Origin of the sequence: Lactobacillus johnsonii, from assembly GCF_013487865.1 — a bacterium.
GTDB lineage: Bacteria > Bacillota > Bacilli > Lactobacillales > Lactobacillaceae > Lactobacillus > Lactobacillus johnsonii_A.
In genome coordinates this window covers 1,613,478-1,995,616 of the sequence record NZ_CP047409.1, presented here as the reverse complement: position 1 = coordinate 1,995,616, position 382,139 = coordinate 1,613,478, and the positions used below count along the sequence as shown (strand labels likewise).

The window sequence follows — 382,139 nt, the reverse complement described above, 5'->3', positions numbered from 1 at the left end:
AAAAATTCCTCCAAATACTGTATTATCCACAGAATAAGTCAAAATAAGTGTAGCATGAATTAAATAAGTTTTCCACAAGTAATAAAAAGAATTAACAAATTCACAGGTATGTGGATAATATAAAAATAGAAATCCACCGAAGTGTGAAATAAAATTTCAAGTTTAAGTTATCCACAGCAATATGTGAGTTTATTATATGCCATAAATCAACACTTTATGCTAAATAAGTTATATTTTCCACAGGGTGTTTATTTTGTTCTAAACAGGGTGTGAATTGTGCATAACTCTGAGAATGATCTTGTTGATAAAAAATAAATAAAAAATTTTAAAAAAGATATCCACAAAAAATAATTTGAAAAATGCTTTAAAAATAACTTTTCTTTTTAGGAAAATTTTGATAAGGCCTTGGTTTTTTCGCGTAAATATGCTATTCTATCTTAGAAATTGTGCTTATTAAGCATTGAAAAACGGAGGTGCAACATTAAATGTCAACTAAGAGAACTTACCAACCTAAGAAGCGTCACCGTTCACGCGTTCATGGTTTTATGAAACGTATGGCTACAGCAAACGGCCGCAAGGTTTTAGCAAGACGCCGTAAAAAGGGTAGAAAAGTCTTATCTGCTTAAGCCACTGAAGCTCAGTGGTTTTTTTAATTTAAGTAAGGATGAACCAGATTGAGAAAAAGCTACCGTGTAAAAACTGAGAGAGACTTTCAAAAAGTTTTTAAAGAAGGACAGTCAATGGCTAATCGCGGCTTTGTTGTCTATACCTTACCCAAAGAAAATCAAAAGCATTTTCGCGTTGGAATTTCTGTTGGGAAAAAAGTAGGTCATACGGCGGTAGCACGTAATCGCCTCAAACGGTTCATTCGTGCTACACTGACAGAACTTAAGCCAGAGATAAGGCCTGATTTAGACTTTTTAGTAATAGCTCGACCTTATGCACGAGATTTTGATATGGGACGAACCAAAAAGAATCTTATTCATGTTTTAAGGTTAGCCAAGGTCTTATCGAGCGAAGAGACGGAAATTGAGGAAAAGTAGAGTGAGAAATCATTTGTCTAAGAAAAATTGGAAACTGATTCTATTAGCTTTAGGAATGCTTGCCTTAACGTTAGTAGTTACAGGTTGTGCATCAACTAATGGAACAAGTGTTGCTCCTATTTCTCATACTAGTGGCAATTGGTGGGATCGGTATATTGTTTACTATATTTCCCAATTTATTCTTTGGATTGCAAGTTTAGTTCATGATTCCTATGGTTGGGCAATCATTATCTTTACTATTATAGTAAGAATAATTTTATTACCATTGAATGCCATTTCTATTAGAAGCATGGCTAAGCAACAAAAAGTGCAACCACAGATGGATGCATTGCGTAAAAAGTATCCAGGTAAGGATGTTGAGTCACGTCAAAAGTTACAAGAAGAAACTAGCAAGTTGTATAAAGAAGCTGGTATTAATCCATATACTGGATGTTTACCAATGTTAATTCAACTACCAGTTATGTATGCTTTGTATCAAGCAATTTGGCGGACTCCACAGTTGCAAAATGGTCGGTTTTTGTGGATGGATTTGGGACGTCCCGATCCATATTACATCATGCCTATCTTGGCGGCTGTATTCACTTTTATGAGTACGTACATCAGTCAGATGTCAACGCCCCAATCCTCACAAAATGGAATGACTAAGGGAATGACATACTTGATGCCTCTTATTATTGGGGTTTCAGCAATTGGTATCCAATCTGCGATTTCACTTTACTGGGTGATTTCCAACTTATTCCAAGTAGTTCAAACCTTTATTTTGCAAAATCCATTCAAGTATCAACGTGAACTTGAGGAACAAAAGAAGGAAGAACGTGAACGTCAGCGCAAAGTTCGTCGCGCATACAAACGTTTAGGACGTAAACAACAAAAATAAATTATCTTTAATTTGAAGATAAAGTAGTCAAAGTGCTTTATCCATCATTATTTTTTGTAGTGGTGGAGTGGGCACTTTTTTTATTGAGATTATTTTATGTAGGTGAAAAAATGGCACAAGTATTAACACAATTTGATACAATCGCTGCAATTTCTACTCCTATTGGCGAAGGAGGTATATCAATTGTTCGTCTATCTGGTGAAGATGCAGTAGCGATTGCTAATAAACTTTTTAAAGGAGCAGATTTAACTCAGGTTTCCTCACATACAATTCATTATGGACATATTGTTGATCCTAAAACTAAGGATGTTGTAGACGAGACAATGGTTAGTGTATTACACGCACCAAAAACTTTCACTCGAGAAGATATGGTTGAAATCAATTGTCATGGTGGAATGATTGTAACTAATGATATTTTGCAGCTACTTTTGGCAAACGGTGCTCGAATGGCTGATCCGGGTGAATTTACTAAGCGCGCCTTTATGAATGGTCGTATTGACTTGACACAAGCTGAATCTGTAATGGATATTGTTCGGGCTAAGACGGATAAGTCTCGTCAAGTTGCTATGACACAATTAGCTGGTGGATTGTTAGGTAAAATCAGAACAATGCGTCAAGAACTTTTAGATACAATGGCTCATGAAGAAGTGAATATTGATTATCCAGAATATGATATGGACGATTTAACTTCTCAAGAAATGAAGAAGAAGGCCGAAGAAGTTTCAAAGCAAATTGATCAATTGCTAAAAACAGCTCAGGAAGGGAAAATTATCCGTAATGGTCTAGCAACGGCTATCGTGGGAAGACCAAATGTTGGTAAATCCTCTCTTTTAAATTATTTAACGCAGGACGATAAGGCAATTGTTACTGATATTGCGGGAACAACAAGAGATACACTTGAAGAATATGTTTCTGTTAAAGGCGTACCGCTGAAGCTGATTGATACTGCTGGGATTCACCATACAGAAGACAAGGTCGAAAAAATTGGAGTTGAACGTTCAAAGAAAGCTATCGCTGAAGCTGATTTGGTGCTTTTACTTCTGGATGCAAGTCAAGATTTAACAGACGAAGATAAAAAATTATTAAATTTAACTGCTAATAAAAAACGAATTATCATTTTAAACAAACAAGATCTAGGCACAAAAATTTCCCAGGAAATGATAAGAGAAATTACTGATAATCCAATTATTGTAACTTCAATCTTAAAGCAAGAAAATATGGATGCGCTTGAGAATGCAATTGAGCAATTATTCTTTAGCGGAATAGAAAATTCACAAAATCAAATCTTGGTAACAAATCAAAGACAAGCTGGTTTATTAGCCAAAGCAAAGCAATCTTTAGAAGACGTTGTCAATGGAATTGATGATGCAATGCCTTTAGATTTGGTTCAAATTGATCTCAAAAATGCTTGGGATACTTTGGGTGAAATTACTGGTGAAAGTGCACCTGATGAATTAATTACCCAATTATTTAGTCAATTCTGTCTTGGAAAGTAGGATGAAAATGAAGACTTACGAATCAAATGAATATGATGTAATTGTTGTTGGAGCAGGCCATGCGGGAGTAGAAGCAGCCTTAGCATCAGCACGAATGGGAGAAAAGACGCTTCTTTTAACGATCAATTTAGACATGGTAGCTTTCATGCCATGTAATCCATCAGTTGGTGGACCAGCAAAGGGCACTGTTGTGCGTGAAATCGATGCTCTTGGCGGAGAAATGGGTAAAAATATTGATGCCACTTATATTCAAATGAGAATGCTCAATACAGGTAAGGGTCCGGCTGTTAGAGCATTGAGGGCACAAGCCGATAAATGGCAATATCATGAGCGTATGAAAGATACAATTGAAAACGAGCCTAATTTAACTTTACGTCAAGCTGTTGCAGATGAGTTGATCGTTGAAGATGGAGTATGTAAAGGGTTGATTACTAATACTGGTGCAAAGTACTATGCTAAAAGCGTTGTCTTGACCACAGGAACAGCTGCTAGAGGAAAAATTATTATTGGAGAATTGGCTTATTCTTCAGGTCCTAATAACTCACTTCCATCTATTAAATTACCTGAAAATCTTGAAAAGTTAGGCTTTAAATTACGTCGTTTTAAGACTGGTACTCCTCCTCGAGTGGATGGAAATACTATTGATTATTCAAAAACTCAAGAAGAGCCTGGAGACAAAGAACCAAGACATTTTTCTTACACTAGCAAAGATAGTGATTACCTAGAAGATCAAATGTCTTGTTATATGACTTACACTAATACCGTAACGCATGATATTATTCGTGCAAATCTTGATCGTGCTCCAATGTTTTCTGGGGTTATCAAGGGTGTAGGCCCACGTTACTGTCCTTCAATTGAAGATAAGGTAGTTCGTTTTGCAGATAAAGATCGTCACCAAATTTTCTTGGAACCAGAAGGACGCCATACTAAGGAAATATACGTAGGTGACTTTTCTACTTCAATGCCTGAAGAAGTACAATTGAAGATGCTTCATAGTGTTGCTGGTCTAGAAAAAGCAGAATTAATGCGCCCAGGATATGCAATTGAATATGACGTAATTGAACCTTGGCAATTAAAGCATACATTAGAGACAAAAAATATTAAGCACCTCTTCACTGCTGGTCAAATGAACGGAACATCGGGTTATGAAGAAGCAGCCGGTCAAGGATTAATTGCTGGTATCAATGCAGCCTTAAGTGCTCAAAATAAGCCTGGATTTACTTTACAACGTGATGAAGCATATATTGGGGTCTTAATTGATGACTTAGTAACTAAAGGAACAAATGAACCATATCGTTTGCTAACTAGCCGGGCAGAATATCGTCTTCTTCTTCGTCACGATAATGCAGATTTGCGTTTGACTGAAAAAGGTCATGAATTAGGCTTGATTTCAGAAGATCGTTATAAGGAATTCCAAGATAAAAAGCAAGCTATTTCCCAGGCAATGGAAGCTATTAAGAAAGTTACCATTCACCCTACTGATGAGGTTCAAGAATATTTAGCTAGTGTTAAGCAAGATCGTTTGAATGCAGGAGTTAGCGGCGCAGACTTTTTGAAGCGACCACGTGTAACTTTTGATGCAGTTGAAAAATTAAGTGGCGAAACTTTAGCTACTGATCGCTATGTAAAAGAACAAGTTGAAATTGCATTGAAATATGAAGGTTATATCAAGAAAGAAAAGACCTTGGTTGATCGTTTGCATCGACTTGAATCAAAGAAAATTCCAGTAGATATTGACTACAATGCAATTCCAAGTTTGGCAACTGAGGCACGTCAAAAATTTGAAAAGATTCGTCCTGAGTCAATTGCTCAAGCTGAAAGAATTTCTGGTGTAAATCCGGCTGATTTGGCAATATTAACGGCATATATTCAACAAGGCCGAATTGCAAAGGTGAAAAATAAATAATTAGTTTTAAAGCAAAAAAATAAAAAATTTTTTTGCTTTTTTTGTTGAGTATGATCACTTAATCACAGTTTAAAGTTGCTACCTAGTGATAAGTTGTGAAAGAAGAGTAAATAGTTTGTGAATTAATTATTTTTGATAATGAGTAAATACAGGACTAGCAGCGATAGCAACCGCTTTCAATTATGTTACAAATGTGCTTTAATCAAGGTGTAAGAAAAAACATTAAGGAGATGCTTATAGACTATGACAAAGATTAGTGGCTCAGATGCAATGTTCCAAGTCTTATATGACTGGGGTATTGACCATATATACGGTTTTCCAGGCGGCTCATTTGACTCAACAATGAATGCAATTCATAATTGGCGAGATAAGATAAAGTTTATTGAAGTAAGACATGAAGAAGCTGGTGCCTTAGCAGCTTCTGCTGAATACAAAATTAGTGGAAAAGTAGGAGTTTGTTTTGGTTCTGCAGGTCCTGGTGCCGTTCACTTAATGAATGGACTTTATGATGCAAAATATGACAAGACACCAATGGTTGCAATTGTTGCTAATGTTCCAACAAGTCGTCAAGATATTGATTTCTTCCAAGCTTTTGATGAAAAGCCATGGTTTGATCCAGTCGCTGTTTGGAATCACCAAGCAAAGACAGCGGAAGCTATTCCAGTTTTAATGGATGAGGCAATTCGTCAAGCTTATCAAAAGAAGGGTCCAGCTGTTTTAATCTTACCGAAAGACTTTGGTTGGGATAAGATTGAAGATAACTTCCGTAATAATGCTGCAGCACACAAGATCGTTCCTAATTTCCCAGCACCACGTAAGGAACAAATTGATAAAGCACTTGAATTAATTAAAGAAGCTAAAAATCCAATTGTTTACTTTGGTCATGGTGCCCAAGATGCTAGTGCAGACTTAAAGGAATTTTCTGATAAATTTAAGATGCCACTAGTCTCATCAGTTTTAGGAAAAGGAATTGTTGAGGATGGGTTCCCAGCATATATGGGTTCAATTGGTCGTGTGGGTGCTAAGCCAAGTAATGACATTCAAACTCATGCTGATTTAGTAGTTTGGGTTGGTAACAATTCACCATTCTCTATCTTCTTCTTCAATCCTAAGGCAAAAGTAATTCAAATTGATATTAATTCAGAAAGATTGGGTAAGCGTCATGCTGTAACTGTTCCAATGTTAGCTGACTCCAAGAAAACTTTACGTGCCTTAATTGAAGCAGGTGAAGGGCGTGCAGAATCTCCATTATACAAGGCTGCTCTTGCTGATCGTGAAAACTGGGAAGCTTGGCTTGAGAGCTTTAATGATTCAGACGAAATCCCAATGAGAGTAGAACCAATTTTTGATGTAATCAATAAAAAGGCTGCTAATGATGCCGTATTTGCAGTAGATGTAGGTAATGTAAATATTAACTTTGATCGCCTGATGCACCTACATGATGATCAGAAATGGACTACCTCCGGCTTATATGCAACTATGGGCTATGGCGCTCCAGCTGCTTTAGCTGCTGCTACTATTTATCCAAAGCGTGAGGTTTGGAACTTAGCTGGTGATGGTGGCTTTGCCATGATGAACCAAGAGCTTTTAACCCAAGCACGCTACAATATGCATATTATTAATGTGGTCTTCACAAATGAAACTTTGGGTTATATTGAAGCGGAACAAGTCGATGAGTCTCATCAACCATTATCTGGTGTAAAACTTCCTGATAATGATTGGGCTATGTCTGCTGAAGGTATGAATGTAAAAGGCTTTACTGTTCGTACTAAGAGAGAATTTGAAGACGCAGTCGCTGCAGCTCAACAAATGGAAGGTCCAGTTTTGATCGACTGTAAGATTACTCATGACATGCCATATTCAACTGAATTAAATACTTTAGACGATCCAGCTTTCGTTGCTAAATATGATGCTCAAGCTTTGAAGCCATTTAGTTACTTCGCTGGTAAGTATGGTGTTGAGGCTGATGCCGCTTCTGGTGCATCAGAACATACTGAAGCCGAGCCAGTTGAAGCTAAAGAAGATGCTTCATCAGGTGCATCACGCCATTAATTTCCTAGGAAATAATTAAATAAAGAGTTCACATAGCTGGACTCTTTATTTTTTTAATAAAAAGTAAGCAAAATTGTGCGAAATTCATAATAAAAAAGTATACTAGTAGATGAACGAATTTTATTAAATATGTGGAGGCAAAAATATGCAACAATTTGGGGTTATTGGCTTGTCCGTTATGGGGAAAAACCTTGCCTTAAACGTTAAAAATCATGGCTACTCTGTCTCTGGATTTTCAATTGATAAGCCAGAGGTTGATGCTTTAGCAAAATATGAAGATAAGAATTTAAAGCCAACTTATACTTGGGAAGAATTTGTTAATTCACTAGAAAAGCCACGAAAAATCTTGATTCAAATCATGGCTGGTAAACCAGTTGATGAAACTTTACAAAAACTATTGCCTCTTTTAGATAAGGGCGATATTTTAATTGACGGTGGTAATTCTAATTTCCATGATACTAATCGTCGCTATAAGGAAATGGAAAAGCATGGTATTCACTTCATTGGTATGGGTGTTTCTGGCGGTGAAGAAGGAGCTTTGAACGGTCCTGCCTTAATGCCAGGTGGTGATGAAAAAGCTTATGAAGAAGTAGCGCCAATCCTTGAAGCTATGGCTGCCAAGACTCCAACTGGTCAACCATGTGTCGGATACATTGGACCAGCAGGTAGTGGTCACTATGTGAAGATGGTTCACAACGGTATTGAATATGGTATTATGCAGATTATTTCTGAAGTATACGATGTTCTCCGCACCGTTGGTCATTATTCAAACGATGAAATGAGTGAAATCTTTAAGAATTGGGATAAGGGTGGTTTACAAGCTTATTTAATTGAAATCACTTCTAAGGTCTTAAAACAAAAGGATAACTTAACTGATGATCATATTATTGATCATATCTTAAATGAAGCTTCTTATAAGGGAACTGGTAACTGGATGCTTGAAGATGCAATTCGTTTAGGTGCTCCAATTACTGTAATTGCAGAAGCCGTTCTTGCTCGTTTTATGTCAAAAGCAACTTTGAGAAATGATCCTGAACCAAAGATTGACCCAGAGAAAGCTCCAAAGGACTTAGTTGATCAACTTGCAAAAGCCTTATACTTAGCTATGGCTGTTTCATATGGTCAAGGATTTGAGCAATTAACGATGGCTGCAAAAGCTTATAACTGGCGCTTGCACTATTCAACTATTGCCCAAAACTGGGAAGCTGGTTGTATCATCCGCTCACAAATGCTTCATGATATTAAGTTTGCTTACAATGCTGATAAGGACTTACCTAACTTATTCAAGGCACCATTCTTTGATAAGGTAAAGAAAGAAAATATTGGTGCTCTTAGAGATGTGGTTAAAATTGCTGCTGATGCTGGTGTACCAACCCCAACTCTTAGTGCGGCTTTGAATTACTTAGAATCTATTTTTAACCCACGCTTACCTCAAAATATTATTCAAGGTCAACGTGATTACTTTGGTGCACACACTTACCAAAGAAATGATCGTCCAGGTACTTTCCATACTGAATGGTACGAAGAAAAATAATAATGTTTCACATGAAACTAAAAAAGTCACTACAGATGTAGTGGCTTTTTGCGTTAAAATAGAGCAGGATCTAATAAATAGGGATGTAGGTAAGTAAGAATGAGGAAAGAAGAAAAAGATAATCTAAAATTGATGCTGCAGGCATTAATTGTAGGACTAATTGCTGGTGCCGTAGTTGGACTATTTAGATTTGGAATTGAAAAGACGTCTGCTTTTTGGCTCTATCTTTTTAAAGAGGCCCATAATAATCCAGTTTGGTTTGTTGCAATTGTTCTTGGGTTAGCCGCAGTAGGGATCATAGCGGGGTATTTTGTTAAACAGTATCCACATGTTGGAGGATCCGGTATTCCGGAAGTTAAATTACAGCTTCAAGGTAAACTACAACTTAAATGGTGGCAGATTTTGTGGAGGAAGCTAATTGGGGGAATTTTAGTAATTGGAACAGGCTTGTTTTTAGGTCCTGAAGGACCATCCCTTCAACTTGGTTCATCTATTGGCCAAGGAGTCGGTGAGAAGCTAAAACAAAGTAAATATAACCAAAGGGTGTTACTTGTAACGGGAGCTGCAAGTGGTTTATCAGCTGCATTTGGAGCACCATTGAGCGGAGCACTATTTGTTTTAGAAGAAATTTTTCATAATTTTTCACCTCGAGTTTGGATGAATTCTTTGGTAGGAGCAATTGCCGCTAATTTTATGGTGTCATACTTTTTTGGATTACATCATGCGTTAGGGATGCCATATGACCATTCATTTCCAATTTATTTGTACTGGCATTTGGTAATTTTAGGAATTATTCTTGGATTATTAGGCCATTTATATAAAAAAGGCTTATTTGGGTTAAAGAAAGTCTATTTAAAAGTCACATGGTTACCACGTTGGCTACATGGTTTAATTCCGTTAGCGATTTTAATTCCAATTATGTATTATTGGCCATTAATCACTGGACCAGGTAATCGATTAATTTTGTCCTTACAAAAAATGATCACTCAAGGTGGATGGACATTAGTTGGAATTTTAGCATTTTACTATGTGCTGCGAATTGCATTTTCAATTATTTCTTATGATTCAGGGTTACCTAGTGGTATATTTTTGCCAATTTTAACTATGGGTGCTCTAATTGGAGCAACCTATGGTACATTAATGGTACAACTTGGCTTAATGCCCGCACACTTAGTTATTAACTTAATAATTTTTTCAATGGCAGGTTATTTTGCAGCGATAATTCGCGCACCATTTACAGCAATTATTTTAATTACTGAAATGGTCGGATCGCTTCTTCACTTAATGCCACTAGCTGTTGTGGCGTTTATTGCACTTTTAATTGATCAAATTCTTGGTGGAAAGCCAATTTATGATAGTTTAGCAGCTGCCATGCTGCCAGAAACACGTTTACAGCCAATATCAGGTGAAGAAGATGAATTAGATATCCCAGTATATGAAAATAGTAAGTTAGTAGATCAGGAAATTAAGAATATTAAATGGCCAAATAATGTACTTGTTAGAACTATTAGAAGAGGAAGTCGAGAAATAATTCCTCACGGAGATACCGTAATTGTAGCAGGAGATTTATTAATTCTTAGTGTTGACCATAACAAACGATCAGCTGCTTATGATGCAATGAAAGAACTGCAGGGCGTAGAACTTGATGGATAAAAATATCTGAATAAACACAAATAAGCTCTCTAGCTTAAAGTAAGCTGGAGAGCTTATTTTTATAATTATTTAAATAGTTGTGTTATTACTTTTTCAACTTCTTCCAGGCCTTTTTAGAACCGCGATCTAAATCCTTGTTTAGTTTATATTCTTGCCAATCTTGAACAAATAATAAATCAAGGTTATAACCTGCAGGATAAAGTTCTTCAGCTTTTCGAACTAATTTTGCCCCTTTTAAGGGTACAGTCTCAAAAGTTCTATTAACGAAAACCACAATCTGATTCGCTATATCAGCATTCTCATAAAAGAGTACTTCTTGGTGATATTTTGGTACTTTAATTCGATCACCCTTTTTAAAAGAAGGTAGGGATTTAACTTTTTTCGGCTTATTCTTAAATTTAAGATTAGCTTGTTTTAGAGGAAAGATTCCTGTGTTTAAGAAATCTTTAGCTTCTGACAGTACGTTTTCAGGCATACCACTTTTTTCTGCAATCCAGAGAGCACGACTGGCGCCTACTTGATTTAGAAGTAGTTTATACGTGGGATGTAGTGTCTGTAAGTCAAAGTCCATTGCTGCTGTAATAAAAGCAGGATTTTTAGTTGAATAATCTTTTATAGCGCTATAGTGGGTAGTTGCTAAGATTAGGCATCCTTTTAGCTGCAGGGTTTGTAAAATAGCAATAGCAAGGGCTGCACCTTCATTGGGATCCGTTCCACTACCCAGTTCGTCTAACAAAATCAGACTGCTTGGAGTGGCCTTTTGAACAATCTCTGCCATCTTTTTCATTTCAGCAGAAAATGTTGAGAGAGAGTTATCTAAGTCTTGATGATCACCAATTGAAGTATAAATTTCTGTCATAAGCGGAATGGAACACGGTGCTGCACTAGGTAAGAAGAGACCAAATTCAGTCATTGCAGTGGCTAAGCCAACAGTTTTGAGTGTGACAGTTTTCCCACCTGCATTCGGTCCAGTAATAATTAAGCCATGTTTAGTTGGATCTAACTTAAGGGATAGAGGAACGGGATTACTTAACAAGGGATGCTTCATTCCGTTCAATTGAAGCTCATTTTGTTCATTTAAAATTGGTCGTTTGCCACCAATAGCATGCGAATATTTTGCGCGTGCTAAGATACAATCTAGATCAACAATAACAGTAAGATTGGCTTCAAAATGAGTTAGCTCATTATAGATTTTTGCTGTTAAATTTCCAAAAATTTGAGATTCAATTAAGTAAATCTGATTTTCGACTGTAGTTTTTTCTTGGGTAAGATGAATTATCTTGGTTGGCTCAATGAAAACAGTGGTCCCATTATTAGATTGATCAATAATATTTCCACCAAAAGTATGCTTAAAACTTGTCTTAACAGGAAGAGTATAGTGATTATCTTTTTGAATAATCTGAAAATCTTGCAACATTGATTGGGACTTTTTTGTCTGCAAGTATTTCTGTAGGGTTTCCTTGATAGTTGTATTTAATTTACTACTTCTTTGGCGTAGTTTAGTCAGATCTTTATCGGCTCGATCTGAAACCTCTCCGCGTTCAATATCTCGATAAATTACTTCTTCTAATTTATCGAGAATAGTTAGACTATCACAATAGCTTGCCATAATCGGAACGCTACTTCTTTGTTTATCAAAAAAGCGTACTAATAAGCGGGTAACCCGTATAAAGTCGGCAACTTGTTCTAGTTCTCGAGGCTTTAAGATATATCCCTTTTTCACTTTATTGATAATTGGGGTAAAAGCATCTGAATTAATAAAAGGGATGTGTAGGCCGTGATCTAAAATCCAGACCATTTCTTCCGTTTCATCTAATAACGCATTTGCTTTGACTAACTTATTTGCAAGTGGTTGAGCTAAAATTTTCTCCTTAGCCTCTGGTGAAACAGCATAGTGAGCTACAAGTTTACGTACACGTGAAAATTCGATTTCGTCAGTATTATTCAATTTTTATTTTTCTCCTTAAGAAAATAGATTTTAAATTTGGTTTTCTCAAGGGAAGGTAAATTAGTCCCTTGAGACTAAAATACAATTAGCATCATATAGCAATATGTCCTTTTCTAAATTATTGATTCTAATGATATAACATTTTTTCGAAAAAAGCACTGGGGGGAAGAAAAGAATTAAGTGTATATCAATATCTTTGCAGTAGAGTATAAAATAATTTGATGAACGAATAAAAAAGATAAGAAGTCGAGTTGATTCTAATGAGTTTTCGGCAAATAAAAACCACCGACTTTACAATTGCCAGTGGTATAATAAAATTAGGAATAAAGATATTGCGAAACATGAGTTTAGTCATGCAGAGCGTGGGCGGTCTTAGTGACCGTCTTTTTTGTTAAATAAGGTCTTTATGAGTCATCTATTATAGAGGTGATCAAGGTGGACACAAGAGTTGATAATAGAATCTCAGCTGGTATAAAACAAAAGGCTAGCAAAGCGTTAGCAGATCCTGCTCTCCCAAAATATTGGGACATTCCTAATGTGAAAACAATGAACTCTATTGAAGAAGCAATAGATGATTTAAAAACTAATAAATTAGAGGGAACAATGTCTTATCCTGAATTAGAGAAACTGCTAGATGAGTAAAGTTTTTCGACTAGTTGATTTAAAAATCGGCATAGAGGTAAATATATTTAATCGGGATAAGTACCAATTCTAATTTATGTAGATAATAATAAAACTTTATAGGAATAAGTCTTATGTACTTTTTATTTTTGGGTCAAGGTTACGCGACTCCTTTTTTACCACCCACTTAAAGTAAAGAAAAACTCTCAAAATTATATTTGAGAGTAAAAGTTATTTATTAACAATTTTTTTGATCAATAATTCCTTCTTTAGCTCTTTCTGCTAAAAAACTTGCCTTTGTTATTTTTACGGCGCCAGTTAAGATGCCCGAATCATTACGTAAACGTAAGGTGGTATTATGAATATCAAGGATCAAATTATCACCGAGAAATGCTAAATCGTAGTCAGAAGTATAAATTTCAAAATTAGCATTATTTTCAATTTTTACTGAGTAGCGTGGATCGTGTTTCATTGTATCAAGTGAGATTAATGAATAATCCATGCCGATATTACATGATCCACCTTCAATTGAGTAGTCGCCACCACCGCCATCAACAATTAAAAGTATTTCATGTTTGTTATAATCACGGTTTTTAAGAAAATCGATTGCATCTTGGCTAATTGTCATTTTTACCATAGAAATCACCCTAATCCTTTCTAAGCTTAATTTTAAGAAAAAGTAGTATCAAATCAATTATTTTGTTTGAATTGGGGTGAAGTTTCAGGAGCCCAGATTAAGCAGATGACAAAGGCAGCAAAGAGAACAAAAGCACAAGTGATCATTGCCAGATGTGCTCCACCTAGATTAGTTAAAATAGGCAATAGGAAAGTACCAGCTGCTGCCCCAAAACGACTAATTGTGATACAAGTTCCAACTCCTGTTCCTCGAACTTTAATATCAAATAGCTCAGTTGGATAAGGGTAGTCAAGTACTAATCCAGACGATAAAACAATTGCAAATATACAAAAGATAATCAATTGAATATTAGAATTAATATTTTTATTGACTGCTAGGAAACCAATCAAGAGACTTGAGAGTAAAAAGTTACTAATTAAAAATGCACGTCGACTAATTTTGTTAAAAATTAAAATTCCAAAAAGTACTCCAATGAACATACCGCCATTATAGATAATGCCGGAAACTTTTTGATCAGTAACATGCATACTTTGTAAGAGAATCGGAAGAAAAATACTGATACCAAAGAATGCAAAGGCTTGGCAAGCATAGAAAAGGCCACCGACTAAAGTTTGTCGCAAATATTTCCTGGAAAATAATATTGTCCAAGAGACTTCCTTGACGGGTTTAGCCTTTTTTAATTTTTGAGGAAGGCCCCATTTATGTCCCATATGTTTTTTGATAACTTTGTTAGCTTTTTCACTTTACCACGACTAGCAAGCCAACTTGGTGAAGCAGGTAAGGGGAAAATGGATCTAAATATAGCGGCAATAAACGCTGGAATTGCACCGGTAGATAAAATGATTTGCCAATTATAAGAACCAAAGCCAGTAATAAAGGTTCCTGTTAAATATGAAGCAATGAATCCAATGGTCCAATAAATAAGAAGATGGCTTTGTCTTTTACTATCTTCGCCTTTAGGCAGCCATTCTGTTAAGAGAGCATTTCCCACTGTATAGTCGACAGCAATCATTAAACCAATCAGAATTCTAATAATAAAAATAAGTATTAAGTTATTAGTTAACAATTGGGTTAATGATAGAAATCCTAGGATATACATATTTAGCATTAATAATTTTCGTCTGCCAATTTTATCAGACAGGCGTCCAATTAAGATGCTTCCCGCTAAACCTATTAAAGATCCGGCGCCAATTAATCCAGTCCATAGATCACTGATTGTAATATATTTACTTGCGCTAGAAAGAGCAGTCCCAGAAATACCTAGGGAAAAACCACAGGCAATTTGCCCTAATAATACAGCAGTAAATACCCGTAGATGAATGGGCATCAGCGGAGCCTTTTTATAGTTCTTTTTTTTCTTTGATAGTATTTGTATTGTTCAAATTTTCTTTTTGCATAATATGAGTTAAAGCACTTAGATTAACTCGAAAAAGTCCTCCTTAAAAAATATAAGTATATCTTCCACCCTAACAAAAAAATTTAATTGGTGCAAAAATATATTAATTTTAAATTAAATATTGACAATGATATTAATAACATATTAACATTGTTAAAAATAAGAAAGCAGGTAAGATAATGAGATTACGTAGAAAAGCTAGCCAATTTAGTCATTAATCAGGAGTTTATTTCTCCTGATGTTTTAAATAGAAATTAGGTTAGTTATGTCAGAAGAAGTAATTATTAGAAAATATAAAAATATAGACTATGTTCAATTATGCAAAGTACATGATCAAGCCAGAATGCAAGAATTAATTGTAGGTAATGCGGTTGATCTGTATGCTCCACTTGAAGTGGCAGTGTATAAAGAGGAACTGTTTTCGGAAACAATTTATGTGGCTGTGATTGATAGCAAAATAGTAGGTTTTGTGGCTTTTAGAGAAAACGAACTAGGCTATATTTATGTGTTAAATGAATTTCAAGGAAGAGGAATTGGTGGTAAATTACTGGATACTGTAATTCCTTGCTTAGAACGTCCCGCTTTTTTAGAGGTCTTTTCCACAAATATCAAGGCGAAAAGATTATATCGGAGTCGTGGATTTGTAGAAGAGACTAAAGAAAAAATGATTTTGCATTAACTTAATAAAGAGACCAAAAAACGGTCAGTGGATGATGTTCACTGACCGTTTTTAAGGATACTAATATGTACTAATCTTTTTTATAGAAAGTTTCTTCTACAGCATGAGTGATGGCAATCTTGTCATGGGCATAAGAAAGACCACCTTGTACGTAAAGACGGTATGGCGGACGCATTGGACCGTCTGAAGATAATTCGATCGTAGAACCTTCAGTAAAGCTTCCTGAGGCCATAACAACGTCATCTTCGTAACCATCTTGGTGATATGGAATAGGATCAACAAATGAGTTCATTGGTGAATAGTGTTGAATAGCAGCACAGAACTTAACCATTGGATCTGGTTCGCCGAAGGTTACAGTTTGAACGATATCAGTTCTTGGATCATTCCACTTAGGTGCAACTTTCATTCCCATTTCTTCACAAAGAGCAGCAGTATAAATCATACCCTTTAAGGCTTCCCCAGTAGTGTGAGCTGCCATAAAGAATCCTTGATACATGTCTCTTAAATAGCCCCATGTAGCGCCTTCTCCTTTACCAGCACCAGGGACGTTAAGGCGTGAGCCTGCTCCTTCAATGAGATCTTTTTTACCAACAAGGAAGGCACCCGCTTTAACGATTCCGGCACCTGCATTCTTAAATAGAGAACCCGCCATCATATCAGCACCATAGAAAGTTGGTTCTTCTGATTCAGAAAATTCGCCGTAACAATTATCAACGAAGATTTTTACGTCTGGACGAACTTCTTTAATAAACTTAAGCATCTTCTTGATTTTTTCCATTGTAAAGCTTGCACGAACAGCGTAACCAAGAGAACGTTGAATAGTTACAACTTTAATTTTTGGATCTTGCAAGTCTTTTCTAGCTTGTTCATAGTCAACTTCACCGTTATCAAGTAAATCAGTGTGCTTAAAGTCAATACCCCATTCTTTCATGTTGCCTGGTTTGTCACCAGCTAAGCCAATAACTTCTTGAATAGTGTCATATGGCATACCAGTTAAGTAGTAGAGCGTATCGCCAGGGCGGAGCATACTAAATAGACCAACAGCAATAGCATGAGTTGCTGAAGAGAATTGAGGGCGTACTAATGCATCATCGGTTTTGAAATAGTCGGCATACATTGCTTCTAGTTTATCACGGCCAACATCATCATAACCGTAACCAGTAGAAGGCACTAAATCTTCTTCTCCAACACGATGCTTTCTAAATATATCCAAAACACGTTGTTGGTTATAGAATACTTGCTCATCAATTTCTTCTAGACGAGGTTCAATCATTTTATCGACTTTATCGACTTTTTCCTTTAATTCGGTTGGTAAGTTTTCTTTCCAAGATAAAACCATTACTAATTCTCCTTTAATACTTCTGCTTGTACTCTTATTTTACCATCTGATTTTTGATCCCAGTAGACTCCCTGAATTTCAGGTACAAAGCCTGGGAAACGCTCGATAGCACCTACTAAAACTTCAAAATATTTTTGATCAATATTGCTCCATTTTTCGCCGGGCGCAACAATGAACACCCCTGGTGGATAGGGTAAGGCACCTTCAGCCGCAATTCGACCTTTAATATCCTCTAAGTTAACTAATTCACTTTCATTTTTCATGAAGAGATAGTCAGCATGCTCGGGAGTCATTTGATAATTTTGCATGTCTGGTTTAGCAAATAATTCTTGCTGGAGGGTAAAGGTATTATTTCCCCGGTAATATTCATGCATTTCTTGGCAAAGCTGTTTTAAAGTATAACCTTTGTAGCGATCACCATATACTTTGGTTAGCTTAGGGAGCACTTTTTCTAGAGGTGCATCCTCGTTATAGTACTGCTCAAATTCTAAGAATGCATTTAGTAAGATAGCTAATTCAGCTTTCGTATCTCCCGGCGTTAATAAGAAAAGAAGAGAATATAGGTCATCTTTTGCGCGAATAATCCGCTTCTCCATTAGAAATTCTGCGACAACTGGTCCAGGAATTCCTGTTTCTTCATATTTTGCATTTTTAACATCAATTCCAGGAGTTACAACAGTAATTTTTAGAGGATCGATCATGGCCTGACCAGGCGCAATTTTGCTAAATCCATGCCAAAGATTAGTGGAATCTAAATTCCAGTACTTTTCATTTGTAGCTAACTCATCAGTACTAATATTTTCAAAATTATCAATTACTAGTGGCTTAAATAATTTTGATTTTTTAATTAATTCTTTCCGCCATTCAATTCCTAAGCGTAAGATTCGGTCCCACCATTTTTTATTACCCTCACCGCTGGTTAAATATGAGTTAACGGTGAGTGAGGCATAAAGGGGATAAGAGTAACTTGATGTAACAAATTTAAGATAAGCGTGGTTAAAGTGTTTATGATCAACGTAACGTTTCTGGCCTTTAATATGAGCATCCTTTTTCAAAATTTGTGAGGCTTGGCCCATCCCAGCTTGTTGTTTATGAAGTGATTGAGTTACTAAAATACCCGGATCTTCTGGCCCACAGTCTAAGTTGAGGGGAGACAGGTGATTCATAATTGGAACAAACTGTTCGAATCCACCCCAAGCACAATCAAAAAGAATGTAATCGCATAGTTTACCAATTTTATCAATCATCCACTTCGCGTCATAAAAGAGTCCATCATATGTCTCTGATTGAATGATAGCTAGTCTAAATGGACGCTTAGCTTTAGCTTTTTCAGGGTCAACTTTAGCAATTTCAGCGCGAATTTTTTCTTCACTTAAGAAGTTAGGATCCATTTCTCCAATTAATCCAAGCGCATTACGATCGGTTGGAATATATACTGGTTTGGCACCAGTCATTACTAAGGCACTGTTATAGAGGGATTTATGATTATTTCGATCAAAAAGAACTAAGTCATCTTTGGTTAATAGAGCACTTGCACAAATTGAATTTGCACTCGTTGTTCCATTAGTACAGAAATAAACTTTGTCGGCGTGGTAAGTTTCGGCGGCTTTTTGCTCAGCAGTTAAAGGTGTTCCTTCGTGGGTCATGGTATCGCCTAATTCTGGTACTGTATCACTGGTATCAGCAAACATGAGGTTTTTACCAAAGAAGCGATTAAATACTACTCCCGCCGGATGTTTTTCGTAATATAAGCCATTATGATGACCTGGTGTAGTAAAACTAACTGGACGATCTTCTGCAAAATTGACCAAATCAGTTAAAAATCCAGGAACCATTTCTGATGTATATTGATTTGCGGCATCGATTATTTGATTTTTTTCATTATTAGAAATTGTTTCATGTGAAACTTTAATAATAGGAATTCCAAGCCCTGATTTTTTTTGTAAATCTTGAGCAGTTTTAAGACTACTTTTATCAGTCTCTGCTACAACAATAGCGGCAAGTTCACTAGCTTGAATTTCATCGTTCAAATTAGTAGTTTGCCATGAATTAAAATCATTATTTTTTAGTTGATTGCTTAACGCAATTTTTAGAAAATTCATTTAATCACCTTGTTTTCCTATATATTTTCTAAAATAGACTTGCAAATTTTTTATAAATCCTTATAATTTTGTGCGAACGTTTTTGTACGCAGTTTGATTTGCAAGTAGACTACGGCATAAATTATAGCGATTTATAGAGGATTTCTACAAGTGGATTTAAATACTTTGATGATAGTTTTAAAACCTCCAAATTTGAGACATTGGATTTAGATAAATATTTTAATTTTGGAGGGAATTTAAAAATTGGATAAACCAGATGTCTTTAATGATTTAGAACCGAATAAAAAGCACTATATGAGTTGGCCAGTTATTGCATTGATAGACTTTGTAACGATTATTAGTTTTGAAAATATCTTCTATCCATTTCAAAACCAAGGTCTTTCAGTTGTAATTTCTTGGATTTTTCTGCTATTTACTTATGTTATTCCTTACGCATTGATTAGTAGTCAGATGAGTTTGACTTTTGATAATCAGGATGGTGGTCTTGCTTCTTGGGTAAGAAGAAGTACTAATGATACTTTAGGCTATTGGACCTCATGGATGTATTGGGTTCAGAGTGTGCCATATATCGTTGACGTGTCAAACTCAGTTATCGTGTCTTTCAGTTGGATAATCTTTGGTAACAATAGTTTAGACAAAAAGATGTCAACGTTCTGGTTCGGAATTTTAACTTTTGTGATCATTTTGATCTTTATCTTACTCGAAAATAAGTTGCGTAACTCACTAGAAATCCTTTCCTTAATTGGTGGGGGAGCTATGTTCATTATGTCCATGCTCTTTGTTTTGCTTGCTGCTTGGTCAGTAATGCATGGACACCACATTGCAACTCAACCATTTAACTGGGGCGCATTTAAGCCATCATTTAGTTTGAATTACTTCTCAACTACTGGTCTTTTGATCTTTGCTATGTCAGGTGCAGAATTAGCTGCACCATACGTGCAACAAATGAAGAATCCTAAACGTGACTTTCCTAAGGCAATGTGGATGCTTGCAATTATGACAGGATTCTTGACTATCTTTGGAACCTTAGCACTTGCTATGTTCTTTAACGCTCACAAGATTCCACACGACTTTAAGATGAATGGTCCTTACTACGCTTTCCAACTTTTGGGTGAAAGTTTAGGAATGGGTAAGGTCTTGATGTACATTTTCGCAGTTGTTCAAGCTATCTTTATGATGGCTCAACTTGCCGTATTACTAGATGCGTCAAGTCGTGTATTTGCCGGAGATGTTGGCGAAAAATTCATGCCAAAATGGTTGACCAAGAAGAACAAGAACGGTCGTCCAATTCACAGTTATACTTTTACTGTAGGACTCAGCTTATTCTTACTTCTTTTGACTGGTACTTTACCAAACATCAATACTATTTATAACTGGCTTTTGAACGTTAACGGTATTATTTCACCATATAAGACTTGTTGGGTGTTCTTTGCATTTGTAGCAATGAGAATGCATCAAGATAAATACCACTCTAGCTATGTATTTATTAAAAATAAGACTGGTGCATTAACTGTTGGTTTTTGGTGCTTACTCTTTACTTTTGTTTGTGCAACTTTAGGATTCATTCCACAAAACGTTGCAGTTGGTACAAAAGCATTTACTCATCAACTATGGATGAATATTATTACTGTTGTAGTACTCTTTGGTTTAGGTTTTGTCTTACCATGGCTCCGTAAGATTGAACAAAAACGTGAAGAAGAAGATATGGTCGAGATTAAAGAATAAATTAGATATTTAGAATAAACTATTACTTCCGAGATTCAGAAATGAGTCTCGGTTTTTTTTGTGCTTCAAAATAGCAAAGGAGTAATTAAAATAATAAAAATAACTATAATCTAAGGACTGTTATATAACGAAAATAACTTAAATAAAAAACAAGTTAAGTAAGATAAAGCACTTTAAAATAAACGTACTGATGAGAAAGTGAATTTTGAATATATATTCTGTTAATTCTTTCCACATATATGATTAGCTAAAGACAACACTAGATCATTCCAGATATTATGAATTACAAATAGTGATTATAATAATCTGTTAATAACATCAAAATATTATTATAAATAACATTGAATTAGAAAAAGTGAAGTGATAACATAACGCTTGTAATAGCGTAGGAGGGAATAAAGATGAAGATTAAGAACTGGAAAAAGATAGTTTTTGCTTTAGGTACAGTAATTATCTTAGGTCAACTTGATGTTTATCAGGTAATAGCAAATAGTTTAACCTCAGGTGAAACAGCAAGAACAGCTTCCAAAGCATCAGTGGCAGAAACAGCTTCTCTAGGTAAAGTGGCAGAAACTGCTAAAGGTGGAGTAACTGATGGTAAATAGATTATTATTCCAGCTATCCCAGGCAAGCCTGGAATTCCAGGAAAACCAGGTATCCCGGGCAAACTCGGCATTCCTGCCAAAGGGTCTCTTGCTGCAACTGCGCCCACAGCCCCAACGGCCGCTACAGCTGCAACTGCGGCGACGGCTCCTATAGCAATTCGAGTTAAGTAAAATGACTTGTCTGTTAGGAAGTGATCAAAAATAGAGTCTATTATTTTTGATATTTCAGCAACGGGGATTTTTATTTATGTACTTTGGGTTGTTTTATTAATAATATGGGGTAAAAATGCTAAATCTTTCTTATCAAAAAATATAAGCAAAATTGATCCTAAGTATCATTTAGTAGTATTAGTTCCCGCAATGAATGAAGAGGCGGTAATTAGTCGAACAATAAAACAATTTTTAAAAAGTACGGCAGGACTTTCTCAGGTTGAAATGGTAATTATTGATGACGATTCTTCCGATAAAACGTCGTCTATTACTAAGATGGTAATATCTCAAGAAAAAACTGATCGAGTTAAGTTGCTTGAGCGAAAAAAGCCAAATGCACAAATTGGTAAAGGTGAAGCTCTTAATTGGGCCTATAGTCGACTCATTTCACAGAATAATTATGATCCTCGATACTTGATTATCGAAGTTATGGATGCAGATGCCTATATGACAGCAAAAGGCTATCGAAAGATTTTACAGTACTTCTCTGTAGATGAAAATTTAGATCTTTTGCAGACTAGAGTAGGTATGATAAAGATAACTAATTGGCTACATATTTTACAGGATATAGAGTTTGCCTTAATTAATGATTGGATCCAAAATACACGAAATATCATCTCTAATGCAGCAGCTTCTGGAAATGGTCAATGTATTCGTGCAAGTGCAGTTGATACTAATCGACCTTGGGGAAATGCTTTACTTGAAGATTTTGAATTTAGTACACGTTTTCTTTTGAATGGAAAAAAAGACTCTGTATGCTCACGATATCGTGGTGCTTCAGAAAGCCGTAAGTCATCCTATAGCTTTTATTAGACAACGAAGTAGATGGGTGCAGGGCGGATTAGATTGCTTAGTAAATTATTGGGGAAAAATAATATCTAACGACAATCTTAATTTAAGAGCAAAATGTGAAATGACTTTCTACATGATTTTACCAATAATTACGTTAATTACTGGGGCAAGTCACTTGATAGTCCTTGGATTTGTGAGCGTTAATGCAGAGGGACATTGGCGCTTACTAGTTCTACTGATAAGTATTAACATAATTTGGTGTGGCTACTTGGGATGGAAATATTGGAAATTAACATTGTCTAAGCAGTACGTATTAATGGCAAGTATGCTGATAGCTTTTCCAATATATAATTTGTTGTTATATATTTCTATAATTATCGCTTTTTATAAGAAAATACGTGGCAACTCATATTGGGTAAAAACAACTCATGGTGAAGATAAATTAAAGAGGAAAAAATAAAATGAAAAAGTATAGATTAGCTCTGACTACAGCAGCATTATTAATGGCTTTTACCTTAAATACCGGTAAGGCGAAGGCAGCTGAAAATGATAATAACTTACAAGATGAACACAATATAGGCTTAGTTGCAGAAACAGCTGATGTAAGAGAAACTGCTCCACTTACAGCAAATATAGCGGGCACAGCCGCTACAGCCCCGACAGCAGGCACAGCCGCCACAGCTCCGACAGCAGGCACAGCCGCCACAGCTCCGACAGCAGGCACGGCCGCTACAGCCCCAACAGCGGGCATCGCTGCCACAGCTCCGACAGCAGGCACAGCCGCTACAGCCCCAACATCATCTACTAGATATTACTATGTTTCAATTAGTGTGAGAGTATACTACTCATACTCTTACTTTGGTTCTTACTCATATTATAGAGACTATAATTTTTTAAATTATTACTACTCTTATATGATGCGTCCACAAAGGGTCTGCTGGTATTTCTTATAAACTAATATGATTTAAATCTTTTTAATCAAAAATATCTTTTAAAATTGCATTTAAGCAATTTTGCGTTTAATCCTTTAAAAATCTTAATTCAAATTAAAAACTCTATTAAATCGAGGCTTATTAACACCAAAATTTAATAGAGTTTTTTCTATATATTATTAATTCTTAGTATTTAAAAATTTGCTTTATTGGAACCTTTATACATATCAAGAGCTGATTCTAAATCTTTGTCTTTAATTGATACGTGCTGTTCCTTTAATACTTGACTGATAACATTATTCATCATTCTAGAGTTGCTAGCCCATTTATTATAAATTGCTTCAGTTAATTCTTTTTGCTTATCAGCAAAGTTACCCTTTTTAGGATGATTAATCATTTTAATGACTTCATAACCATTTGTAACTTTGATAGGTTCTTTGGTATATTCATCATTTTTTAATTTATAGGCGGCCTTTTTGAAAGTAGAATCGTACCGTCTATTTTGCATATCAAAAGCGGACAATTTTCCACCATTGGAACTGGTTAGACTATCGACGGAATATTTACTAGCTAAATTAGCAAAGCTTTCACCATTATTAAGTTTCTCAATAACTGTATTTGCTGTATCACGGCTAGTAGTTGAAATATGCTGAACTGTGATCTTCGGTTGATAATCTTTCCACTCTTCTTTTAATTGGGAAGTGGTTGGCTTCATCTGCTTTTTTAAAGCAATTTTACTTAGATAATTTAATTCAATCATTTGTTTAAACGATTTTTTTGTATAGGAGTTTTCTTTTAAAAAGGAATCGAATTGAGAACCATATCTTTTTTTGTAACTATTATAGTCGGCTTCTACCTGATCTTTATTAAGCTTGCTTCCGTATGCTTCTTTAAGAGCCCCGTAGATCAACATATTAGCTAGAATTGTTTTGCTAGTCGGAGAGCTCTTTAGTTCCTGATAAAATTGCTCCTGCGATATTTTTTTATCGCCATATTGTGCAACTTCCTTATTATTTGGAGAGCAACCAGCTAAAAATAATAAGGAAAAGCTACTTGCTGCTAAAGCACCAACTTTAATTATTCTTTTCATATAAACCTCCAATTAAAAATACTCTTGCTATACTAATATTTATTTAATAATTTAAACAGTTATTTATTTATAAATCAATGTTAATTTTTTCGGTATTAGTAGCATAATTTGGAAGAAATTAGTAAATAATGTGCATTTGATAGTTATTTTTTGTATAAAATAGCATTGAACTTTAATATAAAATGGATATAATATTAAAATAAAAATATATTAAAATGTATTTTTATTTTATTATAAATTAGTTACAAGGGTCAGTTAATCAATTCTTTGAGGAGGATTTAAATGAAAAAGAAGAGAGAAAAATATGCTTGGTTATTGCTCAGTACAGCTCTTATAACTACTGGTCAAGTACTTGGTAGAGGAGAACAAAAGTCGTAAAGGCAAGTGTAGAAGGCCAAACTAACAGCGTTAGGAAGTCTAAGGCAGCTGTAGAACAGTCTACGACAGCTCTCTCGAGCCAAGCTATTGAGGCGCAACTTGCTGCTCAAGGTGTTAATTTTGAACGACTAACACCCGAGGAACAGCAAGAGGTTTATGTAGATGTGATTGTCCAACTCGACGCTCTACCAGCTTCTGAAAATGGATCAATTGATTCACAAACAGCAAGTAGAGCCGAAATTGAGCAAGCATCGAATAAAGTAATTGCTGCTCAATCTGGAATTAAGAATGAAGTTCAAAAAATTACAAATCAAGCCATTGATAAAAGTTATGGGTATGTAGTTAATGGTTTTGCAACAAAAGCAAAAGTTGGAGATATTAAAAAATTAAGAGAAATTAAGGGTGTAAAATCAGTTACTTTAGCTAAGGTATATTTTGCAGCCGATACCTCAGCAAATAATATGGCCAATGTTTCGACGGTTTGGTCAAACTATCAATATAAAGGTGAAGGAACAGTTGTTTCAATTATTGATACTGGTATTGATCCTAATCATAAGGATTTGAGATTAAGCAACGAATCTAAAGCTAAATTGACTGCTAAGGATATTGATGGCTTTACTGAAAATAGTGGCTACGGTCGTTACTTCACCAGTAAAGTACCATTTGGTCATAACTATTCTGATAATAACGATATTATTACGGATGATGATCCAAAAGAACAACACGGTATGCATGTTGCGGGTATCGTTGGTGCAAATGGTACCGGAACTAATCCAGCAACTTCAGTAGTTGGAGTGGCTCCCGAAGCACAGTTACTTGCCATGAAAGCTTTCTCTAACTCAGATAGTTCTGCATCTACTGATTCAACCAGTATAATTGGTGCAGTGGATGATTCAGCTAAGTTAGGGGCAGATGTTCTGAATATGTCTTTGGGATCAGTTTCAGGTGAACAGACTGAAGATGATCCAGAAATTGCAGCTGTAGAAAAAGCTGTTAAGCATGGAACAGCAGCTGTAATTTCAGCAGGAAACTCTGGTGCTTCAACGTCAGATCAAGAGGGAAATAATAAAGATTTTTACGGTAATCCGGATATGGAAACTATTGGTAGTCCGGGCACAAGTAAAGGAGCAACAACAGTTGCATCAGCCGAGAATACGAAAGTAACTACTGATGGAATGACTATCTCTACTGCAAGTGGAGAAAAGCTGTTTGGACCAGCTGTTACCCAGCTTTCTCCTAACACTGATCTTTCTGCATTTGACAATAAAAAATTCTACCTTGTAAAAGATGCAGCTGGAAAATTAGGTGTGGGAACACCGGATCAGTATACCGATGATGTAAAAAGAAAAATTGCGGTAGTAGCTCGTGGAGCAATTGCTTTTACTGATAAACAAAAATATGCTCAGGAAGCTGGTGCAGCTGGACTTCTTATTATAAATAATGCTGGTGGAAATACTCCACTAACATCAGTTTTGTATAATGAAGGTTTTCCAACAGCCGGTTTATCAACTGATGATGGTAAAAAACTTGTTGATTATCTTGAATCTCATCCCGATGAAGCATTGCAAGTAAACATTGCAGTTCAACCACTGAATAATGTGGTACGAGAAGAAGATTTGATGTCTGATTTTACGTCTTATGGTCCTGTTTCTAATTTGGCATTTAAGCCTGATATTACGGCTCCAGGTGGAAATATTTGGTCTTTGCAAAATAACAATGGCTACACTAATATGTCCGGGACTTCAATGGCATCACCATTTATTGCCGGTTCTCAAGCTTTACTTGTGCAAGCAATGAATGACAAGAATGGAAAATTTTACGAATTATATCAAAAGATGCCTAAGAGTGAACGAGCAGCTTTAATAAAGAATATTCAGATGAATACAACAAATATTGAAGTTGACCTTGATCATGATTCAGTTATTGAATCACCTCGTAGACAGGGGGCGGGATTAGTTAATGTAGAAGCTGCAATTAATGCAATTTTGCATAATCCTTCAACAGTTAGTGGTGGGAATGGATACCCAGGAGTTGAATTGAAAGACTTCAAGGATCGTAAACATCAATTTACTCTTAAATTTACAAATCGTACTAATAAAGAAATCGAATATAGTTTAAATAGTAACGGAAAGTTTTCTGATGTATACACTTCAGCAACTGATTCCAAAACAGGAAAATTATTTGAAAAGAAAATTGAAGGTGCTACGCTTACTCCAGATGAAAAAATAATAGTTCCGGCAAATTCAACTAAAGAAGTAGGAGTAACCTTATCATTACCAGACAATTTCAAAGAAAACCAATATATTGAAGGATTTATGACCTTTACTGGATTAGATAATTCCCACTTAAAAATTCCATACATGGGCTTCTTTGGTGATTGGGCTGAGCCAGCTATTTTTGATGGATTGAATGGATTAGCATTTAATCCAGAAAACAATAATTTAGGTACGATTATAACGGCTGGAAATAAAAATGGAGCCATCGGACACGCTGGATTAAGCCAAGATGATACTGGAAATTATCGTATTGATCCAGACGCAATTGCATTATCTACAGCAGATGGAGCATCCGTATCGTGGTTGAAGCCACAGTATTTCTTATTTAGAAATGCTAACGATGTTAAAGCTGAAATTTTAAATCAAGATGGTGAAGTAATTAATACTCTGGCCTCTTTAGCGCATGTGACCAAGTCATATTGGGCTGCTAGCAGCCAAAGATATGCTAAGTTCAATTATGCTCCAGCTTGGGATGGTACATATTTCAACCAACAAACTAATAAAACTGAAAAAGTACCCGATGGAACTTACACTTATCGTGTAACGGGGACAGTCGATGGTACGAACAAGCAACAACACTATGACATTAAAATTAAGGTTGATAGTGTTAAACCAGAAGTTAAGAATCTGAAGCTGGGATCGCATAAAGATCAGAACGGGAAAATATCGTATGTCCTTAAAGCTGAAGCAAAAGATAATTTTAGTGGTCTAAATGGTCAAGCAAATACTTACGTAAATGGTGAGCTCAATAGAAATGTATCATATGACATTGTGGGTTCAACAAATTCTGGATACCAAAAGATTGAAATTCCACTTAGTGATGAGCAAGTTAGAACCCTTAAAGCAGGAAAAAACGACTTGTCTATAGCTGTCTTTGATAATGCTACTAATGCTGGAACTACTTCAGGTGTAGCTAATAAGCCAGGTGAAATAAACTTTGGACTAATTATCGATAAGAACTTACCAAGCAAAATAACAACACTTAGTGATGCATATGATGCAGGTGATAATTCTTACACGATTTCAGGTACATATCCAGAAAAAGTATATGGGACATATACTGATAAAGATGGGAAAGAGCACGAGCTTAAGATAAGCTATGATGAATCTAGCGAACGCTTTGTTACAACATTGCCATTGTCAGTTAGTGATTATGATACCCAGGTTAAATTCTATGCTGATGAGGAACATGAGACTTTAATTACTCAAAAAGATATTAAAGTTAGTCTAGTGCCAGCTAAAATTGAGAGTCTTAAAATTGATAATCAAGAAACCTATGCTGGAGATGGAGAAGTTAAGTTAAGTCAAACTTCTGAAGATACAGTAGAAGTATCAGGAAAAGTTAGTGCCGATGCTGATAAAGTTGCTGTAAAAATTAATGATAAAACATATAGCGCTAAGCCAAATAGTGAGCATGAATTTACAGTCAAAGTCCCAGTAAGTTATGGCGAAAATGTAATGAATATTGTAGTTAGCGATGAGGATGGTAACAGTTCATCAGTTAAGCAAATTGTTAAATCGAGTGATCGTGGTAAAACTGTTGTTTCAGCAACTGATGTTACTTTTGATGATGGAGTTAAATTTGGAACAAGTAGTGTTAACGCGAAAACAAAGAACTATGATCCTAAAACTGGTAAGTTAACATTAACTGGAAAGGTCAGCCGTCCAACTACTACGCTTAGAATTGGTAATCAAGATGTTAGAGTGAAGTCAGATGGAACATTTAAACTAATTTTGGATCTTGGTAATCACGGTTCTAAGGTATTTCCAGTTTTAATTGGAGATACTGTTCAAGAAAGACTAACCTTCTATGTAGATGCAAATACTCCAGAAGTAGCTCTTAACCACGAAAAGGATGAACAGGGACACTACACACCAATTTATACAAATAAGGAAGAGTTTGAAGTTCAAGGTACAATTAGTGACGATTACCCATATTATAGTTTGTTTATAAATGATAATAATGTTGATGCAAATTGGGATGATATCGATTACAATGGCACCAAGAATTTGAGAAAGAAATTTACTCATACTGTTAAACTTAAAGAAGGGAAAAATACTTTTAATGTTGCAGTAGCTGATAATAATGATAATCAGAGTGAAGTTCAGACTTTAGTCGTGTACTATAAGAAAGCTCAAAAATTGGCAGCGCCACAAATTACTGCTACAACTGCATCAGATAAAAAATCAGTGACAATAACTGGAAAAGGTGAAGATGGCAATGTCTTATATAGTACTGATGGCGGAAATAAATATGCAGTTTTGCCAGAAGAAGGACTAACCGTTACAGAGAACGGAAAGATTTTATTTAAGACTATTGATAAATATGGTAATGAATCAGATGTTGTTGAATATGTCGTTAGGACAATTGAAAAAGATCAGCCTAATACAGATGAGAGTATAGCTCAGGCACGAAAAGAGCTAAGAAAGAAACTTGATCAAGCAAGATCTTTAGGAAGCTCTGGTAAATACACACATGAATCAGCTAAAAACTTAGCTCAAGCGCGTCAAGAAGCAAGCAAAGTATTAAGAAATAAGAAGGCTACTCTTCAAGAATTGACGCATGCAATTGAAAGTTTAGATACGGCAATTAAGAATTTAATTGAAAAACCAGCAGAACATGAAGTTAATAAGGACTTACAGGCACTTAAAGAAAAACTGGAAAAAACAATTAAAGAAAGTGAAGAATTTGATCAAAGTAAATACACTGATGATTCAGTAGCAGAAATAACTAAAGTTCTTGATCAGGCAAGGAAGACTTTATCTGATAAAGACGCAAATGTAGCTGCCCTTCAAGAAGCATTTGACTCTATTGTTAATGCAAAGAAGGCTCTTAAGGAGAAACAGGTATCTCCAGAAAAGCCAACACAGCCAGCTAATACAAAAGAAACCAATGCTGAAGAAATTATGGCTGCCAAAAATGCCTTAAAAGAAAAGGCAGAAAAACTTAGTCAACTTGATACCACCAAATATACTTCTGAAAGCGTAGAAGGCTTAAGCAATGCGCTGAAAAAAGTAAATCAAGTTTTAACTAATACGCAAGCAAACCCAAGTGAAATTCAAGAAGCACTTGATAGTTTGACACAGGCTGAAAAGGCTTTGGTTGAAAAAACAGTTTCCGATCCTGATGTTGAAAAAGCTAAGGATCAATTAAAAGAAGAGCTTAATAAGCACAAAAATGAAGATAAATCGCAATATACTGATGATTCAGCTAAAGTAAAAGAAAATGCTGAGAAAACTGCGGAAGGAATATTGGATTCAAAAGATGCACAAGTAGAAGAAGTTAATAAGGCCACAGAAACTCTAGTTGAAGCAGAAAAAGATTTAGTTAAAAAAGATGAAACAAAATCCACTAATGATCAAGAAGCAGAGCATGTTCGAGCAAGTTTGCAAGAAGAAGTCAATAAGAATAACAGTTTGAATTTAGATGGTTATACTCCTGAATCACAAAATAAATTCAAAGAAATCCTGAATAATATACAGGAAATTTTAAATGATAAAGCCGCATCTTCAACTAGCTTAGAAAATGCAAAGGCTATTTTGGAAACTGCTAAAGGTATTTTGACGCAAACAGAGCATCAAGTAGTCCTACCTAAGGTTGAACAACCAGTAAACGTATCAACTACAGAAAAGAAAAATGAAACAACTTCTACTCAAAATAAAGACAACGTAGTAGGAACAAATCAACAAACTTCAATTAAAAATAGTAAAGAATCTTCAAATCAGAATGATGCTGCTAATGCACAAACACCAATAAAGAACAATGCAATCCATGAAAAGACAAGCAGTTCTATTTCAGTAAAGCCTCATACTCATAGCCAGAATAATAAACAAGTAGCTACTAAGAGGAATTCTTCGAGATCTAACAATAGAAATAATAAAGAATTACCAAAGACAGGAGAAAAAGAAACATTAGTTAGCTTGATTGTCACTGGTGTGACTACATTACTTGCGAGTGTAGGAATCGTTATAAAGAGAAGAAATAAGAATTAAGATGATAAATTCCCCGGGAAATACATTTTGATGAATTAAATTTCTTTTCCTTAATATAAGAAAAATGCGTTAAGATATTGAATCTTAGCGCATTTTTTGTAGATTTGAATAATTAACTATTCTTCTTTTTTCTATCGCCAACTAATCCTGGAAGTAGCCCTAATCGTTGTAGCCTTTTCAGTCTTCACAGTGCTGTGTTCTTTAACTGGCTTAAATGAAACTGTAGAAGGTACAGGCTTATTTAGAGTAATAGGGATTTCAGCTTTAGAATTGGAAGCTAGTTGCTCTGGAACAGGCTTAGAAGTAGCCGAACTTTAAATAAACCACTCATAAAATGAAAAGGGTTGCAAAAGGTGGGATGAATAACAAATTGGAGCAAAAATTAAGAAAATAAAAAATCAGCTCATATCGTTAAGATAGAACTGATTTTTTATTTGAGGAAAACTAATTATCACTATAAAAATAAATTACATTAGTTAGTTCCGGCAATTTTTGCTTTATTCAAAAGTAGGGAGCTACCAACAACTGAAACAGATGAAAAGGCCATAGCTAAACCTGCTAGTTCAGGACTTAGTGTAAAGCCTAAACCAACGAATAATCCAGCAGCAATTGGAATGCCAATTGTGTTATAGATAAGCGCCCAGAAAAGGTTTAACTTGATACGGTTGAAGGTCTTCTTTGAGATATCTAGGGCACGCACTACACCGCGTAAATCATTTTGAACTAAGACAATACCACCAGAATCAATTGCAATATCAGTACCAGAGCCCATGGCAATTCCAACATCAGCTGTTGAAAGAGCAGGAGCGTCATTGATACCATCCCCAACAAAGGCTACCTTATCGCCATTTTGTTGAAGCTCTTGAATGTGCTCGGCTTTTTCGTTTGGTAAAACACCAGCAATAACTTGGTCAATTCCAACTTCATTAGCAATTGCTTGAGCAACTTTTTCATTATCGCCTGTAAGCATTACTGTCTTTAATCCACGTTTCTTAAGTTCGCTGATAGCTTCTTTAGAGCTTGGCTTAGGAATATCTTGAATAGCAATTAAGCCAATAATTTCACCATTTAAGCCGACATAAACAACTGTTTTAGCTTCTTCCTGTAAGTTTGTAGCTTGCTGATTCATTTCCTGGGAAATATTTACATCAGCTAATAAACGATTACTTCCAACAAAAGCTGTTTGATCATGGTAATTAGCTTTAACGCCTTTACCTTCGATTGCTTCAAAGTCTTTAACTTTTTCGATTTGCAATTTTTCAGAATCTGCTTTTTTAACTATTGCTGTAGCAAGAGGGTGTTCAGATGATTCCTCAAGACTTGCAGCAACACTTAAAACTTGTTTTTCGTCACCGACAATATCAGTAACTTCCGGTTTACCAACAGTGATAGTACCTGTTTTATCAAAGACAACAGTATTCAAGTCACTAACTTCTTGAAGAACTTCACCATTCTTAATCAAAACTCCCATTTTAGCGCTACGAGCAGTACCAACCATTAAAGCAGTTGGAGTAGCAAGTCCTAAAGCACATGGGCAGGCAATAACGATCACACTAACTGCAAAAAGCATTGCTTCAACAGCGGTTGCTCCAAGGAATGAGTACCAAATGATAAAAGTTAAGATAGCAATAATCATAACAGCAGGGACAAAAATATTAGAAATTTTATCCGTTAAGTTTTGAATTGGAGCATGACTAGTTTGAGCTTTTTTAACTAAATCAACAATTTGAGCAAGCATGGTGTCAGAACCAACTTTAGTAGCCTTGAAAGTGATTGTACCGTTACTATTAATAGTTGAACCTACAACAGTGTCGCCAACTTTTTTAACTACTGGCATACCTTCACCGGTAACCATTGATTCATCCAGTGTAGTAACACCTTCTAGAATTTCACCATCAACTGGGATTTTTTCACCTGGCTTAACACGAATAATATCGCCAACTTGAACTTGATCAAGTGGAATTTTTACAAATTTACCATCTCTTTGAACTTCCGCATCTTTTGCTTGTAAACCCATTAATTTACCTAATGCATTTGATGCGTTATCGTGCATCTTTTCTTCCATAGCGTCGCCTAATAAGACGAAGACTGTAACAAATGCGGCACTTTCAAAGTAAACTGGACGGTTGGTAATCATAGCAAAGATACTATAGAAATACGCAACAGCTGTACCAGTAGCTACTAAGGTATTCATATTAGCACTATGCTTTTTGAAAGCAGCAATAGCGCTTTTCCAGTAAGGAAGTGCAGAGATTGCCATAATTATTGTGGTTGTGATAAGAGCAATCCAGTTATATCCAGGCATCATCCAATGAAATGGCATTGCAAACATTTGGATAAGCATGGGGATAGAGAGGATAAACGATATCCAAAATCGTTTAATGTTTGATAACTTCATTATTTAACAACAACCTTCCCATGAAACATGTCCATTCCGCAACTCCAATTATAAGTAGCAGGCTTGTCTGTAGGGATATTGACAATAACTTCTTTTTTACCATCAAGTTTGTCATCTATATTCAAGTCTTTGAAAACTACTTCGTTCATACAGCCCATATTGTCAGATGGAATAAATTTTAATTGCGCTGGTTTACCTTGCTTAAAAGTAATGGTATCTGGTTTATAACCATGATTTTCTGCGTTGACAACAACTTTTTTGGTTTGATTTTTTGAAAAAATACTCATTTTAATAGATCCTTTCTTTATTTAACGATGACTTTTCCGTGGAACATATCCATTCCGCAAGTAAAGTTATAAGTTCCGGCCTTGTCTGTCGGAATATTGACAGTAGTAATTTTTTGTTTGGTTAAGTCCTCATTAACTCCTAATTGTTCGAAAACAACATGGGATAAACATGCTGTTGAGTCGCGCATGTCAAAGTTAACTTGAGCCGGCACACCTTTTTTAAGAATTACCGTTGAAGGTGAATAACCACCATTTACAACAATTGTTGCAGTTTGTTCATCATTAACAATTGTGCTCGTACCGGCAGTTTCTTTATGTTTGCCAAAGAACCACCAAATAATAAAGCCGATTAAAATTACACCTACGATTAAGGCAACGATCTGACTTATGCTCATTCTTATTTCCTCCTAACAAATAGTAGACCCTGTTTTTAAGCAATTGCAGGGAACCATCTCAGGTGCCGTTTTTTCTTTTTGACTAATTTCTTTTTTCATCTTCATTAAATCACTTTTAGAAACAGGGGCGTCTTCTAGAAGTTTCAAAATTACTTCTCCCTTGTGCATGTCACACATTCTGTTTAGTAAGGTTTTAGCTTCGTTGTACATCATTTCAGTTTGATTAGCCGTAGCCGTGTAGATGTACCGGCGTCCATCTCGCTTAGCATTTAACCAGCCTTTTTGAACGAGACGTCTAATTAAAGTTTTGATAGTAGAATCTGTCCAATCTTTTTTAGCCTGAAGCTCGTTTAAAATTTGTTTCGTATTTGTTTCACCTAATGTCCAGACAATGCGCATTACTTCCCATTCACTGTATGAAATGGAAGATAAATTTGTTTCGTTCATTTATATATTCCTTTCGTTTACAAATGTAATCATATAATTTTTAGTTTACATTTGTCAACAGTAAAGATTGATGTATTTGATAAAAATATAATTAAATAATTGTTAAAATAATTGTTTCATAGTAAAATCTAGACAAATACTTTAAGAAGGTGAGTAGATGGACGATAAAAGATGGGTTGAATCAGCAAAAAGAAAAAAGCAAGATAAGTATTTTGGCATTATCAGCTTGTTGATTGCTTTGATGATGGTTTTCTTCACATTGAAAAATATTGGTTGGCTACTTACTTTCATTGTCGTAGCAGTTATTCTCTACTACTGGATTGATGTGGAACAGATGCTTGAAGACAGTAAGGCAATTAATAGGACGCAGAAGATTATTTTTATTATCCTTGGAATAGTTTATGAGCTGACTAGTATTGTTTTTGCTTTCATTAATTTAAATTATTTATTACTAGCTTTTGGCATTATAAGTGCAGGATATTTAGGCTTTAAGACAAATACGGTATTTCGTAAAGATTTGAAGAATAAAAAGTTAAAATTTGTTGAGAGTGTAGTCGCAATTTGTCTCGGGCTCGGAGCTGCAATCTTGCTTATATTACTTACTCCTAAAGACATTCTTTGGCTATTTCTTTTGATTTTTGCTTTAGCCTATAATCTGCTTCACCTAATTGTCAGAATTAAGGTTGAACATGACGGAACTAACCGAGAACTGTAGAAAAAAGAAAGGAATGAGTAGATGCGCCCGGACTTAATTCTTAAAAATAGAAAGTTGAATCATATTATCGGCGTAATAGGAATCATTCTGAGTATTGTAGTGATATTTTTAGCCTTAAAAAATGTAAGCTGGGTATATCGACTAGTGGCAGTATGTGCAATTATTTATTACCTTATTGATATGGAACAAAAATTAGAAGAAGATCACGCAATTACAAAAATAGGCCGAGATATTGTAGTTGTAATTGGTAGTTTTTATATAGGCTTTAGCATAATTTGTGCCTTTGTAAATATTGATCTCTTATTAAGGTTGGCTGGAATCACAGGTTCAGGCTATTTAGGATTTAAGACCTATCAGATGATTAGAGAAGGAATTCTGAATAAGAAATTGAAGTTAGCTGATAGTTTAGTAGCAACTTTTTTAGGTGTTTTTCCAGCTATTTTACTAATTATTTATGCATTTATTGCTTTTTGGATAATTTTATTAGCATTAACCTTGCTGTATAATTTAATCCACTTGATAGTTAGAATTAAAGTTGAACGTGACTCAACGAATCGCCAATTCTAAAATAAAAAAGGTAGAGTATTCGATTTTCAGGTCGAGTACTCTACCTTTTTTGTGAAAAATATTATACGTAAAAATTTTTTAATTAAATCAAAATTCCATTACAATGATCAACTTCATGTTGAATTACCTCAGCAGTAAAATCAGAGAAACTTTGCTGCCGAGTTTCTAAATTCTCATTTTGATATTTAACTGTGATGTTCTTGTATCTTTCAGTTGGGCGCTCTCCAGTTAAAGAAAGACAACCCTCATAAGCTAGATATTTGTCATCTTGGGCCACAATAATTGGGTTAAGCATCACAATTGGGAGTGGTCCAACAAATAAAGCGATAATTCGCTTTTGAACACCAATCATATTTGCGGCGAGACCGGCTGCTCTATCCTTATTAGCAAGTAAAGTGTCCTTTAAATCAGTGGCTGCTCCTAAATCTTGTTTAGTTGCTGGTAGAGACTTAAATTTTAAAGAAAGTTCATCATGAATAATAGGTTTGACTACCATAAAAAATAATTCTCCATTGTTATTTTTATCCTAATTATCGCATATTACTCGCGTAAAATTTAAGTTTAATTATTTTTTCTTTCTTTAATTGCAAGACGAATCGAATTTATTACCCACGTAATAATGATCACTATCTCTACAAATAATGAAAGATAGCCTAATGGAATTAAGAAGAAGTTTTCGTGCAAAATACCGTTACGATCAATGTAAGAAACAGAAGTGGCACTAATTAAGAAAAAATAATTCCTAAAATAATGAATACACTCCCGATGATAGTAGTGACCATATTAAATTTGGCTGCACGTGTTCTTTTACCATCATTAATCAAAGTTTGCTTAATTTTATTCATCTTTTTATCTCTTAAAATTAATTTATCGAGGGAAACATCAAATGTTTCTGCAATCAAATAATCATTTCAAAATCTGGAAGATTACGATTATTTTCCCAGTTAAAGATCGCCTGTCTAGTTATATTCGGTTTCTTGACCATCTCTTCCTGAGTTAAGTTATTTTCTTTTCGAAGGCGTTTTATTTGTTCGGCAAATTCCATTTTGCCTCATCTCGTAATTCAATTTAATGAAAATTGAGGCAAAAAAACAAGCTAGCAATGCTTGCATCTTAATAGATAGCATTACTAGCTTGAAAAAGATTATTAATTAACCCATATTAGTAATTAAGAAGAAGATAACAAAGATTACAAATAAAATGTACATCATTGGAGATACTTCTTTATAGCGCTTAGAAGCAATCATGGTAATTGGATAAGCGATCATTCCTAAGGCTAAACCATCGGAGATGGAGTAAGTTAATGGCATACCAACTACTACTAGGAAAGATGGGAAGGCAATTTCAAAGTTATCCCAATGAATGTATTTAAGATTTCCTGCCATCAGAACTCCGACTATGATTAAAGCAGGAGCCGTTACAGTAGTTGGGATTACTGCTAAAAGCGGACTGAAGATCATTGAGATTAAGAATAGAATACCAACGAAAATAGCAGTTAAACCAGTTCTACCGCCCATTGCGATACCGGCACTTGATTCAACAGAAGTACCAAGCGGAGCGGTACCTAGAACAGAACCTTCAACCATAGCTAGTGAGTCTGACAAGAAAGCTTTTCCAATTCGTGGAATTTTACCGTTTTTGTCAACCATTCCAGCTTGTTGTGTCATACCAATTAAGGTACCAGCAGTATCAAAGAATGTAACAAGTAAGAATGTTAAAACAACCATAAATAGCTGTGGTGTATTGATATCTTTTAAGTGGAATACTGCTTGACCGAAAGTAGGTGCAATACTTGGAGTTCCAGAAACGATACCATGTGGCATTGGAATTTGACCAATAATCATTCCGAAAATAGCAGTTACAATCATCCCAATGAAAATTGAGCCCGGTACTTTCGCTGCCATTAAGATGACAGTCAAGATTAAACCAAATAGTGTGATCCACACTGCTGGATTGTTAAATGAACCAAGACCAACAAGAGATGATTTATTGTCGACAATCAATTTACCATTTTGCAATCCAATAAAAGCAATGAACAAGCCAATACCAGCAGAAATAGCATATTTTAAATCTTGAGGAATTGCATCAACAACTTTTTCACGAAGCTTTAAAACAGTAATCAAAATGAATAAAATTGATGCCACTAATACACTAGCTAGGGTAGTTTGCCAATTAATATGCATTCCGATAACAACGTTATATGAGAAAAAGGCTGCACTACCAAGTGTTGGTGCTAAAGCAATAGGATAATTCGCAATAAATCCCATCAAGAAACAACCAATTGCGGTAGCAATTGCAGTAACAGTAAAGGCAGCTCCTTTATTAATACCAGCTGCACCTAAAATATTAGGGTTAACAAAAAGGATGTATGACAATGAAACAAACGTAGTTAAGGCTGCAATTAATTCACGTTTAACATTAGTATGAGCATCCTCTAAATGAAAGACTTTGTCTAAAAATTGCATCATTTCTCCAACATAAAATAAAAATGAAAAAAGGACACAGTTTACCTAAGAGCCATGGGTAAAAGATGTCCTTTAAAGCAATTTATGACCTCTGATACCTATAGTCCTGAATTTATGGCTCAGGGTAGATACTGTCGACCTTATTTCGACGATATATAGATAACTTGATTGTTAAGTATTCTAGCAGAAATTTTAGATATGCGCAAATTAGAGAAAGAATTTCTTAGGAAATAAAAGCCGTAAGTTCGAACATCATAAGGCGTCAATTAGTTAGCAAAAGATGTCAATTTGAAATCAAAAAACAAGTAGCCTTAAAAGCTACTTGTTTTAATATATAGAAGACAATCAATACTATTTAATATTCAAAACAACGAAGTAAATAACAAAAATAAAGAACAGGATCCACATCATTGGCGTGATTTCTTTAAATCTCTTAGCAGCTAGCATAGATACTGGATAAATGATTAGTCCCCAGCCAAGTCCATCTGAAATAGAATAGGTAAGTGGCATACCAAGAGCAATTAAGAAACATGGAATTGCGATTTCAAGATCAGTCCAGTGAACGTGTGCCAAGTTTTCAGCCATTAATACTCCAACGATTATCAAAGCAGGAGCAGTTACTTGAGTTGTAAAGACGCTCAAGATTGGACTAAAAATAGTAGAAATCAAGAAGAAAATACCAACCCAAACAGCGGTTAAACCGGTTCTACCACCGACTGCAATACCGGCACTTGATTCAACAAAGGCACCAACTGGGGAAGTACCAAGAACGGATCCCACTAACATACCAGATGAGTCAGCGGCTAAAGCTTCACCAGCACGTGGCATTTTGTTATCTTTCATAAGGCCAGCTTGTTGAACAAGACCGATTAAGGTTCCAGTAGTGTCAAAGAAAGTAACTAGTAAAAATGTAAAGACGACAATCCACATTTGAACTGTATTGATATCACTAATATGAAAAATAGCCTGACCAAAAATTGGTGAAAGACTCGGAACACCTGAGATAAAGGCTTTTGGCATTGGAATTTGACCAATTACAATACCGAAAATTGCCGCAACAATCATTCCAATAAAGATAGCACCAGGAACCTTGGCAATCATTAAGAAAATCGTTACTACTAAACCAAAGATTGTAATCCAAACAAGTGGATTATTTAAGGAACCAACAGTAACTAAAGTTGAATCACTTTTACTAATTAATTTACCACCTTGAAGTCCAATGAAGGCAATAAATAAACCAATACCAGCAGAAATAGCATATTTGATATCACTAGGAATGGCGTCAATAATCATTTCACGTACTTTAAATACAGTTAGTAAAATGAAAAGAATTGAAGCAACGAAAACGGCAGCTAAAGCAGTCTGCCATTTTACATGCATTCCTAAGCAGACTGTATAAGTGAAGAATGCATTCAGTCCTAAAGTTGGTGCAGAGGCAATAGGATAATTGGCAATTACTCCCATTACAATACAAGTGAAGGCGGCAGATAAGGCAGTAGCGGTAAATAGCGCTCCTTTGTTCATGCCACTTGCTCCTAAAACAGCTGGGTTAACAAAAAGGATATAAGACATACTTACAAAAGTAGTTAATCCAGCTAAAAACTCAGTTTTAAATGAAGTATGGTTTTCATTTAAATGGAAAAATTTACCAATTGAATTCATGTAGCCCTCCAAGAATGGTAATGTTCGGATTTTAAAGGAAAATATAATTTTAAATGATTAATTTATGTGTTTAATCATTTAAAAGCGAATTTTCAACTAAAATTATATCTAAAATATTAACTATTTCAAGAATAAAAACTATAATTATTCGATTAAATCAAAAAAATATAGAATAATAGGTACAAAAATAAGAAAATTGGTTTAAAAGTCGAACCATATTTCCAAGGAAATAGAATATTTTATAATTTAAGAGTTGACCTTAACCTTACGTTAATTGATATCTTAAAGCTAGGAGGTGAAAGTAATGCCAGAGAGATATACCATCGGAGAAGCAGCAAAGAAATTACAAATAAGTACGCGTACTTTGCGATATTATGATGAAAAAGATTTAGTGAGGACCGCTTATATCAAAGAGAACGGCTATCGTTTTTACAGCGAAGAGCAAATCAGGCAAATTGAATTAATTATTTTTCTAAAAGAATTGGGATTTTCATTAAAGCAAATAAAAATGCTCATTCAAGATGAGCATGGGAGTCAATCACTTGAGTTATTGCTTAAAGAACAATATCAAGAGAATCAGAGGAAAATTGATGAAATAAGTAAAAAGCAAGCTAAAATAGAACACTTGCAAAAAATAAAGTTGTTGCCTGCTGTGTTAACCAATTACTCTGGCATTACAGATATTATGAGAAAAGAAAATAGACTTTCAGCTTTAAGACGAAAAATGATATTTTGGTGTATTCTGCTAATATTAGGTGAATTGATAGGAATTAGTCTCCTATATGCTTTTAAGCTGCAGCTAAGTGTTGCGGTGATAGGGATAGCAACAATAGGAGCAGGTACCCTATCTAAGTACTACTACGATAATGTTGAATATGTTTGTCCTAATTGCGGAGATGTATTTATACCATCATTTCTGGCATTTAATTTAGCCCCGCATACGCCTAAGTTTAGAAAATTGACTTGTCCAAAATGCGGTAAAAAATCTTATTGTTTGGAAATCAGTAGAGAGTAAAACAATATTTAAAATTGACAGAAAAATTTTTGATTAACCAAAAAAGCCCGTGCATCAGCACGAGCTTTTTTCTTGAGTTTCAATCTATTTAAAATTCAATACCCATAAGAAGATGATAAATACTACAAACAGTACCCACATCATTGGGCTAACTTCTTTACCACGCTTTGCAGAAACCATACAAATTGGGTAAGTAATCATCCCTAATGCCAAACCATCGGAAATTGAGTAAGTAAGAGGCATACCAAGTAAGATTAAAAATGCAGGTACGGCAATTTCTAACTTGTTCCAGTGAATATGTGCGGTATTTTGTGCCATTAAAACTCCGACGATAATTAACGCAGGAGCAGTTACTTGTGTAGTAAAGACACCAAGTAGTGGACTAAAAATCATTGAGATCAAGAAGAAAATGGCTACAAAGACAGCAGTTAAACCAGAGCGACCACCAACAGCGATACCAGCACTTGATTCAACAAAGGCACCAACTGGTGAAGTACCGAAGATTGAACCAAACATCATAGCAGTTGAGTCAGCAGCTAATGCTTTACCAACACGTGGCATTTTATTATTTTTCATAAAGCCAGCTTGTTGAGCAAGACCGATTAAAGTACCGGCAGTATCAAAGAAGGTAACAAGTAAGAAAGTTAAAACAACAACCCACATCTGCAAAGAGTTAATATCTTTAACGTGGAAAATTGCTTGACCAAAAGTTGGAGCTAAGCTTGGTGCTAAGGAGATAAACTTATGAGGAACGGCAATTTGACCAGTACAAATTCCAAAGATTGATGCGGCAATCATTCCAATAAAAATAGCACCTGGAACGCCTAAGATCATCAAGATTACCGTAACAATTAAACCAAAAATAGTAATCCAAACGAGTGGATTATGAAGTGATCCTAAACCAACTAAAGTTGATTTATTAGCAACGATTAAGCCACCGTTTTGTAATCCAAGAAAGGCGATAAATAAACCAATACCAGAAGAAATGGCAAATTTTAAGTCTGAAGGAATTGAATCAATAATCTTTTCTCTTAGCTTAAATAAGGTAATTAAAATAAAGATAATTGATGCAACAAAAACACTAGCTAAAGCAGTTTCCCAGGATACTTTCATGCCAATACATACTGTGTAAGCAAAGAATGCGTTAATACCTAAGGCAGGTGCTTCACCGATCGGGTAGTTGGCAACAATTCCCATGATTGCTGTACCAAGAGCAGCTGCTAAAGCAGTAGCGGTAAAGACAGCGCCGGTATTCATTCCACTAGCGCCAAGAACGCTAGGGTTAACGAAAAGAATATATGACATACTAATAAAAGTAGTTAACCCAGCAATAAATTCAGTTCTAACATTAGTTCCTAACTTTTCTAAATGAAAGTAGTTTTTTATAAAATTCATTTTGTCCTCCAGACATAATGTTCGTTTTTAAGCTTTAAATAAGCAACTTTTATAGTGTAGCATTCCCATAAATAAATGTAAACGCGAATTTTAGCGATAAAAGCTTGTAAAAACTTTCTGAAAGTAAACCTTATAAGAGATAGTGAATTACTTCGTAAGGGCTATTAGTTACTCATTTAAAAAAATAGTCTTAAAATTAAAGTGTAAAGAAACATGCGTTATAAAATTGGAGGAATGTACGATGACAACTTACTATAAGGGCTTTCCACAAAGTACAAGAGAAGAAAAGTTACATATGGTTAACTTAGATGAACTGGAAAATGAGGCAAAATATGTGATGCCAGAAGCTGCTTATTACTATGTAGCTAGTGGTGCTGAAAATGAATGGACTTGGCGAAATAACACTCAAGCATTTAATCATTTTCAAATAGTTCCTCGAGCTTTGACTGGAATGCAAAACCCTGAACTTAATACTGAGTTTTTAGGGATGAAGTTAAAGACCCCGGTTATGATTTGTCCAATTGCATGCCATGGTATTGCAAACGCCGAAGCAGAAATTGATACTGCAAAAGGTGCAAAAGCTGCTGGGGCCTTATTTGCGATGAGTACCTATGCAAATAAGAGTGTACAAGAAGTACAAAGTGCAGTAGGGGATTCTCCTAGATTTATGCAACTATATTTAAGCAAAAACTGGGACTTTAATAAGATGGTAATTGAAGAATCAGTTAAAGCGGGTTTTACGGGATTTTTCCTAACAGTAGATGCTTTAGTTAGTGGATATCGTGAAGCTAACTTACGAACAAACTTTACTTATCCGGTACCGTTGGCTTTCTTTAATGAATGGAACGGTGGAAAGGGTGAAGGCCAAAGCGTTGCACAAATGTATGCTTCATCGGCTCAAAATATTGGACCAGATGATATTCGTAAAATAAAGGAAATTGCTGATGTTCCTGTAATTGTTAAAGGAGTTGAATGTGCTGAAGATGCTATGCTTGCTATTGGGGCTGGAGCAGATGGGATCGTAGTTTCTAATCACGGAGGACGTGAAGTAGATGGCGCTCCTGCGATGATTGATGTTTTACCTGAAATTGCTAAGGCAGTAAGAAGCTCAAATCATCGTGTTCCAATTATTCTTGATGGCGGCGTTCGTCGCGGCTCTCATGTCTTTAAAGCATTAGCATTAGGTGCAGACTTAGTCGGTATTGGCCGCCCATTCTTATATGGCTTAGCACTTGGTGGTGCACAAGGTGTTCAATCAGTTATTGAGCAATTAAATAAGGAATTATTGATTGATATGCAATTAACCGGCTGTAAGACAATTGAAGATATTAAACATGCTAAGATTGATCATATTAATTACAGTGCTGACTGGGGCATTTCTTCAACGAGCAGAAGTGTGATGAAACCATATCCTGTTACTAAGGAAAATCAGTTAACAGGTGAAGCAGCTGATGCTGTAAGTGGTGCCTCAAGACATTGATTTTTAGAGTAAGAAAAAACTGCGATCCATATTGGATCGCAGTTTTGCTTTATTTAACTAAATTAGGTTTCCAGTCGTCTTCAAGTTTACCCATTTCTTTGAGCTTAGCCACAATTTGATTTAGGACTTCTTGACGATCTTCTTCACTTGCCATGAAATCAAGTTTATCACCATCAATAGTCATTTTTGGTGAATAGTCATACTTCTCATACCAAGGTTTGTAATAACGAAGTAGACGCTTGTAGTAATCTTCTAGAGTTGGATCGTAGCTTAATTGTTCATAGTTACGACCGCGTTTTTGAATTCTCTTGAGCATTGTATCGTATGAGACATCGATATGAACAAGGAGATCAGGATTCTTCTTAGGCATCCGATCTAGTTCACTCATCATATTGTGCAAGAGCTCATAGTAAGTGTCGACTTCTTCTGGAGTAGCACGCCCAATATCTGCATTCATTTGGAAGAAAAGAGCATCTTCGTAGATAGAACGGTCAAGTACATTATTATCATCAGTTAAGGCTGACTTAATACTTTGAAAACGAGTATTTAAGAAATAAACTTGCAGTAAAAAGGCATACTTTTTAGGGTTTTCATAGAATAATGGCAAAACAGGATTGTCATCTACACTTTCATAAAAGGGATTAGTACCCAAATATTTAGATAAGATACCTGTTAGACTGGATTTTCCGGCTCCAATGGGCCCGCTTAATACAATAACTGTCATCACGTTCCTTCTATTCGTTAACTAGTTCAAATTACCTATATCAGTAAGTTTCTGATCGATTGTGCTGATAACTTTCTTTCGTGCATTTTCATTGGCAACAAAGTCGTATTTATCACCATCAATCATCATTTTAGGGGATGCATTATATTTTTCATACCAAGGCTCGTAATATGATAAAAGGCGAGCATAGTAATCTTTTAAACTTGGATCGGTTGATAATTGTTCAAACTTACGACCACGTTTTTGAATTCGGTGAAGCATAGTATCAAGAGAAACATGAATATAAATTAAAAGATCTGGTTTTTTACTTGGATTACCAGGTGCTTGTTCCATCATATTCTCAAGTAAACTATCATAAATCTTGAATTCTGTAGGATCAGCAATACCACTATCAACATTCATTTTGAAAAATAGGGCATCTTCATAAATTGAACGATCAGACACGCTGTTATGATCGCGAATAGCTTGGTTAATTTGAGCTAAACGGTGGTTTAGAAGATAAGTGTTTAATAGAAAAGTATAATGAGCCATATCTTTATAATAAAGTGGCAAAATTGGATTGTTATCTACACCCTCATAAAAGGCTTGAGTACCTAAATGTTCGGCAAGAAGACTGGTTAAACTGGATTTTCCGGCTCCAATGGGCCCGCTCAATACAATAACTGTCATCACGTTCTTTCTACAATATATAGTTTGCTTTAATAGTGTAATTCAATATCTGGTAGGTAGGCAAGCTATTTTTGAAAAAAGAGTTAAGTGAAAAAGTCAAGAGTAGATCTTAAAAAATGTAGATTAAAGACAAAAGAATTCTATTCAATCAAATAAAAAACGAACTAATCTAAAAAGATTAATTCGCTCAAGTAAACGGTCTGATTAATGAGGATTAGTTTCTATATTTTGGATCAAGTTTTGCGGCAGCAACTTCATCACAAATAACTGTTACATCTGGGTGATCTTGTAAGATAGATGCTGGTACCTCTTCAGTAACAGGGCCTTCAACTAAGGCTTTAACTGCATCTTGTTTTGATTCGCCAAATGCAAGTAAAACAATCTTCTTACTTTGCATAATGGATTTAATTCCCATACAAATGGCTTGACGAGGAACTTCATCTTCGTTATCAAAGAAACGTGAATTGGCCTTAATGGTGCTCTCAGTTAATTGAACTTTATGAGTTAAACTGCCAAATGGAGTACCTGGTTCGTTAAAAGCGATATGGCCGTTTCTACCGATACCTAGGATTTGGATATCAATAGGATTAGCAGCAATAATGTCGTTATAACTATCAACTTCTTCATCAATATCCTTTGCCATTCCGTTTGGAATATAAGAATGCTTAAATGGCTTCTTATCAAATAAGTGCTTTTGCATGAAGTAATGATAACTTTGATCATTATCTGGATTTAAGCCATAGTATTCATCTAAGTTAATACTAGTCATATCAGAGAAGTCTAAGTCGCTGTCGCACATATCGTCATATAGCGGAATTGGGGAAGAACCAGTTGCTAAACCTAAAACTTTATCGCCATCTTCCATTCCCTTTTTAATAATTTCAAATGCCTTAGTGCCGCCTTCAATATTATCTTTAGTTACGATGATTTTCATAATATATACCTCCTCGTTCATTGGTCTAGCCCATTATAGAATATAAAATTGGTCTAGTCAAATTAAACCGCTAACATTTTTAATTTTATTTTTTTATGCGGTAAAATTTAGGTGAGGTGAGAAGAGATGGAGAAGAGTTTTCAGGAAAATAATTTATCAGGTTTAGGCATGGGAACTTGGGGAATCGGCGAAGACACTTCAGAGAAAAAAGATGAACTTGCTGCACTTCGTTATGGCTTAGATAATGGAATTAAAGTAATTGATACTGCGGAAATGTATGGTGAAGGAAAAAGTGAAAAGCTAGTTGGCGAGGCAATTAGAGGATATGACCGGAGTAAAATCTTTTTAATTTCAAAATTTTATCCATATCATGCTTCTTCAGAATTAGAACGGCGAAGCTTAGAAAGAAGCTTAAAAAGATTAGGAACCGATTATTTAGATTTATATTTACTCCACTGGCGCGGAGACAAGCGTTTATCTGAAACGGTTCGTGGACTTAAAGAATTACAAAAAGAAGGACTAATTCGTCATTGGGGTGTGTCAAATTTTGATGTGGCTGATTTAGAAGAATTATTTAGCGTTCCTGGCGGAAAAGACTGCTTTGCTAATGAAGATCTATATAATCTGTCTGAGCGAGGGGTAGAGTACAACGTCTTACCTTGGCAAGAAAAGCACGGCGTTGGCTTTATTGGATATTCTCCATTTAATTCAGGTAAGGGTGATTCAATCAGAATTACTAATAATCTTAAGATTGTTGCTCGCGCTCACCATGTAACGCCGCATCAAGTGATGCTTGCTTGGACTTTGAGAAATGGAAATATTTTATCTATTCCAAAAGCAGGCAATGTTAAACACATGAAAGAAAATATTGCTGCTAAGGATATTAAATTGACTCCCGATGAAATAAAATTAATTGATAATGACTTTCCGCAGCCGACTGAAAAAATGCCGCTTGCGATGATATAAACTGAAATGAAAGAAAATTATTTAAAAGTAACTGAAAAAGCTCTACCTTTACGCAGGTAGAGCTTTTTACGTATTGCAAATGAGCTAGAACTGTCTTATCTATATGCAGTATAAGCAAAGTAAGCTGCTTGAATAAGAGCTAAAACGGCAATTCCTAAGCGAATAACTTTAACGGGAATATGCCGCATGATTCGAGGACCGAAATAACTCCCAATTAAGGCACCAATAGCCAATGGAATAGCTGAGCCCCAATAAATTTTTGCAGTAAACATATAGATAATTAGAGCAACTAAGTTTGAAAGAGCCCCAATTATATTTTTCATAGCATTAACTGTCAAAAAATCGTCATCACTAATGGCGTTCAAGATAACGAGCATCAAAACACCACTTGCTGCTCCGAAATATCCTGCATAGATACCAGTAATTACTAGGCAAAGTAAAGATATAATCTGAAGAAGTCGGTTATTACCATCTTTTTCCAGATGAATTTCCCCACTGAATAAAATCATTAGACCAGAAAAAGCAATACAAAACGGAACAATTTTTTCGAATATTTTCCCGGGAAATTGTATTAAAAGCATACATCCTAAAGCTGATCCAACAATTGTAAAGAATGAATAGAAACTTACTTCTTTCCAATGCCCTTTTAATTCTTTCAGGGATGATGCAGTTGAACCAACTCCCGTCCAAATTAAAGCAGCATCATTGGTTGTATTGGCATATACGGGTGGAAGTCCAACTGATAAAAGTATTGGGTAAGTTGCTAGAGAAGCCATGCTAGCGATTGTTGATAGGAGACCTCCTAAAATCCCACCCAAAATTAAATAAACGAATAAGAAAAAAGGACTCATGAATTCACCTCTCCTTGTAGATTTAAACATTACAATGGTAGGTATTATAAGCCCCTTACGTTTAGTTAGCAAGAGAAAGTAAAATTTTAAGTTTTGAATATATATTTTCGGTACACTAAATTACTAATATTCTCATTAAATGTAACAATGTTTTATTTTTAACTAAAAATATAGATTAAAAATATTCAACTTATTAAGAGAAAATTATTGACACATATATTAAATAGATCTAGTATTTTAAGTATAGAAAGCGATTACATTAAATGTAGTGGACATTTTTTATATATTTAAATGAAATATTTTTACATTTATATAAGGAGACTCATCATGTCAAAGGATAAGTATCAAATTCTAAGCGATGAAATCTACCAAGAAATTGGTGGCATAGGTAATGTTGAATCATTGATCCATTGTATGACAAGACTTAGAATTAAAATCAGAGATATGTCTAAAGTAAATATGGAGAAATTGAAAAAGATAAATGGTGTATTAGGAGTAGTTGAAGCTGATACACTGGAAATTGTTTTAGGACCAGGCGTTAATACTAAGGTTGCAACGATAATGAATAATGAGGCTGGTGTAAAGGAAGGAGAAACTTTTCCTGAAACAAGCTCATATCAATCTAATAAAAGCGAAGTTGAAAAGAAAGCTGCTGAAGTTCATGCAGCTCATAAAGCTTCTCTAAAAAAGACTTGGTGGCGGTCAGCTCTTCAACATATTTCGGCAATTTTTGTACCATTAATACCTGCATTTGTAGGTGCCGGACTAATTTCTGGTGTTGCGGGAATTCTGAGAAACTTGTTAACTGCTAAAGTATTGCCGATGTCCTGGAATCTTGGCGTAACAGTATTAGCAATGATTTCTAGTGCCTTATTTGCATATTTGAATATTTATGTAGGTATTAATACAGCAAAAGAATTTGGGGCTACTCCAGGCTTGGGTGGTATCATTGGTGGTATTGTTTACTTACCTGGGATTGTTGCTCCAGTAACCATTCCTAATATTTTTGATGGAAAACCTCTAGCTGCTGGTCAGGGTGGTATTATCGGTGTCCTATTAGGCGTTTGGCTATTATCTTATGTTGAAAAATTTTTCCATAAGTATATTGCTGACTCTGTAGATATTATTTTTACACCATTTTTAACAATACTAATAATGGGATTATTTACAATTTTTGTAATTATGCCCTTGGCAGGATGGTTTTCTAATTCTCTTGTAGGTGGAATTAATTGGGTGCTAAAAGTTGGTGGACCAATCTCAGGATTTATCTTAGGATTATTCTTCCTTCCTATGGTAATGCTAGGTTTACATCAAATTTTAACCCCTATCCATCTAGAAATGATTCAAAAACTTGGATTTACTCCTCTTCTCCCTATCTTAGCTATGGCCGGAGGTGGTCAAGTAGGAGCTGCAATTGCTTTATGGGTAAAGTGTCGTAAAAATAAACAATTAGTAAATATGATTAAAGGTGCCTTACCAGTTGGTATCTTAGGCGTCGGAGAGCCATTAATCTATGGTGTTACATTACCATTAGGACGTCCATTTATTACTGCTTGTGTTGGTGGTGGTATTGGTGGTGCTGTAGTTGCTGCTTTTGGTCAAGTTGGCTCAATAGCTATCGGGCCTTCAGGTGTAGCCTTGATTCCATTAATTGCTCATAACATGTGGTGGGCTTATGTATTAGGTTTGTTAGCTTCTTATGTTGGTGGTTTTATTGCTACTTACTTCTGGGGTGTTCCTAAAGAAGCTATGCTTCCTGCAGATGAGGCTGATGCTGAAGTTAAAGAACGAAGAGAAGCTGAGGAGCAAGCCTATAATTTGAATATGTCCGCTTCAGATGAAAATGAGAGAAAAGATAGCCTTAAATTAACAACACAAGAAATTGTTGCTCCAGTAGATGGACAAATTGAAGAGTTAGATGAAGTTGAAGACCAAGTATTTTCACAAAAAATGCTTGGAGAAGGATTTGCTATTATTCCAAAAGATGGGAAAATTGTTGCTCCTGTTGATGGAAAAGTAGTTAGTGTAATGTCTACAAAACATGCCTTAACTTTAAAATCAACTAAAGGAAATTTGGAGATCTTATTGCATATGGGTTTGGATACTGTAGAACTAAAGGGCCGTCCTTTTGATATCAAAGTAAAAGAAAATGACATAGTAAAAGCCGGACAACCTGTTGCACAAATGGATATTGGAAAAATAAAAGAAGCTGGAAAGGATCCAATCGTAATTATGACTATTACTAACATGGATGATGTTTCTAATTTTAAGCTAATTGCTACAGGTACCGTTAAGGCCGATATGCCCGTATTAAAGATAACTAGTAAGTGAGGATAAAAATGAATATTAAAGATTTAACAACGGAACAACGAAATCCAAAGTCTCTACACATTGATAGCGCCACTCCTCTTGAAATAGTTAAAATAATAAACCAAGAAGATAAAAAAATTGCAGATGCAGTTGGTACTCAAGATAAAGAAATTGCCAAAGCCATTGAATATGCATCAAAAAGATATAGAGAGGGTGGGAGATTAATTTATGTTGGAGCAGGAACTAGCGGAAGATTAGGAATATTAGATGCAGTTGAATTAGTTCCCACTTATAGAATCAATCCTGAAAGAGCGATTGGATTAATTGCCGGTGGCCAAAGTGCTATGTTCCGCGCTGTAGAAGGTGCCGAGGACGATCCACAACTAGGAGAGAAAGATTTAAAGGACCTTAAATTAAATGAGAAAGATATTGTAATTGGGCTTGCAGCTAGTGGACGTACACCTTATGTAATAGGATGTTTGAAATATGCAAATCAGGTAAAAGCTCTTACTATTTCAATAGCATGTGTAAAAAAATCAGAAATTGGAAAATATGCTGATATAGCAATTGAAGCTGTAGTAGGTCCGGAAGTAATAACTGGGTCAACAAGAATGAAGGCTGGTACAGCTCAAAAAATGATTCTGAATATGATATCAACAGGCGTTATGATCAAACAAGGTAAGGTTTATGAAAACGTAATGGTAGATGTTATGCCAACAAATTCTAAGCTAGTAGATCGAGCATGTAGAATTATAGAAGTTGCGACAGGTGTTTCAGAGTCAGTAGCAAGCGATACATTAGAAAAAGCAGATATGAACGTTGCAGTTGCTATTACTATGTTAAAAACAGGTGTGGATAAAGAAAAAGCAATGGATATTTTGAAAGAATATAACGGTAATATTAGTTCTGTAGTTAATAATTATTAAAGAAGGAGGTCAAAAAGTAATATGCTTTTTGGCCTTCTTTTGGAAAGAGTGAATAAATGTTAGGCTTTTCTGTATATTTAAATAAAAAGATTGATGATGGAACGCGAGAATATATTAGGAAAATGAAAAGAAGCGGCTTTGAAGGAATCTTTACGTCGATTCATATTCCCGAAGAAGATATAACTAGCTATAAACAAAATCTACAAGAATTAGGTAAAATAGCAAAAGAACAGAATCTTAGTGTAATGGTTGATATTGATCAAAGTAGTTTGAAAAAATTAAAAATATCAATGAATACAATTCCTAACTTGAAGAAAGCCGGTATAACTGGTTTGCGTATAGATGATAAATTGCCAATTGAAAAAATTGCTGAGTTGTCTAACTCAATAGAAATTGGGATAAATGCTAGTACTTTTAGCGAAGAAGAGTTAAAGGAACTACTTTTGTTAAATGTAAAACGAGAAAACGTGCAAGCATGGTTCAATTTTTACCCTTCTCCTGATACAGGAATTAGTCAGCAGTTTTTAGAGCAGCAAGTTCGTATGTTTAAAAAATATGGCTTTACTACTCAGGCATTTTTTGCTGGGGACGAAAATTTAAGAGGTCCTTTATACGAGGGACTGCCAACTCTTGAAAAGCAGCGGTATTATAGTCCGTTAGCTAGTATTTTAGAATTACAAAATATGGGAGTAGATTTAGTTTATGTTGGGGATGGGGGAATTAGTGAAGATTCGTTAAAGCAAATAGATACTTATAAAAATAAAAAACAAATATTACTCCATACAAAAAAATGCGAAAATGGAGATAAAGATTTATATGATTATGTATTAGGAAAACATAATCAGCGGCCTGATCCAGCTGAATATGTAGTGAGATGTGAAGATTCGAGATTACATCCGGTACCGGTAATTAAGAAAAATAATACTGGTAAAAGATATATTGGAGATATTACAATCAATAATGATAAGTACCAACGGTATATGGGGGAAATTCAAATACTTAAGGTAAATTTACCAGCTAGTGAAAAAGTAAATATAGTAGGAAAAATTATAGAAAAAGATATACCTTTGATTAATTTGATAAAGCCTAGCCAGGAATTTATCTTACTTCGTACCATGAAGGAGTAAAAATGGCAGATATTTTAAATATCATTCATTCTAAGAAGGCTCAGATGCCAAAAAAAGAACAATTTTTAGCAGAGTACATAAGTAATAACATTAAAACAGTTATAAAGTCTTCTATTCAAAAATTATCTAAAGATACTGGTATTAGTACAGCAACGATTGTTCGATTCTGCCAAGAAATTGGGGTTGATGGATTTAGTGAATTAAAATTAGAACTAGCTGCACTACAGTTACCCAAAGAACCTGCTGAATATGATGAAATAGATATTGGAGAAGATGTTTCATCAATAAAGGATAAAATGGCCACAAGGTTTAAGTCAGTGATAGACATAACTAAAAGTGGAATCGATGAAAAAACAATTTCTAAACTAGTAAAAGAAATTAATCAGGCTTCACGGATTTTAGCATATGGTGTTGGAGCATCCGGTCTAGTAGCTAATGACCTATACCAGAAATTTCTTCGTTTAGGAAAAGCTATCACCTATACTACTGATTTTCATATTGCAGCTACAGAAATTGGAAACTTTCCCCCTAATGATATTTTAATCTTAATCAGTAATCAGGGAATGACGACTGAAATTAGTGATCTTTTAGAAGTGGGGAAATCAGTTGGTATAAAAACTGTGTTACTAACAGCACAGCCTAGAACTACAATAGCTAAAAAAGCCGATCTTGTATTACTTACCCAAGATATTGGGGAGCCCAAAATTAGGTCTGGTGCTACTACATCGATGATAAGTCAACTCTTTGTAGTAGATGTTTTAGTATTTGCCTATATTTCACGGTATTCAGATAAGGTGTTTGAAAACTTAAAAAGCTCTAATAAGACGACTTTAATTCATAAAAATAAAAAGAGAGGTAAATATGAAGTGCCATAGAAAAGTTAGACATTTATAAAATTTTAAAGATTTGATAATACACGATTTCTGTATTTTACAGGAGTCGTGTATTTTAATTTGTTTGATCTTCTAACATTGTTAAACCAATAAATATAATCTTTCAGAATTTCCTTCATCTCTTCTAAACTTCCAATCTTAAGTCGATTCAGTTTTTCTCTCTTCATTAGATTAAATATCGTTTCTCCTGGTGCATTATCATGACAATTTCCTTTTCGGGACATGCTTTGAATTATATTCATTTTCTTTAGTCGAGCCTGATAGCCTGGATTCTGATATTGAAAGCCTTGATCTGAATGAAGGATAGGAGCAGCTCCTGGTGGAAGATTATCTGCTAGTTCATCTAGCATATTATAAATAGTTTTCATTTCAGGAGAGTAACTTACTGCACAAGCTAGAATCTCCAAAGAAGCTTCATCTACTACAGGAGAAATATAAACTTTCTTGCCGTTAGTTAGTTTATATTCGGTTACATCGGTATGAAGAACTTTATAGGGGATAGTTTCATCAAAAGTTTGATTTAGGATATTTGGTGCTTTCTTTCCTACATTACCCTTATACGAACTATATTTACCAGTATTTTTATGATAAATTGTTGTTTTTATTCCTAAACTTCTCATTAACTTACGTACTGTTTCTAGAGAAAATTTAAATCCTTCATCTCTTAACGCTCTCCACATAGGACGATAACCATATGTTTCTTGTCCTTCATAGCCATAATAGATTTCTTGAATCTTCTCTTTTACTAAAGCATACTTATCAGCTTGATTAATTCTATTTTTTACATTGTCATAGTAAGTCTTTCTATTTAATTTAAGCACCTTAAATAAGACCTTAAGTTTAATTTGATGGTGTTTTGCCCGAATATCCTGTATTAATTGTGTTTTTTGTTTGTTGGATAACGTGGATATCGGGCAGCCACTTTTTTTAAGACAAGATTTTCCACTCTAAGTCTTTCTAATTCAGCTTCCTGCTTAAGAATTTTTTCTTCATACTTTTGCTTTTCACTAAGTTCTAACTTTTTAGTTGTCTTCTTACTCTTTTTAGGCACTTTCCTAGGCCGACCTTTCTGTTTAGGCAGCAGCCCAGCGTATCCTTCTTCATTGAACTTTTTAGCCCAATTGTATACTTGAGAATCACTAATATTAAACTTAGCCGCTACCTTTGAAACTCCAATAGAATGTGTTAAGTAGTAGCGTACCACATTTAGCCTAAAGTCAGAAGAATAAGTAGTTTTAGTATGTTTAACAGATAAGGCAGCTAAACCTTGACACTTAGCCTTATCAACCCACCTACGAATAAGAGTCCAATGAATATTATATTGTTTAGCTAAACCTTTTATTGAATCTTCATGATTTAAATATTTGGAAACAATTTCAATTTTTAATTCAGTCGAATATTTGGTCATAAAAAAATACCTCATAATTATTAGATTTTATGTCTAACAATTATGAGGCACTTCAATAACTACCTCTCTTTTTTCAATCTATTAATCTGTATCAACCTTAATCTTCCCGTCAATGATTTTTTGCTTAGCTTTTTGAACTTTAATCCAGGTATGATAGGATAAATTTCCTTGAACTAAAGAAATGCCTTTGTTTTTAAGACCATACTTCAGAGTTTTACCACCTGGGAATTTTCCACTAGCAGTTTGGGTAGCAATATCTTCAACAGCAAGATCGGCACTTTTGATAACTGAAGTAAGAGTGAAATTAGATGGTTGTCCGCCTTTTGCAAGGTAGTCGCCCAATTTTGATTGATCTTCATCAGATCCTATAACCCATACTTTTTGCCCTACAGGTCGAGCTTGATTGATTTCCTGAGCTGCTTTGAATACACCTTGTCCGCTTTTACCTGCTGCTTGAAAAATGATGTCAGCTTTTTTATTGTACATTTCCTGGGCAATATCGTGTGCTTTATTAGCATCCGAAAAGTTTCCAACTGTCTGACTCACTACTTTAATATGTTTATGAAGTTTATGATTTGTTGTTCTTACGCCTTGAATAAAACCTGCTTTGAATGAGGCCATTTCTTTACTATTTTGACCTAAGACTAAACCAACTATTTGACTTTTAGTCGTGTAAGCAGCTGCTACACCAGCTAAATACGCTCCTTCTTGATTCTTAAAGGAGATACCGGCTAAATTTTTTAGTTTTGGAGTATGGGCATCAATAACAACAAAATTTTTTTTCGGATTATTTTTAGCTGCTTTAATAATATTTGGCTTAAGAGTATAGCCAACACCAATAATAGTTGAGAAATTTTTATCTAACGCTTCATTGATAGTGGTTTGATAGTTTTTCGGATCTTTAGGTACAAAATAGTTATAGCCTTTGTTTCCTTCTGGAAGATCATTTTTAGTACCATAATCTTTTAAACCATTCCAGACAGATTGATTTAAAGAATTATCTTTAATGCCGTTAATGTCAGATATCAGAGCGATATGATTGTCTGTCTTTTTATTTATTGTTTCCTCATGATTAGGCTTGCTACAAGCACTTGCTATTAAAAAGATAGCACTTGTGATCAATAATAGATTAAATTTTTTATTTAGTTTCATTTGAAAACCTCGATTAAAAATCTATTCTAATTTTAAACGAGAAAAAGACCATCCTACAAGTCAAAGTAGGGTGGTCTTTTAAAAATATTAAATTTATTTTTCAGCCTTTTTAGCTTCAGCTTCGTATTCACGAACAATATTGAAGTTAGAATCTTTAGAATCTACATAACCATAGTGTTGGTAAATATTTTCAAGGATCTTCTTACCCTTCTTGGTCTTAGCAATATCCTTAAAGGCAGTAGCAAGTTTCTTTCTAAATGACTTAGACATGCCGCTTCTAACAGCAACAGTATCGTTTGGAATGTATTTAGTAAAGTAAATTGGAACAACATCCTTCATTACAGCAGGTGCATCTTTAGCAGCAAGAGGACGAGCGTCAGAGAAGACAAAGGCAGCATCGGCATCACCGTTATAAACTGATAAAACAGCTTGATCGTGGCCCTTAACTTGAACTAATTTACAATCTTTTGGTACATTTAAACCTTTCTTGTGAAGTTCCGCAATTGGAAGAACGTAACCAGAAGTAGAGGTTGGATCTTGAACGGCAATTGTCTTACCTTTTAGATCTTTCCAAGATTTGATCTTAGAGCCCTTTTTAACTACGATCATTGAACGGTAGCTATCCATTAATTTGTGGTTTTGCTTACCGCTTGGTTCGTCATAGCCATAACGTTGTGCTTGTAGTAAAACATCCGCTACACCACGTTTGTGAGCTAAGACATAAGCATCAGGTGGTAAGAAACCAACATCAACTTTCTTTGATGCCATTGCTTCAACTAAAGCAGAGTTATCAGTTGAAACAGTCACATGAACAGGCATATGTAATTGCTTTTCAAGCAAGCCTTGTAATGGCTTAGCTTTAGCTTCAAGTTTAGACGCTTGGACACTAGGAACAAACTGAACGTTTAATTCTTTAGGAGTATAGCCATCACTTGCTTTAGAAGCAGACTTATTGTTGGAACATGCAGCAGTTGATGCGGCAAGTAAAATCATAGCAGCGCCGATTAAAAATTTCTTTATCTTCATTTTTTCCTCCAGAAACTATTTAATGAAGTTGACGATTTAAAGATAGCAGACTATTAATCGTAATTCAAGATAAAATATGAATAATTTCAAATATAAATCTTTATAACGTACGTATATATCCGTATTTTATATATACAAAAATCGTATATAATGCGGGTTTAACGCGCGATTTAAAAATGTAAAAAATTTTAAAATAAAAAAATAATTTTTATACTACAACATCTTGTATATAATTTTCGCTTTGATACAATAAATAGTGCTTCAATTTTGAAATTACTGGAGGATTTTGATGAATTTATATAAAAAGATTGCTTTAGGTTTAGTTGCAGGGGTGGCATTAATTGCTACTGGATGTTCTAAAGGAAATAAAGAAGATAGTTCAGCAACGAATATTCCAACTAAAATTACAAAGAAAACTATAGTAACCTTTTGGCATGGAATGAATGGTGGTCAACGTGCAGAATTAGAGAAATTAACTGCAGAATTTGAAAAGAAAAATCCTAATATTAAAATCATGCTTGAAAATCAAGGCTCTTACATTGATTTACAAGCTAAGGTAAATTCAACATTACAATCACCAAATAATTTACCAACAATTACGCAAGCATATCCTGGGTGGCTATATAATGCTGCTAAGAGTAATATGTTAGTTGATCTTTCCCCATACATTAATAACAGTAAGCTTGGTTGGGGAAGTAGTGCTAAATCAAATATTAGAACTGAATTATTAGATGGAGCTAAAATTCAAGGAAAACAATATGGTATTCCATTTAATAAGTCTATTGAGGTTTTAACTTATAATAAATCCATGTTTGAAAAATATGGTATTAAAAAAGTTCCTACAACTATGAAGGAATTAGCACAAGTTTCAGAAACTATTTATAAGAAGAGCAACCATCAAGTTGTTGGTGCAGGTTTCGATTCTTTAGCTAACTACTATACTTTGGGTATGAAAAATGAAGGAATTAATTTAACTGATAAAGTTAACTTTACTGGCAAAGATTCCAAGAAAGTTGTTGATTACTACGCTAAAGGTATGAAGAAGGGCTACTTCACAACTGCTGGCTCAGCGCACTATTTATCAGGTCCATTTGCTAATGAAAAGGTAGCGATGTATCAGCAGGTGAAGGATACGTTAAAAAGGCAGTTGGTGATAAGTTTACTTACGATGTATCTGCACGCCCTGGTAAATACACTATGCAGCAGGGTACAGATATTTACATGTTTAAAAAAGCAACCCCAATGCAAAAAACTGCTGCATTTAAATATATGCAATTTTTAACTTCTAAATCTACTCAACTTAAATGGGCAAATGCAACTGGCTACATTCCAGTTAATAATTCTGTTGTGAAATCCAAAGAATACAAAGAAAACACCAAGACTAAACTTCCAGCTAAGCTAGAAGTCGCTATGAAACACTTGTACAGCATTCCAGTAGCTAAGAACTCAAATGCTGCCTACAGTCAATTGGACCCAATTATGGCTAAGATCTTATATGCAGCTAAGAATGGTCAAAACGTTGATAATCAAATTAAAGCAGGTAAAGCAAAATTTGATGCAGCGTGGAAACAATAAAAAACAATTTAAAATAAAAAAGGTCGAAACTTCGTACTGAGAGGAAGTTTCGACCTTTTTTATTATCTAATTCTAAGATTTAACATCAAACCGATAAAGAAACCTACAGCTTCGGTCACAAATAAAACTTGGGTATTTTGAACTACTTTAGGGAACGATTTTGGCTTAGTTTGTATTTTCCAAAGAAAGCGCATGTTTTTGTAGATTGTTGGAATACAAATCAAAATTAAAGCGACGCTCCAAGGAAGGACTCCAACCCAAATTGCCCAACCTGTTAAAAAGAATCCAAGTAAGTAGTTAAATACGAATAAGTAAAGTCCACCCTTAATTCCAATATAAGAAACTAAAGTATGTCTTCCATTTGCGATATCTGCATCATGATCACACAAATTATTTCCAAGCATTAAAGTGAAGTTACAAATTTCAGGAATGCCGGCAGCAAGGATAATTGGCCAAACAAAATTCCAGTTAAATGGTACATGGGGATAAACGTTAATATAGACCATGATTAGAAAAATTCCAAATCCCATTGCAAAACAAGCAGCTATTTCTCCAAAAGGCCCGGCAGAAATTGTATGTGATCCAGTTGAATAGGAAAGAGCAATTGCGTAGCAAATAATTCCTAGAATCCAAATATATAAATTAGTTTGAAAACCAATCGTAAAAGCACAGGTGGCTGAAATAATAAATAAAATCCAAATAAGAACTAAAACATTTTTGGGATTAAGATGATACTTCCCAATTGGATTCTTTTTATGATCGCCAGTTTTAGCAGCTTTTTCACGCTTATAATCCCAATAACCATCATTCACATTCATAAAAATTTGTAGAACAATTGTGGCAATACACATTTCAATTGTTGGAAAAATTCTAAACAACTGAAAATTATATTCTGTGTACATGATTCCTAATAGGACAGGAATTATGGAGTTAAATAGGGTACGTGGTTCAACTAATTCATAGTAGCCTTGCTTTGCTTCAGCAGACATAATAAACTTCTTTCTATTTTTAAATTAGTCCTTGATCCATTAAATAAAGTTGATGAAAATGCTCATTGTGTTCAAATAATTCGTGAGGATTGCCCTGCATGGTCACTTTTCCATCTTTAAAGAAGAGAACTTCGTTCATATATTTTACACCTTGTAAGTGGTGAGTTACCCAAACTACTGTCTTTTTCTTTAAAACATCAAATACTAAATTTAATAATTTTTGTTCTGTGAGCGGATCTAGGCCCACTGTTGGTTCATCTAAGAGGACAATTGGGGTATCTTGTAAAAGTACACGTGCTAATGCTAAACGTTCCTTTTGACCGCCAGAAAAACGTGCGCCAGCTTCTGCGACTTCTGTATCCAGTTTTTTAGGGAGGGAATTAATGAAATCAGCTAGCTGTACTTTTTCTAAAATTTCCATCATTTGGTCAGCAGTGGCATCTGGATTAGCCATTTTAAGATTTTCATAGATAGTAGTGTTGAATAAAAATGGTTCCTGGTTCAGCACAGAGAATAATTTTGAACGCTCTTTTTGTAAGGACAAAACATTAATCTTATCCAAAGTGACAGTGCCTGTATTTGGCTTTAAATCTCCAAGAATTAATTGTAGGATAGTACTTTTTCCAGCCCCAGATGGTCCAATTAGAGCAGCTTTTTGACCTCTTTTTAATGTGAGAGAGAAATTTTGAATAATTGGATAATCTTCTCCTGGATAAGTAAATGAAATATCAGTAGCTTTTAAAGTTCCTGCAAAAACTGGGTCAAGATATTCTTGATGCGGTAAATGGTTTTCAGGTACTGTTAATTCATTTAAATGCTTTACTGAATCGCTATATGTGTGCCATTCCTCAATACCTTGTCCAACGGGAATAAAAGCATCAGATAGAGGGAACAGGGCTAAAACAACAGCGCCAACGTAATTTGCTGCTTCTTGATTATAGGTGAGGTTCTTGTTAGTGAAATAAAGAATAGCAACAGCCATTAAACCGAAGATAAACTCAAGGACAAAATCACGTGCCCAATCAAACTTGCCGGATTTTTTTTCATGCTTTCCTAAAGACTTTAAAGTGGTTTTAGTTTGATTGAAAAATGCATCCTTGCGACCAGAAATTTTCCAGTCGCCAGCACCTAAAACTTGATCAGTAAATTCTGTATAAAGCTGTGCCTTCTCTTTCTTTTCCTTACTGCGTACACTAGCTTGTTTTAAAAGTGAGAAGAATGGAACGAGAATAAGTTCCATAATCAATAAAATTGCGATAATACCAGCTAAGGGCCATGAGAATAAACCAATCAAAATTATAACAATAAATCCTACTAGGTAACTGAGAATGGCTGGAAAGATGGTTCTCAAATAAAGATTTTGTAGGTGACCAATATCATCAGTTAGGAGAGAAAGAAGACTTCCTGTTTGAAAAGTTGATCCGACTGCTGAAGTATTTTTTTCAGCAATATAAAAAAGTCTTCTCCTTAGAGAACTTGTGACCCGTAAAATCCAATTATGAGAAACTAAACGCTCTAAATATCTAAATAATGGTCGTCCGATTCCGACAGCACGCATTAAGACGATTGGAACATAAATCATTAAGATGTTTTCTGGACGTGTCGCCGCTTTGTCAATTGTATAGCCTGCATAAAACATAAGTGCACCACCACAAAAGAACATAGTGATGCCAAGAAAAATTGCTAAAAGAAAATTCCATTTATATTTTGCGAGGTAAGGTTTAACCCAATGTTCATGTTTCCAAGAAAATTTTTTGTTCATCATAGTAGGTCTTCTTTCAATGGCTGAGTAAGTTTTTTGAATAAAGTTCCGTTTTTAGCTAAGTCACTAGGGGTACCTTGTTCTACAATTTCTCCATTTTCAATGACTAGGCACCAATCCATGTCATTTAGCCAGTGCAAGCGGTGTGTCGTAAAGAAGACCAAATGATTTTCCATTAATTTCTTCATCGGTTCCTTTAATTCATACTCAGTCTCAATATCTAGGTGAGCAGTTGGTTCGTCGAAAAATAATATCTTTCGATCTTTTGCTAAGAAAGCGCGGGCTAATGCAATGCGTTGTTTTTGTCCGCCAGAAATGCCGCGTCCATTTTCACCGATTCTAGTGTTTAAACCATCTTTTAAACTAGCAACAAAATTATTCAAATCAGTTGCTTTTAATGCGGCATCAATTTCTTTTTGACTAGCATTTGGATTATAAAAAGTTAGATTTTCTTTAATGCTAGTTGCGAACATGAAAGGATCTTGTGGAATATAGGTAATTTGATTTTGCCAATTCTTTTGATTGAGTTGGGCAAGATTTTGCCCATTAATTGTAAAATTATCTTCTTTAAGGTGGGGAGTAAGAAAGCCAGCTAAAATTCTCATTAATGTTGTTTTTCCAGCACCTGTTGGACCAATAATTCCAACTTTTTGAAAGCCGGTAAGATTTAGATTAACATTACGCAACTCATCAGCTGTATGAGTATTGTCTGTATTTGTTTTTTCTTTTTTTACTATCCCACTCATTTTTGCATTTTTATTAACACTAAAATGATCTTGATCAATATGACTATAGTTAAAAGAAACATCATTGGCTATAAAGACACTATCTTTGTTCCACGTGAAACTAGATAACTGATCTTCTTGGGGAGTGGTTGGAAAAGCTAGAATATCAAAAATTTGTCCTAAGGCATTTTTACCATTTAGAGTAGCATGGAAATCATTACTAAAATCACGAATTGGTAAAAAGTATTCTGGTGATAAGATTAAAATTACTAATGAAGGATAAAGAATTAAGTTACCATTGATTAATCCGATTCCAAGAAACATGGCAATCATCGCAATGGATAATGTGGTAAAGAAATCTAGCGTAAAGGTGGATAGGATTGCTACTCTTAAGACACCCATTGTCTTTTTACGGTAGTTTTCACTATTTTTATAAACAATATTTCCGTATTTTTTAGCAAGACCCAAAACTTTTAAGGTGCTTAAGCCACGTAAAGCATCAACAAAGTGGTTTTGCAATTTAATATATCCGGCATACTGTTTACTAGCTTTACTTTGAGCAGCAGTTCCCAAAATAATCATAAATAAGATTAGTAAAGGAAAAACTAAGAGTAAAATCCAGCCAGAGAGGGTATTTAGAGTAAATATATAGATTAAGATAACCCACGGAACAATTGCGAGGGCAATTAATTTTGGAAAAATTAGCGACAGATAATTAGAAATCTCATCCATTCCATCTAAGAGAGTAGAAACTAAGTTTCCTGTTCCAATTCTTGAGACTAATGCAATTCCACCATCATAGGTTTTATTAAGTAATTGTTGACGTAAAAGAGCAGTTGTCTGATTTGCATAACGGTTCATATACCATTTTTGAAACCAGTTAATTCCTTGTCTTAATAAATAGAAGATCAAAAAAGTTAAAACATCTTCTGCAATATTAGCAAAAGACTGTCGTTTCCAAGAGCCGACAATTGCTCGAGCAAGGAAAATTCCCTGTCCTAAAATAGCAAATGCTTGCAAGAACATTAGTCCTGCAAGCATTGCGAGCATGATTTTGGCTTTTGGTAATTTAAAAAGTCGTTTATCAATCATTTTTATTCCTATTCTAGATTAGGCGTTTTGATTTACCTTAATCCGGTGTCTAAAGACTACATATGACCAGATGATATAAGCTAAAGCGATTGGCAAGAGGATAAGGGCGATAATTGTCATTACTTCAAGCGTTAATTTAGAGTTAGCCGCATTTTTAATTAAAAGTGAGTGGGCTGGATCAGTAGCGATTAATACGCGAGGGAAGAGTCCATTGAATAAAAGTCCAACAACAGCTACTAAAGTTAATCCACTAGTTACAAAGGCTACTGCTTGCTTATTTTTAATTAAGGCAATATCTGACCAAGCAGTTAGAACAACAATAAGTAAAGTGATAATTGTTGAAGAGATTGGTCTTAACTTAAAGAAATCAGTTTGGAAGAAAATCAATAAAGCAAAGATAATTTCTCCTAAATAAGCTACCAGATAGAGTTTCTCGTTTAGGTTAGCAGCTCGCTTACTTAATTCTGGGTCATCAATTCTTAATCTTAAGAAGTTGATTCCGTGAATTAAACACAGAAGAACGCCTGCCACGCCTGCTACTACTGACAATGGGTTAACAATATTCCAAAAACTTAAACTCATATTTCCTTGAGCATCGATTGGAACACCTTGAATTAGGCTACCGAACATCATTGTAAGGAAAAATGGAGCTAATAAACTACCCCAAAATAGGGCACTAGTCCAAATTCTAAATCCATGTTCAGTTTCGGCATGAGCAGAAAATTCAAAGGATACTCCTCTGATAATTAGGGCAAATAAGGTAAAGAATAGTAAGATGTAATATCCACTAAATAGACTTGCATACCAATCAGAGAATGACGCAAACATGGCACCGCCAGCTGTGATAAGCCATACTTCATTTCCATCCCAGTGTGGTCCAATGGTTTCCATCATTACATGTTTTTCTTGATCATTTTTTGCTAAAAATTGTGTTGCCATTCCTACACCATAGTCAAAACCTTCAGTAAAGTAGAAGATCATGAACAGAAGGCCAATTAATAGGAACCAAAGCAACTGTAAAAAATCAATTCCATCGATCATTAGTATGCACCCCTTTCAAGTGCACCAGCTACACCCATATCAAGTTGACGTTTACAGTAATAGATCATTACTCCGCCAAGAGTTGAGAAGATTAGGAAATACATAATATTTGTGAACCAGAGCTCACCAGTGGTTGTACTTGCAGAAATTGAATCTGCAATTGTAAATAGGCCATAGACAGTCCATGGGAAACGACCAAGTTCTGTAATGAACCAACCACAAGTATTAGCAATAAATGGAAGGAAGGTTGAAATACCTAAAATCCATAAGAACCAGCGCTTGTTTTCAATTGTATTCTTCTTTGGACGAGTCCAAATTAAGCCTAAAATTGCAAGCAAGGCAAATAGGGCACCAAAACCGGCCATGATTCTAAAGCTATAGAATAAGGTCTTAACTGGAACATAATAGCTCATGTCTTTGCCAAACTTTTTATCATATTTTGCATGCAATTCTTTATTGATTTGATTCATCCCTTTAATGGAACCACTAGTACTGTGATAAGTAAGAATGGTTAGAACATCAGGAATAGAAATTGCACCTTCATTTTTATGTTCTTTAGTATTTAAATTAGCAACTATATCCCATGGAGCGTGATCGCCTGTTGTTTCATAAACACCTTCAGTGGCAGCAAACTTCATTGGTTGTTCGTGAATTTCAACTTGAGTTTGATAGTCACCAGCACCGATTTCAGCAATTGAGGCAAATAAGGCAACCCAAAGAGCGATACGCATGGACTTTTTATGGAAGTTAACGTCCCGTTTTCTAAGTAAGCCAAAAGCAGCCATCCCAATTACGACAAATGAAGCCGTAACAATGGCACCGATTACTACGTGTGGGAAACTAGCCCATAGTTGTTCGTTGGCAATTAAAGCCCAAAAACTAGCCATTTGTGCCTTACCATTTTTAATGACATAGCCAACTGGATGTTGCATAAAGGCATTAGCGGTTAAAATCCAAATTGCACTCAACATTGAACCGATAAAAGAGATCCAAACTAAGGCACAGTGCAACGCTGGCTTAAACTTGTTCCATGTAAACATCCATAAACCAATGAAGGTAGATTCCATAAAGAAAGCTAACAAAGCTTCAATGGCCAATGGAGCACCAAAAATATCACCCATGAAACGAGAGTAGTCAGACCAGTTCATTCCGAATTGAAATTCCTGAATAATTCCTGTAACTACCCCGACAGCAAAGCTCAATAGATAAATTTTTCCCCAGAATTGAGCCATCTTTTTATATACTTCGTCCTTTTTAACGACGTAGAGTGTTTCCATGATTGATACAATGAATCCCATCCCAATGGAGAAGGGAACAAAGAAGAAGTGGAAGACTGTAGTCATTGCGAATTGGAAGCGGGCAAGATCTAACATTGTTACACCCGATAACATTTTCATTCACCTATTTCTATTTCCACATATATAACATCTGTTACCTTAAGCATATACTTTATTGATGCCGTTTTCAATAAAATATAAGAATAAGTTCATAACTTTTTTCTTAGGTAAGTTTAGAGCAAAAAAATAAGGATTTCAATGTTGAAATCCTTATAGATTTATTCACTTCTTAAAGCAATTGCGGCGTCCTTTTTAGCAGCCATTCGAGCTGGTATATGACCACCAAGCATTGTTAAAACAGTACTAATAATTACTAAAATTAAGGCTTGCATTGGGTCGAGTTGCGCAACGTTACTCATATTAGTAATTGCGTATAATACTGCGTTGATTGGGAAAGTACATAGGTAAGCAATTAAGATACCTAAAATACCAGAAAAGAGGCCGAGAATAAAGGTTTCAGCATCAAAGACACGGGTAATATCCCGTTTTCTAGCACCTAAAGCCTTTAGCACACCAATTTCCTTTGTACGCTCTAAAACAGAAGTATAAGTTAAAATACCAATCATAATCATGGAAGTAACTAAAGAAATAGCAGCAAAAGCAACTAAAACGTCAGTAACTCCGTCAAGCAGACCACCAGTTAACTTAGTGACCGTGCCTGACATATCAGTATAGATAACCTGATCTTTTTTAGCCTTACCTTTATTATATTTGTCTAAGTAATCGAGAACTTTATCTTTAGACTTAAATGAATTTGGATAGATAAGAATACCGCTAGGGATGCTAGAACCACCGAGAGATGCAATAAATTGCTCTTTTTGAGTTTGGTTCATTGGCTGATTAGTCATTACATTGGTAGTACTATTCTTTTGTGCCTTAACAATATCCGAATTTTCATTTTGCTTAATAATTTCTTGAGTTAAACCATCACTGTAAGCAATACCGTTATCTAGCAGGGCCATTTGACTATTATTTTTACCACGAATAACGGCACTTAATTTTAAGGTTAAGTTGCTAGAATCATACATTGACTTAGATGCCTTTTGTGGAACAAAGTTTCCAGTAGGCAATTCTTGATAGTAATTGTTATTGCTAATTACCTTAAAAGTATGGCCGACAAGTTTGTTTAGATCAATTTTTTGACCATCTTTAATTGAAATACCTAAATTCTTAAGTGCGTTAATATTAGCTTGATTTTTATTATTTAAAACAAGAACTACTTCATTATTTGACTTAGGCCAGGAACCAGCAAGTAGTTGGTAATTATCCTTTAGAAAAGTTCCTTGCTTTGAATCAAGCGTTTTAGGAAAGACACTTGTGTTAATCCCTACACTATTCATCCCTTGAAGTTGAGCACTAGCAATAGCAGAACCGGAGTTGTTAACATTAGAAAATTCGACGTGCTTAATTTTGCCATTATCATTAGTTAGAAGATTAAGCTGGGTTTCTCTAATGAAGGAAATATTATTGGCATATGAAGGATTGATTTTCTTAACATAGTCGATATAAGACTGAGTAATCTTATTTTCGTGGGTGTTTTTCTCATTGTCTGGTTTTGCGGCAACAAGATATCCCTTATTTTTGACGTTTTTATCAGATTCAGTTCGGCTTGTAGCAGCGTTCATGTCTGTTGCCGTTTGAGAAATAGAAATTGGGAATTTAGCGAGTGTTTTACTTTGCGTTTCATTAATTTGTTTTTGAAAACCATGTGACAAAGCTAAAACAATAGCAATTCCAATAATTCCGATACTTGAAGCAAAAGCAGTTAAAAAAGTTCTACCTTTCTTAGTCATAATGTTAGTAAAACTAAGTTTTAGGGCATTCCAGTAAGACATTTTTGTCTTTTTGAGTTTAAAGGTATCTTTTACTTCTTTTTTAGGCTCAAAGGCATTTGAATCACTAAGAATTTTTCCATCTTGGAAATAAACGATTCTACTTGCATATTCTTCAGCCAGTTCAGGATTATGTGTAACCATGATGACTAATTTATCATGGCTGAGCTCTTTGATTAGCTCCATAATGCTTTCACTGGTTTTGGTATCTAAAGCTCCTGTTGGCTCATCACATAGAAGAATATCGGGATCATTAGCTATTGCCCGGGCAATAGCTACTCGTTGCATTTGTCCTCCAGATAATTGATTAGGACGCTTCTTTAAATGATCGCCTAAACCAACACGCTTTAGCGCAGCAATTGCTTTTTCGTGGCGTTCATTGCTACTTACTCCTGAGAGCGTCATGCCAAGCTCTACATTTTCAATAATAGAAAGGTGAGAAATAAGATTATAACTTTGAAAAATAAAGCCGACAGAATTATTACGGTAAGCATCCCAGTCAGTTTGAGAGAAATTTTTCGTCGACTTACCATTGATGATAATGTCTCCAGAATCGTAATGATCTAATCCACCAATTACATTTAAAAGAGTCGTCTTACCAGACCCACTAGGACCTAAGATAGCAACGAATTCACTGTTACGAAAATTAATCGTAACGTCATCTAATGCATGTGTGACGGTATCACCTACGTGATAGGTCTTTTTTAAGTGTAAGAGTTGTAGCATATCTTTTCCTTTCTAAGCAATTATATATTTGTGCCAGCCCAATACGGCAAATATCGCTTGGATTATAAATAAAATTGCAATTAAACCAATGATAACAAAATGGCGTTTCTTATGCATGATAAAGACCCCAGCAAATTCACGAATTGTAGCATTAGGTAAAAAGTAAAAACGTGTAGTTGCTCCAACACCATTGGCCTTTAAATGAGCCATTTTTGCATAAAGCCCAGCTCTAAAAAGATGATAGTTATTAGTGAAAAATTTAGCTTTAAAATTTGGATTGCCCCAATCACTAGTAGCTACTTTTTTAGAGTAGAGCATGTTTTGATAGGTATTAGTTGATTTATCTTCTAATAAAATTAAGTTAGGCTCGTAGCCATGTTTAACAGCGTAATCTTTCATTGCGGCTGCTTCAGACAGATCTTCATCTTTTCCTTGACCGCCTGACATAATTAGTTTTGGACGTTTATGTCCTTTATCATATTGTTTATTAGAAAAAGCAATAGCTCGGTCAATTCGTGCACCTAGCAGGCGTGATACTTTCTTTCCTTCGATTAATCCTGCACCTAGAACAATTAGATAATCTTACTTGTAGCGACGGGGAGTAATTTGATACAAAACTAAATTGAGTAAAAAGTTATACATTACAAATAGAAGATAAAAGGCAATCAAAGTTGCTCCAGCAACTAGAGAATGAAGCCAGCCCGGTAGGCGGTGAAATACACCTAATCTATTTAAAGTCCATATTCCTACTAAAAATAAACCAATAATCAAAGTTAAAAGATTTGGCAGAGAATGGCTTTCATATTTCCAGACAAAATAGGCATTCCAGAGAAAGAAAATCCAAGAAAAGGTTACTAAGAAAAAGATTCCAAATAAGATAGCCAAAGCAAGAAAAGAAAATGAGGTAGTTAGTAAAGCATTATGTTGTGAAATAATTAAAATGGCTGCCCACACTAAAAAACTAATCCCAAATATTGTGAAAATAAGGCCATTGATTAAACGACGTGGTTCAATCAGCCAAAAAAGCAAAAATAAAATAAAAAATACGAACATAATCAAAGAGGTAATCGTTACTTGATTATGAACAATAAAGTTAAAAAATTGATGCAGAGATTGCATGAGTTGTGATTGCATGATTAAATGTCCTTATGTCTTTTTAATAAACAATTATAATGAAAAGAAATAAATAATTTCAATTAGAGGAAGTGTTCGGATGAAGACTTTTTTACGCTTTTTAGGAAATCTAGCAACAGTGATCATTGCTTTTGTATTTTATACAATTTTGCAATTAGGTTATGCACAAAAGAAAGTTAACCTATTGTTTGCGGTTATTTTGGCAGTTTTAACTGTTGCAGTAATTTATTGGATGTATTGGATTTATAAACGAGAACTTAAACAAGAAAATGATTGGTTTTTCAATGCGAAGCCTCACTGGGATACAAAAAGAATTATTATTGCTGTAGCGGCTTTCTTTACTTTAGTAATCTTCCAAATAGCCTTTGTGCGATTATTTGGTGGTAATACAATTTCAAAGAATCAAGAAGAACTAGATGCAATTAGAAAAGTTGCCTCGCCAATGTTTAATGTCCTCTTGGTTATCGTGGCACCAATCTGTGAAGAATTCATCTTTAGAGCGCTGTTTTTCAATACATTTTTTCCAGTAGACAATGAGTTTAATAAGTGGGTTGGAATTGTAGTAAGTGGTTTCGTTTTTGCTTATGGTCATGATCCAATGTTTAGTAAGTTTATTTATTTATATTGGGTGATGGGGATGATCCTAGCTTGGACGTACGTCACTACAAAAGATGTAAGATATTCGATTTTGACTCATATGTTAAACAATATCCTGTCAATTTTATAGCAAAATAAAAAGAGCATTAATGCTCTTTTTTTCTTTGTTCTAATTGCTGTAAAACAATTTCAGCAATTTCGTTATTAGTCCATATCCATGCTATATGTCCTAAAGCCTCAGAAATATGTTCTTCCATTGGTTGGTTCTTTGGAGAAGGGACAGTTTTCATTAATGGCATAATTACTAGGTGAAAAACGATCCAAACTCCTAAGCCAAATGGAACGCCCTGATCTATTGTTAACCACTTAACTTTCTTTTCAAGAAGAGCCGCATAGGCAGTAGCAAAAGAAATTGAAAAACCAAAGTGAACAAGATAACTAACCCAAGGTAGTTTTTCTCCTGAATAAGTATAAGTTGCATGAGTTAAGCGGGCTGGAACACCCATTTGCTCTAGTAATTTTTGTGGAGGGTTAGTCTTATTTCTTTCTGGTGTTCTTGGAGGGAGAATGTTTTCCCAGCCCAATTTAACTAATCCCGAGATAGCACCAGCAGCAGTTCCAGCTACTAATACATTTTTCCAATTAAATTTTGACATTAAACTTCACGTCCTTTTAATTAGTTCTTTCATTTTTTATTGTAACAAATTCACTCTTTGGTAGAGGCTTTAAGGCTTGATGTTGCTTGCACGTTCTTAGCAGCCATTTTATTTAAGTAGGTCCAAATCTGTGGACGATATTTTCTTAATACAATGAGCAGTACTAAGTAAATAATAATGCACAAACTAATCCAAAGAGGATTTTTTGAGATGAAGGCGGCAAACGCTGCTGCATTCAAGGGGTGAGCCATTAAGTTAAAGCTAGTGACTAAAACGATGCCTGCTGGAATAGCAGCTCCGTAGTGAGAAATCGCATTTGTGTAAATAGAACCTAACCAGCTTGAAGCATAAACCCCTAAACTAAACCAAATAACTCCATTTGCAATGACTTTGAGAATATTACCGTTAGTAATAGCGACAATTGATTCAACCATGTAAGGGAGAGCAATTAAATCAACAACAGGTAAAGTTTTATTTCCCGGTAAAACAAAAGCAATGACTACCATGATTGGAATTAAAATAATTCCTGAAATAATTGTAGCTGGTTCTCCGTAACCGACACCATCATCAACTGCTAAAAACCAACGTTTACTATCTTGTATTAAGTCAATTCCTGATTTTGCATTTTTATTTTGTTTACGTTCTTGGTTAATTTGTTTAGCTAAAGGAATGAATGCTTTACTAAAGACTTTTGTAACTAAAGGGAAAATCGTCATGACAGCTGAAAGCTGAATAGAGAATTGAAAAATTTGTCCCCATGCTGCTACTGTGGCTAAATTTTTAATATTACCTAATATTCCAATTAAAAGCCCTAAGATGGCTCCTAAAGTCGTTGGTTCACCAAAAACACCAAATTTATTTTTAAATGCAGTTGGAGTCAAATTAGCTTTATTAAAACCAAGTAAATTCCAAAGTGGATCTAACAAAATGGCTGGAATAGTTTGAACAATATTTTGAAGTGCACAGACAGTGGTATTGTCAATCTTATAATACGTAGACCAACGATCTGCCTGAATTTCGGCCAGCAGTAATGTATAGAGAAGCATAAAAAAAGATAAGCCTAAAGAAATCCACCAATTATGTGTTACATAAAAAGCAAGAGTTCCCCAAATCATGAAACCAAAGTTGTTCCAAAGATTTGACGGCATAAAAACTTTTGTAATTCCAATAGCAAATAAAACAAATTCAGCCACTAGTCCGAATACAAAAAAAGTTAATCCAATTGGTGCGCTAAAACTCGCTAATGCTCCAGCTTGCCAACCGATATCAACGACTGGTAGCTTTATGCCGGTATTATTAACCATTTGACGGACTATTTTAGTAACTACTGGAGTAAATTCATTAATAATCCAAGAAAAACCAGTTAGACCTACACCAGCATAAAATGCACACATCATTGCTTTCTTTGGTTTTACCTTTAAAAACAAAGAAATGATAAAAATCATAATAGGGACAGTGACACTTGCCCCAAAGGCATTAAAGAAATTATGGATGTTATTTAGCATTTGATTGCCTCTTTTCTCGTTCCATATTTTTAGTATAAAAAACAAGAAAAACAAAGTCTAATAATTAGGAAGATATTGCTTGGGAAATAAATAACAGAGTGTTTTAATAGACAATGAGAGGTAACTTATTTTGGAGGTATCGATGATGAAAAAATTAGTTTCAATTGGCTTAATTGGTTTGTTAAGTTGTACGATGTTAACCGCATGTAGTAATTCACAAAATAATAGTTCTAGTTCATCAACTGAGAAGACAACAACAGTTAAGAAGAGTAGTAAGCTTACAGCAACTAATATGAATACTAAAAAACAAACGGCAATTACAATTGCATATGCTGGTGAAAAATATCCAAATATTTGGAAGAAGACTTTTAAGCAAGCTCAAAATAATACTGTGACTGTACGCCTTCATAATCGGAAAGATTTTTCATATATGCAAAATGGCAGTGATGTTGCATATGAGATTGCCACAGTTAATGGAGACAAATATTTCTACTACACCAAGAATGACCCAACTATTTTCTTCTATCACAAAAATAAAGAAGTTGGTTCATCTGATATTAAAATGATGATTAAGTACCTCAATAATCATAACGACGGTAATAAAGTAAATAAGATCATTAAAAATGTCAAAGTAGTAGACGAAAGAAAGACAGCGAGTAAAAACTAAAAAGATTGCTGGAGATAAAGGCCTATATGCTGTTCCCGCAACACTGCAGGGTGAGTGGTACAGTATGGATAATAATCGCCGTACGCACAGTAAAGATACTAATCAATTAAGAAAAATTGAATTTGATACCCATACTCTTACTACTGAAGATCATCAATATGAGCTTCATATTCCAGATAAAGAGTATTTCGAAAAGCATCAAAAATTTTCTAATGATTATCTAAACGATACGCACACTTGGGTTAAGGTTTTTAATAATACTGAGCCTTTGAAAGGAGTCAATTATATTAATTTAATTGGTTGGACCGCTAAGGATAATCACCAAACTTCATATGGTTATACTCTTTTAGACCAAGAGCCAGTAATCATTTTAGCTAGTGGACAAGAAAAAATAACTGATCAGGTTTACTGGAAGACACCTGAACTAGCTAAAAAGCACCAGGACCAAAATTTTGATAAGCTAATTACGAAAGCAGAAAATAATTAGAAAGTAGCATTGAGGTAAGAGTTATGTCTGATAAACCTTATTATGAACAAGAATATCATGCACCAGAAAGTGATATTCCAGATCCATCAGTTGGGGAAATTTTTAAAGGATTATTTCTCTATCCGTTCACTTGGGCAGCGCGTAGTACTCGAAAAGCCTTTTGGGTTGCATTTGTTATTCAGTTCTTATTAACAATTGTAATTGGAATAATTTCAGTAGCCGTTTTTATTCCAAACGGTGTTCTGTCAGTTTCTAGAAATGATATGAGTTGGGTTTTAACACATATTAGTTTCGGAGTTTGGCTAATTGAATTAATTTTATTCATCTTACTAGTTTGGATAAAATTAGGTCTTTTGGGCTATGCAGTAAGAAGACTACATGATGCGAACTATAGTGGTTGGTGGCTATGGTTAATTATTATTCCATTTGGCTGGATTATTGTAGTTATTTTCTTATTGCTACCCACTGTTGAAGAACCAGTAAGATGGGGCAGCTACTTATTTGTTGATTAACTAATTTGAATAGAAATTGAAATACGAATGGTTTTTCCTTTCGTATTTTTTTATTGCATTTTGTATAATATTTTTATAGTATTTTTTTATTTTTTATTTAAGGAATAGGTAGTATGGAATATTTAAAGCTGTTAGGAATATTAATAATTGTAGTCGGCTTTGTTTTGAAGTGGGACACGACTGCAGTTGTAGTTATTGCAGCAATTGTAACAGGACTTTTCTCTGGGATGGATTTTGTTAAATTGTTGGAAGTAATTGGAAAGAGTTTTGTGGAAAATCGAATGGTAAGTTTGTTTTTCCTAACCTTGCCAATGATTGGGCTAGTAGAATCACATGGATTAAGAGACTATGCGGTTAATGCAATAAAAAAACTGAAAAAATTAACTGCGGGAAAGATTTTAAATATCTATCTTTTAATTCGTGAACTTGCTGGTGTATTTGGGATTTCTTTGCAGGGACAGGTTCAATTTGTTCGTCCATTAATTGCACCGATGGTAATTGCTGCTGCAGAAGATCAAGATAAAAAGAAACTAAGCGAATCAGAGATTGATCTAATAAAGGTACGCAGTGCAGCAATTGATAATTTTGGTAACTTCTTTGCCCAAAACTTGTTTGTAGCATCTGGTGGTGTACTTTTGATTTCTTCAACAATGAAATCACTTGGTTATAAGGTTGATCCAGTAGGAATTGTTGTTAACACGATTCCTATTGCGATTATTACTTTCGTTTTAGTTTTTGCTTATAACCTATACTTTGACCGTCAAATGGCTAAATGGGAAGGAAAATAATATGCAAAATACGATTAACTTTTTACTTGCCATTCTTTATGCATTAATTGATTTATGTATGGCAATTGCTGGAATTGAAACATTGCGTGACAAAACTAATAAAGCAAGAATTGGAACAGCAATTTTCTGGTTCTTTTTAGCAATTATTTTTGCTTTTGGAGATTTGATTCCTGCCGTAGTGTCCGGAGCAATGGTTTTAGTAATCGGAATTTTAGCTTTGTTTAAGCAAATTCAAGTTGGTAAATTGCCAACCGTAAATCCTAAAACTGCTCAAGAAGGTGCTAAACGTTTAGGAGTAAAGGTATTTTTACCAAGCATTGTTTTGGCATTAACATCTATTATAATTGCACAATTTACTCCACTTGGTGGTCAGGTGGGAATTGGTATTGGTGCAGTTGTTTCACTAGTCTTAGCCATTATCTTGACTAAAGCGCCAGCAAAGCAAGTTTTCAAGGATTCCCAGAGAATGGTTAGAAGCGTAGGAGCACCTGGCGTTTTGCCACAACTATTAGCCATGCTTGGGGTTGTTTTTACGACTTGTGGTGTTGGTAAGTTAACAGCTGACATGATTAGTCATGTTTTCCCAGCTGGAAATCACTTCTTAGGCGTAGCGCTATACTGTATTGCGATGGCCTTATTTACTTATATTATGGGTAATGCTTTTGCTGCTTTTGCGGTAATTACTGCAGCAATTGGAATTCCTTTTGTAATTGCACAAGGTGCTAATCCTGTAGTTGTAGCAGCAATCGGAATGACATCAGGTTATTGTGGAACTTTAGTAACTCCAATGGCTGCTAACTTTAATACTTTACCCGTAGCGCTTTTAGAGATGAAAGATCAGATGGGTGTTATTAAGCAACAAGCTCCGATTGCCGTTATCTTGTTAATTGTTCAAATTGGCTTAATGTACTTTTTAGCATTTTAATTATTGAAAGGATAAAATTATGAAAATTTTAGTAACAGGCTTTGATCCATTTGGTGGAGATAAAATTAATCCTGCAATTGAAGCGGTAAAGAGATTACCAGCTGAAATTAATGGAGCTGAGATTATTAAATTGGAAATTCCGACTGTCTTTAATAAGTCAGCTGAAGTTGTTAAAAAGGCAATTGAAAAAGAAAAGCCAGACTATGTTTTAAATGTTGGACAAGCTGGTGGTCGTTTTGGATTAACTCCTGAACGTGTTGCAATTAATATTAATGATGGACGTATTCCTGATAATGAAGGCTACCAGCCACTAGGCGAACCAATTCATGAAGATGGAGAAACTGCCTACTTTACACAATTGCCAATTAAGGCAGAAGCAAAAGCGATTAGGGATGCTGGCTTGCCAGCTAGTGTGTCAAATACAGCTGGTACCTATGTATGTAATCACATTATGTATCAAGTTCAGTACATGAGAGATAAGGAATTTCCAAACATTAAGGCTGGCTTTATCCATATTCCTTTCTTACCAGAACAAGTTGTAACTCGTCCTAATACTCCATCAATGGCTCTTGGTGATATTGTTAAGGGATTAACAGCTGCACTTAGTGCAATTGTTGAACGTGATGGTAAAGGCGATATTAAGTCTGTTGAGGGAGCAAATCACTAAAGTATAGGTGGTTTTTATGATTTGGATTTTTCTAGGTTTGTGTTTAATTGGCATTCTTCTATGTGTAATGGTAAAACGAAAGATTGTAAAGCCGGAAATTCCCTTTATCTATTGCCTATTAGGCACTATAATTTGTAGTTTTATGTGTATGGTGGAATTTAATAATCCACTTGTAAGCTTTGAGTGGTATGAGTATTTAGTAATTATCTTCATAATTGAAGCATGTTACTTATACCGTTACTTTTAAGTAGAATAGTAAAAAACGAGGTCATCATGACCTCGTTTTTCTGTCTAAATTGTTTTTAACTTGTTTAAATACATCTAAATATATTTCTGCTTGAATCGGGCAACCTATTTGAACCATCGTATTGATCAAATTTAAAATAGGTTGTTCATTTTTCGTGGTAACATAATTTGCAATCTTGTCTAAATAATTAAATGTTAGAGTGAAAAACATCATATAATGCGGAAGCTCAATTTTTTTGATCTCTTTAATTAGTGAAGTAGCATGTTTAATATCATTACTTAGAATTAATTTAATAGTAGCGTCCCCCAGAACACCAAGCATTACCTCTAAGTCATAGGTTGTATTAGCTTCAGTAATTCGGCTAACATCTTTTAAAATTAGTTTAGAAATTCCATATACTTGTTTGGGAGTTAAAAGAAAAATTGAACTCCCGAAAAGTGCTAAATAATATTCTGACCAAATTACCACCTTCGAAAAAATATTAGCTAATTTAATTTGATCAATTTCGGGAAGATAATTATGATTGTCTAAAATTACTAGTTGGTTAAATAAAGCTACGGTTGATAAAAGATCAAAAGGATTTTTTGATTGATGGTATTTATCGAGTTGCTTTTTGGCAACATGTTTAATCAAAGGAATCTCTTCTTTATTCCAGGCCTCAGTTACTTCTTTGTCTGTTTCAGGTTGAGGTGAAAATTTTGACCATCCCATGAATTCATGACTAGTAATGTGAATCCTGTTCAATAACTTCATTGCTGTACTGAACTCAACTTCAATTTGATCATTTTCCCAGCGAGATAATTTTGATTCGGAACAAATACCTTTGCAAACTTCTTTTTGTGTAATACCTTGTTCTAAACGTAATTCTTTAAATTCATGGCCGTACATTTTTTTACCTCGAAATTCAACTTGCAGATCTGCAAGAGATTTATTTTTAAGTATTATCTCATCATATACTCTTATCAACAAATTTAATTGATGGGAGATAAGTAAATGCTATTTAGGTATTCAAATAAATTCAAGTTTATCTTGATGATTGTCTTAGGCTTGATCGCCAGTTTTCAAAATATTATTATGGCTAACATTGTTCAAACTTTGACTAATATTGCTAGCAATAAGAGCTGGGATAAGATTACACAGTTTTTAGTTGTGATTGTGACCGCCTTAACTGTTACATTAGTTGCGAGTTTATCATTTAATCGCTTAAAAACAACTATTATTAAAGAGGTAAATATTTATCTTAGAACTCATATTTTTGGTGGTATGTTAGAAGAAGATAAAGCTAAAAATAGCAACAGCTTAGGATTTTTAACTAATGATTTTAAATTGCTAGAAACTAATCGTTTTGATGCGCAGATTGAAATTATTATGCAAAGTTTTTCTTTGATCTTAGCCCTAGGATATGCTCTAGCTGTTAATTGGTTAATTACTCTTTTATTCTTATTTGGTTCTTTTGTTCCGATGTTTGTTTCCAATATTTTTCAAAAACCAATTCAAGAATCTTCTGAAAAGTGGACTAAGGCAAATAGTAGATATGTTAATCAAACAAAGAATTTTTTGGCTGGTGTTGAAACTCTAAAGCTATATGGTGGTCAAAGGCAAGCAGTATTGAAGAATAAGCAAACTGTAGCAAGATTAGAACAAGAATTAAGCAGAATGAATTTATTGAATCTTGATACTAATTCATGGATTAATTTTATTGCACATATCATTACTTTTTTGATGCCATTCTTATTTGGAATATATTTAGTTGTAAAAGGACAAACAACTTTAGGAGCGTTGTTTGCTATTGTGCAACTTGCCAATTCTTTTGTAAATCCAATTTTGTATATTTTAGATGATCGAAATAAGCTAGCTACTACTAAAAAAATAGTTAAGAATGTAGATCAATTTCTAAATAATGAAAAAGATCATAAAGGTAGTAAACCAGTGAGCTTGCAGGATTTGAGTATAGAAAATTTAACTTTAAAAAGGGATGGAAAGCAATTAGCTAGTGGGGTTAACATAGAGATTAAACCAGGAGAGAAGATTGCGGTTATTGGACCGTCTGGAGCCGGAAAATCAACCTTGTTACAATTTTTATTATATGGAAAATATGGACAAGCAAAAGAAATTGAACTAAACGGCAAAAAGACAAATGCAGGTAACTTTTCGGGCTTGTTTTCATATGCAAGTCAAGCACCAGTGATTTTTGCTGATAGTTTGTTGTTTAATCTAACTTTAGGAGAAAGTATTTCTCGGGAAAAGGTAGAGAAAATTTGCAATAAGTTAGATTTGAGAAATCTCATTAAAGAAAAAGGACTCGATTATCAATTGGGGGAAGAAGCAGATAAATTGTCTGGTGGACAGCTAGCACGGATTGAATTAGCAAGGGCAATTTTGATGGCTCGCCCTGTTTTATTACTTGACGAGATTAATGCCTCTCTTGATAAAAGAACATCTGAGTTTATTCATCAGTACTTATTAAATTCAAACCTAACTTTTATTGAAGTAATTCATCATTATGAAAAAGATGATTTAAATAGATACGACAAAATATTAGATTTAGAGGACTATATTTAATGAATTGGAAAAAAATATTTTTAATTATAATCATTATTGCTGCAATTTTAGGCGGAGGGATAATAATGTTTAATAGAACAAATAAAAAAATAGTAACTCAAGCTTATTCTTTTAATAAATTTAATAAGGTAAGTGTGGATATTCCAACAGGAGATATAATTTTTAAAACTAGTAGTAAATATGGTGTTAGTTATTCTGGCTTAGGAAAAATTGCTCCTGACGTTAAAGTAAAGAACGGAAATTTAAAGATTTCATTTTCTAAAGCTGGTATTCATGTAAATATGTTTAATCTTAAGCAGTTAAATTCTAAAATTATAATTGAAATGCCAAAAGAAGAGTTGACTGATTTAAATATTGAGAGTGCAAATGGCAATGTCAATGCTGATTATTTGGCAACTAAGAATGGAGATATTGACTTAGCCAATGGAAATATTTCTATTAAAGAATTAAAGACACGAAAAGGAGCCAGTTTTGATACCGCTAAGGGAAACATTGAGGTTAATAAATGTAATGCAAGTGGATATGATTTAGATACTTCTTTGGGTAAAATTACGGTTAGTGGCAAAAAGCGGGGAGATTCTTTTGAGAATAACAGTGACACTGAAAATGTATTAGAAGCTGATACATCTCTAGGAAGTATTAAAATAAATTAAATACAGAAAAACGAGGTCATAATGACCTCGTTTTTATTAGTTATTCTTTACTTCACGCTTAATATAGTAGTTCAAAATAAATGGTGAAAGAACTGTAGTGATAATAATTACCAAAATCAAACTTGAATAAATGTCTTCTGGGAATAGGTGATGGGTAATTCCAATTTGTGCTACGATCAGCGCTACTTCACCGCGTGATACCATTCCTGCTCCGACAATATTTCCTTCATTCTTGGTAAAACCAAATAATTCACTTGAATATTTACCAGCCCAGAATTTCGACAATACTGCTAGGATAGTCATAACAATAATGAACCAGATATCTTTGATAAAACTAGCAAATGTCATGGATAGTCCAATATTTACAAAGAAAACAGGAATAAAAATAGAGTATCCAATTGCACTAACAGAAGATTGAACTTCCTTATATTGTGGAGTTTGTCTAATTGCTAGACCACCAAAGAAGGCGCCAACAACTGCACTTAAACCGACAAAGTCTGCAGCCCAAGCCATTGATAAAGCTAATACAAGTGAACCAATGACAACAGCATAATCAACTTCAACTTTTTCAGCTAACTTCATGAAATATGGAGCAACAAATTTAAAGACAGCCCAAACAGCGACAAAGTAAACTATCTCAATTAATAAATTAATAAAGAAATTGTTAGTCAATCCACTCTTGCCACCCTCATGACTAAAGGTAGTGAATAAACTTAAAACAATAACGGCTAAAATATCATCGACTACAGCTGCTCCTAAAATTGCTGTACCAGCTCGAGTATGTATTTGGTTAGCTTCTTGTAATACCACAACTGAAATTGAAACACTCGTAGCAGCAAACACAATTCCAATAAATAATGCTTCTAGGAAATTCATCCCAAACAAATAGCTAGCAATTCCCATGAAAAATACAGGTAATACTACACCGATACCAGCAACTGTGAAACTTAATTTGAAGTATTTTTTTAATAAATCCAAATCACTTTCAAGACCCGCTAGGAACATTAATAAAATTACTCCGAACTCTGAAAAAAGTGAAATAATTTCATTTGGTTTAACTAGCCCTAAAATGGCTGGACCTAATAAAATTCCTGATAATAATTGACCAATAACCGCTGGCATATTAAGACGTGAAAACAGTTGCCCTAATAATGTAGTAGCCAGCAGAATTAAAATTAATTCTCCTAAAAAGTGCATCTTCTCCAGCTTTCTATAACTTTGTGGTAAATAAAAAAACTTCCAAGCGCTTATTGACCCAAATAAGCAAATCTTGAAAGTTTTTTTAAAACCCAACCACTAATAAAAATATTTAACTAAAAATTAGTTTAGCTAAAAACATAGTTAGTTGCAAATTAGTTATTGTTTTTCTATTCCCGTTTGTTTAGGATTAGTTGGCTTAGTTTTAGCAAGTAGAGCTAACAAAATAGTGATTAAATCAACTACTTCTTGTAAAATTGCACCCCAGAAAGCTGGGATAATACCAGTAAAGGCAATCAACTCAATTAGGATAACAATACAAATAGCAGTAATAATATCAACGTGGGCTACTTTCATTGTATGTTTAGAAATAGCAACAGCATCGTTAACTTTAGAAATATCGTTAACCATAATAACGGCATCAGCACTTTCACTAGCTGCAGTTGCTCCTTTAGCACCCATAGCGATACCAACATCAGCAGCCATTAAGCTTGGTGCATCATTAACACCGTCACCAACCATCGCAACAGGTCTTAAGTCGGGTTTAACATCTCTAATGGCTTGAATTTTTTGAGCTGGAAGTAAGTCTGCATGAACTTCACTTTCTTTAATTCCAGCTTCTTTGGCAACTTTATCAGCTACAGATCTACGGTCTCCAGTTAGCATCATAATTTGCTTAACACCTTGACGACGTAAACGAGCAATTGTTTCTGGTGTATTCTTTCTAATTTGATCTTGGAAAGTAATATATCCAGCAAATTTATTGTCAATTGAAACAAACACAGCAGTTGATTGAACAGTGATTTTTTCTTGATCTGGATCAACATAAGAAAGCTTACCAACTTTAACTAATTTGCCGTCTACTTCACCGCTAACTCCTTTAGCAGTAGCTTCTTTTAAGTTGGTAACTGGCTTAATCAAATCCTTATTGGTACTTTTAACTAATGAGGTAGCAATAACGTGACTTGATTGTTGTTCGACGCTAGCTGCCAAGCTTTGTAGTTCTTCTTTTGAAATAAAACTATCTTTAGGTAAAACCACTTGATCAATAACTAATTGATTTTCGGTTAAGGTTCCTGTTTTATCAAAAGCAAAAGTTAAGGTACGGGATAACTTTTCAAGAGTGGTACCAGATTTAACAATAATGTGGCTTCTTGACATTGAGCTCATTCCTGAAACCATTGCTACTGGTGCTGCAATTAACAATGGACAAGGAGAGGCAACAACCATAACTTGAGCAAAACGTAAAAAGTGTGCTTGCCAACCAAGAGCTGGATTAGTTACAGCAGAGGTGATCATAGCAGCAATACCAATAATTAAGGAAACAATAGTGAATGGTACAGCGTAACGATCAGCCATCTTAACGAACTTAGCTGGTTTTGCTTCAGAAGATTTAACTAAAGCAACAATTGACTGATATTCAGAATCTTTAGCAGCCTTAGTAACTTTCATTTCTACAGCTGCATCCCCATTAATTGATCCTGACATTAGATCATCGCCAACTTTTTTATCAACAGGAACTGATTCACCTGTCAAAGAAGATTGGTCAAAACTAGAGTTTCCCTTGATAATTTCCCCATCTACGGGGACTTGACTACCAGGTTTAATTAAAACAATATCGCCAATTTTTAACTCATCAACTTTAACTTCTTCAATCTTACCATTGACTAACTTATCAGCGATCCTTGGAGAATTTTTTAGTAAAGAGCGTAATTCTTTATCAGCTTGACTTGTGGCGTAATCTTCAAGTGATTCACCACCAGTCAACATGATTAAGATCATCCAAGCAGCCCAGTAATCGCCGACAATCATTGTTGAAACAACAGCGATGATAGCTAAAATATCTACGCCCCAACGACCAGATTCAAGTGTCTCAATCATTTCGCGAAGCATAGTAATAGTCATAAAAATTCCGAAGATATCAATTAAAATACCGGAAATTGGCCATCCACCAATCTTAGGTGCTCCACATAGGAAGTCTAGGATTGCTGCAACAACACCGATCCCAAGAATTGTGAAAAATTTCCATTGATTTTTCATTAGCTTTCCCTCCAACTAATTTAATCAATAATACTAAAACATTACCATTATACAACTTAACTTATTAAATTTAAGTTATTGGGTTTTCTTTCTGTAAGGTTTTCTTAGTAATGTCATATTTTTCTTCAATTGAATGAGTTACATAATTAAAGGCCTTGATCCATTCTCGCCTAGTCAGCAATCCCTGAAAGACATTATTATCATTTACAACTGGGATAAAAGGATTATCAACTAAAAGATGTAATTGGGTTTCAAGATTAGTGCGGGCAAAGTTAATTGTTTCAAATTTTGTCTGCATTACATCTTTAACTTTTAAGTCTGATAGAGGTTCAATCACAATATTATCAGGAGTCAGCATCGTGTCTGTAATCATCGATAAGCTGATTAAGCCAACTACTTTTTGCTCTTTATCCAAAACTGGAATTTTTGAATATTTCATTTTAGTAAGAACTAAAAAAGCATGGTAGAGTGGGTTTTCGTCTTCCACAAATGCAATCCTAGAAGCAGGAATAATAAATGAACCTGCTTTTTCTGCAATCAAAGACTGAATCACTGGTGAAAACATAATAATCCTTCCTAAGTTAATTGAATTTATTACTTTGTATTTCTACTATCATTATATGAAAGTCTCGAAAATAAGCCCACAAAAAAATCCGCGCTGGGAAAGACGCGGATTTCAAAATATATAAGTATAGGATCAGTCAAAGACTGATAAATGTATTCAATCTACTTGGAGGAGTAAGAATGAAAATAAAAAGTTGGATGTTAATGCTAATAGCGATGGGGTTTTGTCTTCCCCGTTGCTATGGTTTATATATTAGAATGAAAATGTGAACAAATTGTGACGTTTTTTATTAAAAAAGTTAAATTTGATTAAGAAGTTGGAAATGAATTATAAACTTGCACCCCAAAGATTATTTCCCAGCTCGTTTAGATAAAGGAATTCATTCCACTCAATGTTCTTAGAAATTCCTATATTTCTGGGGAAGTTTTGTTTTATTACAAAAGAAAAAACCTATGCTGGGAAGTGCATAGGTCTTTTCAAAGAAGGAAGATAAATAAAGACTAACTTAGATCGCTACCATTACTCTCGATAACTTTTTTATACCAATAGTAAGAATCTTTTTTATAGCGTTTTAAACTGCCATGGCCATAATCATCTTGATCGACGTAAATAAAACCATAGCGTTTTTTCATTTCTCCAGTACTTGCGCTTACTAAGTCAATGCAGCCCCATGGTAGATAGCCCATTAGATCAACTCCATCATCAACAACTGCCTTTTTCATTTCTTCAATATGGTTTCTTAAGTAAGCAATCCGATAAGTGTCGTGCACTTTATGATCATCAGTTAATTTGTCATAGGCGCCCAAACCATTTTCAACAATAAATAAAGGTTTATGCCAACGAGTAGTCATCCAGTTAAGAGCATAACGTAAACCAACTGGATCGATTTGCCAGCCCCAGTCATTAGCCTTTACATAAGGATTAGCTACTAAATCTTCATTTTCACGATAGTCTAAATGATCGCTATATTTTGCATCGAAAGACATGTAGTAAGAAAAGCCAATATAATCGACTGTACCTTTTTGTAAGATTTCTAAATCGTTGCTAGTAATGTCTAAGTCCCAGTTGTTGTTTCTAAAACGAGCCTGGAGCCAGTTGGGATAAGTACCATTAACTTGAACGTCACCAAAATAAAGACGTGAATCCATTGCTCGATTAGCAAATAAAACGTCTTCTGGCCTAGGTGAATTAGGATAAATAGGACAAAAGGCAAGCATTGCACCTATTTTAAAGGATGGATCGATTGCATGACCGATTTGTACAGCTTGGGCACTAGCTACTAGTTCATAGTGAGCAGCTTGATACATCTTCTGTTCTTTATTATCACCAATTTGATACTTAATACCCGAATTTTCATAAACTGAAAGTTCATTTTCATAGTTTGCTTGATTATTTATCTCATTGAATGTCATCCAATATTTAACTTTGTTGTGATAGCGTTCAAAACAGACGTGGGCATAGCGACCAAAGAAATCAATTAACTTTCTATTCGACCAACCGCCATATTCTTTCACTAAATGATATGGCATTTCAAAATGGGAAAGAGTCACTACGGGTTCGATATTATATTTTTTACATTCATTAAAAACTTTGTCATAAAAAGCTAAACCTGTTTCATTAGGTTGAGCTTCATCACCATTAGGAAATATTCTTGACCAAGCAATTGAAGTTCTAAAGGCCTTAAATCCCATCTCGGACATTAATTTTATATCTTCTTTGTAATGATGGTAAAAATCAATTCCATGATGATTGGGGTAATATTCTTCATCTTCAATTGTGTCTGTTAAACGTCTAGGTTTATTAGCACTTCCTAATGTTAAAAAATCTGCAATTGATAATCCCTTACCATCTTCTCTATATGCGCCTTCAAGTTGATGGGCAGCTACCGCACCACCCCATAAAAAATCAGGTTTAAAAGTATTATTAGTCATAAACAATTCCTCACATATCTAAAATATATTCATAGTTCAAATTATTTTCTAACCGAATTATAAATAAAGTAATCAGACTTTAGATACATTAAGAAAGGGTTTTGATACAGAATAAGATTTTAGGATAGAGTATCTTTTTTGGAACAGGGTGTTCTCAAATTTCTTGGTTACGTAAACTACGTACTAAAGCCTCGATGATATACATGGCAGGAATCTGTGAAGAAAGATCATAATATCTGTTTATCCGATATTCTTTTTCATGGTAAGTCAAGGAATAGCGGCTCATTCGAGAAATAGTTGAATTAATATGTCCAGTAATTGAAATTAACGTTGTATCTTCATCATTAGTGAAATTATTTAAAAGTTCAATTAGTTCAGTTGTTTCTCCAGAAACAGAAAAACAAATAATTGCAGTATTACTTGTATTTCTGAGCTGAGGTTTTAAAGGATAGAAGGGATCAGTTACTAGCTGAGTATTGTAGCCAAGAGAAGCAAGTTGGCGAGCGGTATAGCCAGCAGTAAAAGCAGATGACCCCATTCCTAGAAAAACTACATTATCACATTGAAAAATAGTATCTTCAACTAATTTAAGGGTATGATCGATATCTTCGGGAAAATTGTCTTTAGTAATAAAGTCAAAGGCTTTATCATTTTGTTTATAATGAAAGGTTTTACTCTTAATAAATGATTTGAATTCAGGAAAACTATTAAATCCCATCTTGTGAACAAAGCGCATTACAGATGAGTTAGAAACGTGGGTATTTTGTGCAATATCCCGTACACGCATATAAACTACTTTTTCACTATTTTCCGTTATATAGCGATAAAGCGTCATATCGACACTTGAAAGTGAACTTAGATCTTTAAAACCAAAAAATGCCATAATTGTTCCCTCCTATTAAAAAAATTTTACTATATGAGAACACTATGTTCCATATGAGAAACAAAAATCTAATTGTTTGTTTTATGCCTAAGAATGGATAAGATATTGCTAATTGGGAGGCGCTTACATAGAATAAAAATGTAAAATGAATTTGGTTTAGAGGGAATAATTATGAAAAATTTTGTTAATAAATATATATTGCCCCCAGTAATGAAGTTTGTGAATACGAAAGCTATTCAGGCCCTAAGAGATGGGATGCTCTTATCGTTACCATTTATTATGGTTGGGTCAGTATTCTTGCTGTTAGCTTCATTTCCAGTTCCTGCAGTTGCAGATTGGATGAATAAAACAGGATTAACTCATTTCTGGAATCAAGCATATGGCGCTTCATTTGGAATAGTTGCGATTTTTGCTGTAGTAGGAATTGCTTATACTTGGGCTAAAAATGAACATGTTGATCCATTACCAGCAGGAATGACTGCTTTTGTTGGTTTTTTGATTATCATGAATCCTACTACTCCAGTTATGGAGGGTAGTAAAACTGTTATTTCTGCAGCTAAGGCTCCAACATTGTTAACTGGCTTTATTGATCGTACTTGGCTTGGTGGTCAAGGAATGATTGCTGCAATTATCATCGGGATGATTACAGGTTGGATTTATTCATGGCTTATTAAGAAAAAGATTACCATCAAATTACCTGATCAAGTTCCACCGGCAGTAGCTGGTTCATTTGTTGCTCTAATTCCGGCTGCCGTTCTTACTTGCTTATGGTTAGCTGTTTATGCTGGATTCGATAAATTAGCTGGTACCACAATGACTGAGTGGATCTACCATACTATCCAAACTCCACTTCAAGGTTTGTCTGATTCCTTTGGCGGAATTTTAGTAATGACCATCTTAGTACCGTTTTTCTGGTTCTTTGGTGTTCATGGATCAACCTTGGTTGGTGGAATTGTGGGACCAATCTTGGGTGCAAACGCCTTACAAAATGCAGAAATTTTTAAAAAATATGGTTATGTAGATGCTGCTCACGGCGGTCATATTGTTATCCAAGGTTTATTTGACCAATTTTCAACTGTAACGGGTGCTGGAATGACTTTAGGATTAGTTGTTTTTATGACATTTTTTGCCAAGTCACAACAGATGAAAGGAATTGGTAAATTGGCATTGATTCCGGGAATTTTCAATATTAACGAACCTGTATTGTTCGGTGTTCCATTAGTTTTAAACCCAGTTTTAGCTTTACCATTTTTCCTAATGCCACCTCTATCAGCAGGATCAACATACTTACTAATTAAGGCTGGAATCTTACCATATCTAAATGGTGTTCAAGTTCCATGGACAACGCCACTTGTTATATCTGGCCTCTTAATTGGAGGATGGAAGGTTGCTGTTTGGCAAGCGATTATTTTAGTCATTAGTTTCTTTATCTATCTCCCATTTGCTAGAAAGTATGATACTGTTTTGTACATGCAAGAACAGGAAGCAATAAAGGCTAAATAATTTCTATTAAATATAAGTGTCTGGGAAAAAACTAATTCTCAGGTACAAAAAGACGATCAAGCCAACTCTTAATTTGAGTAGCTTGACCGTCTTTTTTTTCTATTTTTATTTGCACATAAAGCAGATCGGTCTTTGGACCATCTTCTGTGCCAATACTTGCTTAAGTTCATCATCATCAAGGCTATTCCTACATCAGTTTCAACCTTCTTTTTACCTCTTAGATGAGTTCGGCGCATGCCAAAGACGTTCTTCAAATGTCCAAAAACTGGCTCGACATCATACTTTCTCATGCTGTAGATGTGCTTGCCTTCAGGACTTTGAAGAACTTCTTTTGTCTTTTCTTTTAAATACTGCCAGTTAGGATTATAACGTACTTGCCTTTGACGGCCGCTTTTTGTTTTAGCTAAGCGTTCCAATTCTGGTGTGATTTGGAATTCATCTGCTTCATATATCTTAAAATCACGAACCTGACCAGTAGAGTGGTCCTTGCGCTGGCTATAATATTTGAAATTGAATCTAACGCCGTTTTGATCTAAATAATAATCATCTTTTTCATTGTAGAACCAGTTAGACAGCCGGCTTGGATCATTTTTGTACTTTCTGGTTTGTTCCTTTTCATACATGGTGTAAGGAATGAAATACTCTTTGTCTGAATACTTTTCTTCCAGCTGTGTGTAATTATATTCACTCCCATAGCCAGCGTCGGCGACAATCTTGTCAAACTTATCTAGGACCGTCATCTGTTTCAAAAAAGGCTCCAGCGTCTTGAAATCAGTTGGATTAGGATATAAGGCAAAATCAACCACGTACTGATCCGTCGTAGCCGCTTGGATATTGTAGCCTGGCTTAAGCTGGCCGTTTTTCATGTGGTCTTCCTTCATATGCATGAAAGTCGCATCATGGTCTGTCTTGGAGTAGCTGTTGCGTCCAGCAAAAATCTTCTCGGCTTCCTCGTATTTTTTCATTCGGGGCAGATAGTCTTTTTTCAAGCGATGAAGATACTTTTTAAGTCCACGTCTTCTCGCTTTTCTAGGCGAGCCACCTGGGATAGCTTTTGGTTCTTGCTCAATTTCTTTAGTCAGTTTTTCAATTTCAGTTTCGGTTTCTTGGGCTAGTTCTGCTAAGCCTTGACTAGTTTGAACTTTTTCTTTTTCCATTGCTTTAACCACTTCTTGGGCAACCAATTCATCATAAAGCTTGACTGCTTGATCTTTTAGCTTTTCATGAAACTTTTCAACAGCTTTACGCCAAACAAAAGTATAGCGATTGGCATCCGCTTCAATCTTGGTGCCATCAATAAAGATAGTCCCTTCATTGATTAAACCCTCTTGTTCTAATAAGTTGGTAAAGTACAAAAAGCTTTTCTTAATGAGCTGATTGGCATGCTTGCTAGATCTAAAATTATTGATGGTATGGTAAGAAATCTTTTGATGTTCTGCCAATACCATCATGGGCAGGTTTTCTTCCAACATTAATTCGATCTTTCGGCCTGAAAATACTCTTCTGGAATAAGCAAAAAGCAGAATTTTAAGCATCATGGCCGGATGATAGGCTGGACGTCCAGTTTCGGCAGTATCTCCCAATAAAACATCTTCTGGAATTGAATCGACAAACCAGCTGATAACAGTAGCTAAATGATTGTTAGGAATAGAGAAGTCTAAATTAAGTGTTAAAGCAGTTTGACCTGTGATATAATTTTGATACATTGAGATTGCCTTCTTTCATTTTGTTTTGTGGTGATTCAATAATAGCAAGGAAGGCACTTAAAGTACATAAAAAGAACGATGAAATCCAAAATGGAAATCATCGTTCTTTTTTCATGTCTGAGAATTAGTTTTTTCCCAGACACTTTTGTTTTATTACAAAAGAAAAAACCTATGCTGGGAAGTGCATAGGTCTTTTCAAAGATAGATAATCAGCTTTAAGCTGATCTTGTTATTATTCAATCTACTTGGAGGAGTAAGAATGAAAATAAAAAGTTGGATGTTAATGCTAATAGCAATGGATTATAAGCAATCCACTACTACAATTTATATATTATAGTACAAAATCGAAAGAAATATAAGATAGCTGCTTATTTTTAATTTTCGGTAGTTGGAAGACGATTCAGGTATAATATCGAATTGAGAAAATTATTTATTAGGTAGGGAAAGCTAATGAAGAAATTTTTAAAGATTCTATTTAAGTTGGTTTTGATTCTCGGCATTGCTGCTGGAGCAGCATACGGAGGCTACTATGGATACCAGCAATATCAAAAACGAGAACAAGCAAAAGCTACTTTTACTTCTAGACCTGATGTAGAAAAGGCAAAAGATGGAACGAGTATTAGTCCTGGACATCATAATTTGGCCTATTTTAAAAAACAATTAAGTGAAAAATATCCTGATGTTTATAATGCAGCTTATGAAACGCCACGTGCAAGTAAGATTGGAAGTAGCGTCGTAATCCCAGGACAAGTTGTAACGCCAAGCTATGACTTTAATAAAAAGAAGATTACTGATGCCGATTCAATGACTCCGCAAGGCCTAACTGTAGCGGGAAAATATTTATTAATTTCGGCTTACGATTCAACTCATAATCATCGCTCGGTCATTTATTGTTTAGATAAAAAAACGGGAAAATATTTAAAGACTATTCAAGTTCCGGGAGCACCTCATTTAGGAGGAGTTGCTTATGATCCGGTTGCTAAAAATATTTGGGTAACGGGTAGTCAAGATGATTCATCTGCACTCATGTCTTTTTCGTTAAAGAAATTGGAAAAGTATAGTTATAATAAGAAAAAACAACCGATTAAATATGATAATGTAATTTCTTTACCAACAATTGAAAGAGCATCTTGTGTGACTTATTACGATAATCAATTATTCGTTGGCTTTTTTAATACTGATGGACAGGGGCAAATTGCTAGCTATCCTATTGCTCGCTCAGGAAATTTCAAAGGAACAATTACTAGTGATCAAATCAAAGCAGTAACAGGTCAAGTATCTTGGGCTTTAGGTTCAGGAAGTGCTTCGATGGACCGACAGATTCAAGGAATTGCATTTTATCAGAACTGGATTATTTTAAGTCAATCCTATGGAAGCAAAGATTCTAAGTTGTACTTTTTCCCAATTTCAGCTTTGAATAATTTAGATGAAGGAAATGCGGAAAAAGTTGTCATTATGCCGCCATATTTAGAGCAAATTTACGTTCAAAATGGACAGTTGTTGATGTTATTTGAATCTGGAGCAAAAGCATATGCACGTGATCAAATAATGATTGTTGATCGAATTTTATCGGCAAATATAAATGCCTTATTAGGGAGTTAAAAATGATTAAGAAAATATCTTTTTGGGTACGATTAGCGGGCTGGACTGGTTTGATATCTGGTAGCAGTGTTTTAGTCTTGTATCAATATACACACAACATTATGTTTTTAATAAATTTAATTACAATTATCTTGTTTTCAGCTTATGCTCTTGCGACTGCTAATGATAAAAGATGGAAAAATACTGATTGGCTTTTACGAGTTATTTTAATAGTATTAGTATTTGTTTCGATTCTACCAACAATTTTCTTAGGTATAGGTTATTTTATTGAAAGAAAACGTAACCAACATTAGTGAACTATCCATAACTACGGCTATTTTTGGTATAATTACTTCAGTTCATGCTATTTTTCTAAGAAATAGTAAAAATAATAACCTATTTTATAACATTGTTGTAAAATTTAGAAAAGAGATTACGAGGTGTAAGCATGGCAGAAGATAAAGATAAACAAAGCAATACAAAGAAAAAAGAGATAGGTTTGTTTATTGCCAAAACTCTCTTTTACTTTGCAGTGCTTGTAGTGCTAGTTTACTTGTACTCATATAGTGGCATTGGGGCTGCAAAATTTATTTATAAAGATTTCTAGAACTGAAAGGGTCGCATTAAATGATTAAAGATGTAATCAAGACAATCGATCAAATTGCTACTGAAGATCCACAACGGATCGCTTATGATTATCTTGGCGAAACTAATACTTATGGAGATCTAAAAGCTAGATCAGATGCATATGCAGCTAAGATCAACGAACTAGATCTTCCTGAAAAAGCTCCAGTAATGATTTGGGGTGGTCAAGACTTTGAAATGATTGCTAGTTTTATTGGTGCTGTTAAAGCAGGACATGCTTACATTCCGATTGCTAGTTATTCTAATAGCGAACGTTTATTGATGATTCAAGAAGTTTCTGAAGCTCCTTTGGTAATTGCAATTGATAAACTTCCTATTGAAATGGATAATATCAAAGTTTTAACTCCTGAAGAAGTTTCTGATAATCATCCAGAAATTGATCAAAGTAAGTTTGTAAGCGGGGATGACAATTTTTACATTATCTTTACCTCAGGAACAACAGGTAAGCCTAAGGGTGTACAAATTAGTCATGATAATCTACTTAGTTTTGTAAATTGGGAATTAAATGACTTTTCACTTCCAGAACATCCTAGCTTCTTAGCTCAAGCACCATATTCTTTTGACTTATCTGTAATGAGTTTATATCCTGCTTTAACTGCCGGTGGTAAGTTAGTAGTTTTACCTCATGAGGTAACTGAAAATATCGGACAGCTTTTCAAAACTTTACCTCAATTAAAATTCAATGTTTGGGTTTCGACTCCATCATTTGTAGAAATGAGTTTCTTAGATCCGACTTTTGATGCTAAGCATCATCCTGAATTAACTCACTTCTTATTCTGTGGTGAAGAATTAAGTCATAAGACAGCTAAAATGCTTAAGATGAAATTTCCAGATAGTCATATCTTTAATACTTATGGTCCTACTGAAACAACTGTTGCTGTTACTCAGGTAGAAATTACTGATGAGATTTTAAATAAGTATGATCGCTTGCCAATTGGTGTTTCTAAAGATGACACAAAGATTTCAATTGATACTTCCAAGGGTGAAGAAGATAACCAAGGCGAGGTTGTTATTGAAGGTCCAAGTGTTTCTAAGGGATATTTAAATAATCCAGAAAAAACTGAGGCCGCTTTCTTTAAAGAAAGTGAACATGGAAGTTATCGTACTGGTGACTTAGGGTTCTTAGATGGCGACATGCTTTTCTACCGTGGAAGAATTGATTTTCAGGTTAAGTTTAATGGCTATCGAATTGAACTTGAAGAAATTAACTTCTATCTTGCTAAGAATCCATTAGTGCGTTATGGCGTTGTTGCTCCAAAATACAATAAGGATCATAAAGTACAACAACTAGTTGCTGTAGTAGAATTGGCAGACGGTGTACGTGAGAAGTATACTGATGCTGAACTAACTAAGAAATTACGCGAATCATTAAGTCAAGATATAATGCCATATATGCTTCCTCAACGCTTTATCTACCGTGATGAAATGCCAATCTCTCAAAACGGTAAGGTAGATATTAAACAAGTAATTAAGGAGGTAAATAACGCGTGATCAATATTCAACCATATAGTAATCCGCGTTACTTTGTTATTCTTTTTATTGCGCTTTTGCCATTAATTATTGGTTTATATCATGGACGGCGCTTTAAAACATACGAAGCTTTCGTTTCCTTACTATTCTTGTTTTTAATGTTTAATGGTAAAGACTGGATACAGGGAGTTCAATTAATTGGATACGTTATTTTTCAATTTATAGTTACTTTTGCTTATCAAAAATATGTTAATTCTGGAAGGAATAAAACCTCTGTCTTTTGTTTAGCAGTTATCCTAGCAATTTTGCCACTAGCGGCAGTAAAGATTGCACCATTAGTGCCAAATAAAACTGCTGATTTGATTGGATTTTTCGGAATTTCCTATTTAACTTTCAAAACAGTGCAAGTTATTATGGAACTTCGCGATAAAACAATTAAGAAGGTTGATCCAATTACTTATGCAAGGTTTTTACTTTTCTTCCCAACTATTTCATCAGGTCCTATTGACCGCTATCGGAGATTTAAGGAAGATTACGATAAGGCTCCTGAGAGAGATAAGTACATTGAAAATTTGAAGTTTGGTACAAGATATATTTTTCAAGGATTCCTATATAAATTCATTATTGGGTATGTATTTGGTACCTTATGGCTTCCTCAATTAGCTAAAGATGCAATTTTTTATGGGCAAGCTAATGGGGGATTACGCCTATCTTGGGCTCTGCTCGGTTATATGTACTGTTACAGTATGTACTTATTCTTTGACTTTGCAGGATATTCTTTATTTGCAGTAGGTACGTCATATTTTATGGGAATTAGAACTCCTATGAACTTCAATAAACCATTTATTTCTCAAAACATTAAAGATTTCTGGAATAGATGGCACATGACTCTATCTTTCTGGTTCCGTGATTTTATCTTTATGCGTTTTACATTCTTTGCAATGAAGCATAAATTGGTGAAAAATAGAATCAGATTATCGCAATTAGCATATTTTGTAGATTTCTTAATTATGGGTTTCTGGCACGGCTTAACGTGGTACTATATCGTATATGGTATTTACCATGCTTTGGCAATTATCATTAATGATATTTGGTTAAGGTTTAAGCGCAAGCACCGTAAGCAAATTCCACATAATAAATTTACAAAGTGGTTTGCGATTTTCTTAACATTTAATGTTGTTTGTTTCAGTTTCCTAATTTTCTCAGGTTTCTTGAGTACATTATGGTTTGGCTGGAAGTAGTTTATTATTTTTGAAAGGATTTTCTTATTATGGATACAAAGCAAGCTGTTTTAGATATTTTAAATGAATTAACTGGTGAAGATTTAAGTGATCAAATGGATGAAAACATTTTTGAAAATGGTTTGTTAGATTCCATGGCAACTGTTCAAATGTTACTTGAATTACAAGATAAGTGTGATGTAACTGCACCAGTATCAGAATTTCACCGTGAAGATTGGGATACTCCAAACAAAATCATTGCAAAAGTAGAAAGCTTAAGAAATGAGTAATAAACGCAAACTGTGGCAGATTTTCGGCCCAGTTCTCTGTGCGTTCATTTTGTTAATAATCTTATTTTTGATTCCATGGCAAAATGGTGAAAAGTCAGATAATGCTCTCTTTAAAGCTTCAGTTTCACAATCTCAAACTGTTTTTAAAGGACAATCGATTAAGCAAGCTGCTTTTGAAAAAAACTATGTTCCATTTTATGGTTCTAGTGAATTATCAAGAATGGATGCGTTGCACCCAAGTGTGTTAGCTTATAAATATAAAAGAAATTATCGACCTTTCTTACTAGGGGGACCGGGAAGTCAATCCTTAACTCACTTTTTCACTATGCAAGAAACAGTAAATCAGCTTTCCAATAAAAAGGCTGTATTTATTATTTCTCCACAGTGGTTTACTAAGCAGGGACAAAATCCAGCTGCATTTGGGATGTATTTCTCCCAACTTCAAGCAGTTGATTGGATTTTGACTGCTAAGGACAGTGTAGCGACTCGTTATGCTGCTCGACGCTTATTAGATATGCCAGCTGGAACTGCTAGTGAGACAACAAAGTATGCATTAATGACATTAGCTTCAGGACAAAAATTGTCTAAATATCAAACTTTGTATTTAAAAGCTAGACGTCGAATGTTAGCTAATGAAGATAATTTCTTCTCATCTATTGGGATGACTAATAACATTCCTAAGATTCAAAAAGAAGCAGGTAAACTGCCAGGTACTTATGCCTATGATAACTTACGTCAATTTGCTAATGAGCAGGGACAACAGGGAACAACAAATAATAAGTTTGGTATTTCTAATGGTTTCTTTGACAAAAAGTTAAACAATAAGCACTTAAAGCACCTGAAGAATTCTCAAAGAGATTTTGATTATACTCAGTCACCAGAATATGCAGACTTTGAATTGGTATTAAATGAACTTGCACATGAACATGTTAATGTCTTGTTCATTATTCCACCAGTTAATGAAAAGTGGGCTAAGTACACTGGTTTATCTCAGACAATGTATCAAGAATGCGTTGCTAAGATTACCAAGCAGCTTACATCTCAAGGCTTCAATAATATAGCTAACTTATCAAAAGATGGTGGAAAGAAATTCTTCATGGAAGATACTATTCACCTTGGTTGGAATGGATGGTTAAAGGTGGATCAATATGTGAAACCATTTATGGAAGAAAAGAATCATCCAGTCAACTATAAGCTAAACAGTTACTACTTTACTAAGACATGGGGCAATAAGACTAACGTGAAGATGCCTAATGTTAAAAGTAAATCAGCAACAGATATAAAAAAAAACTAGCACAAGCAGGTATCATCGGGAATGTCTTAGCGATTAAGAATAATAAAGTAATTCTTAATGAATCTACTGGCTATGCAAATATTAGTAAAAAAGAGCATAATACACCCAAAACAGCTTTTTTCATTAATTCAGTTAATAAGGTTTTTACTGGTGCCCTAGTTATGAAACAAGTTGAGCAGAAAAAGCTTAAACTTAATGACAAATTATCAAAATTTTATCCTCAAGTATCTCACGCTAATCAAATTACGATTGAGCAGCTTCTAACTATGGAAGCAGGATTACAAGGAAAAGATGAATCGAGTTATGGAACGCCAGTCTTTAAAAACAATCAAGCTGGAATTAAATATGATATTAAGCATAATATAGTTTTTAATAAGAAACAGTATAACCAACGTTCTTACTCATCCAGTAACTATATTTTATTATCAGGTATTTTAGAAAAAGTGACACATCGATCTTATGAAAGTCTGGTGAGAGAGACCTATATTAAAAAGTTAGGTCTATCTGAAACAGAATTTTATTGGGATATACCTAAAAATAAACGTATTAAGGTCGCGGTACCATACACTAAAAATTCTCAGGGTTACTTAGTTCCACATAGTGTGGCGGTAGATAAAGTGCATGGAGATTTGGGCGCTGGAAGCTTAGTAATGTCAAATAAAGACTTATATCGAGCTACAAGTGCGATTTTGGATGGAGAAATAATAAAACCTTCATCAATACAAACTGTTTATGCTCCAGCTGATCCTGCTAAATATAATGCGGGTTTCTATAATTTTCCTGATTTTCATTCTTCAAATGGTTCAGGCGATGGATATACAACTTACTACCGCATCTCAAATGACACGCGCGATGTATTAGCGGTTCAGTCTAATTATCCAGTTAAGGACTATTTTAAGGTGAGAGAGATATGTAACGATCTCATGGAACATTTAATAAAATCACCTTCATAGAGATAGAAATAATATTTTCTATCTCTTTTTTTATGATTGTGACTTCCTTAAAAGCGGTTGTGCAAGTAGTGCTGCTGTGCTAAGATTTACCTGTACCGTTGTAGCAAAGTGTATTTTCTCCGGTAGCGAAAATACATCTTTTATTTGGTCAGAATGACGGTACCGAACACTGTGTGAGCCTGATTCCGATGTTGGTGGAATTAGGCTTTTTTTGTAATTTGGGTAAAATAAAAAATCGCTATTCAGCGATTTTTTTCTTGTTATAGGCGTTAATAATGGCAAATAGAAGAACAGAAATTAAAACCAAAACAGTGCAAACTACAAATAAGGTCAAATAGGAAAAATTATCAATTATTAAAGCTCCAATTAATGGTCCTAGAGCTCGCCCAGCTGATGTAACTGATTGAACAATTCCTTGATATTTTCCCTTATCTTTATTACTAGCACGGTCATTAACAAAAGTTGAGACAGCAGGAAAAGCTAAAATTTCTCCGCATGTTAGAACGGCCATGGCTAAAACAAAGTTAAAGTAGTGGGTTGCTCCAATTAGTAGTAAGAATGCAAGCCCAAACAGACTGAATCCAATATATAGGCGACCATGAAGATGATCAGTTAACCAGTCATCAAAGTAAGTTAATAACGGTTGAATGAGGACAATTAAGATAGCATTTAGAGTCCAAAGTAAACTATATAGACGAACACTCATATGTAGACCAAGCATATAGGAGGAAATATTAGAATTCCATTGTTCATAAGCAATCCAGGCAGCTAAGACACAAATTAAGATAGAAAAAATAGCTTTTTTTGCGCCGTAAGGAATTTTTTCTTGATGGGCAGATGTAGTCGCTTTTTTATTTGTAGATGCATGAGCTTGGTTTAGACCACGATATTCGAGAAAAATTACGATACTCAAAAAGGCAAACATAATAAAAGCAAGTAAGAAAATATAAGTAATGCCAAACGGTAAAATGAACCCCACCATTAGTGATCCAAATACTAAACCTAAATTTTGAGTGAAGTACAAGGCGTTAAACACATAGGAGGCATTGCGGCTTTTAATTAAAGTAGCAATTGAATTTAAGCCAGTTACTACAATACCGTTACCTAAACCTAAAGTAATTAACAAAATTGGGTAGGCTGGCCAGCCATGAAATAAAACTAGTAAGAAAGTGGATAAAGTGGAAATACTGACACCAGTTAAAAGGGTTTGGTAAGGATGCCATTTATCGAATAAAAGACCTCCAACTGCGTTTCCCACCATTGTAAAAGCTGAATTTATAAATAAAACAATCCCAGCTACTGTAAGAGTCTCATGAAGATAATTATGAATATAAATAGTAGTTAGTGGCCAAATAAAACTAACACCAGTATTAATTATTAAAGAACCAGCGAATAACCAGATTAATTTAATTGGATCTAGTGAATGTTTTTTTAGCATGAATTTTCCTCCTTTAAAGCAGAATAGTTGTATAAAAATAAGCTGACACTTGTCAGCTTATTTTTTAGAATTGCTACCTTTATTTTGCCGGAAGCTATTAGTTTATGCAATGACGATTAAGACTCGCCATTTATCCAGCTACTATTGAAGGTACGAAGAACCTCATTAGCTGGAAAGGCATCTTTTCCGGTATGTTTAACTGCTTCATGAACTTGTTTTTGAGTTAAATGATCGCATACATAGCTCTTAATTGCTTCATTAATTACTAAATCCCATTCTTTATCTGAATGATTTAAATAGTAGTTAAGTAGACGGTCAGTTTCATCATTAATCGAAAAGCTTCGTTTAGCCATAATTTTTCTCCTTTTTATTTTCCCCATCATTATAGCATGTTCTTTCTTTAATCTGGGGTTAAAGAAACTTGGTTAATTTAATCTGTATTTTAATAAAAAAGAATATGTTTCTTTCAAAATTTAATTTAAACTAGGGGATAGATTATTAGAAGTAAGGACTAAGTTATGGAAAAAATAATTTTTAAAACCATTGTGCGACTTCGTAGATTAGCATTTTTTAGAGTGACTGATCGAACCCTAATGATGCTAATGCCACTTGCTGTTGTGGGAAGTATTTTTCAGTTTTTATGGCAGAGTGTTTTTTCTCCAACGAGTTTAATATCTAATATTTTTTATTTTGATAAGTGGTTACCTGATCAGATTTTTAATGCATCGTGGTATGCCTGCCAGGGTGTTACCAGTGTAATATTTGGTACTTTTGGGCTATTTACTGCATATTTTTCAGCCCAATATACTGCACGTTTATATCAAAAAGATGCTCAGATGGCTGGTGTTTCAGGAATGCTAGCTTTACTCCTCTGTGCCTATCGCTTCAGGGATATACGGGATTTTCAGTTATCTTTTAACTGGCGTTTTTTGAATATTAATAGTTTTTTATTTGCTCTTTTAATTGGGTTTGGGACTGGACTTATTTTTAGATTCCTTGGAACTGATTACCAGCATCGCCATGCAGAAAGTGCCCAAGTAATAAAGCAAAGGGCTTTTAATTCATTTCGACCAATGCTTGCTACTTGGCTAATTGGATTAGTAATTGGAATTTTGGCTAGCTTAGTCCATGTACGAATGATCGCAACAAACTTCTATCAATTTTTCCAAAGTCAGGGACAGAATAATTTAAATCTTGGTATTTTTATTCCTTTATTACTTTTAGCACTATTGTTAAACTGGTGCGGAATTGGCCAGCCTTTAGTATCTCTGACGGCTGGTAGTGATAGTGCTACTAATGTTGCAAACTTAAACTATGCTTTGACACATGGTTCAAGTTGGAATGTGCCTAATCCATATGTGGGAAATTCTTTATATCAGTCTTATGGAAAGTTTGGTGGTAGTGGGTTGACTTTAGTGATCTTGATTGGCATTTTGATTTTCATTAAGAAAAATGATATTGCTAAAATAGCGCGTTGGAGTTTTGTTCCAACTCTATTTGGTTCTAATCAAGGAGCTTTAATTGGACTTCCGATTATACTTAATCCATTATTTCTAGTACCCTATGTATTTTTACCAGTCGTAAATATGCTTTTAGCTGCCAGTATGATTGCGATTCATTTAATTCCTGCTTCGGCCTACAATGTATTGTCTGGAACTCCGAGGCCTTTGTATGCCTTTATTGCTACGAATGGAACCTGGCAAGCGCTGATTTTCGCAATGCTTTTATTTGCATTTGACATTTTGTTATATCTCCCAATTGTGAAGATGGCTAAAGATGTTCAAGACGAAATTGATTTGTTAAATGATGAGGAGGCTGGCTATGAATATGTTAAATAAAAAGATGATATCGAAAAATCGTCTACTTTTGTTAGGTACCTTCATCTTTTTAATACTTTTATCTATTCCAACATTTTTTTGGATTAAAAGTGCTAACCATGATTTAGCTGAAAGACGAAAATCACAGATGTCTCCTGTAATTATGATTCCAGGGTCAAGTGCAACTACTGAGCGTTTTAATGAACTAGTTAATCTGCTAAATAAAGACACTCTGAAAAAGCACAGTTTATTAAAAATTCAAGTGAAGAAAGATGGAACACTAAAGTATAGCGGTAAAATTAATCGTAATGATAATGAACCGTTTATTGTAGTAGGATTTGAAAATAATCATGATGGTTATGCCAATATTAAGAAACAAGCAGGTTGGTTTGATGAGGCTTTTGCCCAGCTCAGCCAGCAGTATAAATTTAATAATTTTAAGGCATTTGGGCATTCAAATGGTGGCTTGATTTGGACATATTGGCTAGAAAAATACTATGCAGATTATAGTGATGAAATCAAAATAAAGAAATTGATGACCCTCGGGACACCATATAACTTCAATGAGAGTAATGTTGACCATAAAACTGAAATGCTGAATGATTTTATTAAAAATCGAAAGAAAATTCCTAAGAATTTAGATGTATATTCAGTCTCAGGTGGAGAGAATTATGAGTCGGATGGGTTAGTACCTGAAAGTAGCGTGGCAGCAGGAAAGTATATTTTTCAAAATCAGGTAAAGCACTATACAACAATGACCGTTACAGGATCAGATGCGCAGCATTCTTCTCTTCCACAAAATAAACAGGTAGTTCAGTTAATTAAGCAATATTTACTTGAAAATAATAATGGAAATAATCTGCCTGGCAATAACCAGCGACCACAAGAAAACCCTAAAAAGAAAAGGAAAATAAATGATTAAATTATTTGAAAATTAATAGAAATAAATAATTTTAAAACTATTTCATGATACTAATTCACAAACTTTTTAAGCATAAAATGCTTTATATAGCATTCTATGCGTATTTTATTCACAAATTAAAATAAACTGTGGAAAAAATACTATATAATATTTTGCTTTCTGTGGATAACCTGCTATAATAATAAATGTGAGTAGTTAGCACTTATAACTTATGAGTGCTAAAATTTTTGAGAATATGAGGAGTGTGTAAAGCATGGCATACTTTGACAATGGAAACTACAATTTTGATGATTTGTTTAATGAATTAAACAGAGATTTTTTCAATGATGGAAGAATGAGTAGCGGTCAACAACCAATGAGATATAGTGCTGGTCAAGCACATCAACAAGGCGCTCAAAATGGCCAACAAAAGGAAAAGCCAATTGGTGTTGATTTAACTGAACAAGCTAAGAAGGGGAAATACGATCCTGTCATTGGACGTACTGCTATTATTGATCAAGTTATTGAGATTTTAAGTAGACGTAAGAAGAACAATCCTGTTTTGACTGGTCCTGCTGGTGTTGGTAAAACTTCTGTAGTTGAAGGATTAGCTCAAAGAATTGTTGATGGGGACGTTCCTGAAAAGCTAAAGAATGCTCACATTATTGAGTTGAATATTAATGAATTAGTTGCAGGTACTTCTCTTCGTGGTAGTTTTGAAGAAAAACTAAAGAAGATTATTGATAAAGCTAAGGGTGACAAGAATGTTATTCTCTTTATCGATGAATTACATAATATTGTTGGTGCAGGTTCTACTGATTCAGAAAATAATTCTGGGGATGCTGCTAATATCTTAAAGCCAGCATTAGCCAGCGGTGAAATTCGTGTTATTGGTGCAACTACTACTAGTGAATACCAACAAATCGAAAAAGACCCTGCTTTAGCTAGAAGATTCCAACCAGTTCAAGTTCCAGAACCAACTATCAAGGATGCTATTCAAATTTTGAAGGGATTAGCTCCAAGATATGAAAAGTATCACAATGTTAAATACGATCCAGAAGCTTTGAAGCTTGCTGCAGAACTTTCAAATCGTTACATTAATGATCGTCACTTACCAGATAAGGCAATTGACTTAATGGACGAGGCTGGTGCTAAGAAGTCCTTAGGTATGGATCAAAAAGATGAAACTTCAATTAAGAACAAGATTCATGCCTTAGAAGGTAAAAAGGAAGAAGCAGCTAAGAATGAAAAATATGATGAAGCTGCTAAGATTAAGAAAGAAATTGAAGACCTTAAGAAAGATCTTAAGAATGCCGGTAAAGCTAGTGAACTTAAAGTTACACCAGAAGATATGTATGCTTTAATTCAAACTAAGACTGGTATTCCAATGAGCGAAATTAATGCAAATGAAGCTCAAAAGAATGCTAACTTAGCTTCTGACTTGAAGAAAGTTGTTATTGACCAAGATAAGGCTATTGACATCATTACTGATGCAATTGCACGTAAGCAAGTATTTAAGGATTCTAACCGTCCAACTGGTTCATTCTTACTTACTGGTCCTACTGGTGTTGGTAAGACTGAATTGGCTAAGCAATTAGCAATTAAGTTATTTGGTAAGACAGATGCATTGGTACGTTTGGATATGTCCGAATATCAAGACCAAATGGCTGTTAATAAGTTGATCGGTTCAGCACCTGGTTATGTTGGCTATGGCGAAGGTGGTCAATTAACTGAAAAGATTCGTCACCAACCATATTCATTGATTTTGCTTGATGAAATTGAAAAAGCAAATCCTCAAGTCTTCAATGCTTTGCTTCAAATCATGGATGATGGTCGTTTAACTGATGCACAAGGTAGAACAATTTCCTTCAAAGATACAATCATTATCATGACTTCAAATGCTGGATACTCTGATAAGTTACTTAAGGGTGATGATCAAGATGCTTTACGTAAAGCACTTGAAGTTTACTTCAGACCAGAATTCTTGAACCGTCTTGATGCAATTGTTCCATTTAATTCATTAACTAGTGAAGATATGCTCAAGATCTTAGACCTTTACTTAGTAAAGATGGAGAAGTCTCTTGCTAAGAGAAACATTAAGCTTCATGTTACTGATGATGCTAAGAAGTACTTGGCTAAGAAGGGCTATGACAAGGAATTCGGTGCTCGTCCATTGAGAAGAGTTGTTGAACAAGACCTTGAAACCCCAGCAGCTAAGTTGATTGTTTCTAAGCCAGATACTAAAGAAGTTAAATTCACTATTGATGATAAGCATTTGTACTTAAATGGTGAAATTCTTGAAGATGTATTGTTTGACAAGGAAACTCGTGAACAAGAAAAGAAAGACATCAAGGAAGCTGAAAAAGCTGACAAAAAAGAAGAAAAATAGTTAACAATATTTTGAAAAAAGACTACGAACTAAATTGAAGTGCCTCATAATTGTTAGACATAAAATCTAATAATTATGAGGTATTTTTTTATGACCAAATATTCGACTGAATTAAAAATTGAAATTGTTTCCAAATATTTAAATCATGAAGATTCAATAAAAGGTTTAGCTAAACAATATAATATTCATTGGACTCTTATTCGTAGGTGGGTTGATAAGGCTAAGTGTCAAGGTTTAGCTGCCTTATCTGTTAAACATACTAAAACTACTTATTCTTCTGACTTTAGGCTAAATGTGGTACGCTACTACTTAACACATTCTATTGGAGTTTCAAAGGTAGCGGCTAAGTTTAATATTAGTGATTCTCAAGTATACAATTGGGCTAAAAAGTTCAATGAAGAAGGATACGCTGGGCTGCTGCCTAAACAGAAAGGTCGGCCTAGGAAAGTGCCTAAAAAGAGTAAGAAGACAACTAAAAAGTTAGAACTTAGTGAAAAGCAAAAGTATGAAGAAAAAATTCTTAAGCAGGAAGCTGAATTAGAAAGACTTAGAGTGGAAAATCTTGTCTTAAAAAAAGTGGCTGCCCGATATCCACGTTATCCAACAAACAAAAAACACAATTAATACAGGATATTCGGGCAAAACACCATCAAATTAAACTTAAGGTCTTATTTAAGGTGCTTAAATTAAATAGAAAGACTTACTATGACAATGTAAAAAATAGAATTAATCAAGCTGATAAGTATGCTTTAGTAAAAGAGAAGATTCAAGAAATCTATTATGGCTATGAAGGACAAGAAACATATGGTTATCGTCCTATGTGGGGAGCGTTAAGAGATGAAGGATTTAAATTTTCTCTAGAAACAGTACGTAAGTTAATGAGAAGTTTAGGAATAAAAACAACAATTTATCATAAAAATACTGGTAAATATAGTTCGTATAAGGGTAATGTAGGAAAGAAAGCACCAAATATCCTAAATCAAACTTTTGATGAAACTATCCCCTATAAAGTTCTTCATACCGATGTAACCGAATATAAACTAACTAACGGCAAGAAAGTTTATATTTCTCCTGTAGTAGATGAAGCTTCTTTGGAGATTCTAGCTTGTGCAGTAAGTTACTCTCCTGAAATGAAAACTATTTATAATATGCTAGATGAACTAGCAGATAATCTTCCACCAGGAGCTGCTCCTATCCTTCATTCAGATCAAGGCTTTCAATATCAGAATCCAGGCTATCAGGCTCGACTAAAGAAAATGAATATAATCCAAAGCATGTCCCGAAAAGGAAATTGTCATGATAATGCACCAGGAGAAACGATATTTAATCTAATGAAGAGAGAAAAACTGAATCGACTTAAGATTGGAAGTTTAGAAGAGATGAAGGAAATTCTGAAAGATTATATTTATTGGTTTAACAATGTTAGAAGATCAAACAAATTAAAATACACGACTCCTGTAAAATACAGAAATCGTGTATTATCAAATCTTTAAAATTTTATAAATGTCTAACTTTTCTATGGCACTTCATTTTCGTAGTCTTTTTTTAATTAATTTTAATTATAGGGTAGAAATAGCTATAAAATCAGGTATAATAATTAAAAATAAATTAAGGAGAGTTGGAATGAAAAACTTCTTTAAGAAAGTTCCAGTAAATACTTTTTTAAAAGCAGATTCTCGCTTAACTAGACATTTAAATGCTCGTGATTTAGTTGCGCTAGGAATTGGGGCAGTTATTGGAACAGGAATTTTTATTTTACCTGGTCATGAAGCAGCACAGCATGCTGGTCCAGCGGTTGCTATTTCTTTTTTATTAGCAGCAATTGTTTCTGGTATGGTAGGCATGGCTTATGCTGAATTTTCTTCTGCGATGCCAGTAGCTGGATCCGCCTATTCTTTTGGCTCAGTAATCTATGGAGAAGTAGTAGGGTGGATAATTGGATGGGGATTATTATTAGAATATTTTTTAGCTGTTTCTGCTGAAGCGACTGGTTTTGCTTCATATTTTAATAATAATATTTTAGCTTCAATTGGAATTCATCTGCCTAAAGCACTTGAAGCTGGACCAATGGAAGGCGGAGTAATAAATATTTCTGCTGTTTTAATTGTGTTAATCGTTGCCTTGATTTTATATCAAGGTGCTAACTTATCTAAACGTGTGGAAAATATAGCAGTAATTATTAAAGTCGCAATTATTATTTTGTTTATTGTAATTGGAATGTTCTATATTAAGGCTGATAACTATGTTCCATTTTATCCTAAGAAATTCCAGACCCCACCACTAGGAATTGGAGGAATATCTACAGCTGCCGCTACTGTATTCTTTGCATTTATCGGGTTTGATGCTTTAGCAGCAAATAGTGCTGAAACGAAGGATCCTGAAAAAAACGTTGTTAAAGGAATCATGGGGACAGTAATTATTGCTGTTCTATTATATGTAAGTTTTTCTCTGGTTTTAACTGGAATGGTTAATTATAAACAATTAAATGTTGACGATCCAGCGGCTTATGCACTGAAAGTGGTCGGACTAACCGCATGGAATAAATTGATTACCGTTGGAGCATTAGTCGGAATCTTTACCGCAATGATTACTATGTTGCTAGGCGGCTCAAGATTACTCTATGCTTTAGGAAGAGATGGATTATTACCCGATTCCATGGGAAGTGTACATGTTAAAAAGATGATCCCAGATCATGCAGTAATTGTTTCTACAATAGTAGCCGCTATTTTTGCTGGATTGGTTCCTTTAATGGAATTAGCTTCCTTAATTAATGCAGGTACGCTAATCGCATTTGCTTTAATTTCATTTGGAATTATTCCTCTACGGCATCGAAAAGATATTGTGAATGATGGATTTAAGATGCCACTTTATCCGGTACTGCCTATAATTGCCGGATCACTAAGTGTATATTTCATTTGGATGCTACCAAAGATGACAAAAATTATGGTGGGAATCTGGTTAATCGTGGGAATCATTGTATATGCAACATATGGTATAAAACACTCTAAACTACAGAATTAGTTAAAAAGGTCTCAAGTTGAGGCCTTTTTTAGCACTCTAAAAAAATATTGCTAATTTTTTTGCAAAAAAGGGTTGACGAAAAGTAAAAAAGCCTGTAAAGTAATACATGCTGTTTGAGGCAAGCGAAAAGAGCGAATAAAAAAGTTTAAAAAAAGCTTGTCAAAGCGAGCAAAAGATGATAATATTATAAAGCTGTCATTTGAGAGAGATGAGAAAATTAAAAAAAGTTCTTGTCAAAGCTTAAAGGACATGATATAATATAAAAGTTGTCACATGACAACGGTAGTACCTTGAAAACTGAACAAAGTTTCGCTGAAAGTGTGCGGGATATAAAAATCCCAAACAAAAGCGAAGTCAATTCGCAAGCAATAAATTTGAGATAACTCAAAGAAAGTTTTAGAGCTAAACGATAAAAAGCTCATTTTCAAAAGGAAAATGAGAGTTTGATCCTGGCTCAGGACGAACGCTGGCGGCGTGCCTAATACATGCAAGTCGAGCGAGCTTGCCTAGATGATTTTAGTGCTTGCACTAAATGAAACTAGATACAAGCGAGCGGCGGACGGGTGAGTAACACGTGGGTAACCTGCCCAAGAGACTGGGATAACACCTGGAAACAGATGCTAATACCGGATAACAACACTAGACGCATGTCTAGAGTTTGAAAGATGGTTCTGCTATCACTCTTGGATGGACCTGCGGTGCATTAGCTAGTTGGTAAGGTAACGGCTTACCAAGGCAATGATGCATAGCCGAGTTGAGAGACTGATCGGCCACATTGGGACTGAGACACGGCCCAAACTCCTACGGGAGGCAGCAGTAGGGAATCTTCCACAATGGACGAAAGTCTGATGGAGCAACGCCGCGTGAGTGAAGAAGGGTTTCGGCTCGTAAAGCTCTGTTGGTAGTGAAGAAAGATAGAGGTAGTAACTGGCCTTTATTTGACGGTAATTACTTAGAAAGTCACGGCTAACTACGTGCCAGCAGCCGCGGTAATACGTAGGTGGCAAGCGTTGTCCGGATTTATTGGGCGTAAAGCGAGTGCAGGCGGTTCAATAAGTCTGATGTGAAAGCCTTCGGCTCAACCGGAGAATTGCATCAGAAACTGTTGAACTTGAGTGCAGAAGAGGAGAGTGGAACTCCATGTGTAGCGGTGGAATGCGTAGATATATGGAAGAACACCAGTGGCGAAGGCGGCTCTCTGGTCTGCAACTGACGCTGAGGCTCGAAAGCATGGGTAGCGAACAGGATTAGATACCCTGGTAGTCCATGCCGTAAACGATGAGTGCTAAGTGTTGGGAGGTTTCCGCCTCTCAGTGCTGCAGCTAACGCATTAAGCACTCCGCCTGGGGAGTACGACCGCAAGGTTGAAACTCAAAGGAATTGACGGGGGCCCGCACAAGCGGTGGAGCATGTGGTTTAATTCGAAGCAACGCGAAGAACCTTACCAGGTCTTGACATCCAGTGCAAACCTAAGAGATTAGGTGTTCCCTTCGGGGACGCTGAGACAGGTGGTGCATGGCTGTCGTCAGCTCGTGTCGTGAGATGTTGGGTTAAGTCCCGCAACGAGCGCAACCCTTGTCATTAGTTGCCATCATTAAGTTGGGCACTCTAATGAGACTGCCGGTGACAAACCGGAGGAAGGTGGGGATGACGTCAAGTCATCATGCCCCTTATGACCTGGGCTACACACGTGCTACAATGGACGGTACAACGAGAAGCGAACCTGCGAAGGCAAGCGGATCTCTTAAAGCCGTTCTCAGTTCGGACTGTAGGCTGCAACTCGCCTACACGAAGCTGGAATCGCTAGTAATCGCGGATCAGCACGCCGCGGTGAATACGTTCCCGGGCCTTGTACACACCGCCCGTCACACCATGAGAGTCTGTAACACCCAAAGCCGGTGGGATAACCTTTATAGGAGTCAGCCGTCTAAGGTAGGACAGATGATTAGGGTGAAGTCGTAACAAGGTAGCCGTAGGAGAACCTGCGGCTGGATCACCTCCTTTCTAAGGAAGGCGAAAGATGATGGAGAGTGCGAGAGCACTAAGAGAAGTCATCGAGAAAGCCAAGCGGAAGCACACTGAGAAACTTTGTTTAGTTTTGAGGGTATTACCTCAAACAACTTGAATAACAAGCCAAGCACAATCGGGCCTATAGCTCAGCTGGTTAGAGCGCACGCCTGATAAGCGTGAGGTCGATGGTTCAAGTCCATTTAGGCCCATTCAAAGCAAAAAGCTTTGATAAAAGGCAATGATGGGGGCTTAGCTCAGATGGGAGAGCGCCTGCTTTGCACGCAGGAGGTCATCGGTTCGATCCCGTTAGCCTCCATTGAGACACAATGTCTCAATGGTTAGTACATTGAAAACTGAATATAATCAAAAGCAAAAAACCGAGACAATCGAAAAAACAGATTGAAGAGCGACCGAGAAGAGAGAGAAACTCAACTTGAAATAGGTCAAGTAGAAAAGGGCGCATGGTGAATGCCTTGGCACTAGAAGCCGATGAAGGACGTGACGAACCACGAAAGGCTTCGGGGAGCAGTAAGTAAGCAATGATCCGGAGATATCCGAATGGGGGAACCCAATACCGTGAGGTATTATCATTAACTGTTAAGGTTAATGAAGGAAGACGCAGTGAACTGAAACATCTAAGTAGCTGCAGGAAGAGAAAGAAAAATCGATTTCCCAAGTAGCGGCGAGCGAACAGGAAAGAGCCCAAACCAGCTGGCTTGCCAGTTGGGGTTGTAGGACTGCGATATAGTACTTGAAGTGATAGCAGAATTATCTGGAAAGATAAGCCAGAGAGGGTGAGAGCCCCGTACGCGAAATTGCGGAGAGACTTAGCAGGATCCTGAGTAGGTCGGGACACGAGGAATCCCGATTGAAACCGCGAGGACCATCTCGCAAGGCTAAATACTAACTAGTGACCGATAGTGAACCAGTACCGTGAGGGAAAGGTGAAAAGAACCCCGGAAGGGGAGTGAAAGAGAACCTGAAACCGTGTGCCTACAAGTAGTCAGAGCACATTAAAGTGTAATGGCGTGCCTTTTGTAGAATGAACCGGCGAGTTACGTTATGGTGCAAGGTTAAGTCAGAAAAGACGGAGCCGGAGCGAAAGCGAGTCTGAATAGGGCGACAGAGTATCATGACGTAGACCCGAAACCAAGTGACCTACCCATGACCAGGTTGAAGGCGTGGTAAAACACGCTGGAGGACCGAACCCACGTGAGTTAAAAATCGCGGGGATGAGTTGTGGGTAGCGGTGAAATTCCAAACGAACTTGGAGATAGCTGGTTCTCTCCGAAATAGCTTTAGGGCTAGCCTCGTGTGAATGATAATGGAGGTAGAGCGCTGTTTGGACTAGGGGCCCGTCAGGGGTTACTGAATCCAGATAAACTCCGAATGCCAGATATCAATGCACGGGAGTCAGACTGCGAGTGATAAGATCCGTAGTCGAAAGGGAAACAGCCCAGATCACCAGTTAAGGTCCCCAAATCTATGCTAAGTGGAAAAGGATGTGGAGTTGCGTAGACAACTAGGATGTTGGCTTAGAAGCAGCCACCATTTAAAGAGTGCGTAATAGCTCACTAGTCGAGTGACGCTGCGCCGAAAATGTACCGGGGCTAAGCATAGTACCGAAACTGTGGATGCATATATTATATGCGTGGTAGGAGAGCGTTCTAAGTGCGGCGAAGTTAGATCGAGAGGACTAATGGAGCGCTTAGAAGTGAGAATGCCGGTATGAGTAGCGAAAGATAGGTGAGAATCCTATCCGCCGAAAGACTAAGGTTTCCTGGGGCAGGCTCGTCCGCCCAGGGTAAGTCGGGACCTAAGGTAAGGCCGAGAGGCGTAGCCGATGGACAACAGGTAGATATTCCTGTACTGAAATTGTTCGATATGAGCAAAGGAGGGACGCAGGAGGCCAATGACGCATGTTGCTGGAAATACATGTGCAAGCAGTAAGAAAAAAGATGAGTCAAATGCTTGTCTTTAGATTTCAAGCTGTGACGCGGAGCGAAATAAAAGTAGCGAAGGTCATGATGTCACACTGCCAAGAAAAGCTTCTAGCCAGAACAATTTTACCCGTACCGCAAACCGACACAGGTAGTCGAGTGGAGAACACTCAGGTGAGCGAGAGAACTCTCGTTAAGGAACTCGGCAAAATGACCCCGTAACTTCGGGAGAAGGGGTGCTGATAGTAAAATATCAGCCGCAGTGAATAGGCCCAAACAACTGTTTATCAAAAACACAGGTATCTGCAAAATCGTAAGATGACGTATAGGTACTGACACCTGCCCGGTGCTGGAAGGTTAAGAGGAGAGCTTAGCGCAAGCGAAGGTTTGAATTGAAGCCCCAGTAAACGGCGGCCGTAACTATAACGGTCCTAAGGTAGCGAAATTCCTTGTCGGGTAAGTTCCGACCTGCACGAAAGGTGTAATGATTTGGGCACTGTCTCAACGAGAGACTCGGTGAAATTATAATACCCGTGAAGATGCGGGTTACCCGCGACAGGACGGAAAGACCCCATGGAGCTTTACTGTAGCTTGATATTGAGTATTTGTTAAACATGTACAGGATAGGTAGGAGCCAGAGAAAGTAGGACGCTAGTCTTACCGGAGGCAATGTTGGGATACTACCCTTGTTTGATGGATCCTCTAACTCACAGAGCTGAGCGTTCTGGAGGACAGTGTCAGGTGGGCAGTTTGACTGGGGCGGTCGCCTCCTAAAGTGTAACGGAGGCGCCCAAAGGTTCCCTCAGAATGGTTGGAAATCATTCGCAGAGTGTAAAGGTATAAGGGAGCTTGACTGCGAGAGCTACAACTCGAGCAGGGACGAAAGTCGGGCTTAGTGATCTGGTGGTACTGCATGGAAAGGCCATCACTCAACGGATAAAAGCTACCCTGGGGATAACAGGCTTATCTCCCCCAAGAGTTCACATCGACGGGGAGGTTTGGCACCTCGATGTCGGCTCGTCGCATCCTGGGGCTGAAGTCGGTCCCAAGGGTTGGGCTGTTCGCCCATTAAAGCGGCACGCGAGCTGGGTTCAGAACGTCGTGAGACAGTTCGGTCCCTATCCGTCGTGGGCGTAGGAAATTTGAGAGGAGCTGTCCTTAGTACGAGAGGACCGGGATGGACATACCGCTGGTGTACCAGTTGTCTTGCCAAAGGCATCGCTGGGTAGCTATGTATGGAAGGGATAAGCGCTGAAAGCATCTAAGTGCGAAGCCCCCCTCAAGATGAGATTTCCGATGCGAAAGCAGTAAGACACCTTAAAGACGATGAGGTAGATAGGCTAGGAGTGGAAGCATAGCGATATGTGGAGCGGACTAGTACTAATCAGTCGAGCACTTGACCAAAGCTCAAAGGTTTAAAGGCTAGAGATTATATTCAGTTTTGAGTGTAAAAGCTCAGAAAGAGTACGGTGGCGATGGCAAGAAGGATACACCTGTTCCCATGCCGAACACAGAAGTTAAGCTTCTTAACGCCGAGAGTAGTTGGTGGGAAACTGCCTGCGAGGGTAGGCAGTCGCCGTGCTCTTTTTTAATATTCCGGCTTAGCTCAGTTGGTAGAGCACCTGACTGTTAATCAGGTTGTCGTCAGTTCGAGTCTGACAGCCGGAGCCAATGGAGTCAACTAGGCTCCTATTTTTATCAAAAAATGATTAAAAAAGCTTGCCAAAGCGAGCAAAAGATGATAATATTATAAAGCTGTCATTTGAGAGAGATGAGAAAATTAAAAAAGTTCTTGTCAAAGCTTAAAGGACATGATATAATATAAAAGTTGTCACATGACAACGGTAGTACCTTGAAAACTGAACAAAGTTTCGCTGAAAGTGTGCGGGATATAAAAATCCCAAACAAAAGCGAAGTCAATTCGCAAGCAATAAATTTGAGATAACTCAAAGAAAGTTTTAGAGCTAAACGATAAAAAGCTCATTTTCAAAAGGAAAATGAGAGTTTGATCCTGGCTCAGGACGAACGCTGGCGGCGTGCCTAATACATGCAAGTCGAGCGAGCTTGCCTAGATGATTTTAGTGCTTGCACTAAATGAAACTAGATACAAGCGAGCGGCGGACGGGTGAGTAACACGTGGGTAACCTGCCCAAGAGACTGGGATAACACCTGGAAACAGATGCTAATACCGGATAACAACACTAGACGCATGTCTAGAGTTTGAAAGATGGTTCTGCTATCACTCTTGGATGGACCTGCGGTGCATTAGCTAGTTGGTAAGGTAACGGCTTACCAAGGCAATGATGCATAGCCGAGTTGAGAGACTGATCGGCCACATTGGGACTGAGACACGGCCCAAACTCCTACGGGAGGCAGCAGTAGGGAATCTTCCACAATGGACGAAAGTCTGATGGAGCAACGCCGCGTGAGTGAAGAAGGGTTTCGGCTCGTAAAGCTCTGTTGGTAGTGAAGAAAGATAGAGGTAGTAACTGGCCTTTATTTGACGGTAATTACTTAGAAAGTCACGGCTAACTACGTGCCAGCAGCCGCGGTAATACGTAGGTGGCAAGCGTTGTCCGGATTTATTGGGCGTAAAGCGAGTGCAGGCGGTTCAATAAGTCTGATGTGAAAGCCTTCGGCTCAACCGGAGAATTGCATCAGAAACTGTTGAACTTGAGTGCAGAAGAGGAGAGTGGAACTCCATGTGTAGCGGTGGAATGCGTAGATATATGGAAGAACACCAGTGGCGAAGGCGGCTCTCTGGTCTGCAACTGACGCTGAGGCTCGAAAGCATGGGTAGCGAACAGGATTAGATACCCTGGTAGTCCATGCCGTAAACGATGAGTGCTAAGTGTTGGGAGGTTTCCGCCTCTCAGTGCTGCAGCTAACGCATTAAGCACTCCGCCTGGGGAGTACGACCGCAAGGTTGAAACTCAAAGGAATTGACGGGGGCCCGCACAAGCGGTGGAGCATGTGGTTTAATTCGAAGCAACGCGAAGAACCTTACCAGGTCTTGACATCCAGTGCAAACCTAAGAGATTAGGTGTTCCCTTCGGGGACGCTGAGACAGGTGGTGCATGGCTGTCGTCAGCTCGTGTCGTGAGATGTTGGGTTAAGTCCCGCAACGAGCGCAACCCTTGTCATTAGTTGCCATCATTAAGTTGGGCACTCTAATGAGACTGCCGGTGACAAACCGGAGGAAGGTGGGGATGACGTCAAGTCATCATGCCCCTTATGACCTGGGCTACACACGTGCTACAATGGACGGTACAACGAGAAGCGAACCTGCGAAGGCAAGCGGATCTCTTAAAGCCGTTCTCAGTTCGGACTGTAGGCTGCAACTCGCCTACACGAAGCTGGAATCGCTAGTAATCGCGGATCAGCACGCCGCGGTGAATACGTTCCCGGGCCTTGTACACACCGCCCGTCACACCATGAGAGTCTGTAACACCCAAAGCCGGTGGGATAACCTTTATAGGAGTCAGCCGTCTAAGGTAGGACAGATGATTAGGGTGAAGTCGTAACAAGGTAGCCGTAGGAGAACCTGCGGCTGGATCACCTCCTTTCTAAGGAAGGCGAAAGATGATGGAGAGTGCGAGAGCACTAAGAGAAGTCATCGAGAAAGCCAAGCGGAAGCACACTGAGAAACTTTGTTTAGTTTTGAGGGTATTACCTCAAACAACTTGAATAACAAGCCAAGCACAATCGGGCCTATAGCTCAGCTGGTTAGAGCGCACGCCTGATAAGCGTGAGGTCGATGGTTCAAGTCCATTTAGGCCCATTCAAAGCAAAAAGCTTTGATAAAAGGCAATGATGGGGGCTTAGCTCAGATGGGAGAGCGCCTGCTTTGCACGCAGGAGGTCATCGGTTCGATCCCGTTAGCCTCCATTGAGACACAATGTCTCAATGGTTAGTACATTGAAAACTGAATATAATCAAAAGCAAAAAACCGAGACAATCGAAAAAACAGATTGAAGAGCGACCGAGAAGAGAGAGAAACTCAACTTGAAATAGGTCAAGTAGAAAAGGGCGCATGGTGAATGCCTTGGCACTAGAAGCCGATGAAGGACGTGACGAACCACGAAAGGCTTCGGGGAGCAGTAAGTAAGCAATGATCCGGAGATATCCGAATGGGGGAACCCAATACCGTGAGGTATTATCATTAACTGTTAAGGTTAATGAAGGAAGACGCAGTGAACTGAAACATCTAAGTAGCTGCAGGAAGAGAAAGAAAAATCGATTTCCCAAGTAGCGGCGAGCGAACAGGAAAGAGCCCAAACCAGCTGGCTTGCCAGTTGGGGTTGTAGGACTGCGATATAGTACTTGAAGTGATAGCAGAATTATCTGGAAAGATAAGCCAGAGAGGGTGAGAGCCCCGTACGCGAAATTGCGGAGAGACTTAGCAGGATCCTGAGTAGGTCGGGACACGAGGAATCCCGATTGAAACCGCGAGGACCATCTCGCAAGGCTAAATACTAACTAGTGACCGATAGTGAACCAGTACCGTGAGGGAAAGGTGAAAAGAACCCCGGAAGGGGAGTGAAAGAGAACCTGAAACCGTGTGCCTACAAGTAGTCAGAGCACATTAAAGTGTAATGGCGTGCCTTTTGTAGAATGAACCGGCGAGTTACGTTATGGTGCAAGGTTAAGTCAGAAAAGACGGAGCCGGAGCGAAAGCGAGTCTGAATAGGGCGACAGAGTATCATGACGTAGACCCGAAACCAAGTGACCTACCCATGACCAGGTTGAAGGCGTGGTAAAACACGCTGGAGGACCGAACCCACGTGAGTTAAAAATCGCGGGGATGAGTTGTGGGTAGCGGTGAAATTCCAAACGAACTTGGAGATAGCTGGTTCTCTCCGAAATAGCTTTAGGGCTAGCCTCGTGTGAATGATAATGGAGGTAGAGCGCTGTTTGGACTAGGGGCCCGTCAGGGGTTACTGAATCCAGATAAACTCCGAATGCCAGATATCAATGCACGGGAGTCAGACTGCGAGTGATAAGATCCGTAGTCGAAAGGGAAACAGCCCAGATCACCAGTTAAGGTCCCCAAATCTATGCTAAGTGGAAAAGGATGTGGAGTTGCGTAGACAACTAGGATGTTGGCTTAGAAGCAGCCACCATTTAAAGAGTGCGTAATAGCTCACTAGTCGAGTGACGCTGCGCCGAAAATGTACCGGGGCTAAGCATAGTACCGAAACTGTGGATGCATATATTATATGCGTGGTAGGAGAGCGTTCTAAGTGCGGCGAAGTTAGATCGAGAGGACTAATGGAGCGCTTAGAAGTGAGAATGCCGGTATGAGTAGCGAAAGATAGGTGAGAATCCTATCCGCCGAAAGACTAAGGTTTCCTGGGGCAGGCTCGTCCGCCCAGGGTAAGTCGGGACCTAAGGTAAGGCCGAGAGGCGTAGCCGATGGACAACAGGTAGATATTCCTGTACTGAAATTGTTCGATATGAGCAAAGGAGGGACGCAGGAGGCCAATGACGCATGTTGCTGGAAATACATGTGCAAGCAGTAAGAAAAAAGATGAGTCAAATGCTTGTCTTTAGATTTCAAGCTGTGACGCGGAGCGAAATAAAAGTAGCGAAGGTCATGATGTCACACTGCCAAGAAAAGCTTCTAGCCAGAACAATTTTACCCGTACCGCAAACCGACACAGGTAGTCGAGTGGAGAACACTCAGGTGAGCGAGAGAACTCTCGTTAAGGAACTCGGCAAAATGACCCCGTAACTTCGGGAGAAGGGGTGCTGATAGTAAAATATCAGCCGCAGTGAATAGGCCCAAACAACTGTTTATCAAAAACACAGGTATCTGCAAAATCGTAAGATGACGTATAGGTACTGACACCTGCCCGGTGCTGGAAGGTTAAGAGGAGAGCTTAGCGCAAGCGAAGGTTTGAATTGAAGCCCCAGTAAACGGCGGCCGTAACTATAACGGTCCTAAGGTAGCGAAATTCCTTGTCGGGTAAGTTCCGACCTGCACGAAAGGTGTAATGATTTGGGCACTGTCTCAACGAGAGACTCGGTGAAATTATAATACCCGTGAAGATGCGGGTTACCCGCGACAGGACGGAAAGACCCCATGGAGCTTTACTGTAGCTTGATATTGAGTATTTGTTAAACATGTACAGGATAGGTAGGAGCCAGAGAAAGTAGGACGCTAGTCTTACCGGAGGCAATGTTGGGATACTACCCTTGTTTGATGGATCCTCTAACTCACAGAGCTGAGCGTTCTGGAGGACAGTGTCAGGTGGGCAGTTTGACTGGGGCGGTCGCCTCCTAAAGTGTAACGGAGGCGCCCAAAGGTTCCCTCAGAATGGTTGGAAATCATTCGCAGAGTGTAAAGGTATAAGGGAGCTTGACTGCGAGAGCTACAACTCGAGCAGGGACGAAAGTCGGGCTTAGTGATCTGGTGGTACTGCATGGAAAGGCCATCACTCAACGGATAAAAGCTACCCTGGGGATAACAGGCTTATCTCCCCCAAGAGTTCACATCGACGGGGAGGTTTGGCACCTCGATGTCGGCTCGTCGCATCCTGGGGCTGAAGTCGGTCCCAAGGGTTGGGCTGTTCGCCCATTAAAGCGGCACGCGAGCTGGGTTCAGAACGTCGTGAGACAGTTCGGTCCCTATCCGTCGTGGGCGTAGGAAATTTGAGAGGAGCTGTCCTTAGTACGAGAGGACCGGGATGGACATACCGCTGGTGTACCAGTTGTCTTGCCAAAGGCATCGCTGGGTAGCTATGTATGGAAGGGATAAGCGCTGAAAGCATCTAAGTGCGAAGCCCCCCTCAAGATGAGATTTCCGATGCGAAAGCAGTAAGACACCTTAAAGACGATGAGGTAGATAGGCTAGGAGTGGAAGCATAGCGATATGTGGAGCGGACTAGTACTAATCAGTCGAGCACTTGACCAAAGCTCAAAGGTTTAAAGGCTAGAGATTATATTCAGTTTTGAGTGTAAAAGCTCAGAAAGAGTACGGTGGCGATGGCAAGAAGGATACACCTGTTCCCATGCCGAACACAGAAGTTAAGCTTCTTAACGCCGAGAGTAGTTGGTGGGAAACTGCCTGCGAGGGTAGGCAGTCGCCGTGCTCTTTTTTAATATTCCGGCTTAGCTCAGTTGGTAGAGCACCTGACTGTTAATCAGGTTGTCGTCAGTTCGAGTCTGACAGCCGGAGCCAATGGAGTCAACTAGGCTCCTATTTTTATCAAAAAATGATTAAAAAAGCTTGCCAAAGCGAGCAAAAGATGATAATATTATAAAGCTGTCATTTGAGAGAGATGAGAAAATTAAAAAAGTTCTTGTCAAAGCTTAAAGGACATGATATAATATAAAAGTTGTCACATGACAACGGTAGTACCTTGAAAACTGAACAAAGTTTCGCTGAAAGTGTGCGGGATATAAAAATCCCAAACAAAAGCGAAGTCAATTCGCAAGCAATAAATTTGAGATAACTCAAAGAAAGTTTTAGAGCTAAACGATAAAAAGCTCATTTTCAAAAGGAAAATGAGAGTTTGATCCTGGCTCAGGACGAACGCTGGCGGCGTGCCTAATACATGCAAGTCGAGCGAGCTTGCCTAGATGATTTTAGTGCTTGCACTAAATGAAACTAGATACAAGCGAGCGGCGGACGGGTGAGTAACACGTGGGTAACCTGCCCAAGAGACTGGGATAACACCTGGAAACAGATGCTAATACCGGATAACAACACTAGACGCATGTCTAGAGTTTGAAAGATGGTTCTGCTATCACTCTTGGATGGACCTGCGGTGCATTAGCTAGTTGGTAAGGTAACGGCTTACCAAGGCAATGATGCATAGCCGAGTTGAGAGACTGATCGGCCACATTGGGACTGAGACACGGCCCAAACTCCTACGGGAGGCAGCAGTAGGGAATCTTCCACAATGGACGAAAGTCTGATGGAGCAACGCCGCGTGAGTGAAGAAGGGTTTCGGCTCGTAAAGCTCTGTTGGTAGTGAAGAAAGATAGAGGTAGTAACTGGCCTTTATTTGACGGTAATTACTTAGAAAGTCACGGCTAACTACGTGCCAGCAGCCGCGGTAATACGTAGGTGGCAAGCGTTGTCCGGATTTATTGGGCGTAAAGCGAGTGCAGGCGGTTCAATAAGTCTGATGTGAAAGCCTTCGGCTCAACCGGAGAATTGCATCAGAAACTGTTGAACTTGAGTGCAGAAGAGGAGAGTGGAACTCCATGTGTAGCGGTGGAATGCGTAGATATATGGAAGAACACCAGTGGCGAAGGCGGCTCTCTGGTCTGCAACTGACGCTGAGGCTCGAAAGCATGGGTAGCGAACAGGATTAGATACCCTGGTAGTCCATGCCGTAAACGATGAGTGCTAAGTGTTGGGAGGTTTCCGCCTCTCAGTGCTGCAGCTAACGCATTAAGCACTCCGCCTGGGGAGTACGACCGCAAGGTTGAAACTCAAAGGAATTGACGGGGGCCCGCACAAGCGGTGGAGCATGTGGTTTAATTCGAAGCAACGCGAAGAACCTTACCAGGTCTTGACATCCAGTGCAAACCTAAGAGATTAGGTGTTCCCTTCGGGGACGCTGAGACAGGTGGTGCATGGCTGTCGTCAGCTCGTGTCGTGAGATGTTGGGTTAAGTCCCGCAACGAGCGCAACCCTTGTCATTAGTTGCCATCATTAAGTTGGGCACTCTAATGAGACTGCCGGTGACAAACCGGAGGAAGGTGGGGATGACGTCAAGTCATCATGCCCCTTATGACCTGGGCTACACACGTGCTACAATGGACGGTACAACGAGAAGCGAACCTGCGAAGGCAAGCGGATCTCTTAAAGCCGTTCTCAGTTCGGACTGTAGGCTGCAACTCGCCTACACGAAGCTGGAATCGCTAGTAATCGCGGATCAGCACGCCGCGGTGAATACGTTCCCGGGCCTTGTACACACCGCCCGTCACACCATGAGAGTCTGTAACACCCAAAGCCGGTGGGATAACCTTTATAGGAGTCAGCCGTCTAAGGTAGGACAGATGATTAGGGTGAAGTCGTAACAAGGTAGCCGTAGGAGAACCTGCGGCTGGATCACCTCCTTTCTAAGGAAGGCGAAAGATGATGGAGAGTGCGAGAGCACTAAGAGAAGTCATCGAGAAAGCCAAGCGGAAGCACACTGAGAAACTTTGTTTAGTTTTGAGGGTATTACCTCAAACAACTTGAATAACAAGCCAAGCACAATCGGGCCTATAGCTCAGCTGGTTAGAGCGCACGCCTGATAAGCGTGAGGTCGATGGTTCAAGTCCATTTAGGCCCATTCAAAGCAAAAAGCTTTGATAAAAGGCAATGATGGGGGCTTAGCTCAGATGGGAGAGCGCCTGCTTTGCACGCAGGAGGTCATCGGTTCGATCCCGTTAGCCTCCATTGAGACACAATGTCTCAATGGTTAGTACATTGAAAACTGAATATAATCAAAAGCAAAAAACCGAGACAATCGAAAAAACAGATTGAAGAGCGACCGAGAAGAGAGAGAAACTCAACTTGAAATAGGTCAAGTAGAAAAGGGCGCATGGTGAATGCCTTGGCACTAGAAGCCGATGAAGGACGTGACGAACCACGAAAGGCTTCGGGGAGCAGTAAGTAAGCAATGATCCGGAGATATCCGAATGGGGGAACCCAATACCGTGAGGTATTATCATTAACTGTTAAGGTTAATGAAGGAAGACGCAGTGAACTGAAACATCTAAGTAGCTGCAGGAAGAGAAAGAAAAATCGATTTCCCAAGTAGCGGCGAGCGAACAGGAAAGAGCCCAAACCAGCTGGCTTGCCAGTTGGGGTTGTAGGACTGCGATATAGTACTTGAAGTGATAGCAGAATTATCTGGAAAGATAAGCCAGAGAGGGTGAGAGCCCCGTACGCGAAATTGCGGAGAGACTTAGCAGGATCCTGAGTAGGTCGGGACACGAGGAATCCCGATTGAAACCGCGAGGACCATCTCGCAAGGCTAAATACTAACTAGTGACCGATAGTGAACCAGTACCGTGAGGGAAAGGTGAAAAGAACCCCGGAAGGGGAGTGAAAGAGAACCTGAAACCGTGTGCCTACAAGTAGTCAGAGCACATTAAAGTGTAATGGCGTGCCTTTTGTAGAATGAACCGGCGAGTTACGTTATGGTGCAAGGTTAAGTCAGAAAAGACGGAGCCGGAGCGAAAGCGAGTCTGAATAGGGCGACAGAGTATCATGACGTAGACCCGAAACCAAGTGACCTACCCATGACCAGGTTGAAGGCGTGGTAAAACACGCTGGAGGACCGAACCCACGTGAGTTAAAAATCGCGGGGATGAGTTGTGGGTAGCGGTGAAATTCCAAACGAACTTGGAGATAGCTGGTTCTCTCCGAAATAGCTTTAGGGCTAGCCTCGTGTGAATGATAATGGAGGTAGAGCGCTGTTTGGACTAGGGGCCCGTCAGGGGTTACTGAATCCAGATAAACTCCGAATGCCAGATATCAATGCACGGGAGTCAGACTGCGAGTGATAAGATCCGTAGTCGAAAGGGAAACAGCCCAGATCACCAGTTAAGGTCCCCAAATCTATGCTAAGTGGAAAAGGATGTGGAGTTGCGTAGACAACTAGGATGTTGGCTTAGAAGCAGCCACCATTTAAAGAGTGCGTAATAGCTCACTAGTCGAGTGACGCTGCGCCGAAAATGTACCGGGGCTAAGCATAGTACCGAAACTGTGGATGCATATATTATATGCGTGGTAGGAGAGCGTTCTAAGTGCGGCGAAGTTAGATCGAGAGGACTAATGGAGCGCTTAGAAGTGAGAATGCCGGTATGAGTAGCGAAAGATAGGTGAGAATCCTATCCGCCGAAAGACTAAGGTTTCCTGGGGCAGGCTCGTCCGCCCAGGGTAAGTCGGGACCTAAGGTAAGGCCGAGAGGCGTAGCCGATGGACAACAGGTAGATATTCCTGTACTGAAATTGTTCGATATGAGCAAAGGAGGGACGCAGGAGGCCAATGACGCATGTTGCTGGAAATACATGTGCAAGCAGTAAGAAAAAAGATGAGTCAAATGCTTGTCTTTAGATTTCAAGCTGTGACGCGGAGCGAAATAAAAGTAGCGAAGGTCATGATGTCACACTGCCAAGAAAAGCTTCTAGCCAGAACAATTTTACCCGTACCGCAAACCGACACAGGTAGTCGAGTGGAGAACACTCAGGTGAGCGAGAGAACTCTCGTTAAGGAACTCGGCAAAATGACCCCGTAACTTCGGGAGAAGGGGTGCTGATAGTAAAATATCAGCCGCAGTGAATAGGCCCAAACAACTGTTTATCAAAAACACAGGTATCTGCAAAATCGTAAGATGACGTATAGGTACTGACACCTGCCCGGTGCTGGAAGGTTAAGAGGAGAGCTTAGCGCAAGCGAAGGTTTGAATTGAAGCCCCAGTAAACGGCGGCCGTAACTATAACGGTCCTAAGGTAGCGAAATTCCTTGTCGGGTAAGTTCCGACCTGCACGAAAGGTGTAATGATTTGGGCACTGTCTCAACGAGAGACTCGGTGAAATTATAATACCCGTGAAGATGCGGGTTACCCGCGACAGGACGGAAAGACCCCATGGAGCTTTACTGTAGCTTGATATTGAGTATTTGTTAAACATGTACAGGATAGGTAGGAGCCAGAGAAAGTAGGACGCTAGTCTTACCGGAGGCAATGTTGGGATACTACCCTTGTTTGATGGATCCTCTAACTCACAGAGCTGAGCGTTCTGGAGGACAGTGTCAGGTGGGCAGTTTGACTGGGGCGGTCGCCTCCTAAAGTGTAACGGAGGCGCCCAAAGGTTCCCTCAGAATGGTTGGAAATCATTCGCAGAGTGTAAAGGTATAAGGGAGCTTGACTGCGAGAGCTACAACTCGAGCAGGGACGAAAGTCGGGCTTAGTGATCTGGTGGTACTGCATGGAAAGGCCATCACTCAACGGATAAAAGCTACCCTGGGGATAACAGGCTTATCTCCCCCAAGAGTTCACATCGACGGGGAGGTTTGGCACCTCGATGTCGGCTCGTCGCATCCTGGGGCTGAAGTCGGTCCCAAGGGTTGGGCTGTTCGCCCATTAAAGCGGCACGCGAGCTGGGTTCAGAACGTCGTGAGACAGTTCGGTCCCTATCCGTCGTGGGCGTAGGAAATTTGAGAGGAGCTGTCCTTAGTACGAGAGGACCGGGATGGACATACCGCTGGTGTACCAGTTGTCTTGCCAAAGGCATCGCTGGGTAGCTATGTATGGAAGGGATAAGCGCTGAAAGCATCTAAGTGCGAAGCCCCCCTCAAGATGAGATTTCCGATGCGAAAGCAGTAAGACACCTTAAAGACGATGAGGTAGATAGGCTAGGAGTGGAAGCATAGCGATATGTGGAGCGGACTAGTACTAATCAGTCGAGCACTTGACCAAAGCTCAAAGGTTTAAAGGCTAGAGATTATATTCAGTTTTGAGTGTAAAAGCTCAGAAAGAGTACGGTGGCGATGGCAAGAAGGATACACCTGTTCCCATGCCGAACACAGAAGTTAAGCTTCTTAACGCCGAGAGTAGTTGGTGGGAAACTGCCTGCGAGGGTAGGCAGTCGCCGTGCTCTTTTTTAATATTCCGGCTTAGCTCAGTTGGTAGAGCACCTGACTGTTAATCAGGTTGTCGTCAGTTCGAGTCTGACAGCCGGAGTAAAGTGATGAGTTAAAGGAAGAATGAAGAATTATCTTTGTTCTTCCTTTTTTGTATAGTTATTATTTTTTTCTACTTTTTTAACTTTATGCAAGCATTTTCAATAAAAAAATGGTATGATATTAAAAGTAAACGTATACATTTATTCTGCTATAAAGTATTCGTGAAGATATTTTGATTAAGGGGGAAATCAAATGGTAGGAATTGTCCTAGCTAGTCATGGTGGCTTTGCTGATGGAATCTTTCAATCTGCTGAAATGATTTTTGGTAAGCAAGAGAATCTGGCTCATGTGATTTTAAAGCCTGACGAAGGTCCTGATGATATTAGAGCTAAGATGGAAAAAGCTGTGGCTTCTTTTGATGATCAGGATCAAGTATTATTTTTGATTGATCTATGGGGAGGTACACCATTTAACCAAGCAAATAATCTTGTTAAAGAACATGAAGATACTTGGGCCATTGTCTCAGGTATGAATCTACCTATGGTTATCGAAGCTTTGGGTCAAAGAATGGCAAGTGATAATGCTCATGATATTGCCAAAGCTATTGTTAAACCAGGTCGTGATGGAATTAAAACACAACCTGAATCTCTTATGCCTAAAGAGGAGACAAAGGCTGCTCCAGCTGCTAATGCACAACCACAAGGTGCTATTCCTGAAGGTACGGTCATTGGCGATGGTCACATTAAGTATGTTTTAGCTAGAATTGATTCACGTCTTCTTCATGGACAAGTTGCAACTGGTTGGACTAAGGCCATGAATCCAAATCGAATCATTGTTGTTTCAGATAATGTTGCGAAAGATAAAATTCGTAAAACAATGATTAAGGAAGCAGCACCAGCTGGTGTACCGGCAAATGTTGTTCCAATCAATAAGATGCTTGAAGTAGTGAAAGATCCACGTTTTGGAAATACTAAGGCATTGATCTTATTTGAAAATCCAGAAGATGCACTTAAAGCTATTGAAGGTGGAATGGACATTAAAGAATTGAATGTTGGATCCATGGCATATAGTGATGGTAAAGTGAATGTCAATACTGTTTTGGCAATGGATCAAAAAGATATTGATACATATAAGAAATTAAAAGATTTGGGCGTTAAATTTGATGTCCGTAAAGTTCCTTCTGATGGTAAACAAAACATGGATGAACTTTTGGATAAAGCTCAAAAATTAGTTAATGAAAAGAAATAAATTACAGGGGGATTTATATAAATGAATGCTATTCAGATGATTCTGGTAGTGATCGTTGCCTTCTTTGCAGGTATGGGAGGAATTCTTGATGAATTTCAATTCCATCAACCTCTAGTGGCATGTACTTTAATTGGTTTGGTTACTGGTAACTTAACTATTGGTATTATTCTTGGCGGTTCACTACAAATGATTGCTTTAGGTTGGGCTAATATTGGTGCTGCCGTTGCTCCAGATGCAGCTTTAGCATCTGTTGCTTCAACTATTATTTTGGTTCAAGGTGGACAAGGTCAAAAGGGTATTGGTACTGCGATTGGTATTGCTATTCCTTTAGCCGTTGCTGGTTTGTTCTTAACTATGTTAGTTCGTACTATTTCTGTTGCCATTGTTCATATTATGGATAGAAAAGCAGAAGAAGCTAACTGGAGAGCTATTGACCGTTGGCAAATGATTGCTGTTGCTTTACAAGGTTTACGAATTGCTATTCCAGCTGCATTATTACTTGCTATTCCAGCTTCTGTTGTTCGTGCTGGCTTAAATGCAATGCCAGCATGGTTAAACGAAGGTATGACCATCGGTGGTGGTATGGTTGTTGCCGTTGGTTACGCTATGGTTATTAATATGATGGCTAGCCGTGAAGTATGGCCATTCTTCATCATTGGTTTCTGTTTGGCAGCCGTTAAAGAATTAACTTTGATCGCTCTTGGTGGTATTGGTATTTCCCTTGCTATTATGTACCTTGCTCTTGAAGGTTCTAAGGGTGGAAACAACAATAACTCTAATTCCGGTTCAGGCGACCCATTGGGCGACATCCTGGATGATTATTAAAATTTGAGCGAGAGGAGGCTAATTATATAATGACTGAAACTGCACAAAAGAAATTAACTTTAAGTAAATCAGATCGTATTAAGGTTTGGTGGCGTTCTACTTTCCTTCAAGGTTCATGGAACTATGAAAGAATGCAAAACGGTGGTTGGGCTTACAGTTTAATCCCAGCATTAAGAAAATTATATCCTGAAAAGAAAGATCTATCCCTTGCATTAAAGAGACACTTGGAATTCTTTAATACACACCCATACTTAGCATCACCTATTATCGGTGTTACTCTTGCTTTGGAAGAGGATAAGGCTAACGGTGCGGATGTTGATAACACTGCTATTCAAGGTGTTAAAGTTGGTATGATGGGACCTTTAGCCGGTGTTGGTGACCCGGTCTTTTGGTACACTGTTCGTCCTATTATTGGTTCATTAGGTGCTTCACTTGCTTTGAGTGGTAACATCTTAGGACCTATCTTATTCTTTGTATTATGGAATGTAATTCGTATGGCATTCTTATGGTACACTCAAGAAATGGGTTACAAAGCTGGTACTAAAATTACAGAAGATGCCTCAGGTGGTTTATTACAAAAAATTACCCGTGGAGCTTCTATGATGGGTATGTTTGTTATCGGTGCTTTAATTGAGCGTTGGGTAACAATTAACTTCAAACCAGTTGTTTCAAGCGTTCCGCTTCAAAAGGGTGCTTATATTGATTGGAACACTCTTCCAAAAGGAGCAGAAGGTATTCACAAAGCTTTGAGTGAATACAACTTAGGTAATGGTATGGCCTTAGATAGAATTAAGCAAACAACCTTACAACAAAACTTGGATAGTTTAATTCCTGGTCTTGCTGCAGTTCTATTAACTTTCTTATGTATGTGGTTATTAAAGAAGAAAGTTTCACCAATCGTTATCATTATTGGTATCTTTGTTGTTGGTATTGTGGGTCACGTAATTGGCTTACTATAACAATTAATCAGATAAGAAACGGTCTTGTTTAGACCGTTTTTCTTATCTATGAAAAGGTTTTTTATATGGTTCAATCATTAAATACAAAATCAGAGTATGTAGATGCTGCGACTTGGTTTAGAGGAATTCCTACATATGGAAAAGTTTTAGTCGGAGATAAAGGGTTTGAGTTTTATAGTGATAATAATCCAAATGACTATGTACAGATTCCGTGGGATGAAGTAACCGTTGTAGTTGCGGATGTATATTTTGGTGGAAAATATATTCCTCGTTTTAAGATTTGTACTAAAAAAAATGGTAGTTTTATTTTTGCTGCGAGACATGTAAAGCCAACTTTGCGCGCTATTCGAAAGCATGTACCAGCAGATAACATGAGAAAAGCTCTTACAATTTGGCAAAAAATCAAACGGAATTTTAAGCAAAAGTAATAAGGAGATTTAGCTCTGAGGCTAAGCTCCTTATTTTTTGTTAAAAAGGCCTTGGCATTAATGCTTACCTGTATTAAAATAACATTAATCAATTTTTTGATATCTAAAACTAGCTCTCAACTGACTGCTAGTTTTTTTTATAGGAGTGGCATTAAGTAATGGAAAATAAAAAGTCAATGCCTAAATTGAAACGTTCCATGACTGCTGGTCAAATGGAAATGATATCTTTAGGTGGGGCAATTGGGGTTGGATTGTTCATGGGATCCACTTCCACTATAAAGTGGACAGGCCCGTCTGTTTTACTAGCATATATGTTCGTTGGCTTAATTTTATACATCGTAATGCGGGCATTGGGAGAAATGTTATATGTTAATCCAGGAACAGGATCGTTTGCAGATTATGCAACTGAATATGTCCATCCATTAGCGGGATATTTAGCTGAGTGGGCTAATGTATTTGAATATATAGTTGTTGGAATGTCTGAAGTAGTTGCAGCAACTGAATATTTAAAATTTTGGTGGCCAAAAGTTAATGTATTTTGGTCAGGAATTATTATTATTTTGTTTTTAGTCTTAGCAAATTTGGCTAGTGCTAAAGCATACGCTTCTCTTGAATTCTGGTTTGCAATGATTAAAGTTGTAACTATTATCTTAATGATTATTTTAGGATTCATTGTAATTTTCTTTGGAGTGGGAAACGGTGGAAAACCAACTGGGTTTAGTAATCTATGGTCACATGGTGGCTTTTTCACTGGTGGAGTAAAAGGGTTCTTCTTCTCAATGTCAATTATTGTTGGTTCATATGAAGGAATCGAGTTACTAGGCATATCTGCTGGTGAGGTAGCAAATCCTAAAAAAGCCATTGTAAAAAGTGTTAAATCGGTTTTGTGGCGTATCTTAATTTTCTATGTTGGAGCAATTTTTGTTATTGTTACGATCTATCCATGGAATGAATTAAGTAATATTGGCTCTCCATTTGTAACTACATTTGCAAAGGTAGGAATTACAGCAGCGGCAAGTATTATCAACTTTGTGGTTTTAACGGCAGCCTTGTCAGGAGCAAACTCTGGAATTTATTCATCTAGTAGAATGCTTTTTAAATTAGCTCATGATGGGGATGCTCCGAAAACCTTTGGACATATTTCTAAACGAATTGTTCCTAATCATGCAATTTTAGGTATTTCCGGGGGAATACTAATTGGATTTATTATTAATATGATTGCAGCTACAATTAATAAATCTACTCAAGATTTATTCGTTGTCGTTTTCTCGTCTTCAGTCTTACCAGGTATGATTCCATGGTTTGTAATCTTACTTGCTGAACTAAAATTTAGACGCAATAATCAAGATTTACTAGTAGACCATCCTTTCAAGTTACCGTTATACCCTATTTCCAATTACTTTGCATTTTTGATGCTGATTGTTATAGTTATCTTTATGCTTATTAACCCTGAAACTAGAGTTTCTGTATTAGTGGGAGCTGCTGTTTTACTTATAGCTACAATTGTTTATCTATTTCGACATAAAAAGGATGGTGTAAATAATGGAGAATAAACAGAATCATCCTCCTAAATTAAAGCGATCGATGACTGCTGGACAAATGGAGATGATCTCTCTAGGTGGAGCCATTGGTGTTGGATTATTCATGGGATCTACATCAACTATTAAATGGACGGGGCCATCAGTTTTATTAGCCTATATGTTTGTAGGACTAATTTTATACATCGTAATGCGAGCATTGGGAGAGATGCTATATGTTAGTCCTGGAACAGGATCATTTGCAGATTATGCAACAGAGTATATTTCACCATTAGCGGGATATTTAGCTGAGTGGGCTAATGTCTTTCAATATATTGTTGTTGGTATTTCAGAAGTTGTGGCCGCAACAGAGTATTTAAAGTTTTGGTGGCCTGAAGTTAGTGTTTTTTGGTCTGGAATAATAATTATTGCTTTCTTATTACTGGCAAACTTAGCTAGTGCTAAAGCTTATGGAACACTAGAGTTTTGGTTTGCGATGATTAAGGTAGTAACAATTGTGATAATGATTATTTTAGGCTTGCTGGTGATTTTACTCGGTGTAGGAAATCACGGAAAACCAATCGGCTTTAGTAATCTATGGTCACATGGTGGCTTTTTCACTGGTGGAGTAAAAGGATTCTTTTTCTCAATGGCAATTATTGCTGGTTCATATGAGGGAATAGAATTAATTGGTATTTCTGCTGGAGAGGTAGCCAACCCACAAGAGGCAATTGTAAAAAGCGTAAAATCAGTTTTATGGCGTATCTTGATTTTCTACGTTGGGGCAATCTTTGTGATCGTTACAATTTATCCTTGGAATCAATTAAGTAATATTGGCTCTCCATTTGTAGAGACCTTTACTAAGGTAGGGATCACAGCAGCTGCTGGGATTATTAACTTCGTAGTTTTAACCGCAGCCTTGTCAGGTGCGAATTCCGGTATTTATTCATCTAGTAGAATGCTATTTAAATTGGCACATGAGGGAGAAGCGCCAAAGGCCTTTGGAAAACTATCGAAGCGTATTGTTCCTGACAGAGCTATCGTTGGAATTACAGTAGGTATTTTAATCGGCTTTATTTTGAATTTGATAATGTCAACCATGAATAAGTCAATGGGAGAATTGTTCGTTGTTGTCTATAGTTCTTCTGTTTTACCGGGAATGGTAGCATGGTTTGTAATTTTGATTGCTGAATTGAAATTCAGAAAAAATAATTCACATTTAATGGCTGAACATCCATTTAAGTTACCTCTCTACCCATATTCAAATTATTTTGCATTTGCAATGTTATTAGTGATTGTTGTATTTATGTTTATTAATCCAGAGACAAGAATTTCTGTGGGGGTGGGTGCTGGAGTTTTAGTGCTAGCAAGTCTTGTGTATATGATTAAACATCGTAATAAAAAATAATTAATTGGACCATTCCTTTAGGGATGGTCTTTTTTATGAGGACATAATATTAGCTTATGATGAGAAAAAAGTGCTAATTATAAATTATAGTGTTTACGCAGTAAACTATATAATTTATAATTAAGCCTAACTGGTAAAAAGTAAGTTGAAGGAGCGAGTAAATATGAAACCAATTATTGGAATTTCTGGTTCTATAATTATTGATGATGGTGGTATTTTCCCAGGCTATCGTCGGAGTTATGTTAATGACGATTATGTGGATTCTGTAATTAAAAATGGTGGCATTCCCTACATCATTCCTTTCAATGAAGATGAGGAAGTTGTGAAAGAGCAACTGTTAAATGTTCAAGGATTAATTTTATCTGGTGGTCATGATGTAGATCCTCATAACTATGGTGAAGAGCCGGAACAAAAATTAGGAGATATTTGGCCTGAAAGAGACAAATTTGATATGCGACTCCTAAAATTAGCTGAAGAAAATGGAATTCCAGTTTTAGGAATTTGTCGTGGTGCACAAATTATTAATGTGTATCATGGTGGGACTTTATATCAGGATCTTAGTTATAGAAAAGAAAAAACATTAAAGCACAGTCAAGGTCAAACTCCAACTTTGCTTACTCATACTGTGAAAACAGTAGCAGGTACTAAGATTGCAGAATTATTAGGCAAAGATGAGATGCAAACAAATTCTTTCCACCATCAATTAATTAAGGATGTAGCAGATAATTTTAAGATTTCAGCTCGCTGTGTGGATGGAGTAGTAGAAGCAATTGAAAATGAGGATGCATCAGTTATTGCGGTTCAATGGCATCCTGAAATGCTTCATCGCGTAGTTTCTTATCAAAATAATCTGTTTAAATATATTATTGATAATGCAAAGAAAAAATAGAAAGAAGTTATTAATAGATGAACGAAAATGAAACAAGTAAATTAGGCTTTTGGTCTATTGTTTTGTTAGCCATTAATTCGATTATTGGCTCAGGAATATTTTTAACACCTGGGAGCGTAGTTCAACAGGCTGGATCTAAAGCTTTAATTGTATATTTTATAGCTGCAATTTTTGCATCTATTTTAGCTATTTCTTTTGCAGCAGCAGCAAAATATGTAACTAAATCTGGAGCAGCTTACGCATACTCAAAGGCAGCTTTTGGAAATAATGTCGGTTTCTATATGGGAATTTTACGTTATTTTTCAGCTAGTGTTGCCTGGGGTGTAATGGCAGTTGGGGTTATTAAATCTACTATTTCTATTTTTGGTGGTAACCCAAATGAGACGATGAGCGTAACTATTGGCTTCTTGATATTAATGGCTGTTATTACGGTAATTAATTTATTTGGTCAAAAAGTTGTTAAGTATGTTATGAACTTAGCGACTATTGGTAAGTTAGCTGCTCTAGTATTAATTATTGTTGCAGGGGTAGTTTTATTAATTGTAAGTGGTGCTTCAAGTAATTTAAGTCAGGTAGATCAAATTACTCAAAATGGTCAAAAGATTGTTCCTACTTTAACTACTACAGGTTTTGTAATGGCAATAGTATCTGCCTTCTATGCCTTTACTGGATTTGAATCAGTTGCTTCTGGTTCAGAGGATATGAAGAATCCTGCTAAAAACTTACCACGTGCTATTCCTTTAGCTATTATTGTCATTGCGATCATTTATATTGGCGTTGTTGCTGTTGCAATGATGCTCGATCCTAAGGCATTAATGACAACTAAGCAAGTTGTCGCAATTGCAGCTATTTTCAAGAATGAAATTTTAAGGGATGTTATCTTAGTTGGTGCTTTAGTTTCAATGTTTGGTATTAATGTTGCTTCTAGTTTCAATGCTCCACGAATTTTAGAAGCTATGGCACGTGAAAATCAATTCTCAAAGGCTTTAACTAAAAGAACTAAGAATAATTTTCCAATTAGAACCTTCTTTATTTCCGTATTACTTGCCATTTTAATTCCAATGGCATTTGAATATAATATGGTTAACTTGATTACTTTAAGTGCTATGGTACGTTTCTTAGGCTTTATTGTAGTTCCATTGGCAGTTATTCAATTCTATCGTGGAAAAACCGCAGAGCCAGTTTTAGATGCGCAAAAGAATGTGTGGACTGATATTGTAGTTCCAATTCTTTCCATTGCTCTAGTAATTTTCTTACTAGTAGAATATAACTGGAAGGCTCAGTTTGGGGTAGTCAATGCACAAGGACAAGTAACTGGAATTAACTGGTATGCTATTGCAATGATGATTTTTGGATTTATCCTTTTACCTCTAATTATGTTTATTATCTCTAGAAAAGATCGTAAAGCTAGTAAATAACGAAAAAGACTGTTAAGCCTATTGGCTTAGACAGTCTTTTTTTGTGCTATAGAATTTTGATGTCAGCAGCTTCACATGATTTAATCATTTTGGGAGGCCAAATACTTGCTTGAACTTCGCCAATATGAGCTTTTCCAAGCAAAAGCATACATAAGCGAGATTGACCAATACCACCACCGATTGTATAAGGAAGTTTACCTTCTAAAAGCATTTTATGGAAGGGTAAATCAGCTCTTTCTTCAGTATGAGCTTTTTTGAGTTGCTCTTTCAGAGATTCTTCGCTAACTCGAATTCCCATTGAAGAGATTTCTATTTTACGTTGTAAGGGTTCATACCAAAAGAGTAAGTCACCGTTTAATTCCCAGTCATCGTAATCTGGTGCACGACCATCATGTGGCTCACCACTACACTTTAATCTATCACCAATTTTCATTAAGAATACTGCTTTTTTCTCTTTAGCTATTTTATCTTCACGTTCTTCTGGTGCTAAATCTGGCCAGCGGTCTTCCAGTTCTTGTGTAGTAATAAAAGTAATGTCGCTAGGTAAGCGGTAAGTAGAACCGGGATAGCGCGCACTAAGCTCTTTTTCAGTTTCTTTAATTGCTTTAAAAATTTGTTTGACAGTAGTTTTAAGAGTCTCAATATTTCTTTCTTCTTTAGCAATAATCTTTTCCCAGTCCCATTGATCTACGTAGATTGAGTGAAAATTATCTAAATCTTCATCGCGGCGAATTGCGTTCATGTTGGTATAAAGACCTTCATGCATTCCAAAACCATAGCGCTTAAGTGCTAGACGTTTCCACTTGGCTAAAGAGTGTACAACTTCGATTGTGTCATCTGGCATAGCCTTCATATCAAAAGCAACAGGACGTTCAATCCCATTTAAGTTATCATTTAAGCCAGTAGATTTTTCAACGAACATTGGTGCTGACATTCTTTGAAGATTTAATTTTTCAGCAATCTTATCTTGAAAAGTTTCTCTAATGAAAACAATTGCGGCTTCAGTATCACGAATGGTTAAACTTGGATGGTAATTCTTAGGTAATATTAATGTCATAATTATCTGTACTCCTTAGAAAAATTTTAAGAGTAAAGAAAAAGCCCTTCACTCCTGAGTTTCTCAGGACGAAAGGCTTTTTTCCGCGGTACCACCTAAATTGTCTAAAATAGACCAGCTTAATAGAACACAATTATGCTCCTCGGCTTGATAACGTACCGATGACGGCGTAGCTTACTATAATTTAGGCTAGCAGCACTGCGAAAAAGTGTTATTCGATAATTCAGGGTCTACTAGCTTCTCACTAACGCTAATTCACTGAAAGAATAAAATTATCTACTCGTCTCTTCATTGCTTTTTAAGTTTTATATTAATTATATTTAACTCGATTTGCGTTGAAAAAGCAAGATGTAAAAAGATAATTTTTTTCTAGTGTGTTATGATGAATCTTGCATAAGATTAGGAAAGTTGGAAAAATATGACAAAAAAGAGATTGTGGACGTGCTTGGCAGCACTAGCCTGTGTTTTTTGGGGCATTTCTGGGTTATTTGCTAAGGGATTATTTAATATTAGCTCAAATATAACGCCGATTTGGATTTCACAAGTTCGAATGGTAGTAAGTGGAGTTTTATTATTGATTTTTGCTCAAATTACTGGCAAAAGACCACTTAAAACTATGACTGATAAAAAAGATACAATTACTGTCATTGCGTACGGCTTGTTGGGATTATTACCCGTGCAATATTGTTACTTCATTGTTGTTCAACAAGCAAATGCCTCCATTGCTACTGTATTACAGTTTATTGGACCATTTTTTGTCTTATTTTATATGGTAGTATTTGAGCATCAGGTATTACGTGCAGTAGATGTAATTGCTGCTATTGTTGCTTTTATAGGAGTTTTCTTTTTAGCTACACATGGGCACTTTAATCAATTGTCCCTAACTCCTTCAGTTTTATTTTGGGGTCTAATTTCGGCAGTAGGTGTAGCTACCAATACTCTTATTCCACGTCGATTACTTGATCATACTTCTAGTTTAGTAGTAACTGGATGGGGCTTGCTTTTTTCAGGGATTGCTTTGGTAATAGTACATCCGGTATGGCCAAAGATTCCGAATAATATTAATGTTTTTTGGCTAATGGCTGGTGTAATCGTGATTGGAACTCTAATTCCATTTCAATGGATGATGGGATCACTTCGTTATATTAAACCATCAACTGCTAGTTTATTAGATGCTTTTGAGCCGGTTTCCGCAACGATTGGGTCAGTAATTATTTTTGGATTAGTGATGGCTCCAATTGATTGGATTGGTTCAATAATGATCATTTGTGCAGTATTAGCACTTAATTGGGAACCGAAAAGTCGTAATAAAAAAGAGTAGTTACTCAAAACTCCCGAGTAACTACTCTTTTTTGTAATTAAGCATTTCTTTTGCTGATTTTACTATGTTTATATCCATAGACACAGTAAATAAATAGTCCAAATAAGAACCAAACACTAGCAAAAATATAAGTTTTAACAGATAAAAAACACATCATGCCAATGCAGGCAAGTCCAGAAAGAATTGGAATTACTGGATAGAATGGAACCTTGAAGTCACCTTCAGGAATATCTTTTCTTCTGCGTAATAAGATAACTCCAAATGAAACAAAAGTGAAGGCAAGCAATGTCCCAATTGAAACTAAGCTAGTAAGTTCTTCAAGAGAAAAGAGACCACCCATAATTGCAATCACAATAGTTACGATCCAGAGGGCATTTTCTGGAAGACCATGCTTGTCAATTTTTCCTAAAAAGCTAGGTAGGAGTCCATCGCGTCCAATAGAATAAATTAGACGTGAACTTGAGTAAATCATAGTTAACATCATTGTACTCATTCCGACAATAGCACCAATCGATAATAAATCTGCTACCCAACCTTGGTTAACGACCTTTAGAGCGTAGGCAACCGGATTAGCTACATCTAGTTGTTTATAATTTACCATCCCAGTTAAAACTACTGAAACTCCCATATAGAGAAGAGCTGCTACGATTAGAGTACCGATGATTCCAATAGGCATATTTTTTTTAGGATTTTTAACTTCAGCTGCTGAAGATGAAACAACGTCAAAACCTAAAAACGCAAAAAAGACTGTTGTAGCTCCACGTAAAACGCCTGTAGTTCCATATGGCGTGAAAGATTGATAGTTTTTAGGCTTAATAAAAAATAAACCAACACCAATAAAAATAAATATGATTGCTATCTTAATTAAAACAGCAGCATTATTAAATTTCATGGATGCTTTCATTCCACGAGAAAGTAAGATTCCAATTAATAAAACACTAATGACTGCCCATAAATTTAGGTACGTACCATTTAACGGATCGAATGGTCCCTCAAAATGATGCGGGATGTGTAAGCCAAAGCTGTGTAGTAAGGAGTTGAAATAAGAAGCCCATCCAGCTGATACTGCAGCAACTGAGAGCATATATTCTAAGATTAATGCCCAACCTAAAATCCAGCCAATAACTTCTCCGTAAAGGATATTTCCGTAGGAATAAGCCGAGCCCGCAACAGGGATGCTAGAAGAGAGTTCGGCATAACACATACTTGCTAGCGTACAAACTAAAGCAGCAATAAGAAATGAAAGTGTTACACCAGGACCAGCTTCTTTAGCAGCAACCGTACCTGGTAAAATAAAAATTCCTGTCCCAATAACTGCTCCGATACCAATAGTTAATAAGTCAAAAGCCCCGAGCGTTTTGACAAAGTGCTTATCAGTACCGAGATAACGCTTGAGGCTTTCTTTTCTAAACGGATTCAACTTCATTAGCAGTGCGCTCCTTGTGACGTTCTAAAATCATTTTAACAATTGCGTTTGCCACATTTGTGTTTCGAAGTAGCGGGCCGTGTGAATATGATCCAATAAAGTTTTTGTAGCGTAAACCTTCAACTTTATCTTGAGGATTGTTGCCATAACCTTCAATCATTTCACCAAAGGAATGAAGCATGTTAGTATTATCAAAGTAAGTTTGTCCTGAATGATTTTCAAAGGCTTTTACTTCGCCCCATTCAGTCATATAGCGGGTATCACCAATCATTCGCTTGTCTGCCTTAAAAATTGTATGTAAAGGTAAGATCCCTAATCCTTTGATGGTAATGCCAGAGTTAGTTTTATAATAATCTCCCATCAATTGATAACCACCACAGATACAAAGCATTGGATTACCGGCTTTGATATAGTTTTCAATTGTTTCTTTATGACGTGGCAGATCTTTAGCTACAACAGTTTGTTCAAAGTCTTGACCACCACCAAAGAATAAAAAGTCGTAGTCATTAGCATCAAAACTATCGTCTAATGAAATGTTATCAACTTCAGTTTGATAGCCTTGCTTATCCAATAGGTAACGAATTACTTTAACATCGCCAGAATCTCCGTAAGTATTCATTAAATCTTCGTATAAGTATGCAATTTTTATTGTTTTATCTGCCATAATTATCATCCTTATTTAAATTGTATGTTCAAAGTATAACTTAAAATTGTCTTAAATCCTAGTTAGTAAAAAATATTAGTTCATTTCTTCTTGAGCGGCTAGATGGTTGATTGGGCCATATTTAGAGCCAACATTTATTGGATGTGAAATGGCTTCATAAGTAAAATCCTTAGCAATTTTAACAGCCGTTTTGAGATCAGTCCCTTTAGCTAATTCAGCTGTAATTACTGCTGATAAAGTATCACCAGTTCCGTTAACTCGATCTGTTTTGAAATATGGCTTAGTTAACCATTCTTCTGAACCATCTGCTAATAAAAGGTAGTCCTTAACTTCAGTTTGATTGCTATTGTGGTGACTGCCCTTAATTAAAACATTTTTAACGCCCATTTTTTGTAGCTTTCTTGCGCCTTGTTTAATTTCATCTTCATTCTTTAGTTCAAGTTCAGTCAATTTCTGAGCTTCAAAAAAGTTCGGTGTAATAATTGTTGCAAGGGGAACTAATTCGTCAAGAAAAGCTTGATAGGCATCATCTGCTAAAAGTGTAGCTCCATGCTTAGTGATGATTACTGGATCAAGCACAATATTTTGCATTTGATAATGTTTTAAGTTTTTAGCAACTACATCAATAATTTCTTTATTAGCTAGCATTCCTGTTTTAACGGCTTTTATTTTAAAGTCTTCATTTAAAACATCAAATTGCTTTTGAATAAAATCTAATGGCATTAATTGTTGTGCAAAAATACCTTGAGAATTTCCTGCGACAGCAGCAGTTAACAGCCCCATCCCATAAACGCCACGTGCATAAAAAGCATGTAAATCTGCTGGCATCCCAGCACTTCCGTCGCTATCATGACCTGCAATTGTTAAAGCTTCGATGTGTTCTTTTGACATATTGTGCCGTCCCTCCTAAAATTTATTTTCGGTAAATTATTACTATCAATTATAAAAAATAAACTAACAAAGTGAAAGTGTTCTGTACGCAAGGCAGAAGGGAAAAACTTTTCCTGAACTTAAATCTCAAATACTTAATTACTGTAGAAAATAGTCTAGAATATAGACTGAGAGATAATATGAATAATAAAGGATGAAAAGTATGGAACATAATCGTTTAGTTACCTTTGATGGTACTGTTAATTTTCGCGATATTGGTGGCTATGAAAATAATGACGGTAAACATGTTAAGTGGAATAAAATTTATCGTTCTGATTCCTTAAGTAGTCTAACTAAAAACGATGAAGAAAAGTTAGAAGAAATGAAAGTCACAGTAGATTGTGATTTACGTACAAGTAATGAACAATTGATGGCTCCGGACCGACAATGGAATGGGGTAGAAGTTATCGATTGTCATGTCTACGCAGAGGATAGCAGCGGTAATTTTGTTAATGACAGTCATAAACTATATCGCTTTTTACATCATATTCCTAAAGTTAATAGTTATTTAGGTGAAATTTATCAAAATGTAATTTTAAGTCCTGCTAGTCAAAAGGCTTTTGCCCGTGTGTTTGCGTCCCTACTTACCTTACCGGAGGATGAAGCGTTAGTATATCACTGCAGTGCTGGTAAAGATAGAACGGGAATGACCACCGCATTAATTTTAAAGGGCCTGGGTGTTGATGAGCATACAATTGCCCGTGACTATTTATTAACAAATGAGCTGTATACTTTTGGTCTTAAAAAGCAACTTCCAAGTGATTCTGAAATGATTAAAATGGTTAATCGCATGAATATTACTGAAGGTGAAGGTACCGCTATTGAAGGAATTACTCAGACAATCGATATTGGATATGGCGGTTTTGAAAATTACTTTACTAAAGAACTTGGTTTTTCAAGGCAAGATCTAAAAGATTTTAGGAAATTATATTTAGAGTAACAAAAAACATTAGACACATTGAAGTGCCTAATGTTTTTTAGTTTCCACTAGATTCACGTTTAAGTAATTCTACGGGTAAATAGTAAGTATAGTTATCCAATTCTTCAGTCGGATTATCAATTCTTTTTTCTAAAAGTTTAACAAGTAATTGCGCAATTGAGGGAATAGGTTGAACAATTGTAGATAAACGTGGTTCAAAATCACGGACAACTTTACTACCATCAAAGCCAATAATTTTTAAATCTTTAGGAATATGAATACCTAAATCATGACTGATATTTAAAATAAGAAGAGCAGTGAGGTCATCGGAAGCGACGATTCCATCTACTTTATGATTTTCTAGTAAGTCTCTAATTGCCATTTCTTTTAAGGCGAGAGTTTCGTTAAAGATCACTGGATGGATGTGTTCTGTTAACTTAAGCTCCTTAATTGTTTCTTTATAGCCTAGAAGCCGCTTTTGAGTAGGGTGACCATCTAAAGTGGGATTTCCGACAAAGTAAATGTGACGCGCACCATGATTATAGAGCTCTTGAGTAGCTAAACTACCGCCTTTAAAGTTATCGGCACTAACGATTGGAATATTGTCCGATAATTTTCGATCAAAAGACACAATTGGTAGGCCAGTTCTTTGATACTCTTCAATTCCTAAGTTATGTGCACCAGCGATAATGCCATCAACTTGGTTAGCCATTAGCATTTGTAAGTAAGTACGCTCTTTTTCTTTGTCATTGCCAGCATTACAAAGGATTGCTTTATAGCCATGCTTAAAAAGGCAATCTTCTATTTTAGAAACTAATTCTCCAAAAAAAGGATTAGAAACATCCGGGAAAATTAAACCAATTAATTTGGTTTTCTTGCCTTGCAGGGATCGAGCAACTGAATTAGGTTGATAATTCAACTCTTTCATTGCCTCATGAACTTTTTTACGTGTTTTTTGACTAATATAGCCGTAATTATTAATTACGCGTGAAACTGTAGTAACAGAGCAGCCTGCTTTGGCAGCTACATCGGTTAATTTGACCATTATTATCTTCCTATAATATAGAATTCATGCTCCATAGTCGTCCCGTGTACTTAGTATCTTTGTCAAAAGCAATTTTTTGGTTTGGAGTTGGTGCAAAGAATCTTAAAGTTGCAACATGACGGCCATTATTGATGAAAATTTCGCATAATGATCCATCGATAAAAATATCTAAATCTAGATCTTGATCATCTTTCAGGTCAATTGTTCTAGTTGCACCATAATCTGGGTTAACAGCTGGGCCACTTGAAGCACGATCAATTGTTAATTTTGCATTTTGATCTGTATTAAAATCAAGAACTAGACTTGATGATAGATCTTCATTAGAAGCTAAGTGTAATTTTCCACTTTGACCGGCTAGTAAGTGAAGTTTCAGTTCATATTGCTTACCGGCTGCTTGACTAATTATCTTTTCATTGTTGAGCTGTTTCTCATTATGACGTAATTTCTTAATTGCGTCTACTGGATGTTGATATAACGCCCCATCTTTAATTTCTAGTCGCTTAACTTGACTGTAGCAATTAGCCCAGTTTTCTCTATCAGTTGGATAAGTACAGTCTGGAAGACCAACCCAAGAAATAGCATAAGCATTCCCATCGGGTGCATTAAATGCTTGAGTGGCATAGACATCAAAGCCATCATCTAAATTAGCTGGTTTTTCTTGAAGAGGGGTAAATTTTGCTTCACTTAAGTTAATATCTTTTCCAATCCAGTACATATTTGGATAAATATTTTTGTAGTCAGCAACTGACTTGTCTAATCCTTGAGGACAGAAAATTAAAACAGGATAATTATTAACAAAAACTAGGTTAGGACATTCAATCATATAGCCCATTTCGTCTTTACCTAAGTCTAAGTAGCCATTTTCATGCCAATTTTTGAGATCAGTTGATTCATAAATATCAATGTGACCCTTCTTAGTCTTAGCATCTTGGGCCCCAAGTAAAACATAATATTTTCCATCATGCTCAAATAATTGTGGATCACGGAAGTGTTCACTGACATGATCTGGAGGCAGAATTGCGGGGTCCTTAGGTTTAGTAATATGATTATCTTTATCCATTTCCGCAATTACTTGATAAGGAATTCTAGTCCAATCTTTATCGCGGTGATTGCCTGTATACATTAATAGAAGTTTTCCATCATGTTCCATTGCTGAACCTGAGTAGGCACCTGCATTATCTAAGTCACTGTCTGGATCAATTGCTGAACCAAGATAATGCCAATGCACTAAGTCCGGCGAAGCATAGTGAATCCAAGATTTAACTCCATGAACTGGTCCAAATGGATAAGACTGACAAAATAGATGGTATTCACCATTATAATAGGAAAATCCATTGGGATCATTGATTAATCCAGAAAGTGGGTGGATATGATAGTGCATTTGATAGGGAGACGTTGCAGCTTGAGCTTGAAGATTTAATAAAGTCTGTGCATCCCAATCTTTGTATTTGCGATAACGTTGTTCTCTTGTCCATTCCATAACTTATTCACCTCATTGAATATGTAAACGCATTCTTATATAAGAATGTTAACTTAAAGCTGGTCTATATGTCAAACGAATAACAGTATTAAACTAGTATTTTAAAAAATAGAAATTAAAATGTGGCAAAATAATAGCATTTTTTATGATAAGCGCTTGACATAATTTTAGAATACGCTATCATAATACATGTAAATATTTAAAACGCTTACACATTTTCAAGGAGGAGACAGACATGGATCACAAAAAAGTTGCTGAAACAGTTATTGAAGCTGTTGGTTGCGACAACTTAGTAGCCGCTGCTCACTGTGCTACGCGTCTACGTTTAGTCTTAAAAGACGATAGTAAAGTAAATATGAAAATGCTTGATAGCGATCCAGATATCAAGGGTACTTTTAAAACTAACAGTCAGTTTCAAATTATTATTGGGCCTGGGGATGTTAATAACGTCTACGATGAATTAATTAAAATGACAGGTCTATCAGAGCTTTCAACTGATGATTTAAAGAAGGTTGCTCAAAAGGATCAAAAGTTCAATCCAGTAATGGCCTTTATTAAGCTTTTATCTGACATCTTTGTTCCTATTATTCCAGCATTAGTAGCTGGTGGTTTATTAATGGCTTTGAACAACTTCTTAACTTCTCCAGGTTTATTTGGAGCTAAGTCAGTTGTTCAAATGGCACCGAGCGTTAAAGGATTATCTGAAATTATTCAGGTAATGTCCGCTGCTCCATTTATTTTCATGCCTATCTTAGTTGGTATGTCTGCTGCTAAACGTTTTGGAGCTAACCAATTCTTGGGTGCAACTATTGGTATGATTATGACCACTCCAGCTTTAGGTGGAGCTGGTAAATATTGGGATATCTTTGGTTTACACGTTTCTCAAACTAACTACCAATACCAAGTTATTCCGGTTTTAGTAGCAGTTTGGCTTTTAGCTTTCTTAGAAAAGAGATTCCACAAGTGGCTACCATCTGCAGTTGACTTTACTTTCACACCACTTCTTTCAATTATGATTACTGGTTTCTTAACTTTTACAATTATTGGACCAGTCTTTAAAGGTGTGTCAGATGCAATAACTACTGCTATTGTTTGGCTTTACAATACTACTGGTGCCTTTGGTATGGGTATCTTTGGTTTATCTTACTCAGCTATTGTTACTACTGGTCTTCACCAAAGTTTCCCAGCAGTTGAAACTCAACTTTTAGCTGAATATGCACGTGGTCGTGGATCCGGTGACTTTATCTTTGTTACCGCATGTATGGCTAACGTTGCTCAAGGTGCTGCTACATTTGCTATTTACTTCTTAACTAAGAATGAAAAGGTTAAGGGTTTAGCAAGTTCATCTGGTGTTTCTGCATTACTTGGTATTACCGAACCAGCATTGTTTGGTGTTAACTTGAAGTACAAGTTCCCATTCTTCTGTGCTTTAATTGGTGCAGGTGTTGGTGCTGCTTTTGCAGGCTTAATGCATGTTACTGCTGCTGCTTTTGGTTCAGCTGGATTCCTTGGATTCTTATCAATGGTTCCAAAGAGCATTCCAATGTGGGCACTTTCTGTAGCAATTAGTTTCATTGTTGCTTTTGCTTTGACCTTTATATATGGTAAACGTCACTTTAAGGAAGATGTGGCAGAAGAATCTGGTACTGTTGAATCTGCTGGTGATCAAGTAGCACAACAAGAAAAAGCTGAACAAATTATCAAAGAAGATAAAGAATTACATGATGAAGTAATTGCTGCTCCTGTTTCAGGTAAAGCAGAAAGCTTGAAAGATGTAAATGACCCGGTCTTCTCTACTGAAGCAATGGGTAAGGGTGCTGCAATGGTACCAAGTGAAGGTACTATCTACTCCCCAGTAACTGGTGAAATTACAGTTGCTTATGAAACTAAGCATGCTTATGGAATTAAATCAGACGAAGGTGCAGAAGTTCTAATTCATATTGGTATCGACACTGTAAACATGAAGGGTGAAGGATTTACTACTGATGTAAAGCAAGGCCAACATGTTGAAAAAGGTGAAAAGCTTGGAACAGTTGATTTAGATGCTGTAAAGAAAGCAGGATACGATACAACTGTCATGACTGTAATTACTAACACTACTAGCTATGCAAATGTTCAACGTATTGATGGCGTAGAAAAGAAGCATGGTGACGACTTAATTGCAGTTACTAAGAGATAAATTTTATTAATAAAATGAAATAAGCTCATCTCCTAAAACGGAGATGAGCTTATTTTTGTGATAAAAATAAATTGCTTAAAAAGTTAAAAGTATGCCATTTAATTTTAATCTTCAATCAAAAAAACGCTAAATCATTCAGATTTAGCGTTCGTAATAAAGGCTAAACTTTTTCTTAGATTAAAGCAGCAGCCTTATTTTTCAATAATAGTTTTACCAGTAAAACATTCACCGAATAGATCAACTGCTAATGGATCCATATCATTTGTAAATTCCTTTACTGAAATAGTTAAAATTTCTTTCTTACTTTCTTTCATAATTTTAATTCTCCTTTTCTTTTTTTAATGTTGACTTAATAATATTTTATTTTTAAAATTAAGTCAAGTAGTTTAGGAGGAAAAATTATGTATAATCCAGTTTATAAATTAAAAATAAATTGTTTATCAAATAGCTATAAGGTTAATTTTGATAAACAATGGATTTATTTAACATCTAAAGAAAATACTATTCCAACAATTGGGTGGAAAATACATATTTCAGCATCTCCTGTTGATTTTTGGAAAATAGTGGAAAGAGTTTCTAAAATTGTAATAGAAAAAAAAGATACTTTTAAGATTCCGATTGATTATCATGCCATGCTAGCATTGACCACTGGCGGAACTAAGCTTGAAGCACAAGGAAAAATGATAACTATTTATCCGTCTGACCAGAGTTTTGCTAATTTAAAAGATTATGCGGAAAAATTAAGTGTCGATCTCAAAGAGAATAAGTATCCTATAGTTAGATGGGATTATAGATTTAAAGATACTAATGTTTTTTTCAGATATGGTGCTTTTTTAGCAGAATATCTGCCAGATAGTATGGGGTACTTAAAACCTGCTATTAATTATGAAGGAAAAAAAGTATTAGATTATCGTAAAAATCTATTGAAAACTGCAATTCCTACTTTTTTAAAGCCTCCTCTTAATGAAAAAGAACGAATAACACTAAAGTTAGAAAAATTAGGCTTCGAAAAGATTAAGCATATTAATACAACTAGTAAAGGGAATACATTTGTAGCTTTTTATAAAAATAAAAAGGTGTTTATAAAACAGGCGTATGCAAATGAACTTATTGATAAGTTAGGAAGATCTGCAGCGGATAGATTGAAAAATGAATATTACTATTTAAAAAAAATCTACAATATTATTAATTCTGTAAAACCTATTTTATTAAAGGAGTATACGAACGAGTCAATATTAGTCGAAGAATTTGTATATGGTTTTTCATTAAGTGAATATTTTAGAACCGGAAAATATTATGATGCTGATAGAAATCAAAGAAATATATTTATAGTTAAAATTATTGATCATCTATTATCAGATATTAAAAAATTACATAATAATGGCATTATTTTTAGAGATGTATCTCCAAGTAATATTATTGTAAACAACGATATTCCCATACTTATAGATTACGAGCTAGCAAATCAATTTTCTAATTTAAAAGCTTATGATGGGGCAACTCCAGGATTTTTTTCAATAAGAGAAAAGGGTATTAGACGTTGGTCTACTCAACGAGATGTATATGGCTTAGGAGCCCTTATATTCTATTTAACTACTACCGTAAAACCAATTTATCAGGAAGATTTAATTAGCTCTAAAAAGCAAAGAGAAAAGTTAGAAAAAATTGCTATTGCAATAAATGAGAAAAATTCTAGGATATTGCAATTGTCTTTTCTTGGTATTGAAATGATGTATCACTGTGAGAAAGAATTATCATATTTTATAAAAAAATTTTATTTAATAAAAAATTTTACTTTAAATATGCCTCTAAACGAGCCGATAATATCTAATACGATCAATCTAAACTTAAAAGCCTATCTTAAGGAAAGAGCTAAAAAAATAGTAATTACCAATAATAAAGTGACTAATAGGATAGATGTTTTAAGAAAAACTCAAATTATTAGTTTAGATGGAGGATTAGTGGCAGATCTAATGTTATTAAAAAATCAAGCTTATTCGAATAAAAAATATTCTTATAACAAAATGACTAAGTTGTTAAATACAATCAATTATGCTTATGATTATATTCCACACTATAATGTCCATAATTTAATTACAGGCGACGTAGGTCTTCTATACTGTATTGACTGGTACAATAAATTTTACTCAAATATCAAATATAGTGACTTACGAGAAAAAATTATCGTTTCTTTAGAGAATACAGATTTTGAAGAATACTATACAAGTTTTTTGTACGGAAATTGTGGAATTGGATATATGTTGTGCAAAGCATATCATCTTTCTAAGGATAAACGTTTACTAAAAATAATTAATACACTTATAAATACAGTATATAAACGTATTGAAGTAAGAGACGGAAAAATTATTGATATCAACGCAGGTAATGCGAATTATAAACTTAATAATAAAATTTTAGATCTAGGCTATGGATCAGTTGGAGTTGGAATATTTTTCTGCGAATATCTAAAAATTATGGATAATAAAAAAATTCTAAAGATTACAGATATGATTTATGAACAAATAAATATGAAGAAAAATTATAAAAATGGATACATATACTGGAGAATGTCAAATTTTGATAATCACCATTATCCCTTACTTTTTTCAGGAACAGCAGGAATAGGAGTATTTTTAATATCTTATAAGAGACTAACTAAAAAACACATAAATAATATAGATAATATACTTGGTCTAATAAATCATACGTTGCTAAATTTGAATATTGTATTTACAGCTAATCTCCTACAGGGAGCAGCGGGGATTTTATTTTTCTCAAAGTATTATGAAAAAGGAAAAGAATTAGAAAGTAAATATAGAAAAATAATATATGCTATGTCTTCTAAAAAAGGAGCGTATAGATATTGGACGGATCCGTCTAGATATAATCGAATAGATGACTCTTTTTTAACGGGTACTCCAGGAATTTACTATGTATTAACAATGTCTAAAGAAAGAGGGTTGAGGGAATGACTTTAAAATACGCATCAAAAATAAATGTTACACTGTATATTTTGTTATCAATTATATATGCATCGGGGAATGTTGCAATTGCATATGTTTCAAAATTAATGCTAAATAATGCTCAATACCAGCGTGGAGGATTAACTCAACTTTTAATAATCGCTTTGTTGGGTTCGCTTATAATAGTAATAATTATGTTTTCTAACTTTGCATATAAATATTTAAAAAATAAAATTATTTTAGAAATTAATCTTGAATTGAAAAAAAGATTAATGACTCATTTAATGAATAAAAATGGCACTTCTCAAAAAGAAGGGCTTAACTTGATGACAAATGATTTAAAGCAAATAGAAACGTTAAAAATCAGTAATGAATTATTGATTATTACAGAGATTTTTTCATTTGTTTTATCATTAGTAGCTGGATTATTAAATAGTTGGTTTTTAACTATAATATTTATGATTACTACTTTATTACCCGGCTTAATACAAAAATTATTTGTCAAAAAGATTCAAAATAAATCAAAAAAATGGGAACAAAGAAATGCAAACTATACACAAAGAGTGAGCGATGGATTAAATGGAGCAGTAACGGCAAATTTATATAATGCAAGAAACTCAGTCTTGGAGAGGATTATTACTGATGCTAAAAGTATGGAAAATGCTTTAAAGTCATTAAACTATACTCAAGATGTAGCAAATCAAATTATTATCGCTTTAGCTGATATCTTTAGTTTTATTCTCCCATTTTTTATAGGTGCTGTTTTAATGTATAATGGTCAAATTGGTTCGGGTACTTTGATTATGATTGTTCAATTATCTAATAATTTTATTAATCCTATTGTTAATATTTTTGATCAATTGAATCAAATTAAGTCAACTGAACCAATTTGGAAAAAAATAGAAGTTGGATTAAATGATGTTCCAACAGCGCCAAATGATCAGAAAACGACTTCTAATCGTACGTTCAAGAAATTACAAACAGATAGTTTAACCTATAATATAAATGGAAAAAACATATTTACTGATTTATCACTTATTATTCCTCATAAAAGTAAAGTTTTGATTACAGCACCAAGTGGATGGGGAAAATCGACATTTTTACAGTTATTATTGGGAAAATTAAAACCTGATAGTGGAAAGATTTTAATTGATTCTGAGAATATTACTAATAACTGGGAAACAGCCCATAATTATTTTAGTTATGTAACCCAATCTCCTTTTATTTTTGATGATACATTGGAATTTAATATTACATTAGGTAAAAAGTATCCATCAAAAAAGTTAAATGCAGTTATTGAGAAAGCTGGATTAAAGGAATTGGTTGATGAAAAGGGTTTAACTTACTCGGTAGGAGAGAAAGGAAAAAATTTGTCAGGAGGGCAAATTCAAAGGATCGAAATTGCAAGGGCTTTACTATCAGATCGACCTATTATGTTGGCTGATGAAGCAACCAGTGCTTTGGATCAAAAATTATCCGAAAAGATTCACAGCATTATTTTAGATAATCCGAGATTAACTGTTATTGAGGTAGCACATAAAATTTCTACTAAAGAAAAAGAAAAGTTCGATAAAGTATTAAAATTAGATGAACTAGCAAAACAGAAGTAAGGATAAATAAAATCTTGGGCTGAAGAATCAAGAAATTAAAAATAAGCTCATTTCCGTTTTAGGGGATGAGCTTATTTTTTGTTCTAAATTTAGGACTAGAATTATATAATTACATATCATTAACTTAGAAAAGAGATGAAATAATGCAAATTGGGAAAGAACTGAAAAAACTACGGTTAGAACTAGGACTAAGTCAAACAGAGATGGTAGGAGATATTATGAACAAAATCTTTCAAAAATTGTAGAAATAAGAAAAATTTGTGCTACAGATTATCAATACAGAAATGTTTATGCTCATGCTCTTCTTTTAGAGAACTTTTTTAAAAAGAATAAACTATCATGTAAAGAAGAAGCAATGATTAAGAAATTAATACTTAATATAGATGAGTGGGGAGAAGATAACTTGCGCTTGTTTGCTATGGCTATATCTCTGTTTGATGAATCAGAGATTGAGTATGAACTAAATATGATTTTAAGAAAGTATAAGGAAATAGATAAAGCCAGCAGGAAAATTCAAGAAATACTTGGAGGAATAATGGTTAATTATTTAAACATAATGTTCTTAAAACATGATAGAAATTTTGAGATGATAAGCAAATTGAGGAATTTCTTGTATAAGTTACCGGTTGAGCCAAGAACTATATTTTTTAAAGTGATGGCAGATTATTATGGTTATCTTTTTAATGAAGAAAAATTAGAAGCAAAAAAGATTTTAGACTTTTTTGAAAGACATGGGATGGAGTCGATTACAGCCTATATAGCATTTTAGTTGTGTCATGATAGACACTTCGCTGATGGATTTTTAACAGTTTTGTATTATATATATTCAAAGCCTTGAAATTAATAATATTTTATCTATTAGTGGAACGAATAAAAAATGAATGTTAATAAACTTATATTAGAAATAAGCTATTTATTTTGTTGTATAGGTCCGATCGTTATACTTATTATTAGAAATATAAATGATCTAATGACTGTAACATTTGGAATATTATCAATTATTTTTCTTATATATATGTTTTGGTATATTTTTATATTTCACAAGAATAAGTTTTGATTAGTAAATTTCTAATAATTATTTTTTTATCAATCTTACATACATTTGCCTATAATATATACTCATGATCATAAATCAAAATAAGCTCATTTCCGTTTTAGGGGATGAGTTTATTTTTTTGTTTGAGATAAAATATAAGTATGAAAGAAAGGGTGAGGGTTAGTGAATGATATTCAAGTGATTCAAGCGGATATCACAAAATTAAAAGTTGATGCAATCGTTAATGCAGCTAATAGAACACTTTTAGGTGGCGGTGGAGTTGATGGGGCAATTCACCGTGCAGCTGGTCCAGAATTACTAGCAGAATGTAGAACTCTTCATGGTTGTGAAACTGGCGAAGCAAAAATTACTAAGGGGTATAACTTGCCTGCTAAATATGTTATCCACACAGTTGGCCCTGTGTATAATCCTAATTTTGTTCAACAAGATGCTGAATTATTGGCATTTTGTTACAAAAATAGTCTTAATTTAGCTAAAGAATATGACTTACATTCAATTGCTTTTTCTTGTATTTCAACTGGTGTGTATGGGTATCCAAAAGTAGATGCTGCAAAAATTGCGGTTGAAACTACTAAGAATTGGCTTAAACAACAAAAATTTAATATTAAAGTCTACTTTTGTGTATTTGATTCAGAAAATAAAGCCATATATAATAAATTAACGTCTTAACTAAAGTGAGGAGTTTTAGATGAGTTTAAAATATGCAAAACGAAGTCAGGTGATTTGGTTTGCTATCTTAGCTGCAATTAAGGCTTGTAATATTTTATTTGTGGCTTATATGATTAAGATTATGCTGAATGTGGCATCATCGCATTCGAAGGATGTAATGCATTTGGTGCGTTTAGCAGCTTTAACGGCTTTAGGGCAGCTATGCTTCATGATGAGCAATTTCATCTATGAGCGTGTAAAAATGGGGATCATTCGTGATGTTAATATGGTTTTCAAGCAGGCTAATTTGCAATATTTGGTTGACCAAGGTGAACCAGATATAAAAAATGGCTTGTCACTTATGACGAATGATTTGAAACAAATTGAAACAAATCGAATTACAGCTCAACTTGATATGATTTATCAAGGTCTAACTTTTATTGGATCATTAGCTTTTGCCTTATATAATTCCTGGCAAATGACGATTATTTTCGTAGTTGCGATGGCGGCTCCAGCTGTTGTACAAATCTTTACTAGTAGAATTATTACCAAAAAATCTAAAATTTGGGCTAAAACAAATGCCAATTATACTCAGAATGTTTCTGATTCATTAAATGGGGCCCAATCAGCTAAACTCTATAATGTTAGAGATAATATTGTCGTAAGAGCGACAAAATCAGCTCAAAATATGGAAAATGCTCTGCGAAATATGAACTTAACTCAAGCTTGGGCCTTAGAATTAATTTATTCTGCTGCTGAATTATTCTGTTTCATTATTCCATGTACGATTGGTGGCATCATGATGATGCAGGGAAGTTTAAGTGTTGGTACTTTATTTATGATGGTAGATTTGGCAATGAACTTTATTACGCCAGTCGTAACCTTGTTTAATGAATTCAACCAAGTTAAATCAACAGTTCCAATGTGGAAGAAAACACAAAAAGCCCTTAATTATGAAATAAAAGAAAATTCAGAAAAAGCCAAGAAGTTTGAAGGACTAGATGTAAAAAATCTTTCGTATCAAACTAAATCAGATAAGCATACAATTTTTACAGATGTTAATTTACAGGTTAGACCTGGAGAAAAGATTCTTCTCATGGCCCCAAGTGGTTGGGGTAAAACTACCTTGTTGCGACTAATGCTTGGCTTAAAGAAACCAGTAAAGGGTAAAATTTTAATTAACGGAAAGAATGTAACTGGGGACTGGGCAAAAGCTCATAATTATTTCTCTTATGTTAATCAAAAACCTTTTATGTTTGACGATACGTTGCGTTTCAATATTACCTTAGGTAGGAAGGTTAGCGATGAAAAATTAAAGGAAGTTATTCATTTAGCTGGTTTAGATGAATTAGTTAAAAAAGAGGGGCTTGATCATAAAGTTGGCGAAGCAGGCAATGGGCTATCAGGTGGACAAATCCAACGAATTGAAATTGCTCGTGCCTTATTGTCAGGTCGCCCAATTTTATTAGCTGATGAAGCTACGAGTGCTCTAGATCCGAACCTGTCTTTAGCAATCCATGAAACTCTTTTGAAAAATCCTGATGTTGCAGTAATTGAAGTTGCTCACAAAATTTCATCAAAAGAAAAAGCGATGTTTAATAAAATTGTTCACTTAGACATGAGTGAAGAAAGTAAAAACAAAATAATTAAAAAATAAGCTTGAGAAGTTTTATTACCTCTCAAGCTTATTTCTTTAGTTTAATTTCTCAAAAAAGTTAGTGAAGATTTTTTCCTGTTTGGGATCGTTTAATAGCTTATCTGGTCGCCATTGAATACCTAACATTGTTTGATCAGTTGATTCGATAGCTTCAATAATACCATCAGGAGCAGTTGCAACAATATTAAAGTTGTTAGCAATCGTCTTAATAGCTTGATGGTGGTGGCTATTAACGTAGGGATGAGTTCCTACAGCTTTAGCAAGTTCACTTTCATCAGTTACATTAACGTGGTGACTTTCTAAAGAGAGGTCATTTGGTTGAATATGTTGAACACCGGCACCAGAATTTTGAGCGTAAATATCTTGGAAAAGTGTACCGTTAAAAGCAACATTTAACATCTGCATTCCGCGGCTAATTCCTAAAATAGGTAAATTGGAATCATGAGCATTTTTGATTAAGTTTAGCTCAAATTGGTCTCGATGTGGATCAGTTTCTCTAAGCTCAGGAAGTGGCTCTTCATTATAAAAAATTGGTGTGATGTCAGGGCCGTCGCTAAGAATCAAAGCATCGAAATTGACGCCAGGCACCGGCATTTTCTTTAAGCTTACGGGAGCAAAGACAAGTGGAAGAAATCCAAGTTTTACCACCGTATCAACAACACTTCGATCAACAATTACCTCATTATTTTTAATACCTGCAGTAATACCGATAGTTTTCATAAAGAAACACTCCTTTAACAAGTTAGGCATTGCGGGATTGGGAAGAAAATTGCATGATTAAATAATTAATCAGTAAAGTAATCCCAGTTGCTGCAAATACCCATTCATAAGTAAACATACCAGAAATAGTTGAACCTAGTAAAGACCCCAAGACTGCTCCAATTGCTTGGAAGGATTGATTGTAAGAAAAGACTCTACCAAATGCTTCTGGGGGAACATTCAAAGTAAGAATTGTTTGAGCAGCTGGAAGTAAGCCAGCACTGATAATTCCTAATAGAAAACGCCAGAAAGCTAATGACCAGGCATTCGGAATAAAAGTCATTGGAATAAATAAAATAGTAGCAATTAATAGTCCCCACCGCAAAACTTTTTCAGCACCAATACGATCCATTAAGTGCCCAATATGTGAAGCAGAGAGCATTGTGCCAAGACCTGGTGTAGCCGCAACAATCCCGGCGATTAGGGCAATATTATTACTGTGCGGCATTAAAGATTTAACATAAAGAGAAACAATGGGATCAATAGACATAGTTGAAGATTGAACAATCATTGTAGTTACAAACATGATGATAATTAACTTAACATTAGGTAAGTCTTGCAGTATTTGTCCCATTGGTTTCATCTTTTCTCGGGAAACTGGTATGAAATCCTCTTTTACTAATAGCCATGTTCCTAAGAAAGTTAGAAACATTAGTCCGCCAGTAATAAAGAAGGGGATGCGATAACCGAATGCACTTGATAAAGCACCACCAATTAGAGGACCCACTAAGTTACCCGCAGTTCCTGCGGTCATCATTTGACTCATTACCCAGCCACTACGCTGATGCGGTGTCTCACCTGCCATGAGCGCCGTTGCGTTATTGATATAGCCTGAAAATAAGCCTTGTAAGAAACGCATACAGATAATAAAAAGTGCACTTTGAGCTAAGCCTGTAATAAAGATTGTTAAACTCATAACACCAGCAGCACGCATGCACATTAATTTTCTACCTTTACGATCAGCTAAATTACCCCAGTACGGAGAAATAATGGCCTGGGCAATAAAAGTCATGGCAAAGGCTAACCCTGAGTAAAGGTTTAATTGTAGTTTATTATAATGACCTAATTCAGCCATAAATAAAGAAATAAATGGCATTGTCATTGAATAACCTAATCCAGTAATAAAACAGCCTAGCCACAGAGTATAAAAAGTTTTATACCAGCCATTGGGTAAAGTGCTAGATTGTGATTTATTCACCTAGTCATCTCAATTCTAAATTACTTTTAAATTTATAATAGGATTATTTTAGCACAGTGTTTTAAAAGTAATTATCTTCATCTTGTTAAGTTGTTTAATTTTCTTAAAAAAGTAATGCGGATAGACTTGTAACATGCTAATATTGATTAGCACAATAAGGTAAAGGTAGAAAATAGTGAATAAGATGGAAGATTCTAAAGATAAGAAAAAAGTTTTAACTAGAGAAGAGTATCGAAAGCGACTAGCAAGCCATGGTAAAGTAAATGTCTGGGACTTATTCTTAAACCGGCCATATATTTCAGTAGCTTTAATTGTGCTAGCAATTCTATTTATTATGACCAAGTGGTGGCTTGGTCTGGTAATTTTAATAATTGCTGCAATTGCTGGTGCATTTATTATTGTAAAAAGTAAAAATCCTGATCGAACTCTTAGCTTAGAATTTAAATTAGGTGGAAACAAAACGCTTCATTTACTTAAAGCATTGCAGCTAGGAGCTTCAATGATCATGTTTTTATCCACTTATATGCGACAAGTTGTCACTATTAATTTTCAAACTACTGGCTCACAAGATATATTAAAAATGCTCCAAGGTGCGGCTGCTAGTACTAATAATGTTTATGCGGCTCAAGGAGCAAATGTAGTTGGATTACTTGATAGCTTATTAGGTGGAAGTTTATGGGGAACATACCGCTATGCGACAAATAGTGGTCAATTTATGAACGATCCGGCAGGTAGATGGATTATGATTTGGACTTTCCTTTTAATGGTAGCCCCAGCTATTTGTGTTTTGGCACAATTCTTTAGAGAACCATATTCACGTCGGGCTATGCTAGTTGGGTCAGGTATTTCAACAGTTTTATTTGTTTTGACGCCAACTATGATTAATCGATGGGCATATCAATTTGCCATTAACCACCAAATTAACCCAGCACAGATTGGTCAAATGTTTAGTGTCGGTTACATGGCTTACTTTGGCATGGGATGCAGTATCCTAGTATTTGTAATTGCTATTATTCGCAGCATTAAACGCGATAAATTTTAATGAATGAAGATAAAATTGCTACTATAATTTAGGTAGCAATTTTTTATTTTGGAGAAAAAAGATGAGTTTTGATCAAAGAAAAGTAGAAATTAACAAGCAAACAATTTTAATGCCCATTAATACCGGTGAAAGTGAAAAGGATATTTTAAAGCAAGCAGAGGAAATAAAAAAACTCCAACCTGAGATGATGGAGTGGAGAATTGATTATTTTAAAGACGTAGTTTTAATGAATAGGCTACTTGAAGTTGCAGGAAAAGTAAAAGATGTGATGGGAACTATTCCTGTTTTAATTACATTTCGTAGTCAAAAATTCGGTGGTAAGACTGAATTAGATAGTGAAGATGCATATTTAAACCTAGTAAAAATTGTAATTGATTTTAAATTGGGATATGCCGTTGATATCGAGCAAGGGCATGTGTCTGATAGAGTAAAAGGGCTAATTAAAGATGCGAAATCTAAGAAAGTACAAGTGGTACTTTTCTAGATAAAAAAACTCTTTCGGAAAAGTGACCGAAAGAGTAAAGTTAAGGAAAGCTACAAAATGTTATATGAAAGCGCTTCAATCGCCTTCATAGATTATTATAGTAGAGTGTGAGCTGAAGTGCAAATATTTTTTTCAGAGATGGGGAATAAATTTGAATAATGATCCACTTATATTTGAATTTGCGATAGCTAAAGATAAACCATCCAGTTTTAATGGTAGTAAGGATACTATCTGTCCTTTTTGTGATGTGGAAAATTTAAGGGATATTTATCAAACCAATGGGCCAATGATCTGGCTGGCTAATCGTTTTCCAACTTTAAAGGATACAAAACAAACTGTATTAATTGAATCAGATGAACATAATGGAGATGTTGCTACATATTCACAAGAATATAATCGTCGCTTAATGAAGTTTGCTCTTGAATGCTTCAACAAGATGAGGCAAAACAGAGAATTCAGATCAGTCCTTTGGTATAAAAATTTTGGACCTAAGTCTAATGGATCACTGTCTCATCCACATATGCAAATCGTCGGTTTGTATAAAGAAGATGGTTATAAATATATTCACGAAAGTAATTTTACTGGAATTACTGTTTTTAAGACAAATAATATGGAAGTTAATTTTGCGACACATCCAGTTCAAGGCTTTCAGGAATTAAATGTTAATTTAACAGGTAAAAACGGTTTAGATCTTTGGGCGGATTGGATTCAATACGCTATCCGTTATACCTTAGAAGAGATGTATGGAGGAAAATGTGATTCATATAACCTGTTTTTCTATCCCAATAAAGACGGAATCTGTTGTAAAATTATCCCACGTTTTTATGCACCACCTTATTTTGTAGGATATAAATTATCCGAGTGTAATGATAATAATACCTTGAGAAAAGAAGCGAAGAGATTATTAAATTTTGTACAAAAATCTTGAAATAATATTTCAGTACCTTAGAATGTTGAATAGAAATAGAGGTACGTTATGGATTTATCTACTAAAGTTTTAAACAATTATCCTAATTTTAAGGGAGCATCTAAAAAGATTGCCGATTATTTATTGGCTCATCCGAAGACTTTTTTACAAGAAGATGCACAAGGCTTGGGGAAAATCACTAAAACTAGTGCGGCTTCGATGATACGTTTTTGTCAACAACTGGGTTTTAAGGGACTAAAAGATTTTCAAATTCAACTTGCTCAAGATACACCCCAAGAAGATAAAAATACAATTGAACCTATTGTGGATAATCATGATAATCCACATGTTGTTTTACAAAAACTTCTATCAAGTATTAAACAGAATACTGAACAAACGGCTCATTTAATTGATGGAATGGCCTTAAATCAAGCGATTAATTTTTTGAAAAATGCTGATCGAATCTATTTAGCCGGTGTTGGTGCATCGAGCTTACCTGCTCAAGATCTTTACTATAAATTTATTCGTAGTGATAAAAATGTCATTTTTAATCAAGATATTCATATTGCCTTAGAGAGAATTTGTTATTCCCAGTCGACAGATGTTTTGGTCATTTTCTCTTATAGTGGCCTGACTCAAGAAATATTATTACTGGCTGGACAAGCACGTAAAAATCATACGCCAATTATTGCTGTGACTCGTTCTCATCAGTCTCCTTTGGTTGAAATCAGTGATGTGGTTTTAGGTGTATCAACAGATGAAAAGCTGCTTAGAGTAGGTGCGATAAATTCACTTTTTTCTGAAGTGTTTGTCTCAAGTGTCTTATTTTTAGCAACGATTAATCAAGATTTACCTAGATTAGAAGAAAAGTTTAAAGAAACAGAACTAGTAACTAATCAATTAAAACAATTAGATGAGTAGTATTCTAATAATGAATTAAATAAAGGCTGTAAGCTACTAGAAAAGATGCATTTAAGCATCTTTTTCTTTTGAAATTAAAAGCTATCTTGATATAGGATAACAAAAAGTTTTAAAATAACTTTATAATAAAAGATACTGACATAATATATAAGATAACGTAAGTTAAGTTTTGTCTAAGTCTAATAAGAAAGGCGATTGCTTTATGTTAAAGGATGGAATTACTGAAATTATCCAAAAGTATGATATTGATGCAGGTGTAATTGTTAAATATGGCGATCAAATTATGTATCAACATCAAGTTGAGAAAATTTTTCCAGCAGGAAGTTTGATTGACTTAGATATTGCTGCATATATTGAAGATCAGTGGAAAAAGACCCCTGAAGTTGTGGATGAAAAAATGGAAGTTACTGATCTTTCTCGTGTGCGTGGCGCTGGTATTATTGGTGATTTACGTCGTACTAATTGGAGCGTTCGAGACCTAGTTTATTTAACTAGTGCATTATCAGATAATGTAGCTACTAATCTATTAATTGAAAAATTTGATATTTATGAAATTGATGAGTGGTTAAAACAGAATTATCCCGGCATCCGATTGGGAAGAGAGTTAATGCGCTATTCGGCTAACGATCAAGATAACGAATGTACAGCTATTAGTATTGATAAGTTGATTACACATTTAATGACTACTCAAAATCTTTTTTGTGCTTTAGTGCGTAAAGGATTAGGCAATCATACTATTCCAACAGATTTAACTTTTTATGGGGATAATCTTCTTACCTACAATAAACTGGGACGAGATCGTCAGGCACGCCATGAGGTTTGTGCTTTTATGACGAAAAAAGCACCAGTATTTTGCACGGTTTTGAGCAGTTATGAGGGAAGAAATATAGAGGATAGATTATTCTTCCAAGAATTAAGTAAGTTGATTTTTTCACATGTGAAGAGTGCTGACTTTAAAAAATAGGAATCCTAAGAATAGATAAGGATTCCTATTTTTTATAAACTAAATTGCAAGGGTAGAAAATAGGAGTGGAGGAATAATTTTTGAAAAATATTTTTCGAAAAATAGATATGTATTCTAAAAATTTTAGAATACATTGGCTAGAGTATGTAGCTTTATTTATCGGAATAGATATTTTTACGCAGATGCTAATCATTCCGTTATTCAGGTATGTAACAACTGGAATTTTAAAAGCTAGTGCAATTCCGTTTGTTTCATATCAAAACATTGTTACCATTATTACCACACATACTGGAGTTGCTCTCCTATTAATCTTTGAATTAGTTATCCTATTTTTAGTAATTTATGGTGTATTTGCCTTAATATTATTGGGAATTAGAGAAATTTCTCAGAATCGATTTTCCCTTAAATTACTATTTAAAGAATTATGGCAGACATATCGTTCTGTTCGAGTAGGTTCCATCTTATTACTAGGCTTATATTTTTTGTTAATTGTACCTTTTGCAGATATGGTTTATCGAACACCGTTATTAGCCAAAGTTCAGATTCCAGAATTTATTTTGGATTTTATGACTAGAAATATTTGGCTGGTTAGTGGATTGATAATTTTTTATTTGCTAGCTTTTATTTTGGGAATCAGATTGATTTTGACGCTTCCCTTGATGATTTATCAAGAAAAAAAGACATGGATTGCGATGAAAGAGAGCTGGAGGTTGACTAGCCATAAAAATTGGTGGACCCTCTTAAGTCGCTTATTAGTTGCAGGAATCTGTGTTAGCGTAATTTTAGTTATCTGCAATTTAATAATTTATTTCTGTCAATTGGGATTAGATCATTTGCCAGAAAAGCTTAGCTTTAGTTTTGCTATCTTTAATCTGTTACTGGTCCAAATAATTAGTGAATTAATGGTGATTTGGATTAGTGTTATTTCTATTTTGATTGTTGTTGCACCATTACATGGGTTTAAGGCTGAAGATCAGAAAAAAATAAAAAGTAAAAAGACAGTTAAAATAGTAGATTTATGCTTAGTAATAATTTTCATATTAACTGCCGGAATCAATAGTACCTTGTATTTAAAGGGAGTAGATTTGCGGCGCCCGGTCACTATTTCACACAGAGGGGTAAGTGATAAAAATGGAGTGCAGAATACTATTCCAGCTCTAAAAAAGACAGCAAAGCTTCATCCAGATTATGTGGAAATTGATCTACATGAAACAAAAGATAAGCAATTCGTAGTGATGCATGACGAAAACTTGAAAAAATTAGCTGGAATTAATAAAACTCCAAAAGATTTAACTTTAAAGCAATTGACTAGAATTACTCTTCATGAAGATGGTCACCAAGCTAAAATTGCTAGTTTTGATCAATACCTAAAAGCTGCTCAGAAATTAAAGCAAAAATTGTTAATTGAGGTTAAGACAACACCTAATGATTCTCCAAAAATGCTCCAGAATTTTAATAAAAAATATGGCAAGCTAATTATTAAGCGTAAATATCAAGTTCAATCATTAGATTATCGTGTTATTGAGGTATTGCATCAAATTAACCCTAAGTTATTTGTCTTGTATATTCAACCCTATAATTTTACGTATCCCCAAAGTGTTGCAGATGGGTATTCAATGGAATATTCTACTCTAAACAATGATTTTATATGGCAGGCTCAACTTCAGAATAAGCCCGTGTATGCGTGGACAGTCAATAGTCCACAAATGATGATGAAGATGATGTATGACAATGCCAATGGAATTATTACCGATCGACTAGCTGAATTAAATGAGACAGTTAAAGATTTTGAAGATAATCGTAGTCACGCTAATAAGCTATTAAACTTTATTTTAATATTGCCTGATGATAATAAATAATTAGGAGTAAAGCATCCTTTAGAAAGGATGCTTTTTATACCACTATGGGTATATACCAATTACCAAAATTTTTATTTTAAGCTGCCCTAAATAAACGGCAAATTATTGAAGAAAGTAAGAAAGGCTAAAAATATGGTTACGAGAATAATTAGTGCAAATGCTAGCGAAATTTTAAAAATGGACGGTACTCAATTAAAACAAAGTATCAAGGCTAGTGAAGGTAGAACTGTTTTAAGTGAAAACGTGGTTACCGAGCCAGCAATTGATAATCTAACTACTTCAGAAATTGCGGCCGCTTTTGGAGCGGACTTAATTTTATTAACTTTATTTGATACTTTAAATCCTAAAGTAAGCGGCTTGGAAGTGGATAAACCAGAAAATACGGTTAAAAAACTTCAAAAATTAACTGGACGCCCAATTGGAGTAAACTTGGAGCCAGTTGATGAAAAAGCAGAGATGGAATTAACTAAATTGCAAATTTCTTCTGGTAGAACTGCAAGCGTTGAATCCATGAGAGCCGTTGAAGAGTTAGGATTCAATTTCGTTTGTTTTACTGGAAATCCTGGTACTGGTGTAACTAATAGAATGATCGCTAAAGCTGTAAAAACAGCGAAGAAAAATTTTTCAGGTTTAATTATTGCTGGAAAAATGCATGGAGCTGGCGTGGATGAACCAGTAGCTAGTGAAGAATCAGTTAAAGAGTTTTTAGATGTAGGTGCAGACGTTATTTTGGTTCCTGCTGTTGGAACAGTTCCAGGTTTTACTAGTGAAGAATTAATTAAGATAGTAAAAATTGTTCATAAACATGGTGGCCTAGTAATGAGTACGATTGGAACTAGTCAAGAAAGTTCTGGAGCTCAAACAGTCCATGATATTGCCTTACAAAATAAAATTTGCGGTGTTGATATCCAACACATTGGAGATGCAGGTTGGGGAGTAGTGCCCCCAACGGATACTATTTTCGAATTAAGTAAGACAATTCGTGGAATGAATCATACGATTTCCCGGATGGCACGCTCAATTAATCGTTAAAAAGATAGTAAATAATAAAAATGAAGTGCCATAGAAAAGTTAGACATTTATAAAATTTTAAAGATTTGATAATACACGATTTCTGTATTTTACAGGAGTCGTGTATTTTAATTTGTTTGATCTTCTAACATTGTTAAACCAATAAATATAATCTTTCAGAATTTCCTTCATCTCTTCTAAACTTCCAATCTTAAGTCGATTCAGTTTTTCTCTCTTCATTAGATTAAATATCGTTTCTCCTGGTGCATTATCATGACAATTTCCTTTTCGGGACATGCTTTGGATTATATTCATTTTCTTTAGTCGAGCCTGATAGCCTGGATTCTGATATTGAAAGCCTTGATCTAAATGAAGGATAGGAGCAGCTCCTGGTGGAAGATTATCTGCTAGTTCATCTAGCATATTATAAATAGTTTTCATTTCAGGAGAGTAACTTACTGCACAAGCTAGAATCTCCAAAGAAGCTTCATCTACTACAGGAGAAATATAAACTTTCTTGCCGTTAGTTAGTTTATATTCGGTTACATCGGTATGAAGAACTTTATAGGGGATAGTTTCATCAAAAGTTTGATTTAGGATGTTTGGTGCTTTCTTTCCTACATTACCCTTATACGAACTATATTTACCAGTATTTTTATGATAAATTGTTGTTTTTATTCCTAAACTTCTCATTAACTTACGTACTGTTTCTAGAGAAAGTTTAAATCCTTCATCTCTTAACGCTCCCCACATAGGACGATAACCATATGTTTCTTGTCCTTCATAGCCATAATAGATTTCTTGAATCTTCTCTTTTACTAAAGCATACTTATCAGCTTGATTAATTCTATTTTTTACATTGTCATAGTAAGTCTTTCTATTTAATTTAAGCACCTTAAATAAGACCTTAAGTTTAATTTGATGGTGTTTTGCCCGAATATCCTGTATTAATTGTGTTTTTTGTTTGTTGGATAACGTGGATATCGGGCAGCCACTTTTTTTAAGACAAGATTTTCCACTCTAAGTCTTTCTAATTCAGCTTCCTGCTTAAGAATTTTTTCTTCATACTTTTGCTTTTCACTAAGTTCTAACTTTTTAGTTGTCTTCTTACTCTTTTTAGGCACTTTCCTAGGCCGACCTTTCTGTTTAGGCAGCAGCCCAGCGTATCCTTCTTCATTGAACTTTTTAGCCCAATTGTATACTTGAGAATCACTAATATTAAACTTAGCCGCTACCTTTGAAACTCCAATAGAATGTGTTAAATAGTAGCGTACCACATTTAGCCTAGAGTCAGAAGAATAAGTAGTTTTAGTATGTTTAACAGATAAGGCAGCTAAACCTTGACACTTAGCCTTATCAACCCGCCTACGAATAAGAGTCCAATGAATATTATATTGTTTAGCTAAACCTTTTATTAAATCTTCATGATTTAAATATTTGGAAACAATTTCAATTTTTAATTCAGTCGAATATTTGGTCATAAAAAAATACCTCATAATTATTAGATTTTATGTCTAACAATTATGAGGCACTTCAAAAGAAGATATCTTAGCAAAAGTTACTTTGATATCTTCTTTGTTTTTAATATTCAGTTTTACCTAAATCATCTTCTGGGCGGTGGAGCTGTAGACGTAGACCGTAGACAGAAAATTCTTCACCGTCTTCTTGGCGGTTAAGTTTAATACGTAAATGGTCTCCATCTTGTTCGAACTCCACTTCATTTCTAGTATCAATCCAAGCTGCCTCTTCAACGTGAGGAACATGCTTTAACTCGATACTTTCCTCCAGTGGAATATGGATGAAAACGTAGCGTTGATATTTAGCAATGGCATTATAAAAGACATGAACATTGTCTTCATCTGCCTTTATTTCATGGTCAGCTCGACTTTCATAGTAAGCATGTCCAAAGTGACTAATCCAATTACGCAAAGTTCCCATTGCAGGATCTGATTCGGCTTTAATTGATCCATCGGCGTTTAATTCAACTTCGAAATAGATATTCATATCGTCTAATCTAGCAGCGATTAATTTTGCTAGAACATCAGGAGAAATTAATTTTTCTGCTGGTCTTTTTTGACAAAACTTAATTGTATATTTTTGACAAGCTGCTTGCAGGTCTGCCATTTGTGCATCATTAGCGTCTTTGATACTTACGCCTCTAAAGCCGCAGTCTCTTGCATGACGTACAAGAGCATCGGCATCAATTACACCTTTTGGAGCAACTTGATACTGCAATACAAGTCCAATATTTAAATCTTCTTTTTCACTCATTTTACTATTCGCTTTCTATGTCATATTCAAGATTGATTATAAGTGGAAAAGAAATTTTAAGCAAAGCAAAATGGTTTCACGTATAATTAGGTAGGACTATAGAAGGGACAAAAACATGATTATTTTTAATATTGTTTTATATATTACCATTGGTTTCATTGTCTATTTTGGTTACCAAACTGTACTTCATTATCACAAACATGAAAATGTTAATTTTCTCCGTGGCTTAATTATCAGTACACTTGTTTTAGCAGTTTTAGTTTCTTTACAAATTTACTGGGCACTCCCTAACATTATTGGCCTATTTTTATGGCTATTTATTATGTTCTTGTTTATTAGTGCAGCTGCTAGCGCTAGATACATTACAGCTAGCTTGCAAGATAAGAAAAAAAGAAAGATAGAGCTAATTGCTTCTGCTACTCTGGCAGTTATTAGCTTGATTGCTTTATTTATTGTGGTTGCCAATGTCAGATAATAATATGAAAATAATTATTGCTCCCGCTAAAAAGATGAGAGTTGATCAAGATACTTTTTTGGTTAGATCAGAGCCTGCTTTTTTAGATAAGACACAGGAGCTATTAGATTTTTTAAAAACAAGAAATTTTGACCAGTTACAAGATCTATGGAAAGCGAATGATAATATTGTTCGTACAAACCAAAATAATCTTTTAACAAGTGAGCTTGATTCTAACTTAACCCCAGCACTTTTAGCCTTTTCAGGAATCCAGTATCAGTATTTGGCTGGGGATGTTTTACCCCAAGAAGGATTAGACTATCTTCAAGATCATTTGCGTATTTTGTCAGGCTTTTATGGTATTTTGAGACCTTTTGATGGGATAATTCCCTATCGTTTGGAATTGAAAACTCAAATGACGGGCTTTAGATACTATAGCCTGTATAATTTTTGGAAAGATCTCCCTTACCAAGAGTTGTTCGTTAATACAGACACAGTTATTAGCTTGGCATCTTTAGAGTATTCTCGTTTGATTTCTCCATATTTAAGGGATAATCAAAAAATGATTACAATTAAGTTTTTAGAAAATAAAAACGGAAAGTGGAGACAAAGTGCTACACATGCTAAGATGGCACGAGGAGAAATGGTTCGCTTTGCGGCTAAAGAAGGAGTTAATAGACCAGAAGATTTAAAAGAATTTTCTGATTTTGGCTATGTTTTTTCAGCAGCAGATTCTTCAAATGAAAATTATATATTTAAAAAATTGTAGAAAAAAAGAGAAATCAGACGATTTCTCTTTTTCTATATAAATTAAAAAGCATTATTATTCTGTAAAAATTCTGTAGTTAAGTCAGAAACATTTTTTTGATAGTTATCACTAAAACAATGGTCTGCACCTTCGATTAAGTGTAAAGTGCTGTCTTGATAAATTTGATCGTATTTCTTTGAGGCATTAGGGGAAACAACAGTATTATCTGTACCGTGGATTAAGCAGACAGGTTTAGTAAATTGAGCAGATACTTCATAAATAGGCAATTGTTGAGCAATGCGTAAGTAAAATCCACCTAGGGTTAAATCTTTAAAAGGGAGACGGTCTGGGATATGGTCTGGATTATAGGTAACTCCTTGTGTATTACCTTCAAGAGCATCACTTTTTAAAGTGGCAGCTGGTGCTAGGAGTACCACCTTTTTTATTAGGTCAAGATAAAGTCCCGCTAACATTGAAGCAACAACACCGCCTTGAGAATGACCCACTAGATAAATATTACGTACATGCGGATCTGTTTTAACGTAATTTAAAATGGCATTTGCGTCTTCAATTTCATTTAAAACAGTCATATTTTCAAACTTACCATCTGAATCACCATGTCCATTAAAGTCAAAACGAACACTAGCAATATTTTCATCACGAAGACTGTTAGCAATTTCTCTTAGCAAAGAAGTATTACGGTTAGCGGTAAAACCATGAAAAATAATTGCCATATCATATATTTCTCCGAAAGGTTCTTCTCGAGTTCCAACTAATTGTAATCCATCACGTTCAAGTGTAATTGTTGCCATATTAATGCCTACTTTCTTTTTGTCTAACTTTATTAGAGTCTGACATGTGAGATAATTTAGTAGCTTAATAAATTTTAGTATAATATTTTCTTGGATAAAATATAAAGGATTGTGATGAAATGGATCTGTTATTAGTAAGACATGGGGTTAGTGAACATAATACTTCTGATGTGATCTCTGGCGGTACTAGTAACCCTAACTTAAGCCAAGCAGGTGTTAAACAAGTAGAAGAAGTAAGTAAGTTAATTGACAATAGTAAACTTGATCGAGTATATGCAAGTCCATTAATTAGAGCTAAAAGAACAGCTCAAATTTTAACTGATTTTCAAAAAGAGATTATTACTGATGATCGACTTAGAGAAATGAATTTTGGCTCTTGGGACGGCCAACATGCCGAAGAACTTAAGATAAAATATCCTGATGCCTTCGATGATTTAGGAACTATTAATAGTAAATATGCAGAATACGCTGAAAATGGTGAAACTTTTAGTCAAGTAGCAGATCGAGTTGAAGAATTTTTATCTGATATTCAACCCGATGCTAATGACAAGACAATTATGATTGTTTGTCACGGATTTGTGATTAGGAGTTTAATAGCTCGGTGGTTTAAACTAAAAATTGAAGATGTAATGACAGTAAGAAATGTTAGTTTTACTGAACTTCATTTTGAAAAAAATGATATTGAGCGACCAAGATTAATGACCTTTAATCGGACGGAACCCTTGTATTACGGAATTAAGAGGTAATATGTTATGCGAGTAGTAATTTTACGTCATGGAACTACTGAATTAAATAAACAAGGAATGATTCAAGGATCAAGTGTTGATCCTGATTTAAGTAAGGAAGGGCGCGCTTATGCAGAAAAAGCTGCTAAGAATTTTGATCCTAGTCAATTTGATGCAGTGTATGCAAGCCCATTAAAGAGAGCTCAACAAACTGCAAGGATTTTTGTGGGAGATAAGACCCCAATAACAATCGATAAGCGGATTGAAGAACTAAACTATGGTTCTTGGGATGGAAAATCTTCTTCGGAATATCGTAAAAAGTATCCAGATGCATTTAATAGTAAAGGATTGATTAACGATAATATCTATAAATACGCTTCAGATGTGGAGAAGCGTGAAGATTTTAGAGAAAGAATTGCTGCATTTTTTGATGATTTATATAAAGAACATGCTAATGATACAGTTTTAGTAGTTTGTCATGGTGTAGTAAGTCGAATGATTTGTGCTCATTTTTTAACTAATGGCGATATTAAGTATTTTGACCAAATGCAAAATTGTGGTCTAGCAGAATTAGACATTAATCAAGAATATGGAACTTTGGTTTACTACAATCGCGTTTTAGCATAATAAATTTAATGCTTGATTTTGATATCTTATCGAAATTAAGCATTTTTTATATCTATATGTTGACACAGTGTCACTTTAGTAATAGACTTAAGACACATTTAAAATGACACGGTGTCACAAGGAGGGGAGGCATGGTTAGTGAAACTTTTATAAATCTTTCGGATGAAAAGAAACAAAAGATTGAAGGCGCGCTATTAAAAGAATTTAGTACTTATCCCTTAGCTAAGGGACAAGTAGCACGAATTGTGAAGGATGCTGGAATTGCTAGAGGAGCATTTTATAAGTATTTTGGCGATTTAAAAGGTGCATATACTTATCTTTATCGTCTTGCGATGAAAGAAGTTCATATGGGACTTCCAACAAGGTTAAGAGAGTTTGATCCCGAATCTTTTTATAAGATGACAGTTGATTTTATTAATCAGACTGAAAATAGTATGTATTTTGATCTTATCAAATTACATCTTAGCCAGAATCAAGCTTTTCTTGGAGATGATAAAAAGCAGAAGGATGCTTTTCTTAATCTCGACTCTCAAGTCTGGGCTGCCATGGTTTTAACTCATGAAGCAATATATTTAGCTTTATTTAATAAAGAGAAGAAAGAAAAAATTCTAAACAGATACCATGAAAGTTTATGTTTATTACAAAGGAAGTAGGCAAAAATGTTTTTAGCTCTAAAAGAAATAAAATATGAGAAGCTACGGTACGGCTTAATTACATTGATGATATTTTTAATTGCATATTTAATTTTTATGCTGTCATCATTGTCAGTAGGTCTAGCTTCAGAAAATACACAAGCAGTTAATAGCTGGCAAACTCAATCAGTTGTTTTGAATGACAATTCGAATGTAAGTTTAAACCAGTCTTTACTAACTAAAGAAAATCTAAAAGATTTTAAAAAGACAAAAAATGATAGCTATATCGGAATAGTTCCGATTGTAATGAAAGAAAAGAAACATCAAACAGTTTCAGCTCAATTTATTGGATTAAATAAAGATGAATACATTTATAAAGATTTGGAAGTGGTTTCTGGTCGTAAAGCAAAGCATGATGACGAAATAGCTGTTGATCAAATTCTCTGGAATCGTGGTTATCGCTTGGGCGACAAAGTAACTCTAAATGGTAGTGATCAAAAGTACAAAATTGTTGGTTTCTTAAAAAATGCCAAGATTAATATTGCGCCAATTGCTTATGGTACGATGACAGCGTGGAAAAAATTAAGACCAATGGCTCCGAATGTTGAAACTTCCGGAATTATTTCTAAGAAAAACTTAGATTTTAAAGCTAAGAATGTTAGATCTTATGATAAGCAGACTTTTGTTAATAAATTGCCTGGTTATACAGCCCAAAACTCAACTTTTGAATTAATGATTGGTTTTCTATTCGTAATTTCGTTGATTGTGATTGCAGTATTTTTATACATTTTAACTATTCAAAAAATGCCAAATTATGCTGTTTTAAGAGCACAAGGTATCCCAAGCAAGACATTAATTGGCGCTACTCTTAGTCAATCATTAATTTTAGTAATTATAGGTACGGTCTTAGCATATCTTTTAATGCTGCTTACTGTTAGCGTAATGCCAGCTACTGTACCAATCGATTTTGCCCCATGGATCATGATTTCAACATTTGCCGGGATGATTGTAATGGGAGTAATAGGTGGATTAATTCCAATTCGATCAATTCTTAAGGTTGACCCTTCAAAAGCTGTGTAAGGGAGGAAATTTATATGTCAGTAATTGAATTAAAAGATGTAAGTAAATCCTATGGTCAAGGAGATGCCAAGGTTAATGCTCTAAAAAATATAAATTTTGAAGCTCAAAAAGGTGAGGTTGTCTTAATTGAAGGACCTTCTGGCGCCGGCAAGAGTACTTTCCTAACAATTGCAGGAGCACTACAGAAGCCTACTTCGGGTGAAGTATTTATTGGAGGAGATAACGTAACTAACTATTCTCCTAAACAAGCTGATGCACTACGTCTAGATAAAATTGGCTTTGTCTTACAGGCTTATAATTTAGTGCCTTATTTAACTGTTAGGGAACAGTTTATTTTAGTAGATAAGGTTAAAAAGACCGGTAATTTAAGTAAAGAAGCTCTTGATGGATTGTTAGATGAATTAGGAATTTCTAAACTAGTAAATAAATATCCTAAGGAATTATCAGGTGGTCAGCAGCAAAGAGTGGCAATTGCAAGAGCACTATATGCAGATCCAGCCATTATTTTAGCTGATGAACCTACTGCTTCATTAGATAGTGAAAAAGTTGAAGAAGTGGGAAAACTATTTAAGACTTTAGCTAAGCAAAAAGAAAAGGCTATTATTTTAGTTACTCATGATTTAAGACTTAATAAGTATTCGGATAAGATTTATAAAATGTTAGATGGGCGTTTGAGCTTGAAAAAAGAATAAACAAAAACACGTAGGTATAAAATTTTGTACCTACGTGTTTTATTTCAATTCTACAAATTAGGATCAATCTTAAACCGAAGTGGTGAATCGGCAGTTTGAGCAGTAATTAATTTAGCATTTAATTTTTGATAGTTCTTAATAGCAACATCAGCTAATTTTTTATTAGCTTCGTTTACTAACTCTACTTTTTTAACCTCATCTTTTTCTTGAGTCAATTTCTTATCATATTCAGCTCGTAGCTTATTTAAAGATAGATTCGTTGCTTTTTGTGTATTAACTAAATTAGTTGCATATTTATTCCAATTTCGATCTACTAAAACGCTAGCCATTTTAAATACCCAGTAAGCAGAATTAGTTGAAAATTCTTCTTTACCATACTTGAACATAGTTGGTACTTTAGTTCCTTGTGGGTAAAAAGGAATGTAAATACTTTGTGCGGCAATTCCCATTGCTAGCCAATGAGTCATATCTTCTTCTCTAAGTTGCAGGAGGTGAGATTCTTGAGTAGTAGCTACAGCAATTGGACGATAGGCAGGTTGACCTTCGTTTTTAGAATTAGTTAGGTCATACTGGGTTCCATTAAAGTGATCGCTTAAAACGCGTTGAGCGTCTTGAATAGATACAGGATGATCAGGCTTTCTAATAAATGGTAAATTAAAACTTTCTGGATCTTGATTTATGGAAGGCGTTAGAAGCTTTTGACCGCTCCAAACACGAGGTGTGTTATAGGTTAAATCCGAATCATCATGCGTACCAAAAATCAATCTAAAATTAAATGGTTTATCTTTTGGCCAAAGATTATTTTGGTAAACAAATTCTTGAATTCCAGGAGAAGTTATAAAATTGTCTTTATCGTTGAAATCAATGATTTGAATTGCTAATTGATTAGCAACTACTGCGTATGAATCGTCGGGGATGCGTTGAGCAACATAATGATGGCCAGAGCCAATTTCCATATACCAAGCTTCATTTCTATCTGCGAATAAAATTCCATCCGCTTCTGCTGCACCGTGCTTTTGAACAATTTTTCCTAAACGTTCTACACCTTCGCGAGCAGATTTAATATATGGTAAAACAACTGTTACCATTGCTTCTTCTAAGATACCTTTTTCTTCATCAAAAGGATCCATAGCCATTACACGATCATTAGCATAGGCACTTTCAGTAGCGCTCATTGCAACGTGATATTCATTGATTCCATCTTCTTCAAATACTCCATATTTATCTGTCCATTCAGGAGTAGAAGAGTAAGAAAAAAGGTCGTTAGGTAATTCCATCTGAAACTTATTGTCTTTTGACTTAAAAATATTATTTTTAATTGTTTGATGCGAATTAAAAGCAAGATGCTTTGGCCAAGCAGTTTTAGCATCTTCATTTCGGCCGATAATCACACTACCGTCTACAGTAGCTTTTTTACCGATTAAAATAGATGTACAAGATGAACGTCCAACAGGAGAAGTCATAGGTTTCACACTTTCTATTGATATAATATAATCTATATTGTAACGTATAAAACTTAAAAATAAGTGAGGGCATTAAAATGGCAGAGTTACCAGAAGATAAAAAAATCATTCTTACAACTGATTACAAAGATAATACCATTAATATGGAATTTTCTGATAATTTAGTTGATAATCGCGAAAAAGGATACATTCTTTCAGCTGCATTTTTAGCATTTGCTGCGAATGAAGGACTAGACAAACAACAAGTTATTGAAATGATTAATTCCCACTATGATCAATTTACTGGGGATGATGATTCAAGTTTATTTAAAAGATTATAGAATTTGATATAAAATTCTCCACATTTTCATATTTTTGTTATAATATAATCACGGAGAAAATAACAGGTGTTAGGCAATTCTGCTATTTTTAGATGATCTCGATGTGTTGATGTTGATAAATATGAATTAAGTGAGGTAATTAAAGTGGCTAGAAAAAAAGAAATAGATAAGCAAAGAATCCTTGATGCTGCTTATAAATTAGCAGTTCGTGGTGGAATTGAAAGCTTAACTGCAAGAAATATTGCTAAAGCAGTTAACTGCTCAACCCAACCGATTTATCTTGAATTTAAAAACATGCAAGATTTACGTAATCAAGTTTTAGCAAGAATTTCTGATAAATTGAAGTCTAATACTCTTCAACAGAACTTTACAGGTGAACCTTTGATCGATTTAGATCTTTCATACTTGTACTTTGCTAAAGAACATGTTGATTTGTTTAAAGCAATGTTTGTAGACGGTAAATTTGGAAATCAAATGATTGTTGATACTTTAATGGGACTTGGACTTGAAAAATTCAAGCAACAATTTGACGCAGAACAATTTTCTGAAGAAAGACTCAATCATATTGTGATTTCTAACTGGATTGCTGCTACAGGTTTAGCAACTCTTCTCATTAACAAGATGGCAAACTTTTCACAGGCTCAAATGATTAGTGTTTTAAAGGCACAAATTCATGAAGCAATGTTAAATGACCGTCTCACTAATGTTGAAGAAAATCCACTATTTGCTGCTGATAGTGACGCTTCTCTTGAAGAACGTCTAGGCTAGTTTCATAGATTAATTAGGCTGTTTGTCAAATCCTGTTGATGAATAGTTTGTAAAGAGAGCTAAGCAACTAGAAAATAGTTGTTTGGCTCTTTTTCTTTTACAATATTTTATTCAAGTCTAATTCTAATTAATAAATGTTTGAAATTTCTATAGCCATAAGCAGTACGTTCAATTTGCTTAATCTTCCGATTGACACCTTCAAGACAACCATTAGAGTAGTTAGAAGATATACCGTTTAGGACACCGGTATAATTATGCTTAAAGGTCAGTAGTGTTTGATGCATTTGTTTACCAACACTTTGTTTTGAATGAAGTAGATGGATAACTTTCTTTTCATCGTTATCCTGAATAGCAGTCATAAAGTCTTGCATAACCCAATAAGTATTTTCTAAGGTTTGGTCACAATCTAAACCATCTAAGACAACATGTTCCTGAGTGAGAGAGTCTTTAAAGTGCCAATCGTAGTAGGGAGTAGTCTTATTAAGTTTGTCATATTTCATGAGATAAAGCTTCCAAGGAGACTTTAAAAGCTTATATTCATGGCTTTGCTTTTTAAATTGCTTCATGATTTGAACTCGGAAAATATTAAACGATCTAGTAAGCATTTGAACCATATGAAAACGGTCAATAACTATCTGAGCATTTGGAAATAATTCTCTAGCAACTAAAGGATAATAACAATTAAGATCCATAGTTACTGTTTTAACCATTGCACGAGCTTTAGGAGTGAACTTGTAAAAATAGCGTAGAATATCAGGTTTGAAACGAGTTCTAAGAATTTGAACAACTTTGTGAGTATCACCATCTAGACAAATAAAGTGAAGCTTTTTGCCTACACCTTTGAATTCATCAAAGGCTAAGTGTTCAGGGAGATGATCAAAGTTATCATAGAACTTAGAAGAGCAGGCTTCTAATACTCTTTGAACCGTGTTGACAGATACATTATGTTCTCTAGCAATGCTGGTCATTGAACGATCTTCAGTAAGAGCAGAAAGTATTTTTCGCTTAGAAGTGTTAGAGATATAGCAGCCTTTATTAACCAGATTAGATTGAGCCATAGATCTTTTTAAACAATCATTGCAGAGAACACGTTGTTTTCTTAATCTGATAGTAACGGGCTTACTAGCATCAGCAGTAATGAAACGAACGTTAGAAACGTAATGACCGTTATGCTTAAGATTAGAGGAAAGACAGTAAGGACAATGGGACTGAATAAGTTCAGCTACATAGAGATTATGATATTTGCCGTTAATATATTTTTTAAAATAATCAGAAAAATAATATTAGGATCTTCAATATTGAGATGAAATTTAATACAATCATTGTTAGAGGACATAAGCAATCACCTTTATTCTTTAGAGTGGAATCAGAAGATTTAATGCAGTGAGGCTTATGGCCTCTTTCTTTGTGCAATAAAAATCCTGTCGATAGAATATCATAGATATCCATCAACAGGAAAAAGTATAGAGCCGTTAATTAAGCACCACGTTCAACTGAAAGTGGTGCTTTTTTGTTAAAATTAAATTATGACTTTTAAAATAGTGAGATTAAAAAGTATAATTTAATAGAAAGATAATTATAAAGAAAGGTAACGTAGAAATGAAACTCTTTGCCATTGTAGGTAGCAACGCTGATCATTCTTATAATCGCGATCTACTAAATTTTATTAAAAAGCATTTTACTGATAGATATGATATTGAATTGGGAGAGGTTAAAGATCTTCCAATGTTTAAAGAAGGAGTTAAAGAACCTGCTGCAGTAGCTAGCTTTGCTAAAAAGGTAGCTGATGCTGATGCAGTATTAATCTCTACGCCAGAACAACAACACTCAGTTCCTTCATCGTTAAAGAGTGCACTAGAATGGCTTTCATCAGCTGAACATCCTTTTAAAGATAAGCCGGTAGTTATTGTGGGTACTTCAGTTTTACCTCAAGGATCTGCTCGTGGACAAAGTCATTTAAAGCTGGTGCTTTCTTCTCCTGGTTTTGGTGCCAAAGTATTTAATGGTGATGAATTTATGATGGGAACAGCTCCAGAGCAATTTGACGAAAACGGAAACTTACCAGCTGGAACTGTTAAGTTTTTAGATCATTTCTTTGATGAATTTGATAGTTTTTATGTTGAAGTAAGTAAGTAGGAGGGACGAGACATGAAATTACTAGCAATTGTTGGTACGAATGCAGATTTTTCATATAATCGTTTTTTAGATCAATTTATGGCTAAGCGGTATAAGGAGCAAGCTGAAATTGAAGTATATGAAATTGCTGATTTACCTCGTTTTAAAAAAGAAGCACAACCAGATAGTAAGGTTGAAGAATTCAAAAATAAGATCCGTGAAGCAGATGGTGTGATTTTTGCTACTCCAGAATATGACCATGGTATTCCTTCTGCATTGAAGAGTGCAATGGAATGGACTGGAAGCCATGCTCAAGGAAATGCAGATGTAATGAAGATGAAACCAGCAATGGTATTAGGTACATCTTACGGAATTCAAGGTGCTTCAAGAGCACAAGAAGAAATGCGTGAAATTTTGCTTTCTCCTGATCAAAGTGCAAATGTTTTGCCAGGAAATGAAGTTTTAATTGGTCATGCTGTAGATAAGTTCGATAAAAATACTGGAGACTTATTAGATCAAGAGACTATTCATGCTATTGATTTAGCATTTAATAATTTTGTTGAATTTGTTGAACAAGCTCAAAAATAAGTTAAAACTTTATTTTCTTATAGTACAAAAGGAACTAGGTAGAATTTTCTATCTAGCTTTTTTTGTCATTAAAGTTTATTATTTTAATGAAAGAAAGCATTTTCACAAAGCTTAGAAAAGAGAGATTTAGATGCTCGGTTTTTCAGTTTATTTAGATAAAGATTTGACTGCAGATGATCATAATTATTTGCTTGGAATGAGGAATGCTGGTTTTAAGGAAGTCTTTACTTCATTAACCGGCTTAAAGGATGAAGCAGACACAGTTTTAAAAAGATTAGATCAGCTGACTAGTTGGTGTAAGGATCTAGAATTAAAGGTTATGGCAGATGTTTCACAAGATGATTTACATTATTTAGGCTATGATTTAGCAGATGCAGAAAAATTAAAGACACTTAATGTGACTGGCTTAAGAATTAACGATCAAGTATTAATGCGTTTTGTATCAAAATTGTCTAAAACTATGTGGGTATCTTTAAATGCAATTTACTTACAACCAGAAGATATTACTCATCTAAAAGAAGAAGCAGCTAACTTTGATCATATTAGAGCTCTATTTGATTTTTATTCTCAGCCAGAAACAGGGATGGATGAAAAGTGGTTTGAGGAGAAAAACCAATGGCTTCATAATTGTAATTTAGAAACAGCGGCTTTTATATCTGGAGATGGGGCTAAAAGAGGACCATTTTTCGCTGGAGAAACTACTCTTGAGTCACAAAGAGGAGTATATCCACTAGCAGCAGCTCTTAATTTGAAAGATCTTACTTGCAATAATGTCATTGTTGGCGATCGTCTAACTAGTGAAACAATTAAGTCTTTTGCGCGCTATACGAAGGACCATGCAATCACGCTTCATGTAGATGAAAAAAATACTTTTCTCAATAAAAATCAATGGCATAATTATTTATATCTTGCTCAAGATATCGTTAGACTCCGTAGTGAAGGTGAACTTCCAAAATTTGAAGCGCAGGATTTGCCTTTGGATCGACCTGTGGGAACAATTAGTATCAATAGCAATGGCTTAAATAGTAACGAAATTCATATTGCTAAGAGAAATTTACCTGCTAATAAAGAGGGAAGGATTCTTGGTAGGATTTGCGATGAAGAGTGCAGTTTGCTTCTTCATATCGAGCCAGGACAAAAAGTTATTTTTAAAAATTTAGAAAAGTAGGGATTACAAAATGATTAGGCCAAACATTTTACCACTGCAACATGTGCCTAATGCACGTGATTTAGGCGGTTATGTAGGTTTCGATGGTCGAAAAATTAAGATGCACCGACTTCTAAGAACAGGGAAGTTATGCCGAATGACTAAAGAAGATGAAACTTTTTTACTTAATTATGGCTTAACTAAAATCGTCGATTTACGCTCACCTAAAGAAATTGAATTAGCTCCTGATGTTGTGCCAGCAGGAGTTGAGCATATTGATAATCCAATTCATGGAAATCAAAGTGCAGAAACAGATCAAAAGATATTGCAATTAAAAAAGACCTATACTAAAGATCAATATGCTGGTTTTAAGACGATGTGTCACCAGTACCATTCTTCTGTTAGTAAAGAATATTCTCAAAAGGCCTTTAATAGTTTACTCAATATCTTTGCTAATACTAAAGATGGAGCTATTATCTTTCATTGCTCTGAAGGAAAAGATCGTACAGGCTTAGCTACAGTCCTGATCTTATATCTTTTGGGTGTTGATATGGAAACCATCAGACAAGATTATCTATTTTCTAACTTAATGCTAGGAAATTATCAGGCCAAGATGAATCAAAAGATAATTGATGAGGGTGGTAGTGTAATTTTGCGTGCAAATGTTAGAAGTTTAGCAAGTGTCGCAAATGAATATTTAGATACAGCGCTTTTATTAATTGATGAGAAGTATGATGGAATAGACAATTACATTAAAAATGTTCTTAAAGTTGATGATGAGATGATTCAAAGTTTAAGAGAATTATACTTAGAACCAAAGAAGGCATCGAAATGATACAAAATTATGCTTCAACTCCAATTTCAAAAGTTGGGCGCGGATTAGGAACTGTTATCACGCTACAGGTTTATGGCGACCAAAATAAAAAGATTTTGGATCAGAGTTTTGATTTGATTGCTGGATATGAAGATCGGTTAACTGTAAATCGAGATCATTCTGAGGTAATGGACGTTAATCATGCGGCTGGTATTCGTCCTGTACAAGTTTCTGCAAGTACGTATAATCTAATTAAGTTAGCTGTTTATGAAAGTAAACAAAATTTTGGCTTTAATGCTCTGATTGGACCAGTTGTAAAATTATGGCATATTGGTTTTAAAGGAGCCCATGTTCCAACTGATGAACAGATTAAAGAGAAGATGATTCTAACGAATCCAGCAGATGTTAGATTAGATGATGATAATCAGACCGTTTTTTTAACTAAAAAAGGGATGGAGCTTGATTTAGGAGGAATAGCTAAAGGATATATAGCAGATAGAATTAGAGATCTATGGCGTGCTTATGATGTTCGAGCTGGAATCATTAATCTAGGCGGGAATGTCTTATTTGTAAACAGTTCTCCTAAAAGAGCCAGTGGGGAATGGATTCTTGGTGTGCAAGATCCTAAAAAGAAACGCGGTAATAATCTAACAACCGCTACTGTTCATGAATGTTCTGCTGTAACGAGTGGGACGTATGAGCGCTTTTTAGAAATTAATGGAAAAAAATATCACCATATTATTGATCCTAAGACTGGATATCCCGTCAAGACTCATGTGGCTGGTGTAACCTTGTTTACTCGTGATTCTGTTCAAGCTGAAATTGAGTGTAAGCGACTATTTTTTGCTGGTGGTCCTATTCCGGGCTGGAAAAATGATAAAGCAGGTCGCTATGGTGCAATCTTTGTATATGATGATGATTCAATAGAAAGAATTGGTGTATAAAAAATAGGATTCGGTAACTCCGAATCCTATTTTTGCTGAGTATTTTAACCAACTGTTCGACTAATACCAAATATTGTCTTAAATACTCCATTTGACAAGCCTGGTGTGTTATAAATAATTACTCGTAAAATTGGTGAATCAGCTGTTTGTTGAATAAACCAAGGATTTTGAAAAGCCTGGCACATTGATAAGGCTACATAAACTAAGAAGTAAGCAGCAATAAAAGATACTATTGCTCCTAAAACATTGTCCAATAGATTACCGATTCCCTTTTTAGTACGATCACGTTTAGGAAGCCAACCCTTACAAATCTTTAAAATCATTTTACCGATAAACCAAATTACAAAGAAGGCTAAGAAACGGTAACCGATTATTTCAAGACTAATATTGCCAGTTGTGGGAACAACCTTACCAGAAAATTGTTGATAGAACCAATTTCCTAAACTATTTTGTCCTAAAATAGCTGCTGCAAATACAATTGCACCAAAAATCATATTAATAACACGTTGAGCAAATCCCAGTTGATATCCTTTATAAGTTTGATAACCGAGATAAAGAATCACAATAAGCGTAACAATCATGCATTTAACTCCTTTTGCTAATCATTATAGCTTATCGATTTTAATTTAAATACATATTTTAAATACTTTGTTGTTTTTTGACGATTCTTAAAAAATACTACATAATTAAATACGTTAGTTTATGATGATAATAGTGTTGTTAACCGCCTTTAATTGCGGTAAATTAGGAGTGTGAAACTAGGTTTCACGGGTGAAAAATGAATCCAGAAATTTTTGCAAAAGAGCTCGCAAAATATGGCTTTAAACTTAATGATAAGCAAAAAGAACAATTTGCGACATATTATGATAAATTAGTTGAATTTAATAAAAAGGTTAATCTTACCAGAATTACTGATAAAAATGAGGTTTACTTAAAGCACTTCTTTGATAGCATTACTCCACTCTTAGAATTTCCAGACCTATTTAAAGGTGAAAAAACTTTATGTGATGTTGGAGCAGGAGCAGGTTTTCCTTCTTTACCGATTAAGATCTTGTGTCCTAACTTAAGTATCACTATTGTTGATTCTTTGGGTAAAAGATTAAAGTTTTTAGATGAACTTGTAAACGACTTAGGTTTAGATAAAGTTACTTTAGTTCATAGCCGTGCGGAAGATGCCGGTCAAAATAAAGACTTACGTGAAAAATTTGATTTGGTAACTGGACGTGCTGTAGCAAGAATGAGTGTTTTAAGTGAATATTGTGTACCACTAGCAAAGGTTGGTGGTTACTTAGTTGCTCTAAAAGGACCCAAGGCACAAGATGAGTTAGCAGAAGCTAAGCATGCCATTGATGTGTTAGGAGGAAAAGTAGAAGATGTGAAAGAATTAACTCTTCCTGATACAGATGATGACCGTACTTTAATTGTTGTTGAAAAAATGAAGGCAACTCCTAAGAAATATCCACGTCAAGCTGGTACACCGAATAAAAAACCACTTTAAATTTAATTGGAGGAATAATTTATGGCATTTTCATTATTTGGCAATCGTCAAAAAAAGATCCCTGAAAGTAAGCAAGTTCAAGAAATTGAACTCGATAAAATTATGCCTAATCGCTATCAGCCCCGTCATACTTTTAGTGATGAATCAATTGAGGAATTAGCTACTACATTAAAAGAACAAGGTTTACTCCAACCAATTATTTTGCGTAAGCCAGCTGATGGTCCAGAAGGTGAATATGAAATTATTGCAGGTGAACGTCGTTTTCGTGCTGCTCAATCACTTAAATGGGCAAAAATTCCAGCAATTGTTGAGGATATGGATGATGAAAAAGCAGCCTCTTTAGCCTTAGTTGAAAATTTGCAACGTGAAAATCTTAACCCTATTGATGAAGCACAAGCTTACGTTCAATTGATGAAAGTTAATAATTTAACTCAAACTGAATTGGCAGAACAAATGGGGAAGACCCAATCTTATATTGCTAATAAGATTAGACTACTCAAGTTAACACCTAAAGTACAAGGCTTCTTAATTGATAAAAAGATTTCTCAACGTCATGGGCGTGCACTTTTAGTTTTGAATGAAGAAGATCAAGATACTGCTGTTAGCGAGATTATTAAGAGTGGTTTAACTGTAAAAGAAACTGAAGAGATGGTAAAAGATCTGGATGGTTATTTTGCTGCTCAAGAAAAGGAAAAAGAAGAAGAGCTCGAAGAGAATAAGTCTGAACAAACTAAAAAGCCTAAGAAGAAAGTTCAAGTTCGGACAGCTAATGATTTTAAAGTACAAATAAATACAATTAAAAAAGCAATTAAGATGGCAAAAGATTCAGGAATGACCGTGAAATATAAAGAAGATAAAAAGGGTGATTCCTATAAAATTACTATTGAATTGCTTAAAAAGTAGGCAAAGGGAGTAAATATGGTTCAAATTATTTCGGTTGCTAACCAAAAAGGTGGCGTTGGTAAAACAACGACAACGATTAATTTAGGTGCCAGCATTACAAATCATGGTTATAAAGTTCTAATAGTTGATATTGATCCCCAAGGAAATGCAACTTCCGGTTTAGGTATTGAAAAGTCAACTGTAGATAAAGACATCTATAATGTTTTAATTGATGAAATTCCTTTATCTGAAACCATTCATCATACCGAAACTAAAAATTTAGATGCAGTTCCTGCTACTATTCAATTAGCTGGTGCTGAGATGGAATTAACATCAATGATGGCACGTGAAACGAGATTGAAGCAGGGAATCGATGAAGTTAGCCATGAATATGACTTTATTTTTATCGATTGTCCTCCATCTTTAGGTCAGCTCTCAATTAATGCTTTTACTGCTTCAGATTCGATTTTGATCCCAGTTCAAAGTGAATATTATGCAATGGAAGGCTTAAGCCAGTTATTGAATACAATTCGCTTAGTCCAAAAGCACTTTAATAAGAATTTGGGTGTGGAAGGTGTATTGCTAACCATGCTGGATGCTAGAACTAATTTAGGAGCAGAAGTTGTTAAAGAAGTTCAATCTTACTTTAATAAAAAAGTTTATAAGACAATTATTCCGCGAATTACCAAGTTAGCTGAAGCTCCAAGTTATGGTAAACCAATTACGGAATATGCTCCAAAATCTCGTGGTTCCCAAGTATATGATTCTCTAGCAAAAGAGGTGTTGAAAGCTCATGGTAAAAAACTCTAAAGAACCTAAAAAACGTGGTCTTGGACGAGGCTTAGAAGCTTTATTTGATGAGACCCCACAAGTTCAAGAAACTGAGGAGATTACGGAAATCTCTTTAGATGAAATTAGACCAAATCCTTATCAACCAAGAAAAACGTTTGATAATAAAAGCTTAAAGGAACTTTCTGAATCGATTAAGGAAAATGGGGTTTTCCAACCAATTATTATTCGTAAATCAGTTAATGGTTACGAAATTATTGCCGGTGAACGTCGTTTTCGTGCTTCTAAGTTAGCTAAGAAGAAAACAATTCCAGCCATCATTCGAGAATTTGATGAGGCACAAATGATGGAAGTTGCAGTTTTAGAAAACTTGCAACGTGAAGATTTAACACCATTGGAAGAAGCGCAAGCTTATGAGATGCTGCAAAAGAATTTAGGATTAACTCAAGCAGAAGTTTCTAAAAGATTAGGAAAATCTCGCCCATATATTGCTAATTATCTTCGCCTCCTTACTTTGCCTCAAAAAACTAAACGTCTCCTTCAAAGAGGAGAGTTGTCAATGGGGCAAGCAAGAACATTACTTGGGTTGAAAGATAAAGATAGTATTGATGACTTGGCCAGAAAAGTAGTTAAGAATGGAATTACAGTTCGTCAATTAGAGTCATTAGTAGCTAAATTGAACGAAAAAGAAAAGAAACCCAAGAAAAAGTCTATTAAAAAATCTGCTTTCATTCGGGCTACTGAGTCTCAATTAACTGATAAATTTGGTACTAGTGTAAATATTACCGAAGGCAAAAAAGGAAATGGTCATTTAGCTATTGATTTTGCATCAACGGATGAATTAAATCGAATTTTGGATTTACTAGGAATTAATTTAGATAAATAATTAATAGGAGTTGATTTTTCATGTATCATTTGGGCGATGTAGTACAGATGAAAAAACCACATGCATGTGGTGAAAACAAGTGGGAAATCTTGCGAATGGGTGCAGACATTCGCATTAAGTGCTTAAGGTGTGGTCATTTAATTATGATGCCTCGAGCAGAATTCAATAAAAAATTAAAAAAAGTGCTGCATGCAGCAAATGATCCTGTTAACTTAAAAGAGGAACATTACGTTCCTAAGGAAAATATTGCTGTGCCACACTTTGAATAAAATCAATTAAGAGGAGAAAATTATGTCATTAACTGCAGGTATTGTTGGATTACCAAATATAGGTAAATCTACTTTGTTTAACGCGATTACTAAAGCTGGTGCCGAAATGGCAAACTATCCATTTGCCACAATCGAGCCAAATGTGGGGATGGTTGAAGTTCCAGATAGTCGTCTAGCTCGTATTCAAGAATTAATTCCAGCTAAGAAGATTGTTCATACTACATTTGAATTTACTGATATTGCTGGTTTGGTAAAAGGTGCATCAAAAGGTGAAGGACTTGGAAATAAGTTCCTTGAAAATATCCGCCAAACTGATGCAATTGTTCACGTTGTTCGTGCTTTTGATGATGACAACATTACTTCAGTTACTGGTAAGGTTGATCCAGAAGAAGATATCAACACAATTAATCTGGAGTTAGCAATTGCGGACTTAGATGCAGTTAACCGTAGAATTGGAAAAGTACAAAAGGTTGCTCAACAAGGCGATAAGGAAGCTAAAGCTGAATTAGCTGTTTTAAATAAATTAAAGCCAGTTCTTGAAGAAGGTAAGGCTGCTCGCTCAATTGACTTTAATGAAGATGAACAAAAGATCGTTAAGGGATTATTCTTACTTACTTCTAAACCAGTTATTTATGTTGCTAATATTGCTGAAAGTTCAATGGCTGATCCAGAAAGCGATAAGTACTACCAAATCGTTAAAAAGCATGCTGAAAGTGAAAATGCAGAGGCCTTAGGAATTAGTGCAGCTACTGAAGAAGAAATTGCTTCAATGGATGAAGATGAAAGAAAAGAATTTCTTGAAATGGAAGGCGTTGAAGAGTCTGGACTTGATCGCTTGATTAAGGCTGCTTACCACATTTTAGGCCTCCGTACTTTCTTTACTGCTGGTGGTCCTGAAACTCGTGCATGGACTTTCCATGAAGGCATGAAAGCACCACAAGTTGCCGGTGTTATTCACTCAGACTTTGAACGTGGATTTATTCGAGCAGAAGTTGTTTCATTTGATGATTTAAATGAACTTGAAACCATGCAAAAAGTTAAAGAGGCTGGAAAGCTTCGTCTTGAAGGAAAAGACTATGTAGTTCAAGACGGCGATATTATTGAATTTAGATTTAATGTTTAGGAGTTTTTTGAATGGATCCAAAAGATCAAAATAAAAGTGAAAATACTGAAGCTGCCAAGAACTCAACAGCAGGTAATGCGCAACAAGAAAAATTAAAAAAGGCACATGAACAAAATGCTCGTGATGAAGAGATTAAAAAGATGTCTCCGAAAGAATTACGTAATAAGTTAAGTAATAAAAACCAAGATTACATTTTTCGTTTGGAGAAGTTTTTGACAGAAGATCAAAACTATACTATGGATCAAGTAGAGCCAGCAATTGATCAAATTTTGCCAGAAATTATTGTTGCGCAACGTAAAGGAATTCCAGCATCTAATTTATATCAAAAAGCTCCAAGAGAAAAAGCAATCGAAATTGCTAATCCTAAAAAAGAAGCACCTAAGACTAAGTTTTGGATGCATGCCGTAGATAATGGGTTGTTGTACTTTGTTATCTTTGCTGGATTCTTTGGTGTAGTTCAACTATTTTCCAACAGTTCTAAGCAACAAGATGGTATGCAACAAATGGGTATTTTAACTGTTGCATCAGTTACAATTTTATTTGGTATTTTAATGGCATACTACAATGATTTAATTATTAGGGATAAAAGTAAACGTCCACCAATGTGGCAAATTATTTTGATAGGTGTATTTTTAGTCGGAATCATAATGGTTTGGATTACATTTACATCAATGCCATTTGTGCGGGTGATTAACCCTGTATTGAACCCATGGGTTTACATTGTGTTAGCGGTAATTGCTTTCTTTGTTCGCAGATGGTTCCGTCAAAAGTACCATGTTGTTGATCCATTGCAAATTAAGCGTCAAAATGAAATTGCCGCTAGAAGACAAAATCGTCGAAATTAAAAACGTGACTATTTATTTAAATTAGTCTACAGTATAAATAAAGATAACAAATAATTTATTTGTTAGGGGAGTGAATAGACGGCGCGAGGCGTCTATTTATTTTTATCTTTTTTAAGTAAAGAACGGGGGTTTTATATGGTTAATGTGTTACGTAAGTCAATTAGACAATACAAAAAATTGTCGTTGACTTCCCCAGTCCTAGTTGCAGGTGAAGCTTTAATTGAAATGTTGATCCCATACTTGGTTGGTATTCTAATTGATAGGGGAATTATGAAAGGAAATATGGGCTATATCAATAAGTGGGGCCTAATTCTCTTTGTGCTAACCTTAATTTCTTTAACTTTGGGTGCGAGTGCCAGTTATGTTTCTGCACACGCAGCAGCAGGCTTTGCGGCTAATTTAAGAAAAGATATGTTTTATCATATCCAAGATTTTTCTTTTAACAATATTGATAAGTTTTCCAGTGCCAGCCTGGTAACACGGCTTACTACAGACGTGACCAATGTTCAAAATGCCTATCAAATGTTAATTAGAATCGCTGTTCGTGCACCGCTAATGCTGATTTTTTCAATTATTATGTCGATTATCATTAGTCCAAGGCTATCTTTGATTTTTGTGGTAATCGCTCCTATCTTTGTTTTAATTTTGGCATTAATTATTAAAAGTGCTTATCCTTACTTCCCACGTATTTTTAGAGGATATGATGTAATGAACCAAGATGTTCGTGAAAATATTCGTGGAATTCGTGAAGTAAAGACTTATGTGCAAGAAGAATCTCAAATTGAAAAGTTTGAAAAATCTTCTGGCTTTATTTATAAATTATTCTCAACTGCGCAGAAAATTATGTCACTTAATGCGTTGGTTGTAATGGCAGTTCTTAATATTTCTACTTTAGCAATTTGCTGGTTTGGTGCTAAGGAAATCGTTGGTGGAAGTTTACAAACTGGACAATTAGTTTCCATGTTTTCATATTCAAACTCTGTTTTGTTTAGTTTGAATATTCTAGCTATGATCACTACTCAATTAGTTATTTCTGAAGCTAGTGGTAAACGTATTGCGGCTGTCTTAACCGAAAAGCCAGCAATCGAAAATCCACGAAAACCTCTTAAAGACGTAACTAATGGAGATATTGTTTTTGATCATGTTAACTTTAAATACTCACCAGATGAAAAGCACTATGCTTTAGAGGATATTAACTTACATATTACCCCGGGTGAAACAATCGGTATTATCGGTGAGACTGGATCATCTAAATCAACTTTAGTTTCAATGATTCCTCGTCTTTACGATGTAACGTCTGGTGCAGTTAGAGTAGCTGGCCATAATGTTAAATCATACGAATTGAAGGCCCTTCGTGATAAAGTTGCAATGGTTTTACAAAAGAATGTTTTGTTTAATGGAACTGTTGAAGAAAACCTAAAATGGGGAAACGAAAATGCAACATACGAAGAAGTTGTAGCTGCAGCTAAGGTTGCTCATGCAGATGGCTTTATTCGTGAAATGCCAGATGGCTACAATACAATGATTGAACAAGGCGGAAATAATGTTTCCGGTGGACAAAAACAGCGTTTGACTATTGCTCGTGCACTTTTGAAGAATCCAGAAATTTTAATTCTAGATGATTCAACTTCTGCTGTGGATACGACAACTGAGCGTGAAATTCGTGAATCTTTGGCAAAAGACATGCCTCATACTACTAAGATTATTATTTCTCAAAGAGTAGTTTCGATTAAAGATGCAGACCGAATTATTGTTATGGATCACGGTAAGATTCAATCAATTGGAACACACGAAGAATTAATGAAAACCAATGAACTTTATCGTTCAATTGCTAAGTTCCAAGAAGAAAATAATGCGGGAAAGTAGGTGAGAGTAAGTTATGGATCAAGTAAAAGAAAAAACACAACCTAAAGGAAACCGGATAAAAGTCCTTGGTCGTTTATTAAAATTAGTTTTGACAACCAGCCCTTGGATGTTAGTTGTTTCAATAATTACTATTGTTTTAGCAGCTGCTTCCGCTGTAATTGGATCGCTATTTATTGAGCGACTGATTGATACTTACGTAACACCACTCTTACATGAAAAAGTTCCAAATTATGGCCCGCTTCTAAACGCCATTTTAGTAATGTTTGGAATCTATGCAATTGGATTCCTTTCTAATTACTTATTTAGTATGTTGATGGGGGTATTAGCCCAAAAAGTACAGTTCCGTGTTCGTAATGAAACATTTACCCATATGGAATCTTTACCAATTGCTTATTTTGACCAAAATAACTATGGGGATATCATGAGTCGTTATACTAATGATATCGATACCTTGATGCAGATGATTTCCCAATCATTACCTCAATTCTTGAACTCGGCATTAAGCTTGATTTTTGTTATTGTGGCTATGTTTAGTTTAAGTTGGCAATTGACTCTGTTCTCATTTATTATTTTTGCATTATCCTTTGGAATTGTTAGATTTTTAACAGTTAGATCTAGCCATTACTTCAAAGCTCAACAAAATAAATTAGGACAAATTAATGGTTATGATGAAGAAATGCTTAATGGTTTAAAGGTCATTAAAGTTTTCTCCCATGAACCTGAAGCTGAAGAGGGCTTTGATAAGTTTAATGAAGAACTGCGTGGAGCTTCGGGAAAAGCTAATACATATGCGACAATTCTATTCCCAATTATGGGTAATATGGGTAACTTGCTGTATGTGTTAATTGCCTTTATTGGAGGAGCTGCCGCAATTAATGGATGGGCTCCTTTAACTTTAGGTGCAATTGCATCCTTCTTACAGTTATCCCGTCAGTTTAGTATGCCAATTGCACAAATTTCTCAACAATTGAATTCAATTGTTTTAGCTTTAGCCGGTGCCCAAAGAATTTTTGAACTAGAAGATGAGCCTTCTGAAGTTGATAATGGAGATGTTATTATGTCTCCTAATAAGGAAGTCAAGAATAGTTGGTATTGGGATGTGCCAGAAAAGAATGGTGACATTAAAAAGGTACCAATTAAGGGACATATTGTTTTTGATCATGTTAACTTCTCATATGTACCAGGGCATCAAATTTTGTATGATATCAACATTGATGCAAAACCAGGGATGAAGGTGGCTCTAGTTGGTGAAACTGGTGCAGGTAAGACAACTATTTCAAATATGCTTAATCGTTTTTATGAAATTCAATCTGGAAAGATAACCTATGATGGTGTTCCAATTTCTCAAATTAGAAAAAATGATCTAAGACATTCTTTGTCGATTGTTTTACAAGAAACCCACCTCTTTACTGGAACGATTATGGATAATATTCGTTTCGGTAAGCCTGATGCCAGTGATGATGAAGTATATCAAGCTGCTCGTTTAGCACATGCAGATGAGTTTATCCATGAACTTGATGACGGATATGAAACTGTAATCGATGGTGATGGCGGTGATTTGTCTCAAGGTCAAATGCAGCTGCTCAGTATTGCTAGAGCGATGATTGCGGACGAACCGGTGATGATTCTTGATGAGGCAACTTCAAGTATTGATACTAGAACTGAACGTATGGTTCAAGCTGGTATGGATAACTTACTTGCTGGTAGAACTAGTTTTGTTATTGCCCACCGTTTATCAACAATAGTTAATTCAGATCTTATTTTAGTTCTAGACCATGGTCATATTATTGAACGTGGTACTCATGAAGAACTTTTGAAGCAAAAAGGTTACTATTACGAGTTGTACACTGGTAAAAAAGAATTAGATTAATTAAAAATGGAGTCTAGATGCTTTTCTAGGGTCCATTTTTTATAATTCTTTAAAAACGTGGTTTAATTTAGGTAATTAAAAGGAAAACGGGTAAAATGTTAATAATAGATTTTTTAATGTGATAAATAATTATAGATAAGGAGAAATCCTCATGAAGATCTTAGTTGTTGATGATGATAAAGAAATCGTTGAATTATTAAGTATATATTTAAAAAATGAAGGTTACGAACCAATTGCTGCCTATAGCGGTAAAGAAGCTTTAACGAAACTTTCTACTAATCCAGAAATTGCATTAATGATTCTTGATATTATGATGCCACAGATGTCAGGAATTGAAGTTATCAAGGAAGTTAGAAAAGATTCAGAAATTCCAATTTTAGTGGTTTCTGCTAAGACTAGTGATATGGATAAGATTCAAGGTTTGATTACTGGAGCAGATGACTATGTAGTTAAGCCATTTAATCCATTAGAAGTAATGGCACGTGTAAGATCACTTCTTCGTCGTAGCCAGAAGGAAGTAAAAGATGATAAGCCAGATGTATTAGAAGTAGGACCTTTAGTGATCAATAAAGATTCACATGAAGTTAAAACTTTAACTGGTAAGGTTATCCAATTAACTGCCTTAGAGTTTGGAATTTTATATATGCTTGCTAGCCATCCCAATCGAGTTTTTAGTGCTGATGAAATTTTTGAAAGAGTATGGCAACAAGAATCAGTTGTTTCTGCTAAAACTGTTATGGTACACGTTTCTCACTTACGAGATAAAATTCAGAAAGCAACTGATGGTGAAGAAGTTATTCAAACAGTCTGGGGAGTAGGCTATAAAGTAGAGGCTTAGTAGGGATGAAAAAGCAGAAAGTAATCCTAACCACAAAAGAAAAAAGCGAACTTTTCGGTGAAGGCGTAATAACCGTTATTTTGCTTTTACTCTTAAACCTTTCGATTATTATTTTGATTAACCTCGCTGTCTTAAATGATCCTAGATTAGAAAATGGAATTTTCTTTTTGAAGAAAACCATTACTTTTGCTAATGGGATGCATTTATGGTCTTGGCAACGACTTTTCATTAGCTTTATGTTAGTCGGAGATGCCATTGTAGTATATTGGCGCTTAATCAGAAGATATCGGCAAATGCAATTGCGCCACGTTATTGAAGAATTACACTATATTGCAGATGGCCATTTTGATCATCGAATTCCTTTTGTTGTAAAAACAGATTTGCAAAAAGTGATTGATTCAATTAATGCGTTAGTTGATAGTACTGTTGCTTCAATGGAAGAGGAGCGGCAGATAGAGCAATCCAAGGATGACTTAATTACTAATGTTTCGCATGATATTAGAACACCACTAACTTCAATTATTGGCTATCTTGGCTTATTAAAGAGTAGTGAGCTGAATGAAGATCAAACTAAGTACATCCAAATAGCTTATGATAAGGCTCTTCAAATGAAAGCTCTAGCAGAAGATCTATTTGAGTACACTACTTTGCGCTCTTCTACAAATAATAAATTGGTTTTAGCGCCGTTACATGTTAATTCAATGCTTGAACAAGTAGCTGCTGGCTTTGAATTAGAAGCTGAGAAGAAAAACATTACTTTTAATGTGATAACCAGACCAAGAGATCTCGTAATTGATGCGGATGCAAAGATGATTGTTCGAATGTTGAATAATCTGATTTCAAATGCTTTAAAGTATGGACGTGGAGCTACTGAAATCAACTTAATTGCAAATAAGGTAAATAATGAATTTGTAGAACTTAGAGTTGAAAACAATGGAGAACAAATTCCTAAGAAATCTTTGCAGAAGATCTTCGATCGTTTTTATCGTGTAGAAAGTTCAAGAAATTTAAAAACTGGTGGAACTGGCCTCGGTTTAGCTATAACAAAAAGTATTGTTGATTTGCATGGTGGTAATATTAAATGCCAATCAACAGCAGAATTAACTAGTTTTATTATTCAACTACCACTCAATAGCCCAAAGAAAAATGATGGTGTGCTATAATTTAGGCTGAATTGATTTAAAAATTGGGGAGAAAAAATGAGCGATTCTAGCATTTCTTTAAACACTTGCATCTTAATATTGAAGGAACACCACTTGCTTAAATCAAGTGCTGTTCAAGATGCGGTTCCAACTAAAATGGATTATATTTCCTATGATTCACGTGATATAAAAACAAATACCTTGTTTTTCTGTAAAGGTAAAGGCTTTAGACCTACTTATTTATCAATGGCTAAAGATAGTGGAGCTACTTGTTATGTAGCAGAACAACCATATCCAGAAGGTAAAGGAATGCATGCCTTAGTTGTTAGAGATGTAACTAAAGCCATGGCTCTTTTATCTGCTGCCTTTTACAGATTTCCGCAAGATGATTTGTATGTTGTAGCCTTTACCGGTACTAAGGGTAAGACAACATCTGCATACTTCTTGAAGGGAATGCTTGACCAAATTAATGGTGGTCGAACAGCACTATTTTCATCAGTAGATGATATTGTAGGACCAAAGCCTGAAGATAAATTTAAGGCTAGTTTAACTACACCTGAAAGTTTAGACTTGTTCAGAGATATGAGAACAGCTGTTGATAACGGTATGACTCATTTAGTAATGGAAGTTTCTAGTCAGGCTTATAAGAAAAATCGTGTCTTTGGTTTGACTTATGATCTCGGCTTTTTCTTAAATATTACTCCAGACCATATTGGACCAAATGAACATCCTAACTTTGCAGATTATTTGCACTGTAAGTTGCAATTAATGGTTAACTCACGTAAGTGTATTATCAATGCAATGTCTGATCACTTCGATGAGATTTATGCGGCTGCAACAACTACTACTAATCCAGATAGTATTTATTTATTTGCCAGAAATGATTTTGAAAATCCTAACTTGAAGCAACCAATTGATTTCCGTTTCCAATCGGTTGAAACTGATATGAAAGAAACTGAATTCAAATTATTCTGTGCATCTGATAAAGCTAAGAAATTACCAATTGCTGGTGACTACACTCTTCAAATGATTGGTGATTTCAACGAAATGAATGGTACTGCTGCTATTATTGGTGCTGGACTTGCCGGCGAAAATTATGAAGAATGTGCTAAAGGTATTCGTCACGTTACTATTCCAGGAAGAATGGAAGCTTTGCCATCAAAGAATCATGGTACTGTAATTGTTGATTATGCACATAATAAGGCTTCAATGATGGCTTTAATGAGCTTTATGCAGCGTGAATTTAACAATCCAAAAATCATCGTAGTTGTTGGAGCTCCTGGTGATAAAGGAGTATCACGTCGTCCAGGATTTAGTGAAAGTTTAACTGCTTATGCAGATAAAGCCTTTTTGACAACTGATGATCCTGGTTTTGAAGATCCAATGGATATTGCTCAGGAAATTGATGCAGGCATTGATCATGAAAAAGTTGATGTCACAATTGAGTTAGATCGTGAAAAGGCAATTCATGATGCAATTGCAATGTCCGATAAGGATGACATCGTTTTGATTTGTGGTAAGGGAGCCGACCCATACCAAAAGATTCGCGGAGTAGATACACCATATCCAACTGACATCAAAGTTGCGGAAAGTGTAATTAATGAACTAGAAAAAGATGATGAGGAATAGGAATGAAGCACTTTTTCTCAATTATCGGTGGAATGGGGACAATTGCGACTGAAAGTTATGTCCGTTTGATTAATCACCGAGTTAAGATTACTAAGGATCAGGACTATTTAAATTATATTTTAGTAAATGATGCTCAAATTCCTGATCGAACTGCATACATTATGGATCATAGTCAACCTAATTTTTTCTATGATTTAAAGGATGATGTTTTAAGTCAATCAAAACTTAATCCTGACTTTTTCGTAATGCCATGCAATACTGCTCATTACTTTTATGATGACTTGGCAGCATTAACAGACGTACCATTTTTACATATGATGCGTATTGCTGTTCATAAGTTTGTGGATGATTTTCCAAAAGAAGAGAAAATTGGTTTAATTGCAACTGAAGGTTCTATTTACGATCATTTATATGTGGATGAATTAGAACGAGTTGGTAAAAAAGCTGAACTAGGTGGTCCTGAAATTCAACCAATGGTGAACGAGCTAATTTATCGTGATATTAAAGAAAAAGGTATTGTTGATCATGATTTATACCATAAAATTTTAAAAACAATGCACGATGAATATGGTTGTAATGTGATTTTACTTGGATGTACTGAGTTATCTCTCGCCCAGGAAAAAGCGCCAGATCACCCATATAACGTTATTGATCCGCAGTCAATTATCGCAGATGTTTCAATTGAACTTGCTTTAAAGATTCGAAATGGAATGGATCCTAAAGAAGCTACTGCAAAATATATGTATAAATAAAGATAAAAGCCTCCCAGATTTGGACAACTGAGAGGCTTTTTTGATCCAATAAAGTATATTTAAGAAAAAATATTGATATAATTAAGGCTAACTTTAATAAATTTACTTAGAAAGAAAAAACTATGTTACAAGTAGAGAACTTAAATAAAAGCTTTGGAAGCAAACAAGTTTTGTTTGATATTAACTTCAAAGCAGACAATGGAAAGATATTAGGCTTAATTGGTAAAAATGGCTCAGGAAAAACAACTCTTTTTCATAGCATCTTAAAGTTTGTCAAATATCAGGGAACAATTACTATTGATGGACATTCTTTTTCAAGTCGGGATTATAACTCTGTCGGCTATTTACCTGAAGAGCGTAGCTTAATGCCAAAATTAACTGTTTTAGAGCAAGTAAGTTTTTTGGCTAGTTTAAAGGGAATGAAAAAAGATGAAGTAAAACATGATTTGCAAGATTGGATGCAAAAGTTAGAAGTTAAAGGCAAAATTACCGATATAATAAAAAGTTTATCTAAAGGTAATCAACAAAAAATCCAATTAATTGCGACTCTTATTCATCAGCCAAACTTAATTATTTTGGATGAGCCTTTTAGTGGGCTCGATCCGGTAAACGTCGAAATAATTAAAGAGGTAATCTTACAAGAAAAGAAACGCGGAGCTACTATTCTATTTTCTGATCATGATATGTCTAATGTTGAGGAATTGTGTGACGATGTAGTAATGATTAATAATGGACATATTGTGTTAAACGGTGCTGTAAATGATGTTCGCAATAATTTTGGTTTAACTCGATTGTTTATTAGAACTGACCTGAATCTTGATAATGTTAAAAATTTACCTGGGGTTGAAAATGCTATTTTACAGAATAATGGTATCTACAAACTTTGGTTAACAAACGCTAGTTACGGAGAAGAAATTTTTAATATGCTCTCCCATGGAAAATACTTGCAAACTTTTGATCAAGAGCCACCAACTTTAGATGAAATTTTTAAAATGAAAGCCGGTGAAGATAATGAATAAAACTTGGTTAGTTGCTAAAGAAACATATCGTAGAGAAGTGAAAAATTGGTCATTTTTATTGATGATTTTCGCACCATTTCTTGTATTATTGATTTCTTTTTTCTTTGGGATGAGTTCATCTTCAGCTTTCGACAGTGATACAAAGGTAGGAATAGTAAGTCAAAATCAGAGTATTGTTCAGCCATTAAAGAAAACAGAAGATTTTGATGGATATAAAAATAAGGCAAAAGCTGAAAAGGCCTATAAAGATGGTGATATTAGTGGTTATATTGTGGTGAAAGAGACTTCTACTCAATTAGTTGCGAACTACTATGGTACCGAAAGCCTTGATAATGATGTTAAGACTGAGTTGATCAGAGTTTTAAACACTCAGCAGCAAGCACTTAATCTAAAAAACGCTAAGCTCAGTGAGCAACAGATGCAGTCACTTTCTCAAAAAGTTAAATTTACTGAGAAAACTAATGATAAAAAATTGAATGCAAGTGATGAAAAGAATTTAAAGACAGCTACTTTTTGGATTCTAATTTTTGTTTTATACTTTTTGGTTCAGACTTATAGCACCATCATGGCACAGGATATTGCCAGTGAAAAGGGAACTAAAATTATGGAAATGATCTTTTCAAGTATGCCTGGTGGAAATTATTTTGATGGTAAAGTGTTGGGTATTTTCCTTGAAATTCTTACTCAGTTATTAATTTATGCTGTGATGTTTTCTGGCTTTTATTATATGGCTCCTCATATTGATGGAGTAAAAGATACATTTGCTCAAATAAAACCTGCTATCGATCAAGCTTTAGGACAAATAATTTCTTGGGGACTATTATTCGTCGTGCTTGGCTTGATCCTATACATCGTTTATGCGGCTGTTTGTGGTGCAATTGTCACTAAAGCTGAAGATGCTAACAAGGCAGTACAACCCTTAGTTTATTTAACTCTACTCGGATTATTTAGTAGTATGAGCTTATCTAATAATCCTGATGGCATTTTTGCCATGATTATGTCTTACGTACCATTTTTATCATCTTTCTTAATGCCCCTTCGACTAATTAAAGGAAACGCGACTGGCTTAGAGGCAGCAATCTCTCTAGTAATTCTATTCGTATTTTTGCTAGGATCGATTTGGTGGATTAGAAAAATTTATCCAAGCCTTATTTTGCAAACTGATGATAACGGTATGTGGAAGAATATGAAGCGTGCCTTACAAGGTATTAAGGAATAAAAATTTAACTACTCAGCTTTCAAAAGTTGAGTAGTTTTTTGTGATAAAATTGAAAGCGAATACAAATAATGTAGAGGCTTAATATGAATACAAATAGTTTGGAAACATATGCGATTAATAAAAACAAAATAAAGATAAATTTTGTTAATTCTAGTATTGAATTAACAATCTTAACACCTGAAATAATCCGTGTATTTCAAAATTGCGGTGAGCATACTAATTCATATGCAATTGAAGGAAATAAGGCAATAGACACTAAATTTAAAGTTGAGAAAAAGAATGACTATCTTGAAATAAAAACTTCAAAATTAATCATTAAAGTTCATCATGATGAAAAAATAGATGTTTATGATGCAGAAGAAAATCCTTTAATTATTGATTATCGGGGATCTAGAATTCCAATTGATCGACAAACAAATTCTAGCCAGCAAAAGTTAGCAGAGTCGGAAGGGCATGATGTGGTTACTAGTAGAAGAAAAGATGTCCACTACTATGAACTGGTCAAAAAATTAGCAGACGATGAGCAATTTTATGGCTTAGGTGATAAGACCGGTTTTTTAAATAAACGACACTATGCCTATGAAAACTGGAATACAGATAACCCTGAGCCGCAGGTAGAAAGTTTTACTCGTTTATATAAGTCGGTTCCATTTCTAATTGGGTTGAAGAAAAATCATCCATACGGAATTTTTTTTGATAATACTTATCATAGTTATTTTGATTTAGGTAAAGAAAGTAATAAATACTACTACATTGCAGCTGATAATGGAAATATTGATTATTACATTATTGGCGGGAGTGACTTAAAAGAAATTGTTAAAAATTATACTTACTTAACTGGGAAAACACCGCTGCCACAAAAGTGGACATTAGGTTATCAACAATCTCGTTGGGGATATAGTATAAGCGCTGAAAAGGTAGAAGAAATTGTTACTAAAATGCGAAAATATCACCTGCCATGTGATGCTATCCATTTAGATATTGATTATATGGATGGGTATCGAGTTTTTACCTGGAGGACAGATACCTATGATGATCCTAGAAAATTTATTGATAAACTTCACAAATTAGGTTTCCATGTGATTACAATTATTGACCCTGGTGTCAAAAAAGACGATAGTTATCAGATCTACCAAGAAGGACTAAAAAAGGGATATTTTGTAAAAGCACCAAATGGGCAAGTGTATGTTAATAAGGTTTGGCCCGGGGATGCTGTCTATCCGGATTTTGGGCGTGAAGCAGTCAGAAAATGGTGGTCAGAAAATTGTAAGTTTTTAGTTGATTTAGGTGTTGATGGAATCTGGGACGATATGAATGAGCCGGCCTCATTTAATGGAGAAATTCCGAAAAATATTATTTTTAATGATGAAGAAAAAGAATCAACACATGCTAAAATGCATAATGTTTATGGTCACAATATGGCTAAAGCAACCTATTATGGCTTAAAGAATTTAACTGGTAAACGCCCATTTGTGATTACCCGTGCTGCTTATGCGGGAACACAAAAATACTCCACAGTTTGGACGGGTGATAATCAAAGTTTATGGGTACATTTACAAATGATGATTCCGCAGCTATGTAATTTAGGAATGAGCGGTTTTGCTTTTGCTGGGACAGATATCGGAGGATTTGGTGCAGATACTACACCAGAACTATTAACAAGATGGATTGAAGCAGCAGTTTTTAGTCCTCTTCTTCGAAATCATGCGGCTATGGGTACACGCTCGCAAGAGCCATGGATCTTTGGAGAACCAACTCTATCGATATACCGCAAGTACTTACATTTGCGCTATCATTTTATTCCATATCTTTATGATTTATTTGCTCAAGAAAATAAGTCGGGTTTACCGATTATGCGACCTTTGGTTTTAAACTATCCAACTGATCCAGCAGTTAAAAATATGAATGACGAATATATGATTGGTACAAATATTGTGGTAGCGCCAATTGTTGAAGAAGGTAAAAACTACAGAGCTGTTTATTTGCCACAAGGGGAATGGATTGATTTTTGGAATAATGTTACTTATAGCGGTAATAATACGATCTTAGTTAGTGCCCCGAGTGATAAGTTACCCTTATTTATTAAGAAAAATACTATTTTATCATGGGGAGAAGTTAAGGAGCATATTTCCTCTAGACCAGATGAAAAAATGGTATTTAGAGTGTTTGGTGACCGTGGTAAATATACTCATTATCAAGATAATGGGACTGATTTTGCTTATCAAAAGGGTGAGTATAATCTTTATGAGATAAAGGTGGATGGTCATAAAATTACTATCAATTTGAAAAAGCATGGATATGAGCCAAATTATCAAAGAATTGAGATTAGAACCGCTGATGAAAAAATGAATTTTATTTATAAAGATAAAAAATATATTCAGGCTAATTAATTTAATGAAAATGAGCTGGTGTGATGTTGTGCTAGCTCATTTTTATATGGAAAACTTTTCACTTTTAGTAGTTTTAGCTTTGACTAATATTGAATGAACATGAATGATTTTGACGAAAAAATGATTGAATTTATATCTGAAAGCGTTTATCATATTAAATGAGGTGATGATGAACGATGCTGACCGAGGAACGTCAACAAGCTATAGCAACCTATATTAATAAACACAGTATCTGTCGTGTTAATGAATTATGTAAGTTGACTAAGTCATCAGAGTCAACAATTCGCCGTGACCTCATTGAATTAGAAAAGCGTGGCGTGATTGTTCGTGTACACGGAGGAGCACGCTCACTGCAAGATTATTCACGTGATGTTGAACAACAAGTGAGATTTAATCTTAATGTTGACAATAAACGTGAGATTGCACGTTTTGCTGTGATAAATCATGTTACTAATGGAGATCATATTTTTCTTGATGCTGGAACGACAACTTATGAAATGGTGCCATTCTTGCGGGAAGTTAATGATTTACATGTAGTTACTAACGGTGTTGATGTTGCACTAGCATGTTTAGACAATGGAATTCATACTCGCTTGTTAGGGGGCGAGGCTAAGCTTGAAACGCATGCAGTCGTAGGCAACACAGCCATGAAGCAGCTACAAGAAATGAACTTTACGGTTTCATTTATTGGAGCTAATGGTTTAACAGCAGATGGTCAATTTACTACGCCAGATCCAGCAGAAGCTGGTATAAAAAAAGCTGCGATTAAGCAGGCTAAAGAATCTTTTATTTTAATGGATAGTAGTAAGATTGGTGCAGCAAATTTTGCAAGTTTTGCACATATCAATGAGGCAATACTCATCACTAACAATTTAAGTACAGGTAAAGAAAATATCTTACCTGAACGAATCAGAGTTGAGGAGGCTCGGTCATGATTTATACTGTTACAGTTAATCCAGCATTAGACTATGTTATGCAATTAGAAAAGGTGGAAGCTGGTAGTGTTAACCGTTCAAATGATTGTCAATTTTTAGCTGGTGGTAAAGGAATTAATGTTTCTCAAATTTTGAACCAACTTGATGTTGATAACACTGCTTGGGGATTTGTTGGTGGTTTTACTGGCAAAGAATTAGTTCGCCAATTAAACGTTAAAAAAATTGAAAGTGATTTTGTAACTATTTCTGACGATACCCGTGTTAATGTGAAAATTCATGCTCAAAAAGAAACTGAAATTAATGCGGCTGGTCCAAAGATTGATGCACAAGAAATTACTGCATTTAAGGCGCGTTTGGATGATCTTAATGAAGGCGATATTGTTGTATTAAGTGGTAGTTTAGCACCAAGTTTACCAACTGACTTCTATGAACAATTATTACCAACTATCAGAGAAGCTGGTGCTGAATTTGCAATTGATACTACTGGGGAAGCTTTACTTGCAACTTTGAAGTACCACCCATTAGTTATTAAGCCTAACCATCATGAATTAGCAGCATTATTTGATACAAGCTTTGCTAATGATCAAGAAATGCTTGAAGCAGCTAAGAAACTTTTAGACATGGGTGCACAAAACGTCATGATTTCTATGGCTGGCGACGGTGCATACTTAGTAACTAAGGATCATATTTACCATGCAAGTGCTGCTGTTGGTACTGCTGTTAACTCAGTTGGCGCTGGAGATTCAATGATTGCCGGCTTTGTAGGTACTTATTACAAGACTCATAATGTTGTTGAAGCATTGAAAGTCGGATCTGCTTGTGGTGGTGCTACTGCATTTACTGAAGATATTGCAGTTAAGAGTCAAATTGATGCTGTTTTACCACAAATTACAGTTGAAGAAGTAAAGTAGTTAAAACTAAATAATACAGTTAGGATAGGGAGTTATTTTCATGAAAATTGAAGATCTTTTAAGTCCTGATTTAATGATTATGGATCTGAAGGCTACTACTCAAGAAGAAGCTATTAAAGAAATGGCTGATCTTGAAGTAAAGCAAGGTGTTGTAAATAACGAAGAGGAATTCATTAAATCAATCTGGGCTCGTGAAAAAGAATCAACAACTGGTATTGGTGAGGGAATCGCCATGCCACACGCAAGAAACAAGTACATTAATCGTGCCGCTGTTTTATTTGCAAAAAGTCCTAAAGGAATTGATTATAAAGCTCTTGATGGACAACCAGTTCATTTATTCTTTATGATTACTGCACCAGCCGGTGCTGATAACACACACTTACAAGCTTTAGCTAAGTTATCAAGTTTATTAATTAATCCAGATGTTGTTAATGCTTTAAAGGCAGCAACTACACCAGAAGAAGTTATTGATATCTTTAAAAAAGCAGAAGCTGAAAAGGATGCTCAGGACAAGGCCGATGCCGAAAAGAGAAAGGCCGAAGCTGCAAAAGAAGCATCTAAGCCTGCTAGCGAGCAAAAGCCTTTAATTGTTGGTGTTACTGCATGTATCAATGGTATTGCACACACTTATATGGCTCAAGAAGCTTTAATTAAGGCTGGTAAAAAATTAGGCGTTGATGTTCGTATTGAAACTAACGGTTCTGAAGGTGTAAAGGATAAGCTTACTCCAGAAGAAATTAAGCGAGCAAAAGGTGTCATCATTGCCTCTGATAAAAAAGTTGATATGCCACGTTTCAATGGTAAAGAACTTATTATGAAGCCTGTTGTAGATGGTATTAACCATCCAAAAGAGTTAATCGAGGATATCTTAGAAAATAAGGCTCCAATTTACCATGCTGATAGTAGTGCAAGTTCTAGCGATGATGGTGCAAAAGAAAAACAAGGTTTGTGGGCATCTATCTACAAGAACTTGATGAGTGGTATTAGCCACATGCTTCCATTCGTTATTGGTGGTGGTATCTTAATGGCCATCTCCTTCATAGTGGAAAACTATATGGCTGGTGGCGCTAAGAACCCTGCATTTATTTTCTTAAATAGTGCTGGTAACTTAGCCTTTGCATTTATGGTTCCTGTGTTAGCCGCTTATATTGCTGAATCAATCGGCGACTTACCTGCCTTGATGCCAGGATTTGTTGGTGGATACATGGCAGCCATTGTTAACGGTACTAACGGCTTACAAGTTAACGCACAAGCACATGCTGTCTCTCCAGCTGGATTCTTAGGTGGTATCGCTGCAGGTTTCATTGCTGGATATATGATGATTGGATTGAAGAAGTTATTTGCTAAACTTCCAAAATCAGTAGAAGGTATGAAGCCAATGTTGCTTTACCCAATTTTGGGCTTGTTGTTCATTGCTTTGATTATGTTCTACATCATCAACCCAATCTTTAGTTCAGTGAACTTCGCTATTACCCACTTCTTGAACAGTATGGGTACTGGTAATCTTGTAATTTTGACAATGATCTTAGCTGGTATGATGGCTATCGATATGGGTGGTCCTTTCAACAAGGCTGCTTATGTCTTTGCTTCAGGTGCATTTGCTAACGACCCACATTCTGCAACTGCTGCAGTTATGATGGCAGCTGTTATGGTTGGTGGTATGGTTCCTCCATTTGCTACTGCAATTGGTACTACTTTCTTTAAGAACCGTTACACTAAAGAAGAACGTCGTGCTGGTGTATCAAACTGGATTTTAGGTTTCTCATTCATTACTGAAGGTGCTATTCCATTCGCTGCAGCTGACCCAGGTCGTGTAATTCCTTCCTGCGTAATTGGTTCAGCAGTTGGTGGTTTACTTGTTGGACTATGGCATATCCAAGTACCAGCTCCTCACGGAGGACTATGGGTATCTCCATTATCTAACCACATTTTACTTTACTTCGTAGCTACAATTGTTGGTTCAATTGTAGCTGGTCTAATTATGAGTTTCTGGAAGAAACCTGTTTCTGAAGACCCGGATGAATAAAAATAACTAATTAAAAAGTAAGATTCTGAAAAATTTAGAATCTTACTTTTTTGTTTAATAAATAATGTATATATAATATTAAATCGTATAGTATTTAATATTGCTGTTTAATGAAATCGCATTCTTATTGATATATAAACAAAATATAGACATAAATAAATTGCAAATTCACATAAATATCATAAATTGTACATAATTAAATCATAGATTGTTCGTATACTTACTTAATGTAAAAAAAAATTATTATAAAGGTGAAAATAAGCGCTTTATATATGCTCTTTACTAGCAAGAAAGCTATAACTTAATACTCACCTAATACTAGAAGTATGAGGATAAAATTATGGTTTCCAAGAACAATTATAGTGAAAAAATGCGAAAAATTAGACCGCAAAAGCAACGCTTCTCTATTCGTAAGTTTACTGTAGGGGCTGCTTCTGTATTAATTGGTTTAACCTTTATGGGGGTTAATAATCAGGAAGCTCAAGCTGACACTACAGTTGCTCCAGAGGAAAGCGTAAAAGTCGAAAGTAGTACAGCTAGTGACATAACAGAGACGATGGATAACGTAGTAAATACTGAGGAACAGAGTATATCTACTACTGACAATCAAACAGAAGTTATGTCGGCAGAAGAAAATAATGAAGTAGAAAATGATGTAACTGCTTCTGGTGAGACTGGTAATGAAGAAGTAAAAAATGATCGGTCGATTTCTTCTGTAGAAACAGATAATGTAGACAAACAAGCAACTAACGAAGTAGTAACTTATAATGCTGAGTCAATTAATGGAGACACAGCAGTAAAAAATCAAAATACTAATACAACTGAAACTAATTTAGTTGAAAATACTACTCCTGTAGAAGAAGCTCAAGCAGTTGAAGACGTAGAGAAAAATGCTGCTTCTGTAGATGTACAGCCAGTTGAAAGCGTAGAAAGCAATACAGTTTCCGTAGAAGAAACACAACCAGCTGAGAAGGTAGAAAACAATACTGTATCTGTAGAAGCAGATCAGCCTATTGAAGCTGAAACTAAGGTTGAAAATGAAGTTTCTCCAATTGAAGAATCAGTAGTTAAAGAAAATACGACTATTCAGTCAAATGCTAAGGAAGTTCAAAGTAAAGCTGCTGTAACTATTCTGGGAACAGATGCGGATAATTATCCGAAAAAAGCGGGAGATTTAATTGGTGATAATAGGTACATTTATCAAATTTTAAACTTGAATGGTACAAGTTTTGTGAGTAGTGATAACAAAAAGCTTATCTTGTCTGTAAATCGAAATAATCTATCCGATGACAATCTTTATGCATATGTAACTGACAATAGTTTTACTGAAATTTTGTCTACCCATACTATTCAAGCAGGCCATTTTAAGAATATTGATGTAGTCAATGGGTGGCACACTGTAAAATTTTTAGTAGTTAACAGTGGTAAATCTAATATTTCTATTAATGGAAGTGAAACGCCTGTTGGAAACGCTAGTACAGTTGTGGGAAGTACAAGAATTGAATATTGTCTAGGCAATAGTACTAGCATAGATGCGAGTTCAATTGGTGAAATTATCCCAGTTTATACTGAACAGTCTGTGATTAAATACTATTACAATCAAAATGGCAATTTAATAGAAATTCCAGGCACTGATAAATATCCAAACGTTAACGTATCTGGTTGGACTGGGCAAGGATTTATTGTTGACAACGTTGATCAATACAAACAGCTAATTAATGGCTTTTACTTAGATGCTTCAAAACTTCCTACTGGTTCATTTACTGGAACACTTTCTCAATTTGGAGATGGTAGTTACTATAAGAAAGTATACTACAGTGCTGGAGATAAAAATGAAGGTACTATTGATCAATTAACTGTAGATTATACAGTAGTTTACCGTCAAATTGACGCTACTGGTAAGATGGAAGTTTTGATGTATGATGGCAAAGACATGACTAAGGTTATTGAAAGCCATACTGTAGAAGCTGGTCAATCAGTTAAGTTCTCTCATAATAATTACACAGCAAGAAACCCATTTGTAACTGACTCAGCTCATGAAGTACAGTTTGTTTATAAAGAATTAGGTTCTTTAATTTTAGTTGATGAAAACGGGAAAGAAATTCATCCATCTGTAAAATTTAACAATGATAAAGATGATCCGACTAAGGCTGGTCTAACCTATACACCGGTTATTGAGGGATATATTGCTGATATTGAATTTGTAACTCCAGAAGATCCGGGTAAAGATATCAAGGTTGTATATCGTTTACGTGAGGATGCTAAAGCTACAATTACCATTGTTGATTTAGATAATTTAGAGAATAATGGTGGTAAAGTTGCAGAATTAAATGCAACTGGAAAAGTATATTCTGTAATTAATTTTGTTGACTTAAGTACTACACTCCAAGACTTGATTGATAGAGGATATGTAGTTATTAGCAATGATTTTAAACCAGGAACAAAATTTGATGTAAAAGATTTAGAATTTAAGATTGAGTTAAAGCATGGTCTTGAAGAAATTAATGAATCACAATCTGTAGATAAAATTATCAACTATGTAGATGGGGTTGGTAATAAGCTACATGATTCAGTTACACAAACAGCCATTTTCAAGACGAATGGTTATCGTGATAAAGTGACTGGAAAGATTGTAGAAGTAACAGAAGTTGAACACGATGATGGTTACTTAATTGCTATTGAAATTACCAATAAGGACGCTAGTTTACAGTGGACTTCTAAGACGGATGTCTTTGAATCGATCAAATCTCCAGATATTGTTGGTTACACTACTACGCAAAAATGGAGTACTGCAGATAAAGTAGATCAGGATGTAAAGCATAGAGTAGAAAATATTGTTTATGAGAAAAAAGCACAAGTTGGTACAATTACTTTTTGGGATGAAACTTCTAATAAGCAACTTGGATCAACTATCAATATTGCTGGTAATTACCGGGAAGTAATTAACTATCAAATAATTGAGAATGTTTTAAATAGCATCAAAGACTATGAAAATAATAACTATATCCTAGTAAGTAATCCTTTAACTTATGCCACAACATTTGGGGATGCAGAGTACAATCCTGGCTGTAATGACTTTAGGGTTGTTTTAAAACATAAAATCGCTGAAAATACACAAAATAAAGAAGTAAACCGAGTGATTACTTATGTTTATGCGGATGGACCTAATAAAGGCCAAGAAGCTGCAAATTCTGTTACTCAAAAAGTTACATTTATTGGAACGGGCCAATATGACTTTGTTGATAAAGCTTGGATTAGTGATATCGTTTGGATAACTGAAGCTGGCGATATGAACTATACTTTTGCTCAAGTAGAATCACCAAAGGTTACAGGATATGGCACAGATAGAGGAATTGTAGAAGCTAAGATAGTAAGTGGAAGTTCTGATAATATCACTGAAGAAGTTCTTTATTATGCAAATCAAACAGGAGCTAGCATCCAATACATTGATGATGTAACTGGACTAGTTATCAGTAGGGATGAAGTACAGGGTAAAGTGGATCATCAAATTAACTGGAAACAAAACCATGAAAATGTCCTTAACCTGTTTATAGAAAGTGGATACAAACTTGTAAGTAGTGACTATGAATTTGGTAAAGATTACTACTATTCTGCAGATGAAGCTAAGAATAACTTTACAATTCATTTAACTAGAGATTTGATCATTATTGATCCAACGAATCCCGATAGCCCTGCTTACGGATCAGAAGATTACATTAAAGAAGTAATTCAAGAGATTCAATATGTTTTTGAAAATGGTAGTACCGCAGCTGAAAGTAATAAGCAAAATATCAAATTTACAGCATACGGTGTTGTAGATAAAACAACTGGAAAATATGTAGTTCTTGATGAAAATGGCAAGATTGTTGTTGATGAAAATAAACAACCAATTGAAGGGACACTTACTTGGATAGCAGATATAACAGATCCGAAATTTGCTGAAGTAATATCACCTACTCTAGCTGGTTATACAGCAGATAAAACTTGGGTTTCTGGAAGTTCTGTAACTGAAAATACTCCAAACAAGGTAATTGTGGTTACTTATACTGCAAATGCAGCTAATGCAGAAATTATCTATGTTGATGAGACTACAGGCAAGCAATTGGAAACTGCAGTAATTGATGGTAAGTACAACGAAACAATTAACTACAGCACAGCAGATAAGATTAAATACTACGAAAGCTTAGGCTATGAATTAGTCAAAGATGGTTATGTTGGTGGAGAATTCGGTGAAGACACAAAGACTTTCTATGTAACGTTCAAGCATGGAACGGTAGTTGTAAATCCAGAAGCTCCAGGCAAGCCAGATGAACCAATTAACCCAGACAATCCAGATGGACCAAAATACCCAGCTGATTCTGCTAACTTGAACAAGGATGTAACTAATACTATCCACTATGTTTATGCAGATGGAACAACAGCTAAGCCGAGTCACACACAAACTTTAACTTTTGTTGGTTCAGGTGTGATTGACAAGGTAACTGGTCAATATGTAGAAGTCGATGAAAATGGTAATGTTAAGCTTGACGAGAACGGTAACCCAATTCCAGGCAAATTAACTTGGACAGCTAGTGATGGAACAACATTTGTCGAAGTAGTTTCTCCAACAATTGTAGGCTATACTCCAGATAAAGGAGTAGTTAATGCAGTTGAAGGAATTAACCAAGATAGTAAGAACCTAAAAACAACAGTTATCTACACTGCAAATGCAGCTAAGGCAGAAATTATCTGTGTTGATGAGACTACAGGCAAGCAATTAGAAACTGCAGTAGTTGATGGTAAGTACAACGAGACAATTAACTACAGCACAGCAGATAAGATTAAATACTATGAAAGTTTAGGCTATGAATTAGTCAAAGATGGTTATGTTGGTGGAGAATTTGGTGAAGACACAAAGACTTTCTATGTAACGTTCAAGCATGGTGTTGTTCATGTGCATCCAGATAATCCTGGAAAACCTGGTGAAAATATCAATCCAGGGGGAGATGTGAAATATCCAACTGATTCAGGTGTTTTAAATAAAGATGTAACTCACACTGTTCACTATGTTTATGCAGATGGAACAACAGCTAAACCAAGTCACACACAAACTTTAACTTTCATTGGTTCTGGTGTGATTGACAAGGTAACTGGTCAATATATAGAAGTTGATGAAACCGGTAATGTTAAGCTTGATGAGAATGGTAACCCAATTCCAGGCAAATTAACTTGGACAGCTAGTGATGGAACAACATTTATCGAAGTAGTTTCTCCAACAATTGTCGGCTACACTCCAGATAAAGGAGTAGTTAATGCAGTTGAAGGAATTAACCAAGATAGTAAGAATCTAGAAACAACAGTTGTCTATACAGCTAATGCAGCTAAGGCTGAAATTATCTATGTTGATGAAAGTACAGGAAAACAATTAGAAAATGTAGTAGTTGATGGTAAGTACAACGAGACAATTAACTACAGTACAGCCGATAAGATTAAATACTACGAAAGCTTAGGCTATGAATTAGTCAAGGATGGCTATATTGGTGGAGAATTTGGTGAAGACACAAAGACTTTCTATGTAACGTTCAAGCATGGAACAGTAGTTATAACTCCAGAAAAACCAGGTAAGCCAGATGAACCAATTAATCCTGACAATCCAGATGGGCCAAAATACCCAGCTGATTCTGCTAACTTAAACAAGGATGTAACTAATACTGTCCACTATGTTTATGCAGATGGAACAACAGCTAAGCCAAGTCACACACAAACTTTAACTTTTGTTGGTTCAGGTGTGATTGATAAGGTAACTGGTCAATATGTAGAAATCGACGAAAATGGCAATGTAAAGCTTGATGCAAATGGAAACCCAATTCTAGGTAAATTAACTTGGACCGCTAGTGATGGAACAACGTTTATCGAAGTAGTTTCTCCAACAATTGTAGGCTACAGCCCAGATAAAGGAGTAGTTAGTGCAGTTGAAGGAATCAACCAAGATAGTAAGAACCTAGAAACAACAGTTATCTACACTGCAAATGCAGCTAAAGCTGAAATTATCTATGTTGATGAGACTACAGGTAAACAATTAGAAACTGCAGTAGTTAATGGTAAGTACAACGAAACAATTAACTACAGTACAGCAGATAAGATTAAATACTATGAAAGCTTAGGCTATGAATTAGTCAAGAATGGCTATAGTGGTGGAGAATTCGGTGAAGATACAAAGACCTTCTATGTAATCTTCAAGCATGGAACAGTTACAGTTACTCCTGATGATAAATTCACTGAAGAAGATCCAATTAATCCAGACAATCCAGATGGACCAAAATATCCATTTGATTCAATAGCTTTAGATAAAACGATTACCCGTACAATTAAATATGTTTATGCAGATGGGACTAAAGCAAAAGATGACGTAGTTCAAAAGTTAAGATTCCGTGGTACAGCCATTATTGATAAAGTAACTGGCGAAGTTATTATCTTAGATGAAGATGGCCGAAAGATTTCCGATGGAATTAAATGGACAGCACTTGATGGAACTACGTTTATACAAGTCATTTCTCCAGATATTACCGGCTACACTCCAGATAGGAAAGAAATTGGCAGTCTTGAAAATATAGATAGTAATACTGACGATATTATTGAAACTGTAGTTTACAATAAGGATATTGTTGACCCAGTGGATCCAGAAGAACCAAAGGATCCTGTAGATTCAGAAGCTCCAGATAAAGTTGAAACTCCAACTGAATCAACGAATGATGCTCCTATTCTTCCAGAACAATTTTCCATTGATACTACTATTAATAAAGTAGAAACTGTGGAAAACAAAGAACCTGGTACAGTAGAAGCAGCTACAACTGAGGATGTCTCATTGCCTCAAACGGGTCATAAACATTCTAATGCAGGAATTATTGGACTAGGTTTAGCAACCATTGCGTCAATTTTAGGCTTAGCAGGCACGAGAAAACGCAAAAAGGATTAAACTAGTTGAATAAAATAGTTTTATGAAAAACGCTACCTCCGGGTGGCGTTTTTTAGTATAGTGGAGTGTGGATAGTAAAAGTGGAAAGTGAGACTGAAAATGATTAAGCTTATTGCAACTGATATGGATGGTACGTGGCTAAGAGAAGATAAGACTTATGATAAGGAGCTCTTTGAAAAAGAATTTCAAATCATGCAGGATCGTGATATAAAATTTGTTATTGCCAGTGGTAATCAGTATGAGAATATCCTCGATCGTTTTCCAAGAGCTAATAAGCATATGTATTTTGTGGCTGAGAATGGTGCGTTAGTAGCTCATGGAAATGAGATTCTTCAAATATCTGATTTATCTGAGGAGGATTATCAAACAATGCTTGAAATTGTGGAAAAATTACCATATAACGCTATTGTTGCTGGTGTAACTAGTGCATATGTTGAAAAAAGCAGTGGAAAAGAATTTGCGGAAGATCTAAAAAAGTACGTTAAGAAAATTCAAGTTGTTGATAGCTTTAACGATATCGATGATCGTATTTTTAAAGTAAGTCTTCGTGTTCCAGAAGATGAGATGCCTAAGGTTTTAGATAAACTTAGAGAAGACTATCCACAGATTGGTTTTGTTTCAGGTGCAAGTACTGCTATTGATATGCAGACTAAAGGAATGAATAAAGCTGTAGGTTTAGAATATTTGGGTAAAAAGCTTAAGATTAAATCTAGTGAAATGGTAACATTTGGTGATAGTGGTAATGATGTTGGTATGCTTAAGTTTGCGGGTACCAGCTTTGCTACGGCGACTGCTCTTCCAGATGCAAAGAAAGCTGCTAATCAAATCATTGGATCTAGTGAAGAATCAAGTGTGCAAAAGAAAATTCTTGAGTTACTCTCATAAATTAAATATAAGTTGAGATAGGTGAACAAGTTGAACGATCAAATTATTCGAGTTACTAGAGCTTTGAATCATCCCATTCGAATTCAAATTCTTTATTACTTAAATGACAATCAAAAAAGTAGTGTAAATAACTTGGTAAAACAGTTTGATGTTAGTCAGCCAGCTATTTCTAGACACTTGAGGATCTTGGAAGAGGCTAAGCTAGTTAAGAGTGAGCAAGTTAAGCAAGAGCGCTACTATAGTTTAGAAGATAAGCATGTAATTAAGATTCTAGATGTCTTGAGACGGCATGTTAACGAAGATTTTTAGTTTAAAAGCTTGAATAATCACAGCAATTTTGACTGTCTTTTTTCTAAACACTTTTGACAAACATATAAAAATATGTTTATATAAAGATGTAATTTTAGAGAAAAAGCATTAAATTAAAAATTCAGCAAAATTTTTTATTATTTACACTTATTGATAGCATCAAGTCTGAGACGTCTTGGTGCTATTTGTCTATCTAGAAAAATGTTGACATAATAAAAAAATTAGCTTAGTCTAACTTTAAGTTAGAACTTATGCTGAATTTTCTAACTTAATGCTTTTTTGTTTTGCACAGGAGGATATTTATGCAAAATTTTAACTCTAAAATTACAAAATTTATTTCTATTATGGCCTTAGTGACGCTTTTATCATTGATAACAGTAGGATGTTCGAATAAGCAGAACTCTACTAGTCAATCAAATAAGATTTCGATAGTTACAACAACTAATGTCTATTCAGATATTGCTAAAAATATTGTTGGAAAATATGGAACAGCGACTGCAATTATTGATAAAAGTAGCGTTGATCCACACGATTTTGATCCGACAACAGCAGATGCTAAAAAGGTAGCTCAGGCAAATATTATCGTTGCAAATGGGCTAGGTTATGATTCATGGATGAATAAGTTAGCGAAATCTGTTGATAAAAAGCCTGTCTTAGTCGGTGAAGACTTGATGGGATTAAAGAGCGGAGATAATCCACATATTTGGTACAATTTAGATATGCCAACTAAGTACGTTGATTATTTGGTTAAACGTTTATCTAAGTTAGATAAGAAGCATGCCGCTTATTTTAAGGAAAATGGCGAAAAATACTTAGCCAAGATCGACAAAATCAAACAGCTAGCTAAGGCTAATAAGGGTGATCAAAAACCAGTTTTTGTTAGTGAACCAGTCTTTGACTATGCTTTGCAAGAAGCTGGCTATAAAATAGGCGATAAGGAATTTGAAGAAGCTATCGAAAATGGTACAGATCCTAGTCCTAAGACGATTAATGAAATGAACAATTCTATTAAACAAAAGAAGATTGCCTTTTTTGTTAATAATACTCAGGCAAGTAGCTCAACAGTTAAGTCTTTTGTTAAACTTGCAAAAAAGAACAATGTTCCAGTTTTAAATGTTCGGGAAACTATTCCTAATAACACTACTTACTTAGCTTGGATGAAAGAAAATTATCAAAAACTAGCTGATATTCAAAAGAATTAAATGGGATCAGGTTATTAAATGAGAAGAGGAGCAGTGAGATGACTGATATATTAACAGTTAAAGACCTGGGGATGAAATTTGAGGATAAGGTAATTTTTAAAGACTTGAATTTTACCCTATCGAAGGGGTCGATGACAGCTCTACTTGGTGCAAATGGTACAGGAAAAACAACCTTGATTAGAATTTTGATGGGAATGTTACAACCAACGACAGGATCGTTTAAGTTTGCGCCGGATACAAAAGTTGGTTATGTACCTCAATTTAGAAATCTGGATGCTGATTATCCCCTCTCAATCCGGGCCTTTGTAGAACTTAATACTCCTTTATTTAAGAACGCTCGGGTGAAGGCGAGAGTAAATCAAATTTTAAAAGAGACCCATTTACTAGATATTCAAAATACTAGGATGGGCGAAGCTTCCGGAGGTCAAAAGCAGCGTGCATATTTAGCTCAAGCTTTGTTAGATAAACCAGACTTCATTATTTTAGACGAGGCAACAGCTAGCTTAGATCCAGTTGCTAAAGAAGAGTTAATGTCATTGATTAAGCACTTAAACGAAAAACACGCAATGACTGTTTTGTTTACAACTCATGACATTCCTCTAGCTAAGAAATATATGAAAGATTATCTTTTATTTAAGGATAAAGGTTTAATTGCTGGTAAAATTAAAGACTTAACTGAAGAGGTGGGTGAAGAATAATGTTTGCATATGATTTTATGCGCTATGCATTTCTAGCTAGTACTTTTATTGCTATTACCTGTGGAATAGTGGGTGTATATGTTGTAGCTAGAAGTTTTTCATTCTTAGCTCACACTCTATCAGAAATTGGTTTTGCCGGAGCCGCTTTTGCGGTTTGGATTGGTTGGGTTCCTCTCTGGGGCATGGTTCTTTTTACTTTGCTTGGCTCAATCAGTGTTGGTGAATTATCCATGAGAAGTGATCAGAAAGAATCCGCAATTAGTGCGATTTCAGCCTTGTTTATTGGCTTGGGTGTACTATTTTTAGCTATTGCTGGCGGTAATAGTCGCTATGCGACTAACATCTTATTTGGTTCAATTATTGGAGTTGATAGAGATGGAGTCATTCAACTAGTTGTTCTTTCTCTCTTTGTTTTAGCAATAATTTTCCTAGTTTTAAGACAGTTAAACTATGATTCATTTGATCATGTAGGGGCAGTTAGCCATCATATTAATACAAGCTTAGTTTCAGTAGTATTTTTAATTGCTTTGGCTTTAGCTGTTTCAATTGGTGCACAAGTTGTCGGATCATTATTAGTCTTTATTTTATTAACTTTGCCATCTTCAAGTGCTCGCTACTTAGGTAAGACAATTCCTGCTATGTTATGTTGGTCAGTTGGGATCGCATTGTTTGGAGTTTGGGCAGGTTTAGTTTTAGGATACGTAACTAATTTACCGGTCACTTTCTTTATTTCGATTATTGAAGTTGGAATTTATTTATTTGTTTATGGCGTTCATGCTTTTAAGAAATAAAACTGTTATTTAGAACCTACAAGGGCTCTCTGCTCTTGCAGGTTTTTTGTTTTTAAATTTCCTTAATATGTGGAAAAAGGATAAAATTAAATAGTATTGCTTTTTTAGATGAGGAAAACTATGTGGATAAATTTTTTATGGGCCTTAGTGCCAATCATCTGGTTGATAATTTCTCTTGGAATTATTGGAATGCCGGCTTCAAGGGCATGTACGATTGGTTTAATTATTACAATTGCTGATGCTGTTTTAATGTTTAAACAACCCATAATTAATACTCTTTCTGGAGCTTTAGAAGGTATTATAATGGGAATTTGGCCGATCATGTATGTAATTCTGGCTGCGCTTTTTGTATATCAGATTACAACTGATTCAGGTAGTATGGGGACGATTGAGAAATTATTATCATCAATCACAACCGATAAAAGAATTTTAGTATTAATAATTGCTTGGGGCTTTGGTGGCTTTCTAGAATCTATCGCTGGTTTTGGGACTGCTGTAGCAATCTGTGCAGGAATCTTAATTTCCTTAGGTTTAGAACCGATCCAAGCTTCAGTAATTTGTTTGGTTGCCAATAGTACGGCAACTGCATTTGGTGCAATTGGCTTGCCAGTTTTGACATTAGCTGAAGTAACTAATCTTAATGATGTGCAATTAGGATTTATTGTAACCTTGCAATTGGTCATTTTAGTTATTTTAGTACCTTTTATTTTAGTTATTCTTACTGGCAAAAGTATTAAGGCCCTGAAAGGTATTGTTTTTATTACTTTAATGTCAGGGGTTGGAATGGCAATTCCGCAAGTTATTATGGCTAAGTTTACTGGGGCTGAGCTTCCAGCCTTAGTCGGATCATTGTTTTCAATTTTAGTTACTGTCTGGCTGACTAAAAGAAAAACTGGTTCAGTAGAGGAAGTAGAAAATGAAAGTGTCAGCGAAATTATCAAGGCTTGTTCACCATTTATTTTGGTTTTTATTTTCGTTCTACTGGCTTCCTCTCTTTGTCCACCTGTGAATAACTTTTTAACTAGTGTAACTACTCACTTACATGTTTACTTAGGAAAAAATCCTAATGATTTACCAATTAATTGGCTTTCCTCTCCAGGAACATTAATTTTATTAGCGGGAATAATTGGAGGAAAGATTCAAGGCTTAAGCTTAAGCCAAATGTTCAAAATCTTGCTCAATGTTTTGAAAACAATTGGGATGACAACAATTACAGTTTGTGCAATTGTGGGTTTAGCTAAAGTTATGGTATATGCAGGAATGACTAAAGCATTAGCGGTAGCCTTAGTAAGCTTACTTGGACCAGCTTATCCTTTATTTGCACCATTAATTGGGGCTCTAGGAACATTCTTAACAGGCTCTGCAACGTCAGCCAATGTTCTATTTGGTAACTTACAGTATTCTGCTGCTCAATCATTAGGAGTAAGCAAATATTGGATTGTTGCTTCAAATATGACTGGTGCAACTGCTGGGATGTTATCACCACAGAATATTGCAGTAGCTACTGGTGCAATTAATAAAGAAGGTTTAGAAGGAAAGATTCTAAAAGAAACAACTAAGTGGGGCAGTATATACTTGTTAATTACCTGTGTATTTCTATACTTAGTTGGTTTGATTACTAAATTAGTATAAAGTAAAAAGTTCTTGATCTCAGAAGCTAACCCCTAAAGTTGGACGTTAGCTTTAAATAAATGCTTTTAAAGCTTGATTTCGATATTCTATCGGAATCAGGCTTTTTTTCTTGTGTCTGATTCTTTCTTGATTATAATATTTTATCCAATTTTCCATTCGTTTAATTAGTTCTTTCTTTGTTTTAAAGTGATGTGTGTAATAGTCTATTTCTACTTTACATAGTATGGAAAAAGCTTTCCATAGCCGCATTATCATGACAAGTTGCTCTACGTGACATACTTTGAAAAATATTATGCTTTCTTAATTCGTGCCGATATGCGTTAGATTGGTACTGAATGCCTTGATCGCTATGGACGGTCATGCGATATTGAAGCTCGGGACGTGCTTTAAAAACTTCCCTTAAGCCTTGAATAACATATTGTGTTAGTGGTCGATCAGTAATTGTGTAGCTGATAATTTCGCCACTACATAAGTCCTTGCTTAATAAAGAGGGCATCAATACCACCTTCTTCATAGGCACGTTGCCAGTTTGCAATAATTCCAGTATTAGAGATTCCATATTTTAGTGCGGTGGCTTGATAGCTTTCATTATGTTCTTTCCTCCAGTTTAAAACCTCTAATTTAAATTGACCACTATATTTTTTACGAGTACGTTTTGTAATTAAACCAGCTTTTCCATATTTCTTAAATAATATAATCCATCTATCAATTGTAGAATGTGATGGGATATTCAAGTTACATTGAATCTGTCTACTCCCAAGACCTTTTTTATATAATTCAATTGTTTTTAATTTAGTTTCAACTGCATATTTGCTCATAGTAAAACCCCCAGGTTGGATTTATGTCCAACTCTGGGGGTTAACTTCACCTTCGGGCGACTGTTTTAGTTTTGATTATACTTTTCAATTGCCATTTTAATACTTCTTTTAACGTTAATTTTTGGAATATTCTTTTTCTGATATCATTATCTCGTTTTACCCTTTATCAAACATATTTCGCATAGATGCATATAAATAGGTTCTTGCATTTTTTTATTTCTGAATTTTCTCAGACACTTTTTCATTTTGACACCTTTATAAATAGACCAAGCTGTCATTAATCAATGTCATTAAGTTAAAACATTGACATTGCGTGGGCCATTTTTTTGATATTAATTTTTCTTTTTTAGAGCAAATAAAAAGGTGATCCCAAAAGTGAACAAAGATATAACGACTAACGAAAGTCCTAAAATTAAGTAATTATAAGGATTTTTAAGATCAAAAATTCTTTGGAAGAAAAAAGTACCGAAAGGCATAAAGAGAATTGCAACCGAAAAAATAATTCCAAAAACTCTGCCTATATAATTAATATCAGTCTTAATCTGAATGAATGTCATAAATTGAATATTGAAGATCGACAAAAAAAGATTAAATAGGACGATTAACGTCGCTACAAGAATAATAGAATGCGATAGTTGAAATAATTGTTGCACAAAAATTAGTGAAGCTCCACATAGTGTAATAAATAAAATAAGCCGATTTGTTGTGGGTTCCCTTTTCAGAAAAGTTGATACTGAGGCTCCAATTAGACCACCAACAGATTCAGCAGTTAAAAAAACTGCATACGCCTTTAAAGTTGTCCCACTAAAAGCATAAGTTGAAAAAGGTAGAATCAAATTATATCCGGCAATGATAAAGTTCACAATACTAGAGAAAATGATAATCATCATTATTTGCGAATTAGTCAGAATATATTGAAAACCTTCTCTAATTTGAAAAAGGGTATTTTTCTTGTGCTTTTTATTAGGTTGCGTTGTTAAAATAGTCAGCTTCTTTATGAGTAAACCTGAAACAAAAAATGAAACTGCATCTAAAACTAATGCGATTCTATTACCGAAAAAATTAGCGATCAACAAAGCTAAACTAGGTCCAGCAATTTGAACAATTTCTTTTACAATTTCCAAAATAGAATTAACAGTATTAATGTGTTCTTTATAAACAATTTCTCTAAAAATCGCTTTATATGCTGGGCTTCGAAATGACGTGATTATCGCTAGTGCAATATTGATAAGTATAATCGCATAAATAAAAAATACCTTAGGAATAAAAATTGCTAATATAAGACAAATAAATCCACTAATCAAATCACAATGAAAAATAATTCGCTTTCTATTACCACTGTCAGAGACAGCACCTCCCCAAAAATTAAAAAATACGCTGATAAAAACTTCACTACTTTGGTAGAAAGACAGCCACAAACCTCCATTTGGAATAGAAGAAAGAAATACTGTATTTACGTAGTCAAATAAAACATCACCAAATTTCGAAATCGCATTACTGGTAGTAACCTTAACCGTATTTAGCTTTTCCGTTTTTGTTAATTTTGCTTCTTCTGTCATTGAATCACCTTCATAAAAAGTATTGACTTTGAAATAAATGAGAATAAAATTAATTAAAATAAATGATTGTTAATAAATTATAGCACTATTAAAAAAGCTTTAACAAAAAAGTTATGAATCTTGTTTCTTAAGAAAGGAAGATATTATGAGTAGAGGAAAAATAATACTTATAGATGGCATATCGAATTCAGGTAAAACTACTTTATGTAATAACTTATCAAAACAACTAGGTTATAAAATTGTTCCTGAATCAATAAGATATCTAGAAAATAGGTTAAATGAAAAAGGAGATAATATTTTATATGTTCCTAAAAATATTCAAGAAGAATTACGGAATCAGGAAATATTATTTGACCTAGAATTTGATAAATGGTTTGATGCAAATTATTTTGCTGATCATGGACAAAATGTTGTAATTGATAAATCACCCTATTCAATCGTTGCGACAGCATTTGCTTTCGAATCTTCTAATATATCTGGAACATATAATAAATCGTTAGAGTTTTTAGACGATTTTATAGAAAAAGCTAAACGATATAAATTATACAGTCCGGACTTGCTATTACTATTAAAAGCTGATTGCTCTGCTTCATCAAAGAGAAATTTGGAACGGAATCATCACCTTTTAAGTGTTTGGACTCAAGAAAGTACAAGACAAAAGCAAGAAGAAATATTAGAAAAAGAATTTCAAGAATTAGATATGAAAAAGGCACTAATTGATACATCAAATCTTTCACCACGGGATGTCTATGATGAGGCTTTAAAACAAATCACTAGTTTGTGATTTAACTCATCAAATTTTATTGAGGAGGGCTGATTATGACAACAATAGCAGAATTAATAATGTTTCTAATGCTACTACAATGTTTGTGGCACATAGCTAGAACAATGCTAGTGAATAAAAAAATAAAGCAAAATAAAAATAATGCTGTGAGCTTTAAAGAAACTAGAGATGAAAAACCAAAATTCTTTATAGTTATTCCATGTTTACAAGAACAAAAGATAATTAATAGAACGATAGATGATTTTGTAAATATTATTACTAGTACAAAAATTGATGCAAAATTATTCATCGTAACTACTGATAAAGAAAAATTGCGAACCAATCAAGGAAAAACTACATTTGACATTGTAAAAGAAAAGATTGATACATCAGATAGTTATAAAGACATTAAACTTTTAAACTATCCTGGAGTAAATGGCATGATGGCTGATCAATTAAATTATGCATTCGATACAATTTATAAAATGTATGATATTGATGAGAAAAGCTCCTATTTCTGTGTCTATAATGCCGATAGTCGCCCCGGAAAAGACGCATTCCTTCAGGCAAAAACAGTTGCCCTAAAGAAGCATTTTCCTTTAATTATGCAAGAATATTCTGCATTTTTCTCTAACTTAAATACGTTAAGTCCAATTATGCAAGGCTTCGCTGTTTATCAAACTAATTTTGAATTAATAAATGGACTAACAAATGCTATATTACCTTCTATTTTCTTAAGGAATCATGTTGTAGGCCATGGACTTTTTGTCAGATTTGATTATTTAAAACGAATAGGTGGCTTTAATACTGAATTTTGGTGTGAAGATATTTATCTTAGTTTCTATTTAAGAAGTCAGGGAATTATAATTGAACCATTATTTGCCTTGGAATATGGGGAATCTCCTAAAAATATTCAAATACTTGCTAAACAAAATGCTAATTGGTTCAAAACATTGTCTGATAATAAAAAAATTTATCAAATATTAAGTAAGAATAAAGATACTAAACAATTGAATACTTTTCTTTATTATCTAAATCAAGTAAGAGGAGCCTTTGCATGGCTATTACTACCTAGCTTTTATCTAGTTATCTTTGTATTTCTTATTTTTATAAATAGTGGATTAGCACTAGTTTTTACTTTAGTTTATCTAACTACCACATTTATTCGATTCTGGCTATCTAATTCAATCGCGAAAAATTTACATGGAAAATTACCGGTAAATAATTTCCTTCTAGCGTTTGAAAGTAGCATAGCATATTTAATTTCTAATGTAGGTCCTCTCTATCTAGTATTTCATAGAAAAGGAACTAAATATAAAACAGAAAGGTGATTTTCAGTATGTTTATTATTGATAATTTTATTCAACGCAGCCAGAATACTCCTGATCAAGTGGCAGTTAAATCACCAAATGGTGATTATACCTATCAAGAAATTTTCAATATTGCCCAGCAATTAGCCGCTAAACTTGATGAGGAAAATGCTCAGGACATCGTTCCCTTTTATTTAAAAGATACCCGTTTTGTACTGCCCACAGTAATTGGGATTTGGCTATCCAACCGCATCCCTATGCCACTTGTATCAGCGTTAGACCTACCTGAAGCCACTGATCGTGTAAAAGAAGTTCAATGGGATGCTTTAATAACTGACTTACCTGCCACACTTAAGCAGAAAAATATCATTCAAGTTGATCGTTTCAATCAGAATAATCACGCCGACTTTAAAGCTAAACCATTCTCGCAAAAAAATGTCTACATCCTCTCTACTTCTGGCAGTACCGGCATTCCTAAAAAAGTTTTTCTGACAGAAAGCAATCTAAAGTGGATCCTTACAAGACTGTACTCATTAATTAACGTCAACGAGACGACCAAATTTTTATTTTCAACGCCTTATTCTTTTGATGTTTCATTAACAGAGCTTCTGTCGCCCGTTATTGCCGGTGCCGAGCTGGTTTGTCTCCCAACAAGTCCTTCTAATTCAGAGAGTATCAGGCTAATTCCCAAATTAATTAATCAAAAGCAAATAACGCACCTTTCCTTATCCCCTTCATTTGCGGAGGCACTTCTTGATATCGTTGGTCCTGAAGCCTTTGATAAACTCAAGTTTCTGATGGTAGCCGGTGAAGCATTTCCGATTAATCTGGCAAAAAAATTGAAACGGGCGCTTAATAAGGGATGCAAAGTTTTTAATCTTTATGGTCCGACTGAAACAACTGTCTATGCTACTTATCATCAGGTAACTGAAAATGAAGAAGAATACGTACCGATTGGGCGACCATTACCAGAGGGAAAGGTAAAAGTCCTTGATGCAAACAATAATGAAGCAAAAAAAGGTGAATTATATATTGGCGGAAGCGGCGTAACAGACGGCTATCTTTTAGATTCTGTTAAAAATAGCTCAAGCTTCATCACTCTTGACGGTGAACGCTATTATAAAACTGGTGATAAGGTAGAAATTTTACAAAACGGTGAGCTACTTTTCCTAGAAAGAGAAGACGATCAAGTCCAAGTTAACGGAATCCGTGTGGAATTAGGTGAAATTCAAACTCTAGTATCGAAAATCGCTGATGTTACCACAGCAATTGCGAAGTTCAAAAACAAGCGAATCTATATTTTTTACATTAGTTCGCAAGATAAAGAAGCTGAGATTAAAAGTAAACTGCCAACTTATCTCAATCCAATAATTATTAAGGTCGATCATTTCTTGTACACCTACAACCGTAAGATTGATACGCAAAGAATGATCGACGAGTATTATAATCGGTCTTTGACTACTGATAGCTCTAACACTTTAGACGAATTGAAAAAGTTGATAGCCAAATACCACGTTAATGAAATTAAAGAGCTGGATTCTCTGGATTCAGTGCGCTTCATTGTTGATGTAGAAAATACTTTTAAGATTCAGATTGATGATGCCCAGTTCTCACTGTTGAACACGCTTGAGCGCTTGGCAGCATATATTGACAAGCAAGATACGCAAACAAATACGGCTGCAGAGACTCGCGAGCAAGCAAGTGAAGCTGACTTACTTAATCTTAAATTGCTGTTTGCAAACTTTTCGAGCAGCTATGAGGATGCGAAAATTACTGCTTCATCAACGCAGCAGAGTCTCTTTTCACAACAAAAACCATCTTTTGACCTGCTAAGAGTATCTTTTCCGACAATTAACTTTGAAGAAATTCAGAAAATTAGACAGATTTTTACTGATTTAACTACTAAGATAGATCTATTGAAATTTGCTTGGTTTAAAGATCGAGACGGTAAACTATATTTCAAGAAGATAATCAATCCAGCTCCAATCTCACTTGTTACCGCAAACAGCTTTTCCGAAACTGACTTAGAAAAAGTGATGTATTCTAAGCCTGGTTCGCCAATTCATTGCCTTATTTTCAATATGAAGAAGCAGGAGTTAAACATTGTCTTTTCACACCACGCTCTAGATGCCTCTTCTTCTAACAAATTGAAGAAAATATTCGTAGATTTGTATCAAGGAAATTTGAAAATTGAGCAAATTAAGTCCAGTTCTTACGCTGAATTTATGAGTTTTGTTCAAGAAGTTAATCAAAGTACTGATTTAAAGGCGGCCCTTTCTTTGGTACCTCAAACGCAGGAAGAACTCAATTTAACTAAAGAAGACGGTCGACTCTATATCACAAAATTCGCCTGCCCTGCTAAAACGACGGATCAAATTTACATTAACGGTCTTTACTTACTGTCACAAGCGATGATGAAAGATCATAAGATGAAGAAGATTACGGGAAAGATCGCTTTGAATATCAGGAAGTTTTCGAACTTTGATGCTAGCGATGTAATTGGAGATATTCACGCTACCCTACCTTGGGAAGTAAAGGAAAATGATACTTTGACTGATTTTGCCAAGAGATATCAAATGTGGAAAGATCACTATACTAAGGGCACGGATTATCGCTACTGCATTTTCAATCAGATTGGCAGCAATTTAGAATATCGCAACGCTTTAAGTAAACAGTGGAGCAACATGAATATTTCACCTAATTATATTGGAGAGGTAAATTCAGTAAAGGCGATTGCGGATGATATCTTAAGGCTGCCATTCAAGCCTAATTACATCACTATGGTTTCGAAAGAAGGCGTGCTATATTGCATTTCATATGGGCGCTTACTTGAAAAATTTAAGTATCAGGTGAAATTGAATGATGAGCAAGTAGTTACTGTAACAACAAATGAATATTAGAAAAAAGCCAACTAAGCTATGAAGCTAGCCCCTAAAGTTGGACGTTAGTTTTAAATAAATGCGGCTGTATAATTTTTCCTGTTGATGAATATCTATGATATTCTATCGACAGGATTTTTTTACGTAAAAAAAGAGGCCATAGTCCTCTCTTACTTAAAATCCTTCTTCGACCAATTCAATTAAGTGTATGGAGATTCAAACTATGTCCTCTTTAAATGATTATATTAAATTTACTCTTGATGTTGAAGATAAAAACATTATTTTTTCTGATTATTCAAATGAAAATATTAACGGTAAGATTTACAAAATATATTTAGCTGAGCTGATCCAGCCTACTTGTCCTTATTGTCGTTCTACTAATCTTAAGCATAACGGTCATTACGTTTCTAACGTTCGTTTCATTACTGCTGATGCTAGTAAGCCCGTTACTATCAGATTAAGAAAACAACGTGTTCTCTGCAATGACTGTTTAAAAAGATCTATGGCTCAATCTAATCTGGTTAATAAAGGCTCCTATATCTCTAACACTTCTAAGCGAAAAATACTTTCTGCTCTTACTGAAGATCGTTCAATGACCAGCATTGCTAGAGAACATAATGTATCTGTCAACACGGTTCAAAGAGTATTAGAAGCCTGCTCTTCTAAGTTCTATGATGACTTTGATCATCTCCCTGAACACTTAGCCTTTGATGAATTCAAAGGTGTAGGCAAAAAGCTTCACTTTATTTGTCTAGATGGTGATACTCACAAAGTTGTTCAAATTCTTAGAACTCGTTTCAAACCTGATATTCTACGCTATTTTTACAAGTTCACTCCTAAAGCTCGTGCAATGGTTAAAACAGTAACTATGGATCTTAATTGTTATTATCCTTTAGTTGCTAGAGAATTATTTCCAAATGCTCAGATAGTTATTGACCGTTTTCATATGGTTCAAATGCTTACTAGATCGTTTAATATTTTCAGAGTTCAAATCATGAAGCAATTTAAAAAGCAAAGCCATGAATATAAGCTTTTAAAGTCTCCTTGGAAGCTTTATCTCATGAAATATGACAAACTTAATAAGACTACTCCTTATTACGACTGGCATTTTAAGGACTGTCTAACACAGGAACATGTTGTCTTAGATGGTTTAGATTGTGACCAAACCTTAGAAAATACTTATTGGGTTATGCAGGACTTTATGACTGCTATTCAGGATAACGATGAAAAGAAAGTTATCCATCTACTTCATTCAAAACAAAGTGTTGGTAAACAAATGCATCAAACACTACTGACCTTTAAGCATAATTATACCGGTGTCCTAAACGGTATATCTTCTAACTACTCTAATGGTTGTCTTGAAGGTGTCAATCGGAAGATTAAGCAAATTGAACGTACTGCTTATGGCTATAGAAATTTCAAACATTTATTAATTAGAATTAGACTTGAAGAAAATATTATAAAAGAAAAGGAATCAAACAGCTATTTGATATGAACCCAAAAATTAGGACATATTATTAAACTGTTTGATTTAAAACCATATTTCGATATTGAATCGGAGTATGGTTTTTTATTGAGCTCTTAATTCTAAAATTATTATAGTAATAAATATACTCTTTGATTGCATCTTCTAGTTCATCTAAATTCTTAAAATTTTTTTCAAAGCCATACCACATTTCTCGCTTTAAGATACCAAAAAATCCTTCCATTAATCCATCATCTAATGAATTACCTTTTCTAGACATTGATTGCTCAATACCATGATCTGTAAGCCATTTTTGAAAGGTAGAATGTTGATATTGCCATCCTTGATCAGTGTGAAAAATAAGACCATTTAGAGCAGGATGAGCTTTATAAGCTAGGTCAAGCATGGTCATTACTTGTTCTAAAACTGGACGGCGACTTAATGTATAAGAAATTATCTCATGGGTACACCCATCCATAATTGGTGATAAATATAATTTTTCGCCGTTTAAATGAAACTCAGTTATATCTGAATACCACTTTCTATCTGGTAAAATGGCTAAAAAATTGCGACAGATCAAATTAGGTTTGATTTCACCTACAGTTCCTCGATAACTTGAATATCTTTTTCTACGTCTAATGGCAATACCAAATAAATGCATCTTTTTCATCAGACGCTTTACTTTCTTATGATTGATTTTAATTCCTTCAATGTGCAATTGAGCTGTAATTCTTCTATAGCCGTAGCGATGTTTATGTTCTTCAAATATTTCTTTGATACGTTTCATGATCTGATGATTTTTTGAATCTTTATCATTTTGTTTTAGAACATAGTAATAATTACTTTTAGATAAGTGAGGTAAATCAGGATTAGAATTGATTACATTTAATATGAAACTGACGGTTACATGAAGTTCTTGCCTTAGTTCAGTAACCACCTGAGCTATTTCTGGTGCTTTTGGTTTTTTCTTTTGGAAACTAAGGCGCTCAATTTTTTTACAAATTCGTTTTCGACAGTAAGCTTGAGATTCTCTTGTTTTAAGTCTTTTACTTGTTTTTGTAGTTCTTTGATTTGTTGGTCTTTGCTTTTCATGATGTGGTCTGCCTTTCTTATGATTAATGACATTATACCCATCCTCTTTATATTTGCGAAGCCAATTATAGATCATACCTGAGCTTGGCAATCCCAAGTCTAATGAAACTTGATTCGCTGGTTCATCGTTAATCAATATTCTTTTAATGGCAGTTTTCTTAAATTCTACTGAATAAGAAGAATATGATTTATTCAAAATTTCTAAGCCGTGAAGGTCTATTAGACGGATTAAATAATATAAATTGTCAGGTCTTACTCCATATTCTCTACCTAGTTGAGATAGTGACTTATGATAATGCTTCCAATTATTGTAGATGTCAATTTTGTCTTGCTTAGATAATTTAGACATAATAAAAACCTCGAAATTCTTGTCCGAATTTCGGGGTTCATATCAATTTCTTAGCTGCTTAATTCCTTCTTAAAATTATCCATCAACAGGATTTGCAAAAGAGCCATATTTTTTAGCCAACAGATTATATTCTTTCATTAATCGATATACACGTTTATGATTGATGATCAAATTGTATGTACGTTTTAAAGCATCAGTTACTGTCCAATAGCCATACCCAGAATTACGTTTCTTAATATCTGTAATTAGTGATACAAGCTTTTTATCACTAAGCTTTTTGACCTTTGGATGGCTTTTATATTCATATGTACTCTTAGAAAGACTAGTAAAAGGGAGGATCTCCTTTAGACTAAATTTGTATTCTTGCCTTAGTTCTGTGATGATTCGTCTTTCTTCTTCAGATGTCCGCGCTTCTGAACTAAGGCATCTAATTTTTTTAAGTATTCAACTTCAACGTATAAAGCTCGATTTTCTAGTCTTAATCTTTCAAGCTCTGACAGTTCACTTTTATTTATTTTTTTATGTTTAGCTTTCTTATGCATAGTTGGTCTTCCTTGCTTAATAAAGAGGGCATCAATACCACCTTCTTCATAGGCACGTTGCCAGTTTGCAATAATTCCAGTATTAGAGATTCCATATTTTAGTGCGGTGGCTTGATAGCTTTCATTATGTTCTTTCCTCCAGTTTAAAACCTCTAATTTAAATTGACCACTATATTTTTTACGAGTACGTTTTGTAATTAAACCAGCTTTTCCATATTTCTTAAATAATATAATCCATCTATCAATTGTAGAATGTGATGGGATATTCAAGTTACATTGAATCTGTCTACTCCCAAGACCTTTTTTATATAATTCAATTGTTTTTAATTTAGTTTCAACTGCATATTTGCTCATAGTAAAACCCCCAGGTTGGATTTATGTCCAACTCTGGGGGTTAACTTCACTCAGAAATTAGATCAAGAACTTTTTGTTTACAAATATATTTGTGTTTTTACTAAACTGTTTTTAATTCATTAACGATTTTTTCAAACTCATTAAGTCGTTTTTCAAAAGTATTAAATGCGTCTCTTAAGTAATCCGCCTTTGTCATATCGACACCAGCATGTTTCATTATTTCTGTTGGATAATCTGAAGAGCCGGCCTTTAAGAAATTAATATAAGCCGTACGTTCTTCGTCAGTACCATGAACAACATTATTTGCAAGGGCTGTAGCAGCAGCAAAACCTGTTGCATATTGGTAAACATAGAAGTTGTAATAGAAGTGAGGAATCCGTGCCCATTCTTTAGCAATATCTCCGCCTGGTTCTACACTATCACCATAATATCTTTGGTTTAAATTACCATAAAATTCATCAAGAACATCGGCAGTTAATGGTTGACCATTTGCGTCGGCTTCATGAATAAACTGCTCAAATTCTGCAAATTGTGTTTGACGGAAGAGTGTGCCCTTAAATGAATCAAGATAATGATTCAAAACAAATGCTCTTGTTTTAGGATCAGTAATCTTATCTAAGAAGTATTCAGTTAAAATATTTTCATTAGTTGTTGATGCAATTTCAGCAACAAAAATTGGGTAGTCTCCATATACATATGGCTGAGTATTTCTTGTATACCAGGAATGCACTGAGTGTCCAGTTTCATGAACTAGGGTATAGAGAGAATCAAGATTATCCTCCCAATTTAATAATTCATATGGATCAGTATCATAGGAACCACCAGAATAAGCACCGGTTACCTTATTTTGGCTTTCAACTACATCAATTACACGATTATTAAAGATATAGTCAACATGCTCTAAATAATCTTTTCCTAGTGGAGCTAAGGCTCGTCTAGCCTCATTTTTTGCTTCTTCAAAGTTATAAGAAAGACTTGGCTCACCTGTTAATGGAACATACATATCATACATTTGTAGGTCAAAAAGACCTAAAATCTTTTTTCTTAAACTAACGTAGCGATGAAGGAGATCTAAGTGACTATTTACTTCTTTGATCAATGTATCGTAAACAGTAGTTGGTACGCCATTTTCGCTTAAAGCAGCCTCTCGAGCAGAATTATATTTATGTACTTGAGCATTAAAATTGTGGGCCTTTACTTCACCTGATAGAGTTGAAGCGAGACTATTTTCAAACTGACCATAGCTTGCATACATAACATCAAATGAATTTTTGCGAACATTTCTATCTTGTGACTGAATTAGAAGTGAATATAAGCCATCAGATAATTGGACCATCTCTCCGTCTTCATCTTGAACATAGCCGTATTCCATATCAGAATTAGTTAAAACATTGAAAGTATTAGCGGAAGTTCCCATTGCATCTCCAGCAGCGGCAATAATTTTTTCTTCACTTGCTGGTAAAGTATGAGGACGTTTCTTAGTAATTTGTTCAAGTCGATGTTGATACTCTTTTAAACGGGGCTCATCTTGCATAAATTTAGCAAGTGTCTCTTCTGGGATAGATAAAATTTCAGGATCGACAAAAGAGATAGCGGCGCTCATCTGGTTAGCTAAGCTTTGAGCTTTAGCAACAAGGCCTAGATAATGAGTATTACTAGTATCAACGTCGCTTGACATAGTAGCATAAACGTACACTTTTTCTAAACGACGATTCACAGATAAAATTTCTGTAATCCCCTCATATAAATCTTGACCAGATTTAGCAAGATTTCCCTTAAATCTACCTAAATTTTTAATTTCGGTTGCGACCCGATTATATTCTTGTTCCCATTCCTGATCGTCTTTAAAAACACGACTAAGATCCCATTTGAGATCATCAGATACTTCATTTCTTGTTGGAATAGCCATACCTTGTCCTTCTTTCTACCATATAATTTTTATTAATCATCATTATAGAACATTATTTCGCTTGCTAAAAAATAAAATTTTTTTAATAATGAATTTAATGCGCTTAACTAAGTAATTTTGTATTATGAAAAGGTAAGCTGATTTTCAGAGGAGTTAAAAATTAATGAGACCTGAGGAACCCAAAAGACCACGCCAAAAACTAAGAAGAAATAATGTGTTTGCGGCGAGTAAAAAAGATTATAAAAATGGAAATAATTTTGCTCGTTTGGTAGGTCTCTTATCAATTTTACTTGTTTGTGGAAGCGTAGCTTACTTTGCTCATGCATATTTCTCGGCTATGAGTTCAGTTCAACAAGCTTATCGAGGAACAGGAAAAACATCGCAATTGATTTCTCAGAAAAAGCCAATTTCAATTCTAATTCTTGGCGTTGATCAAGGAATTGAAGGCAGGCATGACCGGGGTAATTCCGATACGATGATCTTAGCAACTATGAATCCAGAGAAAAAAGAAGCAACAATGACCTCAATTCCCAGAGACTTGTTAGCCGATATCAAAGGTGACGGAAGTGGAGAAGGGAAGTACTACATGTTCCGGGTTAACTCTGCTTATCAAGTTGGCGGAAGCAAAGGAGCAACTCGGACAGTAAAAGCACTTTTAAATACACCAGTTAACTACTATATGGAAGTTAATATGAAGGCTCTAGAAAGTATGGTAGAAGCTTTGGGCGGAGTAGATGTTAATGTGCCATTTACCTTTACTTATCACACGCATTTTAAGAAGGGGAAGCAGCACTTAAATGGTAAAGAGGCCTTAGACTATGTGCGGATGCGTAAAGAAGATCCAAAAGGTGACTATGGTCGACAAATGAGACAAAGACAGGTAATTAATGACATTGTACGTAAAGGGATGTCAGTTAATTCAATCACTAACTATCGCAAGATTCTTAAGGTCTTTGCCAAGTATGTTAAAACTAATCTGACCTTTGATGATATGCTTTCAATTGCAATGAATTACCGCGGATGTACTCAGAATATTAAGAGTGGCTATATTCAAGGACATAATGTTTGGATTGGAGCGGCAGCAATGCAAGTAGCCGCTACAAAGGAACTACAACGTGTATCAGATTTAGTTCGTTCTAGTTTAGGATTAAAACAGGAAAAACTCCATAATCAAGAAACAAGGCAAAATAGTCTGCAGCAAGGTTTAAATTGGAATGATCCAGAAGACTTTAGAAATTATGTAATTTATGATAAAGATTCTGACACTATTCCATGGGATGGTAATTAAGAAAAAAGCAGCTAGCGAAATGCTAACTGCTTTTTTTAGTATATCTGTTGATGATTCTATCTTAGTGATTTTAGCCCGTAACTGCAACTGTTGTTTGTAAAGTTTTAGTTATCTAGTTCAGAATTTGTATTTTCTTGATTAAGTTTTTTTTCTTCGAACTTGATATCGGCTAATTTATTTTCCTTTTCTTCTTTTATTTGATCTTCTTTGAATTTTTTACTTAGGAGAGTTGGTTTAATGGTATTTTCAACTAGGCTTTTAGACACATTAAAATTGGTATCTTGATCAGCTGCCTGGGAAGTGGTAACTGAATTAGTTAAAAAGCCAAAGCCCAATAATACAATAAGCGCTGTTGAAATTCCCTTCTTGTGTGTCAAAGTGTTTACTCCTTTTAAGTTTAAATTTAGTAATAATTAAATGGTAATCATGTTACACTAGTGATATTTAAAAAGTCGTTTTTAATTTACTTAACAAACTGTATTATAGAAGAGGATTATTGCAGTAAATTAAAGCGAAATTTACATTTTTTTACAAAAACTTCAATTACGTAAATTTAATGTAATATTTGAAAGATCAGTGTAATAAAAAGGATGATGAAAAAATGAAGCAAACTAAGTATTTTCCAGTTATTTATGGAGTAATATCAGCCCTTATTGCATTTATTGCAGTGTTTTTTATTGCACAGAGAACCTTCCATTTTTCTGTATCGATGGCTATTTTAAGTGCTGGAATTTTTGCGGCTTTCTTTTATGTTCTGTCATATTTTAGAGGGCATGCTTCTTATGAAATTAAGGCAATTGTAGCCAAATATCATTTAACAGATGAACAACTTGCAAAAATAACCGGAATGAAGGCTAGTGATTTTCCCATCTATCACAATAAGCTTCAATTAATTATCCCTAAAAGACAATGGCCAAAAGTCTTAAATGCGCTTCAAGAATATGATCAGCAGCATCAGATATCAAACGAAAAAGAGAGAAAATAATGAGTTTACTAACAGTTAAAAATTTAAGTCAGACATTTATTGATAAAACTTTATATGAAGACGCAAATTTTGTCTTAAATAAAGAAGACCATATGGGGGTAACCGGGCAAAACGGAGTTGGTAAATCAACTTTAATTAAGATTTTGACCGGTGAAATTACTCAAGATAATGGCGAGGTTAAATGGCAAAATAAAATTCATGTTGGGTATTTAGATCAGTATGCCAAACTTGAAGAAGGTATAGAGCTTAAACAATTTTTGCAAACTGCGTTTAGTGATCTTTTTGAAAAAGAAAAAGAATTAAATGAACTCTATGTGAAATATGGTGAAAATGGGGATGAAGTTCTCTTAGAAAAGGCAGGGAAGATTCAGACTTTACTTGAGGAAAAAGAATTTTACGATATTGATACCAAAATTGACCGCGTAGCGACAGGACTAGGATTAGCGGATTTGGGTTATAGCCGGGATGTATCAAAACTTTCTGGTGGACAAAGATCTAAGTTAATCTTAGCTAAGCTGCTTTTGCAAAATCCAGACGTACTGGTTTTAGATGAGCCGACAAACTACTTAGATGTTAATCATATTGACTGGCTTGCTGACTATTTGAATAACTTTGAGGGAGCATTTATCGTTGTTTCACACGATTATGATTTTTTAGGTAGAATCACCAACTGTATTATTGACATTGATTTTGGAACTATTACGCGCTATACAGGTGATTTAAAGCATGCACTTCGTCAAAAGGAAGCTGATCGAGAAAGTTATTTAAAGGCTTATGCCAACCAGCAGAGAAAAATTCAAAAGACTGAAGCATATATTAGAAAAAATAAGGCTGGTTCTAGATCTAAAAGTGCGAAATCTCGGGAAAAACAACTAGCGAAGATGGAAATTTTAACACCACCACAAAATAATAGAAAGGCCCATGTTATTTTTCCTTATGTTGATACCGCATCAAACTTACTTTTGCAAACTCAAGATTTAATAATTGGATATGAACAAGCTTTAGTAAAATCAGCATTTAATTTTTCTGTCGGAAATGGAGAAAAAGTAGCTGTAACAGGTTTTAATGGAATTGGGAAAACGACACTACTAAAGACTGTACTAGGAAAGTTAAAACCAATTTATGGTAGTTTTGAATTATCTTCAACAGCAAAACTTGCTTATTTTCAACAAGATCTGGCTTGGCCTAATAAAAATATGACGCCTTTGCAATATTTACAAGAAGAATTTCCACGTTTGCGTCCTAGAGAATTACGGCAAGCTTTAGCGAGAATGGGATTAACAGCACAGCAAGCCATGAGTCCGTTAAAAGAACTTTCTGGTGGAGAACAAGAGAAAGTTAAGCTAGCTAAGATGCAGTTTGAACCATCTAATTTACTATTCTTAGATGAACCAACAAATCACTTAGATATTGCTACAAAAGATTCTTTAAGAAAGGCAATTGTTGAATTTAATGGTGGAGTAATTATTGTTAGCCACGAAAGAGATTTCTTTAGAGGAAATTGGGTGGATAAGACGATTGACATTGAAAAAATGAATAATGAATAACAGTTAGAGGATTGAAATGGATAAAGAGCGGGTAAGCCAAGATTATGCTGCTGAGGTTTTAGATACTTGCTTAAAAGCAGGGAGATTAATGATTGAAGGCGGTAGTGAAACTTATCGAGTTGAAGATACGATGATGAGAATAGCACGTAATGCCGGAATTACTGGTGCAAGATGTTTTACGACTCCAACTGGAATTTTTATGAGTTTGGGTGAACACTCTTATACTCAGGTTACACAAGTTAAAAAAAGAAATATTAACTTAGAATTAGTAGATCGAGTTAATGAATTGTCACGCGAATTTGCGGCTAAAGAAATAACATTAAAAGAATTACAAGAGCGTTTAAAGCAAGTTTCCATTTCGATTCCAGATTTTCCTATATGGCTTCAAATTATTGGAGCGGCTATTTTAAGCCCTACTTTAATGGTCTTGTTTATGGATGATTATGACTGGATTGATTTTCCGGCCGCTGCTGTAATCGGCGGAGTATCTTATGCTCTTTATTTAGCTATTAAGCGCTATACTAGTATTCGCTTCCTAGCTGAGATGGTAACTGCAATATTTATGGGAGTTATTACTATTTTGACGTGTAAAATCTTCCCTAAGCTTGTAGTTGATAATATTTTGATTGGTTCCTTGATGACTTTAGTGCCCGGTGTAGCAATCACTAATGCATTACGTGATCTGTTTGGTGGCGACTTATTATCAGGAATGGCTCGGACCACCGAGGCTGTTCTAACAGCAATTGCTTTAGGTGGCGGAATTGGTATTGCAATTAAGTTGTTGTGGGGTGTAATGTAATGCCTTTTTGGTTAGAAATAATTATTAATTTAGTATTTGCATGGCTTGCAGCTGTTGGATTTGGATTAATTATTAACGTCCCGCACCGTGCCTTAGTTTTATGTGGCATTAGCGGAAGTGCAGGTTGGATTCTATACTGGCTGGCAAATCGAATCGGTGTTGGCCGATTGGGGTCTAATCTTTTAGGAGCCCTGTGTGTTGGATTTTTAGGGCTGGTATTTGCTCGTATTAAAAAGTGTCCAGTAACTGTTTTTAATATTCCAGGTGTAGTTCCTTTAGTTCCAGGTGTACCGGCCTACCAGGCGGTACGTGCGATGGTAGAAGGTCAATTATCTGATGCAGAAGATCTGATCCTGCGCGTAGCAATTGTCACGATAGCAATAGCGATGGGTTTTATGCTTGCACAGTTAATTGGAGAAATCTTTTTCAAGAAGCGTCAAAATAGAAAAAATAAGAAAAATTTGGTATAATAGTAATTGCGACGAGTCGAGGAAAACGCGAGATGCGTTCTTTGACGGAGATCATCTAGACTTTAGAAGTCAAAGCACGGGAAGTGCTGATGATGGGCTACTTTGGCTGTGAAACAAAGACCCTGACATACTTTTGTATGTTTCTCGCAAAAAAGACTAGCTTTCTTTTGAAAGTTAGTCTTTTTTAGTACTACAATATCTTTGAAAGTAACTTAATGAGGTAAAAACTTATGAAAATATCTATTCATCATATTGTAACTCAAAAGGTCGGTAATTCAGTTGGCTTTTCACTACCTGCTTCTTTTAAAGTAGAGGTAGGAACTGAGTATGCAATTCATCAGAAGTCTGATGGAAGTTTGATCTTAATACCGAAAATTTCTAATCCTTATACCTCCGATGCTAAATTTGAAGATGTACCAGGACCAGAAAGGGAAGCTTGGGAAAATATGGCTATGGAGGAATTACGTCATGCCGAAGAATAAATTTAAACAGGGAGATATTGTGTGGGCGGATTTTTCACCGTCAGTTGGACAAGAAATGAAGGGAAAACATCCTGCTGTAGTAGTGTCGTCTAATTCATATAATGAAAAGACTAATTATCTAATGGTTTGTCCAATTACATCCCACGGTAATCATTTCCCTACCTACTTAGACTTGTTCGGATATCATATTCATGGTCGTGTAAATGCAGCTCAAATTCAAACTTTTTCTAGAATGAGATTGCTAGATGAAAAACCAGCAGATCATCTTAGACCAGAAGATATGCTTAAAGTAATGGAATTACTTAGTTTTGCTTTGCAACTTGATTAAACGAGTAGTTAATTTTTGTAGTTGCATGAAAAAGATTTATTGAGTATCTTAGTAATGAAAAAGGATACACAAAGGAATTTTTATCGTGAAAATTAAACAAGAAGAAATAACTAAAAAAATTGAAGAACAAGATTATCTTCAAGATCTTGAGACAATTAAATATAGCGAAATAACCAAGACAAAATTAAAAAATATTGCAACTAAAATGATTAGTGAAACTGTGCAAGCTTTTAAACATGATTCTCTCATTCAAACGCAGTTGGCCATTAGTGGAAGAAGACCAATGACTTTTGCCCTTGAAAGTAATATCATTAATCTTCCATTTGCTAACTATAAAAAAATTAGCAACTTTTGTAACAATGAGGATGAATATGAAGTAAATATTTATTTTGAAACTATTTCAGAATATGTAAATGTTTCTCACTTCCGAATTGATATCTTGGGTTCAAGTAATGAGATCGTAGCTGATCCAGAAAAATATAGTGCATTATTAGTTAAAGCAATTGAAGAAAAGATTGAAGTAATTCGTAATTATCAAAAGCCAGAAGAAAAAACTAAGAAGACAAAATAAGGAGTTAGCATAAAGGCTAACTCCTTATTTTATTATTTCACGCATTTTCAAGATCGGATGGGCATTAGTGTAAAAGAAGAAATCTTCAATCATTGCACTTTCCATCAAACCAGTTGTCAAAATTGGATCTAAAGTTTCGACATTTTCCGGATATTTTGGCTCTTGACCTAAATTCATAAGAGCTTTATTTAAGGTGTAATGAATATAATGCTCAACCTTATTTTCTAGATCAGTATGATTATACAATAATTTAATATGGCTAAGCTCATTGTCATATAATTTATCACATAAGTAATATACCCAATCATGAACTTTTTTCTGCTCTTTCTTAGAAAGTTTGAAAAAATCTCGCCGAAACTTAATACCTGTATAAATACCATTTAAAGTTGTGATTCTAAGAGCATACTTAATTAATTCCGCTGTTCTTGGTAACTTATGTTGTCCAAATAAATATAAGGGACCGAAAAATGAAGAATGATAAAGCCCAGTTGATAGAAAAACATGAGCAGCTTTTTTCTGAATAGCAGTTCCTGATTGATAAACTGTATTTAAAAGTTTCATCTTTTTTTGTAAGTAGGGATTTTGATTTGCCCATTCATATGCTTCTTCCTGCTTTTCAGAATCGGAAAGTTCAGCTAATACATAACTGTAAGCCTTATTGTTAATTGATTCTAAGTATTGTAGACCGTTGTATACAGCACTTTCCTCAGAATTCTCAGCATCCTGTTTAATTTCAGATAGAGCTACGTTCATTTGAAGAGTAGAGGAAAGAGTTAAAGCTCCAAAACTATGTAAAAGCATAGTTTGTTCCTCTTTAGGAAGCTGTAAAAATTCATTTTTGTCTTTGTCAATTGAAACACGACGAGGTTCGTAAACAATATCATTTAATCTCGCCCAAGCAGAACGATCTACTTGCTCTTCTACAGTGTTCCAGTTGTTTGCTTTATAATAAGGTTTTTTATTCATTTTTCTGCCTGAAGTCACTTAAGAAACTAATATTGATAAGAGATGGATTTTGAATTGGTAAATCTTTCTGTGTACCTTTTTCTTTTTTTCGAGCTTCCATAACAATTTGACGTACATTTTTGACATCGGTCGAATTGCCACTAAGTTCTAATAAGTAAAGAATAGGAACATGCAATGTAACGGAGATTTTTTTGGCCGTTTGAGCAAAAAGATCGTTAAAGTTACGATTACCACATCCAATTAATCCTAAAAGATTTTTTTTATTATCTTTATATGTTAAAAAATCAACAACAGAATCCATCATAAAGTCTTGATATGAAGGTAAAATCAAAATATATTTATCATTCATTTGATATTGAGGATGGGCATCCTCAATCCGATGTGCATCAAGCCCTGTTTTATCTATGAACCGTTGCGTTTGTCCTGTAATTGTATAAAAAGCTATTTTTACCATAGTTTTGCCTATCGTTATATACTAAAACTACCTTCTACATATTCAATTGTCGCGATTTTTAAAGTTAAAGTCAAATCAAAAAAAGTTTTAAAAACGCCACTAAGTACCGTATACTTAACTTAAAGAAAATGGAGGTTCCCTATGACACTTGGATGGAATATTTTAGGTATTTTGGCCTGGTTAATCCTGGTTTTATATTTAATTTTTATTGTACAAAATATTCGAAAACGTCACTTAATAATGATTGTTAAAGATCGCAAACGATTTGAATGGAAAACTACCTTATTAGATATTTTAGAAGTTTTACTTCTGTTATGCGGTGCGATCTATATGTTTAGCATTACTTTATTTTACAATCCTAATTTAGAAAATAAACAGGTTTTATCTAGTAAAATTGAATATCAGCCATTAATTTTAACAGCAGGCAATAAACGCTCATACTATGTCACCGCTAAATCTGACAATAAAAAGACTCCAATTCAGACATATACTTTTTATAGTAACGGAAACAGAGTAACTGTTACGAGTAATTATGCTACAATTTCTGACGGAAAAAACCCAATGTCTGTTCAAGCGGGAGCTATTCCTTATTCATCTAAGCAATTAGTTCAAGCAGATGCACGCTATCAAAATGCATATGTGGCCACTTATACGGCTATATATAAGAAAAACTGGCAGAATGGATTAAGAATGCATGCTGGTAAGACAGCAGCTAAATACTATTTAATTAGAGTACCTGACCGTACTTTTGTAAGAGAATTAAAATAATAAAGATAATTTGGTAATAAAAAGACCTTATTTCGATAAATAAAATTCGAAATAAGGTCTTTTTAATTATTTAGAAGATATTTTCCGGATAACGACTATAGCGAATATTTTGTAATAAAAATCCTAATATAAATGTCATTACTAAAGTTGCTGATAAGTATTCAAGTACATTACCTGCATAAAAAGCAGCAAACAAGATAAATCCACCTGATAGTAATAGTGAAGAGTTTAAAAAGGATCTTATTTTTTTATTGAACAACCAATAAAAAATGCCATAGCCTAGAATAAATAAGTAAATAACCTCTAAGAGGATGACTCCTAATATTCCCATTGAATAATATTGTGCTAAAAAGTCTCGTTCTAGTGGGGCAATATTATTTTCACGGCTAAAGGAAATGCCAAACAATTTATTTGATTTATTTTTATCATTTCTCATAACTCGACTTAAGATATCTTTTTCTAGATGTCGATAATTTAGGCGTTCATTTGCTGGTCTCTTCATCACTTCAAGCCAGTAGTAAGGATCATTTTGATAAGTGTAATGCTCCAATACTAGATCATGTTTTAAAGAATATACCCAGTAATTTTTCTTGATAAAGTCTTTTAGATATTCTTCTTGTTTCTTGCCCTTATATCTTTCCAATCCAGCATTAAGTTCTTGATCAAGCCTCTTTTTGTCGCCAAGATTACTTCTCTTTTGAGCTACACTACTTTCAAGTGAAGATCTTCTGAGAGTTGGACTATAAGGAAAAATAGCAGCCGAAGCAGTGAGTATACAAATTAATGTAATTAAGAATTTGGCTGAAAATCTAGTATTCTTTAAAATTAAACTATGAGTTAAGAAGACTAATAAAAATACTACTAAGCTAATAATTAGGCCAAAATTCCCAACTTTTGTTCCAAGCATTAGCATTGCTAATGCTTGAGTACTCACTAAAACTATATTCAAAAGATTGAACTCTTTATAAAGAACATAGAGCATGATAGGCATAATCATAAACAAAATAGCCGATAAAGTATTAGCTTGAAAGAAAATTCCTTTAGAAGCTAAGGCATTGAAAGGATAATTTGTTTGAGTAAACCAAGAAAAAATATTAGCGCTAATTCTTTTAGCCTCAGTAGTATGGTATGAAGTTAATGAGAAAAGAAATAGATTCGAGATAACAATTGTTAATGAATATATGCCTGAAATATCCTGGATTACTCGGAAGAAGTATTTAGCCTGAAATTCGCTATATGAAGTGATATAGATAACAATCAGTGGGAGACAAGCTCTCACTAGATAAAAAATTTCAACTTTAGCTGAGTAATGGAAACCTGTTGCGTCCACACCAGTAAAATTTTTTACCGAAATTAGGTGACAGATTGAGTATAAGATTAAAACTCCAATATAAGCTATAATCCACCATTGTTTTCTGAATCTTTGCCAATTATTTTTGATACTAAAGAATAAAATAATAGCAATAAAAACTCCTAAGACTCTCAAAATAGTAGGTATTGAAAATTTTAGAAGTGGTGGCCTAGATAACCAATAAATATCTAAAAATGGCTGAACTAAAATAAACCAAAATAAGAATGTTTGAAGCCGTTTTTTCATGTGATTTTAGGTTCCTTTGATAAAATAAAAAATTATTTAGGCTTAATTTTATTTTGATTCTTTATCCTTTTTGTCAGGTTCAACTTTAGAAATCTTTACATCGTTTGTTGTGGCAGTCTTTCCACGGGCAGGTGATTTTACCTTCTTTAAGCTCTTGAAGTTAATGACCATTTTATTGTTTAATTCATTAACTGAAGATTCATCTTCTGGGTCATATGAAGTGATAGCTAGCAAAGCAGAATTTTCATAAATTTTTTCTACTTTTCCTTGAAAAGGATGCTTAAGTTCTTCCTCAGAAGTAGCAGCTAAAATTTGACCAATTTTTACATCAGCTTTTTTCATTTAAAAAACTCCCTTTTCTGTACAGAAATGTTTTACAATAGTGAAATACTATTATATATAATAGTCGATTTCAAGCGGGAGAGTAATATTTTGCAAAGAATTATCATAATTGCGGGACCAAGTGGAGTAGGAAAGACAACAGTCTCAAAATACTTAACGGAAAAATATAATATTCCGCGTGTAGTAACACATACTACTCGGCCAATTAGACAAGGAGAAATTCCTGGAAAGTCATATTATTTTGAAACTGATGAGAGTTTTAAAAAACTTCATTTCTTTGAACATGTAAAATATGGGGAATATCAATATGGCTCAAGTAAAGAAGCTTTAGAAAAAGCCTGGGCAAAGAATGACTTGGTTTCTTTAATTGTTGAGACTGACGGAGTTAAGTCCTATTTAGAAAAATTAGGGAAGCAAGCATATTTTATTTATTTAACTGTTTCAGATTTTTCAGTTCTAAAAAAGCGATTATTAGGACGCGGAGATAAAGCTAGTGAAATTGATAAAAGATTAAATAGTTTTGAATTTAAGCGTGATTTACATTTGTCAGATGAACTTGCTAAAAAAGCCCATGTATTAAATAATGACAACTGGGAAAAGACAGCTAAAGCACTAGATAAGATCGTAACAAAGCTAGAAAATAAATAGATTTTGAATATGAAAAAGGCTGATAATAAGCTAAATGTAACGACAATGATTTAGCTTTGTAACAGGGCTGTAATATTTATACCCTACAATAACCATTGTCAATTAAAAAAAGAGACACATAGCATAACTTTTTAGTTAATTAATGACGGCTATGTTGATAATTAGCAAATGAATTTTATGGAGGAATAACCCTTGACTATCAAATCTAAAGTAATCAAATTTACAACTGCTGCTTCATTCGCTGTTGCAGGTATTGCAACTTTAAGTGCAGCTAAGTTAAACTCATTATCTTTTAACAGTACTGCTCAAGCTTCTACTCTTCAAGCACCTGCAAAAGAAATTGGTGTTGTAAAGGTAAACTCTAAGACTGGTGAAAGTATTGCTGTTTGGAACAGCTACGAAGATGGTAAGCAACAAACTGGTAAGTACTTACCACACCAATCAAGTTGGAAGACATACAAGAAAGTTAAGACTGCTAAGGGTGAAACTTGGTACAACTTAGGTGGAAATCAATGGATTTCATCTGACAACGTTGAAGAAGAAGCTCCAATCGCAGTTACTGCTGACTTATCTGCAGTTGCTACTGCTGTAAGTCAAGTTCCTGCAGCTAACGTTGCAAACAATAATGCTGCACAAGCTCCAGTAGCAAATCTTAACAACGCACAACAAGCAACTGCTCCAGTAGCCCAACCTGCACAACAAACTGCAACTACTGCTTCAGCTAACACTGCATCTGTTGCAACTACTACACCTGTACAAACTAATACTGCAGCAAACGTACAACAAGCAACTGCTCCAGTAGCCCAACCTGCACAACAAACTGCAACTACTGCTTCAGCTAACACTCAAGCTGCACCAGCACAAACTAACACTGCTGCAAAGCCTGCACAACAACCAGCTCAACAAGCTTCAAGTCAAGCAGCAACTACTCAAACTGCTAAGCCACAAGCTTCAACTCAATCAAACAGCAGCACTGCACAAACTGTAGTTAGCGCAGCACAATCACAAATTGGTAAGCCTTACGTATGGGGTGCAACTGGTCCTAACGCATACGACTGCTCTGGTTTAGTTCAATACGCATACAGCCAAGCTGGTAAGAATGTTGGACGTACTACTTACCAACAAGCTGGTGCAGGCCAACACATTTCTGTTAGCCAAGCACAAGCTGGTGATATCTTAATGTGGGGTGACTACCACGATGCTATTTACGTAGGTAACAATCAATACGTACACGCACCACAACCAGGTCAAAACGTAACTCAAGCTTCTATCTCAAGTTACTTCATGCCAGATTACGCAATCCGTGTAAACTAATAAATTGAAATAAAGATAGTTATTTTAGAAGGTTAATCAGAAGATTAACCTTCTTTTTTGTGATATAATTAAAAGAACTTTTTTAAGGAAATAGGTATTTTTAATGAATAATAAAAACGAAGAAAAAAATACCCATTCCACAAATAACTATCGTAAGTGGCTAATAGGTATTTTAATTGGCTTAATAATAATTTTAATAGGTTGGTTAATTTTTGGTCATATTCAGTCTAAGAGAAATGCTGAAGCAGAAAAATTTAATTCTAATCACTTTAATCCGAATGTTGTAATTTATGATATTCCTGTTGGAAAGCTAACGGTCAAAAAAGCTACTGCAAAAATAAATGAAAAGGCAAAAAATGATGCGATTTTAGAGGGAGATAAAGTCGTATTAAAGAAGACCGGTAATAAAGTAATTACGAGTAAAAAAGTTCAATCATATTTTGAAACTCAACATACTCGCTACCCTAGCCGAAAGAAATGGAATTTTCAAAATGATGCTTTATTAAAGGCAAAGGATAAATTAAATCAGATTAAAGATCGGCAAGTAAAATATACTGTAAATGGCGAGTCTTTTGTATTTAAAAGGGCAGAAGTATTTCCAAATGTATCATATAGAAATAATAAGTACATATTTTTAGATACAAAAATTCTAGAAGATAAAATTAACAACATTAACAAAGAAGTATCTACTCTTCATAAATCTTATGACTTCAAGCTTCCGAATGGTCAAGTTACGAAGGTTAAGAATGAAAGCTATGGATGGGCAATTAATGAAAAGAAATTATTAGCTAGTGTTGAGGATGCATTAGCCAATAACGTTCAAAACCTTAATGGAAAAAACTATATCTATGGTGAAGGTTTTAGTACCTATGGAACTGGTTATGGTTTAAGCAATAATGGAATTGGTAATAATTATGTTGTTGTTTCTTTAACTGATCAAAAGCTGTGGGTCTACAAGAACGGTAAATGTGTGCTAACATTAGACACAATTGTTACAGGTACAGTGGAAACTAAGATTGCTCATAAGAACCTAGAAACACCTACTGGAGTTTGGTATATTCACTATAAAGAATCTCCGAGTGTTTTAAAGGGAACAAATGATGATGGTTCGAAATACTCAGTTGATGTGAAATACTGGATGCCATTTACATTAACCGGTTGCGGCTTCCATGATAATAGTTGGCGAAAGAATTGGTCAAAAACAGCTTATCTAAATGATGGTTCTTATGGATGTGTTAACTTAAGACCAAGTGATGCTCCCAAAGTTTGGGATAATGTAGAGAAAAACGAAGCTGTAATTATTTATAAATAATATGAAAAAGGCGTAGATTTTAAAATCTACGCTTTTTTGTTTGTTAAACGGTCTTAATTTTAAATTTTTCTAGATCTTTTGGTGATAGTCTTACTGTAACATGAAGGCCATCATCTTTGAAATCTTCATTTAAAATTTGACCATATTCATGAAGATAGGCTAAATTTTTACCGTCTGATAAAGGTAAGACTAAGTTTACCTTTTCGTAATTATCAAAAACTTTTTTAACAATTAAATCAGCTAGTTGCTTAATTGATTCGGGATCTTTAGCTGAATATAAAATATCATTTCCCTCAATTTGTGGATAATTGCGATCTGTTAAGTCAGCTTTATTATAAGCGGTAATCATTGGTACATTGGTAATTTTCAACTCATCTAGAACTTTTTGCGTCGTTTTAATCATTTGAACCATATTATGGTCGGAAGCATCTACGACATTGATTATCAAGTCAGCATCTTTAGCTTCTTGCAAAGTAGCTTTAAATGATTCAATTAAGTTATGAGGTAACTTGGAGATAAAACCAACGGTATCTGAAAGGATAAAACTTAAGTCATCTTTTAAGTCAATTCTTCTAACACTAGTATCTAAAGTCGCAAATAGCATATTTTTTTCAAATACTTGCTTTTTAGAAGCTTCATCACTAAAGACATTCAACAACTCATTCATCGTTGTTGATTTTCCAGCATTAGTATAGCCAACGAGGGCAACTTGTGGCAGACGGGAATTGTTTCGTCTAGCAGACTTTATTTCTTCCTGTTTGCTAATATCTTTTAGTTCTTTTTTAATTGTACTAATTTGTTTACCAATAGTTCGTCTATTTAATTCAAGTTTAGTTTCACCAGAACCACGGTTAGCAAACCCACCACTTGCACCACCAGAACCACGCTGTTGGTCTAGATTGTTTTCTGATGGATGAAGCCGAGGCAGTTCATATTGTAATCTAGCAAGTTGAACTTGTAGTTTAGCTTGTCTACTACGTGCACGATTAGAGAAAATCTCTAAAATTAATTCAGTTCGATCAAGCACTTTAAGTTTTGTCATACTCTCAATATTTCTAATTTGAGTTGGCGAAAGTTCATCATTAATTACTAAGGTTTTAGTATGTAATTCTTGAGCCATGTTTTTAATTTGATTAAGTTTACCAACGCCAAAATATGTTCCCGCAACGATATTCTCAGCCTTTTGGCTTGCTTGACCGACAACATCTAGGTTGTTGGCAAGTGCTAATTCTCTTAGCTCAGTCATATAATAGTCAAAATTAGGATCATTTAAATTTACGCCCGCAATAAATGCTTTAATTTTTTTTGGTTGATTGTCGATCAAATAATTCACCTGCTTTCAAAAAATAGTATTTCTACGTAGAGTTAATAACTTAAAAAATCATCATAACCATTCCTTTATTTGATAGTATGAAAATTATAATTTCTTTTTAAATAAAAATCAATTTTGACACAAAAAAGGCCACTCCGAAAAATGGGCTGTATAATTTTTCCTGTTGATGAATATCTATGATATTCTATCGACAGGATTTTTTTACGTAAAAAAAGAGGCCATAGTCCTCTCTTACTTAAAATCCTTCTTCGACCAATTCAATTAAGTGTATGGAGATTCAAACTATGTCCTCTTTAAATGATTATATTAAATTTACTCTTGATGTTGAAGATAAAAACATTATTTTTTCTGATTATTCAAATGAAAATATTAACGGTAAGATTTACAAAATATATTTAGCTGAGCTGATCCAGCCTACTTGTCCTTATTGTAGTTCTACTCATCTTAAGCATAATGGTCATTACGTTTCTAACGTTCATTTCATTACTGCTGATGCTAGTAAGCTCGTTACTATCGGATTAAGAAAACAACGTGTTCTCTGCAATGACTGTTTAAAAAGATCTATGGCTCAATCTAACCTTATTAATAAAGGCTGCTATATCTCTAACACGTCTAAGCGAAAAATACTTTCTGCTCTTACTGAAGATCGTTCAATGACTAGTATTGCTAGAAAACATAATGTATCTGTCAACACGGTTCAAAGAGTATTAGAAGCCTGCTCTTCTAAGTTCTATGATGACTTTGATCATCTCCCTGAACACTTAGCTTTTGATGAATTCAAAGGTGTAGGCAAAAAGCTTCACTTTATTTGTCTAGATGGTGATACTCACAAAGTTGTTCAAATTCTTAGAACTCGTTTCAAACCTGATATTCTACGCTATTTTTACAAGTTCACTCCTAAAGCTCGTGCAATGGTTAAAACAGTAACTATGGATCTTAATTGTTATTATCCTTTAGTTGCTAGAGAATTATTTCCAAATGCTCAGATAGTTATTGACCGTTTTCATATGGTTCAAATGCTTACTAGATCGTTTAATATTTTCAGAGTTCAAATCATGAAGCAATTTAAAAAGCAAAGCCATGAATATAAGCTTTTAAAGTCTCCTTGGAAGCTTTATCTCATGAAATATGACAAACTTAATAAGACTACTCCCTACTACGATTGGCACTTTAAAGACTCTCTCACTCAGGAACATGTTGTCTTAGATGGTTTAGATTGTGACCAAACCTTAGAAAATACTTATTGGGTTATGCAAGACTTTATGACTGCTATTCAGGATAACGATGAAAAGAAAGTTATCCATCTACTTCATTCAAAACAAAGTGTTGGTAAACAAATGCATCAAACTCTATTAACTTTTAAACGTAATTATTCTGGTGTCCTAAACGGTATTACCTCAACTTATTCTAATGGTTGTCTTGAAGGAGTTAACCGCAAGATTAAACAAATTGAACGTACTGCTTATGGCTATAGAAATTTCAAACATTTATTAATTAGAATTAGACTTGAAGAAAATATTATAAAAGAAAAGGAATCAAACATCTATTTCTTAGCTGCTTAATTCCTTCTTAAAATTATCCATCAACAGGATTTGCAAAAGAGCCTAAAAATGAAGTGACCTTTAGGATATTTGAACACGGTAATATCCGAATAGAGATAATTACTTTAATTAACCGTGCACATAAATATGAGTGGAGTATATAGTTGTTATCCTGAAATCATAATAAATTTTATACTTGTAAATGAAATTAAACTGACTGTATCAAAGGTAGTTAATTAAGAAAATCACTTAAGCCATACAATTATGGGGGAATAGGAAAGCTCACGACTTAAGGGTATATAGGGTGACAAATTTATTATCTTTGTAATACATAGTTTAAACTGAAGCTATACACTAAAATATATTTCAGCTTCCTGAAGAATTTAGTTAAACTGTATTTTTACTAACAATAACTTTCACTATTTTTAATTTTATTGAACTATAGATGGGAAAAAGTAGTGAAAATAGTGAATGATTATTATGATTCAGAATGTCAAAAACTTCTTCTTGATATAATTACTAAATATTTATATAAAGTAATAGCAATAAATATATGTTATTTATTACTTCTCTATGAAGACTGCCTTCATTTATAAATATAAAACCTTAATATCAGAATAGCAAATAAAAGGCTTTCACACATTGTTATGTTATTAAACTATAATAAAAGCCAAATCTACTAATGATTTGGCTTTTGTTTTAATTTTGTTTTTCTCTTGTTCTTTGCCATTTAGCAATTAATGGTAGGAGCACACCTAAACCGATCATCAAAAGTGGTTCAACAATATTTAAGATTAACATATGCCACCAAGTAGATGAGCCCGCTTTAGCATCGATTGGCACGATCCCAAATGTTGCCCCGGTAACAGTAATAATTAAACACCACCAGCCGACAATAACAGCAAAGGTTTTATTCTTAATGAAAACGTATTGAGATGGGAATTTTTCTGGGTGAAGTCTAATTTTAATAAATGCCCAGAAGAGTAATCCAGTAACATACGGAGAAACAATTCCGTTTAAGTTTAATAACTGATTAAAAATATCATTTACTGAAGGAAGAGTAGCACTCAAAAATAGAAGTACAGAACAAATTCCTGTTGTTAGCCAATACCCATTGATTGGTAAGCCGTTTTTATCAGTCTTAGTCAATTGTTTTGGTAAGTATTTTTTGGCAGTATCTGATAAGAAGATTCTAGCACCACCATCAACTAAAACGGCTAGTTGGGCTAGCATATAAAGAGCTTGGGTAATGATGAAAGTGTATAAGAAAAATTTTCCCATACCGAATTTTTCACCCATGGCTTGGAAGGCATAATAAGAACCATTCATCTTTAAGTCGTCAGGTAAGTGATGTGCATTAAAGAAGACACCTAGTGCAAATGAACCAAAGATAGTTAGAAAACCTGTCATGATTGCTAGCATGTACATTGCTTTAGGGAAGTTTCTAGGGCCATCTTTCATCTCAGTAACATAAGGAGCAACAAATTCAGCCCCGTTCATGGCAAAGATTAATAATCCTAATGACATTAGGAATTTCATATCAAAAGTTGGTAAGAAATTCTTGAAATGGAAAGGTTGAGTAGCAATTCTGCGGCCTTCACCCAAATATACAATAGTCATAATTACAAAAAGAATGGTCATGATAAACATGGCACCACCACCGATGATAGATAACCATTGTAGCGAGTTAGCAAAGCGGTGTTGGAAAAAGATAAAGATAACAAAAATAATTGCCGTAAATAAAGCAAAAGCCCAATTACTCATTTCCTTGTCACTTAATGCATGTCCTTTAAAAAGCCACGCAAAAGAAACGACTGTTGAATTAGCTACATCAACTAAATATGGTAGTGAAACTACCCAGTAGCACCAAGCAGTAATATAGCCCATTCGATCCCCAGAGGTATGTCTTAGCCAAGAAGATAAGCCTCCACCATCATCTGAAAAAGTAGCTCCCAGTTGTCCAACGATTAATTCATATGGAACTACAAATAGAATTAACAGTAATATCCAGTCACTAACTACCGCTAATCCTTGATTTTGAAAGTTATAGATAATGTCATCAAAACCAATAACTGTAACAAAGTCCATTAAGGCAATCACGGGCCAAGTTAGTTTTTTACGTTTTTGTGCCTCATCAAAAGTATCCAAAAATATTTTCCTCCTAAAAATCCTATACTATTATCATTTACATAAATTTAGGAGGTGGGTTGAAGAAGTGGCTTCCCTGCATTCTATACCTCATTTCATATTTTATTTATAATTACGGTTTCTATTATACAAGAAGAAAAGAAGAAAAGATGAAAAAATTGAAAAACAAGCTTTACTTTTTTACACGGTGTCTGTATTATATAGTGTAACAGGTACGTAATACACTATAACGAAAAGAGGAGCCAAAATGAGTGAAGTAGTTCAAGTTCAAAATATTACTAAGACTTATGGTAAAAAAGGTGAAAAACAATACCAAGCTTTAAAGGGCGTCAGCTTTGATGTGGAACGTGGTGAATTTGTTGGAATCATGGGTGCATCTGGTTCTGGTAAAACCACTTTGTTAAATATTTTATCTACATTAGATCAACCTACAACTGGAAATGTATACATTAATGGCCGTGACATTACTGGCTTAAATAAAAATCAAATGGCAGACTTTCGTGGTCAAGAAATTGGTTTTATTTTTCAAGATTTCAACTTATTAGAAAACCTAACAAATCGTGAAAATATTGCTCTTCCTCTTTCACTTCAAAATGTGAAGAGTAGTCAGATTAGTCCTAAAGTTGATAAGATTGCTAAGCGACTAGGGATTGATCATATTTTAAATAAGTATCCAGCAGAAATCTCTGGTGGACAAAAACAACGTGTTGCAGCAGCGCGTGCCTTGGTTCATGAACCAGCTATTCTTTATGGGGATGAACCAACTGGGGCACTTGATTCAAAGAGTGCGACTGAATTACTTGAAACAATGAAGGGTCTAAATGAAAATGATAAAGTTTCCATCTTAATGGTTACGCACGATCCGTATTCCGCCTCATATGCTAGTCGAATTCTTTTTATTAAAGATGGTAAGATCGGAAAAGAAATTAAAAAAGATGGTAAAAGTAGAGAAGAATTTTATCAAGAAATTATTGCAGAATTAGGTAGACGCTAAGATTAGAAAGGAAATAATTATGCTTTGGAAATTATCATTAACCGGAATTAAAAGCCGGTTCAAAGACTATTTAGTCCTTTTTTCAGGCTTAACCTTTGCTAGTGCCATCTTTTATATGTTTATGACTCTAGCTACAAACCCAGCTTTCTTAAAGGATTCATTAAGCATTGCCTTCCAAATTACCCGAATTGTTTTTGGTTTTGGGATTGCATTACTTTCTATTATTACTTTTGTTTATATTGTATATGCCAATAGCTTTTTGCTTAGTATGAGACAAAAAGATTATGGAATGTATATGATGTTAGGAGCTAGAACAAGCAAAATTGGAAGATTAATTTTTACAGAAACTCTTGTTGTTGGCTTACTGGCTACCTTATTGGGTACAGTCTTAGGGGTTGGCTTAACACAGGGAGTTTCCAGTGTGTTGATTTCCCAGCTGGGATTGCAAATCCATAAATTTGTTGGTTTTTACTTACTGGCTTTACTTTGGACAATCGCTTTCTTTGCAATTATATTTTTCTTAGCTGCTTTTTGGAACCGTCATAAATTAGTTAAATCAAATGTGATCAATTTACTTCATGAAGATCAAAAAACAGTTAAATTACATAGAAATAAATTATGGAAATTTATTGAAGCTATTTTAGGAATTGCGTTACTTGCTATTGGTTACTGGGTAATGATGCATGCAGCAAAATTAGGAACAAAAACTATTCCAATAGCCTTCTTTACAATCGTTTTTGGTTCTTACTTTACTTTTGATTCTTTCTTTACGGCAATTATTGATTTACTTCGTAAAAACTTAGCTTACAAAGATAAGAAGTTACATTCCTTCACTTTAGGACAACTTAAGTTTAGATTAAGTGATTATACTCGAATTTTATCTACTGTCTCATTATTATTTGCTCTTGCTTTAGGAGCAATTACAGTTGGTTTGAACTTTAATAATATGACTGAACAGTCAATGCAAAGTACCTATTATGATGTTGTTTTGTATGGTCATAATAAAAAAGTAGATAATCAATTAAAGAAAGTTTCTGTGAAGTCTACTACGCCATTTGACTATAAGATGGTAGTAGAAGGCAAAGGAAAAGAAAAAAATAGAGTGCTTTATATTTCAGAAAATCAACTTGAGAATAACAAGATTATGTATCAACGTTATTCAAGAAAAAATGGTATGAATCATTATGATACCAGACGTATAACTGTAAATGATTTGAAGAATAAAAAATCAAGTCCTGTTAATGATGCAGAATATCAATTGATGTCTCTAACACCATATGCGGGTGCACAAGTTAAAATTGTTTCCCAAAACCAATATAACCAAGTAAATGCCAAGGAAAATAAAATTGAACTTTTAAGAGTTAACAATTTTAGAAGTAACTTTAATAATATTGAGAAACTCCAAAACTTATCAGCAACTCAAATGATGAGTTCACCAGAAGTCGATAAAGACGCAGTTAACATAAATCTATCTAACTCTAAATCAGCCCAATATCGCTTAGTTTCAAGTATGACTTCTGGCTTTGAATTCATGGGCTTCTTCTTAGGACTAGCATTTTTAGCAATGCTTGCTTCAACATTGATGTTTAAAGTTTTATCTGGAGCAAATAGCGATAAACCAAGATATCAAATGCTTTGGAAGGTTGGAACAAGAAAGAGCCTCTTAAAAGCATCTATTGCAAAAGAAATTGGAATTTTATTTGCTTTACCTGCGGCCTTAGGAGTAGTTGACGTTTTATTTGGACTTCAATTATTCAAGTCTATTTTAGGAATGAATACCTATGATAAATTGTGGATTCCATTCACTATTTTCGGAGTACTTTACGTACTTTACTACTTATTAACAGTAGTTTTATATCAACATATTGTTTTACAAAAAGAAGATTAAGAAAAACAGCATGAGAAAGTATGATGTCGAGCCAGTTTTTGGACATTTGAAGAACGTCTTTGGCATGCGCCGAACTCATCTAAGAGGTAAAAAGAAGGTTGAAACTGATGTAGGAATAGCCTTGATGATGATGAACTTAAGCAAGTATTGGCACAGAAGATGGTCCAAAGACCGATCTGCTTTATGTGCAAATAAAAATAGAAAAAAAAAGACGGTCAAGCTACTCAAATTAAGAGTTGGCTTGATCGTCTTTTTGTACCTGAGAATTAGTTTTTTCCCAGACACTTTTACTATACTGACATTTTATTATAGGAAGTAATCTTCATATCCTTGTCAGTCATATTCATAATTGTAATTGACGCATTTCTTGGACCATGGGCTAAATTATATTCTCCAGGAGCAAAACGAGAAACAATACTTCTGATTGTAAAGCCATGGGTAACAAGAAGAATATTTTCAGCACCATCTAATTGACTAATTAAGTCAAAACCTTTATCGACGCGATTCCAATATTCTTCTGCATTTTCAGCTTCATGATATGGATCTGCTTCTTTCATGTAGTCCTTAATCGTGTTGATATCCACTTCTTTAAGTAGTTCATCTCGTCTTGGATAACCGTGAGGTCCACCGATCATACGCCATGCTTCGTCTGAATTCATCCCTTCAAAGAAGCCATAGAATTGTTCTCTAAAAAATGGTGTTGCAATGTGTTGCAACTCATCTCGGTTACAATTTTCATTAATAATATAATCGCAAGTATCACTAGCTCTTTTTAAGTCACTTGAGATAGCAATATCAAAAGGAACTTCACTCAAAGCTTTACCTGCATCTTTTGCACCTTGGATTCCTTCATCGGTTAGGGGTGTGTCACACCAACCCTGCATTTTATCGTAGCGGTTAATATAAGTTTGACCATGACGAACAATATAAATTCTCTTCATTTGTAAACTCCTTGAATAACACTAATTTACATTATAACAAATCTAAAAAATCAAAATTTTAAACGGTGTATATAAAAATAAAATCAGTAGAATACCTACTATAACTAATAAAATTGTGTTTCTTTTAGTTAATTTCTGATGTGTTTCTTCATCAATTTTATTATTTCTAAAATTACGACTTACATTAACTTGACGAACTATTAAAATCGCAATTAGCACTAAATAAATACTTAATCCAATAAACTCAAATATTTTCATTATGTTTTGTGTCTTTCATTTATAGCATAGAAGTATTGTATCAAAAATTTTGAATATTCGGCCTAAGTATATTAACTTAATAGGTGAAAGAAGAGGGGTTTTTATGAGAGTTACAAAATTAGTAATTGGAATTTTAATGATTGTCTATTCAGTTTGGCTATTTATTCAGGGACTACTAGGTGGATTCTTGGGGATAATTGCTGAGAAAAACATGGTAGCAGGAATTATTGGAGTTCTCCTTTGCGGTCTGTTTATGGCTAGCGGTATTGTTTATGTTTCAACTGAAAATAGTGATGGGCTAGGCGGTGATATTGCTGGCTTAGCGATGATTGTTGCTGGAATTCTAGGAATTATTGGCGGCTTTTATGCTGGTTTAATTTGGACCGGAATTTTAGCATTAGTAATTGGAATTGGATTCTTTGTTTGGCATTTAAAGACAAGATAAGAAAAGATCGGATTAGCTTAAATAGTTAATCCGATTTTTTAGGTCGAAATATTTCATCTATGGGAATTAAGTTTGTACAATTGAGTTGATAAGACCTATTATTTTGTGATGGAAAGAAGAATTATTATGAAATTTATGTCTTGGAATGTAAATGGTTTACGGTCTGCTTTACGTCATGGCTTTGTTAATACGTTTACTGATTTAGATGCAGATATTTTTGGAATACAAGATACCCGTGTTGAACCAAATGAAGTAAAAATTGATTTACCAGGATACTATCAATATTGGAATTATGCTGAAAGAAAAGGCTATGCCGGCACTGCAGTATTTACAAAAGAAAAACCAATTACTGTGGCTAATGGCTTCGGTGTTCCAGAAGTTGATGGTGAAGGAAGAAGCATTACTTTAGAGTTTTCAAACTTTTACTTTATTAATGTTCAAGTACCATTTTCAGGAGAAAAGCTTCAAAGATTAGACTTCAGAGAATTATGGGCACAGACTTTTAGAAATTACGTTACTAAATTAATGCAATACAAGCCAGTAATTATTGGCGGAGATATGAGTGTTGCTCATGAGAGAATTGATTTAGCTGAACCAGATGATAACCACCACCGTCCAGGATTTACTGGTATTGAAAGAAAAGAATTTTCTGAATTGTTAAATGCTGGTTTTATTGATACTTTCCGTTACTTCCACCCAGATGAAGCTAAGTATACTTATTGGAGCTATCGTGATAAGGAAGCTCGGGCAGAAAATCTTGGCTGGAGACTCGATTACTTCCTAGTATCGAATAATTTGGAAGATAAATTAACTAATGCTAAAATCTTAAATAATATTATGGGCTCAGATCACTGTCCAATTGAACTAGATGTAGATATTACTACTAGATAAAATAAAAGAACATAAAAATGTACTCAAGAAAATGGAAACTTGAGTACATTTTTTGTTTATAGAGGGATTAAAGTTATTTAGTAGTTACGGAGTAGACTTCATTATGTGCCTCAACTAATTGTCCACTTGTAACGATATCTTCGACTTGTTCAACTCTTTCACTACTATTAGTAATAAGAGTCATAACTGTTGGATCTTTTTTAGCAGTTTCAATTTGTTTTAGATCCATTTCAATTAACTGTGTCTCTGGAGTTACTTGATCGTCTTCGTTTACCTTTAAGGTAAATGGCTTACCTTCTAGTTCAACAGTGTCTATTCCAAGATGAAGCATAACTTCTAAACCAGAGTCGGTTTTAAGACCTACAGCATGTTTTGTTTTAAAAATGGATACGACTGTAGCGTTAACCGGACTATAAATTTTTCCATTTTCCGGTTTAATTGCAAATCCTTCACCCATCATCTTTTGTGAAAATACTTCGTCATTAACTTGAGATATATCTTCAAAAGTTCCCTTGACAGGTGCCTTGAAAATAATCTCTTCTGACTTATGCACAGAATTTGATTGAGGATTAGAAACTTTATCCACTTGTGGATTATTTACGGGCTGCATATCTGTATGGGCGAGAATGTCATTAATTTCTTGACTATATAGATCGGCTTTTCCACCAAAAATAGCTTGAACACCACCGGCAACTTTTAATACTCCAGGAGCGCCCAACATTTTAAATACGTCATCATTAACTAAACTATTATCCTTTAAAGAAACTCTCAATCTGGTTGCACAAGCTGAGACAGTTTCAATATTTTCTAAACCGCCAAGAGCAGTGATAATCTCACAAGATTCGTTGTATAGTTTGTCATCAGTCTTGGGGCTGTCTGACATAATTTTTTCAGCATCTTGATTTTCTTCTACAACCATTCCTGGAATACCAACATGGAATTTTTTAATACAAAAAGTAAAAATAAAGAAGTAAAGGAAGAACCAGATAACTCCCATAATTAAGACATTCGGCCAATTAGTTTTATCTTTTCCTTGTAAGACACCAAAGAGAAGATAGTCAATTAAACCACCAGAGAATGAATTTCCGATTCTAATATTCATGATATCAGCAACATAAAATGAACATCCATCGAGAAAAGCATGGATAACATATAACCAAGGTGCTACGAATAAGAAAGTATATTCAATTGGTTCAGTAATACCAGTTAAAAATGAGGTTAAACCACCTGAAAGATATAGACCACCGTTAGTCTTCCGGTTTCTCTTAGGTAAGCAAAGGTACATTGCTAAAGCGGCCCCTGGAAGACCAAACATCATAGTTGCAAAACGACCAGCAAAAAATCTAGTACCGTAAGTAAACAAACCATGGTGATTAGGATCAGCTAATTGAGCAAAGAAAATATTTTGAGCACCAACAACAGTTTTACCAGCTACATCTGCAGTTCCACCTAGGGCTGTGTACCAAAACATTGGATAAATTGTGTGATGTAGACCAACTGCTCCAGTTAAGCGAAGCAAGAAGCCATATAGAAAACTTCCCAAACTTCCCATTTTAGCTATTGCATAACCTGCACTAGTTAAACCGCTTTGAATTGGTGGCCAAATAATGAAGAAGATAGCACCAATAACAATCGCAGCTAAAGATGAAATAATAGGAATAAATCTTGAACCACCAAAAAAGCCTAAGAATTGTGGTAATTCTACCTTGCGATAATGATTATGTAGGTAGGCAACAACTGAGCCAATCACAATTGCACCTAATACTCCTGTATCAATAGTGTTTTTAGGTGAAAATAGTTGGAGTAGTCCTGAGATTGTGGCTGTATATACTAGATAGGCAACGCCACCTGCTAAGCCAGCTGTTCCTTTATCCCCTTTTGCTAAGCCAACTGCTAAACCAATTGAGAAAATAAGAGCTAAGTTATTAAAAACAGCACTTCCTGCAAAATTCATTATCTTTAGAATTGTTTGAAGCCATTCTTGATTAAGCCAAGGATAAGAGGTGACAGCAGCTTTATTGGTTAAGGCTCCGCCTAGCCCTAGGAGAAGGCCGGCTACCGGTAAAATGGCTATTGGAAGCATAAAGGCTTGCCCCAGTTGTGAGAAGGCTTGGCCAATATGAGAAAATTTCTTAGACATGATTACGCCTCGTTTCGTTACGCTCGGTTAATTTTCAAAAACTGAAGTAAAAGTTTTAGCAATTTGTAATGGGCGAGTGATTGCTCCTCCGACTACAATTCCTGCTGGGTTGATGTCAATAACTTGCTTTAATTGTTCTGGAGTATGGATTTTCCCTTCAGCAATTACTGGAAGACCTGCATCAACTAGAGCTTTAATTAAATCAAAGTTTGGGTGATCAGTTTTAGGACTTTCTTCAGTGTAGCCAGAAAGCGTAGTACCAACAAAATCAACGCCTGCCTCATAAGCATTTTTTGCTTCCTCAAAATTTGAAGTGTCAGCCATTAAAAGTTGATTTGGATACTTAGTTTTTATTTCTTTAATGAATTCATTTACTGTCTTACCATCATGTCTTGGACGCAAAGTTGCATCAATTGCAATTACTTCTACGCCAGTTTCAACTAATTCATCTACTTCTTTCATAGTTGGAGTAATATAGGGCTTTTCTGGTGGATAGTCCCGTTTGATAATTCCAATCATTGGAAGATCAACGATTTTTTTAATTTGTTTAATATCTCTAACGGAATTTGCTCTTAAGCCTGTTGCGCCTGCTTCTTGGGCCGCTTTAGCCATTAGGGGCATAATTCCGCCTTCTTCTGTATACAATGGTTCGCCTGGCAAAGCTTGACATGAAATAATTAAGCCACCATGGATTTTGTTAATAAATTCTTCTTTATTCATTTGTAAATATACTCCAAATAAATATTATTTTGGAGTTTTCCTCCCGAAGAAATAATATAATGAATTTTATTTTTATGCAAGCGTTTTCTTATAAAAGCATGATATAGTTATAATCAGGATGTGAGACAATGGAATTTATACAGCGATACAATCAAAATAAAGACAAGCTAACTAAGTCAGAAAATAAATTGGCTAACTATATTGCGAGTCATACTGAACATGTGATTTATGACACGATTAAGTCGCTAGGGACTGCAACTAATACTGGAGATGCCACAATTGTTAGACTTTGTAAAAAATTAGGCTATTCAGGTTTCTCGGATCTAAAAATAGCTTTAGCACAAGATTCAATGATGACTACCTCAAAAAGTCATGAGGAAGCTCAAACATCTTCAGAGTTAAGTAGTAAAGTTTTAATTTCTTCAATTGAAAAAACAGAAGAATTGATTAATCCTGCTGTTTTAAAACAAGCAGTTAGTTTATTAGCTAAAGCACGCCGAATCCATATTTTTGGTTTGGGTCACTCAAGCGAATCAGCTAGAGACTATGAAAGAACCTGGCTTAGAATTGGTTTGATTGCCAATGCGGAGTCTGATCCGCATATTCAAGTTCAAGTTGCGACCTTATTAAGTAAAGATGACCTAGTAGTTGGCTTATCACTTTCTGGTCATACTAAAGACACTTATGATTCACTCAAAGTTGCTAAAGAATACGGCGCTAAAATTATTGCTATTACTAACGATCTTACGTCACCGATTGCTCAATTAGGGGATGTAAGCTTGCAGACGTCCGTTAGTGAATTTATGAATATTGGTACCGTAGCTGGTCAGGTATCACAATTATATTTATGCGATGTTTTAGCGCGAGAATATGAAAAGCTTAATAAAGTTGATGTAGATAAAATTAAGGAGCAGGCACTTGCAGCAGTTATGAAAAAATCTATTTAGCATAAAAAGTTAAATTCTGACAATAAAAATAGCCAAACTACTCAAGATAGAGTAATTTGGCTGTTTTTATATTTAAAATGTGTTAGCTATTTGATTACAGAAAAGTAGAAAGCATAAAGTTAATTATGCCTTTATGCTTATGTAAGTGTTAAACTTATATTTTTATTGTACAAGGTCTTTGCTATTAAGTCTAAAAATATACTTGCTAAAGTTCTATTAATATAATGTGCTAATCTGTGACTGATTCTAATGCTCGGCTTTGTTGACGAGCTTTAACAGATCGCTTGATTAGCTTCATTAATTCAACTTGTAAGATTGAGAATAGAGAAAGAATGATGACTACTAGCCATTGTCTTGATGTCAAGTTAGTCAAATGAAAGAGAGATTGTAAGTTAGGAGTAAATAGAATAACTCCCATTAAAACTGCTGAAACGATAAAGGATACAATTAACCAAATATTAATTTTGTTTCCTCTAATCCAAATCGGATCAGTATTAGAATGTTGATTAAATGCGCGGAGCATTTGAGATAAAGCTAGAACACAGAAGGCCATTGTTTGACCAGCAATCGGATTATCAAAAGTGTCTCCAATCCAGTAAGCTAATAGTGTCATTAAGGCAACAAAGATTCCTTGGCCGATAACACGCCAGACTAGATCTCTTTCAAATAAGGTTCCAGTCTTCACTGGTTTATGCTTCATAATATTTTTACTTGCGGGGTCTACTCCTAAAGCTAGAGCAGGTAAGCTGGCGGTAGCTAAATTGACCCAAAGAATATGAACAGCAAGTAGTGGCGCGTCCCAATTAAAGAGGGTAGCAATAAATAAAGTAGTAATTTCTGCAATATTACCGACTAGTAAAAATTGAATTACTTTCTGAATATTGCGGTAAACCTTTCGTCCTTCTTTAATGGCGGCAGTAATAGTTGTAAAACTATCGTTAAGTAAAATCATGTCTGAAACATCTTTAGCGACGTCAGTACCAGTAACACCCATAGCAACTCCGATGTCAGCTGCTTTTAAAGCGGGTGAGTCATTAACTCCGTCACCGGTCATAGCTACTACTTCTTCATTTCGCTTTAAGCTTTGAATAATTCTTAACTTATCATTAGGTGAAACACGAGCAAAAACTGTGGTTGACTTAACTGCTTGATCTAATTCACTATCTGTCATTTCGTTTAGTTCAGTACCAGAAATAACAGTATTTCCATTAGCATAAATACCTAAGTTTTTAGCAATAGCAACCGCAGTATTTTTATGGTCACCAGTAATCATAATAGTTTTAATGCCTGCTTCGCGAGCCATTTTGATTGATGCTTTAACTTCATCTCTAGCTGGGTCAATCATCCCAACAGCTCCTAAGAAAACTAAATGTTGTTCACTATCTTCATTTTCTTGCGGTAAATTCAAAATGGTTCGGCTGGCAAAACCTAAAACTCTCAAGGCTTGGTCAGACATCTTATGTGATAAGGCTAAAATGTTTTCTTTATCGGTCTTAGTTAATTTTTGCATTCCATTGCTTGTAGCAATGTAGTCACAGAGTGGTAGTAATTCGTCCAGTGCTCCTTTAGTATAGGCAACATATTCATTGTTTATTTCATGAATTGTAGACATACGTTTTCTAATTGAATCAAAAGGATATTCGCCAAGTCTTGGATATTCTTTTCTTAAGCTAGAAACGGAATATCCAAAATCTTGTGCTAGTGGAATTAAGGCCCCTTCTGTAGGGTCACCAATAATTTCTTCTGGACTAGCAGGACTAAGAGAAGCATCATTACAAAGACTAGCAGCATACATTAAGTCTTTATAAGCATTATTGTTTTTTACTGCTTTTTGAGCTTTTAAGATCTTTTTGTTAAGGAAATCATCTCCGTTAGCTAAATGAGTTACTGTCATTTTGTTTAACGTTAGAGTTCCTGTTTTGTCAGAACAAATAACTGTTGCGTTTCCAAGTGTTTCAACTGCTGGTAGATTTTTGATTAAGGCATGTTCCTTAGCCATTCGCTGTACTCCAAGTGCCATAATGATGGTTGCAGTTGCTGGAAGTCCTTCTGGAATAATTGAAATAGCTAAAGAAATTGCTACTAAAAATTGTGGTAGAAGAGGACGTCCATAAAAAGCGCCGATGGCAAAAATTAAAACACAAATGATTAAACCAATAATTGTTAGAATTTTACCCACAGCGTTAAGTTTCCGCTTCAGTGGAGTATCACTAGTATCATCGTCTTCTAGCATTCCAGCAATTTGACCAATTTCTGTATTCATCCCAGTTTTAGTTACAATTCCACTTCCTCGACCATAAGTAACAATTGAAGAAGTGTAGGCTATATTTTTTCTATCGCCTAAGGGACAATCAGGAGAAAGAACAGCAGCTGCATTCTTTTCACTGGCAATTGACTCTCCGGTTAAAGAAGCTTCAGCAATTTTCAAGTTATTGGATTGAGTTAAACGTAGATCCGCTGGCACCATATCACCGTTGGTTAAGATAACTAGATCGCCGACTACTAATTCACTAGCTGAAACAATTTTTTCAGATCCATTTCTAATTACTGTTGCAGTTGGAGCACTCATTGTTTTTAGAGCGGCAAGAGAAGCTTGGGCTTTCTTTTCTTGGATAATACCAATAATAGAGTTGATTATCACAATGAAGACAATTACACCAGCTTCTACCCATTCATTTAAAAGGGCTGAAAAAGTAGCTGCCCCTAATAAAATTAAAATCATTGGATCAAAGATTTGCTCTTTGAGCATGTTTAAAATTGACTTGGGAGGCTTTTCATTTAGAATATTATGCCCATATTTTTTTAACCGTCTGTCAACTTCTGGCTCGCTTAAACCAGCTGAGCTTGTTTCTAGATTTGAAAATAACTCGTCTTTTGTTTGAGAATACGCGGGAGGTTGTTTCTGACTATCCATAAAGGATATACCATTCCTTTCTTATTATTAAAAATGAATAATTTTAATTTGTATAGCTTTATGAAATATTGCTATTTATACATTTAAAGCTAATTATATTTATGAAATATAGTATAAAATAACTGACAGTTTAAGTCTAAAAATATGCTTATAATAATATACCTTTGCTATAGTTAAGAGAGAAATGAGGGAAGGAACATGAAGCAACTTGATCAATCATTTATTATTGGAATTTTTGGCTTAATTGGTCTGTTTATTGGCTTATTCGTCAAAAATATTATGGTTTGGACTTTTGTTGGAATTGCAGTTGGTTACGTGATAACATTTTGGATTCCATATTTTAAAAAGCAAAGTCAATTAAAAAAGAAAAATATGAAATAAGAGCGACTCTCAGCATTGAGTCGCTCTTATTGTTCTTGATATAATTTTTTAACATCTTGGACATCACTTGGTTGAATTGTGTAGAAAGATCCTTGTGGATACATAACTGAAATCCCGTCTTTATGACCTAATCCTATTGCATGCCCTAATTCATGTTCAACTGTATTCACAATCCGGCCATTATTGTAGCCGTAGCTTGGATTTAAAAGATAATATGAATTTAAACGAACCGTAGCCTTAAGTAAGTGTCCAGTTAAAGAGTTGTATTGAGTATCAGTTAATCCAGCCGCATTCGTTTCACCATCATTCATTGACTTAATAATGATTTTGGCATTATTTTTATCGTTTATGATTTTAAAATTAAAGGCACCTGTATTATTCCAAACATTAATTCCATCAAGTGCAGCTTGTTTTAGAGTTGGATCGGAAAGATCGATGTAGACAGTAGCTGTATTAGAGTCAAAAGTATGGCCTTTAGAACTGTCTGCATTTTTATCATCATTTTGGATTTTTTCAGGTGAAATAAATTGCTGTACTTTTGCAGTTAGATAGGGGAGGGGATTTCTAGTTCCAAATGTTTTTTCAATTTCTGGAGCTGCTTTTTGATAGGCGAACTCAAGCCCTACAAAAAGGAGGGCTAGAACTAGAATTGTTTTAAAAAATCGTTTCACTTTCTCATCTCGCAATGTAATTTTATTTAATTATAAAACTAATTATTTAAGAAAAGACTAAATAACAGTTGAGACTTTCTGAAAATTATAAATTCTTTTAGAAAGCGTATACATATGATAAAATAATATGCAACGTTTTTACTAATGCTAGAAATAGGTGACGTAATTTTGGTAAAAGAAACTGAACAACAAAAAGAACAAAAGCATTTAGATGATGTTCTTGGTTTAATTAAAAAGAAAGAAAAAGAGCTTGATCATTCAATCGAACATGCACAAAATGAAGCTCAAAATATCAACTCACATTTTTTTGATGATGTGAAATTAGATTATGATGGCTACTCCACTTCAATGGATACTGCACTTTCTATTCACCAGCAACAACAAATGTTAGCTGAAAGACAAAATGCCTGGCAACATTCAGCTAAGCAATTATCGACCTTGCAGCGTTTAGAAAAGAAGCCGTATTTTGCAAGAGTTGATTTTCAAGAACCTAATGAAGAGCCAGAAACTATTTATATTGGATTAGGGTCTTTTGCAGATAAAGAAGATCATTTTTTAATCTATGATTGGCGTGCCCCAATATCATCTATTTACTATGATGGAAAATTAGGAAAAGTATCATATAATGCACCAGATGGTGTGCAAACTGTTGATATGACTAAGAAACGTCAATTTTTAATTAAAGATGGCAAGATTACTAATATGTTTGATACCAATGAATCCATTGGGGATCAAATGCTCCTAAATGTCTTGAATGAAAAATCATCTACACAGATGAAGTCAATTGTGACTACCATTCAACGTGAGCAAAATAAAATTATTAGAAATACTAGTGCTGATCTTTTATTTGTTCAAGGAGCTGCTGGTTCGGGTAAGACTTCTGCCATTATGCAGCGTGTGGCCTACTTACTATATCGCTACCGTGGTAATTTGACTTCTAGCGATGTTATTATGTTCAGCCCAAATCAATTATTTAATGATTATGTTAAAAATGTTCTTCCGGAAATGGGAGAACAGAATATGGTTCAAATGACTTACTGGCAGTTTGTTTCGCGCCGTGTTCCAGGAATGAACGTTGAAAACTTATTTGAGCAATTCGAAGATAATGAGCAAAACGATAAGATTGTTAACTTGAAGAATTCATTGCAATTCTTTAATGCAGTAACTCGCTATGCTAAACATCTTGAAAAGAATGGTTTGATTTTTAAGAACATTTACTTTAAGAGTAAGGAAAAGCCATTTTTTGATAAGGAAAAGATCAAGGAAATTTACTACGGCTTTAATGAAAACTACCATCTGAGAAATAGAATTGAAGCTACAAAAGAAGCTTTGATTAATAGCTTGAATCGCAGAATTGAACCAGAAACTAAGAAGGCATGGGTTGATAAAACTATTGAATCTTTGGATCAAGAACAATTAAATAAGCTGTATGATCGCCCTGATCAAGAATTTGAATCTAGTGAAAAAGAAGAGCACTTTTTAGCTCGTAAGATTGTAATTAATCAATTAAAGCAAGTTAGTCGCAAGATTCGTCAGAATCGCTTTTTAAATATTCGTGCACAATACTTACGTTTTTTGCGTACCGTTCCTAAGATAATTGACTTAAGTAAATGGGATATTACTCAAGAAGAGTGGGAAGCTCATATTGAAAATGTTAAAGAGCGGTTTAAAGCTGGAAAGATCAAGATGGCCGACATCTCACCTTACCTTTACCTCTATGATCTAGTAACTGGACGTAGAACAGATTATGAAATGCGCTATGCCTTTATTGATGAAATCCAGGATTACACTCCCTTCCAATTAGCATATCTTAAGTACAATTTCCCTAGAGCTAAGTTCACGATGTTAGGTGACTTGAATCAAGCTATTTTTACTAAAGATGAAAGTAAAACACTTTTGAGTCAGATTTCTAAATTATTTGATCCAGAGAAGACTGATGTTGTTCAATTAACGAAGTCGTACCGCTCAACTAAGGAAATAACTAACTTCACTAAGCAAATCTTGCGTCAAGGTGAAAAGATTGAAGCTTTTGATAGACGTGGCCCAAAGCCAGCCTTTTACAAGCACGATAGTATTGAAAAAGAATACAGTGCCTTGCAAGATATATTGGTAGAAAACGATGAACAAAAGCTAACAACGGCAATTATTACTAAGACATTGGCTGAAGCTCAAGAAGTTGCTAAAGTATTAAAAAAAAGAAAGATTAAGGCAACTTTGATTGGGTCGGCAAATCAGCGTTTAGTGCCTGGTACTTTAGTAATGCCATCCTATCTTGCTAAAGGACTAGAATTTGATGCAGTAGTTGCTTGGGGTGTTTCAAAAGAGAACTATCATCAATTAGATGAAACTCAATTGCTTTACACCATTGCTTCACGTGCAATGTATAAATTAGATTTGATTTATACAGGTGAGAAGAGTCCTTTGTTTGATAATTTAGATGAAAAAACTTACGTAAATAAGTAAAAATAAAATCCCTCTTAGATCTTGGTAAGAGGGATTTTTTATTATTCAAGTAAGCAGATAAGGATTTAAAGTTAATTCTATTTAATTTGCAGTATCATTTAGCATATAAATTAAATAGACTTCATTCTTTTGCAAAAACTAACACATAAATTAAATCTATTTAATTCTTATGCATTTTGACAGACTTAATGCATAATAGTTAAAATACTTAGCATGAAAAGATTAAATAGAGCTAGAAAATATCGGCGTAGAAGAAGAATTCTGTATACAGTTATATTGTTAATTACTGCTGGAGTAATCGCCTTAGGATTTAATTTTAAAAGATTTCAAAATGAATATGATTGGCTTACTTTAAAACCAGAACAGAAGTTAAATGTTCCCTTAGTAAACCAATTACCAGACTTACCAAATGGTTGTGAGGTTACCTCACTTGCGATGTTGTTGAAATACTATGATATTAATGTAAGTAAATTAGAGTTGTCATCGAATATCAAGCATGTATCGTCTTTTGTTGGCAATAATTATCGAGGAAATCCACACGTTGGATTTGTTGGTTACATGAGTATCAAGAATGCAGGCTGGTGTGTGTATAATGAACCCCTATATAATGTGGCTAGAAAATACACAAAGCGAATTCGCAATTATACAGGTAATGATTTTGTTCAGGTATTGAAGTTGGTTTCTAAAGGACATCCTGTAGTAATCATTACAACTTTGAAGTTTGATCGGGTAAATGATATGCAGACCTGGTCTACCAAGCAAGGAAAAGTTCATGTAACGCCGTCATCTCATGCTTGTGTGATTACAGGTTACAACAGGAAAAAAGGGATTGTGTATGTAAATGATCCTTATGGCGTTAAAAATAAAAAGGTAAGCTTAAAGAAGATAGAGGCAAGTTATAATCAGCAAGGTAAACAAGCGCTTTATATTGAATAGAGCAGTAAAAAAGCATCCCGTTATTGGGATGCTTTTTTATGATATAGCAGCTGTTTCTTTCTCTTTGACTAATTCAGCAAGCTTTTCAGTTAGTAATTTATTGCCTTCTTGATTTAAATGGATGCCGTCTTTCTGAAGTAAATCATTGGGATGACCTGTCTCACACATTACTTTTGCCAAATTTAAGAATGGAATATTGTTTTCAATGTGACATTGCTCGGCTACTAGTTCAAATTGTAATGTTTTTGGCCATGCTTGATCTTTGGCGATTTTCCAATTAGTATAGGAAGGTCCCATTAAAATTATTTTATCAGCACCAATTAAATCTACTAGAACTTGCAAGTTATGTGCGTAACGGCCAGCGCTTAAGCCAAATTGCATATTTGCGTCATTGGTACCTAAGGCAAGTATAACTAAGTCGTAATTGAAAGGTTTAATCCTTAAATCATAAAAATCAATTACCTCCTCAGTTGTACTTCCAGGTACAGAATTATTAATAATTGTAAAATTAGGTAATTTTTCTTGCAGTCCTTGAGTTACAATATTAGTTGCGTGTCCATCAATATACCCTGCAAGTAGGGAATCACCAAAAAGAATTAATTTTTTCATAGATATCTTCTTTTCTTTCTCTCAATATATATGATAGGCTGAACAATGTAAAAATACTAGGAACAAGGCAGAAGGAAGGCGGGCTTTTTATGCAAGAGCAATTTTTACACTTGACACCTGATAAGTGGCAGGCATTAATTCCTCCAAGTGATGAATTTAGTGCAGAAATTTTTATGATGAAGAATCTTCAATACATCATGAGTCAAAAAAATGCTGTTTATCATACTCAACAAACATTTTATAAAGAACAGTGGCAAAAGATTCCCTTTATAATTGGAGTAACAGGATCTGTTGCTGTTGGTAAATCCACCTTTGCCAAGAAAATAACTCGGTTATTTGAACGCCTTGAACCGGATAAAAAAATTGCTCAAGTTTCTACTGACGGCTTTTTAATGTCTAATGCAGAACTTAAAGCTAAAAACTTAATGGATCAAAAAGGCTTCCCAGTATCATTTAATTGGGATGCCTTTTCTACTTTTCTGTCAAGTGTTAAAGCTGGTAAAGAAAGAGTACCATATCGACTATACTCACAGGAAATTTCTGATCTGGTTCCTAACGAAGTTGGTTCAGTTGAACAACCCGATGTCTTAGTAGTAGAAGGAATAAATTTACTAGAAGTTCCTCCTAATGGCCAAGCACCGCCAAGTGATTTCTTAGATTATGTGATTTATCTCGATGCTAGTGAAGAAGACTTAGAAAGATGGTATCTTGATCGCTATCATTTAATGTTAGAAATTAATCGCAATAATCCAGACAATTATTTTTATCAATGGGCTCATGTACCACGTGAACAAGCAGATATTTTTGCTAAAAAAGTTTGGCGAGATGTTAATTTAAAGAACTTACACGAGTATATTGAACCAACTAAAAAACGAGCAGACATGATTATTAAAAAGTACGGTAATCATGAAATTAGTGATATGTATATTAAGAAATTTTAGAGGTATTTGTTAATGCAAGCAATTGAATTAAAAAAAGGTATGATTTTTAATCAAGATGGTAAGTTGATTGAAGTATTAAAGAGTAATCACCACAAACCTGGTAAAGGTAATACAGTTATGCAAATGGATTTGCGTGATGTTATGAGTGGTGCAGTTGTGCATAAAACAATGCGTCCAAGTGAAAAAGTAGACTTAGTTAATGTTTCCTTGAAAAAGGCACAATATCTTTACGATGACGATAGCAACTTTATTTTTATGGATACAGATACTTACGAACAATACTTAATTCCTAAAGAACATTTAGCTTCAGAAGCTAAATTCTTGATGCCAAATATTGAAGTAGACCTTAAGTTTACTGATGAAGGTAAATTAATCGGAATTAACTTACCATCCACTGTAAAGATGACAGTTAAAGAGACTCAACCAGAAATCAAGGGTGCTACTGCTGCTGGTGGTGGTAAGCCTGCAACAATGGATACTGGCTTAGTTGTAACTGTACCAGATTTTATTAAGGAAGGCGAAGAATTAATTATTGGAACTGAAAACGGTGATTATAAAGGCCGTGCAGATAGTATTACTAGATAGTAGAGAAGGAACTGTGTAAAAGCAGTCCTTTGGCTCTTTTGCAAATCCTGTTGATGGATAATTTTAAGAAGGAATTAAGCAGCACTTCAAGCTGTTTGATTCCTTTTCTTTTATAATATTTTCTTCGAGTCTAATTCTAATTAATAAATGTTTGAAATTTCTATAGCCATAAGCAGTACGTTCAATTTGTTTAATCTTGCGGTTAACTCCTTCAAGACAACCATTAGAATAAGTTGAGGTAATACCGTTTAGGACACCAGAATAATTACATTTAAAAGTTAATAGAGTTTGATGCATTTGTTTACCAACACTTTGTTTTGAATGAAGTAGATGGATAACTTTCTTTTCATCGTTATCCTGAATAGCAGTCATAAAGTCCTGCATAACCCAATAAGTATTTTCTAAGGTTTGGTCACAATATAAACCATCTAAGACAACATGTTCCTGAGTGAGAGAGTCTTTAAAGTGCCAATCGTAGTAGGGAGTAGTCTTATTAAGTTTGTCATATTTCATGAGATAAAGCTTCCAAGGAGACTTTAAAAGCTTATATTCATGGCTTTGCTTTTTAAATTGCTTCATGATTTGAACTCTGAAAATATTAAACGATCTAGTAAGCATTTGAACCATATGAAAACGGTCAATAATTATCTGAGCATTTGGAAATAATTCTCTAGCAACTAAAGGATAATAACAATTAAGATCCATAGTTACTGTTTTAACCATTGCACGAGCTTTAGGAGTGAACTTGTAAAAATAGCGTAGAATATCAGGTTTGAAACGAGTTCTAAGAATTTGAACAACTTTGTGAGTATCACCATCTAGACAAATAAAGTGAAGCTTTTTGCCTACACCTTTGAATTCATCAAAAGCTAAGTGTTCAGGGAGATGATCAAAGTCATCATAGAACTTAGAAGAGCAGGCTTCTAATACTCTTTGAACCGTGTTGACAGATACATTATGTTTTCTAGCAATACTAGTCATTGAACGATCTTCAGTAAGAGCAGAAAGTATTTTTCGCTTAGAAGTGTTAGAGATATAGCAGCCTTTATTAATAAGGTTAGATTGAGCCATAGATCTTTTTAAACAGTCATTGCAGAGAACACGTTGTTTTCTTAATCCGATAGTAACGAGCTTACTAGCATCAGCAGTAATGAAATGAACGTTAGAAACGTAATGACCATTATGCTTAAGATGAGTAGAACTACAATAAGGACAAGTAGGCTGGATCAGCTCAGCTAAATATATTTTGTAAATCTTACCGTTAATATTTTCATTTGAATAATCAGAAAAAATAATGTTTTTATCTTCAACATCAAGAGTAAATTTAATATAATCATTTAAAGAGGACATAGTTTGAATCTCCATACACTTAATTGAATTGGTCGAAGAAGGATTTTAAGTAAGAGAGGACTATGGCCTCTTTTTTTACGTAAAAAAATCCTGTCGATAGAATATCATAGATATTCATCAACAGGAAAAATTATACAGCCTTCTTTTTTTGTTGCATAAAAATAAATATTTTTATTTAAATACTTATTGACACAATCATATGTAAGCGCTATTATAGCCCTTGCAAATAAGCGGATTACTGATGCGATCAGGTCTGAGCTACTGCAAATAAAGATGATATACTTAGATAGGTATATTCTAGTTTGTGGTAGCTTTTTTCTATATATAAAGAAGACATTAAAATGTTTGCAGAAATGGGATTTAAGACTTTCCGTCTTTCAATTGCATGGACTAGAATTTTTCCAAATGGTGATGATAAAGAACCAAACCAAAAGGGATTAGATTTTTATAGACGTGTCTTTGAAGAATGTAAAAAGTATGGCATTGAACATCTTGTAACTATTTCTCACTATGAAGATCCACTTCATTTAAGTGAAAAGTATAATGACTGGCAAGACCGCGGAATGATTGATTGTTACGTAAGATATGCCACTACTTTATTTAAAGAATATAAAGGACTAGTTATACTGGTTGACCTTTAACGAAATTAATACTGCCGTTATGTTCTTAGATATGTTTGGCGGCAATGGAACCGATGAAGATTATCAACATGCATATCAAAAATTACACTATCAATTTGTTGTTTCTGCCCGTTCAGTTAAGGCGGCTCATGAGATTGATCCAAACTATGTAATCGGAAATATGATTTGTGGTATTGTTGATTATCCTCTTACACCAGATCCAAAGGATATTTTGCTTAATTTCCATTCTTGGGAGAAGAATATTTTCTACTGCGGCGATGTGCAATGCAAGGGTAAATATCCAACATTTGCTAAGAGATTGTGGGATGAGTACAATGTTCATCTTGATATCACTGATCAAGATAAGAAAGACTTACTTGAAGGAAAAGTAGATATGTATACTTTTTCTTACTACATGTCTAATGTTGTTACAACTCATGAAGTAAAGGATAAAGTAGGTGGCAACTTTGCTGCTGGAGCCAAGAACCCATATTTGAAGTATTCTGAATGGGGCTGGGCAACTGATCCAGATGGCTTACAATACTATCTTGAATTAATGTATGACCGTTATGATATTCCAATGATGGTTGTTGAAAATGGTCTTGGTGCAGTCGATGAAATTAGTGAAGATGGTAAAATTCATGATGAATATAGAATTGATTATCTAAGAATGCACATTGAGGCAATGGAGCGCGCAATTGATGATGGTGTAGATCTTATCGGTTATACTACTTGGGGATGTATTGACTTAGTATCTGCTGGCACGGGACAGATGAGTAAGCGTTATGGGTTTATCTATGTAGATCGTGACGATAACGGTAAAGGCACTTTAGAAAGAAGGCCGAAGGATTCATTCTATTGGTATAAGAAAGTTATTGAATCAAATGGAAAAGATTTAGATTAGTTGAATATAAAAATACTGCTCGATTTTTCGGACAGTATTTTTTATGAAGCGAGAAATAAGTAACAAAGGAAGTATGTTATGATGATTTAGATCAATTTTAATTTGTGAGGAAAAGTTGGATGGATAAACAGTCAAAAAGTAGGCTATGGACAATTTTAGCTGCTTTAGCAGCAGTAATGTGGGGAATATCTGGATTATTTGCCGAATCTTTATTTAAAGTGAGTAGTAAGATTACACCGATTTGGTTAACACAAATCCGATTAATTATCTCTGGGATTGTTTTATTAATTATTGCGACAGTCTTACATCAAAAGCCATTTTCAGTTTTAAAAGATAAGAAAAATACTCTTCATATTATTGCTTATGGGGTTTTTGGCTTGTTACCAGTACAAGTCTTTTACTTTATTGCAATTGAGATGGCAAATGCATCAATTGCTACGATTTTGCAGTTTATTGGACCATTTTTCGTCCTAACATATTTGGCTGTCACTCATCAACAAGTATTAAGAAAATTGGATGTATTAGCTGCTATCCTAGCTTTTATTGGCGTATTCTTATTATCAACTCATGGTAATTTTAATCAACTAGCAATTACTCCACTGGCTCTATTTTTTGGATTGCTATCGGCATTAGGAGAAGCAAGCTATACTTTAATCCCAGTTAAACTTGTTAAAAGAGTATCAAGTTTGGTTGTAACAGGCTGGGGTATGCTATTTGCGGGAATTGGACTGATGCTTGTATATCCGCAGTTCACATCAATTCCAAATACACCTAGAGTATGGCTGGACGTAGGTGCAATAATTATCATTGGAACGATTATTCCATTTCAAATTATGGCTAACGCTCTACGCTATGTGAAACCATCGACTGTAAGTTTATTAGATGCCTTTGAACCTTTGTCCGCTACAGTGGGTTCAGTTTTGATTTTCAGTTTAGTGATGTCTGGGATGGATTGGCTGGGAACCTTATTAGTAATTGGTTCAGTATTGGCTTTAAATTTTACTCCTAAAAGAAATATTAAAAAGAAATCTTAATTAAGAAAAAATATATGAAAAAACTGCTATACTTTCTGCTTTAAAAAGGAAAATATAGCAGTTTTTTTATTTGCTTGACTTTATTTTAATAGTGCTGAGCCTTGATAGACTACATAAAGTATATATTTTATTGTAATTTTAATTAAAATAAAAATTATCAAAAAATATTTAAATTTCGTATTGTTTTTTTCATTTTAATATCATATAATCAAAAATAAGAAATTTAAGTCATCTCATAAAGGAGGAGAACAAATTGAAAAAAGTTAAGTGGTTAGGAGCAATTACTGTTTTGTCAGGGGCGGCATTAACTTTAACTGCTTGTGGAAATAACAACAATAATAATGCTAGCGATAAGAAAGTTAGTTTTAAGGAAGCAGTTCCTAAGAAACAAGTCAAAAAGGGTGGAACATTAAAATACGCCATTGAAAGTGACTCACCTTTCACAGGTATTTTCTTACCAGAATTATCTGATACTGCTACTGACACAGAAATTCAATCACCGGGATTAGAAGGACTCTTCGATGTTAATGACAGCTATAAGATCAACAATAAGGGTGCAGCTACCTTTAAGTTAGATAAGAACGCTAAGACAATTACTATCGAAGTTAAAGATGGGGTTAAGTGGTCAGACGGTAAGCAAGTAACTGCTAAGGACCTTGAATATGCCTACGAGATCGTTGGTAATCCTAAGACTAAGACTTCAAGATATACAGATTCTTTAGCTAACCTTGTTGGGTTAGAAGAATACCACAAGGGAAAGAGCGACAAGATTTCTGGTATCGAAATGCCAAATGGTGAAAATGGCCGAAAGGTCGTTCTTCATTTTAAGGAAATGAAACCAGGTATGCTTCAATCTGGTAATGGTTACTTCCTTGAAACTGCAGAACCATACCACTACTTGAAAGACGTTCCGTTTGATAAACTTTTATCAGATGATAAGGTTCGTAAACAACCACTTTTCTTTGGTCCATACAAAGTTCAAAAAGTTGTTCGTGGTCAATCAGTTACTTATGTACCAAATGAACATTACTGGCGTGGTAAGCCAAACTTAGATAAGATTACTATGGAAGTAATCGGAACTAACTCTGTTTCTCAAGCTATTAAGAGTCACAAGTTTGATATTACTGGTGTGCTTAACTCTCAATGGAATAATGTTAAGGATACTAAGGGAGTTAACTTCATTGGTAAGATTCCTCTATCTTACAACTACTTAGGATTTAAGGTAGGTAAGTTTGACAAGAAGACTGGCAAGAACGTTGAGGATAAGAACGCTAAGATGAACAATGTCTCATTACGTAAAGCGATGGCTTATGCAATGAACATTGACGCTGTTACCAAGCGTTACAGCAATGGTTTGTCATTTAGAATTAACACATTAATCCCAGCACAATTTGGTGACTTCTCTGATAAGAGCATCAAGGGATACCCATATAACTTGAAGAAAGCTAATGAATTGTTAGACAAGGCTGGATACAAGAAGCGTAAGGGTGAAAAATACCGTCGTCAACCAAATGGTAAGAAGTTAACTATTAACGTTGCTGTTCGTAATACACAACCAAACGCTGAAAAGATCTGGACTAACTACATCCAACAATGGCAAAAGATTGGCTTAGATGCTAAATTTGTTGGTGGTCGTCCAATGGAATTCAACTCTTGGGTACAAGATGTTCAAGCAGATAGTCCTAAGATTGATGTCTTTGAAGGTGGTTGGAGTTTATCATCTGAACCATCACCAATGGACCTTTACAGTGAAGGTGCTCCATATAACATGGCTCGCTTTGTTTCTCCAACTCAATCTAAGCTTCTTACTAACATTGACTCAACTAAGGCCTTCAACCACAAGTGCCGTGTACAAGCATTTGATAAGTGGCAACAATGGATGTATGACAATGCCTATGTTGTACCTACCACAAACAGTTGGTCAGTAACTGCAGTTAACAACAAGGTAACTGGCTGGTCACTTAAGCCATCTGCAAATTCATGGTATGATGTTGGTTTTACTAAGTAATTAAAATAAATTTTCCTATAATCCTCACATATTCAACACAATTCTTAAATAATATTTCCTTAAATAAAATTTTCATAGTTATATTCCTTAAGAAGACTCTACATTGCCTAGTAGGGTCTTCTTTTTGTATCAACAATGATAACGATTACAAGTACAAACTGTCATAATTGAACTATACCAATATTGGATAATTAGCTGCAAACAGTACTATATTTAGCTTTAATTTATATACCAATTAGGATAAAATATAAACATTGTGAATTCTGGAGGAATTAAATGTGAATAACTTTTTAATAGTTAGTCATGGTGAATATGCTAAGGCAACTCTAGCTAGCTGTGAAATGATTGCAGGAAAATTATCAAATGTAAAAGCAATTGCTTTTAAACAAACAATGAATCAGGATGATTTACTTGATGAAATTGCTCAAACTGCCGAAAGCTTTGAACAAGTGCCAACTATTATTGTAGATATTGCCGGAGGAACTCCGGCTAACGCTGCATTACGCTATCAGCAAGAACATCCTGAAGTAAAAGTATACAGCGGATTGTGTTTGCCGCTTTTGTTAGCAGGAGTAATGGGAACTCCGATGGAGGAAGCAATTAAACAAGCTAAAGAAAATATAGCTCCTGTTGGAAATTCAACTAAAGATAAACCCACTCCAACCAAGAAAGAGTCTCATCAAAGTAACGAATTAAATAAAAATGCGGAAGCAGAACCACAAACTATGCATAACGTTCGAATTGATGAAAGACTTATCCACGGACAAGTTGCTACCATGTGGACAAATGCATTGCGATTAACGCGAATTATGGTAGTTGGGGATGATATTGTAAAGAACGATATTCAAAAAACAGCCTTAAAGACTGCCTGCCCGCATGGTGTTCACTTAAGTATTTTGACTGCTAAAGGTGCAGCCAGAAGAATTAATGAAGGAAAATATAAAGGTCAAACCGTTTTAGTGTTAGTTAAAAATCCTAGAGTTTTACGCCAAATGATTGATAATGGTGTGAACTTGCCTGAAATTAATGTAGGAAATATGTCTACTAAGGCTGATTCACGTCAAGTTGCTAAGAGTGTGGCTGTTACGGCAGAAGATGTTGATAATTTTAACTATTTAAATGAGCATGGTTGTCATCTTTATCATCAAATGGTGCCGGCAGAAGACAAAGAAGAATTTATGGAGTTATTAAAAAAGTAAAGGAAAGATAAGACAATGACAATACAATGGTGGCAGATTCTATTACTAACTTGCCTAGCATTTTGGGCAATTATTGATCAATTGACTGTGTCAATTGTGAATAATCCTTTAGCAATTGGGATGATTTCAGGAATTATTATGGGTGATATTACAACTGGGCTAGCAGTTGGAGCAACGCTACAATTAATGGTCTTAGGGGTCTCAACATATGGAGGAGCCTCAATGCCGGACTTTATGACTGGGGCAATTGTTGGTACAGTTTACGCCGTTATTTCAGGAAAAGGTGTGCAGTTTGCAATTGGTTTGGCAGTTCCAGTAGGACTCTTAATGGTTCAACTAGATGTTTTAGCTAGATTTGCTAATACTATTTTTCAACATCGAATTGATACTTTTATTAAAGAAAATAAGCCAAATGCTGCAGCAAGAAATGCATTGTGGGGAACCTTTACCTGGGGACTTTCACGTGCAATCCCAGTTTTTATCTTACTTGTAGTAGGAAATGATGTTGTTAAAGCAATCCTACGAATAATTCCAGCTTGGTTGACTGATGGGTTAAAAGTATCGGGTCATATTTTGCCAATTGTTGGTATTGCAATTTTACTTAGATACTTACCAACTAAAAGATTTATTTCTTATTTAGCAATAGGCTTCATTGCAGCGGCTTACTTAAAAATGCCAATGTTAGGGGTAGCTTTGCTGGGAGCCGCGTTAGCTTATCTTCACTACACTCGTGAAGTAGAAAAATTAAATACAAAACCAAATAGTTCAGAAAAAGTAACTGAGAGTGAAGAATATACAAATGAAGAGGGAGAATATGAAAACTAATTCAAATAAATTAACAAAAAAAGATCTTTTTCGAGCAAATTGGCGTTGGCTATGGGCTAGTCAGTTATCTTGGAACTATGAAAAAATGATGGCTCCCGGTTACTTTTATACTGTTTTGCCATTTTTAAAACGCTGGTATAAAGATGAAGAATTAGTTGAAATGATGCAGATGCAGTCACAATTCTTCAACGTGAATGCATTTGATGGAAACTTTATTATTGGAATGGATTTGGCAATTGAAGAAAAGCAGGGAAGTAAAGCCAAAGAAACAATTGCTGGCTTAAAGACAGGATTAATGGGTCCCTTAGCTGGTGTAGGAGATACAATTTTTGGCGCAATTATTCCCACAATTTGTGGATCAATTGGTGCATATATGGGATTACGAGGAAATCCTTTTGGAGCTTTTTTGTGGATAATCGTTAATTTAATTGTTTTATTCACAAGATTTGGCTTTTTAAACCTCGGTTATTCACAGGGAGCAAAATTAATTGATTCTGCTTCAGGTAAGTTAAATGCAATTACCGACTCTGCTATTTTACTTGGGGTTACCGTCGTTGGTGCCTTAATACCAACGGTAGTGAATGTTAAAGTGCCATTTGTATATCGAGCAGGTAAAGTAACATTAAAGATGCAAACAATTTTAAATCAAATTATGCCATCCTTAGTACCTGTCTTACTTGTAGCTTTAGTTTACTGGTTGCTAGGAAAGAAACATGTGACGTCCACTAAGATGATCTGGTTTGTTTTGATTTTAGGAATTGTTTTAAGTTACTTCCATATCTTAAGTGCCTAAAGCCAGCTTTAATATTTTTAATACTGAAATGAAGGCTATTGTTCTATAATTAAAAGAAACAATAAGATTGATAAAGGGACTTCTATGAAAGAAAAAGAAAAGAACACCATTATAGGACAATTGCTTACTTTAGATTTATTTGCAATGATTTGTGGCTATTATTTCATTGATATGATAAATATGTTTGTTAAGCGGCAAGAATGGTGGTATGACTTACTGGTAGTGTTAATCGTAATTTGTGAGATGGTCTACAATTGGCTTCAGTTACTAAACTATAAGAAAAAAATACCAAATTTAGTAGTTATCTTAACTAGTGTTACCTTAAGTGCAATTCTGAGCGGAGTATACTTTAGTATAATTTGGGTTAATATTCAAAATAAACAAAATTATCAAAACAATATAGTTCTAGCATTAATCTGGGTATGTATGCTAGTAATTGGCAACATAGTTTTGTGGAATAGATATAAGAAAAATAATTAAAAAATGCATTATTACTAGTTTGAATTAGTAATAATGCATTTTTATATTTATTCAGAAAAATTATTCAACAACATGTCTCTCGAATGGATCATCAGAAATACCTTTTTCTAAAATGTCTCTTGACCATTGTTTAGCTGAGAAAAGAGAGTGGTCCCGGTAATTACCACAAGATTCAATCGTAGTTCCTGGAACATCTTCCCAGGTAATATTATTGCGAATTTCTTCAAGCGATTCTTTAAGTGCCTTAGCTACCTCTGTAGTGGATGGGGTACCCCAAACTAAGAGGTGAAAGCCGGTGCGACAACCAAATGGTGAACAATCAATATAACCATCAATGCGGTCACGTAATAATCCAGCTAATAAGTGTTCAATGGTATGCAAGCCTCCAGTAGGAATTGCATTTTCATTAGGTTGTACTAAACGAAGATCAAAATTACTAATTTTATCGCCCTTTTGACCTTCTTCAACAGTAATTAAGCGAACGTAAGGTGCCTTAACTTTAGTATGATCTAATTCAAAACTTTCAACTTTACCCATAATATTTCCCTCCGTTAAAAACTTTTCCAAATATTATTTGCTATCTTAACAACAAATTTAATCTTTTTCCATTGATCAGCTTCACTTAAAATATTTCCTTCTTCAGTAGAAGCAAAACCGCATTGGGTACTTAGAGCCAGATTATTTAAAGGGACCAATTGGGTTGCTTCCTTGATTCGAGTTGTGATTGTATCAGGATTTTCTAGCTGTCCATTTTTTGAAGTAATCAAGCCGAGAACGATGGTAACATTATCACGATTATTCCAAATTTGCTTAATTGGTTTCAAATCACCAGCACGATCACTGTCATATTCTAAGAAAAAGCGGTCATAGTTTAACTGACTAAGATATTTTGCAATTGGTTCATATCCACCAGAAAAAAGAAAAGTAGACTTGAAATTACCACGACAAATATGTGTTGCGACTGTTAGATCATCGGAGAGCTTTTCTAGTGATTTATTAATTATATAAACCGAATCTTCTGCTAGTTGAACGTATTTTTCATGTTCTTTGGGATCATTTTGCGTTTCATTTAATTTACTGATCAAAAAAGCCCAAGTAGTATCATCAATTTGAATATAGCGACAACCTAAATCATAAAAATGTTGGATTGTTTTATTGTAGGCTGTAGCTAGGTCGTCTAAGTAATCTTTTTTATTATCGTAGAAGTTAGGCCAATTGTCAGAGCGATTGTCCCTAAATAGGAGAGTAGGGGAAGGAATCGTTTGCTTAGCAACTGCATTTTTTACATTAGCCTTAACAAATTTAAATGCATCAAAAAATGGATGGTCAGGATTATAGGCAATTTTTCCAGATAGCTCTGCATTATCGGTCCTAGTTTTAGCTCCGTGGAACTTATAGCTCTCTTTGTAATCATATTTGGCAACGCCATTTAATCCCCATAAGAAATCCAGATGCCACCAACTACGACGAAATTCACCATCTGTGACTGCTGTTAATCCTAATTCTTCTTCTTTTTGAATTAATCTTTTAATTTCTTGATCTTCAATTTTAGTTAACTCTTCTTGTGAGATCTTTTCCTGGCTGAAATTCTTTCTTGCTTCTTTTAATTCTTCTGGTCTTAAAAAACTACCAACAATATCGTAATGGGTTAAAGTTGTCATTATATCTACCTCATCTTCTAACTAGAAATTTTAAATATTAATTTGAAGATCCGCTGACAAGAGGGATCATGAAATAAAAACCACATATTCGATAAAATACCTGTTCACTAAAATATTCTTTTTTGATATTCAAAATAATCCCTCCTTTGAATTTAATAAACTAATTAAGCAAAAGAAAAAGCGCCCCAAGTATAGTTTTTAAACTACACTAGGGACGCTTAATAGCGTGTTACCACCCTGCATTCAAATTAATCTTACAATTAATTCCTCACTGAGTACTCCAAAATTTGGAAGACTCGGACATGATAACGAACGTCAATCGTAAACTGCTTACTTAAATTAGCTTGCACTTTAATTTAGCTCCAAGACCATCTTCATTACGTCAGCAACATCGGCTTGCACCTAATCCGACTCTCTGGGGGATGCCTTAAGTAATTACTCATCTTTTCTAAGCTTTAATTAATTTTGTTGTCATAATATTACAACGCTTAAAAAATAATGTCAATAAAAATTTTTAGCTAAGTTATTCAACTTCAGCATCTACATCAGATTTTTCATTATTAAAAGTATTCCAGTTTAGTTCTCCGGTACGCTTAGCAGTAATAACACCAGCAACCATTGAATCGTTAACGTTAAGGGCAGTTCTGGCCATATCAACAACTGGGTCAATGGCAATTAAAACACCTAAAACTGTTACTGGTAGGTTAAGAGCACCTAAGACCATTAGAGTAGTAAAGGTAGCACCGCCACCAACACCGGCAACACCGAAACTAGAAATAACGTCAATTACAACTAAACTTAAAACAAATTGCCATGAGAAAATGTTAACTCCAACAAGTGGGGCAGTGATTGCTGCTACCATTGATGGATAAATACCTGCACATCCATTTTGACCAATGGTTAAACCAAAGCTAGCGGCAAAGTCGGCAATGGTATCACTTACTCCCATTGATTCACGTTGAGTACGTACATTAAGTGGTAAACTACCACCACTAGTTCTCGAAGTGAAAGCAAAGACTAAAACTGGCCATGCTTTCCTGAAGTAGGTAATTGGATTAATTCCGTTAATTAAAAGTAGAACTGCATGAACAATGAACATAACAGCAATCGCAAGGTAAGCTGCAACAATAAAGACTAGTAGTTTACTCATTGTGGCAAAACTGTTAGTTGCAGTAGTTCTAGCAATCAAAGCAAAAATTCCGTAAGGAGTGAGTTCAAGTACAATCTTAACTATGCGCATGATAACCGCACGTAGGGCTTGAATACCACGTGCAAATGTAGCAGCAACGTTTGCTTTTTCCTTCTTAATCTGTAAGAATGCAATTCCGACAAAAATAGAGAAAATTACTACTGCAATTGTGCTAGTTGAACGCATTCCAGCAAAATCTGCAAAAATATTTTGCGGGAAGAAGGATGTTATTTGTTGAGGAAGGGTCAAGCCTTTTAATTGAGCTTGATGATCTTTAATAGAGGTAAGAGCAGTGGAGGATGCAGATATTCCTTTAGCAAAGCCAGCACCACCTAAATTAAAAATAGCGACACTACTGAAGCCTAAGAAGGAAGCAACAGCTGTAGTTCCTAATAAAATAGCTAAAACACTGGTAGCAATTTTTCTAATCTTAGTAGTCATTTTTAGTTGAGTGAAGGCTCCAACTAAAGACACAAAGATTAGAGGAATTACTAGCATTTGTAGTAAGGAAACATAGCCATCCCCAACAATGGAAATCCAGTCGATACTATTTTTTACAATGTTACTGTTAGCACCGAACATTAATTGAAGGGAAACACCAAAGACGATTCCGACGATAAGGGAGAGGAATACTAATTTAGTAAATCCCCAATTCTTTTTATGTAAGTAAGCCATACCAGCTAGAATCGCGATGGCCATTAAAACAACGAGAGTAGTTTGCACTTTATTCAACTCCAATTCTAAGCAAACAAAAAAGAGCCATTGGCCTAATGCCAACAGCTCGTGAGAAAAACCATAGTTATAACTTTGAAAAGCTAGTTTCTAACTAGAGAAATTCTTGAATGAACTAATGACTGTACGCCAAATAATTGCCAAATTTTTTTGACAATTACAACAACAAGAATTTGCTTGACGTACATTAAACATAATCATTAGCTCCTTTCTTACTTTTCACAAGCTATATTATCGTACAACTTACTTTTAGTCAACACTTAATTTAAAAAATAATCTATATTCCATAAATATATATTATGCCAACTTTATATGTAAAATACTGTATATAAGCATTGCAAGCCTTTTCGTTAGTGGGTATAATCAGGTTGAAGAGATGTAGATTTATGAGGTGAAATAAAATGGCAGAACCTAAATGGCTACAAGATTTAAAAGAAGAAGATTATATTAAAGAAGACTTTGATGCAACCGGCAAATCCCGATACACGGTCGAAGGTATCGATAAAAATGATCCAGATTGGTTGAACAAAGCTGCTAGAAAGGTACATGCAGCAGAAGGCGACGACTATGTAAAATTGGATGCTGGTCTTCTTACCGTTAACCAAATTAATTGGATGTTACGTCGTGCGTTTGGTGAATTAACTTATGTAGATGATAATAACCAATTTTTGTGGTATAACAGACCAACTGATCCAAATAAGAAAATGCTCGCCAAACGTACGCCAGATCAAGTTGGTGATACAATGGGCGCCGTTCACCCAGATATTCGCAATGTAATTCCTGAGGCTAAGAAAGTTATTTATGCTTTAAGAAACAAGGTAGATGGTCATGATGAGGTAAAAATGCCCGTTCCTAATGGCAATCGTCATAAATTAATTTTGCATGATTATAAGCGAATTGAAGACGATGAAGGAAATTACGTGGGAACTTATGAATGGGTACAAGATATATATCCGTTTGTAAAATATTTCTGTGAAACTACTGGTCAAAAGCTAGTAGATGATCCTGATGCTACAACTGGTGCAACTTATAAGAGAGATGGAGTTGATATTGCAACTGGTGCATCTAAGCATGAAGAACATGTGGAAAAGAAGCAAGAAGAAACTGATACAAGTTCTGGTGCTTCAGAGTATTAATTGAAGTTATAGATGAAAAATGACAGATATCATTATCTGTCATTTTTTTGTTTAAATAGTTTCTAAGTACTAATGGTAACACGAAAAATAATAATTTATTCTTTAAAGTTAGATACAAGTATATTAATAACGTGAAATATCTTATCAATGGTACAGACCATTATTTTGAAGAAATCATTAATAAAAGCTTCTTACTCCATTAGTTCTAGTAAAAAGCTAAAACTAAGAAAATGAAATATATTTCAGATTATGACAAGATATTTAAAATATCTGAAATAGAATTCTTAACTTTTGAAACCGCTTTCCTAAGCTGAAAAATAGCGGTATAAATAATGTGTAAGCTAGCTGAGAGGAAAGACAAGGAAAAGTCTTTCAAGATATATCTAAAAGAGAATCACAAAAAAGGGAGTAGAAACTGTATGACTAAAGATAATCGTAAGTTTTCAGTTGTTATTGCTGGTGGCGGTAGTACTTTTACACCAGGATTTGTACTGAACTTATTACAAAATCAAGATAGATTTCCATTAAGAAAGTTAAAGTTCTACGATAACGATGCAGAACGCCAAAAGAAAATTGGGGATGCAGTAGCAATCATTATGAAAGAAAGAGCTCCAGAGATTGAGTTCGAATATACTACTGATCCTAAAGAGGCATTTACTGATGTAGATTTCGTTATGGGATCAATTCGTGTTGGTAAATATCACATGCGTAGCTTAGATGAAAAGATTCCTTTAAGATATGGGGTTAATGGTCAAGAAACTACAGGACCAGGAGGAATGGCATACGGTCTTCGTTCTATTCCAGCTATTATTCAAATTATTGATTGGATGGAAGAATATTCACCTAATGCTTGGATGATTAACTATTCAAATACCATTGCAATTGTAGCTGAAGCTTGTCGTCGTCTTCGTCCACATTCAAAGGTTATTAATATTTGTGATATGCCAATTGATATCATGACAAGAATGGCTCAAATTTGTGGATTGAAAGATTACCACGACTTAGACTTCAATTACTATGGCTTAAACCACTTTGGCTGGTGGAAAGGTGTTTGGGACAAGAAGACTGGTAAAGATTTAATGCCAGAACTTAAGAAGTATGTTTCAAAGAATGGCTACTGGGTAGGCGGCGATTTTGATAAAGATACTGAACCTAGTTGGGAAGCAACCTTTAAGAAGGCAGCTGATTGCTACGCTTTGGAACCAAATACTTTACCAAATACTTACATGCAGTATTATTACTATCCACAATACGAAGTTAAGAATGCCGATCCGCATCATACTCGTACTGATGAAATTCGTGAATATCGTCAAAAGATTGTCTTTGGTGAATGTGAGCGAATTGTTAAGGAAGGTACTGCAGAAAATAATATGTGGGATCGTAATGCGACTCACTCAGAATACATTGTCGATATTTGTCATGCGATTGCCTATAACACTGGTGAAAAGTTCTTAGCCAACATCCCTAATAATGGTGCTATTTCAAATATGGATCCTGATTCAATTGTTGAAGTTCCATGCTTATTTACTTCACATGGTGTTGAACCGATGGCAACTGGTAAGGCCGGAATTTTCCAAAGAGGATTGATGATGGAACAACAAACCTGTGAAAAATTGGTTGTTGATGCATATGAACAACACTCTTATGAAAAGATGTGGGAAGCATTTGCACTTAATAAGACTGTTCCAGATGCACTTGTTGCTAAGAAGATACTTGATGATATGATTCCAGAAAACAAGCCTTACTGGCCAGAACTAAAATAGAAACTTAATAGATAGGAATTTATTAAAGGAGGACTTGTTAATCTGGTAGTTTAATAAGTCCTTCTTTTTGTGAGGTGAATGAATTATGATGCAGAAACTACAAAGATTTGGGGCCGCTATGTTCGTACCTGTCTTACTTTTCTCATTTGCCGGTATTGTGGTGGCTTTAGGAAGTCTATTTAATAATGCAACACTTTTTGGCTCCTTAGCTAATCCTACAACTGGGTGGTATAAAGTATGGGACACTATTTCTGCCGGTGGTTGGACAGTTTTTAATCAAGAATGTTTGCTTTTTGTGGTTGGATTACCTATTGGTTTAGCTAACAAATCAAGAAGTCGTGCCGCAATGGAAGCCCTCATTACTTACTTAACTTTTAACTATTTCGTTGGAGCTATGTTGAGTCACTGGGGTGCGTTCTTTGGTGTACCAAACTTTAATAAGATTCAAATTACTGCTAATGCTACTAATGGTGGTTTAACTGAAATTGCTGGTATCAAGACTTTAGATACTAACATTGTTTTCTCTTTAATTATTGCTGGTATTGTTGTTTATTTACATAATCATTACTTTGATAAAAAATTGCCAGAATGGCTTGGAACTTTCCAGGGGTCAACGTATGTTTACTTCTTAGGATTCTTTGTAATGATTCCAGTTGCATTTTTAACTTGTTTAATTTGGCCTAAAGTACAATTAGGTATTAACAGTATGCAACAATTTATTGTAAGTAGTGGATTTGTTGGTATTTGGATTTACTCATTTTTGAACCGTGTCTTAATTCCTACTGGCCTTCATCACTTGGTATATATTCCGTTCCAATTTGGACCAGCTGTTGTTGCTGGAGGGCTTCAACCATATTGGTTAAAGCACTTGACTGAATATGCTGCAAGTACAAAACCTTTATCACAAATTGCTTCTGTAGAAGGATTCCAACTTTACGGTAATGAAAAAGTTTTCTTAGTACCATTTATTTGTTGGGCATTCTATGCAACTGCCAAGAAAAATAAAAAGAAACAGACTTCAGCATTACTTATCCCAGCAGCCTTAACTTCTGTTTTTGCTGGTATCACTGAACCAATTGACTTTACTTATTTATTCGCAGCTCCAGTACTTTGGATTGTATATTCAGTTATGGCTGCTACTATGAATACGGTTATGTGGTGTTTCGGTTTAAGAGGACTTATGTCAGATGGTGCAATTGGTATTGCTTCAATGAATTGGCTTCCACTTTGGGCACATCACTGGCACATTTATGTAATGCAATTCATTGTTGGGATTGTATTTGGTTTTATTACTTACTTTATTTTTAAGATAATGATTGAAAAATTTAACTATGTAACTCCAGGACGTGAAGCTGATGATGAAGATGTTAAATTAATCAATAAGAAAGAATATAAAGAAAAGATGGCTCAACAAAAAGCTGCTCAACAAGCAACAGGTGTTGATGCTAATGATCCTTATATTGCTAGAGCTCAGGCTTACTTAGATCTATTAGGTGGTCCAAATAACATTGAAGAACTATCATCTTGTGCTACACGTTTACGTGTAACGGTTAAAGATCCAGAAAAATTAGGTTCTGATGCACAATTTAAGGCTAATAAAGCTGTTAATGTGGTTCACCATGGAAAAGCTATTCAAGTTATTGTTGGTCTTGATGTTGCTCAAGTTTTGGAAAGAATGCAGAGCTTGATGGAAAATGCTGGTCATGATGCCAAAGTAAGTCAAGAACAAGATCCAGAGGTCGAACAAGCAATTGGTTTCATTGACTTACTAGGTGGACGTGACAATATTAAGAAGTTAACACCTTGTTCAACTAGAATTAGAGTTGAAGTATACGATCCTTCTAAAGTGGCTGATAGCAAACAATTCAAAGATCTTGGAGCACATGATATTACTCATAAAGATAACGAAATTGATATTGTTATTGGCTTAAATGCAGAAAATATTATTGATAAGATGAAGGAAAATATGTAGTATTTCCATGCGCTGATAAGCTTATTATTATGTTATGCTACTAGTGTAATTACATAACGCTTACATTAGTAGGGGGATGAACATAATAATGGCTAACTTGAAACGACGTGTCTGGGAAAAAAGTGGCGAGTTAAGTGAATCCGAAAAAGAAATTATTAGATTTTTGTTTTCAAATCCCACCTTATGCAGTCATTTAAGTTTATCAAAATTGGCTCAAAAACTATATGTATCAGAATCATCAATTTTTAGATTATGTAAAAAAATTGGTTTATCTGGATATAGTGAATTACGATTTGAATTATCGGATTTAAGTCATGAAAAGAAAATGAATATTATTGATATTGCAACTGAAGTAGAGAATGCAAATCAAGAGGTGCTAAAGTACTATAACACATTAGATTTAGAAAAGATTTTTTCTGATATTGAAGGTGCGAATACAATTTATTTATATTCAACTGGATGGTCTCAAGAACTAATAGCAAAATATTTAGCTCATGAATTATTTATGATTGGGAAAAGAGCTGTAATCCTGCCATCTGCGATTGAAGAATTAAGAATTGTAAGTCGGCGAGCTGTAACAGGAGATATGTTGTTTATAATTTCTTATAGCGGAGATAACATTCAAATTCGCGATGAAATCAGTAAGATAAAACTCCTAAATAACAAAATAACGATGGTATCATTTACTACTCTAAAACCAACACAGTTGGTATCGCTAGCAGATTATAGTTTCTTCTTTCGTACCTTGAAATTCCAAAAAGTTTTTGGGGGAGAAGAGTCTGCTAATGACACCTTTAGTCCAGCCTATACCTTCATTGATCTTTTAATTGCTAACTACTGTCAGTGGGAGATGCAAAAGAGAGGAATAGACTATGTGGACTACGACGAAGAATAAAGTAGCTGATTTTTGTGATCAGATTATGGAACGTTTGCACTTAAATACTCGTTCTATTTTAAAATGGTACTCAATTATTTTATTTGTTGCTCCACTACTTTATTGGGCTCTTCTCGAGTTTAGAATAGTGATGGAAAAAGCAAGTTTAGCAGATATGATGCACAATCAGCCAGCAGTAGCGATTTCTGTAATTGTTGATATTACTGATTTTCTCTTAGGGTATTATTGCTGGATAAATAAAAGTAAATTAGTTAACAATATAAAAACGTTAAAGACTTTTTATATTTGGCAGTTCTTTTGTCAATTATTTGTGGGTAATATTATCTGTTCATTATTATGTCTTTTCGGACTACGCGCTTTACAAGGCTCAAAAAATAATAATGTTACTGTGTCATATTTTAAGGCTACTATTCTTGTCAGCACTATTTTGTATATTTTTTGCATCCTTTTGCTAGGGTTGATTGGATTAAAAGGGTTAAGAGGTTAGGAAAATGTTTGATTTTTTTAAGAAAAAAAATAAAGGACTAGAAGTAGAGGCTGCTGTTGATGGTGAACTAATACCTATTACTGATGTAAAAGATGATGTTTTTTCTACTAAAATGTTAGGTGATGGTTACGCTATTAAGCCTACTAGTGGAGAAGTTCATTCACCTGTGGAGGGTGATATATCCACTTTATTCCCTACTAAACATGCAATTGGGATTAAAACCAAAGAAGGGTTAGAGATTCTAGTACACTTAGGTATTGATACCGTTGAATTAGAAGGATCACCTTTTGAAATGAGAATTCAAAAAGGTGATCATGTGACAGCCGGTCAAATACTTGGAACTATGGATTTAAAACAGATTACTGATAGTGGCCGTGATGATTCAGTAATTGTTGTTTATACTAATATGGACTTAATTGATTCGATCTCCCCCGTTCAAAAAGGATCTATTACGTCGGGTGATAAAGTACAAACAATTAATTTTAAGAAAAATTAGGTCTATCTTGATATAAAAAGCACCTGTGACTTCAATTGATAAACAAGAAGCCATGGGTGCTTTTTCTTATATATTTAGATGATAAAAAATATTGAGTTATTTATTCTTTTCTTGCAATAAGTCACGAATTTGACGAAGGTATATTTCTTCGTTAGTTGGAGCTGGATCATCTTCAACTTCTTTTTTAGGTGTAATTTTATTAACTAACTTAATTAAGAAGAAGACAACTAGAGCAATAATTAAGAAGTTAATAACAGCATTTAAGAAGCTACCGTATTTAAATGTAGCTTCACCAATAGTGAATTTTAAGTTGGAAAGGTCAATTTTTCCAATAAATAATCCAATTAGAGGATTAATTAAATCTTTGACTAAGGAATTTACAATTGCTGTAAAAGCTGCTCCTATAATAACTCCAACAGCTAAATCCATCATATTACCGCGAGAAATAAATTATTTGAATTCTTTAACCATATGATATCCTTTCAAAAATAGCTATTAATTAAAAAGTATAGCGAAAGAAATTCAGTTTTTGCTAGTAAAATGCTTTCAAAGAGTAATATATGAATATGCCTACCTGATAAAAAATATCCTACTAAATTTCAGGATTGATAAATCTTGATTTAGTAGGATATTTTGTTTCTAAACTTTCTCAGAACAATTTCTTAAAGCTTAATTTTTCTTTTTCCGTTTGAGATCATTACCGATTAAGCTTAGCAATAGGGATGCGGCACTGAAAGCCAATCCTAAGAGACTAGCTCTATTCTTTTTAGTTCCGGTCTGAGGTAAGATGGTTTGCTTATCTTCTTTTATTGAGACAACTACATTATTCTGATGAGGTATTTTACCTTTTGAAGCAGATTGAATGGGTTTAGTAGGTTGAACAGGTTTGGTAGGCTCAACTGGTTTAGTAGGTTGAACGGGCTTAGTAGGCTGAACAGGCTTAGTAGGTTCGGCAGTATAAATTACTTTAAATAATAAGTCAGAACTACCATGAGAAACAACTTGTTGATCAATTTGTTTGTGATCAGCAGTATAACCAGCAATAATCGGAGATTCAACTAATTTGAAAACATTAGAATCGGGTGTCCATTTTTCCAGACTTTTAACATTAGTTACTAAGTCAAGTTTACCAGTTTGTGAGAAGCTGGTTGAAGAAGTGTAGTTTGGAGCAGCTTCTTGGCCATTGTCATACATATAGATAATAGTTTCAGTAACAACCTGAGAATTACGTAAATCTTTAAATCTATGAGTAAGATGAACTTCGTAATTTTGATCATTAGGCTCTTCGTCATTGTCAAAGATCAGATTTTGTTGGTTCGTTGAATCAGAGACTAGAGCATAATGTTGAGACAAATATTTATCAATTGTGTCTTTAGTAGAATAGTTAGCGCTAGTATTTGGTTCACCGGATAATTTCTTAGTTTCTAAGACTTTACCTGTAGTGTCATCTATATAAGTTACAGTGATATTTTCACTGAGTGCATAAGGAACTTTGACTGAATAAGTACTATTGTTTTCAAGACTAGCAATTAAGCTTTGATCATTAGTTGCATCAAAATTCAAAGGAGAGACTTGGTTATTACTAATTCAAATTTCTTAGAATTAGGAGCTACTGGTGTAATACTTTGTGGATTAATTTTGTAGACATTCGAAATTACAGCAGGAAGTGAGAGTACTTTACTATTATTTTCCACAGTCCAGTTATTCCAAGTAGTTTGGTTAGTAACTAAGTCTTTTCGTCCTGTTCTAGTGAAGTTAATATCACCTAGATTCAAAGTATCAAAAGTTTGACCTCGTTTAGGACCATTTTCTGCATAAAGAATAGCTTGTTCTGAAATGGTTTTATCCTCAGTAATCGGTTTGAATTCATGAGTGAAATGAAGAACAAAAGCTTGATCTTTAGTTTCATCGTCATCAAAATCACCATAAGAAATCTTGGAATAGTCGGTATTATTGATTGAACCAATACCACTAACACCAGCAAATTTGTAATACTTACTGTTTAAAAAGTTAACAATCTTATCAGCACCTATAAATGAAATGGTTTGTTTAGAAGATCCATCACTTGGATTGGTATAATTATCACTTAATAAAGTAGGTTGATTATTTTGACTTAAATAATTATCTAAATATTCTTTATCAGTATCGTCGTAGAAACGAAGAGTAGCTTTTTCTGGAGCATAATAATTTACGGTGTAATCTAAAGGAACATTGTCTTGAGTAGTAATTGTTCCCTTAGAAGTAATATTTAAGTTAATTGCTGGAATACTTGTAGGTGCAACTAAGGTATAGGCTGAATCATCAGTTTTTGGAGAAATTACTTCATCAAACGAAGAATTAGCTTTCCAGGGATTCCAAGCGATTTCATTAGTCACTAGATCTCTACTTCCCTGACGAGTGTAGGTAACAGTTTGACTATAGGGAGCAGCTGCTTGTTGACCGTTTTTGGTTCCGTTAGCGTAAACATAATTAATCTTTTCAGTTACTGAAGATGTCTGTATTTCTGGTTTAGCACTGATACCATGATAAAGGTAAACATAATATTTTAATGAATCATTTGAAACATCTATATTGTCATTATCGTAGTTAATAAAGTTTTGTTTAGTTGGATCAAAGTTGAGTAAAGGTTTAACACTATGTTGACCTTTAGTCGCACTTTCATCTACTCTATAACCCTGACTTTCAAGGGTCTTAATTATATTTGGAGTCGGATTAGTTATTGAACTATTAGGAGGAGTAATAATCTCTCGACTAGTGTGGGCAATTTCCTGATCAGTATTTTCATCAATAAAGTAAATATTAACCATTAAGTCTACTTTTGGATCAAACTTGAAATTAGTATAAGTTTGAACAAAAGAGTTAGTAGTTCCAGAACCATTTAAATTCCATTCGTTTTTTATTGGGGTAGTGATAGATGGACCATCGTTAGGATTATTAATCCAGTCTGGAATATAGTTAGTATCAAGTTGTGTATCTAGCTGAATGAAATATGGGCCTTTCTCAGAATAATCTTGGCCGTTAACAGTAAAGGGCCCCGTTTGATCAATAATAATTTGGTGATTATTATCATAAATTGAATTTTTTAGGAAATTTTCAAAATTAGTATCTTCTAAACTTGGTTGATGACTAACAATCTCATTATAGTAATCGTTAATATTTGTTCTTTGACCATCTGCATCGATTATTTTTATATCATTGGGAATTTTAAACACCTTAATAGTTGATGGAAGAATTTTTTGATGGTTGCTAAATTTAATATGGACTAAAACGTTGTATAAAGGATCTAATGGAGAATTACCATTAGTAACTGAACCATAGTTCCAGTCAATTCCATACTGCATTAAGCGAGCATCTCTTTGTTGGTCAGCTGGAATGTCGGCTGCTGCGCTAGGCTCAGGACCGGTATAATTTGCACCATTTTCAGTATATACGCCGTTAGTACCAGGATTACCATCTTGACCTGGTGTCCAAATAACTTTAGGCCCCATGATAAATCCGTGTAAAATTTCATCCTTTACAACTTTATCTTCATAAGGATTAATTTTAATTGGAAGAGTTTGTGTATAAGATTGGCTATTAGGTAAAGTTAACAGTAATTGGTAAATTGAAATCCGGATATGCTCCATTTTGTTCATGGTATGCTTGGGCAGCTGAATTAACTGCCACAAATGGAAAAGTTGCATCGAAACCAGACAAAACACCATTGTCACTTCCCGTATAGGTAAAGGTGAAGTCTTTAGTACCGGAATTATTATTAACGCCAACATCAAAATTGCCAATTTTAGTTGCATTAACATCAAATTTTAGCAAGTTATCAGAATCTGCTACTGAAACATTGACTTGCTGATTATGATTGATAATGATTGGATGACTTGAATTGTTAGCAACATGAACGTTAAAGCTACCTTGAGTTACGTCAGCAATGAGAGAAGTATTGGTTGAGCTTCCTGTAATCTGTACTGGAGCCGTAGTTTCTTGTTGTAATGTTGGTTTATCGTTTTTTAAATTATTGGTCGTATTTTGCTTAGAATTATTTTCACATGAAGGATTAGTCTCATTGTTTTGAGAGACTGTAGTATTGTTTGCAGTATTTGCCGTTTCTGATTTTTGAATAGTTAAGGTTCGAGAATTATCAGGATTGGCAGAGTTTTGATTAATAGTTGTATTTTGTTGAGAATCGTTATTAGCTTGATCCGCAGCTTGTACAATTTGTCCACTTGCTAAAAAGAAAGTTGTACCTAAAGCAACAGTAACTAATCCAACTGAAAGTTTTCTAAAACTAAACTTTTCCTTCCCATTAAGTTTAGTAATAAAAAATAAATCATTTTTATGTTCCATTGTATTCTTTCCTCGATTATAAATGTTTTTTAATAAAATAACATTTTAGCTTTCTAAAATAACATTATACTCCATATTTAAATAATGGATTATTAAATAAGTAAAATCGTCTAGTGCTAGTAGGGAAAATGACAAGCTAAAGGTAAAAAAACGAGTTAAAAAAGTAAACATAAAAAATACGTGGCTTGTTGAATCATAAAGGCAAAAAAATATATAAAAAGTTAGGTGAAGATGATCATCAAGACGAAGAAAGCGCTATCCAAATTTTAAATGACACCTACCCGCATATTTAACGAAAATTGTAAACTCTTGTTTTCAATTTATTAACTACTATACTAGATACAGATGCTTTTTTGAGAAAAATACGGATAAGGCACAATATATTGTGTGACCTAATATAAAGAAAGAGGAGTTAATAAATGGACAATTCCACATCATTACAAGAAGATCGTAAAGAAAGAAAGGATAACTACTTCGTTTGGCTTTTTAAGCAATTACACGGTTGGCCAGTTCAAAATTATATGCTTTGGTTCTTTGCTTTTGGCTTCCAATTAGCTATTTTGATTCAAAACAAGATTACTACTTTAACAACAATTACTTTTATTGGTACATTGCTTGGGACTTTATGTGTTTTAGCTATTAATGCAACGAAAGCAATTAATGGATGGTTAGGATTAATCTCAGCAGCTTGTTTCATTTATGCAGGACTAGCTGCTAAGAATTATCTTTCAATTTTTGAACAAATTGCCTATATTTTAACTTTAGACTTACCAGTTATTATTTCAGTTAGATCTTGGAATGATGATACTAAGAACCACTTACGTAAGTTTGGTACTAAAGAATGGATTGTTGCTATTGTTGGTACATTAGTTGTTTACGCTGTATCTGGTTACTTAATCGGTAAATTTACTAATGATCCACGTCCTTGGATCGATGCTATCAGTTTTGCAATTTCATTAACTGCTGGTATTATGTGCTTCTTACGATACAACAACCAATATTTCTGGTGGACTGCCAGCGGAATTTTTCAACTAATTCTTTGGGGCATTACTTATGCACAGGGAGATGCAACTTTAGCAATGGCTGTTAACTCCTTAATTTACGTTGTTAATGATGTTTTAGCCTTTACCGTTTCACCATGGTTCAATATGGGAAGAAAACGTGAAGGATTAAAGTCTATTAAAGACTAATGGTAATCAAAATAAGTTAAAATTAGCATGTCGAGTTCGACATGCTTTTTTTTGTGAGGTATCAGAAATGAATGAAAATTGGACTGAAAATTATAAAAACGCTGCACAAGGTAATGACTATGTAAGGTTAAATGCGGGACTAATGAAAGTAAAATACCTCGATAATTATCTTTCTTCGTTTCCTAGTACTTTGCTCAGTTTTAATAAGACTGGAGAATTTACATATTATAAACAATTACCAGGGATGAATTACAATCCACCAGAACTTGGAGAAAATATTACGGCTCTTGGTCAAACCGAAAACGAAAAGGAGCAATTAACAGAAATATTCCACAAGTTAAGCACAGGGGAAGAAAAAGAATTGCACTTTGTGGATCAAACTAATACCCAAAAACGATTTATGGTAGACACATATCGGGCTATTTTTGATAAAGACCATCAGTTTGCTGGAATTAATGAAACGGTTCAAGATATTTATCCACTTGTGGAATACTACTTAAAAGAAACCGGACAAAAATTGGTTGATGATCCCAATAATCCTAAAGGGGACATTTATCGTAAAAATCAGAAAATTGATGCAGAGAGTGGAGCCTCGGAACTATAGTTAATTGACAGAAAAATATTTTTTCTTAAAATATAATTAAAAATAGTTTGGGGGATAGTAAAAATGCCTGAAATCGATCAAAAATATATTCAAGATAAATTTATAGAATACTGTAAAGTAAATACCCGATCAGACGAACAAAGTACAACTGTACCGACGACTGCCGGTCAAGTTGACTTGTTGAAAATTATTGAGAAAGAATTAGAAAAATTAGGCTTAGAAGGGATTTCTTTTTCAGAAGAAGATTCATATTTAGTAGGAAAACTAAAAAAGACAACTAAGAAAGAAGTAACTCCAATTGGTTTTGTAGCACATGTAGATACGGCTGATTTTAATGCAGAAAATATTAAGCCATTAATACATCAAAACTATGATGGAAAGGATATTTTTTTAAAAGAGGGACGTGTCTTATCCACAAGTGAATTTCCTAGTTTAAAAAAACATTTAGGTGAAACTTTGATTACCGCTGATGGCACTACATTACTTGGTGCAGATGATAAGGCGGGAATTGCTGGATTACTAGGAATGCTCAAATCTTTAAAAGAAAATCCTGATCTTGAACATGGAGATATTTGGGTTGCTTTTGGTCCAGATGAAGAAATTGGTAAAGGTGCTGCTCGTTTTAATGTGGAACGTTTTCCTGTGGAATTTGCTTATACATTAGATAATGGTGATCCAGGAGATATTGCCTTTGAAACTTTCAATGCTGCCGCTGCTACAATTGATTTTCATGGAACAGTAGTTCATCCTGGGGAGGCATACGGGCTTATGGTCAATGCAGCATTGATAGCTAGTGAGTTTATTCAAGCTTTACCAGCAAGTGAGGTGCCTGAAAATAGTAAAGATTTTGATGGCTATTTTATGGTTTTATCCAATAATGGCAATGTCGATCATGCACAAATTCAACTGATTATTCGAGATTTTGATACTGATGGTTTTGAGCAAAAGAAAAAGTTAATCACAAGTACAGTGGATAAGTTGAATAAAAAGTATGGAACAAATCGAGTAACTTTTGAAATGCATGATCAATATCATAGTCCAGGAGATTTGATTAAAGAGCATCCCTATGTAGTAAATCTAGTTTTACATGCCTATAAGTCTCTTGGATTAGAGCCAAAAGTTATTCCATTTCGAGGAGGAACAGATGGCGATTTTATTTCAGAAAAGGGTATTCCTACACCTAACTTATTTAATGGGGGAGCAAATTTCCATGGACCATATGAATATGTAACAACAGAAAGTATGGCTCTTTTAGCTAAAACCTTGATTGAAATTGCGAAGCAGCATGTTTTATTAAATGATAAACGTGACGAAAGTACATTAAGGAGAAAGTACTAGACTTAAATGAATTTCTATACAATAAATTATATTCAGAACCATCAAAATACAGATCGAACAGCCTTATATATTCTAATGATTGTTGCTGCCAGTGCGATGATCATTTTTACAATTCTATATTTACGTGATCGTTTTAATACCAGATATAGGGATTTAGGAATCATTGCCCTCTTATTTTTATTATTATTTACCGGCACGCAATATGAAAAATATGTGCAAAATAATGAACAGAAGTCTAAAGCTGCCCAAATTGTTCCCTTTATTAAATCAGTTGCTGATGATGAAAATGTTAAAGAAAGCGATGTGATGGTCAGTTCACTGAGTTTGCAGGATGGGATGATTGTGCGAATTGATTCGAAAAATGAAGACTATCAATTGAATTTAAACGAAAATAATAATAGCTATACATTAAATCGAGCGCACGTGATTGATCATCATGTATATGTGCAAAAGTAGGTAAAAGATGGATTATACACAATTATTTATTAAGTTTTCTCTAGGGATATTAACCTTGATTATTCAAATTAATGTTTTTGGAAAAAGTAATTTAGCTCCCACAACAGCTTTGGATCAATTACAAAATTATGTACTGGGCGGAATTATCGGTGGTTTAATATATAATCAAAGTATTACCGTTCTTCAATTTTTATTGGTATTAATCGTTTGGACTTTAGTAGTTTTTATTTTGAAGTTTGGTCGTGAGCGCAGCAATTGGATTCGTAATTTGATTGATGGAAAACCGGTTCAAGTAATAAAAAATGGTCATGTGTTGGTCGGAAATTGTATGAAAGCTGGTATTTCTGCCAATGAATTAATGTTTAGACTTAGAAGTCGCGGAATTTATTCAGTTGAAAAAGTGAAAAATTGTATTTTTGAACAAAATGGCCAATTAACGATAATTGAAAATGATGAAGATAATATTCGCTTTCCGATTATTAGTGATGGGCAGATAAATGAAGACGTTTTGGATTTAATCCATAAATCTAATGCCTGGCTTGAACAAGAAGTAAGTTATAATAGTCCTGATGATGTCTTTTTAGGAGAATATATTGATGGACAATTACGTCTGGTAGGATATTCTGAAAAATAAAAAAGGAAGAAATGATCATGAAAGATTTTAAAGAAATAAAAAATGGTTAACGGATGCCGATGCGGTTATTGTGACTGCAGGTAATGGCTTTGCACAAATGGAAGGCCTTGATATGTTTGACAATTTGGCTTTTCCGATTGAATATAAAAATATAAGTGAAAAATATCATGTAAAAACAATTGCGGATGCACTAGATAAAGATTTTGATTCTTGGGATGAAAAATGGCAATTCTGGAGTCAACTAATTAATGAGTATTCAGTTGAATATGAGCCAAGTAAAGCAATGAAGCAATTAAAAGAACTGTTAGATGGAAAGAATTATTTTATTGCTACTAGTACTTTTGGCCATTTTTTTGAAAAAGCTGGCTTTGATCAAGAAAAAATCTTTAATGTTTTTGGTGACTGGACAATGATGCAGTGCTCTAGTGGTTTAAATCACGGTACACGTTCTGATCTGTCAACAGTGAAGAGATACGTTAATGGCCAGGGTGAGGTTCCAAGATGTGAGGATTGTAATTCACCAATGGAACTTCATATGCCGCTAAATGCTCACTTCTTTCCAGATGAAGATGCAAATACTAGATTTCGTTGGTTCTTAACAAGAAATCAGACTAATAAGGTTGTAGTGCTTGAACTAGGAGTTGATCCAACTAGTCCTCAGCTTCTTGATCCAATGGTAAAACTGGTTGAGCAGTTCAAAGATTGGCATTATGTAGCAGCAGACTTAAGTCAAGATGAATTGCCGGACGATATCCAAAAAAGAAGTGTAGGCCTAGAAATGGCTCTTCCTGAAGCAATTGAAAAGATTTCAAAATAATGAAAGGTAAAAAATGAGTATTTCAGTTATTCAAGGTGTTTTACGAATTCCAGCAGCTCAAGAAAAAATACGTCAAAAAGGCATTGAAAAGCCTGGTTTTCCTGATAACTATACCTTAATTGATGTGGAAACTACGGGGCTTAGTCCATACCGTGATCGGATTACAGAGATGGGTGGTTTAAAGGTTCGCCATGGAGAAGTAGTTGCAACTTTTTCAGAATTGGTGAAGTTTCCTGATAGCAATAAGGTGCCTGCTTTTATTACCAAATTAAATGGAATTGATGAAACGACGATTGAAGAAAAGGGACTACCGGTTCAAGAGGCAATAAAGAAGTATCGGGAATTTATCGGTAGTGATCCGATTGTTGGATATAATGTGAATTTTGATTTGAATTTTGTCTATGACCTAGCTGAAAAGTATCACTTAACTGTCTTAAATAATGATTATGTTGATGTTTATCGTTTGGCTCGTAGTTTTTACCCACAAGAACAACACAATCGTCTTTTAGATTGCATGCACCGATTAGATATCGCAGAAACGCAAGAGCATCGCGGTTTAGATGACTGCCTAGATACAAAAAAGGTTTTTGACGAATTTCATCGATTATTTAGACAGGAACATATGCTTAGAGCGCAAGAAATGGTTAAAACACTAGACTTAACTAGTGAATGGCCTGAGATTGTTAAACAAAGCCAAGCTTTCCGTAGTCCTTTTGCTCATAAGAATGTTGTAATTGCTGGTGACTTAGATGTAGATGAATATGACCTAGCTAATGCTGTAAAGAATTTGGGTGGCTTTATTCGGGATGAAGTTGGTCAAGATACAGACTACCTTTTAGTTGGAGATCATGATTTCTTCAGAACTGATATTGTTGAATTAAATAAGGCAAGAGCATTAAAGAAACAAGGTCAAAATATTAGAATTTGGTCGGAGCAATTTTTCTTGAATGTTCTTGATAATTGGGCACGTAGTTAAAATATTTTTTACATTAAAAAGGGAATCCTAAAGCAGGATTCCTTTTTTGATATGGGGAAGATTTACATGTACGAGCCAACCAATATTAATTGAAACAATAATAAAAGTGAGAATGGTAATGACTTCAAAGCTTGACCAGATGAGACAAGAAATAGTTCCAATTAAAGTTGTACTAATAAAAAGAAAAATAGTTGATTTTTTTAACTTAAATTGCAGTTTATTGTAATGAGTTGAAAATAATAGTCCTAAATAGAATAAACCAATTCCACAATATAAACATAAAACAGCAAACCATGAGTTAGCATCCGATTCATGGATAAATTTTATACTTACAGTAATTAAACTAATTCCAAAGATTATTAAATAGTGAAGATAAATTAGTATATTACCTGTTACATCTTCTTGGTCTTCATTAATTAATTTATCAAATTGTAGTGCATAAGTGAAAAATAGCAACGCAACGGTTAAAAAGATAAGAATAGAATAGAAGGAAAAAGTTTTAGGTTGAAAGTAATCCGCAATACCAATAATTGTTTCACCAAAGATAATAATTACTAGGAGATTCAGTCGTTCAAGTAAATGAGGAAAAATAATTGGATGTTTAAGAGTATATTTTGTAGTGAGAAGTGGCATTAACCAGCTTAATATGATGCCGATAACAGCTAAAATAAAGCCAAAAATGTTATCTAAAATCCCCCGATAACTAATGTACTTGCCCTAAAAATTAAAATCATAAAAAATGCCCGGGAAATATTTCGATCGACAGAATTTTTAACTTGAAAGTAATTGATTAAATAGTGGCTTGCTAGAGTAAACGAAAGTAATCCAGTCGAAATAAATAGAACTTTCATCTCTGTTAGATTATTAGTATCAAAAGAATTAGACATGTAAAGTAAGATCATCATATCAATAAAGTAAAAAGCAATGTCAGCCCAACTACCGATACCATATCTATTAGTAAAGACAGTCTGAATCATCCATGAATTAATAAAAATAATTACAATCAATGCAAAAAGAGCAAAAGAGGCAGGTGAAACTAATCCATGCTCTAGATGATGGAGAATCTCGATTGTTTTAGATATCATGTAGACAAAAACGAGGTCATAAAACAAGGCAATTTTTGAGACTCGCTTATTTAATATATTTTGCATCCAGCCTACCTACTTTCTAAAATTCCTCATGTTCATTAGGATCAAATCTTCTTGCAGAAATTTTGTCTAAATTGATAAGTTTTTGGACTTCTTCAGGCGTTAATTTGAAATCAAAAATATCCAAATTGCTAATTTGATGTTCATAGGAACTAGCTTTGGGAATAGGAACAACATTAAGTTGAGTTTCCCATCGTAAAATTATTTGAGCGGGTGACTTATGGTATTTTTGAGCTAAGTCAATAATTTCTTTTTCTTGAAAAGCTTCACCTGCACGCTGCAACGGACTCCATGCTTCGGTAATGATGTTATGGTTATCATCATACTCACGAATTGTCTTGCTGGACCAGTAGGGATGAAGTTCTACTTGGTTAACAGCGGGCATAACGCCTGTTTCACGGTACAAATGTTCAATATGTGATGGCTCAAAGTTAGAAACACCTACTGAGCGAAGTAAGCCAAATCTTTGAGCATCTAGCATGGCTTGCCAGGCTTCAAGATAATGATTCTCCTTTGGGTTTGGCCAATGGATAAGATAGAGATCATAGTAATCAAGGTTAGCAGCATAAAGCGACTCTTGAATTTGTTCTATGGCTTCCTGATATTTGTGATGACGACCTGGTAATTTAGATGTTATAAAAATATCATCACGATTTAGACCGCTATTTTTAATAGCACGACCTACTGCTCCTTCGTTTTCATAATTAACAGCAGAATCAAGTAAACGATAACCGTTCTTTAGTGCGGCTTGAATAGCAAAAACTCCACGAGAACCATTTAATTTATAGGTTCCGAAACCAATCTTAGGAATTCGATTTCTATCATTTAAATTAAAGTATTCCATTCTTAATCTTCTTTCTATTTTCAGTATACTTATTACGTTTATTGTAGCAGTCTGAATAAACAAAAACTTATTAATTACATTGCAAACGTACGTTCAAATATCTATACTGAAAGAAATAATGTTAGGGGAAAGAATAAATGGCGAAGAGAAAAAAATATCGAAAAAAACAGACAAATACAGTAGCAAACTGGATTATAGCGCTAGTAATTATTATTTGGGGTGGTTGGTTTAAGCTTAATTCTTCTAATCAAGTAGCGAATCAAAATCAAAACCAAGATAATTCCCAGCAAGTAGTAAAGAATGCTACAACAGCGGATACCAACTATGGCGGATTGTCCAGTACTGACTATCAAAAATTAGCTAATTTAGACTTTAAGAGCGGGGACAAGGCCTATGTCTATGTAAATAATAATAAGTCAACTTTGATCAAGAATGCCTGGAAGGTTAATAAAGTAATCTATTCTAATTTAGATAATTTGAACCGAACTTCTCATTCAAATACTGCCTTCTTAGAGCCAAGAAATGTGGCGAATGATTCTTTACGTGTAAGACAGTTTATTAATCCAACTGCATGGCATTCTAATCGTGAAAATGGGACTCAAATTTATAATCGTGGACACTTAATTGCTTATTCAGTTTCTGCAGGAATCGATCAAGATGGAAATTATAACCCTAATAATCAATCAGGTGATCAAAATAATCCTAAAAACCTATTTACGCAAACAGCTTTTTCTAACCAGAAAATTCAGACTATTTTTGAAAGAAAAGTACGTAATGCCTTAAAACAGGGAAATAAGGTTATTTTTCAGGCAACGCCAATTTTTAGGGGAAATGAATTAATGGCACGTGGTATTAATTTGCAGGCTATAAGTTTAAATAATAATTTGGATTTCAACGTTTATATCTATAACGTGCAGCCTGATTATGTATTTGATTATAATAATGGTAGGGCTAAAATAGATCGTAATATGGTAGTTAATCAATAGTTAATTTTTATATTTATATGGGAGCTAATTAACTGTTAACCAAAATATAGAAATCTATAGAAGAAGGTAGAAGATTAGGCTTATTTAGAAAGCTAAACATGGAAAATAAGCTTTAATTCAATACTTACTTGTTTTGCTTTCCTTCCTTAGATAAACTTATGTTTGTATTTTAGGAGGTGAAGCAATGATTAAAACTCAAGTAGTTAAGCTAAAAGTTAATAAACCAATGCAAAAACATATTGATGCCTTGTGCGACTATCGCCGATACTGCTGGAATAAAGGCTTAGAAACTTGGCAATTAATGTATGAAGCCCATAGCTTGAACAAGCAAGATAATCCAAGTCCCAATGAACGCAGAGTCCGTGATGAACTAGTTGCTAATAAAGCTGACTGGCAATATGATTTGTCTGCTAGATGTTTACAACTAGCTGTTAAAGACTTAGCTAATGCTTGGAAAAATTTCTTTGATAAAGCTCAGTCTGATTGGGGTAAACCTAAATTTAGATCTAAGAAAGCACCTAGACAAGGCTTTAAAACTGACAGAGCTAAGATTGTTAATGGCAACCTTTGCCTTGATAAACCAAGAAGCATCTCAAAAGAGTCTTGGTTTGATCTAGTAAGTTATGAGTCTTTAAAGATGAATGAAGTCAAAGTAGTAAGTATCTTCAAAGAAAAAGGGAGCTATTATGCGGCTTTGCCTTATGAAGAAGAGATTTCAAGTAAAGCTAAAACTCATCAAAAGACAGCAGTTGATATTAATGTTGGTCATTTTAACTATACCGAGGGGCAAATTAATGTTTTGCCAGCTAAATTGCAAAAGCTTTATAAGCGTATCAAACATTATCAAAGAGTCTCAGCACGTAAAAGAGAAGTTAACGGCAAGTTAGCTACAAAATCAAATAATTACTTTGCGGTGAGAACCAAACTGCAAAGAGATTATCGTAAAGTGGCTAATATCCAAAATGATCTTTTACAAAAGTTCACTACTAAGCTTATAGATAATTACGACCAAATTGTAATTGAAGACTTAGCAGTTAAAGAAATGATGATGACGCACGTAGCCTCCAAAGGAATGCAGAGATCGTTATTTAGCAAGTTTAGACAAATACTAACTTATAAGTGTGATTGGTATGGCAAAGAATTAATCTTAGCTAATAAAACATACCCATCAACACAAAGATGCGCTCAGTGTGGTTATGTCAAGACTGGCGACGAAAAAATCACTTTGCAAGGTAACAAAAAGCATGGTACCAAACATAATGAGTATATTTGTTATGAATGTGGCTACAGTAATGATCGAGATGAAAATGCGGTTTTAAACCTTTTAGCTTTAGCGAAATAAAGAAAATAAATGGGGCTGGCTAGGCCCTTAAGCTGTAAGAGCTGGTCAATGTGTGGAATATTAGAACACTAGTAAAGACGACAGTAAATGAAACAAAGAAAGGAAAAATATATCTTTCTGATATGTAGAAAATTCGTATTCTTCTACATATTTCCATGTTTTATATAGCAGAAAATAATGAACAAAAGCAAGGATAACTGTACGGCAATGATTGTCGGAAAAAAGGCTACAATTGATGGTTCAACCATTATTGCTCGTGATGAAGACGGTTATGGCGGCATTAATGAAAAGACTTTTGTTGTCCATGAAGCAAAAGATTATGATGAAGAATATGTTTCAAAATATAATGGTTTAAAGCTTCATTTAAAGGGACATGGTTGTAAGTGGACTGCCACTCCAACAGCTGATGAATCAGAAGGTCGCTGGGATGAACAAGGAATTAATGAATATAACGTTGCTATGTCGGCTACTGAAACAGAGGCCACAAATGCACGTTGCTTAGGTCATGATCCATTAGTAGAAAATGGAATAGATGAAGATTCGATGGTTTACCTGGTCTTACCGTTTGTTAAAAGTGCTCGTGAAGGGGTAGAGCGTTTAGGTAAATTAATTGAAAAATATGGTACTGGCGAAAGTAACGGTATCGCTTTTTCTGACCACGATGAAGTTTGGTATTTTGAAACTGGCGCTGGTCATCAATGGGTAGCACAAAGAATTCCCGAAGATTCCTATGCAATTTGTCCTAATATAATGGTGATTCAAGATATTGATTTTGATGATCATGATAATTTTATGTATGCACCAACTATTCGTGATTTTGTAGAAAGAAATCACTTAAATCCAAGTACTGATGGTAAGTGGAGTTTTAGAGATATTTTTGGTACCAAAGCAGAAGCAGACAGTTACTATAACACCCCAAGAACTTGGTATGGACAAAAGCTGTTTAATCCAAGTATTGAGCAGGATCCGTTAAGTCAAGAAATGCCATTTATTAGAAAACCGGAAAAGAAAATTGGCGTTGAGGATGTAGAATTTTTCTTGTCTAGTCACTATAACGGTACTGAATATGACCCAATGGGGTCTTTTGCTTCAGGAGATGATAAGAAGCAAAAAATGTTTAGATCGATTGCTTTGGACAGAAATCAATCTAGTTGTATTCTTCAAATTAGAAATGATGTTCCTAAAAAAATAGCAGGTATTCAGTGGGTTAACTTTGGTTTTTATGCTTATAGTCCTTATGTACCTTTCTATACCAATATTGATGACACACCATTAAATTATCAAACGGCTAGTCATATGGTTACTCCAGAGTCTAGTGCATATTGGTTGTATAAGAGTTTGCAAGTTTTAGTAGAGCCAAGATATCATCAGTTTATTTACCAAGTTGAGAACTTTAGAGATGAATGCCAAAGTTACGCTGTTAGTCGCATTTCAGCAACCGATGAGAAAGCTGGAGAATTATCTGGAAAAGAGCAAACTAAATATTTAACTGCTGCTAATGCTGAAACGGCTGCATATATTACTAATGAAACTAAGAAATTAATAAGTGATTTGACGAGACAAGCACTAAATTCTTCTAAATTTCAATTTGAACGTGGCGACAATTTGTAATTTTTTAAAAAACACTGCACAAGATGTAGTGTTTTTTATTGTTCGCCTTTCTCTATCTTGTATGTTGGTAAAACAGATTCCAAGGGGACATCTAAAAAATGCAAGAGGTAAAATACGATTTATTTTTATTTTTATGGAAATATCGTTCCTTAAATGATATCATTATCCACATCTTATCCACAAAAAAACAGAAAAAATTCACAAAGTACGAATTATTTATTGAAAAAATATTTGTGATTTTGTTGCTTTTATCATAAAATTTGTGATGTAATATGATTTAAATCTAAATGTAGTAGTGAGAGATATATGAACGAAGATAAATTCATTCAGGTAAATAACCTAGAAAAAACTTATGAGAATGGTTACCAAGCAATTAAGTCTGTTAGCTTTTCTGTAAAGAAGGGCGACTTAGTGTGCTTGTTGGGTCCTAGTGGTTGTGGAAAAACTACAACTTTAAATATGATTGCCGGACTATTGAATCCGACTGGTGGAGACATTATTGTAAATGGTAAGTCTCTTCTTAATGTTGCGCCAAAAGATCGTAATATTGGCTATGTATTCCAAAACTATGCCTTATACCCACATATGACTGTTTTACAGAATGTAATGTTTCCAATGACAGTGGGAAAGAATAAGAAGTCAAAAGATGAAGCTGAAAAAATCGCCCAAAAATTTATGAAATTAACTCATATTGAAGAATTAGCTGATCAAAAACCGGGCAATCTTTCTGGTGGACAACAACAGCGTGTTTCGATTGCACGTGCATTAGTGCAAGAACCACAAATTTTATTAATGGATGAACCATTGAGTAACTTAGATGCCCGCTTACGTTTAAAGATTCGTGAAGAAATTCGTAATTTGGTTAAGGAAGTAGGAATTACTACTTTATTCGTTACCCACGATCAAGAAGAAGCACTCTCAATTGGTGATAAGATTATTCTTTTCCATAATGGAGTAATTCAACAAGATGATAAGGGTCAAGACCTTTATCTTGAACCTAATAATCAATTTGTTGCTAACTTTATTGGTAATCCAGTAATTGATAATTTTGATGTAAATGTAGCAGACAATAAGATTATTGGGACAGACTTTGAGATTCCAGTTGGAAAATTAGATAGTGCAAGATTTAGAGGCGACTTAGTAGCCGGAGACTATACATTGAGTATTCGTCCTGAAAACCTAAAGTTAAGTGATGAAGGCGAACTTTCCGAAGTGATTGATGATGTCGAATTGATTGGACGCGAACGAGTATTGAAATTTACTCATGCTGGAACAAATCAGCGTGCATTGATTGATTTAGAGCAAGAGATAAAACCTGGAGATAGCGTGAAATTTAAGATGAACTTAGATCGCGTTTACTTATTTAAGCCAGATGGGGAGCGAATCTATTAATGAAAGATAATCAGAAAAAAGCTTGGTTATTTTTAGCACCGGCCATTATTTGTGTTACGGTATTTAGTATTTGGCCAATTCTACGTGCTTTTACGATGAGTTTTCAGGGTGGACCATTAATTGACCTACAATTTAATGGCCTTTCTAACTATCAATATATTTTTAGCGATCCAGAATTTTGGCGTGCAATTATGAATACAGCTATTTATTCATTTTTAGCTGTACCAATTGCCTTAATAATTTCTGTTGCATTAGCATGGTTTATCTTTTCAAAGATTAAACATACCGCCTTCTTTGAAACTATGTTTTTTATGCCATATGTTACAAGTACGATCGCAATCGGAATTGTATTTCGCTATATCTTTAATGGTGAATACGGTTTATTGAACTTCTTATTAAAACTTGTTCATTTACCACAACCTGATTGGTTAGATAATCCGAGTCTAAGTCTTGTTTCATTGATTATCTTTGGTGTTTGGTCATCTTTGGCATTTAACATCGTTATCTTGATGGGTGCGTTAAGAAATATTGAACCAAATTACTATGTTTTAGCTGATATGTATGGTGCAACAAGTAGGGAAAAGTTCTGGCGCATAACAGTGCCACAGTTAGTCCCAACTTTAGCCTTTCTTTTAACTGTTAACTTAATTGGGGCATTTAAGATCTATACCCAAGTTTATGCATTATTTAATGGACAAGCTGGTGTGGGTAATTCGGCAATGACGGCAGTTTACTATATTTATAATAAATTCCAAATTGTTGGTACGCCTGGTGTAGCAATGGCTGCAACAGTAGTCTTGTTCCTATTTATATTGTTCGTAACTTTCTTACAAAGAAAATTGATGAAAAAGGTGAACAGTTAGAATGAAGAAGAAAAAACTACGTTGGGGAATGATTTTTGTCTATCTATTCATTGGAATTTTTGGCATTATAACTGTTTTCCCATTTATTTATATGATCTTAGGTGGATTGATGTCCTATCAAGAAACCACCACTATTCCACCAACTTTAATTCCAAAGACTTTGAGGTGGAGTAACTATCAAAAGGTATTTGAGCAAGCACCGTTTGCAAGATATTTCTTAAACACCTTTATTACAGCGGCAACTACAACAATTGTTACATTGTTTACTTCAATTCTCGGTGCATTTGCAATGACCAACTTGAAGTTTAAGGGAAAAGGATTTATTCAGCTAATTTTCCTTTCACTCTTAATGGTTCCGGGAGAAGCAATAATTTTTACCAACTACAATACAATTGCTCATTTAGGCTTATTGAATACATATTTAGGATTGGTTTTACCGTTCTTAACATCTATCTTTTATATGTACTATTTACAAAGCTACTTCACAGCAATTTCACCAACAATTTATAAAGCAGCCATGATTGATGGAGCTTCTGACTGGGAATATATTTGGAAAATTCTAGTTCCAATGTCTAAAGGTGGATTAATTACTGTTGCCTTGCTTAGTTTTATTTCAGGATGGAACTCCTTCTTATGGCCATTATTGGTAACAAATGAAGATAAGATGCGCTTATTGAACAATGGTTTAGCTGCCTTTGCCTCTGATGCGGGTGCTCAAACGCAACTTCAACTAGCAGCAGCAACTTTAACAGTAGTACCTGTTTTAATTGTTTACTTCATTTTTAGAAAGCAAATTATTCGAGGAGTAGTACGTAATGACCTCAAAGCCTAAAACTACAGTTACTTTTTATAATGGGTTAACGACTATTGGCGGCCCAATGATTGAAGTAGCTTATGATAAGTCACATGTATTATTTGATTTAGGAGAAGTGTACCGTCCAGAATTGGGACTGAAAATGGAAGATGAAGATTTTTCAACTCTTCTTAAATATCAATTAATTGGGGATGTACCAAATTTCTATGATCCAAAGATTACGGGAAAAGAAATAGATCACGAACGTTGGCAACACAGCGCGGCTTATATTTCTCACCTTCATCTAGATCATAGTAAAGCTATGAATCTTTTAGCGCCAGAGATTCCACTATATGCTGGTCCATTAACTGCGGCTTTGCTACCGGTGTTGAATCGGGATGGAGAATTTTTATTACCAGCAGCTGATAAACCAAAGAATTATACTCGTCCTATAATTGCTGCTAAATTAAACCAGCCCATTAAAGTTGGAGATATAACTTTAACAGTTGTTCCTAGTGATCATGATGCTTACGGAGCAACTGGGTTAATCATCGAAACACCTGATAAAACAATCGTTCATACTGGAGATATTCGCTTGCATGGTTATCATCCCGATTGGGTGCGTCAATTTATGGCGGCCGGTAAGGAATGTGATATGCTAATTATCGAAGGTACTGGTGTTTCATGGCCAGAACGTAGTGAAGAAGATAGTGAAGAGTTCAAAGGGGTTAAGAATGAGGTTGAGCTTACTGAAAGAGTAGTTAAATACCAAAAAGATAATCCAAAGCGCCAGTTGACTTTTAATACTTATCCTACAAATGTAGAGCGAATTTTGAGAATTATTTCAGATTCTCCTCGAAAAGTAGTCCTTCATGCTAAACGTGCTGAATTATTAAAATTGGCATTACAGCAGGATGTTCCTTACTACTACTTGCCAGAAGATGAAAAGATTGATACGCTCGATCCAAATCTTGAAGTTAGTTATCAAGATCTTCTAAAGGACGATCATCAATATTTCTGGCAAGTAGTGGGTCATTATGATCAACTACAAAAGGGAGGCTTATACATTCATAGTAATGCTGAGCCTCTGGGAGACTTTGATCCAGCTTATGCTCCGTTTATTAAAAATATTGAAAAACGTGGAATTGAATTGATAACTCTACGTTGTTCAGGACATGCGGATGTAGCTGAATTAAAAGAAATTATTGCGGGTTTTGAGCCAAAAATTTTGGCTCCTGTGCACACATTGCATCCAGAATTAGAAGAAAACCCATTTGGAGAAAGGATTTTACCTAAGCGCGGAGAGGTATTTACGCTTAGTTAAAATTAAAATTTTATTTTGTTGTTTGTTTTTATTGGGAGGAACATATGAAGTTCACTAAAAAATTTGCAGCAGTTGCAGTTGCTGCTTTAGCCCTTGTAGGCACTACTGCTTGCTCAAATTCTAAGAGTAATGATAGCTCAAGTAGTAAGTCAGCTGATATTCCAACTAAGATTACCAAGAAAACTACTGTAGTTTTCTGGCATGGTATGACTGGAACTCAAGAAAAGACTTTACAAAGCTTGACTAAGGATTTTGAAAAGAAGAATCCTAACATTACTGTTAAGCTTGAAAACCAAGGTAAGTATACTGATTTACAAGCAAAGATTAACTCAACTTTGCAATCACCAAATAACTTGCCTACAATTACTCAAGCTTATCCTGGCTGGCTTTTAAATGCCGCTAATAGCAAACGCTTGGTTGATATGACCCCTTACATTAACAATAGTAAGATTGGTTGGGGCTCAGCTAAGAAGAGTGACATCCGTGAAGAATTATTAAAGGGTGCACAAATTAAGGGTACTCAATATGGTATTCCATTTAATAAATCTGTTGAAATGTTAACTTATAACAAAGATTTATTAGATAAATATGGTGTTAAAGTACCAAAGACAATGGCTGAATTAAAGGCAGCATCTAAGAAGATTTACGAAAAGAGTAACCACAAGGTTGTTGGTGCTGGATTCGACTCACTTTCAAACTACTACGTTTTAGGTATGAAGGATGAAGGCGTAAACTTCTCTAAGAACATCAACTTTACTGGTTCTAAGTCTAAGAAAGTAATCAACTACTATGCTGATGGTATTAAAGCTGGTTACTTCAAGACTGCTGGTTCAGCTGGTTACCTTTCTGGTGACTTCTCTAACCAAAAGGTTGCAATGTTTGTAGGTACTAGTGCTGGTGAAGGATTTGTTAAGATGGGTGTTGGTAATAAGTTCCAATACGGTGTTGCACCTCGTCCTTCTAAGTACAACATGCAACAAGGTACTGATATCTACATGTTCAACAAGGGTACTGCAGAACAAAAGGCAGCTGCCTTCATGTACATTAAGTACTTGTTAGGTAAGAACCAACAATTGACTTGGGCTGATCAAACTGGATACATCCCTGTAACTAACAATGTAATTAACTCTAGTGCTTACAAGAACTCAACTAAGTCTAAAGTTCCTGCTCAATTAGACAAGGCAATGAAGAACTTATACAGTGTTCCTGTAGTTAAGAACAGCAACGCTGCATACACTCAATTGAATTCAATTATGCAAAACATCTTTGCACAAGCAAAGAAGGGTCAAAACTGGAATTCACAAATTGATGCCGGTAAGACTAAGTTCCAAAGTGCTTGGAATCAATAAAAACAGAATATTAAGTAAAAAAATGAGGACTGTCATTATGACAATCCTCATTTTTTTATAGATTTTTTAGAAGAAAAGTAGAATGAAGGCAATTAATGCAGGTAGCATTTGAACAACAAAAATCTTTTTACTTGCTGTAAAACCACCAAAGATAGCGACAACTACAACAAAGGCAAGTAAAAGTTGCCATACAGTAATTAAAGTTGGCATTCTGAAGAAGAAAAATACAATTAAGATTAAAAGACCTAGCATTCCATTATAGATACCTTGATTAGCTAAAGCTGTTTTTGCGGCAGGCTGTTTAACAAAATCTACATCCATGTCAAACGACTTAGCTTGTAAGTCAGGTTTCCCAAAAATTTCTAACCACATAATTCCAATATGCTCAATTCCAACAATAATTGTTAGAAGAATTCCGATATTTCTTAAAATCATTTTATAATCCCCCCTTATTTAACTATTCAGATAGATTTTACTTATTGTTAACATAGAAATCAAATAGAGTAATAATCATTTTTTATTATTGTTGTATTTGCAACAATAATAACATATACTAGAACAAACAAATAGGAGGGATAGACATAAAGATGGCAGAAGAAGATACTTTAAGAGAAATTGGTTCAATTTCACGAGCCTTAGATTCGATTGCTAACATTGAGTTTAAAGATTTGGAATTAAATCGTGGTCAATACTTATATTTAACTCGAGTTTTTGAACACCCAGGGATTATTTCTGATCACCTAGCTACCTTATTAAATATTGATCGTACAACGACTGCCCGTGGAATTAGAAAACTTGAACGAGCGGGACTTATTTTTAAAGAAGATGATGAAACTAATAAGAAAATCAAACATTTATTTGTAACCGACACAGGTAAAAAATTAGCTAAAGAAATAGAAAGAGAAAATGTCTATTCAAATACGTTAGTAACAAAAGGCTTAACTAAAGATGAACAGGCTCGGTTACAAAAATATCTAAGTGTTCTCGAGAAAAATGCACGTGAAAGTTGGAATTTTGTAAAGAATGGTGGAAAGCGGAAGTATTAATATGACAGTAAAATATGAGATTAAAGAAGTACTAGCAGATAATATTAGAGAATTACAACAAATTTCAAGACAAACATTTTTAGAAACGTTTGGTTCACAAAATAGTGCCGAAGATATGAAAGAATTTCTGGATACAGCATATGCCGAAGAAAAATTAAAAGATGAAGTTGAAAACACAAATAGTCGTTTTTACTTTTTAACTGTAGATAATAAAGTGGCTGGCTATCTAAAGGTGAATGAAGGCCATGCTCAAACAGAACAGGTGATTGCTAATGCTTTAGAGGTTGAAAGAATATACTTGAAGCAATCTTTTCAACATCAAGGATTAGGATTAGTTCTAATCAAATTAGCTGAGAAAATAGCTAGAGAAAGAGAGAAGGACAATATGTGGCTTGGGGTTTGGGAGAAAAATTATCAAGCCCAAACTTTCTACGAAAAAGATGGTTTTAAAAGAGTTAGTCAGCACACTTTTGTGGTTGGAGAAGATCCACAGACAGATTTGATTTTAGTTAAGAGGTTGAAGTAATGAAATTTTGTTTTAAGACAATTGAGGAAATGACTGGATACGAGGCTTTTTGTGTCGAAAGACTAAGAAGTGAGGTTTTTGTTAGTGAACAAAAAATCACTTTACCTGAAATAGATGATGAAGACTTTCATGCAATTCATGTTTTTAGTTTAAATGACGGAAAAAATAATGCATTAGCTACTTGTCGAATTTTTAAAGATGAAAATGGAGATTGGTATTTGGGCCGAGTTGTAGTTTCAAAAGATGCAAGAGGAGTGCATCTGGGAAGCAAGATGATAAATGCGGTTCATGAGTACTTAAAAGAAAAGAATGTTAATCGAATATACTGTCATGCTCAAATGACCGCAAAACCTTTCTATGATCGTCTTGGCTATCAAGTTAAAGGTGACATATTTGATGAAGGCGGTGTAGAACACGTATTAATGTATAAAGATCTATAGATAAAAAAACACCTCGGAAATATTCCAAGGTGTTTTTACGTGTCTTAATTTATTTATTCATCATCGTTATGGTTAGTGAAGTAACGGTAGTCCTTGCTCTTGTCGAAGATTACACCACGTGCATTTTCACCATTTGAAACACTGAATACTGCATCTGGGTATTTTTCTTTAACTTCTGCTTCCATGTATGACCGCATCATAGCGTTGTTTGAAAGAACGGAACCAGTCAAGGCAACGCGCATTGGCTTAGGATCTTCGTAACGGTCTAAGCACATAATAATATCGCGTGCCAAAAGATGAGCTTGATCTTCAATGATCTTACGTGCATCCTCATCACCGCTATCTGCTAACTTAGCTACTTTAACAGCCTTTGAAGCAACTTCTGGACTAGTTAAATTGTAGAACTTAGCAGGAACTTCGCCCATGTTGTCAACATCAAATTCTTTAACGAATAAATCAATTAATGAGTTCTTTTCACGCTTGTCCCAGCTGAGGAGAGCTGATTGAAGAGCTGCCTTAGTAATAGCGTAACCACTACCTTCATCTCCAAGTAAAGAGCCGTAGCCACCAACAGCGATTAAAGAGCCATTTTGACGACCATTAACAACAGAACCAGTACCGGCGATAACTAAAGCACCATCTGCTCCTTCAAGTCCATTATAAAGAGCAAGAAGTGAATCAGTAATAGCACGAGTTGGAATGTTACCAACCATTGAAGAAATCGTTGCTGCAACTTCAGGTGCATTACCAACAACAGACAAACCAGCGATTCCGGCTAAAACTTTAATACAGTCGCCATCAATTTTATCACGCAATTCATTAACTGCTTGAGCGATATTTTTAATACCAAGTTCGTAGTCGTTGTTGATTTGACCTGGACCAGATTCTGCACGACCTAATTCTTTACCATTTTCGTCATAAGCGATTGCCGTAGAGTGAGTACCACCTGCGTCAATACCAATCATATATTTCAACATAACTAATAATCCCTCACTGTAAATATTAATACTGGAATTATTGTACTAAAAAAAGCAGCATTTGTGAACGCATTCAGCTAATACTAAGTAATTAAAAAGATATTGAAAAATCACAATAATCGTTATCTTTAAAGCTTTTTTGCGTGATGGCATGATAGAATAAAAATATGTAATTAAGGAGAATTTTAATGAAAAATAAAATCTTTTTAGGGGCAATCTTGTCATCTTTTTGTGCTCTGGCAGTTTATATGACTAGTGTTAATCATATGAAAACCCAAACGTTAGAAATTTATGGTAATTCAACAGCTAAAGTAGCTCAAAAAAGCAAAATGAAAGAGGGCGGCGAGCAAACCCGCATAAACAGTGGAGAAAGTGAAATCGGAGAAGCGGCAATTTCAAAAAATAGTAATAAAAATTTAGCTAAGGCTATAGTTAAGTCCACTTCAAATATTCAGGGGAATTATCAAGTAAGCGTAAGAGATTTAAATAATCCTAAGGTATTTGTAGATCTAACTAATACTAGTAAAGATAACGTATATGCAGGAAAAGTATTAAAACTCTTTGTTTTGCTTGCTTATTACAAGGCAGTTCAAGATAAAACATTAAATTCGGCCACACCTTATAAGGTAAAATCTAGTGACTTAAATAATGGAGATAAGGTATTAAAGGCCGATATGTCATATTCTTATACTTATTTACTTGACCTAATGATGCGTCAGCAAAATGATAATGCTGCTAATATTATTTTGAATAAAATTGGTAAAGATAAAGTAAATCAGACGGCAAAAGCTTTTGGTGCAGGTAAGACTGAAATTGCTGAGAATTTTGGTAAAGATTTTTCCGGTAAAACGAGTGCTACTGATTTAGTTATAATTATGAAAAAACTGTATCAAGGAAAAGTATTAGGTACGGATATTGATAATCAAATTTTAGGACAACTAGCTAATTTTCCGGAAAAAGGACTTGCTAAGAATATTAATGGGACAGTTTATAGAATAGCCGATAAAAAACAAGGAGTTGCTTTAGTTCAAGAAAATGGTAAAACTTATGCTATGGCATTAGTTAGTGAAGAAGATGCTGATTTAGCCAAAGTCGGGGATGCAATTAATGACTGGATGGTTAAACAGAAATAGTTTAAAAAGGAGTTTTGATACTCCTTTTTCTTTTGCTTAAAAAAGTAGATAATTTTCTACACGTTGTAGATTGTTTTCTACACATTGTCGTGTTAAAGTATATGAGTACACAAAAAGAAGGTGATTATCTTGGCTAAAAAGAGAGCTCTAGATCGTTCCAAAGTAATCGATCAAGCAATAGCAATTATCAGTGAAAAAGGATTAAGTGAACTAACAATGCCAGCCTTAGCTAAAGCATTGGGAATTAGGTCTCAATCCTTATATCACTATGTTGCTAATCGAAATGATTTATTAGTTTTAGTTTGCGTAAATAGGCTGCAAGTCCTAAGACAGCATTTAACTAAGAAGATAATAGGTCATTCTGGGTTGGACGCTTTGTTTAGATTTGCAGATGAAATACGTGATTTTTTATTACATGATAAGGCAATTTCTAGTATCTACTATGGGCTAAATGAATATGTTCAAAATAAACAAATTCGTGAAGAAGTTATGAAAATAGTAGATTTAGGAGAAAAGCTTGATGTAGATAATAAAAATATCGTTTCTCTCCATAGTTTACTTGGAGCAGTCTTAGGATATGTTTTCTTAGATCGGTATGTGATTGATGAAACAAAAAAAGATGCTGATGATAATTACCATGAGATGCTTTTACGACTTGTAGCACCAAAACTTCAAGTTGAAGGTACAAAATAAGGGGAAAGGAAAGTAGCACATGAAATTGCTGAAAAATCATCTTGGTGCTTTGATAGCATGGATAGCAATTTTGCTAATTGCTGTCTTCTCGTTGCCAAATGTGGATGCATTGACACGTCAGCATTCAGAAATTTCACTTCCTAAAGATGTTCAAAGCTCTATTGCAACGAACATCGAAAGTAAGTGGGGGCATGGACAAGATAATACCTATGTTGTAGGGGTAGTTTTTAATAAAAAACATGGAAAACTAACCTCGAGTGATAAGGAGAAAATTGATGATACAATCCGCTTTTTAAAGGACAATAAGAAAAAGCTGGGTATCAAGTCAATGATGACTCCGAATGATAATTACGCAACAAAAGCACAATTGATTTCTAAAGATAAAACGACAGAAATTGTGCAATTAAATATTGCTAATGATCATTCGACTGTTTCTAACGTTAATAAGACTTTAACAAAGGCTGTTAAAACTCCAGGAGTTAGAACGTATGTCACTGGGGTAAGAATTCTTGAAGATGATTTTTCTGCTTCAGTTCAAAAAGGTATTAAAAAGACTGAATTAATTACTATCTTTTTTATTTTTATTGTTTTAGTAATTGTATTTAAGTCGCCAATTGTACCAATAATCTCATTATTGACAGTTGGAGTTTCATTTATCACTTCATTTTCAATTGTTACTAACTTAGTAGAGAAAGTTAACTTTCCATTTTCAAACTTTACTCAAGTCTTCATGGTTATTGTGTTGTTTGGTGTTGGTACTGACTACAATATTTTGCTATATGATAAATTTAAAGAAAACTTGAGTAAGGGGATGTCTAACCAAGAAGCGACAAATTACGCTTTGCGCAAGGCTGGTAAGACCATTCTTTATTCTGGATCTTCGATCTTAATTGGATTTAGTGCGTTAGGTTTAGCTAACTTCTCAATTTACCGTTCAGCTGTTGGTGTTGCTGTTGGGGTCGCTGTATTATTAGTAGTACTTTTAACTTTAAACCCATTCTTTATGGCTGTCTTAGGTAAGAAATTATTCTGGCCAGTTAAGAAGTTTGAAGGTGAAAGCAACTCTAAATTATGGCATGCTCTTTCTAAGGGAAGTCTAACTCATCCAATTGTTTACTTAGTTGTAATGGCTGTTGCAGTATTACCATTCTGCTTGTTCTATTCAAATAATTTGAACTATAACGATGCAGATGAAATTTCTGATTCTACTCCTTCCAAGGCTGGTCTACTTTTATTGCAAGATCACTTCTCTGAAGGCACGCCAGAATATTCAACCTTATATATTCAAAGTGGTCATAAGCTTGATAACGAAAAGAGCTTGAAAGAAATTGATCAGATTGTTAAAAAAATTCAAGCTGATCCAGATGTAGAATTTGCTTCATCAGTAACTGAACCAAATGGTAAATCAATTAAACGACTTTATGTTGATAATCAATTGGGAACTGTTAATTCAGGTGTTAATGCAGCCAGAAATGGTTTAGGTACTTTGAGCGACGGTAGCAAGCAAATAACCAATGGTGCTGTTCAATTACAGAACGGTGCAAATCAACTTTCTAATGGTACTGGTCGTCTGCAAACTGGTGCAAATCAATTGTTAAGTGGTACTACACGTCTACAAACTGGTGCAAATCAATTAGCAAGTGGAACTAACCGTTTGCAAACTGGTGCTAATGCACTTAGAACTGGTACTATGCAACTTGCAACTGGTGCTGGTCGTTTAGAGAGCGGTACTTTAAACTTGCAACAAGGTGCAGTACAACTTGAAAATGGTACGATTAAGTTAGCAAACGGTGCAAATCAATTACAGACTGGTACTAAAGATTTACAAAATTATACTGATCAATTAGCAACTGGTTTGAATCAGTTAAGCACACAATTAAATAGTAATATTCCTGATTCTGGCAAAAAGATAGCTACTATGAAAGATAGTATAAATGCTTTGCAAGCCGGACTTAAGACCTTGAACGATAATGTAAAAGGAATAACTATAAATATTCCTGAAAGTGGGCAATTAACTGCGGCCATAGGAGCAGGTGATAAATTAGAAAGTAGTTTATCGGATCTGTCTTCAACATTAAGTCAATCTGCTGATCCTACAGCAGCAGAACAAGCTTATATGTCAGCACTAAAAGCTAAAGGATTTAGTGATGAATATGCAGCTAAAGCTTTATCAGCCATTGTCCCAATTATGAAGCAACAAACGCAAGCCCAAACACAAAAAGTTAAAAATGACTTAGTTCAGGCTAAACAAGCAGGAGATCAAATTAAAGGTGCAACTAGTTCTATGCAACAAGCTATGAATGAAGCTACTGCTATGAAACAAGAACTTGAAAAACTAAAGGCTGGTGTTGCTGAACTAAGCAATGGATCAAATAGACTTGCTAGTGCAACTAATTCTCAAATTGATGGATTAACATCTCAATTAACCGCTATTCAAACTGCTGTTTCAGCAAGCGCAAATGGCGCAAGCCAAATTAATTCAGGCGCAGCTCGCTTAAAAAGTGGAGCAGGCCAACTTGCAAGTGGTCTGCAAGCAGGTGTAGCTGGTTCTAGTCAACTTGCAAATGGCGCAGGCCAATTAGCAAGTGGTGCTGGTCAATTAAACAATGGTTTACAAGCTGGATTAAGCGGAACTAATCAATTAGTTAATGGTATTGGTCAACTTAACAGCGGTGCCGGTCAATTAGCAAGCGGCGCTGGTCAACTTAACGGTGGTGCCGGTCAATTAGCAAGTGGTATTGGCCAACTCAATGGCGGTGCAAGCCGATTAGCAAATGGTGCTGGTCAAATTGCATCGAATAATCCGAAGATTACTGCTGGAATTGATAAAGTAAATAGCGGATTAGGTGCTGGTCAAGAATACTTAACTGGCTTAGCAGATTCAGCAGCTGGTAAGACTTTCTACATTCCAGCTAAGATGATTCATTCATCAACCTTTAAGCCAGCTCTTGATAATTACATGAGTTCTAATTTGAAGTCTACTAAGATTATTATTATCTTGAAGTTAGACCCTGCATCAACTGAAGGTGCAAAGAAGGCTCATGAAATTAGTAATATGGTTAAGAAGTCAGTTAAAGGAACTAGTCTAGCTGGTTCAACTATTGCTATGGGTGGACAATCTGAAAAGATTTACGATACTCAAGAAACTGCAAGCAGCGACTTCTTAAGAACCGCAATTATTATGTTAGTGGGTATTGGTATTGCTTTGATCTTTGTTACTAGATCAGTATTACAACCAATGTTTATCTTAGGTACTTTAGTAATTGCATACCTAACTTCCTTATCAATTAATCAATGGATTGTTAAGGCTGTCCTAGGTAGATCACTATTAGCTTGGAACACTCCATTCTTCAGCTTTATCATGATCGTTGCCTTGGGTGTTGACTACTCAATCTTCTTGATGATGCGTTATCGTGAATTGGGAGAAGTAAATCCAGGCTGGACTACAAGTCAGAAGATGCTTCAAGCTTGTGACATAATCGGAACAGTAGTAATTTCAGCAGCTATTATCCTTGGTGGTACTTTCGCAGCCTTAATCCCATCTGGGGTACCAACTTTAATTGAAGTTGCATTATGTGTGGATATTGGATTATTACTCTTGGTATTCTTACTTCCAATCAATATGTCTGCGGCAATGAAGATTACATACGAAGGCTTAGGTAGAAAAAAGAATAAAAAAGATGCTGAATAAAATTTAGCATTCAAAAAATAAAAGATTGAAGTTACTCCTTTATGATTAAGGATTAAACTTCAATCTTTTTTCTTTATAATTAAGTTAATTAGATATTTTATTTAAAACAGCTGCAATTCCATCATGGTCATTATCTAAGGTAATGGGAAAATTAACTTTATTTTTAAAATCCTCAGGTGCATTCTCCATTAAAAAAGGATGACCTACTGCTCTTAGCATTGCCTCGTCATTATAATTATCACCAAAAGCCCAGGCATTACTTTTATCGACAGCAAAACTATCAAGAACAATTTCAACTGCCTTTCCTTTATTGACTCCTTTAGGAATAATTTCTAAAAGCTGAGGAGCGGCTTTGACAAAAGATAAATCTGAAAACTTTTGTTGGAGAGTAGGTAGAAGTTCATTGAGAGTGTCGGGATCTCCAATAATTAACATTTTGTGAACGCCTTTTAAATCTTTTATTTGATCTATCGAAACAGGAAGAGATTTAACGCCAACTATTTTTTCTTCTTTTTCTACCAAAGAGCTTTTCTCAAGTGATGAAAACCAATTATAGCCACTATAGACATTCCAAGCGAGATCTGAATTTTTAATAGATTTTACTTCGTTGATTAACTTAACTGCTTTTGCAGCATCAAAAAATTGCGAATTAAGAGGGCGCCCCATTTCATCTAAGACTAAAGCCCCATTATAAGCAATAATCGGACAAAAATTAGTAATTTTATCTACAACATTCATAATTCCCTTCGGCATGCGAACAGAGACAGGAATGAAGAGGTTGCCAGCTATAATTTGTTTTCGAATTGCGTCGATAGTAGCAGGTGAAACATCGCCGTCAGACGTAATTAGTGTTCCATCGATATCGCTAAAAATAAGTTTGGCTGTCATAAAAATTTTCTCCTTTAAATAGCTTTATTTATCTTATTATAATACGATAAAGATAGGATTTGATGAGTACTAATCGCTTTTGCTTATTGAATTAAATAGTGAAAAAATATAAATGACGACTACTAATAATTGAAATAGATGAGTGAAATTATGACAAAAAAATTGAGAAAAGTAATATTGATTTTTTGCGGAATTTTAGTAGCAGGGATTTTACTCTACTTACTTTACCGTGACTATCGCCCCGAGATTGATGTTCTTATGCATTCAGACAGTCATACAAAGACAAAACTACTTTATCTAATTCGGCAACATGAGGTGAGGGATAGTTTATTTTTATTAGGACTAATAACTGTTCTAAACGCCATTCCTGGCATGTCAAATTCTGTTTTCTGTATTTTAGCGGGACTTTGTTACGGACCTTGGATTGGCTTAGCTATTAATTGGTGTGGTAATATTATTGGAAATTGTATTGTGGCAAGTTTAATTAAGAGAGTCAGTTTTTCGCATAATTTTAAGAAAAATAAACTTCTTAATTGGTTGATGAATCAGGAGCATCCAAGTTTAGGGATGACTTTAGGATTTATGGTTCCTGTTATTCCAAGTGTGTTAGTAGATTATACCGCGGTCAGATTAGGTATACCTGTTAATAAATTTTTGTTAATGGTAATCGTAGGGATGTTTCCTACTTCATTTATTTATGCATTTGGTGGGGATGCAATTTTTAATGGCGATTTTAAGAAATTAGCAGGTGCCTTAATTGGAGTAGCGATTTTATTTATTATGGCTTGGTGGTTAGTCAGTATGGCATCTAAAAAGAGAGAAAGGGCGGAATAGCTCTTTCTCTCTTTTTTGTTTAATTAATTTAAATGATATAATAGGCTAAAAAAGTTGATGAGGGAATAATTATGAAGTGTCCAAATTGTGGAGAAGATGTAAAATCTACAGATAAAAAGTGCCCTAATTGTAACTTTGATTTAGAAAAATTTAGAAAAGAATTTTTTACGGGACAAGAACAGAAAGTAACACGTAATGAAGAAAATGATGGTAATCAATTAAATAGGGGAAGTAGATCAACTAAAAAAATTGAGCCAAAAAAACAAAATTCTACCATTGCGACAATGATTAATTGGATTCAAGTAAATTCAATGATTATTTTTGTTGTTGGAATTATTCTTTTGATTTTGACAAGTTTTTCTCCACCTTTAGGATGGTCCTGCTTCTTTGCTTTATTGATCTGGCTTTTCATTGTCTGCGATAAAAATAAGGGAAAGACTACAGAACAATATACAGTTGACCAGCGACTAACTGAACATGTTAATAAGGTTGGTTCAGATGTAGTTAATTCTTTTGAAGAAGGGGAAAGTAAAGTAAAAGCACGTCGCCAAAAGATAGATAGTAAATTGGGTCGTGATCCTGATGCTATAAAAAAGGTTGTTAAACAAAAGAGAACTGCAACTCAATTAGGAGTAGTTTTAATTGCTGTTTTAAACCTATTGCTAGTTTTTAGTGGTCCATTTTCATCTGGAATGATGCAGGGCTATCAAGCCTTATCTATTTCTAAGGCGTTGCTTTCAATTGGCAGATTTAACGGTAAATATATCTTTATTGGATATGGGATGTGGCTTCTTTTAGTTGGAGTGCCTATTGCAGTTATCATTTTAACGATAAAGAACGGCAGAAATAATAAGAGGATTGTCTTTTTCCTATCTTTAATTGAATCGATTGTTTTAGTAGTTTGTGCTGTGGAACTAATCTTTATGAATGCTGGATCTTCCTTAGGTATTACAAATAATGCAGCCGCAAATAGTGTTGAAATTCAGAGAATTGTTGCAAATGCAATTTCCTTTGGCGTTTCTACATACTTATTGTTTGTGTCAAGCATTCTTTTAACTGTAGTTGCTTTCCGCAGTATGAGACAAAATTAAAAAAGAATTGGGTCATATAGCCCAATTCTTTTTTTTTGTATATTTAGAGTCTAAGTTTATTTTGAAACGTCAATAACTAAATGTTCATTTACAAATGACATCAAGCCAAGTTCGCTTAATTCACGGCCATAGCCGGATTTCTTAACACCACCAAATGGTAATTCTGGAGCTGTGATCCAGCGACCGTTAATAACTGTCATACCAGTTTCAATTTCACTAGCAACTTCTTTTGCATGAATCTTATTTTCAGAAATAATACTGGAACCTAGACCAAAACTTGAATTATTTGCTAAGGCAATCGCCTCTTTTTCATCTTTGACTTTAAATACTTCAGCCACTGGCCCAAATAGTTCTTCATCAAATAATGGATTGTGTTGATCAATATTGGTTAAGATCATTGGGCGGAAGAAGGCACCAGTACTGTGAATTTCTGGATATTGGTAAGCAACTTCTGCTCCATGTTCAATTCCTTTTTTGACTTGTGCAGCTAATTTATCAGCTGCTTGTTGAGAATTCATTGGTGCCAGATTTTTATTTTCATCTAATGGATTACCTGGTTTAAGGTTAGAAAAAGTATGGTGTAGAAACTTCATTACTTCATCATAGCGTGATTCGACAACAATAATTCGTTTAGAAGAAGTGCAGACTTGACCACAGTTGTAAGTTCTGGCGTCACTTAATACATTCTTTAATACCGTAGAATCAGCATCTGCTAAAACAATAAAGGGATCATTTCCGCCTAATTCCATTGTTGATTTTTTAATATTTTTACCGGCTGCTTCGGCAACGCTGCTTCCACCACGTTCTGAACCAGTAACGGCAACCCCTTGAACACGTTTATCAACAATTACATCCCCAATTTGGTCATAAGATAAAAATAAGTTTTGCAAACTTGCTTTTGGAGCTCCAGCTTCTGTGATAATTTTTTCAGTTAATTGTGCTGAAGCAGGTACATTATGGGCATGTTTAAGAATAATTGGATTTCCAACCATGAAGTTAGGTGCGAAGACTCTGATTACTTGATAGAGTGGAAAGTTCCAAGGCTCGCAAGCCATAATAATTCCTGTGGATTGCTTTAAATAATAAGCCGTGCCTAAATTGGTTTCTAAAGGTGTAGGTTCGAGCATTTTAGGAGCTTTTTCGGCATAGTAGTTACAAATATTTATGCATAAATCTACTTCTTCGAGCGATTCTCGATATAATTTTCCCATTTCTAAAGTCATAGTTTTTGCCATTTCTTCACGATGCTTTTTAAAATTGTCAGCTATCTTATGGAGCCGTTCACTTCTCGTTGCAGGTAATTGCGAATGACATGTTAGGTATAGTTTTTCACCAGCAGCAAGTGCTTGCTCAATTTCTTCTTGAGTAGCATTAGGGTAACTTTTAATTAGTTGATTTGTATATGGATTAATTGATTCGTATTTGGACATAAAATTTCCTCTTTTCAACATATTTATAATATAAAGCGCTCTCTTTTTATTGTATATAAAAACCACTTCTTTTTTGTAAGATGCTAGAAAAAGTGGTTTTAATTTATGCTAGTTTGCTAATTTTTTCTAGTAGGACATGATTATTATTAAGTCGAGCAAAAGCAGCAGAGTCATTTAAATATTGAGTAGTGTCTTGCTCTGTTCCGTTTTCTGCAATATTATTTTGAGCTAATTGATAAAGAATACGGGCAGCAAAATAATTGACGTGTCTCTTTTTACACAAATCATATCCCATCTTCAAGAGCTTATCGGATTGTTCATAGTCATTGTTGCGACCGTAAAATTCACTACCATTACAAAGAATAGAAAGAAATTGTAACAGAGAGTCTTCGTCTTCGAGTTGAACAGTGGAGATTGAAGAGATAATGATGTCATAATAGTGGCGAGCCTTATGTACGTCATGTTGTAAATTATAAACTTGACTGCATCCTTTAAGTGCAAGCAGATGATAAATATTATTTTGTTTTGATAACTTTGTATCTAGAATAGAATTGAAGTAGTACAAAGCATCAGTTTCAGCATGGTCTAAATTTAAGGCTAATAATCCACGCAAGTAATAATAGTGAAGAATATCTTCCTGCCGTATTAATTCATCTTTATTAACGCTACTTAAAATCTAAGCAACTTTCGGAAAGTCGAGTTGAATAACTGCAAAATCTGCCTCAAATAATTTGTGGTATGTTTTTTTATTGGAATCCACATCCATAATATCTGCTACATTAATATTCATTCGGTCGCAAAGACTATTCAAAATTTTTAGAGAAGGAATACGACCATTATTTTCAAATTTACTTAATGTAGATTGTGTACAAATACCATTGCATAATTCAGTCTGAGATAAACCTAATTTTTTGCGAATGGAAATAAATTTGTTAATATTAATCATTCTTTTTCTCCTTGATTGTCTGATATAGAAAATCTAAAGATTTGTCAATGTAATCCTTGGCATAATCCATTGCATGGCGATGTCCTTTAATGACTAATAATTCAACTTCATGGTCATTGTTAGCTAAAAAGTCGACAAATTTTAAGATGCCAGATAGTGGGACTAATTCGTGAGCAGAATTGATCATTTTTAGCCGGCCCAAATGGCTAAGATCATAATTTTCGACATCCATTTTTTTCAAAATAGCTTGATCATTTTTCCCAGCATAGGTTTTTACAAAAAATTTATAGAATGATTCAAAAATATCATATAAATTTGTTAGTTTTAATTCATTCGCTCCGTATCTTGACGGAATAACGTCTTGATGATTTTTCATCCAATTTGAGAAGTCTACGGATGCTGACCACGTGACTGTAGGAAAACCATAAATTCCAGCAATATATAAGGCTAGTGTGCCGCCGACACTGGCACCAATTTGCACGATATTTTGTTGATCGTCAGCATCGGTATAATTAGAATCTAAAAGCCATTCAACAAATTTCTTACTATCTTGGTGTGCAGCTGGATAAGTAAATTCAGGTGCTAAGCGATAATCAGGAATTAAGGTCATAAAACCAGCATTTGCGAATTTTATTCCTAGATCTTTAACATCGTTTTTAGAACCTGCAAACCATCCTCCACCATGCCAAAAGATTAAGAGTTTTGTTTGTGAAGTAGTATCATTTGGAAAATAGATATCAGTCTTCAAATTGTTATTTTCATCGTAAATTATATCTTTTTTTATAACAACCATAGTCATGCCTCTTAGTTATTTTATAACACACTAATATTATAGAATAAATTTTAATGATGAGTCATATCTTATTTTCATTATAATTAAGTTTAATTCCTAGGTTAGTGCGCCTATTTTACCTTATTTTTGTTATCATTAATTTAACATACCAAGGAGGGCAGAAAAATGTCTACTAAAACGAGTCGTAAATTAATTAACATTTTGACTATTGTTACTACAATTATTTTAATTTTGCTAAGTATTTATTGGTATAGATTAGGAATTTTTACCAGCCAAGAAAAAATGAAGGCCTATCTAGCAGACAAGCAAATTATCGGTCCTTTGATTTTTACACTAATTCAGATAATTCAAGTTGTAATCCCCATTATCCCAGGTGGAGTTTCACTGCTTGGAGGAGTAATATTTTTTGGCCCAATATGGGGTTTTATTTACAATTATGTTGGGATATGTATAGGATCTATTATTTTGTTCTTTTTAGCCAGACATTATGGTAGACCCTTTATCTTGCATTTAGTTTCTGAAAAAACCTATGAAAAATACATGAAGTGGACAGCAAATCAGAAGAAGTTTAATTGGTTTTTTGGCCTATGTATTATTGCGCCAATGGCGCCAGATGACATTTTATGTATGATCGCCGGCTTAACTGAAATGAAGTTCTCAACATATTTATGGATAATTTTATTAGGAAAACCTTGGACCATTGCAGCTTACAGTTTAGGATTAGTTTATGGTGCAAAATGGTTAGTGAAGTTAGTAGGCAAGTAATGCTAGAAACCGAGAGAATTATTTTAAGAAAAATTGAACCTAAAGATGCTCCTACTCTTTTTAAGTGGGGACAAGATAATATTTATCACAAAAGTGCGGGTTATCAATATTTACAAGATTTAGATGCGGCTAAGAAAAGTGTCCTGCAATATCAGGCACGCCCATATAGTTACGGCATAGTACTAAAAGAAAATAATCGTCTAATCGGTTTAGTTGAACTATATGAACGTGGATTAGACGAATATAATGGTCTTTTACTAACAAAAGATCTAGGTTTTTTATTGGATAAAGAATATTGGCACAGAGGTTTAATGACTGAGGCATTACAACTAATTATTGGTTTTGCTTTTAACGAATTAGGACAAAATCAAATTTGGGCAGGTACATTTGTGTCTAATACAAATTCACAAAAATTGTTGAAAAAATTAGGATTTAGGTATGTTTATACCACTGATTATTCAATGGTTTCGTCACTTTTTAATTATCAAGAAAAATATTATTTGTTAACACCACAGGATTGGCATGATATAATGCAAATAAACATGAAATCCTAAGACTAATTTCAGAGAGCTCATGGGTGGTGTGAATGAGTAAAAAAGTCGTTTCCAGATTTCGAATGTGGGTAGGTAATTCTACACGGTTAGCACCGTTATCGCTTTTTGAGTGTGGTATTTTTTAACCAAATGTGGGTGGTACCGCGAACCGTGTAAGTCGATTCGTCCCAGTGTAGGGATGAGTCGGCTTTTTGTTTTATTTTTAAGGAGGAAATATGTTAGACATTAAAGTAATTCGAGAGAATTTAGACTGGTCAAAGAAAAAATTAGCTACACGAGGAATTAAACCAGAGGAATTAGATAAATTAGTAGCTATTGATAAAGAAAGACGTGAAGCTTTAACTAAGAGTGAACAATTAAAACAAAAGCGTAATGAAGTATCTGATCAAATTGCTCAAGCTAAACGCAATAAAGAAGATGCAAGTGATGCTATTAAAGCAATGCGTGAAGTAGGTAAAGAAATTAAGGATTTAGATAAAGAAGTAGAAGATTTAACTCAAAAACAAAACTATATCTTACTTCGTTTACCTAACTTCCCAGCAGACTCAGATCCTATTGGACCTGATGAAAGTTACAATGAAGAAGTTCGTAAGTGGCATGAGCCTACTAAACTTGATTTTGAACCAAAACCTCACTGGGAAATTGGAACAGAATTGAATATTTTAGACTGGGATACTGCCGCTAAAGTTTCAGGTGCTCGCTTTGTTTATTACAAAGGCGCAGGAGCATTGCTTGAACGTGCAGTTTCAAACTTCTTCTTAGATGAAAATACTAAAGATGGATATACTGAAGTAATTCCACCATACTTAGTTAACGATGCTTCTATGCAAGGAACTGGTCAATTCCCTAAGTTTACTGAAGATGTTTATACAATTGTAGATAATGATGATCCTGATAAGCCACGTGATTTAACTTTAATTCCAACTGCTGAAGTACCATTAGTTAATTACTTCCGTGGCAAGATTTTAGATGGAGAGCAATTACCAATTAATGTAACTGCATTCTCTCCAGCATTTAGAAGTGAAGCAGGATCAGCTGGACGTGATACTCGTGGATTAATTAGAATGCACGAATTTAGAAAAGTTGAAATGGTAAAAATTGTTGACGAAGAAAGTTCATGGGATGAATTGGAAAAATTAACCCATAATGCTGAACACTTACTTCAAAAACTCGGTTTACCATATCATGTAGTTGCTCTTTCAACTGGGGATGCAAGTTTTACTAGTGCAAAAACTTATGATCTAGAAGTTTGGATGCCAGCACAAGATAAGTATCGTGAAATTTCAAGTTGTTCAAACTGTACTGACTTCCAAGCACGTCGTAGTTTAATTCGTTACCGAGACGAAAACGGTAAACTTCATTTAGCACATACTTTAAATGGTTCTGGTCTAGCTGTAGGTAGAACAGTAGCTGCTATTTTGGAAAATTACCAAAATGAAGATGGAACTGTAAATGTTCCAGAAGCTTTACAACCATATATGCATGGGATGAAAGTCATCACTAAAGAACCAAAATTTGGTGAATAAAATTTAATAAAGTAAGAATGGTATTTAATTGCTAAAGTAGCAAAAGAATACCATTTTTTTATATCTAAAATACGAGAGAAAAGGCTTGAAATTAGCACTCTAAAAAAATATTGCTAATTTTTTGCAAAAAAGGGTTGACGAAAAGTGAAAAAGCCTGTAAAGTAATACATGCTGTTTGAGGCAAGCGAAAAGAGCGAATAAAAAAGTTCAAAAAAAGTTTGCCAAAGCGAGCAAAAGATGATAATATTATAAAGCTGTCATTTGAGAGAGATGAGAAAATTAAAAAAAGTTCTTGTCAAAGCTTAAAAGACATGATATAATATAAAAGTTGTCACATGACAACGGTAGTACCTTGAAAACTGAACAAAGTTTCGCTGAAAGTGTGCGGGATATAAAAATCCCAAACAAAAGCGAAGTCAATTCGTAAGCAATAAATTTGAGATAACTCAAAGAAAGTTTTAGAGCTAAACGATAAAAAGCTCATTTTCAAAAGGAAAATGAGAGTTTGATCCTGGCTCAGGACGAACGCTGGCGGCGTGCCTAATACATGCAAGTCGAGCGAGCTTGCCTAGATGATTTTAGTGCTTGCACTAAATGAAACTAGATACAAGCGAGCGGCGGACGGGTGAGTAACACGTGGGTAACCTGCCCAAGAGACTGGGATAACACCTGGAAACAGATGCTAATACCGGATAACAACACTAGACGCATGTCTAGAGTTTGAAAGATGGTTCTGCTATCACTCTTGGATGGACCTGCGGTGCATTAGCTAGTTGGTAAGGTAACGGCTTACCAAGGCAATGATGCATAGCCGAGTTGAGAGACTGATCGGCCACATTGGGACTGAGACACGGCCCAAACTCCTACGGGAGGCAGCAGTAGGGAATCTTCCACAATGGACGAAAGTCTGATGGAGCAACGCCGCGTGAGTGAAGAAGGGTTTCGGCTCGTAAAGCTCTGTTGGTAGTGAAGAAAGATAGAGGTAGTAACTGGCCTTTATTTGACGGTAATTACTTAGAAAGTCACGGCTAACTACGTGCCAGCAGCCGCGGTAATACGTAGGTGGCAAGCGTTGTCCGGATTTATTGGGCGTAAAGCGAGTGCAGGCGGTTCAATAAGTCTGATGTGAAAGCCTTCGGCTCAACCGGAGAATTGCATCAGAAACTGTTGAACTTGAGTGCAGAAGAGGAGAGTGGAACTCCATGTGTAGCGGTGGAATGCGTAGATATATGGAAGAACACCAGTGGCGAAGGCGGCTCTCTGGTCTGCAACTGACGCTGAGGCTCGAAAGCATGGGTAGCGAACAGGATTAGATACCCTGGTAGTCCATGCCGTAAACGATGAGTGCTAAGTGTTGGGAGGTTTCCGCCTCTCAGTGCTGCAGCTAACGCATTAAGCACTCCGCCTGGGGAGTACGACCGCAAGGTTGAAACTCAAAGGAATTGACGGGGGCCCGCACAAGCGGTGGAGCATGTGGTTTAATTCGAAGCAACGCGAAGAACCTTACCAGGTCTTGACATCCAGTGCAAACCTAAGAGATTAGGTGTTCCCTTCGGGGACGCTGAGACAGGTGGTGCATGGCTGTCGTCAGCTCGTGTCGTGAGATGTTGGGTTAAGTCCCGCAACGAGCGCAACCCTTGTCATTAGTTGCCATCATTAAGTTGGGCACTCTAATGAGACTGCCGGTGACAAACCGGAGGAAGGTGGGGATGACGTCAAGTCATCATGCCCCTTATGACCTGGGCTACACACGTGCTACAATGGACGGTACAACGAGAAGCGAACCTGCGAAGGCAAGCGGATCTCTTAAAGCCGTTCTCAGTTCGGACTGTAGGCTGCAACTCGCCTACACGAAGCTGGAATCGCTAGTAATCGCGGATCAGCACGCCGCGGTGAATACGTTCCCGGGCCTTGTACACACCGCCCGTCACACCATGAGAGTCTGTAACACCCAAAGCCGGTGGGATAACCTTTATAGGAGTCAGCCGTCTAAGGTAGGACAGATGATTAGGGTGAAGTCGTAACAAGGTAGCCGTAGGAGAACCTGCGGCTGGATCACCTCCTTTCTAAGGAAGGCGAAAGATGATGGAGAGTGCGAGAGCACTAAGAGAAGTCATCGAGAAAGCCAAGCGGAAGCACACTGAGAAACTTTGTTTAGTTTTGAGGGTATTACCTCAAGAGCTAGTACATTGAAAACTGAATATAATCAAAAGCAAAAAACCGAGACAATCGAAAAAACAGATTGAAGAGCGACCGAGAAGAGAGAGAAACTCAACTTGAAATAGGTCAAGTAGAAAAGGGCGCATGGTGAATGCCTTGGCACTAGAAGCCGATGAAGGACGTGACGAACCACGAAAGGCTTCGGGGAGCAGTAAGTAAGCAATGATCCGGAGATATCCGAATGGGGGAACCCAATACCGTGAGGTATTATCATTAACTGTTAAGGTTAATGAAGGAAGACGCAGTGAACTGAAACATCTAAGTAGCTGCAGGAAGAGAAAGAAAAATCGATTTCCCAAGTAGCGGCGAGCGAACAGGAAAGAGCCCAAACCAGCTGGCTTGCCAGTTGGGGTTGTAGGACTGCGATATAGTACTTGAAGTGATAGCAGAATTATCTGGAAAGATAAGCCAGAGAGGGTGAAAGCCCCGTACGCGAAATTGCAGAGAGACTTAGCAGGATCCTGAGTAGGTCGGGACACGAGGAATCCCGATTGAAACCGCGAGGACCATCTCGCAAGGCTAAATACTAACTAGTGACCGATAGTGAACCAGTACCGTGAGGGAAAGGTGAAAAGAACCCCGGAAGGGGAGTGAAAAAGAACCTGAAACCGTGTGCCTACAAGTAGTCAGAGCACATTAAAGTGTAATGGCGTGCCTTTTGTAGAATGAACCGGCGAGTTACGTTATGGTGCAAGGTTAAGTCAGAAAAGACGGAGCCGGAGCGAAAGCGAGTCTGAATAGGGCGAAAGAGTATCATGACGTAGACCCGAAACCAAGTGACCTACCCATGACCAGGTTGAAGGCGTGGTAAAACACGCTGGAGGACCGAACCCACGTGAGTTAAAAATCGCGGGGATGAGTTGTGGGTAGCGGTGAAATTCCAAACGAACTTGGAGATAGCTGGTTCTCTCCGAAATAGCTTTAGGGCTAGCCTCGTGTGAATGATAATGGAGGTAGAGCGCTGTTTGGACTAGGGGCCCGTCAGGGGTTACTGAATCCAGATAAACTCCGAATGCCAGATATCAATGCACGGGAGTCAGACTGCGAGTGATAAGATCCGTAGTCGAAAGGGAAACAGCCCAGATCACCAGTTAAGGTCCCCAAATCTATGCTAAGTGGAAAAGGATGTGGAGTTGCGTAGACAACTAGGATGTTGGCTTAGAAGCAGCCACCATTTAAAGAGTGCGTAATAGCTCACTAGTCGAGTGACGCTGCGCCGAAAATGTACCGGGGCTAAGCATAGTACCGAAACTGTGGATGCATATATTATATGCGTGGTAGGAGAGCGTTCTAAGTGCGGCGAAGTTAGATCGAGAGGACTAATGGAGCGCTTAGAAGTGAGAATGCCGGTATGAGTAGCGAAAGATAGGTGAGAATCCTATCCGCCGAAAGACTAAGGTTTCCTGGGGCAGGCTCGTCCGCCCAGGGTAAGTCGGGACCTAAGGTAAGGCCGAGAGGCGTAGCCGATGGACAACAGGTAGATATTCCTGTACTGAAATTGTTCGATATGAGCAAAGGAGGGACGCAGGAGGCCAATGACGCATGTTGCTGGAAATACATGTGCAAGCAGTAAGAAAAAAGATGAGTCAAATGCTTGTCTTTAGATTTCAAGCTGTGACGCGGAGCGAAATAAAAGTAGCGAAGGTCATGATGTCACACTGCCAAGAAAAGCTTCTAGCCAGAACAATTTTACCCGTACCGCAAACCGACACAGGTAGTCGAGTGGAGAACACTCAGGTGAGCGAGAGAACTCTCGTTAAGGAACTCGGCAAAATGACCCCGTAACTTCGGGAGAAGGGGTGCTGATAGTAAAATATCAGCCGCAGTGAATAGGCCCAAACAACTGTTTATCAAAAACACAGGTATCTGCAAAATCGTAAGATGACGTATAGGTACTGACACCTGCCCGGTGCTGGAAGGTTAAGAGGAGAGCTTAGCGCAAGCGAAGGTTTGAATTGAAGCCCCAGTAAACGGCGGCCGTAACTATAACGGTCCTAAGGTAGCGAAATTCCTTGTCGGGTAAGTTCCGACCTGCACGAAAGGTGTAATGATTTGGGCACTGTCTCAACGAGAGACTCGGTGAAATTATAATACCCGTGAAGATGCGGGTTACCCGCGACAGGACGGAAAGACCCCATGGAGCTTTACTGTAGCTTGATATTGAGTATTTGTTAAACATGTACAGGATAGGTAGGAGCCAGAGAAAGTAGGACGCTAGTCTTACCGGAGGCAATGTTGGGATACTACCCTTGTTTGATGGATCCTCTAACTCACAGAGCTGAGCGTTCTGGAGGACAGTGTCAGGTGGGCAGTTTGACTGGGGCGGTCGCCTCCTAAAGTGTAACGGAGGCGCCCAAAGGTTCCCTCAGAATGGTTGGAAATCATTCGCAGAGTGTAAAGGTATAAGGGAGCTTGACTGCGAGAGCTACAACTCGAGCAGGGACGAAAGTCGGGCTTAGTGATCTGGTGGTACTGCATGGAAAGGCCATCACTCAACGGATAAAAGCTACCCTGGGGATAACAGGCTTATCTCCCCCAAGAGTTCACATCGACGGGGAGGTTTGGCACCTCGATGTCGGCTCGTCGCATCCTGGGGCTGAAGTCGGTCCCAAGGGTTGGGCTGTTCGCCCATTAAAGCGGCACGCGAGCTGGGTTCAGAACGTCGTGAGACAGTTCGGTCCCTATCCGTCGTGGGCGTAGGAAATTTGAGAGGAGCTGTCCTTAGTACGAGAGGACCGGGATGGACATACCGCTGGTGTACCAGTTGTCTTGCCAAAGGCATCGCTGGGTAGCTATGTATGGAAGGGATAAGCGCTGAAAGCATCTAAGTGCGAAGCCCCCCTCAAGATGAGATTTCCGATGCGAAAGCAGTAAGACACCTTAAAGACGATGAGGTAGATAGGCTAGGAGTGGAAGCATAGCGATATGTGGAGCGGACTAGTACTAATCAGTCGAGCACTTGACCAAAGCTCAAAGGTTTAAAGGCTAGAGATTATATTCAGTTTTGAGTGTAAAAGCTCAGAAAGAGTACGGTGGCGATGGCAAGAAGGATACACCTGTTCCCATGCCGAACACAGAAGTTAAGCTTCTTAACGCCGAGAGTAGTTGGTGGGAAACTGCCTGCGAGGGTAGGCAGTCGCCGTGCTAAATGGAGGATTAGCTCAGCTGGGAGAGCATCTGCCTTACAAGCAGGAGGTCACAGGTTCGAGCCCTGTATCCTCCATTGAGTCGTTAGCTCAGTTGGTAGAGCATCTGACTTTTAATCAGAGGGTCGGCAGTTCGAGCCTGCCACGACTCATTGGCCCAGAAAAAACTCAAGCGGGTGTGGCGGAATTGGCAGACGCGCTAGATTTAGGTTCTAGTGTTTTCGGACGTGTGGGTTCAAGTCCCACCACCCGTACCATGCCGATTTAGCTCAGTTGGTAGAGCATCTGTCTTGTAAACAGGGGGTCGAAGGTTCGAGTCCTTTAATCGGCATAAAAATTGAATAAAAATGCGGAAGTAGTTCAGTGGTAGAACACCACCTTGCCATGGTGGGGGTCGCGGGTTCGAATCCCGTCTTCCGCTTATCATTATCATGCCGGGGTGGCGGAACTGGCAGACGCACGGGACTTAAAATCCCGCGGTTGGTGACAACCGTACCGGTTCGATTCCGGTCCTCGGCATATAATGATGCACCCTTAGCGCAACTGGATAGAGTGTCTGACTACGAATCAGAAGGTTGAAGGTTCAAATCCTTCAGGGTGCACACTTCGGGAAGTGGCTCAGTTTGGTAGAGCACCTGGTTTGGGACCAGGGGGTCGCAGGTTCGAATCCTGTCTTCCCGATTGTAGCTTAATAAGAAGGAAGTTACAGATGGCGGTGTAGCTCAGCTGGCTAGAGCGTCCGGTTCATACCCGGGAGGTCGAGGGTTCGATCCCCCCCGCCGCTATAGAGGTAAGCTTGGACCTTTAGCTCAGTTGGTTAGAGCAGACGGCTCATAACCGTCGGGTCGTAGGTTCGAGTCCTACAAGGTCCATAGGATCTTGGCTTTTTTTATATAAAAACATCGCGGGATGGAGCAGTCTGGTAGCTCGTCGGGCTCATAACCCGAAGGTCATAGGTTCAAATCCTGTTCCCGCAATATGGTCCCTTGGTGTAGGGGTTATCACGCCTCCCTGTCACGGAGGAGATCACCGGTCCGAATCCGGTAGGGACCGTAATGGCTCGATAGCTCAGTTGGTAGAGCAAAGGATTGAAGCTCCTTGTGTCGGCGGTTCGATTCCGTCTCGCGCCATTAGGAAGCAAGAAGTTGCGGGTATAGTTTAGTGGTAAAACGAAAGCCTTCCAAGCTTTAGTCGCGAGTCCGATTCTCGTTACCCGCTTCAAAGGAAAGGGGCCTATAGCTCAGCTGGTTAGAGCGCACGCCTGATAAGCGTGAGGTCGATGGTTCAAGTCCATTTAGGCCCATTGGAGATTTACTCAAGTGGCTGAAGAGGCGCCCCTGCTAAGGGTGTAGGTCGGTTTATACCGGCGCGAGGGTTCGAATCTCTCAATCTCCGCTTTAAGTAAACACACTAGTAATGGTACTAGTGTGTTTTTTTGTATCTTTGAAAATAAAAAACTCTTTGTCCAAGTATATGGATGAGTAGACAGAAAAAATGGCTCTTTTGCAAATCCTGTTGATGGATAATTTTAAGAAGGAATTAAGCAGCTAAGAAATAGCTGTTTGATTCCTTTTCTTTTATAATATTTTCTTCGAGTCTAATTCTAATTAATAAATGTTTGAAATTTCTATAGCCATAAGCAGTACGTTCAATTTGTTTAATCTTGCGGTTAACTCCTTCAAGACAACCATTAGAATAAGTTGAGGTAATACCGTTTAGGACACCAGAATAATTACGTTTAAAAGTTAATAGAGTTTGATGCATTTGTTTACCAACACTTTGTTTTGAATGAAGTAGATGGATAACTTTCTTTTCATCGTTATCCTGAATAGCAGTCATAAAGTCTTGCATAACCCAATAAGTATTTTCTAAGGTTTGGTCACAATCTAAACCATCTAAGACAACATGTTCCTGAGTGAGAGAGTCTTTAAAATGCCAATCGTAGTAGGGAGTAGTCTTATTAAGTTTGTCATATTTCATGAGATAAAGCTTCCAAGGAGACTTTAAAAGCTTATATTCATGGCTTTGCTTTTTAAATTGCTTCATGATTTGAACTCGGAAAATATTAAACGATCTAGTAAGCATTTGAACCATATGAAAACGGTCAATAACTATCTGAGCATTTGGAAATAATTCTCTAGCAACTAAAGGATAATAACAATTAAGATCCATAGTTACTGTTTTAACCATTGCACGAGCTTTAGGAGTGAACTTGTAAAAATAGCGTAGAATATCAGGTTTGAAACGAGTTCTAAGAATTTGAACAACTTTGTGAGTATCACCATCTAGACAAATAAAGTGAAGCTTTTTGCCTACACCTTTGAATTCATCAAAAGCTAAGTGTTCAGGGAGATGATCAAAGTTATCATAGAACTTAGAAGAGCAGGCTTCTAATACTCTTTGAACCGTGTTGACAGATACATTATGTTCTCTAGCAATGCTGGTCATTGAACGATCTTCAGTAAGAGCAGAAAGTATTTTTCGCTTAGAAGTGTTAGAGATATAGGAGCCTTTATTAACCAGATTAGATTGAGCCATAGATCTTTTTAAACAGTCATTGCAGAGAACACGTTGTTTTCTTAATCTGATAGTAACGGGCTTACTAGCATCAGCAGTAATGAAACGAACGTTAGAAACGTAATGACCGTTATGCTTAAGATTAGAGGAAAGACAGTAAGGACAATGGGACTGAATAAGTTTAGCTACATAGAGATTATGATATTTGCCGTTAATATATTTTTTTTAATAATCAGAAAAAATAATATTAGGATCTTCAATATTGAGATGAAATTTAATACAATCATTGTTAGAGGACATAAGCAATCACCTTTATTCTTTAGAGTGGAATCAGAAGATTTAATGCAGTGAGGCTTATGGCCTCTTTCTTTGTGTAATAAAAATCCTGTCGATAGAATATCATAGATATCCATCAACAGGAAAAAGTATAGAGCCAAAAATTATACAGCCGAAAAAATTATAAACTTAACTCCCAGAGTTGGATATGAAACCAACCTGGGGAGTTTGCTCTAAACAAATATACAGTTGAAACTAAATTAAAAGCAATTGGATTATTCGAAAATAGTCTTGGAAGTAGATAAATCTTAGTTTCCTTCCAGTCCCTTACCTTGATTGAACTAAGAAAATTTTTTTAGTCCCTTATTAGGAGTAAGACAATACTTGTGTAAGAGAGTGTCGAAAGTTCAGTTATGTAATAAGCAGAGAAAATTTCGATGTCTATTATGCGGACAAAAAGAGGTAAAGCAGCCGTCTTTTGAAAATTAGAGTAGAAGAGACAAATCCTTGATGCGGTGATGAGCCTTATATCTTTTCTATATGGCTTTTAAAGGCTCCTGAGGAGGAATTTAGCTTTAAAATGAAATAAAGAGTTTATAGAGCGATTTTTACATATTTCAAGGTCGTATTTTTGTTAGTCTAAAAAAAGACACATTGTTCAGATGGAACGAATGTTTCTATAGTTATATGGGCTAGCTAGTTTCTTATGTTTAATTCTTTAAGCAGGTCAATTATTTCTGCATTTTGCTTGATTAATATCCAGTTTTGAAGCTTTAATGTATCCTCTGGGGAAGTATTTTCCATTAGATCACTTTGGGCCGCTCTATGAAGAAGAGGCTTGTATGATGCTTCCGAATTTTCTAAGCCATATGCAGCTAAATGGGTATTAGTCATTTTATCTATATACTCATTAACTTGATTTGCATCTTTTTCAATCAATTCTTCTCTTTGCCAAGGAGTAAGTTTTGCATGATCTTCACAAATCATATTTCCATCAGCTAATTTAATTAGTTTTTTGCCTTTTTTGTTGTCAATAATACATCTTTCATTAGACATAAAAACACCTCCGTATACGCTTAGTGTAGCACCATATAGGCTTAAAGAGATAAAAAAAGAAATAAAGTAAAAAAATTAAAATTAGGGGTTGCATAGTTAGAATGTTTTTAGTAATATAGTTATTGCTGATGCGGAGAGTAACAAACAGCAAAGCTTCAAAAAAAGTTTTTGAAAAAAGTTGTTGACATCACTTTCTAAATCAGGTATGATTAATAAGTACGTTAAAAACGTATGGCCCGTTGGTCAAGCGGTTAAGACACCGCCCTTTCACGGCGGTAACATGAGTTCAAATCTCGTACGGGTCATTACCATATTAAAAGATGGTATAAATGGAGGATTACCCAAGTCCGGCTGAAGGGAACGGTCTTGAAAACCGTCAGGCGGGTTCTGCCCGCGCGTGGGTCCGAATCCCACATCCTCCTTAATCATCGCGGGATGGAGCAGTCTGGTAGCTCGTCGGGCTCATAACCCGAAGGTCATAGGTTCAAATCCTATTCCCGCAATATGGTCCCTTAGTGTAGTGGTTATCACGCCTCCCTGTCACGGAGGAGATCACCGGTTCGAGTCCGGTAGGGACCGTAAATGGCTCGATAGCTCAGTTGGTAGAGCAAAGGATTGAAGCTCCTTGTGTCGGCGGTTCGATTCCGTCTCGCGCCATTCTGGAGGCCTAGCGAAGTGGCTAAACGCGGCGGTCTGTAAAACCGCTCTCTCTGAGTTCGGTGGTTCGAATCCACTGGCCTCCATTAAATAGGGATATCGTATAAAGGTAGTACATCGGTCTCCAAAACCGCTAGTGTGGGTTCAATTCCTACTATCCCTGTTTTTAATATTATGGCGGAATTGGTGAAGTGGTTAACACACCGGTTTGTGGATCCGGCATGCGTGGGTTCGATCCCCACATTCCGCCCTAACATTGGGATATAGCCAAGTGGTAAGGCAATGGACTTTGACTTCATCATGCGTTGGTTCGAATCCAACTATCCCAATTTGTTAATGATCAGAGGTTGGCGGTGTAGCCAAGTGGTAAGGCACGGGTCTGCAAAACCCTAATCATCGGTTCAAATCCGATCACCGCCTTCGCCTGAATTTCCTGATTAATTTCATTTATGGCGGTGTGGCGGAATTGGCAGACGCGTCAGACTCAAAATCTGGTGTCCCCTGGGACGTATCGGTTCGACCCCGATCACCGCTATTTATTCAGACATTCTGGCAAAAAGACGTGAGTTAATTCTCACGTCTTTTTTTTATCCAAAATTGCAACTCCTTTCTACTAACTTTATAATGTTCTTTAATGGAGGTATTTTTATATGAATATTGGGTTATTTACCGATACTTATTTTCCTCAGCTTTCTGGGGTCGCAACTTCAATTCAAACTTTAAAAAATTCTCTTGAAGCGGATGGACATTCTGTCTTCATTTTTACTACAACTGATCCTCATTTAGGAAAGGGGACTATTGAGCCAAATATTTTCAGAGTTAGCAGTGTACCTTTTGTATCTTTTACAGATAGAAGGATTGCAGTTAGAGGTTTATTTCAGGCGACAAAAATTGCTAAAGAAGTAAAATTAGACATTGTTCATACTCAAACTGAGTTTGCAATGGGCATGATTGGAAAATACGTTGCGCATTCGTTAGATATTCCCGCTATTCATACTTACCATACTATGTATGAAGATTATTTACATTATGTGTTAAATGGACATCTATTGAAGCCATATCATGTTAAACAAATTACGAAGGCTTATCTACATAAGATGGATGGGGTAGTGGCACCAAGTCAGCGTGTAAAAGAAACATTGAAGCGGTATGGAGTTACAATTCCAATGCGTATTATTCCCACAGGGGTTGATTTAACAGCTATCAATGAAAATCCTCGTCGCGATGTTCGAAAGGAATTGGGACTCAATTCAAAAGATAAAGTTATTCTTACACTAAGTAGGGTAGCAGCTGAAAAGAAAATAGATCAAATCTTAGATGTTTTACCTGAGATTTTGGAAAAAGAGCCTAACGTAAAGTTTGTAATTGCCGGCGATGGTCCTGATGTACAGCCGCTAAAAGATCAAGTTGCTCGACTTTCTTTAGAAGACTATGTAACTTTTGCAGGTAGTGTCGAACATAGTGATGTTGGAAATTATTATCGTATGGCTGACTTATTCGTATCTGCAAGTGATACTGAAACGCAAGGGTTAACCTATATTGAGGCATTAGCCGCTGGAACAAAAAGTGTAGTGTATAGTACCGATTACACAGAGAATGTTTTTGATAATAAAGAATTGGGTTGTACTTTTAAAACAAAGGATGAAATGAAAAGTGAGATTCTTGGCTATCTAAAAGAAAATCAATTTACGATTCCTGAAGATATAAAGAAAAATAAATTAGTGGATGTATCAGCAGCTACTTTTGCACATAAAATAGAAGGTTTTTATCAGGATGCAATCCAGAACAAACAAACAACTGAGGTAAATTATGATTAGAATTAATATGTTTTCCCAGGCTGATTCAGTTCAGGGACAGGGTGTGGGATCGGCTTACAAAGAACTAGTGCGCTTACTTAGAACCCGCTTAGTAGAAGATTTTTATGTAACGGTTAATAAATATGGAGCAAGTGATTTAACTCATTACCACACTATCAATCCTACTTATTTTGCTAACAGTTTTTTACCTAGTCGTGGAAGAAAAATTGGATATGTGCATTTTCTGCCGGAAACATTAGAAGGATCTGTTAAGCTCCCTGAACCAGCAAAAAGTATCTTTTATAAGTACGTTATTGATTTTTATAAAAGAATGGATCAGATAGTAGTAGTTAATCCAATCTTCATTGACAAATTGGTGAAGTATGGAATTAGCGAAAAAAAGGTAAAATATATTCCTAATTTTGTAGCAAAAAGTGAATTTTATGAGCAAAGTCAAGTACAAAAAAATGCCTTTAGGAATAAATTGCATATTCCGTTAGATAAGTTTGTAATTGTTGGAGATGGACAAGTTCAAGAAAGAAAAGGTGTGGATGACTTTGCGAAGTTAGCAGAAGCCAATCCGGATATTCAATTTATTTGGGCTGGTGGATTCTCATTCGGTAAAATGACGGATGGATATGCTCATTTTAAGAAGTTAATTGATAATCCTCCAAAAAATTTGAAATTTACTGGTATTGTGCCACGAGAAGAATTAGTTAGCTATTTAAACATTGCTGACTTGTTTTTACTCCCATCTTTTGATGAATTATTTCCAATGTCAGTTTTAGAAGCTTTTTCATGTAATACTCCTGTTTTATTACGTGATTTGGATTTATATCAAGCTATTATTGACGGATACTATATGAAAGGTAAGGATTTTATTGAGTTAAATGCTCAAATTAAATCCGTAGTATCAAATCCTAAAAAATTAAAGAGGTATCAAGATTTATCTGCTCAAGCCAGTCAAGAATATTCTGAAGATCATCTTGCTAAAATATGGCATGACTTTTACATGGAACAATATGAAATTGGTAGAAAGTTAGGGCAAATCAAGTAATGAACAAAAAACATTTTATAGGGATGCTGATTGTTCTTTTAATTAGTGGCTTTGTTATTTGGCAGGAATTACGGAAAACACCAATTAAGGCATTATGGGAAGCAAGTAAAAAATTAAATTTAACTTTCTTGCTGTTAGTTTTGTTGGTAATGGTTTTGTCATATGTTTGTGAAGCTGCTATTATTTGGATTTTAGAGCATAAAAAGGGAGATCCACATCGCTCGGCATGGTCTTTTTTTAGAATTCCAATTATTCAAGCTTTATTTAATGCGATAACGCCATTGTCTACCGGTGGTCAACCTTCTCAGTTAGTAGCCATGATTCAGATGGGAATAGAAGGTGGACGGGCGACATCTATTCTGTTAATGAAATTTATAATTTATCAAATTTGCGTTTTATTTGCGTACGTATCGACAATTATTTTTGGTTTTCATATGGTAGTGACCAAATTTTCAGGATTGGCCTTGTTTATTTTAATTGGTTTTATTCTTCATGTAAGTTCCATAATTTTTCTATTAGCAATTATGTTTGCATATCGATGGACAAAAAATACTACTAATTGGGTCATGGATTTACTGGAAAAATTTATGAACAAAAATACTGTTGAAAAATGGCGTAAGAATACGATGGAGAAAATTGAGACTTTCTATGCAGAAGGACAGAATTTAAAACGTGAAAAGAAAAAATTATTAGGGGCCAGTATTTTGACTATTGGTCAACTTCTATGTTTCTATTCAATTCCGTACTTGATCTTGTTAGCGTTAAATTTAACACCTTCTTGGTTAGACGTTACACAGATGAACATTATGATTATTATGTTTATGGCAATTGTTCCAATTCCAGGAGCATCTGGTGGAGCAGAATTTAGTTTTCAGACATTGTTTTCTACTTTTATTCATTCAAATATTTTGTTGACTCTAGGGATGTTCTTATGGCGTTTTACTACCTACTTTTTTGGAATGATTTTAGGGATATTCGGTTGGCTCTTTAAGCCCAAGAAAGTAAAAAGTCATTAAAATTCCTTAAATTTGCTATTTTAATTTATCAAAACCATTTTTTAGTAGTAATATCATGAAAGAACAAAGTTGAGGAGGACTTAGATGGGACGCCTAAAAGCATCATATAATTGGTTAACTAAAACTAAATTAGGCTTTTTCACTGTAGTTGTTGTATTTTTTTGGATAAAAACATATTTAACCTATATAACAAAGTTTAATTTAGGTGTAGTGGGCTCAATGCAAAATTTTTTGCTACTGATAAATCCACTGCCAACTGCTATTTTATTAATTGGAATTGGTTTATTTTTTAAGGGTAGGAAATCCTACTGGATTATGGTCATAATTGATTTTCTTTTATCTCTTTGGCTATTTTCAAATATATTATATTATCGAGAATTTTCTGATTTTTTATCTACTTCTATCATTAAAACATCCGGATCTACTTCTGATAATTTAGGAAAAAGTATTGCGGGCATCACAAAAGGAACAGATTTTTTAGTATTTTTAGATGTAGTTATCATTGTTCTACTAATAGCTCTTAAAGTTTTTAAAATTGATGTTCGACGTCTAAAATTAAAGGTTTCACTTTTAATTGAAGGCTTAGCTGTAGTATTGATCGGTACTAATTTAACTATGGCACAAAAGGATCGTTCTGGTTTATTGACTAGAACTTTTGATAATAACTATATTGTCAAATATTTAGGATTGAATGCTTTTGCAGTATACGATGGAGTAAAGACAGCTCAAAATAATGCAATTATGGCTAAAGCAAACCATAGTGATCTAAAAACTGTTCAGTCGTATATCAAGAAAAATTATATTGCCCCTAATCCGGAATATTATGGCGTGGCAAAGAATAAGAATGTATTGGTAATCCACTTAGAGAGTTTCCAGCAATTTTTAATTGATTATAAGTGGCATGGAAAAGAAGTTACCCCTAACTTGAATAAGTTATATCATGCTAACGATACTATTAGTTTTGATAATTTCTTTAATCAAGTAGGACAGGGTAAGACTTCCGATGCTGAAATGATGCTAGAAAACTCTATTTTTGGTTTACAATCAGGATCTGCTATGTCAAGTTATGGAACATCTAACACTTTTGAAAGTGCTCCAGCTATACTAGGTCAAAAGGCTGGCTACACTAGTGCAGTTATGCATGGTGGGGCAGGTTCATTCTGGAATCGTGATAATGCTTATAAGTCTTTTGGCTACGATTATTTCATGCCTTTATCTTATTATCAAAATAAAAAAGGATATTACTTAGGATATGGAATTAAAGATAAGCTTTTCTTTGATCAGTCGATTAAATATATGGAGCATTTACCACAGCCATTTTATTTAAAGATGATTACGGTAACGAACCACTATCCATATGATTTAGATAAAAAAAATCAATCCATTGATAAAACTGATACGGGTGATAAAACAGTAGATGGATATGTTCAAACTGCTCATTATCTTGATCAAGCAATTGGAGAATTGATGAGCTATCTGAAGAAATCTGGTTTAGAGAAGAATACTCTAATTATGCTTTATGGAGATCACTACGGAATTTCTGGAAATCACCATAAGGCGTCTGCCCAATTATTGGATAAAGATAGCTTTAATAATTTTGATAATCTCCAATTCCAACGGGTACCATTAATGTTCCACATGCCTGGACTTAAGGGTGGTATTAATCATACCTATGGTGGCGAGATTGACGTTAGACCAACCTTATTTAATTTATTAGGAATTAATGACCAAAATATGATTCAGTTTGGACATAGTCTTTTGGCTAAAAATGCTCCACAGATTGTTGCCCAGCGAAATGGTGACTTTATTACTCCAAAATATAGTAAAGTAGAAGGAAGTTATTACTACACGCAATCAGGAAAGCGAATAACTCATCCAAGCAAGAAAGTAAAGGCCCAATTAGCATCCATTTCTAATACAGTAACGACCGAGCTCTCCTTATCAGACCGAGTAATTACAGGAAATCTTTTGCGCTTCTATAAGCCAGATGGATTTGAATATGTGAAGAGAAAAAATTATTCATATAAGAAATCTGATTCATTAAAACGATTGAAAAAGGCTGAGAAGAAGAGTAAGAATAGTGTCTGGTATCAGAATGGCAAAAAGACAACTCAAAGTGATTTCAAGACAGATGCCCCAGAATTGAAAAGATAATTAAAAATTGTGTTAAGTGATTATACTTAACACAATTTTTTTATATCCGAATTTTAAGACTTAAATCTCAATTAAAATAGGAATGAAAAATGATAAATCTGAACAATTAAATTATTAATTAAATGAATATTCGCAATATATATTTTTATTCAAAACCATGTTGACGAAAAGTGAAAAAGCCTGTAAAGTAATACATGCTGTTTGAGGCAAGCGAAAAGAGCGAATAAAAAAGTTCAAAAAAAGTTTGCCAAAGCGAGCAAAAGATGATAATATTATAAAGCTGTCATTTGAGAGAGATGAGAAAATTAAAAAAAGTTCTTGTCAAAGCTTAAAAGACATGATATAATATAAAAGTTGTCACATGACAACGGTAGTACCTTGAAAACTGAACAAAGTTTCGCTGAAAGTGTGCGGGATATAAAAATCCCAAACAAAAGCGAAGTCAATTCGTAAGCAATAAATTTGAGATAACTCAAAGAAAGTTTTAGAGCTAAACGATAAAAAGCTCATTTTCAAAAGGAAAATGAGAGTTTGATCCTGGCTCAGGACGAACGCTGGCGGCGTGCCTAATACATGCAAGTCGAGCGAGCTTGCCTAGATGATTTTAGTGCTTGCACTAAATGAAACTAGATACAAGCGAGCGGCGGACGGGTGAGTAACACGTGGGTAACCTGCCCAAGAGACTGGGATAACACCTGGAAACAGATGCTAATACCGGATAACAACACTAGACGCATGTCTAGAGTTTGAAAGATGGTTCTGCTATCACTCTTGGATGGACCTGCGGTGCATTAGCTAGTTGGTAAGGTAACGGCTTACCAAGGCAATGATGCATAGCCGAGTTGAGAGACTGATCGGCCACATTGGGACTGAGACACGGCCCAAACTCCTACGGGAGGCAGCAGTAGGGAATCTTCCACAATGGACGAAAGTCTGATGGAGCAACGCCGCGTGAGTGAAGAAGGGTTTCGGCTCGTAAAGCTCTGTTGGTAGTGAAGAAAGATAGAGGTAGTAACTGGCCTTTATTTGACGGTAATTACTTAGAAAGTCACGGCTAACTACGTGCCAGCAGCCGCGGTAATACGTAGGTGGCAAGCGTTGTCCGGATTTATTGGGCGTAAAGCGAGTGCAGGCGGTTCAATAAGTCTGATGTGAAAGCCTTCGGCTCAACCGGAGAATTGCATCAGAAACTGTTGAACTTGAGTGCAGAAGAGGAGAGTGGAACTCCATGTGTAGCGGTGGAATGCGTAGATATATGGAAGAACACCAGTGGCGAAGGCGGCTCTCTGGTCTGCAACTGACGCTGAGGCTCGAAAGCATGGGTAGCGAACAGGATTAGATACCCTGGTAGTCCATGCCGTAAACGATGAGTGCTAAGTGTTGGGAGGTTTCCGCCTCTCAGTGCTGCAGCTAACGCATTAAGCACTCCGCCTGGGGAGTACGACCGCAAGGTTGAAACTCAAAGGAATTGACGGGGGCCCGCACAAGCGGTGGAGCATGTGGTTTAATTCGAAGCAACGCGAAGAACCTTACCAGGTCTTGACATCCAGTGCAAACCTAAGAGATTAGGTGTTCCCTTCGGGGACGCTGAGACAGGTGGTGCATGGCTGTCGTCAGCTCGTGTCGTGAGATGTTGGGTTAAGTCCCGCAACGAGCGCAACCCTTGTCATTAGTTGCCATCATTAAGTTGGGCACTCTAATGAGACTGCCGGTGACAAACCGGAGGAAGGTGGGGATGACGTCAAGTCATCATGCCCCTTATGACCTGGGCTACACACGTGCTACAATGGACGGTACAACGAGAAGCGAACCTGCGAAGGCAAGCGGATCTCTTAAAGCCGTTCTCAGTTCGGACTGTAGGCTGCAACTCGCCTACACGAAGCTGGAATCGCTAGTAATCGCGGATCAGCACGCCGCGGTGAATACGTTCCCGGGCCTTGTACACACCGCCCGTCACACCATGAGAGTCTGTAACACCCAAAGCCGGTGGGATAACCTTTATAGGAGTCAGCCGTCTAAGGTAGGACAGATGATTAGGGTGAAGTCGTAACAAGGTAGCCGTAGGAGAACCTGCGGCTGGATCACCTCCTTTCTAAGGAAGGCGAAAGATGATGGAGAGTGCGAGAGCACTAAGAGAAGTCATCGAGAAAGCCAAGCGGAAGCACACTGAGAAACTTTGTTTAGTTTTGAGGGTATTACCTCAAGAGCTAGTACATTGAAAACTGAATATAATCAAAAGCAAAAAACCGAGACAATCGAAAAAACAGATTGAAGAGCGACCGAGAAGAGAGAGAAACTCAACTTGAAATAGGTCAAGTAGAAAAGGGCGCATGGTGAATGCCTTGGCACTAGAAGCCGATGAAGGACGTGACGAACCACGAAAGGCTTCGGGGAGCAGTAAGTAAGCAATGATCCGGAGATATCCGAATGGGGGAACCCAATACCGTGAGGTATTATCATTAACTGTTAAGGTTAATGAAGGAAGACGCAGTGAACTGAAACATCTAAGTAGCTGCAGGAAGAGAAAGAAAAATCGATTTCCCAAGTAGCGGCGAGCGAACAGGAAAGAGCCCAAACCAGCTGGCTTGCCAGTTGGGGTTGTAGGACTGCGATATAGTACTTGAAGTGATAGCAGAATTATCTGGAAAGATAAGCCAGAGAGGGTGAAAGCCCCGTACGCGAAATTGCAGAGAGACTTAGCAGGATCCTGAGTAGGTCGGGACACGAGGAATCCCGATTGAAACCGCGAGGACCATCTCGCAAGGCTAAATACTAACTAGTGACCGATAGTGAACCAGTACCGTGAGGGAAAGGTGAAAAGAACCCCGGAAGGGGAGTGAAAAAGAACCTGAAACCGTGTGCCTACAAGTAGTCAGAGCACATTAAAGTGTAATGGCGTGCCTTTTGTAGAATGAACCGGCGAGTTACGTTATGGTGCAAGGTTAAGTCAGAAAAGACGGAGCCGGAGCGAAAGCGAGTCTGAATAGGGCGAAAGAGTATCATGACGTAGACCCGAAACCAAGTGACCTACCCATGACCAGGTTGAAGGCGTGGTAAAACACGCTGGAGGACCGAACCCACGTGAGTTAAAAATCGCGGGGATGAGTTGTGGGTAGCGGTGAAATTCCAAACGAACTTGGAGATAGCTGGTTCTCTCCGAAATAGCTTTAGGGCTAGCCTCGTGTGAATGATAATGGAGGTAGAGCGCTGTTTGGACTAGGGGCCCGTCAGGGGTTACTGAATCCAGATAAACTCCGAATGCCAGATATCAATGCACGGGAGTCAGACTGCGAGTGATAAGATCCGTAGTCGAAAGGGAAACAGCCCAGATCACCAGTTAAGGTCCCCAAATCTATGCTAAGTGGAAAAGGATGTGGAGTTGCGTAGACAACTAGGATGTTGGCTTAGAAGCAGCCACCATTTAAAGAGTGCGTAATAGCTCACTAGTCGAGTGACGCTGCGCCGAAAATGTACCGGGGCTAAGCATAGTACCGAAACTGTGGATGCATATATTATATGCGTGGTAGGAGAGCGTTCTAAGTGCGGCGAAGTTAGATCGAGAGGACTAATGGAGCGCTTAGAAGTGAGAATGCCGGTATGAGTAGCGAAAGATAGGTGAGAATCCTATCCGCCGAAAGACTAAGGTTTCCTGGGGCAGGCTCGTCCGCCCAGGGTAAGTCGGGACCTAAGGTAAGGCCGAGAGGCGTAGCCGATGGACAACAGGTAGATATTCCTGTACTGAAATTGTTCGATATGAGCAAAGGAGGGACGCAGGAGGCTAATGACGCATGTTGCTGGAAATACATGTGCAAGCAGTAAGAAAAAAGATGAGTCAAATGCTTGTCTTTAGATTTCAAGCTGTGACGCGGAGCGAAATAAAAGTAGCGAAGGTCATGATGTCACACTGCCAAGAAAAGCTTCTAGCCAGAACAATTTTACCCGTACCGCAAACCGACACAGGTAGTCGAGTGGAGAACACTCAGGTGAGCGAGAGAACTCTCGTTAAGGAACTCGGCAAAATGACCCCGTAACTTCGGGAGAAGGGGTGCTGATAGTAAAATATCAGCCGCAGTGAATAGGCCCAAACAACTGTTTATCAAAAACACAGGTATCTGCAAAATCGTAAGATGACGTATAGGTACTGACACCTGCCCGGTGCTGGAAGGTTAAGAGGAGAGCTTAGCGCAAGCGAAGGTTTGAATTGAAGCCCCAGTAAACGGCGGCCGTAACTATAACGGTCCTAAGGTAGCGAAATTCCTTGTCGGGTAAGTTCCGACCTGCACGAAAGGTGTAATGATTTGGGCACTGTCTCAACGAGAGACTCGGTGAAATTATAATACCCGTGAAGATGCGGGTTACCCGCGACAGGACGGAAAGACCCCATGGAGCTTTACTGTAGCTTGATATTGAGTATTTGTTAAACATGTACAGGATAGGTAGGAGCCAGAGAAAGTAGGACGCTAGTCTTACCGGAGGCAATGTTGGGATACTACCCTTGTTTGATGGATCCTCTAACTCACAGAGCTGAGCGTTCTGGAGGACAGTGTCAGGTGGGCAGTTTGACTGGGGCGGTCGCCTCCTAAAGTGTAACGGAGGCGCCCAAAGGTTCCCTCAGAATGGTTGGAAATCATTCGCAGAGTGTAAAGGTATAAGGGAGCTTGACTGCGAGAGCTACAACTCGAGCAGGGACGAAAGTCGGGCTTAGTGATCTGGTGGTACTGCATGGAAAGGCCATCACTCAACGGATAAAAGCTACCCTGGGGATAACAGGCTTATCTCCCCCAAGAGTTCACATCGACGGGGAGGTTTGGCACCTCGATGTCGGCTCGTCGCATCCTGGGGCTGAAGTCGGTCCCAAGGGTTGGGCTGTTCGCCCATTAAAGCGGCACGCGAGCTGGGTTCAGAACGTCGTGAGACAGTTCGGTCCCTATCCGTCGTGGGCGTAGGAAATTTGAGAGGAGCTGTCCTTAGTACGAGAGGACCGGGATGGACATACCGCTGGTGTACCAGTTGTCTTGCCAAAGGCATCGCTGGGTAGCTATGTATGGAAGGGATAAGCGCTGAAAGCATCTAAGTGCGAAGCCCCCCTCAAGATGAGATTTCCGATGCGAAAGCAGTAAGACACCTTAAAGACGATGAGGTAGATAGGCTAGGAGTGGAAGCATAGCGATATGTGGAGCGGACTAGTACTAATCAGTCGAGCACTTGACCAAAGCTCAAAGGTTTAAAGGCTAGAGATTATATTCAGTTTTGAGTGTAAAAGCTCAGAAAGAGTACGGTGGCGATGGCAAGAAGGATACACCTGTTCCCATGCCGAACACAGAAGTTAAGCTTCTTAACGCCGAGAGTAGTTGGTGGGAAACTGCCTGCGAGGGTAGGCAGTCGCCGTGCTAAATGGAGGATTAGCTCAGCTGGGAGAGCATCTGCCTTACAAGCAGGAGGTCACAGGTTCGAGCCCTGTATCCTCCATTGAGTCGTTAGCTCAGTTGGTAGAGCATCTGACTTTTAATCAGAGGGTCGGCAGTTCGAGCCTGCCACGACTCATTGGCCCAGAAAAAACTCAAGCGGGTGTGGCGGAATTGGCAGACGCGCTAGATTTAGGTTCTAGTGTTTTCGGACGTGTGGGTTCAAGTCCCACCACCCGTACCATGCCGATTTAGCTCAGTTGGTAGAGCATCTGTCTTGTAAACAGGGGGTCGAAGGTTCGAGTCCTTTAATCGGCATAAAAATTGAATAAAAATGCGGAAGTAGTTCAGTGGTAGAACACCACCTTGCCATGGTGGGGGTCGCGGGTTCGAATCCCGTCTTCCGCTTATCATTATCATGCCGGGGTGGCGGAACTGGCAGACGCACGGGACTTAAAATCCCGCGGTTGGTGACAACCGTACCGGTTCGATTCCGGTCCTCGGCATATAATGATGCACCCTTAGCGCAACTGGATAGAGTGTCTGACTACGAATCAGAAGGTTGAAGGTTCAAATCCTTCAGGGTGCACACTTCGGGAAGTGGCTCAGTTTGGTAGAGCACCTGGTTTGGGACCAGGGGGTCGCAGGTTCGAATCCTGTCTTCCCGATTGTAGCTTAATAAGAAGGAAGTTACAGATGGCGGTGTAGCTCAGCTGGCTAGAGCGTCCGGTTCATACCCGGGAGGTCGAGGGTTCGATCCCCCCCGCCGCTATAGAGGTAAGCTTGGACCTTTAGCTCAGTTGGTTAGAGCAGACGGCTCATAACCGTCGGGTCGTAGGTTCGAGTCCTACAAGGTCCATAGGATCTTGGCTTTTTTTATATAAAAACATCGCGGGATGGAGCAGTCTGGTAGCTCGTCGGGCTCATAACCCGAAGGTCATAGGTTCAAATCCTGTTCCCGCAATATGGTCCCTTGGTGTAGGGGTTATCACGCCTCCCTGTCACGGAGGAGATCACCGGTCCGAATCCGGTAGGGACCGTAATGGCTCGATAGCTCAGTTGGTAGAGCAAAGGATTGAAGCTCCTTGTGTCGGCGGTTCGATTCCGTCTCGCGCCATTAGGAAGCAAGAAGTTGCGGGTATAGTTTAGTGGTAAAACGAAAGCCTTCCAAGCTTTAGTCGCGAGTCCGATTCTCGTTACCCGCTTCAAAGGAAAGGGGCCTATAGCTCAGCTGGTTAGAGCGCACGCCTGATAAGCGTGAGGTCGATGGTTCAAGTCCATTTAGGCCCATTGGAGATTTACTCAAGTGGCTGAAGAGGCGCCCCTGCTAAGGGTGTAGGTCGGTTTATACCGGCGCGAGGGTTCGAATCTCTCAATCTCCGCTTTACAGATATGCTTCATTAACTACCTTAATGAGGCATTTTATTTTCCTTTGATTAAAATCTGTAAAGTAATACATGCTGTTTGAGGCAAGCGAAAAGAGCGAATAAAAAAGTTCAAAAAAAGTTTGCCAAAGCGAGCAAAAGATGATAATATTATAAAGCTGTCATTTGAGAGAGATGAGAAAATTAAAAAAAGTTCTTGTCAAAGCTTAAAAGACATGATATAATATAAAAGTTGTCACATGACAACGGTAGTACCTTGAAAACTGAACAAAGTTTCGCTGAAAGTGTGCGGGATATAAAAATCCCAAACAAAAGCGAAGTCAATTCGTAAGCAATAAATTTGAGATAACTCAAAGAAAGTTTTAGAGCTAAACGATAAAAAGCTCATTTTCAAAAGGAAAATGAGAGTTTGATCCTGGCTCAGGACGAACGCTGGCGGCGTGCCTAATACATGCAAGTCGAGCGAGCTTGCCTAGATGATTTTAGTGCTTGCACTAAATGAAACTAGATACAAGCGAGCGGCGGACGGGTGAGTAACACGTGGGTAACCTGCCCAAGAGACTGGGATAACACCTGGAAACAGATGCTAATACCGGATAACAACACTAGACGCATGTCTAGAGTTTGAAAGATGGTTCTGCTATCACTCTTGGATGGACCTGCGGTGCATTAGCTAGTTGGTAAGGTAACGGCTTACCAAGGCAATGATGCATAGCCGAGTTGAGAGACTGATCGGCCACATTGGGACTGAGACACGGCCCAAACTCCTACGGGAGGCAGCAGTAGGGAATCTTCCACAATGGACGAAAGTCTGATGGAGCAACGCCGCGTGAGTGAAGAAGGGTTTCGGCTCGTAAAGCTCTGTTGGTAGTGAAGAAAGATAGAGGTAGTAACTGGCCTTTATTTGACGGTAATTACTTAGAAAGTCACGGCTAACTACGTGCCAGCAGCCGCGGTAATACGTAGGTGGCAAGCGTTGTCCGGATTTATTGGGCGTAAAGCGAGTGCAGGCGGTTCAATAAGTCTGATGTGAAAGCCTTCGGCTCAACCGGAGAATTGCATCAGAAACTGTTGAACTTGAGTGCAGAAGAGGAGAGTGGAACTCCATGTGTAGCGGTGGAATGCGTAGATATATGGAAGAACACCAGTGGCGAAGGCGGCTCTCTGGTCTGCAACTGACGCTGAGGCTCGAAAGCATGGGTAGCGAACAGGATTAGATACCCTGGTAGTCCATGCCGTAAACGATGAGTGCTAAGTGTTGGGAGGTTTCCGCCTCTCAGTGCTGCAGCTAACGCATTAAGCACTCCGCCTGGGGAGTACGACCGCAAGGTTGAAACTCAAAGGAATTGACGGGGGCCCGCACAAGCGGTGGAGCATGTGGTTTAATTCGAAGCAACGCGAAGAACCTTACCAGGTCTTGACATCCAGTGCAAACCTAAGAGATTAGGTGTTCCCTTCGGGGACGCTGAGACAGGTGGTGCATGGCTGTCGTCAGCTCGTGTCGTGAGATGTTGGGTTAAGTCCCGCAACGAGCGCAACCCTTGTCATTAGTTGCCATCATTAAGTTGGGCACTCTAATGAGACTGCCGGTGACAAACCGGAGGAAGGTGGGGATGACGTCAAGTCATCATGCCCCTTATGACCTGGGCTACACACGTGCTACAATGGACGGTACAACGAGAAGCGAACCTGCGAAGGCAAGCGGATCTCTTAAAGCCGTTCTCAGTTCGGACTGTAGGCTGCAACTCGCCTACACGAAGCTGGAATCGCTAGTAATCGCGGATCAGCACGCCGCGGTGAATACGTTCCCGGGCCTTGTACACACCGCCCGTCACACCATGAGAGTCTGTAACACCCAAAGCCGGTGGGATAACCTTTATAGGAGTCAGCCGTCTAAGGTAGGACAGATGATTAGGGTGAAGTCGTAACAAGGTAGCCGTAGGAGAACCTGCGGCTGGATCACCTCCTTTCTAAGGAAGGCGAAAGATGATGGAGAGTGCGAGAGCACTAAGAGAAGTCATCGAGAAAGCCAAGCGGAAGCACACTGAGAAACTTTGTTTAGTTTTGAGGGTATTACCTCAAGAGCTAGTACATTGAAAACTGAATATAATCAAAAGCAAAAAACCGAGACAATCGAAAAAACAGATTGAAGAGCGACCGAGAAGAGAGAGAAACTCAACTTGAAATAGGTCAAGTAGAAAAGGGCGCATGGTGAATGCCTTGGCACTAGAAGCCGATGAAGGACGTGACGAACCACGAAAGGCTTCGGGGAGCAGTAAGTAAGCAATGATCCGGAGATATCCGAATGGGGGAACCCAATACCGTGAGGTATTATCATTAACTGTTAAGGTTAATGAAGGAAGACGCAGTGAACTGAAACATCTAAGTAGCTGCAGGAAGAGAAAGAAAAATCGATTTCCCAAGTAGCGGCGAGCGAACAGGAAAGAGCCCAAACCAGCTGGCTTGCCAGTTGGGGTTGTAGGACTGCGATATAGTACTTGAAGTGATAGCAGAATTATCTGGAAAGATAAGCCAGAGAGGGTGAAAGCCCCGTACGCGAAATTGCAGAGAGACTTAGCAGGATCCTGAGTAGGTCGGGACACGAGGAATCCCGATTGAAACCGCGAGGACCATCTCGCAAGGCTAAATACTAACTAGTGACCGATAGTGAACCAGTACCGTGAGGGAAAGGTGAAAAGAACCCCGGAAGGGGAGTGAAAAAGAACCTGAAACCGTGTGCCTACAAGTAGTCAGAGCACATTAAAGTGTAATGGCGTGCCTTTTGTAGAATGAACCGGCGAGTTACGTTATGGTGCAAGGTTAAGTCAGAAAAGACGGAGCCGGAGCGAAAGCGAGTCTGAATAGGGCGAAAGAGTATCATGACGTAGACCCGAAACCAAGTGACCTACCCATGACCAGGTTGAAGGCGTGGTAAAACACGCTGGAGGACCGAACCCACGTGAGTTAAAAATCGCGGGGATGAGTTGTGGGTAGCGGTGAAATTCCAAACGAACTTGGAGATAGCTGGTTCTCTCCGAAATAGCTTTAGGGCTAGCCTCGTGTGAATGATAATGGAGGTAGAGCGCTGTTTGGACTAGGGGCCCGTCAGGGGTTACTGAATCCAGATAAACTCCGAATGCCAGATATCAATGCACGGGAGTCAGACTGCGAGTGATAAGATCCGTAGTCGAAAGGGAAACAGCCCAGATCACCAGTTAAGGTCCCCAAATCTATGCTAAGTGGAAAAGGATGTGGAGTTGCGTAGACAACTAGGATGTTGGCTTAGAAGCAGCCACCATTTAAAGAGTGCGTAATAGCTCACTAGTCGAGTGACGCTGCGCCGAAAATGTACCGGGGCTAAGCATAGTACCGAAACTGTGGATGCATATATTATATGCGTGGTAGGAGAGCGTTCTAAGTGCGGCGAAGTTAGATCGAGAGGACTAATGGAGCGCTTAGAAGTGAGAATGCCGGTATGAGTAGCGAAAGATAGGTGAGAATCCTATCCGCCGAAAGACTAAGGTTTCCTGGGGCAGGCTCGTCCGCCCAGGGTAAGTCGGGACCTAAGGTAAGGCCGAGAGGCGTAGCCGATGGACAACAGGTAGATATTCCTGTACTGAAATTGTTCGATATGAGCAAAGGAGGGACGCAGGAGGCCAATGACGCATGTTGCTGGAAATACATGTGCAAGCAGTAAGAAAAAAGATGAGTCAAATGCTTGTCTTTAGATTTCAAGCTGTGACGCGGAGCGAAATAAAAGTAGCGAAGGTCATGATGTCACACTGCCAAGAAAAGCTTCTAGCCAGAACAATTTTACCCGTACCGCAAACCGACACAGGTAGTCGAGTGGAGAACACTCAGGTGAGCGAGAGAACTCTCGTTAAGGAACTCGGCAAAATGACCCCGTAACTTCGGGAGAAGGGGTGCTGATAGTAAAATATCAGCCGCAGTGAATAGGCCCAAACAACTGTTTATCAAAAACACAGGTATCTGCAAAATCGTAAGATGACGTATAGGTACTGACACCTGCCCGGTGCTGGAAGGTTAAGAGGAGAGCTTAGCGCAAGCGAAGGTTTGAATTGAAGCCCCAGTAAACGGCGGCCGTAACTATAACGGTCCTAAGGTAGCGAAATTCCTTGTCGGGTAAGTTCCGACCTGCACGAAAGGTGTAATGATTTGGGCACTGTCTCAACGAGAGACTCGGTGAAATTATAATACCCGTGAAGATGCGGGTTACCCGCGACAGGACGGAAAGACCCCATGGAGCTTTACTGTAGCTTGATATTGAGTATTTGTTAAACATGTACAGGATAGGTAGGAGCCAGAGAAAGTAGGACGCTAGTCTTACCGGAGGCAATGTTGGGATACTACCCTTGTTTGATGGATCCTCTAACTCACAGAGCTGAGCGTTCTGGAGGACAGTGTCAGGTGGGCAGTTTGACTGGGGCGGTCGCCTCCTAAAGTGTAACGGAGGCGCCCAAAGGTTCCCTCAGAATGGTTGGAAATCATTCGCAGAGTGTAAAGGTATAAGGGAGCTTGACTGCGAGAGCTACAACTCGAGCAGGGACGAAAGTCGGGCTTAGTGATCTGGTGGTACTGCATGGAAAGGCCATCACTCAACGGATAAAAGCTACCCTGGGGATAACAGGCTTATCTCCCCCAAGAGTTCACATCGACGGGGAGGTTTGGCACCTCGATGTCGGCTCGTCGCATCCTGGGGCTGAAGTCGGTCCCAAGGGTTGGGCTGTTCGCCCATTAAAGCGGCACGCGAGCTGGGTTCAGAACGTCGTGAGACAGTTCGGTCCCTATCCGTCGTGGGCGTAGGAAATTTGAGAGGAGCTGTCCTTAGTACGAGAGGACCGGGATGGACATACCGCTGGTGTACCAGTTGTCTTGCCAAAGGCATCGCTGGGTAGCTATGTATGGAAGGGATAAGCGCTGAAAGCATCTAAGTGCGAAGCCCCCCTCAAGATGAGATTTCCGATGCGAAAGCAGTAAGACACCTTAAAGACGATGAGGTAGATAGGCTAGGAGTGGAAGCATAGCGATATGTGGAGCGGACTAGTACTAATCAGTCGAGCACTTGACCAAAGCTCAAAGGTTTAAAGGCTAGAGATTATATTCAGTTTTGAGTGTAAAAGCTCAGAAAGAGTACGGTGGCGATGGCAAGAAGGATACACCTGTTCCCATGCCGAACACAGAAGTTAAGCTTCTTAACGCCGAGAGTAGTTGGTGGGAAACTGCCTGCGAGGGTAGGCAGTCGCCGTGCTCTTTTTTAATATTCCGGCTTAGCTCAGTTGGTAGAGCACCTGACTGTTAATCAGGTTGTCGTCAGTTCGAGTCTGACAGCCGGAGTAAAGTGATGAGTTAAAGGAAGAATGAAGAATTATCTTTGTTCTTCCTTTTTTTGTATAGTTATTATTTTTCATGAAAAAATCCTCTAGTTTTCTTAACTAGAGGATTTAATATTAATTACTTTTTTTCTGTATAAAGTGAGTTAGACATACTAAAACTGTAAAAATTATTCCTGCACTTATCATTGGAATTCGATAATTTGGAAATATTAGTAACACAATAATCATTGCTATAAAAAATATTAGTACTGCTATATCTGATATTGGATATAACGGCATTCTAAATGTTGGAAGTTCATTCTTTGGTGTCTTTTTACGGTAAGTCATATGAGTCACGATCATAATTGACCAAATTAATAAAAACATACTCGTTGCAGTGGCAGAAATAAAGGTAAAAGCATCCTTTAAAAAGAGATTTAAAAGAGGTGCTAATGCAATTAAAACTGTTGAGAATACTAAAGCATTTTTAGGTAATTGTCGATGATCCAACTTACCTAAATGCTTACTGATTTTGTTTTTACCATTGTAATTTATTGAAAATAATAAACGGCCCGCACTATAGATAAAGCTATTAGTTGATGAAATGGCTGCACTTATAACAACAAAGTTAATTATTGAACCTGCATTTTTTATTCCTGTTGCACCTAATGCTTGGACGAATGGTGAACTTGAAGTTGAAACCTTTGTCCAAGGAATTGCTAATAAGATACTTAGAATTGCAAGCACATAAAATAAAATAATTCGAACAGGCAGTTGGTCAATAGCACGTGTAATAGTTTTCTTTGGTTCTTTTGCTTCAGCAGCAGTTAAACCAATTAACTCAACACCGATGAAACTAAAGATTACCATTTGAAAACCTAATAAAAAGCCTTTCGGACCTTTGGCGAAAATACCACCATCAATCATAATGTTATTCCAGCTAACATGCCCATACTTTGTTGAAGAATTTGTAATTAATAGGTAGAAGACCAGAATAACAAATGCAATAATTGTTACAATTTTAATAATTGCAAAACTAAACTCTAAGTTTCCAAATACCCGTGCTGAAATTAGATTAATAGCTAATAGTACTAATAAAGTAATTAATCCGGGAATCCAACTTTGCAGGTTGGGCCACCAATATTGAAAATAAATCCCTAAGGCGGTAATTTCTGCCATAGCGAGAGTTAACCAACTGAACCAATATAAATATCCTGTTGTTGTTCCAATACTTTTTCCTAAGTATTCTGAAATAAAATCAATATAGGTATTTTTCTTAATATCTGAAAGTATCAGTTCTCCGAGTGCTCTCATTAACAGAAAAAGAAAGAATCCAACTAAGCAATAGATAAAAATTACTGCAGGACCAGCTAGTTCAATACTATTTCCAACTCCTAGAAATAGTCCTGTTCCAATTGTTCCCCCTAATGCAATTAGTTGAATATGGGCATTTGTCAAACTCCGTTTCATAGTTTTAACCTCAGATGATTCTGAGCTATTTTTTGACATTAAAATATAAAACTCCTTTCATAGTTTATTAAAATTTTAACATAAAAATCTATGATAACTGATAAAACGTATAGTTTTTAAGATTTTTTATAAGATTATGAATAAAAAAATTACTTGATAATTTTGTGAAATATTTTTCAATATTATAAAAAATGTAACCGATAACATTATTGAAAACAGTTATTTCTTACTTTTTATCATATTGTGAATTTGTAAAAAGATGCACAAAGTCATTTACAAGTGTTAGATATAAGGACTATACTGTCATTGTTCAAAAAAATATGCCTAGATTTCCGAGTAGGAGGCCCAATTAAATGGTGCAAGATAAAAAGGCGACAAAAGAAGAAAAAGCAATTGATGTAAATAAAATGATTGATGGCTATGTAGAAAAAGCCCATGTTGCTTTAGATGAGATGGCCAATTTTGATCAAGAACAAGTTGATAAAATTTGTGAAGCTATCGCAAGTGCAGGGGAACAGAATAGTTATTTACTTGCAAAAATGGCTGTTGAAGAAACTGGTCGTGGAGTAGTAGAAGATAAGACTATTAAAAATATGTTTGCCAGTGAAAACATTTGGAATAGTCTTCGTCATGAAAAAACTGTTGGCGTTATCGAAGAAGATAAAGAAAAACAATTAATTAAAATTGCAGAACCTAAAGGCGTAATTGCTGGAGTAACTCCCGTTACTAACCCAACCTCAACTGTAATCTTTAAAGCTATGCTTGCTTTAAAAACTAGAAATGCTATTATTTTTGGTTTCCACCCACAAGCACAAAAGAGTTGTGTAAAAACTGGTGAAATTATTCGAGAAGCAGCAATTAAAGCTGGTGCTCCTAAATATGCTATTCAATGGATCGAATATCCAAGTCTTGAAGCAACAAGTACTTTAATGAATCATCCAAATGTTCAAACTATTTTAGCTACTGGTGGTCCTGGAATGGTTAAGGCAGCTTATTCATCTGGTAAACCTGCAATCGGTGTTGGTCCAGGTAATGGTCCTTCATATATTGAAAAGACCGCCAATATTCCAGAATCCGTCTATGATATTGTCCTCTCTAAGACTTTTGATAATGGTATGATTTGTTCCTCCGAAAATTCTGTAGTAGTTGATGAGGATATCTATAACGACGTAAAAGATGAATTTAAGTCTTGGAATTGTTATTTCTTAAAACCAGATGAAATTAAGAAATTCGAAGAAAAATTCATTGATCCTAAGAGAGGAACTGTTGCTGGTCCAGTTGCTGGTCGTTCGGCTTATCAAATTGCAAAATTATGTGGAGTAGATGTACCAGAAGATACTAAGGTAATTATTGCCGAATACAAGGGTGTGGGTAAAAAGTATCCTTTATCTGCTGAAAAGCTTTCTCCTGTATTTACCATGTATAAAGCTAAGGGTCATGAAGATGCCTATAAGATTTGTACCGACCTTCTAAATTATGGTGGGCGCGGCCATACTGCGGGGGTTCATTCTCAAGATGAAAAAGTAATTGATGAGTTTTCAATGAAAATGGATGCATGCCGTATTTTGGTTAACTCTCCAGCTTCAGTTGGTGGCGTTGGTGACTTGTACAACAATATGCTTCCTTCCCTTACTTTAGGGACCGGTTCATATGGTGCTAATACTTTTTCACATAATATTGGTGCTAGAGACTTGCTTAACATTAAGACAGTTGCAAAACGTCGTGATAATATGCAATGGATCAAGGTTCCAAAGAAGACATATTTTGAACATAATGCAGCAAATTATTTAAAGCATATGCCTGATGTTGAAAGATTTTTCATCGTGACTGATGAAGGTGTAGCAAGCAAGTACATTAATGAAATTACTGATATTATTAGTCAACGTCGTGGTAAAAAGAGCTATGAAGTCTTTCAAGCAGTAACTAAGGATCCTGATACTGATATAATTGCTGACGGTGTTCACCGGATGAATATCTTTAAACCGGATGTCGTGATTGCTATTGGTGGTGGATCTGTAATGGCTGCTGCTAAGGCAATGCGATTATTTTACGAAAATCCAGATATGAGTTTTGAAGATGCTTATTCAAAATTTTTAGATATTAGAAAAAGAACGGTAAGATTTCCAAAATATAATGCTATCCAATTAGTATGTATTCCAACTACTTCAGGAACTGGTTCAGAAGTATCACCATTTTCAATTATTAAAGATGCAAAGACCGGAATTAAACACACTCTTTGTGATTATTCTTTAAATCCTGATGTTGCCATTGTTGACGATCAATTTGTAGAAACTATGCCAAAGGAATTGATTGCTCGCTCTGGTTTTGAAGCATTAGCTCATGCAGTAGAAAGTTATGTTTCGACTATGGCTACTGATTTTACTCGTGGCTGGTCGATGGAAGCTATCAAGTTGATTTTTGAAAACTTAGAAAAATCATATAATGGTGATCAAAATGCTAGAAGCAGAATGCATAATGCAGCTACTTTAGCTGGTATGGCATATGCAAATGCATTCTTAGGTGTAGGACATGCAATTGCTCATACAGAATCATCTGAGTTTGGTATTCCAAGTGGCTTAAGTGATGCTATTGCAATGCCATATGTGATTAGATTCAATTCTAAAAAGCCTAGAAAGCTTGCAATGCGCCCACATTATTCAACTTTTAGAGCTGATAAAGATTATGCAGAAATTGCACGTAGTCTGGGACTAAAAGGAAATAGCGACCAAGAACTAATTGATGCTTTAATCAAGAAAGTTGTTGAATTAGGACATGCTGTTGGGATGAAGTTAAGCCTTAAAGCTAATGGAATTAGTGAGGCTGACTTTAATAATAAGGTAGAAAACATGGCTGTTGAAGCTTATGGCGACCAAAACGTTGTAACAAATCCTTCTGCTTTATTGATTAGTGAAATTAAGAATCTAATGAAAGAAACCTACACTGGAAAGGGGATTGAAGCTTAATTTTTTCGTATATCTCTTAAAATATTAATATGAATTCGCACGTAAAAAGGGAAGCAATCTATTGCTTCTCCTTTTTATTTTGATCAAAAACAAAAAGAATGATAATTCTTTACCAAAAAGTGTAAAGAATATATCATTCTTTTTCTGTATGTATGTAAATTAAACTATAAAACTATTACTATAAATTAGACTAATTTAATTTGCTAGCTTTCTTCAAGATGTCTTGAGCCTTTTCAAGATAGTGGTGTTCAGTTCTGAAAGCATCAATATCTCCACCGTTGAAGTCATTTAACTTAGCAAGTTTGTCATCCAATTCTGCGAAGTCCTTCTTCAAATCGTTGATAACAGGTTCTTCTTCTTCTTCATAGACGTAGTGGTTTTCTGTTGAATCCTTAGGACCTTCGCCTTTGAATTCTTCGATCTTATCTTCGTCTTTGTCGACTTTTATTGCGTGCTTAAGAATTGACTTAATATCCTTAATTGTTTCATGTTGAGCGGTGCGATGTTTCTTATCATCAATACTATCCTCAATCTTTGTTAAGTGACCTTCTGCATCTGAAATCTTCTTAGCAATTCTGTCTAATGCTTTCATTTCTCTTTTTGCATAATCTGTCATAACAATATACCTCCTAAAATCATTCTATTAACTTAATCATCTTTACTATAGAATCTAATAGTTATAGATTCAAGAAAAAGATGTTATTTTATAAAATAAGCGTATAGGTTTAAAATAACTAATACTTTCATAAATATATATAGATATATTAGATAAAATAATAACATTAGTTACTATGATGTTATTTATAAATCTATGCTTTAATAGTATATTTTTGCATGCATATAAAGCAGTTTTAAATAGAAATGTTAGCTTTTATAATAAGTTATAAGAAAGAAGAGTGAAATAATGCTTAGAGAAGATGCAAAAAACATCCATGAAAAAGTTTTAAAAGCAAATGATCCTGAAGCTTGGGAAAGAATTAGTCATTTTGCGTTTGAGGAAGTCCAAGATGATGTAGACCTACCAAATAAAACAAAATTATTATCTAATTTAGCTTATTTGCTAGGGATGCAAGGTTTAGAAGAATATCGCTTAATGCTTCCGGTTGCTCTAGATGACGGAGTAAGTCCAATTGAAGCGAAAGAAGTAGTTTATCAAGCGGTTGATTATTTAGGATTAGGACGTGTAATGCCATTTTTTGAAGCAACAAATCAAATCTTGCTCGATCGTGGTGTTAAATTACCCTTACCTAGTCAAGCTACCACTACTATGAAAAATCGTCTTGAAAAAGGTGAAGAGACTCAAATTAGATTATTTGGATCACAAATGAAAGATTTTGCTAAAAAGGGTGTTATCAATAAGTGGTTAGTAGATAATTGTTTTGGAGATTATTACACAAGAAAAAGCCTAGACGATAAAGAGAGAGAAATGATAACTTTCTGTTATTTGGCCGCTCAAGGAGGGTGTGAACCACAATTGTTGGCCCACGCCAAGGCTAATGTAGGTCTAGGAAATGATCAACAATTTTTAACCAAGGTTGTTTTAGCAAATATTCCATTTATTGGCTATCCTCGTAGCTTAAATGCAATTAATGTTATTAATCAAGTAAAATAGTGAGTATTTAATGGCGCTGAAATCATTATGGTTTCAGCGTTTTTTGTTGTACCTTCATGGCTAGATAAATAAAAATATAGTAGAATATATGTTCGAAAGGAGCTAGAGCCATGAATACCGATGAATTATTAAGTTATGCTATAAGACATTTTGGAAAAAATAGTATTAGTGAAGTTAATGACAATCCTAATTTGGTAGTTTTTAGTTCACCGATTACTAAAAATTGGTTCGCTCTTTTAAATTTAGATCCTAAAAATAAAAGTTTAAACATTAATGTTGGAGATTTTGCAGCAACAATTAAAGACTTACCTGGCTTTTCAGCTTCATCATTAATAAAAGAAGCTAAGTGGGTTGAAGTTAGTTTAGGGTTAAGTAATCAAAAAATAAAAAAAGCATTGGAATATGCTTTTAAAATTGCTCTCATGTCCAATAAACGACCTAATCCTGAAAAATTAATTTATATTCCTGATACTATTCAAAATGATGAAGAAAGTGTCTATCATGAGCAGAAATTAAACTTTAAAAACTGGAAAAGGTCATCTAATATCCTTAGAAAAGAAACAGATTCTACGGAAGAAAAAATCAATTTAAATTTTGAAGATACCCAGCTTGTTCCTAAAGAAATAAAAAAGATGATTGAGTCCTATCAATATTCTTTACCTGGATCTATTCGTAGAGAACAAAATTTTTATTTACAGGGTAAATTAATGGCTTCATACGAAGAGCACTATAAAGGAAAACAATCTTTCTTACGATATTATCCAACTTATCATGACTTAACAGTGGGGCAGGCACGGACGTATTTTACTTGGCGTACGAAAATTAGACAAAATATCTATGAAAAAATTTCAGATTCCTATGCTTACATTTATTTGTATGAATTACTAAATGGAATTGGAATTAAGGATCCAGAAGAAGGATTAGATAAGTTAATTACTTTTAATAAAAATTATGCTCAAAAATTTTCACCGGAAATGGGTGCTTATCTTGAAAGATGGATTCGCGATTATATTGTTTTTTACAATATAAATAAAGCAAATGATACGTTTTTTGTTAAAGAAAAAGATAATGATAAAAAGTATGAACGGCTGTTATCACCAGATCAATTTTCTAACCACGAAGTTGCAGAAAACTTAATGAAGTTATCTAATTATAAGATTAGCAATTGCCCCTTGTATAAAAAGAATATAGAAAAATTTGAACATCTTTTAGTCCTAATTTGGCACAAAATTTTAGATTTACGGAATGATGGATTTGATTTTTTTACTAGTTATATTGCTTATAAGAATCAGATGACAGTTCAACTATTTTCAGCTGCTGTATTTAATCATCAGCTAGAGCCAAAGACAACTAGCTATGAAATTGATCAAATTAGAAAATATTTTTATGATGAAGAAAAGAATACATGGTATTGTGAGTCTTACTGGGGATTGACTGGTCAAAAAAGTATTATGGGTAATTTTTTGCATGAAGTAGATCGCAAAATAAGATTATGTTTTAATTTGGGACGAAATTTAAAACCTCGAAAAATAGAAAAGCATTATCTTAAAGCTATTAGGGATGGGATTAAAGAATATCAAATAGAGGAACAAAAATTAAAACAGCCTAAAATTGAATTTAACCTGTCCCAGTTATCAACAATTCGAGCGGATGCAGCGGGGACTCGAGACAGTTTATTAACTGAAGAAGAACTTCAAGCTGAGCAAGAAGAAAATAAGCAAATTGAAGAAGCTGTTGTAGATGATGAGCAAGAAAACTACGGGTTAAGCTCAGAAGAGACGACCACCATAACTTTGCTTTTAAAAGGAAAAGATCTAAACAAATATCTTAAAGGACAGCATTTAATGGCTGCCGTTATAATTGATAATATAAATGAAAAACTTTTTGATGAATTTGGTGATAATGTCATTGAGTTTATAAATGATATACCTACAGTAATTGAAGATTACCAAGAAGATCTAGAGGATATGTTTTTGAAAGGAACAAACTAAAGTATGGCTATTAATAAAAATAGAAAAGTGCCTAAAAGAATAGCTCAAACTATTTTAAATTCTTTAAAAGGTGGGGTAGTACCTAGAATCGGATTACCATACATTACTGTTGGGAGAAAAGCCGAAGTTGAAGCTTTGTTACATGATGTAGAGCTAATCAAAGACGGAGGAGCTTCTTTTAGATTTATAGTAGGTCGGTATGGCTCGGGAAAGAGTTTCTTACTTCAAACTATTAGAAATTATGTAATGGATAAAAATTTTGTTGTGGTTGATGCTGATTTATCGCCGGAAAGACGGCTACAGGGTGGAAAAGGGCAAGGATTAGCAACTTATCGAGAACTAATTCAAAACCTTTCCACCAAAACTAGACCTGAAGGTGGAGCACTAACCTTAATTTTGGATCGCTGGATTAATTCGGTTCAAATGCAAGTTAGATCAGATACAGGATTAAATGATGATACTCCTGCCTTTGAAGACGCAGTCAATAAGAAAATTTATGCAGTAATTTCTAATCTTTCTGAATTAGTGCACGGGTTTGACTTTGCAAAGTTACTTGAAATGTATTATCAAGCCTATATCAAGGATGATGAGAAAACAAAAGCAAAAGTTGTTAAGTGGTTTAGAGGTGAATATGCCAATAAAACACAGGCTAAGAAAGAATTAGGAGTCGATATTGTAATATCTGATGATGATTGGTATGAGTACTTGAAATTATTTGCATCGTTTTTTAGACAAGCTGGATATGCGGGCTTGATGATTATGATTGATGAATTGGTCAATATTTATAAGATTCCAAATAGTATTAGCCGCCAATATAACTATGAAAAGATATTAACAATGTACAATGATGCCTTACAAGGAAAGTCGAAGTATCTTGGAATTATTATGGGTGGAACTCCGCAGGCAATTGAAGATAAGAGACGCGGAGTATATTCATATGAAGCATTGCGCTCACGTCTTGCTAGTGGAAAATTTTCTGAAGCCGGCAATCGAGATATGTATGCACCTGTTATTAAGCTTGAACCTCTTACCCTAGAAGAAATGCTTGTTTTAACTGAAAAACTTGCAGAGATGCATGCTAATCTGTATGGATATGAAAAAACAATTACAGAGGATGATTTACAAAAGTTCATAAAAATTGAATATTCACGTGTGGGAGCATCAACAAATATTACGCCACGTGAGATTATTCGTGATTTTATTGAATTATTAGACATTGTTTGGCAAAATCCAGAGACTGATGTTGAAAAACTACTTAATTCGGATAAGTTTTCTTATGCCGAATCAGAGGCAGTTTCTAATGAAAAGTCTGATGATTTTGCTGAGTTTAGAATTTAAGTGAAAAATGGATATTTTTACACGTTTTGCTCCCTTTATTCAAGATTATATTTATGAACATGGATGGAAAAATCTCCGTTCAATTCAAGTTGGAGCAGCAGAAACTATTTTTAATAGTCAAGATAATGTCTTGCTAGCTGCGTCGACTGCTTCTGGTAAAACTGAAGCAGCATTTTTTCCAATTTTAACTGATCTCTATGAAAATCCTCCTCAATCAGTAGGTGTATTGTATATTTCTCCACTAAAAGCACTAATTAATGATCAATATGAACGGTTAAATGAACTTTGTCAGGATGTTGATATTCCTGTATGGCGTTGGCATGGCGAAGTGACTCAGACACAAAAAAGAAAATTACTTAAACTTCCCTCTGGTATTTTACAAATCACACCGGAATCTTTAGAGTCATTGATGATTAATAAACATATGGATATTCCTAATTTGTTTCATGATCTGAGATATATTGTAATTGATGAATTGCATTCTTTTTTAAGATCTGACCGTGGAGGACAAACTTTTTGTTTAATCGAGAGATTATCTAAAATGGCCGGTGTTGATCCTCGTCGTATTGGACTTTCTGCAACAATTGGTGATACAAAATCTGCGGCTGAATTTTTAGGGGCTGGTTCTAAACGTAAAACTACTGTTCCTAAAGTAGAAGGAAGTGGACAAGTTTGGCGGCTATCAATGGAACACTTTTACGATAATGGCCCACAGGCTGATAGCAATGATTTTGATCCTGCTCAACCAGTTTTAGATGAGAAAAGTGATCACGCTCCAAACACAGCTGATCCATCAATGGCTTATATTTTTGAACATACACGCGGCAAAAAATGCTTAGTCTTTACTAATAGCCGGGAAGAATGTGAAGCAGTTTGTCAGATATTAAGACAATACTGTGAAGTAAAACATGAACCAGATCGTTTTTTAATTCATCATGGTAATCTATCTGCTGCTTATCGGCAAACTGCTGAAGCAAAAATGAAAGATGAAGATTCTTTGATGACTACTTGTGCTACCGCCACACTTGAATTAGGTATCGATATTGGAAAATTAGAGCGTGCTTTTCAGATTGATGCGCCATTTACTGTATCTGGCTTTTTACAAAGGATGGGGAGAACAGGACGTAGAAGCAATCCTTCGGAAATGTGGTTTGTAATGCGCGAATCACATCCTGAGTCCCGTGCGATGCTTCCTGAGATTATTCCATGGTCTTTATTACAAGGAATTGCTTTGGTTCAACTGTATCTAGAAGAAAGATGGGTAGAACCTCCTGAACCAAATCGCTTACCATATAGTTTGCTCTACCATCAGACCATGTCTACTTTAGCTTCGAATGGTGAAATGACGCCTGCAGAGCTAGCGTCGCGAGTATTGACACTGCATTATTTTCGGAATGTTAGTCAAGATGATTATCGAGTATTACTTAGACATCTAATTAAAGAAGATCATATTCAGCAAACTGAAAATGGTGGTTTAATTGTAGGTCTAAGTGGTGAACGCATAGTTAATAATTTTAAGTTTTATGCTGTTTTTCAAGAAAATGAAGAATATTCTGTTAAGTCAGAATCAGAAGAGCTGGGAACTATTGTTAAACCACCGCCGGTTGGGGATAAAATAGCGATAGCGGGTCGTGTTTGGGTAGTAGAGGATGTAGATCGTAAACGACATCAAGTCTATTGCCATCCTGTTAAAGGACGTATTCCGGCATATTTTGGGGATGTTGCAGGCGATATTCAGCCTAAGATTTTACAAAGAATGAATAAAATTTTAACCGAGCAAAAGCAATACCCCTATCTAATGAAGCATGCTATTGCGCGTCTTAAAGAAGTGCGTGATACTGCTAAAACTTCGGGTATGCTAGAAAGTAACTTAATTAACTTAGGTGGAAAAATGTGGTGTCTCTTTCCGTGGACAGGAACATATGCATTCTTAGCTTTAGAAAGATTAATCAAAATGAAGTGTGCTAAGCGAATTGGCTTGCGCGGCTTTAATTCTAGTCGTCCGTATTTTATGCAATTTGCAATGGATGTAAGTAAGGAAGAATTTTTAGAAATTTTAGTAGAAGAAGCTAATAAAGATTTTGACCCATTAGAGCTAGTGTATCCAAATGAAGTACCGGTATTTGATAAATATGATGAATATCTGCCCGATGAATTAGTGAGAAAAGAATTTGCTCATAGTATTTTAGATATTGAAGAAATGAGAAAATGCGTTAATCAATTGCAATAAAAAAATCCATTCAGTCGTGATGATTGAATGGATTTTTTTGATTTATTTATCTTCGTAACCCTTTGGGTGACTCTTGTGCCAGTTCCAAGCAGTGGCAATTACGTCATCAACATCTTCATGTTTTGGCTTCCAACCTAAAACTTTACGAGCTTTGCTTGAGTCAGCAACTAAGGAATCAGGGTCTCCGCCTCTTCTTGCACCAATAGTGTAAGGAATGTCGATACCAGTAACTTTCTTAGCAGCTTCAAGAATTTCTAAGTTAGAGTATCCTTGGGCAGTACCTAAGTTAAAGACATCAGATTTATTAGTGTCCATCACGTGCTTAAGAGCTAAGATATGAGCATCAATTAGGTCTTCAACTTGAACGTAGTCACGGACGTTAGTACCATCTTTAGTGTTATAGTCATCCCCAAAAATAGTGAAGTTACCGTCGCCCGCAATAGCACTCTTTAAAATGTTAGGAATCAAGTGAGTTTCAGGTCCGTGATCTTCACCGATTGAACCATCACTTGAAGCACCAGCTACATTGAAGTAACGAAGAGCGATTGACTTAATACCATTAGCCTTGTCAGCCCAGTGCATAATCTTTTCCATCATCATCTTAGTTTCACCATATGGGTTAATTGGATTTAATGGAGTGTCTTCAGTAATTGGTAATTTTTCAGGAATACCGTAAGTAGCAGCACTAGAAGAGAAGACTAAATATTTAACTTTAGCATCTTCCATAGCTTGAAGTAGTGAAATCATCCCAGAAACATTATTATCGTAGTATTTCAAAGGTTTCTTAACTGATTCACCAACTAATGAGTAAGCAGCAAAGTGCATTACTGCGTCAATATTTTCATCACGTAAGATTTTGCTTACTAAATTAGTATCTTCAATGTCACCTTGATAGAATTTAGCTCTCTTGTCGACAGCTTTTCTGTGACCAGTGTAGAGAGAATCAAGGACAACAACATCGTTTCCTTCTTCAATTAATTTTCTAACAGCGTGAGAGCCAATGTAACCAGCTCCGCCGATAACTAATACTCGCATTAACGTTACTCCTTTTTAAATAAATAATAACCGAATCAAGTTAATTTTATCATAATAGCTTAGTTTGAAAATTCTGATTTGAAAATTTGTGCATTTTGAAATCCTAAATGATCTATTACTGCAAATTGTATTTCTTTAATCGGTGAGGGAGTGCGCCATACATCATGCCACATCTTAGCAACTTCAATTCCACGAAAGCCAAACGCCCCAGCTCCCCAGCTCCCCAGGCCCCTAAAATTAATTTATCTATTCTTTCATATTCAGCGATGTTTTTTACAAATTCCATTCTTTTTTTAGTACTATACAAGCTTTTTCATAAGAAATGTTATTATGTTTGGCGATAGTATAACAAGGAGCAGCACAAGTGATAACGTCTAGTGTATTAACAAAACTTCCGTCTAAATTTGTAAATACAATATTAGGAGTATAAATAGCACGATGTTCATATAAGTTTTGATTGAGATTAATTTGATTCCAGCTATAGTATTGAGAAAATTTGATTAGAACTTGATAAAGATCTGATTGATGACATAAAACTTCTTCTTGAGCTAGTGCTCCGTGTAAGTAGCCTCCTCCTGGTATGGTGTAATTTGCAAAATTAAGAATAGCTACTTTTAGATTAGGATCTTTTTCTTTTAGAGATATTCCCGCATGTGCTGAATCTATATTTTTAAAACTTAAAATAGGATAATTATTTCCTGTATATTTCACTTCTGAGGCATTGGTAAATATTTTACTTTGCATGGCACTACACTTTATCTCAGCCTTATATTTTTTCCCTATTATTTCATTATGCTTTTTTGCCATTCGTACATGTTGTTCTACAATTCCCATTTTTTTACCTATTAAATAAAATGATTTTATATAAAAAATTATAAGCATAAAAGATGCAAATTAATATTTTATGTATAAAATAATAGTTAAAAGAATAAACTTGTAAAAAGTAAGAGGAAAATGATATGGAGACAATTAAAAACATAATTATCGGCTTTGGAAAAGGTGGGAAAACCTTAGCTAAGTTTCTAGCACAAAAGGGAGAAGAAGTATTAGTAATTGAAAAATCTAATAAGATGTATGGAGGTACTTGTATTAACATTGCCTGCCTACCTTCAAAAAGATTAATTATTGAAGCAGCTAACGGCGTTTCTTATGTGGATGCGGTAAACGGTAAAAATGAAATGACTGCACAATTGCGGGAGAAAAACTATCATATGCTTGCAGACGAAAAGACTGTAACTGTATTAGATGGAGAAGCGCATTTTATTGCTGATCATGAAATTGAAGTAAAACTTTCTAATGGTAAAAAGGTTCAGTATAAAGGAGACCGTATTTTCATTAATACTGGTGCAGTTCCAGTGATGTTACCAATCCCGGGCTTAAAAGAAAGCAAGTATATCCTTGATTCAACTCAAGCCATGGATGAAAAGAAGAGGCCAAAGAATTTAACAATTATTGGAGCGGGATATATTGGCTTGGAATTTGCTAGCATGTTTGCAAAATATGGTAGTAAAGTTACAGTGCTTGATCATAATAAGGAATTTTTAGCTCGTGAAGATGAGGATATTAGTAATGCAGTAAGAAAAGATATGGAAGATGCTGGTATTAAGTTTGAACTTGGTGCTGATATTGAAAAAATTACTGATGAAACAAGTGATGCAAAAATTACCTATCAAATAAATGGAAAAAGAAAGATGATTAATGCAGACCGAATTTTGGTAGCAACTGGTCGTAAACCAAATACTGAAAACTTAGGTTTAGAAAATACCGCGATTGAAACAACTGATCGTGGCGCTATAAAAGTAGATGATTTTCTAAGAACTACTGTGGAGAATGTGTGGGCAATCGGAGATGTTAAAGGTGGTCTTCAATTTACCTATATTTCTTTAGATGATTTTAGAATTATTAAAGATCAACTGTTTGGTACGGGTGCTCGCATGGTTAGTGACCGAAAGGTAGTTCCTTATAGTGTATTTATTTCACCCGCCTTGTCTCAAGTTGGTTTAAATGAGAAGCAAGCAAATAGATTAGGAAAAGAATACAAGTTATTTAAGTTGCCCGTTACAGCAATTCCTAAAGCAAAGGTTGCAAAAGATTATAGAGGTTTATTTAAGGCACTCGTTGACCCAGAAACTGAAAAAATTCTAGGGGCTACACTTTATGGAATTGAGTCATATGAATTGATTAGTATGATTTCTTTAGCGATGAAGGCCCATTTATCCTATACGGTTTTAAGAGATCAGATTTATACTCATCCGACAATGTCTGAAGCTTTTAATGACTTATTTAAATAAATTAATTGTAAAAAGCTAAATTTCATGAAAAAAGCAAAAATTACTTTTATAATGTAAGTAATTAAAGAAACGAGGAAAAATATGAAATTTAATTCAATTGAAGATACATATACATTGAATAATGGTGTCAAAATTCCGATTATTGGTTTTGGTACTTGGCAAACTCCAGACGGGGATGTGGCAAAACACGTAGTTGAAGCAGCATTGAATAGTGGATATAGACATATTGATACTGCTGCAGCTTATGGAAATGAAGAAAGTGTAGGAGAGGGAATTAAGAATAGTGGCATTAACCGCCATGACTTATTTATCACTACTAAACTTTGGAATTCAGATCACGGTTATAAAGAATCAAAAGCTGCAATTGATAGAAGTTTGCAAAATTTAGGGACAGATTATTTAGATTTATATTTAATTCACTGGCCTAATCCATTGGCTCTTCGAGATCACTGGGCTGAAGCAAATGCAGAAAGCTGGAGAGCTATGGAAGAAGCAGTTAAGGCGGGTAAGATTAGAGCTATTGGAGTTTCTAATTTTAGAAAGCATCACCTAGAGGAATTGCTTAAAACTGCAGAAATAAAACCAGCCGTTAACCAAATTATGCTTAATCCAAGTGATTTACAATCAGATGTAGTGAAAGTAAATGAAGAGCTAGGATTATTAAGTGAAGCATACAGTCCATTAGGCACTGGTGGTTTATTAGGAAATGAAGTTGTTGGCGAAATAGCTAATGAAGTCGGAAAATCACCGGCTCAAGTTTTAATTCGTTGGTCGCTAGAACATGGATTTTTACCTTTACCTAAATCTGTTCACGATAAATACATTGCAGCCAATATTGATGTATTTGATTTTGAATTAAATGATGAGCAGATGAGCAAATTAGATAGTTTACATGGGGTTAGCGGCTTAGCTACTGATCCAGATACGGCTAACTTTTAATTAAAAGTCGAAGTAGTGGTACTTCGACTTTTTTATTTGTAAAATTTTTATGATGCTTTACAGGGGAAGAAAATCTTTGTTATAATTCTAGTGTTAACGCTGAATTAGCTCAGTTGGTAGAGCGCTTCCCTCGTAAAGAAGAGGTCGCCAGTTCGATCCTGGCATTCAGCACTCAGGGTATTAACTAAGAGTCTTTCAAATAAAGTTTTAGAAAACTTTATTTGAAAGGCTCTTTTTTTACATTAATATTTAATATAACCTAAAAAAGCAGGGCCACGGCCCTGCCTTGTTAGGTATACTAGTAGAAAAAATGAAATGAGTGAGATTATGACTTTAATTTACACACGCTATGCTACTAATGATGACTTATCAAATATCATGATTATTATTAATGAAGCAAAAGATTTTCTAAAGCAGAGTGGTAGTAGTCAATGGCAAGGAACCTATCCAAACGAAGATACAATTTTAACTGATATTAAGAATAAAAATGCTTTGGTCTTAATGGTAGATGATCAGGTAGCTGGCTATGCGGCAAGTGTTGTTGGGATAGAGCCAACTTATCAGAAAATAAATGGGGAGTGGAAAAATACTAACGATGATTATGCTACTTTTCATCGTTTAGCTATTAGCAGTAAGTATCGCGGGATGCACTTAGCTAATTTTATGTTTTCAGATTTGATTTCAATTATGGTAAATCAAGGAATTAAAAATTTTAGAATTGATACATCACGTAAAAATCAAATTATGCAACATTTAGCTTTAAAAAATAATTTTATTGAACGTGGGATTATTATGGTTGATGAAGATCCAGAGGATCCTAGTCGTTTAGCCTATGAATTAAATCTATAATTTGATATGTTTGTTCAAAATTACTACTCCAATAATTAGTAATAATATTGCTACTGCATGAATTAAAATTTGCATTGGTTCACCATGCGCAGTAATTAAATTTCTTAAAAGGGCTGTAATTCCTAGACTCATTAAAAAGTTTAAGCTTGTATGACCCATATGCTTTAAGGCTGCCACAATCATAGCCGAAAATTCAAAGAATAAGAAGAAAGTGACTATTTCATCTAACACTTTCGTAGGTATGTTAATTAAATTATTGCTAATCATAATACGACCTATTGCAAATAATTGACTAAACATCAGGATCAGCATTAAAGCCCCTAAAATTCCTAAAGCAATTATAGTAAAAAAGCGTAGAATATTAGCATATTTACTAGCTGTTTTATTAAATTTCTTCATTATACATGTACCTTTCAATTGCAGATAAGAATATTTTTACGCTTTTTAGTTAATTTTTCCAGAGGTGTTGTACGCCTTAATTTCATTAAAGAATGATATCTTTAATATAGAAGAGTCTAAAAATTACTTATGAGGTATTAAAAATGCCGTTTACTTTTTCTGAAATTATTGTTTTATTTTTTACATATTCTGTAATTGGCTGGATATGGGAAACAATCTATTGTTCGGTTAAGGATCATCATTATGATTATCGGGGATTTTTGTTTGGGCCTCATTGTCCCGTATATGGCTTTGCAGTAACAACGATTTTAATCTGTACCTATCGCATTCAAAATAATCTTTTCCTACTATATGTAGATGGTGTAATAGTAGCGACAATTTTTGAGTATTTCGCTAGTGTATTTTTACAATATGTTTTCCATATGAAGTTATGGGACTATTCACATTTATGGGGCAATGTCCAAGGTAGGATTGCACCAATTATTTCTTTATTTTGGGGATAGGGGTAGTCTTTCTTGTAAAAGTTATTCAGCCAGTTGTTCAAAAGTTAATTACTTGGGAAGAAATAAAGACGCATGGCTATCTTGCTTTAATAATAGTAATTGTGATGGGAACAGACTTTATTCCTACTATCTTTAGTGTAGAGAAACTACATATGAGTACTAAAATTTGGAATGAGCGCTTAAACACTAGCATGAAATTAGATGAAGGTAAATTAAACCAGGCCTTTGATAAATTAATGGAAACATTATCCTGGAATCAGAAGCGATTCCTTACGAGTTTCCCGCAGTTAAAGTTTACTGATACAAAGAAATTTAACCAATTTAAGAATAGATGGATAAAGAAAAGAAGAGAGAGTTAAGAAAAATGACTCTCTCTTCTTTGTTTTGCTACAGAAAGATTACATCGTTACATTATTGTAACTTAAGGCGCAAATATTACAGGAATGTAACAAGATGAAATATATCCTTAATTTTCTAGGAACTATTCTGCAATATTGGCCATGTATTATATAAGCTGTAAATAGAAATGACGAAATAATGATTCAAATCAAATTTATCAAGGAGAGAATTTAATTTTGGATATGCTTAATAAAAATTTGAAATCTACTTTAACTAAAACTGCTGCAGCTGCTGCCCTTACTTTAGCAGGTGCTGCAATTGTAAATAACACTCAAAACACTGTAAAGGCTGCAGAAGTTACTGTTGGTCAACAAGAAAAAGTTGTTACAATTAACTACCTTCCACACAAGAGCATTGCTGTTTGGAATTCATACGGTCCTGATAAGCAAATGACTGGTCAATACTTACCACATGCAACTGCTTGGAAAGTTATCAGAGCTGCATATGACGATGCTGGTAACAAGTGGTACGATCTTGGTGCAAACCAATGGGTAATGGCTAAGTACACTCGCTTAGGAAAAGATACTGTTGATCCTAATGTTGCTTCAGAATTGTTTACTTCACAAGCAAGTTCATACAATACTGCTGCACAAACTCAAACTACTCAAGGTTCATACTCAGCACCTAAGACTTCTGTAGGTACTTACTCTTCAGTACAAAGTACACAACAAACTCAACCTGCACAATCTCAATCAAGTTACACTTCAAATGTATCTGGTTCTGAAGCAGCAGCTAAAGCTTGGATTGCAAGTCGTGAATCCGGTGGTTCATACTCAGCAAGAAATGGTCAATACATTGGTAAGTACCAATTATCAGCATCATACCTTGGTGGAGATTACTCAGCAGCAAACCAAGAACGTGTAGCAGATAACTACGTAAAATCACGTTACGGTTCATGGTCTAACGCTCAAAGTTTCTGGCAAGCAAACGGCTGGTACTAAAAGTTAGTGAATAAAAAAAGAGATATCAGTTATGATATCTCTTTTTTTATTCGTAGTCCGAGAACGGAAAATACACAATTCATTTTTGTGACATTCTCGTCTTATTTATCACCTAGCATCTAATAAATCATTAAGGGGGCAGTAAGACAGAATAGGGCTAATTCATAAGGCATAGTAGTTTTATATAGTAATATTACAAGAAAACGTGTTCAAGTTACAAATATTACATAAACTGTAACATAAGGCACTTTTATTTAATAATGTGGTAGCATTCATGTCATGGTTTTGACATTTTGAGGCTGTATTATGTAACTTGTAAATTAAATGACTGATAAATATGAAAGGAAGAATTTCTCTTGAAATTTCAATCTATCTTAACTAAGTCACTTGCAGCAGCTGCTCTTACCGCAACTGGTTTGGTAGCTTTAAATTCACAAAATACTAATGACGCACAAGCTGCTACTATTGTTCAAAATGATACTAATGTTGTAACTATTAACAATGCAAACTCTACTGTTGCCGTTTGGGATGGCATTGAAAATGCCAACTTTACTGGTAAAGAATTAGTACATGGTACTACTTGGAAAGTTGTAAGAACTGCTTACGATGTTATGGGTAACAAGTGGTATGATCTTGGTGCAAACCAATGGATCATGGCTAAGTACACTGTAGAAGGTGGAAATGCTGCTAGTGCCCAAGTTGCTACTTCAGTAGCTCCTCAAGCACAAGCTCCTGTACAACAAGTACAACCACAAACTACTGTACAAGCTCCAGTACAACAAACAAAACCAGCTACTCCTGCAGCTTCACAACAAGCTTCTGCACAACAAACTACTCAAGTACAAGCTCCAGCACAAAAGCAACAAACTGCTGTACAAGCTCCTAAGACTAACTACAATTACAATGTACAACGTACTTACTCAGCTCCAGTACAACAACAAAGAACTTACAGCTATGCTCCAGCACAAAAGCAAACTACTCAAGTAGCACAACCTGCTCAAACTCAAGCAACTACTAGCTACACTTCAAACGTATCTGGTTCTGAAGCAGCAGCTAAAGCTTGGATTGCAGGCCGTGAATCAGGTGGTTCATACTCAGCAAGAAATGGTCAATACATTGGTAAGTATCAATTATCAGCATCATACCTTGGTGGAGACTACTCAGCAGAAAACCAAGAACGTGTAGCAGATAACTACGTAAAATCACGTTACGGTTCATGGACTGGTGCTCAAAAGTTCTGGCAAACTAACGGCTGGTACTAAAATATCAACTGAATTATGCTTAAAAAGATCGCCAAAAGGCGATCTTTTTTATGCTCCTAATTAATTTTAAAAATAATAAATATTTTTAGGGGATTTTGTTGACAGAGGTTCGTATTTATAATATGATATTAATCGTTGAGTGATTAAGTTCATTCAAATAGAGCCAACAAGTAAAAGGCTTGAAGGATGGGTTATAGCCAAGTGGTAAGGCAATGGTTTTTGGTACCATCATGCGCTGGTTCGAATCCAGCTAACCCAATAGATTTGCCAGGTTTTACCTGGCTTTTTTTGTACATAAATTTGGATTGGAAGAGATCATAATGGAAACAAGACATGGACGTAATTCTTTTTTTGATGGGGGCTTAATTTCTTTTATTGGTTGGCATATCTTAGGAACACTTATTACTGTTTGTACATTAGGGATTTGCTATCCTTGGGCTGTGTGCATGATTTATGGTTGGGAAATTAACCATACTGTAATTGAAGGGCACAGGATGAAATTTACTGGAAGTGCCTTTGGATTATTTGGAAATTGGATTAAGTGGCTACTTTTAACCATTATTACAGTCGGCATTTATGGCTTTTGGGTAGGAATAAAAATTCGCGATTGGAAGGCAAAAAATACAATTTTTGTTAACTAATAGAAAAGACTAGAGATGATATAAAAAATGCACCATCTCTAGTCTTTTAATTTACAAAAAATTATTTTTCATCAAATGGATATTTCATTCCCCACGAAGTACGAACACTCGTTAAGATATGTGCTACATCTCTTGAAATACTTAATTCACCATCATCATGGCCTTGTTCGATATAACGCTCCATGTCTTGTATTTCATATTCAAGTGCTTCAGAAGTTTTACCAGCTGTTATTGTTTCATGACTTTCTTCATGAGCACTTGCAGTATAAGTAATCTGAGCTTCAGTTGCTCGAGGATAATTAGATATTTCTATATAGCCTTTAGTTCCAGAAATCACACCTCGTTTAGGCTGTTTTGCTCGCATTGAAAGAGCCATAACCGCCATTTCGTCATGAGTATTTTTTAGGATAATTCCTGATTGTTCATCAACACCCGTTTCAAAAAATTTTACTGTTGTTAAAATGCTTTCTGGTTGTTTTGATAAAAACATTCTTGCAAAAGCAGTAGCGTAGCCACCAATATCTAGAAGAGCTCCGCCAGCTAAAGCTTTATTAAAAAATCTATTGCTTGGATCATAGTCTTTAAGACTACCAAAGTTTACTTGGACTAGCTTAATTTTGCCTAATTTACCATTATCAATTAAATTCCTAACTTTTTGGTAAATAGGCATGTGGTAAAGTGTAAATCCCTCTGATAGGATCAAATTCTTTTCCCTAGCAAGTTTTTCTACTTCATCAAATTGATCTGCATTCACTGTAATAGCTTTTTCACAGAGAACGTGTTTACCAGCATTTAAAGCTTTTTTGATGTAGTCATAGTGAAATGTATGTGGAGTAGCAATATAAATAATTTGGATATTTGGATTATTAATCATTTCGTCAGGATTAGTAAAGATATGTTTGACACTTTTTTCAGCAGCAAATTTTTTTAATTCATCTTCATTTGGATTAGCTGCTGCGTATACTTCACCTTTGCTAGCTTGCAATGCATCTGCCATTTCATGCGCAATCCATCCTGTACCAATAATACCCCAATTATATTTTTTCATAATTATTATCCTTTCTTTATTTCAACTGTTTTATTTTTAGTTTCGGTTATAATGCTGGTAACAATTCCTTCAAAATATGAACTACTTACAACCCCATTTTGTTTTAGGAGAAAACTGTTTAGCTTTTTTATATTATTCCAAGAAGTTTGAGGATAAATATCAATTAAAATATTACCCAATGGTGATCGCGCAAAGGATGCTACTGCTTTACCCAGACGAATTTTATAGTCGTATTCTTCAGGAATAGAGTTTATTACATTTTCAAGACAAGCGGGGACTACCTCAAGACAGAGGGGAATAGTAGGGGATAATTCATCTCTAAATCGTTCTGCTGGAAGCAATAAGATATATTCTTCCGTATTTTCAGCGGCTAGCTTTTCAAAAAGATGGATACCACCACCGCTCTTTAGAGCATTGAAATTTTTATCAATGCTATCACATCCATCAAAGGCTAGGTCTAAGTGAGATGAGTTTTCACTAAAAGGTAGTACCTTTAATCCAAATTGTTTACATTTAGCTTGAGTTATTTCAGAGGGAGAATAGAGTGTTAGATTCGAAATGTGTGCTTGACATAGATCTTTTGCGAGATTCAGCACATTGCTTCCACCACCCAAACTAATACTCATATTGGGTTTAATCTTACTAAGTGCTTTTTGACTAATTAGTGACATTTTAGTTCTCCGTAAATTATTTTTATAAATATAATTTTGTGAAAATTATTTACACACTCAATAATACTTTTAAAAATTATTTTCGTCAAATGCAAAAATATGAAAATTATTTTATAGGCATGATATAATTTTTATGAAATGAGGGGAAATTTTTGGAAAATATTATTGATAAAATTTATGCGCAAATGAATAAAATGTCCGCTTCTGATCAAAAAATTGGAAGAGCAATTCTTGAAAACCCGGTTGAAGTTATAAATATTACAATTTCTCAATTAGCTAAAAAAGCAAAAGTAAGTGATGCATCTATAACAAGATTTTGCCGGAATTTATCTTTATCAGGATTTCATGAATTGAAAATTTTACTTGCACAAAGTATGGGGCAAAAGGAGAGTGAATCTTTAAGAGAACTACCTAAGGATGATATACAAGCTGCTCTAGCCCAAATTGAAAAAAATAAAATTAATGAAATTCAATCTACTTTAGGTCATATTCCAACCGATCAATTAGAGCAGATTCTTTCTCTAATTGAAAAAAGTAGAATTGTTCAAATCAGTGCTGAAGGCGATACCTATCCTGTAGCTGCAGATGCAGTTTATAAATTTAATCAAATTGGTATTTTGTCGTTTGCTTCTGGTGGAAATGTTGAAACAGCAGATGCACAAACAATGAATTTAAACAATAAGGATTGTTTAATTGTAATTTCAAATTCTGGAGAATCGGCAGCTCTAATAAAAGAAATTGAGTTGGCTAAAAAGAATAAAATTAAAATTATCGGTATTACTAATAATCCAGATTCTCCGATTGCGTTAAATAGTGATTATCATTTAAGAACAGGAGTAAGACAAACGGTTTTACAAAATCAATATTACTTCTCTCGTGTAGCAGCTTTTACAATTATTGAAGCCTTATTTTTGTTGCTTATTAAAAGAGACGAGAAGCGAATTGAAAAGATTAAGCAACATGAAAAAATAGTTTCTAGTCAAAAGATATAAAATGAATTTAAAACTTAGGGCAAATGGATTATCCTTAAGGTGTAAGAATTTTTATAGAAAGTAGGAATTACAATGAGAAATGTAGCCGTAATTGGTATGGGACATGTTGGTGCGACAGTCGCTTTTACTTTATTTACTCATGGGATTGTTGATAATTTATACTTATTAGATAAAAATCAAGCTAAAGCAGAGGCGGAATATAATGATTTACGTGATACTTTAGCTAGAAATGATTATCATGTTAATGTGTTTCTAGGTGATTATAGCGATTTAAAGGATGTTGATATTATTGTAACTTCCTTTGGTAATATTGCTGCGACAGTTAAAACTGGAGATAGATTTGGTGAATTTGAAATTAATTCCAAGAATGCTAAGGAAGTAGGAGCTAAAATTAAAGAATCTGGCTTCAAGGGCATCCTAATTAATATTTCAAACCCATGTGATGCAATTTCGACTATTTTACAAGAAACTACTGGTTTATCTAAAAAACAAGTTTTCGGAACTGGAACTTTCCTAGATACTGCTAGAATGCAAAGAATTGTTGGGGAAGCACTTAATGAAGATCCAAGAAATGTAGCAGGATTTGTTTTAGGTGAACATGGAGCATCTCAATTCACTGCTTGGTCAACTGTCTCAGTTAATGGTAAGTCAGCTAAAGAACTGTTCACAAAAGAGCAAGAGGAAAAATTAAGTGCACAACCTAATAAAAATTCTATGAAAGTAGCATTTGGAAAAGGATATACCTCATATGCAATTGCAACTTGTGCTGTTCGCTTAATTCAAGCTGTATTTAGTGATGCCAGATTATTTGCACCAACTTCTGTATATTTAGATGAAGTACAAACATATATTGGATATCCGGCAATTATTGGAAAAGATGGGGTAGAAAAAGTTATTCCGTTAGAGTTAATTTCTGAAGAAGATGAAAAGCTAAGGGAATCAGCTGATATCATTAAGAAGCATATTGCTCAATTAAAGTAGTTAATACTACAATAAAAAAATTAGATTTTTTTCTAATTTTTACTTGCTTTTTGCTAGGTAGTTCGTTATTATAATTAAGTAACATTTCGGAGGCCTAGCGAAGTGGCTAAACGCGGCGGTCTGTAAAACCGCTCTCTCTGAGTTCGGTGGTTCGAATCCACTGGCCTCCATTGCTGAATTTTATTCAGCTGGTTGCATTGAACAACAAGTAAAAGTTCAATCAAATGGGTTATAGCCAAGTGGTAAGGCAATGGTTTTTGGTACCATCATGCGCTGGTTCGAATCCAGCTAACCCAATAGTTCGAAAGAACACCCAACCCGAAAAAAGGTCATCATATGATGACCTTTTTTGTCATATTGTATTTTTAATTTATACTTTGTATTTTACCTTTCCAGCTAAGGATACCACCAGTAACGCTAATTAAATTTTTATAACCTTTAGATTTTAAAGATTGGCATACATGGTGTGAAAGATCGCCAGACCGACAAATAAAATAGTAGGTCTCATTTTTAGGATCATTAAAGTATTTTAAGTCTTCAAAAGGAAGATTATGACTATCAGGAATATGGCCTGATGCAAATTCAATTGGTGTTCGTAAATCATATAAATTGATGTTAGAATCTTTTTCTAAAATTTCTGCTAATTGATTTGTAGTAATGTTAATCATAGTTACCTCCGTTGATGATTATATTTAAGCAGAAAACATTGAAAATAAAGGGAATAATGTATGAAATTTTTGTGTAGAAAGGATCGATTCGTATGGCGCGTCTTGTTAAAGTCAGTGGTCGAGGAGACGGTACTACTTGGAAAAGTGCTCTTAAAGACTTGCAGCCTGATGATGTATTACTACTTGCTCCTGGATTTTATGAGTTAGATCGAGGCTTAGAAGTAAATAATATTACGATCAAGGGAACAGGCAATACTCCCGACGAGACGGTAATTAGTGGCTTTTTTGTGTTAGAGGATAATTGTAACTTTTTTACGTTAGAAAATATTGCTCTTCAAACAAAATCAGGCCATAATACTATTTACGTTGAAGATGATGCCGATACCTATCTTACTTTACGTAATACTACCCTTTATGGGGATGAAGATGATATGGCCGCAATTGCTGTAAATGGTAAATGTACACTGGAATTATTCTCAAGTAAAATTTTGAACTCTAGTGTTTCTCTATTTGCTCAAGCTGATTTTAGACTTACAATGACTGATTCATTAATTGATTATGATTCTGAAAATTATGCAGCTTTAGGTATTCAGGGAAAAGGGACTGCAATTATTTCTAATAGTATGATTCACGGTAATCTAAGTACATACCCTAATTCAAATGCAGAAGTTGACTTGAATAATACGTCTATTTCATATGGGTTAATTCATGGGCAGACATGGGTAAATATGCTTAATTCAACTGTTGAAAAAAATGAAGACTCTAGTTTTTATATTTCAGACGATTCATGGGTAAATATATTACAATCTGAATTTAAAGGTGGTATTTTTCTAGATAAAAATACGAGAACTTTGATTCAAAACAGTAAAATAGACCGTTTAATTGCTTGTGATAATGCAAAAGTAACCTTGAACAATTCTACTATTGTCAGTCATGCAGATTTTCAAGATAAGGCCACGGCAGACGCAACTAGAGTGGCTTTTTCTGGAAGAGATGATTTTGAGTATTTTTTAGCCTTAAATGGACAAGCAACTTTAGGAGGTCGTGATTTAATTATTAATCCAAATGGGAGTAGGCTGGCAGTACAGGATGATGCTAAGATTAAACTAAATATTGTTTCAAGTAGTGCCCAAGATTTAGAGGTTGAATGCAATAGGAGACCAAATATTAATATTTTGGGAATGCGTTGGGAAGCAAAGAAGAACAATGACTAATCAGTTGGTTTAAGCTAAAATAAGTTGGGTAGCAGAAATGAGGTGAGGGGTTATCATGCAAGAACCGATGTATATTAAAATTCACAACCAAATAAAGCGTGATATTGAAAATAAAAAATATAAAGTTGGAGAGCGAATCCCTGCTGAGCGGCAATTAGCTTCAAAATTCAATGTTTCTAGAATGACATTACGCCAAGCCATTAAAACATTGGAAGATGAAGGAATCTTAGAGAGACGCTTAGGTAGTGGAACCTATGTCTCTAGTCAAAAGGTTCAAGAAAAAATGTCTGGGATTATGAGTTTTACAGATATAACTCGTTCCAATGGCCAAGTTCCTTCTAGTAAATTACTGTCTTATCGTATAACAAAGCCATCGTTATCTGAAAAAGAAAAGCTAAAAATTCAAGATACAGATAACGTATTAAGAATGGAACGTGTTCGTTTTGCAGATAATGTGCCGATTTGTTATGAAGTAGCTACAATTCCTTATGAATTAGTTTCTCGTTTTTCTAAAGATGAAATTTCAAGTAGTTTATATCAAACTCTTGAAGAAAAGGGTGGCTATAAGATTGGGAGCGTTGTAGAAAATATTGGTGCGGCTGTTGCTAATGAAAATGAAGCGCGCTTATTGTCAGTTAAAAAGGGTGAACCATTGGTAACTAGACGACAAGTTACTGAACTTAGTAATCATTATCCTTTTGAATATGTGCGTGCATCGTATGTAGCCGAAAGATTTGAATTTACATTTGAAAAATAAAAAATGCATAATGCAGTTTGATTTTGTGATATGAACTACATTATGCATTTTTTATTTTAAGTCTTTTTTGATTTGTGTCGTAGAAATTCCAGGAGTTCTTTCAAGGTATTCAACTTTACAATAAGGTTTTAGAAAATCGAATTTTCCTTCCCAGTCATTACCCATTACGAAAGTATCAATATCATATTTTTGTACATCATTAATTTTTTGATCCCAGTTTTCTTCTGGAATAACTTTATCGACATATCTAATTGCTTCTAGAATATATTTTCTTTCAGCATAGCTATTATAGGCTTGCTTATGTTTGCTAAATTCATTGAATTCGTCTGTTGATAGACCTACGATTAAGTAATCTCCTAAGGCTCGAGCTCTTTTTAGAAGGCGAATGTGACCATAATGCAATAGATCAAAGGTTCCGTAGGTAATAATTTTTTTCATAATAAATACTCCCTTATAATAGTTACTATTCTAGCAGAAGTTAAAAAAAGTGAAACTTTTATATTGAAAAAGTTTCTAGTGCTTTTTTGTTAAAATAATAAATAGAGATATTACTTCACATAGAAATGGTTAAAAATAGAAAATGAGTAAAGTTAATATTTTAGGAATTGAATTTGATAACTATTCTTTAGAAGAATTTAAAGATAGATTGATTAGTAGGTTAGATAATAAGTTATCAACCATGGTAGTAACAGCTAATCCCGAAATTGTAATGGCAGCTAATAAAGATCCAAAATTTATGAACCTTATTACCAAGAATGCGGATTTGATTACACCTGATGGAATTGGAATTGTCTTAGGTGGAAAAATGTTAAAAAAACCGCTTAAAGAACGAGTAACAGGATATGATCTATTTACTTGGCTGCTACAGGTAGGAAACTTAAGAAAATTGCGAGTATATTTAATTGGTGCAAAGCCTGAAGTAATGCGAATTACTAAAGAAAAAATTGCTCGTGATTATCCAGGAATTGAATTAGTTGGAGCAGAAGATGGCTATTTTAAGGATGATCTAAAGACGGTAGCTAAAAGAATTGAAGAATCAAGTCCTGATATGGTTTTTGCAGCAATTGGTTTTCCAAGACAAGAAGAGCTGATCTCCATCCTACGTCAAGCAAAAGTGCCTGCAATTATGATGGGAGTGGGCGGAAGTTTTGATGTTTTTTCTGGCGTAGTCAAACGTGCTCCAGAAGTATTTCAAAAAACGCATCTTGAATGGTTCTATCGCTTAATTACTAATCCAACTCGCTTTAAGCGCATGCTCGCATTGCCAGAATTTGTAGTTGAAGTTGAAAAATCAAAGAAAGAAAATAAGAGAAAGAATTAATTAAATGAAAGTTTTACATATTAATGCTGGTTTAGAAAAAGGTGGTGGCCTGTCGCATATTGTTAATTTGTTGACAGAGGCAAAAAGACAAAATGTGGATTTTGAGCTTTTAACTTTAGCAGATGGGCCTGTAGCAAAAGCTGCTAAAAAGGCAAAAATTAAAACAACAATTTTAGGAGCACAAAGTCGTTATGATCTGAGTGTTTTAAAGCGTCTTACTAGTCTTATCAATGAGGGAAATTTTGATATAGTTCATACTCATGGAGCAAGAGCTAATCTGTTTGTCTCAATGATTAAAAAGCAAATCAAAGCAAAGTGGATTATTACGGTTCATTCTGATCCTTTAAAGGATTTTGAAGGTCGAGGAATGATTGGAAATATTTTTACTAAATTAAATATCATGGCTTTAAAAAAAGCAGATGGTATCTTTGCAATTACTCAGAACTTTTCTAACCTTCTAGTTGAAAAAGTAGGTATTCCGAAAACAAAAATTTGCGTAATTTATAATGGGATTTTTTTCCATCAAAATAAGAATGTTCCTAAAAAATATACTCATCCCTATTTCAATATTATTAATGTTGGTCGAGCTGAAAAAGTTAAGGGACAAGACTTGCTTTTAAAGGCAATAAAAAAACTTAATGATCAAAATATTCGGCTGCATATTGTAGGTGATGGCAGTGAATTGAATAATTTAAGAGCATTAGCACGAGATTTAGGAATTAGTTCACAAGTAACTTTTCATGGCTTTTTGACCCAGCAAGAGACTAGAAAGTTATATCAAAAGATGGATTTGGCAGTTTTAACATCGTATTCAGAAAGTTTTCCTCTTGTCTTATTAGAGGCTAGTGATAATTTAGTACCAATTTTGTCAACCGATGTTGGTGATATTGAGAAGATGATTCCTAATGAAGAGTATGGTTTTGTTGCCAAAATTGGAGATTTAGATAGCATTAGTGAAAAAATAAGACAAGCTGCGACCAGCAGCAATACCGATCTTAGAACTATGGCTGAAAAAGAGAAGACATATCTGATGCATGCTTTTTCAATGAAAAACCAATTGGTGGCAATTGAAAATTATTATAAACTTGTTTTAGGTGAAAATAGTGGAAAATTATCATAAAAGCAAGATTTTAGCAATTTTAATTGGAATTCTACCTTTAATTTTTGAATTAAGTAGCAATCTTTGGAAGGGTGATAATGGCTTTTTCATTGTTAGTGCTGCTTATGGCTTAATATTACTCTTATTGGCTTTATCAATTTCTCTTGAAGATTTAGATCAATGGTTTTTAGAAAAAACTTTGAGCCTTCTTTCAGTTTTTTTAGCGTTAACAGTAGTTTTAAATAATCTGGATATCTTTCCTTTATCAGAATTTGGAGCTTTATATCAATTGACAATTATCTCTTATATGGGAATTTTATATTTTTTAGATCGACACTTTAATGCAAAGAATTTAGTATTATTATTACTTAATTTAAATGTTTTAGCTCAATTACCAATTAAAGCAGGTACTTTGCTAATTTTGATTATTTCTATTTTGACTTTTGTCTTTTATCTGACTAGAGTTGTGGTTACTTTTAGTGAACAATTGCGTCCTTTTTTATTGTGTGTTTATTTGATTGTTCTACTTATTTCTCTAGTTTGGTATGTACCTGAATTGCCTGAGGGAATTTTAGGGAATCTTTCTTGGAATATTGGTGCAATTCTTTTATTGATAGAACTAATTGTTTTAATAGAAATAATAGGCGCAATGATTTATTTAAAAGCTAAAGGTTATTTAGCTATTAATGCTCACTTAATTGTAGGAATAATAGGATTTTTGACAATTAGTGAGCTAAGTATGCTTGTTGTTGAATCCAATGTGATTAATACAAGCTACTTAGTTTTAATCTTTATTTTGTCCTTATCTATTGTTAACATCTTTGGAAATATAAGTTTAGGGAAGAAACAAGTAAAAATTTCAGTCTTGATTCCAGCCTATAATAGTGCAAACACGATTGTTGAAGCCCTAGAGTCAATAAAAAATCAAACTTATCAAAATTGGGAGATTATTTTAATTAATGATGGATCACAGGACGAAACAGAAGAAATTTTAAGACGATACTTAGGAAATACAAAACTACCTCTTAAATATACTAAGCAAACTCATCATAATTATTTTAAGGCTATTAGACATGGTCTGAAGTATGCGAGTGGAGAAATAATTTTTGTTTTAGATGCCGATAAAATTCTATTCAATCAAAATGTTTTTTATCGTGCTGTTAGCACCATTCTTGGTGAAAAATGTGACGGAATGTTTGTTGGAATTAGAGCTATGTATCAGCGCTTAAAAGATGGTAAATTTCATTTAGTTAGACCTTATTATCGAAACGAAGTTAGTCTAATAAAAACCGCCTTGGGACTTGGAACAAATATTTATACTAATTATGCTTTTTGGCGAAGAGAGATATTTGAGACCAGCGTATATGAAAATTATTTAATTAATGGGATGCCAGCTTGGTATAATGCAGAAAATAATTTAGGCTTAAGAGTAGTAAATGGTAATTTTGTTGGATTAAAATATCGGGTTTCCAAAAAAGTAAATTTAGGTGATAATCCTCTAAAACAAAATAATTCTAAAACTTTATTTGAATTATCTACAAATTTGAGGACTTTGCATCATATTGTAAGCCGGATAAATGTGCCGGCCTATTCTACTCAAGCGACTTTATACAATTTAATCAATCGGCTTCATATTGCTTCTTTATATCCATCAATTTTTAAACAAGGCCAAACTTCTTTAAGGAAAATCACTCCTCTAGTTACTAAAAATATTAAAAATTCTGAATTGAATAATATATATTTGAAAACAATTGCTGATTTTAGCAATAATTTTGACCCTCAAAAAACTGCCAAAATTGCTATTCCCAAAGGCACAAAAATATATTGGGGAACAGAAATTGAGGAGTTTAGTAAGAAGTTGTCAAAAAATGCGTTAGATCAGTTTTATTACGATTTTATGAAAATAATTGGTCAAGGAACTACTATTTACGAAATTAAAAAAGATGATCAGAAAAAATTAGAACGGATCCTAGAATTTTTTACAATTAGGGATTACGTAAAAATAATAAGTAATTAAAATATCAAAAAGAGACATCAAATTGAAGTGCCTCATAATTGTTAGACATAAAATCTAATAATTATGAGGTATTTTTTTATGACCAAATATTCGACTGAATTAAAAATTGAAATTGTTTCCAAATATTTAAATCATGAAGATTCAATAAAAGGTTTAGCTAAACAATATAATATTCATTGGACTCTTATTCGTAGGTGGGTTAATAAGGCTAAGTGTCAAGGTTTAGCTGCCTTATCTGTTAAACATACTAAAACTACTTATTCTTCTGACTTTAGGCTAAATGTGGTACGCTACTACTTAACACATTCTATTGGAGTTTCAAAGGTAGCGGCTAAGTTTAATATTAGTGATTCTCAAGTATACAATTGGGCTAAAAAGTTCAATGAAGAAGGATACGCTGGGCTGCTGCCTAAACAGAAAGGTCGGCCTAGGAAAGTGCCTAAAAAGAGTAAGAAGACAACTAAAAAGTTAGAACTTAGTGAAAAGCAAAAGTATGAAGAAAAAATTCTTAAGCAGGAAGCTGAATTAGAAAGACTTAGAGTGGAAAATCTTGTCTTAAAAAAAGTGGCTGCCCGATATCCACGTTATCCAACAAACAAAAAACACAATTAATACAGGATATTCGGGCAAAACACCATCAAATTAAACTTAAGGTCTTATTTAAGGTGCTTAAATTAAATAGAAAGACTTACTATGACAATGTAAAAAATAGAATTAATCAAGCTGATAAGTATGCTTTAGTAAAAGAGAAGATTCAAGAAATCTATTATGGCTATGAAGGACAAGAAACATATGGTTATCGTCCTATGTGGGGAGCGTTAAGAGATGAAGGATTTAAATTTTCTCTAGAAACAGTACGTAAGTTAATGAGAAGTTTAGGAATAAAAACAACAATTTATCATAAAAATACTGGTAAATATAGTTCGTATAAGGGTAATGTAGGAAAGAAAGCACCAAATATCCTAAATCAAACTTTTGATGAAACTATCCCCTATAAAGTTCTTCATACCGATGTAACCGAATATAAACTAACTAACGGCAAGAAAGTTTATATTTCTCCTGTAGTAGATGAAGCTTCTTTGGAGATTCTAGCTTGTGCAGTAAGTTACTCTCCTGAAATGAAAACTATTTATAATATGCTAGATGAACTAGCAGATAATCTTCCACCAGGAGCTGCTCCTATCCTTCATTCAGATCAAGGCTTTCAATATCAGAATCCAGGCTATCAGGCTCGACTAAAGAAAATGAATATAATTCAAAGCATGTCCCGAAAAGGAAATTGTCATGATAATGCACCAGGAGAAACGATATTTAATCTAATGAAGAGAGAAAAACTGAATCGACTTAAGATTGGAAGTTTAGAAGAGATGAAGGAAATTCTGAAAGATTATATTTATTGGTTTAACAATGTTAGAAGATCAAACAAATTAAAATACACGACTCCTGTAAAATACAGAAATCGTGTATTATCAAATCTTTAAAATTTTATAAATGTCTAACTTTTCTATGGCACTTCAAATTTGATGTCTCTTTTTGATATCTGCTCTTCTTTGATTATAATAAAATACAAGAAAAAAATTATTTATTTTAGTGA

294 protein-coding genes, 57 tRNA genes, 18 rRNA genes, 12 pseudogenes, 1 riboswitch and 3 other annotated features are annotated in these 382,139 nt (G+C 35.4%); of the genes and pseudogenes, 277 read left to right on the top strand and 104 right to left on the bottom strand.

The annotated features are described in order from the left end of the window. Positions 1 to 485 precede the first annotated feature (485 nt). From rpmH to GTO82_RS09610, 8 genes are all read left to right on the top strand, one after another. Positions 486 to 626, top strand: a complete 141-nt coding sequence (gene rpmH / locus GTO82_RS09645) for a 50S ribosomal protein L34 (protein WP_003648141.1) — start codon at positions 486 to 488, stop codon at positions 624 to 626. 48 nt (positions 627 to 674) lie between these two features. Further along, positions 675 to 1,043 (top strand): ribonuclease P protein component, encoded by a 369-nt coding sequence (rnpA, locus tag GTO82_RS09640; protein WP_004898271.1) that lies wholly within the window; start codon positions 675 to 677, stop codon positions 1,041 to 1,043. 1 nt (position 1,044) lies between these two features. Next, complete coding sequence (locus tag GTO82_RS09635) at positions 1,045 to 1,920, top strand: YidC/Oxa1 family membrane protein insertase (RefSeq protein WP_004896344.1); 876 nt, start codon at positions 1,045 to 1,047, stop codon at positions 1,918 to 1,920. A gap of 110 nt (positions 1,921 to 2,030) precedes the next feature. Further along, positions 2,031 to 3,416: a tRNA uridine-5-carboxymethylaminomethyl(34) synthesis GTPase MnmE gene (gene mnmE / locus GTO82_RS09630; RefSeq protein ID WP_180873336.1), complete on the top strand. Its 1,386-nt coding sequence runs from the start codon at positions 2,031 to 2,033 to the stop codon at positions 3,414 to 3,416. A 7-nt stretch (positions 3,417 to 3,423) separates the two neighbouring features. Further along, the gene (mnmG, locus tag GTO82_RS09625; protein ID WP_135014612.1) at positions 3,424 to 5,322 is read left to right on the top strand and encodes a tRNA uridine-5-carboxymethylaminomethyl(34) synthesis enzyme MnmG; all 1,899 of its coding nucleotides are present in this window, start codon (positions 3,424 to 3,426) and stop codon (positions 5,320 to 5,322) included. A 243-nt stretch (positions 5,323 to 5,565) separates the two neighbouring features. After that, positions 5,566 to 7,374 carry a pyruvate oxidase gene (spxB, locus tag GTO82_RS09620; RefSeq protein WP_180873335.1) on the top strand — a complete coding sequence of 603 codons (1,809 nt, stop codon included), beginning with the start codon at positions 5,566 to 5,568 and terminating at the stop codon, positions 7,372 to 7,374. A gap of 145 nt (positions 7,375 to 7,519) precedes the next feature. Beyond that, positions 7,520 to 8,908 carry an NADP-dependent phosphogluconate dehydrogenase gene (gndA, locus tag GTO82_RS09615; protein ID WP_061400312.1) on the top strand — a complete coding sequence of 463 codons (1,389 nt, stop codon included), beginning with the start codon at positions 7,520 to 7,522 and terminating at the stop codon, positions 8,906 to 8,908. Between the two features lie 99 nt (positions 8,909 to 9,007). Beyond that, complete coding sequence (locus GTO82_RS09610) at positions 9,008 to 10,561, top strand: ClC family H(+)/Cl(-) exchange transporter (RefSeq protein ID WP_180873334.1); 1,554 nt, start codon at positions 9,008 to 9,010, stop codon at positions 10,559 to 10,561. A gap of 85 nt (positions 10,562 to 10,646) precedes the next feature. On the opposite strand, the gene GTO82_RS09605 is transcribed toward GTO82_RS09610, so the two are convergent. Continuing rightward, positions 10,647 to 12,509, bottom strand: coding sequence for an endonuclease MutS2 (locus GTO82_RS09605; RefSeq protein ID WP_180873333.1), 1,863 nt, complete (start codon positions 12,507 to 12,509; stop codon positions 10,647 to 10,649). Between the two features lie 435 nt (positions 12,510 to 12,944). Here GTO82_RS09605 and GTO82_RS09600 point away from each other — a divergent pair, with 435 nt between their 5' ends. Beyond that, a complete protein-coding gene (locus GTO82_RS09600; RefSeq protein ID WP_014567958.1) occupies positions 12,945 to 13,151 on the top strand; it encodes a hypothetical protein in 207 nt (68 codons plus the stop codon). A gap of 217 nt (positions 13,152 to 13,368) precedes the next feature. Here the strand turns inward: GTO82_RS09600 and GTO82_RS09595 are convergent, their stop codons facing one another. Together GTO82_RS09595 and GTO82_RS09590 are read right to left on the bottom strand one after the other, a co-directional pair. After that, positions 13,369 to 13,767 carry an iron-sulfur cluster biosynthesis family protein gene (locus GTO82_RS09595; protein WP_180873332.1) on the bottom strand — a complete coding sequence of 133 codons (399 nt, stop codon included), beginning with the start codon at positions 13,765 to 13,767 and terminating at the stop codon, positions 13,369 to 13,371. Between the two features lie 53 nt (positions 13,768 to 13,820). Further along, positions 13,821 to 15,164: pseudogene (locus GTO82_RS09590) on the bottom strand (MFS transporter). A 264-nt stretch (positions 15,165 to 15,428) separates the two neighbouring features. Between GTO82_RS09590 and GTO82_RS09585 the strand changes: the two are divergent. Next, complete coding sequence (locus tag GTO82_RS09585; RefSeq protein WP_004898250.1) at positions 15,429 to 15,842, top strand: GNAT family N-acetyltransferase; 414 nt, start codon at positions 15,429 to 15,431, stop codon at positions 15,840 to 15,842. A 70-nt stretch (positions 15,843 to 15,912) separates the two neighbouring features. On the opposite strand, the gene GTO82_RS09580 is transcribed toward GTO82_RS09585, so the two are convergent. Both GTO82_RS09580 and GTO82_RS09575 read right to left on the bottom strand, forming a co-directional pair. Beyond that, positions 15,913 to 17,181 carry an aminotransferase class I/II-fold pyridoxal phosphate-dependent enzyme gene (locus tag GTO82_RS09580; protein ID WP_053106777.1) on the bottom strand — a complete coding sequence of 423 codons (1,269 nt, stop codon included), beginning with the start codon at positions 17,179 to 17,181 and terminating at the stop codon, positions 15,913 to 15,915. Positions 17,182 to 17,183: 2 nt separating this feature from the next. Beyond that, positions 17,184 to 19,283 (bottom strand): putative ornithine decarboxylase, encoded by a 2,100-nt coding sequence (locus tag GTO82_RS09575; RefSeq protein ID WP_180873331.1) that lies wholly within the window; start codon positions 19,281 to 19,283, stop codon positions 17,184 to 17,186. A 243-nt stretch (positions 19,284 to 19,526) separates the two neighbouring features. Here GTO82_RS09575 and GTO82_RS09570 point away from each other — a divergent pair, with 243 nt between their 5' ends. From GTO82_RS09570 to GTO82_RS09555, 4 genes are all read left to right on the top strand, one after another. Beyond that, positions 19,527 to 21,008 (top strand): APC family permease, encoded by a 1,482-nt coding sequence (locus GTO82_RS09570; RefSeq protein ID WP_180873330.1) that lies wholly within the window; start codon positions 19,527 to 19,529, stop codon positions 21,006 to 21,008. Between the two features lie 401 nt (positions 21,009 to 21,409). Beyond that, positions 21,410 to 21,613 carry a hypothetical protein gene (locus GTO82_RS09565; protein ID WP_180873329.1) on the top strand — a complete coding sequence of 68 codons (204 nt, stop codon included), beginning with the start codon at positions 21,410 to 21,412 and terminating at the stop codon, positions 21,611 to 21,613. Positions 21,614 to 21,973: 360 nt separating this feature from the next. Beyond that, positions 21,974 to 22,636, top strand: a complete 663-nt coding sequence (locus tag GTO82_RS09830; RefSeq protein ID WP_260983161.1) for a glycosyltransferase — start codon at positions 21,974 to 21,976, stop codon at positions 22,634 to 22,636. Between the two features lie 440 nt (positions 22,637 to 23,076). After that, positions 23,077 to 23,568 carry a hypothetical protein gene (locus tag GTO82_RS09555; RefSeq protein ID WP_180873328.1) on the top strand — a complete coding sequence of 164 codons (492 nt, stop codon included), beginning with the start codon at positions 23,077 to 23,079 and terminating at the stop codon, positions 23,566 to 23,568. 172 nt (positions 23,569 to 23,740) lie between these two features. Here the strand turns inward: GTO82_RS09555 and GTO82_RS09550 are convergent, their stop codons facing one another. After that, entirely contained in the window at positions 23,741 to 24,637 is an 897-nt protein-coding gene (locus tag GTO82_RS09550) for a peptidylprolyl isomerase PrsA (RefSeq protein ID WP_180873327.1), read from the bottom strand. A gap of 542 nt (positions 24,638 to 25,179) precedes the next feature. On the opposite strand from GTO82_RS09550, the gene GTO82_RS09545 reads away from it, so the two are divergent. Then, entirely contained in the window at positions 25,180 to 31,284 is a 6,105-nt protein-coding gene (locus tag GTO82_RS09545) for a S8 family serine peptidase (protein ID WP_260983160.1), read from the top strand. Between the two features lie 472 nt (positions 31,285 to 31,756). On the opposite strand, the gene GTO82_RS09540 is transcribed toward GTO82_RS09545, so the two are convergent. The 4 genes from GTO82_RS09540 to GTO82_RS09525 are packed head-to-tail and all read right to left on the bottom strand — an operon-like array spanning position 31,757 to position 34,811. Continuing rightward, complete coding sequence (locus tag GTO82_RS09540; RefSeq protein WP_180873326.1) at positions 31,757 to 33,682, bottom strand: copper-translocating P-type ATPase; 1,926 nt, start codon at positions 33,680 to 33,682, stop codon at positions 31,757 to 31,759. Next, positions 33,682 to 33,969, bottom strand: a complete 288-nt coding sequence (locus GTO82_RS09535; protein WP_004898239.1) for a cupredoxin domain-containing protein — start codon at positions 33,967 to 33,969, stop codon at positions 33,682 to 33,684. The genes GTO82_RS09540 and GTO82_RS09535 overlap by 1 nt, the downstream gene beginning before the upstream one ends. A gap of 17 nt (positions 33,970 to 33,986) precedes the next feature. Then, positions 33,987 to 34,364 (bottom strand): cupredoxin domain-containing protein, encoded by a 378-nt coding sequence (locus GTO82_RS09530; RefSeq protein WP_180873325.1) that lies wholly within the window; start codon positions 34,362 to 34,364, stop codon positions 33,987 to 33,989. A gap of 12 nt (positions 34,365 to 34,376) precedes the next feature. Beyond that, a complete protein-coding gene (locus GTO82_RS09525; protein ID WP_180873324.1) occupies positions 34,377 to 34,811 on the bottom strand; it encodes a CopY/TcrY family copper transport repressor in 435 nt (144 codons plus the stop codon). Between the two features lie 157 nt (positions 34,812 to 34,968). Here GTO82_RS09525 and GTO82_RS09520 point away from each other — a divergent pair, with 157 nt between their 5' ends. After that, on the top strand, positions 34,969 to 35,526 hold the full coding sequence (locus GTO82_RS09520) for a beta-carotene 15,15'-monooxygenase (RefSeq protein WP_180873323.1): 558 nt from the start codon (positions 34,969 to 34,971) through the stop codon (positions 35,524 to 35,526). Between the two features lie 21 nt (positions 35,527 to 35,547). Then, positions 35,548 to 36,093: a hypothetical protein gene (locus GTO82_RS09515; RefSeq protein WP_180873322.1), complete on the top strand. Its 546-nt coding sequence runs from the start codon at positions 35,548 to 35,550 to the stop codon at positions 36,091 to 36,093. A gap of 82 nt (positions 36,094 to 36,175) precedes the next feature. On the opposite strand, the gene GTO82_RS09510 is transcribed toward GTO82_RS09515, so the two are convergent. From GTO82_RS09510 to GTO82_RS09495, 4 genes and pseudogenes are all read right to left on the bottom strand, one after another. Beyond that, positions 36,176 to 36,589, bottom strand: coding sequence for a peptide deformylase (locus GTO82_RS09510; protein WP_180873321.1), 414 nt, complete (start codon positions 36,587 to 36,589; stop codon positions 36,176 to 36,178). Positions 36,590 to 36,654: 65 nt separating this feature from the next. Further along, positions 36,655 to 37,138: pseudogene (locus tag GTO82_RS09850) on the bottom strand (DUF3955 domain-containing protein). A gap of 106 nt (positions 37,139 to 37,244) precedes the next feature. After that, positions 37,245 to 38,558 carry an NCS2 family permease gene (locus GTO82_RS09500; RefSeq protein ID WP_180874127.1) on the bottom strand — a complete coding sequence of 438 codons (1,314 nt, stop codon included), beginning with the start codon at positions 38,556 to 38,558 and terminating at the stop codon, positions 37,245 to 37,247. Between the two features lie 81 nt (positions 38,559 to 38,639). Next, a riboswitch (purine riboswitch) is annotated at positions 38,640 to 38,737 on the bottom strand. A 172-nt stretch (positions 38,738 to 38,909) separates the two neighbouring features. Beyond that, positions 38,910 to 40,220: an NCS2 family permease gene (locus GTO82_RS09495; protein ID WP_180873320.1), complete on the bottom strand. Its 1,311-nt coding sequence runs from the start codon at positions 40,218 to 40,220 to the stop codon at positions 38,910 to 38,912. A 304-nt stretch (positions 40,221 to 40,524) separates the two neighbouring features. Here GTO82_RS09495 and GTO82_RS09490 point away from each other — a divergent pair, with 304 nt between their 5' ends. Continuing rightward, positions 40,525 to 41,235, top strand: a complete 711-nt coding sequence (locus tag GTO82_RS09490) for a MerR family transcriptional regulator (RefSeq protein ID WP_180873319.1) — start codon at positions 40,525 to 40,527, stop codon at positions 41,233 to 41,235. An 84-nt stretch (positions 41,236 to 41,319) separates the two neighbouring features. On the opposite strand, the gene GTO82_RS09485 is transcribed toward GTO82_RS09490, so the two are convergent. Then, positions 41,320 to 42,630, bottom strand: coding sequence for an NCS2 family permease (locus tag GTO82_RS09485; RefSeq protein WP_004898217.1), 1,311 nt, complete (start codon positions 42,628 to 42,630; stop codon positions 41,320 to 41,322). Positions 42,631 to 42,871: 241 nt separating this feature from the next. Between GTO82_RS09485 and GTO82_RS09480 the strand changes: the two genes are divergently transcribed. After that, the gene (locus GTO82_RS09480) at positions 42,872 to 44,110 is read left to right on the top strand and encodes an alpha-hydroxy-acid oxidizing protein (RefSeq protein ID WP_180873318.1); all 1,239 of its coding nucleotides are present in this window, start codon (positions 42,872 to 42,874) and stop codon (positions 44,108 to 44,110) included. A gap of 49 nt (positions 44,111 to 44,159) precedes the next feature. Here the strand turns inward: GTO82_RS09480 and GTO82_RS09475 are convergent, their stop codons facing one another. The 3 genes from GTO82_RS09475 to GTO82_RS09465 all read right to left on the bottom strand — a co-directional run bounded on the left by GTO82_RS09475 (position 44,160) and on the right by GTO82_RS09465 (position 46,437). After that, positions 44,160 to 44,834 (bottom strand): deoxynucleoside kinase, encoded by a 675-nt coding sequence (locus GTO82_RS09475; protein WP_004896404.1) that lies wholly within the window; start codon positions 44,832 to 44,834, stop codon positions 44,160 to 44,162. A 21-nt stretch (positions 44,835 to 44,855) separates the two neighbouring features. Beyond that, a complete protein-coding gene (locus GTO82_RS09470; RefSeq protein WP_172475918.1) occupies positions 44,856 to 45,506 on the bottom strand; it encodes a deoxynucleoside kinase in 651 nt (216 codons plus the stop codon). 211 nt (positions 45,507 to 45,717) lie between these two features. After that, positions 45,718 to 46,437, bottom strand: a complete 720-nt coding sequence (locus GTO82_RS09465; protein ID WP_180873317.1) for a glucosamine-6-phosphate deaminase — start codon at positions 46,435 to 46,437, stop codon at positions 45,718 to 45,720. Positions 46,438 to 46,563: 126 nt separating this feature from the next. On the opposite strand from GTO82_RS09465, the gene GTO82_RS09460 reads away from it, so the two are divergent. Then, entirely contained in the window at positions 46,564 to 47,403 is an 840-nt protein-coding gene (locus tag GTO82_RS09460) for an aldo/keto reductase (RefSeq protein ID WP_180873316.1), read from the top strand. 95 nt (positions 47,404 to 47,498) lie between these two features. Here the strand turns inward: GTO82_RS09460 and GTO82_RS09455 are convergent, their stop codons facing one another. Further along, entirely contained in the window at positions 47,499 to 48,254 is a 756-nt protein-coding gene (locus GTO82_RS09455) for a sulfite exporter TauE/SafE family protein (protein WP_180873315.1), read from the bottom strand. A 327-nt stretch (positions 48,255 to 48,581) separates the two neighbouring features. On the opposite strand from GTO82_RS09455, the gene GTO82_RS09450 reads away from it, so the two are divergent. Genes GTO82_RS09450 through GTO82_RS09435 form a run of 4 tightly spaced genes read left to right on the top strand, consistent with a single transcriptional unit; the run spans position 48,582 to position 53,492 of the window. Further along, on the top strand, positions 48,582 to 50,585 hold the full coding sequence (locus GTO82_RS09450) for a glucose PTS transporter subunit IIA (RefSeq protein ID WP_180873314.1): 2,004 nt from the start codon (positions 48,582 to 48,584) through the stop codon (positions 50,583 to 50,585). 8 nt (positions 50,586 to 50,593) lie between these two features. Further along, the gene (murQ, locus tag GTO82_RS09445; RefSeq protein ID WP_004898203.1) at positions 50,594 to 51,490 is read left to right on the top strand and encodes an N-acetylmuramic acid 6-phosphate etherase; all 897 of its coding nucleotides are present in this window, start codon (positions 50,594 to 50,596) and stop codon (positions 51,488 to 51,490) included. A gap of 56 nt (positions 51,491 to 51,546) precedes the next feature. After that, positions 51,547 to 52,617 (top strand): MupG family TIM beta-alpha barrel fold protein, encoded by a 1,071-nt coding sequence (locus GTO82_RS09440; RefSeq protein WP_180873313.1) that lies wholly within the window; start codon positions 51,547 to 51,549, stop codon positions 52,615 to 52,617. Between the two features lie 2 nt (positions 52,618 to 52,619). Continuing rightward, complete coding sequence (locus GTO82_RS09435) at positions 52,620 to 53,492, top strand: MurR/RpiR family transcriptional regulator (RefSeq protein ID WP_180873312.1); 873 nt, start codon at positions 52,620 to 52,622, stop codon at positions 53,490 to 53,492. 23 nt (positions 53,493 to 53,515) lie between these two features. On the opposite strand, the gene GTO82_RS09430 is transcribed toward GTO82_RS09435, so the two are convergent. The 3 genes from GTO82_RS09430 to phnD form a co-directional block, all read right to left on the bottom strand. After that, positions 53,516 to 54,918 (bottom strand): IS3-like element IS1223 family transposase gene (locus GTO82_RS09430; RefSeq protein WP_180873311.1). Its coding sequence is split into 2 segments (ribosomal slippage): positions 53,516 to 54,444 and positions 54,444 to 54,918, totalling 1,404 coding nucleotides; the frame shifts between segments, so codons are not numbered across the junction. A gap of 81 nt (positions 54,919 to 54,999) precedes the next feature. Then, positions 55,000 to 56,070, bottom strand: a complete 1,071-nt coding sequence (locus GTO82_RS09425; RefSeq protein WP_180873310.1) for a BMP family lipoprotein — start codon at positions 56,068 to 56,070, stop codon at positions 55,000 to 55,002. Positions 56,071 to 56,163: 93 nt separating this feature from the next. Further along, positions 56,164 to 57,096, bottom strand: coding sequence for a phosphate/phosphite/phosphonate ABC transporter substrate-binding protein (gene phnD / locus GTO82_RS09420; protein ID WP_014567927.1), 933 nt, complete (start codon positions 57,094 to 57,096; stop codon positions 56,164 to 56,166). A gap of 289 nt (positions 57,097 to 57,385) precedes the next feature. Between phnD and GTO82_RS09415 the strand changes: the two are divergent. Next, positions 57,386 to 58,671, top strand: a pseudogene (locus GTO82_RS09415) (extracellular solute-binding protein). A gap of 62 nt (positions 58,672 to 58,733) precedes the next feature. On the opposite strand, the gene GTO82_RS09410 reads toward GTO82_RS09415, so the two are convergent. The 7 genes and pseudogenes from GTO82_RS09410 to GTO82_RS09380 form a co-directional block, all read right to left on the bottom strand. Then, a complete protein-coding gene (locus GTO82_RS09410; protein ID WP_180873309.1) occupies positions 58,734 to 59,660 on the bottom strand; it encodes a prenyltransferase in 927 nt (308 codons plus the stop codon). 19 nt (positions 59,661 to 59,679) lie between these two features. Next, positions 59,680 to 61,425 carry a thiol reductant ABC exporter subunit CydC gene (gene cydC / locus GTO82_RS09405; RefSeq protein WP_180873308.1) on the bottom strand — a complete coding sequence of 582 codons (1,746 nt, stop codon included), beginning with the start codon at positions 61,423 to 61,425 and terminating at the stop codon, positions 59,680 to 59,682. Then, a complete protein-coding gene (gene cydD, locus GTO82_RS09400) occupies positions 61,422 to 63,239 on the bottom strand; it encodes a thiol reductant ABC exporter subunit CydD (protein WP_180873307.1) in 1,818 nt (605 codons plus the stop codon). Before cydD ends, cydC begins: the two co-directional genes overlap by 4 nt. Before the next feature lie 18 nt (positions 63,240 to 63,257). Beyond that, positions 63,258 to 64,280 (bottom strand): cytochrome d ubiquinol oxidase subunit II, encoded by a 1,023-nt coding sequence (cydB, locus tag GTO82_RS09395; protein ID WP_180873306.1) that lies wholly within the window; start codon positions 64,278 to 64,280, stop codon positions 63,258 to 63,260. Beyond that, a complete protein-coding gene (locus GTO82_RS09390; RefSeq protein WP_004898178.1) occupies positions 64,280 to 65,671 on the bottom strand; it encodes a cytochrome ubiquinol oxidase subunit I in 1,392 nt (463 codons plus the stop codon). Before GTO82_RS09390 ends, cydB begins: the two co-directional genes overlap by 1 nt. A gap of 164 nt (positions 65,672 to 65,835) precedes the next feature. Continuing rightward, positions 65,836 to 68,175: an ABC transporter ATP-binding protein/permease gene (locus GTO82_RS09385; RefSeq protein WP_180873305.1), complete on the bottom strand. Its 2,340-nt coding sequence runs from the start codon at positions 68,173 to 68,175 to the stop codon at positions 65,836 to 65,838. Positions 68,176 to 68,187: 12 nt separating this feature from the next. Beyond that, positions 68,188 to 69,309, bottom strand: a pseudogene (locus GTO82_RS09380) (ElyC/SanA/YdcF family protein). Between the two features lie 79 nt (positions 69,310 to 69,388). On the opposite strand from GTO82_RS09380, the gene GTO82_RS09375 reads away from it, so the two are divergent. Then, a complete protein-coding gene (locus GTO82_RS09375) occupies positions 69,389 to 70,036 on the top strand; it encodes a CPBP family intramembrane glutamic endopeptidase (RefSeq protein WP_053106794.1) in 648 nt (215 codons plus the stop codon). Positions 70,037 to 70,052: 16 nt separating this feature from the next. Here GTO82_RS09375 and GTO82_RS09370 read toward each other — a convergent pair whose 3' ends face one another. Further along, complete coding sequence (locus GTO82_RS09370; protein WP_180873304.1) at positions 70,053 to 70,562, bottom strand: DUF1440 domain-containing protein; 510 nt, start codon at positions 70,560 to 70,562, stop codon at positions 70,053 to 70,055. Between the two features lie 50 nt (positions 70,563 to 70,612). Continuing rightward, entirely contained in the window at positions 70,613 to 72,067 is a 1,455-nt protein-coding gene (locus tag GTO82_RS09365) for a PTS galactitol transporter subunit IIC (RefSeq protein WP_180873303.1), read from the bottom strand. A gap of 145 nt (positions 72,068 to 72,212) precedes the next feature. Between GTO82_RS09365 and GTO82_RS09360 the strand changes: the two genes are divergently transcribed. From GTO82_RS09360 to pcp, 6 genes are all read left to right on the top strand, one after another. Beyond that, positions 72,213 to 72,734 carry a hypothetical protein gene (locus GTO82_RS09360; protein ID WP_228099731.1) on the top strand — a complete coding sequence of 174 codons (522 nt, stop codon included), beginning with the start codon at positions 72,213 to 72,215 and terminating at the stop codon, positions 72,732 to 72,734. A gap of 64 nt (positions 72,735 to 72,798) precedes the next feature. Then, positions 72,799 to 73,221 carry a hypothetical protein gene (locus GTO82_RS09355; protein WP_180873302.1) on the top strand — a complete coding sequence of 141 codons (423 nt, stop codon included), beginning with the start codon at positions 72,799 to 72,801 and terminating at the stop codon, positions 73,219 to 73,221. Between the two features lie 23 nt (positions 73,222 to 73,244). Then, positions 73,245 to 73,733: a DUF805 domain-containing protein gene (locus GTO82_RS09350; protein ID WP_180873301.1), complete on the top strand. Its 489-nt coding sequence runs from the start codon at positions 73,245 to 73,247 to the stop codon at positions 73,731 to 73,733. A gap of 113 nt (positions 73,734 to 73,846) precedes the next feature. Further along, on the top strand, positions 73,847 to 74,521 hold the full coding sequence (locus tag GTO82_RS09345) for a DUF969 domain-containing protein (RefSeq protein ID WP_180873300.1): 675 nt from the start codon (positions 73,847 to 73,849) through the stop codon (positions 74,519 to 74,521). A gap of 1 nt (position 74,522) precedes the next feature. Beyond that, a complete protein-coding gene (locus GTO82_RS09340) occupies positions 74,523 to 75,446 on the top strand; it encodes a DUF979 domain-containing protein (protein WP_180873299.1) in 924 nt (307 codons plus the stop codon). A 19-nt stretch (positions 75,447 to 75,465) separates the two neighbouring features. Further along, positions 75,466 to 76,113, top strand: coding sequence for a pyroglutamyl-peptidase I (gene pcp / locus GTO82_RS09335; RefSeq protein ID WP_180873298.1), 648 nt, complete (start codon positions 75,466 to 75,468; stop codon positions 76,111 to 76,113). Between the two features lie 271 nt (positions 76,114 to 76,384). On the opposite strand, the gene GTO82_RS09330 is transcribed toward pcp, so the two are convergent. After that, a complete protein-coding gene (locus GTO82_RS09330) occupies positions 76,385 to 77,248 on the bottom strand; it encodes an Rgg/GadR/MutR family transcriptional regulator (RefSeq protein WP_180873297.1) in 864 nt (287 codons plus the stop codon). 105 nt (positions 77,249 to 77,353) lie between these two features. Between GTO82_RS09330 and GTO82_RS09325 the strand changes: the two genes are divergently transcribed. Both GTO82_RS09325 and GTO82_RS09320 read left to right on the top strand, forming a co-directional pair. Further along, complete coding sequence (locus GTO82_RS09325) at positions 77,354 to 78,922, top strand: ATP-binding cassette domain-containing protein (protein ID WP_180873296.1); 1,569 nt, start codon at positions 77,354 to 77,356, stop codon at positions 78,920 to 78,922. Then, positions 78,922 to 79,575 (top strand): DUF4097 family beta strand repeat-containing protein, encoded by a 654-nt coding sequence (locus GTO82_RS09320; protein WP_180873295.1) that lies wholly within the window; start codon positions 78,922 to 78,924, stop codon positions 79,573 to 79,575. The genes GTO82_RS09325 and GTO82_RS09320 overlap by 1 nt, the downstream gene beginning before the upstream one ends. A 36-nt stretch (positions 79,576 to 79,611) precedes the next feature. On the opposite strand, the gene GTO82_RS09315 is transcribed toward GTO82_RS09320, so the two are convergent. The 5 genes from GTO82_RS09315 to GTO82_RS09295 all read right to left on the bottom strand — a co-directional run bounded on the left by GTO82_RS09315 (position 79,612) and on the right by GTO82_RS09295 (position 86,191). Next, on the bottom strand, positions 79,612 to 80,772 hold the full coding sequence (locus GTO82_RS09315) for a cation:proton antiporter (protein ID WP_180873294.1): 1,161 nt from the start codon (positions 80,770 to 80,772) through the stop codon (positions 79,612 to 79,614). A gap of 48 nt (positions 80,773 to 80,820) precedes the next feature. Next, positions 80,821 to 80,870: a sequence feature (sodium ion sensor (DUF1646 type); this cis-regulatory element may regulate processes involved in with the transportation of sodium ions), on the bottom strand. Positions 80,871 to 80,931: 61 nt separating this feature from the next. Further along, on the bottom strand, positions 80,932 to 82,812 hold the full coding sequence (locus GTO82_RS09310) for a heavy metal translocating P-type ATPase (RefSeq protein WP_180873293.1): 1,881 nt from the start codon (positions 82,810 to 82,812) through the stop codon (positions 80,932 to 80,934). Positions 82,813 to 82,882: 70 nt separating this feature from the next. Next, a complete protein-coding gene (cbpB, locus tag GTO82_RS09305) occupies positions 82,883 to 83,377 on the bottom strand; it encodes a cyclic-di-AMP-binding protein CbpB (RefSeq protein ID WP_180873292.1) in 495 nt (164 codons plus the stop codon). 500 nt (positions 83,378 to 83,877) lie between these two features. After that, positions 83,878 to 85,308, bottom strand: coding sequence for a 6-phospho-beta-glucosidase (locus GTO82_RS09300; protein ID WP_180873291.1), 1,431 nt, complete (start codon positions 85,306 to 85,308; stop codon positions 83,878 to 83,880). Positions 85,309 to 85,462: 154 nt separating this feature from the next. After that, on the bottom strand, positions 85,463 to 86,191 hold the full coding sequence (locus tag GTO82_RS09295) for a MurR/RpiR family transcriptional regulator (RefSeq protein ID WP_180873290.1): 729 nt from the start codon (positions 86,189 to 86,191) through the stop codon (positions 85,463 to 85,465). Between the two features lie 171 nt (positions 86,192 to 86,362). On the opposite strand from GTO82_RS09295, the gene GTO82_RS09290 reads away from it, so the two are divergent. Beyond that, positions 86,363 to 87,694, top strand: a complete 1,332-nt coding sequence (locus GTO82_RS09290) for a PTS sugar transporter subunit IIC (RefSeq protein WP_180873289.1) — start codon at positions 86,363 to 86,365, stop codon at positions 87,692 to 87,694. Between the two features lie 6 nt (positions 87,695 to 87,700). On the opposite strand, the pseudogene GTO82_RS09285 reads toward GTO82_RS09290, so the two are convergent. Then, positions 87,701 to 89,400, bottom strand: a pseudogene (locus GTO82_RS09285) (IS1182 family transposase). A 450-nt stretch (positions 89,401 to 89,850) separates the two neighbouring features. Between GTO82_RS09285 and GTO82_RS09280 the strand changes: the two are divergent. The 8 genes from GTO82_RS09280 (at position 89,851) to GTO82_RS09245 (ending at position 96,853) form a co-directional block, all read left to right on the top strand. Next, the gene (locus tag GTO82_RS09280) at positions 89,851 to 91,002 is read left to right on the top strand and encodes a YncE family protein (protein WP_180873288.1); all 1,152 of its coding nucleotides are present in this window, start codon (positions 89,851 to 89,853) and stop codon (positions 91,000 to 91,002) included. Positions 91,003 to 91,004: 2 nt separating this feature from the next. Continuing rightward, positions 91,005 to 91,295, top strand: a complete 291-nt coding sequence (locus GTO82_RS09275) for a hypothetical protein (RefSeq protein ID WP_180873287.1) — start codon at positions 91,005 to 91,007, stop codon at positions 91,293 to 91,295. A gap of 134 nt (positions 91,296 to 91,429) precedes the next feature. Beyond that, positions 91,430 to 91,588, top strand: a complete 159-nt coding sequence (locus GTO82_RS09270; protein ID WP_148421442.1) for a teichoic acid D-Ala incorporation-associated protein DltX — start codon at positions 91,430 to 91,432, stop codon at positions 91,586 to 91,588. A 20-nt stretch (positions 91,589 to 91,608) separates the two neighbouring features. Continuing rightward, complete coding sequence (gene dltA / locus GTO82_RS09265; RefSeq protein WP_180873286.1) at positions 91,609 to 93,117, top strand: D-alanine--poly(phosphoribitol) ligase subunit DltA; 1,509 nt, start codon at positions 91,609 to 91,611, stop codon at positions 93,115 to 93,117. Beyond that, positions 93,114 to 94,337 carry a D-alanyl-lipoteichoic acid biosynthesis protein DltB gene (dltB, locus tag GTO82_RS09260; RefSeq protein WP_023600046.1) on the top strand — a complete coding sequence of 408 codons (1,224 nt, stop codon included), beginning with the start codon at positions 93,114 to 93,116 and terminating at the stop codon, positions 94,335 to 94,337. The genes dltA and dltB overlap by 4 nt, the downstream gene beginning before the upstream one ends. 29 nt (positions 94,338 to 94,366) lie before the next feature. Next, positions 94,367 to 94,606, top strand: a complete 240-nt coding sequence (gene dltC, locus GTO82_RS09255; protein ID WP_004896464.1) for a D-alanine--poly(phosphoribitol) ligase subunit DltC — start codon at positions 94,367 to 94,369, stop codon at positions 94,604 to 94,606. Beyond that, a complete protein-coding gene (gene dltD / locus GTO82_RS09250; RefSeq protein ID WP_180873285.1) occupies positions 94,599 to 95,900 on the top strand; it encodes a D-alanyl-lipoteichoic acid biosynthesis protein DltD in 1,302 nt (433 codons plus the stop codon). The genes dltC and dltD overlap by 8 nt, the downstream gene beginning before the upstream one ends. 14 nt (positions 95,901 to 95,914) lie before the next feature. Next, positions 95,915 to 96,853, top strand: coding sequence for a serine hydrolase domain-containing protein (locus GTO82_RS09245; RefSeq protein WP_180874126.1), 939 nt, complete (start codon positions 95,915 to 95,917; stop codon positions 96,851 to 96,853). 238 nt (positions 96,854 to 97,091) lie between these two features. Here the strand turns inward: GTO82_RS09245 and GTO82_RS09240 are convergent, their stop codons facing one another. Together GTO82_RS09240 and GTO82_RS09235 are read right to left on the bottom strand one after the other, a co-directional pair. Then, positions 97,092 to 98,291: an MDR family MFS transporter gene (locus tag GTO82_RS09240; protein ID WP_180873284.1), complete on the bottom strand. Its 1,200-nt coding sequence runs from the start codon at positions 98,289 to 98,291 to the stop codon at positions 97,092 to 97,094. A 116-nt stretch (positions 98,292 to 98,407) separates the two neighbouring features. Further along, complete coding sequence (locus GTO82_RS09235; protein ID WP_004898124.1) at positions 98,408 to 98,644, bottom strand: hypothetical protein; 237 nt, start codon at positions 98,642 to 98,644, stop codon at positions 98,408 to 98,410. Between the two features lie 165 nt (positions 98,645 to 98,809). On the opposite strand from GTO82_RS09235, the gene GTO82_RS09230 reads away from it, so the two are divergent. The 31 genes from GTO82_RS09230 to GTO82_RS09080 all read left to right on the top strand — a co-directional run bounded on the left by GTO82_RS09230 (position 98,810) and on the right by GTO82_RS09080 (position 131,695). After that, a complete protein-coding gene (locus GTO82_RS09230; RefSeq protein ID WP_180873283.1) occupies positions 98,810 to 100,129 on the top strand; it encodes a PTS transporter subunit EIIC in 1,320 nt (439 codons plus the stop codon). After that, complete coding sequence (locus GTO82_RS09225; protein ID WP_180874124.1) at positions 100,119 to 101,030, top strand: alpha/beta hydrolase; 912 nt, start codon at positions 100,119 to 100,121, stop codon at positions 101,028 to 101,030. The genes GTO82_RS09230 and GTO82_RS09225 overlap by 11 nt, the downstream gene beginning before the upstream one ends. A 253-nt stretch (positions 101,031 to 101,283) precedes the next feature. Beyond that, on the top strand, positions 101,284 to 103,398 hold the full coding sequence (locus GTO82_RS09220; protein ID WP_180873282.1) for an ATP-dependent Clp protease ATP-binding subunit: 2,115 nt from the start codon (positions 101,284 to 101,286) through the stop codon (positions 103,396 to 103,398). Positions 103,399 to 103,488: 90 nt separating this feature from the next. Then, a protein-coding gene (locus GTO82_RS09215) for an IS3-like element IS1223 family transposase (RefSeq protein WP_127835455.1) occupies positions 103,489 to 104,891 on the top strand; the annotation gives its coding sequence in 2 pieces (ribosomal slippage) (positions 103,489 to 103,963 and positions 103,963 to 104,891; 1,404 coding nt in all). 130 nt (positions 104,892 to 105,021) lie between these two features. Next, positions 105,022 to 106,419: an APC family permease gene (locus GTO82_RS09210; RefSeq protein ID WP_180873281.1), complete on the top strand. Its 1,398-nt coding sequence runs from the start codon at positions 105,022 to 105,024 to the stop codon at positions 106,417 to 106,419. A 431-nt stretch (positions 106,420 to 106,850) separates the two neighbouring features. Further along, positions 106,851 to 108,423, top strand: a 16S ribosomal RNA gene (locus tag GTO82_RS09205). Between the two features lie 141 nt (positions 108,424 to 108,564). Continuing rightward, positions 108,565 to 108,638, top strand: a tRNA-Ile gene (locus GTO82_RS09200). Positions 108,639 to 108,672: 34 nt separating this feature from the next. Continuing rightward, positions 108,673 to 108,745: transfer RNA gene (locus GTO82_RS09195), tRNA-Ala, on the top strand. A 125-nt stretch (positions 108,746 to 108,870) separates the two neighbouring features. Then, positions 108,871 to 111,773, top strand: a 23S ribosomal RNA gene (locus tag GTO82_RS09190). A gap of 61 nt (positions 111,774 to 111,834) precedes the next feature. Further along, positions 111,835 to 111,951: ribosomal RNA gene (rrf, locus tag GTO82_RS09185) — 5S ribosomal RNA — on the top strand. A gap of 13 nt (positions 111,952 to 111,964) precedes the next feature. Then, positions 111,965 to 112,040: transfer RNA gene (locus tag GTO82_RS09180), tRNA-Asn, on the top strand. 322 nt (positions 112,041 to 112,362) lie between these two features. Further along, positions 112,363 to 113,935 (top strand): 16S ribosomal RNA (locus GTO82_RS09175). Between the two features lie 141 nt (positions 113,936 to 114,076). Further along, positions 114,077 to 114,150 (top strand) — tRNA-Ile (locus GTO82_RS09170). A gap of 34 nt (positions 114,151 to 114,184) precedes the next feature. Further along, positions 114,185 to 114,257, top strand: a tRNA-Ala gene (locus GTO82_RS09165). Between the two features lie 125 nt (positions 114,258 to 114,382). After that, positions 114,383 to 117,285 (top strand): 23S ribosomal RNA (locus GTO82_RS09160). A gap of 61 nt (positions 117,286 to 117,346) precedes the next feature. After that, a 5S ribosomal RNA gene (rrf, locus tag GTO82_RS09155) occupies positions 117,347 to 117,463 on the top strand. Between the two features lie 13 nt (positions 117,464 to 117,476). Further along, a tRNA-Asn gene (locus GTO82_RS09150) sits at positions 117,477 to 117,552 on the top strand. Positions 117,553 to 117,874: 322 nt separating this feature from the next. Next, positions 117,875 to 119,447, top strand: a 16S ribosomal RNA gene (locus tag GTO82_RS09145). Between the two features lie 141 nt (positions 119,448 to 119,588). Beyond that, positions 119,589 to 119,662: transfer RNA gene (locus GTO82_RS09140), tRNA-Ile, on the top strand. Between the two features lie 34 nt (positions 119,663 to 119,696). Next, positions 119,697 to 119,769 (top strand) — tRNA-Ala (locus GTO82_RS09135). Between the two features lie 125 nt (positions 119,770 to 119,894). Further along, a 23S ribosomal RNA gene (locus tag GTO82_RS09130) occupies positions 119,895 to 122,797 on the top strand. A gap of 61 nt (positions 122,798 to 122,858) precedes the next feature. Beyond that, positions 122,859 to 122,975: ribosomal RNA gene (gene rrf / locus GTO82_RS09125) — 5S ribosomal RNA — on the top strand. The 16S, 23S and 5S rRNA genes sit together here with 9 tRNA genes alongside, the layout of an rRNA operon. Positions 122,976 to 122,988: 13 nt before the next feature. Next, a tRNA-Asn gene (locus GTO82_RS09120) sits at positions 122,989 to 123,061 on the top strand. Positions 123,062 to 123,255: 194 nt separating this feature from the next. Continuing rightward, positions 123,256 to 124,251, top strand: coding sequence for a PTS sugar transporter subunit IIB (locus tag GTO82_RS09115; protein WP_180873280.1), 996 nt, complete (start codon positions 123,256 to 123,258; stop codon positions 124,249 to 124,251). A 21-nt stretch (positions 124,252 to 124,272) separates the two neighbouring features. After that, positions 124,273 to 125,076 carry a PTS mannose/fructose/sorbose transporter subunit IIC gene (locus GTO82_RS09110; RefSeq protein ID WP_004898109.1) on the top strand — a complete coding sequence of 268 codons (804 nt, stop codon included), beginning with the start codon at positions 124,273 to 124,275 and terminating at the stop codon, positions 125,074 to 125,076. Positions 125,077 to 125,105: 29 nt separating this feature from the next. Next, entirely contained in the window at positions 125,106 to 126,035 is a 930-nt protein-coding gene (locus tag GTO82_RS09105) for a PTS system mannose/fructose/sorbose family transporter subunit IID (RefSeq protein WP_004898108.1), read from the top strand. 65 nt (positions 126,036 to 126,100) lie between these two features. Beyond that, the gene (locus GTO82_RS09100; RefSeq protein WP_004898106.1) at positions 126,101 to 126,463 is read left to right on the top strand and encodes a DUF956 family protein; all 363 of its coding nucleotides are present in this window, start codon (positions 126,101 to 126,103) and stop codon (positions 126,461 to 126,463) included. Between the two features lie 158 nt (positions 126,464 to 126,621). Beyond that, positions 126,622 to 128,016: an amino acid permease gene (locus tag GTO82_RS09095; protein WP_011162556.1), complete on the top strand. Its 1,395-nt coding sequence runs from the start codon at positions 126,622 to 126,624 to the stop codon at positions 128,014 to 128,016. Further along, positions 128,006 to 129,388 carry an amino acid permease gene (locus GTO82_RS09090; protein ID WP_180873279.1) on the top strand — a complete coding sequence of 461 codons (1,383 nt, stop codon included), beginning with the start codon at positions 128,006 to 128,008 and terminating at the stop codon, positions 129,386 to 129,388. Before GTO82_RS09095 ends, GTO82_RS09090 begins: the two co-directional genes overlap by 11 nt. Before the next feature lie 163 nt (positions 129,389 to 129,551). After that, positions 129,552 to 130,277 (top strand): gamma-glutamyl-gamma-aminobutyrate hydrolase family protein, encoded by a 726-nt coding sequence (locus GTO82_RS09085; RefSeq protein ID WP_180873278.1) that lies wholly within the window; start codon positions 129,552 to 129,554, stop codon positions 130,275 to 130,277. A 17-nt stretch (positions 130,278 to 130,294) separates the two neighbouring features. Beyond that, positions 130,295 to 131,695, top strand: a complete 1,401-nt coding sequence (locus GTO82_RS09080) for an APC family permease (RefSeq protein ID WP_180873277.1) — start codon at positions 130,295 to 130,297, stop codon at positions 131,693 to 131,695. Between the two features lie 46 nt (positions 131,696 to 131,741). On the opposite strand, the gene asnA is transcribed toward GTO82_RS09080, so the two are convergent. Further along, positions 131,742 to 132,752, bottom strand: coding sequence for an aspartate--ammonia ligase (gene asnA / locus GTO82_RS09075; protein WP_180873276.1), 1,011 nt, complete (start codon positions 132,750 to 132,752; stop codon positions 131,742 to 131,744). A gap of 61 nt (positions 132,753 to 132,813) precedes the next feature. Continuing rightward, positions 132,814 to 133,053, bottom strand: a binding site (T-box leader). Positions 133,054 to 133,170: 117 nt separating this feature from the next. On the opposite strand from asnA, the gene GTO82_RS09070 reads away from it, so the two are divergent. Next, entirely contained in the window at positions 133,171 to 134,073 is a 903-nt protein-coding gene (locus tag GTO82_RS09070; protein ID WP_180873275.1) for a DMT family transporter, read from the top strand. A gap of 37 nt (positions 134,074 to 134,110) precedes the next feature. On the opposite strand, the gene GTO82_RS09065 is transcribed toward GTO82_RS09070, so the two are convergent. From GTO82_RS09065 to thiD, 3 genes are all read right to left on the bottom strand, one after another. After that, complete coding sequence (locus tag GTO82_RS09065) at positions 134,111 to 135,499, bottom strand: APC family permease (protein ID WP_180873274.1); 1,389 nt, start codon at positions 135,497 to 135,499, stop codon at positions 134,111 to 134,113. Beyond that, complete coding sequence (locus GTO82_RS09060; RefSeq protein ID WP_180873273.1) at positions 135,480 to 136,163, bottom strand: type 1 glutamine amidotransferase; 684 nt, start codon at positions 136,161 to 136,163, stop codon at positions 135,480 to 135,482. Before GTO82_RS09060 ends, GTO82_RS09065 begins: the two co-directional genes overlap by 20 nt. Before the next feature lie 75 nt (positions 136,164 to 136,238). Continuing rightward, entirely contained in the window at positions 136,239 to 137,054 is an 816-nt protein-coding gene (gene thiD / locus GTO82_RS09055) for a bifunctional hydroxymethylpyrimidine kinase/phosphomethylpyrimidine kinase (RefSeq protein ID WP_023600029.1), read from the bottom strand. Positions 137,055 to 137,256: 202 nt separating this feature from the next. Between thiD and GTO82_RS09050 the strand changes: the two genes are divergently transcribed. Beyond that, a complete protein-coding gene (locus tag GTO82_RS09050; protein ID WP_180873272.1) occupies positions 137,257 to 138,033 on the top strand; it encodes a tyrosine-protein phosphatase in 777 nt (258 codons plus the stop codon). Positions 138,034 to 138,070: 37 nt separating this feature from the next. On the opposite strand, the gene GTO82_RS09045 is transcribed toward GTO82_RS09050, so the two are convergent. Together GTO82_RS09045 and GTO82_RS09040 are read right to left on the bottom strand one after the other, a co-directional pair. After that, positions 138,071 to 139,057 carry a LacI family DNA-binding transcriptional regulator gene (locus GTO82_RS09045; RefSeq protein WP_180873271.1) on the bottom strand — a complete coding sequence of 329 codons (987 nt, stop codon included), beginning with the start codon at positions 139,055 to 139,057 and terminating at the stop codon, positions 138,071 to 138,073. Positions 139,058 to 139,067: 10 nt separating this feature from the next. Further along, positions 139,068 to 140,537, bottom strand: coding sequence for a sucrose-6-phosphate hydrolase (locus GTO82_RS09040; protein ID WP_180873270.1), 1,470 nt, complete (start codon positions 140,535 to 140,537; stop codon positions 139,068 to 139,070). 235 nt (positions 140,538 to 140,772) lie between these two features. On the opposite strand from GTO82_RS09040, the gene GTO82_RS09035 reads away from it, so the two are divergent. Beyond that, positions 140,773 to 142,716: a sucrose-specific PTS transporter subunit IIBC gene (locus tag GTO82_RS09035; RefSeq protein WP_180873269.1), complete on the top strand. Its 1,944-nt coding sequence runs from the start codon at positions 140,773 to 140,775 to the stop codon at positions 142,714 to 142,716. 191 nt (positions 142,717 to 142,907) lie between these two features. On the opposite strand, the gene GTO82_RS09815 is transcribed toward GTO82_RS09035, so the two are convergent. Beyond that, positions 142,908 to 143,030, bottom strand: coding sequence for a hypothetical protein (locus tag GTO82_RS09815; RefSeq protein ID WP_260983157.1), 123 nt, complete (start codon positions 143,028 to 143,030; stop codon positions 142,908 to 142,910). A gap of 87 nt (positions 143,031 to 143,117) precedes the next feature. Between GTO82_RS09815 and GTO82_RS09030 the strand changes: the two genes are divergently transcribed. The 5 genes from GTO82_RS09030 to GTO82_RS09010 all read left to right on the top strand — a co-directional run bounded on the left by GTO82_RS09030 (position 143,118) and on the right by GTO82_RS09010 (position 150,651). Further along, a complete protein-coding gene (locus GTO82_RS09030; RefSeq protein WP_180873268.1) occupies positions 143,118 to 145,688 on the top strand; it encodes a protein kinase domain-containing protein in 2,571 nt (856 codons plus the stop codon). Next, positions 145,685 to 147,289 carry an ATP-binding cassette domain-containing protein gene (locus GTO82_RS09025; protein WP_180873267.1) on the top strand — a complete coding sequence of 535 codons (1,605 nt, stop codon included), beginning with the start codon at positions 145,685 to 145,687 and terminating at the stop codon, positions 147,287 to 147,289. Before GTO82_RS09030 ends, GTO82_RS09025 begins: the two co-directional genes overlap by 4 nt. 355 nt (positions 147,290 to 147,644) lie before the next feature. Then, entirely contained in the window at positions 147,645 to 148,058 is a 414-nt protein-coding gene (locus GTO82_RS09020; RefSeq protein WP_180873266.1) for a hypothetical protein, read from the top strand. Positions 148,059 to 148,508: 450 nt separating this feature from the next. After that, complete coding sequence (locus GTO82_RS09015) at positions 148,509 to 149,015, top strand: O-acetyl-ADP-ribose deacetylase (protein ID WP_180873265.1); 507 nt, start codon at positions 148,509 to 148,511, stop codon at positions 149,013 to 149,015. A gap of 19 nt (positions 149,016 to 149,034) precedes the next feature. Beyond that, positions 149,035 to 150,651, top strand: a complete 1,617-nt coding sequence (locus tag GTO82_RS09010; protein WP_180873264.1) for an ATP-binding cassette domain-containing protein — start codon at positions 149,035 to 149,037, stop codon at positions 150,649 to 150,651. A 36-nt stretch (positions 150,652 to 150,687) separates the two neighbouring features. Here the strand turns inward: GTO82_RS09010 and GTO82_RS09005 are convergent, their stop codons facing one another. After that, complete coding sequence (locus GTO82_RS09005; protein WP_180873263.1) at positions 150,688 to 151,371, bottom strand: gamma-glutamyl-gamma-aminobutyrate hydrolase family protein; 684 nt, start codon at positions 151,369 to 151,371, stop codon at positions 150,688 to 150,690. A 22-nt stretch (positions 151,372 to 151,393) separates the two neighbouring features. Then, the gene (locus GTO82_RS09000) at positions 151,394 to 152,608 is read right to left on the bottom strand and encodes an MFS transporter (RefSeq protein WP_180873262.1); all 1,215 of its coding nucleotides are present in this window, start codon (positions 152,606 to 152,608) and stop codon (positions 151,394 to 151,396) included. 184 nt (positions 152,609 to 152,792) lie between these two features. On the opposite strand from GTO82_RS09000, the gene GTO82_RS08995 reads away from it, so the two are divergent. The 7 genes from GTO82_RS08995 (at position 152,793) to GTO82_RS08965 (ending at position 159,817) form a co-directional block, all read left to right on the top strand. Beyond that, positions 152,793 to 153,650: a cytochrome C5 gene (locus GTO82_RS08995; RefSeq protein ID WP_180874122.1), complete on the top strand. Its 858-nt coding sequence runs from the start codon at positions 152,793 to 152,795 to the stop codon at positions 153,648 to 153,650. A 61-nt stretch (positions 153,651 to 153,711) separates the two neighbouring features. Further along, positions 153,712 to 154,134, top strand: coding sequence for a type I 3-dehydroquinate dehydratase (locus GTO82_RS08990; RefSeq protein ID WP_180873261.1), 423 nt, complete (start codon positions 153,712 to 153,714; stop codon positions 154,132 to 154,134). Between the two features lie 151 nt (positions 154,135 to 154,285). Beyond that, on the top strand, positions 154,286 to 155,062 hold the full coding sequence (locus GTO82_RS08985) for a DUF4931 domain-containing protein (RefSeq protein ID WP_180873260.1): 777 nt from the start codon (positions 154,286 to 154,288) through the stop codon (positions 155,060 to 155,062). Between the two features lie 48 nt (positions 155,063 to 155,110). Continuing rightward, positions 155,111 to 155,962, top strand: coding sequence for a MurR/RpiR family transcriptional regulator (locus GTO82_RS08980; RefSeq protein ID WP_180873259.1), 852 nt, complete (start codon positions 155,111 to 155,113; stop codon positions 155,960 to 155,962). Between the two features lie 202 nt (positions 155,963 to 156,164). Beyond that, positions 156,165 to 156,926, top strand: coding sequence for a serine hydrolase (locus GTO82_RS08975; protein WP_180873258.1), 762 nt, complete (start codon positions 156,165 to 156,167; stop codon positions 156,924 to 156,926). A gap of 80 nt (positions 156,927 to 157,006) precedes the next feature. Then, positions 157,007 to 158,785 carry a glycerophosphodiester phosphodiesterase gene (locus tag GTO82_RS08970; protein WP_260983156.1) on the top strand — a complete coding sequence of 593 codons (1,779 nt, stop codon included), beginning with the start codon at positions 157,007 to 157,009 and terminating at the stop codon, positions 158,783 to 158,785. A 132-nt stretch (positions 158,786 to 158,917) separates the two neighbouring features. After that, entirely contained in the window at positions 158,918 to 159,817 is a 900-nt protein-coding gene (locus tag GTO82_RS08965) for a haloacid dehalogenase-like hydrolase (protein WP_180873257.1), read from the top strand. A gap of 57 nt (positions 159,818 to 159,874) precedes the next feature. Here the strand turns inward: GTO82_RS08965 and GTO82_RS08960 are convergent. Together GTO82_RS08960 and GTO82_RS08955 are read right to left on the bottom strand one after the other, a co-directional pair. Beyond that, positions 159,875 to 161,277, bottom strand: a protein-coding gene (locus tag GTO82_RS08960) for an IS3-like element IS1223 family transposase (RefSeq protein ID WP_180873256.1) whose coding sequence is annotated in 2 segments (ribosomal slippage) — positions 159,875 to 160,803 and positions 160,803 to 161,277 — 1,404 coding nt in all. Because the reading frame shifts where the segments join, the coding sequence is not laid out codon by codon here. A 100-nt stretch (positions 161,278 to 161,377) separates the two neighbouring features. Next, positions 161,378 to 162,067 (bottom strand): hypothetical protein, encoded by a 690-nt coding sequence (locus GTO82_RS08955; protein ID WP_180873255.1) that lies wholly within the window; start codon positions 162,065 to 162,067, stop codon positions 161,378 to 161,380. Positions 162,068 to 162,182: 115 nt separating this feature from the next. Between GTO82_RS08955 and GTO82_RS08950 the strand changes: the two genes are divergently transcribed. Further along, positions 162,183 to 162,542: a hypothetical protein gene (locus tag GTO82_RS08950; protein WP_180873254.1), complete on the top strand. Its 360-nt coding sequence runs from the start codon at positions 162,183 to 162,185 to the stop codon at positions 162,540 to 162,542. Beyond that, positions 162,532 to 163,290: a peroxide stress protein YaaA gene (gene yaaA / locus GTO82_RS08945; protein WP_180873253.1), complete on the top strand. Its 759-nt coding sequence runs from the start codon at positions 162,532 to 162,534 to the stop codon at positions 163,288 to 163,290. Before GTO82_RS08950 ends, yaaA begins: the two co-directional genes overlap by 11 nt. Before the next feature lie 41 nt (positions 163,291 to 163,331). Here yaaA and GTO82_RS08940 read toward each other — a convergent pair whose 3' ends face one another. Further along, positions 163,332 to 164,081 carry an alpha/beta hydrolase gene (locus tag GTO82_RS08940; RefSeq protein ID WP_180873252.1) on the bottom strand — a complete coding sequence of 250 codons (750 nt, stop codon included), beginning with the start codon at positions 164,079 to 164,081 and terminating at the stop codon, positions 163,332 to 163,334. A gap of 119 nt (positions 164,082 to 164,200) precedes the next feature. On the opposite strand from GTO82_RS08940, the gene GTO82_RS08935 reads away from it, so the two are divergent. From GTO82_RS08935 to GTO82_RS08915, 5 genes are all read left to right on the top strand, one after another. Then, positions 164,201 to 164,827 (top strand): histidine phosphatase family protein, encoded by a 627-nt coding sequence (locus GTO82_RS08935; RefSeq protein ID WP_180873251.1) that lies wholly within the window; start codon positions 164,201 to 164,203, stop codon positions 164,825 to 164,827. Between the two features lie 6 nt (positions 164,828 to 164,833). Then, positions 164,834 to 165,433 (top strand): histidine phosphatase family protein, encoded by a 600-nt coding sequence (locus tag GTO82_RS08930; RefSeq protein WP_180873250.1) that lies wholly within the window; start codon positions 164,834 to 164,836, stop codon positions 165,431 to 165,433. Between the two features lie 131 nt (positions 165,434 to 165,564). Next, on the top strand, positions 165,565 to 166,086 hold the full coding sequence (locus GTO82_RS08925) for a TetR/AcrR family transcriptional regulator (RefSeq protein ID WP_180873249.1): 522 nt from the start codon (positions 165,565 to 165,567) through the stop codon (positions 166,084 to 166,086). Between the two features lie 6 nt (positions 166,087 to 166,092). Next, complete coding sequence (locus tag GTO82_RS08920; RefSeq protein ID WP_180873248.1) at positions 166,093 to 167,145, top strand: ABC transporter permease; 1,053 nt, start codon at positions 166,093 to 166,095, stop codon at positions 167,143 to 167,145. A gap of 14 nt (positions 167,146 to 167,159) precedes the next feature. Further along, on the top strand, positions 167,160 to 167,837 hold the full coding sequence (locus GTO82_RS08915; RefSeq protein ID WP_180873247.1) for an ABC transporter ATP-binding protein: 678 nt from the start codon (positions 167,160 to 167,162) through the stop codon (positions 167,835 to 167,837). A 50-nt stretch (positions 167,838 to 167,887) separates the two neighbouring features. On the opposite strand, the gene GTO82_RS08910 is transcribed toward GTO82_RS08915, so the two are convergent. Continuing rightward, positions 167,888 to 169,300, bottom strand: coding sequence for a C69 family dipeptidase (locus GTO82_RS08910; RefSeq protein WP_180873246.1), 1,413 nt, complete (start codon positions 169,298 to 169,300; stop codon positions 167,888 to 167,890). Between the two features lie 77 nt (positions 169,301 to 169,377). On the opposite strand from GTO82_RS08910, the gene GTO82_RS08905 reads away from it, so the two are divergent. Then, positions 169,378 to 169,620 (top strand): hypothetical protein, encoded by a 243-nt coding sequence (locus GTO82_RS08905; protein WP_004898039.1) that lies wholly within the window; start codon positions 169,378 to 169,380, stop codon positions 169,618 to 169,620. Positions 169,621 to 169,764: 144 nt separating this feature from the next. Further along, complete coding sequence (locus GTO82_RS08900; RefSeq protein ID WP_180873245.1) at positions 169,765 to 170,388, top strand: TetR/AcrR family transcriptional regulator; 624 nt, start codon at positions 169,765 to 169,767, stop codon at positions 170,386 to 170,388. 107 nt (positions 170,389 to 170,495) lie between these two features. On the opposite strand, the pseudogene GTO82_RS08895 reads toward GTO82_RS08900, so the two are convergent. Beyond that, positions 170,496 to 171,724 (bottom strand): annotated as a pseudogene (locus GTO82_RS08895) (ISL3 family transposase). A 263-nt stretch (positions 171,725 to 171,987) separates the two neighbouring features. Between GTO82_RS08895 and nfr1 the strand changes: the two are divergent. From nfr1 to GTO82_RS08870, 5 genes are all read left to right on the top strand, one after another. Then, positions 171,988 to 172,524 (top strand): NADH-dependent flavin reductase subunit 1, encoded by a 537-nt coding sequence (nfr1, locus tag GTO82_RS08890; protein WP_180873244.1) that lies wholly within the window; start codon positions 171,988 to 171,990, stop codon positions 172,522 to 172,524. Between the two features lie 12 nt (positions 172,525 to 172,536). Beyond that, complete coding sequence (gene nfr2, locus GTO82_RS08885; protein WP_180873243.1) at positions 172,537 to 173,091, top strand: NADH-dependent flavin reductase subunit 2; 555 nt, start codon at positions 172,537 to 172,539, stop codon at positions 173,089 to 173,091. A gap of 130 nt (positions 173,092 to 173,221) precedes the next feature. Continuing rightward, entirely contained in the window at positions 173,222 to 174,259 is a 1,038-nt protein-coding gene (locus GTO82_RS08880; RefSeq protein WP_180873242.1) for a MupG family TIM beta-alpha barrel fold protein, read from the top strand. 10 nt (positions 174,260 to 174,269) lie between these two features. Then, positions 174,270 to 175,073, top strand: a complete 804-nt coding sequence (locus tag GTO82_RS08875; protein ID WP_180873241.1) for a tyrosine-protein phosphatase — start codon at positions 174,270 to 174,272, stop codon at positions 175,071 to 175,073. Beyond that, positions 175,070 to 175,996 carry an FAD:protein FMN transferase gene (locus tag GTO82_RS08870; protein WP_180873240.1) on the top strand — a complete coding sequence of 309 codons (927 nt, stop codon included), beginning with the start codon at positions 175,070 to 175,072 and terminating at the stop codon, positions 175,994 to 175,996. The genes GTO82_RS08875 and GTO82_RS08870 overlap by 4 nt, the downstream gene beginning before the upstream one ends. Before the next feature lie 44 nt (positions 175,997 to 176,040). On the opposite strand, the gene GTO82_RS08865 is transcribed toward GTO82_RS08870, so the two are convergent. Continuing rightward, positions 176,041 to 176,577: a CvpA family protein gene (locus tag GTO82_RS08865; protein ID WP_180873239.1), complete on the bottom strand. Its 537-nt coding sequence runs from the start codon at positions 176,575 to 176,577 to the stop codon at positions 176,041 to 176,043. A gap of 197 nt (positions 176,578 to 176,774) precedes the next feature. Here GTO82_RS08865 and rsmG point away from each other — a divergent pair, with 197 nt between their 5' ends. The 26 genes from rsmG (at position 176,775) to GTO82_RS08735 (ending at position 211,357) form a co-directional block, all read left to right on the top strand. Further along, positions 176,775 to 177,494 carry a 16S rRNA (guanine(527)-N(7))-methyltransferase RsmG gene (rsmG, locus tag GTO82_RS08860; protein WP_180873238.1) on the top strand — a complete coding sequence of 240 codons (720 nt, stop codon included), beginning with the start codon at positions 176,775 to 176,777 and terminating at the stop codon, positions 177,492 to 177,494. Between the two features lie 21 nt (positions 177,495 to 177,515). Then, on the top strand, positions 177,516 to 178,397 hold the full coding sequence (gene noc / locus GTO82_RS08855; protein WP_180873237.1) for a nucleoid occlusion protein: 882 nt from the start codon (positions 177,516 to 177,518) through the stop codon (positions 178,395 to 178,397). Positions 178,398 to 178,412: 15 nt separating this feature from the next. Continuing rightward, the gene (locus tag GTO82_RS08850) at positions 178,413 to 179,186 is read left to right on the top strand and encodes a ParA family protein (protein WP_180873236.1); all 774 of its coding nucleotides are present in this window, start codon (positions 178,413 to 178,415) and stop codon (positions 179,184 to 179,186) included. Beyond that, complete coding sequence (locus tag GTO82_RS08845) at positions 179,170 to 180,051, top strand: ParB/RepB/Spo0J family partition protein (protein WP_023599998.1); 882 nt, start codon at positions 179,170 to 179,172, stop codon at positions 180,049 to 180,051. The genes GTO82_RS08850 and GTO82_RS08845 overlap by 17 nt, the downstream gene beginning before the upstream one ends. A 20-nt stretch (positions 180,052 to 180,071) precedes the next feature. Further along, positions 180,072 to 180,320: a DUF951 domain-containing protein gene (locus tag GTO82_RS08840; RefSeq protein WP_180873235.1), complete on the top strand. Its 249-nt coding sequence runs from the start codon at positions 180,072 to 180,074 to the stop codon at positions 180,318 to 180,320. A gap of 22 nt (positions 180,321 to 180,342) precedes the next feature. Next, a complete protein-coding gene (gene ychF, locus GTO82_RS08835; protein WP_180873234.1) occupies positions 180,343 to 181,443 on the top strand; it encodes a redox-regulated ATPase YchF in 1,101 nt (366 codons plus the stop codon). 11 nt (positions 181,444 to 181,454) lie between these two features. Next, complete coding sequence (locus tag GTO82_RS08830) at positions 181,455 to 182,288, top strand: DUF1129 domain-containing protein (protein WP_180873233.1); 834 nt, start codon at positions 181,455 to 181,457, stop codon at positions 182,286 to 182,288. Positions 182,289 to 182,423: 135 nt separating this feature from the next. Further along, on the top strand, positions 182,424 to 184,154 hold the full coding sequence (locus tag GTO82_RS08825) for an ABC transporter ATP-binding protein (protein ID WP_180873232.1): 1,731 nt from the start codon (positions 182,424 to 182,426) through the stop codon (positions 184,152 to 184,154). A gap of 13 nt (positions 184,155 to 184,167) precedes the next feature. Continuing rightward, on the top strand, positions 184,168 to 186,024 hold the full coding sequence (locus GTO82_RS08820) for an ABC transporter ATP-binding protein (protein WP_180873231.1): 1,857 nt from the start codon (positions 184,168 to 184,170) through the stop codon (positions 186,022 to 186,024). A 151-nt stretch (positions 186,025 to 186,175) separates the two neighbouring features. Beyond that, positions 186,176 to 186,862, top strand: coding sequence for a response regulator transcription factor (locus GTO82_RS08815; protein WP_003649950.1), 687 nt, complete (start codon positions 186,176 to 186,178; stop codon positions 186,860 to 186,862). Between the two features lie 5 nt (positions 186,863 to 186,867). Further along, entirely contained in the window at positions 186,868 to 188,025 is a 1,158-nt protein-coding gene (locus GTO82_RS08810; RefSeq protein ID WP_180873230.1) for a sensor histidine kinase, read from the top strand. A 36-nt stretch (positions 188,026 to 188,061) separates the two neighbouring features. Further along, positions 188,062 to 189,633, top strand: coding sequence for a UDP-N-acetylmuramoyl-L-alanyl-D-glutamate--2,6-diaminopimelate ligase (locus tag GTO82_RS08805; protein WP_004898025.1), 1,572 nt, complete (start codon positions 188,062 to 188,064; stop codon positions 189,631 to 189,633). 2 nt (positions 189,634 to 189,635) lie between these two features. Then, positions 189,636 to 190,385: an aspartate/glutamate racemase family protein gene (locus GTO82_RS08800; protein ID WP_094497915.1), complete on the top strand. Its 750-nt coding sequence runs from the start codon at positions 189,636 to 189,638 to the stop codon at positions 190,383 to 190,385. Positions 190,386 to 190,507: 122 nt separating this feature from the next. Then, entirely contained in the window at positions 190,508 to 191,404 is an 897-nt protein-coding gene (locus GTO82_RS08795; protein WP_180873229.1) for an ABC transporter ATP-binding protein, read from the top strand. Further along, positions 191,397 to 192,623, top strand: a complete 1,227-nt coding sequence (locus GTO82_RS08790) for an ABC transporter permease (protein ID WP_180873228.1) — start codon at positions 191,397 to 191,399, stop codon at positions 192,621 to 192,623. Before GTO82_RS08795 ends, GTO82_RS08790 begins: the two co-directional genes overlap by 8 nt. A gap of 83 nt (positions 192,624 to 192,706) precedes the next feature. Then, complete coding sequence (locus tag GTO82_RS08785; protein WP_180873227.1) at positions 192,707 to 195,013, top strand: glycoside hydrolase family 31 protein; 2,307 nt, start codon at positions 192,707 to 192,709, stop codon at positions 195,011 to 195,013. Positions 195,014 to 195,189: 176 nt separating this feature from the next. Next, positions 195,190 to 195,948: a DeoR/GlpR family DNA-binding transcription regulator gene (locus GTO82_RS08780; protein WP_061400500.1), complete on the top strand. Its 759-nt coding sequence runs from the start codon at positions 195,190 to 195,192 to the stop codon at positions 195,946 to 195,948. After that, positions 195,945 to 196,859: a 1-phosphofructokinase gene (gene pfkB / locus GTO82_RS08775; RefSeq protein WP_011162517.1), complete on the top strand. Its 915-nt coding sequence runs from the start codon at positions 195,945 to 195,947 to the stop codon at positions 196,857 to 196,859. Before GTO82_RS08780 ends, pfkB begins: the two co-directional genes overlap by 4 nt. A gap of 40 nt (positions 196,860 to 196,899) precedes the next feature. Then, positions 196,900 to 198,885 (top strand): PTS fructose transporter subunit IIABC, encoded by a 1,986-nt coding sequence (locus GTO82_RS08770; protein ID WP_061400499.1) that lies wholly within the window; start codon positions 196,900 to 196,902, stop codon positions 198,883 to 198,885. Positions 198,886 to 199,225: 340 nt separating this feature from the next. Then, complete coding sequence (locus GTO82_RS08765; RefSeq protein WP_180873226.1) at positions 199,226 to 205,840, top strand: mucin-binding protein; 6,615 nt, start codon at positions 199,226 to 199,228, stop codon at positions 205,838 to 205,840. Between the two features lie 99 nt (positions 205,841 to 205,939). Continuing rightward, positions 205,940 to 206,725: a Cof-type HAD-IIB family hydrolase gene (locus GTO82_RS08760; protein WP_180873225.1), complete on the top strand. Its 786-nt coding sequence runs from the start codon at positions 205,940 to 205,942 to the stop codon at positions 206,723 to 206,725. Positions 206,726 to 206,755: 30 nt separating this feature from the next. Next, the gene (locus GTO82_RS08755; RefSeq protein WP_011162513.1) at positions 206,756 to 207,034 is read left to right on the top strand and encodes an ArsR/SmtB family transcription factor; all 279 of its coding nucleotides are present in this window, start codon (positions 206,756 to 206,758) and stop codon (positions 207,032 to 207,034) included. A gap of 302 nt (positions 207,035 to 207,336) precedes the next feature. Further along, entirely contained in the window at positions 207,337 to 208,236 is a 900-nt protein-coding gene (locus GTO82_RS08750; protein WP_180873224.1) for a metal ABC transporter solute-binding protein, Zn/Mn family, read from the top strand. Between the two features lie 38 nt (positions 208,237 to 208,274). Continuing rightward, positions 208,275 to 208,934, top strand: a complete 660-nt coding sequence (locus tag GTO82_RS08745; RefSeq protein ID WP_004898011.1) for a metal ABC transporter ATP-binding protein — start codon at positions 208,275 to 208,277, stop codon at positions 208,932 to 208,934. After that, entirely contained in the window at positions 208,934 to 209,725 is a 792-nt protein-coding gene (locus GTO82_RS08740; protein WP_011162511.1) for a metal ABC transporter permease, read from the top strand. The genes GTO82_RS08745 and GTO82_RS08740 overlap by 1 nt, the downstream gene beginning before the upstream one ends. 120 nt (positions 209,726 to 209,845) lie before the next feature. Then, positions 209,846 to 211,357, top strand: coding sequence for an L-lactate permease (locus tag GTO82_RS08735; RefSeq protein ID WP_180873223.1), 1,512 nt, complete (start codon positions 209,846 to 209,848; stop codon positions 211,355 to 211,357). Positions 211,358 to 211,408: 51 nt separating this feature from the next. Here the strand turns inward: GTO82_RS08735 and GTO82_RS09870 are convergent, their stop codons facing one another. From GTO82_RS09870 to GTO82_RS08715, 4 genes are all read right to left on the bottom strand, one after another. Beyond that, positions 211,409 to 211,513 (bottom strand): IS3 family transposase, encoded by a 105-nt coding sequence (locus GTO82_RS09870; RefSeq protein ID WP_432759954.1) that lies wholly within the window; start codon positions 211,511 to 211,513, stop codon positions 211,409 to 211,411. Positions 211,514 to 211,571: 58 nt separating this feature from the next. Continuing rightward, positions 211,572 to 211,853, bottom strand: a complete 282-nt coding sequence (locus GTO82_RS08725; protein WP_180873221.1) for a DDE-type integrase/transposase/recombinase — start codon at positions 211,851 to 211,853, stop codon at positions 211,572 to 211,574. Further along, the gene (locus tag GTO82_RS08720; RefSeq protein ID WP_260983155.1) at positions 211,822 to 212,175 is read right to left on the bottom strand and encodes a transposase; all 354 of its coding nucleotides are present in this window, start codon (positions 212,173 to 212,175) and stop codon (positions 211,822 to 211,824) included. Before GTO82_RS08720 ends, GTO82_RS08725 begins: the two co-directional genes overlap by 32 nt. Positions 212,176 to 212,507: 332 nt before the next feature. After that, positions 212,508 to 213,734 carry an MFS transporter gene (locus GTO82_RS08715; RefSeq protein ID WP_180873220.1) on the bottom strand — a complete coding sequence of 409 codons (1,227 nt, stop codon included), beginning with the start codon at positions 213,732 to 213,734 and terminating at the stop codon, positions 212,508 to 212,510. Between the two features lie 145 nt (positions 213,735 to 213,879). Between GTO82_RS08715 and GTO82_RS08710 the strand changes: the two genes are divergently transcribed. The 4 genes from GTO82_RS08710 to GTO82_RS08695 all read left to right on the top strand — a co-directional run bounded on the left by GTO82_RS08710 (position 213,880) and on the right by GTO82_RS08695 (position 220,181). Further along, positions 213,880 to 214,518 (top strand): deoxynucleoside kinase, encoded by a 639-nt coding sequence (locus tag GTO82_RS08710; protein WP_180873219.1) that lies wholly within the window; start codon positions 213,880 to 213,882, stop codon positions 214,516 to 214,518. A 35-nt stretch (positions 214,519 to 214,553) separates the two neighbouring features. After that, positions 214,554 to 215,828, top strand: coding sequence for a glycosyltransferase (locus GTO82_RS08705; protein ID WP_180873218.1), 1,275 nt, complete (start codon positions 214,554 to 214,556; stop codon positions 215,826 to 215,828). A gap of 8 nt (positions 215,829 to 215,836) precedes the next feature. Beyond that, positions 215,837 to 218,707 (top strand): non-ribosomal peptide synthetase, encoded by a 2,871-nt coding sequence (locus tag GTO82_RS08700; RefSeq protein WP_180873217.1) that lies wholly within the window; start codon positions 215,837 to 215,839, stop codon positions 218,705 to 218,707. A 202-nt stretch (positions 218,708 to 218,909) separates the two neighbouring features. Next, positions 218,910 to 220,181 (top strand): ISL3 family transposase, encoded by a 1,272-nt coding sequence (locus tag GTO82_RS08695; protein ID WP_180873216.1) that lies wholly within the window; start codon positions 218,910 to 218,912, stop codon positions 220,179 to 220,181. A gap of 22 nt (positions 220,182 to 220,203) precedes the next feature. Here the strand turns inward: GTO82_RS08695 and GTO82_RS08690 are convergent, their stop codons facing one another. The 4 genes from GTO82_RS08690 to pepF all read right to left on the bottom strand — a co-directional run bounded on the left by GTO82_RS08690 (position 220,204) and on the right by pepF (position 224,397). Continuing rightward, entirely contained in the window at positions 220,204 to 221,592 is a 1,389-nt protein-coding gene (locus GTO82_RS08690) for an IS3 family transposase (RefSeq protein WP_260983154.1), read from the bottom strand. A 75-nt stretch (positions 221,593 to 221,667) separates the two neighbouring features. Beyond that, positions 221,668 to 221,829, bottom strand: a complete 162-nt coding sequence (locus GTO82_RS09865; protein ID WP_432759959.1) for a transposase — start codon at positions 221,827 to 221,829, stop codon at positions 221,668 to 221,670. 131 nt (positions 221,830 to 221,960) lie between these two features. Continuing rightward, on the bottom strand, positions 221,961 to 222,488 hold the full coding sequence (locus GTO82_RS08680) for a helix-turn-helix domain-containing protein (RefSeq protein ID WP_180873215.1): 528 nt from the start codon (positions 222,486 to 222,488) through the stop codon (positions 221,961 to 221,963). Between the two features lie 100 nt (positions 222,489 to 222,588). Continuing rightward, positions 222,589 to 224,397 (bottom strand): oligoendopeptidase F, encoded by a 1,809-nt coding sequence (gene pepF, locus GTO82_RS08675; RefSeq protein ID WP_180873214.1) that lies wholly within the window; start codon positions 224,395 to 224,397, stop codon positions 222,589 to 222,591. Positions 224,398 to 224,560: 163 nt separating this feature from the next. On the opposite strand from pepF, the gene GTO82_RS08670 reads away from it, so the two are divergent. Next, positions 224,561 to 225,685 carry an LCP family protein gene (locus GTO82_RS08670; RefSeq protein WP_086875188.1) on the top strand — a complete coding sequence of 375 codons (1,125 nt, stop codon included), beginning with the start codon at positions 224,561 to 224,563 and terminating at the stop codon, positions 225,683 to 225,685. A 104-nt stretch (positions 225,686 to 225,789) separates the two neighbouring features. Here the strand turns inward: GTO82_RS08670 and GTO82_RS08665 are convergent, their stop codons facing one another. Then, positions 225,790 to 226,062, bottom strand: coding sequence for a hypothetical protein (locus tag GTO82_RS08665; protein WP_023599981.1), 273 nt, complete (start codon positions 226,060 to 226,062; stop codon positions 225,790 to 225,792). A gap of 224 nt (positions 226,063 to 226,286) precedes the next feature. On the opposite strand from GTO82_RS08665, the gene GTO82_RS08660 reads away from it, so the two are divergent. From GTO82_RS08660 to GTO82_RS08630, 7 genes are all read left to right on the top strand, one after another. Then, positions 226,287 to 226,670, top strand: coding sequence for a hypothetical protein (locus GTO82_RS08660; RefSeq protein WP_180873213.1), 384 nt, complete (start codon positions 226,287 to 226,289; stop codon positions 226,668 to 226,670). Next, on the top strand, positions 226,670 to 228,217 hold the full coding sequence (locus GTO82_RS08655; protein WP_180873212.1) for an ABC-F family ATP-binding cassette domain-containing protein: 1,548 nt from the start codon (positions 226,670 to 226,672) through the stop codon (positions 228,215 to 228,217). Before GTO82_RS08660 ends, GTO82_RS08655 begins: the two co-directional genes overlap by 1 nt. A gap of 16 nt (positions 228,218 to 228,233) precedes the next feature. After that, positions 228,234 to 229,016, top strand: a complete 783-nt coding sequence (locus GTO82_RS08650; protein ID WP_117285877.1) for a threonine/serine exporter family protein — start codon at positions 228,234 to 228,236, stop codon at positions 229,014 to 229,016. Then, positions 229,016 to 229,486, top strand: coding sequence for a threonine/serine exporter family protein (locus tag GTO82_RS08645; RefSeq protein WP_180873211.1), 471 nt, complete (start codon positions 229,016 to 229,018; stop codon positions 229,484 to 229,486). The genes GTO82_RS08650 and GTO82_RS08645 overlap by 1 nt, the downstream gene beginning before the upstream one ends. A 230-nt stretch (positions 229,487 to 229,716) precedes the next feature. Beyond that, positions 229,717 to 229,968 carry a type II toxin-antitoxin system PemI/MazE family antitoxin gene (mazE, locus tag GTO82_RS08640; RefSeq protein ID WP_057718611.1) on the top strand — a complete coding sequence of 84 codons (252 nt, stop codon included), beginning with the start codon at positions 229,717 to 229,719 and terminating at the stop codon, positions 229,966 to 229,968. After that, positions 229,955 to 230,296, top strand: coding sequence for a type II toxin-antitoxin system PemK/MazF family toxin (locus GTO82_RS08635; protein ID WP_004898000.1), 342 nt, complete (start codon positions 229,955 to 229,957; stop codon positions 230,294 to 230,296). Before mazE ends, GTO82_RS08635 begins: the two co-directional genes overlap by 14 nt. A gap of 85 nt (positions 230,297 to 230,381) precedes the next feature. Then, positions 230,382 to 230,867, top strand: coding sequence for a hypothetical protein (locus tag GTO82_RS08630; protein WP_180873210.1), 486 nt, complete (start codon positions 230,382 to 230,384; stop codon positions 230,865 to 230,867). Positions 230,868 to 230,891: 24 nt separating this feature from the next. On the opposite strand, the gene GTO82_RS08625 is transcribed toward GTO82_RS08630, so the two are convergent. Both GTO82_RS08625 and nrdI read right to left on the bottom strand, forming a co-directional pair. Then, a complete protein-coding gene (locus GTO82_RS08625) occupies positions 230,892 to 231,833 on the bottom strand; it encodes a ribonucleotide-diphosphate reductase subunit beta (protein WP_180873209.1) in 942 nt (313 codons plus the stop codon). Next, the gene (gene nrdI / locus GTO82_RS08620) at positions 231,826 to 232,287 is read right to left on the bottom strand and encodes a class Ib ribonucleoside-diphosphate reductase assembly flavoprotein NrdI (protein ID WP_180873208.1); all 462 of its coding nucleotides are present in this window, start codon (positions 232,285 to 232,287) and stop codon (positions 231,826 to 231,828) included. The genes GTO82_RS08625 and nrdI overlap by 8 nt, the downstream gene beginning before the upstream one ends. 141 nt (positions 232,288 to 232,428) lie before the next feature. On the opposite strand from nrdI, the gene GTO82_RS08615 reads away from it, so the two are divergent. Further along, positions 232,429 to 233,055: an LVIS_2131 family protein gene (locus GTO82_RS08615; protein WP_180873207.1), complete on the top strand. Its 627-nt coding sequence runs from the start codon at positions 232,429 to 232,431 to the stop codon at positions 233,053 to 233,055. Between the two features lie 70 nt (positions 233,056 to 233,125). Here GTO82_RS08615 and GTO82_RS08610 read toward each other — a convergent pair whose 3' ends face one another. Both GTO82_RS08610 and GTO82_RS08605 read right to left on the bottom strand, forming a co-directional pair. Then, entirely contained in the window at positions 233,126 to 234,652 is a 1,527-nt protein-coding gene (locus GTO82_RS08610) for an O-antigen ligase family protein (protein WP_180873206.1), read from the bottom strand. Between the two features lie 48 nt (positions 234,653 to 234,700). Then, positions 234,701 to 234,994 carry a DUF2187 domain-containing protein gene (locus GTO82_RS08605; RefSeq protein WP_180873205.1) on the bottom strand — a complete coding sequence of 98 codons (294 nt, stop codon included), beginning with the start codon at positions 234,992 to 234,994 and terminating at the stop codon, positions 234,701 to 234,703. A 90-nt stretch (positions 234,995 to 235,084) separates the two neighbouring features. Between GTO82_RS08605 and GTO82_RS08600 the strand changes: the two genes are divergently transcribed. From GTO82_RS08600 to GTO82_RS08590, 3 genes are all read left to right on the top strand, one after another. Further along, positions 235,085 to 235,642: a guanylate kinase gene (locus GTO82_RS08600; RefSeq protein WP_180873204.1), complete on the top strand. Its 558-nt coding sequence runs from the start codon at positions 235,085 to 235,087 to the stop codon at positions 235,640 to 235,642. A gap of 192 nt (positions 235,643 to 235,834) precedes the next feature. After that, positions 235,835 to 236,956 (top strand): C40 family peptidase, encoded by a 1,122-nt coding sequence (locus GTO82_RS08595; RefSeq protein ID WP_180873203.1) that lies wholly within the window; start codon positions 235,835 to 235,837, stop codon positions 236,954 to 236,956. Between the two features lie 103 nt (positions 236,957 to 237,059). Then, positions 237,060 to 238,268, top strand: coding sequence for a L,D-transpeptidase family protein (locus tag GTO82_RS08590; RefSeq protein WP_180873202.1), 1,209 nt, complete (start codon positions 237,060 to 237,062; stop codon positions 238,266 to 238,268). Between the two features lie 43 nt (positions 238,269 to 238,311). On the opposite strand, the gene hflX is transcribed toward GTO82_RS08590, so the two are convergent. Continuing rightward, on the bottom strand, positions 238,312 to 239,592 hold the full coding sequence (gene hflX / locus GTO82_RS08585; protein WP_180873201.1) for a GTPase HflX: 1,281 nt from the start codon (positions 239,590 to 239,592) through the stop codon (positions 238,312 to 238,314). A 293-nt stretch (positions 239,593 to 239,885) separates the two neighbouring features. Between hflX and GTO82_RS08580 the strand changes: the two genes are divergently transcribed. Further along, on the top strand, positions 239,886 to 241,163 hold the full coding sequence (locus GTO82_RS08580) for an ISL3 family transposase (RefSeq protein WP_180873200.1): 1,278 nt from the start codon (positions 239,886 to 239,888) through the stop codon (positions 241,161 to 241,163). A 678-nt stretch (positions 241,164 to 241,841) separates the two neighbouring features. On the opposite strand, the gene GTO82_RS08575 is transcribed toward GTO82_RS08580, so the two are convergent. Then, positions 241,842 to 243,290, bottom strand: a complete 1,449-nt coding sequence (locus GTO82_RS08575; protein ID WP_180873199.1) for an APC family permease — start codon at positions 243,288 to 243,290, stop codon at positions 241,842 to 241,844. A gap of 247 nt (positions 243,291 to 243,537) precedes the next feature. Between GTO82_RS08575 and GTO82_RS08570 the strand changes: the two genes are divergently transcribed. From GTO82_RS08570 to GTO82_RS08560, 3 genes and pseudogenes are all read left to right on the top strand, one after another. After that, positions 243,538 to 244,284 (top strand): ABC transporter ATP-binding protein, encoded by a 747-nt coding sequence (locus GTO82_RS08570; RefSeq protein WP_180873198.1) that lies wholly within the window; start codon positions 243,538 to 243,540, stop codon positions 244,282 to 244,284. 19 nt (positions 244,285 to 244,303) lie between these two features. After that, the gene (locus GTO82_RS08565; protein ID WP_180873197.1) at positions 244,304 to 246,172 is read left to right on the top strand and encodes an ABC transporter permease; all 1,869 of its coding nucleotides are present in this window, start codon (positions 244,304 to 244,306) and stop codon (positions 246,170 to 246,172) included. A 7-nt stretch (positions 246,173 to 246,179) separates the two neighbouring features. Beyond that, positions 246,180 to 246,491 (top strand): annotated as a pseudogene (locus tag GTO82_RS08560) (transposase); the annotation flags it as partial. Here the strand turns inward: GTO82_RS08560 and GTO82_RS08555 are convergent. Both GTO82_RS08555 and GTO82_RS09810 read right to left on the bottom strand, forming a co-directional pair. Beyond that, on the bottom strand, positions 246,463 to 247,113 hold the full coding sequence (locus GTO82_RS08555) for a histidine phosphatase family protein (protein WP_011162489.1): 651 nt from the start codon (positions 247,111 to 247,113) through the stop codon (positions 246,463 to 246,465). The pseudogene GTO82_RS08560 and the gene GTO82_RS08555 sit on opposite strands and share 29 nt — an antisense overlap. A 42-nt stretch (positions 247,114 to 247,155) precedes the next feature. Continuing rightward, positions 247,156 to 247,371, bottom strand: coding sequence for a hypothetical protein (locus tag GTO82_RS09810; RefSeq protein ID WP_012846669.1), 216 nt, complete (start codon positions 247,369 to 247,371; stop codon positions 247,156 to 247,158). A gap of 103 nt (positions 247,372 to 247,474) precedes the next feature. On the opposite strand from GTO82_RS09810, the gene GTO82_RS08550 reads away from it, so the two are divergent. Further along, a complete protein-coding gene (locus GTO82_RS08550; RefSeq protein WP_180873196.1) occupies positions 247,475 to 247,816 on the top strand; it encodes a hypothetical protein in 342 nt (113 codons plus the stop codon). Positions 247,817 to 247,942: 126 nt separating this feature from the next. Then, positions 247,943 to 248,707 (top strand): exodeoxyribonuclease III, encoded by a 765-nt coding sequence (locus tag GTO82_RS08545; protein WP_180873195.1) that lies wholly within the window; start codon positions 247,943 to 247,945, stop codon positions 248,705 to 248,707. A gap of 73 nt (positions 248,708 to 248,780) precedes the next feature. Here the strand turns inward: GTO82_RS08545 and GTO82_RS08540 are convergent, their stop codons facing one another. Beyond that, the gene (locus tag GTO82_RS08540; protein WP_180873194.1) at positions 248,781 to 250,847 is read right to left on the bottom strand and encodes a PTS transporter subunit IIABC; all 2,067 of its coding nucleotides are present in this window, start codon (positions 250,845 to 250,847) and stop codon (positions 248,781 to 248,783) included. A gap of 27 nt (positions 250,848 to 250,874) precedes the next feature. Continuing rightward, positions 250,875 to 251,567 carry an N-acetylmannosamine-6-phosphate 2-epimerase gene (locus tag GTO82_RS08535; protein ID WP_180873193.1) on the bottom strand — a complete coding sequence of 231 codons (693 nt, stop codon included), beginning with the start codon at positions 251,565 to 251,567 and terminating at the stop codon, positions 250,875 to 250,877. Positions 251,568 to 251,695: 128 nt separating this feature from the next. Between GTO82_RS08535 and GTO82_RS08530 the strand changes: the two genes are divergently transcribed. Beyond that, positions 251,696 to 252,514, top strand: coding sequence for a MurR/RpiR family transcriptional regulator (locus GTO82_RS08530; RefSeq protein WP_180873192.1), 819 nt, complete (start codon positions 251,696 to 251,698; stop codon positions 252,512 to 252,514). Between the two features lie 229 nt (positions 252,515 to 252,743). Here the strand turns inward: GTO82_RS08530 and GTO82_RS08525 are convergent, their stop codons facing one another. Further along, positions 252,744 to 255,428, bottom strand: coding sequence for a cation-translocating P-type ATPase (locus tag GTO82_RS08525; protein WP_180873191.1), 2,685 nt, complete (start codon positions 255,426 to 255,428; stop codon positions 252,744 to 252,746). A gap of 198 nt (positions 255,429 to 255,626) precedes the next feature. Between GTO82_RS08525 and GTO82_RS08520 the strand changes: the two genes are divergently transcribed. Beyond that, positions 255,627 to 255,809, top strand: a complete 183-nt coding sequence (locus GTO82_RS08520) for a hypothetical protein (protein WP_044496717.1) — start codon at positions 255,627 to 255,629, stop codon at positions 255,807 to 255,809. 26 nt (positions 255,810 to 255,835) lie between these two features. On the opposite strand, the gene GTO82_RS08515 is transcribed toward GTO82_RS08520, so the two are convergent. Beyond that, positions 255,836 to 256,480: a matrixin family metalloprotease gene (locus GTO82_RS08515; protein ID WP_180873190.1), complete on the bottom strand. Its 645-nt coding sequence runs from the start codon at positions 256,478 to 256,480 to the stop codon at positions 255,836 to 255,838. A gap of 144 nt (positions 256,481 to 256,624) precedes the next feature. Here GTO82_RS08515 and helD point away from each other — a divergent pair, with 144 nt between their 5' ends. Then, on the top strand, positions 256,625 to 258,943 hold the full coding sequence (helD, locus tag GTO82_RS08510) for an RNA polymerase recycling motor HelD (protein ID WP_283241819.1): 2,319 nt from the start codon (positions 256,625 to 256,627) through the stop codon (positions 258,941 to 258,943). Positions 258,944 to 259,156: 213 nt separating this feature from the next. Further along, positions 259,157 to 259,879, top strand: a complete 723-nt coding sequence (locus GTO82_RS08505; protein WP_180873189.1) for a C39 family peptidase — start codon at positions 259,157 to 259,159, stop codon at positions 259,877 to 259,879. Between the two features lie 36 nt (positions 259,880 to 259,915). Here the strand turns inward: GTO82_RS08505 and GTO82_RS08500 are convergent, their stop codons facing one another. Then, the gene (locus GTO82_RS08500; protein ID WP_180873188.1) at positions 259,916 to 260,488 is read right to left on the bottom strand and encodes an SGNH/GDSL hydrolase family protein; all 573 of its coding nucleotides are present in this window, start codon (positions 260,486 to 260,488) and stop codon (positions 259,916 to 259,918) included. 89 nt (positions 260,489 to 260,577) lie between these two features. Between GTO82_RS08500 and coaA the strand changes: the two genes are divergently transcribed. Both coaA and efp read left to right on the top strand, forming a co-directional pair. Further along, positions 260,578 to 261,429, top strand: coding sequence for a type I pantothenate kinase (gene coaA / locus GTO82_RS08495; RefSeq protein WP_004897971.1), 852 nt, complete (start codon positions 260,578 to 260,580; stop codon positions 261,427 to 261,429). Between the two features lie 12 nt (positions 261,430 to 261,441). Beyond that, positions 261,442 to 262,014, top strand: a complete 573-nt coding sequence (efp, locus tag GTO82_RS08490) for an elongation factor P (RefSeq protein WP_180873187.1) — start codon at positions 261,442 to 261,444, stop codon at positions 262,012 to 262,014. 63 nt (positions 262,015 to 262,077) lie between these two features. Here efp and GTO82_RS08485 read toward each other — a convergent pair whose 3' ends face one another. Further along, positions 262,078 to 263,364 carry an ISL3 family transposase gene (locus GTO82_RS08485; protein ID WP_180873186.1) on the bottom strand — a complete coding sequence of 429 codons (1,287 nt, stop codon included), beginning with the start codon at positions 263,362 to 263,364 and terminating at the stop codon, positions 262,078 to 262,080. A 341-nt stretch (positions 263,365 to 263,705) separates the two neighbouring features. On the opposite strand from GTO82_RS08485, the pseudogene GTO82_RS08480 reads away from it, so the two are divergent. From GTO82_RS08480 to GTO82_RS08450, 7 genes and pseudogenes are all read left to right on the top strand, one after another. Then, positions 263,706 to 264,888 (top strand): annotated as a pseudogene (locus GTO82_RS08480) (glycoside hydrolase family 1 protein). 119 nt (positions 264,889 to 265,007) lie between these two features. Beyond that, positions 265,008 to 265,922 carry an EamA family transporter gene (locus GTO82_RS08475; RefSeq protein WP_180873185.1) on the top strand — a complete coding sequence of 305 codons (915 nt, stop codon included), beginning with the start codon at positions 265,008 to 265,010 and terminating at the stop codon, positions 265,920 to 265,922. Positions 265,923 to 266,175: 253 nt separating this feature from the next. Next, a complete protein-coding gene (locus GTO82_RS08470) occupies positions 266,176 to 267,930 on the top strand; it encodes an oligopeptide ABC transporter substrate-binding protein (protein WP_180873184.1) in 1,755 nt (584 codons plus the stop codon). A 278-nt stretch (positions 267,931 to 268,208) separates the two neighbouring features. Beyond that, the gene (locus tag GTO82_RS08465) at positions 268,209 to 269,129 is read left to right on the top strand and encodes a PTS mannose/fructose/sorbose transporter subunit IIAB (protein WP_180873183.1); all 921 of its coding nucleotides are present in this window, start codon (positions 268,209 to 268,211) and stop codon (positions 269,127 to 269,129) included. A gap of 15 nt (positions 269,130 to 269,144) precedes the next feature. Beyond that, positions 269,145 to 269,954 (top strand): PTS mannose/fructose/sorbose/N-acetylgalactosamine transporter subunit IIC, encoded by an 810-nt coding sequence (locus tag GTO82_RS08460; protein ID WP_180873182.1) that lies wholly within the window; start codon positions 269,145 to 269,147, stop codon positions 269,952 to 269,954. Next, positions 269,929 to 270,747 (top strand): PTS system mannose/fructose/sorbose family transporter subunit IID, encoded by an 819-nt coding sequence (locus GTO82_RS08455; RefSeq protein ID WP_172972215.1) that lies wholly within the window; start codon positions 269,929 to 269,931, stop codon positions 270,745 to 270,747. Before GTO82_RS08460 ends, GTO82_RS08455 begins: the two co-directional genes overlap by 26 nt. An 84-nt stretch (positions 270,748 to 270,831) precedes the next feature. After that, complete coding sequence (locus GTO82_RS08450) at positions 270,832 to 271,227, top strand: hypothetical protein (RefSeq protein WP_180873181.1); 396 nt, start codon at positions 270,832 to 270,834, stop codon at positions 271,225 to 271,227. Between the two features lie 60 nt (positions 271,228 to 271,287). Here the strand turns inward: GTO82_RS08450 and GTO82_RS08445 are convergent, their stop codons facing one another. From GTO82_RS08445 to GTO82_RS08435, 3 genes are all read right to left on the bottom strand, one after another. Beyond that, a complete protein-coding gene (locus tag GTO82_RS08445) occupies positions 271,288 to 271,764 on the bottom strand; it encodes an S-ribosylhomocysteine lyase (RefSeq protein ID WP_180873180.1) in 477 nt (158 codons plus the stop codon). Positions 271,765 to 271,778: 14 nt separating this feature from the next. Further along, positions 271,779 to 272,888 carry a vitamin B12 independent methionine synthase gene (locus GTO82_RS08440; RefSeq protein ID WP_180873179.1) on the bottom strand — a complete coding sequence of 370 codons (1,110 nt, stop codon included), beginning with the start codon at positions 272,886 to 272,888 and terminating at the stop codon, positions 271,779 to 271,781. A 207-nt stretch (positions 272,889 to 273,095) separates the two neighbouring features. Further along, positions 273,096 to 273,348, bottom strand: a binding site (T-box leader). Between the two features lie 63 nt (positions 273,349 to 273,411). Then, a complete protein-coding gene (locus GTO82_RS08435; protein ID WP_180873178.1) occupies positions 273,412 to 274,800 on the bottom strand; it encodes an L-cystine transporter in 1,389 nt (462 codons plus the stop codon). Positions 274,801 to 275,210: 410 nt separating this feature from the next. Between GTO82_RS08435 and GTO82_RS08430 the strand changes: the two genes are divergently transcribed. The 6 genes from GTO82_RS08430 (at position 275,211) to GTO82_RS08405 (ending at position 281,558) form a co-directional block, all read left to right on the top strand. Then, positions 275,211 to 275,945 (top strand): PAS domain-containing protein, encoded by a 735-nt coding sequence (locus tag GTO82_RS08430; RefSeq protein ID WP_180873177.1) that lies wholly within the window; start codon positions 275,211 to 275,213, stop codon positions 275,943 to 275,945. A gap of 419 nt (positions 275,946 to 276,364) precedes the next feature. Next, the gene (locus tag GTO82_RS08425; protein ID WP_049149822.1) at positions 276,365 to 277,708 is read left to right on the top strand and encodes a 6-phospho-alpha-glucosidase; all 1,344 of its coding nucleotides are present in this window, start codon (positions 276,365 to 276,367) and stop codon (positions 277,706 to 277,708) included. Between the two features lie 85 nt (positions 277,709 to 277,793). Continuing rightward, entirely contained in the window at positions 277,794 to 279,680 is a 1,887-nt protein-coding gene (locus GTO82_RS08420; RefSeq protein ID WP_180873176.1) for an alpha-glucoside-specific PTS transporter subunit IIBC, read from the top strand. An 88-nt stretch (positions 279,681 to 279,768) separates the two neighbouring features. Continuing rightward, positions 279,769 to 280,575 (top strand): MurR/RpiR family transcriptional regulator, encoded by an 807-nt coding sequence (locus GTO82_RS08415; RefSeq protein WP_180873175.1) that lies wholly within the window; start codon positions 279,769 to 279,771, stop codon positions 280,573 to 280,575. Next, complete coding sequence (locus GTO82_RS08410) at positions 280,553 to 281,062, top strand: hypothetical protein (RefSeq protein ID WP_180873174.1); 510 nt, start codon at positions 280,553 to 280,555, stop codon at positions 281,060 to 281,062. Before GTO82_RS08415 ends, GTO82_RS08410 begins: the two co-directional genes overlap by 23 nt. A 4-nt stretch (positions 281,063 to 281,066) precedes the next feature. Continuing rightward, positions 281,067 to 281,558 carry a PTS sugar transporter subunit IIA gene (locus GTO82_RS08405; RefSeq protein ID WP_180873173.1) on the top strand — a complete coding sequence of 164 codons (492 nt, stop codon included), beginning with the start codon at positions 281,067 to 281,069 and terminating at the stop codon, positions 281,556 to 281,558. Positions 281,559 to 281,654: 96 nt separating this feature from the next. On the opposite strand, the gene mscL is transcribed toward GTO82_RS08405, so the two are convergent. From mscL to GTO82_RS09795, 4 genes are all read right to left on the bottom strand, one after another. Further along, the gene (mscL, locus tag GTO82_RS08400; protein ID WP_260983153.1) at positions 281,655 to 281,990 is read right to left on the bottom strand and encodes a large-conductance mechanosensitive channel protein MscL; all 336 of its coding nucleotides are present in this window, start codon (positions 281,988 to 281,990) and stop codon (positions 281,655 to 281,657) included. 237 nt (positions 281,991 to 282,227) lie between these two features. Beyond that, a complete protein-coding gene (locus GTO82_RS09805; protein WP_260983152.1) occupies positions 282,228 to 283,121 on the bottom strand; it encodes a mucin-binding protein in 894 nt (297 codons plus the stop codon). Next, entirely contained in the window at positions 283,118 to 285,184 is a 2,067-nt protein-coding gene (locus GTO82_RS09800; RefSeq protein WP_260983151.1) for a mucin-binding protein, read from the bottom strand. The genes GTO82_RS09805 and GTO82_RS09800 overlap by 4 nt, the downstream gene beginning before the upstream one ends. Beyond that, entirely contained in the window at positions 285,135 to 285,896 is a 762-nt protein-coding gene (locus GTO82_RS09795) for a YSIRK-type signal peptide-containing protein (protein ID WP_260983150.1), read from the bottom strand. The genes GTO82_RS09800 and GTO82_RS09795 overlap by 50 nt, the downstream gene beginning before the upstream one ends. A gap of 419 nt (positions 285,897 to 286,315) precedes the next feature. Between GTO82_RS09795 and pnuC the strand changes: the two genes are divergently transcribed. From pnuC to GTO82_RS08360, 7 genes are all read left to right on the top strand, one after another. Further along, on the top strand, positions 286,316 to 287,086 hold the full coding sequence (gene pnuC / locus GTO82_RS08390) for a nicotinamide riboside transporter PnuC (protein WP_180873172.1): 771 nt from the start codon (positions 286,316 to 286,318) through the stop codon (positions 287,084 to 287,086). Between the two features lie 67 nt (positions 287,087 to 287,153). Next, on the top strand, positions 287,154 to 287,690 hold the full coding sequence (locus GTO82_RS08385; protein WP_180873171.1) for a PAS domain-containing protein: 537 nt from the start codon (positions 287,154 to 287,156) through the stop codon (positions 287,688 to 287,690). Between the two features lie 63 nt (positions 287,691 to 287,753). Continuing rightward, positions 287,754 to 289,028 (top strand): peptidase T, encoded by a 1,275-nt coding sequence (gene pepT, locus GTO82_RS08380; RefSeq protein WP_180873170.1) that lies wholly within the window; start codon positions 287,754 to 287,756, stop codon positions 289,026 to 289,028. 6 nt (positions 289,029 to 289,034) lie between these two features. Beyond that, positions 289,035 to 289,484 (top strand): DUF3290 domain-containing protein, encoded by a 450-nt coding sequence (locus tag GTO82_RS08375; RefSeq protein WP_180873169.1) that lies wholly within the window; start codon positions 289,035 to 289,037, stop codon positions 289,482 to 289,484. Between the two features lie 7 nt (positions 289,485 to 289,491). Next, positions 289,492 to 290,118, top strand: coding sequence for a DUF421 domain-containing protein (locus GTO82_RS08370; RefSeq protein WP_180873168.1), 627 nt, complete (start codon positions 289,492 to 289,494; stop codon positions 290,116 to 290,118). Between the two features lie 97 nt (positions 290,119 to 290,215). Beyond that, a complete protein-coding gene (locus tag GTO82_RS08365) occupies positions 290,216 to 290,935 on the top strand; it encodes a Sir2 family NAD-dependent protein deacetylase (protein WP_432759958.1) in 720 nt (239 codons plus the stop codon). A gap of 13 nt (positions 290,936 to 290,948) precedes the next feature. Further along, a complete protein-coding gene (locus GTO82_RS08360; protein WP_180873167.1) occupies positions 290,949 to 291,911 on the top strand; it encodes an exonuclease domain-containing protein in 963 nt (320 codons plus the stop codon). A 27-nt stretch (positions 291,912 to 291,938) separates the two neighbouring features. Here GTO82_RS08360 and GTO82_RS08355 read toward each other — a convergent pair. Both GTO82_RS08355 and GTO82_RS08350 read right to left on the bottom strand, forming a co-directional pair. Next, positions 291,939 to 293,062, bottom strand: a pseudogene (locus tag GTO82_RS08355) (low temperature requirement protein A). 16 nt (positions 293,063 to 293,078) lie between these two features. Further along, positions 293,079 to 293,903 (bottom strand): aldo/keto reductase, encoded by an 825-nt coding sequence (locus GTO82_RS08350; RefSeq protein ID WP_180873166.1) that lies wholly within the window; start codon positions 293,901 to 293,903, stop codon positions 293,079 to 293,081. A gap of 137 nt (positions 293,904 to 294,040) precedes the next feature. Between GTO82_RS08350 and GTO82_RS08345 the strand changes: the two genes are divergently transcribed. The 8 genes from GTO82_RS08345 (at position 294,041) to GTO82_RS08310 (ending at position 303,563) form a co-directional block, all read left to right on the top strand. Then, complete coding sequence (locus GTO82_RS08345) at positions 294,041 to 294,889, top strand: DNA/RNA non-specific endonuclease (protein ID WP_180873165.1); 849 nt, start codon at positions 294,041 to 294,043, stop codon at positions 294,887 to 294,889. A 184-nt stretch (positions 294,890 to 295,073) separates the two neighbouring features. Beyond that, positions 295,074 to 296,231, top strand: a complete 1,158-nt coding sequence (locus tag GTO82_RS08340; protein WP_180873164.1) for an RNA-guided endonuclease InsQ/TnpB family protein — start codon at positions 295,074 to 295,076, stop codon at positions 296,229 to 296,231. A 177-nt stretch (positions 296,232 to 296,408) separates the two neighbouring features. Next, positions 296,409 to 297,842 carry a C69 family dipeptidase gene (locus GTO82_RS08335; protein WP_180873163.1) on the top strand — a complete coding sequence of 478 codons (1,434 nt, stop codon included), beginning with the start codon at positions 296,409 to 296,411 and terminating at the stop codon, positions 297,840 to 297,842. A 306-nt stretch (positions 297,843 to 298,148) separates the two neighbouring features. Beyond that, complete coding sequence (locus tag GTO82_RS08330) at positions 298,149 to 299,234, top strand: ABC transporter ATP-binding protein (protein ID WP_180873162.1); 1,086 nt, start codon at positions 298,149 to 298,151, stop codon at positions 299,232 to 299,234. Continuing rightward, positions 299,234 to 300,097: a carbohydrate ABC transporter permease gene (locus GTO82_RS08325; protein ID WP_004897934.1), complete on the top strand. Its 864-nt coding sequence runs from the start codon at positions 299,234 to 299,236 to the stop codon at positions 300,095 to 300,097. The genes GTO82_RS08330 and GTO82_RS08325 overlap by 1 nt, the downstream gene beginning before the upstream one ends. Position 300,098: 1 nt before the next feature. Next, positions 300,099 to 300,929: a carbohydrate ABC transporter permease gene (locus GTO82_RS08320; protein ID WP_004896621.1), complete on the top strand. Its 831-nt coding sequence runs from the start codon at positions 300,099 to 300,101 to the stop codon at positions 300,927 to 300,929. Then, positions 300,913 to 302,214: an MBL fold metallo-hydrolase gene (locus tag GTO82_RS08315; protein WP_180873161.1), complete on the top strand. Its 1,302-nt coding sequence runs from the start codon at positions 300,913 to 300,915 to the stop codon at positions 302,212 to 302,214. Before GTO82_RS08320 ends, GTO82_RS08315 begins: the two co-directional genes overlap by 17 nt. A gap of 44 nt (positions 302,215 to 302,258) precedes the next feature. Then, positions 302,259 to 303,563, top strand: coding sequence for an extracellular solute-binding protein (locus tag GTO82_RS08310; RefSeq protein ID WP_061400844.1), 1,305 nt, complete (start codon positions 302,259 to 302,261; stop codon positions 303,561 to 303,563). Positions 303,564 to 303,629: 66 nt separating this feature from the next. Here GTO82_RS08310 and GTO82_RS08305 read toward each other — a convergent pair whose 3' ends face one another. Beyond that, positions 303,630 to 303,998 carry a DUF1304 domain-containing protein gene (locus tag GTO82_RS08305; RefSeq protein WP_004897931.1) on the bottom strand — a complete coding sequence of 123 codons (369 nt, stop codon included), beginning with the start codon at positions 303,996 to 303,998 and terminating at the stop codon, positions 303,630 to 303,632. A 152-nt stretch (positions 303,999 to 304,150) separates the two neighbouring features. Here GTO82_RS08305 and GTO82_RS08300 point away from each other — a divergent pair, with 152 nt between their 5' ends. The 3 genes from GTO82_RS08300 to GTO82_RS08290 are packed head-to-tail and all read left to right on the top strand — an operon-like array spanning position 304,151 to position 305,575. Next, complete coding sequence (locus GTO82_RS08300) at positions 304,151 to 304,609, top strand: MarR family winged helix-turn-helix transcriptional regulator (RefSeq protein WP_180873160.1); 459 nt, start codon at positions 304,151 to 304,153, stop codon at positions 304,607 to 304,609. 1 nt (position 304,610) lies between these two features. Beyond that, the gene (locus tag GTO82_RS08295; protein ID WP_180873159.1) at positions 304,611 to 305,135 is read left to right on the top strand and encodes a GNAT family N-acetyltransferase; all 525 of its coding nucleotides are present in this window, start codon (positions 304,611 to 304,613) and stop codon (positions 305,133 to 305,135) included. Then, a complete protein-coding gene (locus GTO82_RS08290) occupies positions 305,135 to 305,575 on the top strand; it encodes a GNAT family N-acetyltransferase (RefSeq protein ID WP_180873158.1) in 441 nt (146 codons plus the stop codon). The genes GTO82_RS08295 and GTO82_RS08290 overlap by 1 nt, the downstream gene beginning before the upstream one ends. Positions 305,576 to 305,628: 53 nt before the next feature. Here GTO82_RS08290 and GTO82_RS08285 read toward each other — a convergent pair whose 3' ends face one another. Continuing rightward, the gene (locus GTO82_RS08285; protein ID WP_180873157.1) at positions 305,629 to 306,552 is read right to left on the bottom strand and encodes a BadF/BadG/BcrA/BcrD ATPase family protein; all 924 of its coding nucleotides are present in this window, start codon (positions 306,550 to 306,552) and stop codon (positions 305,629 to 305,631) included. 188 nt (positions 306,553 to 306,740) lie between these two features. Between GTO82_RS08285 and GTO82_RS08280 the strand changes: the two genes are divergently transcribed. From GTO82_RS08280 to GTO82_RS08270, 3 genes are all read left to right on the top strand, one after another. Continuing rightward, positions 306,741 to 307,685 (top strand): serine hydrolase, encoded by a 945-nt coding sequence (locus tag GTO82_RS08280; RefSeq protein WP_180873156.1) that lies wholly within the window; start codon positions 306,741 to 306,743, stop codon positions 307,683 to 307,685. A 129-nt stretch (positions 307,686 to 307,814) separates the two neighbouring features. Further along, complete coding sequence (locus GTO82_RS08275) at positions 307,815 to 308,378, top strand: TetR/AcrR family transcriptional regulator (protein ID WP_180873155.1); 564 nt, start codon at positions 307,815 to 307,817, stop codon at positions 308,376 to 308,378. Positions 308,379 to 308,397: 19 nt separating this feature from the next. Further along, positions 308,398 to 312,069 (top strand): MMPL family transporter, encoded by a 3,672-nt coding sequence (locus GTO82_RS08270; RefSeq protein WP_180873154.1) that lies wholly within the window; start codon positions 308,398 to 308,400, stop codon positions 312,067 to 312,069. Between the two features lie 84 nt (positions 312,070 to 312,153). Here GTO82_RS08270 and GTO82_RS08265 read toward each other — a convergent pair whose 3' ends face one another. Continuing rightward, the gene (locus GTO82_RS08265; RefSeq protein ID WP_180873153.1) at positions 312,154 to 312,957 is read right to left on the bottom strand and encodes a Cof-type HAD-IIB family hydrolase; all 804 of its coding nucleotides are present in this window, start codon (positions 312,955 to 312,957) and stop codon (positions 312,154 to 312,156) included. Positions 312,958 to 313,107: 150 nt separating this feature from the next. Between GTO82_RS08265 and GTO82_RS08260 the strand changes: the two genes are divergently transcribed. After that, positions 313,108 to 313,791 (top strand): TVP38/TMEM64 family protein, encoded by a 684-nt coding sequence (locus tag GTO82_RS08260; RefSeq protein WP_180873152.1) that lies wholly within the window; start codon positions 313,108 to 313,110, stop codon positions 313,789 to 313,791. 71 nt (positions 313,792 to 313,862) lie between these two features. Further along, complete coding sequence (locus GTO82_RS08255; protein ID WP_180873151.1) at positions 313,863 to 314,882, top strand: zinc ribbon domain-containing protein; 1,020 nt, start codon at positions 313,863 to 313,865, stop codon at positions 314,880 to 314,882. A gap of 56 nt (positions 314,883 to 314,938) precedes the next feature. Here the strand turns inward: GTO82_RS08255 and GTO82_RS08250 are convergent, their stop codons facing one another. The 3 genes and pseudogenes from GTO82_RS08250 to GTO82_RS08240 all read right to left on the bottom strand — a co-directional run bounded on the left by GTO82_RS08250 (position 314,939) and on the right by GTO82_RS08240 (position 318,051). Continuing rightward, entirely contained in the window at positions 314,939 to 316,312 is a 1,374-nt protein-coding gene (locus tag GTO82_RS08250) for an NAD-dependent succinate-semialdehyde dehydrogenase (RefSeq protein WP_180873150.1), read from the bottom strand. A 103-nt stretch (positions 316,313 to 316,415) separates the two neighbouring features. After that, a pseudogene (locus GTO82_RS08245) lies at positions 316,416 to 317,258 on the bottom strand (helix-turn-helix domain-containing protein). Then, complete coding sequence (locus tag GTO82_RS08240; protein ID WP_180873149.1) at positions 317,251 to 318,051, bottom strand: alpha/beta hydrolase fold domain-containing protein; 801 nt, start codon at positions 318,049 to 318,051, stop codon at positions 317,251 to 317,253. Before GTO82_RS08240 ends, GTO82_RS08245 begins: the two are co-directional and overlap by 8 nt. A gap of 165 nt (positions 318,052 to 318,216) precedes the next feature. Between GTO82_RS08240 and GTO82_RS08235 the strand changes: the two genes are divergently transcribed. The 22 genes from GTO82_RS08235 (at position 318,217) to GTO82_RS08130 (ending at position 327,657) form a co-directional block, all read left to right on the top strand. After that, entirely contained in the window at positions 318,217 to 318,816 is a 600-nt protein-coding gene (locus GTO82_RS08235) for a TVP38/TMEM64 family protein (protein ID WP_180873148.1), read from the top strand. After that, on the top strand, positions 318,816 to 319,370 hold the full coding sequence (locus GTO82_RS08230; RefSeq protein ID WP_180873147.1) for a GNAT family N-acetyltransferase: 555 nt from the start codon (positions 318,816 to 318,818) through the stop codon (positions 319,368 to 319,370). Before GTO82_RS08235 ends, GTO82_RS08230 begins: the two co-directional genes overlap by 1 nt. Positions 319,371 to 319,585: 215 nt before the next feature. Then, positions 319,586 to 320,896, top strand: coding sequence for a serine--tRNA ligase (gene serS, locus GTO82_RS08225; protein WP_004896642.1), 1,311 nt, complete (start codon positions 319,586 to 319,588; stop codon positions 320,894 to 320,896). 493 nt (positions 320,897 to 321,389) lie between these two features. Next, positions 321,390 to 322,962: ribosomal RNA gene (locus GTO82_RS08220) — 16S ribosomal RNA — on the top strand. Positions 322,963 to 323,180: 218 nt separating this feature from the next. Next, a 23S ribosomal RNA gene (locus GTO82_RS08215) occupies positions 323,181 to 326,083 on the top strand. 61 nt (positions 326,084 to 326,144) lie between these two features. Next, positions 326,145 to 326,261, top strand: a 5S ribosomal RNA gene (rrf, locus tag GTO82_RS08210). A gap of 5 nt (positions 326,262 to 326,266) precedes the next feature. Next, a tRNA-Val gene (locus tag GTO82_RS08205) sits at positions 326,267 to 326,339 on the top strand. A 2-nt stretch (positions 326,340 to 326,341) separates the two neighbouring features. Next, a tRNA-Lys gene (locus GTO82_RS08200) sits at positions 326,342 to 326,414 on the top strand. 20 nt (positions 326,415 to 326,434) lie between these two features. Continuing rightward, a tRNA-Leu gene (locus tag GTO82_RS08195) sits at positions 326,435 to 326,519 on the top strand. Between the two features lies 1 nt (position 326,520). Further along, a tRNA-Thr gene (locus GTO82_RS08190) sits at positions 326,521 to 326,593 on the top strand. 18 nt (positions 326,594 to 326,611) lie between these two features. Then, positions 326,612 to 326,683: transfer RNA gene (locus GTO82_RS08185), tRNA-Gly, on the top strand. 12 nt (positions 326,684 to 326,695) lie between these two features. Then, positions 326,696 to 326,781: transfer RNA gene (locus tag GTO82_RS08180), tRNA-Leu, on the top strand. Between the two features lie 9 nt (positions 326,782 to 326,790). Beyond that, a tRNA-Arg gene (locus GTO82_RS08175) sits at positions 326,791 to 326,864 on the top strand. 5 nt (positions 326,865 to 326,869) lie between these two features. Then, a tRNA-Pro gene (locus tag GTO82_RS08170) sits at positions 326,870 to 326,943 on the top strand. Between the two features lie 30 nt (positions 326,944 to 326,973). After that, positions 326,974 to 327,047 (top strand) — tRNA-Met (locus GTO82_RS08165). A gap of 13 nt (positions 327,048 to 327,060) precedes the next feature. Continuing rightward, positions 327,061 to 327,134 (top strand) — tRNA-Ile (locus GTO82_RS08160). 31 nt (positions 327,135 to 327,165) lie between these two features. Further along, positions 327,166 to 327,239, top strand: a tRNA-Met gene (locus tag GTO82_RS08155). Positions 327,240 to 327,242: 3 nt separating this feature from the next. Then, positions 327,243 to 327,315: transfer RNA gene (locus GTO82_RS08150), tRNA-Asp, on the top strand. 4 nt (positions 327,316 to 327,319) lie between these two features. Next, positions 327,320 to 327,392, top strand: a tRNA-Phe gene (locus tag GTO82_RS08145). A 17-nt stretch (positions 327,393 to 327,409) separates the two neighbouring features. Further along, positions 327,410 to 327,480, top strand: a tRNA-Gly gene (locus tag GTO82_RS08140). A gap of 11 nt (positions 327,481 to 327,491) precedes the next feature. After that, positions 327,492 to 327,565: transfer RNA gene (locus GTO82_RS08135), tRNA-Ile, on the top strand. 2 nt (positions 327,566 to 327,567) lie between these two features. After that, positions 327,568 to 327,657: transfer RNA gene (locus GTO82_RS08130), tRNA-Ser, on the top strand. Positions 327,658 to 327,801: 144 nt separating this feature from the next. Here GTO82_RS08130 and GTO82_RS08125 read toward each other — a convergent pair. Continuing rightward, positions 327,802 to 329,079: pseudogene (locus tag GTO82_RS08125) on the bottom strand (ISL3 family transposase). A gap of 672 nt (positions 329,080 to 329,751) precedes the next feature. Then, positions 329,752 to 330,111, bottom strand: coding sequence for a hypothetical protein (locus GTO82_RS08120; protein WP_180873146.1), 360 nt, complete (start codon positions 330,109 to 330,111; stop codon positions 329,752 to 329,754). 233 nt (positions 330,112 to 330,344) lie between these two features. Here GTO82_RS08120 and GTO82_RS08115 point away from each other — a divergent pair. From GTO82_RS08115 to GTO82_RS07930, 38 genes are all read left to right on the top strand, one after another. After that, positions 330,345 to 330,416 (top strand) — tRNA-Glu (locus GTO82_RS08115). A gap of 26 nt (positions 330,417 to 330,442) precedes the next feature. Next, positions 330,443 to 330,533, top strand: a tRNA-Ser gene (locus GTO82_RS08110). Between the two features lie 7 nt (positions 330,534 to 330,540). Next, positions 330,541 to 330,614: transfer RNA gene (locus GTO82_RS08105), tRNA-Met, on the top strand. A 3-nt stretch (positions 330,615 to 330,617) separates the two neighbouring features. After that, positions 330,618 to 330,690, top strand: a tRNA-Asp gene (locus GTO82_RS08100). A gap of 5 nt (positions 330,691 to 330,695) precedes the next feature. Next, a tRNA-Phe gene (locus tag GTO82_RS08095) sits at positions 330,696 to 330,768 on the top strand. Positions 330,769 to 330,772: 4 nt separating this feature from the next. Then, positions 330,773 to 330,854 (top strand) — tRNA-Tyr (locus tag GTO82_RS08090). Positions 330,855 to 330,860: 6 nt separating this feature from the next. After that, a tRNA-Trp gene (locus GTO82_RS08085) sits at positions 330,861 to 330,931 on the top strand. Between the two features lie 14 nt (positions 330,932 to 330,945). Beyond that, a tRNA-His gene (locus GTO82_RS08080) sits at positions 330,946 to 331,018 on the top strand. Positions 331,019 to 331,025: 7 nt separating this feature from the next. Beyond that, positions 331,026 to 331,097, top strand: a tRNA-Gln gene (locus GTO82_RS08075). A 20-nt stretch (positions 331,098 to 331,117) separates the two neighbouring features. Then, positions 331,118 to 331,188 (top strand) — tRNA-Cys (locus GTO82_RS08070). Between the two features lie 31 nt (positions 331,189 to 331,219). After that, positions 331,220 to 331,303: transfer RNA gene (locus GTO82_RS08065), tRNA-Leu, on the top strand. Between the two features lie 115 nt (positions 331,304 to 331,418). After that, positions 331,419 to 332,585, top strand: coding sequence for a glycosyltransferase family 4 protein (locus GTO82_RS08060; protein ID WP_180873145.1), 1,167 nt, complete (start codon positions 331,419 to 331,421; stop codon positions 332,583 to 332,585). Then, the gene (locus tag GTO82_RS08055) at positions 332,578 to 333,621 is read left to right on the top strand and encodes a glycosyltransferase family 4 protein (RefSeq protein WP_180873144.1); all 1,044 of its coding nucleotides are present in this window, start codon (positions 332,578 to 332,580) and stop codon (positions 333,619 to 333,621) included. Before GTO82_RS08060 ends, GTO82_RS08055 begins: the two co-directional genes overlap by 8 nt. Continuing rightward, the gene (locus tag GTO82_RS08050; protein WP_172476434.1) at positions 333,621 to 334,637 is read left to right on the top strand and encodes a lysylphosphatidylglycerol synthase transmembrane domain-containing protein; all 1,017 of its coding nucleotides are present in this window, start codon (positions 333,621 to 333,623) and stop codon (positions 334,635 to 334,637) included. Before GTO82_RS08055 ends, GTO82_RS08050 begins: the two co-directional genes overlap by 1 nt. Positions 334,638 to 334,721: 84 nt before the next feature. Next, positions 334,722 to 336,791: an LTA synthase family protein gene (locus tag GTO82_RS08045; protein ID WP_180873143.1), complete on the top strand. Its 2,070-nt coding sequence runs from the start codon at positions 334,722 to 334,724 to the stop codon at positions 336,789 to 336,791. A gap of 519 nt (positions 336,792 to 337,310) precedes the next feature. Then, positions 337,311 to 338,883 (top strand): 16S ribosomal RNA (locus GTO82_RS08040). Between the two features lie 218 nt (positions 338,884 to 339,101). Next, positions 339,102 to 342,004: ribosomal RNA gene (locus GTO82_RS08035) — 23S ribosomal RNA — on the top strand. A gap of 61 nt (positions 342,005 to 342,065) precedes the next feature. Then, positions 342,066 to 342,182: ribosomal RNA gene (rrf, locus tag GTO82_RS08030) — 5S ribosomal RNA — on the top strand. A 5-nt stretch (positions 342,183 to 342,187) separates the two neighbouring features. Further along, positions 342,188 to 342,260: transfer RNA gene (locus GTO82_RS08025), tRNA-Val, on the top strand. Positions 342,261 to 342,262: 2 nt separating this feature from the next. Beyond that, positions 342,263 to 342,335: transfer RNA gene (locus GTO82_RS08020), tRNA-Lys, on the top strand. A 20-nt stretch (positions 342,336 to 342,355) separates the two neighbouring features. Then, positions 342,356 to 342,440 (top strand) — tRNA-Leu (locus GTO82_RS08015). A 1-nt stretch (position 342,441) separates the two neighbouring features. Continuing rightward, positions 342,442 to 342,514, top strand: a tRNA-Thr gene (locus GTO82_RS08010). Positions 342,515 to 342,532: 18 nt separating this feature from the next. Further along, positions 342,533 to 342,604: transfer RNA gene (locus GTO82_RS08005), tRNA-Gly, on the top strand. Between the two features lie 12 nt (positions 342,605 to 342,616). Then, positions 342,617 to 342,702: transfer RNA gene (locus GTO82_RS08000), tRNA-Leu, on the top strand. A gap of 9 nt (positions 342,703 to 342,711) precedes the next feature. Continuing rightward, a tRNA-Arg gene (locus GTO82_RS07995) sits at positions 342,712 to 342,785 on the top strand. 5 nt (positions 342,786 to 342,790) lie between these two features. Next, positions 342,791 to 342,864: transfer RNA gene (locus GTO82_RS07990), tRNA-Pro, on the top strand. A gap of 30 nt (positions 342,865 to 342,894) precedes the next feature. Next, a tRNA-Met gene (locus GTO82_RS07985) sits at positions 342,895 to 342,968 on the top strand. A 13-nt stretch (positions 342,969 to 342,981) separates the two neighbouring features. Then, a tRNA-Ile gene (locus GTO82_RS07980) sits at positions 342,982 to 343,055 on the top strand. 31 nt (positions 343,056 to 343,086) lie between these two features. Further along, positions 343,087 to 343,160: transfer RNA gene (locus tag GTO82_RS07975), tRNA-Met, on the top strand. 3 nt (positions 343,161 to 343,163) lie between these two features. Beyond that, positions 343,164 to 343,236 (top strand) — tRNA-Asp (locus tag GTO82_RS07970). Positions 343,237 to 343,240: 4 nt separating this feature from the next. Further along, positions 343,241 to 343,313, top strand: a tRNA-Phe gene (locus GTO82_RS07965). Between the two features lie 17 nt (positions 343,314 to 343,330). Continuing rightward, a tRNA-Gly gene (locus GTO82_RS07960) sits at positions 343,331 to 343,401 on the top strand. Positions 343,402 to 343,412: 11 nt separating this feature from the next. Beyond that, positions 343,413 to 343,486, top strand: a tRNA-Ile gene (locus tag GTO82_RS07955). Between the two features lie 2 nt (positions 343,487 to 343,488). Then, positions 343,489 to 343,578, top strand: a tRNA-Ser gene (locus GTO82_RS07950). Positions 343,579 to 343,978: 400 nt separating this feature from the next. Beyond that, positions 343,979 to 345,551, top strand: a 16S ribosomal RNA gene (locus GTO82_RS07945). Positions 345,552 to 345,769: 218 nt separating this feature from the next. Continuing rightward, positions 345,770 to 348,672 (top strand): 23S ribosomal RNA (locus GTO82_RS07940). 61 nt (positions 348,673 to 348,733) lie between these two features. Beyond that, a 5S ribosomal RNA gene (gene rrf, locus GTO82_RS07935) occupies positions 348,734 to 348,850 on the top strand. A 13-nt stretch (positions 348,851 to 348,863) separates the two neighbouring features. Beyond that, positions 348,864 to 348,936 (top strand) — tRNA-Asn (locus GTO82_RS07930). A 113-nt stretch (positions 348,937 to 349,049) separates the two neighbouring features. Here GTO82_RS07930 and GTO82_RS07925 read toward each other — a convergent pair. Continuing rightward, positions 349,050 to 350,423, bottom strand: coding sequence for an amino acid permease (locus GTO82_RS07925; RefSeq protein WP_180873142.1), 1,374 nt, complete (start codon positions 350,421 to 350,423; stop codon positions 349,050 to 349,052). Positions 350,424 to 350,737: 314 nt separating this feature from the next. On the opposite strand from GTO82_RS07925, the gene adhE reads away from it, so the two are divergent. Continuing rightward, positions 350,738 to 353,347 carry a bifunctional acetaldehyde-CoA/alcohol dehydrogenase gene (gene adhE / locus GTO82_RS07920; RefSeq protein ID WP_180873141.1) on the top strand — a complete coding sequence of 870 codons (2,610 nt, stop codon included), beginning with the start codon at positions 350,738 to 350,740 and terminating at the stop codon, positions 353,345 to 353,347. Between the two features lie 190 nt (positions 353,348 to 353,537). On the opposite strand, the gene GTO82_RS07915 is transcribed toward adhE, so the two are convergent. Continuing rightward, complete coding sequence (locus GTO82_RS07915) at positions 353,538 to 353,963, bottom strand: hypothetical protein (RefSeq protein ID WP_180873140.1); 426 nt, start codon at positions 353,961 to 353,963, stop codon at positions 353,538 to 353,540. A 288-nt stretch (positions 353,964 to 354,251) separates the two neighbouring features. On the opposite strand from GTO82_RS07915, the gene GTO82_RS07910 reads away from it, so the two are divergent. The 4 genes from GTO82_RS07910 (at position 354,252) to GTO82_RS07895 (ending at position 360,518) form a co-directional block, all read left to right on the top strand. Next, positions 354,252 to 354,959: a carboxymuconolactone decarboxylase family protein gene (locus GTO82_RS07910; protein ID WP_180873139.1), complete on the top strand. Its 708-nt coding sequence runs from the start codon at positions 354,252 to 354,254 to the stop codon at positions 354,957 to 354,959. A gap of 110 nt (positions 354,960 to 355,069) precedes the next feature. Beyond that, on the top strand, positions 355,070 to 356,950 hold the full coding sequence (locus tag GTO82_RS07905) for a TerB N-terminal domain-containing protein (protein WP_180873138.1): 1,881 nt from the start codon (positions 355,070 to 355,072) through the stop codon (positions 356,948 to 356,950). A 3-nt stretch (positions 356,951 to 356,953) separates the two neighbouring features. Continuing rightward, entirely contained in the window at positions 356,954 to 358,288 is a 1,335-nt protein-coding gene (locus tag GTO82_RS07900; RefSeq protein ID WP_180873137.1) for an ATP-binding protein, read from the top strand. Between the two features lie 7 nt (positions 358,289 to 358,295). Then, entirely contained in the window at positions 358,296 to 360,518 is a 2,223-nt protein-coding gene (locus GTO82_RS07895) for a DEAD/DEAH box helicase (protein WP_180873136.1), read from the top strand. 42 nt (positions 360,519 to 360,560) lie between these two features. Here the strand turns inward: GTO82_RS07895 and galE are convergent, their stop codons facing one another. Further along, positions 360,561 to 361,553, bottom strand: a complete 993-nt coding sequence (gene galE / locus GTO82_RS07890; RefSeq protein WP_004893395.1) for a UDP-glucose 4-epimerase GalE — start codon at positions 361,551 to 361,553, stop codon at positions 360,561 to 360,563. A gap of 273 nt (positions 361,554 to 361,826) precedes the next feature. Then, positions 361,827 to 362,387 (bottom strand): TIGR02452 family protein, encoded by a 561-nt coding sequence (locus tag GTO82_RS07885; RefSeq protein WP_260983148.1) that lies wholly within the window; start codon positions 362,385 to 362,387, stop codon positions 361,827 to 361,829. A gap of 125 nt (positions 362,388 to 362,512) precedes the next feature. Between GTO82_RS07885 and GTO82_RS07880 the strand changes: the two genes are divergently transcribed. The 4 genes from GTO82_RS07880 (at position 362,513) to GTO82_RS07865 (ending at position 365,632) form a co-directional block, all read left to right on the top strand. Further along, positions 362,513 to 363,844, top strand: coding sequence for an FAD-dependent oxidoreductase (locus GTO82_RS07880; RefSeq protein ID WP_180873135.1), 1,332 nt, complete (start codon positions 362,513 to 362,515; stop codon positions 363,842 to 363,844). An 81-nt stretch (positions 363,845 to 363,925) separates the two neighbouring features. Then, the gene (locus GTO82_RS07875) at positions 363,926 to 364,783 is read left to right on the top strand and encodes an aldo/keto reductase (RefSeq protein WP_180873134.1); all 858 of its coding nucleotides are present in this window, start codon (positions 363,926 to 363,928) and stop codon (positions 364,781 to 364,783) included. Between the two features lie 98 nt (positions 364,784 to 364,881). Beyond that, a tRNA-Thr gene (locus GTO82_RS07870) sits at positions 364,882 to 364,954 on the top strand. 156 nt (positions 364,955 to 365,110) lie between these two features. Further along, positions 365,111 to 365,632: a GNAT family N-acetyltransferase gene (locus tag GTO82_RS07865; protein WP_180873133.1), complete on the top strand. Its 522-nt coding sequence runs from the start codon at positions 365,111 to 365,113 to the stop codon at positions 365,630 to 365,632. Here GTO82_RS07865 and psiE read toward each other — a convergent pair. Next, the gene (gene psiE, locus GTO82_RS07860) at positions 365,627 to 366,031 is read right to left on the bottom strand and encodes a phosphate-starvation-inducible protein PsiE (protein ID WP_004893411.1); all 405 of its coding nucleotides are present in this window, start codon (positions 366,029 to 366,031) and stop codon (positions 365,627 to 365,629) included. The genes GTO82_RS07865 and psiE overlap by 6 nt on opposite strands. A 143-nt stretch (positions 366,032 to 366,174) precedes the next feature. Here psiE and GTO82_RS07855 point away from each other — a divergent pair. From GTO82_RS07855 to GTO82_RS07835, 5 genes and pseudogenes are all read left to right on the top strand, one after another. Continuing rightward, positions 366,175 to 366,893 (top strand): annotated as a pseudogene (locus GTO82_RS07855) (putative ABC transporter permease). A gap of 222 nt (positions 366,894 to 367,115) precedes the next feature. Then, positions 367,116 to 367,874, top strand: coding sequence for a hypothetical protein (locus GTO82_RS07850; protein WP_087713445.1), 759 nt, complete (start codon positions 367,116 to 367,118; stop codon positions 367,872 to 367,874). A gap of 356 nt (positions 367,875 to 368,230) precedes the next feature. After that, positions 368,231 to 369,136, top strand: coding sequence for a cell surface protein (locus tag GTO82_RS07845; RefSeq protein WP_180873132.1), 906 nt, complete (start codon positions 368,231 to 368,233; stop codon positions 369,134 to 369,136). 187 nt (positions 369,137 to 369,323) lie between these two features. After that, positions 369,324 to 369,395 (top strand) — tRNA-Gln (locus GTO82_RS07840). A gap of 61 nt (positions 369,396 to 369,456) precedes the next feature. Then, positions 369,457 to 369,777 carry a DUF898 family protein gene (locus GTO82_RS07835; protein ID WP_004897883.1) on the top strand — a complete coding sequence of 107 codons (321 nt, stop codon included), beginning with the start codon at positions 369,457 to 369,459 and terminating at the stop codon, positions 369,775 to 369,777. Positions 369,778 to 369,838: 61 nt separating this feature from the next. Here GTO82_RS07835 and GTO82_RS07830 read toward each other — a convergent pair whose 3' ends face one another. Both GTO82_RS07830 and GTO82_RS07825 read right to left on the bottom strand, forming a co-directional pair. Beyond that, positions 369,839 to 370,825 carry a Gfo/Idh/MocA family protein gene (locus tag GTO82_RS07830; RefSeq protein WP_180873131.1) on the bottom strand — a complete coding sequence of 329 codons (987 nt, stop codon included), beginning with the start codon at positions 370,823 to 370,825 and terminating at the stop codon, positions 369,839 to 369,841. Positions 370,826 to 370,830: 5 nt separating this feature from the next. After that, positions 370,831 to 371,496 (bottom strand): ribose-5-phosphate isomerase A, encoded by a 666-nt coding sequence (locus GTO82_RS07825; RefSeq protein WP_180873130.1) that lies wholly within the window; start codon positions 371,494 to 371,496, stop codon positions 370,831 to 370,833. A gap of 152 nt (positions 371,497 to 371,648) precedes the next feature. Between GTO82_RS07825 and GTO82_RS07820 the strand changes: the two genes are divergently transcribed. The 4 genes from GTO82_RS07820 to GTO82_RS07805 all read left to right on the top strand — a co-directional run bounded on the left by GTO82_RS07820 (position 371,649) and on the right by GTO82_RS07805 (position 373,766). Next, positions 371,649 to 372,488: a MurR/RpiR family transcriptional regulator gene (locus tag GTO82_RS07820; protein ID WP_012846587.1), complete on the top strand. Its 840-nt coding sequence runs from the start codon at positions 371,649 to 371,651 to the stop codon at positions 372,486 to 372,488. Between the two features lie 72 nt (positions 372,489 to 372,560). Next, on the top strand, positions 372,561 to 373,469 hold the full coding sequence (locus tag GTO82_RS07815; protein ID WP_180873129.1) for an L-lactate dehydrogenase: 909 nt from the start codon (positions 372,561 to 372,563) through the stop codon (positions 373,467 to 373,469). Positions 373,470 to 373,557: 88 nt separating this feature from the next. Continuing rightward, positions 373,558 to 373,639: transfer RNA gene (locus GTO82_RS07810), tRNA-Tyr, on the top strand. A gap of 55 nt (positions 373,640 to 373,694) precedes the next feature. Then, positions 373,695 to 373,766, top strand: a tRNA-Gln gene (locus GTO82_RS07805). Positions 373,767 to 373,834: 68 nt separating this feature from the next. On the opposite strand, the gene GTO82_RS07800 is transcribed toward GTO82_RS07805, so the two are convergent. Then, complete coding sequence (locus tag GTO82_RS07800) at positions 373,835 to 374,137, bottom strand: rhodanese-like domain-containing protein (RefSeq protein WP_180873128.1); 303 nt, start codon at positions 374,135 to 374,137, stop codon at positions 373,835 to 373,837. A gap of 92 nt (positions 374,138 to 374,229) precedes the next feature. On the opposite strand from GTO82_RS07800, the gene GTO82_RS07795 reads away from it, so the two are divergent. Next, the gene (locus GTO82_RS07795; protein WP_180873127.1) at positions 374,230 to 375,351 is read left to right on the top strand and encodes a hypothetical protein; all 1,122 of its coding nucleotides are present in this window, start codon (positions 374,230 to 374,232) and stop codon (positions 375,349 to 375,351) included. A 55-nt stretch (positions 375,352 to 375,406) separates the two neighbouring features. Continuing rightward, the gene (locus GTO82_RS07790; protein WP_004893439.1) at positions 375,407 to 376,108 is read left to right on the top strand and encodes a GntR family transcriptional regulator; all 702 of its coding nucleotides are present in this window, start codon (positions 375,407 to 375,409) and stop codon (positions 376,106 to 376,108) included. A gap of 51 nt (positions 376,109 to 376,159) precedes the next feature. On the opposite strand, the gene tagD is transcribed toward GTO82_RS07790, so the two are convergent. Next, positions 376,160 to 376,546 (bottom strand): glycerol-3-phosphate cytidylyltransferase, encoded by a 387-nt coding sequence (tagD, locus tag GTO82_RS07785; RefSeq protein WP_004893441.1) that lies wholly within the window; start codon positions 376,544 to 376,546, stop codon positions 376,160 to 376,162. Positions 376,547 to 376,688: 142 nt separating this feature from the next. On the opposite strand from tagD, the gene GTO82_RS07780 reads away from it, so the two are divergent. From GTO82_RS07780 to GTO82_RS07765, 4 genes are all read left to right on the top strand, one after another. Continuing rightward, the gene (locus GTO82_RS07780) at positions 376,689 to 377,429 is read left to right on the top strand and encodes a WecB/TagA/CpsF family glycosyltransferase (RefSeq protein ID WP_180873126.1); all 741 of its coding nucleotides are present in this window, start codon (positions 376,689 to 376,691) and stop codon (positions 377,427 to 377,429) included. A 4-nt stretch (positions 377,430 to 377,433) separates the two neighbouring features. After that, positions 377,434 to 378,549 (top strand): glycosyltransferase, encoded by a 1,116-nt coding sequence (locus tag GTO82_RS07775; RefSeq protein ID WP_180873125.1) that lies wholly within the window; start codon positions 377,434 to 377,436, stop codon positions 378,547 to 378,549. Continuing rightward, positions 378,533 to 380,545, top strand: a complete 2,013-nt coding sequence (locus GTO82_RS07770; RefSeq protein ID WP_180873124.1) for a glycosyltransferase family 2 protein — start codon at positions 378,533 to 378,535, stop codon at positions 380,543 to 380,545. The genes GTO82_RS07775 and GTO82_RS07770 overlap by 17 nt, the downstream gene beginning before the upstream one ends. 78 nt (positions 380,546 to 380,623) lie before the next feature. After that, positions 380,624 to 382,026 (top strand): IS3-like element IS1223 family transposase gene (locus tag GTO82_RS07765; RefSeq protein ID WP_180872811.1). Its coding sequence is split into 2 segments (ribosomal slippage): positions 380,624 to 381,098 and positions 381,098 to 382,026, totalling 1,404 coding nucleotides; the frame shifts between segments, so codons are not numbered across the junction. Positions 382,027 to 382,139 lie beyond the last annotated feature (113 nt).

Bases quoted from the DNA above. Each gene is read 5' to 3' on its own strand.
- GTO82_RS07880 (WP_180873135.1), top strand. From the start codon at position 362,513: ATGGAGACAATTAAAAACATAATTATCGGCTTTGGAAAAGGTGGGAAA.
- GTO82_RS08530 (WP_180873192.1), top strand. From the start codon at position 251,696: ATGGAATTTATACAGCGATACAATCAAAATAAAGACAAGCTAACTAAG.
- GTO82_RS09525 (WP_180873324.1), bottom strand. From the start codon at position 34,811: ATGAACGAAACAAATTTATCTTCCATTTCATACAGTGAATGGGAAGTA.
- GTO82_RS09030 (WP_180873268.1), top strand. From the start codon at position 143,118: ATGTATAATCCAGTTTATAAATTAAAAATAAATTGTTTATCAAATAGC.
- GTO82_RS09350 (WP_180873301.1), top strand. From the start codon at position 73,245: ATGTCTGATAAACCTTATTATGAACAAGAATATCATGCACCAGAAAGT.
- GTO82_RS09320 (WP_180873295.1), top strand. From the start codon at position 78,922: ATGAATTGGAAAAAAATATTTTTAATTATAATCATTATTGCTGCAATT.
- pepF (WP_180873214.1), bottom strand. From the start codon at position 224,397: ATGGCTATTCCAACAAGAAATGAAGTATCTGATGATCTCAAATGGGAT.
- GTO82_RS09280 (WP_180873288.1), top strand. From the start codon at position 89,851: ATGAAGAAATTTTTAAAGATTCTATTTAAGTTGGTTTTGATTCTCGGC.
- GTO82_RS07865 (WP_180873133.1), top strand. From the start codon at position 365,111: ATGACTTTAATTTACACACGCTATGCTACTAATGATGACTTATCAAAT.
- GTO82_RS09535 (WP_004898239.1), bottom strand. From the start codon at position 33,969: ATGAGTATTTTTTCAAAAAATCAAACCAAAAAAGTTGTTGTCAACGCA.
- GTO82_RS08295 (WP_180873159.1), top strand. From the start codon at position 304,611: ATGACAGTAAAATATGAGATTAAAGAAGTACTAGCAGATAATATTAGA.
- GTO82_RS09475 (WP_004896404.1), bottom strand. From the start codon at position 44,834: ATGACAGTTATTGTATTAAGCGGGCCCATTGGAGCCGGAAAATCCAGT.
- GTO82_RS07825 (WP_180873130.1), bottom strand. From the start codon at position 371,496: ATGTCACTAATTAGTCAAAAAGCACTTAGTAAGATTAAACCCAATATG.
- GTO82_RS08770 (WP_061400499.1), top strand. From the start codon at position 196,900: ATGAAAATTGAAGATCTTTTAAGTCCTGATTTAATGATTATGGATCTG.
- GTO82_RS09310 (WP_180873293.1), bottom strand. From the start codon at position 82,812: ATGAAAAATCAATGGAAATTTTTCACAATTCTTGGGATCGGTGTTGTT.
- adhE (WP_180873141.1), top strand. From the start codon at position 350,738: ATGGTGCAAGATAAAAAGGCGACAAAAGAAGAAAAAGCAATTGATGTA.
- GTO82_RS08615 (WP_180873207.1), top strand. From the start codon at position 232,429: ATGACACTTGGATGGAATATTTTAGGTATTTTGGCCTGGTTAATCCTG.
- GTO82_RS08445 (WP_180873180.1), bottom strand. From the start codon at position 271,764: ATGGGTAAAGTTGAAAGTTTTGAATTAGATCATACTAAAGTTAAGGCA.
- GTO82_RS08325 (WP_004897934.1), top strand. From the start codon at position 299,234: ATGAAAGATAATCAGAAAAAAGCTTGGTTATTTTTAGCACCGGCCATT.
- GTO82_RS08255 (WP_180873151.1), top strand. From the start codon at position 313,863: ATGAAGTGTCCAAATTGTGGAGAAGATGTAAAATCTACAGATAAAAAG.
- GTO82_RS07895 (WP_180873136.1), top strand. From the start codon at position 358,296: ATGGATATTTTTACACGTTTTGCTCCCTTTATTCAAGATTATATTTAT.
- GTO82_RS09005 (WP_180873263.1), bottom strand. From the start codon at position 151,371: ATGAAAACTATCGGTATTACTGCAGGTATTAAAAATAATGAGGTAATT.
- GTO82_RS07875 (WP_180873134.1), top strand. From the start codon at position 363,926: ATGAAATTTAATTCAATTGAAGATACATATACATTGAATAATGGTGTC.
- GTO82_RS08365 (WP_432759958.1), top strand. From the start codon at position 290,216: ATGGAAGGCCTTGATATGTTTGACAATTTGGCTTTTCCGATTGAATAT.
- GTO82_RS07850 (WP_087713445.1), top strand. From the start codon at position 367,116: ATGCTTAATAAAAATTTGAAATCTACTTTAACTAAAACTGCTGCAGCT.
- GTO82_RS08845 (WP_023599998.1), top strand. From the start codon at position 179,170: ATGGTAAAAAACTCTAAAGAACCTAAAAAACGTGGTCTTGGACGAGGC.
- GTO82_RS09410 (WP_180873309.1), bottom strand. From the start codon at position 59,660: ATGTCTGCTGAAGCAAAGCAAGGCTACTATGAATTAGTTGAACCACGT.
- GTO82_RS08235 (WP_180873148.1), top strand. From the start codon at position 318,217: ATGTCTACTAAAACGAGTCGTAAATTAATTAACATTTTGACTATTGTT.
- GTO82_RS08050 (WP_172476434.1), top strand. From the start codon at position 333,621: ATGAACAAAAAACATTTTATAGGGATGCTGATTGTTCTTTTAATTAGT.
- nfr1 (WP_180873244.1), top strand. From the start codon at position 171,988: ATGAAACTCTTTGCCATTGTAGGTAGCAACGCTGATCATTCTTATAAT.
- GTO82_RS09330 (WP_180873297.1), bottom strand. From the start codon at position 77,248: ATGTACGGCCATGAATTTAAAGAATTACGTTTAGAACAAGGTATTACA.
- GTO82_RS07885 (WP_260983148.1), bottom strand. From the start codon at position 362,387: ATGGGAATTGTAGAACAACATGTACGAATGGCAAAAAAGCATAATGAA.
- GTO82_RS08455 (WP_172972215.1), top strand. From the start codon at position 269,929: ATGAAGAGGGAGAATATGAAAACTAATTCAAATAAATTAACAAAAAAA.
- tagD (WP_004893441.1), bottom strand. From the start codon at position 376,546: ATGAAAAAAATTATTACCTACGGAACCTTTGATCTATTGCATTATGGT.
- GTO82_RS07790 (WP_004893439.1), top strand. From the start codon at position 375,407: ATGCAAGAACCGATGTATATTAAAATTCACAACCAAATAAAGCGTGAT.
- GTO82_RS09515 (WP_180873322.1), top strand. From the start codon at position 35,548: ATGCGCCCGGACTTAATTCTTAAAAATAGAAAGTTGAATCATATTATC.
- GTO82_RS08285 (WP_180873157.1), bottom strand. From the start codon at position 306,552: ATGTTGAAATATATGATTGGTATTGACGCAGGTGGTACTCACTCTACG.
- GTO82_RS08800 (WP_094497915.1), top strand. From the start codon at position 189,636: ATGAAGCACTTTTTCTCAATTATCGGTGGAATGGGGACAATTGCGACT.
- GTO82_RS09520 (WP_180873323.1), top strand. From the start codon at position 34,969: ATGGACGATAAAAGATGGGTTGAATCAGCAAAAAGAAAAAAGCAAGAT.
- GTO82_RS09270 (WP_148421442.1), top strand. From the start codon at position 91,430: ATGGCAGAAGATAAAGATAAACAAAGCAATACAAAGAAAAAAGAGATA.
- GTO82_RS09795 (WP_260983150.1), bottom strand. From the start codon at position 285,896: ATGGAACATAAAAATGATTTATTTTTTATTACTAAACTTAATGGGAAG.
- GTO82_RS08650 (WP_117285877.1), top strand. From the start codon at position 228,234: ATGGATAAAGAGCGGGTAAGCCAAGATTATGCTGCTGAGGTTTTAGAT.
- GTO82_RS08825 (WP_180873232.1), top strand. From the start codon at position 182,424: ATGGTTAATGTGTTACGTAAGTCAATTAGACAATACAAAAAATTGTCG.
- GTO82_RS08875 (WP_180873241.1), top strand. From the start codon at position 174,270: ATGATTAGGCCAAACATTTTACCACTGCAACATGTGCCTAATGCACGT.
- GTO82_RS09365 (WP_180873303.1), bottom strand. From the start codon at position 72,067: ATGCTAAATAACATCCATAATTTCTTTAATGCCTTTGGGGCAAGTGTC.
- dltC (WP_004896464.1), top strand. From the start codon at position 94,367: ATGGATACAAAGCAAGCTGTTTTAGATATTTTAAATGAATTAACTGGT.
- GTO82_RS08820 (WP_180873231.1), top strand. From the start codon at position 184,168: ATGGATCAAGTAAAAGAAAAAACACAACCTAAAGGAAACCGGATAAAA.
- GTO82_RS08975 (WP_180873258.1), top strand. From the start codon at position 156,165: ATGTTAAAGGATGGAATTACTGAAATTATCCAAAAGTATGATATTGAT.
- dltD (WP_180873285.1), top strand. From the start codon at position 94,599: ATGAGTAATAAACGCAAACTGTGGCAGATTTTCGGCCCAGTTCTCTGT.
- GTO82_RS09815 (WP_260983157.1), bottom strand. From the start codon at position 143,030: ATGAAAGAAAGTAAGAAAGAAATTTTAACTATTTCAGTAAAGGAATTT.
- GTO82_RS09290 (WP_180873289.1), top strand. From the start codon at position 86,363: ATGAAAAATTTTGTTAATAAATATATATTGCCCCCAGTAATGAAGTTT.
- GTO82_RS08780 (WP_061400500.1), top strand. From the start codon at position 195,190: ATGCTGACCGAGGAACGTCAACAAGCTATAGCAACCTATATTAATAAA.
- GTO82_RS08315 (WP_180873161.1), top strand. From the start codon at position 300,913: ATGACCTCAAAGCCTAAAACTACAGTTACTTTTTATAATGGGTTAACG.
- GTO82_RS08965 (WP_180873257.1), top strand. From the start codon at position 158,918: ATGGTTACGAGAATAATTAGTGCAAATGCTAGCGAAATTTTAAAAATG.
- GTO82_RS08710 (WP_180873219.1), top strand. From the start codon at position 213,880: ATGAGTAGAGGAAAAATAATACTTATAGATGGCATATCGAATTCAGGT.
- GTO82_RS08810 (WP_180873230.1), top strand. From the start codon at position 186,868: ATGAAAAAGCAGAAAGTAATCCTAACCACAAAAGAAAAAAGCGAACTT.
- GTO82_RS08570 (WP_180873198.1), top strand. From the start codon at position 243,538: ATGAGTGAAGTAGTTCAAGTTCAAAATATTACTAAGACTTATGGTAAA.
- GTO82_RS08500 (WP_180873188.1), bottom strand. From the start codon at position 260,488: ATGAAAAAATTAATTCTTTTTGGTGATTCCCTACTTGCAGGGTATATT.
- GTO82_RS09240 (WP_180873284.1), bottom strand. From the start codon at position 98,291: ATGCTAAAAAAACATTCACTAGATCCAATTAAATTAATCTGGTTATTC.
- helD (WP_283241819.1), top strand. From the start codon at position 256,625: ATGCTAGAAATAGGTGACGTAATTTTGGTAAAAGAAACTGAACAACAA.
- GTO82_RS09060 (WP_180873273.1), bottom strand. From the start codon at position 136,163: ATGGCAGATAAAACAATAAAAATTGCATACTTATACGAAGATTTAATG.
- GTO82_RS09485 (WP_004898217.1), bottom strand. From the start codon at position 42,630: ATGAATTTTATAAAAAACTACTTTCATTTAGAAAAGTTAGGAACTAAT.
- GTO82_RS07915 (WP_180873140.1), bottom strand. From the start codon at position 353,963: ATGACAGATTATGCAAAAAGAGAAATGAAAGCATTAGACAGAATTGCT.
- GTO82_RS09295 (WP_180873290.1), bottom strand. From the start codon at position 86,191: ATGGCATTTTTTGGTTTTAAAGATCTAAGTTCACTTTCAAGTGTCGAT.
- galE (WP_004893395.1), bottom strand. From the start codon at position 361,553: ATGCGAGTATTAGTTATCGGCGGAGCTGGTTACATTGGCTCTCACGCT.
- GTO82_RS07835 (WP_004897883.1), top strand. From the start codon at position 369,457: ATGGAAACAAGACATGGACGTAATTCTTTTTTTGATGGGGGCTTAATT.
- GTO82_RS09105 (WP_004898108.1), top strand. From the start codon at position 125,106: ATGACTGAAACTGCACAAAAGAAATTAACTTTAAGTAAATCAGATCGT.
- GTO82_RS08425 (WP_049149822.1), top strand. From the start codon at position 276,365: ATGACTAAAGATAATCGTAAGTTTTCAGTTGTTATTGCTGGTGGCGGT.
- yaaA (WP_180873253.1), top strand. From the start codon at position 162,532: ATGTCAGATAATAATATGAAAATAATTATTGCTCCCGCTAAAAAGATG.
- GTO82_RS09480 (WP_180873318.1), top strand. From the start codon at position 42,872: ATGACAACTTACTATAAGGGCTTTCCACAAAGTACAAGAGAAGAAAAG.
- pepT (WP_180873170.1), top strand. From the start codon at position 287,754: ATGCCTGAAATCGATCAAAAATATATTCAAGATAAATTTATAGAATAC.
- GTO82_RS08525 (WP_180873191.1), bottom strand. From the start codon at position 255,428: ATGGATAGTCAGAAACAACCTCCCGCGTATTCTCAAACAAAAGACGAG.
- GTO82_RS08920 (WP_180873248.1), top strand. From the start codon at position 166,093: ATGTTTTTAGCTCTAAAAGAAATAAAATATGAGAAGCTACGGTACGGC.
- GTO82_RS08270 (WP_180873154.1), top strand. From the start codon at position 308,398: ATGAAATTGCTGAAAAATCATCTTGGTGCTTTGATAGCATGGATAGCA.
- GTO82_RS08460 (WP_180873182.1), top strand. From the start codon at position 269,145: ATGACAATACAATGGTGGCAGATTCTATTACTAACTTGCCTAGCATTT.
- GTO82_RS08555 (WP_011162489.1), bottom strand. From the start codon at position 247,113: ATGAAGAGAATTTATATTGTTCGTCATGGTCAAACTTATATTAACCGC.
- GTO82_RS08950 (WP_180873254.1), top strand. From the start codon at position 162,183: ATGATTATTTTTAATATTGTTTTATATATTACCATTGGTTTCATTGTC.
- dltA (WP_180873286.1), top strand. From the start codon at position 91,609: ATGATTAAAGATGTAATCAAGACAATCGATCAAATTGCTACTGAAGAT.
- GTO82_RS09315 (WP_180873294.1), bottom strand. From the start codon at position 80,772: ATGCACTTTTTAGGAGAATTAATTTTAATTCTGCTGGCTACTACATTA.
- GTO82_RS08550 (WP_180873196.1), top strand. From the start codon at position 247,475: ATGAGAGTTACAAAATTAGTAATTGGAATTTTAATGATTGTCTATTCA.
- GTO82_RS08760 (WP_180873225.1), top strand. From the start codon at position 205,940: ATGATTAAGCTTATTGCAACTGATATGGATGGTACGTGGCTAAGAGAA.
- GTO82_RS09025 (WP_180873267.1), top strand. From the start codon at position 145,685: ATGACTTTAAAATACGCATCAAAAATAAATGTTACACTGTATATTTTG.
- mnmG (WP_135014612.1), top strand. From the start codon at position 3,424: ATGAAGACTTACGAATCAAATGAATATGATGTAATTGTTGTTGGAGCA.
- GTO82_RS09375 (WP_053106794.1), top strand. From the start codon at position 69,389: ATGAAGACTTTTTTACGCTTTTTAGGAAATCTAGCAACAGTGATCATT.
- pnuC (WP_180873172.1), top strand. From the start codon at position 286,316: ATGGACAATTCCACATCATTACAAGAAGATCGTAAAGAAAGAAAGGAT.
- GTO82_RS08695 (WP_180873216.1), top strand. From the start codon at position 218,910: ATGTCCTCTTTAAATGATTATATTAAATTTACTCTTGATGTTGAAGAT.
- GTO82_RS08635 (WP_004898000.1), top strand. From the start codon at position 229,955: ATGCCGAAGAATAAATTTAAACAGGGAGATATTGTGTGGGCGGATTTT.
- GTO82_RS09530 (WP_180873325.1), bottom strand. From the start codon at position 34,364: ATGAGCATAAGTCAGATCGTTGCCTTAATCGTAGGTGTAATTTTAATC.
- GTO82_RS08690 (WP_260983154.1), bottom strand. From the start codon at position 221,592: ATGTCTAAATTATCTAAGCAAGACAAAATTGACATCTACAATAATTGG.
- efp (WP_180873187.1), top strand. From the start codon at position 261,442: ATGCAAGCAATTGAATTAAAAAAAGGTATGATTTTTAATCAAGATGGT.
- GTO82_RS08540 (WP_180873194.1), bottom strand. From the start codon at position 250,847: ATGTCTAAGAAATTTTCTCATATTGGCCAAGCCTTCTCACAACTGGGG.
- GTO82_RS08990 (WP_180873261.1), top strand. From the start codon at position 153,712: ATGAGTTTTGATCAAAGAAAAGTAGAAATTAACAAGCAAACAATTTTA.
- GTO82_RS09095 (WP_011162556.1), top strand. From the start codon at position 126,622: ATGGAAAATAAAAAGTCAATGCCTAAATTGAAACGTTCCATGACTGCT.
- GTO82_RS08505 (WP_180873189.1), top strand. From the start codon at position 259,157: ATGAAAAGATTAAATAGAGCTAGAAAATATCGGCGTAGAAGAAGAATT.
- GTO82_RS09085 (WP_180873278.1), top strand. From the start codon at position 129,552: ATGAAACCAATTATTGGAATTTCTGGTTCTATAATTATTGATGATGGT.
- GTO82_RS08765 (WP_180873226.1), top strand. From the start codon at position 199,226: ATGGTTTCCAAGAACAATTATAGTGAAAAAATGCGAAAAATTAGACCG.
- GTO82_RS09830 (WP_260983161.1), top strand. From the start codon at position 21,974: ATGAATGAAGAGGCGGTAATTAGTCGAACAATAAAACAATTTTTAAAA.
- cydC (WP_180873308.1), bottom strand. From the start codon at position 61,425: ATGATGAACAAAAAATTTTCTTGGAAACATGAACATTGGGTTAAACCT.
- GTO82_RS09275 (WP_180873287.1), top strand. From the start codon at position 91,005: ATGATTAAGAAAATATCTTTTTGGGTACGATTAGCGGGCTGGACTGGT.
- GTO82_RS08055 (WP_180873144.1), top strand. From the start codon at position 332,578: ATGATTAGAATTAATATGTTTTCCCAGGCTGATTCAGTTCAGGGACAG.
- GTO82_RS08955 (WP_180873255.1), bottom strand. From the start codon at position 162,067: ATGAGTGAAAAAGAAGATTTAAATATTGGACTTGTATTGCAGTATCAA.
- GTO82_RS09465 (WP_180873317.1), bottom strand. From the start codon at position 46,437: ATGAAAATCATCGTAACTAAAGATAATATTGAAGGCGGCACTAAGGCA.
- GTO82_RS08265 (WP_180873153.1), bottom strand. From the start codon at position 312,957: ATGACAGCCAAACTTATTTTTAGCGATATCGATGGAACACTAATTACG.
- GTO82_RS09810 (WP_012846669.1), bottom strand. From the start codon at position 247,371: ATGAAAATATTTGAGTTTATTGGATTAAGTATTTATTTAGTGCTAATT.
- GTO82_RS08790 (WP_180873228.1), top strand. From the start codon at position 191,397: ATGAATAAAACTTGGTTAGTTGCTAAAGAAACATATCGTAGAGAAGTG.
- GTO82_RS08610 (WP_180873206.1), bottom strand. From the start codon at position 234,652: ATGAAAAAACGGCTTCAAACATTCTTATTTTGGTTTATTTTAGTTCAG.
- GTO82_RS09595 (WP_180873332.1), bottom strand. From the start codon at position 13,767: ATGGTAAAAATGACAATTAGCCAAGATGCAATCGATTTTCTTAAAAAC.
- GTO82_RS09555 (WP_180873328.1), top strand. From the start codon at position 23,077: ATGAAAAAGTATAGATTAGCTCTGACTACAGCAGCATTATTAATGGCT.
- GTO82_RS09090 (WP_180873279.1), top strand. From the start codon at position 128,006: ATGGAGAATAAACAGAATCATCCTCCTAAATTAAAGCGATCGATGACT.
- GTO82_RS08370 (WP_180873168.1), top strand. From the start codon at position 289,492: ATGGATTATACACAATTATTTATTAAGTTTTCTCTAGGGATATTAACC.
- GTO82_RS09360 (WP_228099731.1), top strand. From the start codon at position 72,213: ATGAAAAAATTAGTTTCAATTGGCTTAATTGGTTTGTTAAGTTGTACG.
- GTO82_RS08705 (WP_180873218.1), top strand. From the start codon at position 214,554: ATGACAACAATAGCAGAATTAATAATGTTTCTAATGCTACTACAATGT.
- GTO82_RS08850 (WP_180873236.1), top strand. From the start codon at position 178,413: ATGGTTCAAATTATTTCGGTTGCTAACCAAAAAGGTGGCGTTGGTAAA.
- GTO82_RS08440 (WP_180873179.1), bottom strand. From the start codon at position 272,888: ATGACAACTTTAACCCATTACGATATTGTTGGTAGTTTTTTAAGACCA.
- GTO82_RS08385 (WP_180873171.1), top strand. From the start codon at position 287,154: ATGAATGAAAATTGGACTGAAAATTATAAAAACGCTGCACAAGGTAAT.
- GTO82_RS08240 (WP_180873149.1), bottom strand. From the start codon at position 318,051: ATGGTTGTTATAAAAAAAGATATAATTTACGATGAAAATAACAATTTG.
- GTO82_RS09575 (WP_180873331.1), bottom strand. From the start codon at position 19,283: ATGAATTTTCTAAAAATTGCGTTAAGCAATCAACTAAAAAATAATGAT.
- GTO82_RS09020 (WP_180873266.1), top strand. From the start codon at position 147,645: ATGATTAAGAAATTAATACTTAATATAGATGAGTGGGGAGAAGATAAC.
- GTO82_RS08350 (WP_180873166.1), bottom strand. From the start codon at position 293,903: ATGGAATACTTTAATTTAAATGATAGAAATCGAATTCCTAAGATTGGT.
- GTO82_RS08670 (WP_086875188.1), top strand. From the start codon at position 224,561: ATGAGACCTGAGGAACCCAAAAGACCACGCCAAAAACTAAGAAGAAAT.
- pcp (WP_180873298.1), top strand. From the start codon at position 75,466: ATGAAAATTTTAGTAACAGGCTTTGATCCATTTGGTGGAGATAAAATT.
- rsmG (WP_180873238.1), top strand. From the start codon at position 176,775: ATGAATCCAGAAATTTTTGCAAAAGAGCTCGCAAAATATGGCTTTAAA.
- GTO82_RS08305 (WP_004897931.1), bottom strand. From the start codon at position 303,998: ATGATTTTAAGAAATATCGGAATTCTTCTAACAATTATTGTTGGAATT.
- GTO82_RS09115 (WP_180873280.1), top strand. From the start codon at position 123,256: ATGGTAGGAATTGTCCTAGCTAGTCATGGTGGCTTTGCTGATGGAATC.
- GTO82_RS08405 (WP_180873173.1), top strand. From the start codon at position 281,067: ATGTTTGATTTTTTTAAGAAAAAAAATAAAGGACTAGAAGTAGAGGCT.
- GTO82_RS09455 (WP_180873315.1), bottom strand. From the start codon at position 48,254: ATGAGTCCTTTTTTCTTATTCGTTTATTTAATTTTGGGTGGGATTTTA.
- ychF (WP_180873234.1), top strand. From the start codon at position 180,343: ATGTCATTAACTGCAGGTATTGTTGGATTACCAAATATAGGTAAATCT.
- GTO82_RS08785 (WP_180873227.1), top strand. From the start codon at position 192,707: ATGAATACAAATAGTTTGGAAACATATGCGATTAATAAAAACAAAATA.
- GTO82_RS08995 (WP_180874122.1), top strand. From the start codon at position 152,793: ATGGAAGATTCTAAAGATAAGAAAAAAGTTTTAACTAGAGAAGAGTAT.
- GTO82_RS09390 (WP_004898178.1), bottom strand. From the start codon at position 65,671: ATGTTATCGGGTGTAACAATGTTAGATCTTGCCCGCTTCCAATTCGCA.
- cydD (WP_180873307.1), bottom strand. From the start codon at position 63,239: ATGATTGATAAACGACTTTTTAAATTACCAAAAGCCAAAATCATGCTC.
- GTO82_RS09325 (WP_180873296.1), top strand. From the start codon at position 77,354: ATGCTATTTAGGTATTCAAATAAATTCAAGTTTATCTTGATGATTGTC.
- GTO82_RS09340 (WP_180873299.1), top strand. From the start codon at position 74,523: ATGCAAAATACGATTAACTTTTTACTTGCCATTCTTTATGCATTAATT.
- gndA (WP_061400312.1), top strand. From the start codon at position 7,520: ATGCAACAATTTGGGGTTATTGGCTTGTCCGTTATGGGGAAAAACCTT.
- GTO82_RS09035 (WP_180873269.1), top strand. From the start codon at position 140,773: ATGGATCACAAAAAAGTTGCTGAAACAGTTATTGAAGCTGTTGGTTGC.
- GTO82_RS08680 (WP_180873215.1), bottom strand. From the start codon at position 222,488: ATGAGCAAATATGCAGTTGAAACTAAATTAAAAACAATTGAATTATAT.
- GTO82_RS09235 (WP_004898124.1), bottom strand. From the start codon at position 98,644: ATGGCTAAACGAAGCTTTTCGATTAATGATGAAACTGACCGTCTACTT.
- rpmH (WP_003648141.1), top strand. From the start codon at position 486: ATGTCAACTAAGAGAACTTACCAACCTAAGAAGCGTCACCGTTCACGC.
- cydB (WP_180873306.1), bottom strand. From the start codon at position 64,280: ATGATCGATGGAATTGATTTTTTACAGTTGCTTTGGTTCCTATTAATT.
- GTO82_RS08410 (WP_180873174.1), top strand. From the start codon at position 280,553: ATGTGGACTACGACGAAGAATAAAGTAGCTGATTTTTGTGATCAGATT.
- GTO82_RS09050 (WP_180873272.1), top strand. From the start codon at position 137,257: ATGGAACATAATCGTTTAGTTACCTTTGATGGTACTGTTAATTTTCGC.
- GTO82_RS09230 (WP_180873283.1), top strand. From the start codon at position 98,810: ATGGAAAAAATAATTTTTAAAACCATTGTGCGACTTCGTAGATTAGCA.
- GTO82_RS08300 (WP_180873160.1), top strand. From the start codon at position 304,151: ATGGCAGAAGAAGATACTTTAAGAGAAATTGGTTCAATTTCACGAGCC.
- GTO82_RS08120 (WP_180873146.1), bottom strand. From the start codon at position 330,111: ATGTCTAATGAAAGATGTATTATTGACAACAAAAAAGGCAAAAAACTA.
- GTO82_RS08865 (WP_180873239.1), bottom strand. From the start codon at position 176,577: ATGATTGTTACGCTTATTGTGATTCTTTATCTCGGTTATCAAACTTAT.
- GTO82_RS09580 (WP_053106777.1), bottom strand. From the start codon at position 17,181: ATGGTTTTATCTTGGAAAGAAAACTTACCAACCGAATTAAAGGAAAAA.
- GTO82_RS08345 (WP_180873165.1), top strand. From the start codon at position 294,041: ATGGCGAAGAGAAAAAAATATCGAAAAAAACAGACAAATACAGTAGCA.
- spxB (WP_180873335.1), top strand. From the start codon at position 5,566: ATGACAAAGATTAGTGGCTCAGATGCAATGTTCCAAGTCTTATATGAC.
- GTO82_RS08580 (WP_180873200.1), top strand. From the start codon at position 239,886: ATGTCCTCTTTAAATGATTATATTAAATTTACTCTTGATGTTGAAGAT.
- GTO82_RS07775 (WP_180873125.1), top strand. From the start codon at position 377,434: ATGAAAGTTTTACATATTAATGCTGGTTTAGAAAAAGGTGGTGGCCTG.
- noc (WP_180873237.1), top strand. From the start codon at position 177,516: ATGGCATTTTCATTATTTGGCAATCGTCAAAAAAAGATCCCTGAAAGT.
- GTO82_RS08910 (WP_180873246.1), bottom strand. From the start codon at position 169,300: ATGACTTCTCCTGTTGGACGTTCATCTTGTACATCTATTTTAATCGGT.
- phnD (WP_014567927.1), bottom strand. From the start codon at position 57,096: ATGAAGATAAAGAAATTTTTAATCGGCGCTGCTATGATTTTACTTGCC.
- GTO82_RS09610 (WP_180873334.1), top strand. From the start codon at position 9,008: ATGAGGAAAGAAGAAAAAGATAATCTAAAATTGATGCTGCAGGCATTA.
- GTO82_RS08805 (WP_004898025.1), top strand. From the start codon at position 188,062: ATGAGCGATTCTAGCATTTCTTTAAACACTTGCATCTTAATATTGAAG.
- GTO82_RS07925 (WP_180873142.1), bottom strand. From the start codon at position 350,423: ATGTCAAAAAATAGCTCAGAATCATCTGAGGTTAAAACTATGAAACGG.
- coaA (WP_004897971.1), top strand. From the start codon at position 260,578: ATGCAAGAGCAATTTTTACACTTGACACCTGATAAGTGGCAGGCATTA.
- GTO82_RS09500 (WP_180874127.1), bottom strand. From the start codon at position 38,558: ATGCAATTTTTAGACAAAGTCTTTCATTTAGAGGATGCTCATACTAAT.
- GTO82_RS09080 (WP_180873277.1), top strand. From the start codon at position 130,295: ATGAACGAAAATGAAACAAGTAAATTAGGCTTTTGGTCTATTGTTTTG.
- GTO82_RS08905 (WP_004898039.1), top strand. From the start codon at position 169,378: ATGGCAGAGTTACCAGAAGATAAAAAAATCATTCTTACAACTGATTAC.
- GTO82_RS08475 (WP_180873185.1), top strand. From the start codon at position 265,008: ATGGATAAACAGTCAAAAAGTAGGCTATGGACAATTTTAGCTGCTTTA.
- GTO82_RS08230 (WP_180873147.1), top strand. From the start codon at position 318,816: ATGCTAGAAACCGAGAGAATTATTTTAAGAAAAATTGAACCTAAAGAT.
- GTO82_RS09100 (WP_004898106.1), top strand. From the start codon at position 126,101: ATGGTTCAATCATTAAATACAAAATCAGAGTATGTAGATGCTGCGACT.
- GTO82_RS08935 (WP_180873251.1), top strand. From the start codon at position 164,201: ATGGATCTGTTATTAGTAAGACATGGGGTTAGTGAACATAATACTTCT.
- nrdI (WP_180873208.1), bottom strand. From the start codon at position 232,287: ATGGTAAAAATAGCTTTTTATACAATTACAGGACAAACGCAACGGTTC.
- GTO82_RS08840 (WP_180873235.1), top strand. From the start codon at position 180,072: ATGTATCATTTGGGCGATGTAGTACAGATGAAAAAACCACATGCATGT.
- asnA (WP_180873276.1), bottom strand. From the start codon at position 132,752: ATGACATTAATATTACCTAAGAATTACCATCCAAGTTTAACCATTCGT.
- GTO82_RS09045 (WP_180873271.1), bottom strand. From the start codon at position 139,057: ATGGTCAAATTAACCGATGTAGCTGCCAAAGCAGGCTGCTCTGTTACT.
- GTO82_RS08335 (WP_180873163.1), top strand. From the start codon at position 296,409: ATGAACAAAAGCAAGGATAACTGTACGGCAATGATTGTCGGAAAAAAG.
- GTO82_RS08320 (WP_004896621.1), top strand. From the start codon at position 300,099: ATGAAGAAGAAAAAACTACGTTGGGGAATGATTTTTGTCTATCTATTC.
- GTO82_RS09800 (WP_260983151.1), bottom strand. From the start codon at position 285,184: ATGGAGCATATCCGGATTTCAATTTACCAATTACTGTTAACTTTACCT.
- GTO82_RS07900 (WP_180873137.1), top strand. From the start codon at position 356,954: ATGGCTATTAATAAAAATAGAAAAGTGCCTAAAAGAATAGCTCAAACT.
- thiD (WP_023600029.1), bottom strand. From the start codon at position 137,054: ATGTCAAAAGAACACATCGAAGCTTTAACAATTGCAGGTCATGATAGC.
- GTO82_RS09345 (WP_180873300.1), top strand. From the start codon at position 73,847: ATGGAATATTTAAAGCTGTTAGGAATATTAATAATTGTAGTCGGCTTT.
- GTO82_RS09355 (WP_180873302.1), top strand. From the start codon at position 72,799: ATGGATAATAATCGCCGTACGCACAGTAAAGATACTAATCAATTAAGA.
- mnmE (WP_180873336.1), top strand. From the start codon at position 2,031: ATGGCACAAGTATTAACACAATTTGATACAATCGCTGCAATTTCTACT.
- GTO82_RS08485 (WP_180873186.1), bottom strand. From the start codon at position 263,364: ATGTCCTCTTTAAATGATTATATTAAATTTACTCTTGATGTTGAAGAT.
- GTO82_RS08060 (WP_180873145.1), top strand. From the start codon at position 331,419: ATGAATATTGGGTTATTTACCGATACTTATTTTCCTCAGCTTTCTGGG.
- GTO82_RS09110 (WP_004898109.1), top strand. From the start codon at position 124,273: ATGAATGCTATTCAGATGATTCTGGTAGTGATCGTTGCCTTCTTTGCA.
- murQ (WP_004898203.1), top strand. From the start codon at position 50,594: ATGAATATTAAAGATTTAACAACGGAACAACGAAATCCAAAGTCTCTA.
- GTO82_RS08590 (WP_180873202.1), top strand. From the start codon at position 237,060: ATGAATAATAAAAACGAAGAAAAAAATACCCATTCCACAAATAACTAT.
- GTO82_RS08720 (WP_260983155.1), bottom strand. From the start codon at position 212,175: ATGAGCAAATATGCAGTTGAAACTAAATTAAAAACAATTGAATTATAT.
- GTO82_RS08725 (WP_180873221.1), bottom strand. From the start codon at position 211,853: ATGCCCTCTTTATTAAGCAAGGACTTATGTAGTGGCGAAATTATCAGC.
- GTO82_RS08330 (WP_180873162.1), top strand. From the start codon at position 298,149: ATGAACGAAGATAAATTCATTCAGGTAAATAACCTAGAAAAAACTTAT.
- GTO82_RS08340 (WP_180873164.1), top strand. From the start codon at position 295,074: ATGATTAAAACTCAAGTAGTTAAGCTAAAAGTTAATAAACCAATGCAA.
- cbpB (WP_180873292.1), bottom strand. From the start codon at position 83,377: ATGTTTTCACCAGTGATTCAGTCTTTGATTGCAGAAAAAGCAGGTTCA.
- GTO82_RS09010 (WP_180873264.1), top strand. From the start codon at position 149,035: ATGAGTTTAAAATATGCAAAACGAAGTCAGGTGATTTGGTTTGCTATC.
- GTO82_RS09370 (WP_180873304.1), bottom strand. From the start codon at position 70,562: ATGTCAAAATTTAATTGGAAAAATGTATTAGTAGCTGGAACTGCTGCT.
- GTO82_RS08750 (WP_180873224.1), top strand. From the start codon at position 207,337: ATGCAAAATTTTAACTCTAAAATTACAAAATTTATTTCTATTATGGCC.
- GTO82_RS07800 (WP_180873128.1), bottom strand. From the start codon at position 374,137: ATGATTAACATTACTACAAATCAATTAGCAGAAATTTTAGAAAAAGAT.
- GTO82_RS09225 (WP_180874124.1), top strand. From the start codon at position 100,119: ATGTTAAATAAAAAGATGATATCGAAAAATCGTCTACTTTTGTTAGGT.
- GTO82_RS08280 (WP_180873156.1), top strand. From the start codon at position 306,741: ATGAAAAATAAAATCTTTTTAGGGGCAATCTTGTCATCTTTTTGTGCT.
- mscL (WP_260983153.1), bottom strand. From the start codon at position 281,990: ATGATGGATTTAGCTGTTGGAGTTATTATAGGAGCAGCTTTTACAGCA.
- GTO82_RS09425 (WP_180873310.1), bottom strand. From the start codon at position 56,070: ATGAAACTAAATAAAAAATTTAATCTATTATTGATCACAAGTGCTATC.
- GTO82_RS08290 (WP_180873158.1), top strand. From the start codon at position 305,135: ATGAAATTTTGTTTTAAGACAATTGAGGAAATGACTGGATACGAGGCT.
- GTO82_RS09070 (WP_180873275.1), top strand. From the start codon at position 133,171: ATGACAAAAAAGAGATTGTGGACGTGCTTGGCAGCACTAGCCTGTGTT.
- mazE (WP_057718611.1), top strand. From the start codon at position 229,717: ATGAAAATATCTATTCATCATATTGTAACTCAAAAGGTCGGTAATTCA.
- GTO82_RS09490 (WP_180873319.1), top strand. From the start codon at position 40,525: ATGCCAGAGAGATATACCATCGGAGAAGCAGCAAAGAAATTACAAATA.
- GTO82_RS08260 (WP_180873152.1), top strand. From the start codon at position 313,108: ATGACAAAAAAATTGAGAAAAGTAATATTGATTTTTTGCGGAATTTTA.
- GTO82_RS08830 (WP_180873233.1), top strand. From the start codon at position 181,455: ATGGATCCAAAAGATCAAAATAAAAGTGAAAATACTGAAGCTGCCAAG.
- GTO82_RS07905 (WP_180873138.1), top strand. From the start codon at position 355,070: ATGAATACCGATGAATTATTAAGTTATGCTATAAGACATTTTGGAAAA.
- GTO82_RS09540 (WP_180873326.1), bottom strand. From the start codon at position 33,682: ATGAAGTTATCAAACATTAAACGATTTTGGATATCGTTTATCCTCTCT.
- GTO82_RS08660 (WP_180873213.1), top strand. From the start codon at position 226,287: ATGAAGCAAACTAAGTATTTTCCAGTTATTTATGGAGTAATATCAGCC.
- GTO82_RS07830 (WP_180873131.1), bottom strand. From the start codon at position 370,825: ATGAAAAAATATAATTGGGGTATTATTGGTACAGGATGGATTGCGCAT.
- GTO82_RS08310 (WP_061400844.1), top strand. From the start codon at position 302,259: ATGAAGTTCACTAAAAAATTTGCAGCAGTTGCAGTTGCTGCTTTAGCC.
- GTO82_RS08450 (WP_180873181.1), top strand. From the start codon at position 270,832: ATGAAAGAAAAAGAAAAGAACACCATTATAGGACAATTGCTTACTTTA.
- GTO82_RS09585 (WP_004898250.1), top strand. From the start codon at position 15,429: ATGTCAGAAGAAGTAATTATTAGAAAATATAAAAATATAGACTATGTT.
- GTO82_RS08605 (WP_180873205.1), bottom strand. From the start codon at position 234,994: ATGAAAAAAGCTGATGTAAAAATTGGTCAAATTTTAGCTGCTACTTCT.
- GTO82_RS08625 (WP_180873209.1), bottom strand. From the start codon at position 231,833: ATGAATAAAAAACCTTATTATAAAGCAAACAACTGGAACACTGTAGAA.
- pfkB (WP_011162517.1), top strand. From the start codon at position 195,945: ATGATTTATACTGTTACAGTTAATCCAGCATTAGACTATGTTATGCAA.
- GTO82_RS09550 (WP_180873327.1), bottom strand. From the start codon at position 24,637: ATGAAAAGAATAATTAAAGTTGGTGCTTTAGCAGCAAGTAGCTTTTCC.
- GTO82_RS09440 (WP_180873313.1), top strand. From the start codon at position 51,547: ATGTTAGGCTTTTCTGTATATTTAAATAAAAAGATTGATGATGGAACG.
- GTO82_RS09870 (WP_432759954.1), bottom strand. From the start codon at position 211,513: ATGGAAAATTGGATAAAATATTATAATCAAGAAAGAATCAGACACAAG.
- GTO82_RS09210 (WP_180873281.1), top strand. From the start codon at position 105,022: ATGAAAAACTTCTTTAAGAAAGTTCCAGTAAATACTTTTTTAAAAGCA.
- GTO82_RS07795 (WP_180873127.1), top strand. From the start codon at position 374,230: ATGGCGCGTCTTGTTAAAGTCAGTGGTCGAGGAGACGGTACTACTTGG.
- GTO82_RS08545 (WP_180873195.1), top strand. From the start codon at position 247,943: ATGAAATTTATGTCTTGGAATGTAAATGGTTTACGGTCTGCTTTACGT.
- GTO82_RS08815 (WP_003649950.1), top strand. From the start codon at position 186,176: ATGAAGATCTTAGTTGTTGATGATGATAAAGAAATCGTTGAATTATTA.
- GTO82_RS08980 (WP_180873259.1), top strand. From the start codon at position 155,111: ATGGATTTATCTACTAAAGTTTTAAACAATTATCCTAATTTTAAGGGA.
- GTO82_RS09450 (WP_180873314.1), top strand. From the start codon at position 48,582: ATGTCAAAGGATAAGTATCAAATTCTAAGCGATGAAATCTACCAAGAA.
- GTO82_RS09495 (WP_180873320.1), bottom strand. From the start codon at position 40,220: ATGAATTCAATTGGTAAATTTTTCCATTTAAATGAAAACCATACTTCA.
- GTO82_RS09510 (WP_180873321.1), bottom strand. From the start codon at position 36,589: ATGGTAGTCAAACCTATTATTCATGATGAACTTTCTTTAAAATTTAAG.
- GTO82_RS08915 (WP_180873247.1), top strand. From the start codon at position 167,160: ATGTCAGTAATTGAATTAAAAGATGTAAGTAAATCCTATGGTCAAGGA.
- GTO82_RS08715 (WP_180873220.1), bottom strand. From the start codon at position 213,734: ATGACAGAAGAAGCAAAATTAACAAAAACGGAAAAGCTAAATACGGTT.
- GTO82_RS08045 (WP_180873143.1), top strand. From the start codon at position 334,722: ATGGGACGCCTAAAAGCATCATATAATTGGTTAACTAAAACTAAATTA.
- GTO82_RS07815 (WP_180873129.1), top strand. From the start codon at position 372,561: ATGAGAAATGTAGCCGTAATTGGTATGGGACATGTTGGTGCGACAGTC.
- GTO82_RS08535 (WP_180873193.1), bottom strand. From the start codon at position 251,567: ATGAATAAAGAAGAATTTATTAACAAAATCCATGGTGGCTTAATTATT.
- GTO82_RS08415 (WP_180873175.1), top strand. From the start codon at position 279,769: ATGGCTAACTTGAAACGACGTGTCTGGGAAAAAAGTGGCGAGTTAAGT.
- GTO82_RS08930 (WP_180873250.1), top strand. From the start codon at position 164,834: ATGCGAGTAGTAATTTTACGTCATGGAACTACTGAATTAAATAAACAA.
- GTO82_RS09065 (WP_180873274.1), bottom strand. From the start codon at position 135,499: ATGAAGTTGAATCCGTTTAGAAAAGAAAGCCTCAAGCGTTATCTCGGT.
- GTO82_RS09385 (WP_180873305.1), bottom strand. From the start codon at position 68,175: ATGCTACAACTCTTACACTTAAAAAAGACCTATCACGTAGGTGATACC.
- GTO82_RS09565 (WP_180873329.1), top strand. From the start codon at position 21,410: ATGAAGATTAAGAACTGGAAAAAGATAGTTTTTGCTTTAGGTACAGTA.
- GTO82_RS08740 (WP_011162511.1), top strand. From the start codon at position 208,934: ATGTTTGCATATGATTTTATGCGCTATGCATTTCTAGCTAGTACTTTT.
- GTO82_RS08925 (WP_180873249.1), top strand. From the start codon at position 165,565: ATGGTTAGTGAAACTTTTATAAATCTTTCGGATGAAAAGAAACAAAAG.
- GTO82_RS08940 (WP_180873252.1), bottom strand. From the start codon at position 164,081: ATGGCAACAATTACACTTGAACGTGATGGATTACAATTAGTTGGAACT.
- GTO82_RS07910 (WP_180873139.1), top strand. From the start codon at position 354,252: ATGCTTAGAGAAGATGCAAAAAACATCCATGAAAAAGTTTTAAAAGCA.
- serS (WP_004896642.1), top strand. From the start codon at position 319,586: ATGTTAGACATTAAAGTAATTCGAGAGAATTTAGACTGGTCAAAGAAA.
- psiE (WP_004893411.1), bottom strand. From the start codon at position 366,031: ATGAAGAAATTTAATAAAACAGCTAGTAAATATGCTAATATTCTACGC.
- GTO82_RS07780 (WP_180873126.1), top strand. From the start codon at position 376,689: ATGAGTAAAGTTAATATTTTAGGAATTGAATTTGATAACTATTCTTTA.
- GTO82_RS08520 (WP_044496717.1), top strand. From the start codon at position 255,627: ATGAAGCAACTTGATCAATCATTTATTATTGGAATTTTTGGCTTAATT.
- GTO82_RS08250 (WP_180873150.1), bottom strand. From the start codon at position 316,312: ATGTCCAAATACGAATCAATTAATCCATATACAAATCAACTAATTAAA.
- GTO82_RS08420 (WP_180873176.1), top strand. From the start codon at position 277,794: ATGATGCAGAAACTACAAAGATTTGGGGCCGCTATGTTCGTACCTGTC.
- GTO82_RS08430 (WP_180873177.1), top strand. From the start codon at position 275,211: ATGGCAGAACCTAAATGGCTACAAGATTTAAAAGAAGAAGATTATATT.
- GTO82_RS08360 (WP_180873167.1), top strand. From the start codon at position 290,949: ATGAGTATTTCAGTTATTCAAGGTGTTTTACGAATTCCAGCAGCTCAA.
- GTO82_RS08745 (WP_004898011.1), top strand. From the start codon at position 208,275: ATGACTGATATATTAACAGTTAAAGACCTGGGGATGAAATTTGAGGAT.
- GTO82_RS09040 (WP_180873270.1), bottom strand. From the start codon at position 140,537: ATGGAATGGACAAGAGAACAACGTTATCGCAAATACAAAGATTGGGAT.
- GTO82_RS08880 (WP_180873242.1), top strand. From the start codon at position 173,222: ATGCTCGGTTTTTCAGTTTATTTAGATAAAGATTTGACTGCAGATGAT.
- GTO82_RS08870 (WP_180873240.1), top strand. From the start codon at position 175,070: ATGATACAAAATTATGCTTCAACTCCAATTTCAAAAGTTGGGCGCGGA.
- GTO82_RS08645 (WP_180873211.1), top strand. From the start codon at position 229,016: ATGCCTTTTTGGTTAGAAATAATTATTAATTTAGTATTTGCATGGCTT.
- nfr2 (WP_180873243.1), top strand. From the start codon at position 172,537: ATGAAATTACTAGCAATTGTTGGTACGAATGCAGATTTTTCATATAAT.
- GTO82_RS09460 (WP_180873316.1), top strand. From the start codon at position 46,564: ATGGAGAAGAGTTTTCAGGAAAATAATTTATCAGGTTTAGGCATGGGA.
- GTO82_RS08565 (WP_180873197.1), top strand. From the start codon at position 244,304: ATGCTTTGGAAATTATCATTAACCGGAATTAAAAGCCGGTTCAAAGAC.
- GTO82_RS08795 (WP_180873229.1), top strand. From the start codon at position 190,508: ATGTTACAAGTAGAGAACTTAAATAAAAGCTTTGGAAGCAAACAAGTT.
- GTO82_RS08375 (WP_180873169.1), top strand. From the start codon at position 289,035: ATGAATTTCTATACAATAAATTATATTCAGAACCATCAAAATACAGAT.
- GTO82_RS08700 (WP_180873217.1), top strand. From the start codon at position 215,837: ATGTTTATTATTGATAATTTTATTCAACGCAGCCAGAATACTCCTGAT.
- GTO82_RS08735 (WP_180873223.1), top strand. From the start codon at position 209,846: ATGTGGATAAATTTTTTATGGGCCTTAGTGCCAATCATCTGGTTGATA.
- GTO82_RS09220 (WP_180873282.1), top strand. From the start codon at position 101,284: ATGGCATACTTTGACAATGGAAACTACAATTTTGATGATTTGTTTAAT.
- GTO82_RS08655 (WP_180873212.1), top strand. From the start codon at position 226,670: ATGAGTTTACTAACAGTTAAAAATTTAAGTCAGACATTTATTGATAAA.
- GTO82_RS09300 (WP_180873291.1), bottom strand. From the start codon at position 85,308: ATGACTAATAATACTTTTAAACCTGATTTTTTATGGGGTGGTGCGGTA.
- GTO82_RS09435 (WP_180873312.1), top strand. From the start codon at position 52,620: ATGGCAGATATTTTAAATATCATTCATTCTAAGAAGGCTCAGATGCCA.